Source organism: Flavobacterium bizetiae (genome assembly GCF_024271895.1).
Taxonomy (GTDB): Bacteria; Bacteroidota; Bacteroidia; order Flavobacteriales; family Flavobacteriaceae; genus Flavobacterium; species Flavobacterium bizetiae.
Genome location: NZ_CP091861.1, coordinates 4,807,201 through 5,268,573 on the forward strand (window position 1 = coordinate 4,807,201; position 461,373 = coordinate 5,268,573).

Sequence of the window (461,373 nt, forward strand, 5' to 3'; positions counted from 1 at the left end):
CACTAAAACAGACAAATCAATCGGATTTGCAACATTCTTTTCATCGGTATACGTCAAAGTATGTTTGTCAATTACTTGTCCATCTATAGTTTCCTGAGTAACACCATGAACGAGAGAAGTTACCGTTTCTTTAATTTCAACCGGAGTTCCTCCTGCTTCATTTGTATAAGTCGCAATCGTATTTCCTGTTGTAACTACCGGAGCTACAATCGTTACCGTTTCGGCAGCTCCTACCAAATCAACTAATTGAATTACGGTTGGTGTTCCGCTTTCTCCATTATAAGTCAATGTTTTTGCTGATGCATCGTAAACCAATGTAGTTTGCGTTTCGGCATCGCCCACTAAATCTGTTAATTTGAATACAGATGGCTGATTCTTTTCGTCTTTGTACGTTAACGTATGCGCAACATCATCATAAGATAAACTTGTTAATGTTTCTTCGTTTTTTATAACGTTCGTAAGCTCAGTTACAAACTTAGAATCGTTTACAATTGTAGACGCATTATTAATCACATCGGCAACAACATCAATAGTTGTAGGCGTTTTATCTTCGCTTGTATATAAATATGTTCCGTTGTTATTGTTTGCTAAAGTTGTTACGGTTTCAGCTGCTCCAACTAAATCAACTAACTGGATTACCGTTGGCGTTCCACTTTCTCCATTATAAGTCAACGTTTTTGCTGATGCATCGTAAACTAATGTTGTTTGCGTTTCGGCATCACCCACTAAATCCATTAATTTGAATACAGATGGTTGGTTCTTTTCGTCTTTGTATGTTAACGTATGAGCAACATCATCGTAAGATAAACTTGTTAATGTTTCTTCGTTTTTGATAACATTTGTAAGCTCGGTTACAAACTTAGAATCGTTTACAATTGTTGACGCATTATTAATCACATCAGCAACAACATCAATAGTCGTAGGTGTTTTATCCTCGCTTGTATATAAATATGTTCCGTTGTTATTGTTTGCTAAAGTTGTTACGGTTTCAACTGCTCCAACTAAATCAACTAACTGGATTACCGTTGGCGTTCCGCTTTCTCCGTTATAAGTCAATGTTTTAGCTGATGCATCGTAAACCAATGTGGTTTGCGTTTCGGCATCGCCCACCAAATCCGTTAATTTGAATACAGCCGGCTGATTCTTTTCGTCTTTGTACGTTAACGTATGCGCAACATCATCATAAGATAAACTTGTTAATGTTTCTTCGTTTTTGATAACGTTCGTTAATTCAGTTACAAACTTAGAATCATTTACAATCGTTGAAGCGTTATTGATCACATCGGCAACTACATCAATAGTCGTTGGCGTTTTATCCTCGCTTGTATATAAATATGTTCCGTTGTTATTATTCGCTAATGTCGTTACCGTTTCAGCAGCTCCAACTAAATCAACTAATTGAATTACCGTTGGCGTTCCGCTTTCTCCATTATAAGTCAACGTTTTAGCTGATGCATCGTAAACTAATGTTGTTTGCGTTTCGGCATCGCCCACTAAATCCGTTAATTTGAATACAGATGGTTGGTTCTTTTCGTCTTTATACGTTAAGGTATGCGCAACATCATCGTAAGATAAACTTGTTAATGTTTCTTCGTTTTTGATAACGTTCGTTAATTCAGTTACAAACTTAGAATCATTTACAATCGTTGAAGCGTTATTGATCACATCGGCAACAACATCAATAGTGGTTGGCGTTTTATCCTCGCTTGTGTATAAATAAGTTCCGTTGTTATTGTTCGCTAAAGTTGTTACCGTTTCTTCTGTTTTTACAACATTTGTTACCTCAGTAATAAATTTAGGATCATTTACAATTGTTGAAGCATTGTTGATTACGTCGGCAACAACATCAATAGTTGTAGGCGTTTTATCTTCGCTTGTGTATAAATATGTTCCGTTATTATTGTTTGCTAACGTTGTTACTGTTTCGGCGGCGCCAACTAAATCAACCAACTGAATAACGGTTGGTGTTCCGCTTTCTCCATTATAAGTCAATGTTTTTGCTGATGCATCGTAAACCAATGTCGTCTGCGTTTCTGCATCGCCCACTAAATCCGTTAATTTGAATACAGATGGTTGGTTCTTTTCGTCTTTGTACGTTAACGTATGCGCAACATCATCATAAGATAAACTTGTTAGTGTTTCTTCGTTTTTGATAACATTCGTTAATTCAGTTACAAATTTAGAATCGTTTACAATTGTCGAAGCGTTATTGATTACGTCGGCAACAACATCAATAGTTGTAGGCGTTTTATCTTCACTTGTATATAAATATGTTCCGTTGTTATTATTGGCTAAAGTTGTTACGGTTTCTTCCGTTTTAACCACATTTGTTACCTCAGTTATAAACTTCGGATCATTTACAATTGTTGATGCATTGTTGATTACGTCGGCAACAACATCAATAGTGGTTGACGTTTTATCCTCGCTTGTGTATAAATATGTTCCGTTATTATTGTTTGCTAACGTTGTTACTGTTTCGGCGGCGCCAACTAAATCAACCAACTGAATAACGGTTGGTGTTCCGCTTTCTCCATTATAAATCAACGTTTTAGCCGATGCATCGTAAACCAATGTGGTCTGCGTTTCAGCATCACCAACTAAATCCGTTAATTTGAATACCGCTGGTTGATTCTTTTCGTCTTTATACGTTAAAGTGTGAGCAACATCATCATAAGATAAACTTGTTAGTGTTTCTTCATTTTTGATAACGTTCGTTAATTCAGTAACAAACTTAGAATCATTTATAATTGTCGAAGCGTTATTGATTACATCAGCAACAACATCAATAGTCGTAGGAGTTTTGTCCTCGCTTGTATATAAATATGTTCCGTTATTGTTATTAGCTAAAGTTGTTACAGTTTCAGCTGCTCCAACTAAATCAACTAATTGAATTACCGTTGGTGTTCCGCTTTCTCCATTATAAGTCAACGTTTTTGCTGATGCATCGTAAACCAATGTTGTTTGCGTTTCGGCATCGCCCACTAAATCCGTTAATTTGAATACTGCTGGCTGGTTCTTTTCGTCTTTGTACGTTAAAGTATGAGCAACGTCATCGTAAGATAAACTTGTTAATGTTTCTTCGTTTTTAATAACATTCGTAAGCTCAGTTACAAACTTAGGATCGTTTATAATTGTCGAAGCGTTATTGATCACATCGGCAACAACATCAATAGTTGTAGGCGTTTTATCTTCGCTTGTATACAAATACGTTCCGTTGTTATTGTTTGCTAAAGTTGTTACGGTTTCAGCTGCTCCAACTAAATCAACTAACTGGATTACCGTTGGTGTTCCACTTTCTCCATTATAAGTCAACGTTTTAGCTGATGCATCGTAAACTAATGTTGTTTGCGTTTCTGCATCACCTACTAAATCCGTTAGTTTGAATACCGCTGGCTGATTCTTTTCGTCTTTGTACGTTAAAGTATGAGCTACATCATCATAAGATAAACTTGTTAGTGTTTCTTCATTTTTGATAACGTTCGTAAGTTCGATTACAAACTTAGAATCGTTTATAATTGTTGAAGCGTTGTTAATCACATCGGCAACAACATCAATAGTTGTAGGCGTTTTGTCTTCGCTTGTATATAAATAAGTTCCGTTATTGTTGTTCGCTAATGTCGTTACAGTTTCAGCTGCTCCAACTAAATCTACTAATTGAATTACCGTTGGTGTTCCGCTTTCTCCATTATAAGTCAACGTTTTAGCCGATGCATCGTAAACCAATGTTGTCTGCGTTTCGGCATCACCAACTAAATCCATTAATTTGAATACAGATGGCTGATTCTTTTCGTCTTTGTACGTTAAAGTATGAGCAACGTCATCATAAGATAAACTTGTTAATGTTTCTTCATTTTTGATAACGTTCGTTAATTCAGTTACAAACTTAGAATCGTTTATAATTGTCGATGCATTATTGATCACATCGGCAACAACATCAATAGTTGTAGGCGTTTTATCCTCACTTGTATATAAGTATGTTCCGTTGTTATTGTTCGCTAAAGTCGTTACGGTTTCTTCTGTTTTAACCACATTTGTTACCTCGGTAATAAACTTCGGATCATTTACAATTGTTGACGCATTATTGATCACATCGGCAACAACATCAATAGTCGTTGGTGTTTTGTCTTCGCTTGTGTATAAATAAGTTCCGTTGTTATTATTGGCTAAAGTTGTAATCGTTTCATTTGCTTTTACAATCTCGCTGATATTTACAACCTGAGTATCTCCGTTTTTATCCGTATACGTAAACTCGTTCGTTACAGGATTGTACGAAACATTACCTTCTACTTTTGTTATAAAAGTATTCAGCACATTTGTTACGGCAGGATTGTTTACGATCGTTTCGAAATTATTCGCAACATCTGCAGGAACATCAATTATTACTTTATCGCCTTTTTCATTGGCGTAAGTATACGTTCCGTTGTTATGATTTGTTAGTATTGTAATCGTCTCGTATTTTTTTACAATAGTATCAAAGCTTATTGTTTGATTGTTACCTGATGCATCAACATAAACAAATTCATTTGTTACGGGATTATAAATCACTGTACCGGTATTAGATTCAATCTCTCCAGCAACCACAATCCTGTTCCATTTGTTATCATACCAATAGTAATATCCTGGTTTAACATCTGCAATTGTTGCAGTATTAAATATTAATAAACTATTTATGTTGCCATTTGCAATCGTAGTAACATCTGTTGAATTCTTTAATGCAATTCTTGGTATTAAAATACCTTTATCATTTGCCACGACTTCTAATTGAGAAGAAGCATTGGGCATTGTTGTCCCTATACCCACTTGGGAATAGGCCGAGTAACCACCTAGCACAAAAATTAATGGAAGTAATTTATTCTTCATAAGATATAATTATTATGAGTTATTTATAATCCCTGTTCTTCAACTTAATCCTGCTAAATTTTCTTAGCTATTAGATTGTTAATTGTTTTATAACATGAACTTTAATTCCCGGCAAAAGTATGTGCTAAGTCTGCTTTCGAACTGCCACATAAACTTTTAAAATCATCATGAAAAGTTACAAATGACAAAAAAGAATAATAAAAGACAAACCCGATTCAACATACTGATTAACAATTCACAACAAAAAAATAATTCCTAAAAAAAAGGGCTCAACTTTTAATAAAGTCAAGCCCTTTTTTGCGTACAGGATAGTAATAATATGTCTAGTTTTTCGGTTCTTTTATTACCATAATAAATTCCGAACGCCTGTTCAGTTCATGTTCTTTTTCTGTGCATTTTACACCATTACTGCAATTATTTATAAGTTGGGTTTCTCCATATCCATCGCCCCAAACTCTATCTCTGCTAATTCCGCCTTCCAAAACAATATAATCCATCGTAGTTTTTGCTCTGTTTTTAGACAATCTCATGTTATAATCATCTTTACCTCTGCTGTCTGTGTGCGATCGTACTTCAATAGCAATACTCGGACGTGTCTTCATTAGATTAATTATTTTATCTAATTCTAATTTTGATGATTTACGAATTGTATACCCTCCGTAATCAAAATAAATAGGACTGAGTTTTAATTTATCTGTAAGATTGTCTCCTTCGTTTAGTGTCACAACTTTATCGTCTACAATTACTGATAGTTCATTAAATAAAGTTACCGGAATTTCCTTTTTTTCTGATATTTTAAGTCCGTCTACGAATACTCTTTCCGTTGCATATCCCTTTTTATTAAACTCAAAACTATAATTTTTAAGCGGTGGTAAATCCAAAGAATATTTTCCGGATGCATCGCTGGTAACGGTTTTAATCTTCTCGTTTAATTCATTAAAAACGATTATTTCAACTTCCGGTAATATTTCTCCGGACAAACTATCTTTTACTGTTCCGGAATAAATCGGATTTAATTTAAAAGGAAAAACGATAGATTTTGTTTCTGAAAATTGATACAAATCATCCTCGCCTTTTCCTCCTTTTCGATTAGACGAGAAAAATCCTCTTTTAGAATCGCTGTCTATTGCATAAGCAAAATCATCACTTACCGAATTTATAGGTTCGCCGGCATTGACAACTGCATATTTTCCGTTACTATCTTTTGCTGCAGCAAAAACATCTAAACCACCAAGTCCCGGATGTCCATCTGAAGAGAAATACAATATCCCGCTATCGTCTACAAATGGAAATGTTTCCCGTCCATACGTATTTATTTCGTCGCCTAACGATGTTGCTGTAAATGCAAAACCACCACCTTTTTTTCTTTCGACTACATATAAATCAGTGTCGCTTATTTGTTTTTTTCTGTTCGATACAAAGTACAATTCGCTATTGTCCGGACTTAAAGCCGGATGTGCTGATGAAGTTCCAGCCAAATTGATGGGCGCCGGAAGTTCGCGTACATTGCCCCACTTATTATTTACTTTTTGGGCCTGAAAAATTTTCAAATGTGATATTGGTTTGCCTCCGGTTTTCTTTTTTGTTTCGTTATAAGGCACCAATCTTGTAAAATACATGGTAAGGCCGTTATTGGTAAGAACCGGCGTACTTTGATGAAATTTAGAATTAATTTCTCCCGATAATTTCTTCTCATTACGAAGTTTTCCCTGTTCATCAATTTGAGCGGTATACAACTTAAGAAAAGGTTTATCATTCCAACTGTGCTTGCTTGCAAAAATTCCCGAATCCTTTGCTGTAGCATAAATTACATCGCTGTATTTAGGCAATTTTACAATAGGTTTAATAGCACTTTCCGGATTTTCAATTTTATCAATTTCGGCTGTTTTCGCAGGGTCTTTACTATTTGCTGCGTTCTTATTCTTGTTTAAAAACTCTCCTTTTGCCCCGAGTTTATTGTTATCTTCCCTGCGTCTTTTTTCGGCATTCTCTCTTATAATTCTTGCCCTTTCTCTCTTCTCTATTTTAGCAATTTCAAGAGCTTGCTGAATTGCTTCTTCATTAGGTACTAGTGCGCTTCCAAAGTCTGAAGATGCTGAATTTATTCCGGCATCGCCTAAATCATTATAACGATTCGACTGCACTTCGACAGCTTTAAAGAAGACATCCGGAGTCCAATTTTGGGCTTGTTCTTTATTACCTGCTTTCTCATAAAAAGCACTCATTATTTCTAATCCTTGTTTGTATTGATCATTTGCTCTTAAGCAGACAGAATATCTGTGATAATATTCTGGCGGATTTGACGCACTTTCTTCCATCATCTTTGTGTACCATGGTAATGCTTTAACATAATCTGCATTAAAGAAATAAGTATCGCCTAATCGTCCGTAAATTTCTGCCGATTTATAGCCTTTTTTAACTAATTGTTCATAGAGTTTTCCAGCTTTAAAAAATGAAAAATTCTCATATTGTGCGTTTGCTTTGGCAAGTTTTTTATCGTTTTTCTTTGTCAGATCCTGAGAAAAACTCATAGAAGCTACCAGACAAAAAAGTAAAACAACAATTCTGTGTATTTTTATTTTCATAATTAAAAGGTTATGCAAAATCAACCAAACTGATTATTTTTCAAACACTTATCTGGCTGATGTTTTGATTAATTTAAAAATTGATTTAGAAGAATCTTGGAGAAATCATTCCTGATCTGAGTCCTTTCAATTCAAATCTTAGAAATATCTCATGAGATCCTGAATTGTAATTAGCCAGCTTTGTCGTTTCGGCATCGTAGGCATATCCTACAAACCAGGAATCTGATATTTGAAAACCTGCAAGAGCACTTACAGAGGCACTCCAACGATATGCCAGACCCGCTGTGAATTTTTCATTAAACAAAAAATTAGCAGAAATATCGGTTTGAAGCGGTGCTCCCTGAACCACCTTGGTAAGAAGTGAAGGTTTAAACTTTAGATTATAATCTAAGTCAAAAACATAACCCGCCATTAAATAATAATGCATACGCTCTTTTACGACATAACTTTGCGCTTCGTCTTTTGCCGACTTATCGTAATGACTGCTTTCGAGCATATTAGGAACCGATAATCCTATGTATGATTTATCAGAATGAAAATAAACACCCGCACCAATATTAGGCGAAAATTTATTGTCAATATTGTTCTGAAATCTTGGATCTGCAGGATCGTATATGTTTAACTTGGTAAAATCGACATCGAGTAAATTTGCCGTTCCTTTTAATCCGAAAGATAATTTATAATAAGGTGAAGTTTCAATAGAATACGAAAGATCTACAGCAACATTATTTTCTACCATTGGTCCTATTCGATCATTGATTACTGATACACCCAATCCCAAATTATACCCAATCGGAGCATTAACAGATACAGAATTGGTTGTTGGTGCACCATCTAAACCCACCCATTGTGTTCTGTGCATACCAAAAATACTAACTGCACCCCGGGAACCTGCATAAGCCGGATTAATATTAATTGTATTGTACATGTATTGTGTATACTGTGCATCCTGCTGCCCAAGCATTATACTGGAATAGCAACAAAAGATAACTGCTATAAATAAATTTAACCTTTTCATATTGTCCCTGTTTTTAAAATATCGGCAAAATTATAGCTTCAGAAGATGGTCATACTACCACAGTAATTCATAAAATCATCATGAAAAGGCAAAAAGAAACCAGGATTACAAAGTTTTTTAACCACTTAATAATCAATACTTAAAACTTCAATCATCCGTAAATAAAAAACCCGATTACAATAGATGCAATCGGGAAAATTTCCAAAAATTAAATACCAAAAATGATTGTACTGCTTTCTTTATTTCTATATTAATTTTTTCGCTGATCTAGAAAATTAGCTAATACTTTATATGAAATACCACTGATGTAATAATCAAATAAAGAATCGTTTATTACTTTTTTCTCCAAAGAAAAAATCAGCATTAAACTTTTAATATCGATGTAATCGTTATAAATTTTATCGTCACTTAGTTTTTTATTGAGATGCTGAGCATCCGGCATTTCTTTAATCAATTGTCGCATTACTTTTTTATCTACCAATAAGGTAAAACCAAAATTTCTTTCGTTGACTAAAGTTTCAGTTACTTTTTCCAGATGATTACTATAAACAGAAAAATCTTTTTTATGACCTAAATCTTCCTCTTTTAAAAGATTATAATTAAAGATGAAAAATTCTTCCTCTGTTTTAATCTTTGCAATTCTTGTATTTTTAGAAAGCGTATAATCTTTATAAATGGCTGATATACCAGGAGTAACTTCGACAAAGTAAATATTTCCCACACCCAGATTTTCCGGAATAGTAATGATTTTATTGTCCTTCGCATCTGAACCAATTTCTTCTGCCAGTTTTTGAAACCACTTTGGACTTAATGAGTAAAAATGCTTAATATCTTTCATGTTTTCTAAATTGTTTTTTAAAAAATCAGTTTGTTTTACTTTTAAATACCTCTTTTGGCAAATGCCCATGATACTTTTTATATTGTAATGAAAAATAAGACGTTTTAAAATAATTCAACTCATACGCAACATCGCTAATCAACGAATATTTACCGCTTTCTAACAGTTCTTTTGCTAATCTCAATTTTTCATTTTTAAAAAAAGATGCCGGGCTCATTCCAAATACATTTAGATATAAATTTTGAAATTTAGAAATAGACATATTTGCAATTTTAGACAAGGCTTTTACACCCGGAAAAGGTTTTAATACATCTGACAACAGATATTCCTGACTATTCATAATAGCAAGTAAATCTTTTTCTAAAAAAGCTCCCGCCTCAGGCATATCTGCATTTAATCTTTCTAATAAATAACCAAATATTTTATACGTGATTCCTTTTAGCAGAAATTCATAATTAGAATCGTGCATGTTTTGACTTTTTAGCTGAAACAATTGCACATTGCTTCTGCTGTCGATATGCCCGTAATAAAACATTTTTCGTTTTTCGTCGTCAAATATATTTTTGAAATCCTTTTCTACAATCGAGTTTTTAAAATAACCCATAATATAGGATTTACGAATATACAATCGCAACGAAAATGCTCTCTCGCCCACAGAAGATACGTAAGTACTTTTGGTACGACTGTCTACAATGGCAAATCCCAGCTTAGATGTATATCCTATTTTATGTTTTACATTGTCTACAAAATGCTTGTTAAAACCGTCGCTAATATCATAGTAAACCACCCAAAAATCTTCTTCGGATGGCATTCTGGTAAATCGCATTGGTTTTTTGAGCGTTAAATCGACAACAAATGCAGATATATCCGGGGAAATTTCTAAAAAATAACAAGATCCCCTAGCCGTATTTTCAGGAAAGCTGACGATTTTATTGTTGAATTTACATCCCAATTTATTCAGCGAATCTTCAAGCCATTTTGGCGATAAAGATGCTGAATGTTTAAATTCCGGTATTGATAAATCCATACTTCTAAAAAAGGCTTTGATATTTTTTTGGACAAATCCCGTACCTTTCATTGAATCGCTTTCCTAAATAAGAAACCGTAGAATAGTTTAGTTGACGGGCCACTTCATTTACATTGTACTTGCCCGTTTCTAACATTTCTTTTGCCCTGTTTAATTTTATTTTATAAAAGTAGGTTCCGGGGTTTAAACCTGAAATTTCAGTGAATAGTTTTTTAAATTTTGATGGTGACATACAAACCTGTTCGGCCAAATAATTAATACCTGGAAAAGGTTCTTCTACTATATTTTTCAGAAGCTTTTTAGATTTAAGGATATTTTTTAAATCTGTTGATTTTTTTCTGTCGGATATATCTTTATGCGCTGTTACATGTTGCAGATAATTGCTTGTTAACTGATACACAAGTCCTTTAAAAAATATCTCATAAAGTGCGTTATCGTATGCTATTTTTCTAAAGTCGCTTATTAAAAACAAACTTTCAGGATCGATCCTGTCTAAACGAATGACAGCATTTTTTTCAGCATTAAGAAATATATTATTTAGCGAAAGTTTTTTATCAATCTGATGCAGTTTTTTCGAAAGAATATCTTTATCAAACAAAATGCAAATAGCAAATATTCTGGTTCCCTTTTGAAAACCATAATCCATATCTACATCACTATCCACAATAGACAGATTGTAATTTAATTCTCCAACTACTGTTGTATTTCCATTCAAAACAAAATCGATGTCCTGATCTGTCAGATAAAAATACAACCCCATAAAGTTGCTGTTCTCGTTACGGTATTTTACTAAAATATCCTGTTTATAGGTCTTATCAGATAAGATAGCCGTAATACCATCCTCGACAGGTAAAACGCATTGCGTGCCTTCGTAAATGTCATTATCGCCTTTAACAAAGTTTCCTTCTACTGAACCTCCCATTGTCTGCGCAAATAACTCTAACCAACTACGCGAAGTATTGTAATTATGTTCTATAACTGTTTTCATAAAAAGGTCAATTTAAAATCATTTAAATAGTCAACTTCTTTTTTAATAACAGTAAGTTTTAAAGCTTTTCATTTGAGCAAACAGCTCGCAATTGAAATTAAACTTTTTATAACCAGTTTATCATAAATACCATTTTAATTTATTTTTAATTATCAGCAATCGTGTAGTACAAAATCGTTCAATATTTTTTGTGGTATTATAATTCTGATTTTTTTTATATACAAAACTGTTATATCAAAATCGAGCACTTAGTAAAACGAAATCACGTAACGTTTCACCTATAGTACTGTGCAAAAATAAGATAGCCTCCTGTTTATGAAGTACCAAACAGAATCATAAAAACAACACAAAAAGTTATTTGTCTTAAAAAGAATACATTCGCTGTGACTTTCAATTTCTAAAAAAAAATCAGTCGTACAGAGAAATTAGGGAGTTTTAATTTTAGATTTCCTGATGGGATGATTTTAGAACCGTATGAGGCAAAACACCAAAATACTCTTTGTAAATAGTAGAAAAATAGGCCGTTTTGTGATAACCCAACTCAAAAGCCACATCACTAATTAATTTAAAATCACCACTTTCTAATAATTCTTTGGCCAGCAGCAATTTTTCATTTTTAAAAAATAATGACGGACTTGTGCCAAAAATAACATTATACAAATTTCTGTACTTTGTAGCAGACATATTAGCAATATTGGCGAGAAACTCTATTCCGGGAAATGGAATTAAAAGATTAGATAATAAGTGTTCCTGACTTAACAACACCGCCTCAATGTCTTTTTCAAGATGGTTACTACTGGTAGGCATGCTGGTATTTAATCTCTCTATTAAATAGCCAAGCAAATTATATGCGGCGGCTTTTAATAAAAGTCCATAATTTGCACTATCAATATGCTCTTGTTTTAAATTATGAAGGATGATTTTACTCCTGCTGTCTATGCGGCCATAAAAAAACATTTTTTTCTTTTTATCATCAAAAACATCTTTAAAATCCGTTTCGAATTCGTTGTTATTAAAAAACATTTTGAGATACGATTTACGAAGAAACAATCTTATTGTGAAAGCCCTTTCTCCTACTGTAGACACATACGTACTACTAATATTATCATCAACAATGGCAAAATTCAGCTTTGATTTATAACCTATTTTATGATTAACATTGTTGATAATATGCTTACTAAAGCTGTCGCTTAAATCGTAATAGATAATCCAAAAATCTTCATCAGAAGGAAGTCGTGTAAATCGAACAGATGTATTAACAACAGAATCGATGACAAGAACAGAAACATCAGGAGAAATCTCTGTAAAATAGCCCGTTCCCGACGCAAGTTCATCAGGAAAATATATTTTTTCGCCAACCAGCCTAAAGCCAATTTCGTCAACAAATTTTTGAAGCCATTCTGGGCTTAAAGTATATATGTGTCTAAATTCGTCAGGAAATTTATTCATAAAAATGTTTTATAAAAAACTTTGATACTCTTTTGGAAAAATTCCGTACTTATTATTAAACCGTTTGGCCAAATAAGAAATGTTCGTGTAATTAAGTTTATCCGCAACTTCACTTACCGTAAGTCCGCCCGTTTCCAGTAGTTCTTTTGCGCGCTGTAATTTATTGCTGTAAAAAAAAGCTCCGGGACTTAATCCGGTAATTTTTGTGAACAATTTTTTATATTTAGAAGCAGACATAAAAGCCTGATGGGATAAAAACTCAACTCCGGGAAATACCTCATCTACATTTTCTAATAAATACACTTTAGAAGCCAGAATACTTTTTACATCATCTTCTATTACTTTACTAATAATAATTTTTTGTGTCAGCAACCTTTCTAGAAAATGCCCTATTAAATTATACGAAAGAGCTCGAAAATACAATTCAAACAATGCATTATCGTACGGAATCTTTTTAAAATCACGTATTAAATTGATACTTTCAATTCCCATTCTTCCCATACTAATAATAGTATTCTTTTCTTCATCGAAAATATCTTTAGAAGCTAATTTTAGTCTGGGTATTTTTTCGACAAATTCCTGCAAAAGCTCCTTATCAATAAAAATGCAGATCACATAAACTTCAGTTCCCTGAGTAACCGCATATCGGGTATCCAGAGCACCATCAATAACAATCAAATTACAATCTGTTTTTCCTAATATCGTAGATTCATTATCTAATATAAAATTTACATCTTTATCTGTAAGATAAAAATACAAGCCTATAAAATTATTCTTCTTATTAATATATTCAAGCAACAAATTATCTCTGTAGGATATATCGATAACTATTCCCCAAATTTTATCCTCCATTTCTAAAATGTAATGCCTACCGCAGTATATTTCATTATCTGCTATAAGAAAATTACCTTCTATGGTTCCGCCTAATGTATTTACAAGTACATCAATCCATTTGGTTTCAGCAGAATAGAAATGTTGAATAACTTTCATAATGAATGATATTTACTATAAAAGTAACGATTTTTAAGTTAAACTAAAATGTTAATCCCACGAAAAAATCGACATAATGATTTAACGTACAACGAACTATAGAAAATAAAACATTGAAAACTGCAATTTCCTTATAAAATACCCTGCAACACAAGATGTATCGCATCTTCCTTTTAAGACGAAAAACCAAAATAAAATAGTCAGGTCTCAAATATCCCGCGTATCCGTACAAAAGAACCCCTGCCCCATTCGCTCAAATGTGGCAAATACATCATTTGTATTATATAATGCTTCAAATTTACTATTCTAATAATTACAGTAAAACTACATTTACACTCTTAATTTTTTACTGATTCTACACTATTAAATACAAAAAATTATATTATCAAAAAATAAGTCATGCAAAAAAAGATAATATCCTTATATCTGTTTCAACAACCTCTACTATAAAACCTAAAATCACATGATGAAAAAACAAATTAAAAAATATGCCTTTTTAATGCTGATTGTTCTGGCAAACGGACATGCTCAAACAAAAAAACATATGGATACTAAAAAACCAATCGAAGATCGAATTTCACTTTTGATGAAAGAAATGACATTAGAAGAAAAGGTAGGACAAATGAATCAATACAATGGTTTTTGGGATGTGACCGGACCAGCTCCAAAAGGCGGAAGTGCTGAATTAAAATACGAACATTTACGAAAAGGACTTGTGGGATCAATGCTTACCGTGCGAGGTGTAAAAGAAGTTCGCGCAGTACAAAAAATTGCTGTAGAAGAAACACGTTTGGGGATTCCGCTAATTATAGGTTTTGACGTAATTCATGGTTATAAAACGTTAAGCCCGATTCCGTTGGCAGAAGCCGCAAGTTGGGATTTAGAAGCGATTAAAAAATCGGCGGCAATTGCGGCTGATGAAGCTTCGGCATCTGGTATTAACTGGACTTTTGCGCCCAATGTTGATATTACAAATGATGCACGTTGGGGCCGCGTTATGGAAGGCGCCGGAGAAGATCCTTATTTGGGAAGCAAAATAGGTTATGCAAGAATAAAAGGTTTTCAGGGAGAAACTATTGCCGATCTGGCTAAAGTAAATACGATTGCAGCTTGCGCAAAACACTTTGCTGCATACGGTTTTGTTGAAGCAGGATTAGAATATAATATGGTAGATATCAGTAATTCTAAATTATACAATTCAGTTTTCCCTCCTTTTGAAGCCACGGTACAAGCCGGAGTTCGTACGTTTATGAATTCGTTTAATACATTAAATGGTGTTCCAGCAACAGGAAATACCTTTTTACAAAGAGATATTTTAAAAGGAAAATGGAAGTTTGACGGATTTGTAGTTTCAGATTATGCTTCGATTCGTGAAATGATTGCACACGGTTATGCCAAAGATGAAGCCGATGCAACAGCAAAAGCAGTCATTGCAGGTTCTGATATGGATATGGAATCGTATCTGTATGTGGCAAAATTAGTTGCGCTGGTAAAAGAAGGAAAAGTAAAAGAAGCTTTGATTAATGATGCCGTGCGCAGAATTTTGCGTGTAAAATTTGAATTGGGCTTATTTGATGATCCTTACAGATATTGTGATGAAAAGCGCGAAAAAGAAGTGGTGGGAAGCAAAGCCAATAATGACGGTGTTCTGGATATGGCGAAGAAATCAATTGTATTGTTGAAGAATGATAAAGGTTTGCTTCCGCTAAAGAAATCCGGACAAAAAATTGCTTTGATAGGCGCTTTGGCAAATGATAAAAACAGTCCGCTTGGAAGCTGGAGAATCGCAGCCGAGGACAATACTGCCATTTCAGTTTTAGAAGGAATGCAGCAATACAAAGGCAATCAGCTTACTTTTGAAAAAGGTGCCGATTTGCTTTCGCAGAAAGCTACTTTCTTAACAGAAACAGTTTTTAATACAACAGACAAAAGTGGTTTTGAAGCTGCAAAAACAGCCGCTAAAAATGCCGATGTTGTAGTAATGGTTTTGGGTGAATACGGTTTTCAGAGCGGAGAAGCCAGAAGCAGAACTGATCTGAATTTACCTGGAATTCAACAGGAATTATTAGAAGAAATTTATAAAGTAAACCCTAATGTGGTTTTGATTTTAAACAATGGTCGTCCGTTGACTATTCCGTGGGCTGCTCAAAATGTTCCTGCAATTGTTGAAGCGTGGCAATTAGGAACCCAAACCGGAAATGCGGTTGCACAGGTTTTATACGGAGATTACAATCCGAGTGGTAAATTACCAATCTCTTTCCCAAGAAACGTTGGACAAGTACCTATCTATTACAACAAATACAGTACGGGAAGACCAATTGATAGTGACAAAAATGTATTTTGGTCGCATTATATGGACGTAGAAAAAACGCCTCAATATCCTTTTGGTTACGGATTAAGTTATACTTCTTTCGAATATAAAAATCTTAAATTAAATAAAACTGCTTTTGCAAAAGGAGAAAAAATTCAAGTAAGTGTTGACGTTACAAACACAGGAAATTTCGACGGAAAAGAAGTTGTTCAATTGTACATAAATGATCCTGTGGCCAGTATAGTACGACCTGTTAAAGAATTAAAAGGTTTTGAACTTACAGCATTAAAAAAAGGAGAAACAAAAACAATTCAGTTTACATTAACGGATGAATCACTTGGTTTTTATGACAACAACGGCAAATTTTTGGTAGAACCGGGCGTATTTAATATTATGGTAGGCTGGAATTCTAACGATGGACTTACAAGCAAGTTTGAACTAAAATAAAAGCTAAAGGATTCTAAATCAAAAAAACTATCCCGAATAGTCTATTTTTTTTACAACTTTACAGCCTGAGTACGATTATCCCTTTCGAGGTTTTTAATCGAACTCAGGTTTTTGGCAATATGGTATATTTAGATAAAAAAGTAAATTATTCTATATTCGTTTTATTAATATTGTTTTCTATATGCTTAAAAAAGAATCGGTTTCTAAAATTTCACTTTCATATAAAGTTGATCAACATAATGTTAAAATCTAAATGAAAAATATTAAATACTTTTTTGTATGCTATTTTATAATGATCAACTGCCTGTTTTCTCAGGGCAAGTTTGATACTTATCAGTTTAGAAGCATACAGGAAACAACTACAAAAAGAGCGATTTCGTCTATTATTCAGGACAACAATGGCTTTATGTGGATTGGTACAAACGGCGCAGGTTTGTATCGATATGATGGTGTAAATTATTATGGCTACAAATACGATAAAAAACCAGGTTCATTAAACAGCAATTTTATATACGCCACTTTTATAGATTCTAATAACAACTTATGGATTGGTACCGATGAGGGTTTGTGCCTGTACAATAGAGATTTAGATAACTTTACTAAAATCAATATCGAAGATGTTATTAGAAAAGGATACGATGAACCCATTACAATAAAAACCATTATTCAGGATAATAACGGCAATTTAATTTTAGGGGCATACGGTTTCGGATTATTCAAATTAAATATAAAAACCTTAAAAGCGTCATTAGTTCAGGCCAAAGTATTAGAAAAACCCAACTTTCTAATAAAATCTTCGGTAAAAAATAAACAGGGAATTATTTATCTAGGCACCAGTTATGGCCTATTGGAAATTGATCTGAACGGAAAAGTAAAACAGGTTTACAAAGACAAATTCAACAGAGAACCTTTGCTCGATGATATCGAAAATCTTGTAATAGATAAATTTGGTTATTTATGGCTGGGCACGACTGAAAATGGCCTTATCAAAATTAAACCGGAAACCGATAACTATCAATTTGAAAATTTTTTCATTACCAAAAACAAAATCCTATCGATTGTAACCAGTCTGGATTATATAGTTTGCGGTACCGAAAATGACGGATTACTGGTTGTAAATTACAAAGGACAGGTATTGCAAAAATACCTGCATAGTAAGTACAATAATTTCAGCTTAAAATCGAATTCGGTTTGGTCATTGTACGAAGACAAAGAAAAGCGTCTCTGGCTAGGGTATTTTAATAAAGGACTTGGCGTTTTTGATAAACCCAATAACAAATTCAACTCGCTTGAATCACTCGTAAACAACGATAATTCTTTACAAACCAGTTATGTAACATCGGTTATAAAAGACAATAAGGGTAATTTATTAATTAGTAATGAAGGCGGCGGACTCGATATTTATAATCTTGTAAACAAAAGCTATATACACGTAAATAAAAACAATCAGAATTATTATTCGGGTTTAGATGCGGTCGATATTCAAACTATATTTATAGACAGCAAACAAAATATCTGGATAGGAAGCTGGGATCGCGGTATTTACTTTTTAAAAAACGGAACAACCCGATTTGTAAACTACAATACAGCCAATACAACCGGATTAAAATCAAACCGAATTTTTACTTTTTCGGAAGATTCGAATGGCCGAATCTGGATTGGTACTTTTATAAAAGGATTGCATTATTTTGATAATAAAACCAACACATTTATCCATTGCGACGCTAAACCTTTTAAAGATCATGCGTTGGACAATGCCTTTATTCGTAAAGTTTTTGTTGACTCAGATGATGTTTTATGGGTTGGTACAATCTTAGGATTGTATCAGGTAAGTTTAAAAGACAATTCCGGTTTTAAAGTAACAAAAATGCGCGACGCGATGTTCAACGATAAAACCAAATACAATAGTATTCAGACTATTTTATCGATTTATGAATCTAATGATAAAACCATATGGATAGGTACAGATGGCGAAGGATTATTTAATTACAACAAAAAAAATAAAAGCTTTGTCAACTATAATGACTTTCCGGGTTTTAAAGAAAAATCGGTTCGTGCGATCATTTCAGACAACAATGGTTCTTTATGGATAAGCGGCGGGTCGGGATTGACAAAACTCGATTTTAAAAATAAAAAAAGCACCAATTTTAATAAAGATGATGGTCTCGTTGATAACGATTTTAATAATAATGCTGTCTTTAAAGATGGAAACGGAGAATTGTATTTTGGGAGTTACGAAGGCGTAAATTATTTTAATCCAAACGAGATCAAAAAAGCAGAGAAAGCACCAAGATTGTATTTTAGTGATTTTAAATTGTTCAATCGATCTGTAAAACCCAATGAAGATGCTTCGCCTTTAACCAAAGTAATTTCTGAAACAAAAGAAATTAGTCTGAACTATACCCAATCGGTTTTTACGATTGAATATGTGGGTATTAACTATAATTATTCGAAGAAAAACCAATACGCTTATTATCTTGAAGGTTTCGAAAAAGATTGGAATTACGTAGGAAACAACAGAACCGCGACTTATACCAATCTCGCGCCCGGCAATTATGTTTTTAAAGTAAAATCTGCCAATGCTGATGGTTCCTGGAGTGATGTTCAGTTAGAATTAAAAATTGAAATACTTCCTCCGTGGTGGAAAACCATTTGGGCTTATCTGGCCTATTCTTCTATTTTAGTTTTCCTGCTTATCTATTTTAATAAAATGTACCAAAATAGATTTAAAGCAGGACAAGCCATCATTTTAGAGAAAGAAAAAACCATTCAGTTAGAGAAATTAAACAATAAGAAATTACAGTTTTTTACCAATATTTCGCATGAATTCAGAACGCCATTAACGCTGATTATCAATCCGCTGGAAGATATTTTAAAAAGCAGAAATCTGTCTCCGGAAGTGCATAATAAATTGAAAATCGTACACAAAAGTTCCGACAGACTTTCGAGGTTAATAAACGAGCTTATGGATTTTAATAAATTAGAGTTCAATAAAATTTTCCTTCAGGCCAAAAAAATTGAAGTTGTCGCTTTTACACAAAGTATTATCAGCTATTTTAATGAAGAAGCTGCCGCGAGAAATATTACGATTAATTTTGAATCATCGGTTGAAGAGCTTGAAGACTGGTTAGATCCAAAAATGCTGGAAAAAATACTTTTTAATATTATTTCGAATGCCTTTAAATTCACGCCGGATAATGGCGCTATTACCGTTTCGATAGATCAATCTGATGCAGAAAATGGATTAATCATTAACGGAAATAAAGTTCCTTCGTTCTCGATAACCACTACAGATACAGGTTCTGGAATTCGCAAAAAAGATTTAAACCGAATTTTTGATCGCTTTTACCAAGTCAATAATGTTAATAAAGATTATTACGGCAGCACCGGAATTGGCCTCGAGGTTGTAAAAGAATTTACAGAACTGCACAAAGGAAAAATTAATGTTGAAAGCGAAGTTGGTCAGGGAACTAAATTTACCGTGACATTTCCGTTAGGCAAATCTTTTTATAAGAAAAGCGAAATCGTTGATGAAGTTTTTAAAATAGAAAAAAACAAAAATCAGGCAGCAATTGAGGCTGCTCCTATTCAGCCAACTGAAGATGAAATTGAAAATCAATACGATGAAGAAACTGTAGTAGAAAAGGTAAAACCATACACCGTTTTAATCGTTGAAGATAATCCTGAATTAAGAAATTATTTAAAAGAAGAACTCAGCAAATCCTATAAAGTTATTGTAGCTGAAAATGGTAAAAAAGGCTACGAACTTGCTGTGCAAAAATTACCGGATTTAATCATTACCGATGTTATTATGCCGGTTATGGACGGGCTTCAACTGTGTAAAAACATAAAAGCTGATTTAAAAACAAGTCATATTCCGTTATTAATGCTTTCGGCGAAAGCCATGGTAAAAGACCGATTAGAAGGTATTGATTCCGGTGCCGATATTTACCTGAGTAAACCATTTGAACTGGATATTTTAAAATCAAGTCTGGCACAGCTTATTACCAGCCGCCAAATCATGTTTAAGAAATTCTATAGCGGTATTACAAAAGACGGTAAAGAAAAAACAACTTCGCTGGACAATGATTTCATTCAGAAAATCCTGCATTTTATCAATGAAAACATTAGCGAACCTGAATTAACCGTAGAACTTTTATCTTCTAAAATTTTCCTGAGCAGAAGTCAGTTGTACCGAAAAATAAAAACATTAACCGGAGTTTCTGTCAATGAGTTTATTCGAAATGTACGATTAGAAAAAGCAAAACAATTGATCGAAAAAGGAAATAATAATATTAATGAAATTAGTTATAAAGTAGGTTTTACATCTCCCTCCTATTTTGCAAAATGTTATAAAATTAAATATGGACATTTGCCTACGCACGAAAAAAGAGCAAAAGAATAAAGCAATCACTTTATTATAAAATTCAATTACAAAGAGCTTCGATTTTAAAGTCGGAGCTCTTTTTTTGTCAGGCAATTTTTTCAAAAAAAGTAATTTTTAAGTCCCAATAAAAATCCATTTATCAAAAATATTATCACTTTTTTTAAACAAACAATATTTTTTAACCAAAAATTTTAGCAATACCTCAGCAACTCTTTTCTCCGTTTTAGTCTCTTTTTTAGCTATTTCGGGGTATCAGATGTTCCTTTTGCATCATCTGTTGCACAATATGCTTCATCTATTCTACAATAGGACACCTCTACATTCTACTTTCGTTAAGAAATATTTAAGAAAAAGTTCTTGCGTCATTTTTCCGAATGATGCGCTTGCAAAAGACCTTCAAAATAAATGTTTGCCAACTAATTATTTAACTTAAACTCTAAACCAAATTTTATGCAGAAAAGAACGTTAAAAAAACTATTGTGTTTAATAGTATGCATGTGGGGAAATTTTTTCTTTGCACAAACTGTTAAAGGTAAAGTAACATCAGGAGGAGCCAGCCTGCCGGGTGTTAGCGTAATAGTACAAGGAACAAAAAACACAACAATTACCGATTTTGATGGTAGTTTTGTTTTAAACAATGTAGAGGCCAAAGCTAATTTGCTTTTTACTTATGTAGGATACAAAAATTTAATAGTACCTGCCGATACCAAATCTGTAATGCAGGTGGTTATGGTTAATGATCTTGAAAAATTAAACGAAGTAGTTGTAATAGGATACGGAACTTCAAAAAGAAAAGATATAAATGGTGCAGTTTCTTCTATTAAGGCTTCAGAAATTCAGGACAAACCTTTTGTTTCTATCGATCAGGCGCTTGTAGGTAAAGCTGCTGGTGTAAACGTTACTCAAAATTCAGGGACGCCAGGAGGAGGAATCTCTGTACAAATTCGAGGAATTACTTCTATCAACGGTAACGAACCATTATATGTTATTGACGGAACACCGGTTTTTGCAGACAAAAACAATGATTCATTTTCATTCAGCGCATTAGGCGGTGGAAACGGTCAAACTAAAAATTCGGCTTTGTCTGGTATCAACATTTCAGATATCGAAACTATTGATATCTTAAAAGATGCATCGGCAACGGCAATTTATGGTGCGAATGGTGCAAATGGAGTTGTTTTAATTACTACCAAAAAAGGAAAAAAAGGAAAATCGAAATTTACTTATGAAACCTACATGGCGACTCAGCAAGTAAGCAATACTGTAGATGTTTTAAACTTACCTGAATATGCTAAATATCAGGCAAAAATTTTCAAATTAAATGGCGAGCCAGTTCCTTTTCAATATCAAAGACCTGATTTATTAGGCAACGGAACCAACTGGCAGGACGAACTTTTTAGAACTGCTACATTGTACAATCATCAATTGTCATTCTCTGGCGAAAAAGACGGAACGCGTTATTATACCTCTTTAAATTATTTTGATCAGGAAGGAATTGTTTCGAACTCTAACTTCGACAGATTATCGATGCGTTTAAATGTAGATTCTAACGTAAAATCATGGCTAAAAATTGGTAACAACCTATCTGTAAGCAAATCATCGCAACAAGTAGTAAGAAACGACGACAGAGGTGGTTTGGTAATGAATGCTTTAAGACAATCTCCGGAATTACCGGTTAGAACTCCTGATGGTTCTTATGCAGGACCAACAAGCGGTTTAGGATCTTCGGCAAACGAAGCTACAAACCCAATTGCTTTGGCTGAATACAATAACTCAACTACAGAAAGATTTAAAATTAACGGTAATTTATTTGCTGATTTTACGATCATCAAAGGATTGGTTTTCAGATCAGAATTAGGATATGATTTAAACTTTGCTAAAAGCAGCACTTTTGTACCCAAATACACTTTAGGAAACGTATCTGAACTTTTAAACAAATCATTCAAACAACAAGATCAAAGTTATTACTGGAACATCAAAAATTACCTGACGTATAACAAAACAATCAACGAGAAACACAACTTTACTCTTTTATTGGGTCAGGAAGCACAAGAAAGCAGATATGAGTATTTAAGCGGTTACAGAACGGGGGAATTTTTAAATAAAAATTTCACCAACTTAAATATTGGTGATATCGATACTGCAGTAAACGGAAACGGTTCTGGCAGATGGTCTATGGCATCTTACATTACGAGATTAAATTACAGCTTTTCTGATCGTTATTCTTTCAGCGCTTCTTTAAGAGCAGATGCTTCGTCAAACTTTGGTCCTAATAACAAATGGGGTTATTTCCCATCGTTTTCAGGAGGTTGGACGGTTAGTAACGAAAAATTCTTTGAGCCTTTAACAAAAAATATCAATTACCTGAAATTTAGAGCTGGTTACGGTCTTGTAGGAAACCAAAATATTCCTGCCAACAGATACCAAACTATTCTGTCGTTGCTTTCTTCTCCTTTTGGAGGCGTATCGCCAACCATCGATAACTTAGGAAATCCGGATATCAAATGGGAATCGCTAAAATCATTCAACACTGGTTTTGAAATAGCGATGCTTAACAACAGAGTTAAATTAGATTTTGATTATTATATTAAAAACTCATCTGATTTCTTAACCAAACAAATCAATGACGAATCGAACCAAAGTGCACTTAATTACTATTTGAATACGGGTGAAATCGTAACGAAAGGAATCGAACTTACGTTGAATACAAGAAATATTGTAACCGAAAATTTTTCATGGGACAGTACCATTATTTTTTCAAAGTATAATAATGAACTTACTCGTTTTCAAGGCGAAGGAAAATCATTATTAGGAAAAGTACAATTTGATTTGTACAACGTTACCAGAACTACAGAAGGACAACCGGTAGGACAATTTTACGGATATGTAACTGATGGATTGTTTAAAAATGCAGCTGAGTTAGCAGCAGGACCTAAGCAGGAAGTAGGAACAGGAATTGGAGATATTCGTTTTAAAGATCTTAACGGCGATGGAAAAATTGATGCTAAAGATCAGACAGCTATAGGAGACGCCATTCCTGATTTCACTTATGCTTTTACCAACAACTTTAAATACAAAAACTTCAGTTTATCTGTAGTGTTAACAGGAAGTCAGGGTAACCAGATTTACAACTTTACCCGTCATTATACAGACGGAATTTATCCTGGATTTGGAGACCGATTTGGAAATGTTAGGACTGAGGTATCAAAAGCTTTTGAAGCTGGAGTAAATGAAAATACAACCGTACCAAGAATCACGCTTAATGATCCTAATGGTAACGGAAGAATCTCGAATAGATTTGTTGAAGATGGTTCTTATTTAAGAATTCAAAACGTTTCTTTAAGCTACGATTTACCTAGTACAATCTTCGAAAACTCCTTTATATCTAAAGTTAGATTGTACGTGAATGTTCAAAACCTATACACTTTTACTAAATATTCAGGATTTGATCCGGCATTAGGAAACTTAGATCAAAACATCACTTTAAGCGGTATTGATTTAGGTCGTTATCCTGTACCAAGAACAACTTCTATAGGATTGAATCTGGAATTCTAAAATTTATAAAAACACATTTAACTTAATCGTTAACATAAAAAAATAGTTATGAAAAAACTTTTTAAACTTTTTATGATGGGAATGCTGATACCATTGCTGTCTTTATTTTCCTGTTCGGATGATTTTTTGGATGCGCCATCTGAAAATCAATTAACACCAGCCGATTTACCTGAAGGAGTTACCGCTTTTGACGGAATCGCGGAGAGTTTGTATTTTAAACCATGGTTTACTTTTAATGATAAATTTTTAATTGCCGTAGGAGATATGTACGCCGGAAACGCTTTTACGTTTGATGGTGCTTACTCCCAATTTAAAGATGCTCAGGTAACCTCACAAAACCCAATCCTGACAGAAGGATACGTTTCGTTATTTTCGGTTATCGATCAGTCGAATAATTTAATGAGTTTAGTCGAAGCAAGAAAAAGCGAATTGCCGGAAGCATCGTATAAAAATGCTATTGCTATATCAAGATTCATGAGAGCCAACGCCTATTTTTATTTGGTAAGAAGTTTTGGTGCAGTGCCTATTATAAGCAAAGCGGGTTCTGCAGCACAGCCAAAAAGAAATCTTGTTTCAGACGTTTATAAATTTATCAAACAAGATTTAGAATTTGCGGTCGAAAACTTACCTGAAAGATCAGTAAAAAAAGGATATGTTACTAAATATGTTGCTATGGGTATTCTTGCAAAAGTGCATTTAACTTTAAATGAATATGCAGAATGTGCCACTTTAACCCAAAAAATTATCGGTAACCAATATACCCTAATTCAGGAATACGGAAACTTATTTAGCAGTCCGGAGAATAACAACAGCGCAGAAAGTATGTTTGCCCTGCAATGGAAAGCTATTGCTACAGAATGGGGAACACAAAACACTAATCAGGCTTATATTGTTCCCGGAAGTACCGGAATTACAGGCGGTGGTGACGGATGGGGAGTTTATCTGCCTTCTATTTCACTTCAAGACGGCTTTGAACCTAAAGACATCAGAAAAAAGAGTACTATCATGACCGATGGCGATTTTTACCCTGAATTATTAAAAAACCAAGGTGGTTTCAGATACAAGAAAATATACTCTTCTACAGCCGCTAATTTCAGAAAATACATTGTAGGATCTGCAGCAGAAAGAAACGATGTGTTTTTTATGAGAACCTCTCAAAACACTATTATACTAAGATACTCTGATATTTTATTAATGAATGCCGAAGCCATTATGGCCGGAGCCAATTCTACAACCTCCCCTGCTGCTTTAAATTCTTTTAATGAAGTAAGATTAAGAGCTGGATTACCCGTTAAAACCGTATTAACAAGAGACGAATTGTTTAACGAAAGAAGAATTGAGTTTGCTCTTGAAGGACAGTATTTCTTTGATTTAAAACGTCGCGGTCTTGCAGAAGCAACAGCTATTATTTCGCAACAGGAAGTTGGTTTTTATTCCGATGATGCCAGAACAGAATTGGTTTCGATCAAAATAACTCCGGGAAGCCATTATTTTGAACTGCCTTTGCCACAATCTGCTATTGATACTAACCCATCATTGTTAGAACCTCCTGTTCCTTTTAACTTTAATTAACTCATACTATGATCAATAAAATAAAATATAGAATTCTAATTCTTTTTGCATTAGCTGCTTTTACAGCTTGCCAAAATGACGATGCAGTTACAGCAAATGTAGATGCAATGGTTGCCGAACCGGGAGATTTACTCAATCAGGCTTTTCCGTTAAATAAAGTCAGAGTTGAAGGTCAGGGTTTAGAAGGACTAAAAAAGATCACGCTCGACAATAAAATCGACATTGGTTTTAATACCAATTACAATTCAAATAAAGCGTTTATTTTCACCATTCCGTTTGATGAAAAACTGGGGAGTAGATTTGGAATACAGCCTATTACGTTTACAACGGCAAATGGTTCTGTGACTAAAAATATCGAGATTTTACAACCTGTTCCTACCATTACAAAAACAACTCCGGCTGTAGCTAATCCGGGATTTCCGTTAGAGATTGAAGGTACGTGGTTTTATAATATTTCATCGATAACCTTAGGAGGAAAATCAATAAGTTATACGGTAAAATCTTCGTCTTCAATTATTATAGGATTGCCGGCAAATGCAGTTTCCGGATCAGAACTGGCTATTACTACTCCCGGAGGAACAGCCAAAAAAACAATCGATTTTGCAACAATTGTACTTGTGTCTGATTTTGACGGAAATGGTGTTAGAAAAGAATGGTTCCCTTATGGTGATGTGGCTTCTTTTGATCCAAATACTGCTGGCGGACCAACAGGTAATTATGCAACATTTACCTGGTCTGGCTCGACTACAAATGGTTACAACGGAAGCAGCGCCGGAGGAGGAAGCAGTTTCTTAAGCGCAACGAATACAGATGCTAAACGAGCGTATATCGATATTGATATTAGTGCGAATGTTGTAGGCGCGCAGTTTGCCATTCAGCTAAATACCATTAACAATATCAACTATGCTTATAATTTTAAAGTTACAGATGTCAACTGGACGACCAAAACCATCTCAATAGCCGATTTTAAAGAAGATTATGGTTATGGAAGTAATACAGCAGTTGGATTGGATGTTTCTAAAATAAATGAAATTAAAATTGGTGTTATTCAAAATGATACTCCAAATCCAAGTGTAATAAAATTCGATAATATTAAAATTCGCTACCAATAATAAAGGTTTTTGAATTTCATTTTTTAAACATAAAAAGAGGCTGTGATCAAAAAGCAGCCTCTTTATCAAACAGAAATTATAAATAAGAGTATTTTTTTTATCACAAAGAAATATTCCATAATAAAAAACAGTATGAAAATTAGATTTTTACTAATGCTGGCCAGTGTCGTATTTTTTATAAATGCTTGTTCTAAAGACGACAACGAAGCTGTTGCAGCTTTAGAAGCGCCAATTGCAAATGCTCCAAAAGACGTAAACGATCACGGTTTTAGAGCAAAATGGAATTATGTTTCGAATTCTAAAAGTTATCTTTTGGATGTTTCGACCACCGAAAACTTCACCTCTTTTGTTCCCAATTATAATGCAAAACCTGTTACAGATTTAAACGAAGTTGTAGCAGGTTTAAACGGAGGCACTCAATATTATTACCGCGTTAGAGCCAAATCAGAAACCGAAATTTCAGGCTATTCGAATGTTATTAGTGTAGTAACTACGGGTTCAAGTAATATCCCTGAAGATCCTACTTTCTTGAAGGTAAAAGCCAATAAACTAGCCAATCCGTTTTTTATAGGTATGGCCGTAAAAGCATCTCAATTAACCAGTGGAAGTGCTTACGATATCATTTTGAAAAATGAATTTAGCAGTATTTCTGCCGAATACGAAATGAAAATGGATCAGATTTCTACTGCAAGCGGAGTGTATAACTGGACTGTAGCAGATAAAATTGTAGCGTACGGAAACGCTAATACTATCAATGTTCACGGTCATGCTTTGGTATGGCACAATTCAGTACCGGCATGGTTAAAGAATTATTCCGGAACCGATGCTGAATTTGCTGCAGAAGTTAAAAAGTACATTACAGATGTCGTTACTCATTATGCCGGAAAAATAAAATCCTGGGATGTAGTGAATGAAGCTGTAGATGATAATGGCGGAAATATGAGAAACACTATCTTTCTTCAACGAATGGGACCAAATTATGTAAAAGATTGTTTTCAATGGGCAAGAAATGCTGCAAATGCTGCTGGTGATACCTCATTATTATTGTTTTACAATGATTATGCCACCTCAACAAATATCCCAAAACAAGACAAAGTTTTTAGTTTAATGGATGACTTAAAAGCAAGCAAATTAATTGATGGTATTGGTTTTCAAATGCACAATACATATTTAAGCCCTACGAAAGTTCAATTAGAAACTGACCTTAACAGAGCAGTAACAAAAGGATTGAAAATTCACGTTTCAGAATTAGATATTCAGGTAAATCCATCAAATGATATTTCGACATTTACCAACGAAAGAAGATTGGCTCAAAAAGAAAAATACAAGGAAATCGTCAAAATTTATAATGCGCTTCCGGCAGCAAATAAATATGCGTTAACCGTTTGGGGAATGAAGGATAATGAATCCTGGATTCCGTTTAGCACAGAGTTGAATCACCCGGGAAATGACTGGCCTTTATTGTACGATTCAAATTTCGCCATCAAAAGCTCTCATACAGGATTTCTTGAAGGTTTAGATTAAATCTTAAAATAGTCTTTAAGTAAGACTATTTGCATAAATATATAATGAACACGAATTACACAAATTAGCACAAATTAAAAAAGGTATTGAATTCGTTTGTGAAATTAATTTCACAAACGAATTAGTGTTAATTTGTGTAATTCGTGTTTATATTAAATTGGTCTTTTGTAAACCGTAACATCATCTACCCACATCATTACAGTTGAAAACAAGTTTATTTTATTAGGATCGATAAAGCTCGAATCTTTTGAGCCTACATTCACATTAAAAATAATAGAATGCGGTCCGAAATTATTTAAATTAAGATTAGAAACACTACTATTCGTATACGTTGCCACCGTTATATCATCCACCTTTATCGTTACGGTAACAACATTGTCTTTCATCTTCCAAAAAGATTCATACAAATGCCAGCCATTGTTTCCGTCAACATTAAAATTAGCCGGATAATTTCTTTCAGCTGAATTTCCTAACAAATTATTTCCAACAGAAGTTCCGTAAAAAATATTCGAAGTAAAACGACTAGAATTAGGCGCAAATGAATAACCTTCCATAATATCGATTTCTCCTTTTGTTGGCCATCCATTGCCTTGTACAGACCAGAAAGCCGGCCATGCACCATAAGTATCCTTAAACGATTTATAAGTTCCGCCATCCATCGCTATTAATTTAATATTAGCAGAAAGCATATATTCGGTATTATTTTCTGGTTTAAATTGATAATTAGAAGTAATAAAACCAGACTGATATTTATACGTACTTAATTTTGTAGTCTTGATTTCTAAGCATTGCTTTCCGTCTCGCCATTGTGTGGTAGGTACTGAACTAAAATAATCACAATACCAGGAATTGTAATCCGCGCGTTGTTCTTTTGTCCATTGCGACAAACTCGAGCCTACATCAAATGTATCTTCAAATTGTTTCACCCAGGGCGCACCGGCAACTTTGTTTGTACTGCCTTTTGTAATTGCAGCTTCTGATTGATTTTCTGTTACTGCAGCAGGATTATCTGAGCAAGAAGTAAAGCCAACTGTGCAGCTCAATAATAAAGAGGTTAAAATTAATTTTTTCATAAATTTTCTTTTAAAGGTTAATTTGTGGTTATAGTAAAGTATTAAATTCAAGCCCTTTACAGATCCTGAAAAGTATTGTTGACGTTTAAGTTCAGTTCTAAAAACAAATAAAACTAAAACACTAAATATCAACACATAACACATTCAGAAACAGTAAAATGCTTTTTATAAAATTAAACTAATCTTAAAAATCAAAATGCCATATATGAAGCAATTAATAGAACAGATGGTGTATTCAGGAACTAAATCGTAAATTCTGAATAACATAAATTCAAAAAGTAAAAAAGAGGATATATTCTAAAAATACACAGAGAACTTTATCAAAAACAAAGCACAGTTAAAATAGCAAAAAGCCCCTTAATTAAAAAATTAAGAGGCTTAGTTGTATTTATTTTCAAAAAAAAATTAACGCCATCCCAGTTCTGGTGCAATATATTTAAGTATCGATGACAATATGTGTACATTGTAGTCAACGCCTAAAGTATTTGGTATAGTCAGTAACAAAGTATCAGCTTCCTGAATCGCTTCGTCCTGAGCCAGTTCTGCGATGAGTTTTTCCGGCTCAGCGGCATAACTTTTCCCGAAAATTGCACGTTTATCAGCTTCAATGTTACCAAAACTATCCTGACCTCTGCCCTGATTTCCAAAGTAATATTTGTCCTGATCGTTAACCAAAGCAAAAATCGAACGGCTTACAGAAACTCTGGGTTCACGCTCATGTCCGGCTTTTTTCCAGGCTTCTTTATACAATCTTATCTGTTCTGCTTGTTGAATATGAAAAGGCTTACCGTTTTCATCATACTTCAAAGTAGAACTTTGCAGATGCATACCATTTTCGGCCGCCCAAATTGCAGTAGCGTTGGATGCAGCTCCCCACCAGATACGTTCCCTTAATCCTTCAGAATGAGGTTCAAGTCGCAATAAACCGGGCGGATTTGGAAACATCGGATACGGATTTGGCTCAGCAAATCCTTCCCCTTTAAGCTTATCCAAAAACTCTAAAGCTTTTTTACGCCCCATATCGGCATCTGTTTCCCCTTCTGCAGGTTCGTAACCAAAAGCGCGCCAACCGTCAATTACTTGTTCCGGCGATCCTCTGCTGATACCCAATTGTAAACGTCCTTCCGAAATTAAGTCTGCTGCACCGGCATCTTCTACCATATACAAAGGATTTTCGTAACGCATATCGATTACTCCAGTTCCAATCTCTATTTTGCTTGTTTTAGCACCAATAGCCGAAAGTAAAGGAAAAGGCGATGCCAATTGTTGTGCAAAATGATGCACTCGAAAATAAGCACCATCTATACCTATTTCTTCAGCAGCAACGGCCAGATCAATAGATTGAAGAAGAGTATCGCCTGCAGTACGAGCCTGATAAGAAGGATGATTGGTCCAGTGGCCAAACGATAAAAATCCTATTTTTTTCATAGATCGTATTGTTATTATTCAGTATCTCAAATATACGCATCATTATTGAGTGCATTAGCAAACTTTATATAGAAAGTATTTATTGTTTGATCTCAAAAAATAGCAGTATAAAAAAAATCCAAATCCCAGTTTTTAAGTTGGAATTTGGATTTTTAAAATTGAAATTTATATTTTATTATTCTAAAACAAAACTTACGCTAACATTTGCTGTAACTTCGATTTCTCCAATTGCTAAAGTTTCGTTTGAAGCTCCTGCTGAATCCATTGCCATAGATTTCATAGCTGCATACATTGGTTGTGGACGGTAAACCTGAGTATTATCAGAGATTGTATACGCTTTACCCACTTTTTGACCTAAAACTGAAACATAATCTTCTGCTTTTAATTTAGCTTCTTTCATCGCCAGTTTACGAGCTTCAGATTCTAACTGAACTAATTTAGAAGTTTCAAAAGAAACTCTGTCGATACGGTTAATTCCTTGTTGAACCAAACCATCCATTAAGTCATCGTATTTTGATAAATCTTTTAAAACAATTTCTACTGTTTGAGTAGCATTATAGCTTGTTTTCTTTTTGTCGTAATCGTATTGCGGATTAAGTGCTACTTGTTTTGTTTTGTAATCTGCAGCAGGAACATTCATTTTTTTGATGAATTTTAAAACTGCATCAATTTTCTCGTCATTTTGCTTTTTGACATCTTTAGCATTATTCCCTTTTGTTTCAACAGTTGCCGAAATACAAACCTGATCAGGTGCTACTTTTACTTTTCCTTCCCCGTTTACATTAATTTGAGGGATTTGTTTGGTTTCTTGAGCGTAAGACATAGTCATAAACATGATTGTTAAAAATAATACTACTTTCTTCATTTTTGTTATATTTTAAGTTATTTGATAGTGGAATTTCAAAAGTTGTGCCAATAATTATAATTTTCCCAATTTTGCCATTACAAAAAGTATAAAAATAGGAATTGCCAATAGAATTACCATTAAACTATGGTCAACAATTAGTGAAGGTTCTTTTATCAAAGTAATCAAATAACCGCCTATAGCACCTCCAAAATGCGCTGTGTGTCCAATGTTATCATTTTTAGCGCGCATTCCGTAAATCGAATACAATAAATATAAAATTCCGAATAAATATGCCGGCATTGGTATGACAAAGAAAATTCCAAGCATCATATCAGGTTGCAACAATATCGCAGAATACAAAACTCCGGTTACCGCCCCAGAAGCGCCAACGGCTCTGTAACTATAATCGTTTTTATGAAACAACATGGTAAGCAGACTTCCAAAAATTAAACTTCCAAAGTAAATTAAAACAAAAGAAAAAGTTCCCATCAAATGTATTACTACAGGTGCAAAAAAATACAGCGTAAGCATATTAAACGCCAGGTGCATAATATCGGCGTGTAAAAATCCAGATGAAAGCATTCTGATTTGTTCGCCGGAACGAATACTTCCTACATGAAATTCGTATTTTCTAAAAAAAGCAAGATCATTAAAACCTTTGTAACTAATTACAGCATTAGCCACTATAATCGCTATTAAAATGGTATTCATAAAAAACATTTATTGTGAATTGTAAATATAGTCATTCTTAAACATATGTTAGTCCCGAACCAAAATATCAACGGATATTCATTTTTACTTTATATTTGTAAAAAAATATTACATGCAATTTCTTGTTTATATACTAGCCTATCCTTTGCTATGGCTTATCTCTATACTTCCGTTTCGAATATTTTACTGGTTATCAGATTTTGTCTGTTTTATCATATACAGAATTGTAGGTTATCGCAGAAAAGTAGTTCGTGAAAACCTGACACTTACTTTGCCACATTTAAGCAAAAGTGAACTAAAAGTTATCGAAAAGAAATTTTATCACCATATGTGTGATATGTTTATGGAAACGATTAAAACAATGAGCATTTCTCCTGAAGAAATGAACAAAAGATTTCGTGTTACCAATCTTGATCTTGTAAACGAATATGCTAAAAAAGGTAAAAGTGTAATTCTGGTAGCCTCACATTATGCAAGTTACGAATGGCTTTTGACGATTAATCCTAAAATTGATTTTAAAGGAATTGCCGTTTACAAAAGAGTCGCCAACCCTTATTTTGATAAACTGGTTCGAAAAATACGTTCTAAGTACGACACCGAATTGGTAGAAACAAGAAAAGCAATCCCGACAATGGCGCAAAACCAACGTGACGGAATATTGAGTATGTACGGTCTAGCAAGTGATCAGTCGCCTAAAATAGACCGAATTTTTCATTCGATGAAATTTATGGGCGTTGAAGTTCCTGTGCATACCGGAGCCGAAATGCTGGCTAAAAAATACGACTTAAGTGTGATTTTTGTAAAAGTAAAAAAAGTGGCAAGAGGTTATTACGAAGCAACTTTTGTATCTATTGCAGATAATCCGCATGACTATCCTAATTTTGATATTACAGAGAAATATTTACGAGAAGTAGAAAAACAGATTTACGAAGCTCCTGAATTTTATTTATGGACACATAAAAGATGGAAACATAGAGTAAAGTAATAATTTCACTCCAAAAATAAAAATCCAAAAAAGAGACTATTTCTTTTTTGGATTTTTTCATTTTATAAAGTCCTAAAAAAATGAAAAGCCTCTAATTCTGTAAACTAAGAATTAATTTGATGGGTTTTTGTAATATTTTTTTATCGAATCTCTAAAATGATAAATTAGATAAACGACATATATTTGATATTGATAAAAGTTTTCCCAAATCCAAATTATCTACTATGACAAAAAAATTATCTATTTTATTTTTACTGAGTTTTTCAACGGCTATTTTCGCTCAAAGCCCAAAGCGCGGAATAGCTTACGGAAAAAACTCAACCGCCGACCTACTGGCGCTTAAACCCGGAATATCCTGGTGGTACAATTGGGGTTCTCAACCCGAAAATGATACTAATGCCAATTATGAATCTATTGGCGTTGAATACGTTCCTATGGCCTGGAATCAGGTTGGCGACAACGATGTTCAGGCTTTTATAAACCGCATAAAACCCGGAGCCAAATATTTGCTCGCTTTTAATGAACCTAATTTTAATGATGGTGCGCGCATGACGCCGCAAGATGCTGTAAACGCCTGGAAGAATATCGAAAAAATAGCTGCTGCCAAAAATCTTGAAATAGTAAGTGCCTCTCCTGCTTTTAACGATCCGAATAATAGTTATGGTAATATTAGTAGTCCAACTGCCTGGCATGACCAGTTTTTTCTTTTATGCCCCACCTGCAAAGTAGATTATATTGCTTTTCATACTTATGATAGTTCTTCAGGGTCTGTTATTGGCGTTACAAGTCTTCTCAAAAAATACAACCGTCCTATTTGGGTAACCGAATTTGCCAACAGAGTAATTCAGACTGCGGCCCAGAAAACGACTTTTATGAAAGAGGTGATCACTAATTTTGAAAATGATCCGGATATTTATCGTTATTCATGGTTTACAGGAAGGGTCGATCCTACATGGACGGACATGCTCGAAGGACAATTATTAGCTCCTCAAAGTGGTGTTTTAAAACCTATCGGAACTGAATACATCAATACAAGTTATACCACTAAAAAAATGAATGTTCCCGGCAGAATAGTTGCCAACAAACATTATCGAAGAAAAGGTACCAACTTGCAAAATACTTCAGATTCCGGAACGGGACAAAATGTAAGCGCTATAGATCAAGGAGACTGGAATGAATTTATACTGAATAATGACAATGCCGGAACATATAATTTTACTTTTAGAGTGGCATCTACCGCTCAGGGTAAATTTGATATATTAGTAAATGACGTTGTTGTAAAAACAGACGAAACTTTCCCGGCAACCGGAGGCTTGCAAACTTATACTAACAAAGTTGTCAACGGAATTACATTACCAAAAGGCGAAGTTTACCTGAAAATCAAATTCAAATCGAGCGACATGAGTTTTAATTATATTGATGTTGTTACGGGAAGTTTGGGTGTAAATGATCCTATATTGGAGCAGAATTTTTTCACGGTTCATCCAAACCCTGTTAAAAGTCAATCTGTATTGCATATAAAATCTGCGAATACAGAACCTTTGACTTTAAAAATTGTAGATATGAGAGGACAAATTTGTTATGCTTCGGATGCCTATTTCACAAATGAAGATATTAAAATTGGAGACAAATTATTAGCAAACGGAGTTTATATTGTAACCGCTACTTATGGTTCAGTAACCAAAACATTGAAGATTATCAAAAACTAAGATTCTTAAACATATACCTGATTAATTATTTTACCGCAAAGTACGCAAGATTTTTACTTTGCAGGCAAAAACAAAAAGTTCGCAAAGCTTTGTATTGATTTAGCTTTGCGAACTTTACTTTTATAAAAACCATTAAAAAAACCTTGCGGACTTTGCGGTTAATTTTTTTCTGCTCAGATTATATAATATCTAAATTAAATCCCGGCAATTGCTTTTATTTCATCTATAATTCGAAGAGCCAAAACATCAGCTTTTTCCTGAGAAGGAGCTTCTGTATAAATTCTGATAATTGGTTCTGTATTTGATTTTCTTAAATGTACCCATTCTGTAGCAAAATCAATTTTTACACCGTCAATTGTAGTAATATCTTCGTTTTTATATTTTTCTGTCATTGCAACCAAAATCGCATCAACATCAATTTGTGGTGTTAATTCGATTTTATTTTTACTCATATAATATTCAGGATAAGAAGCTCTCAATGCCGAAACTGATATTTTTTTATTCGCCAAATGAGTAAGGAACAAAGCCACTCCTACCAAACTATCTCTTCCGTAATGAGATTCCGGATAAATGATTCCACCGTTACCTTCACCACCAATAATAGCATTATTTTTTTTCATTAATGCTACTACATTCACTTCACCAACAGCACTTGCTTCGTATTTTCCGCCATGAGCGATAGTTACATCACGCAAAGCACGAGACGATGACATATTCGAAACTGTATTTCCAGGAGTTTTACTCAAAACATAATCGGCGCAAGCTACTAAAGTATACTCTTCTCCAAACATTTCTCCGTCTTCGCTAATAAACGCCAAACGATCTACGTCCGGATCTACCACTACTCCAAGATCTGCTTTTTCTTTTACTACCAATTCCGAAATATCTGTTAGATGCTCTTTTAAAGGTTCTGGATTGTGAGGAAAATGTCCGTTTGGTTCGCAGTATAATTTTACCACTTCAACGCCCATTAATTCTAATAATTTCGGGATAATGATACCTCCTGAAGAGTTTACACCATCAACAACTACTTTAAATTTTGCTGCTTTTACCGCTTCAACATCAACTAAAGGTAAATTCAAAACCTCGTCGATATGAATATCCATATAAGCATCATTTACAGTGATTTCGCCTAAATTATCAACATCCGAGAAATCGAAAGCCTCAGCCTCAGCAATTTCAAGAATTTTTGCTCCTTCATCTCCACTTAAAAATTCTCCTTTTTCGTTTAATAATTTTAAAGCATTCCATTGTTTTGGATTATGAGATGCTGTTAAAATAATTCCACCGTCTGCTTTTTCTAAAGGAACAGCCACTTCTACAGTTGGCGTTGTCGAAAGTCCAAGATCAATTACATTAATTCCTAAACCTACTAAAGTATTTACAACAAGATTATGAATCATCGGACCAGAAATTCTGGCATCACGACCAATTACAACCGTTAATTTTTCTTTTGAAGTATTGTTTTTAAGAAAAGTACCGTAAGCCGATGCAAATTTTACAGCATCAACAGGAGTCAGGTTATCTCCTACTTTTCCACCAATTGTTCCTCGTATTCCTGATATCGATTTTATTAAAGTCATTTTTATGAGTTATGGTTACCAGTTACAAATATAGAAAAGTTACTAAGGTTCTAAGCTTCTAAGTTCCTAAGATTTTGCAAAAAGTTATTGAGAAGCTAAGTTGCTTAGGTTCCAGGAATTTAAAATAATTGTTAATTATGATAAGCAGAAACCGAAATAATATAACAAAATGATGTGAAAAAGTTTTCATACTTTTACTAAAATAACATTAGTTCTTAGCAGCTATCTTAGTTAACACAAAAACTTAGTGCCTTAGCAACTTAGAACCTTAGTACCTAAACAAAAATGAATTTCCTAGCCCACATCTATTTGTCCGGAGATAATGATTTAATCAAAATTGGCAATTTTATGGCCGACGGAATTCGCGGAAAACAATTTGAACATTTTCCTGAAGAAGTTCAAAAAGGCATTATTTTGCATCGATCGATTGATACTTATACCGACTCTCATGATGTTTTCAGACAAAGCACCAAACGTTTACACGAAAAATACCATCATTATGCCGGCGTCATTGTAGATATTGTTTACGATCATTTTCTGGCGAAAAACTGGACAAAATATTCCGATGAAAAACTAGACGATTTCATTAATCGATTTTATACGTCATTACATGAAAATTATCCTGTTTTAACCGAAAAAACACAACGCATAATGCCTACCATGATTCAGGAAAACTGGCTTTCGAGTTATCAAACCGTTGAAGGAATTCGCTATATTCTAACGCAAATGGATCGAAGGTCTAAAAACTTATCAAAAATGCAATTTGCCGGCAATGAATTAGTAGAATTTTACTCGGAATTCGAACAGGAATTCACTCTCTTTTTTGAAGATATCAAAGAACATTCAAAACATAAATTACTCTCTTTATAAAAATCGATTTAAGATTTTAAAACATACATTTCTTCTTTATGAAAAAAATAGCACTCTTATTTGGCTTTATCTCTATATATAGTTTCGCACAAACTGTAAAACCAACCGGATTAGTAGCAACAAAAGCAATGGTAGTTTCGGCACGCCAGGAAGCTTCTAAAGTAGGCGCCGAAATCATACAAAAAGGCGGAAATGCTTTTGATGCAATGGTAGCTACCGAATTAGCTCTTGCAGTAGCCTATCCATACGCAGGAAATCTGGGCGGCGGAGGATTTATGGTTTATAGAAAAGCGAATGGCGAAGTTGGATCTTTAGATTATCGTGAAAAAGCACCGTTAGCCGCATCAAAAGATATGTTTCTCGATAAAGACGGAAATGTTATAAAAGGCAAAAGTACCGAAACGGCTTTAGCAATTGGAGTTCCGGGAACGATTGCCGGCGTTTTTGCTGTGCATAAAAAACTAGGTTCTTTGCCAATGGCAGAAATTCTAAAACCTGTTATTGCCCTTGCAGAAAGAGGTGTTGTGGTTACCAAAAAACAAGAAAAAAGACTTCAGGATTATCATGACGCGATCGTAAAAGTAAATGGCCCAAATACGCTTTTGGCTGGTAACTTTAAAGAAAATGATACGATTAAATATCCGGCTCTTGCCAACACCTTAAAACGAATTGCAAAAAACGGAAGAAACGAATTTTATAAAGGTGAAACGGCTAAAATTTTAGTGAATTACCTTCAGAAAAAAGGCGGAATTATAACCCTTCAGGATTTGGCAAAATACGAAGCTAAATGGAGAAAGCCATTACAATTTAAGTATAAAGATTTAAAAGTAACTTCGATGGCGCCTCCAAGCAGTGGCGGAATCTGTCTGGCTCAAATCATGAAAATGATTGCTCCTTATGATTTAGCCAAAATGGGACACAACACAGCCGAATCTATTCAGGTAATTGTCGAAGCTGAAAGACGCGCTTACGCAGATAGAAGCCAGTTTTTAGGAGATCCTGATTTTGTTAAAATTCCAATTAATGGTCTAATGGCTGATTCCTATTTAAAAGAAAGAATGTCAACTTTTGATGTCAACAAAGCCAGTTTATCATCAGAAATCAGAGAAGGAAAAGTAAACTTTAACGAAAGTACCGAAACCACACATTATTCGATTGTAGATGCACAAGGAAATGCCGTTGCAGCAACTACAACACTTAACGACGGTTACGGATCAAAATATTATTGTGATGAACTAGGTTTCTTTTTAAACAACGAAATGGACGATTTTAGCGCCAAACCGGGATCGCCTAATATGTTTGGTTTAGTAGGAAATGAAGCCAATAGCATTGCGCCACAAAAAAGAATGTTAAGTTCTATGACACCTACAATTGTCGAGAAAAACGGCAAATTATTTATGGTCGTAGGTTCTCCGGGAGGTTCTACTATTATTACAAGTGTTTTACAGGCTATTTTAAATGTTTACGAATACAATTTAAGTATGCAGGAAGCTGTAAATGCACCGCGTTTTCATCACCAATGGTTACCGGATTTAATTACCTTCGAACCTAATGCATTTGATGCCAATACGATGAATAATCTAAAAGCAAAAGGATATTTAATCAATGAAAAAAATACACCTGTAATTGGTAAATTAGATTGTATATTGGTTCTGCCGGACAACACTCTCGAAGGCGGCGCAGATTTTCGTGGAGACGATGCTGCCGTAGGATTTTAATTTTATTGAGAATTATCATTTATATTCAAACATTATGAGCTAAATTTGTAGTTTCCCTAACTTTTTACAAACAGAATGCTAAAAAAATATTTTAGAAGACTAGAAAGCATCATCGCTTTGGCACAATCATTAATGACTCCAAAGCAGTTTATTTTTTTATCAAGTGTTTTAATTGGTATTTCATGTTCGTTGGCTGTAATTGTTTTAAAAACTTTTGCCCATAGCGTTTTCTCTTTTGCTACCTATATAAATGGGATTTTAAAACTGAGCTTCATTAATAGTATCCTGCCAATTGTTGGTATTGTACTGACGGTTTTTGTGGTAAAAAGAGTGCTTAACGGAAGCATCGAAAAAGGGACTTCTCAGATTTTATATGCCGTTGCTAAAAAGGCCAGTATTATCCCAAAGAAACAAATGTATGCTCAGATTGTTACCTCTTCGCTTACTGTTGGTTTAGGAGGTTCCGCAGGTTTAGAAAGCCCTATTGTTATTACAGGTGCCGCATTTGGATCTAATTTTGCCCAAAATTATAAATTACCTTATAAAGACAGAACATTACTTATTGGCTGCGGAGTTGCTGCCGGAATTTCGGCTGCTTTTAACGCGCCAATTGCCGGAGTTCTTTTTGCTATAGAAGTTCTATTGGTCGATGTCAGTATTTCGGCCTTTACCCCTATTATGATTTCTGCCGCGACCGGTGCTTTGGTTTCTGCTATTGTTTTAGACGAAACTATTTTATTGTCGTTCAAAAAACAAGAAGCTTTCAACTATCATAATATTCCTTTTTATGTGATGTTAGGAATTTTGACTGGTTTTATTGCGGTTTATTACGCCAGAAACTTTCAAAGAGTTGAGCATTATTTTTCTAATTTAAAAGTAGGTCCTTATAAAAAAGCCTTAATTGGTTCATCCTTACTAGCATTACTTATTTTCATATTTCCAACACTTTTTGGAGAGGGTTACGAAAGCATCAAAACCTTATCTGAAACTGATCCGGGAAAATTATTAGACAATACTTTATTTGCCGATTTTAGAAACAATCAATGGGTGTTGCTTCTCTTTGTGGGATGCACGATGATGGTAAAAGTATTCGCTTCCGGATTAACTCTTGGAAGTGGCGGAAATGGAGGTAACTTTGCTCCTTCCCTATTTTTAGGATCTTACTTAGGCTACTTTTTCTCTAAATTCATCAGCTTGATTGGTTTATCAAAATTACCAATCAGCAACTTTACTATGGTGGGAATGGCCGGTATTTTGAGCGGATTATTTCACGCACCACTAACTGCAATTTTCTTAATCGCCGAGATTACCGGTGGCTATAGCCTGATGATCCCGCTTATGATTGTTTCCTCGATAAGTTTTGCAATTTCTAAACGTTTCGAAAAATATTCTCTTGATGTAAAAGGTCTTGCAAAAAAAGGTCATGCTTTTACCAGCAATAAAGATTCTAATATTCTTTCTACTCTGGATATTGACACCATTATTCAATGCGATTATTTAACCGTTCATCCTGATGAAAATTTAAGCAAATTGGTCGATCTTATTTCACATTCTAATCAGGTTGTTTTTGCCGTTGTCGATAACGAAAAAGATCTTGTTGGGGTGGTTCATTTTAATGATATTCGCGAAATTATCTTCAATAATTATCGCGTAAAATATACATTGATTAAGGATGTTATGAAAACTCCGGTTGCTACCATTTCTTCTGATGACAGCATGGAAATTGTCATGAGTAAATTCGAAAAATCAAAATCAGCTTTTCTTCCGGTTTTACGAAACGGTAAATATTTCGGATTCATTTCTAAATCTATTGCACTCGAAGCTTACCGAACTAAATTGCGCTCTATGACGATTGAATAAAACTGATTTTAAAATAGCACCTGTCTATTTTCTTTCCAAAAACAACCAACCAAATACCACCAAAGTCTGTTATGAAAATTAAAGCAATTATTGTTGATGACGAATCGCATGCCCGCAGTTTCCTAAAAAAACTATGTAATTTCTATTATGAAGATAAAATTGAAATAGTTGATCAATGCAATTCTGTTTCATCTGCTTTAATTTCAATAAAAAAACACTCACCCAATCTTGTTTTTCTGGATATTCAGATGCCGGATGAAAATGGTTTCGAATTGCTTTCTCATTTTGAAAGTTTAACGTTTGAAATTATTTTTACAACAGCCCACAAAGAATATGCGATCGAAGCTATTCGTAAAAGTGCTTTAGACTATTTGTTAAAACCAATTGATGTGCAAGATTTTAAAGCCGCAATTAGCCGATTAGATGCTGTTTTAGAAAAAAAACAAAGCATCAACAAATATGAACTTCTAACTGAAAATTTAAACCACTCAAATTCAGGAAAACAAAGAATTGCCTTTCCTACGAAAGTTGGTTTTGATGTGGTTCAAATCAATAAAATTATTTTTTGCAAATCTGATGGTTCCTACACTTTCATTCAAACCACAGAACAGCAACATTATACCTCAAAATCCTTTAAAGAAATTTGCGAATTATTAGAATTTGAAAAACAATTTCTAAAAGTTCATCGTAGCTACTTAGTGAATGCTGATTATGTTAAAAATTTTAAATCTGAAGATTTTGTCTTAGAAATGACTTCAGGTGATGAAATTCCGGTTTCAGATCAAAAATTTAGAAAAAACAACCTCATTGATGCTATCACAAAATAAATTTCTTTTTTGTGTATATCTCTTTTTGCTTCCAATTATTACAATTGGTCAAAATTTTCCGTCCAAAAACTTTACCACATCAGATGGTTTGCCCAATAATGCAGTTCGTGCGTTATTTTTAGATTCTAAAAACATTTTATGGATTGGAACTGAAAATGGAGTTTCAAGAATGGAAAACGGAACTTTTACCACTATTGATGAAAGCAACGGATTAGGCCATAACAGTTGTTGGGATATTACAGAAGATACCGACGGAAATATGTGGTTTGCCAGTTATGGTGGTGGTGTTAGTAAATTTGATGGTAAAAAATTTACCGTTTTCAGAATGAAAGATGGACTTTTAGCCAATAAAACAAGAAAAGTTTTTCCGTTCAAAAACAAAATTTATGTCGGTACAGAACAAGGTGTTTCTATTATTGACATAAAAACAAACAAGCTAATCACGCCTAAAGTTCCTGCGCACAAAGAAGATTTTATCTCTTTAGCCTTTGTTACCTATCGAGACGTTGTCTATTTTACTTCTACTTTTGAAGGTTTATTTAAAATTGACGAATCGTCTCCAACTCCGCGTATTGTTCCGGTTGTCTTACATAAAAACTCTTATTCATTAGGGCTATTTGGCTCGACACTTTACAGCGGAAACGAAACATATATTAATAAATATGATTTTGATGAAATTTTAAGCGGAAACAAAACATCTCTAAATTTTGGAAAATCATTTGTCTGGCAATTTGCAAAAGACAACAGAAACACCATTTTTGCCGCTGCCTGGGGTGTTTATACTCCAGACGGAGGGCTTTATACGATTGCAGATGATAAGATGACAGATGTCTCTACCATCTACGGAATTGACTCTAAAGTGCTATTGAATGTAGTATATGATAAATTTAATGATATTCTTTATGTTGGTTCAAACGACAATGGAATTTATCAGGTAAGATTAGATCAGATTATTAATTATAATCCATTCCAATCAACATCAATTATAGATTTTGAAAATTTCAATCATGATAAATTGATTTTAGATAACAAAGGATTAAAAGTTCTAAATGCAAAACAAGAAATTACAAATTCGATTTCTCTGGAAGATTTTAAGAAAAGTGAAATGTTTTTTTATAAAAAAGGACAAAACATCTTAAAAAAACAATCGGCAGAATCAAGAGATTTTGAATTGAATTTTAATATTCCAACAAATGAAATTGAGTTTTACGAAATTGTAAAAAATCAAAATTCGTTATGGATAAATAGCAACATAGGAATTTTTGAAATTGATAAAAACTATAAAATAGTCCATTACTTGCCCAAACACAGTTTAAAAATTGGTTTTGGTTATGATAATAAATTAATAGAAACCATTACGTATGCGGGAGTTCGCGTGTACGAAAATTTAAAAACTTTAGAAAATAGGCACTATTCCAAATTCAATAAAAATACGCCACAATACATCGTAAAAATTTTAACCAACAATAACAAAACCTATCTTTTATCTGTTTTTAACGGAATTTATGTTTACGAAAATGGTCAGTTTCGATCGTATTTAGCAGATGGAATCTGGAAAGAAAAAAAGTTCAAACACATTACAAAAAACAATAAAGGACAACTAATTCTGGCCGCTGAATTTGGCGATGTTTTTATAGTTGATGATTCAAAATCTTTCAAAATCCTTAAAACAATTTCAAAAAAACAAATTATTGGTAATACAATTTTATTCCTTGAATCCTACAAAGACTATGTTTTGATAGGTACAGAAAAAGGTATCAATATTTATAAAGATGGCATTGTAAGACTTATTGACAAAGAACAAGGTTTAAAAGATTGCAGAATAACCACTTCTCAAATTTTTGACAACACATTATGGCTGGGTACTCAAAAAGGATTTTATACCATAGATCTCAACCGTTTAATTGCCACTCAGTTGACAGTTTCTGAAATCGGAATCAGTAAAATTGCCATAAATAACATTCCTTTAAAACCTTCGTTTTATAAATGGTTCAGGTACAACTCAAAGCAACTTGTTTCAGACTATAAGCATAATTCATTTTCGATTGATTTTGTTCCAAAAGGACATCCTTTCCCTAACAAACTAAAATTTAGATATCGTTTAAATAATAACAATCGTTGGAGTCCCTATACCGAAAAAACAAATGTATTCCTGCCTTATTTGCCTTATGGAAACTACAATGTAGAGATTGAAGTTTTTGATATGAATGCAGGAAAATCAAAAGTATTTACGATTTTACAGCTATATATTCAGCCGCCATTTTGGTTAAATTGGTGGTTCATTATTCTAATCATTACCGTTTTTTCCGGAATAATTGCATTTGTTTTTCTTAGAATAAAAAGAAAATCAAACGAAAAAACAATCATTCAGCGTCGTATTGCTGAGACCAAACTCGAAGCTTTATTGAGTCAGATGAATCCGCATTTTACTTTTAATGCAATGAATGCCATTCAGGATTTTATAATAAGTAACGACATCGAAAACTCGCTGCTCTATGTTAGTGAGTTTTCGAAATTAATTCGTAAAACACTCGAAAACTCTTCTAAACAAACCATTACCATAGAGGAAGAAATAGAATATCTTGAAGCCTATATCACGATCGAAAATATGCGCTTTGATAATAGGATCGATTTTGAAATTCAAATTTCTCCAGAAGTAGATACTTCTTTTACAAAAATTCCAACAATGCTTTTACAGCCTTTTGTAGAGAATGTTTTTGTTCATGCTTTCAACGAATCGAGTATTTCTCCGAAGCTAATAATTTCGTTTAAAATGATTTCAAACACTCTTTTAGAATGTAAAATTATAGACAACGGAATGAGTTTAAATACAGCTAAAAAAAGCAAACTCCATCAATCAAAAGGAATTCAACTTACCAAAGAGCGTCTTTCATTATTGCAAGACCTAAAAAACGACTCTATCAAAATTGATTTTACCGAAAATAACGGTACTACCGTAACTATTTTACTTTTGGTATAATTCCTTTTATTTAAAACTCAAAAGCACTTATCAAATTTTGGTAAGTGCTTTTTTTTTTGTTTACAAACCAAAAAGATAGTTTCATGCGAAATAAAGAGGCTTTTAAAAGGTAAATCAATTAGAAAAGGGGTGATCATTTATTTTTGAAACAACTTTAATTCAAAAACAATACATATGGCAACTTACAAATGTAGAAGATGCGGAATTATCCGAAATGACTTCCAAAGAGTACTATTAGCATTAACACCACAAAGATGTAAGCCAGGCTTATTTAGTTCTAGTGGATCTGTTTCATCTCATGCCTGGTACAAAATATCTAACGAAAACATTTATTGATTTACCTATTATTCAATTGGCAACTTTTAAAAATTAATTTAAATAATAAACTTCAAAGTTTTTAACTCTTTTAATGATAAAAATTACTACAATCCCAAAATCTGCTTTCGTTAAAACATTCTATTAAGACAATTCAGTAGCAAACCAAAGAATTTTTACAATAAATTGAAAATGCAATTAAATTATGATTAAAAAAATACTATTAGTTTTTCTATTAATATTAGGATTATCAGTGCAAAGTCAGACCAAAAAAAAGGTAGAACTATCTTATGAAGACAGAGTAAAAAATTACGTAAAGTGGTTTGAATCGCTCCCAGATTATAAAAAACGTGAAGAATCTATCATATTGGTTAATAAATTAAACAGAATGTCTCCACACGATAAAGGAATGTGGCTAGCAACAATGTCTAAATACAGTAAAAATCAAGAAGTTAAAAAAAACGTTCCGGATAGTCTATCAAATGAAGGCGTCAAGAAAAAACTACTTAAAATATTAAAAACTAGTCCATATGTAGACGCTGGAGAAAAGCTAGATACAATAATAATATTAAGCAGTACAACTGGCAAAGAAAGAACATTTGCAAAAAATACAGAGATACGAAAAGAAATTGCAGACTTAAAAGCATTAATTCTCAAATCTGAAAAAATAATGGATAGTATTGGTGGATCAGTAGACTTTCATTATCGCAACGGTGATAAAGAATACATGAATGCATACCATGATTCAGAAAATGCCAAATATAATCTTCCTCATTTAAGAGATAAGATAATAATTTATCGTGGAGATGGCGATTACAACTGGAATTCTTATTTAATAGATAATTATAAAGTGGAAATACATCTTTTAGTTCCTCATAAGCTGACTGACGAAGAATTAGATAATGGTATGACCAGTACTTCAAAATTTGACAAAAAGAAAACAAAATATAACGCTAATTTCATAAGAGGTATAAATTACTATCAAGATAAAATACGTGATGACAAAGTAAGTAGATTCGATATTAATGAATTTTCAGACAAAGAAGAAATAGATAATGATGAAGAATAATTCTAAAATATAAAATCGAAAACGTAAAATGAAAAAATTATTTAAAAAAATAAAGCTGAAATGCAGAGGATGGCTATGTAATTGGGAATGCGGAGGATGCGGAAATTGTGGTTGCTTTTGTTCTTGCGACGATTAATTATTTAAAACAAACAAAAAAGGGGGCCTATATTAATAATAGCATTAGTGAAATTGTAAATTGTAAAAAAATTAGCGTAGAAAAGCTGCGTTATTTTGTTACTATTTGTAACATAAAGTTTTGCTATCGAGCACAAAAAGAACAAATCAAAGTGGTAACTTTGCGTTTTGCTCAAAATTATGTTAGAAAAAGACAATACTATTGAAGTTCTTGGTGCAAGAGTTCATAATCTAAAAAATATAGACATTTCTATTCCGCGTGAAAAACTGGTGGTGATTACCGGTTTATCAGGTTCGGGAAAATCCTCTTTGGCATTTGATACCATCTATGCCGAGGGACAACGTCGTTATGTAGAAACTTTTTCGGCGTACGCCAGACAGTTTCTTGGCGGTTTAGAACGTCCTGATGTTGATAAAATCGACGGACTTTCGCCAGTAATTGCGATTGAACAAAAAACAACCAGTAAAAGTCCGCGTTCTACCGTTGGAACGATTACAGAAATATATGATTTCCTGAGACTTCTTTACGCTCGTGGTGCTGATGCTTTTAGTTACAACACAGGCGAAAAAATGGTTTCGTATTCTGATGAACAAATTAAAGATTTGATTATTCAGGATTTTAAAGGAAAACGAATCAATATTCTTGCTCCGATTATTAGAGCCAGAAAAGGACATTATGCCGAGTTATTCCAGCAAATTACCAAACAAGGATTCTTGAAAGTTCGTGTCAATGGCGAAGTTCAGGATTTAGTTTCAGGAATGAAACTGGATCGTTATAAAACACACGATATCGAGATTGTAGTCGACAGAATGTTGATTGAAGATACTGAAGACAATCAAAAACGATTGGCCGAAAGTATTAATACAGCCATGCATCACGGCGAAAATGTATTAATGATTTTAGATCAGGATACCAATGAAGTTCGTTTTTTCAGTAGAAATTTAATGTGTCCTACAACCGGAATTTCATATCAAAATCCGGAACCAAATTTATTCTCTTTCAACTCCCCAAAAGGAGCTTGTCCGCATTGTAACGGATTAGGAACGGTACACGAAATCAATATTAAAAAGATTATTCCAAATCCTAAATTATCGATAAAAGCAGGTGGTTTTGCGCCACTTGGTGAATATAAATCGTCCTGGATTTTTAAACAATTAGAAGTTATTGGAGAAAAATTCAATTTCAAGATAACCGATCCAATTGAGAAGATTCCGGAAGAAGCCATGACCATGATTTTAAATGGCGGGAAAGATAAATTCGTGGTAAACTCAAAAGATTTAGGAGTTACACGCGATTATAAAATAGATTTTGAAGGAATATCACATTTCATTAAAAATCAATACGATGAAACTTCATCGACTACTATAAAACGTTGGGCAAAAGATTTCATGGACGAAGTAAATTGTCCGGTTTGTGAAGGTTCACGTTTGAAAAAAGAAGCGCAGTTTTTTAGAGTAAACGGAAAAAATATCACTGAGTTATGTGATATGGACATCTCTGATCTAACAACCTGGTTTCAGGATTTAAACAATCATCTATCAGACAAACAACTTTTGATTGCATCAGAAGTGGTGAAAGAAATCAAAGATCGTCTAAACTTTTTGATGAATGTTGGTTTGAATTATTTGGCTTTAAGCCGAAGTTCAAAATCACTTTCGGGTGGTGAAGCGCAGCGTATTCGTTTGGCAACACAAATTGGTTCGCAATTGGTTGGTGTTTTATATATTTTGGATGAGCCAAGTATTGGTTTACACCAAAGAGACAATGAAAAACTAATTAAGTCGCTGGAACAATTACGTGATATCGGAAACTCAGTTATTGTGGTTGAACATGATAAAGACATGATCGAAACTGCTGATTATGTAATTGATATAGGTCCTAAAGCAGGGAAATACGGAGGAGAAATCATCAGTATTGGAACTCCGGCAGAAACTTTAAAATCAAATACCATTACTGCTCAATATTTGAACGGTACAATGAAATTGGAGATTCCGAAAGAGCGAAGAAAAGGAAATGGAAAATTCTTAAAACTAACCGGAGCGACAGGAAACAACCTGAAAAATGTCTCGATCGAGATACCTTTAGGACAACTGATTTGCGTAACTGGAGTTTCAGGAAGTGGAAAATCGACTTTGATTAATGAGACACTCTACCCTATTTTGAATGCGTATTATTTTAATGGCGTAAAAAAACCACAACCTTATAAAAAAATCGAAGGTTTAGAACATATTGACAAAGTAATTGATATTGACCAAAGTCCGATTGGGAGAACACCACGTTCGAATCCAGCGACTTATACCGAGGTATTTACTGAAATCAGAAACTTGTTTACCATGACTTCTGAAAGTATGATTCGTGGTTATAAAGCCGGACGTTTTAGTTTTAACGTAAAAGGCGGACGTTGCGAAACCTGCGAAGGTTCTGGAGTTAGAACTATCGAAATGAACTTTTTACCGGATGTTTACGTAGAATGCGAAACCTGTCAGGGAAAACGTTTCAATAGAGAAACTTTAGAGATTCGATACAAAGGAAAATCTATTTCGGATGTATTGAATATGACTGTTGACGAAGCAGTTCCGTTTTTTGAAAACATTCCGAAGATTTACAGAAAAGTAAAAACCATTCAGGATGTTGGTTTAGGATATATTACGCTTGGTCAACAAAGCACAACGCTTTCTGGTGGTGAAGCGCAACGTATCAAACTTGCAGGAGAATTATCTAAAAAAGATACCGGAAATACGTTTTATATTCTGGATGAACCTACAACCGGATTGCATTTTGAAGACATTCGTGTTTTAATGGATGTAATTAATAAATTGGTTGATAAAGGAAATACAATCCTGGTGATCGAACATAATATGGACGTGATTAAACTTGCCGATTATATTATAGATATTGGTCCTGAAGGTGGAAAAGGCGGCGGACAATTAATCGCCAAAGGAACCCCGGAAGAAGTAGCGAAAAATAAAAAAAGCTATACTGCGAAGTTTTTGAAAAAGGAATTGGAGGCGTAAAAGCTTTGTAGTGATATTTTTGCGCACGACACCTTTGTCAAAGTTTTAAACTTTGACAAAGGTTACATAAAATTTAGTTTACCCCTTTTTGTCATCCCGAGGAGCGAGGGATCTCCGTACGAAACTAACACAAAGTATTTCCCCTAAATTGTCGAGCTACTTGCTGAGATCCCTCGTTCCTCGGGATGACAAGTCTGTGGATATGGATTGAGAGAAATAGATTAAAATTAATCTATTGAATGTTGCAAAATATGTAAATCTTTATTGAACCTACCAACCTACTGATAATGAATCGCCAACAAAAAAGAATCATAGAGAAATGTTACATTTAAATTAATAAATCCCTATTTCTGTAACAATTCTCGAAAAAAGCAGTAATTTAGTACGCCCTTTTTGTCAAAGTTTTTGATTTTGACAATTTTTTATGGGGTAAAAACAATGTTTCAATTGAAAACTAATGCCCTAGCCCTGATGGGAGCGGCATCCTTTTTCTGGCTTCTTTAGCCAGGAAAAGATATAGCGGACAGCAGGAAATAGCTCCTTCTCCTTCGACTACGCTCAGGATGACAATTTAAAACGACACAGCTAGAAATAAAAATATAAATAATTAAAATACCTAAAATGAGATTAGAAGATTTTGATAATGATGAGGACAAAGTAATTCAGGACCGTTTGAAACAAAAAACGTGGAATGAAATTAGAACAAACGACAGCTGGGCGATTTTTAAAATTATGGCCGAGTTTGTAAACGGTTACGAAAGCATGGGACGTATTGGTCCGTGTGTATCTATTTTTGGTTCTGCGAGAACAAAACCAGATGATAAATACTATTTATTGGCTGAAAAAATTGCATACAAAATCAGTAAAGCAGGTTACGGCGTAATCACAGGAGGTGGTCCCGGAATTATGGAAGCTGGTAATAAAGGTGCGCATTTAGGAGGCGGAACTTCGGTTGGATTGAACATCGAACTGCCTTTTGAACAACATTTTAACCCTTATATTGATCACGATAAAAACCTGAATTTCGATTATTTCTTTGTGAGAAAAGTAATGTTCGTAAAATATTCGCAAGGTTTTGTAGTAATGCCAGGAGGTTTTGGAACTCTTGACGAAATGTTTGAAGCGATTACTTTAATTCAGACCAAAAAAATCGGGAAATTCCCAATTATATTAGTTGGTGTTGAATTCTGGTCTGGTTTGATCGAATGGGTAAAAACGGTTTTGGTAGAAAAAATGCATACGGTTAGCCCGGAAGATTTGAACTTATTTAAGATCGTTGATACTGAAGATGAAGTAGTTGATGTATTAGACAAATTCTACAAGAAATACGATTTAAGTCCAAATTTCTAATTTTTTTTTTCAACATATAAGTTATATAAGTTCATTTAAAGATGCCTTATAAAGCAATAAACTTAAATTTCCTTACATAACTTACATGGTGAAATTACATTAAATCTTACAAAAAATTAAAGCTGTTTTTTTAAACAGCTTTTTTTATGCTATTTTTACAAAAAACCAAAACAACTTTATGCTCGTAACTTAAGTTATATTGATAATTATCCAAAGCAATCATTGAAACCATTATATAAAATTATATTCTTTGTTTTTGTTTTATTTAGTTCGATAAAACAATACGCACAACATCAGTCTAAGATGGAGGTGGCGGTTAATCTCGAGCTTAAAACACTGAATATAAGACAGGATATTACCTATTATAATACTTCTAACGATTCACTGATTTCGATTGTGTTAAACGACTGGAACAATGCTTTCTCTGATAAAAATACGCCCTTGGCCAAAAGATTTTCGGATGAATTCTATCGCGGTTTTCATTTAGCGAAAGCTGCAGAACGAGGCAATACTACGATTCTGAGCTTAACGGATTCGGATAATATGGCGCTTGAATGGGAAAGAACAGATAAAAATCCTGATTTTGTTGTTGTAAAACTAAACCGCAAACTGCATCCGGGCGAGAAAATAGATTTGCACCTTGTTTATATTGCTAAAATTCCGAGTGATAAATTTACGCGCTATGGTTTTGATCAGAATGGCGGAATGAACCTGAAAAACTGGTTTTTAAGCCCTGCTCGTTTTGAGAATCATCGTTTTATGAAATACAACAATTTCAACTTAGATGATATTGCCAATGCCAGCACGAATTATGAAGTCAACATAAAAATTCCAAATAAATATTCAATTACTACTGATTTGAATTTGGTTTCGAAAGAGGAAACCAATGTTGATTTCAGTACTTATTTCTTTTCCGGAAACGACAGAACCGATTTTAATTTTTTTATCGAAAAACAAAATAGTTTCAGAAGTTATGAAAATGGTTCTGTAGAAGTACTTACCAATCTTAAAAACAAAAAGATAAGCGAAATTCAGAAAGCAATTATCATCAATCGCGTGGTGAGTTTTGCCAGTGCTTTTATTGGTAAATATCCGCACGAAAAAATAACGGTTTCTCAAACTGATTATGATCGAAATCCGTTTTATGGTCTTAATCAGCTTCCGTCGTTTATAAGTCCGTTTTCTGATGATTTTATTTTCGAAATCACCTTTCTAAAAACGTATCTAAACAATTATCTTAAGAATAGTTTAAAGCTTGATCCCCGTAAGGACAATTGGGTTTATGACGGAATCCAGATTTACAGCATGATGAAATTCATGGAAGAAAATCATATAGATCAAAAGATGCTAGGAAGACTTTCAGACATGAAACTCTTTAAAAGTTATAACATTACCAATTTGACTTTTAATGAGCAATACAGCTATTATTATATGCTGATGGCGAGAAAAAATCTGGATCAGCCACTTGGAGATCCAAAAAATACACTGATAAAATTCAACGAACAAATTGCCAGTAAATATCGTGCAGGTTTAAGTTTGAGTTATTTGGATGATTATTTAAACCATGATATTGTTCCTGAAAGCGTACAGGAATTTTATAGTTTAAACAAAACAGCACAAACGAATCGTTATGATTTCGAAAAAATACTTTCTAAAAACAGTAACAAAAACATCGATTGGTTTTTCAATACCATTATAGACTCGAGAGATATTATCGATTATAAATTTTCGAATGTATCGAGAACGAAAGACAGCGTACAATTTCAGATTAAAAACAAGACGAATAATTTTGTTCCGATTCCGGTTTATGGAATCAAAAAAAATGAAGTCGTTTTTAAAAAATGGATTGAACCAAAAAATAATGATTCGATCTATGAATTTGACAGAAAAAAGGCGGACAAAATTGTACTGAATTACGACAATGAAGTTCCGGAGTATAACTTAAGAAACAACTGGAAATCACTTAAAAGCCTTGTAATTACAAATCGACCAATCAAGTTTAATTTTGCCAAAGATCTCGAAGATCCTTATTACAATCAGATTCTCTACATCCCTACACTTACGTATAATTTATACGATGGTATAACACCCGGAGTACGTTTTCATAATAAAACCATTCTCGACAAACCATTTACGTTTGATGTTAATCCTGCTTATTCTATCAAAGCCGGAACAATTTCAGGATCTTCGGCCTTTGTTTGGAGCGAGTATTACAGAAACAGCACATTATATAATGTGAGATATTCTATTAGTCAGAACTACTTTCATTACGCACCGGATGCCACTTATTTAAGGCTGAATCCGATGGTGCAGTTTAGAATTCGCGAACAGAATTTCAGAGACAATCGAAAACAACTTATCCTTTTCAGACAGGTTATTGTAAATCGTGAAGACAGTAAATACATTACCGACAATTCAAAACCCAATTACTCCGTTTTTAATGCGCGTTATTCGAACACTAAAACCGAATTGATTGACCATTTTAGTTATATGAATGATCTTCAGTTTGGAGGAAACTTCGGTAAAATTGCCGGAGAAGTAGAATACAGACGTTTATTCGAAAACAATCATAGACTAAATTTACGATTGTATGCCGGAACTTTTTTGTACAACACAACAAATTCAGATTATTTTAGCTTTGGTTTAGACCGGCCAACGGATTATATGTTCGATTATAATTTTTACGGACGATCTGAAAGCACCGGATTTTTTAGTCAGCAATTTGTGATGGCCGAAGGTGGTTTTAAATCAAAATTAGCGCCAGCCTACGCCAATCAATGGATGACAACATTAAACGCCAGCTACTCGATCTGGAATTGGGTCGAAGTTTACGGCGATATTGGACTCATGAAAAGTAAACATCAAAGTGAGAATTTTGTTTACGATAGTGGGATCAGATTAAATCTCGTTCCGGATTATTTTGAGCTTTATTTTCCTGTTTATTCAAACAACGGGTGGGAAATTTCTCAAAATAAATACAATGAAAAAATACGATTTGTGATCACACTTTCGCCAAAAACATTAGTCAATCTTTTTACTAGAAAATGGTTTTAATTGAATAAATTTTAAACAAAAACATGCATTATTATCACTAAACTGCAATTTTACATAGAAATACATTAAAAAATATACGTAGTTTTTTGATTTTAAATACATATAATTAAATTATATTTATTTTAAAGAATTATGATTATTGATTGTTTTTAAGTAATTTCGCAGTCTAACATGACCCCTCAAGATTATGATAAAAGAAAAAAGCAATACTACACTAACATTTGAAGATTTCAAAACGGAGGTATTGAACGACTACAGGATTGCAGTTACCAGCCGCGAATGTAGCCTTTTAGGTCGTAAAGAAGTATTAACGGGAAAAGCCAAATTTGGAATTTTTGGCGACGGAAAAGAAGTACCACAGCTTGCTATGGCAAAATCTTTTAAAAACGGAGATTTCCGTTCCGGATACTATCGCGATCAAACTTTTATGATGGCTATTGGAGAATTAACTCCTAAACAATTTTTCGCAGGTTTATACGGTCACACTGATTTAGATTTTGATCCAATGTCTGCCGGAAGACAAATGGGCGGACACTTTGTAACGCACAGTTTAAACGAAGACGGATCCTGGAAAGACTTAACAAAACAAAAAAATTCAAGCGCAGATATATCGCCTACAGCAGGACAAATGCCAAGACTATTGGGATTAGCTCAGGCTTCTAAAATTTACAGAAACGTTGACGGAATCAAAACCAAAGACAAATTCTCTGTAAACGGAAACGAAGTTGCCTGGGGAACTATAGGAAACGCAAGTACCTCTGAAGGTTTGTTTTTTGAAACCATAAATGCTGCCGGAGTACTGCAAGTACCAATGGTAATGAGCGTTTGGGATGATGAATACGGAATTTCGGTTCACGCAAGACATCAAACAACAAAAGAAAACATATCTGAAATTCTAAAAGGATACCAACGCGACGAAGACGCAAAAGGGTATGAAATTTTTAGAGTAAAAGGCTGGGATTATGCAGAGTTAGTTTCAACTTACGAAAGAGCCGCAGCAGTTGCCCGCGAGCAACACGTTCCGGTTTTAATACACGTAAACGAATTAACACAACCACAAGGTCACTCGACTTCAGGTTCTCACGAGCGTTATAAAAATGCCGAAAGACTGGCTTGGGAAAAAGATTTCGATTGTATTCGCCAAATGCGTTTATGGATGATTGCCATCAATATTGCATCGCCTGAAGAATTAGCCGAAATTGATGCCGAATTGAAAAAAGAAGTTCTTGAAGCTAAAAAAGAAGCATGGAACTCTTTCATCAATCCAATTATCGAAGATCAAAAAAATCTGTTGATTTTACTAGAGCAAATTTCCGCTGCAAGTATCAATCATAAAGATAAAATACAAAAATACATTTCAGAATTAAGCGCTATAAAATCTCCTCTAAAAAAGGAAATGCTGGTAATCGCCAGAAAAATATTGCGTTTTATCGAAATACCAAACAGCAAAGTATTATTATCTAATTGGATCACCAATTATATCGAAATCACGCAACCAAGATTCAGCAGTCATTTACACTCAGATTCAGATAAAAATGTTTTCTCTGTAGAAAAAGTACTTCCTGAATATGCCGATGGTGCAAAAGCAGACCAGGATGGCCGAATGATTATTCGTGACAACTTTGATGCCTTGTTTACCAAATATCCTGAAACACTAATTTTTGGTGAAGACGTAGGAAACATTGGTGATGTAAACCAAGGTCTTGAAGGAATGCAGGAAAAATACGGAGAACTTCGTGTTGCCGATGTTGGTATTCGTGAGGCTACTATTGTAGGTCAGGGAATTGGAATGGCCTTAAGAGGTTTACGCCCAATTGCAGAGATTCAGTATTTAGATTATTTACTATACGCGATTCAAATCATGAGCGATGATTTGGCTACGTTACAATATAGAACTGTTGGTAAACAAAAAGCACCGCTAATTATCAGAACCCGCGGACATCGTCTTGAAGGTATCTGGCATTCAGGTTCACCAATGGGTATGATCATCAACGCCGTTCGTGGTATTCATGTTCTCGTGCCAAGAAACATGACACAAGCAGCAGGTTTTTATAACGCTCTTTTAGAGACTGACGAACCGGCTTTAGTAATCGAATGTTTAAATGGTTACCGATTAAAAGAAAAAACACCTTTAAATTTTGGTGAATTCAAAACGCCAATTGGTGTGGTTGAAACCCTAAAAGAAGGTTCAGATATTACTTTAGTTTCTTACGGATCTACTTTAAGATTAGTAGAACAAGCCGCAACTGAATTATTAGAATTAGGCATTGATTGTGAAGTAATCGATATCCAATCTTTACTTCCGTTTGACGTAAATAAAGACATTGTAAAAAGCATTGCCAAAACAAACCGTCTTTTAGTAATCGACGAAGATGTTCCAGGTGGAGCCTCGGCTTTCATCTTACAACAAATTCTTGAAGAACAAGACGCTTATAATTACCTTGACAGTAAACCGCAAACCCTAGCTGCAAAAGCACACAGACCGGCTTACGGAACCGATGGTGATTATTTCTCTAAACCTTCTGCCGAGGATATCTTCGAGAAAGTTTACACGATGATGCACGAAGTAAATCCTTCTAAATTCCCAAGTTTATACTAAGAATTTTGTCTGATTTTAGAATATAAAAAAAGCTCCAATCTTTATGATTTGGAGCTTTTTTTTTTCGTCGACACCACAAGAGCTCCCAACAATTGGAATTTGGAATTTAAATATTTGGAATTTAAATATTCAGGAGCTATTTCCTGCTATCCGCTCCAATCTTATCAGGGCTAGGGCATTCGTTTTCATAAGAAACACTCGTTTGTCTTAACGCCTCGTTTGTCATCCTGAGCGAAGTCGAAGGCGCACCAATTGGAACACTGGCTTCGACTTCGCTCAGCCTGACATGCGCAAAGACTAAAATAAGCCTAATATTAAAAATCCGCGCAAATCTGCGTTTTCGCGATAGCGAATCCGTTCAATCTGCGTCCAAATACAACTAATTAAATATCTCGCAACATGGCACGAGCCCTTTCTAAATCCTCAGCTGTATCGATCCCAATACCAACATGAGTGGTCTCCACCATTTTAATACGCTTTCCAAATTCTAAATAACGTAATTGTTCTAATTTCTCAGAAGCCTCTAAAGACTTCATTGGTAAACTATAAAAATCTAACAAAGCCTGTTTTCTAAAAGCATAAATCCCAATGTGCTGAAAATAATGAACACCTACATCTTTATCTCTAGGATACGGAATAACCGATCTTGAAAAATACAACGCAAACTGCGATTGATCTACCACCACTTTTACATTATTTGGGTTATTTATTTCGTCTTCATCTGTGATTTCACGCATTAACGAAGCCAAATCAACCTTACGATCTACATCATCTTTAAAAACCGATAAAACCTGCTCTAAAGGCTCCGCTTCTGTAAAAGGCTCATCGCCTTGCACATTTACTACAATATCAACATCAAGGCTAAATATAGCCTCAGCAATACGATCACTACCTGATTCGTGTTCTTTGATGCTCATAATCGCTTTTCCTCCATTCGAAACGATTTCATCAAATATCAAATCTGAATCTGTTACTACAAATACATCATCAAACAATTTTGTCGCCACAGCAGCTTCATACGTTCTTAAAATCACTGTTTTGCCACCAAGATCCTGCATCAATTTTGCAGGAAATCGTGTTGAAGCATATCGCGCCGGAATTACCGCTATTATTTTCATTTTTTAATTTTTTAAATTTCATTTGCTTAGCAAAAACTAAGCTTTATGTCTGTATAATTTCAATATCGTTTTTTATTAACTCTAGAGTTTGTCCAGAAAATCCTTCTGCCAAATAGTTGCTTTCTTTTTTAGTCGAATTATTTGTGATCAAAATAAGATAGTATTTTCCAGATCTGGGAAGTGTATCTTCCATAATCGAAAATTGATTTTCATTTAATAAAAAAACCTCCCTGAATGCAATTTTTCCAAGCCAGCTCATTTTTTCTAAAATCAAAAGTCCTTCGTTAGAATCTATTATAATTTTAAGAGAACCTTTTACAATCAAAAGCCCAAGTCCCATTAACAAAAGTACTACAAGCAAAACAGGAGTCATTTCTGTTTCCCCCATTATCAATAAAATAATTTCCACAAATATTCCACCAATAATTAGCGGACCCAAAACAACTTTTTTAGATGATTGATATGTTTTAATATTTTCACTTGATAATTCCATGCTGAAACAAATATACCTATTCACAATCAGGTATTAAAAATATATTCCTAACATATTTCTCAAATAACTAAATATTAATATCTTAGAAAATATTTATTTTTAAAATAAAAAACAATGAAAAGATTTCTAGCTACCCTTCCATTCTATTTCTTTTTAATTTTTAGTTATTCGGCTTTAAGCCAAAAAAACAATGCCGAAATAATCAATTCGTTTTCGGATCGCATTTTTGAAGGAAAAGGATATCACCCCATCTCAACCCTTAAATGGAAATATAAAACCGACGGCAGAATATTCTCTTCGCCAATTGCAAAAAACGGTATTGTCTATATGGGCAGCGAAGATGGATTTCTATACGCCATCGAAGAAAAATCAGGAACTGCAAAATGGAAATTCAAAACCAATGGAGCCATTCATAGCTCACCGAGTATTTTAGACAATATTATCTATTTTGGAAGTTTCGACGGGAATTATTACGCCGTAAATACTAAAGACGGAAAATTAATCTGGAAATTTAAAACAGGCGGAGAACACTGGATTGGCGAAAATGGAAGATGGGGAATGAAACCTGAAACGCAATACATGGACGATTTATGGAGTTTTTATATTTCATCACCCGTTGTATATAAAAACGGAAAATCGGCTTTGGTTTTATTTGGAAGCAGCGACGGAAACGTTTATTCCGTAGACGCTAAAACCGGAAATTTAAAATGGAAATTCAAAACCAACGGCCCCGTTCACGGAACTCCGGTAATCGATAAAAACAAAATTTACATTGGAGGCTGGGACGCAACTTTGTACGCCCTAAACGTCGAATTCGGAAAAGAAATCTGGCATTTTGCAACCGGAACACAAATGGGTTTTACAGGAATACAATCATCTGTTGCGGTCTCAGATGGTAAAGTTTATTTTGGCGCCAGAGAACCGTTCTTTTTCGCCTTAGATGCCGAAACCGGAAAACAAATCTGGAAATACAATGCCGAAAATTCCTGGATCTTAAGTTCTGCCGTTATAAGAGACAATACCGTTTATGTAGGAACTTCAGACACCTATGCCCTATTAGCTTTAGATGCCAAAACGGGAGCAGAAAAGTATCGATTTAAAGTAAATGGTTATGTTTACTCATCACCGGCAATAGCAGGAAACACAATTTATTTTGGTGATTTTACGGGTAATTTCTTCAGTTTGGATTTGCTTTCAAACGGGAAAACATCCAATTTTATAAGTACTGATAATCGCAAACAATTTGCGTCTTCAACTTTAAAAAATGATTTGTTAGATTTTCAATATGCAGGTCAAAATGATGATCTTTCTTTTTATGATAATAACAAAAAAGTAATGGACAGATTTTATCAATTGGGATCGATTGTTTCGTCGCCATTTATTAGTAACAATACCATTTATTTCGGAAGCGCTGATGGTTATTTATATGCTTATAATTTAGAAAAATAGAAGATTTTGTGAATCTATTTCTTACTGCTTTTTAGGCTGATATAACAAACGCATTTTACCGCAAAGCACGCAAAGTATTTTTATTTATAAAATTTTATAAAACGCAAAGTTCGCAAAGCTTTATCAATATAGCTTTGCGAACTTTGTGTTTTATAAGCGTAATCCCGAACAAAAAATCTTTGCGTGTTTTGCGGTAAAATATCTACATAATTTTTACAGATGTCATACTCAAAGAACCAGCTAACAACTTATCATTAAACAAACTCAGTTCTTCTGATTTTTCTTTTAAACCTAAAGTATACAACAAAGGCAAATAATGATCCGGAGTCGGAATCGCCAATTGAATCGCTTTGTTCATTTTTTCGAAATCAATTAAAGGCTGGAAATTCTCGTCTAATAAATAATTATTGATGGTTTCGCGCGCTTCAATTGCCCAGTCATAACCGTAATTATCTTTATCAAAATTTCTGAAATCAACCAGACGAAGATTATGAACGATATTACCGCTGCCGATAATTAAAACGCCTTTATGACGTAAGGATTGTAATTTCTGAGCCAACTCAAAATGATATTGTCCCGATTTTGTATAATCAATACTCAACTGAATCACCGGAACATTCGCCTCAGGATATAAATGTTTAATTACACTCCACGCGCCATGATCTAAACCCCAATGTTCATCTAAATCGACATGAACGGGATCTAAGATTCTTTTGGTTTCTAAGGCTAATTCCGGACTTCCTTTCGCAGGATATTGCACATCAAAAAGGGCTTGCGGAAAACCTCCAAAATCATGAATCGTTCTTGGCATTTGCATCGAAGTCACTTTGGTACCGTTCGTAAACCAATGCGCCGAAATACACAAAATCGCATTAGGTTGCGGCAATGTTTTCGCCAGATTACGAAAACCAGCCACAAACTGATTTTCTTCAATGGCATTCATCGGGCTGCCGTGTCCTAAAAACAAAACCGGCATTTTATCTGTATTCGAAAACGTTGATGAAATCGAATGTAAATCGTTTAGTGTTGTCATTGTAAAAATGTTTTCTTTTGCCACAGATTAAAAGGATTAAAAAAGATTTTTTCAAAATATTCAAAATCTGTGAGAATCATTTAAATCTGTGGCTAAACTTTTTATTCCTCAAAACTCTCGTCTTTAAATCCTATCAAATATAATTTATTTTTGGCACGTGTCATAGCGGTATACAGCCACCTGATGTAATCGCGATCGATTCCGTTTGGTAAGTATGGCTGTTCTATAAAAACAGTATTCCATTGCCCACCCTGCGATTTGTGGCAGGTTATGGCGTAAGAGAATTTTACTTGTAATCCATTAAAATATTCATTCTCTTTTACCTTCTGGAACTTCTTGAATTTAGTACCTTCATTTTCATAATCTTTCATCACTTCTTCGTACAAACGATTTGATTCTTCATACGTTAAAGACGGAGATTCACTTTTGATAGTATCTAATAACAATACCGTTTCAAAAGGTTTCTGATCCGGATAATCAACCATTCTGATTTTTACTCTGGCAAAATTAAATCCGTATAATTCCTTGATTCCAAACAATTCTAAAACCTCGATAATATCTCCGTTGGCAATAAATCCCGCTTCATCGGTTTCTTTTAGCCAGAAATAATTATTCTTTACCACCATCAGGAAATCCCCAACCGAAAGTTCGCTTTCTTTAAATAAAATCCTAGTTCTGATTTGTTCATTATATTGATTCGCACGTTTATTCGAACGAACAATAAATGCTGTATCCTCAATACTATAATTACTGTAAGCCGAGTTGATAGCATCCTGAATATCATACCCATCCGTTAAACGAACAATATCTTTAAACCTTTTTACATCAAATTTAAATTCGGTAATAAAACTGTCTTTCAGTAATTCACGCAATTCTGTTGCATTGTACAAAATCCCAGAACTTTCTTCCTGACGCATTACTTCGTCCAGTTCGATATGTTCGATTTCTTTGTCATAATGCACCGCAAGAGTCTGCACATCAAGTGCCGGACTTATATCTAAATTTACCGGAGGCAGCTGAGCAGTATCTCCTAAAAGAATCATTTTGCAATTGGTTCCGGAATATACATACGAAATCAAATCATCGAGAAGCGATCCGTTATCGTACAATTTCGAATCAGAATTGCTGTCTGAAATCATCGAAGCCTCATCGACGATAAAAATGGTGTTTTTATGTTTGTTTAATTGCTTGGTAAAAGCCACGCCTCCGCCAGCAGATTTTTTAGGAAAATAGATTTTTTTATGAATTGTAAACGCGGGTGTATTCGAATAATTCGCGATTACTTTTGCCGCGCGACCTGTTGGTGCCAGCAAAACAAACTTTTTATTAATGTCTCCCAGATTGTTTACAATGGTCGAGATCACGGTTGTTTTTCCCGTTCCGGCATATCCTTTCAGGACAAAAATCGTATCGTTGTGCGTATCTGTTAAGAAAATAGCGATTTTTTGAAAAAAAATATCCTGCTTATAAGTGGGCGCAAAAGGAAATCGTTTTTGCAAAACGCCGTAAAAAAGTGATGAATTCATAGGGAAAAATTGAACTACAAAGTACGGGCTTTTAAATGGCAATGTCAATTAATCTTTTTCACCATATAAGTGATATAAGTTCATATTATTCTGGAATCAATACAAAAGCTTTGACCTAATAATCGCATAACTAAAGACTTACTCTAAAACATCAATAATAACGTTCTTAAACCTATAAGTAATTTAAGTTTTGTATTTATTGCGTTCAATTAATATGAACTTATATGGTAAACAAAATTTAACCGTACTTTAAAACCCAATTAAAATTGTTTTTCGAAATTGCAATTATAATAGTTCCTTTTTAATTTGTAAGTTTGTAATCGCCTTAAATTCTTTCTTGTAAAACAGGTAACGAATTGTAAATCAATATGTCATTGCAAAATACTAACATCACTTCAAAAAATTACAAAAAGCTTTCTATTCAGGTTTCGTTGAATGGATTTTCATTTTGTTGTTTTGATACTTTAAATAATACCATTACAGCCTTTAATGAAGTCAATTTTGATACTACGCAAAAAACATCAAAAATTGAAGAATTATACAGCGCTGCTTTCAAAAATCATCCTGAATTAAAAGAAACTTACGACGAAATCTTAGTGATTCACAACAATAATCTTTCGACTTTTGTTCCGGCTCCTTTATTCGACGAAAACTATTTGGGAAGTTATTTACAATACACCACAAAAGTTTTTGAAACTGATTTTTTTACTTTCGATAAAATTTCGAATTACGAAATGAATTCCGTTTACATTCCGTATGTCAATATCAATAATTTTCTAATTGATAATGTTGGTTCTTTCGATTACAAACATGTCAATAGTATTTTGGTCGAAAAAATCCTTGAAAGCTCAAAGAACAATGACGAGAAAAAAATGGTGATTAATTTTAATCCAACTCATTTTGAAGTTATTGTTGTTCAAAATCAAAAGTTACTGTTATTCAATTCGTTCGAATATCAGACTCCGGAAGATTTCATTTATTATATCCTTTTTACAGCCGAACAATTGAGTTTGAATCCGGAAAGTTTTCAACTTGAATTATTAGGTACCATAAATCAAAACGATCCGTTTTATGCGATTGCATACAAATACATTCGTCATATTTCATTTTTGGATGTAAGCACATTACAGCAAAAAAACAGCTACTCAACTGCACAAAATCAAAAACATTATATTTTATTTCAATCATGAGAATCATTTCAGGAAAATACAAAGGACGACGCATTTTTCCGCCAAAAAACCTTCCTGTAAGACCTACGACTGACATGAGTAAAGAAGCATTATTTAATGTTTTGAACAATCATTTTAGTTTTGACGGCTTAAAGGTTTTAGACTTATTTGCGGGAACAGGAAACATTAGTTATGAATTCGCTTCACGCGGAAGCGCTCCTATTACCTCTGTTGATGGTGATTTTGGATGCGTAAAATTCGTAAAACAAGTAGCATCAGAATATGATTTTGATATTGCTGCCACAAAAAGTGATGTTTATAAATTTTTAGACAATTGCAAAACTTCTTACGATATCATTTTTGCTGATCCTCCGTACGGATTAGATCAGACGGCTTTTGAAAAAATTGTTTTAACGGTTTTCGAAAGAGAGTTATTAAACGAAGACGGAATGATGATAATCGAGCATTCTAAGTACACCAAAATGGAACATTTAAGCAATTTCTCTTTTCAGAAAAGTTATGGAGGTTCGTTTTTTAGTTTTTTCGAATTAAACTCAACTGATGATGAGGAAGAATTAACCATCAAATTAAATAAAGCGACAGAAGACGACGAAGGTTAATTTTGTTTGAATATTAATAAGCTCAAATGGAGCGAAATTGAGATTTTATAATAGCTCGATTTCGCTCCATTTTCAATAATTTAATTTCTAAATTTAGTTTTTAAATTATAGCCACAGATTAAAGGATTAAAAAGATTTAAAAAAATCCGCTCAATCTGCAAGATCTGCATGAAAAATATTAGATACATTAAGTTTTAATTTACTCGATCTGTGTTTTCTTCCATCTTTTTTCCTGTAAACTCAGTTTCTTTTACTTTCCCGAAAGAATATCTTATCGAAATTGAAATTTCACGATCATCAACCAAATATATTGCTTTTGAGTTGATATTGTTGATCGTAAAAACTTCTTCTTCATTGATCTTTTTAAATACATTATTAAAGTTCAGACTACAATTCCAGTTTTTAAAGAACGTTTTTGAAACTGCCAAATCTAACATTGCTCTGGTATTTCTTTCAAAAACACCTTTATTTTGTTTCGTAACTCCTCTAAAACCAGCAACTAGCGTATATCCTTTCTGGAGTTTAAATTCGTTATTTGAATAATAATACGCATACGGTTTTGAAGACAAAAATACCGCCGAAGCATCTTCTATTTTCTCGGAAACAAAAACGAAAGAGTTTGTTATTGTCCAGAATTTATACGTAAAGGGAACTTCGAAATCGAGAACAAACGCAGATTCTTTATCAAAATTAACGTCCTTGAAGGTCATTATATTCAAGTCTTTATCATAGAAAAAGCTATTGTAAACCGGATCTGTATTTTGATAATACGTTAGCTTAACCGATTTATCATGATATTGAAATGTCGACGAAATCTCATTGACAATAGTAGGATCAAGATTAATATTTCGGGCATACAAAAAATACGGATTTATATAAGTTGTTCCCTGACTTAAAGAAGAATAATTGGGTCTCGAAATACTCTTAGCATAGTTTACACTAATGTTTTTGGTACTGTCTATGGCAAATGAAAATTGTGCTTTCGGGAAAAAATTAGTGTAGTTTTTATTGATTAAAGGCGACAAATCGGTTTTAAATTTTCCGTCGACATTAGTATTTTCTACTCTAAAACCTAAAGAGAAATCGACTTTTTTAATTTTTCCGGAAAGCTGACTATAACCCGCCAGATTTTGTTCTCTAAAATCATAATGGGTTATTTCACTTTCGTTATTTCCATAATCAAATATATCCGAATCTGATTTAGAATCAGCAGAAGAAAACAATCCTCCAATTTCAAATTTCATTTCATTTTTAAACTTCTTTTCAATATCAAGTTTTCCCGAAAAAACGTTAACCTTAAATTTCTGATCGCGAAGTTGCGTCAATTCCAATTGAGTATTGTTGTAATTGTTTTCCACCTCACTCCACATTCCCTGATCGAAATTAGAATATTGAAAGCCCGTAAAAACCTGCGTATCTATCGCTTTTATCTTTTTAGAATAATTAAGAAATGAGTTTATAAAATTCTTTTTATTAGCATTATCACTATAGGTTAAGACATTATTTACGACCTCTTTATTTTTATTATAAGTAAGCGTATTAATAGGAAAAACATCTTTTTGAAGCTTACTGTTTACACTAAACGAAAAATAATCATCTTCGTTTATTTTATAAAATAAGCTTCCGCCAAAGATAAATTGCCTTTTCTTAGAATAAGCCGTTACATCATATTTAGACGCAATTTCCGCATCTGGAATCTGATAATCAATACTATGATTTTCCCAAGGCTGTAATTTATTATAACTAAAGTTGGCTTTCCATTCGATCTTATTCTTTTTAAAACTGGTGTTGAATCCCATATAATTGTTGTACTTTTTCTTAAAAGAAGCCGTCTCATAAATCTCAGTTCTAAAACCGTCTTTTTTACTAAATTTTCTGGTAATCAAAATTACGGAACGCCCTTCGGCTTCATATTTAGAAGATGGATTCTGAATGATTTCGATCGTTTTAATATCGGCGACAGCCAAAGCATTCAAATCGTTCATTCCTACCTTTTGATTATCAATGTAGATTAAAGGATTTCCGCGACCAATAACCGAAATGCTTTCCTTATCAGAACTCACCTGAACGGTTGGTAATTTAGACAATAAATCAACCGTATTCGGAATTGAATTGTAAATAGAATTGGCTACATCAACTTTTATATTTCCGTTTGTATTGGTAAACGTTTTTTTGTTCTGAGCAACAACAACCTCTTTTAATGTGTTCGAAATACTATCTTTTGGCGTTTCATTTTGTGCGTATCCGAATAAAGAAAGCAGGAAAAAAAACAAAATCACGAAAATTTTAAAGGGCAAATAAGGGTTCATTTTTGGTTGGATTTAAAATTGGAATCCTGCAAAAGTGCTTCTAAAAAAAGGTTCCGTAGGTTAATTGAAGGTTAATGCGGAGTTAATGCGTTTATTATGTTGCAAAAACATTATTTTTGAATTGGGAAAATGACCCACGGATTTGTCGGACGCAACAGATTGACACAGGTTTATTATTTTATAAATCTGTAAAATCGAACTTGAATCTTAAATAAAAATCTGTATAAACCAGTTAGATCTGTGTCACCCGCGGCCCATAAGAGAAACAACTCATGAAACAAAGAATCAATTTATTAATCGCTTTTTCTGTCCTTGCTTTGATCGTTTTATCAACGGTGCAATGCTATTTGGTAAAAACGACTTACGATTATAAAGTGGCGCAGTTTCATACCGAAATTAAAAATGAAATCGCTAAGATCTCGAATAATTATAGTGATATCGATTCGGTTCTTGTTGCTAAAAAAGAGGTGTTGTACAAACAATTATCTGAAAATTATCTTCAGGGGAAAAATAACAAAGCCGACGTTAAAACTTATATTCTAGAAAATGAATACAATGATGTTTTAACGCAAAAGATTCAGCGCAAATTCAAGAGAGATTTACCCAACCTGAAAATCGATTTTGCGATTGTACTCAATAAATTTATATTGTACCAAAGCGCCAAAAAAGCCGATACTATTTTCTCTGATAAACCTTTTATTCAAAACAAATTATACGGCAATCTGGCTTCTTTAAACCAGGCTTTTTTAGTTCGAAGTTATGTTGGAACTTCCAGCGGAACTTTCGAAAATAAAAATTATAAGTTATTGACGGAGGATTCGATGTACGTGTCTGTAATCGACTGGGAAATGATTATTTTAGGAAGAATGACCTTTGTTTTAATTCTGTCCCTGCTTTCTATATTAACTTTAATAACGCTTTTTGTCATCGCTATAAAAGCCTTAATCAAACAGAAAAAAGTAAACGATATCAAGACCGATTTTATCAATAATATTACGCACGAACTTAAAACGCCCTTAACTACTTTGGGCATTTCGACCAAAATATTAGAACGAAAAGACATTCGTGACAATGACGAAAATTTTAATGCTATTGTTAATACGATTTCGCGCCAGAACAATCGTTTGCAAAGTTTGATCGATCAGGTTATGGCTAATTCTCTGGCTGAAAACGGAATCGAATTGCAAAAAGAAAAAATAGAAACGGAAGATTTTCTGTTAACAATCGTTAATGATTTTAAGATCACATATCCTGAAATTGATATTAAACCCCATTTTCAGACACAGAAAACCCATCTTATTCTGGATAAATTTTATCTGACTACAGCACTTTTAAATGTTTTGGAGAATGCGGTAAAATATGGTTCGAATACGATTATAATAAAAACAAATCTGGTTCAAAATCAATTTTCGATTAGTGTTGAAGACGACGGAATTGGCATTGAAAAGAACAAACAATCTCTTCTATTTGAAAAATTCTATCGCGTAGAACAAGGAAATCTTCATAACACAAAAGGCTTAGGTTTAGGCTTGTATTATGTCGATCAGATTATAAAAGCGCATCAGGGTTCTGTGAGCGTTGTGAGCGATTTAGGAAAAGGAACTCAGTTTACTATTTTATTAAAAGTTTAATATTACCTTATTTTGAAAAGACTACTTTTAGCTGAAGACGATTTTGATTTTGCCGGAATTTTAAAAAAATATTTAGAATTGCATCAATTTGAAGTAATCTGGGCAGAAAACGGAGAAATAGCTTTAGACTATTTTAAAAACCAAACTTTTGATATTTGTGTTTTTGATGTCATGATGCCAAAACTGGACGGATTTTCATTAGCAGAAAAAATAATTACAATCAACCCTGAGATTCCATTCATTTTTCTAACCGCCAGAAAATTAAAAGAAGATAAAATCATCGGATTAAAACTTGGTGCAGACGATTATATCATAAAACCTTTTGAAGTCGATGAACTCGTTCTGCGTTTGCAGAATATTCTAAAAAGAATCGAACAAAAAAGAACTCTTGAGGGAAATAATATAATTGAAATTGGCTCTTATATTTTTGATAATGAAAGGCTCACTTTAAACAATAAAAATCATGTACAGCAGCTCACAGAAATGGAAGCTTCTCTTATTGAATATTTGTATCTAAATCATAATCAGTTATTAAAGAGAGATCAAATTTTGATGTCGGTCTGGAAAAAAGACGATTATTTCTCCGGCCGAAGTATGGATGTTTTTATCAGCAGACTTAGAAAATATTTTAATTCAGATCCTAAAATCAGCATTGAAAGCACTCGAAATATCGGGTTGGAATTTAAAATAGAAAAACCTTGATTTCTCAAGGTTTTCTACTATATTTTTTATTATTTTCCTATAACCCAGCCTAGAGTAAAGCTACTTACAGGTACAAATTCAGTATCGTATTTATCAAAATTTACTCCCGGACCCAAATGCACCTCAAGATTGAATCTGCTTTTGTAAGTTCGCTGAAAACCCCAAAGTGCTGCTATCGTAAAAGAAGGATCATAGTTTCCATATTTACGTTGGTATTGAATGACTTGAAGTTATAGTAAGCAGATGCAGCTACAAAATTACCTGAATTATGAGCAGTTCTTTTTCCTTTACCAGCTCTTTTTTCTAAATTATAATAATGACGAAACTGTTCATTAATCATAGGAAAAATATACAAACTTGATTCATGATAATAACTGCTATAACGATAGCCAACTCCTAAACTTACCTCAGAATAAAGTGTGTTTTTGGTATCAAAACCATGCTCATAAACAAAGCCGGGAAACAACATATTAATCTTAAACTGATTTTTCGCGACAGAAACCGGAGCATCATCCTGAGCCTGAACAGCATTAATAAAAAGAACAGATAAGATCAATAACAGGTAATTTTTTTTCATAATTGATTTTAAGTTAATTAACGTAAAAATAGTACTTTAACGAAACAACTATCGTATAATTCTAAATATTTTCTGACTATACATTAATAATCTATTTTACTGTAAATGATATAAGTTTTAGAATCAATTGTATAACGCCACCTGCAAACTGCGTAATACATTTGTAATGAAAACTTTAAATCAAAACATCATGAACCTAAAAAGATTTTTCGGAGGGTTACTTACCATCCTCGGAATAGTAGGATTGATTTACACTGCGGTTATATTTGCAGGTACTTCAGGCGAAACAAGAGACATTAAATCGTTAATTATTTACGGTATACTAGGTATTGTATTTTTTATGTCCGGAATTAGTTTAGTTCGTGCGACAAAAGACGAAGCCTAATTTTAAGACAATAATACATTACTTATTTTTTCATACAGAGGAGTTTTTACGCCATATTTCAAACCTTCTTCTACAACAAATTTTGTAAGCGAAGTTGCTTCTATTTTATTACCCGCCAAATAATCTCTGTGCATAGATGAAGTCGCTTCTTTAGGCGATTTCTCTAGTTTTAGGATAGTCTGATTTACAATATCGTCAGGTAATTTCAAACCTTTTGCTTTAGCAACCAATTCGATTTCTTTCAGCAATTCTACATAAATTGCCTTAGCATCCGGATCGTTTAAAATCTCACCAATATTCTGGTTTAAATAAGAAGTTGCAGATGCCAGTGCCGAAATAAATATGAATTTCTCCCAAACAGTTTCCTCAATATTATCTACCAGATAACTTTCGATTTTAGCCTTTTGAAAAATCTCCTGCAATTCATTCAACTTTGCAACTGAAGCGGTTTTAGAACCAAAAAACAACTTTTCGTAAAAACCAATCTTTCGGATTGTTCCCGGCGAAAAAATCATCGAAATAATATAAACACAACCTTGCAAAACCTCATTTTCAGGAAAGATTTTCTGAATTCGCTCCGGTGCATCAACACCATTATATAAAGGCAGAATTGTCGTTTTTAGCGTAATACACTTTTGTAACGAAAGCAAACTTTCCTCGATATCATACGTTTTTGTAGCGCAAATTAAATAATCTAATTCGCCAATTTCAGCCGGATCATTAGACACCAATTTAGGATGCACAATAATTTCTGAATCATCGGTAATGATTTTCAGTCCGCTTTCGGCAATTACTTTTTTGGTTTCGCCACGCGCAATAAAAATCACCTCGACATCATCAGACTTATAATACGCTTTCGCTAAAAGTCCACCAAAATAACCACCTACTCCACCAAGTCCTAAAATTCCAATTCTTTTCATATTTAAGTTTTTTTTTGCTACTAATTACACGAATTAAAAATAATGTATCCATATAGTTTGTCCTTTCGACGAAGGAGAAATCTCCACAAGAAGCTCGACAAAGATTGCGGAATTGCTACTGTGATCCTTCCTGCGTCAGGATGACAAGATTGTGGTTACTTCATTTTTAACAAATAAAAAAAAATCCGTATAAATCCGCGCTTTCGCGAAAGCGAATCCGTACCATCCGCGTGCCATTCTACACAAAGCAGAGCAACATTACTCCTCTAAAACAGGATCTAAATTAAGCTCCGTAAAATCTCGTTCACTTTTAGAAATTACAATCGTTGCTACCGTATTTCCAATCAAATTAGTTATCGCTCGCGCTTCGCTCATAAATTTATCCACTCCCAGTAAAAAAGCCAAACCTTCGACCGGAATTTTATGCAATGCCGTCAAAGTCGAAGCCAGAACTATAAATCCGCTTCCGGTAACGCCCGCCGCACCTTTTGAAGTAATCATCAGGATTCCGATTACGCTCAGGATTTCAAAAAAACTCAAATGAACATCATACAATTGCGCCAGAAATATCACCGACATCGACAAATAAATCGAAGTTCCATCCAAATTAAAAGAATAACCCGTAGGAATCACCAACCCCACAACCGATTTACTACAACCCATTTGCTCCAGCTTTACCATAATACTTGGCAAAGCAGCCTCAGAAGATGAAGTTCCCAGAACCAGCAAAAGTTCTTCTTTTATATATTTTAAAATCGAAAGAATACTAATTTTATAATATCTCAAAATGCTTCCCAAAATCAGGAATACAAACAACGCCATGGTCAGGTAAACACACAACATTAATTTCCCTAAGGGAATTAATGTTCCTAACCCGAACTTACCAATAGTATAAGCCATTCCGCCAAAAGCACCAATTGGCGCGAGATACATCACGTATTTCAATCCCAAAAAAACTACTTTCGAAAAGCGTTCCAGAATCAAAATCGTTTGTTCTCTTTTTTTATAAAAATTCAGCGCAATTCCGCAAACAATCGCCGCCAATAAAACCTGTAATGTAAAATTCGAAAAGAAAAACTCCAGCCACGAAAAATTTTTGGCTGCACCATTTGTATATTGACTTGCATCGCCCAAAGTCAAACCTGATCTATCAATTTTTCCGGGTTTAAATAAATAAGCAATAGCTACTCCAATTGCCAAAGCAACGGTTGAAACGACCTCAAAATATCCCAGCGCTTTAATCCCAATTCGGCCTACTTTTTTCAAATTTCCCATTCCGGAAATACCCAAAACAATTGTCAAAAAGATAATCGGACCAATAAAAAGTTTGATCAGTGCAATAAATTTAGCGCCCAGAATTTCCATCTTCACTCCATTTTCCGGCGAAAAATGTCCAAGCAAAATACCCGCAATAATGGCAATTAAAACCCAAAAAGTAAGATTGGTAACAATGATGAAAAAGGTACTTTTCTTTGGTTTATTAGAAGATTGTGGAGTGGTTATATTCATGAAAATAGATTAGAGAGTATCACAAATATATAAAAAATGCAGACCTATAAGCCGGATTCTGTCTCTGATAAATCAGAGCCTTATCATTTATCTAGATCCAACATTACTGTTGGACTCAAGCTACCTACCCTTCAACAACGGACGAGAAGCCCTTAAATGCTGATATACTTGGTATTTCACCGCATAGAGTTTACCTGGTTTCACTACAGCATTACCTGTACATACTTTCTGCTGCACTTGTCCTTGCGTTATTTCTAACACCGACGGGCGTTACCCGCTATGCTTCTCTGTGGTGTCCGGACTTTCCTCCCTCCCGATAAATCGGGACGACGATAAGGCGGTCTGCGGTGCAAAAGTAAGGATTTATGGATAAAGAATCCCTAAATTATATTATTTTAGTTTTTTGAAAATCTTATTTATCTTCAACTTCAAATACTTAACCATTAAAACTTCTCAACCAATTGAAAAAATTTTTGTATACTGTTTTAACGATAATAATTTTTATTTATGTGTCAGTCAATATCTTTCAGTTTTACAATGCTCATTATTTATTAGATACTGAAGCAGTTGTAAACATTTATCCGAATCTTCCCGACGAAAAAGTTGATAAATTCTTTTTACTGCCAGAGGGAACTTTTGATCCTAAAAAACATACAATAATTTACAGTTTTATAAAGTCCGATGCTTATCTATTAGATTACTACTATAATTTACCAATTTATAATTATAGCAGTCTTGAAAATTTAGATTGCAAGGAAGAATTTTCAAAAGAAAAACATTATCGTTTTAACCGAAACGAAATCGTCGATGATGGCATTTTGTATGTCAGATTATCAACTGATAAATCTGGTGGTTTTAACAAAGCAAAAGATTCTAAATCTACAATTGCAATAAGAATGTTGGCAGTAAGTTTCACCTTCGGAAAAATAAACAGCATTATTGTAAATAGCGATGGCGCAATCAGATATTGTGATTAACACCATTTTAAAACAATGAGTTTTATTTAAAAGATTTCATTCTATTTATTTAACATTTTAATTTTAAAATAGTTATCTTTAAAATCCATAATTTTAAAATTCAATATCATGATTAGAATGTATCACTACGCAACTGTTTCAAAAGCTCTGGATCAATTACATGAAAAAGGATTTACTTGTGATTTTAATCTAAACTCGGACCTGATTAAAAAAAATCCTGAAAAATTTGAAATTGTACATGTGTATCGATACGAAGGGGATTCGGACCCAGGCGATGAGGCAGTTGTATACGGAATTAAATCAACATCAGGCAAAAAAGGCGTTTATGTATCTGGCTTCTCAGCCGACTCAGATCAGGAAACCGCAAAGTTTTTATTTGATTTAAGCATTAAAGGAAGGTAAATAATAAGTCGCTGAGTGCAAAAGCTATTTTTCACTCAGCGACATAAATATCAACCCGTTATTTTCAAACTCTTAATCTTTCTGTTTTCTATATTAAATATTTAAACTGTAGGGATCGTTCCGCCATCAATTACAAACTCAGTTCCGGTTAAATAATTAGCTCTTGGCGAAACCAGAAAACCAACCAATTCAGCTACTTCCTCAGGATTTGCAGGTCGGCCAAAAGGAATTCCGCCCAAAGCATTCATAACACTTTGCGTTGCTTCTTCAATCGTTCCGTTCGAACTTTCGGCGATTCTTTCCATCATTCTTTGAGCCGATGTTGTCATGATCCATCCTGGCGAAACCGTAAGTACGCGAACGCCTTTTGGCGCAACTTCATTAGACAAACTTTTACTATAATTAATCAATCCTGCTTTTGCCGCTGCATAAGGCAAAGTCGAATCATACAAAGGTAATTTTCCCTGAATCGAAGCAATATGAATAATTACGCCCGACTTTTGTTGGATCATATCAGGTAAAAAACCACGATCTAATCGTACCGGAGCAAACAAATTCGCCTGAAATGTTTTTTCCCAATCTTCATCGTTCAAAACCTCAAAACCACCACCCGGAGTTTCTGAACTTCCCAGATTATTGATCAAAATATCCAGTTTCCCAAACGTACTTCTCACCTCTTCAATAACCTTCAAAGTTCCTTTCGAAGTACTTAAGTCTGCCGAAATAAAATGCATTTCGTCATTCTCAAACTCAGGTTTGTTTCTCGCCGTGATAATCACTTTTGCGCCAGCCTGCAATAATCGTTCAGCAATTGCTTTACCTGTTCCTTTTGTACCACCCGTTACCAAAGCAACTTTGCCCGACAATTCCTCATTAAAATTAAATTGTTTTTCCATTTTCTTCAGTTTTATAAAAGCAAATTTCGGCAGTACGACCGGTTCTCACAATTACGGAAAATCGAATTGCATACGGATAAATTTTTCCCCTATTGTCCAGTTTAGAACATTAGGTTAAATTTGTATTTATGTATGAAAGAAAAATTCCTTTGAACTTAAATTGTGGCCTCGACCTTATCGGCGAAGTGCTGTATGGCAAATGGAAAATCCGTTTGTTATGGTTCATCAACGAAGGCTTTCAGCGGCCAAGCGAACTGCAACGAAAAATTCCTGATGCTTCCAGAAGGGTTTTAAATATTCAGCTAAAAGAACTAGAGCAACACGAACTCGTTTCAAAAATTATCTACGCCCAAATGCCTCCCAAAGTCGAATACAGTCTTACCGATTTTGGCAAAACATTAATCCCTATAATTTCAGCCTTAGGCACGTGGGGCGATGCAAACGAAGACCGTTTAAGAAAAGCGATCTTAAAGCAGCCCTCAACTGATAGTGAAGAAGAATAATGTGATTTTTTAGGAGCTAATCCCGCTATTCGTTCCAATCTTTTGTGGCGAACCCCGCCACAAAAGGATTTCCTCTTCTATCGGGGCTAGGGTTTCAGGATTCATAAGAAGATTTAATATTTACAGAACTGATTTTTACGAACAAACCTTTGTCAAAGTTCGAAACTTTGACAAAGGTCTTCAGAACATTAACCACAATCTTTTCATCCTGACGCAGGAAGGATCACACTCGAAACTCGACAAAGTAATTCCGTAATCTTTATCATAGCACGCGGATGACACGGATTTGCTTTGCAAAAACGCGGATTAAAAGCGGATTTTATTCTTTTTTATTTCTTAAAATAAAGCAACCACAATCTTGTCTTCTTGAGAAACAAAGGATCGCACTAGTAATTCCGCAATCTTTGTCGAGCTTCTTGTGTGATCTTTCCTGCGTCAGGATGACACAGACGAAAATATTATTATGAAAACGGTTGTCCTAGCCCCGATAGTAGAGGAAATCCTTTTGTGTCCGCCGCGGCGGACACAAAAGATTGTAACGGATAGCGGGATTAGCTCCTAAAAAAAATAGTAATAAAATAGAAATTGAGGGACAAAAATGCGCAAAAAAAAACCGTATCAATCTGCGTTTTCGCTTTAGCGAATCCGTGTCATCCGCGTGCTATTTTTTTAGAAAGTTGCGCAAGTTGTAAAAATTTAAAATTTACTTTTCAAATCCATTCTTCCATGAAGAATTCTAATAATTTCAACTTCAGTGTTTGAAATAATCTGATAAAAAATTATATGCTGATTCGATTTAAAACCTAATAATTTCTCTGTTATATTATCATATTTTTTGCCGAGATTGGGATTTTCGGCAATTTCCTGGCAAGAACTCAAAAGTAAATTATAATATTTATCTGCCTGATTTTCTGACCATTCATCATAAGTATAATCCCAAATATTAGTCAAATCTTCAACTGCTTTATTGGTTAAATAATATTTAGCCATTTCTTTTCTTTGCTTTTAAGCTTTCAAGATGTTTCTTAGCATCGAAATTTTCAGCACGTCCGCTATCAATTCCGTCCTGAACGGCTTTTTTTAAAATAATTAATTTATTTTCTTCTTCTTCCAAAAGTCGTAATCCGGCTCTAACCACTTCACTAGCGTTTTTAAATCTTCCTTCAGAAAGACTATTTTCTATGAAGCTTTCAAAATGATTTCCCAGCGATATTGAAGTATTTCGTCCCATAGCATTTATAATTTAATTCAAAGTTACCTATTTTTGGTAACATTTCGAAATTCTAATTTATTTTAACTTCTTTTTTGTTTTTACTTGTGTAGTTAATTTGGCAACAACAAATATTTCATTCCTCATAAAAGTAAAAAATCCGTATAAATCTGCGCTTTCGCTTTAGCGAATCCGTGTCATCCGCGTACCATTTCAATACAAATAAAAAAGTCCATCATTTACGATGGACTTTCTATAACAGCTTATAAATAATTTATGCTGTTGGTATTTTCAATTTCCATCCTGGCTGAATCAGGTCAGGATTTTTAATGATATCTCGATTGGCTTCAAAAATTGCTTCCCATGAAACACCATGAGCTTTTCCTATTTTAGACAATGAATCACCACCTTTTACAGTATATTCTGTTGTTGTTCCTTCAGCCACTTCAATATTCATGACTACATCGGCTGATCTAAAATCAGGATCAATTTTTCCGTAAGCACTCCACAGTTTCTCTTTATCTTCTGCTGATTTGGCCTGACCATCAACATACAATACATTATCTTGTTCTCTTACCTGCAAATTTGCTATGCCTAAATTCGTAGCTAAATCTGTTAACTCTTTGTATTTATCTTTTACGCTCATGACTTCCTTATTTAATAGTTAACTTATTTTCTACCTTTTTAGGTTTTAATTCTTGTACACTTTTTATCAAATTTGGCAATTGCGCTCTTTTGATATCTCCCGTTAGTGTTACTACACCATCTTTTACTGTGGCAGTAACACCGCTATAGGTTTTTACGACTTCATTTACCGAAGTTGTCAAAACACCATCAGCATTAATTTCAACCGGAGCAGTTGTAGCTACAGGTTCAGGAGCTGGAATTTCGCAATTGTTTACTACAGTTTTCACTCCTTTTACTCCTTTTACAATATTCTCAGCATTTTGTTTTACTGTTTCATCGTTGCAAGTACCTGAAATTGTAGCAACACCTTTTACTACAGAAACTTCAACACCCGGAAGTGCGCTAATTTGTGCGTTAATGTCTTTTTGAATATCTGCATCTTTTGGACCACAGGCCACTAAGGAAACAGCAAGACCCATCCCTAATAAAATAGATTTAATTTTCATAATAGATATTTTTTTTAGTTGATTAAACATCTAAAGTTAACGAATAAATTAGCAACATATTACAAAATAATCCTACAATTTTTACATTATTACCATTTCTTAATATTAGCAAAACAAAAAAGTCCTGAATTTTACGATCCAGAACTTTTAAAATTTATTAACTATTCGTGCTGTTTGACATCATTATATTGCCAAAGTACATTTATAATTTTCCATTCGCCGTTTGTTTTTACAATGTGCATATAATCGATCCAGGCATCGGCTAGTAATTTTACAGAAGCTGTTCTTTCTGAAATATCCAAAAGTTTGATTTCCTTTCTTGGATTTTTAGGAAACTTATCTCCTTTTACATTATATGTCTCAGCAAGAATTACCATATTCTCTGCAAAGTATTCTGAAATATAATCTTTTTGAGCAGCCTTACTTCTAAAAACGGATCTTTTTACCAATCGGGGATGCAGAGCACTTTCCATCAATTTCGGATTCGGGGTATGTTGCGATTCAATATAAGCCAAAGCAACACGTTTGATGTCAATTGTATCTTGCGCTGTTTGAGCCTGAATCTGGAAAGAACAAAATACAATTGTAATTAATAAAAGGTGTTTTTTCATGGAAAAATTGGTTTTAGAATGAGATAGTTTTATGAGTGGATTTTAACAACTAATATACTGATATAATGAATATAACATTTCAAATATAATTAAATTAAAGGCTGCACTTAAATAAAAAAACTTACAAATAGTAAAATTATTAATGGATTTAAAACCATCTAAAAAACGAATCCTTACAAGATTACTTCGGGACGCTCAGGAAGACAAGTGTCAAGAAAAAAATCCGACTAAATCTGCGTTTTCACTTTAGCAAATCCGTTTTATCAGCGTTCAATTTCTGCAAGCTCTTATTTAAAAATATTAATTTAAAACTGTTACTCACTCACATTCAAAACAATCAAAATTCCTTCTAATATTTTATGATTTTCAGATTTGTGAATTGGCAATTTTCAGCCTATATTTGCTATCGAATAAAAAGAATATGGAACAATTTGTAGTATCGGCTCGTAAGTATCGCCCACAGACGTTTAAGGATGTTGTAGGACAAAAAGCTATTACCAACACTTTGTTGAATGCTATTGATAGCAATCACCTTGCTTCTGCCCTTTTATTTACAGGACCACGTGGAGTTGGTAAAACAACTTGTGCACGTATTTTGGCTCGAAAAATAAATCAGCCTGGATATGATGATCCTAATGAAGATTTCGCTTTTAACGTTTTTGAGTTAGATGCGGCTTCAAACAACTCGGTTGATGATATTCGTAATCTTATTGATCAGGTTCGAATCCCGCCACAAACCGGGCAATACAAAGTCTATATTATTGACGAGGTTCATATGTTGTCTTCGGCAGCTTTTAATGCTTTTTTGAAAACATTGGAAGAGCCGCCAAAACATGCTATTTTTATTTTAGCAACAACAGAGAAACACAAGATTATTCCAACGATTTTATCTCGTTGTCAGATTTTTGATTTCAAAAGAATTACCGTAAAAGATGCTAAAGAACATTTGGCAGAAGTTGCGAAAAGTCAGGGAATCGATTTTGAAGACGATGCTTTGCACATTATCGCTCAAAAAGCTGATGGTGCCATGCGTGACGCTTTATCTATTTTTGACCGTGTGGTTTCGTACTGCGGCACTAACTTAACACGTCAGGCTGTAACCGAAAATCTAAACGTTTTAGATTACGAAACTTACATTAGTATTACCGATTTACTTTTAGAAAATAAGATTCCGGATCTTTTATTAGCTTACAATGATATTCTGGCCAAAGGTTTTGACGGACATCATTTTATTGCTGGTCTGGCTTCGCATTTCAGAGATTTATTGGTAAGCAAAACTCCTGCTACAATCGCTTTGCTTGAGGTAGGTGAACAAGCGCAACAAATGTATGGCGTACAAGCCCAAAAATGTTCGCAGGAATTTTTACTTAAAGGAATTGATCTTGCAAATGATTGCGATTTAAAGTATAAATTGAGTCAGAACCAACGCCTTTTGGTTGAATTATGTTTAATGCAATTGGCCTCTATCAGCTTTGATGGAGAAAAAAAAAAGTTGAGCAATTCATAATTCCTCCTACTTATTATAAAAATAGTGGCTATTCTATAGTTGAAGTTTCAAAACCTCAAACAGAAAATCCAGGTTTAAAATCTCAAACTCCAAACGCGGAGCAAAATAGCAATGCTAATACTCAGAGCCAGGCTCAACCTGTCGCTCAAACTCCGGTAACTCCACAAGCTGAAGTTAGCAACGAGCCTAAAATCTCTGCCTTTTCTTTATCTAGTATTCGCAAGAAAAAAGAACTGGAAGCAGCTAGTCAGTCGTATGTAAAACCTACATCTGTAATGCCTACAGAAGATTTTACGGAAACTGAAATGTTAGTGCAATGGAATAAATATGCACAACGTTTGGGTGACAAAGGCCACAAAATTATGCAATCGTTACTATTGATTAATGATCCTACCTTAAACGGAACAGTAATTACTTTTGAATTGCCTAACGAGGGTTCTAAATTAGATTTTGAAGGACAGATTCACGGTCTTTTAGGACATTTGAAAGGACATTTGCACAATCACGATATTACGATTGAAGTGAATGTAAACGAAACTATCGAGATCAAACGTAGTCTTAATGATCAGGATCGTTACAATCGTTTGCTTGAAATTAATCCAAACATTGATCTTTTACGTACGACATTTGGACTGGATTTAAATGCGTAATACGCACTTCAAGTTGTTGGTATAACTGGAAATTTTAATTTTTTTTTTTGCTTCACTTTTTATTTTTGTAGTATTTTTTCTATATTTTTGACAGATTATATTTAAATCTTTAAAAATTGGAAAAGCAATTAGCAAACTCTGCACCGTTAGGTCTTCTAGGTTTTGGAATGACCACTATTTTATTAAACATACACAACATGGGATTTTTTCCCGTTAGCGCTGTAATTATATCAATGGGATTTTTTTATGGAGGAATTGCTCAGATAATCGCCGGAATTATTGCTTTTAAGCGATCGAATATTTTTGCTGCAACGGCATTTACTTCTTACGGTTTTTTCTGGATAACACTGGTTGGAATATGGATGTTGCCTGATACTGGAAACGCATTGGCAGGAGCTACACCCAACTCTTTTCTAGGAGTTTATTTGGCTCTTTGGGGAATTTTCACCGCTTTTATGTGGTACGGAACCTGGGGAGCAAGTAAGGTTCAGCAATTTGTTTTTCTTTCACTGACTGTTTTATTTTTCTTGTTAGCTTTCGAAAAATGGACAGGAATTGAATCTGTAGCTACTTTTGCAGGAGCCATTGGTATTATTTGCGGCAGCAGTGCTTTTTATTTGGCTATGGCCGAATTACTAGAAGAAGTAAAAGGCAAGAAAGTGTTACCTTTTTAAAATAGTATTTGCTATTTTTTGCCACAAATTTCACCAATTATATAAACTTGAATTCGTGAAATTTGTGGCAATTTTTTTTTATTTATTTCTTAATCCGAAATCATAGACTTTCTGGAGCCATTTTTCTCTTTGAAAATCATTGGCTGTTTTGATAATTCCGATATAAGTAACTTTTACAGGTTTTACTCCGCAGAATTCTAAAGTAGATTTTTTTAATTGATTGACACTTGGTCTTCCGAAAAATAATCTGTAGTACCATCCTGGCTGATCTAATGTAGTAATGATGTGTGCCGTTTTTCCTTTTAGCAATTTATCCCACCAAACTGAATTTTCTCTGTATTGAAATGCCATTCCGGGCAAAAACAAACGATCAATAAATCCTTTTGTGATGGCTGGCAAACCTCCCCACCAAACGGGATGAATCCAAACCAAATGTTCTGCTCTTTTAATTTTCTCCCAGGCTTCTAGTAAATCCGGCTCTAACTCGGTTCGTTTTTGATAACCAAATTGCAGGTTTGGATTAAAATTTAATGCCGCAATAGTTATGGTTTCAACTTGTGCTCCGGAAGCAATTGCGCCTTTTAGATACGATTCGGCAAGCCCGAAATTAAAGCTGGATGCATTTGGATGTCCGTTTATGATCAGTATTTTTTTCATGTGTTTTCTTTTTTACAAAAATACTATTCCGATGAAAATTGCTACCGGACAAATGTCCTATAAAACCGCTTTTCGAATACGACTTAAATGTCTTGGTGTAACACCTAAATATGATGCTAAATACTGAAGCGGAATCAATTGCAAATATTTTTGATGGTTTTGATACAATTCTTCGTAACGCTGTGTTCCTGATAGTTTCTGAAAAGATATCATTCGTTTTTGCAACGTTACATATTCCATTTCGGTCAACTTACGTCCTATTTCCTGCCAATGAATTCCCAATTGATACAGCTTTTCTAAACTTTCACGGCTCAGGACTTGCAACTCAGTATCGGCTAATGCCTGAAGATTTTCTTCAGCATTATTTTGCGTTATAAAACTGGAAAATGAAGCCATAAATTCGTTTTCGAATGCAAAACAATTGGTAATTTCATCTCCCTGATGATTGAAAAAATACGAACGTAAAATCCCCTTTTTGATAAAATAGATTTCGTTGCAAACCTGATTTTCTGTCAGTAAAAGTTCTCCTTTTTTAAGTTTTCGAAACGTAACTAAATCATCCAGAAGATCTAATTCATTTTGAGGTAAAACCTGAATAGACTGAAAAACTGATTTCATTATAATTTTTGAATAGATTAATTTTTTGAAGCAAAAACTCTCTCGATTCTTTTATCCGGTATAAGCCATAACAATGCTACGATTAAATAGGCAGCACCTGAAATCCATTCGTTGTAAAACGAAAAAATGATTCCTAAAACATATAAAACAGATGATGTATATCCTTTTAAATCCCTGCCAATAGCTTTCGCCAATATTGAATTTTCTCCTTCGTTGACAATTATAATGCGCTGTAAAATAAAATAAGCTACAGATGATAAAAACAATACTACTCCGTACAAAGTCATAGAAGCTTTTGCAAAATTATGCTCTCCCATCCAGCCTGTTGCAACCGGAATTAAGGACAACCAGAATAATAAATGCAAATTAGCCCACAGGATTTTTCCGCTTATTTTGGTCATTCCGTGAATTAAATAATGATGATTGTTCCAGTAAATTCCAACATAAATAAAACTTAGAATATAACTTAAAAATTTAGGAATAAGCGGTTTTAAATCGGCAAATTCATGTCCTTCAGGCACTTTAATTTCTAAAATCATAATGGTGATAATAATCGCTAATACACCATCACTGAAGGCTTCAAGTCTAGTTTTATTCATTTATTAAAATTATGGTGGTTATATTTTTTTTGCCACAGATTAGAAGATTTCAATAGATTTCTTTTTTATTTTAATCTGTGAAAATCCTTTAATCTGTGGCAATATCCTTTTTTTAAATTTTACCGTAGTACATTGCTTTTACGATTCCGTCAGAAAGTCCGATTTTAGGAACGTAAATTTGACGTGCTCCACTCCATTTCATGGCATTTAGATAAATTCTGGTAGCATGAATAATTACGTCGGCACGATCTGAATTCAGACCTAATTCGGCAATTCTTTGTTCGTAGGTTAATGAGTTTAAAAACGCATATTGCGAGTTGATATAAATGTACGAAAGTGGTTTTTCTTGCTGTTTTCCGGACATTTTAAACAACTTATTAATGTTTCCTCCGGAACCAATCAAGGTTACTTCTTCATAATCTGCAGTATTGGTTTTGATCCATTTTTCGATTTCATCCCAAACAGAATCGTGAACCATATTATTCAGCAAACGAACAGTTCCGGCTTTAAAAGATCTTGAATTAATCAGTTTTCCATCAGAAAATAGTGTGAATTCAGTACTTCCACCACCTACATCTACAAAAAGATAAGTTTCATCAGTTTTTAATAAATGATGTAAATCTGTCGATGCGATAATGGCGGCTTCTTTTTTACCATCAATAATTTCAATTTTGATATCGGCTTTCTTTTTAATTAAAGCGACAACTTCCTTTGCATTATAAGCTTCGCGCATTGCCGAAGTAGCAAATGCCATATAACGTTCTACTTTATGTACTTTCATCAAAAGATTGAATGCTTTCATAGCATCAACCATTCGATCTATATTTTCTTCTGAAATTTCCCCTACTGTAAAGGCATCTTGTCCCAAACGAATTGGCACACGAACAAGCGAACTTTTATTAAATTGTGGTTCTTTGCCATCTTGTTCTACAACATTCGATATTAGAAGCCTCATGGCATTTGAACCAATATCTATTGCTGCATATTTCTTTATATTAATCATGCTCACTTATGATTTATTATTCTTTATTATTAATTTATTTTTTGAGGAACTTGTTCTAATACTGATACTTTATTTTGATAATATTTATAGGTTTCAAGTTGCGCTCTAAATGGGGCATGATGATTTCTAGGTTTGTATTTATTATCTAATTTATAAGAATGGTATCTTACTTTTACGTTTCCTTTCCAGGCAATATTAAAGTTATCTATTAATTCTTTCTTGATTTCAAGATCATAAATTGGGCAGGTAACTTCGACTCTTCCGTCAAGATTTCGGGTCATAAAATCTGCAGATGAAATATATACTTCGGTTAAACCGGCATTTCCAAAAATATAAACTCTTGAATGTTCCAGATAATTATCGACGATACTTATGGCTTCGATATTTTCGCTCATTCCGGGAATCCCGGGAATTAATGAGCAAATACCTCTTACCTGAAGCTGGATTTTTACTCCTGCATTACTGGCTTCGTATAATTTATCGATCATTTTAAAATCAGATAAACTATTCATTTTTAATTTAATATGTGTTTTTCTACCTGCCAAAGCGTGCAGAATTTCACGATCTATTAATTTAATAAATTTTGTTCTTGTATAATGTGGTGATACAATTAAATGCTTGTATCTGTGCACTCTGTAATTGATATCGAAAAATTCGAATATTTTAGAGATGTCTTTCAATATTCCCTGATGACAGGTAAAAAGGGTAACATCTGTATAAATCTTAGCCGTAGATTCGTTGAAATTTCCTGTAGAAATAAATCCGTAACGACGTGATTTTCCTTCTTCGATTCTTTCGATTACACAAATTTTACTGTGTACTTTAAGTCCCTTTATTCCAAAAATAAGTTCGATTCCTTCTGTTTGCATTTGCTCTGCATAAGAAATATTCGATGCTTCATCAAAACGGGCCTGTAACTCGATTTGTACGGTTACTTTTTTACCATTTTTAGCAGCATTAATAAGCGAGCTGATGATCTGCGAATTCTTGGCCAAACGATACAAAGTAATTTTTATACTCGTTACTTTTGGGTCTAAAGCGGCTTCACGCAAAAACTTGGTTAAATATGAAAATGACTGATAAGGCGCGTGTAACAAATAATCTTTTTTACTGATTTTTTCTAGAATACTTCCTCCCAAACTCAATCCCGGAATTGGTAATGGTTCGTTAGGTTTATAAAGTAAATCGTATCTTCCTAAATTTGGGAAACTCATATAATCACGACGATTATGATATCTTCCGCCTGGAATAATACTATCTGTTTCTACAATTTTCATTTTATCTAAAAAGAAATGTAGTGTATCTTCTTCGATTAAATTATCATAAATAAAACGAACTGGCTCTCCTATCCTTCTGTCTTTTACTGATGTTGCGATTTTTTCGAGCATACTTTTGCTCAAATCGCTATCGATATCTAATTGTGCATCACGAGTAATTTTGATCATGTGTGCCGAAACACTTTTATAATCGAAAATATTAAAGATGTTTTTTAAATTGTAACGAATAACATCATCAATAAGAATAACGTAATGTTTATCATCATGAGAAGGCAATACAACGAATCTGTTTATCGTTTTCGGGATTTCGATCACGGCATAACGAACCTCATCGTTTGTATTCATTTCTAAACGAACGGCCAAATATCCTAAAGTATCTTTAAGAATTGGAAACTCTGCCAGATCATTCAATATAATGGTTACTAATTCAGGACTTAGTTTCTGATCAAAAAAGTCTTTTAGAAAACATTCCTGATCGGGTGTTATTTCGTCTTCATTAATAATTAGAATGTTTTCGGCTTCGAGTTCTGTTTCGATATTTCCTAAAATACGTAAGCTTTCAGATTGTTGCTGAATCACGATTTCGGTAATATCTTTAATTAGCTGATGGGCAGAAACTCCTCCTAAATATTTTTCTCCAGAAATTCCAGAAAGGCTTAATCTACGAATTGCAGCATAGCGAACTCTAAAAAATTCATCTAAATTGTTCGAAAAAATTCCAACAAAACGCAGTCTGTCTAAAAGCGGAACCGTATTATCTGCGGCTTCCTGAAGCACTCTCGCATTAAACGCTAACCAACTTTTTTCTCTATCGATATATTTCTGTTCGTACACTTTATATTATTTTAAATCTTTGGGGAAAATTGTTTTATGAGTTTTACCTTTATTAATTGAGTTCCAACTTTCTGCGTCAAACTGTAAAGATACAAAGCCTGAAGTAGGAACATTTTCGATAAAAACATCCCCAAATTTATTAACAAAATTTGTAATAGCCTCGTTATGTCCAAAAAGAATAATGCTTTCGAAACTATTATCACATGATTTGATAATCTTCTCGAGCTGTTTGTCATCAAAAGTATAAAGATCGTCTTTATAAACGATACTTTCAATAGGATACGAAATATTTTGGGCAAAGATTAGCGCCGTTTCTGAAGCGCGTGCCGCAGTACTACTCCATATTATATAGGTTTTAGGAAGAAAATTTGAAATATTTGCCGATACTTCATGAGCGTCCAGTATTCCTTTTTTCATTAGAGGTCTGTCGAAATCTTTTAAAGGAGCTTCCCAGCTTGATTTTGCATGGCGTATTAAAATTAAATTTTTCATAAGCGGATGGTTTAGAAACCTCTTAGGAGGTTAATAATTTTATTGAACTTCTAATTTACAAAAGAAATATTAAACCTCTTACTTTTTTTATTTCTGTTAACATTAAATGCAAATTTTAACAAGAATTACTTATTCTTAAAAACTAAAAAAACAGGTTCACCCAATTACCTGCTTTTTGCAAAAAAGTGTTCTTCATCTATTAAACCAAACAGTTGGTCGATTGATGCTTATTTATAAAAAATTAACTAAATATCTGATTATTAATCATTTATAATATTTCAAAAATTGCGTTTTTAGTCAAAAAACCAAAAAAGTACTACTTTTTTATTTGTTAGAAATGACAAAAAAAATTGCTTTTTAGACTATTATTTAACAAAAAAAATACACTTCAACGAGTTTTTAGGTTAGTTACGGACAAAAAAAATCAAAATTAACGCCTCTATATAACTTTGATTCTGTTAAAACTTGATAACTATTATAAAACAAAATCCTGAAAATATGAGAACTAACTCTACTCTAAAAGATGTGGGAAAATTAATAAAAAGTTGTAAGTATATTTTCTCCATTCAAAAAAATATCGAACAAAAATCTTTTTCTAAAATTAGTTTAAAATCTCTTTTAATTATTTTAGGAATTGCATTTTATACTTCTACAGTTTCAGCACAAGAAGTATCTACCAGAATTGGAAATACTTTAATTACTAACCAATCAACCTCTAAGACAACTGCTAAAGCAGCAAGTATTAATGCACTTGCCGCAGTAGCGGGATCGATTGATGTTGCCAATGCATCAGCAGGTTATAACAGCTATACTGCAGATCAATTGGTTCGTAATGTATTAACATCCGGATGTTTAACCGTTAACAACGTTCGTTTTGGTTATTACAAAAGAAATAATAACAATACCTGGACGTGGAATAACCACACTTGGTCTTCGACGGCAGGAAACAGACAATTAGGCTATTACAACAAAGCAACATCTACTTTTCCTATTGACGAAGGTTTGCTTTTATCTACTGGGAGAATTAGCTCTGCCATGGGACCTAATACCTACACAAATAAAACAGACGAAATGGTAGAAGAGGCAAGTGATCCGGACTTAACGACAATTTCCGGAAAAACCATGCATGATGCTTCGATATTGGAATTTGATTTTATTCCGGATGGAAATCTGGTTGAATTTAAATTTGTTTTTGCGTCTGAAGAATATCTGGAATATGTTCACACGAACTATAATGACGCTTTTGGATTCTTTTTAAGCGGGTTTGGAATAACTGGTCCTTACACCAACAACGCCATAAATCTTGCCCAGCTGCCAAATGGCGATGCAGTAACGATCAATAATATTCACTCAGCAGGAACAAATGTGGATAATGTTTCTTTTCCAGATCATAATGTTGCGTATTACTCTAATAATCCTTTGGGTTCTGCAACAATGGAATTTGACGGCGCGACTGTTGTTTTAACTGCAACTTATGCTGTTACTCCTGGAAAAAACTATAAAATAAAAATGGCAATTGCCGATGCGTATGACCAGAAATGGGATGCGGGTGTATTTTTAAAAGCAAAAAGTTTTGCTACAAATACGCTGGTAATTACGAATCCGGCTCCAATATGTGCTAACGGAAATACCAATATTACTTTACCTGCTATTACTGCAGGAAGTACAGCAGGACTTACGTACAGTTACTGGAAAGATGCAGCTGCAACAATTCCGTATACTAGTCCTACTGCTGCCACAGTTGGAACTTATTATATTAAAGGCTTAAATGCACAATCTGGCTGTTCTGATATAAAACCTGTAGTGGTAAGTCAAACCAACATTGTAATAACAGAAACAACTGCCTCGCATATAGATATAAAATGTAAAGGCTTATCTACAGGATCTGCGACTGTGACAGCTTCCGGCGGAACAGGAGCTTATACGTATTCATGGAATACCAGCCCAGTTCAAACTAGTGCAACTGCTACAAATTTGGCTGCCGGAACTTATACTGTAACGGTAACAGATGCAAAGGGTTGTAATAATACCAAACAAATTATTATTACCGAGCCTTCGACTATATTAAGTGCTACTACTACGCAAGTTGATGTAATTTGTAATGGAGCAACAACCGGTTCTGCAACTGCGGTTCCTTCTGGTGGTGCAGGAGCATATACATATTCCTGGAATACAAATCCTATTCAAACTTTAGCAACCGCTACAGGTCTTGCAGCAGGAACTTATATAGTAACAATCAAAGATGCGAATCTTTGTACTGTAAATAAATCAGTTACTATTTTACAACCAACTACGGCTTTAACTCTTGCTGCTTCATCTAAAACTGATGCTTCTTGTTTTGGAGCAAGCACGGGAAGTGTAACTGCTGGAGCAATAACCAACGCTGTTGGAACTGTAACTTATAATTGGAAAAATGCTTTGAATGTTTCTGTTGGAACAACTGCAACAGTTTCTAACCTTTCTGCAGGAACTTATACTTTAACAGTTACTGATAACTGTTCAAGCAAAACAAATTCGGTTACGATTTTACAACCTAGTGCAGCTTTAGCTCTTGCAGCTTCTTCTAAAACAGATGCCTCTTGTAATGGTCTGAGTACCGGAAGTGTAACTGCGGGAGCGGTAACAAACTTCGTTGGAACTGTAACTTATTCATGGAAAAACAGCTCTAATACAGTAGTTGGAACGACAGCTTCTGTAACTGGGCTTGCCGCCGGAAACTATACTTTGACTGTAACAGATTCTTGTTCTAGTCAATCAAATTCAGTAACTATCGGACAACCGGCTTTACCTCTTGCACTTGCAGCTTCTTCTAAAACGGATGCTTCTTGTAATGGTGCGAGTACCGGAAGTGTAACTGCGGGAGCGGTAACAAACTTTGTAGGAACTGTAACTTATTCATGGAAAAATAGCTCTAATACAGTAGTTGGAACGACAGCTTCTGTAACTGGGCTTGCTGCCGGAACCTATACTTTGACTGTAACAGATTCTTGTTCCAGTAAATCGAATACCGTAACTATCGGACAACCAGCTTTACCTCTTGCATTAGCACCTTCTTCTAAAACGGATGCTTCTTGTAATGGTGCAAGTACCGGAAGTGTAACTGCGGGAGCGGTAACAAACTTCGTTGGAACTGTAACTTATTCATGGAAAAATAGCGCTAATACAGTAGTTGGAACTACAGCTTCTGTAACTGGGCTTGCTGCCGGAACCTATACTTTGACTGTAACAGATTCTTGTTCCAGTAAATCGAATACCGTAACTATCGGACAACCAGCTTTACCTCTTGCATTAGCACCTTCTTCTAAAACAGATGCTTCTTGTAATGGTGCAAGTACCGGAAGTGTAACTGCGGGAGCGGTAACCAACTTCGTAGGAACTGTAACTTATTCATGGAAAAATAGTTCGAATACAGTAGTTGGAACTACAGCTTCTGTAACCGGACTTGCTGCAGGAACCTATACTTTGACGGTAACAGATTCTTGTTCCAGTAAATCGAATACCGTAACGATTGGACAACCAGCTTTACCTCTTGCATTAGCACCTTCTTCTAAAACAGATGCTTCTTGTAATGGTGCGAGTACCGGAAGTGTAACTGCGGGAGCGGTAACCAACTTCGTAGGAACTATATCTTATTCATGGAAAAATAGTTCGAATACAGTAGTAGGAACTACAGCTTCTGTAACAGGACTTGCTGCCGGGACCTATACTTTGACGGTAACAGATTCTTGTTCTAGTCAATCTAATTCGGTAACGATTGGACAACCGGCTTTACCTTTAGCTCTTGCCGCTTCTTCTAAAACAGATGCTTCTTGTAATGGTGCTAGCACCGGAAGTGTAACTGCGGGAGTAGTAACCAATTCTGTTGGAACTGTAACTTATTCATGGAAAAATAGCGCTGATACAGTAGTTGGAACTACAGCTTCTGTAACAGGACTTGCTGCCGGAACCTATACTTTGACGGTAACCGATTCTTGTTCTAGTCAATCAAATTCAGTAACTATCGGACAACCAGCTTTACCTCTTGCACTTGCAGCTTCTTCTAAAACGGATGCTTCTTGTAATGGTGCGAGTACCGGAAGTGTAATTGCGGGAGCGGTAACAAACTTCGTTGGAACTGTAACTTATTCATGGAAAAATAGCGCTAATACAGTAGTTGGAACTACAGCTTCTGTAACTGGGCTTGCTGCCGGAACCTATACTTTGACTGTAACAGATTCTTGTTCCAGTAAATCGAATACCGTAACTATCGGACAACCAGCTTTACCTCTTGCATTAGCACCTTCTTCTAAAACAGATGCTTCTTGTAATGGTGCAAGTACCGGAAGTGTAACTGCGGGAGCGGTAACCAACTTCGTAGGAACTGTAACTTATTCATGGAAAAATAGCGCTAATACAGTAGTAGGAACTACAGCTTCTGTAACAGGACTTGCTGCTGGAACATACACTTTGACGGTAACAGATTCTTGTTCTAGTCAATCTAATTCAGTAACGATTGGGCAACCAGCTTTACCTTTAGCTCTTGCAGCTTCTTCTAAAACAGATGCTTCTTGTAATGGCGCGAGTACCGGAAGTGTAATTGCAGGAACGGTAACCAACTTCGTAGGAACTGTAACTTATTCATGGAAAAATAGCTCTAATACAGTAGTCGGAACTACAGCTTCTGTAACAGGACTTGCTGCCGGAACCTATACTTTGACGGTAACCGATTCTTGTTCTAGTCAATCTAATTCGGTTACTATTTGGCAACCAGCTTTACCTCTTGCACTTGCAGCTTCTTCTAAAACAGATGCTTCTTGTAATGGTGCGAGTACCGGAAGTGTAACTGCGGGAGCGGTAACAAACTTTGTTGGAACTGTAACTTATTCATGGAAAAATAGCGCTAATACAGTAGTAGGAACTACGGCGTCTGTAACCGGACTTGCTGCTGGAACATACACTTTGACAGTAACAGACTCTTGTTCCAGTCAATCTAATTCAGTAACGATTGGGCAACCAGCTTTACCTTTAGCTTTAGCTGCTTCTTCTAAAACGGATGCTTCTTGTAATGGTGCAAGTACCGGAAGTGTAATTGCAGGAACGGTAACCAACTTCGTAGGAACTGTAACTTATTCATGGAAAAACAGCTCTAATACAGTAGTCGGAACTACAGCTTCTGTAACAGGACTTGCTGCCGGAACCTATACTTTGACGGTAACAGATTCTTGTTCCAGTCAATCTAATTCGGTAACGATTGGACAACCGGCTTTACCTCTTGCATTAGCAGCTTCTTCTAAAATAGATGCTTCTTGCTTCGGTGACAGTACTGGAAGTGTAACTGCGGGAGTCGTAACAAACGCCGTGGGAACTGTAACTTATTCCTGGAAAAACAGTTCAAATACTGTAGTTGGAACTACAGCTTCTGTTTCTGGGCTTACTGCAGGAACCTATACCTTGACTGTAACAGACTCATGTTCAAGTCAATCTAATTCGGTAACTATTGGGCAACCTTCTGCTGCTTTGTCTTGTTCAATTACACAAAATAAAGCAGTAACTTCAAATGGATTGAGTGATGGTGAAGCAACTGTTACCGCTATTGGAGGAAACGGAGGCTATACTTATAAATGGGATAATAACGAGACAACACAAAAAGCTGTTGCTTTAAATGCCGGATTACATTCTGTAACTGTTACAGACTCTAAAGGTTGTACAACAACTTGTACTGTTACCATTTCACAACCTAATGTTTTGTCTTGCAGTATTACTCAAAATGCTCCTGCAAAATGTTATGGAGATAATAACGGTATCGCAACTGTTGCCGCTATTGGAGGAAACGGAGACTATACTTATAAATGGGATAATAACGAAACAACAGCTCAGGCAACAGCTTTAACTGCTGGCTTACATACCGTGACTGTTAATGACAAATTAGGATACAAAACAACTTGTGATGTTATTATTGGACAACCACAAGCGGCCTTAACAGCAGCTATAAAAATTGACACTAATGTAAATTGTAAAGGTGGTGCAACCGGATCTGCAACAGCTTCTGCAACCGGAGGAAACGCAAGTTATTCTTATTCCTGGAATACTTCTCCAATTCAAACTTCGGCTACAGCCAATAACTTAATTGCAGGAACTTATATCGTAACTGTAACTGATGCAAAAGGTTGTACTGATACTGAGCAAATAACCATTACAGAACCTGAACTTGCACTTACAGCAGCTATAAAAATTGACACTAATGTAAATTGTAAAGGTGACGCAACGGGATCTGCAACAGCATCAGCAACTGGTGGAAACGCAACTTATTCTTACTCTTGGAATACTTCTCCTATTCAAACTTCGGCTACAGCCAATAACTTAATTGCAGGAACTTATATTGTAACTGTGACTGATGCAAAAGGTTGTACTGATACCGAACAAATTACCATTACAGAACCTGAGCTTGCCTTAACAGCAGCAATCAAAACCGATACTAATGTAAATTGTAAAGGTGATGCCACTGGTTCTGCAACAGCTTCTGCAACCGGAGGAACAGGAACTTATTCTTATTCCTGGAATACTTCTCCTATTCAAACTTCGGCTACAGCCAATAACTTAATTGCAGGAACTTATATTGTAACTGTGACTGATGCAAAAGGTTGTACTGATACCGAACAAATTACCATTACAGAACCTGAGCTTGCCTTAACAGCAGCAATCAAAACCGATACTAATGTAAATTGTAAAGGTGATGCCACTGGTTCTGCAACAGCTTCTGCAACTGGTGGAACCGGAACTTATTCTTATTTATGGAATACTTCTCCAATTCAAACTTCGGCTACAGCCAATAACTTAATCGCAGGAACTTATATCGTAACGGTAACTGATGCAAAAGGTTGTACTGACACAGAACAAATAACCATTACAGAACCTGAACTTGCACTTACAGCTGCTATCAAAACTGATACTAATGTAAATTGTAAAGGTGACGCAACGGGATCTGCAACAGCTTCTGCAACCGGAGGAACCGGAACTTATTCTTATTCCTGGAATACTTCTCCTATTCAAACTTCGGCTACAGCCAATAACTTAATAGCAGGAACTTACATCGTAACTGTGACTGATGCAAAAGGTTGTACTGATACGGAACAAATAACCATTACAGAACCTGAATTTGCACTTACAGCAGCTATCAAAACAGATACTAATGTAAATTGTAAAGGTGATGCAACGGGATCTGCAACAGCTTCTGCAACTGGTGGAACTGGAACTTATTCTTATTTATGGAATACTTCTCCAATTCAAACTTCGGCTACAGCCAATAACTTAATTGCAGGAACTTATATTGTAACGGTAACTGACGAAAAAGGCTGTACTGATACTGAACAAATAACAATTACAGAACCTGAACTTGCCTTAACAGCTTCACAATCTCAAGTAAATGCGAGTTGTGGCGGAGCTTCTAGCGGATCTGCAACTGTAATAGCTTCTGGCGGAAATAGTTCTTATACATATTCATGGAACACAACTCCGGAGCAAACTTCGGCTACAGCCACAAATCTTGCTGCAGGAAATTATAGTGTAGTAATTACTGATTCTAAAGGTTGTACACATACTGTATCATTTGAAATTCTTGATGGAGATTCGGTTAAACCAATAATTAATCCGCTACCAGAAACTTCAACTATTAACTGTCCGGCAGAACCAGAATTTGCTCAGGCTACTGCAACAGATGACAATGGTACAATTGCTTCATTGACTTATGAAGATACTGTAACTCCTGGAAATTGTGCCGGTTCTTATACAAAAACCAGAACCTGGACAGCTAAAGATGCTTGCGGAAACATTTCACTTCCTGTAAGTCAAACAATTATTGTACAAGATATTACAGCACCAACCTGGTCAACTGAAGTGGCTTCTTTAAACAAAACTATCGAATGTAGTGATGCTGAAGCTTTAACTTCCGCGCAAGCGTTATTCCCAACAGCCTCAGATTTATGCGATACTGATGTTTCAAATATCGTAAAAGTAGCAGGATTGTTTGTCGCTTCTGCTGATTGTTCGAATGCGGGAACTTATACGAACACATGGACTGTGAAAGACGATTGCGGAAATATTTCTGATACTTTCACGCAAGTGATAAAAATTCAGGACACAACAAAACCAACATTTATTGGAGAACTTCCAACAGATATTACAGTTTCTTGTGACGCTGTTCCTGAACCTGCAAATCTTGAAGCTTCTGATAATTGCAATGGTAATTTGCCAATAGTTTTTAATGAAACTAAAAGTGATATACAAAACGGTTGTTCTACTAATTATACATTAACCCGTACATGGACTACCAGTGATTGTGGTTTAAATACGGCTACTTATACTCAAATAATAAAAGTTAGAGATACTACAGCGCCAACTGGAACTGCTCCTGCTGATGTGGCTAATTTGCAAACCATTGCTGATATCCCGGTGGGAAATCCTGCTGATATAAAAGATGCAGCGGATAACTGCAGTACTACCGTAGATATCACAGTAAGCGATTCTAATAATGAAGGAAGTGGTTGCGACGGAAATGCTTATATCTTGACCAGAACATATACTTTGACTGATTGTGCCGGTAATAAAACGGAATTAAAACAAACGTTTACAGTCGAAAATAAAGTTTCGGTTTCAGGCGTTGCTTCGCATGTAACTTGCTTTGGCGGAAAAGATGGTTTAATCTTGGTTACCAATAGTCCAGGATCGACTGTTGTGATTAGAAATGAAAATAACGAAGTGGTTGGTAATTCTAATTTGCCGGCAGGGACATACACACTTACAGCAACATCATCTGTAAATAACGGAAACGAAACTTGTTCTGCAACTGCAACGGTTGTAATTACTCAGCCAACTTATACGGTTAAAATATCAGGACAAATTATCAATAAAGATACTAATACACCAATTGCAAATGTACCTGTTACATTGGTTCCGCAAGGTACTACGACTGGACCTATTTTAATGCGCATAACTGGTGCCGATGGTCTTTATAATTTCTCAGGCATGGTTGCCGGAAGTTACTTAGTTCAGGTTCAGGATGCTAATTTAAACAGCGCATACCAATTGTATCCTATAGATTCGAGTTTGTTCTTTACTACTCTTGAAGATTGTAAAATTCAGGAACATAATTTTGAATACGGAAAATCGACATTACCTGTTTTAGGAGATTATGTTTGGTATGATACAAATGGTAACGGAGTTCAGGATGAATGGTATGATGCTAATAATGATGGTGTTGTAACTAAAAATATTCCTGACGGAAACGGCGCTATCGATTATAGCCAATGGGAATGGATTGACCTTAATGGTGACGGAAGCTATACAGGACCTTCAAATGTTGGCGAATTAAATGCCGGAGGTTTTGGAAATGCTTTGAGTGCTAATGTTATCATTGATGGTCCTAACGGATATCACCAGGAAGTAATTGTAGGTATTGAAGGATTCTGGAGAGACAGACCTAATAGTGCGAATCCTTACGGAGATTATACTATAAAATTAGTAAAAGATGCGAATCTGGATGCTGTTGCCGCTAGTTTGGGAGCAACAGGATTAGTAAAAGTGCTGCCATCAATTACAGATAAAAAAGCACCTAATAAAACAGGCAAATCGCAATTGCATACGGTTTGTAGTACAACTGGCGGTGCGAGTGGGTATATTGTAACTGTAACGCCTGAAGATCTGGTTCATTTAGATGCTGATTTTGGAGTGAATTGCAAAGTTTTCTCTGATATTGTTGCCAATGATGATTCGGCCGGACCAATTGCCGGGGTAAATAATATTACAAAAAATGTTTTAAATGTGTTGCCAAATGACACTCTTGAAGGTGTAGTAGTAACAGCATCTGACGTGATTATTACAACAGTAACTCCAAACGAGTTTTTACAATTAAACGCTGACGGATCTGTAGATGTTTTGGCCAATGCACCAGTTGGAACTTTGACTTTGGTATACCAAATTTGCGAAGCCGACCAAACTACAAATTGCGATACTGCAACTGTTACCGTAACTATAGAAGCTCCGGTAATGACTGTAACTGCAACTCCAATTTGTGTTAATGATGTTCCGTATATTGATTATGTGGTAACTCCTGTAAACTTTACTCCTGTAAATGGTGTAACAATCGCATGGGCTAATACTAGCGATACTGTGATCACTACAATGAATAATTTACCACTTTCAGGACGCGTGTTGTGGCCGGGAGCTGTGGTTGATCAAAGTGGTAAAGGTATCGACTGGCCAGGTTGGGTTTTTCAGAATAATAAATGGATTGAAGCACCAGACGGATTTGAAACTCTTCGTCCTCTTGTTAAGTTGACAATCTCTACTAATCCTAGTGAAACAATAACAGTAGAATATCCAAAATCTGAACCTTATTGTACTGGCAGACCAACATTTGCTATCGTAGCAAATGATGATAATGCTGGACCAATATCCGCAGGAGCAACAAACGTATTGAACATATACAATAATGATACTTTGAATGCTGCTGCAGTAAATCCAGCTGATGTTACACTTACTATTGTAACACCGGATCCTAAAGAGGCATTGACTCTAAATCCTGACGGATCTGTTGATGTAGCCGCCGGAACACCAGACGGAACTTACACATTAACGTATCAAATATGCGAAAATGCAGATGCAGGAAATTGTGACACAGCAATTGTAACTGTTATTGTTACTGAACCTGCTGCTCCCCCAACTCCTGTTGTTGCTAATGATGATGTTTACAATAATATTGGCTGTAACACATTTGGATTGGTTGGTAATGTTTTAGCAAATGACTTTAAAGGTATTACCAAAGCTTCATTAGAATTGGTAAACTTTACATTACTAAGTTCAAATAATAATGCGAAAACAGATCCAAATATCACTTTTGATGCTTTAGGAAATGTAACAGTGTCGAGCTTAACTCCGGCAGGAACTTATACATACAGTTATCAAATTTGTGATAAGTTAAGTGCTGACAACTGCGATACTGCAACTGTTACAATAACTGTGGTGCCAAATGGTATTACCAATATTGCCAGCAAAGCTTGTAACGACGATTCGACTCTTATTGATTTGCTTTCCCTATTGCCGGAAAACACGCCTTCGACAGGAGTTTGGATTGATGCTAACAATAGCAATACGATACAAGGAAATACTTTTAACGCATTAGGTTTAGCTCTTGGTACTTATACATTTGAGTATAAAATAACAGATCAAAATTGTCCTAGAAGTATTTTACTGACTATGGAAATTAATGACGATTGTAAAGTATTAGCCTGCGGAAATGTTGTGGTACACAATGCCTTTTCTCCTAATGGGGATGGAATAAATGACGTTTTCAAAATTGATAATATCGATGATATAACTTGTTATCCTGAAAATAATGTAGAGATCTATAATCGTTGGGGAATATTAGTTTTTGAAACTGATAACTACAACAATACTACCAATGCATTTGATGGAATATCAAGAGGAAGAACTACCGTTAAACAATCTGACGGGTTACCAACCGGAACTTATTTCTACATTATTAATTACAAATCGTTAGATGGAAATAATGTACTTCAAAACAATAAGAAAGATGGGTATTTATATTTATCTAAATAAAATCGATAGTAATAATAATATAATAATATCTACTATGAGAGCAAAATTATATTTCTTCGTCATAATGTTTGCGGGCATTGCAGGTTATGCACAGCAAGATGCACAATATACGCAATACATGTACAATACGATCGCCATCAATCCTGCTTATGCAGGATCAAGAGGAGCCCTAAGTATTTTTGGATTGTACCGCACACAATGGGTTGGACTCGACGGAGCCCCGGAAACCAGCAGTTTTTCTGTCAATACCCCTATCAATAATAGTAATCTGGGAGTTGGTGTATCGCTGGTAAATGATAAAATAGGACCAACTAACGAGAATAATCTTTCGGTTGACCTTTCTTATACAGTTCAGACATCGCCGGATTTCAAATTGTCTTTCGGGATAAAAGGAACCGCAAATTTGTTCAATCTGGATATCAATAAATTAAATCCGGAAATTCAGGGCGATCCACAATTTCAGGATCTTGATAATAAGTTTTCGCCTAATGTGGGTGCCGGGGTTTACTGGCATTCAGACAAAGCTTATATCGGACTTTCGGTTCCTAATTTTATTGAAACCAATAGATACGATGATAACGATATTGCCATTTTTAAGGATAAAATCAATTATTATTTAATGGCCGGATATGTATTTAATCTGGATAAACTAGAGTATATCAAATTCAAACCGGCTGTTTTGGGTAAAATGGTCGAAGGAGCTCCGCTTCAGGTAGACGTGTCAGCCAACTTTATGTTTATGGAAAAATTTGTGGTGGGAGTTGCCTACAGATGGAGCGCTGCATTGAGTGCTATGGTAGGTTTCCAGATCTCAGACGGACTTTATATAGGCTATGGTTACGATCGCGAAACCACACACCTGAACAATTATAATTCAGGATCTCATGAGATATTCCTGCGTTATGAATTCTTTAAAAACAACGGTAAAATGACAACCCCTCGTTTCTTCTAAAAATAAATGATTATGAAAAATTATATACTTCTTTGCCTGACCTTTATAATTGTTTTTTCATTTAACAGTTATGCCCAGGATTCCAAGGTAGCTGCCGGAGATAAAAAATACGACAATTATGCCTATATCGACGCTATTAAAACCTATGAGCGCGTAGCCGATAAAGGATACAAATCCGAAGATATGTTCAAGAAACTGGGAAATTCCTATTACTTTAATTCTGATTTTGATGGTGCTGCCAAATGGTACGGCGAGTTATTTGCCATGAATACAAGTCCGGAACCTGAGTATTATTACAGGTATGCGCAATCTTTAAAATCAACCGGACAAATGGATAAAGCCAATAAAGTTCTGGGAGAGTTTAATGCCAAATACAAAAATGACAACAGAGGAAAATTGTATAAGGAAGATGTCAATTATCTTGATGAAATCAAAGCCAATTCAGGACGTTATACAATCGAAAATGCCGGAATAAACTCTAAGTATTCAGATTATGGATCTTTTGTTTACGACAACAAACTCTATTTTGCATCAGCCAGGGATACCGGGAATTTTTCTCAAAGAAAACACAAATGGACCAATGAATATTTTACCAATTTGTATTTTGCCGATGTTGACCCTGCAACGGGTTCAAGTACTAAAGTAAATAAGTTCAAAACTTGTATTAACACTAAGTTTCATGAATCTTCTCCGGCTTTCACCAAAGACGGAAAAACGGTCTATTTTACCCGAAACAATTACATCAATGGCAAAAAAGGAAAAGATGAAGAGAAAATTACACTCATTAAAATCTACAAAGCCACATTAGACAATAACGGTAAATGGGCAAATATTATCGAACTTCCTTTTAATAGCGATAACTATAGTGTAGGACATCCTGCGCTGAGTCCTGATGAGAAAACCTTATATTTTGCTTCGGATATGCCCGGAACAATAGGACAATCGGATATTTATAAAGTAAGTATTAATGGGGATAGTTATGGTACGCCACAGAATTTAGGCTCGACAATTAATACCGAAGGAAAAGAAACCTTTCCGTATGTCACCAGCGAAAACGAAATTTACTTTGCCTCAGACGGACATCCCGGACTTGGCGGACTTGATGTCTTTGTGGGGAAAATTGAAGATAATGGAACTATCAGTAGTATTCAGAATGTAGGTGGCGATATCAATTCTCCAAAAGATGATTTTGCCTATATTATCGATCCGGTTTCCAGACGTGGTTATTTTAGTTCTAACAAAGATGGCGGACAAGGATCTGATGATATTTATAAATTTTTGGAAACCCGAAAACTGCAATGCATTCAGGAGTTAAACGGAATCATTACAGATGCGCAAACAGGTGCTGTTTTAGCCGGAACAAAAGTTACGCTGTATGAAGGAACCACCATCAAAAGCACTACAATTTCTGATGCAAACGGATATTATAGTTTTGTGGTGGAATGCGGAAAAACCTATAACGTAAGGGCTGAAAAAGAAGAATATACCACCAGGGAAGTCAGTGTAACTATTGGCAAACTAACCGGAAAAACTAGTCTTCCGATTGCTTTGGAAAAATCAACTTGTAAGGTTACCATTGGTGATGATCTCGGTAAATGTTTTGGTATAAAAATGATTTATTTTGATCTGGATAAATCCAACATTAGAATGGAAGCAGCACTGGATTTAGAGAAAATCCTTGATGTACTGAACAACAACCCAACAATGAAACTCGATATTCGTTCTCATACCGATAGCAGGGCTACAAATGCTTACAATCAGGCTTTGTCAAACAGAAGAGCCAAATCGACCATTGACTGGCTTGTTAAAAACGGTGTGGCTAAAAACCGCTTAACCGGAAAAGGTTACGGAGAAACACAACTCGTAAATCGTTGTTCTGATGGAGTACCATGTACCGAAGAAGAACATCAAATGAACAGAAGAAGTGAATTTATTATTACAGCATTATAAATAAGTTCTAATATTTAAAAATTCCAAATTTCAACAGGCTATACGTTTGTTGGGATTTGGAATTTTTTATTTGGGATTTTACCAGTTGTTTATTAAAAAAAAAGTCGTCGCAAATCAAAGATTTACAACGACTACTAAAAACCAACCAGTCCAATAATATTTAAATTTTAGCGAAAATATTCGTGTAATATTTTTTCCCGGTTTTGGCATCAATTGTTATTGATAAACCAAAATGAGTAAAATCACCCACTATATTTTCTTTGTGTCCGGGGCTGTCAAGCCACGCTCTTACCGCTGCTTCAGAAGTTTTGTAATTGTAAGCAACATTCTCACCTACTTTTTTCGCTCCTAAAACACTGATAATATTGTTTGAACGCGAAGTAAAATCATTATGATCGACAACATTGTTGGCAATCATATAATTATTATGCTCTTCACACTTAAACGAAATATGATTTATTTTTTCTAACGCATTTAAACCAACACTTAATCGATAATCATTGATTAATTTCATGGTTTCTATCTCTGAGTCATTATAACTGTAGTTCGTAACCAGAGCTTCTGTTGTAGTACTATTGCTTCCCTCGGCACTATCTGCAGAGCATGAGTTCATTGTAATAAAAATTACAACGAACATCATGGCACACATCATCTTTTTCATAATCAATAGCAGTTAAAATTAAAGTAAATGTTGGGGCAAATTCCTTAAATTATATTTTAAAAATAAATTGTCTCGTTTTTCTTATTCAAACGTATTCAATTTATCGGTAAACTGCAAAATTAATCGATGAACTACATAAATATTTATTTATTAAATGTAAATTTCCTACAAACTAAGAAGATAATCTCTCAATCTTCCATGAATAATCAGATTGGCTTTGGTAACGTATTCTGTCGTGTAATCTATTAGGTCTTCCTTGCCAAAATTCAACCTCTAAAGGAGTTACTAAATATCCGCCCCAATTCTCCGGTCTCGGAATTGATTTTCCTTCAAATTGTGCTTCCAGTTTTTTTAGATTTTCTTCTAAAAATGTTCTTGACGGAATCACTTCGCTTTGGTGCGAAACTATTGCGCCTAATTTGCTTCCGTCAGGACGGGAATCAAAATAACCATCCGATATATTCTCTGAAGTTTTCTGCGCAATTCCTTTTATTATTACCTGACGTTCCATTTCCTGCCAAAAGAAAGACAGACAAACATGAGGATTTGCCGCAATTGCTTTTCCTTTTTCAGATTCATAGTTGGTATAAAAAATGAAACCTTCTTCAGAAAATTTCTTCAATAAGACTACTCTCGATTTCGGAAAACCATCCAGCCCAATTGTCGAAACTGTCATGGCATTTACTTCTCCGCTTCCGCCAAATTCTTCTACTTCATGAAACCATCTGTTAAAAAGATTAATAGGATCTTCAGGAATATTGGTTTCTAATAATTCACTTTTCTCGTAAGATTTTCTATAATTGCTTAAATCATTCATGACGGAGGATTTTAGATTGTTGATTTTAGATTTTAGATTGAATTATGACGATAAGCAAGTTTACTCATAACTTATAATTCATAACTCATAATTCATAACTTTTTAAAACTCAAAACTTACCCCGTCATCGCCTAAAAGTACGTTCGGGAAAATTTCTTGAGCTTCTTCTTTAAAACGCTGAATGCCATCGTATCTTGTAGAATAATGGCCTAAAACTAAATGTTTTGCATTTGCTTTCAGTGCAATTCGTGCAGCTTCTTTTGCTGTCGAATGTAATGTTTTTAAAGCCAAGGGAGCTTCTGATTCCAAAAAGGTTGATTCGTGATACAATACATCAACGTTTTCGATTATCGGAATAATATTTTCGTTGTAAACAGTATCAGAGCAAAAAGCATAACTCAACGCCGGAATCGGATCAAAAGATAATTTTTCATTTTCGATTACAGTTCCATCATCCAGAGTCACATCTCCTCCACCTTTTATTTTTTGATAATAAGCAGTATGAATATCGTATTGCTGAACAGCATCTACATTTAATTTTCTGTCTCCCGGTTTTTCCTGAAACAAAAATCCGTTGGTATATACGCGATGTTTTAGCGGAATCGTTTTTACAATAACCCGGTTATCTTCAAAAATTACTTCACTTTCTTTCGATTCTAATTCATGAAAGAAAAGATCATAAGTCGTCCAGGAATTGGATAATTTTAATTGTAAAGTAATAATTTCCTTTACCCCTTTTGGTCCGTAAATATGCAAATCGGCTGTACGGCCTAAAAGCGCAAAAGTCGAAATAGTTCCTATTAGTCCAAAAAAGTGATCTCCGTGTAAATGCGAAATAAAAATGTGATTAATCTTTGAGAATTTAATCTTGTTTTTACGCAATTGTACCTGAGTTCCTTCGCCACAATCGATTAAAAACAGTCTGTTTTTAATTTCTAAAACCTGCGAAGTTGGGTTGGTAATTGTTCTGGGAGTTGCGGCATAACAGCCGAGAATGGTTAATTTCATTTTTAATTTTAGATTTTAGATTGCAGATTTTAGATTGGATTAAAACATTTTAGATTTAGTACAAAAATCTAATATCTAAAATCAGAAATCTAAAATTTAAAACCCAAGGTCTCTTTCTATTTCTTCCATTTCGATAATATCGTGTGCTTCTAAAAGGGAAGGAACAACAGTCAATTTATCAGAAATAGCATTAAAGTCAAGATCAGATACTACAATTACAAACGATTTTTTGGCCTTTTTTTGCTGTTTTGCAAGTGGTAAAAAAAGTTTCAGCTCTTTTTCAGACAAATCTGAATCTGCTGTTAAATCGATAATAATATTCTGTTTTTCAAAGGTTTTAAATTGTTGCGTTACTTTCTCCAGAAAAGCATTAAAATCTCCCTGTGTATTTTTAATTGTAACGGTATGTCCTTTTTGATCTACTTTCATCTTCTAATTTATAGGCTCTGTTGCGAGAGCTAAGGTACGATTTTTTTGGTTTTCAGTCGCAGTCACAGTAAAAACAGTTTTAACTTTGTGTGATTTTAAATTTTAAATTACAGCAACAAAAAAATATTTTCAAATACTAATCGTCATTAAAAACGGAGACTTTAAATAAAAAATTTAATGAATTTAAGACATCTATAAACAATTTACCGTAAAGGCCGCTAAGATTTTTAACCAATATTTAGGTAGAGAAAACACAAAGTTCGCAAAGCTGCTTCAATAAATCTTTATAATAAAATTAATTTCAGGTTTCAGGTTGTTCAGACTGAGCGAAGTCGAAGCCTATTCCAATTGATGCGCCCTTCGACTTCGCTCAGGGTGACAACCATTTCAAAACTGCAACCGTCACTGAAAACTGAGACTGAGACTGAGACTGAGACTGTAAACTAAAATCTACTGAATCTTAGAAGCCAATAAATAAATCACCGCCATTCTAATCGCTACACCATTTTCCACCTGATTTAAAATCACTGAATGATCAGAATCTGCCACTTCAGAAGTAATCTCTACTCCTCTGTTGATTGGTCCCGGGTGCATGATAACGATTTCTTTATTTAGAGAATCTAATAAAGGTTTGTCTACTCCGTATTGTTGTGCGTACTCACGTGTTGATGGGAAAAAGTTCACATCCATACGTTCGTTTTGTACACGAAGCATATTCGCTACATCGCACCATTCTAATGCTTTACGCAAATTAGGTTCTACAGTAACTCCTAATGATTCGATATATCTTGGAATCAGTGTTTTTGGTCCGCAAACTTTTACTTCGGCGCCTTGCATTTGCAAAGCATATATGTTGGATAAGGCCACTCTCGAATGCAGAATATCACCTACGATTACTACTTTTTTTCCGGCTACATCTCCCAATTTTTCTCTGATCGAATAACTGTCTAACAAAGCCTGAGTAGGATGTTCGTGCGCACCGTCTCCGGCGTTTACGATACTGGCTTTGACATTTTTGGATAAAAAATAAGCCGCTCCGGGATTGGAGTGGCGCATTACAACCATGTCTACTTTCATGGAAAGGATATTATTTACAGTATCAATCAGGGTTTCTCCTTTTTTAACCGAAGACTGAGCTGCTGAAAAACTGATAACATCAGCAGATAATCTTTTTTGAGCCAATTCGAACGAAAGTTTTGTTCTGGTACTATTTTCGAAGAAAATATTGGCAATGGTAATATCTCGTAATGAAGGAACTTTTTTAATGGGTCTGTTAATGACTTCTTTAAAATGATCGGCAGTTTCAAAAATCAGGTTAATATCATTCTCGTTGATATATTTTATTCCTAATAAATGATTTACGCTTAATTCTTTCATTTTTATTTCTTTAATATTTATTTGTCAAATTCATGAATTTCTGAAACATTCAGTCTTTCAATGCTTCTAAAAAAGAAGTTGCTTATTGAAGCATTCTGTCTACAACTTCACTGTAATCCTGGAGATCTCTCGCATCTTCATCAAAAATCTTCTGCCATCTAAAGCCCGGAATTTCGATCTTCGTTTTTGCAGAGCCATTCCATTTTATTTTAAAATCGTTGTTTATTAAAACCTCAGCTACTACTTTCCCTACTTCTATTGTCGTTGCCTCATCAGAATTATCGACTTTCTGAAAAGCGATAAACAAACTCGAATCTTCCAGAGCAATGGCTCTCGCTAAATCCTGTTCGTGATAAAAACAATAACCATCAGATTCTACTTCGTTTTCCTGAAGTTCTCTTTCCACTTCCACTACTTCATATTCACCATCTGTTGTAGTGTAACCTGCTTTGTGAAGTGCAATGATATTTTCACCTGCTAATTCATCAAACGCTTTTATTAGCCTTTCAGTATCTGTTGGGCTTTTCCATTGTTTACTTTCTGAAAGTAACTTTTGGTATTCTTCTCTTATTTTATCAAAAGCCCACTCTTCAGAGATTTCGTCTTCGAATTCGTTGTCTTCGATTTCTTCTATGATATTCTCCTGAATCTCATCAACAGAAAGAAATCCCATTCTGATCTGATTAAAAATCGATTCATAAATAAACGTTTCATTCTCTGTCATAACTTTGTATTGTTTATTCGTTTATTTGTTTGATTGTTTAATCGTTTTTTCTTCAATTAAACTAATTCGTTATCAGGTAAACGGCATCTTCACCTTCATTCTCTTTCCAGCTTACTTTTACTTTTTCGTCGTTTATAGCATCAACCTGACGACCACGATAATCGGGCTGAATAGGTAAATTACGGCTAAAACGTCTGTCGATTAAGACTAACAATTCAATTTCTGAAGGTCGCCCAAAAGACTGAATTGCCGTCAAGGCAGAACGAATGCTTCGTCCGGTAAACAAAACGTCATCAATAAAAATGACTTTCTTGTTTTCGACTATAAAATTTATTTGTGTTTTATTGGCTTCCAGCGGTTTATCAGTACGACGAAAATCATCTCTAAAAAAAGTGATGTCAAGATATCCCAAAGAAATTTCGGGTACTTTGTATTCGTTTTCTAATATTTGTTTTAAACGTTCAGCTAAAAAAACGCCTCTTGGCTGAATTCCCACTAAAATAGTATCGGAGAAATCAAGGTGTTTTTCGATCAACTGACAAGCCAAACGATGGAGTATGATAGTAACTTCTTTTGAATTAAGTAATACTTTTTGGCTCATAATTAAGTATAATGTTTGGTTGGGCAAATATACGAAATCAGATTTTATTTGTTGGGGTGTTGAGAAGGGAAATATTTTTTTTATTGATTTCGTAATCCATTATAGATAAAATTATATTTTAGCAAAGCCAACATTTCTTAAAATAAAAAAATGCTTAATTCAGCCAAATACTTTATACTACTTTTAATCTTAATTACTTCATGCAAAGAGTCAAATTCTACAAATGAAAAATCAGGATCAACATCCAAAATTGATTATAATATTGCTTTAGAATTTATAAATGAATATAACAAAGAATTTTTTAATCCGACATCAACAAGTATAGATTGGCTTTCTAAAAACAAATACGCCAGTCAAAATTTAATAAAAAGCTATAAACAATTACAGGACGAAGCAGAGGCTGCAGATCCTGAACTAGGACTCGATTTTGACCCAATTCTAAGTGGTCAGGATTCAGATGAAGAAGGTTTTGAAATTAAAAAAATAGATTCAATAAACAATTATGTAACAGTGCGTGGAAAATCACTTCCAGATTTTGAAATAATTATAAAACTAATAGAGAATGATGGCAAGACTTTGGTTGACGGTTCAGGGGTGTTAAATATTCCAAAATCTAAATATTAATTGTTCTAAAATCATTATTAATGAATAATACCTTTCTAATTTTTATCCCGCTCTGCGAAGTCTCATGATTTCGTAGCGACTACAATAGAACAAAAAGAAAAACAAAAGAATATTGGAACGGGTACGAAGTCAGGAGACTTCGCACAGCATGAGCAAATATACGAAATCAGAATTTATTTGTAGGGGTGTTGGGAAGGGAAATATTTTTTTTTGGATTTGGATGGGAATTTTCATTTAGAAATACCTTTTTTTGAAAATCCTTTATTTTGTTCCAAGAAATAAAATTACTTTTAAAACTTCATTTACAAAAATTATATTTTAGAGTATTGTAAAATAAATCTAACCAAAAGTTATGGAAAACATTCAGAATCTATTAAAACCAAAAGTTAAAGAATTTGATATTAATTTTTCTAACAAATCAAATCCTGAAATATTCAATATAAATTATGATTTATGGACTTTAAAAATAACATTGTCTTTTAATGATCATCCAAGCCCTGTATATATTATTTTTAAAAATGTAATTGGTTTTAGAGTTTTAGATGAAGGTAATCTTTTAGAGTTTTGGGATTCTAACGTACGAGTTCCTGGTTGGATATGGAAAATTGAAAGTGGAGGTTGGTTTGAACTTGAAAAATTACGATCTGGTTTTTTAGTACAAAATCATTCCATTAGCCATAATGAATATTTAATTTCAGGCATAAATGATTGCGTTAGCGTAATTTCTGAATCGGAACCAATAATAATTGATATTGAATAAAATAGATCTTACAAAAAATCTTTCTCTACCCACAAAACGAATAAATCTTACATGACAAACGCTTTTAGACAATTAAAATATCTAAAAATCACTGGAGGAATTATTTGGCTTTTAGAACTTATTCATGGAAAGGATTATTTAGCTCCAAAATTAAATCATTTAAGAACTTTACAACTTGGAACTGTTGGACGTGAAGTTGCGGAAATGCTTGACAATAAAAAGTATAGATTGATTCCGAAATTTGAAAATCATGATCTAAAACACATCATTTTAGATTATGAAATGACAATGAAAGATGAAATCAGAATGCAAGCTTATCTTATAGGGAATGGCAATCTTACTTTTCCTTGCTTAATATTCTTTTCTCTAGGTGTATTTTATCCCGTTATATGGAAAGATTTATTAAAAGAATATCAAACAGGAAAAGCATCAAAATCAATTCATTTTCTAACTTTAGATAATTGTAGGGAATTGCAATTGAAAGATATAAAAAGTGAGTATGGCAGAAAAATCAACTATTAAAAACATAAAAACAGCACGAGAAATAATTTCCGTGCTGTTTTTTTTATCATTCAATCCAATTAAATTTTATATAATCACAGGCTTTTTCTCTTTCTTAAAAGAGATCCAGGTTGCTTTGTGCCAGATATATTCTAATGGTCCTTGTTTATGTGTTTTTAGCCACCAGGTACAAAATCCTAGTTGCAATAAAAACAGCGTAATACCAATTAATAAACTAAAAGTTGCGCCGGTATATTGATAAAGTCCTAAACCAAAACGATAGTAAATAAACGATCCTAAAATAGATTGAGTAAAATAACTTGTCAGACTCATTTTCCCGAAAGGAATCAGTTTTGACAATACTTTATTTACGGCTTCTTTTTGATACAACAATACAAAAGAACTTACCAAAATAACCATAAAGGCAACATTCGACCAGGAAGTAAAAATTACCAATAAACTATTTTGCAAATCTTTATTGGCTACAATTTCCGGGATAAAGCTCTTAAATGTAAAAAGCGGAATGAATAACAGAATTGCAAATAATAAGGCTTTTTTCCAAAAGGCAAAACTGGCCGGAGAAGAAACAAAAAGTTGTTTTCGACCTACAACCAATCCGAACATGAATAAAGCGGGAGCCTGAAAAAATCTTCCGTTTTCCCAAGACCAAAATACCGATGCCCATCTGCCTACTGACACATTCCCTACTACATGATCTACAAACGAATTTCCGTTAAAATACAATTGCATATTCGCATAATATGCATTTGAAATATTAGCAGGTATAACATAATCAGGATTAAAAAGAATATTAAAGAAATTAAACCATTCCATAGGCAAAGCCAATAAAAAAGTAGCAATTATCAATACATAACTTGTTTTTAAATTACGAACCGGAATTAATATTAAACCAAAAACGGCGTAAATCATTAATATATCACCTGAAAAAAACATGGTATTGATGAGTCCGAAAACAAATAATATAGCAAGCCTCCAAATAAATCTTCCCGTAAAATCATTTCCTTTTTTAGCCTGATTGTCATTTTGGATAAAAAAGCTAAATCCAAAAAGAAGAGAAAAAATAGCATACGATTTTCCGGCAAAAAGAAAGAACAAGGTTTCCCAAATTATTTTATCTAATACTTTGATGGGTTCTGGTAAATATTCCGGAAAATAATAAAAATCGAAATGTTCTAAATTATGAAGTAACATGATGGCCATTATAGCCAAACCACGCAATGCATCTACCACCTCTATACGAGGTGCTTTTAAATTAAAAGTATTTTCTGACATAGTTATTTTAAGGTTTAATTTGATAGTTATACTCTCAAATATAATTTTATTTGATGAAAATTAACAATCGAAATTCTCAATTATAAAGTATTTAAAACGCTAATTTTCAATTATTATCAGATAAATTCAGCAAACGTTATTAATCAAATAATAAGCTGTTATCAGTAAATTGCTAAATCATTTATTTTATATATTTTTGAGGGTTTGTAGTACATTTAACCCTTTATTAAATTATTTGAATGGATAAAATCTCATTAGAATAAGTGTTTAAAAAACAATTTTTTAATATTTTTCACCAATCAATTTTAAAACCAAACAAAATGAAAGTAAAAGTCATAGGAATTCCTGTTCAGGATCAGGAAAAGGCATTACAATTTTATACTAAAAAATTGGGTTTTATAAAAAAACATGATGTGCCATTAGGCGAAAATAACAGATGGTTAACGGTAGTTTCTAAAGAGGAACCTGACGGAGTTGAAATTTTGTTAGAACCATCACCGAATCATTTTGAGCCATCAAAAACATATCAAAAGGCATTGTTTGAAGCCGCAATTCCGTACACGCAATTTAACGTTGATGATCTTCAGGAAGAATATGAAAGGTTAATTCAGTTGGACGTTGAATTTAGCATGAAACCAACTGAAATGGGAAATGTAAAAATTGCGATTTTAGATGATACATGCGGGAATAAAATTCAGTTGATTGAAATGGTATCCTAATTTCTATTCATCATTATAATAGTCCCAGCGGGACGTTATATTTATAACAGAGTTTTAGATTATTTAAAGAACCCCAACGAGGTGATGTATAGTAATTAAATGTCGCTCCGCTGGAGCTTTATCGGGTTCTAAAACTTTAATTTGCTATAAATATTATGCTCCGCTGGAGCATTTCTAACTAAGAATTAATTTATTTTTTAAAACTATAATGATAAAACAATTAAAAAAAGGCGAGAGATCTGAAATGGTAAAAGATTTTAGCCGTGATTTGTTTCTTGTCAATCTTCACAAAAAATATTCAATAAAATGAAAGAATACAAAATAGCTAAAGGCTGGGCCATTTTTATATACATTTTAGCTGCATTGTTTATTACGCCTTTCGTGTTTGTTTTATTTTTGCCCTTAATGCCTGGAATGGAAAATGAAGTAACTCCTGATTTATATTGGTTTTTAGCTCTAATGTCAATCGCTATAATTTCAATAGTGGTTATTGCAGTAATCGATACTTATAAAGGGAAATTTGTAATCGATAAAAACAGAATATTTTCGGTTGGTGCTTTCTCAACAAAGGAATTAATGCTGAATGAAATTAAAGGATATAGAGTAACGGATAAATTCCTTTTTATCGAATCAAAAGATGAGAATAAAAAACGAATAAAAATAAGTACCTATTTCGCCCATACAAACGGAATTAAAGAATGGTTATCTACTAATTATTCTGATCTCGACGTACTGCAGGCCAAGATAGAAAAAGAAGAAATATTAAAAAATCAGGAATTTGGAATCAATACTCAAGAAAGGGAAGCGAATTTGGCAAAAGCTTTTCGAACTTCTAAAATCTTAAATTGGGCTGGCGGATTAATTGCAGGCTGGACTTTATTTTTTCCAACTCCTTATGAATATGCCATTCTTGCATCGATCGCATTTCCAATTATTTGTCTGATAATTTTAAAATATTACAAAGGATTAATTAGAGTAGATGAACAAAAAGCCAAAACATATCCTACCATTTTCTGGGCTATTTTTTCCTCTTCAATAGGACTTTCCCTAAGAGCTTTATTAGATTTTCATATTTATGATTATTCAAAACTATGGCTTCCGTCAATTGTTATTCTCTTAGCGTATTTAACTGTTTTATATAGTGGAAATAAAGAATTTACAAAAAATAATTTTAAAGCCAATTTCACAATTTTAGGACTGGCCATTTTTATATATGCCTATAGTTACGGCGCAGTTGTAACCTTAAATTGTGTATACGATAAGTCAGAACCTACATTATACAACGCCAGTGTTTTAAGTAAGCGCGTTACTACTGGCAAGACAACAACCTATTATATTCAGTTAACACCTTGGGGAACTGAGAAAGAAAATAAAGAAGTTTCTGTTCCAAAAGATTTATATGACAGATTAGAGTATAACGAAAAAGTAACTATTTATTTTAAGAAAGGCCGATTCGAAATTCCCTGGTTTAAGGTAACAGAAAATTAAGCAATTAAGTCACAGCGCAAAATCATAGAACTTTTGAACCAAATTATATAACACATTTTTTTGTGGTTTGAAGTAATTTTAATCTACGATAATTAGAATAGTAGATTCTTTTTAAAACAACTAAAAACAGCAAAATCATGCAAAAGAACATTACACGTTTGTTAATGGTATTCGTAATACTATTTTCATTTACAAGTTGCGAAGTTATTGGAGACATTTTTAAAGCCGGAATGGGATTCGGGATCTTTATTGTAATTTTTATTGTTGCAATAATCATCTTTATATTCGCTAAACTTTTTGGTGGTAAAAAATAAGACATAAAAAAATCCCGTTCACTTTATGATGAACGGGATTTCTTTTTATCTAAAAGCTATGTTTTTATTTAGCGTACATTTTTGTTCTTAATTCCTGAACTTTTTCGTCGTCAAGATATTCATCAAACGTCATGTAACGATCGATTGCTCCGTTTGGTGTAAGCTCTACTACTCTATTACCAACAGTTTGTGCAAACTCGTGGTCATGCGTTGTGAAAATTACAGATCCTTTGAAGTTTTTTAATGAGTTATTGAAAGCTGTAATAGACTCCAAATCTAAGTGATTTGTTGGTTCGTCAAGCATTAAGATATTAGCACGTTCCATCATCATTCTAGAAAGCATACAACGTACTTTTTCTCCTCCTGATAATACACGGCTTGTTTTTAAAGCTTCTTCTCCCGAGAAAATCATTTTCCCTAAGAATCCTCTAATAAATACTTCGTCACGCTCTTCTTCTGTTTTTGCGTATTGACGTAACCAATCTACTAATGTTAAATCGTTCTCGAAGAATGAATGGTTTTCAGCAGGTAAATAAGCCTGATTCGTTGTAATTCCCCAATCGAAAGTTCCTGCATCTGCTTTTTGCTGATTGTTTAAGATTTCGTAGAATGCTGTTGTAGCACGTGAATCTTTAGAGAAAAGAACGATTTTATCGCCTTTTGCCATATTTAAATCAACACCTTTAAACAAAAGATCTCCATCTATAGATGCGGCTAAACCTTCTACATTCAAAATCTGATCTCCCGCTTCACGATCCTGATCAAAGATAATCGCTGGATAACGACGGCTAGATGGTTTGATTTCAGAGATATTTAATTTAGAAATCATTTTTTTACGAGATGTTGCTTGTTTCGACTTTGCAACGTTCGCGCTAAAACGACGAATAAATTCTTCTAATTCCTGTTTCTTCTCTTCAGCTTTTTTGTTTTGCTGAGCACGTTGTTTTGCTGCCAATTGGCTAGACTCGTACCAGAAAGTATAGTTTCCTGAATAATGATTGATTTTTCCAAAATCGATATCAGAAATATGTGTACAAACGGCATCTAAAAAGTGACGGTCGTGAGATACAACGATTACGGTGTTTTCGTAGTTTGCTAAGAAATTTTCTAACCAGGCGATCGTTTCAAAATCCAGGTCGTTGGTAGGCTCATCCATAATAAGCAAATCAGGGTTTCCAAAAAGTGCTTGTGCCAAAAGGACACGTACTTTTATTTTTCCCTCTAGATCTCCCATTAATGTATAATGATGCTCTTCTGTAATTCCTAAGTTAGACAACATCGATGCGGCATCAGAATCTGCATTCCATCCGTTCATTTCTTCAAACTGAACCTGAAGTTCACCAATTCTGTCTGCGTTTTTGTCGTTGTAGTCTAAATAAAGTTCATCCATTTCTTTTTTAACAGCATACAAAACTTTATTTCCCATCAAAACAGTTTCCAAAACCGTATGCTCATCGAACATGTTGTGATTTTGGTTTAAAACCGACATACGTTTTCCTGGTTCTAAATGGATATGACCAGAAGTTGGATCGATGTCGCCCGAAATGATTTTTAGAAAAGTAGATTTTCCAGCACCATTGGCTCCAATAACTCCATAAATATTTCCGTGTGTGAATGTGGTATTTACTTCGTCAAACAAAATTCGTTTGCCAAATTGAACTGATAAATTATTGACTGTTAACATGAATGTCTTTTTAATTAATTTGGTGCAAAAGTAGTAAAAAAGGTTCAGAGTTGCAAAGGTGCTAAGGGACTAAGTTTTTTTACATAAACAATCATTTCTCTCGCAAAGACGCAGAGGCGAGAAGAAAACATATTTTGTGTGAAAATTTTCTACCATATAAGTTATATAAGTTCATTTAAACGAAACTTACTAACCTCAAAAGACGAAAAACTTTGTGTCTTTGCTGCCGATAACTATCTGTATTGCGTGCAAATTTCACTAAACTTATAATATCTTATATCACTTATATGGTTTAAAAACAAACTACAATTTGCTTTCTTTCTCCAACGCTACTTCTAAACTTTCGAAATTAGGTAACACTTTTGCAATCATTCCTTCTTTGTTTAAAATAAAATGTGTTGGGAATGAATTGAGTTGCAAAGCTTCGTTCATATATTCCTTCATATTTGGAATAACCGAATATGCCAAAGGTTTTCTGGCTAAGAATGCTTTTAACTGTTCTGGTGAATCTTCGGCGAGACTTATGAAGAGGATATCTTGTCGGTCTTTATACTCTTCTGTTAGTTTATTTACTTGTGGAAATTCTCTTATGCATGGCGTGCAATGGATATACCAACATTTTATCACAATGATTTTTCCTTTCATTGATTCGTTGGTTACGAGATTTCCGTTTAAATCTTTAAATGAAAATGAAGGAAAAGCAGATCCTTCCATCTTGTAGTTTTTTAGGGCGTCAAAACCTATCTGATTTATGGTGGCTTTTATGCTGGTATCTGATTTGGGCTGAATTTTGAATAGTTTATAATAATAAACTGCATCGTCTGATTTTAATTGGATTGGGATGTAGTTTCCGTTTGCCAATTGGTCCAGAAATGATTCTTTTGAAATTTCTTTTGAATTTGAATCTAATGATACAAAATCTCTGGAAAGCATTATTTTTTTGCTTTGATAGGCTGACCAATCTGTGTATGTTTTTTGAATTTGAACGGGATCGACTTCAGGGTTTCCGAATTTATTTTGGGCGAAGGAAAAAGTGAAAAATAAAAATGTGATTATAATGGTGATGGATTTCTTCATGAAGTTTTTATGCAATTATTCTAAAGTCAAAAGTACTTAAAATAGTTTTTAATTTGGGTTTAATTGTGGAGAAATGGTACGCGGATGACACGGATTCGCTATCGCGAAAACGCGGATTTTTTTTATTTTGTCTTTTGGAAATAAGGAAAAATGGCACGCGGATGACGCGGATTCGCTTCGCGAAAACGCAGATTTTTACGGATTTTATTTGCTTTTTTGTCAGGCTGAGCGGAGTCGAAGCCCACATTCTAATTGGTAGGCCTTCGACTGCGCTCAGCCTGAAAAGCGAGACTTGAATATTCATATCTTTATTATGAAACCGAATGTCCTAGCCCTGATAGAAGTGGAAATCCTTTTTCTGGCTTCTTTAGCCAGGAAAAGATTGGAACGGATAGCAGGAAATAGCTCCTAAAAAAATCATTCTCCTTTTAGTTCATTATTTAACAGGTAAAAAAGAAATATCCATGGTATATTTTTTGGTATTATTTGGATCAATCAACACCTTAATTTCATCAGTTTTTATAAATTCTGTTGGATCGAACCAGATATCGTCGCTTTCAAAAAAAAGGATTTTGTTGGTTTTTGGGTCGAGCCATTCTGTGCAGATAAAATAAGGATTGCTATCATTGAATGATACGCCTAAATCGACCTGAACATCGATAAATTTTGTGGTAATACTTTTACCGCCTTGCTGTAAAAAATCTGTTTTCTTTTGTTTGGAACGATCAGATCGAAAAAACGAGAAACCTGTAAAAAAGAAAACTGCGCCTATAAATCCTAAAACAGTTACTCCTAAATACAGAATATAAAAATCATTGATTCTAGCATTATTGGGATTCGCGGGATCGTACAAAACTTCAACACTTTCGCCTTCGGTGAAGCCTGATGGATTATTACCTGTATGAGATGAAAATTTAATTTGCTTACCTTCTGTAGTGACAAAAGACACAAGAGTTCTATCATTTGCTGAGCTTCTTAAAACTTTACCTGATGCAAGCTTTGCTTTTTCTGTAAAAACTCTGTCTTTCTGATAAATGTAAAAGGCTTGTACCCATATCACTACACCCATAATACAGAAAATATATTTTAAACTAGAAAAGCTGTTTTTCATATTTTTGGAAGAATTAAATTTGAATGCAAAATACTGCTAAAAAAAAATTACAACTATTATAGATTCAGTTTTTTATTAGTATAAAAACAAAAAAAACCTGGCAACATAATTGCCAGGTTCATAATGCGCTACTTGAGGTAAAAACCAAATAACAAATTACCTCAATTCGCACATTTTTCGAAATAAAAACTGGATTAAAAAATAAATAACCAAACTCAATTTTAACCGTCCTAATTTTTTTATTTCTAATTTTTTATTCTTTTAATTCTAATTTAAAAAGTTCATTACTTTCAGTGATTTTTTGTTTCCTGCTCTGTCTGTTACTATAACTACAAATATTTGTTTTGTTGAAAAGCTATAATTTTGAAGCAGTACTTCTTTGTTATTCTGAATGTTTCTATGACTTATTAATAATTGCCCGATGGTATTGAAAACATCTACCTGAGCGATATCCTGATCATCATTCGTAACTGATAATGCATCGTTTTTGAAATAAGCAACTGTGGCATTATTTGCTTCGATAGGAGCTACTGACAATTGTTTTGCTGTTGATTGCGAAGCAAAATAAGCGGCGTAGGCTTTAGACAATTCAGATGAATTACCACAAGAAGAGGCATCCCAGTTTACAGACCAGGTCATTAAACCTCTTAAAGAAGGATATGGTCCGCCTGGCTGCATAGTGTATGTTCTTCCTGCAAATGTGGTTCCGGTTCTTAAATAATTCATAGCACTAATTCCTTCTGCCGGTGTTAAATAACCACTACCTGCGGCGCTTGGACAAGCTGGTAATGCAATAAGAACTTTTGAAGCCGGTAAACCATCAAAATGCATTCCTGTTGTACCAATGTTATATCCTTTTATCACCATATCGGTTAGGGCTGTTACCATGTTTGCTTTCTTGGCTGTACCATAATATTGACCATCTAATCCGTTTTCTCCTCCTGTATTATACAATTGTACAGCTAACAAATCTAATTCGTTACGAAGGTTTTGAATGATTGGAAGGAAGGAACCAAAAGTATCTGTATAGGTAGAATATCCTCCTTGTACGTATTGTGTTTCAGGAGCTGCAGTTAATAAAAATCCAGGGCCATAATATGCTTTTAATTCTTTGAAAGCATCTACTACGTTTTTTAATCTTGGATAAGCAGAAATACCCGCATACGAGATATCTCTTAAACCTCCTGCATTAAAATTCATCGATCCACCTTCAAAATCAATATCAACTCCATCAAATTGATACTCGTCAATAATTGCTTTTAGACCGTTAACAAAAATATTTTTTTGAGTTACATTGTCTAAAACAACATGACCATTTTGACCTCCGATAGAAACAATAACAGGAACGCCGCTATCTCTTAAGGATTTTATATCATTTTTCAACAATTGTTTATTGAAAACTCCATTGGTCAAGTATCTGGTGTCATTTGTAGTTAATACTGGTGTATAACCATCGCGATTAACGGTTTCTACGAAAGAATAATCGACTACGTTAAATTTACTTCCTACCATTTGAGAGAAATATAAAAACGGAGCGCCAGTATTTTCCCAAGAATGTGCGTATCCTAAAATAATTTTAGAAGGAAGCGGGATAAATCTATTAGTTCCTACCGGAGCAATTTTAATGGTATTGTTTAATGTAGTTACACCAGATTGATTATCGGTTGCTTTGATTACAACTGGATAATCCTGATAAGCAGTTGGCGTAAAATTATATGTATAAGTATTGTTTGTACCTGCGGTCATGTTAAATGTACCTCCATTTATGGTGATTGTAACACCTGAAATCGATCCGTTACTATCAACAGCTGTAACTGAAATTGGCACAACCTGGAAAGAATTCTGATATACAGTAGTATTCGATGGAGAACTCCAAGTAATTACAGGTAATGAATTAGGGCAGTTTGCACCTGAACAACTTAATGTAAAACTATACGTTTTTGAATCTGTTGTTCCGTTTGATGCAGTAGCTGTAACGGTTAACGTATGAGACAGTCCAAACTGATTTGCTGCTGGTGTCCAAACCGCTGTATAAGTTCCTGAAGAATTGGTAGCACTCAAGGTTTGTCCATCTAAACTAAATACAACAGATGAGATTGTAGTGGCATCAGCAGCACTTAATCCAACACTTGCAACAAAATTAATCGCTGATCCTAAATTTATAGCTATCGCCGAAGCTGTTGGCGCTGTAATGTTAACCACTGGTTTAGTCGCAACCACCGCTTGTCTATTAAAATCATAAACCGTTGGAGCTGTTGGCATTGCAAAGTTGGCTAAGTTATTTGGATAATAAGTCACATCACTGTTTTCCCAACCATTTAATTTTAAACTTAAAACCTGTGTATAACCTGCTACAACTGAATTATCAAAAGCATAATTTCCTGATGCATCTGTTGTGGCAATAACACTTTTCCAGTTATGAGTATTATCTGTCCAAGGCACCACTAATTCTACTTTTGCTCCTGCAACCGGGGTTGTTCCGTTTTTTACTGAACCACTAATTAGGTTGGTAACAGCCAATGCTGCTACTTTTGCTGTAGAACCGGTACTAAAGTTATAAATTGTTGGGTTTGCCGGAACTGGGAAATTTGCCAGATTATTTGGTAAATAAACCACTTCTCCGTTTTCCCAGGTATTTAGTTTTAAGCTGGTAATTGTTGTATATCCTGCTACAACGGCATTATCAAAACTATATTTACCTTGTGCATCTGTTACGGCGATAACGCTTTTCCATGGATGTGTATTATCTGTCCAAGGTAAAACGATTTCTACTTTTGCACCCGAAACAAAATTGGCTCCGTTTTTAACGGTTCCGCTAATTTTATTTGTTGGAGTTACGACAACATCCTGAGTAAGGTTTAATGTTTTATTGGCATTCAAATTAGAATAAACTGTTGATGCCGGAGTAAACGTTTGCCCTGTTAAAGCTGCCGTTATCGTATAATTTCCTCCTGAAGGTAAACTTAGCGAATAAGTTCCGCTTGCGTTTGTAACTGCTACATAACTTCCTCCTGTAAAAGAAGCTGTAACGTTTACACCAGAAACTGGAGTTGTATTGCTTAAAACAGTTCCGCTTACTGTATAATTAACGATTGGTGCACCCTGAACAAAATTCAAGGTTTTGTTAGCATCAATTGCATTATAAACTGTAGAAGCCGGTGTATATGAGAATCCTGATTTTGCAGCTGTAACTGTAAAATTAAGTCCTGCTGTTAAACCTGCAACGCTATATACTCCGCTTGCATTTGAAACTGCAGTTAAAACTGTTGTTCCTGATGTAGCCGAAACTGTTACGCCAGAAACTGGAGTTGTTCCGTCAAGAACTGTTCCACCAACGGTATAAGTCGGTTGAGATCCGTTTATGATTACAGCGGTTTGATTTACTGTAACATTATTTAACGTTACCGGAACAAAAGTATAAGACGCTTTTAAAGCCGTAAGTGTATAATTTTGTCCAGAAGTCAGGTTATTGAATGTGAAATTTCCACCAGTAGAAACCACTGTTTGCAATACTACATTGCTTGCATTACGCAATTCTACGGTAACATCCGGAACTAAAGCTGCTCCGTTTTTTACAGAACCTGCAATACTTACTGTTCCCGGAACTACGCTTCCAAATGAAGTATCAACCTGAGTTAACAATGAATTAGGAACAGAACCTCTGGTGTCCTGAGATAATTCCCAAACCATACCTCCGGCAAGATTTTTCGATTTAATATACTGCACTTTTAAATCCATAGATTGTTTATCTTCATAAGAGATAAACTGTTTTAAAGTGGCATTGTATAAATAAGGAACTTTTGTTGTGTTATCAAAATAACGTACCCATCCTGCTGAAGCTGCACTTGGAGTCACTAACATTGTATTTGGATCTAAGTACGCATGAGAATTCGTTACCGGATTCCCTACTAAATCGCAAATTTCGATACTTCCTGAACGTTCGCATGCTCCTGCTCCATCCCAGGTTCCGATAGGATTTTGTGGGTTGGTACATCCCGGAACTATATCTCTTGGAGCTGAAACGAATAATCCCGGTAAATTAGGATTGGTTCCGTTATTGGCTACATGATCAAATTTCTTTCCGTAGAAAGGTAATCCCATGATTAATTTATTGGCAGGAAAACCAACAACATTTAGATATTGATTCGTTAATTCGTCTAATGATTCTGATTGTGCCGCACCATACAACGGATCGTTTGTGTTTCCGCTTGCGTATAAAGGGGCATTGTAGCATGTTTTATCATACCAATTTCCGCCAAAATCATAGCCAAAATAGGTGATGTAATCACAATAAGTCGAAATGTCTTCTGTCATTCCGTATTGTGTTCTGTTGTTTGGCCCTAAGTATTGTTTGGATACATTTCGAACATTGTTTCCGGCAGCAATTGTAACTAGTTTGTTTGGCATTGCCTGACGCATTGCTTTCAATAAATAAACTAAATTTTTGTTGTCGTCCGGGCTGTATTTTTGCGGAGGAATTGGTGCTCCGTTAATTACTTCAGTACCATCTGTTCCTCCGGAAAGAGGATATTCCCAATCGATGTCGAAACCATCAATAAAAGGATATTTGGTAATAAAGTTTGCCATATCCGCAGCCAACGCGGCTCTTGCAACAGGACTTGCTGCAATTGGAGAAAGATCCTGACCTTTAGTCCATCCTCCAACAGAAATTAAAACTTTCAAATGCGGGTACTTTTGCTTAAGCTTCATTAAGTCATAAAAGTTACCTTTGACCGGAGCATCCCAAGGGATTCCGCCTTCCATATGCTCAAAATCAGCATAACTATCCAAACATAATAGTTTGGTATTCTCCGGATGGGCAGGATCAAAAGTTGTCCCATAAAAAGAATAATTCAAATGCGTCAATTTACTTCCGTCGATCTTGGGGATATTAAAATCCCTGGCATAGATAGACCATTGCGCATAATACCCTACTACCTTTTTTCCGTGAGCTGGTTGGGCTAACGCGAGTAAGGGAAACAGTAACAAAAAAAGCAATCTGTAATAATGTTTCATAATTAAGTTAATATTGGTTAATAGAAAAAAAATAAATATTCCAATTACAGTTCGTTGTGCGCCAAAAAGCGGCACATAAAAAACAATAACCGGGTTTCAATAAATTGCAAATAGAAAACATTGCAACTCAGTGGAATTAATTCATATTACTTCTAAAAATAAATACTACTATTACCGATTTTCCATAATCATTAGTGATAGCACTGATTGATATTTATTTAAATCAAAAAAAAAATTAGGTTAGCAAATGATAAATTTGGGGTTCATCAATTTTAATACTTACTTGTTTGTCATGTTTCTGCTTTATTCTGTTTTATTTGGTTTTAAATGTTAATAATTCTTATTTGGTTACTATACTTTTTATTTGATTTAATGCCTTTGATCTAGTTGCTTTTACCATATTTACCTCTACCAGAAATGTCTGGTAGAGATAAATAAATTACTAAATAATCATGGTAACAAAACTTACTAAATACTAACTCAAACCAAACTCTTTAAATTAATTTTTTAAGACTTGCATATACTGATAACTCAACATCTGCGTGATCTTTTGAATTACATTGCTCGATTAGACTTTTTAAATCATCTGCTTTTAGAGTTGATTTATTATCTAATACCAGCAACAATTCCTGCGATGCATCTGTCAGTTTTTTAGACAAAGGCAAAATTGGCTGTACCAAAGGTGCATTGGCACTCAAAGCAACTAACTCTTTGTTTAATGCGATCCATTTATTAAAAAATGCGGCTACTTTCGCTTTATTTTCCGGTGTTTTATTTGCCAGATATTGCGCTACTGCGTCATCAAAAGCTAAAGAATCTTTGGCATCCGGACCACAGGCATCTGCAAAAAGTGTAAACGGAGAATACATTTGATATTCTGTTCCGCCTTTATTACGTGTATATCCTTTTAATGGCTCACAAACATTCGAAAATTCATATAGCGATGCAATATTTTGATCGTTGGTGATGTTTCTTAAAATCACATCTTTATTGCGAATGTGTGTTATTCCTAATTCTTCTAATCTAAAAGAAACTACATCCAGACGTTTGCGCATATTGGCTACATCTGTAATATCTTCTGCTGACCAAAGTCTTTCTGCAATTGCAGCTGTTCTTGGCCAAAGTCTTGAATCGATTGTTGTAGGTGTTACAAGTTCTGTCCACATTGTAGCTTCTCCTCCTAGTATTCTTGCTTTTTCTTCGGCAGTAAGATTTGCTCCTTTTGGCATTGGGTCATTCAGGTAATGACTTGCAATTGGGTACATTAAATCGATATAATATCCGTTTGATAAAACTGTTTTATATCCTTTTTTTACTGCATCAACCAATGACTGACCTGCAATAACGCCTTCGTTAGGACCTCTCCACGAGTGAATAATAGCATCTTTTGACATGTTTTTTGTCAAAATTTCTTCCCATCCCATTAATTGTTTGCCATGTTTTTTAAGCATTGGCACTAATTGCATGGTAAAATAAGTTTGCAATTCATGATTGTTTGCTAACTTGTTTTTCTTCATAAATTCCTGAATCTTTGGGTTTGCATCCCAGTCTTTACCTTCGTTTTCATCTCCCCCGATATGAAAATAAGCGCCTGGGAATAATGGACAAACCTCATCAAAAATTTCACTTAATAATTGATATGTTTTAGGATTTGAAGGATCTAATGTTGGTGAAAAAATACCCGCATTTCTTTCAATTCCATAGGTAGCGATTGCTGTACCCTGAATATTTTTTTCAGAAGTTCCACCTGTCAGTGTAATTACTTTGCTTCCTATTTCCGGGTAAGCCGTAAGTATTGCAGATCCGTGACCTGGAACATCTATTTCCGGAACTACCAAAATACCGCGCTCATCAGCGTATTTTACGATATTTTTAATTTCCTCTTGTGTGTAATACATTCCATCTGAAGCTACATCAATTAGCTTGCGATGTTTTTTCATTTCGATTCTCCATCCCTGATCGTCTACTAAATGCCAGTGAAAAACATTCATTTTCATGGCAGCCAATGCATCGATATTTCTTTTGATCACATCAACCGGCTGAAAATGTCTCGAAACATCGATCATTAAACCTCTCCAGGTAAATCTTGGGAAATCTGAAATTTTAGAGCTCGGAAAATAAAATGAGTTGTTATTGTTCTGCAACATTTGTAATAACGTTTCAAGACCATGTAATACTCCTAAATCGTTGGTTGCGTTTATTGTAATCTGGTTTTGTTTGATATCTAAATGATAACTTTCGTCTTCGTACAATCCAATTTTTCCGCTTTTAGTACAATTGATTTGTAGTGAAGCGTTAGGAACTTCATTTAATTTCGTAATAAAACCCTGTTCGAAAAATATACCGGTTCTACCATCTAAGCGACGTAAAAAACGAGTTACTCCACTAAAAATTCGAGGATTAGGGTTTCCGGTAATGTTTACTTTAAAATTTTTATTTAAAGCAAAATTTCCGTCGTTTAAAACAACACTCTGAGGCCAGGGCATAAGATTTAGCTGCTCTTTTTTGATTTGAGCACTAGAAGTTACACCTGCTAATAGTAGGACTAATAAATATTTCATTTTTTACTGTTTTTGAAAAGATGTTATCCGCAGATAACAGTATTAAATAAATAAGAAACAAGACTCAGAATGATCTCTTTGAATCCTCACTTTCCTTATGAGATCAATCTGAATTTTGTAATGTGATCCGCTCTCACCCGAATCTTAAATTGTTATTCTAGTAATCAAAACGCTTAAAGGCTTCGATTGCTTCGTATTCTGCCAATCCTAAATCATCGTATAGAATTGCGGTATTTTTGTTACGGTCTTCGGCTCTCACCCAGAATTCTCGAGAATCATTTCCTTGAAACATTACCCTGTCTTTTTGAGACTGATGGTATAAAATCGCATGACGTTTAAGTAGTACTTCTGATGGAGAAAGCGGAACGGCCATATCAATTTCATGAATGTCCCATTCGTGCCACGCTCCTCTGTACAACCACAACCAGCAATCATCCATGTACTTTTCTGGTTTTAATTCTTTCATAGCGGCAAAAATCGCGTTCAGACAAACTTCGTGTGTTCCGTGTGGATCTGCCAAATCTCCTGCTGCAAAAACCTGATGTGGTTTTATTTTGGCAATGATATCTTTTACAATCGCAATATCTTCAGCGCCTAACGGATTTTTCTTTACCTGTCCTGTTTCGTAAAACGGAAGATCTAAAAAGTGTGTGTTTTCATCTTTTAGACCAATGTATCTTGTGGCTGCGTAAGATTCTCTTCTTCTGATTAATCCTTTTAATTTTCGAACTTCAAGAGAATCGATTTCGTTTTCTGATTTATGGTTTAAAAATTCAATTACTGATTTGAAGTTGATGCCCGCACCTGCTTCACCAATGAAATCTTTGGCAACCTCAGCAAATTTCAAAGCTTCGTCGTCTGTAACAGCTATATTTCCGGAGGTTTGATATACAACATGTACATCATGACCTTGTTTTATCAATTTTGAAAAAGTTCCTCCCATAGAAATCACATCATCATCAGGATGTGGACTAAAAAGAATCACTCGTTTTTTTGCCGGATTGGCTCTTTCCGGACGATGAGAATCGTCGGTATTGGGTTTTCCACCCGGCCATCCTGTGATGGTATGCTGCAATACATTGAACATATTGATGTTCAAATCATAAGCAGAACCTTCTTGTGCCAAAAGATCAGACATTCCGTTATTGTTGTAATCACGGTCTGTTAATTTTAATATCGCTTGTTTTGTTTTTTGACACAACCAAACAATCGCTTTGCTTTTTAATTCTTGTGTCCAGATGCATTCTCCAACCAACCAAGGTGTTTTGAAACGGGTTAATTCAGATGCTGCAGACTGGTCTAATACGAAAGTCGCATTAGCATGGTTTTGTAAAAATGTAGCCGGAACTTCTGAACTGATATCTCCTTGAATAGTTCTCTTGATGATATCGGCTTTGTTTTGGCCCCAAGCCATAAGTACGATTCTCTTTGATCTCAAAATAGTAGAAACTCCCATCGTGATCGCTCTTTTAGGAACGTTATCGATACCATTAAAATCTGATGAAGCATCGACTCTTGTAATATGATCCAGTGTAATAATTCTGGTTCCTGAATTGACGTGTGATCCCGGTTCGTTGAAACCCACGTGACCTGTACGACCAATTCCTAATAATTGAAAATCTAGTCCACCGGCGTTTTTAATATTCATTTCGTAGTCAATACAATACTGATTTAATTCATCAATATGTACCGTTCCATCCGGAATATTAACATTGTCAGGATTGATGTCAATATGATTAAAAAGATGCTGGTGCATGAAATAATGATAGCTTTGATTGTTCTCTTTGCTCATTGGATAATATTCATCCAGATTGAAAGTGATTACATTGCTAAAGCTCAAGCCTTCTTCTTTGTGCATTCTCACTAATTCTTCATAAACTTTTATAGGAGAAGAACCTGTTGCTAAACCCAATACACAAGATTTTCCTTTTTCTTGTTTAGATCTAATTAATTGCGCAATTTCCTGCGCCACAATTACAGAAGCTTCAGCTGAATTTTTGAAGATTTCATTGTGAATTTTCTCAAATCGAGTTTCTTCAAATTTCCCCGCACTTTTATAACTGATATCAGGTTTTATTTCTAAAGCACTTTTCATTTCTTTTTCTTTTTTTTCTATTTACAATTTTGGTTTATGAAATGGCATAAGCAACTCGCATTGCTTATACCATTTACCAACCAAACTTAAATTCTTATAGTTCTTTGATATTTTATTTTTAGAAGTTAACTCCTGTATCCCACCAAAGTCTTGTAGCTCCATTATCTGGTCCGCCTAGCTTAGCAACACCTGTATCAACACCACCTTTATTACCTTCTTTTTCAGAATCTACGAAATTTACTCTTCGAACACCTAATTGAGTACTAATCACTCCATTACTTGTATTGTTCTTAATTGGAAAAAGTTTAGGATATCCGGTTCTTCTCCATTCTGTCCAAGCTTCTTGTCCGTCAGGGAAACCTGCAATCCATTTTTGAGTAATGATTTTTTGTAATTTCACTTCATTAGAAGCTCCAGCTTCCCAAGCAACAGTGACATTATTAACTGCTGCTGTATTATTTGTTGCATCAACAGGATCAACATAATCTTTTGGCAGTGCAGTACTTGTTTTATAAGTAGGTGAAGATGCTCCAAATTGTTCGAAAGATGCTGTAATTCCAGATTCATACAGAGACTGAACATCTCCGCCCATATTCCATCCTCTTAAAGCACCTTCAGCTCTCAATAAGAAAACCTCAGCAGTTGATAAGAAAACTGTTTCTTTAAGATTAATTGCTTCTCCTACTTTAGAGAAACCTTTACGTTTTGCTTTTGTATCTCCATCAGGAGCAACCGGTAAAACAATTCCTGTTCTAATACCTTTATACTCTCCAGGATAATTTACAGAAGTACTAAAATATTTCCCAAGTCTTGGATCATCATAACCTACTAAGATAGATTCCATATCTGCTGACATATTTATATCCTCATAACTGTTACTGTTACCATAAACAGGGTTAACAAAACCACTTGCGAAAATAAAAGTGTCTTCTTTTGTAGTCATAACACCATATTTCTGTGCGATTGATTTTTCTGCTTGCTCTTTCGCTACTGCTGGAGATTTAACAGCTAAACGCATTGCTAATCTTAAACGCAGTGAGTTTCCAAATTTTACCCATTTAGCGTAATCTCCTTTATATTTAGAAAAGTCAGCTTTAACAATAATAGAAGTTTTTCCAGCGTCTTTACTGTTTGATAATACTGTAATTGCTTCATCTAAATCTGCAAACATTTGTTTGTAAACCTCTTCTTGAGAATCATATTCTTTTACTGAAGATTCAGAACTATACTTAGAATATACTATTGGTCCATAGATATCCGTAATTCTGTGCATAGCCTCTACTTTAAGTATTTGTGACATTGCATAAATTTCAGGATACAATCCTTTTGTTTTAGTTTCATGCTCAATTTTCAAAGCATTTGCCATTACAAAAGTATAAGCATCATCCCATGCTCTACCGTTCCAACCATTAACCAAATTATAAGTCATGTTGTTGTTATTGGTATTAAATGGATTTGGTGTTGCCATATATCCAGACCAAATATCTCCTTGTAAATTTTGTTGTATTTGGTATCCCCATAAAGGATCTTGCTCAAAAATATAATTGAACATTACTTGCGAATATCCCGTGATATTATTAAAATCTTGAGCTAATTGTTCTGCCGTAGAACCTTGAGGGTCTGAGTTAATCTCCTCAAAGTTATCAGTACAACTAAATGCAGCTAACAGACCTAAGCAGAGGATCGATTTTTGTATATATTTTCTTGTCATGATATTTTTTTATTAAAATGTAACGTTTAAATTAAGACCGATACTTCTAGTTGTTGGCAATCCAAAAATATCAACACCTTGTAAGCCCTGACCTGTACTTAATGCAACATTTGGATCAAATGGAGCGTCTTTATAAATAAAGAATAGGTTTCTAGCAATTAATGAAACACTTGCATTTTGTATAAATGGAACTGATTTAGGGTTAAAAGTATATCCTATAGAAAGTTCTCTTAAACTAACATTCGTAGCTTTATACACATATTCAGATAAAGCACCACTTCTACCTCCAATAGTTCCATAATAATCTTCAGCAGAAATTTTATTTACCGGAGTTACACCATCAGCTGCTACAGCATTAACCGTTACTCCTCCTGCATTTTTAGCATCTCCATATGCTTTCGAAACTCCATAAGAATCATTTAAAGCCTGAGTCATACTTAAAACACTTCCTCCAAATCTTCCATCAATTAAAACATTAGCAAAGAAAGAACCTAGTTTGAAAGTATTAGACCATCCTAACATGAAATCTGGATTTGCATTACCAACTTCTCTGAATTTTTGCTCAACTTGTGGTTTACCTGCATCGCTTAATACCATTCTTCCCTGAGCATCTTTAACATATGAGAATGCCTCAATTACTCCGTAAGGTCTTCCCTCAATTAATGAAAATTGATACGCATTTGATCCTGGGTCAGTTAATATGATACGTCCACCTAATTCCTCTGGAAGTTCTTTAACTTTATTTCTATTGTGAGAATAATTTATTGTAGTATCCCAAGAAAATTTATCTGCTGCAATTATTTTTCCGTTTACAACAACCTCAAGTCCTTGATTTGCGATACTTGCAGCATTAAAACCGTAATTAGTATATCCAAAAGGATTTGTTGAAGGTGCAGGAGCCTGTACATATTGATTTTTAGTTTCTGAATTATAATAAGAAACCTCAAAACCTAATCTGTTGTTGAACATTCTCCACTCAGTACCAATTTCATACTCTGATTTTAACTCAGGTTTCAATGTTTCTCCTGGTCTAGGTCCTACAGCTGGCTGTATGAATTGACCTCCAAGAATTGTATATCTAGGTGAAGTAACAAAAGCAGCAATATCATTACCTACCTGAGCATAAGAAGCTCTTACTTTACCAAAGTTAATCCAATCAGGCATAGAAGTCATTTCGCTGATGATACCTGTTAAACCAACTGAAGGATAGAAATATGATGAGCTACCTGTATTAACCAAAGTAGAAGACCAGTCATTTCTTCCTGTTACATCTAAATACAACATGTTTTTGTATCCAAAAGATGTAGATGCAAATACAGACTGAATTTCTCTATTTGAACCTGATAATTGTTGATTGGCTTTATTGTTTACAAAGTTTCCTAAAGTAAACCAGTTTGTATTTACTAAACCTCCATTATTAGTTCCAGAATTTAAAACTGTTTGTTGGTTAGCCATTGTATTGTTGATACTTGTACCAATAATTGCATTAAATGTAAAATCTTCATTAAAATTAGTGTTGATTCTTGCAATTAAATCTCCGTAGCGCTGTGTACTTAATGTTCCTATATTAATATATGTTCCTGTTGGAGCAGTAATAATTTCAGAAGTTGTAGCATAAATCTTTTTATCAAAAATACTTTCAATACGGTTATAACTATATCTTGCTGCAATACTTAACCAGTTGTTTGCTTTATAATCTACAGCTAAAGATCCGTTAAAAAAGTTGTTTTTATCTTCAGATTTTGCTCTGTTAATTAACCAATATGGATTTTGAATGTACTCATTAATTACTGGGAAGTTTTGTACATTTAAATTTCTTACCGGATCAAAAACTTCAAAATTATCTTTGTAATAATTAAAATCATTTCCGTTTCCTCTTGGCATTAAATAAACACCTGTTAAAGGGTTAAAGTTCAATCCGCTTAAAGGTCTGTTATCAATTGTTTGTGTAGTGTATTTTCCATCAGCTGAAACAGTCAATTTATCATCGAAAAATTTACCAGTTTGACGAATACCAAAGTTATTTTTCTTTAAACCATTCCCAGGCATAATTCCTGAAGAAGAAGTGTTAGCATAAGAAATGTTAGTTGTAGCTACATTTGAACCTGTAGTAAATCCAAAAGATGTAATTTGAGTAACTCCTGTATCAAAGAAATCTTTTACGTGATCTTTTGTATTTTCTTTAGCTCCGGTAGAATTATAGTCTGTTTGAAATTTAGGCAAATAAGCCGCCGACTCTAAAGTGGTAACAGATGATGCTGTAAAATTCCCTTTACCTTCTTTAACTTTTTTTGATGAAAGTAAAATTACTCCGTTTGCTCCTTGAGAACCGTATAGTACAGAAGCCGCTGCTCCTTTTAGTACAGTCATACTTTCGTAATCATCAGGATTAACAAGAGAAACAACATCTCCACCATCACGGTTACCTCCATTAGTATCTCCAAAAGTACCATTTGGCTGACTTGAAGATCCGTTATATAAAGGAATACCATCAATTACATAAAGTGGCTGGCTATTAGTAATAGATGAGTTACCACGAATTACTACTTTTGTAGATCCACCAGTACCACCGGCACTTTTTGTTACTGCAACACCCGCAACTTTACCTGCTATTGTATTAATAACGTTGGCATCTTTTACACGAACTAATTCTTCTCCTTTTAATTCCTGAGTAGCATAAGTTAAGGATTTTTTACTTTTCTTAAGACCTAATGAAGTTACAACAACTTCAGTAAGAGCATTTGATGCAGCTGTTGCCATTTTAACATTAATTGTAGTCGCATCACCTACAACTATTTTTTGCGCTTCAAGACCTACATAAGTAAAAACTAAAGTCTGTCCTTTTTGTGCTTCGATTGAGTAAATTCCGTCAAAATCGGTAGTAGCACCTTTTTGACCTCCTTGTACTGCAACAGATGCCCCTGGTAACGGCACCCCATCAGAATCTGTAATCACACCTTTGATATTTTTTACCTGAGCAAGAGAAACCTGCGCCGTAAAAACAATCATAAAGATTAAGAAAATTTTTTTCATGTTAATTTATTTTGTTAGTTATGGTGTAAATTTATTCTTAAGGGATTGTTAAAAAAAATAATTTATACAAACAGCGATAAATTTTAAACCAACGACATAAATCAATCAATAATCCGTTTCACGAAAACGTTTTCAAATTAAAATATATACTGTAATTAGCCTATTTATTAATGTTTTATGCAGATATTTTACTTATTTGCTAAAAATTCATCATTTATAATAAAAACCTAATAATGTGAGTTTTATGACAAAAAACACCCTAAAAGAGTCTATTAATTCAATAATAAGCAGTTTTTAGAATAGTTAAAATCTTATTAATTTTAAACAACGTTTGTATTATTATTTTTTAAAATTTAGTTGCCGCACATTCCTGTAGTTTTTATTTTTAAGCTTGCATATTTTTTATGAATTAGATCTAATAAAGAATATTCGCCAAAAGAATCCTGAGCTATTTCCCAAATCATGATACCGCCTGTATTTTGAGAAGCAAATTCTACCTTTTTAGAAATTGTCGATTTTCCGTTATAATAGATTTTTCCCAATTCATCCTGATCTGCAAATTGCGTTCCTGCTATTATAATTTCATTATAAGTAGCACTCGTAACATCAGGATTGGTAAAATTATAACCGTAAAAAGGTACACCGAGCGTTAATTTATCACTTTGGACGTTTTGAAGCTTATGCCAAAAATCAATTCCTTCTTTGGCAAACTCAAAAGAACTGTGCTGTCCTGGTTTATTGGGAGACCACGGACCGGTACTGTCATAAGCCATGATATTGATAAAATCGAATGCATCTAATGCTGCCTGAGTTATATTTTCGAAACGGGAATTATTAGGCAAAGCTGCCGTTATTAATTTTTTACGATCTGCAAGGCTCTTTTTTAATTCGATAACAAAGCCACTATATCCTGTAGTCACAGCATTCCATTCGAGATCTACATCTACTCCATCCAATTTATGCAATTCGACAAAATTGATGATGTTCTGAATAAAAGCGGGTCTGTTTTCTGGCTTATCTATCAAAAAGGACCAATTAGAAGCCTGTTCTTCTGATATCACTCCACCGGCAAGTGAAATACTAATTATAATTTTAGGATTAACCGTCTTTGCATATTTAATAAGCGCATCGATATCGCCATTAAATAATAAATTTCCATTTTTATCCGGGTTTGCAAACGCGATATTGAGATGCGTTAATTGACAAAACTGAATAGAATTCATCTTACTGAAATTATCCGAAGACAAATAACCAACAACTCTGGCTGTTTTAGTTTTTGAGTTTTCAGTATCAGATTGTTTTTCTGTTGAACAGCTATATGCTGAAAATAGAGAACTTATAAAAAAAAGGATGCCTAATAAGGCTTTATTTTTTATCATAATTTTTAATTTAAACTTGTTGTTTTTAATTTTAATTAGAATGAAAATAACACCTTATTAGGCATAACTTTATATTTTGAGATTTTTTTTTAGTTTACATCCCACCAAACTTTACCAAACCAGTCATTCTTTCCTCCTAATCTAGCTAAAGCTTCCTGATAATTTTTTTCATTTTTTTGTAGCTCATCACTTGGATAGTACAAACGTGTTGGCACAATACCACCCGTTCCTGAATCTGAATTTGTTATTGGTATTAAGTGAGGATATCCTGTTCTTCTCCAGTTCGAGTATCCTTCAATACTATTAAACAAGTAGGTAATCCAAATTTGTGTTCCAATTTGTTCTTTTTCTGTACCAGGCAATAAAGGTTTCGCATTTACATAAGCGTCGATGCTTGCCTGACTTGCAGGAGCCGCGCCATAAATAGACAATTGTTTAATTCCTGCCTCAACTCCTTTTTTGTAATATTCTGCAGCAGAACCTGAAACCCATCCTCTAAAAGCAGCTTCTGCTAATAACAATTGGCTTTCTGAATAGCTTACGTGCAAAAACGGAGTTGTTCTTAATTTTAAATAAGGTTGTATACCCGAAGCTGAATTTGATCCTCCAGGAAGCTCCCATCTAAATACTCCAGGTTTAACCCCTTCGTACAATGTTTCTCCCGGTTGTAGTGGCGCCCCCGGAACTATACTACTACTTGTTTTAGGAGTAGCAATCATAGTCAATCTTGGATCTCCGTTATTTTTTAGATAATCTATTAGCAATGAACTAAAATGATCTCCCTGCTCATTTCCTATAAAACCATAAGACAATCCGTTTCCTCTATAGTCCAGTCTGGCAGGATCATCACTAAACGGAAAATCTAAGTGTTGCATAATACAGTTATCAGCATTGCTTTCGAAAACGCCATTTTGCAACGCAGCTTTTGCTTGTTTTTCTGCTTCGGCCGGGCTTACTTCAGAAATTCTCATCGCCGCACGCAAACGTATAGTGTTGGCTAATTTTTTCCATTTTGAAACATCTCCTTTATAAAATAAATCTCCTTTGATTAGGTCTTTTCCAACATTTAATTGATTATAGGCTTCTTCTAACTCTCTAAAAAATGAAGCATAAATATCTTGTTGTTTATCATATTTAGGTGTTACAATTCCTTTAGAAAAAGCCAGACCAGCTTCTGAATAAGGTACATCTCCATAAATATCTGTTAATCGCTGTGCCACCATTACTTTCATAATTTTAGCAACTGCATTCATATTTACAGCCGAAGGATCTTTTCCGGTTACATCCAGAATATCTACAACGCTTTTCATTTCATGAGCATATACGTTTCTCCATAAAGCTACTGCATATTCCTCTGAATTATTAAATTTACCACCGTAGTTTGTTACTGCCCACGAACCAGAGTAATGCTGCACAAAACCTCCGGCATATATTAAATTGGTTCTATGCTGATAGTATCCGTCTCCAGACATACACAATTGGGTAAATGAAAGCTGACCTCCCGGATTGGCTGATAACGCCACAGGATCTTTTTCCAGTTCGTCAAAATTTTCTGTACAGCCAACTACCGTAAAAACTGCAAGCATGGCTATTATATATTTGATTTTCATAATCTACTTTTTTAGAATGTAATTTTAATATTAAAACCATACGATTGTCTTGATGGTAATGAACCATATTCAAAACCTTGTCCGTTTCCTGAAGTATACATAGACTCCGGATCAACGTTTGGTAAATCTTTATTGAATGTCAATAGATTTCTTCCGAATACAGAAACATAAATTGAGTTTATTTTTGCTCCGCCAAAAACACTTTTAGGTATATTGTACCCTAAACTTACCTCTCTTAATTTTACATATGAAGCATCATAAATAAATGGTGCCGGAGTAGCATCTGTAACATTTCTCCAATATTCCTGAGGATCTACAGGTTTGGTATTTTTTACATAAACAGGATTCTGAGCTGTTCCTGTATTTACCACTCCATTTGCTACATAACCGCCTGTAGGAACCCAATTATTGATGTCGAAATTAGGATCGTTTGCAGCAGCTTGAGTTCTTGCAGCGATATACGCATCTCTTCCTTCTGTAGTAATATCTAATAATCCTCTCATCGCAGCAACTGAATTTGTCATAGAATATACATCCATACCAAATTTCATATCTAATAAAAACTGAAGCGTGATTCCTTTATAAGTAAATCTATTGGTTAAACCCGCTGACCAATCCGGAACTCCTTTTCCTAAAACTACTTTATTATCTGTATATACAGGCATACCTTGTGCATTTACAATCATTTCTCCTGAAGGTGTTCTTTCAAAATCTCTTCCAATGATAGTACCGTATTTTCCGCCAACCTGAGCAACAATCGCTGCGTTAGCCCAACGAGCTTCAGAAATTGTATATGTATTAATTTCAGGATGTAAAGAAAGAATTGAGTTTTTATTTCTTGAATAGTTTAAGTCAATTCCCCATTCAAAGTCCTTCGTTTTTATTGGTGAACCAGATAAAAAGATCTCAATACCTTCGTTACGCAATTCACCGGCATTTACAGAAAGATATTCATATCCTGATGTTGATGAAGAAGCTAAATCAAGTGTTTGATCAGATGTATCCTCACGATACACCGTTATATCAGCTTTTAATCTGTTTTTAAAGAAAGCTGTTTCTAAACCAAACTCGATTCCTTTTTTCGTTTGAAAAGTCAGGTTTGCATTTGGTGCCGATGTATTCTTAACATTAACAACACTTTGCCCGTCGTAAGAAGAATATGTAGTATAATTTAATGCATTTTTATAAGCACCCGGAGCATTAGAAACTTTTGCCCATGAAGCTCTTAATTTTCCATAAGAAAAAGTATCTCCCTGAATGTTAAATGCATCCGAGAATACAAAACCTAATGAAGCTCCCGGATAGAAAGCATCTTTATTAATAACGCTAAACCAGTCATTTCTTCCCGTAAACTCAGCATATAGATACCCTTTATAATCTAATTTTGCAGAACCGTAAACAGAATTTGTTCTTGTTCTTGTTTCTATTGGTGCATTTATTGTCTGCGTTGAAAAATTACTAATAAACTCTGTTCCCGGCTGAATAATATTGGTTCCCTCACTAGAATTTTCAGATCTTCTAAAATCTCTTCTGGTTGCTCCTAAAATTCCTGAGAAAGTCAGATCATTAGCTAATTTAATTCCGCTAAAAGTAGCAATGATATCCGTATTCATTTCAGAAACGGTGATATCACCTACTCTAAGATAACCTGTATCTCTTCCTGGCCATGTACTTCCAGGCACCATAAAATCTGTAGAATTAAAAACGTAAGTATCTAAACCAGTTCTAAAAGTCAATGCAACCCATTTTTCTAGTTGATACGTTCCGGCAACATTCCCGGTAAAACGATTTTTCTTAGAAGTATTATGGTTTGCATCTACAGTTAAATAAGGATTCAATTGATAAATATTATTATTCCATTTATAAACTTCTCCAGTCTCCGGATTTCCATAATTTTTCAACCACGCCTGATCAATATTTGGCGCCAGACCACTTAAAGAATACCCCACATTGTTTGGTGAATCACCCAATCCAGGTCGGTTATTTGTAGTTTCTACCATATAATTTACATTAGCATCTAAAGTAAATTTATCTGATTTTAATGTACCATTTAAACTAGCATTGTTTCTTTCTAAACCAGAATTAGGAACAACATCATCATTTTTAAGGTTATTAAATCCAAAACGAAGAAATGCATTTTCACTTCCTCCAGAAAGTGCAATTCCGTTTGTTGTTGTAACACCGGTCTTGAAAAAATCCTGAATATTATTTTCAACTCTTGCATAAGGTCGCATAGAACCATCAAATATTTTTACTTGTGTTCCTACACTATTTGAAAATTTAGGTCCCCAGGCACTGGTGGTATATCCGTAAACTTCGCTAGGTGCTTTTGTCGGATCTGGCAAAACTCCATGACCTCCCGTACCATATTCAGTTTGAAAATCATCATATTTTGCATTTACACGGTCAAAACTAACACCACTCGTTAATTCTACTTGTAATTTCCCTTTGCTTCCTTTTTTAGTTGTAATTAAAATTACCCCGTTTAACGCTCTTGAACCATATAAAGCTGATGCAGCTGCACCTTTTAATACAGTAAGACTTTCAATATCATTTGGGTTAAGACTTGAAATTCCGTCTCCGTTATCTCTTCCGTCGAACCATTTACTGGCTCCCGCAGTGTCATTATTCAAACCTGAGTTATCAATAGGAACTCCATCAACAATATAAAGTGGCTGGTTACTCTCACCTATACTTGAAATTCCTCTAATAATAACTCTGGAGCTTCCTCCAACTCCCGTTGCAGGCATAGAAATATCAACACCGGCAATTTTACCTGAAAGTGCCGACGCTACATTTGTTGTAATCACTTTATTAAGCTGATCACCTTTAATGTCCTGAACTGCATAACCCAATTCTTTTTTCTGTCTTTTGATACCTAATGCGGTAACAACAACTTCATTTAAGTTTTGTGCATCTTCTGTGAGCACAACATTTACTGTAGCTGATTGTGTTACAGTAACTTTCTCAGTTTTGATTCCGATAAACGAAAAAACAAGCACATCTCCTGCAGATGCTTGTATCGTAAATTTTCCATCATAATCAGACTGGGTTGCGGTTTTCGTACCCTGAATAATAATACTTACTCCCGGCAGCGGCAATCCGTTTTGATCGCTAACTAAGCCTTTGACTGTTTTTACCTGAGCAAGCGAGAGCTGCGCCGTAAATACAATCATAAAGATTAACATAATTTTTTTCATTTTAACATGGTTTTGTTGGTTAAGCGATAAATTTATTGTTAAAATTAACATAAATAAAACATTTTAAACATACAGCACAAAACCTTAAACGAACGACACAAAACAATCAACAATATGTTTTACGAAAACGATATACCACACAAATAATATAAAATATGTCTTTTTTTATAAAATTTTATTCAAAAGAATTGCGTTTTACCCAGTAATTGTTTAAAGTTGCACAATATTTCCAGGATACCAAACAACCAAATCTAAATCCCCAAATTAAAGTTGACCGAAATTCAAAAATTAAAATTTGATATTAAGCTCAAGAATCACGTATGGTTCTGGGGTAGCTATTTCACTCTTAACTTTTTACGATGGGGAGCTTACTTTAATGACTATCCTTATTCGTTTAAATCTAACTTAATCGAATTCTCTCTACACATCCCTTTAGTGTATTTTAATCTTTTTGTTTTAGTACCAAAATATGTATTGAAACAAAAATACATTACCTATACTCTCGCATTAATAACAAGTCTTTTTGGAATATATCTATTAAAAACAGCTTTGACCTATTATATTATATCCGAAAACATCTGGCCGGAAGCCAATAGAGAATATCATCCTTTTGATATTAATCATATTCTGGCAGTTTGTATTGGCGAATTGTATGTTCTTGCTATGGCTTCATCAGTTTACCTGACCTTAACCTGGTTACGAGAGCGTGAAAGAAACAGGTCGTTAAGAGAAAACCAGTTTAAAATCAAATTAAAATACCTTGAAAATCAAATTCAGCCGCATTTCTTTTTCAATACCTTAAACAATTTATATGCTTTGTCATTAGAATCTTCAGATAAGGTTCCGGATGTTATTATAAAACTATCAAATTTGATGGAATATGTTTTATATGATGTAAAAGGCACCAAATTTGTTCCATTAATTAAAGAAATTGATTACATTCAGAATTATATCGAAATCGAGAAGTTACGCTTTGAGAATGTAGAAGTTACGGTTAATCTCGAATCGAATATAGAAGATATTATTGTGCCTCCGCTAATATTCATTTCATTAGTCGAAAACGCCTTTAAACACGGGGGAATCAACAATAATAACTTAAAAATTAAGATCAATTGTAAAGTTATCGACAATAAAATGTTAGACTTTGAAATCTTAAATAATTTTGTAAATTCACAAAATCTAAATGCTAAAGGCGGAATTGGTTTAGTGAACACAAAAAAAAGATTAAAATTAATTTACAAAAACAATTTCACTTTAAAACATACAACGAAATTAAATTACTATATAATTCGTTTGCAAATACCTATTGAAAATGAAGATTAAATGCGTGTTGATTGACGATGAGCCATTAGCGATCAAAGTCCTGCAAAATTATTTTACAAATTTTACAGATTTTGAAGTCATTGGCACATTCAATAATTCTTTAGAAGCGCTCGATTTTATAAACAGTACTACTGTCGATGCCGTGTTTCTTGACATCAACATGCCAATGATGACAGGATTTGAGCTCATTAGTTTAATCGAAAACAAAACCAAAGTTATCATCACCACAGCTTTTAGGGAGTTTGCTGCAGAAAGCTATGATCTTGATGTTTTAGATTATTTAGTAAAACCCATTCCGTTACCACGTTTTATAAAATGCATTAATAAAATCACCACCGAATACAATCTAAAAAACAATATTAAAGTCGAAACCACAAAAGGCGATTCGCATATTTTTATCAAAGTCGATAAAAAAATGATGAAGATTAATATCGAAGAGATTTTGTTTGTAGAAGGAATGAAGGAATACATCAAAGTTGTTACTCCGGATAAGACTTATATTACCCATAAATCACTCACATCTTTGTCAGAAGAATTGCCTGCTGATCGCTTCCTGCGCATCCATAAATCTTACGTAATTGCGCTTAATAAGGTAAAATCTATCGAAGGAAACCGTATTCAGATACAATCTTACACCATTCCGATAGGCAGAAATTACAGCAAAGAGGTCAAAAACAAAATTTTAGAATAAACTTTAACTTTTAAATTCATTTTCTAAGTAGGTAAAAATTAACACATTGTTGAAAAAATGAGGCCGTTGGTTTAAATTTAACATTATTTGTGCCTTTTTATTTTTTTTTGATATACTTAACAAATATATTTACGGTCTTCAAAAAACAATAAAATAAAAAATTAACCTCTTAAATTATGAGTTCAGAAAATGTTCAAACCAAATGGGGACAGTTTATCTCGTTGATAATTGTTTTCTTCTTTTGGGGTTTTGTTGGTTCAGCCAATGATATCCTGATTCCCGTATTCAAAAAAGTATTTACTTTATCTCAGGTTCAGTCGCAACTAGTAGCTTGGGCGTTTTATGCCGCGTACTTCGTAGGATCAATGATTTTCTTCTTAGTATCTTTAAAATTAGACGTTTTACAAAAATTCGGATATAAAAAAACCCTTTCTGCAGGTTTACTTCTTTCAGCAGTTGGATCATTTTTATTCATTCCTGCTGCAACAATGGAAAGTTTTCCATTTTTCTTAACCGCTTTATTTACTGTAGGTTTAGGATTCTCAATCCAGCAAATTGTAGCTAATCCATTGGCTATTAAAATGGGAAGCCCTGCAACAGGAGCTCACCGTTTGACATTAGCTGGAGGTATTAACTCTTTCGGAACTACAATTGGAGCAATTTTATTAGGAATCGCTTTATTCGGAATGGGTGACAACAAAAACACATCACTTTCATTAGAAGATATCAAATTACCTTTCGTTATTCTTGGTCTTGCATTTATCGCTGTGGCCGTTTTCATGAACTTCTCTAAAATCGAAGATCCTGCAAAAGAAGAGGAAGAAGTGGTTAAAGTAGCACACGAAAAATTCAACATTTCAGATTATCCACAACTATATTTAGGAATGTTAGGAATCTTCATTTACGTTGGTACTGAGGTAACTATCATTAGTAACTTACCTGCTTTATTACACACTGCCGAGTTTGGTAATGTACTTGAAGATGCTATCGCACCATTTATTGCCCTTTACTGGGGAAGTTTAATGATTGGTCGTTGGAATGGTGGAGTTAACGTTTTCAACACTTCAAATTTAGTAAACACGGCATTAAAATTCATCGTTCCTGCAGTTGCATTTGGAGTAATTATTGGAGCTAACATTTTTGCTGCACACGACGTTTCTGCTTTCTATATCTACCCTATCTGGATCTTATTATTTATCGCTGTAAGTTTTGTAGGTGGTAAAAACGCCGGAAAAACTTTAATGCTGTTCGGAATATCAGGTTTATTAATGATGGTAGCAGGATTAGCATGGCCAGATCCATCAATCGCTAAATTCTTCTTTATCTCTGGAGGTTTATTCTTATCAATCATGTGGCCATCGATTTTCGATTTAGCTATTGCAGGATTAGGAAAAAACACAGGAAAAGCATCTTCATTCCTTATCATGATGATTTTAGGAGGAGGAGTTATTCCATTAATTCAGGGAAGTATCTGCGATATTGACCTTACAAACCCAGGAGGAATCTTCGGAATCACCTGGACTCACTTCTCTTACATCGTTCCACTTCTTGGATTTGCTTATTTAGGATTCTACGGTTTCTATTGCCCTAAAATCTTAAAAAGACAAGGAATCAACCACGTAGAAGGTGGCGGCGGAGGTCACTAAGCCAAAACATACAAAATAAAAAATCCCAAATTCCAATCCACAAAATTAGAATTTGGGATTTTTTTATGCTCTAAAAAAACATAAACCCAACAACCTTTGCCGCTCTGAACCTCTGAACCTTTGAACCTTTACTTGGCATTAATAACATTACTCAAATTCTGCTTAAAAATAGCTTTATTCTTCGCCGATAACGTATAAACAACATCTTTATCAGCATGAACAATAACCTTATCTATATTCGCCTCCAAAAGCGCCTTAGGATCTTTAATCTTCACAGTACACGCACCATCAAAAAAGCCATCATCTTCAATAATCTTTTTAGCCTCGATAATCGTTCCGTCCGTTAATACCGCCGAGATAGTCATCGTTTTATTCAGCGTTTTCGAATAAAACCCATCCATCACCAACAACAATCGGTACGAATTTTTCAATTCCGGACCTTTAAATTCGTGTCGCGTAATATTATAGCGCAATCCTTTTGCAAGACTCTGAAACTGCACCGAACAATCCAGTTCAAAACTCGCTACATCTCCCGCCTCGCTAACCTCCTTTTTTATTTTAGCAGCCTGAGCATTTACAGATAAACCAACGAACAAAAACACAAAAATCAAGATCACTTTTTTCATATGTATTTTTTTTTGAGACACATAAAAGTAAAAAAAAATCGCCACCCTTTTTACAAGGATGACGATTTTTAAACTATAAAGATCTGATTCTTATTTATTTCCTTTTTCAAAATCAGCCACAAACTGTGCTAATCCAATATCAGTTAATGGGTGTTTCAACAATCCGTAAATTGCAGAAAGAGGTCCAGTCATAACATCAGCACCAATTTTAGCACAATTTACAATATGCATTGTATGGCGTACAGAAGCTGCCAAAATTTGAGTTTCGTAACCGTAGTTATCATAAATCTCTCTAATTTCCTGAATTAAATTCAAACCATCAGTCGAAACATCATCCAAACGACCAATAAAAGGAGAAACATACGTAGCTCCCGCTTTTGCAGCCAATAAAGCCTGACCTGCAGAAAACACAAGAGTTACATTCGTTTTAATTCCTTTATCAGAAAAATATTTTGCAGCCATTACACCCTCTTTAGTCATCGGTAATTTAACTACAATCTGATCATGCAATTCAGCCAATTCTTCACCTTCTTTGATCATTCCATCATAATCCAGCGCATTAACTTCAGCACTTACGTCACCTTCAACAAGATTGCAGATATCTACATAATGCTTCAAAATATTGTTTTTTCCAGTGATTCCTTCCTTTGCCATCAACGATGGGTTAGTAGTTACACCATCCAAAACACCTAAAGCTTGTGCCTCTTTAATCTGAGCTAAATTAGCTGTGTCAATAAAAAATTTCATAATTATATCTATTTAATTGTGTTCCTGTTTTGGGCGTGTCCCTCCGGGTCTCCCGATAGCTATCGGGATTCGGCTTTATCTTTTGTTCCGTTTCACTTCACAAAAGGATACCACCTCTATCTCTCACGCAAAATTCCGTGCAAAATTACAATTTATAATTTCCATAAGGTAAAAAACTAAAAAAAAAAATAATTCCTAATCATCAAAACCAAACAACATAGAACAAGAAACAAAAAGCTAATTTTATTTTTGTATTTTTAAAAAATAAAAAAAAACACCCCATAAAAGTGCTAGAAGATCATTTTAAACAAGATATCCTTAATATCGAAAAAATATCAATTGTCCCTACATTACTCAACGTAATTTGCCAGACCACAGGAATGGGTTTTGCAGCTGTAGCAAGAGTTACAGACGATCGATGGATTACGTGCAGCGTACAGGACAATGTTCTTTTTGGCCTAAAACCAGGCGACGAGTTACAAATTAAAACCACAATTTGCGACGATATACGAAAAAACCTGAGACCCGTAATTATCGACAATGTTAGCGAAGATCCCGAATATCACAATCATCATACGCCAGCAATGTACAAACTTCAGAGTTATATTTCTGTTCCAATAATGCGTAAAGACGGGACTTTTTTTGGCACATTATGCGCTATCGATCCAAAACCAAACAGCCTGAAAGAATTTAAAGTAAGCGAAATGTTCAAATTATTCGCTGATTTAATTTCATTTCACCTTACAGCAATCGAGCAGGAAGATGAAAAGAATACAATACTTAAAGAGAAAAATCAGATAATAGCAAAAACTGAAGGCGAGAAAAAAAAGATAGAAAGACTAAACTCAGATATCGAGAAAAAATTAATTCAAAAAAACATTTCGCTCGAAAAAATGAACAGCGAACTCGAAGCTTTCAATTATATTTCAAGTCACGATTTGCAGGAACCATTGCGTAAAATTCAGCTTTTTACCGATACTATTGAACGTGAAGAAATCAATAATTTATCCGAAAAAGGAAAAACAGCGTTTCATAAAATTCGCACTTCAGCCTTTAGAATGCAAAACTTAATAAACGATCTTCTCCTCTATTCTAAAACCAAATTCGACGATCGAAAATTTGAAATAAAAGACCTGAACAATATCGCCAAAGATGTAATTGACGATCTAACCGGAGAACTAGAAATTAAAAACGTAACCTTCGACATACAAGAATTAGGAAAACTACCTGTAATCGAATTTCAATTCAGACAACTGTTATACAACCTGATCAGTAACGCATTAAAATTTGCAAGTCCAGATAGAGATTTAATTATAACCGTTTCTGCAGCAATAACAAACGGAGAATTTGAAAAACTATCACCACTGACCAAATACCACAAGATAACCATTGCCGACAACGGCATTGGATTCGACCAATCGTACAGCGAAAAAATATTTGGGTTATTTCAGGCCTTACACACCAAACCGTCAAAAAGTACCGGAATTGGCCTTACCATAGTAAAACGAATTGTAGAAAACCACAAAGGATTAATAAGAGCAGAAGGAGTATTAAACGAAGGAGCAAAATTCGAAATATTTATTCCTGTAAAATAATTTCAAATTTTGCTCCCGTATTTTTTATAACTTATAATGATTCATCAGCATTTTTTCGTAGACTTTATCCGGTAATGCGCGTTTTAAAACAATCGAAAACTTCTGCATAAAAGCCCCTACTTTATAATGAACATTTGGCTTTTTTTGCTGCATAATCCTGTAAATTGCTTCCGCCATTTCATTAGGATTACTTCCCGCATCAACATGTTCATTCATCGTTGCCAGATTTTCTCCATATACTTTTGCATAAGGCGAACCTTCTACAACCGGCGCATGATAACGCCCTGAAGCAATATTTGTAGCAAAATCACCTGGCGCAACACTTGTTATTTCAACTCCAAACGCCTTTACTTCCATACGCAAAGCCTCGGTAATTAATTCTAAAGCCCCTTTTGATGCCGAATATACACTTCGATATGGCAATCCCATATATCCTGCTATAGAAGTAATATTAATAATTAAACCAGATTGTTGTTCACGCATTTGCGGCAATACCGCTTTCATGACTTCAATAGGTCCAAAAAAATTGGTCTCAAAATTATTTCTGATTTCTTCGGTCGGAATTTCTTCAAGAGGCCCTGTAATTCCAACACCGGCATTATTAATCACCACATCTAATCGACCTGAATTCGCAATAATTTTAGACACCGCCGTCTTTATAGAATCGGCATTACGAACATCTAAAGCCACCAACGGAAAAACCGAATTTAAAACTTTCTCAGGATTTCTGCTCGTTCCGTACACGACAAAACCTTTTTTTTGTAAAAATTCTCCAATTGATTTTCCAATCCCTGAGGATCCTCCGGTAATTAAAACGACTTTATTCATTTTGAAAAGTTATGAGTTTTGAGTTATAAGTTATGAGAGATCACTTTTTTTTTACCGCAGAGCCCACAAAGCTTTGCGAACTTTGCCTTTTCACAAAAAAACTAAGAGTAAAAAAAACTTAGCGTTCTTTGCGATTAACTTTTTTTTATCCCTCCACAGTTTTAGGATTACTCCAATAACTTTTAACTTACGAAGCACCAAAAATAAAAAAATCCTCCATAAGGAAGACCACTTTTAAATTAATTCTAAAAAAAAATCCCGAAAGAACGGGATAAAAAAAAATGGCAAGCGACCTACATCGCACCGCTCAACCACGTACCCTTGCTATGTTCCCATCCTGGGGGAGTCTGCAGGAGCTGGTCGTGTAGGACTTGCCGGTGCAAATATACAATCTTTTTATATTTTTGCAAGACCTTTGTTGCTATAAAAATATCGTTGTATATTGGCTTATTCAAATTTTAAACTATGAAAAAACATAACTTCCTAACTGTCATTTTATTAGGAATCACATTAATTGGATGTGGAGATAAAAATAAAGGTGAAAATTCTTTATTTAATATTGATGATTCTGCTTTTCCGGCTCATTTTACCCAAAAAGAAGCACTTTCTGTTGGAATTTTGAACCCAAAATCGAAAGAAATCGACAGCATTGTTTACTTTGTTAATGATAAAAAAGTGGGAAGCGCAAAAGGAGCTTCAAAATTTAATTTTCCTTTAAAAGATCAAAAATTAGGATACCAATACATAAAAGCAACCGTTTATTTTGGATCAAACTCTTCTGATGCAACAAAACGAATCGAATTAGTATCTGATGTCGAAGCAAAAGCTTTAAAATATAAAATCGTAAATACGTATGCTCACGATACTTTATCTTTTACTGAAGGTTTAGAGTTCTATAAAGACACTTTGTACGAAAGTACAGGACAAGAAGGCGCTTCGTACATTAGAAAATACGATTACAAAACAGGTAAAATTTACAAACAAGTAGATCTTGAGAAAAAATATTTTGGCGAAGGAATTACTTTTATCAATGGTAAATTGTTTCAATTAACCTGGCAAAACAAAACAGGTTTTATCTATGATGCTAATACCTTAAAGCAAGAAAAAACTTTTGCTTACGATAAAGATATCGAAGGCTGGGGAATGACAAATGACGGAAAATACATTTACCAAACAGATAAAACAGAGAAAATCTGGAAAATGGATCCTGCAACTCAAAAAATGGTAGATTATATCAATGTATATTCTGGAACTTCGAAGATCAAAGCCATCAACGAATTAGAATGGATTAACGGAAAAATCTATACGAATGTTTGGTTCAAAGATGCAATTGCAGTGGTAAACCCAACATCGGGAGCTGTTGAAGGAATTCTGGATATGTCAGGCTTACGTAAATTTATGCCAGATGTAACTAAAGATGATGTTTTAAACGGAATCGCGTACAACCCAAAAACGAAAACTATTTTTGTAACTGGTAAAAACTGGAGCAAAATGTTCGAAATAACGGTTTCAGAATAGAAAAATAAAAAAAATAAAAACACGAATTTCACAGATTTCACGGATTAGTTCGTGATAATTTGTGAAATTTGTGTTTTTTAACACTATCAACAATGACAACATTAATCACCAACATACAAGAACTGCTTCAGGTTCGTGAAACTTCAATTCCTAAAGTTTCGGGTGCTGAAATGGCTATTCTTCCTACCATCAAAAATGCTTTTTTAATTTTAAAAGACGATTTGATTCATGATTTTGGATCAATGGATAATCTTCCTGAAATCAACGCCGATACAATTATCGATGCAACGGGCAAGGTTATTTTACCATCCTGGTGCGACAGTCATACCCATATTGTATATGCAGGAAATCGCGAACAGGAATTTGTAGACCGCATCAACGGATTTACTTATGAAGAAATTGCCAATCGTGGCGGTGGAATTTTAAATTCAGCTAAAAAACTCAACGAAACTTCAGAAGAAGAAATCTACCAACAATCGAAAGTTCGCCTGGAAGAAGTTATGCATTTAGGAACCGGAGCTGTAGAAATAAAATCCGGTTACGGTTTAACCATCGAAGGCGAACTGAAAATGCTTCGCGTAATTAAAAAATTATCCGAAAATTATCCGATTGCCATAAAAGCTACTTTTCTGGGTGCACATGCCTTTCCTGTACATTACAAAGACAATAAAGCAGGTTATATCGACGAAATCATCACTAAAATGTTACCGGAAATTGCCCAAAACAAATTAGCTGATTATGTAGATATCTTCTGCGAAACAGGTTATTTTTCTGTAGAAGAAACAGAAAAAATTATGCAGGCAGGAATAGAATTCGGCTTAAAGCCAAAAATTCACGTGAATCAGTTTAATTCTATTGGAGGAATACAAGCCGGAATTAAATTTAAAGCCCTTTCTGTCGATCATCTTGAAATTATGAACCCGGAAGACATCGAAGCTTTAAAAAACACAGAAACAATGCCTGTAGCATTACCATCCTGTTCTTATTTTTTAAGTATTCCGTATACGCCTGCGCGCGAAATGATAAAAGCTGGACTTCCGTTGGCATTAGCGACAGATTTTAATCCTGGCTCTACTCCATCCGGAAATATGAATTTTGTGGTGGCGACTGCATGTATCAAAATGAAAATGACCCCTGAAGAAGCCATTAATGCCGGAACGATAAACGGCGCATACGCAATGGGAATCTCTGAAACTCACGGAAGTATTACCAAAGGCAAAAAAGCCAATTTAATCCTTACCAAACCTATTTCATCTTACTACCAGATTCCATACGCTTTTGGGAGTAATTTAATAGAAAGTGTTTTTATAAACGGAGAAATTTTATAAAAAGAAATTTTCTTTTACATAATGAGGAATTGAGAATCTGCAATTTGTGCCATTAGGCACTAAATATTGGTAGACATATAGTTTCGGAATACGTTAGCATGCCATAGGTACACAATAAATTTTAGCTATTGCGTACCTACGGCACGCTAAATTCATTCTGCCATTTCTGTTTTCTACCAATATTTAATGCCTGACGGCATATTGTACAAACTACTGATCGCATTATTCCATAAAAAAAGGTCTGTGAAACTCACAGACCTTTAATATTTTAGTGGTATTATTACCTAAGCGACGTTGTATTATCTTAAGTTAAAACTAGTTTTAGAAACTAATTCATCATTATCATAAACATTGATAAAATAAGCTCCTTTAGCGAAATCTTTACCTGGTAAATCTTCTACAACATTTACAGTTTTATTTTCATACTTTACAGTAGTTTTAAAACTATAAGTTAAAGTGTTTTCACCAAAGTTTTCTGTTTTCTTTTCACCTAAAACATTGTTTTTAGAATCGATAACTTGTACATAATACGTTTTGTCTCCTGACTTAGCAATTTGGTTTTCAGCAATAGTAAAACTAATTTTTAAAACGTCAGCACGACTTGCTTTATCTGTTTCAATTTGTTTACCAGAGCTTCTTAATTTGTAAGCAGCAGTCTTAGTATTCAAAATTGATAACTTAGCACCTTTTTCAACAGTTTTAGCCAATTCTTCGTTTTGACCAACTAATACTTCATTATATTTTTTAGACTCACCTAAAACTACAATTGTACTATCTCTTTGAGTTGTTAAAACACCATTTTGCTTTTTCAATTCGTCGTTTTCAGCAACTAAAGTTTTCATTTTACCTTGCATTGCCTGAACTTGAGATCTAAATTTAGATACATCACCTTTTGATTTATTCAAATCATCCATCAAAGCCACTACTTTATCTCTTTCCTGAATCAATTCATCAGACATAGAAGTATTTTCAGCGATTGCAGCATCATAAGTTGTTTTTAGCTCTTGCAGATCTTTCATAACAGATTCTTTCTCTGTTAAAGTTGTTGTAAGTTCCGTCTTAACTACATCTGTATCAGATGATAATTTAAAAATATACACTAAGCTACCAATTAGTAGGACTGCTAAAACTGCGATTACCGCTTTTAGACTTGAGTTGTTGTTCTTTGGGTTTTCCATATTTAAAATAATTTTCTTTAAAACAAATTTAAGAATTAATATAAGGTTATAACGTAAGTTACTACAATTATATTATTTTTGGAAAATAAATTTTTTTCATGGAGAAATTAGTCCCGTTTACTATTAATGATTTAGCAAAAGTTACAAATCATCGAAGTGGTGAAATAAAATTTGGAGAAAAGATGATTATCATTCCTAAAGGAGTTGATAAAATTACTTTTCTAAAAGAAAGCGAAGCTAAATATGTATTACTCGGAATTCCGGAAGATATTGGTGTGCGTGCCAATTACGGCAGACCCGGTGCAGCATCGGCATGGGAAAGCGCCATAAAGAGTATTGCCAACATACAACACAATCGTTTTTCTAAAGGAAGCCAGATTATTGTTTTAGGACATATTAATGTTGCCGAAGAAATGCGTGAGGTCGAAAATCTGGATTTTAATGATATCGACGATCGATCAAAATTAAGTCAGTTAGTCGAAAAAGTAGACAAAGAAGTTTCCCATATTATCTTTACGATCATCAAAGCAGGAAAAACTCCTATTATCATAGGCGGAGGTCATAATAACGCTTACGGAAATATAAAAGGTTCAGCTTTAGCTAAAGGAAAACCTATAAATGCTATAAATTTTGATGCCCACTCTGATTTTAGAATTCTGGAAGGACGCCATAGCGGAAACGGATTTTCTTATGCTTACGAAGAAGGTTTCCTAAAAAAATATTTCATCTTTGGTCTACACGAAAACTACACATCTAAAAGTGTTTTAGACATTATCAAAAAATTAGAAGACCGCGTTCGTTATAATACTTACGACAGTGTAAACATTCGTAAAGAAAAAGACTTCGACAGAGAAATGGCTTTGGCATTAGAATTTATAAAAACAGATTCTTTTGGTATCGAAATAGATTTGGATGCGATTCCTAATATTGCCAGCAGCGCTATGACAATAAGCGGGTTTTCGGTAGAAGAATTACGTCAGTTCATTTCCTTTTTCGGACAAAATAAAAACGCTACTTATTTGCATATTTGCGAAGGCGCACCAGATTTAGCGGATTCTCCTAACAATAATTTAATTGGAAAATTGATTGGTTATTTAGTAACTGATTTCATTAAAGCCAATAACGAAAAAGAGTAATTTACCGGAAGATGACGTACTGAAAACGAGTTCATTTGCCAAATAAAACAAGAATCAAATAAACGATTGATCGAATAAACCTATCTTTGCACAGAATTTTAGTACTTAAAACTAAATTCTTAATACCTAAGATATGTTATTCGAAGATTTATCACTTTCAAAAAGTATACAAAAAGCCGTATTTGAAGAAGGCTACCTAAACCCTACTCCTATTCAGGAACAATCTATTCCGATTGTTTTGGCAGGAAGGGATTTAATTGGTTGTGCCCAAACCGGTACAGGAAAAACTGCTGCATTTGCCATCCCAATCATACATCAATTACACCGAATTGTAGGCTCATCAAAAAAAGCAAAAGTAATTCGTGCTCTTATAGTAACTCCAACTCGTGAATTAGCGGTTCAAATTGGACAAAGTTTTGATACTTATGCCAAATATACTAACCTGACTCAATTGACGATTTTTGGTGGAGTATCGCAAAACCCGCAAGTTGACGCGTTGAAAAACGGAGTTGACATTTTAGTCGCTACACCAGGAAGATTATTAGACTTGCAAAAACAAGGTTTCCTTGATTTAGATCACTTGCATACTTTAGTTTTAGACGAGGCCGATCAAATGCTGGACATGGGTTTTATAAACGATGTAAAAAAGATCGTAAAACTAACGCCTAAAAACCGTCAGACTTTATTATTCTCTGCTACAATGCCAATTGCTATTCGCGAACTAGCCGAAATGTTTTTACAAGATCCTGCAAAAGTTGAAGTTTCTCCGGTTTCCTCAACAGCAGAAAATGTAGAGCAACGTGTTTATTTTGTTGAAAAAACAGAAAAAAGAAATTTACTTTACCACCTTATAAAAAACGAAGAATTATCGAACGTATTGGTTTTCTCAAGAACCAAACACGGAGCTGATAATGTTGTAAAAGCATTGCGTAAAAAAGATATTCCTGCTGAAGCCATTCACGGAGATAAATCGCAAAATGCAAGACAACGTGTTTTAGATGCTTTTAAAAATAAAGAAGTTGGTGTTCTTGTAGCAACTGATATTGCAGCAAGAGGAATTGATATTGATCAATTACCATTCGTAATCAACTTTGATTTACCTAATATTCCTGAAACTTACGTACATAGAATTGGACGTACAGGTCGTGCCGGAAACGGAGGAGTTGCGATTTCTTTTTGCAGTAAAGACGAACACGGTTACTGGAAAGATATTCAGAAATTGATAAAAGTAGATGTAAAAACAATTACAGATCATCCTTATCAATGGCATGCCGGAAGTCCCGAAGAAGCAGCAAAAGAAAAGCCTAAAAACTCAAATCGAAGCGGTGGTGCTCATAAATCAAGAAAATCAAACGCTTCTAAACAAAATAAAAAACGCTGGTATTAATCGTATCAGCTAAATATTTTAAATAATTCCGAACACGAATTTCAAAAATTTGCACTAATTTTTATCTTATAAGTTAATTTCTAATTAATTTAATAAGAGAGATTTCAGCAGCAATTATTGAAATTCGTGTTTAGTTTTTTATACTCGCCTCGCTTTTTGCTTCGTGTATTAAGTAACTTATAATTTTAAACAATTTTACCGGCTCAAAAGGCTTGATGATAATATCGCTCATTCCTGACGAAATTGCTTCATCTGTTATTTCATCTTTATCAAAAGCTGTCAAGGCTACAATTGGCGTTTTTATGCCTTTTAAACGAATTCTTTTAGTCGTTTCAAATCCATTCATCAAAGGCATATTAATATCCATTAAAATAAGATCAAAATCTTCTTTGTCTAATATTTCTAAAGCTCCAAAACCATCATCAACGACTTTACAGATATAATTATTCTTTTCGATAATTTTCTTGGTAACCAGCTGGTTGATCAGATTATCCTCGACAATCAGTATTTTATAAACATCGCTCGAAGTTAAATCTACCTCGATTTCATCTATAATCTTTTTAGTCTTTTGCGGATCATGTTCAAAAGGAATCACAAACGAAAATGAAGTTCCTTCGCCAATATTGCTTTTTAAACTAATTGTACTTCCAAAAAGTCCCAGCAATCGTTTTACAATACTCAGTCCTAATCCTGTTCCCTGATAATCTTCGTCTTTTCTGCCTACCTGAACAAATTTTTCGAAGATTTTCCCTTGGTCAACGATCGCAATTCCAACGCCATTATCTTTAATTAAAAAATCAAGATAATACATCTTTCCCTCTATCTTATTAAGTTTAACAATGATTTCGACTTCCCCATCTTTGGTAAATTTTAAGGCATTGCTCACTAAATTCATCAGGATTTGCGCCAGCCTTAATTTATCTCCAATTAAATATTCCGGAATCTCAGGATCAATAGATACTGATATGGTATTGTTGTTTTTTTGAGATAAAAATGAAAGGGAATTTTTGATCATTGTAATTTCATCCGAAATATTAAAGGTCAGATTCTCTAATACTACTTTATTTTCTTCAATTTTATTAATTTGAAGAATGTCGTTTACCAATGACAATAAATATCGGGCAGAAAATTTTAAGGAACTTAAATGCTGACTTCTTGACAATTCTTTGTGTTCCTCCAGCAGCATATTCGTAATTCCGACTACACCATACAACGGAGTACGCAATTCGTGGCTTATAGTCGAAATAAATTGAGTTTTAAGCATCGAAGCTTCTTCTGCAATTTCTTTCGCCCTTAGAAGCTCTAAATTGTGTTTTTTCTTAAACTTGATATTTTTAATCAGCGTAATGATAAGAAAAACAAGTATAAAGGAAATCAGCACAAACAAGATGACAATAATCCTGGATTTTTTCAGACTTTGATATTGCGAATCTTTTTCGTTTTCGATTTTATCAATTTGTCTTTTGTATTCGTCTAACTCAAGATTAAAACCGGCAATCGAAGCGCGCTTGAGTTTTTCTTTATTGGTCATTTCATCCCGGATCGTATTGTAAGACAGCATATTTTTATAAGCATCTTCAAACTTACCAATCTTATTTAAAAACTTCGAATACTCTAAATACGCATACAACAAATCTGTTTTTTCATCTATAGATTCTCCGTAAGAAATGGCTTTTGAAAAATATTTATCTGCCTTATCGTTTTTATTTTCATTCGACCAATACATTCCGTTTAAAAAATTCAACGCAATATCATTTGACTTTCCTTTTAAATCGTTCTGATTTTTATTAATATATTTTAGGTAAGGCAAACCTTCTTTAAAATTTCCAATCTTAAAATAAGACCATACTATATTAAGATTCGTTATCGCAACTTCTTCAGCATATTTTGAGTTATCGCCAAATTTTAATGATTCTTTGTAATACGCAATTCCGTCTCTGTACAATTTTCTTTCAAAAAAACACAGGTTTCCTAAATTACTTGTAATCATCATTCGTAAACTAACGATATTAGATCTTTTAGCATAAGATAAAGCTTTGTGGTAAAAAAAATCTGCTTTATCAAGTTCTCCCAACTCATGAAAGTTAATCGCTATGATATTGTAATTTCGAGAAATTAAGGTGTCATTTTTTATATTAAAAGCGTGCTGTAAGGCTATACCGGATTTCTCTAAAGACTTTTCGTAATTGGTATCATCTAAAAAATCACAGGCTTCTTTGGTTAAATCTTTAACTATTTCATTTGATACGCTACCAGTCTGAGCAACGAGCTCAGGACAAAATAAATTTAGAAAAACAAAAACTAAAAAATAAAACCTGTAATAAGACATAATTTGGGAAATGTTTATCCAAATATACATTTTTATAAGTTCAAAATAGCAGTATGTTTTTTGATAACGTAAAGTAATAATAATCAATATTTTTATCCTACTTATGATGACTCTAAGCAATCACAAATAGCAATAAATAAAAAACCGTAATGAAAGTATTCTCATTACGGTTTTTCACTTAAAAAGTATCAATTAATTTTCCGGACTATACTTCTTCAAGTCCTTCAATAGTATCTTCTTTATCATCTTCCCATTGTCCTACAACCGAAGTTGCTAAAGCATTACCTAAAACATTGGTAGCACTTCTGAACATATCACAAAAGTGATCAATTGGCAAGATCAGGGCGATTCCTTCTACAGGAATTTTAAACATACCACAAGTAGCAGCAACGATCACTAAACTTGCTCTTGGCACACCTGCAATACCTTTACTGGTTAACATTAAAACCAAAAGCATCGCCATTTGCGTTCCTAAATCTAAATGAACGCCATAAAACTGAGCAATAAAAATACTGGCAAAAGTCATGTACATCATACTTCCGTCAAGGTTAAACGAATAACCAAGCGGTAACATAAATGCTACAATTTTGTTTTTTACACCAAAATCTTCTAATTCTTCCGTTAATTTAGGAAAAACTGCTTCACTACTTGTTGTTCCAAAAGCAATTGCCAATGGCCCAACAATACGTTTTAATAACTCCGTCATTCTTCCTTTAAGGAACATATACCCAACAAGAATCAAGACTACCCATAATGTACTGATTCCGACTAAAAATGATCCGAAAAATTTAAAATAAGTAATAATCAATTCTTCGGCATCTCTAATAGCAAAAACTCCTGCAATAGCACCAAATACCCCAATTGGAGCAAAGTTCATTACATAGTTTACCATTTTTAAAACAATATGCGACGCTTTATCAAAAGCATTTATAATTGGTTTTACTGTACTTCCCAATGAAGCCGCTGCTAGACCAAAGAAGATAGAGAATATTACAATTTGTAAAATTTCATTGGTTGCCATTGCCTCAAAAATACTTTTAGGAACAATATGCTCTACGAAATTTTCAACCGATAATATTTTTGTTTTTGCTGTAACTTCAGAAGCCGCAGCCATATCTACGTGCTCTAATTTTAAACCAACTCCAGGTTCTAAAACGTTCACAAAAAATAATCCAATCAATAAGGATACGAAAGAAGCTGTAAAAAACCACGCAAGTGCTTTTCCTCCAATTCTTCCCACCGTTTTTATATCACCCAGTTTTGCAATTCCTACTACTAATGTGGTAAAAACTAAAGGAGCAATAATCATTTGCACTAATCTGATAAAGATCGTTGCAAGCATTTTTATTTTATTACTAAAAGACAGTGCAGCTTCCTGCGAAATTGAGTTATGAATCACAATTCCTAACGCTGCCCCAAGCACCATTGCAATTACTATTTGCCCAGTTAACCCTTTAAGGAATGATTTTTTTTTAGTTTCTGTTACTTGCATTAATTTTTTTATTTAGAATTAAAATATTAAGACCCTCACTGTCTTAATTTTTATTAATATGTTTTGTTGATTAAATAAAAATCAGCCAAAACAATTGCTGCCATAGCCTCTACAATAGGCACGGCACGCGGCACAACACACGGATCATGACGGCCTTTACCCGTCATTGGTGTTATGTTTCCTTTATTATCTAATGAATCCTGAGTTTGCATGATAGTCGCAACAGGTTTAAAAGCTACCCTAAAGTAAATATCCATTCCGTTGCTTATTCCGCCCTGAATTCCTCCTGATAGATTTGTTTTTGTTGTTCCGTCAGGATTGTATAAATCGTTGTGTTCACTTCCTTTCATTTCAGAACCAGAAAATCCGCTTCCGTACTCAAAACCTTTTACAGCATTGATAGAAAGCATTGCTTTTCCTAATTCAGCATGAAGTTTATCAAAAACCGGCTCACCTAAACCAACCGGAACGTTTTTAATTACACATGAAACTACTCCACCAACAGTATCTCCCTGTTTGCGGATATCACGAATGTATTCTTCCATAATCGCTGCTGATTTTTCGTCAGGACAACGAACTGGATTACTTTCTATTTTGGAAAAATCTAAATCCTGGTATGGTGTATCTAAATGAATTGGCCCTACAGACGAAACATAAGCATTAATTTTAATTTCCGGCAACATTTGCTTTGCAATGGCCCCGGCTACTACTCTGCTTGCTGTTTCTCTTGCAGAACTTCTTCCGCCACCGCGATAATCACGAAAACCATATTTTTGGTCGTATACATAATCAGCATGACTTGGTCTGTAATTGTCTTTTATATGAGAGTAATCATCAGATTTCTGATTCGTATTCGGGATAATAAAACCTATAGGAGTTCCGGTAGTTTTACCTTCAAAAATACCAGACAAAAACTGCACTGCATCCGGTTCTTTACGTTGTGTTACAATTGCTGATTGTCCTGGTTTTCTTCGGGACATTTCAAATTCAATTGCTTCTAAATCAAGTTCAATTCCTGATGGACAACCATCAATAATTCCGCCTAAAGCTTCACCATGAGATTCTCCAAATGTTGTAACTTTATATAGGGTGCCGTAGCTATTTCCTGCCATTGTAATTAGTTTTGAGCAAATGTAAGTTTTATGAATTAAATTAAAAAATTTAAAATACGTATTATTAACTAAAGGTTAAGTAGTTTAAAAATCACAATTTATTAAAATTGTAGCCAAATTGATAACCTTTTGATAAAATAAAGCCCGCCAAAGTTTCTTTTATTTGTTAAACTTCAAAAAAAGAAAAATTGAAAAAACGAAATGTCGAATTGGTCATTCTTTCAGATGTCCATTTGGGAACTTACGGAAGTCACGCTAAAGAACTAAACAACTACCTATCAAGCATTAAACCCAAAACATTAGTCTTAAACGGCGATATTATTGATGCCTGGCAGTTTAGAAAATCATACTTCCCTAAAGCACATTTAAGAGTCATTCAGCGTATCATCGGGATGGCATCTAAGGGCACAAAAGTGTATTATATTACCGGAAATCACGACGAAATTCTTCGAAAATTCAGCGACATGAATATGGGAAATTTTTCTCTGGTCGATAAACTGGTTTTAGAACTAGACGATAAAAAAGCCTGGATTTTTCACGGAGATGTTTTCGATGCTTCGGTTCAGCACTCAAAATGGATTGCAAAACTAGGCGGATTAGGTTATGATTATCTTATTTTAAGCAATCGATTTGCCAATTGGTGTTTGACAAAACTAGGTCGTGAACCTTATTCTTTTTCTAAAAAAATAAAAGCAAGCGTTAAAAAAGCCGTCAAATTTATTTCAGATTTCGAAACAACAGCGACAGATTTGGCTATCGAAAAAAAATACGATTATGTAATTTGCGGACACATACACGAACCTAAAATTATTACCAAAGAAAACAAAAACGGTTCTACCTTATATTTAAATTCCGGCGATTGGGTCGAAAATTTAACCGCATTAGAATACCATAAAAAACGCTGGAAATTATATTCGTATACCGAAAGTAATTTTACCGAAGAAGAGAACCTTTTTGAAATGGAAGACATTTTAACTTCGCAATTAATCTCTTCTATCATCCTAAAAAAATAATCCTAAAAAATGCTCCAAAGCCGGCTAAATCATGCATTATTACTGATATAGTGGCTTTTAACAAATTTTGGTTATTATTCAAAAATGTGAATTATATAACAATTTTCAAAAATATTATACGTTTGAACGTTGTGCATCAAAGTACATTTGAAAAAAATTAATAACCATTTTTATGAAAAAAATCATTTTATCTGCCATTATGCTATTAGGATTAGCTTTTACGGCCCAATCACAAGAAATTTCAAAACACGCTTTAGGACTGCGTTTAGGAGACAATAACGGATTTGGTGGCGAGGTATCATATCAATTAGGATTAAGTCAAAAAAACAGACTTGAATTTGATTTAGGATTTAGAAACAGCAGCAATGTAGACGCTATTAAAGCAGTTGGTCTTTACCAATGGGTATGGAACATTGACGGAGGTTTTAACTGGTACGCTGGTGTTGGTGGTGGTATTGCTACCTGGGATCACAGTTACAACAACAACAATTTTAGATATAAAGACAGCGGAACATATGTATTTGCAGCTGGAGACATCGGTATAGAATACAGATTTAGCGAAGCGCCTATTACACTTTCAATAGATGCAAGACCAGAAATTGGATCAGGATATTACGACGATGACAATTTTGGATTTGATGTAGGTTTAGGAGTTAAATTTAGATTCTAAAATTAAAACTAAAAAATAATTGTAAAAGAAATCCTGTCGTTGAAAAGCGACAGGATTTTTTTAGTTTTTATTAGACTGAACGAAGTCTCAGCTATAAAGTTAATTTAACCGCAAAGCACGCAAGTTTTTTTTCTGGATCACTTATAAAAACGCAAAGTTCGCAAAGCTAAGTCAATATAAAGCTTTGCGAACTTTGCGTTTTTATATAAGCCACATATAGAAAAAAACTTTTGCGTGCTTTGCGGTTAAATTCAGTCAGACATTTTCACATTTCGCATGTAAATCACTTTATAATAATTTCTTTTTTCGAATGCACTTTTACCACCGTGTAAGGATAGGTAATTACCTGCATCACCATAGCATCTGCAGCAGGACTTATTTCTTTTACCGTAATGATAATATTCTTATCTGTTTCTTCTACTTTTTCAACTCCAATCGAGTAACCACCAGTGTTTTTCTCACCCATGTTTAAGATCACATAATTCGAACTGCTAATATCATCGTGTTTCATTTTTTCTTTCAAAAGCGGATCATTTTCTAACATTTTGATTTCATTAGGTTCTGTCAAAATTTCAAAAAACTTAATATTTCCGCCACCATCAGATTGTTCCGTTAAAATCTCATACAAGACTTTCGAACCTGAATCTGCTGTTTTTTTAGCTCCACACGACATCAAAACAAAAACTATTACAACCGAAATTACTTTTTTCATTTACGCGTATTTTTAAATTGTGTTTTACTCTTTATAATCGTCTATTGCCTTTTGATACAAAGCTTCGTACTTAGGCAGAATATTTTGAATATCAAATTTCTTCGCTACCTCTAAAGCATTTGCTTTAAATTCACTCAGCGTTTTATCGTCTTTTAGAATTTTAATTGCATTTGCCGCCATTTCTTCGACATTACCCACATTACTCAAGTAACCTGAAATACCATCAAAATTAACCTCTGGTAAACCTCCCGAATTACTAGAAATTACCGGAACCCCACAAGCCATTGCTTCTAAAGCTGCCAAACCAAAACTTTCCGTTTCAGACGGAAGCAGGAACAAATCAGTAAGACATAAAATCTTATCAATTTCATTACTGTTCCCAAAGAAAATTACTTTGTCGTAAATACCAAGTTCCATACATAAAACCTCGGCTTTTTCTTTTTCAGGACCATCACCCACCATCATTAATTTGGCAGGCATTTCTTTCTGAATATTATAGAAAATCTTAATAATATCCGGAATACGTTTTACCTTTCTAAAGTTACTAATATGCGTTATGATGCGCTCATTTTCCTTAGCCATAACATAACGATGACAAGGCTGTTGCGGATCTTTTCTCATTTTATCCAACTCAATAAAATTCGGAATTACCTTGATTTTATTCTTGATCTTAAACAATTTCAACGTATCATCTTTCAAACTCTGAGAAACAGAAGTTACATAATCTGATTTATTGATACTAAATGTTACCGCAGGTTTATAAAACGGGTGATTTCCTACCAGCGTAATATCAGTTCCGTGAAGCGTTGTAATCATTGGCAGATTAATTCCTTCATTCTTCAGCATTTGTTTCGCCATATATCCCGCATACGCGTGAGGAATAGCATAATGCACGTGAAGGACTTCAATCTTGTATAATTTCACCATATCGACCAATTTGCTTGACAAAGCCAACTCATAAGGCTGATAATGAAAAAGAGGATATTCAGGAACGTTTACTTCGTGATAATGAACATTAGGATTCAAAAGTGCCAACCTAACCGGCTGACTATAAGTAATAAAATGGATTTCGTGTCCGCGTCTGGCTAATTCTAGACCTAATTCTGTAGCAACTACGCCACTACCGCCAAATGTCGGATAACAAACTATAGCTATTTTCATGTATTAAATTTAATACTACGAAAGTACTCAAAAATAGCGTTTCATCGAGTATCACTAATGTTAGATTTTCATAAAATTAGTCTAAAATTCAAGAATTCCATCCTTTATGATCTTCAACCTTCGCTACAAGTGTTTCAGTAAATAACTTTTATTTTTTTCAGGGAGCAAAAGATTTCCATTCAAAAGAACGATCTCTCCCGCTGTCCGCTATATCTTTTCTGCCGAACCCCGGCAAAAAAGGATATCACTCCCATCGGGGCTAGATTAGAAGTTTTAGTTTTTATAAGAACATTATCCACAATGTTGTCATCCTGACGGAGGAAGGATCACACACGAAACTCCACACAGTAACTCGTCAATCTTTGCCGACTCACTCGTGCGATCCTTCCTCCGTCAGGATGACAAGATTGCGAAGATTTTTATTTCCATAAACAAAAAAAAGGTACAAAACTTTAAAGTTTCATACCTTTTAAAATATCTTAGAAATTCTTCTTAGAAAAATCTGCTATGCCAGCTATCAGCAGCAGGAACTTCCCAAGATTCGTTGTATTCTTCTATGTTGTTTACAAGATTATTAAAAACAATCGTATTCTCAGAAACCGATTTGTCTTTTACCATTTTCTTGAAATCAATTAATGGTTTGTGTGCGATATGTTCACCCAGTTTAAAAGTAACATTCATTTTGTCTAGCAAATCAACGTTATATTTTTTCTCTAAACTCTGAATAAATTCTACCGAACTATCAATAGAACATCCTGTAGCCGCTTGTACATCCTGATTTACAGCCAAAATAATGAATCGGTTGTATTTTAGTTGGTATGAAGCTTCTAAACTTGTTCCGTGTGCCGCCCAACCTTCAACGAAAGCTTTCAGGTAGGTTTCTATTTCAGAAAATTCTTCCTCAGAAAATTTTCTGTTCGATTGGTAAATCCAGATTCTGGATTCGCCTGGTAAATCTTCAAAAGGTATATACATTTTTAATTTTAGATTTTAGATTGTTGATTTTAGATTTGAAAAAGCATCAAGTTCAAAACTTAGAACCTTAGCAACTCAGCCACTCAGAACCTTATTTTACAAATCCTGCGCATTAGCAATTAATTCAGCAATATCCATTACTTTAACTTGCCCTTCTTTCTCCTGGTGTTTAATACCATCTGTTAACATCGTATTGCAAAACGGACAACCCGCTGCAATAATATCCGGTTTTACTTCGAGAGCATCCTCAGTTCGTAATACATTTACTTCCTTGTTTCCTGGCTCAGCATCTTTAAACATTTGTGCTCCACCTGCTCCACAACATAAACCATTCGCTTTAGAACGCTTCATTTCAACCAATTCTACATCAAGTTTTTCGATTAAATCTCTTGGTGCTTCATAAATTTTATTGGCTCTTCCTAAATAACAAGGATCGTGAAAAGTGATTTTCTTTCCTTTAAACTGACCTCCTTCAACTGTTAATCTTCCGTCATCCATTAATGACTTCAAAAATTCTGTATGATGCACAACATCATATTGACCTCCTAATTCAGGATATTCATTTTTTAAAGTATTAAAACAATGCGGACAAGCCGTAACAATTTTTTTAGCTTCATACGCATTCAAAACCTCGATATTCATCATGGCCTGCATCTGAAACAAAAATTCATTTCCGGCACGTTTTGCAGGATCTCCGGTACAACTCTCTTCAGTACCAAGAACCGCAAAAGAAACATTAGTACGATTTAAAATACGCACAAATGCTTTCGTAATTTTTTTTGCTCTATCATCAAAACTTCCTGCACAACCTACCCAAAACAAAACTTCTGGTTGTTTTCCCTGAGCCAGCATTTCTGCCATTGTTGGTACTACTAAACTTTCTGACATCTTATTCTTTTATTAAATCGGTTAATCGTTAATTTGTTCAATCACCTTTAAGCGATGAACAAAAACTAAAACCGAAATTATTTTAAAATCGATCAAACGGTTAAATAAGTAACCGCTTAAACAATAAATCTTAATTCTCGTTTTTCCAGTTTAACCTGTCTTGCTGACTGTATTGCCATGGCGCACCATTGTTTTCAATATTAGTCATCATAGCATTTAGTGACATTGGTGCAGCACTTTGCTCCATCACTAAATAGCGACGCATATCCATAATAATAGACAATGGACTAATATTTACAGGACATTCTTCAACACAAGCATTACACGAAGTACAAGCCCATAATTCTTCGGGAGTAATGTAATCATTTAATAATGTTTTGTTATCCGGAACAAAAACACCTTTATTGGCATCAATGTTTTTTCCAACTTCCTGCAAACGATCTCTTGTATCCATCATAATTTTACGAGGAGACAATTTTTTACCTGTTTGGTTTGCCGGACAAGATGATGTACAACGACCGCATTCTGTACAAGTATAAGCGTTTAACAACTGAACCCAGTTTAGATCCTGAACATCACTTGCTCCAAATTTACTTGGCGCAGCATTTTCATCAACCGGAGCAGCCGCAAACGGATCTGCGTTAGGATCCATCATTAACTTCACCTCTTTTGTAACCGAAGCCAGATTATCAAACTGACCTTCCGGATTTAAATTAGCAAAGTATGTATTTGGGAAAGCTAAAATAATGTGCAAATGTTTTGAGAAGTACAAGTAGTTCATGAAAACTAAAATACCTGCAATATGCAACCACCAAAAAACTTCAAACAGTAATCCAACTAATTCGTTAGACATTCCGTTAAACATTGGTGCAATAAACTGACTTACCGGAAAACTTCCTGCTTTATGAAAATGCGAAAATCCTCCAGGAACATTCTGCAAATGCAAATCAGAAGCATTCATCAATAAAAACAAAATCATTAAAACAGTCTCGAAATACAAAATATAATTTGCATCACTTTTAGGAAATCCGTTTAGATCCGGATTTATAAAACGCTTTAATTTTATAATGTTTCTTCTGATCCAGAAAACGACTACAGCAAAAATGACAAGTATTGCCAATATTTCGAATGAAGCAATTAAAACATCATAGACTACTCCTAAATAAGGCGCAAAAACTCTATGAGTTCCAAATAACCCATCAATAATAATCTCAAGTAATTCGATATTAATAATTATGAAACCTACATATACAAAAATATGAAGAATTCCAGCTACAGGGCGTCTCACCATTTTTGATTGCCCAAGAGCAATCAATGCCATGTTTTTCCAGCGCGCTTTAGAATTATCCTTTCGATTTACATCTACTCCTAAGTTAATGTTTCGGATGATCTTTTTTACGCTCGCTGCAAAAAAACCGAAACCAACTATAAGAAGTATGGCGAACAAAATATTATCTAAATAACTCATCTACAATTATTTTTTATCAGTTGAATTGGCATCTTCTGCCGGTGCTACATAGGGTTTATTTTTCTTTCCAAAAAGAGAAACATTTACATAACGTGTTGGATACAAACGTACATCCTGCAACAATAACTCTAACTCTTTTGAGGTTTTAGCCAAATTGTTATACAAAGCATCATCACTTAATAATTTACCAGCTGTACCTTTTCCTGAGTTTAAGTTACTCATAAGTCCATCAACTTTAGCCAAAGTCTGGTTTAGGTTTCTAACTGTTTTTCCTAAATCAGCTTTATTTAAAGAATCTGATATTTTATTGAAGTTGCTTGACATTTTATTAAAGTTTGTCACTACTCCGTTAATCTGACCTTTATTAGTATCCAGAATAGAATTCAAACTTCCTGAAGCTCTATGAAACTGCTCCATAGTCTGGCTTAATTCTGCTAATGATTTTTTTAGATTTTCCTGACCCTGCTTGTCTAAAACATTGTTTAATCCGGATACCAGAGTATTTATGTTTAAAAGCATTAGATCTAATTTTTGCTGAATAGGTTCAATTTTCCCTCCAAGTGACTCTGTTAATCCTAATTCTACTGCAGCTTCAAGCGTTTGCCCTTCTACAGCCGGATCTTTATCAGCAAGGTTTGGCAAAATCTTAATTTGTTTTCCACCAATTAAACTTGGCGAATACAAAGCTGCTTTACTTGTTTTAGAAATTGGAAAATCTGTTTTTAACTGAAGTTCAACTAATAATTTACCAGTTACTTCATTAATTGTAATTTTACTTACTTTACCTATTGAAAGTCCATTTATAGTAACGGGTGCTGATGGTGACAAAGTCTCAACATTATCATATTCTACATATAATGTCTTGTAATTTGTAAAAAGGTCTCTGCCTTTTAAAAAACTGTAGCCCCAGATAAATAATAAAATTGACGCGATGACTAAAATAGCCGTTTTAATTTCTCTTGTTAGTTTCAAAATTCTTAGTGTTTGTACAAAATTAGTATAAATATTCGAACTAGAGGCTATTATTTAATAGCGTCTTGAATACTGATTTTTTCTCCGTCTTTAGTTGCAACTAAAAAAGCGGCTCCATATCCTTTATCCTTAGCTTCTTCTAAATATTTTTTAGCAGCTGTATAATCTGAGGTTTCCTGATAAAAATATTTATAAATATTATTTTCGTACAGCATTGTTACATTTTTTAATCCTTTAAAATTTTTAGGTTCTAAAGGTGTCTTTTTGATACTGGCAATAAGCTGTACTTTAAAGAACGTTCCTTTTGGAGTATTTTTGGCAACTGCAACAGTTTCTACCACTTTTGCTTTTACCGGAGTAGTGTCTCTTACAGGTCGCGCATCAATTGATTCATTAGATCCTGAACCAAAATATTCCCTCTTATAACTTATAATTGCTTCGGCAATAGCTTTTGCAATATCATTTTGTCCATCTTCAGAATTTAAAATATTTCCTTCGGTAGGATTAGATATAAATCCGGTTTCAACTAAAACTCTTGGCATATATGCTTTATGAAGTACCATAAAAGGTGCCTGCTTTACTCCTCCTTGTCTTAATTTTTTTCCTAGTTTTTCAAAGTTATCTTCAATTTTACTGGCTAATGAAATACTGTTATCCTGATATTCTTCCTGCATTAAAGTCAATCCAATCATAGATTCAGGAGAATTTGGGTCGTAACCTTCATATTTACGTTTATAATCTTTCTCTAAAGTAATAACCGAGTTCTCCTTTTTTGCTGCCTCAAGATTCGATGCCAGTTTACTTAAACCCATTACATACGTTTCAGTACCGTCCGCAGCGGTATTTTTATTGGCATTACAGTGAATAGACACAAAAATATTCGAGTTTGCTCTGTTTGCAATATTGGCTCTTTCGACCAAATCGATAAAAACATCTGTTTTACGAGTATAAATTACATTAACATTTGGCGTGCTTTCTAAAATTTTACCAACTTTTAAAACAATAGCCAAAGCAATATTTTTTTCAATCCGTCCGCTATAAACAGCTCCAAAGTCATGATCTCCATGCCCAGCATCAAGTGTTACCTTAAAAACATTTGACTGGCTGTATGCACAAAAAGACAATATCGTTAGAAAAAAAGTAAATATTACTTTAATTTTGTTAAATCTGTTCATAAATCTAAAAGTTAATTTTAATAAAACGTAACTGCTATAATTTTTACAATTGATTATTTTTGACAAAAAATTATATGTAAGTTTGACATGTCAAAAAACAAGCCATAATTTTACAAAAATAGCATTTAAACCTTTGCATACAAACTTATTTAATATCGTTTTATTATCATTTTTCCTAACATTAGGATGTGGTAATTTATATTCGCAAGAGATAAAAAACAAAAAAAAGCCGTTACCAACTGTAAAACAAACAGATAAACCCAAAACTGCTGTTACAGATATAACTCCGGCTCCCATAGCTGATACCATTAAGTTAGATACTGTAAAGACTAAAAAGAACGCTTTAGACGCTGTTACGAAGTATAAAGCTAAGGATTACGCGAAGTACGACAGGAAAAATAAAACGCTTACTTTATATAATGAAGCCGAATTATATTATAAAGATGTCGAGCTAAAATCGGGTATTATTGTTTTAAATCTCGAAAAAGATGAAGTTTATGCTGGCCGAATACGAGATTCTGCCGGTGTTTTAATACAATATCCAAATTTTAAACAAGGTCCGAGTGAAGTTCAGCCTGACTCTATTCGTTTTAATTTTAAAACCAAAAAAGCTTTAATCTATAATTCAAGAACCGAACAGGGAGAATTTAAAATCAAAGCTGCAATTACCAAAAAAGAAAACGATTCTGTTTACTTTTTAAAAGGTGCCCGTTTTACTACTGCAAAAGACATTGACGATCCCGAATATTATTTCAGAACAAATAAAGTAAAATTCGTTCCCAACAAAAAAGTTGTTGTAGGAACTACTCAAATGGTAATTGCTGATGTACCTACTCCATTAGTATTACCTTTCGCATTTTTCCCAATGACAAAGGAAAAAAGCGTTTCCGGTATTATCGTACCAAGTTATAACGACTCGAATACCAGAGGTTTCTCATTACAAAACATGGGATACTATTTTGCTTTAAGCGATAATTATGACCTGACTGTTCTCGCAGATTATTATACCAATGGTAGTTATGCCATGCGCTTTGAATCTGCATACGCAACCAGGTATAAGTATCGGGGAAACTTAAATGTTCGTTTTGAAAACCTTATAAATAGCGAACGCGGTTATCCTGATTATAGTAAAGAAAACATCTATAACATTCAGTGGTCGCATTCAAAAGATTCCAAATCGAATCCTAATTCAAGCTTTTCTGCTTCCGTAAATATGGGTAGTAGTAAATACTTTAAGCGATCGATTAATCAGGCCAACGTAGGATCTAATTTAAATAATACTTTAAATTCATCGATCTCATACAACAAAACCTTTAATACTATACCACAAGCGCGTTTTTCATTAACAGCAACTCACTCTCAAAATACACAAACAGAGCAAATTCAGATGACATTACCAACTTTGCAAGCCAGTGTCGATCGTGTATATCCGTTTGTTGGAAAAGACGGGGTTAAAAAGGGTTTTATTAAAAACATCAACTTGCAATATAACCTAAGCGGTAAAAACAACATCAATACTACAGATTCATTATTCTTTAAACCACAAATGTTTAGAGATGCACAAATAGGAATGCAACATAGTATCCCGATTAGTACGAACTTTAAAGTATTCAAGTATTTTAGTGCGGGTGCCTCTACCAATTATCAGGAAACATGGGTGACAAAAACTATTGATAAAAATTACGATCCTGAAAAAGGACAAATCGTAAATACAACTGTTAATGGTTTTGACGCTTTTAGAACGTATAATTTCAGTACGAATTTAGGAACTACTATTTACGGTACGTTTAATTTTGGAAGCGATAAAAAAATCCAATCTATTCGACACGTAATGCGTCCAACTGTTACGTATTCGTATACACCAAGTTTTGATCAATACTACAACAACTATACAGTTGATGCTACGGGAAGAATTTCGACTTACTCACGATTTGACGGCGGTATTTTTGGAGCTCCTGGTAAAAGTAATTCTAACATTGTATCATTTGCTTTAAGCAACACTTTTGAAGCTAAAGTAAGAGACAGAGACAGCACAAAAACAGAACCTAAAAAGATCATGCTGTTAAACAACTTGAACTTCAGCACTAGCTATAATTTTAATGCTGACGGAAAAGAAACCTTAGCATGGCAGCCGGTTCTTGTAAGCGGTGGAACACAACTTTTTGACAATAAAATGAATGTAAATTTTGGCGCGACATTAGATCCGTATGCGATTGATAATGGAGGGGCCAGAATTAATACTTATAATATTGATAACGGTGGTAGTTTATTTAGAATGACAAGTGCCAACGTAACTTTAAATTATTCGTTTTCGAATAAAGGAACCGGAAAAGAGCAGGAAAATAAGCAGAGTGAGCGAAACGGAGGTCGTAAAGATGATTTATTTGGTACAAACACGGACTTAAATGACAGCCGAAACAGCCAATTCGCCAATGATAAAGATGATGAAGACGACGTAATTACCGAATTCTTTAAGGCAAAAATACCTTGGGATATGACGATGGCCTACTCATTAACGTATTCGAATATAAATCGCGAAAATAAAATTACAGGAAACTCTATTATGATATCTGCCAATATGGATATTACTCCTAAATGGAAAGGTGGGGTTTCTACCGGTTACGACTTTGTACAAAAAGGTGTTACTTTTACTCAATTTCGTTTTGAAAGAGACTTATTAAGCTGGAGAATGGCGTTTAACTGGAGCCCATTGGGAGTAAACTCAAACTGGAACTTCTTTATCGGGATCAAATCCGGAATGCTTAGTGACATCAAATGGAACAAACGAAGTACTTCTAACCGATAATTTCATTATTTAAAACTTATAACTCTTTTTAGTTATTATGAATTTATGTTTAAAAATTTAATCGTAATTTCATAATAACTAAGATTCTATAATTCTTCCGATTATTATTTTTAAAACTATTACTATGAAAAAAATCATCTTTACTGACAAAGCACCAGCTCCAATAGGACCTTACAATCAGGCAGTATTATCAGGAAATACACTTTATGCATCTGGCCAGATCGCTATAAATCCAGCTTCAGGAGAACTTGTTATCGAAAATATAAACGATGAAACCACACAAGTAATGAAAAATATTGCAGCCATTCTTGAAGCTGCAAATATGACTTTTGAAAACGTAGTTAAAGCAACAATCTTTATTATGGACATGAATAATTTTGCTGCCATAAACGCTATTTACGGGTCTTATTTTGATGAAAAAACGGCACCGGCACGTGAAACTGTTCAGGTGGCATGTTTACCTAAAAATGTAAACGTAGAGATTTCTATAATCGCTGTACAATAGCATTTAAAAATAATTGTGCCGTTGCCTCATTTGTAGCCAGCGGCACATTATGAACATCACATATCCTGACCAGCATCTTAATATCTACTTCGTGAGCATTGGTTACCAAAGGATCTGTAAACATAAAAACCACATTAATTTTGCCCTGGGCTACTTTAGACGCAATTTGAGCATCGCCGCCCATTAAGCACGGAAGCATCTTTTTTACCTTAAAACCTGACTTCTCAGCATTTCTCCCTAATATTCCTGTTGCAATTAGTTTTATTTTATCATGTTGAAGCACAATTCCGTTTTTGATTAAAAACTGAATCATGTCTGCTTTTTTATTATCATGAGCAATAATCGCAATTAAAGTATGTTTTTTCATGATTTAGTAATAAATATAGACCAAATTTACATTAAAAACATATGTAAAATTATTACAAATCAATGAATGTCAAATATTTAAGAATACCTCAATAAACATCATCAATAATATTATTATAATGAATTTTACAGGCAATAAAAAACCGTTTCAGTAAATGAAACGGTTTTGAAAATATATCTAAAGATGTAAAATTCTATAATTGCAGTGCGATAGCATTTAATAACAATTGAGCAGAAGCTTCATTTGTTGCTAAAGGTACATTATGTACATCGCAAACACGAATAAGCATATTAATGTCGACTTCGTGAGCATGGCTTGCAAGAGGATCTTTAAAAAAGAAAACCATTTGCGTTTTACCTTCGGCTACACGCGCAGCAATCTGTGCGTCGCCTCCCATTGGTCCTGAAAGCATTCTTTTTACCTTAAATCCGGCATTTACAGCTTTACTTCCGGTAGTTCCTGTCGCAATCAGCTTAATATTTTCCTGAAGCAAAAGTGTTTTGTTTTTATTTAAAAACTGAACCATATCTGCTTTTTTACCATCGTGCGCTATTATAGCTATTTCCATACTTACTTTTTAATTATTGATTAGCAACGTGATAAGCAATCAAACCGTCGATAGGTCTTCTTAAAACATTACCTAACTGAAGTTCATATTTATCAAATGTTTCCTGTAACTCGTCTTTTAGATAAAAAGCTATAGAACCTACAAAATGAACCGGAACTTCTTTACAATTATCAAATTGCTTGATGTAATTTTTTACAAAAGATTTCATCCCTTTGAAGATGATTTTTCTGCAAAACTCAGTGTCTTTATGCTTGATTAAAAACTTAGCAAAAGTCGCTAAATAAGCATTTGGATTTGGTTCTTTGTATAATTTATTTTTGATATAATCAGGATCTAAATCATATTCTTTTTCAAATTCTACTGCCAGTTCTTTAGGCATTTTATTGAAATAATATTTTCTGATTAATTCTTTTCCAAAAACGTTTCCACTGCAATCATCCATGGCAATATACCCTAATGATTGTACTTTTTGATGCAATACTTTACCATCAAAATAACTACAGTTAGAACCTGTTCCTAAGATACTAACAATCGCTTCTTCTCCTTTTGGAGTAGTTGCATAAACTGCTGCGTAGGTATCTTCGTGAACTTCTACAATAGCATTAACAAAATATTCCTGGAATATTTGCGAAAGCTCTGTTTTCATTCTGTCAGTTCCACAACCTGCTCCGTAAAAGAACAAATGTGTAGCATTTTTTTTATTTTGTAAAATATCAAAACGGTCATTTAATCTTTCGATAATTTCAGGACCTTCAAGAATTTCAGGATTTAATCCTAATGTTTGTGTGGTGAATAATACTTTTCCATTATCATCAATTGCAATCCAATCGGCTTTAGTAGATCCACTATCAACTATTAATTTCATTTTATTTAGTTTTTGGATTAGTTTTTCTTTAACTAAATAAAAAGTGTATTTTTTACATTAATTAAAGACCTAACAAAATACGAAAATCCCGTTATTTTGAGATAACGGGATTTTGCGTATAAATATAGTATTATTTTAAACCTGCGATGTGCACAGACAAATCAATTAATTTGCTTGAGTATCCGTACTCATTGTCATACCAAGATACTAATTTGAAGAAAGTTGAATTTAAACCAATTCCTGCAGTAGCATCAACGATAGATGTTCTTTTGTCAGAGATAAAATCCTGAGAAACAACTGCATCTTCAGTATATCCTAAGATACCTTTTAATTCATTTTCAGAAGCTTTCTTTAAAACAGCCATAATTTCTTCGTAAGAAGTTTCTTTAGCTACTTTTACAGTTAAATCTACTACAGAAACGTCAGCAGTAGGAACACGGAAAGACATTCCAGTTAATTTTCCATTCAAAGCAGGAATTACTTTTCCAACAGCTTTAGCAGCTCCAGTTGAAGATGGGATGATGTTGATGCTAGCAGCACGTCCACCTCTCCAGTCTTTTCTAGAAGGACCATCAGCAGTCATTTGAGTTGAAGTTGTTGCGTGAACAGTTGTCATTAAACCTTCAACAATTTCGAAATTATCGTGAATTACTTTAGCTAAAGGAGCTAAACAGTTTGTAGTACAAGAAGCGTTAGAAACAACTAAATCAGTAGCTTTTGCAGTTTCGTGATTTACTCCCATTACAAACATTGGAGCATCTGCAGAAGGAGCAGAAATAATTACTTTTTTAGCACCACCTTTAATGTGCTCATTTGCAGTTTCGATAGTTGTGAAGATACCAGTACATTCAGCAACTACATCAACATCAACTTCATTCCATTTTAAGTCAGCTGGATTTCTTTCTGCAGTGATACGGATATTTCTTCCGTTTACATAAAGTTTTCCTTCTTTTACTTCTACAGTTCCGTTGAAACGACCGTGAACTGAATCATATTTTAATAAATAAGCCAAGTGATCAACATCTAATAAATCGTTGATTGCTACAACTTCTACATTATCTCTATTGAAAGTTTCTCTAAAAACGATTCTTCCGATACGTCCAAATCCGTTTATTCCTAATTTTACTTTTGACATTTTACTTAATTTTTGCTTTTGTTTTTATTACACTACTTTAAAGTCTAATTTCCTCACAATAAACTTCTTTCCTTTTTAAACTTTTATTTTATGTTGACATGATATCAGACACTCTCAACAATTCTCTATCAATTTCAGATTTACCTTTAATTGCTTGCTCAAGAGGCGTTAAGGCTACTTTATCTGCCTGAAGACCTACCATGTAATTTGATTTACCTTCGATTAAAGATTCTACAGCTTTTACACCTAAACGGCTTGCAAGAACACGGTCGAAACAAGATGGAGAACCACCACGCTGCATATGTCCTAAAACAGATACTCTTACATCATACTCAGGCAAATTAGCTTCTACGTAATCTTTTAATTCGAATACGTTTTTACCAATTTTATCACCTTCAGCAATAACTACTATACTTGATGATTTTCCTGAAGCTTTACTTTTTTGAAGAGAGTCTAGTAATCTGTCTAAACCTAAATCTTCTTCAGGAATAAGAATTTCTTCGGCACCAGCTCCAATACCTGCATTAAGAGCAATGTGACCTGCATCTCTACCCATAACCTCTACAAAAAACAAACGGTTATGAGAACTTGCTGTATCTCTAATTTTATCAATACAATCAACTACTGTATTTAAGGCAGTATCATATCCTAAAGTATGACTTGTACCATAAATATCATTATCAATTGTACCGGGAATTCCCATTACAGGAAAACCATATTCTGAATTAAAAATTAATCCTCCGGTAAAACTTCCGTCACCTCCTATTACAACCAAGGCATCAACTCCGGCTTTCACAAGATTCTCGTGTGCTTTTTTTCTACCTTCAGGGGTTCTAAACTCAACTGAACGAGCTGATTTCAGGATCGTTCCACCTTTGTTTACAATATTATTTACACTTCGGGGACCCATTTCTTTGAAATCTCCTTCGATCATTCCTTGATACCCTCTATAAATTCCTATGCATTCTATATTATGATAAGCGCACGTTCGAACAACTGCTCGTATTGCGGCATTCATTCCTGGTGAGTCTCCACCTGATGTTAGAACACCAACTTTTTTTATTGTTTTTGGCATTATTTAAGTATTAAAGTGTAAAATTAACAAACATTCACCACTTTTCAGGTGATGTTTATCATAAATTAATAAAATCTGTTAAATTCAAACGTTTTCGTTAATAAGTTTTTCGATAGTAAAAATTTCATTTAAAATAATAAAACGTGCTTATTTTAATTAAATCTTTAAAATTAACAATACATAAATGAAGTGTTATAAAAATTCGGCATCATTTTATATTTGTAAGAAAATAAATCAGCCCCTAATTTAGCACAAAAAAAACCATTCGGGGTAGCGAATGGTTTCTTTTAAGATTATTTTTAACATTATCGTCTAAAAGTCGTTGTCAGGGATTAAACCTTCACTATTATTTTTAGGCTGCTCTTTTTTCTCTTCTTCTTTTTTATCGGATTTCTTTTTGTCTTTTTCAGCGTCTTTTTTATTCGAGAATTTAACAAAATCCGGATTCAGATATGAATCTTGTAAATCATCCGAAGAGCTTTTTATTGCCCTTTCTAATTTATGATTCTTAAACAATTTATTGACCAATTCGCTAAAAGTATCAAAATCGACTTCGTACGAAATACCAACTCCTTGCGTATATCCAATTCCCTGTCCTATATAATTAATGTCATTTTCTTTATTAAACAAACGAAGATTCATCGATCCGTCTTCGTTTACCCTATATAATATTTCAATATCCCCAACAATCGCGGACTCATTTACACCACCAATAGGTACACCTAGTTTTCCGTTTATAGTGATTCTCTCGTTTACCTGAGAGGTGATGTTAGCCACAAATTGACCATCGGCTTCCTGACCAATACGTTTATCTGCTGATATAAAGTTCAAATCGATATTGATCTTATCATTATCAGATTTAATAATTCCGCCTAATAAACTTGCAGCAGTTTCGGCAAATGTTCCTGATAAATCGCTTTGATTAAATCCGTCCGGACTCATAAACGATCCTGTCGAAAGCAAATACAAGGCTTGTGTCTGACGAACGTCTTTATCATCCAGCTTGTATTGAATCTCTGATTTAAGGACATTACTCACCGATGGAAACTGAATATCAAAATTAGGCTCAGGACTCGTTAAATCTCCTCTTAAACCAATAACAACTTCTACCGGTACTTTTTTATTGAAAGAAGAGTTCTCTAACAATACAGCAGGATTTGCCGATGTTTTATACACGGCTTCAAGATTTAACTGGGCTTTCATAGGGTTTCCTTCCCATATAATAGATCCTCCTTTTTTAACCGCGAATTTTTTATCTATTAAACCTCCGTATTTAAAATTATAAGTTCCTTCGTATGCCTGGAAATCTCCCCACATATTAAATTTACCCAGCGTATTGATTTTAAACAATAAAGATCCGTATCCTTTTCCTTTCATACCATGGCCGGAATTTCTGTCCAGGATTACCTCTACTTCGGCATCGGGCGTAATATCAAAATCAAATTCTAACTCAAGACCATTGTAATTTCTTGTTTTTTCGATAATACCATTGGCCAAGTTGTATTTTTCTTTTGGCGTAACAAAATGTATCCAGCTGCTTTCTCCCACACTTTGCGCGTTGTTAATAGGAATCTTAACTTCGGTTCCTTTCTCTGATTTAGCATCGACTTTTATAAAAAGATTTTCTGTTGGTCCTTTAATACTTGCTGTACCATTAATAAAAGCAGTACCAAAATACGCAGCATCTTCACTGTCTTTTGTATCCAGTGCGAGCAATCGTTTTGAGGTAATAGTCAGATCCAGTTTCCAGTCGCCAAAATTATGATGTTCTATACTTCCGTTCAGCAAACCTTTGGTTCCAAACTTAGTATCTGTTAATTGATTGTTCCTGAATAAGAATTTTTCATCTGTTAAATCGATAACCGTTCGATCACTTAATTCGTAATCGGTATTAAGGTACGGAACTGTCATTCCTGCTTTTTCTACATAAAGCCTTCCGTTGATCTCCGGTTTTTTAAGATTACCAACAACTGCTGCATTCCCGGAAACAGATCCTCTTACATTAGATAAAACATCCCCTCCTACTGTACCTAAAGTGGCCAGATTAAATCCTTCGAGTTTTAGATTTAAATCTAAGAAAGTCTCTTTATTTTCGATGGCGAAAGTTCCGTTTGCTCTAAACGATTCTGTAAAACCATTTTGAATGGAGGAATTTATCGTAAATTTTTTAAAGCTTTCATCTCCGGAAATATCAAATTTCAGGGTTCCTAAATCTACTTTATTTAAATTAAGATGATCTATAGAAATGGCCGCCGTGGGCTGATAAACGTTCTTATTCTGCTTATAATTAATATTACCATTAAGATTACCATTAAATACAAATTTTGAATTGAGTGGCGTAATCTTATTAATATCAACATCTTCAAAATTCAGGACGAGATCTTTATAATCACTTCCTTTTATGACTCCGTTTAAATCAATTTTCTGATTTTCGTGCGATAAAATAATATTGTCAATGGTAAAGTTTTTAAAGAACTGATCAAATACAATCTGATTATCCTCACCATCATTTTCGTTCAAATACCATAAATAGTCTTTAAACTTCATTTCAGATTTCTTGATTCCTACGATATTATTCTTGTTCTTATCAATCGTATGATACAAATCCAGATTAAAATAATCTTCTCCTTTTGATCCTCCTTTAAACTCAGAACGAACAAAAAGGGTATCTTTTGCAGTAACATTAATCAGGTTGAAATCACGTATTTTATAATAAGGCGTTTTAATACTGTCTAACTCAACATAGGCGTTATAAAGCGCATTTTTATTATCAATATTAATTCGGATATTATCGAATGTGTTTTTTGCTGCTGTAATTTTTTGAGATTTAAACCTGAATTTAAATTCCTGCAGATCTGAATCTATTTTTCCGCGCACTACGGTACTCGAATCAATATTGATTTCCGGATACAGCATTTCGACCACTTTATCATAGACATGAAAGTTGAATCGTAAAAACTGACCTTTTTTAACTTTATAAGGTTTATAATTGGTATACAAACTCCCTACCGAATTCATAACCAGTTTATCCAATTGTCCGAACTGAAACTTACCTACAATTTCTCCTTTTACAACATCGTCTGAGCTAATGGTTATCGTACGCAATTTATCAGCATCGAAATTCGAGTTTACCGTTATTTCATCAAAAGTATAAATTGCTTTCGGGTTTTGATAAACAGCGTCTCTAATAGAAACCGTTCCCTGAAGATTTTCTATCGAATTTCCGGTTACTTCGACTACTGCATCTCCGCGGAAATTAGAAATAGAATCGTTTATGAATTTTAGTTTTCTAAGATCTGCATTTTCTACATTAATATGAAAATCATATCGGCTTTCGCGTTTACTCAAATCTACCAATCCATCAAAGGTCAAATTCAGGTTTGGATCATTTACAGATAACTGTCCTTTATAATAAGGCAATTTAAAATTACCATTTACAACGATATTATTATACGTATACTTATTATAATCTAACTTAGAGATATCTCCTTTTATAATCGTGTTCAGGTATTTCTCTGTAAAACCTACACCATCAACATCCAAATTTAAAGTGGTTTTGCCAATATCCTTACGATCCAGTAAAGCTCCAACATTAAAGTTATCCAGAATTATATTTCCTGAATATGATGCTTTATCGATAAAATCGATATTGTTCATGTGCAAATCTGCCTGACCATTACCGAGATCGGTTATCATTTTAAAATCAGCTTCTAATGCCGTTGTTGAGACTTTAGCTTTACCAACGATATTAAATTTACCGACTCTTTTAAGTTCTTTTGGAAGTTTTTTACCCAGAATACCCGGCAATATCACGACTAAATTATCATAACTGGAAATCAGTTTATCAAATTTACCGATCATGGCAAACTTTTGCTCTTTCGTTCCTAAAAGGTTTTTAAAATTAATGTTTCCGTTAATCTTTGAACCATTTGTATCGGTTAAATTAAGGTGTTTTAAATTAAGATTATTTAATGGTCCGTCGATTTTAGCTTTAATTCTAAAATGCTGATTTTTACCCAATCCATCAAAGAAATAACGAATATCATTTGATGCGATTGAAGCAGAATCAAGTGCAACATCAAATTTTACTTTATCTGTAAAATGCAGAAAATCTTCTACTTTATAATTTAAAATGGCTTTTCCGTAAATCCAGGTTCTCTTGGTTTTTATAGCCAGATTTTCGACCTTGATTTGCTTTTTGGTATAACTAAATTTACCCGCAAAGTTGGAAACGTATAAACCACGATGATCTAAAAAAGAAAACCGATGAATATTAGTATTTACATCGGGACCGTATAATTTAAAATCGCTTATGTAGGCGTTTAGTTTCTTGAAATCAAGAAAAACCGGTGTCGTTTTGTTCTCGTCGACTACAGAAAACGAACCTTTTGAGATATACGCATTCTTAGCCGTTAGCAAAAAGTGCTTACTGGACTTGGCTCTTTCCGGACTGGTTTCGAATGATTTTATAAACTTATTGATATTATTTTCGTCTTCGTTTTTATAGGTTTTTAAATTAAAAATTAAACCTGTTAATCGAAGATCTCCAAAAATCAAATCACCATCAAGCAATCTTTTAATGCTTAAAATATCGGTGGTAATAAGATCTGAATATATTAAAGTTTTCTTGTGGTGGTCGCGAATCAGGACTTTTTTAAGTTTTACACCTCCAAAAATATTGATCGCTACTTTGTCTACCGAAATATCCGTTTTAAAATCGGTATTTAAAGTTTCTGTGACATACTTTGCGATTTTTGTCTGAACAATAGGCAAAGCCAAGGTAATAGCCAATACTAACAAAAGTAAAATTAACCCAATTAGGGTTCTGGATATTATTTTCTTTACTTTTTTGATAGCTGCTTTTATTTTAGTTTTCTTTTAAATTTATTTGAACAGACAAAGAACGACTGTTTTTGATAAAAATTCTTTAATTTTGGCTTCTCCTTATAATAAAAGAAAATCAAATATTTGATTTGTCAAATATAATTCAAAATTCGTGCCTTTATATGCAAAATTCAGAGGTTTTTATTCTTGCCATCGAAAGTTCATGCGACGATACTGCTGCCGCGGTTTTACATAACGACAAAGTACTCTCAAATGTTGTTGCCAATCAGTTAATTCACAACCAATATGGTGGTGTTGTTCCGGAATTGGCTTCGAGAGCACACCAACAAAATATTGTTCCGGTAATTGATGCTGCGCTTCGTAAAGCAAATGTACAAAAAGATCAACTAACTGCCATTGCCTTTACACAAGGTCCGGGTTTAATGGGCTCTTTACTTGTGGGAAGTTCTTTTAGCAAATCATTGTCATTGGCGCTGGGAATTCCGTTAATTGCTGTAAATCATATGCATGCCCACATTTTGGCTCATTTTATAGACGAAGAAGGTTTTGATAAACCAGAATTTCCGTTTTTGGCTTTAACCATTAGCGGAGGTCATACTCAAATCGTAAAAGTTAATGGCTTTTTTGATATGGAAATCATTGGCGAAACTACTGATGACGCGGTTGGAGAAGCTTTTGACAAGAGTGCCAAAATTCTTGGACTTCCCTATCCCGGCGGACCTTTGATTGATAAATATGCCAAACAAGGAAACCCGAAAGCATTTGCTTTTACCAAACCTAAAGTTCCGGGATTAGATTTTAGTTTCTCAGGATTAAAAACGGCGATTTTATATTTTATCCAAAAGAAAAAACTGGAGAACCCGAATTTTATCGAAGAAAATCTGAATGATATTTGCGCTTCTATACAATACACCATTATCGAAATTTTGATGGATAAATTGAAATTAGCGGTAAAAGAAACCGGAATTAAACAAATTGCCATTGGCGGAGGAGTTTCGGCAAATTCAGGTATCAGAACAAGATTAAAAGAAAGTGAAGGAAAATACGGTTGGAAAACCTTTGTTCCTAAATTTGAATATACTACCGATAACGCTGCAATGATAGGGATTGTAGGATATCAAAAATATTTATCAAGTCGTTTTGAAACTTCTGCAGTGGTTTCTAAAGCGCGAATTCAATTTTAATTATGCAATTATTTTACAATCCGGATATTGACGAATCAACTGAGAGTTTTTCTTTTGATAAGGAAGAAAGCCGACACATTATAAAGGTTTTACGAAAGAAAGATTCCGATATATTACACGTTACAAATGGTTCAGGCTTATTGTTTGAAACCGAAATCACTTTGGCTTCTGACAACAAATGTATCGTTCAGGTTCTTTCTATCAAAAAAACTGACGAACCTAAATTCCGTTTGCATCTTGCGGTTGCCCCAACCAAAATGAACGATCGTTTTGAGTGGTTTCTGGAAAAAGCAACTGAAATTGGTATTCAGGAAATTACGCCTATTATTTGTGACCGATCTGAGCGCAAAGTGGTTAATTTAGAGCGTTTTGAAAAGATTATTCTTTCGGCTATGAAACAATCTAATGAAACGTTTTTACCAAAATTGAATGAAGCCATTTCGTTTAAGGAATTTATCAAGCAAAAAAATGAGGGTTTGCAATTGATCGCACATTGTGAGGAAACCGACAAAAAATCATTGAAAGAAATCCTGAAACCTAATGAAAGTGTTACAATGCTTATTGGGCCTGAAGGTGATTTTTCTGAAAAGGAAATTGCATTGGCTTTAGAAAATAATTATCAACCTGTGACTTTAGGAAATACGCGCTTGAGAACGGAAACAGCTGCGATTGTGGCGTGTCATAGTGTTGTGTTTTTTAATGAAAGTTCTAATTGATTAACGCTACTTGTCATTTCGAGGAACGAAGCAACCGCATTTGCATATTAAGTTTACAGAGCTTTGTCAAAGTTCAAAACTTTGACAAAGCTTTAGAAGTCGAATTACAATTGAGATTGCTTCGTTCCTCGCAATGACAAAACGATAATTTAAAATTATATGAGAAAAATATTTCTTTTGTTTTTATTGGTTTCTATTTCTTCGTTTTCGCAGGAAATTGCTCTGCTAAAATACAGCGGCGGTGGCGATTGGTACGGAAATCCAACTTCTTTGCCTAACTTAATTAAGTTTTGTAATGCCAATATTAATACGCGAATAAAAGCAAAACCTTCGACTGTAGAACCGGGTAATCCAGATTTGCTTTCGTATCCGTTTGTGCATATGACGGGACATGGAAATGTGGTTTTTAGCGATTCGGATGTTAGTAATCTTAGAAATTATCTGAACGGTGGCGGTTTTCTTCATATTGATGATAACTACGGAATGGATCAATATATTCGAAAAGAAATTAAAAAAATATTCCCTAATAATAATTTAATCGAGATTCCGGCGAATCATCCTATTTTTCAAAAACCATATCCTTTCCCAAACGGATTGCCTAAAATTCATGAGCATGACGGAACCCGTGCGCAGGCTTTTGGAATTTTTGTAGAAAACAAACTCGTATTATTATATACGTATGAATGCGATTTGGGCGATGGATGGGAAGATGCCGAAGTACATAACGATCCGCTTGCTGTTAGAGAAAAAGCGCTGAAAATGGGCGCAAACATTATCAATTATATTTTTACCAATTAAAATTTAACTAGTGCAGCTTACCCACGAAGAAAATCAGTTTGAGAGAAAAACATTTCCGATAACATTGGTTTGTGATCATATTTATTTTCAGCAAAACATAGGTTCTCTTTTTAGAATCAGCGAGGCTTTTGGGGTCGAGAATATTATTTTTTTAGGAAAAGATATTCCGCTTACGCCAAGAAAAATCAACAAAACTTCGAGAAGCACGCATCTTCATGTGCCTCATACTATAATAGAAGAAACAGCAACTCTTGCTGACTATTTACTTGAAAATAACTTTGAAATTATTGCTTTGGAAATCGCCAGCAATAGTAAACCTCTTAAAGAAGTTGTAATTCCTGATAATCGAAAAATTGCACTTTTGATAGGGAGTGAAATTGACGGAATCTCTGATGAACTTTTGAAAATTTCGAACCAAATTGTACACATCAATATGTTCGGGAAAAACTCCAGCATGAATGTTGTACAAGCGGCAAGTATAGCTTTGTATGAGATTACTTCTTTCTAATTTTTTGTTTAAATATTGTTAAAATTGGAGCATATTCTAAAATAAGCTGCAAAACAAATCCGTAAAACCATCGATTAAAAGCAAATAAAGACGGCGAAACGCATTTTAAAAACGATTAAGTAAGAAAAAACATCTTAAAAATAATTTTAACTTTTTTGTAAGAACTAGACTATATAAGGGTTTGTAAATTTCTGACAAAAATATTATTGTAAATTTTTTGCTACAATATATTTTTGTTATAAAATTGCGGAACAAACAACCATTTGTAATTTTTTATAACAAAAACCCAAATTATTATGAAAAAAGTTCTTATTTCCGCGGTGGCAGCCCTATTGCTGTTTTCTTGTCAAAATGATCAAGCAGAATCATCAGATGTAAATGCTAATGCTGATGCCAGCGCGCGACGTACCTGTGCAACTCAGGAAGTTTTCGATGCTCAGCTAGAAGCTGATCCTACATTAGCGATCAGAATGAATGAAATCGAAGCTTTTACGAGCAAAAACCTACTTACAGGTCGTCTTGTAAATGGTAAAATTGAAATTCCTGTTGTAGTGAACGTTTTATACCGAACTGCTGCAGAAAACATTTCTGATGCCAGAATTCAATCGCAAATCGATGTTTTAAACAAAGATTTTAATGCATTAAATTCAGATTACAACAGTGTTCCTGCTTTATTTTCTGGCGTAAAAGCGAATGTAGGTATTACGTTTGTTTTAGATCAGATCATTAGAAAATCTACTACAAAAACTTCATGGGGAACAAATGATGCCGTGAAAAAAGTGGCTCAGGGAGGTTTAGCACCAACTTCGCCAACAACAAAACTTAACTTATGGTCTTGCACAATTGGTGGCGGAATTTTAGGTTATGCTCAATTTCCAGGAGGTGCATCGGCTACTGACGGGGTTGTAATTGATTCTAAATATCTTGGATTGGCCGGGTCTGCCAGCGCTCCTTATAATTTAGGAAGAACTGCTACTCACGAAGTGGGTCACTGGATGAATTTACGCCATATTTGGGGAGATGCAAATTGCGGAAGCGATTTAGTAACTGATACTCCTACTCACAATACGGCTAATTATGGTGTGCCTGCTTACCCACACTATAGTACTTGTACCGGAACTCCAGTAGAGATGACAATGAACTACATGGATTATGTTGATGATAATGCAATGTACATGTTCTCGCAAGGGCAAAAAAACAGAATCTCTGCAATATTTGCTACAGGTGGTCCTAGAGCTGCTTTTGGAATCTAAAAAAAACAGGTTAAAATAGTGAAGCGAAAAGCGGGATGAAATCATCCCGCTTTTTTTTGTTTATCCCTTAATTTTAAAAGCTTTTTCCTATATTTATAATCTAAAATCGAAACATGATCACATCAAAAATTATATCTAACGGAATCTTAAGAGCTTTAGCCACCATATTAATTATTACTGTCGCTTTATATTTTCTGTACACAATACAAACTGTAATTGTTTACTTGTGTATTTCCTTACTATTGTGTTTACTGGCAAATCCGTTAATACAATTTTTAAAAAATAAATTAAAGTTTAGCAATTCACTGGCCGCCACAATAGCCTTAGTGCTATTTATTTTGGCAATAGTGGGTTTTATCTTTTTATTTGTGCCCTTAATTATTTCTCAGGCAAATAATCTTTCTTTGCTGGATACACAAAGTTTGCAGCGACAGTTTATGGAAACTGAACGTAGTATAGAAGCGTATTTTAATATTCAGCATGTTGATTTAAATAAGGTTTTAAAAGATTCTAAAATCACTTCGCTTATTGATTTTAGTTATTTTACCGTTTTTCTCAATTCAATATTAGGCTTTTTAGCCGATATGGGAATGGGATTGGTTTCTGTTTTTTTTATTACTTTTTTCTTTCTTAAAGATCAGGATTCATTTAAAGAAAGTGCGCGTAAAATTCTTCCGGATAATAATGAAGATAAAATCATTAATTCTATTACAAAAATCAACCACTTTTTAACACGTTATTTTATTGGATTATTATTGCAATTAACGGTTGTATTTATTTTGTATTTGATTGTTTTAATGATTTTTGGAAATAAAAATGCTTTTGTAATTGCTTTTTTATGTGCTATTTTGAATATCATTCCTTATATAGGTCCTATAATAGGAACAACTCTGGCCGGAATTTTAACGATGATTAGTATGATTGGAAGTGATTTTCAGACCGAAATTTTGCCAAGAACAATCTATGTACTTATAGGATTTTTATTGGTTCAGGCGATCGATAATAATATTAGTCAGCCTATAATTTCATCAAAAAGTGTAAATTCGCACCCGCTGGAGATATTCCTGATTACTATAATTAGCGGAATTACTTTTGGAATTGTCGGGATGATTATTGCTATTCCGGTTTTTACAATGGTAAAGGTAATTTTGAAAGAATTTTTTCCTGATAACAAAATTGTATCTGTATTAACCGAAAGAATTTAGCATTGAACACTTCTATTTTAGACAAAAATATTCAAGAATTTATAACTCAAAATAGTGGTGCCTCAATTACAAAATTAGCGCTTCAGAAAAATCCTTTTCCTGAAATTGAATGGATTTTGGTTTTAAATCAAATTGAAGCAAAATCTAAAGCAAAAGAAAAGTTACCTACCTGGTTTAATACCGAAAATATCATTTACCCAAGTAAGGTTTCTGTTGAGCAAACCTCATCTGAAAAAACGGCTGCTTATAAAGCTTCGCTAATTTTGGGCGAAAGCTTAATTGATCTTACCGGCGGTTTTGGTGTGGATGATTATTATTTTTCTAAGAATTTTAAAAACATTGTGCATTGCGAGATCAACGAAGATTTATCGACAATTGTAAAGCATAATTTTGAACAGCTTGAGGTAACAAATTGTACTTTTTATGCTGATGATTCTACGAATGTTTTAAACGATCTGAATCAAAAATGGGATTGGATCTATATTGATCCTTCCCGCAGAAACGATGCAAAAGGTAAAGTTTTTATGCTAAAAGATTGTTTGCCGAATGTGCCCGAATCTTTAGATTTTTATTTTGAAAAAAGTAATGCGATTTTAATAAAAACGGCGCCATTGCTGGATATTTCAGCAGGTTTATCTGAATTAAAATTCGTTAAAAATATTCATATTATTGCGCTTGAAAATGAAGTAAAGGAATTGCTTTTTGAAATTCATAATGAATATAAAGGCGAAATTACTTTAAAAACGGCTAATATTTTAAAGGATAAAATCGAAACTTTTGAATTTATTCTGGGTGATGATAGCGTTTTTGCGAACTATCATTTACCACAAAAATACGTTTACGAACCCAATTCGGCTATTATGAAATCGGGCGGATTTGATGAAGTAAGCAGTATTTTTGATATCTACAAACTGCATAAACACTCGCATTTATATACCTCAGACCAATTAATCGATTTTCCGGGACGAACTTTTGAGATCGAAAAAGTGATTGCATACAGTAAAACGGAGATGAAAATCGAGCTGGCCAATCACCAGGCCAATATCACCACACGAAATTTTCCGGACACGGTAGAAAACATTCGAAAAAAATGGAAAATAAAAAATGGTGGAAATTTGTATTGTTTTTTTACAACTGATAAAAATGATAACAAAATAGTTTTAATTTGCAGAAAAATAACTAAAAAATGAAACAACTAATTACCCTAACCTTTTTTTTATTAACGCTTACTGCATTCGCCCAAAAACCATGTGAATATAGCACAAATGTAAACGACTCTATTGGCAGCTATAAAGTAACTAATGATTACCTGATGAGCGAGAAATATTTTGGTGGAACATTTGATTATATTTTCTTTGCTTTAGCGCAAACAGATGGTTTACCTACATTGAACTTGCAATATATTCAGAAAAGCAAGGATTTTATAAAAGCAAATTGCTTTGATAAGAATTCGAAAATCTTTTTGCAATTAGAAAACGGAAAAATTGTAACGCTAATTCATATCGACAGAGAGAATTGTGGAACTCTTATTCGTGATGATAAAGGTTTTGACAATCGTTTAAACACGGGTATTTTCATGTTTATGAAAGATAATTATGAAGAACTAAAAAAATCTCCAATCTCTATAATGCGTATTAAATACCTAACGGTTACAGAAGATTATATTGTAAAGAGAGAATTAACATCAGAACTGAATGGTAAGGTATACAAACCGAATACCTATTTCATGGAAAATATGAGATGCGTTGAATAATTAATCGCATTTCCAGGTTTGGTTCGAAACTTTATCTTTTAAACCCGTTTTTAAATTATAATGCCACCATTCTGAATCAAAGGAATTGAAGCCATTTTTTATCATTACAGTTTTAAGATATTTTCTATTGGCCAATACTGAAACCGGGAATTTTTTATAGTTATGACTGGCCTGAATTCCGAAAAAATCAAAATTGGTACCCATTTCGAGTTCTACTCCATCTGCATTTACCAACGAAATATCTACGGCTCCTCCTCTATTGTGGATGGAGCCTTTTTTTGGATCTGCCACATACTCTGGATTGGATACAATTTCCCACATCTTTTTTTGTATGGATAAAGGTCTGTAGCAATCGTATATTTTTATTTTGCATCCATTCTTCATAAATTCTTTATTGGCGGCTACAAGAGCTTTAACGGTCTTATAACGCAATACACATTCGGCACAATCATAAACTTTTGCTTTTAGAAAATTATCTTCGGTCGCATATTTCATATCGTAAACAAAATCTTTACTGTAATCTTTTAGATTCACAAAAGTAGTATCGGCAATTTCGTTATTATAAACTGTTGAATAGGTTTCATTTTGCGCTTTTGCAGTAGTGGCAAACAAAATAATAACGAAGAAGAATAAAAATCGAAATTGTGATGATGGGTTTATTTTCATTGTAAAGATGTCTTGTATCATGTAAATATAAAGATAAAAAGCATTGAGCAACAAAGTGATTTCCTGCAATATTTTACTAATCTTTATATTTTAAACTATGATCTTTAATTATTTTCTGGCTTTTGAGTTTAACAGCTTTAGATAATTGTTTCCAATTTTCATCGTACTCAATTCTATAAACGTCATCTTCATTTCCGGAAGGATAATAAGCAGTAGCTTTTGATTTCGTTAAGTTTTGACCTTTTGATTTTTCAGGAATCGTATAAATAATTTGTTTGAATGGCTTTGCATCAAGTCCATCGCTATCTCCCATATACGACAAGTAAAATTCGGGTTTACCATCTTTATCTTCGTCGCTAATAGTGCATTTTTGATAATCAAATTCAGGCCAATATACTACATTTCCAAAATCCTGAAACTTCGCTTTTTCTATAAAACCTCCGTGATCGTATAGTAAAACAAAGGCATATAAATTATGTTCGCTAAAAATTATAGTATCCTGGGGTTTGCCTTTCATATCACTGTGTTTCCACGATTCTTCTTCATGAACCCATTTTTTTGTTTTAAAATTATAAACTTCGCCAACAGCTCCATCTTTGTAATCGATCATACGGCTGAGTTTGTTTATTTTCTTTTTAAACACAAATTCAAAATCACCATTTGGACTTTCGCAATGAATAATCATGGTTGTTTTACCGTATAATTTACTCTCGTAATTAAAATCGGCATCAACTTCTTTACTATATTTTATCGAATCTTTTGGATAATAACGCTGTACCACCAAAGGCTTAGTTTGAGCCATTATAGAATTTACAAAAACTAAAAAAAGCAGTATAAAAAGGGAATTTGGTTTTAAAGTCATTTTTTATAATTTACTACAAAAATAAGAATCATATTACGAAATATCACTAACGGATTCTTATAAGGGATATTATTTAATTTTTGTTTTAAAGTTTCCTTACAATATTCCCTTCATTGTCTGTAAGGTTTGGCCGATGTAATTCATGCCATCTTTTGACAAAGAAATCAATATTTGTCATGTCTTTTTTGACCAAATCACTTAGTTTATTTACTTGTTTATCAAAACTACTTTGAGTTTTATAACTTCCTATTTTATACTCAGGTAAAAAAAGCATATAAAATAAAGGCGGACCTTTATAATCATCACTTCTTAATTGCATAGTAGTTGAATCATTAGGCGGAAGGTGAAAATTTATTCCGTCACAATCTTTCAAGGCTAAAATTGAATTTAATTCTTGATGAAGTTCAAAAATATTCAAGCTTATTTTTATTCGTTTCTCGCCATTAAAAATAGTTACGTTAATAAAATGAAGCTGATTTTGATCTGTGAGTTTGCATAATTCATAGGAATATCCGCTTATATTAGCATCGTATTCTCCAAACCAGGATGTTTTGAATGGAGATTTTATATATCCATTTTTTTCGAGCTCAGGAATACCATAATCCCTGAAAATAATATTTCTTGTTGTCAGAAGTTCTTTGTCTGATATTTTAAAGTTATTTATCATACTTAATACGCTTTCATTGTCAGGAATCTGAATTCGTAAATCTATAAAAAAACCTCGCTATTTAAGAGGTTTTGATTTTCTATTTTTAAGATTTGATTTTTTGTATCGTCCAATAATTTTCGAGCAATAGTTGTTTATATCTCCTAGCGATCACATTATTTACTTATTTCAAAAATTTCGCCATCATTTGATTCATATTTTATTAATCCATCTTTTTTATCCCAAAAATAGGATTTTAAATAATTATCTCCATAATTGGTAGCATTAATATCGGTTTGAAATAAATAAGCAGAATTGTAAATTTTGCCAGTTGTGGACAATACAACTTTTCATTTAATTAATTGAGAAATATTATTAGAAAATTCAAGTCCGAAAATTCTAAAAAATGGAGGCGTCTCATTATCAATATCATTTTTAATTATAGATATTTCTTCTTCACAATAAGATTTATTATGACATACATTTGGTTTCAAAACAATCTTAATTTCTTGCTTTTGTGCATCGCCAATTGTAAACCATTGACAATCTTCATTTGTAATGAATTCCTCTTTGATTTATAACCATTATGGTGTCAATATTTCCTTTGTTGCTTTTAAAAATTAAAACATCACCTTTTTTATACAGATTTAACCATTCTTTTTCGTTGTAGGTTAAGTTTATTTGTCTGCACGTGCACGAATACAACATCGTACATACTGCTAATAAAATGTATTTTTTCATAAATTTATTTATTCATTAAATCACTCCACTTCTTGGATAATACATCAATCAACTTATAATCACCTCCAGCTGTAATACCCAAAGGCTAAGTGCAATGCTTTTATTTCATATTTTCATTTTTAAACATAAAAACTTCGCATTTCTGCGAAGTTTAATTTTTCTTTTCTTTATCGATTTTCTTTGACGGTTCGAAGTCGGGAGACTTCGAATAGCGGGAGCGCTGTTCCCTCTATATAATTAAATTTATCTTACTTTATCGATTCACTTTGCGGGCACGGAAAGAATTTCCGCGCTATCGTTGCGCATATTCGAGCGATCGGGTTTTCCAATTCCATGGAAATGATTTAATAATTTTACCATTTTTATAAACATCCCGAGATCCTTTATTTTTAGTACCATTTGATGCAGTCCCCATGTACTCACCTTTTTCATTATATAGTACATTTCCTGTTGCTCCTACAATAGATATCTTGATGTGTTGGAAGTCCCGGAGGTACTCCTAAACTTTTTACATAATTATCCAATGCTTTTTGTTGTTCTGCTATTAACTTGTTGTAGTTTACACCTCTGGCTTTAATACCTAAAAGCTGAGTGCAATGCTTTTATTACGTATTCTCATTTTTAGAGATAAAAAAACTTCACATTTTCTGCGAAATTTAATTTTTATTCTTTGTCGATTTTCTTTGACGGTTCGAAGTCGGGAGACTTCGAACAGCGGGGGGACTTTGATATCTTTAATTTCAATAGAAGAAAAAGCTGCGCAAAGTCAAAGATATTTGCGCAGCTTTTTATAAGAACTCTTTGCAGAGCAGTGAACCATTATTTTGACCATTCTTCAGGTGTTCCTTCATTATCAATACATTCAGGGTGTGTAGTTTTATAGACTATACCTCTTTTATCTGTCCAAATTTTAATGACATGTGGATTTAATCCATTCCCTGACTTTTTCACTGTATATCTACAATTAGGTTTTAATTTTATTTTAGATTTATATAAAATACCTCCTTTAGTACAACGATATTCTTTAGGTATATTATTGAATGAAAAATCAGAAGGAATTAACTCAGTATCACCTTGCCATACGAATAAGAACCCTCCTTCATAAGGAAAACCATCTGCTTTAATCGAATCGTTATCCACCTCTAATGAATTAATTGGTAAATTATTACAACTAACTACTTTTTGAATTTTTGTATCAAAATAAATTTTGTGTTTTTGACATGAAGTCAGTATAAAAAATATGATAATTATATATTTTGTATTATTCATCTTTACTTTTTTGTTTTTGATAATTATTCCACCATTGATCTAATCTTTCAATAATATCTTTTTGTGTATTGTTTTTATTATTGAATAACTTAGATAATTTATTTTTTCCGTAATTGTTATTTATGAATTCGTTAAAATTTGTAAATTCTATAGACCCTTTCTCTGCTGCATTTTCTTTATGAGCATATGTGCTATCATGTGAATCATTTAAATGAAGCCAATTATTTATATATTCTCCCAAGGAACCTGCTAAATGACTTATATTACCCCCTGCTTCGTCTATTTGTGGTATATGACCAACTTCATGTGCCATTAAGCCTAAAAATCCATCCATCCATTTGGTATTTGTATTGTATATGCTTCCTTTGGGAGCTTCATTCCAAAATATATTTATGGTAGCATTATTAGAACTTGGTCCTTCTGTTAGTGCTCCTCCTCCGACTGGAGTATGTTGAAAATTCAATTTAGTATTACTAATATTTTTTTCACTAACATTACTCACTAAACTTAATAAATGAGCCGTTCCTTCTGTAAATTTATATCCATATTGATGTTTAATCGGTAGACCTGATCGTGTATAAATAGTTTTAAAGTTTGCTTTCAACAAAACACTAGAGTTGGCTTGTTTTCCATTTGGATCTATATATTTAATTGGATTTTGGTAGCAATAACTGTAGGGACTTAAGTTTCCGCTATAATAAATTCCTCCATTATGTTGACCATCAAAATAAAATTCGTTTTCAAATATTGGATTATAAAGAGCTAATGGATCTACATTTAACCAAAGCGAAGTCTTCATATCTAAATACCTCGCCCCATAATAGCTAAGATTCGTTTCTCTATCCAACTCCTTACCATTAAACAAATAAGGCGAAGAAAAAGACGAATTATGCTCTTCAAACAAAACCTCACCAAAAGCGATATATTCGACGTGCTGGCTAATGCTTCCATTTCGCGATGTAATATACGAAGTACTTCCTAAATGATCAGGATGAAAGTAAAAAATATCATTCTCCGGCAGACCAATTCCCGTAAATCCTTCTCCCGGTTTAACTGTTGTTGGTTCTATAGGGGGGCCAAATTGTACCGGTGGTCCGGGAACATCACCCGGAGCATTAAAAATAGGATTTCTTGGCCAGCCTTCCGGTGGCTCCTGATTTTCCTCCACAGGTTTTATTACTGCTGTTGGATATGGATCGCCAGTAAATTCTGGTGTAGCATAAATACCCTGCTGTGTTGGAGGTCCCGGAGGTACTCCTAAACTTTTTACATAAGTATCTAATGCTTTTTGCTGTTCTGCTGTTAGCTTAGTATAGTTTACACCTCCGGCTGTAATACCTAAAGGCTGCGCAAAAGTTCCGTTTCCTAACTTACTTACAATACGTCCTGCTCCTTCAAAATAATGTTTGGTAAACTTACCTTTACTTATAACAAAATAAGGACTTACATATCCCGTATAATCATCAGTATGCACAATAGTAGCTGCAGTTTCTCCGTTAATGGCTACATTTTGTGAATCTCCTGAACTTTTAATAACTCTTTCTCCTCCCGCATCATAAGTATATTGATGAATTCTTCCATTGTCATTTATTCCCATCAAACGATTTTCTTCGTCCCAAGTCATTTTTCTGAAACTCTTTTCTTCAGAATAACTCGTTGGGTTTCCGTTACCATCGTACACATATTGGCGTGGTTCTGCTTTTCCTGCTTCAGCAATTTTATTTGGCGCATTAGGATGCAATTCGTTATCGTAGTTGTAATCTAAAACATATCCTTTTTGTTCATTGTTTACCGTATGTACTAAATCCTTTTTTGTGATGTTGTGCATCTTGTTATAACTCATATTCAGCTCATAACTTGCCTTGGTAAACTCTCCCTGATAGGTTGCTTTTGCCAATTTTAACCTGTAAAAATCATCGTATTGATATTCATGACTCGAAGTTCCCCCCAAAGTATTGTTTACTACAGGAGCGGTATTTTTAATACCTAGGACATTCCCCACCAAATCATAACTATACGAATTGTTCATGACTTGCCTTGTACCGCTTTTTACCTGTAATTGCTGTAACCTTCGCATTACATCATCGTAAGTATAGTTGGTCTCGGTATCATTACCGTACTTTAAGTATTTACGTTGCTCGAACTCATCATAACTTAATTGTTTGATGTAATCGTAGGTATGACTTTCTTTTTTACCCTGCATGCTTTGCAGGTTTCCTGCACGGTTATAGGTATACTCCAGCACTTCGCCATCAGGATAGGTCATTTTCTGGATACGGTTCCAGGTATCGTATTCGTATTGCGAAATATAAGTCTGGACATCCGTAGGTGTGATACGAAGGGTTCGGATTTCTTTTTCGACTTCACCTAACTTACCGTAGAAAAATTCCTGTCCGCCACTGGCATCCTGTACAAACCATAATCTGCCACGACGTGATGCAGTTCCATCGGATTTGCCATAATTATATTGTATATTATTCTGTGGATTTTTAGGATATTTAATCGTTTCTAAACGATTGTAATTGTAGATATATTCTATTGCTCCACCATTTGGAACGGTATTTTTAATATCCTGCGTAATACGGGAAATTAGATTACCTGCTAAATCATATTGCATCGTTGTGGTTCCAGCATCAGGATGTATAAACTCCACGCGTCTGCCAAGCCAGTCGTAACTGCTTTTGGTGATATGATCCATCGCATCGGTTACTTTTATGGTTTCTCCCAATGCATTGGTTTCAAACTTGGTCAATAAATCATTTTGCATACTGGCCAAATTCTGGCCTTTAGCATCAGTGTAGGTTTCACTTGTTTTATTTAGAGCATCTGTTTGTGTGGTGTGCAATACCGGAACTCCATCATAATTATCTAAAACAAAAGCAACAGTATTAGTGCTTCCGTCCGGCAATGCTACTTTTACAGCACGTCCTACTTCATCATATTCTGTTTTGGTTGGAGCAACGGTTGATACTGCTGTACTAAAATTGTTATCTACAGTAGTTGTCGTCGTTGGGTAATAACTGGTTATTGGTCTGCCTAATCCATCGTAAATAATTTGTCCGGAAACAATCTGTGCTTCCTGATCTGCACTGCCAGCCGCTGTAAATAAACTAGCTGTTTTCTTCACCTGCAAGGCTCTGCCTAATCCATCAGTATAGGTATAAGTTTCAATATCCTTATCGAGTTCCGGATCGTAATTTTTGGTTTTCGCATACGGAACTTTGGCTTCAGGGAAATATTCGTAGGCTATCGTGTATGGTTTTCCTGATGCAAATTCGTAAGGTCCTTTTAAAGTCGCTATACGCCCTTTTGCGTCTAACTCCATAATATTACTCTGATCATTACGATCGGTAGTTTTAATGGGCGCTCCAAAACGGTAATCATACTCTGTTTTGTTTTGGTAACCAAAAGCATCTTTGATTTCGGTCATGAACTGATGATTGTCTTCATCATAAGTATAATCCAATGTCATACGCTGACCTTTATGATTGGCAGGACCTGTTATTTTTTGCAGATTTCCATAAGCATCATAAACAAGATCCGTAAGGGCAATTTTATCTGCCGCACTATAATTTTTTATTTGGGTAACTTCGGCTGTTGTTGTATTGATAGTTGTCGCTCTTTTACGACGCAAACCTTCTGTTGTAAATACTTCAAGTTGTTTTGGTATTCCGCCATAATATGGGGTTGTACTTTCGTAATAACTTATTTTTGCTGTTACTTTATCATTGGCAGATCCATTGCCTAAATCTTCATATTGCGTGATATTTCCGTTGGCATCGTAGGTATTAAATCTATTGGTTTCAAGATAATCACTTCCGCCTTCGTACACTTTCTGATTGGCATGAATCATTCCCACAAAAATACGTTTTGCATCACAAGAAGGTAAATTCAATTCTGATACCGAAACACTTCCTTGAGTTGCCACATCTATAAAACTGTATTCGTTTTCAGATTCCTGACGCATTTTATTGTTTTTATCTAAAATATAACCATGTTTCAATAGATTTTTTCTAAAATAATCCTGATTATAGAATTCCTGAACTGTAGTTGAGAAAACAGAATTATCAGCGGCATCAATTTGTTGCTGAATTATTTTTCCGAAACCATAAAATTCTCTTTCTCGACGATCTTTAAATCCATCCTCGTATTTGAATTTTGTTATAGAATGATCAATACCATCACCCACATGTCCATCAAAAATGTCAACTGATTGCAACACCCATTTTGCCGATGGGTTTTCATAAGTTGGCTTAATTAACTCATAATCTACCACGTAACTATTTCCTGCACCATTGGTTACGCTTTTTAGTTTATTGGTTCTTTTGATATTGGAAAGGCGTACTACTAAATTATCTTCATCTTTTGATAAGATATAATCTAAATTCCCATCTCCGTCAATGTCTGAAAAAGAAGCTTCTGAGCGGGAAGTGCTGGCACCAAAACTTCCTCCAAAACTTGGGGTTAATTTCATTACTACAATTGGTGGAATTAACGGAATATCATAGGATGCTCCTACACTTCCTCCGTAGCTTACACCCGTATTTCGGGTCATTGCTTCGTAACGAGGATAAGTAATAGCAGGGGCAAATGAGTTACCCATATTTAATTCGACCAAAACAGTATTGTCTCTATATTCAATTTTATCTGCCAAACCATCTCCATTGATATCTAAAAAAGAATGGCTGTTATCTGAGGTGCTTCTCGAATAATTAAGTCCTCCTGAAAAAGATCCGTTCATGACGCTGTATCCTGCACTTCCACCAATATCAAGGGAAGTTCCTTTGTTAATTACATTCATGTTTTCCCAACGCTCAGCTGGCAAAAATCCGTAACCGGTATTAAAGGAAACTGTTTCATTGGTCTCGATTCTATCTGCAAGTCCGTCACCATTAATATCTGAAAATATTTGTTCAGAACGGTCTTCTCCTTTACCTACATTACCTCCTAAACTGATTGTTCCTCCAGCTTTAAGGGCGTCTTGAATACTGGCATTTGAACCTGAATTAAACTTAACTTTCCCTTTGCTCACAGTCATTTGCAATGAACTTTGCGGTGCACCATGATTATAGCTTCCTGACAAACTTCCGCCTGTACTATTGGTTTTAGAATGACTAAAATCGCCAATATTGGTAACATTACTGCTTTTTCCTCCAATCGGAGTGGTATATTGTACTTTATTGTCTATTATGTAATCCGGAAAACCATCGCCATTTAAATCACTCATGGTTTGAACTACATAGGTATCACCAGTAGATTTCGTTAATCCTCCACTAATGCCTCCTGCGCCACCACCAACTCCTGCGCCACCACCAATACTGCGGCTTTTGCTTTCATTGATCATATCAAGCGCATCAGTTTCTCCTCCTGATAATGGATCTGTTAAAGGCGAAGAGAAATCAGTATATTCTGCAAAGTCATCTTCTCCTAAACGGTTGGTACCCATAAATTCGTTTTGAATAAAACTGGCCTTTTCACCTCCGTATAAAATATTATCAGAATAAACAGCGCTCATTGGTAAAAAATATTCTTTACCAGTATCAAATTCGCCTGGCATATTTTCAGGATCTAAAGTATTTGGATCCGGAAAATTATTAGGATCAATACCGCTATTGTTTTCAAACTTAAGTTTGGTCTGATCTATCAGGTTACCAGCAAGATTACCATTAACAATAAAACGCCCCCAGTTTTTATATTGCAAACCGAAATTATATTCGGTTTCGCTTAAATTAGTATTGATTGAAAAATCATCTGTTGCTTTTTCCCATGACACCGGAAGTGCAGGATCTGTAACTGAATCTGTTATTTCGTAATTAATGTTTAACGCTCCCACCTTAGGGTATGTTGTTAAAACTTCATTAAGTACAGGATCGCTTATATATACTTCTAAATCTATCGGTACATTTTTTTGTGTATCCGGATAAGCATAATTCAAATCAGCAGTAGAAGTAGTAAGGCTCAAAACACCATTTGTAACAGCATAAGTAGTTCGGCCCACTAGCAAACCATTTTGTTTTGCAGTTAGTATTACATTTCCGTTATACTTAGATCTGTTCAAACCGGTCGTCAATGTATAATCAGTAGTTTTTACGAACAGCTTCAATTTACCTGTGATGTCTGGTTTTACTCCATCAATCACGTAATTTCCATCAATTTTAGAATAAAAACTATGCCCAACATCCACCTTACGAATATTATCTTCAGGTCTTGTATTTGGCATATTAGGCAAAATCACTGATGGATTTGCAAACAATAATTTCGGATCGATATTAGTCGAAGATTCCAGAGTAGTGGTAACAAATGTATTATCGTCAGGAATGGCAAAAACCAATGATTGCAAATTAAAATCAACTACTTCTGATGCTAGAAACTTGCGCTCATATAGAGTTGTTGTTCCTGCTACATTGATTACATTTTTCACTATTTTTAAAGTGATATGATCTGATGTAACCGGTTTTTTAAAAGTTCCTGAAAATGATATTGTTCCTGCTTTTGGCACTACAATAGAATTGGCCTGGCTGGCAAAAAAATCCTGACCTGCATGAAAGTTTTTCAACGTGATTAAATTCGCGTCTCTGGCAGCAATATTTATTGTTTCTAAAGTATTAGAAATTGTGGTTCTTTTTTCAACCTGAGTATATTCGATTTTAGGATCCCAAATTACTTTGTCATAATTTCCATCTTTAATAGAGCTTATTCTAAAATACAAACGCTCTCCTTTCTCTACATTAAGTGTCTGAGCGGCTTTTGATTTTTGAGTATAATCTAAAGCTGTAATGACTTCATCCCAAATTAAAGTGTTATTTTTTTGAAAATACAAATGTACCCCATCAGCTTTATCTAACCCATTTCTTGTTTTATATTCTTGTCGTTCTTCTGAAAGATCTTCTAAAAGCTGATAATTTTGATTGACAACAATGGTACCCTTTGCAGGAGCCTGCCACATACGAACAACATCATGCAATGGATTTTTATCTAATAATTGCTGAAGTTCTAAGGTACGGTCTGGCATAGTAAGTTCCAAATCTCCTCCACCTGAAACCGGAGAAGGTGTTTGTGAACTTGAGGGCATAAATACCGGAACGCCATTTACAATTCGGTTATAATATACTTTTCCGTTGTTGACAAAATCAACTAATCCGTCACCATTAAAGTCCATAAAATAACTAAGTGTACGATTGGTTGAACGCTGTTCGTCATAACCAACATTTGCCGAAGCTACTCCAAAACCAACACTGGCATCTACTCCCCAGCTAAATGATTTGTTTTTATTGATCCCAAGATTTTTTATTCCCTCAATTTTGACCGCTTCTCCAAATGAATTAGGCTTAGTTGCGTGTAAATTTTTACGATAATACACATTACTTCCAATTCTAAATATCTTATCCGGATATGAATCTCCATCTATATCTTCGAGTACAATCGAAGTTTCTGATTTCCCCCAGTTGTTTCCTCCGTGAGCACCAATTGTATTATTTTTGAAAGTACCAAAAGTAGGCAACCCTACACCTATTCTGTAATTAATACCCGTTGAAGTTCCGTTTGTACTTCCCGCTAAAGTATGATTGCTTTCAAATTCTTTAATTCCTGTAAAACCCTGTTTAATATCATCTGTAGGAACATCCCAAATCTGCTCCGGCCCAAACGGATTATATTTTCCTGAGGCATCACGAACATCATCAAAATAATCCATTGTGTTGGTGTAAAACAATTTCGATTCAGAATCATATTCAGAAATCGATTCAAGCAATGTTTTCTTAAAAGCACCTTCTTTATACTTTAACTCATAACTACGAATCATATCGCTTTTGTAGCGTACTTCAATTTTTCGTAATAATTGATTGTTCAGCTGTTTGAAACCTAATCTTGCCGAAACCTGAACATCTGCACGATTGGCTTCGCCTAAATCACTATTTTTTACAAACGTTACGCTGTAGTTTCCTTTTTGGGAACCAAAACCGGTATAATATACTTTTTTAAGATAAAGTTCTCCATCTTTTTTATCGTATTCGTACTCGACCGTATTTCCTTTTAAATCGACCTGAAGACATAATGCCCAATGTGCAATATTTCCGGTTCCATCCTGCAAAATTGCATCGGTAGAAAGTCCTGACGCGTTTCCTCCGTAATAACTGGCGACTCCGCTTTTGTCTCTTACGACCCAATAATAATTTTTAGGAGAAGATCCTTTACGGATAATTTGCTGAAAAGCTCCTTCACGTCTTGGATAAAATTGTTTATCAGTAGTTCTGCCTACCCATTCGGCTCTGTGCGAATTGGGAATTAACTGTTCTCCGGCAATGGCATAAGTTTCGGTTTCTTTTGATGCATCGTATCGTGGTGCTCCCCAACGGGTTTCGATACTTACTGCTGGCGCCGAAATATCCCAGCCCATTCCTGCCCAGCTATGACCTCCATCACTATCATATTGCAGGTTAAACGAAGGCTGCATACCACCTCTTCCGTTTGGAATTACGATTGAAAATCCGGTGCTTGCAGTTCCTCTTCCGTTTGCTGAAGGCGGTGCAATTGACTGAATTCCTACTAACGGACTTGCCGCTTTTAAGTCTTTTATGCTTGTTGGTGTATATCCTGAAGTTTCCGGAGATTCAGGCATTTTTATAATTCCCGCAATAAAATCGGTAAAATGAGACGTTTTTGCCTTAATGATTCCGTGTTTAATATCCAGGGAATCTTTGGTTACTTCCTGCCATAATCTTTTGTTTTCATCAAAATAAAACACGTTGATATCCTTCTCTGTATAACCTTCTGGAATTGTTTTTTTATCGTAAGGTAATGACAAGGTTACGGCTTTTTCGAAAATGGTTCCGTGCGGTAATAACCTGAATCCGGCGTTGGTTCCTGTAACGTTTACCATCGCAGAATTTAACGGAGCAATATCAATTTTTCGAAGTCCGCTTACGGATACTTTTACATTACTTTTTAAAACTCCAACAGGAAAAACTGCCGAAAAATCTTTGTACTCTAATGTATTTACCGTTTCAATATTGATGGTTTTAGCAATACGTTCTTTTGCATTTTCTAAAGGTCTGTAACCCGGAACTTTCAAAAATTGATTCGACTCTAATTTTTGATTTACTATAACTCCGGTTGCAGTTTCTTTCGTCACTAAAATTGTTTTTCCTGCAGTTTCCGCATCCAAAACCAATTCAAATTCCGGCTGATTAACATCAATAGAAATTCCACCAATACTCATTTTTCTAATTTGAGAAGGAAAATTGGTTCCTTTAATATATAATTTGTTGTCTGATTTTAATAAAGTAAAATCGTTTGAAGCCAAAGCTGTTTTATAAACAATACGAACATTTTTTATTCGGTAAGAATTCGAAATTCCTTCAGGAGCGGTAAACAATAAAACGTTGTCTCCTTCGCGCAATGACTTCTCTGAAAGCAACTCAGATTGTTTGCTCCAGCTATTATTTTGAGATACAAATTGTCCTCCAATACTTGGCTGATTGTTTAAACTTCTCGAAATAGAAGCTGCCTGATCATATCCGTACAACTCATATTCCAGATAAGCATTTTCCTGATCGGCCGGTAAAGCATCTACCTTAAGGTGAAAAACATTATCGTAGGCATCATCAACATCTGATTCATCTTTTACTCCAATAATTCCCTCGGCAATATCTGCACTGAACGATTTTGTATTTTTAGTTTCGTTTTTAAGAATCGCGATCGAATCTGCTTTCGTTTTTTCAATAACCGATTCATTATCAGCATCACCTTGAGTAAATAATGAAGTTATTTTGTAAGGTCCAAAATTGGCCGCAAACAAAAATGAACCTATTAAAAATACCAGTATTATAATTTTATTTTTCATAAAGTAGGATAATCAATTATGGGGCAATCTGTATATTTTTGAAATTGTAATTCTGAATCTGTTTTAAAAACAAACCTGAATTACTTCACAATCACTTTAAAAGTTTTTGTTCCAAAATCTGAACTTACTTTTACTAAATACATTCCTGAAGCACTTTTTATAACGTCTTCGTACAAATAAGTTTCTATCTGGCTGAATTGTTTTTGTTTTAAAAGTGAACCGCTTGGAGTATAAATACTAATATTGGCATTTGTCTTTTTTGGAAATTGCATTGCAACCGAAAAATGTCCGTCTGTGGTGGGATTCGGGTATAAAATAAGTATGCTTGCATCTGTTATTTCTTTTCCATCTGTAGCAACCGCAATTTTCTTAGAGGTTTTACATTCCTGATCGTTTATCAATCGAAGCTCATATTCTCCCGGCTGATCGATTAATATTTTTGGATTATCATCTATAAAATCTCCTTCGTAAAACCATTGATATTGATAATTACCAGCAGGAAGATCTTTGCTCGCATCAAGTGTCAGCGCATTTCCTTCAGTTAATAAATAATCTGATTTCAGATTGGGGAATGTTCCTTGTTTATCGGCTACAAAAACAGTTTCTGAGTATAAATTCCCTTTTGCGTCCCTTACGATATAATCATAAGTTCCGGAAGAAAGCTGTACTCCAGTGGCACTTTTTGCGGCTTGATTCCATTGTTTTACAGCAACTTCACTACCCTCTTTTTTTACTGTAACAGTAAAAGGTGCTTCACCACCTTCTATAGAATAATTTAATTGTCCTGATCCTGAAACACCACAAGTAGCTTCTGTAATCCAGACACGGCTGAACATTTCGGGAGCGACTTTAAGGGTAAATTTGGCTTTGCCTGATTTTTGTTTGTCCCAATTAAAATCATTCAATACTAATTTTTCCTGAGCAGAAGTACTCGCCAATCGAATGTATTCTGAATCTTTTTCGTCATAAGTTCCTTTTCCTGAATAATCTACTAATAACCAGAAGTAAGTATCTTTAGGTAAAGTGCCTTTTATAAATTTCGGATTTAATGTCCAGTCAAGACTTAAATCTGAAGGGTTGATATAATCAAGTTGCCATTCTCTTGCAATCCCAATAGGTTCTCCCTGTTCTTGTTTTTTCACCAAAAGTTTTTTGCCGTTATCACTCCAAAAAGCAAAATAATTGTCCGGAATGGTATTCGATTTGCTTTTAAGACCAATAGTCAAAAGTCCTCCATCGACCATATTACTGCTTTTCGCTTGCAAAAGTCCGCTAGCATCATCACGCCCTATTCCGGTAATCGAATTTTCAAATCCTTTATGTTGGTTGATGTCCCAAATGGTTTGTCCTTTACTATTTAAATAATTTTTGATATCGAATTGCGAAAGCGAAATACCATATTTTACAGCCAGATAACTTGCCACTTTTTGAGTTTCTAAACCTGACAAAACTCTGTTGTATACCAAAATTTCACTTATGTTTCCTTTGAATTCTTCGGGTGGTAATTTTTCGAATTTTGACTTTTGTCCAATAGTCAGCAACGATAACTTTGCAACGCTATCCGTTACATTTTGCTGAAAAAAATGAATATTAGCTTTGTTGGGTTTAATTTTCTCCTGATACGTTTGGTAAGAGTATTTTTTTAAATCGACCAAACGTTTATTGGTCGCTACAGAAAGTGTTTTTTTTGTATCGTTTATCGTCCATAAAAACTGTTCTTTCAAACTGTCTTTTACTTTATAAACCATAAACAGGGTTTGTTTTCTTTTACTTTCTACGCCCAGGGGTAAAATCAAAGAATCCTGAGTGCTGTCGAAAACAATACTCGGATTAAAATTAAAAACAGAACCATTATGTTTTCGGCCTGATATTTTAGCCTCTTTTTTTGTCAGACTTTCCCAATAATACGCCTCACCATTGTTTTGGGATTTAATCCAAAATTGTGGTTCTTCAACTAATCCGGGTAATGCTTTTTGCTGAGAAAAAATTAAATTACTCGTCAATAAGGTTACAAAAGCAGATATTAAAAAAATCTTTTTGTACATAATTTTATGTTTTTAAAATGATGAGCGACTGTTTAGAAATTGGCTAAATCATCAAAATCAAAAGAGTAACCAATAATGAGTGAAATACTATTGATCTTGTTTTTATTCTCGCTATAACGGTGTCCGTTTTCCTCAGTTGCCAAAGCATCTGTAAGTCCTAAAGTATATCGAGCTCCTATTGAAAGTCTCGAATTGAACTCATATCCTGCAGATAACATACCGTAGAAATAGTTTTTTCCTGTCAGGGACTCTTTTAATACTTTTTGCACATTGGCATCCGGTTCAAAATAAGCTCCTGAATCAGCAAATAATTCCTGACTGTTAGAACTATATTTAATATTATCGCTGGCAATATTAAATCCCACATAAGGTCCTGCGCCAATATAAAATCCTTCGACAGGATAATATTTAAATTGCGCACCAACATTTAGATAACTATATCCAAAAGTCATTGTATATTTAAGTCCTTTGATATCCTCGTATTTTAAATCGGTACTCTGACCTGAATAAGACAATTCAGTCTGAATACTTACTTTGGCATAAGGATATTTCCAGTTGATCATAATACCGGCAGTACCGCCAAATTTGCCTTCTTCTTTTAAAGTATATCCTTCATAAATTCCTTTTGGTACAATTACATCCGGAAGATTAGACATTGTCGAATAAATTCCGCCAGCAAAAAGACCGTAAGTAATCTCTCTGTCACCTTGTGCAAAAAGCGATTTTGTGCTTACTAATAAAAGAAGCAAAATAATTTTTTTCATGTTTTTTATTGAAATTACCATTGATGAAAACTATAACCTAAAGAGAAGCAAATAACACTGCTTTTATTTTGGTTTTCGATAAACTGAAAGGAAGAAGAATTACTTTTTACCACATCTTTTACGCCTAAATAATAGCGCAAATCGAAGTGAATACTTTGGTGCAATTCGTAACCCAATGCAAAGCACAAGGAGAAATCATCTGTTCCGTCAAGACCATCTTTATAAAATTGTCTTGTGGCAACATCATACATTCCTCCTGCTTCGTTAGATTTATAAGTAACATTATTAGAGGATAAACTTATACCGTAAAATGCACCAAAACCTAAGTTCAACCCTTCGTAAGGATATACTTTGTATAAGGCACCAATTTGCAGATAAGAATAATGTAGTCCTAACTCAAATTCTTTTCCGGTAGCATCATGATAATTTACCGTTTCTCCTGATTGTCTGAATAAAATTTCGGGCTGAATCGCCACGCGGGTATCATAAAGTTTGCAGTTTAAAAAAAAGCCGCCCTCTAATCCGTAAGCGCCTTTGCTTTCCATTACACTATTGTCGAAAGTATTATCACGACCTTTAATGCTTTCCGGCAAATTGCTGATTTTAGAAAAAAGCCCGCCAAGCTTGAGCCCGTAAGTAATATTGGTCTCATTTTGCCCGTAAAGTGCAACGTTAAAAAAACAACTCAATATTAATAAGTGTAATATTACTTTCATTCGCAAAAATTTTTGCGAATATATGTATTAATTTTAAATAAATTTTAACAAAAATATCGACGAAAAACAAAATAATCCGATGAATTGATCTTTTCTTAAAATTATTAGCAAAAGCCCTTACAATTATTATAATTATGGTTTACTTATTACAAAGCTGATTTTTTTTTCACAATTGTTTAATCAAAAAAATTAGTAAAAAAGAGATTTAACAAATAGAATTACAGAAAAAATTGTCGTTAAACAATTCATTCTCTTTCTTATATCTCTCCGGTCATCATAATATTTTCTTTGATGCCTTTGCTTTTTAACATTCGAAAGTGAGAACGAACGGCATGATAAAAGGGATATGAGGTGTAAGGAAGATCATATTCCTGCGCGTAACGTTTTATAATTGGCGTAATATATGGGTAGTAAGTATGCCCAACGCCTGGAAACAGATGGTGTGCAACATGATGCGTAAAACCTCCGTACAAAAAATTGGCTAATGTACTATCTGTACTAAAATCCTTGGTTACAATCATTTGATGCATTGCCCACGTAGCAGAAAGATTTCCTTCTTCATCCGTAACCGGAAAATGTGCATCTTCATCAACATGAGTAGAGACAAGTGCCACAACACCCAACATACTTCCGCACAAATGCATCGCAAACCAAGCGCCTAAAACCATATACCAAGGCTGCTGAAGTACTAATATTGGTATAAAAAGCAGATAAACAAGATTGATGATTTTTGCCGTAAATAACATTACGATTTGTTTTCCCGGAATTTTATCAATTACTTTTTTTACGTAGTTATCTTTGGTGCCAAAAAAGTCTTTAAAATCTCTAATGTAAATCCAGTTCAGACTATAAAAAGGATAAATAAGCCACATATAAATGTGTTGGTATTTGTGATAATGAAACAACGGACTGCTGGGAAAGATTCTGATAATATCGCTTTGTTTGATATCGATATCCCAATCCGGAACATTAGGATAAGCATGATGAAGATTGATGTGGCGACGTGTCCAGAGCCAATGATTTCCTCCAAACAATTCGAGCACGTACATAAACCACTGATTGTGTTTTGATTTTTTAAACAAGGCTCCGTGAGCAGCATCATGAAATGCATTTATAAAAAGTACAATCATGGTAATGCCAGACAAAATATAAAAAAGAAATAATAACGGAGTACTGTTTCCAAACCTTAAAATACAGTAATAAAACAAGAAAAAGAGAAATAAAAGTCCTAATGACTTCACAATATTTAATAGGTACAAGGATGAGTTTTGTAAAATAGTTTCGTTCACTTCTGTGCGCATCTTTTTAAAAAAATCATCAGTACCCGTTTTGACATAAACCGGGCGTTTTAATTTTTCCATAACAGGTATTGCTAGAAATTGTCTTATCAAATTTAATAAAAAAAGTTAAATCTTACAATTTCAGCATTTTATAAAAACAAAAAGAGGATTACTTTAAATTCCTGATAAGAAAACAAATAAGGTGCTGTTCGTTTTTTTAATAAATTCTATAACTTTACTCTTTTGCCGGAATTAAGATATTCTCAAGATTTTACATATTTTTCCTTTACACTGATACTACAAAACTTTAATCCTTTTTAGAATGAAAAAAAGAGAGAAACTGGAAATCATTAGAAAATACTATCCTAATGCGTTGACTACTATCGATTTTATGAACAAAATCATTGATTATGTAGAAGAAAAACTAGATCTGGAACCTGCGCAAATTATGTTTGCAGACAGCATTTGTAGTGATGATGTCAACAGTATTCAGTATCCTGTACGAACAAATGAATTTTTGGGACCTTTTAAAATGGGCGGTTTAGACGGATTTCCTTTTACGGGTTTAACAGGAATGCAGGCATTTGCGAGTCATGTTCCTGATGAAGGTGCTGTTTTCATCTATTACGGACCGCATATTGGCGTTTCGAAAGAGGGAGTTATTGGAGAAATTAATCGCTTTGGACAAAATAAACCTTCCGGTTGTTGTGGTGCGGCCAATGGTGCTTTGCATAAACTGATTGATAATGCAATTGAACCGGGTCATATTACCGAAATAGATTATCAGATGAATAGTATTGAGCAGATTTTATTCAAACAAAAAGAAAGAATTTTAAATGCCAAAATACCTCTTTATGAAGCCACAGAAATAATCTACGATGCTATCGATAATCGTATTGAGGAGTTAGTTGCTGCTACGACATACAATTGCAAATATATTGTGCTTGTTGGTGGCATTTTAATCAATAGTGATAGTGATATTGGTTCTTTTTCTTCGACTAAAAAGTTTGACGTTATTGATTTAAAAACGGGTATTAGACAAAATGCATTAGCAACGATAAACCATTAAAACTGCATTTATATACATTCAAATCATTCGGATTAATCGAAATTCAGCCTTTTCTTTTTTATAAAAAGCACATCAAATACACATCATGTTTTTTAGCAATTTGTTACAATAGTATTAAATTCCTCACTTATCAGTTTTCACTTAAAACGAATAGAAGAAAGAACAGAATATAGAATTTAGCTTTTTTGTAATTTGCTTACTCTTAATTTAATTGTTAAAAACGAAGTATGCTAAAATTCAGTAAACAATTGGCCACTATTATTTTAATGTTCTTTCTATCTTTTGCTGTTTACAGCAAACCTGAAATTTATATCAATCAGGTTGGGTTTGATTCAAAAAGTTCAAAAATTGCCATTATTGGTGTAGAAAATAATCTTGACGTAAAAACTACTTTTACCATTACTGATGCTGCCTCCGGTAAAATAATGTTTACGGCTTTAGTAGGTAAAGCTCAAAGTGTTGAAGATTGGAATCTTGGAAAATTATTCTACAGAGCCGATTTTTCTTCCTTTCAAAAAGCAGGCAATTATAAAGTTACCCTCACTATTGGTGGAACTACATATCATTCTGCCTCTTTTGCAATTGAAGAAAATATATTGGCAAAACGCACCATATCATCAATCGTACATTATTATAATAAGCAAAGAGCCAACACTCCACAAGAACTTGAAGCAGATAAAAACATACTATTATTTGGTAGTACAAAAAGAGTAGATGTACGCGGCGGATGGTGTGATGCTTCTGGTGATGTCAGTAAATATTTTTCGCATTTGGCTTATGCCAATTTTGTATCGCCACAACAAACGCCTCTTGTAACTTGGTCGTTAATTAATACATCAGAAACAATTCCGAAACAATTAAAAGAATGGAAAATAAAAGATTCATTAGACGATGAAGCTATATGGGGAGCCGATTATATGATGCGTTGCTTATCTGATCAGGATTATTTTTACATGATTGTTTTTAGTTATTTTGATAAAGATCCTGCAGCGAGACGAATCGTTGGACTTAAAGCGAATAGTGTAACGACAGACGAATATCAGGCTGCCTTTCGCGAAGGCGGTGGTATGGCAATTGCTTCTCTGGCCCGAATTTCGAAATGGGAGAAACATGGCGAATTTACTTCAAAGCAATATCTGGATGGTGCCAAACGTGCTTACGAACATCTTTTAATACATAATAAGCAGTATGACGATGACGGAAAAGAAAACATTATAGACGATTACTGCGCACTGATGGCAGCAACTGAATTATGGATTGCCACTAATGAAATCTTCTATAGAGATGAGGCAAGAAAATGGGCTCATAATCTTGAAAGCCGAATGACAGATCAGGGATGGTTTAGAAGCAGTGATGGCAATCGCCCTTTTTGGCATGCTGCAGATGCCGGTTTGCCTGTTGTAGCACTAACTAGGTATTTGAAAAAAGAAACCGATAGCGGTGAAAAACTAGCTGCAACAAATACGATAAAAAAAGCATTAGCTTACAACATAGCCGTAACCAATAATGTAGAAAATCCGTTTGGTTATGCCAGACAAAGTTTTTTATATCATGACAAAGTAAAAGATGGCTTTTTTATTCCGCACGAAAATGAAACAGGCTGGTGGTGGCAAGGCGAAAATGCAAGATTAGCATCACTGGCCACGGCAGCAATTGAAGGCGGCAAAATTATCGCCTCTAAAAAAAATGATGATACAAAAAATACGCTCAACAAGTACGCTAACCAACAGTTATCATGGATATTAGGATGTAATCCTTACTCTATATGTTTTTTATACCAATTTGGAGAAAAAAACGTGCCTTATATGCATTCTAATTATGGTCATGGTTCAGAAAAAGGCGGGATTTCTAATGGTATTACCGGAAAAGAAGGAAATGGAGATGGATCCGGAATAGATTTTAAAATGGAAGCCGAAGGAAATGAATGGCGCTGGACAGAGCAATGGATTCCGCATTCGGCCTGGTTTCTACAGGCGGTTACTGCTTTGGCAGAAAATAAAAAATAGTTCATAACGGTGAATGCGTAATTACTTTAACCCTTAAACAATACTTTTTATCATTCAATGAAAAATTCAATATCAGCTCTCTGTTTAATAATATTCTGCCTCTTTTTTCAGGCCGGTTGTATTGCCCAAAAGTCAAAAAAATCAAAATTTAAAGCTTTGGTTTTATACGAAAACGGCGGACATCATCTGGCTTTTTCAAATGCGGCTCAACCTTGGTTAAACAAATTGGCCGTAGACAGCAGTTTTACCATTGATTATATCCAGAATACCAAAACGATAAACGAGGCGCTTTTAAAAAAATATCAGGTTTTTATACAACTGGATTATCCGCCGTATACCTGGAGCGAAGAATCTATGAAAGCTTTTGAAAAATACATGAATGATGGCAAAGGCGGCTGGGTAGGATTGCATCATGCCACTTTATTGGGCGAGTTCGACGGATATCCTATGTGGCAATGGTTTTCTGATTTTATGGGCGGTATAAAATTTGTTGATTATATCCCAACCTTTGCCAGTGCTAAAGTAACTATCGAAGATCAATCACATCCCATAACAAAAGGAGTTTCTGCAAATTTTACAGTAAATACCGAAGAATGGTATACATATAACAAAAGCCCAAGGCCTAATGTACATGTAATAGGATCTGTAGAAGAATCTACTTATGAGCCTGAATCCAAAATAAAAATGGGCAACCATCCCGTAATCTGGACAAACGATCATTTTAAATCCCGCAATGTTTATATTTTTATGGGGCATTCTCCGGAGTTATTTCAAAATGAAGCTTACACTACTCTCTTAAGAAATTCGATATTTTGGGCAGCTAATCAAAAAAGAAAATAGTCAAAACAAAAAAAGCACTCCTTTGAGCGCTTTTTTTGTTTATGAAGTATATAGAAGATTTTTTACTTTTAAAAAATCCCCATGTTTTCCGGTTTAATGGTAAATCCTATACGTACCATGCTCTTGTGTTCCTGATAATCTATCAAACTTTCTGTATACCCTACGAACCATTGCAGCGTTAGGTAATAATTCTCGGTTTTATAAGGTCGCCAATTTACTTGAGTTTGCAGAGATCCGTAATTAATAAGGCCGCTTCCTTTCCTGAACAGAATATCGGCACTCCATCTTCCGGGTTGTATTTGGTAAGTGGCACTTGCCTCCCCATAACCAACATATTTGGTTAGTCCGGGATTATCCTCTTTATCAACAAGCGGAATCCATCCTCTTAATCCCACAACCCAACGGGGAGAAATTTGAGATTTTAATGAAAAGGCCAGCATATTCCATGTTCTCGAGTAAATCGAATCCCTGCCATTTGATTCATGTTCGAATGAAATTGTTCCATAAGTAAGCCTTCCTCCCTTTAAATAAAACGGACGAACAATCGCTACTCCAGGATTAAAATTAATTTCTGAGAAAGGTTTCGAACTCGCATAAATGTCCCAAAACGCTTTTTGTGTATACATTAAATACGGAAAAAATCCGCCCCATAATGGTTTTGAATTCAATCGTAATTTAAAACTTACCTGATATTTTACATCAGCCGTATTACGGGTAATATCTGTATTGACAGGCACTCCTGTTAAAAAATAATTATCTTTGTGAACAGAAAAACTAGGCTCTTTTAAAAGCGAATCTGCTGCCCGGAAATTTTTTTTCTCTTCTACAATTGTAGAAATTTGAGCGTTTGATTTAATTGAAAATAAAACAAAGAAAATCAGTAAGTATTTGAAATGCATTTATAAGGATTAAATGATAAGTTATTTTTAATTTTTAGAATAAATATACTTCAATTTAAGACATTGCATTAACTCAATAAAAATAAGGTTAACTCAATAACTCTAAGTGTTTCTTTTTAAAAAATTACAAATTTTAAAGAATTCATTTATCATTCCTAAATAAAAAATTCATAGACTCTAATATACAATCGTTTGCAGCTGATTTTTTGTGCATTTATCTGTGTTTAATACCACAATTTTACTGCGCTTAAAAAATCTTAATGCGGCAAATGCTGGATCTTTCCTAATTAATTTAGTACCTTGTAGTACCTAAATTTCTTTTACAGCAGTAAAAGTGCCCATTTTTATTCCAAAAAAAATTAATCCATAAGACCTGTTTTATGAAAAAAATCCGTCTAATATTATTTTTTACATGCTTGTTTATTTCATGCGAAAATAAAAAAGAACTAGAACTGCAAGAGAGAGAACAAGCTTTGAATTTAAGAGAAGAAAAAATAGCCGAAAAAGAAGCCGATTATCAATCCTTGCTCACGTTTCGCGATAGTATTTATGCATTAAAAGATACCGTAAAAGAGATTGCTACCTCTGTAAAAGAATGGCCTGAAAATATTCAGGGAATCTGGAACAGTAAAATGTTGTGTCGCGAATCTAACTGCAGCAAGTATGTAATAGGAGATCAGCGCAACGAAACCTGGCAATTTCTATCAGATTCTACCGGAATTTATACCAATGTTTTAAATAACAAAAAACTTACCCGAGTGTTTCAGGCCAAGTATATCGAAGATAAAATATTGCTTGAATTTAAAACGGACAGTGTTACTAAAAATAGTGTAAAAATGAATGTAGTTCTTGACGATATCAAAAACAACGTCATTAAAGGAACACAAACGATCACGGGACAAGATAATTGTACTGCAAGATTTTCTGTAGAATTGACTCTTCCTCAAAAAAAATAATATATGTTTTTAAGTATACAACACGTTACCCTGCCTATAGAAGATCCTTTATTAAAGTTTCTCATTGAGCTTATTATAATATTGTGTATTCCGCTTTTGTTGAATAAAATAAAAGTACCTCATCTTTTGGGTCTTATTATCGCAGGAGCTGTAATAGGCCCTAATGGTTTTAATGTACTGGCAAGAGACAGCAGCGTTGTGGTAATAGGGACAACAGGACTTCTGTACATCATGTTTCTGGCCGGGCTTGAGATTGATATGGGCGATTTTAAAAAGAATAAATGGAAGAGTATTACTTTTTCAATTTACACTTTTATAGTACCCTTTGTATTGGGGCTTATTGGCGGTTATTATGTATTGCATTTTTCGCTTTTAACTAGTGTATTATTTGCCAGTTTATTTTCGTCGCATACTCTTATTGTATATCCTATGATAAGCAAACTTGGCATCGCTAAAAAACTGGCCGTAAACATAACCGTTGGAGGAACAATGATTACAGATGTACTTTCGTTAGTAGTACTGGCCGTGGTTGTGGGTATGTCTCAGGGCGAAGTAGGAACCTCGTTTTGGGTACAATTATCCGTTTCGATGCTGTTATTTGCTCTGATCGTTTTACTCGTATTTCCTATTATAGCACGTTGGTTTTTTAAGAATGTCGAAGATAAAATTTCGCAATATATATTTGTGATTGTCATGATATATCTTGCCGCTTTACTGGCAGAATTAGCCGGAATTGAAGCCATTATTGGCGCTTTCTTTGCCGGCCTTGCCTTAAACCGACTTATACCGCATACTTCGTCGCTTATGAACCGTGTAGAATTTGTTGGAAACGCGATTTTCATTCCCTTTTTTCTTATTAGTGTAGGTATGCTTATCGATTTTAATGCTTTTATTCAGAGTTGGGAAACTTTGGGAGTGGCTTCGGTGATGCTGATTGCTTCTATTGGAGGGAAATACGCAGCGGCTATTTTAACGAAAAAAACATTTAACCTTACAAAAGATGAAGGTATACTTATTTTTGGAATGAGCTCTGCTTCTGCAGCTGCAACATTAGCGGCTGTAATGGTAGGATACAATATTATTTTATTCGAAAATGAAGCTGGAGAACCTGTACGTCTTTTAAATGAACATGTACTGAACGGAAGTATTTTACTTATTTTGGTTTCGTGTACGATTTCATCATTTGTTTCTATGGCAAGTGCGCAGCGAATTGCTGATGCGGATAAAGAAGAAACGGTCGCAGGAACTAGTCATGAAAATGAAAAAATTCTCTTGGCACTGAACCACGAAAATATCGTTGAAAAAATAGTGAATCTTGGTTTGCTCATCAAAACACAAACCAATAAAGACAGCTTGTTTGCTGTAAATATTATCAATGAAGCAAAAAGTGAATCTTCGTCTAAAAACGCAGAAAAACTACTTGGTGAAGCGGTAAATATGGCGGCTGGAGCCGATGTAAAACTAAATCCTATAACCCGATACGATAATGATGTTGTGTTAGGAATCAGCAATGTCGTTAAGGAACAAAACATCACCGATCTTATCATTGGATTAGAAGAAGAAAAAGGTTTTTCATCTTCTTTTACTTTTAATTTGTATAATGGATATTTACGCAATAAGGAAATAAATGTCATTATCTATCACGCCGTTCAACCTGTTGCAACCATAAAAAAATACGCTGTTCTTATCCCGGCAAATGCGGAACGTGAACCCGGATTTTTTCATTCATTATTAAGAGTGTGGAATATTGGTAAAAATTCAGGAGCAAAAATGAGTTTTTACGCCAATGATAAAACGACTGAGATCTTAAAGAGTATTATTAAAAAAGCCAATATCGAAGCCGTTTTTAATACGGTAACGACATGGCAGGAAGCTCAGGACGCAGCCTGCAATTTAGAACAGGACGAAGGTTTGATTATACTCATGGCAGACAGAGGCATGCCATCTTATCTTTCGCAAATGCAAAATGTACCGGAAATTTTAAATAAAAATCTTAAGAATAATAATTACATCCTTATTTATCCTTTCTCTAAGATTGACAAAACCGTTACCGAAAAAAGAGCGGTAAGCAATCTGGATGATTTTGCTGATATTGGAAAAATCATTGGACGAATTTTTAAATAAATAAAAACAAATCAGTCGGGTGTAACGACTAAAATAAATTAAACACATAGAAACATAGATTTTATGTTTTTGAAAAGATTATTGAAAGAAACTTGTTTCTCACACATAGCTATGATTGTTAATGCAAGTGAAACGCCTTCTTCAGTTTAGTAATTCTATGTCTCTATGTGTTAAAAATAATCACATACAACGAGTAAATAAATATTCAAATACAAACAATCAATTAAATTTAAAATGCAGGAAATTAACGCAACAGGAAACGGAATTCAACTTTACAGAAATTCAAAGAAAACAAAAAAACTATTATTCACTTCTTTAGGAGTCTGCATTATTCTGCTTCTTGTTATTCTCTATAGTGCCGGAATATTTGATGGCGAACTCAAAATAAAACCATTGGTGGTTTCAGCCGCAGTATTTCTAATCATGTTTATTCTTTTATTAAAAAGTGTACTCGGCTTAAAAGACAAAAGCCCTTTAATCGAACTCAACAAACAAAACTTTTACGGTAAAACTACGCCTATGTCAAAATCTTTTGGTGTTGTAAACTGGGAAGATGTGGCCAACATTCAATCTGAGAAAACCGGCGGAGATACCTTAGTAGTGGTTACCATAAACAATCCTGAAAAATATGAAGGAAGACTTTCTAAAATGCTTTGGAATATGGCTCACAATAAAGATACGAATCAGTTAACGCTAATGTATTCCGCTTCTGAAATTGATGTTGATTCTAATGCGCTTTTTAATTTGTTTACTAAATCATGGAAAGAAAGTGCTTCTGTAAGCATTTAAAATAGTCTCATAACGAATAATAATCTTGTACTATTTTTTAAATTTGCAAAATTATTATTCGTTTTACCTACAGTAAATAAATTAGCTTTAAAGAATTAGTAATATTCAATTTCATATTCTTTAATGTCTTTTTCATATTCACTATCAAAATTTAACTCTGCAATTTCAGAAATCTTATTGCCAAAATCGTCGTAAAGAATTTCTTTTGTTTCTTCACCATCATTTCTATTCTCAACATAACTAATTAACGTTCCTTTGCTATTATAATTAAATTTCTCAATTACTTTATTGAAACCGCTATCTGTTGATTTTTCTAGAATCACACCTTTTTCATCCAGAACATAGTCGTACAAACAACAAAGCTCATCATCCCAATCTGTTTTCATTTCGAAAGAGTGATATTTAATCAACAAGTTATTTTCATTATAGTAACTATAATCTCCACCTCTAAACACTAATTTATCTTCTAAACTTTCTCTATCATAATAATACCTTTCTTCTGATATCTTATTTCCAAATTGATCGTATTCAAAAACTGTTTCCTCTTCTAAAAAGTTCATAGAGATTTTGATATCTATCTTGTTTCCATCTACATCAAAACCAAAGATTTTCATCATTTCAAAAAACTCCTTATATCCTTCAGATTCTTCTGCACCAATAAATTCATGATGTGGTATTTTAAAATAAATTCTTCTTATAGGTTTTTTAGCATCATTATATCTGGTAACATCAAGTGAGAGCAAAATACCTGAAGAATCAAAAAACTTTCTGTATTCGTAATCTTCAACATAACTGTATTCTATGATTTTTTCTATATTATTTTCTGAATCAAACTTCTTCACAGACAAAAGCCGTTTATCCACTCCATATTGATAATAAAACGTTGCAAAACCCAATTCTTGTTTTTCTATTTCATTATTTTCATTATACCATGTTTCATCCCTCCTATCTAATATTCCTTCGCTATTAAATCGTTCCATCAAACTGTATTGATTTTCATATTTGTAAACTGCCACCGATTCTACTATTCCTTCTTCATATTCTTCATCTCTTACTATTTTACCTTCTTTATTTAAGTATTCCATTCGGTGAACGATAGCATTTTTGATTGTTTTGCGGCTTTTAATTTTTCCGGGCATAATTTTTCAAATATTTTAAAAGTATGAAGATAGAAAATATATAATAAATTCAAAAAACAAAAGAGACGACCAATATAGATCGCCTCTTTATTATTTAAAAATTATATTCTTTTTTCAGTTGTCAGTCATTAAAGCTCTGACTTTAAATTTATTTTCCCTTTCTGAAGTCCTTTTCCGGTTACTTCTAATTGAATTGCTCCAGGATTTTTAACCGCTTTTACCAAAACCACCAGTTTACCGCTGAAAAGCTTCATTTTATTTTCATGGAATATTTCTAATGATGTAGCATCTCCATTACAAGCCGCTCTGTAAGTTGCAGCTCCGATTACTTTAAATTGTAATTCATTGACTGCTGTAGGGCAAGGAATTCCGTTTTTATCGACTAATGAAACTGTTACAAAAGAAATATCTTCTCCATCTGCTTTAATAGTTTGACGATCTGCTTCGAGTACAATTTTATAAGGATCTCCGGCAGTTTTAATTTCGCTTTCTGCTGCTATTTTTCCATTCGAATCAAATGCTACCACTTTTACCGTTCCTGGTTCGTATTTAACATCATTCCACATCAGACGATAGCGGTTTTGCGGAGTTGAATTGTTTTTCTTCTGGATTCCCATACTTTTTCCATTTACAAAAAGCTCAGCGCTGTCGTAATTGGTATAAACAAAAACCGGAGTAACTTCGCCTTCTCTTCCTTTCCAGTTCCAATGTGGTAATATATGAAGCGTTTCATCTTTCGTATTCCATCTACTTCTGTACAAATAAAAACGATCTTTAGGAAGTCCCGCCAAATCTGAAATTCCAAAATAAGAACTTCTCGATGGCCATTTTTCATCATACGGCGTAGGTTCTCCTAAATAATCAAACCCTGTCCAGACAAACTCTCCAATAACCCAAGGTTTGTCATCCTGAAGTACAAAATCTTCATCAGGAACATTCGACCAGCTGCACGCTTCAAGATCATAAGATGAAGATTGAAAATCATCGTATTGTTTATTCTTTGCCTGCACAACAGGAAATTTATAAATTCCTCTTGAACTTACCGTTGAAGCTGTTTCTGATCCTAATATAAATCCTTGGGGAAATGTTTTATACGCTTCTTCGTAAAGATGAACTCTATAATTTAATCCCGGAATATCAAGCAAAGCTCCAAAACCAGATTCCATAGTTGCTTTTACCTGATCCATACCAACGGTTACGGGTCTTGTAGGATCTTCACGGTGAAAAATGTCCTGCAGCCATCTCGCACGTTTTACGCCTTCAGCTCCCCATTGATCGGGAACTTCATTTCCTGAACTCCACATTACAATACAAGGATGATTTCTTGTGGCCCTGACTAAATTTACGATGTCTTTTTCTGCATATTCTTCAAAAAAGCGGTGATATCCGTTTTCTACTTTTGGCTTTGCCCATTCATCAAAACTTTCTGCAAGAAACATAAAGCCCATTTCATCAGCCAATTCGAGTTGCTCAAAAGAAGGCATGTTATGGGAACTTCTAATGGCGTTACAACCCATATCTTTTAGAATCGTAAGTTGTCTTCGAAGCGCCGCTTTGTTTATCGCTGCACCAAGTGGCCCTAAATCATGATGAAGACAAACTCCTTTAAATTTTGTGATTTTACCATTCAGACTAAATCCTTTATTGGCTTCGTATTTAATAAATCGGATACCAAACTTGATCTTTTGTTCGTCTTTTAAAGTTCCGTCGGCAGCGTATAATTTAGTTACTGCTGTGTACAAATAAGGTGTTTCAGGGCTCCACAAATGAGGTTTCGCAACTGAAAGTGTCTGATGGAGTTTTCCATCTTTCGTTTCTGTACCTTTTTGTGTGGCTACTGTAGCATTATTGGCATCTTTTATTTCGGTAACCATTGACAGATTATTGCCATTAACCTCAGCTTTTACATCAACAACAGCATCGTCTCCTTTCATTTCCGGAGTGGTAATAAAAGTACCCCATTGTACAAAATTATCTTCTTCTTTTACTACAATACTAACGTTTCTGTAAAGACCTGCTCCGGGATACCATCTTGAAGAAAATGGTAAATTAGTCAGTTTTACAGCCAATACATTTTTCGAACCTTCTTTAAGATCTTTTGTTATATCAATATAAAAATAGCTATAGCCATAACCCCATTCTCCTATTTTTTTTCCGTTTAAAAAAACCTGAGGTTCGCTCATCGCGCCTTCAAAAATAAGAAGTGCTTTTTTTCCTTTTTTAAATTCCGGAAGAGAAAATGTATTACGATACCAGCCTGTTCCAATATGCGGAAGTGATCCGGTACGACCCGTTTTTTCGGTTGGAATTTTTTCTCCGTTTTGTTCAATGGCCGAAACTTGTTTATCCCATTCTTTATCAAAAGGTCCGTAAATTGCCCAATCATGAGGTACGCTCACTTTTTCCCATTTCGAAGCATCGTAATCCGCAGCAAAAGCATCGCCTTTTACTGCTTTAGAAAAGCGCCAGTTATCTTTTAAAATAACGGTGGTAGATTGCGACATGATTTTTCCAGACGAAAAAATTAGTATAAAAAAGAAGAATATTGATCTAAAAATTAATTTCATTTTCTGTTTTATTTTTCTCACCATTAAGGCATTAAGATCATTTTGCTTTATGAAACTTAATATCTTAATGGTAAAATTTAATTTTTAATTTTTAATTTTTAATTTAAAGAATATTTATTCTTTGAAAGCATCTAATGCCGGCGAAGGTTTTCCATCAGAAAGCCAGGCATTAAGCTGATAACCGCTCCAGCTTTTTTCGCCTTGCGGTTCCCAATAAATAACGCCTAAACCTTTATTGTTGGGTACACTTTTTACGGCTTTTATTGTAGCTTCAAGCATTTCTTTAGTATTTTGTACTTGTTCGAAATCACCACCAACTTCGACCACCATGACTTCTTTATTGTAGCGTGTTGCCATATCTTTTAGATTATTTTCTAAATCTAAAATGGTACTTTGATAATCGGTTTTGATCCAGTACGGATAATACGACAAACCAATTACATCATATTTTACTTTATTTTCTGTGGCTTTATCAAAAAACCATCTGAATTTTTCGCTTTTGTTTCCTTCGTCCAAATGAACAATTACTTTAATTTTTGGGTCGATGGCTTTTGTAGCTTCGTATCCTTTATCAAGTAATTGCGCCAACTGACTGAAATTGTCTGTACTGCCTTCCGGCCAAAGCATACCGCCCGGAATTTCATTTCCAACCTGAACCCATTCCGGAGTTACTCCTGCTTTTTTCAACATTTTCAGAACGTCGTAAGTGTGTTGATACACATCGGTTAACAATTCCGGAAAGGAATGTTTTGCCCATGCAGCAGGTTTATTTTGTTTACCGGGATCTGCCCACGAATCGCTGTAATGAAAATCGATCATGATACGCATTCCCATTTTTTGTGCACGAACTGCCATAACAACGGTTTCCTCAGGACTGCAATGTCCGCTTGCTTTATCATCATTTGGATTTACCCAAACGCGCAAACGAATTGTATTTATTCCGCGGTCTTTTAATAATTGCAGACAGTCTTTTTGAGAACCGTCTGCATCATAAAATTTATAACCTGTAGCTTCCATTTGCGGCAGCCAGCCCACATCTGCTCCGTTCGAAAAGGAGTTTTTTTCGCTAATCATTTTTGGTTTACATGAAGTAAAAGCAACACCAATTAGCATTAAAAAAGAAACAATTTTAAGTGATTTTTTCATATTTTATTCTTTACTGAAAGCTTGCATTACTGATAAGGCATTATTATCAAAACTGTACAAAGCCTGATTTTCGAATGTAGAACCGCTGGTTGATTGTTGTCCTTTAAAAGCTACCCATTCGCCCCCCCAATACGCAAATCCTTGCCCGAATTGAGATGTTTTTACAATGTTTTTAATTTCCATTACAAAAGTTCTTTGTCCGGCTGGAGTTGCAGGATATCCCGGAACCAACTGATCGCTTGTACCTACGATATTATTCGTCTGATCATTGTGCAATAAGGTAAAAGGATATGCCGTTTCTGCAATCAGGACTTTTTTGCCGAATTTTTGTCCTAAAGCGTCAATGGTATTTTTTACAACATTTAAGTCTTTACCATGCCAAACCGGATAATAGGATAATCCGATATAATCGTAATCAATGCTTTTCATTTTAGTGAAAAACCAATCCGTTGCACCACCATCTACACCTGCATAATGAATCATTATTTTTGTGTTAGACGCTTTGCTTCGAACTGCTGCGCTGGCCGCGGTTAATAAAGCGATACATTGTTGTTCGTTACTGATTAGGTTTCCTTGTGGCCATAATAATCCGCTATTGATTTCATTTCCAATCTGGATAATATCCGGATTGATTTCTGTCATTATGGTTGATGTATAATTGGTAACAGCTGTTTTTAAATCAGCAAAATTTAGATTTTTCCATTCTTCAGGAACGGTTTGTTCTCCCGGATCAGCCCAATTGTCTGAATAATGTACGGTAAGCCAAACTCTAAGACCTGCTTGTCTGGCTTTTTGTGCCAGTTGTTTTACTTCGCTTAAACCGGAACGGCCGTTTACAGGATTCTTCCATAAACGAATTCTCACGGTATTACAACCTGCATTTTTAAGTGTGGTAAGCATTGCTTCGGCTTTGCCATTGTTGTAAAATTTAGTTCCTAAAGATTCCATTTGAGGAAGAAAAGAAACATCCGAAGCTCTGATAAAAGTATCTGTTGCATCTGGCGGGTTGACAGCTTCTGTATCTGAAGCATCATTACCTGAACACGAAAACTGAATTGCCGTGATAACAAGTAACCCCAAAATTTTTATATATTTTTTCATGATAGAATTTTGAACTGGTGAAATTTTGAACTTTAAAAACTTAATTTAAAAGAAGCCTCAAAATAATAATCGAGGCTTCTCTTATTTTTTTAATTCAATTATAGAGTTGGAATAAACATATAACGACCGTCTAAGTCATTGAACCAGATTTCATATTTTCCGGCCTCAACAATGATGTCTCCACCATTATCTCCCCAGCTTACATCCCAGGCACCATTAGCTTTAAATTTCATTTTTCCGGCTTTTAGCGTTTGAGTAACCTTCCAGATGTGACCATCAAAAGCTGATTTTACTAAAGGAACTTCTGTATCCCATCCTGCATCGTTTCCTGTTAATACAGATCCTGTTAAACCAATTGTTGCATAGGTTGTCATTGGTCCTGTATAAGGTGTGATTTTGTATGTTAAATCTTCAAGATTAAGTTCAAAACTGTAATAACCTGCCGCTGCCGTTGGGAAAACTCCCGGATCAGTATCACTTTCTGTTGCTCTGTATTGTACTTTAGCACCGTTTGTACCGTATGCCGGAGCCCAGAAACCAATTTGCTCGATTAATTTAAATCCATCTTTATTGAAAAAACCTGTATAATAGTGTTTTGCATTTTCTTTTGGATCTCTGTAAATAGGCATGTTGTTGCTTGTTACGCTCCATCCTGCCGCAGTTCCCGGACCAACTAAAAACAAATCAATTTTAGGGAAAACGCCTCTGTAAGGAGTTAATGCAATTGTGATTGGCGTAGAAAATTTTGGTTCTGAAAGTGTTGTTCCTACGGTAGATTTTATTCTCACATCAATGGTTCCTTCAACATTTGCTGTAAGGCCAAGTTCTAATGCTTTTGCATTTAATTCTGCTACTGTAATAGTAGCGTGTGTATTTGTAGCAGTGTTAATATCTACCGGCGCTGCGAACTCTGTATTACTTGCAGCAAATTGTACTGTATAGGTAATAATGGTTGGGTTTCCGTAATTTACTTTTTCCCAGCTTAATGTCAATGCCGTATTGTTTGGCGTATCCTTATTTAGAATTGTAGAAGAACCACTTTCTGGAGTTATGATCGAAAAGGCAGCTTCCTGCGGCTCTAAAACCATTAAATCCGTTTCGTTTTCACAAGACCAAAATCCTGTAAGTAGTATTATTGCTGTAAATAGTTTATATATATGTTTCATTTTGTGTATCGTTTAAGTTAAAATATTAGTAACCTGTATTTTGAGTTAAATTTCTGTTGGCTCCCAAAGATCCTTCCGGAATAGGAAAAACACTCATGTAAGAAGGAATAGAGATTCCTTTTGAAGAATTTCCTTTCCATGCCCAATTGTACGAGCCTCCGGTATATTTTCCAAAACGAATTAAATCTTGTCTTCTATGCGCTTCCCAGTGTAATTCGCGTGCTCTTTCATCAATTAAAAAATCAAGCGTTAATTCACTTAAAGTAATGTTTCCAACAGTCAAATTATTGTTGGCTCTTTGTCTTAAAGCATTTACATATTCTAATGCCTGAGCTGTAGTTCCGTTTCCGCCTCTTAAAGTCGCTTCTGCATACATCAAATAAACATCGGCCAATCTGAATAAAGGAAAATCAGTATCTGCATAAGTAGAACTTACACCACTCACTCCTGTCGAAGTTTTATTCGAAAATTTAGATAAAATATATCCTTGTGTTTTTACACCAATATCTTCAATATCAATCGATCTTTGTTTTGCAGGATCGCCTGCAACTCCTTTTCCGATGGTATTTCTGGTATCCTGACTGAATTTCGCTCCATCAAATTTCTGAGCAAATTCTTTTCTGATTCTAAGTGCTCCAGTCCAGCCTCCAACTCCAAAATCAGCACCATTATTTTCCCAGGCACCAATTTGTCCGTTGGTTAAAACAGTTGTTGCGCCCCAGTTTTGAGAAACCGCTCCATCAGACTGGATTCCGAAAATGATTTCCTGCGAAGTATTGTTATCTGCCTTAAAATTGTCCAGATATTTTGGTTTCAAAGTATAACCGCTTGCAATAATTTCATTACACATTGTAATACAATCATTAAAACGATCTGCCTGAATGTAAACCTGAGCATTCAAATACATTTTAGCCAAAATCATGCGTGCCATAGATTGATCTAATCTTCCGTATTCATTTGTTCTGGCAGCTTTTAATTCTGGTAAAGCCGCTTTTAATTCTTTTTCGATAAAATCAAACAATTGCTTTCTGTTAAACTCTGGTCCGGTAAAGTTTACAGGATCATTTTCAGTATACATGGGCGCTTTTCCAAATAAATCCATCATGTTATAATACGCATACGCTCTTAAAACACGAACTTCCTGACGGTAAAGTGCTATATCTGCCAAAGTTGTCGCATTTGTAATTCCTCTTGAACTTAATTTTTCTGGTGTACTCTGACGTAAAAACTCATTTGCATACGATACAGAAACCATCGTTCTACTAAACATTCCAAGAATAACAGGATTTGCAGCTGTCCAGATATTGCGTTGTAATTCTGCTGTTCCTCCATCATTTTCATAACTCCAAACCAATTCGTCTGTCGTTAATTCCTGCATGTACAATAAACATCTTGTAAACTGGCTTGTTCCTGCATCTACGCCTTCAAGCGAAGAATTATCAGGACCCAAAACTCCCGTTAAAGTCAGATTTCCGTACACTCCTGCAAATGCTTTTTTGTATCCGTCAGGCGTAGAAAATAATACATCAGAAGAAAGAACGTCATCATCTTTCGATACAACATTTAAATCATCTGTACACGACTGAAAAATTACAGTCAATGCTATTATGGTTGTTACTATATATTTTTTCATGATTGCTGTATTAAAATTTAAGATTAAGACCAAATAATACTGATCGTTGTCTTGGATAAATCGTTTTGTCTACCCCGTTGTTTGTAATTTCAGGATCTAAACCACTGTATTTTGTAATTACAAAAACGTTCTGAACTCCGGTTGACAATCTTAAAGAAGCTTTACTGTTTAACCAGTTAGTCAGCGTATATCCTAAAGTGATGTTATCCATTTTAAGGAAAGAAGCATTCTCGATATAAAGATCTGATAACACTACATTTGAAGTAGTTTGAAAATTAGTCTCTAAAACCTGAGAAGGAATATTACTTAAAACACCTCCGTTTTCCATCGCATCGTATTGCGCTCTGCTCGCATCTACAGCATTAAAAATTCGATTACCAATACTTGCTCTTAAATTGAATGAAAAGTCAAACTTTTTGTAATTCATATTAGAGGCAAATCCTAAAGTAAAATCAGGATCAGGATTATTATAAATGTATTTATCCGAATCGTTTTTGATATTATCTCCGTTTAAATCTGCAAAAGCACCGTCAATTGGTTTTCCTTCGTTGTTGTACAATTGTTTGTATACATAGAAAGAATAAGGCGTATATCCTTCTCTGAAAATTTGTCCCGGAGTTCCTGTTCCTGCAATATTGTCTCCTAAAAAGATATCAGTTCCGTTTACCAGATTTTTGATTCTTCTTTCGAATTTGGCAATATTAAAGTTCATATTCCAGTTAAAATTCTCTGTTTTCACCGCATTAGCATTAATCGTAAACTCAACTCCTTTTGTCGTAAAGCTACCCACGTTTTGATACACACGATTAGAGAAATTACTTCCGTCAGATATTGCTGCGTTTACCAATAAATCTTTAGATTCCTTATAATAAACATCAAGTCCTGCTGATAAACGATTGTTTAAAAATCCAAAGTCAAGTCCTGCATTATAAGAAAAGGTTTCTTCCCATTTTAAGTTGTTTGTTCTTTTTGAAGGAAGTGCCACCGGAACCGGACTTGAACCAAAATAATACTCTGAATTTCCTCCGCCAATTTGGTATTTTTGAAGGTATCCGTTTGGTTCAGGAATGTCCTGTTGTCCTGTAATACCGTAACTTAATCTTAATTTTAAGTCTGATAATACGGTGCTTTCTTTAAAGAAATCTTCTTTAATTTTCCATGCAAATGCAACAGATGGGAAATTTCCCCAACGATTCGCTTCTTCAAATCTCGAAGAACCGTCTCTTCTGTACGATAGCGTTAATAAATATTTGTCTCTGAAGTTTAAATTTGTTCTGGCAAAGAATCCTAATAAAACAACATCTGTATCTAAAGTCGTTTCAGGAAATGTCGATGGTAAATCAGGATTTAAAATATTACCCGTTTCAAATTTTGAACTTTGAAATTTCTGATACGAATAACCCGCTGTAGCTTCAAAATTCAATGATTTAAATGTTTTATTGTATACCAAATAAGTATCTAATAATTTATTTCTTCTGGTTGCTTCGGTATATTCATCTGTACCATACGGAATATTATTGTTTGACGGAGCAGAACCTGCATCAGCACCAACCAATCTTCTTCTTTCTCCGTTTGATTCATCGAAACCAATGTTTACAACAGCTCTTAAAGCAGGTAAAAAATGGAATTTATAGTCAATTTCAAAATTCCCGAAAAACCTGTCATTCTTTCCTCTGTCATTGGTATTCAACAATTGCGAAACCGGGTTTCTTGCCGCCGTAGAAACTAAAGGATAATTGCCGTTTGAATCTTTACCGGTAGTATATTCAAAATATCCTCCGTAAGGCGCACCATCAACTTTTATAGGCTGTGTTGGGTCGAAACCAATAGCAGCTCCTTCCACAGCATCTGTAAATCTGTTTTTTTCGTTGGTATAATTTGCAGAAAGTCTTAATTTTAAATGATTGTCTAAGAAAGTTGGATTCATTACCAAACCAACCGTATTTCTTTTAAACTCATTCGTCAGACGTAAACCTTGCTGATCTGTATTTCCTAAAGTTAAACTTGTTGGAATAATGTTGAATAAACTTCCTCTAACAGCCAAACTCTGATCTACCGTTCCGGTATTTCTGTAAATTGCTCTTTGCCAATCTGTATTTGCAGTTCCTAGTTTATCCAGGTCATCGCTTCTTCTGTCTGCAATAACACTTCTAAATTCATCTGCACTAAAAACATCAACCGTTTTGGTCAAAGTTCCGGCAGCATATTGCACATTATAATCTACAGATAATGTTTTGCTTCCTTTTTTAGTTGTAATGATAATTACACCATTTGAAGCGCGGGAACCATAAATAGCTGAAGCCGATGCATCTTTTAAAACCGTAATCGATTCAACCGTTGCAGGATTTAATGAAGCTAAAAATGAAGACGCTCCTACATTCGTGCTGTTATCCAAAGGCAATCCGTCAATAACAATAAGAGGATCATTACTTGCAAAAAGTGAACTTCCGCCTCGAATTCTAATTTGAGAACTAGATCCCGGAGCACCAGTTGAGTTTACTGTTAAACCTGCTACTCTTCCGTTAAGTAAGTTTTCAGTTGTAATATTATTTCCTTTGTTAAAATCTTTTGTAGTAAGCGCTGTAACAGATCCCGTAGCGTCTTTCTTTTTAACGCTTCCGTAACCTACCTGAACCACTACTTCTTTTAGTAAGTTCGTGTCTTCTTCAAGATATACCGTGATATTTTTCTGTCCGGCAATCGCGATAGTCTGATTGCTATAACCGGTATAAGAAAATGTAATTTTATTATCAGCTTTTACTCCTGATAATTGAAATTTACCGTCAAAATCAGTCGTGGTACTGATATTTGCTCCAGATACTTTTATGTTTACTCCCGGTATGGGCTGCTTGGTAGACTTTTCTAAGACTACGCCGCCAATTGTGTTCTGAGCAAAAACACAAAAAGGAAGTAAGAGTAATAAAAGCAAAAATTTGGTTTTAATTCTTTTCATACTTTTTTAAAATTGGGTTGGTTTAAGTTAGTTTTTGTTAATGATTGTTGGTTACAAATGATTGCAGGGCTATAACTTTAAAAAAGAAACAAAGGGTATTTTCTTTTATATAAGTATTTTTACAGCAATTGTTTCTTAAGATTATAAACCGCTTTTTGAAAATAAAGTTTACTCTCCTTTTGTTAGAATAAGGAAAGATTTCTCCGGGGAAATTTTAATTTGAATGTTGGTCATGTTTAAATTGTTTTTGGTTACGATAATTGGTTAGTTGGTTTTTAGTTGACTTATTTTAAAAAAATAAAGCATCACTACTCAAACGTTGTAGCTTATCAACTGATCCTGCAAATTAAGTACAGAGCGAGATATTAAGACAGGGAAAAATTCATTTATAAAAGGGGACAATTTCGTAAAAGTGTACACACAACACTTTAAAATAACATATTCTCTATTTTTTTACTTTAAAAAAAATGATTATAAGAATAATTTAGTATCAAAATAATACATTTAATAACGTGTGTATTTATGATTTTTAACAATCAATTTTAGAAAACACATTCAACAATAGCCTAAAAAACAAATGTTATTATTACACATTTATAATAAATACGTTAATTTCGCAACCTATACAAATTTTACATATATTCATATAAAAAACTGATTCCGCTTTCAGATCACATTCCTTGTAATTTTCGTATATCAAAGAGCAACAAGCTTTTTAAAAAAAATTCTATGAATAAGATAAAATCCTTTCTTGTTATTAGCCTTCTATATATAAGTGCATTTGCACAGAATTACCCAATAAGACATCTTGATATTGCGTCGGGACTTTCTAATAATTCTGTTGCGACCATATATCAGGATCAGAATGGGTATATGTGGTTTGGTACTTTTGACGGACTCAACCGATATGATGGAAATGATTTTAAAATTTACCGACATATTCATACAGATCCTAATTCTATTCAGGGAAATGCTATAAGCTGTATTGAAGGAGATTATAAAAATAATTTATGGATAGGAACAACAGCAGGTCCGGTTGTTTTTAATGCCGAACGCTCCTCTTTTACTCCATTAAAATATATTGGACTTGATAAAAAAGTTAAGCCTTTAAAAATTACCGCGTATGAGATCATTGCTGTACATGCCGAAAATATAATTCTCGTTGCCACCAAAGAGATGATCGTGGCTTATAAAGAAGGCGAGCAAACTGGAACAGCAATTCCTTTTAATGGAAAATTAAATTATATCGCAAGATCAATATCCTACGATGCAAGGAAAAAAATATTTTATGTTTTCGTGACTGGTTCTGGTCTTTGTAAATACGATCTTAAATCAAAAAAACTAACGCTACTTAATAATACACTTACTGGCTCAAATTGTATAAAGCTGACAGATGAGGGTTTATGGGTTGGCTCTGATGAAGGGGCTTATTTATACGATGCAAAAGGGAATACTTATTCCAAAAATTACTTTCAGGAAAAAACCGTAGTTCGCGATTTTTATCAGCAAGACAACAGACTCTGGATTGCTACTGACGGCGCGGGTCTTTTTACCATTACAAAAAACCAGTCTAATCCTGTTTTATATAAAGCCAGCGGTCCTGTTTCGTTATTGAACAGTAAATCTCTTTATGATATATTCGAAAGTAAAAACGGAGAAATGTGGTTCGGAACGCTGCGTGGCGGTGTGAGTATGATGGGAAAAAAACCGCTTTATTTTAATCATTTTAAAAGCAAAGATCCGCTGACCAATAAAGAAGATGAAGATCCTGCCGCAAATTTCCTGCTTTCTTTCTGCGAAGACGAAAAGAAAAATATCTGGATTGGTACCGATGGTGCCGGAATGCGATATTGGAACCGGAAACAAAATACGTACGATGTTTACTCTACAACATCGTCAGGCGGAAGAAAACTGCAAAGTAATTTCGTTACTAGTATTGTCAAAGATGCTGATAATGCCATTTGGGTTGCCATGTGGAAAGGCGGAGTTTGTCGTATTGATCCAAACTCAAAAGCAATTCAGAATTTTTCGATTTATAATCAATTTACTAAAAAGGCAGAACAGGAATCCTGGCTCCTATTTTTAGACTCAAAAAATACGCTGTGGCTCGCCATAACAAACTCAGGCGCTTTATATCAATTTGATAGAAAACAAAATAAATTCATTTGCTACAGTAATACTTTACGCGATGTTACTTGTCTTTATGAAACCAAAGACGGGAAAATCTGGGGTGGAACATTCAATTCTTTTTTTGAAATAGAACCTAAAACGAAAAAAGTAAAAACTTATCATTCTGAATACACAATAAGATGTATAACCGAAGATCAGGATAAAAATCTTTGGATTGGTACTGTAGAAGGCGGCCTGCTTTTATTTAACAGAAAAACAAAAACTTACACAAAATACACCACTCAAAACGGACTTCCGAGTAATACCATACTTCGACTTTTAGAAGATAAAAAAGGGAATCTGTGGATGAGTACGTATCACGGAATCTCCAGATTGAATCCTAAGAATCATACTTTTAGAAACTTTGGCGTCGCTGATGGATTGCAGGGCAATCAGTTTAGCTGGAATGCGGGTACGAAACTTTCGACAGGAGAAATTATTTTTGGAGGTATAAACGGTTTTAATGTTTTTGATCCTGAGAATATAAAAGACAAGAAAAATACGGGTAAATTTTTATTGAATGATTTACTGGTAAATAATCAGCCTCTAAAATTAGACAGTCCGTATGTAACCGGGAAAAAACTTGAAATGATAAGCGATGTCGAGCTTCCTTACGAAAAATCGGCATTAAGTTTTGATTTTGTCTATCTTGATTACGTTAATTCTGAAAAAATAAATACCGCTTACTTTCTCGACGGTTGGGACAAAGACTGGAATTATACCTCAAAGGATAATAGAGCAAATTATTCGAGATTGACCGAAGGTACTTATACTTTTAAAGTAAAAACAACCGATATTTTTGGAAATTGGACGAATGAAGTAACGCTGGCAACGGTAAAAATCCTTCCGCCCTGGTACAGAACATGGTGGGCTTATACTTTTTATCTGATCGCTGCAATCGCTGCTATATATGCGTATGTAGGTTATCATAAAAACAAGGAAAGGCTTCGCTACGAAATAAAACTTGCCCGAATGGAGCATAAAAAGGATAAGGAACATGCCGAAAAACAGTTTTCGATGTTTACGTATATCGCGCATGAATTGCGAACTCCTCTATCTTTAATTATTAATCCGCTTAAAAGTGTAATTGAAAGAAAAAATCGTTCTGAAGACGATCTTGACCTTAATCTTGCCTATAAAAATGCAAAACGATTATTGAGTCTTACGGATCAGTTATTATTGTTTAGAAAAGCCGAAACAGATCTTGATGAACTCAAGATTTCGAAGATTAATTTAAACTCGCTTTGTCGTGAAATCTACGAAAGCTTTACCCAAATGGCGTCTGTAAAAAGTCTAAATTATCAATTGATTGAAGAAAACACAGCAACTGAAATCTATGGCGATTATGAAAAATTAGAGATTACGCTGTTCAATTTAATCTCAAATGCTTTCAAATTTACTCCTAACAATGGATCGATAACTATTGAGATAATGGAGAATATTGATGATGTTTCGATCGTTATATCGGATACCGGAACCGGAATCAATGAAAATGAAATAGACACTATTTTCGAAAAATTCAAGCAAAGTCAGTCTAAAGCCAGCAATGGTTTTGGAATAGGCCTTTATGTTGCTAAATATTTCGTGAACAAACATCATGGCGAAATACAATGCAAAAGCAAAGTTGGAGAAGGTACTTCGTTTATTATTACACTTCCAAAAGGAAATAGTCATTTTGCAGAAATGAACATCAACGAGGATCATTCTCATATGTCTCCGCTTGTTGGCGAGCTACTTGAAGGAATGCCGGCGGATCATCAAAATTCATATGAAAAAGAAATTCAATCATCTCAACCGGAAAATCTACAGGAAGAACTAATCAGTACCAAAAAAGTATTGCTAATTGTAGAAGATAATCCTGAAATGAACCATTATCTCGTACAGCTTTTTACCAAAAACTATATTGTTTATTCGGCAGCAAATGGTCTTGAAGGATTGAAACTTGTAGAAAAACACATGCCGGATATTGTACTGAGCGATATTTCTATGGAAGGTATGAACGGTTTGGATTTATGCAAAAAAATCAAACAAAATGATGATTTAAGCCATATTCCGGTGATACTTCTTACCGCTACAACCAGCAACGACATTCATTTGCAAAGTATCACAGAAGGCGCTGATGATTATGTTACCAAACCTTTTGACAGTGATATACTTCTGGCACGAGTAGATTCGGTTCTTCGAAACAGAGGACAATTGCGTAAGTATTTCTTAGACAGTATTACGCTTCGTGAAAATGTAAATAAAGTGCCTACTGAATACAAAGAATTCCTTGACAAATGCATTGAAATTGTAGAAGCCAATCTTGAAAACAACGACTTTAACTTAAAGACTTTTTCGGCTGCAATGGGAATGAGTCATTCAAGTCTTTACAAAAAGATTAAAGCAATTTCAGGACAAACGGTAAATGTTTTTATACGATCTATCAGAATCCGAAGAGCCGCAGTAATCATGCTTACCGAAAATATAAATATCGCACAGGTTGGTCCACAAGTTGGCATAGAAGATCAGCGTTATTTCCGTCAACAATTCGTGAAACTGTTTGGGATGAAACCTTCAGAATACATCAAAAAATATAGAAATTCGTTTAATAAGGAATTGAATATTATTCAGAAAAAGGATAATTCATAAGTAGCATCTTTCCATATAAACAGATAGTCTGGCTTACTGGAAAACTCTCGATTGAAAATATACCTAAAAGCATATTTTACAATCGATATTTATTTTTTTTGGAAGTAAAGATAATCTGTACTGCTACTTACATCACGCAATCGAACTTGAGAATTATTAAATTCAAATAATTTCCAGTTGCGATTCAATTTATTTAGCGGTTCTACAGCAAACTCTATTTTTAGTTCTCTGGCGCCATAAACTACAGTACTCCCCCACTGACCCGTTTGCGAAGTCGCTCCCTTAGTGGCCACTACAGTGTTATCATTTTTAAATACAAATGAATAACCATTATATGAAGCTGTTTTTTCTGAATCATCAAAAAAATAAGGTATCTCCCAGGAACCATTTGTTATCGCTTGTGCAAAATCAACTGTCGCGATATTATTTTCAGGACAGTAGTCGATAGCGTATTTGATGGCGTTTTCAAACTCCAAATTATTGTTAATCGACTTGGTCTGATTATTATAATCTACTATCGAAATAGGATATCTTAAAGAAATATACTCGCTTGGGTTTAAATTTTTTATAAAATTAAAAAATGCCTGATCACTTACTATCGATTGAGAACCTGCCATTTGATTGGCACTGTTATAACTGTTAATCGTTATGGGATAATTGATATTTAAGCCATTTATTTTGGATAAAAGATCAGGATAAAGATTCCAAAAAGCAATTAAAGAATTAAAATCTGCCTCATCAGGAATCAATTTTTCGATGTAATTATAATACACCATGGTTACCGGAAAATCTATATGTACAATATCGTCATCATAAGTGTTGGCATTAATATTATCCAATACTTTTTGATAATCGGCAATGGTACTAACCGCAATTTTTTGACTGTTTACCGTAACGGTGTAAGGAAGTTTTATGGTGCAATAACTAGATCCGTCTATGACATTATCCTGTACAGTCTGAACCATTGCAACCCTTTGCATATATGTAGTAAGAGGCGAAGCATTAGTAATTGTTGCTTGCGTATTATTACTTTGCTCATCCATTTCACTTTGACAAGACAGTAATAACAAGGCAACCGCCAGTGATAAATATTTTTGCGAAGGGAACATATTTATATTTTTACAAATGTAATAAAATTTAAAGAAACTGATTTTCAATAAATTCGATATCAAAGGTTTTCAGTTTACTATAACATACTAAATTAACAAAAGCTAATAGCATTTATACATCTATAAAACAATCAGCTTTGCTTTTACCCTACTTAAATTAAAAACAAATACTTTTGCATCGTACAAATCGAAATCCAAATGCCACCTAAAAATCAATCCAATACCTGCGATGAAATACTATTTTCATCTTTCTTTAAAAGTCATGTCAAAGCACTTCGGAATTTTCTTTTTTACAAATTTGGCAATATCGACCAGGCAGAAGATGTAACGCAGGAAGCCTTTGTAAAACTTTGGCAAAACTGTGCGGCGGTATCCCTCGAAAAAGCAAAATCCTATATTTATACTGTCGCCAACAACAGCAGTCTCAACGAAATTGCACATCAGAAAGTAGTTTTGAGATACGAAAAAAATTTTACCGGTTTAGACAAAACAAACGAAAGTCCGGAATATCTTCTGGAAGAAAAACAGTTTCAGGCGAAACTTTTGAAAGCCATTGAAAACCTAAACGAAAAACAGCGTGTTGCTTTTTTGATGCACAGAATTGATGGAAAAAAATACAGCGAAATTGCGTTGGATTTAAATATTAGCGTAAAAGCAGTTGAAAAACGCATTCATCTTGCTTTGTTAAGCTTACGTAAAGAAATTGACTTATAAAAGTAGGGTAAATTAAATTCTAATTGTTTTAATTATATAGTAGAGTAAAATGAAAGAAAATCGATTATTAGCAAAATGGCTCAACGATGATTTATCTCCGGATGAATTAGCTGAATTTGAGGCAAGTCCCGATTTTGAAAAATACCAAAAAATAAAAAATTACACCAGTCATTTACAAGTAGATGATTTGGATGAAAACGCTATGCTATCTAACATTTTGAGTCAGAAAAAAGCAACGCCAAAAGTAGTTCCTTTATACAAAAAATGGATGTTTCAAGCTGCTGCAATTTTTGTGTTGGTTATTGGAATAACCCTTGTCATGAAATTTTTTGTACCTCAAACACAAACAGCAGATTTTGGAGAAAAAACCACTTTTTCGTTACCGGATCATTCTGAAGTAGTATTGAACTCAGGCTCTGAAATCAATTATAAAAAATGGAACTGGGACAACAACAGGCATCTTGAACTAAAAGGTGAAGCCTATTTTAGAGTTGCAAAAGGACGTAGATTTGAAGTGCAGACTAATCTGGGAAAAGTAACCGTTTTAGGAACTCAGTTTAATGTTAAAGCCAGAAAAAACAGGTTTGATGTAGTGTGTTACGAAGGCCGTGTAAAAGTAAATTATGCCAATACTCAAATTCTGTTAACTCACGGTCAAAGCGTTCGTTTTGAAAATGGAAAACAAGTTAAAATGAATGTAAATTCATTGAAACCGGAATGGATCGACGATCAAATATGTTTTACTAAAGAAAATATCAGAACACTGTTAGACGAAGTAGAAAGACAATATAATGTAAAGATCGAATTGAATTCTAAAGATACGATTTCGCTCTTTACAGGAAAATTACCCGCTAAAGATTTAGATACTGCTTTGCAAATTATTAGTACAACTTATCATTTAGAGGCTAAAAAAGTCTCAGAAAATAAAATAATTTTTGACGAAAAATAAATGCTGCTCCCCAAATCATTTCATTTTTTGTTTTTCACATTTTTCTTTGTCCTGAATCTTTTTGCTCAGGACAAAGGAAAAACCATGCCTTTAAAGAAAATCATAAATGATATCGAGCAGCAGCATCAGGTTAGTTTTAATTATACCGAGGACAATATTCTTGGACTGAAATTAAATCCTCCCGAAAAATCACTTTCGTTAGACCAAAAATTACAATATCTCGCAAAGAAAACGAATTTGTCTTTTGAAAATATTGACAACAAATTCATTAATATTTATAAAAAGGAAAATCCAGTTGTAAAAATTTGTGGATACGTTTTTTCCGGTACAGATAAAAAACCAATTGAAAATGCCAATATTACATTAAGCAATCAAACTCATGTTACAACGGATTCAGAAGGTTATTTTGAATTTGAAAAAGAAAATGTAACCACTTTTCTAATTAGCCATATTGGTTTTATCACAAAAAAAGGTGCAGCCGGCAATTCAAATTCAGGAAACTGCCTCAAGTTTATATTAGAACCCGAAATTACACAACTTCAGGAAATCAAAGCCAATGCTATTTTGGCTTCCGGAATCTCCAAAAACACCGACGGATCTCTTGAAATTAAACCTAAAAAATTTGGTATCCTCCCAGGACTTATCGAACCTGATGCTTTACAAACTATGCAACAGATACCGGGCGTAAATAGTCTTGATGAAAGCGTTTCAAGCATCAACGTTCGCGGTGGTACGCACGATCAGAATTTATTTTTATGGAATGGAATACGAATGTTTCAAACAGGACATTTTTTTGGTTTAATATCAGTCTTTAATCCAAATTTAGCGCATACCATTTCTATTTATAAAAACGGAAGTTCAGCATTTTATGGAGAAAGTGTATCAAGCGTAGTCGCGATTTCTTCTACACCGGAAACCTTAGAAAAAAACTCTTTTAGTGCAGGAATCAATATGATTAATGCTGATGTGTACGGAAAATATAATCTTTCGAAGAAAAGTTATATCGAAATTTCAGCACGAAAATCTATTACTGATTTTTTAGAAACGCCAACCTACAAAGAATATTTCGACAAAGTGTTTCAAAATACCACTATCACTGATTTTTCGCAAACCCAAAATGTAGATTATCGAAGTGATAAAAAATTTGATTTTTATGATGCTACCCTAAAATATGCTCAAAAAATAGGCAATAAAGATCAAATCGTACTTGATTTAATAACCATAAAAGACAATCTTGAAGTTTTTCAAAGTGCGACTGCATACGGTATAATGAGAACCGAAAATAATGTTTTACGCCAACAAAATTATGGCGGAAATTTGTCATGGAAGAGAAACTGGAATTCTTTTAATACCACTAAAGTTAATATTTACAACTCGTCTTATGAATTGCTGGCCGATCAAAAAAACACTTATGAAAACCAATTGGTCATTCAGGAAAATACGGTAAATAATAATGGTTTTAATTTAGAGAACAATCATATTATTAATTCTAAATTTAGTTTTAATGATGGTTATCAGTACAATGAAATGGGAATTACGAATTTAGAAAGAGTACAAAATCCCGATTTTTACCGTAAAGTCAAAGATGTACTAAGAACCCATGCATTAATTCTGGAAGGAAAATATAATGACACCATTTCAAGAGTCTATTTTAAGGCCGGAACTCGAATAAATTATATAGAAAAATTTGAAAAATTCATCGTTGAACCCCGCATTCAATTCAATTACGGCATCAGCAAAAGCTTAAGTTTAGAATTGCTGGGCGAACTAAAAAGTCAAAATTCACAACAAATTATTGATTTGCAAAAGGATTATTTTGGCATCGAAAAAAGGCGCTGGATTATCTCAAATAATACTACCATTCCTATTCAGAGAAGTAAACAATTATCCTTAAACTTATTCTACAAAAAGAATGACTGGCTACTTGATATTGAACATTTTTATAAAAAAGTAGCCGGAATAACTACTTCAAGTCAGGGTTTTCAAAATCAGTTAGAATTTGTGAAAACAACGGGCGATTATGAAATTTGGGGTGCAGAAATGTTGGTTCAGAAAAAAATGAATCACTTTCTGACCTGGTTAAGTTATACTTACAATCATAATAATTATCATTTTCCTCGTTACGAATTTCCGGTTTTCCCCAACAACTTTGAATTAATGCACAGTGTATCATGGGCAGGAATTTATGAGAAAAACAATTTTAAAATCGCTTTGGGAACAAAATGGACTTCTGGCCGCCCAAAAACTTCTCCTGATATCTCTCAAATTGATCTTGCAAATCCTGTACTGGTTTACAATAAACCCAATAGTACCAATTTGCATATCTTTTCGCAGGTTAATATTTCGTCTACTTATAAATGGGAAACTGAAAAGGGAATTCAATACAAATTAGGAATCTCCATCTTAAATATCCTAAACAGGAAAAATGAAATCAGCGAATATTACAGAGTAAGTACTATAACGAATTCTATAGAAGAAGTTGAAACATTTGCTTTGCAAAGAACTCCAAACATGAGCTTTAGAGTTTCATTCTAAGGCTATTTCATAAGGATAATCTAAATCCTTAATCCCTTATTTTTCTTTCTTTAATAAAAATATCAATTCTTTGGTAGGGTAATCTACATCAAGGCTGTTTTACTATTGAACCTTATCAAAACAGAAAGATGCCTTCATTACAATACTTGATAATCTACCATCACGGTAACTTTTTTTATGACAGCTCGTAACAATAAAACTATTTCACGAAATCAATATCAAAAGCACACGTGTCTCCCTGATATATAACAAAATACTTTACTCAACATGTAAAGCATAAATCCCACTTTTTATAAACTAAATTAAATACAAATGAAATTAAAACAACTAAAATTCGCTTTCGTTGCTCTGGCAGCAACAACCCTTTTTGTAAGCTGTAGTAATGATAAGGATAGTGATACTCCTGCACCGGAAGTAAAAAAAGAAATTGGTCTTTCGACAAGTGCAACCCTGGGTTCTTATTTATCGGATAAAAACGGAAAATCTTTATACTTTTTTGCAACAGACGCAAAAGGACAAGCATCTTGCACAGGCGGATGTGAAGCGGTATGGCCTCCATTTTATGTAGATAATTTTACTGCTGATAAATTAGCCGCAGGTTTAACATTTTCAGATTTTGCCACTATAACCACTACATCTGGCAAAAAACAATTAACCTACAAAGGATGGCCATTGTATTACTACGCACCAAGTGTAAACGGAACCAATACACCTGAAACTGCGGGACAAACAACAGGAGACGGAGTTGGCGGTGTTTGGTTTATAGCAAAACCCGACTATTCTATTATGATTGTAAGAAGTCAGCTTGTAGGTCATGACACAAAAAATTACAAATCTGATTATACTGTTGGCGATGGTCTTACAACCTATTTTACAGATGCAAAAGGATTTACATTGTACACTTTTAAAAATGACAATTTCAAGAAAAATAATTTCACAAAATCAGATTTTTCAAACAACGCTGTTTGGCCAATATACGAAACAGACAAAATTGTTGTTCCTTCTATTCTTGATAAATCTAAGTTTTCTGTAATTACAGTATTTGGTAAATCTCAATTGGTTTACAACGGTTGGCCTTTGTATTATTTCGGACAAGATGCTTCTGTGAGAGGGGCCAATAAAGGAATTAGTTTTCCTAGCCCGGGTGTTTGGCCAGTGCCTGTAAAAGATTCGCCACTTGCGATCTAAACATAATATCCATCTCAATTTTATTTATGTGTTTGCATAACACACTATTTTTCAAATTAGCCCAGTATGCTTTTGGGTTAATTTGATTTTTTTTTTACAAAATAACATTTTTGGGTAGGGTAATTTTCATCAAAGCTGTTTTACTATAGAACCTCATCAAAACAATAAATATGAAAAGAAAAAAAATAGCATTTGTAATTGCAGCCCTGTTGATTGTAATCTCGGCCGGAATTTATTTTTATTACGGATTTCTATTTAAAGAAGCACGTAATATACAATCCGAAATGCCTGATTATCATATATCGGCAACAAAATTACTCGAAGATTATAACGCTGATCCTAAAAAAGCAGACCAATTATACCTCAACAAAACCATTGAAATAACCGGTATCGTCACAAAAGAAACTGACTCTGTTCTCATACTCGAAAATACTGTTTTTTGTCTGTTTTCTCAAAAAGTTAAATATGCACTTATCAATAATAAAGTAACAGTTAAAGGCAAATGTATTGGCTACGACGAACTGTTTCAGGAAGTTAAAATAGACCAATGCACCATTAATAAATAAACAACCCAATTAATCTATTTATGAAAAAAATTCTAGTTCCAATCTGCCTTTTTTTAGTTACGATGGCATATTCACAGGATGATTTGCTAAAAAGTCTTGATTCTACTCAGGTACAAGACAGCTATTCGACAGCAACTTTTAAAGCTTTACAGCTGGTAACCTTACAGACCACAAAAATGCCTGCCAAAAAAGAATTCTATTTTGTGGTTTCACATCGTTTTGGAACTGTTAAAGATGGTTTTGAAAGTTTTTTTGGTCTTGATAATGCCACGACAAAACTTGGCGGAATTTACGGAGTAACTGACTGGTTATCCGTTAGTCTTTCCAGACATACTTTGAATAAAATGTATGAAACCGGCGTAAAATACCGAATGGCAAGACAAAGCAATACTTTCCCTCTGGATATTGTTGGATACAGTGTTGCGGATATTAACACATTTTTAGAAAAAGATCAATATCCGGGATTAGAATTCAAAAATCGCATGACTTATGTACAGCAATTATTGATATCCAGAAAAATAGGAGAAAAACTATCCTTAGAATTAGTTCCGTCATTTGTTCACAAAAATCTTTACAACCCTGACATAGAAAGAGACAATCAATTTTCTTTTGGAGGAGGCGGCCGCTATAAAATCACCAAACGATTGTCTGTGAATTTAGAGTACATGCACAATTTTGACAAACCCGAGTTTTACAAAAATCCATTATCGGTAGGTCTTGATGTCGAAACCGGCGGACATGTTTTTCAACTCATCTTTACCAATTCACAATCAATGAGTGAGAGCGGATATCTTACCAATGCATCTGGAAATTGGGGCAAAGGAGATTTCTTTTTCGGATTTAATCTCTACCGAGTATTTTAATAACTACAAATAACCAAATTATGAAAAAAGCAATAGCATTGACAATTTTACTGGCTGCATTTACCAGCTGTAGCGATTCTGATACTTATCAGGATATCGAAAAGAAGCCAGAAACAGGAAATCCTCCAACAAATCCAACAGATCCCACTACTCCAACTACTATTACTTACACTAAGAATGTAAAATCAATTATTGATGCTAATTGTATCGGTTGTCATCAAAATGGAAGATCTGCATCTTTTAAACCATTAACAACTTATGCTGAAGTTAAAGCCGCTGTTGAAAATGCAGGTTTATTAAACCGAATTCAGCTGCAAAATGGTCAGCAAGGTATTATGCCTCAAGGAGGAAGAATGTCTCAGACCAATATTGACCTAATTGTAAAATGGAATACTGACGGACTTAAAGAAAACTAAATATTATGAAAAAAACAGTTCTTAATTTCCTGGCTTTAGTATTGATTCTTGTAGCAAGTACAAATGTATTTGCACAAAAACTAATCACTAAAACGGGTAGTATAAAATTTCAGGCCTCAGTGCCTTCTTATGAAGAAATTGCTGCCGAAAACAAAAGTGTATCTGCCGTTTTAGAGCAATCAACCGGAGACTTTGCAGCATTGGTTCTTATCAAAGGTTTTCGTTTTAAGGTTGCTCTAATGGAAGAACATTTCAATGAAAACTACATGGAATCTGAAAAGTTTTCCAAAGCCACTTTAAAAGGTAAAATAGACGATTTCGACATTTCGACTGTTACTAATAGCCCTAAAAATTTCACTTTAAAAGGAGATCTTACTATCCACGGAAAAACAAAACCTGTTACTGTCATTATCAAAATTTCGAAAGCTGCTAACGGAGTAAATGCCATTGGTTCATTTGAAGTAAAACCGGAAGATTTTGATATCGAAATACCAAGCCTTGTTAGAAAAAAAGTTGCTGACAAAATAAAAATTACCTACAATTTTTTATTAGTCAAGTAAACTGTATTTGATGCAATCAAATTATTTAGATAATAGAATTCATCCAGTATTATTAACAAAACCAATCTTTTTTTGATCTTAAAGATCACTAAACATGACTAATGTTGTGAGGTCAGTTTCGTGTAAACTGGCCTCTTTTTTTTACTCCTAAATATATTAAAATGATCTGCAAAAATTATGTTGTTTCGGGAGAAGATGTAAATGATCATATGGTTATGGAAGATAGTGCCTACATTTCATACACACTACGATTATTATATCATTTTCTATTTTATAATGGAGTTTCAAGAGAAAAACTTAATGGGCTGCATGTTGAATTGCAAGAAGGAAATCAGGTATTACTTTTTCATAAAGACCTCATGTTTACAGAACCATTTTTTATTGAACTCAAACATTGTCATATAAATGATAAAATAAACGTTAAAAGCTGCTTTTTCAACTCAAAAAATGAATGCTGCGCAGAAATTACCAAAGAAATCGAATGGGTTGATTCTATTCATAAAGAAATCATTCCAGCTCCAAAACAAATTTTAAAGTATTTTGATACTAATACTAGAGAGAAATTTTTAAATTTCCTGTAATACAGAACTCGTTAAACCTTTAATAAAAGATTAAATCTGTTTAAAAAACAAAAAAGAGCCAAACCTTCGACTGTCCCGATTGAGAATGGGGATTGTCTATCCAGATAAGCTATTTCTTCGATTCATTTATTAATTTTTTAACTCTAACCCTACTTTTCCACTTTTTTACTTCCAATTCACGTTTATAAGCCAATGATTTTGTTTCAAATTCTTCAAAATAAATTACAATCCAATCTTTTGCTTTTCCTGTAAATCCTGAATGATTTGATAAATGTTTACGTAAACGTTCATCTAAACCTTCAGATGTATGACCTATATAATATTGATTTAATGTCTCTGAATATAAAATGTAGAAGAAATTCATATTAATTTTTACTAAATTATTTTAAACAAAAAAAGCCACTCGTTTGAGTGGCTTTTTGTAGTGAACGTAGAAGGATTTGAACCTTCGACCGTCCCGATTGGAAATCGGGAAGCTTTATCTAGTGAACGCAGAAGGATTCGAACCTTCGACCGCCTGCTTAGAAGGCAGGTGCTCTATCCAGCTGAGCTATGCGTCCATTTATTTTTAAACTTAACCTTCTGACCGTCCCGATTGGATATCGGGATGCTCTATCCAGCTGAGCTATGCGTCCATTTATTTTTAAACTTAACTTTCTGATCGTCCCGATTGGAAATCGGGGTGCTCTATCCAGCTGAGCTATGCGTCCATTTATTTTTAAACTTAACCTTATGACCGTCCCGATTGAAAATCGGGATGCTCTATCCAGCTGAGCTATGCGTCCATTTATTGTAAAACTTAACCTTCTGACCGTCCCGATTGAAAATCGGGGTGCTCTATCCAGCTGAGCTATGCGTCCATTTATTTTTAAACTTAACCTTATGACTGTCCCGATTGAAAATCGGGATGCTCTATCCAGCTGAGCTATGCGTCCATTTATTGTAAAACTTAACTTTCTGACCGTCCCGATTGGAAATCGGGATGCTCTATCCAGCTGAGCTATGCTTCTATTCTTAATAAAATAAAAAAGCCACTCGCTAGAATGGCTTTTTATGTGAACGCAGAAGGATTCGAACCTTCGACCGCCTGCTTAGAAGGCAGGTGCTCTATCCAGCTGAGCTATGCGTCCATTTTTCTTTAACTTAACCTTCTGATCGTCCCGATTGAAAATCGGGATGCTCTATCCAGCTGAGCTATGCGTCCATTTGTTTTAAAACTTTATGGCAAAGTTTCAGTCGGGGTGGCAGGATTCGAACCTGCGGCCTCCTGCTCCCAAAGCAGGCGCGATAACCGGGCTACGCTACACCCCGAGCTTTAATTTTAAATTTTGTATTTGTGTTAATCTAATTAAAATTAGAAACAAATACTTGGGTAAAGCTGAAACCCAAAAAGCAAATTATTAAGCGGAGAGACAGGGACTCGAACCCTGGCGACGGTTACCCGTCGACAGATTAGCAATCTGCTCCATTACCGCTCTGGCACCTCTCCAAGCTCAAGAAACGTGTTCTGTTTTGCGGTTGCAAATGTAAGACAACATTCCATATCTCACAACTATTTCAGCGCTTTTTTTTCACTTTTTTCAATCTTTTTTTTAAACCGCTTAACAATCAAACAAATAGAATTAACAAAAATTTCATATTAAATTTAAAATCTAATCGAATTGCCCCAAAATTTGAATTTATTCAAATAAAGAGTAAATTTGCTTGATTAACTAATATTAACAGAAAATGAACAAAAGAGTTGTTATCGTTTCTGCCGTTAGAACACCTATCGGAAGTTTCATGGGAGGTTTATCTACCGTACCCGCACCAAAATTAGGTGCTGCCGCTATAAAGGGAGCACTACAAAAAATTAACCTTGACCCAAAATTAGTTGATGAAGTATTCATGGGGAATGTGGTACAAGCCGGAGTTGGACAAGCACCAGCGCGTCAGGCTGCACTTTTCGCAGGACTTTCTGAAGAAGTTGCTGCAACTACAGTAAACAAAGTTTGTGCTTCAGGAATGAAAGCCGTTATGTTTGCTGCTCAGGCAATCGCTTGTGGGGATGCTGAGATTGTAGTTGCCGGAGGAATGGAAAACATGAGTTTGATTCCGCATTACGTACAAATGCGTAACGGAACTAAATTTGGCCCGGCAACAATGCTTGACGGAATGCAAAAAGATGGTTTGACAGATGCTTACGATAACAACGCAATGGGAGTTTGCGCTGACTTATGTGCATCTGAATACAACATCAGTCGTGAAGAACAAGACAATTTTGCTATTCAGTCTTACGAAAGAAGCGCAAAAGCATGGGATGCCGGAAAATTCGACAACGAAATTGTTCCCGTAGAAGTTCCGCAAAGACGTGGCGAACCAATGATTGTTTCTAAAGATGAAGAATATACCAATGTAAAATTGGACAAAATTCCTTCATTAAGCGCAGTTTTCACAAAAGACGGAACTGTAACGGCCGCAAACGCCTCGACAATCAATGACGGAGCTGCAGCTTTAGTTTTAATGTCTGAAGAAAAAGCAATCGCATTAGGATTAAAACCCCTGGCCTATATAAAAAGTTATGCAGATGCAGCTCAGGAACCAAAATGGTTTACTACGAGTCCTGCAAAAGCATTACCAAAAGCATTAGACAAAGCAGGGATTGCAATTGGCGATGTTGACTATTTCGAATTCAACGAAGCATTTGCCGTTGTTGGATTAGCCAATTCAAAAATTCTTAATCTTGATAACGATAAAGTAAACGTAAATGGTGGTGCAGTTTCATTAGGTCATCCTCTTGGATGCTCGGGAGCAAGAATCATCGTAACTTTGCTAAATGTTTTAGAACAAAACAATGCTAAAACCGGAGCTGCTGCAATTTGCAACGGTGGCGGTGGAGCATCAGCAATTGTTATCGAAAGAGCTTAAATAATATTACATTAGGAGTTATTTTCAAACAAAATAACTCCTAATTTTTCAACTAATAAATTACCTAAATGTTCGGAATTTGCAATCTAGCCATAGTACCCGTTCGATCTGAGCCAAGTGACAGAAGTGAAATCGTCACACAACTTTTGTTTGGCGAACACATCGAGATTTTAGAACGCCAAAATCAATGGGCCCGAATAAAAATACAATTCGATGACTACGAAGGTTGGGTAGATTCGAAACAATATCAGGTAATTTCTGAGGCAAATTACAATCAGTTAAGCAATGATGCCATTATTCTTAATGCCGATTTGATTGATTATATCAGTGCGCCCGAAAATTTATTATTACCAATTCCGCTTGGTGCATCTTTATCTTTTTTGAATAATAGCGAAATAAACACTTCAAACTTTGATTTCGAAGGCACAAAAACAAGTGGCATAAAACCTAAAAGCGCTTTAATAAGCACTGCTTTTATGTATTTGAACGCACCTTATCTTTGGGGCGGAAAAACACCTTTTGGTATTGACTGTTCCGGTTTTACCCAAATGGTTTACAAACTAAACGGATACAAAATACACCGCGATGCCTCACAACAAGCTCTTGAAGGAGAAGCTCTAAGTTTTATCGAAGAAAGTGAAGCAGGAGATTTAGCTTTTTTTGACAACGACGAAGGAAACATCATTCACGTAGGTATCATTATGGACAACAATTACATCATTCACGCAAGTGGAAAAGTCCGCATTGACCGTTTAGACCATTTAGGAATCTACAATCCAGAAACAAACAAACACACCCATAAATTAAGAGTAATCAAAAAGATTATTTAAACACGAATCCAATTAACACAAATTAAAAATCCTTTTAATCTGTGCAATCTGTGGCTAAAAAATTCACAACAATCCGTGTTTTCACTTGCGAATCTGCGTCATCCGTGTACCATTATTAAGCGCTGATTCGTATTACTTTTCTAAACTCAGAAGGACTATTCCCTCTCTGTTTCTTAAAGAATTTATTAAAATGACTTTCATCCGTAAAACCAAATTCGTACGCAATTTCGTTAATACGCTTATCACTAAACTGCAAACGATGCTCGATCAGTTTAGTTTTATAATTACTAATATATTGCTGCATCGTTTCATTAGCATGTTTCTTAAAATAACGTCCTAAATACGTATTCGAGATTCCAAAATAATCACTAATCGATTCTGCTTTAATTCTTTCAGGATAATAAATATTATTCTGAATATATTGCAAAATATCCATTGCTTTCGCCTCACAACCAATATTTACCTGCTCCGGCAAATACTTCGCAATATTGCGCGCCACAATAATAATCAAGGTATTCACCAATTGCTGAATCAATTCCTTATTATACACATCCTTATCCTGGCGTTCGCGAATAATCGCTTCAACCATCACCTTTACCAAGCATTTATCAGCCTCATTCTTCAGGATACAACCCGGCTGATGATTTGCATTTTGAAGAATATATTCTAAACGCTGAATATTCTCATTCTGCAAACTCGAATTCTTCAAATAAATATCATTAAACCTTAAAAAGAAAAACTTCGTTTTCGTTTCAATTGTAAAATTATGGCAATCCTCAGGCGTCAATAAAAACATATGTCCTGCATCATATTCAAAAATATTTTTGTTGATGCACTGCCTTCCCGTTCCCTCTAAAATATAAACCAGTTCAAAGAAATTATGACGATCACCCACATCCGGATATTCATCTAAAGTCTCAAAAGAAACAGTAAAAGGCTCGTATAAATTTTCTTTTTTCATGATACACTTTATTAATTCGGCTACAAAATTACATAAAAAAGACAAATATATACAACTTAACAGTCGTAAATATGGTATAATTTTGCTAAACAATTTTTAAGCATTAAAATATAAGATTATGGAATATAGAAAATTAGGCAATACTGAACTTGAATTATCAACTATTACATACGGTGCATTTGCCATTGGCGGAAACATGTGGGGCGGAAACGAAAAGAAAGATTCAATCGACTCTATTCACGCATCAATCGATCACGGCGTTACCACAATCGACACCGCTCCTTTCTACGGATTCGGACTAAGCGAAGAAATGATTGGAGAAGCTTTAAAATCAAAAGATCGTTCAAAAGTGCAGCTGTTAACCAAATTTGGTTTAGTTTGGGACGGAAGCAATCAAGGAAAAGGAGAATTCTTCTTTAATGCCGAAGACAACGGAAAAGAAATACCGGTTTACAAATACGCATCAAAAAGCAACATCATAAAAGAAGTCGAAGAAAGCTTAAAACGCCTTCAAACCGATTATATCGATCTATTACAAATTCACTGGCCAGACGCTACAACGCCAATCCATGAAACTATGGAAGCTTTACAAACCTTAATTCAACAAGGGAAAATCAGAGCAGCCGGAGTTAGTAATTATAGTGCAGACCAAATTAAAGAAGCACAAAAAACAATTCAATTAGCATCAAATCAAGTTCCGTTTAGTATGCTGAACCAGGCAATTCAAACCGATTTAGTTCCGCTTACCATTCAGGAAAACATCGGGATCATTGCTTACAGCCCAATGGAAAGAGGTTTATTAACCGGAAAATATTTCACAGACAGCAAACTAAAAGACAACGATCACAGAAACGGATATTTTGGTCAGTTCGATCTTCAAAAAGTAAAAACTTTGGTCGAAGAATTAAGTTCAATGGCAAACGCAAAACACATTTCGATTTCACAATTAGTATTGCGTTGGACGACTTTACAAAAAGGAATTACAATAGTTTTAGCCGGAGCAAGAAACGCAGAGCAAGCCATTTCAAACGCAAAAACATTAGATTTTGACTTATCAGTTTCTGAATTAGATTTTATCAATCAGGCAATTTCAAAACTTAAATAAAACTTATTTAAACACAAAGGGACAGAGCTTTTAGCAATCTTTAAAAGGCATTTCACTTGCATTAACAAACATAGTTTACGCAATCTTGTCATTTCGACGAAGGAGAAATCACACTCGGGATTCGACAAAGATTGTCGACATTCTTTATAGAGTTTCTAGTGCGATTCCTCGTTCCCCGGAATGACAAACTTTGAGAACTATGTGTTTAAAAAAATCTCAAAAATTAAATAATAACAATTTGGGCGTGTCCCAAGGGCCGGGCTATCCACTACAATCTTTTATGCCGAACACCGGCACAAAAGGATTTTCACTCCTATCCCTCACGCAACCCAGATTCATTAGAAAAAAAAGTAAAATGAAGAAAATATTCATCATCAACGGAAGTCAAAATTTTGCGCATTCAGGCGGAAAATTCAATGAAACCGTTACCAACTGGACAATCGAATTCTTAAAAAACAACAAGCAATTCGAAATCAAAACAACCGATATCAAACAAGATTTTGACTTAGACGAAGAAGTAGAAAAATTCGTTTGGGCAGACGTAATCGTTTATCACACACCAGTTTGGTGGTTTCAATTACCAAACCTTTTCAAAAAATACATCGACGACGTTTTCACTGCCGGACACAACAAAGGAATCTACAAAAGCGACGGAAGAACCAGAACAAATCCAGATATCAATTACGGAACCGGAGGACAATTACACGGACGTAAATATATGCTAACCACAAGCTGGAATGCACCAGCAACAGCTTTCACGCTTCCTGGAGAATTCTTCGAAGAAACATCTGTAGACGACGGAGCTATGTTTGGCTTTCATAAAATGAATAAATTTGTAGGTATGCAAAAATTAGACGGATTTCATTTCCACGATGTCGAAAAAGGTGCAACAGCGGAAAATATTGACATCTTCAAGGAAAACTATACCAATCACTTAGAACAAACCTTTAAAAATCTATAATTATGATCTCAATTACAGCAATTTTCAAAAGCAAACCAGAGAATATAGAACAAGTAAAAAGTATGCTAAATTATTTGGTTACCGAAACCAGAAAAAAAGCAGCTTGCATTCGTTATGATCTTCATCATAGTGAAAATGTTTTTATTATTTGGGAAGAATGGAAAGATCAGCCAGGTCTTGACATACACAACAATCAGCCTTACTTACTAGATTTTATCGCTAAAAGCGAAAGTTTAGTTGCAGCACCAATTCAGGTTTACAAAACAGTGCAAATACTATAATCAAGACAATGAGAGCACTACTAACTAATACTTACGAATCTGAATTTGTAAGCACTCAAATGGAGAAACCTACTCCTAAAAAAGGAGAAGTTTTAGTAAAAATACATGCAAGCGGCGTAAACCCAATCGATAACAAAATCAGACTTGGACTTTCGCCGTATGCATCACCGGTTTTACCAGCCGTTTTAGGCACTGATCTTGCCGGAGTAATCGAAGCAATTGGCGAAGGCGTTACAGAATTTAAAGTTGGTGACGAAGTCTACGGACTTGCCGGGGGGGTGTTAGGACTTCAGGGAACTTTAGCAGAATATACCGCCGTCGACGCTGATTTATTGGCCATAAAACCAAAAAATCTAAGCATGAAAGAAGCTGCCGGAGTTCCGCTAGTATTACTTACCGCCTGGGAAGGTTTGATTGACAGAGCCAGAGTAAAAAAAGGTGACAAAGTTCTGGTTCACGCCGGAGCTGGAGGCGTTGGTCATATGGTAGTTCAGCTTGCCAAAAATATTGGTGCCGAAGTTTACGCAACAGTTTCTGAACAAAAAGCAAATTTTGTAAAATCATTTGGAGCAACTCCAATAGATAAAAATACTCCAGTTGAAGATTACGTAAATCAATACACAAACGGAGAAGGATTCGACGTTATTTACGATACCCTTGGCGGACAATCTTTTGATGATTCCTTAAAAGCCATTCGTCATTACGGTCAAATCGCAAGTTGTTATGCTTTCGGGACACATACTTTGGCAACAAGTTCGCTTCGTTCTGCGAGTATTCACGGTGTTTTTGTATTACACCCGATGATTGGTAACGAAAGAAGAAAACATCATGGTAATATCCTGAAACAAACCACAAAACTAATCGAAGAAGGAAAATTAAAACCTATCATAGATCCAAGAAAATTCACTCTTGACAATGCTATGGAAGCACATAAAGCAGTAAGTGACGGCTCAGCAATTGGAAAAATTGTTGTAGATATTGTTTAAGTTTTTTTGCCACGAATTCCACGAATTTCCACTAATTCATTGCCAAACTCTTAATGCTTAAAATTTGTGTAGATTCGTGGAATTCGTGGCAAACTTACTAACTATTTAATCCCGCCAAAAGCACCGAAACACATATTCTTGTGTAAAATTTCAACGCTTGCAAACCCAACTTTCTTCATTAAATCCAACTGGTAATTCATTGATCTTGGCGTATCTTCTTTTTCAATATAATCAAATACTTTCTGACGATATTCTGCACCGCCAATTCCTTCTAAATATTCTCCGTAGCGCTGCCACGTATATTCATTCAATAACTCCGTGTCCTGCGTAATCAAATCCGAAATCATAAAACATCCTCCGGGTTTTAATAATTTGAATATTTTAGCAAAAGTCGTTTCCCAATCCTGATCATCACGCAAATGGTGCAAAACTGCTCCTGCCAAAATAATATCAAAATGATTATCCGGCAAATCGACTTCACGAATATCACCTTGCTTCACTTCTACTCTTCCAGTCGTTGCTGCCGAAACCCTTCCAAAAGCCCTGTCTAACATTGGCAAACTCAAATCGACCAAAGTCGAATTTAAATCCGGAACCTTAGACAACATCATCAAAGTATAATTTCCTGCACCACAACCAATATCTAAAACATTTGTAGCATTAGGAACAATTCTTTTAGAAGCTTCCGTAATTAATTCTAATGAAATCGTAGCGTCGATTGTTGCCACTTGTCCGGTTTCTAAATTCGAAAATCGTTCGACATCATGGTCAAATCGTTCTCTGATTTCTTCGATAGTTGATTTTTTCATAGTTTCTTGTTTTTTTTTAGTTTCACGCAAATTTTAAAAAGATTAAAGCAGATTTAAAATGATCTTTCATTTTAAATCTGCACAATTAAAATAAATCTGCCTAATCTGTTTAAATCTGTAGAATCTGCGTGAAATTTTTTTTTTATCAAAACTAGTACTTTGATATATACTTCAAAAATACTTATTTTGTCAATTATTAATACCTAATAAGTATTTATGGAATTACGTCACTTGAAATATTTTTTGGCTGTAGCTGAAGAATTAAACTTTACCAAAGCCTCTGAAAAACTTTTCATTTCTCAACCACCATTGAGCCGACAAATCATCGAACTTGAAAATGAAATTCAGGCAAAGCTTTTCATTAGAAACAATAAAAAAGTTGAACTCACCGAAGCCGGAAAATATTTCGAAAAGGAAATACGAGAACTTTTTCAGAACCTTGAAAGTATTTCAGTAAGAACGAAAAAAATTGCCGAAAATATATCCGGAGAATTTCGAATTGCCTACATCAGTTCAATATATTCGGCTGTAATTTCAGATTTGATTAAACATCTGAAAACAGAATTTCCTTATGTCAATTTCAAACTATTTGAAGTCTCTACAACCAAACAAATCGACGCTTTAGAACAAGGCAAAATTGATTTAGGAATTATTCGTTCTCCTGTAAAATCGCCTAAAATAAAATCGCAATTGTGGTTTCAGGACGGCTTTTCTGTGGTTTATAATAAAAATGTTATTCAAATTAATTCTGAAAAAGAAATTCCAGATCTTAAAGACGAAACTTTTGTATTTTTCAATAAAGATTATGCCCCACATTATCACGAAGTTTTACTGGAACTTTGTGCATTTTATGGCTTTACGCCAAAAGTAGTGCACGAATCCAACAACATCAATTCGATCGTACAATTGGTGAAAAATGGTTTGGGAATTTCGATTGTTCCTTCCAATATTGCCAAGAATAATCATGATCCTGAAATTGGTTTTATCGAATTAAAGAAAGTCAATTTATTTACAGATGTTTCGTTGATTACATCAAAAGAAGATGAATCTGAAATTACGAAACTAGCTGTTGAATTTTTACTGAATTTTAAAAGGTAAAGTTGCCACGAATTGCACAAATTTTCGCGAATTATTTTTTATGGAAATCCGTAAGAATTAGTTTTAATCAGTGCTTAAATTGCATACTATAAAAAATAATCACGCAAAGGCGCAGAGGCGCAAAGATTCTACTTTAAAGCCACAGATTAAAAGATTAAAATGATTCAAAAAATCTGCAAAATCTACGCAAAAACAAAAAACTTTGCGACTCTGCGACTTTGCGCGATTAATAAATCAAAAACACAAAACAATTCGTGAAAATTCGAGGAATTCGTGGCAAAAAAACCTCAATTTTTAAATACCTTAGCAAATTATAATTCTACTAAATAAAATCAATAAAAATGGCAGAGCAATCTTCAATTCAGTGCCCAAATTGCGGAACAACTATCGACGTAAATGATATTTTAAAACATCAGCTGGAAGATAGTATTCGTAAAGAATTTCAACAAAAGGCAAATGCTCAAACCAAAGAATTAGAACTTAAAAACGAGCAATTCGAAAAAGCAAAAACCGAATTTGAAGCTAAAAAGAAGCAGGAAAATGAACTTTTTGCTGAACGTTTAGAACGCGAAAAAAAGGTTGCTGAAAAAGAAATTACCGAAAAACTAAAAACAAAACTCGACGAAGAAAATAAAGACCGAATGCTTTTGATGGAAAAAGAACTTTCGGAGAAATCAGAAAAACTTCGCGAATTAAATAAAATGACGGGAGAAATTGCGAAACTTCAGCGTGAAAAACTGGAAATGAAAGAAGCAATCGAAGCCGAAGCTCAAAAGCAACTTAACGCAACTTTAGTTCTGGAGCGTGATAAAATTCGCAAACAGGAAGAAGAAAAAAACGAGCTAAAAATAAAAGAATACCAAAAACAATCTGACGACCAAAAGAAGTTAATTGAAGAAATGAAACGCAAGCAGGAACAAGGTTCTATGCAATTGCAAGGCGAAGTAATGGAATTAGCAATTGAAGAATGGCTGGCCAATAATTTCCCGCTTGATAGTATCGACGAGATTAAAAAAGGAGCAAACGGAGCAGATTGTCTTCAGGTGGTAAACACCAGGGAATTGCAGAATTGTGGTTCGATTTACTATGAAAGTAAACGTACAAAAGCTTTTCAGCCTGCCTGGATTGAGAAGTTTAAAAACGATATTAGAACTAAAAGAGCCAATATTGGAGTTTTAGTTACCGAAGTAATGCCTGCCGGAATGGACAGAATGGGAATGCGTGACGGAATCTGGATTTGTACGTATGAAGAATTTAAAGGTTTGAGCAACGTTTTACGTCAGTCCTTGATTCAGGTAAGCCAGGCTGTTCAGGCACAGGAAAATAAAGGCGACAAAATGTCGATGTTGTATGATTTCTTGACGAGCAACGAATTCCGTTTGCAAATTGAAGGAATTGTAGAAGGTTTTACGCAAATGCAAGGCGATCTTGATGCCGAAAAAAGAGCGATGCAGCGTATTTGGAAACAACGCGAAAAACAAATCGAAAAAGTGGTTCACAACACTTTAGGAATGTACGGATCGATTCGTGGTATTGCCGGAAATGCTGTGCAGACGGTTAGAGCTTTAGAACTTGATTTTATTGAGGAAGATAAAGAAGATACTAAAGAATTATTGGAATAGCAGCATGAAATGGCACGCGGATTTGCACTGATTTTTTTATTTAATGATACAAAAAAGGTTCCGACGTATCGGAACCTTTTTTTCTTAATTTACTTTTTTGAACACCATTGTTGGTCCAAACTGATTCGAAAGCGATAACTTATCGTGATCGATAGAGTAATTTGTTGTCGTTTTTAAAAGCTTAACAAACTCTTCTTCTTTTTTAGCTGTCGAACATTTTTTATTTTCTGATGTAAGATTTAAAAACTGAATTTCTTTTGAACCTTTAGACAATAAATTTCCGTTGATGGCATTACATCCCGTTGAGCCACTAAAAGTGGATGATTTTACCTCAATCTTTGGAGTGCTTTTCTGAAAATCATTTTGAGCAATTTTCTTTCCGTTTAACTCTTCCAAAATCCAGGTTTGTTGTAGTTTCTTTTCTATTGTTTTTGAATTAATACTTGTGGTTGAATTTCCTTCTTTTGTAGATTTACAACCGTAAGTCAACGATACAGCTATAAATAGCATTAAAATCCTTTTCATGTAAAATTTTTATTATAAGTTTTATTTTACAAAAATAATTTTACAAAATAGTATAAAAGGAAGCTACAAGTTATTATTTCATCACATTAAGACATATTTTATTCGTTACAATTAATCTACTTTTCTAAAAACTAAAAGTTTTGCCGAAGGATTAGACAACGTCAACCTGTTATCGCCAATAGAATATGTAGTGGTACTTTGCAGCGCTTTTATAAATTGATCTTCTTTGTTTCCCGGTGCACAAGCCATCATAGTCGAAACTACTTTTGAAAATCGGAGTAGATCTTTTTCATAAAAAATACTGCCACTGATTGCATTACAACCGCCAAACCCCATATACTTATTTTCTGATGAATTGATTTCAATTCTTGGTAATTCCTTTTGAAAATCGGTGATAAAAACCTTAAATCCGTTTAATTCTTCCAAAACCCATATATCATGAAGGCGATAATCGGTATTGTAATTTCCGCAGCCGTTTAGTTTTGTAAAAGTAAGTTCGGAGTTATTTTTAATTTCAACTGAAACTTTATAAGGAGAAATTGCTCCGGACATCGAGTTTTGACATTCTAATTGCTGAATCGTAATTGTTGCAGTAGAAGTTTCATTGCTTACTTTATACATTTTTATATTAGCATCCATTGCCTTTATTACTTCGGTTGCTGGAAAAGTGAGTTTTTCTTTTCCGGAAATTAAAGAAGTAAACTCAATATGCTCATTTCCTAATTTTATTCCCCAAAAAGGCTCATTTCCCGTTCCTGTAAAATAATATTTCATCTGATCTTCCTGAGTTCCGTATTCAGAAGTAGCTGTTGTGGTATCTGAACTTTTGCTGGCTGTAGATTTACAACCTACTATTAATGATAGCAATAGCAAAAATGAAAGTATTTTTTTCATATCATTTATGTTAAGAATATATTGTTTAAATAAAACATATATAAAATTCTTATGAATTTACAACATTTTTTCGAAATCACTATTTAGAATCTTTTCAAATTTACAATAATTATAACTTCCTGAATCCTCTCAAAGCCCATACTACGTAAAAGATTACGACAAAATACGTAGTTAATTAACTTCATTCAATTAAAAAAAATTAAAATACATACGTATTTAAATAAGTACAAATACTTATATTTGCGTAGTAATACTTAATTAAAGAAATCATGATAAAAGTAATAGTAGTTGGAAACGGCATGGTTGGTTATAAATTTTGCGAAAAATTCATTGCAAAATCAGGACATGAAAAGTATCAGATCACCGTTTTTGGAGAAGAACCCAGACGAGCCTACGACAGAGTTCATTTAAGTGAATACTTTGGAGGAAAAACTGCAGACGATTTATCACTTTCTACAACTGAATGGTATTTAGAAAATAATATTACACTCAATACTTCTGAATTAATTACAGACATTAATCGTAAAGAAAAAACGATACATACTCATTTAGAGAAAACACATACTTACGATTACTTAGTACTGGCAACAGGATCTTCAGCCTTTGTTCCTCCAATTGACGGAGTCGAAAAAGAAGGCGTTTTTGTATACAGAACTATCGAAGATCTTGATGCAATTATGGCTTACGCCAAAAAAATAAAACAAAAAGGTGCTACAGAAGCAGCCGTTCTTGGCGGAGGATTATTAGGTCTTGAAGCAGCAAAAGCCGTTAGGGATTTAGGACTGAATCCGCATGTGGTAGAATTTGCTCCGCGTTTAATGCCCAGACAATTAGACAAAGGCGCAAGCGATATGCTGCAATCTAAAATCGAAGAATTAAATATTGGTATTCATCTTAACAAAGCCACGCAATATATCGACGGAAAGGAATGCATAACCGGAATGATGTTTGCCGATGACGAATTGCTAAAAGTAGACATGCTGGTGATATCTGCCGGGATCAAACCTCGCGACGAACTGGCACGAGTTTCAGGACTTGAAGTAGGTTTAAGAGGCGGTGTCGTGGTAAACAATCAAATGCAAACATCAGATCCTTCTATTTATGCTATTGGTGAAGTGGCACTTTACAACCAAAATATCTACGGACTTGTTGCTCCGGGTTACGAAATGGCTGATGTTGCTGCTGAGCAAATTTTGAAGGGTTCTAAAACCATGAGAGAAACCATCGATATGTCGACACAATTAAAACTAATTGGCGTTGAAGTAGCAAGTTTTGGTGATCCTTTCGTAGAAAACGAAAATGTTACCGCTATTATATACGAGAATAAATTAAGCGGAATTTACAAAAGAATCAACGTGACCAAAGATTCTAAAACCTTATTGGGTGGAATTTTAGTGGGAAATTCAAGCGATTATAATTCTCTTTTTCAGATTTTTAGTAATGCCATGGCGTTGCCAAAAAATCCGGAAGATTTAATCTTAGGCTCCAGAGATGGTTCTGAAGGTTCAAGCTTAGGCAGTGTTTTGGATTTGCCCGATACAGCAGTAATTTGTTCTTGCGAAAATGTAACCAAAGGTGCTATTTGCTGTTCTCTTCTTGACGAAACCTGTTCGAATTTCTCTGATGTGGTAAAACATACCAAAGCCACTTCTGGATGCGGAGGCTGTAAACCAATGGTTTCTGATTTGGTAAAAGCAACTCAAAAATCACTAGGTAAAGAAGTAAAAGAGGTGATTTGCGAGCATTTTAGTTACAACCGCCAGGAATTATATGACTTAGTCAAAATAAACAAATACGAGAACTTTTATGAAGTTATCGATCATCATGGCAAAGGCGATGGCTGCGAAGTTTGCAAACCTGTTGTAGCTTCTATTTTCTCGAGTATTTATAACGATACCGCCAATAAACATGTTACAACGCAAGATACAAACGATCGATTTTTAGCTAATATTCAGCGCAACGGAACCTATTCTGTAGTGCCAAGAGTTGCCGGAGGAGAAATTACCGCAGAAAAATTAATCGTGATTGGCGAAGTAGCCAAACAATTCGATTTGTACACCAAAATTACCGGAGCACAACGTGTCGATTTGTTTGGAGCACATTTAAGTGATTTACCAAAAATCTGGAAAATCCTAATCGATAATGGTTTCGAAAGTGGTCACGCTTACGGAAAATCGCTTCGTGCTGTAAAAAGCTGCGTAGGAAATGCGTGGTGTCGTTACGGAATGGATGATAGCGCCGGATTTGCCATTGAACTCGAAAATAGATACAAAGGAATTCGTTCTCCGCATAAACTTAAAGGCGGCGTTTCGGCTTGTATTCGTGAATGTGCCGAAGCCCGTGGAAAAGATTTCGGATTAATCGCCGTCGAAGGTGGATGGAATTTATATATCGCCGGAAACGGTGGCGCAAATCCAAAACACGCCGTTTTATTAGCCGAAAAAATAGATAAAGAAACCGTTATCAAATATCTGGATCGTTTCTTAATGTATTACATCCGTACCGCTGGTCCGCTAATTCGAACTGCAACCTGGTTAGAAAAACTAGACGGAGGTTTAAATTATTTAAAAGAAGTCATAATCGAAGACAGTCTGGGAATCTGTGAAACCCTTGAAGCAGAAATGCAAACCTTAGTAAATACTTTCGAATGCGAATGGAAACAAGTATTAGAAAAACCAAGATTATTAAAACGCTTCAACCATTTTGTAAACTCAGAAGAGAAAGATGACAATGTTGTTTTTGTTCCGTTACGAGATCAAAAAGCGCCAAAAGCTTGGTTGTAAATATTTTTTAAACATATATAGAAAATAATAGCCACAGATTCAACGATTAAAACGATTAAAAATAAAATCTGTAAAATCTGCGAGAGAAAAAAAGCTCCATAAAAAGAAAAAAAATATCACAAAAACGTTTGCTGTCCTCTTACCCTCTTTTTTACTGCGCCGTCAAACTCTCTTGATTGTAAAAAGAGGGATAAGAAACAGGAACACAAAACTTATCAAAATGGAAGAAATCTTAAATCAATACACAACAGTTCATCCAAATGAGGCAACAATTTGGTTCAAAGCCGGAAAAGTAGAAGACTTCCCAACCAATCGCGGAGGTTGCATTAAATACAAAAACAAACAAATAGCCATTTTTAATTTTGCCCGTCGCAACGAATGGTACGCTTGCCAAAATGCCTGTCCGCATAAAATGGAAATGGTTCTCGCAAGAGGCATGACAGGATCTACAGATGATATCCCAAAAATTGCCTGCCCAATGCATAAAAAAACATTCTCGTTAGTAGACGGTTCCAACTTAAACGGCGACGATTTTAAAATAGCCACTTATCCGATTAAAGTTATTGAAAACGAAGTATTTGTAGGTTTTACAGATTAAACGTGCACAATCCTGTCATTTCGAGGAACGAGACTCGAGCGATAGCGAACAGGCGAAGCAAATCTTCGCGAGAAGCTCAACAAAGATTGGTAACTCTTCTGTGCGGAGTTACTTGCGAAGATTTCTCGTTCCTCGAAATGACAAAAATGGCGTTATAAATGATTTAATTCTACAAATTCAAATCATATAATTCGTGCTAATTCGTGAAATTCGTGGCGAAAAAAAACTTAATTCCGTATCTTTGAAATCTATTATCTTACCCAAAAAAATGAACACACCTTTTCAAAAAGCAAGCGAATGGATTGATGCTGAAAACGCTCAGGATCCTAATATCGAAATCGACAAAAACACCGAATACCCAAAAGAATTATTGTATTCGAACCGAATGTACGAAAGGCTCATGCAGTTTGAACCTGAAGCTTCAGAACAAATTCAGATTGCCTCAAAAGCGCAACATATTTGTAGATGGAAAGTAGCCCGCGAATCCTACCCAATGGATCGTGTAGGGTATTTGAGATGGAGAGAAGATCTTAAAAAATTTCATGCCAAAACCACTGCCGAAATTTTAGAAAAAGCAGGATACAATCAGGATTTTATCGATCGCGTTTCTTTTTTAATCGAAAAGAAATTATTAAAAAAAGATGCCGAAACACAACTTCTTGAAGACGTAATTTGCCTTGTTTTTTTAGAATATTATTTAGATCCTTTTGTGCATAAACACGACGATGAAAAACTAAAAAACATCATCAAAAAAACCTGGGATAAAATGTCTGATAAAGGACATCAGGAAGCCTTAAAAATCAATTATTCAGAAGAAAATTTAAACTTAATAAAAGCTTCTTTAGGATTGTAAATCGACTTTGAATGAAAAAAAGCAATCAGGAAGCTACAGATAAAATTAATTTCAAAAATTTACGCCGTTGGTATTTTTTTGCACTTCTGACTATTGCTATAACCGTCATTTTAAGTCAAATACTAGTTCAGTACAATTTAAAACAACAACTAAGCGATTCTAAAATCATCAATATTTCAGGCAAACAAAGAATGTTAAGCCAGAAAATTGTAAAAGAAGTTTTGATTTTAAATTATGTTTCAGATACCGTTTCATCAAAACAAATTTCGCATCTAAAAAATGTTCTGGAACTCTGGAAAACAACACAAAACGCATTAGAAAATGGCAACGATAGTTTGGCTTTCCCAAAAGAAAAAAGCGAAACCCTAAATAAACTCTATGCAGATATTAATCCTGTTTTCAGTATTATTAGCAAGTCAACCGATTCTTTTCTTTTAAACTTAAAGCAAAAAAATACTTTATCCAAAAATCAGGAACTGGTTCAGACCATACTAAAAAACGAAGGCGTTTTTCTTTCTAAAATGAATCAGATTGTCAGTCAATATGATCTCGAAGCCCACGAAAAAGTAACCGAACAACGCAAAATAGAATACTGGATTTTTGCTTTTACGTTATTCGTTTTGTTAATGGAGTTTTTCTTCATCTTTAAACCTACCAATAAAAAAATAGAGAAACTAATTGCCAAGCTATTAGCCTCAGAAAAGAAAGCTTTAAAACTAGCTTACGACACAGAAATTATTAGCGAAATAAAAGAAAATTCAGTTAAGGAATTAAAGTCCCTTAATTACGCCATGGAAAATACGCTGCTTTATTGTCGTATTGCGCCCGATGGTTCTATCATTCATATCGGAGAAAAATTCGCCAAACTAATCAATTACACCCGATTTTCATCCAACAAAAAATTCTCTGAAGTACTTACCACCGATGAGAAAGAACAAATCAATATCGACCGAATTATCTTTGAGAAACACAGAAGCGGCTGGCAGGGCGAAATCAAAATAATCAATAAAGAAGCCAAGACTTTTTGGCTCGATTTATCAATGGTTCCCGTAACAATCAAAAAACAAGAATCAGAACTTTTAATTATTTGTTTCAACATCACCGAGCGTAAAAAAGCGCAACGCGAAGTAGAACGCCTGAATATCGAAAACAGTACCGAAAAAATCAATCAGCAAAAGATTATTTCGAGCAAAATTGTTGAAAATCAGGAAAACGAACAAAACCGCATCGCCAAAGAAATTCACGACGGAATTGGGCAAATGCTTACCGGCCTAAAATTCAGTCTCGAAAGCATCAATCTCGACGATAAAGAAAAATCAGCTCAAAAAATCGAATATTTAAAGAAATTATCACTCGATATTATCAAAGGCGTTCGCACCGCAACCTTCAATTTAATGCCACCGGAACTCAGCGATCACGGCATCGTTTCCTCACTTGCAAAACTCACCCAGGAACTTTCAAAACTCACCGGAAAAGAAATTCTGTTTTACAACAAAACCGATTTCAATCAGCGTCTCGATTCTTTGATCGAAATTAATATCTACCGCCTCACGCAGGAAGCCATCAACAACGCCATCAAATACGCCGAATCATCGCACATAATTGTCCAACTTTCGCACAGCAACAATTTGCTTAGTATCATTGTAGACGACAACGGAAAAGGTTTCGATATCAACGCCGTAGACAAAAAACGCAATAGCGAATCCGGAATGGGATTATTGTTTATGAAAGAGCGAATTCAGTACGTAAATGGTCGCGTATTCATTAATTCTATCCCCGGAGAAGGAACCAGAATAACGTTCAACATTCCAATATTGAAATAAAAATTCCAATATTTAAATTCCAAAATACAAATACATACACCTAACAAAGTTTTGTCAGGCTGAGCGAAGTCGAAGCCCCAAGCAAAACCATTATCTCATTTTCAAATTGACTAAATATCTCATTTATTAGGGCGAGCCACCATCCCGATAAGAGGGCCAATTTACTTTGCGCTTATTCGCCCTCTTACCGGCATGCTGTCGGGCTATCCACGCTACTTCGGTAGCTTGCTCCTATCCCTCTCGCGGGTAAACGTTTTCATAAAATATTACGGTTACTTAAAATTTACAAGAAATGACAAACTTCATGAAAAACTTTGTCAAAGTTTGAAACTTTGACAAAGTGGAACGCAAGACCGTCCTCAATCCTGTCATCCTAAGCGAAATCGATGAACTATCAAAATGCCAATCTTTCCAAAGCTTCGGACAATGTCATTAAGTTAAGTAAAAATCTAATTGAGCAATTTATTAAGGATAATATCTGATCCCTTTGTTTTTGTTCCATCGGAACATCTCATTGGTAGCATCAATAAATACGGCATTTTTTCACGTTCCGTAGGAACGTTTGATTTTATAAATAATAATTGGTAAAAAAATATACAGATTACCTATACAATTTCTCAAACGTCCCAATGGGACGATGTTTCTCACCATGCCTTCTTTTTTCTACCAATGAGATGTTCCTATGGAACACAATCTAAAATATCTTAACTGAATAGCATTGAGCATCGGGAAGCTCAGCCTGACAATTCAAAACTTAATTTTTTAATGATATTTTAATGTTGGCTTTAATATTAGAATCTGAAATTTTACAGATTTCAAATTTCAAATATAAAAATTACGTATATTAGCATCTTCTTTATAGATGAATATACGTAAAAATCCAAAATATAATTTAAGTAAATTATGAGTAATATCATTCGTGTAGTACTGGCAGATGATCATGTTTTTGTAAGAGATGGAATTAAATCCTTGCTTGAAAACGAAGCAAACATCGAGGTTGTAGGTGAAGCTATTGATGGTGCTGATGCTCTTGAAGTGGTTGCAGCCAGCAAACCCGATTTACTTATAGTAGATATTCGTATGCCCAACTTAACCGGTATAGAGGTAGTAGAAAAACTTAGAGGCGAAAATAATAACGTAAAGATCATCATGCTTTCTATGCACGAATCTGAAGAATACGTATTAAAATCGATAAAAGCAGGAGCCGACGGTTATCTGTTAAAAGGTTCGAGCAAAGAAGAATTCCTGAAAGCATTGCATACTGTTGCTGCCGGCGGAAAATATTTTAGTGGCGATATTTCATCAATATTAATTAGTCAGTTAACCAACTCATCGACATCATTAGAACCTAAACAAAGTTTAGCCGACGAAATGATGATTACCAAAAGAGAAAAAGAAATCCTGGCACTTTTATTATCAGGAAAAGGAAACAAAGAAATCGCTGAAGCACTTGATATCAGTAAGCGAACTGCCGAAGTGCATCGCTTTAACTTAATGAAAAAGTTAAAAGTAAAAAACTTGATGGAACTTTCGAATAAAGCAACTGAATATTCGCTACTATAAATTACGTATTAATACGTAATTATTTTTCAAAAACTGCGTTTTAGCAGCTTTTAACTAAGTCATAGTACTTATTTTTATCAAAAATCTAAGTACTATGAAAACGACAAACTCATTATCGCAATCTCACAAAATTTTAATCCTGAACACATTGGCATTTACAGTGTGTTTTGCCTGTTGGACACTAAATGGCGTTCTGGTAACTTTTTTAGTCGATAACGGAATTTTTCACTGGAGCGTTGTTCAGGTTGGCTGGCTTTTAGGCATTCCAATCTTAACCGGTTCCATCATGCGTTTACCAATAGGTATTCTCACAGACAAATATGGCGGGAAATACGTTTTCTCACTTTTACTCCTCCTCTGCTCCATTCCACTGTTTCTTCTTCCTTACGCTGACAGTTTTTTTATGTTTGCCTTATTGAGTTTTTTCTTTGGCATGGTAGGAACAAGCTTTGCTGTCGGAATTGGATACACCTCAATCTGGTATCCAAAAGAATGTCAAGGACGCGCTTTGGGAATCTTCGGGATGGGAAATGCCGGAGCTGCAATAACAACCTTTTTAGCACCTTCATTATTAAATCATTTTTCTGTAGATGATCCTCAAAATGGCTGGAAAATACTGCCTGTTATTTATGCCATTTCCTTATTGGTAATTGGTGTTGCCTTTTTAATTTTCGCCAAAAATAAAAAAATAGAAAACAATACTAAGAGCGTTTCTCAAATGTTGGGTTCGTTAAAATCAGCACGTGTTTGGCGTTTTGGAGCCTATTACTTTTTAGTTTTCGGATGTTTTGTAGCCTATTCGCAATGGTTACTGCCAAATTTCATGAACGTGTATCAAACCAGTTTAGTTATGGGCGGATTATTTGCAACACTCTTTAGTTTACCTTCTGGCGTCATTCGTGCATTTGGAGGCTATTTATCAGATAAATTCGGCGCCAGAAAAGTAATGTATTGGGTTTTGAGTTCATCAGTAATTTTAAGTGCTTTGTTAATGATTCCAAAAATGGAAATCACGACTACAGGCCCGGGAGTTTTGGCGACTAAAAAAGGTACAATAACTGCCGTTTCAAATGATAATATCAAAATTGGAAAAACAGATTTTCCTGTTGCCCAAAAGAAAGAAGATTTAAACGAAAGTGCCATCTTTCCCACCAGCACATCGTGGCAACAAGTTGTGGTAGAACAAAATCAAACAGTAAAGAAAAAAGAACTTTTAGCCAAAGGAATTACGGTTATTAAATTCGATGCTAATATGTGGGTTTTTCTTGTTTTAGTGATATTAATCGGGATTTCATGGGGAATTGGTAAAGCAGCAGTGTACAAACACATCCCTGAATATTTCCCAACAGAAGTAGGAGTTGTTGGTGGCATGGTAGGAATGATTGGTGGTTTGGGTGGTTTCTTCGGACCTATCATTTTTGGATATCTGCTAACAGCAACAGGAATCTGGTCCAGTTCTTGGATTTTTATTCTTATTTTCTCTGCTATTTGCCTGATTTGGATGCATTTTACAATCCTTAACATTATGAAAGAAAAATCACCTATATTTGCAAAAGTAATTGACACACAGTAGTTTAATAGACATTAAAAGACTAGCTGATAAATATGATTTTTATCATATATAATGAGCTATTTTTCTTATAATTTTGCTGATATTTAAAGAAACCAATTATGAAAAAACTACAATTAATTCTACTTTTATTATTAGTAGGAATAAGCTTTGACATTCAGGCGCAGGAATTTGATGCAAACTTGCAATTAAGACCACGTTTTGAATATCGTAACGGATATAAGACTCTTATACCAGAAGGAACAGAAGCTACTTCACAAATCTCACAACGTTCCAGATTAAATTTTAATTACAAACAAGATCAATTATCTGTAAAATTAACTTTACAGAATGTAAGAACATGGGGAGATGTGGGAACAACTGCAACTTCAGATAAAAATGGTGTAGCTGTTTTTGAAGCATGGGCTCAATATGACATATCTGAAAAATGGAGCGCGAGAGCAGGTCGTCAGGTACTTTCTTATGATAACCAACGTATTATGGGAGAAATTGACTGGTTGCAACAAGGACAAAGTCATGACGCGATAATGATTTCGTTTCATCCAAAAAATCATCAGCTTGATATGGGATTTGCCTATAACTCTGATGCAGAAAACAACTTTCAAACTCCGTACACAGTAGGTAATTATAAAGCAATGCAATATGCATGGTATCATACCAACGTAGACAAATTGGGCGTAAGTCTATTAGTTTTGAATACAGGCTATGAGTACATGAATAATCTTATTGATAAAAAATTATTAGTTGACTACAAACAAACTTTTGGAACTTACCTGACTTACAAAAACAAAAAAATTGATGGTAACTTAAGTTTCTACGGTCAAACCGGAAAAAGTGCAGACAAACAAGTTAGTGCCTGGGATGGAGCTGTAAACTTCGCGTACAGCATTACTGATTCGTTTAAAGCTGGTATTGGTTATGAATATTTATCAGGAAAAGACATGGATGATACTAGTACAGTGATCAAATCATTCAATCCTATTTTTGGTACCAACCACGCTTTCAACGGTTATATGGATTATTTTTACGTTGGTGGAGGTCATCAAAACAGTGTTGGTTTGCAAGATGCTAATATGAAATTTACTTATAATGTAAAAAAATGGCAATTTGCACTAATGCCACACGTATTCTTATCTGCTGCTGATGTAGTTGACAAAGTTACAAGTGAAAAAATGGATTCGTATTTAGGAACTGAGGTCGATTTTACAGCCGGATTCAATTTCAAAAAAGATATCACACTTACAGGAGGTTATTCTCAAATGTTTGGAACTAAATCATTAGAAGTTTTAAAACCAGGTGGATATGCAGGACATACCAACAACTGGGCATGGTTGATGATTTCTGTTAATCCTAGAATTTTCACCTGGAAAAAATAGATTTACCTTTACCCTAAATAATATAAACTTACCCTTTTTCACTTTTCGAAAAAGGGTATTTTTTTTTAGATCAAAAACAGATTCTTTTGGTATATTTGATATAGATTTTATTGATTCGTTTTCTCAACTTATAGCAAATACCGCTGCTAACAAGCACAATTAAATTCTACACAAAAAACTGCTTTACCATAATGAAAATCATTGCTTGGAATTGTAATATGGCGTTCAGAAAAAAAGCGGAATTTATTTTGGCTTACAATCCTGATATTGCAGTAATTTCTGAGTGTGAAAGTCCTGAAAAACTTAAATTTCCTGACGGAATACAAGTACCTACAGATATTCTTTGGTACGGAACAAATCCAAATAAAGGACTTGGCATTTTCTCTTATAGCGATTATCGATTTGAATTACTAAATTGCCATAATCCCAACATCAAAAACATTTTGCCTATTGCAGTTAAAGGCGGAAAAATTGATTTTACTTTATTCGCAATTTGGGCAAACAATCCCGCAGATAAAGATGGAGCTTACGTCACCCAAGTTTGGAAAGCTATTAATTTTTATGATGATCTTATTCAGGAAAAACAAACTATTTTGATGGGAGATTTTAATAGTAATACCATTTGGGATAAACCGCGGCGAGAAGGAAACCACTCTAATGTTGTCGATAAATTAGGATCGAAAAACATCTTTAGTACTTACCACAAATTTTTCAATCAGATACAGGGAAAAGAACAACATCCCACTTTATATATGTATCGCCATGAAAATAAGCCTTATCATCTTGATTACTGTTTTGCTTCAAATGACTTTATTGAAGTTTTAGAAAACGTAGAAATAGGGAATTATCACGATTGGACTTTGTACAGTGATCACAAACCTTTAATAATTAAATTCAATATATAAACTATGAACAACACTTGGACAGACAGATGGAACGACCGTTACAGCAGCGAGGAATTCGCTTACGGCACAGCGCCCAACAAATATCTAAAAGAACAATTAGAAAAACTAAAAACCGAAAGCATTCTTTTCCCCGCTGAAGGTGAAGGTCGAAATGCTGTTTTTGCTGCTCAATTAGGCTGGAAAGTTTCAGCATTTGATATTAGTGCTGAAGGAAAAAATAAAGCTCTTAAACTTGCTGAAGCCAATGATGTCGAAATTGATTATCTAGTGGGAGAATTAGAAACGCTAAATTATCAAGAAGAACAATTTGATGCTATTGCACTAATTTATGCACACTTTCCGGCAGCAATAAAATCTTCAATTCACAAAACATTAGAAACTTATCTACGTAAAGGCGGAGTTATCATTTTTGAGGCTTTCAGTAAAAAACACTTAGAATATCTGGCTATCAACGATAAAGTTGGCGGACCAAAAGATATTGAATCATTATTTTCTATTGAAGAAATACAATCTGATTTTCCTGATTACGAAATCATTCAGCTAGAAGAAAAAGAAATCGAACTAAACGAAGGATTATTCCACAACGGAAAAGGTTCTGTTATTCGATTTGTTGGAAAGAAAAAATAACCTTTCTACAAAAACGTTTCGTAGAGATGTACACCAAATTTTACCTCAGTACATCTCTACACCATTTCACTTCAAAAATTAATAACTAACTAAACTACAGTTATTTAAATAAATTTATTTTGTTAAATTAAAAACTTTTATTTGTATTTTAGTACAAAAAAAGAAACTATCTACAAGCGGCAACCTAAAATAAATAAGGTTGTTTCTCATTTTGCATTGCCCTATTCTAAAATTAGTATCAATTTTAAATACCTTAATAATGGCAAAATCAAAAACAATTGTATTAGTGCACGGAATGTTCGTGAATGATAGTAGCTGGTCTGAATGGAAAAATTATTATGAGCAAAAAGGATATACAGTATATGCTCCCGCAAATCCAGGACACGATGGTGATCCTGCAGCACTTAGAAAAAACATCCATCCGGAACTTGTTGACACAGGCTTTATAGCTGTAGTACAGAATATCGCAAAACTCATCGATACGTTGCCAGAAAAACCGCTTATAATTGGGCATTCGATGGCGGGACTAGCCGTACAAAAACTCATAGATTTAGGCAAAGCCGATGCTGCAGTAAGCATTAACGGCGCGCCTCCCAAAAATGTTTTTCCTCCATTTTCTACCGTAAAAATCGTTTGGCCTGCAGTAAACTTTTTTTCAAGTCAAGGCCATTTCTTAGGATCGAGAGACTGGTACAATCGTGCCTTTTTTAATACACTCCCAAAATCAGAACAAGACAAAGCTTACGATCTTATTGCAGTTCCCGAAAGTCGAAAAATTGGTCGAGAAACACTATTAAAATCTTTCTCTAATGCCGATTTCAAAAAACCACATCAGCCGATTTTATTTATTGGAGGAGGAAATGACAATATATTTCCGCCTGCTTTAACCAAAAAAATTGCAGCTCAATATAAAGATCCCAACAGCAGAGTTGATGTGAAAATTTACGATCAGAAAAGTCATTTTATCTGTGGCGAAAAAGGATGGGAAGAAATCGCAGATTATATACTAAATTGGTACTCTAATTTATAAACGTATAAAGAGACGTACAAAATCAAAAAACTAATTGTACGTCTCTAAATTATAATTAAAATTACGTAATCAATTTAAATCGAAAAATATTTATGTTCCATAATTTCAGAACGTAGTTGAGCAACAGCCAAAATCCCAATTTTTTTTCCAACGGTTTTAATCAGCATTTCTTTTTTTAGAATAGAAATTACGCGAATAGCTTGTTCTTCTGTTGTTCCGGCGAAATCAGCAATTTCTTTTCTGGATAGTTCAATATCAATTAAATCATTCCTATGACCAAACTTACGATGAATGTACAGTAACAAATCAATAACACGCTCACGAACATTCATATGAGCAATTTTACGAATATTGTTCTCACTTTTATTCAGTTCATCAGCATAAAATAACATCAAAGCATAAGTAAACTCAGGAATGCTTTGAAGAATTTCTAACATCGTTTCGTTACTAAAATTACATAAAACAGTATCTTCTAAAGCAGAAGCCCCAATTAAATATCTTTTACTGGTTCCAAATCCGCGAAAACCTACTGTATCTCCATTTTTTGTTAACCGAACAATTTGTTCCCTTCCATTAATTCCGGTTTTTATTGTTTTTACTTTTCCTGAACAAATAAAAAACAGCCCTTTTATAGGATCACCTTCTTTAATGAATGAATTCGATTTCTTGCAAATAAAAGTCTGTTTCCTTACAACATATTCTTTCATTTGTTCTAAGTGCAAATGTTTCTTAATGAAACAATTTTCATTAAGACAAGTATAACAAATAGGAAGTTCTTCTTTCATCAGACCAGATTTTATACATTTTACAATAAATTCCGATTGCTTTTTTATTTTCATCAAAAGTAGAAAAATAAATCCTAAAAATAAGTATTAATACGTAAAAATACTTATTTTTGTTTTGAAATAAATACGTGATTTATTTAGTTTTAAAAACAAATTAATCAGTAGTATCAAAAAAAGACTGTAATGCAAAATACCAAAATCAAAACTACCTGTTCGTATTGTGGCGTTGGCTGTGGCATAATTGTTACCAAAGATGCCAAAAACAGCATAATGGTTACGGGTGACAAAGACCATCCGGTAAACAAAGGAATGTTGTGTTCTAAAGGAATGAATTTGCATTACGTAGTCAATGATACCTCAGACAGGCTTCTATATCCTGAAATGCGCGGCAGTAAATCCTATCCGCTCGAACGCGTAAGCTGGGATACGGCACTTGATCGCGCTGCAGCGGTTTTTACTTCTATCATAAAAAAACACGGTCCGGATAGTGTTGGATTTTATATTTCAGGCCAATGTTTAACCGAAGAATATTATTTGGTAAACAAACTGGTAAAAGGCTTTCTAAAAACCAATAATATCGATACCAACTCAAGATTGTGCATGAGTTCGGCTGTTGTGGGTTATAAAAAAACGTTTGGAGAAGACAGTGTACCCATTGCTTATGACGATATCGAACTCGCCGATACGTTCCTGATTACTGGCGCCAACCCCGCCTGGTGTCATCCTATTTTATTTAGAAGAATAGAAAAACACAAAGAGAAAAATCCGAAAGTAAAAATCATTGTTATTGATCCAAGACGAACGGATACAGCTGCTTTTGCCGATTTGCATTTGCAGATTATTCCGGGTTCTGATATTATTTTATACCACGCTATGGCCAAACGTATCATCGAAAAAGGATACGTAGATCATGATTTTGTAAAAAATAATGCCGAAAATTTCAAACAATACAAAGATCTAGTTTTAAGTACTTCGCTAGAAAAAGCATCAAAGATTTGTGGCATTTCTGTTAATGATATTAAACTTGCTGCTGATACTATTGGCAAAGCCAAAGGTTTTATCTCACTTTGGGCTATGGGATTGAATCAAAGTGCTGTTGGAGTGGATAAAAATACTGCTTTATTGAATTTATCTTTATTAACGGGACAAATAGGAAAACCGGGTTCAGGACCATTTTCACTAACAGGACAACCCAATGCCATGGGCGGACGTGAAGTTGGCGGAATGGCAACACTTCTCGCTGCACACAAAGACATTGCAAATCCCGAACATCGCAGAGAAGTCGCCGATTTTTGGGGAGTTGATGCAATATCAGATCAACCGGGTTTAACGGCAACTGAAATGTTTGAAGCACTGGAATCCGGTAAAATGAAAGCCATTTGGATTATCTGTACCAATCCCCTAGTAAGTTTACCAGATTCCCGACGTATCGAGAAAGCATTGCAAAAGGCTAAGTTTGTTGTGGTTCAGGATATTTCACACAACGCAGATACTTCAAAATATGCGGATTTATTATTGCCTGCAGCCGGTTGGTTAGAAAAAGAAGGTACAATGACCAATTCTGAACGTCGTATTTCTTATTTACCTAAAGGAATCAATCCTCCGGGCGAGGCCCTTTCTGACATTGAAATTTTAATTCGATTTGCTAAAAAAATGAATTTCAATGGTTTTAATTTTAATAGTGCCGAAGAAATCTACAAAGAACATTGTGCTCTTACTAAAAATACAAACATCGATATCTCCTTTTTAAATTATCACCGATTAAAAACCGAAGGTACTTTTCAATGGCCTGTACCGGATTACGGACATCCGGGAACTCCTCGCCTGTTTACCGATAAAAAATTTTATACGCCATCGCAAAAAGCCATTTTCAATTTACCAACGACTATAGAAAATACGTCAGAACAACCGAGTCCGCAATTTCCGTTTATCTTAACAACAGGACGCGTTCGCGATCAATGGCACACGATGACCAAAACCGGAAAAGTATCCAGATTAATGACGCACACGCCAAGTCCGGTTTTGGAAATAAACCCAATTGATGCTTATAAATCCGACATCAAAAATGGTGATATTGTTATTGTTTCCAGCAAAAATGGAGAAGTTCGCGTAAAAGCGAAAGTTACAGATGCTATTAAAGAAAAAGTCCTTTTCCTGCCCATGCATTGGGGCAAACAACTCGAAAATGATTTAAACAGAACCAATAATTTAACCAATACGCTTGTTGATCCTATTTCTAAAGAACCTGATTTTAAGTACACCACGGTTGCTATTAGTAAATATGTAAAGCCTTTTCAGAAAATTGCAATCATAGGTGCGGGAGCTGCCGCTTTCAGGTTTATTCAAAACTATCGTGAGTTCAATTCAACAGATGAGATTGTCGTTTTTTCGAATGAAATGAATCCATTTTACAATAGAGTTTTACTTCCGGAATATATGACTGGCGAATTTAGCTGGGATCAATTGCTAAAAGTAAAAGATGGTGAAGCTTTAAACAAACTAAAAATTACCATGAATGCTGGTATTGCTATCACTAAAATAGATTCTAATACAAAAACAATAACAGATAGTTTAGGCGAAACTCATACTTACGATTCGTTAATCATGGCTACAGGAAGCCGTCCTTTTGTTCCTGAAAATGCACAACTTCATCTTCCGGGCAGATTTACCGTAAGAAGAAAAGAAGATGCCGATCGTTTAAAAAAACATCTCGACAGTACTAATTTACCTCCCGAAGAACAACATGTTGTGATAATTGGCGGAGGCTTGTTAGGTCTTGAATTGGCCGCTGCCTTAAAACATAAAAAAGTAAAAACGACAATTGTTCAAAGAGCGTCGCGCTTAATGGAACGTCAATTAGACCGAATTTCAAGTAAATTATTGGCCGAAGAAGTTCAGCTTCGTGATATTCAGATTTATTTTGATAATGAAGTAAGTACCGTTTTTGAAACCGATACTCCTAATGAAATAGAAATTGCCTTAAAAAGCGGCAGAATCATCACAGCAAATGCGATTGTTTATACTATAGGAACGATTCCAAATATAGAAATTGCAAGAGAAAGTGGTCTTGCCTGCGGACGTGGCGTAAAAGTAAATCAGTATTTACAAACCTCAAATCCGGATATTTTTGCTATTGGAGAAATAGCAGAATTCAACAATAAACTATTCGGAATCACTTCTGCTGCCGAAGAACAGGCGGATATTCTGGCCAACTTTTTAGCGGGAGATATTAGTAGTTTTTACAAAGGTTCTATTTTAATGAATATTCTTAAACTCGAGGATATAAACCTGTGTAGCATTGGCGATATCGAAATTCCGGAAAATGACGATTCATACGAAGAAATTGTTTTTGCCGATCTAAAAAAACGTTATTACAAAAAATGTATCGTAAAAGATGACTTGCTTGTAGGCGCAATTTTAATGGGAGATAAAAACGAATTTGCCGAATTTAAAACCATGATCGAAAGCAAAATCGAACTATCAGACAAACGAAATTTATTACTTAGAGGAAGCTCAAATGCAAAACCTGTTCTGGGAAAATTAGTTTGTTCCTGTAGTCAGGTTGGTGCCGGAAACATAGAAGAAACCATAAAAAGCGGCGTAAATAATTTTACCGATTTATGCAAAAACACCGGCGCAGGATTAGGCTGCGGAAGCTGTAAAACAGAAGTTAAAGAGATATTAGCGAAATGTAAAATTTAGTTTTCAGTCGCAGTGCCAGTTTTCAGTGACAACTGGCACTGCGACTGAGACTGAGACTGTGACCGTGACTGCGACTGAGACTGAGACTGAAACCTGAAACCTGAAACAAAAAAAACATGGAATTGACAAGATTAATAGTAAAAGGAGGCGTTATTTCGCCGGGAGAATTAAAAGAAGTAGTCAATATGGCGATGGATCAGGGATTAGATTCTATTTCGTTTGGTTCAAGACAGGATATTATTTTCCCAAAAGGATTCAAAACCTTAGATAAGGAGCAATTAGGTAAACATCATTTTGTTTTTCCTGAGCAAAAAAGCGGCAATAATATTGTTTCATCTTATGTTTCTACAGACATTTTCAGAAATACCAGTTGGCTTACCGGCAACAAGTTTTTATATATTCTCGAGCAATTTAAAGAGCAGCCCAAACTAAAAGTCAATATAAACGATCCCAAGCAGCAATTGGTTCCGTTGTTTACCGGCCATCTTAATTTTATTGCTTCAGAGCATGAAGATTATTGGTATTTATACATTCGTTTGCCCAATTGGGAACGCATGGAAGTATATCCAATCCTCATCTATAGTTGGGATATTGCTCAGTTTTACTACGAAATCGAAAAAATCACAGCCGAAGGATCCATTGGTATCGACATGATATTTGCCCTCGTTAGCGAAGCTTTAGACACCAATAACCGAACGATAGACAAGCCGCTAACGATACCTTTTTATCCTTTTCCTTATTATGAAGGCATGAACCGAATGGGAATTGACCAATATTGGCTGGGTTTGTATTGGAGGAATAATTTATACGATTTAGGTTTTCTTAAAGAAATGTGCGATTTGTGCTTTGATTGCAAAATCGGAAAAATATGTATTACACCCTGGAAATCCTTTATTATAAAAGGAATCCCTAAAGATCGAAAACTCGAATGGGAAAAATTTCTGGGCAAACGAGGCATCAATGTCCGCCATTCTTTATTAGAACTCAACTGGCATTTGCCTGTAGCGGTAGATTGGGCTCTGAATCTTAAAACATATCTTGTTCGCACACTAGATCAATTCGACATCAGTACGTACGGTTTAACTTTTGGATTATCTGAATACAATCGCGATGGACATTATTTTACATCGATTGTAGTCGAGAAAAATGAATTACCAAAAGATCTCGAATCTATTAAAATTCGAGATACTTATAATGTGTTATATGCGAGGAATTTCGATGCCAATACACGCGAATATATCGTGCATTCGCAAGATATAGACAAACTCGAACTGCCTACAATATTAATCGAATTAAGTAAAAAGTATTTCGAAGAACTCGGAAACTCTGTACCCGAAACAACAGAAAATTTACAGAAAAAAGAAAAAGCACCACTCGATATTTACCAATGTCAGGAATGCCTAACCCTTTATAAATCCGAATACGGAGATGAAAGCCAAGGTATCCCGAAAGGTATTTTGTTTACAGATTTAGCTCAAAGTTATTGCTGTTCGTTATGCGAAGCGCCTAAGAGTAACTTTAAAATTGTAGAAACTGTCGAGAGTTAATTTAAAATCTTCTTTAATAATTTTCAGGAGCTAATCCAGCTGTCCGCTATATCTTTTGTGCCTCCCGATAGCTATCGGGACGAGCACAAAAGGATGCCGCTTCCATCTGGGCTAGGATACTCGTTTTCAAAAGATAAGTTATTTAAACTACCATTTATTATTCGCTATCGTCTTACAAAGTAATTTGTTTATTTCTCAAGTAGAATTGTTAAGAGATTTTCGTTTTTTATTTTTAGCAAAAACTCAAACTATTAAAAATAAACGTGTTATAGTTAATTTTTATATAAAAACTTAACATTGAGAGACTTGTTTTATGTTTATCTTTACTTAACTGTTAATTAACAATTTAGTTACACTGTAACAATATACTCATCTAAAAACGCATCAATATGGAAAACGACAACGAAAAAGTTACCCCTGAAAAAATCGATTCGCCAACACCTGAAAATATTCAGCCAGTTGCAGAAAATAAAAAAACAGTAAATACTCCTGCTACAAAAACACCAGTTCGCAGAGCAGCAGCTACTAAACCAACAACAGCTGCAAAACCAGCCACAACAACAGCTACTACGCCAAAAGCTACAACAAAAACGGCAGCAACAACTTCTCCAAAACCTGCAACGAGAAGAGCTCCGGCAAGAAAAATTACTCCTGCTGCTATTGAAAAAACAGAAGAAATAACAACTCCAAAAGTAACAATCAAAGAACCAGCAAAAAAAGAATCTTCAGAAGCTAAAGCTGATGAAGCGACTGAAACAAAAGGAGAAAACAAGAAAGATAAATCAACAGATAAAAAGAAGAAAAAAGTGAAAGACAAAGACAAGGAAAAAGAGAAAAAGAAATTAGCGAAGAAAAAAGATCAGGCTAAAAAAGACAAAAAGAAAGAGAAAGCTAAAAAAGCAAAACAAAAAGCTGCTGCTAAGAAAAAAGAAAAAGCTAAAAAAGCTAAGGATAAAGCAAAAGCTAAAAAAATAGCTAAAAAGAAAGCTAAAGCTCAGAAAAAAGCAAAAGCTAAAAAGAAGAAATAATTTAGAAGGTTTAACTTGAAAAAGTTAGACCTTTTTTTATGCTCATTTTGTGTCATTGCGAGGAACGAAGCAATCGTACTAAAACCAAGCAAACTTGCCACGCAAACAAACAACACATCTTATGTGATTGCTTCGTTCCTCGCAATGACAAACTAAACGAAAATATTGTTATGAAAATGATTGTCCTAGCCCCGATAGGAGTGGAAATCCTTTTGTGCCGGTGTTCGCCACAAAAGATTGGAACGAATTGCTTCGCCAATTCGCACTTTCAGGCTCGGGTGCGGGATTAGCTCCTAAAAAATAACAGTTTAAACAAAGAGACTATCCTCCAATCGCAATCATACTACGATTATCGAAATGGAGTTTTGGATCGTCTATTTCTTCGAGTGTTACCATTCCGGCTCTCACCTTCTTTTTACTTTTAATCGATTCAGAAATCAAATTAGTAATCGATTCACCATTTCTAAAAGGTGTTAGCAAATCGGTTTCAGAATTAGAGAAAAGACAATTTTTTATTTTTCCGTTTGCAGTCAGACGAATTCTGTTGCAACCATCACAAAACGGATTTGTAATAGAACTTATAATTCCGAAATCGCCATGAAAACCTTTTATTTTATAAGTTCTGGCTGTGAAGTTTTTTTCGTCTTCTAATTTTTCAATTTCTTCAGAAGAGAAAGCATTCTCCAGTTCTGATAAAATTTCATTCTGAGAAATCATCTTACTTCTGTCCCACTCGTTTCCGGCAAAAGGCATAAACTCAATAAAGCGAACTGATAATGGCAAATGTTGCGTTAATTTGATAAAATCTACAATTTCATTTTCATTAAAACCTTTCATCAAAACTACATTTACTTTTACCTTAAAATCATTATTTAAAAGTAAATGCAAATTATCAACCACCTTCTCAAACTGATTTCTAAGCGTTACAGAATGAAATTTAGAAGCAATAAGCGTATCTAAACTCAAATTGATTTTATTGATCCCATAGCGCTTTAAAGTCTCAATATGGCGATCGATCAAAATACCGTTTGTTGTAATCGAAAGAGCAATTCCCAGAGTGGCTAATTTTGAAGCAATTTCAGGAAAATCTTTTCGCAAAAGCGGTTCGCCTCCTGTTAATCTAATTTTATCAACACCATTTTCTACGAAAGTTTGGGCAATCGAAAAAATCTCATCGGCCGTCATTAAGCTGGCTTTTGGAGACAATTCGATTCCGTCAGCAGGCATGCAATACGTACAACGCAAATTGCATTTCTCTAACAACGAAATACGCAAATAATTGTGTTTTCGTCCAAAATCATCCGTTAAAATGGTTTTAGAGGCTGTCATGATTTTTTCCTTTTAAAATATGAAAAACGTGCAATACATGAGGAAATACGGCATCCATAGATTCTCTGGCTCCGTTTGTTGATCCCGGCAAAGCCAAAACCAAACTTTTTCCTAATGTTCCTGCAACTGTTCTTGATAACATAGCATAAGGCATTCGTTGCTGACCATAATTGCGAATCGCTTCTTCAATTCCTGGAATTCTGCTTTCCAGTAATGGCGATAAGGCTTCTGGCGTAACATCTCTTGGAGATAATCCTGTTCCTCCGGTAAAAATGACCAATTGATGTTCTTTGGCGAAAGCCTTGGTTTTTTCCTGAATAATATCTAATTCGTCAGGAATAATTTCATAATGCGCTGTTTCTACTCCGCACGCATTCAGTTTCTCAACAATAACTTTTCCGGAACGATCTTCTTTATCACCCGCAAAAATAGAATCAGAGCAAACAAAAACTGCGGCTTTGATTACATTCGAAAATTTATTTTTAAAAGATGATTTTCCGCCATCTTTATTGATCAGTTTTATAGTCGAAATTTCAATTTCTTTGTCAATCGGTTTTAGCATATCGTACATTGTCAATGCTACAATAGATGCGCCGTGCATGGCTTCAACCTCAACTCCGGTTTTGTAAATAGTTTTTACATTAAAGATAATTTCGATCGTTAAACCTTCAATTTTATATTCTACAGCGGTAAACTCAATTGGAATTGGATGACAATCCGGAATCGATAAATGCGTATTTTTTACCGCAAATAATCCGGCCGTTTTCGCCATTTCAAATACATTTCCTTTTGGTACCAGATTGTTTACGACGGCATCAATTGTTTCCTGTTTGCTTACTTTTACAATTGCTGTTGCTGTTGCAGCTCTTAAGGTGTTTATTTTATGCGTAATATCAACCATTAGTATTTTGTTTCCAGGTGAATGTATCGTTTTCAAACATTTCTTTACCAAAAATTGGCACATCGGTTTTAATCCAGTTTACAATGGCTTCTGTCGCTTCATAAACCTGTTTGCGTCGTGTTGCCGAAACAAAAACGAACAAACAAATTTCACCTGCTTTTACAACACCTAAACTGTGATAAATATGCATACAGGTTAAGTCGAATTTGGCAAACGCTTTTTCTCGAATTGTATGTAAAGCCTCATTCGCCATATCTGTATAAGCCGAATAATCAATTGCTACAACAGTATTATCATGAATAACATCTGCACGAACTTGTCCTAAAAAAATATTATGCGCCCCAATCGTGTGTTTCGACTGATGTTTCGCAATCGACTCAGCGATAAATTCAGGAGCTATTGGCCCTTCTACAAATACATTTTTACTCATTATATTTTATTTTTAGCTGTGAATTTTACTCACAGATTTACACCTATTTTTTGCCACTAATTTCACGAATTAGTACAAATTAAACATTATGAAATTACTCTTAAAAACCATTTAATAAACTTTGTAATTCCTTTGTTCTGCTGATTGTTATTTGTGTTCTGCAATCAGCATACATTTTATTTGCCATCACACCGCCTTCGCCTTCCGGATAACTTTTAAATTTACAATTTGAGTCTCTAAATTTTATCCAGTCTTTTTGAGAGTTCACCAAATTTGTTTGATCTTTTGCCCCTAACTTCTTTTTTAACTGATTATAAATTGTATTCAATTGCTTATCAGCCTTTTCATAAGCCATATAAATTTCTGTTTCGCCCGTATAATCAACATGTTTTTGAGAGAAGGCAAATTGCGTAAAAAACAATAGAAACAATATTTTTTTCATAGAAGCACACTATTAAATTTAAAGAGTAATTTTTTCTTTTAATAATTGTTTCATTGCCAAAGCGCCTCCGGCAATACTTTTTATATTTTTAAACTGATGTTTCTTCAGCAATTCCACTGCCATTTTACTTCTGATTCCGGATTGACAAAAAATATAGATTTCCTGACCTGGATTCAGTTTTTCAATTTCATTCTCTAAATTCATTAAAGGAATCTGAATTCCATTTTTGAAGCTAATTTTAGGTTCTTCATCATAATTTCGAACATCCAGAAGAAGCACTTCATCAGAATCAATTTTACTCAGAATATCTTCTGCTAAAACTTCTTCGATTTCATTTTCATTGTTATTATACTTTTTCTGAAATTTTTCTGAATCAATTACAACATCTGTATTTTTATCAAAATCATATTTTTGCTGTTCATTATTCAAAATATTATACACTAGTATTTTACCACTTAAAACCTCTCCGGTTTCTAAAATCATTTTGACTACTTCGTTGGCCTGAAGCATTCCGATAATTCCAACTGTAATTCCAATTACTCCGGCATCTTCACAACTCGCCGAGTGAGTATTTTCATCAGGATACAAACATCTGTAAGTAGGTCCGTTTTGATAATTAAAAACCGAAACCTGACCCTGAAATCTAAAAATAGATCCGTAAACCATGGGCTTATTGGTTATTAAACACGCATCGTTTATGAGATATTTAATTGCAATATTATCTGTTGCATCTACAATAATGTCATAACTTTCAAATAAGGAAACGGCATTTTTTCCAGATAATTTCTCTATAATTGCATTCACTTTTACAAGCGGATTCAGTTCAGCAATCATCAATTTAGCTTCCTCTGCTTTGTATTTTCCAACAGCAGAACTTTTATAAATTACCTGACGATGTAAATTCGAAATCTCGATCACATCATCATCGACAATCCCAATTTTACCTACACCAGCCGCAGCTAAATAAGGTAGTATAGAAGCCCCCAAGCCACCTGCCCCAATAACCAGAACTTTAGCTTTAGATAATTTATGCTGACCTGCTTCTCCTATTTCCGGAAGGATCATTTGTCTGTTATAACGTGCTGTTGTATTCATGCCAATTTAATTTATCCTCCTGCAAAAGGAGGTAAAAGCGCCACAATATCATTAGTTTGTAACTTGTAATCTGCTGCTTTTGGTATAATTTTTTGATTTACTGCCACACTAAAAGACATGGCCTCAAATCGATATTTTTCTTCCAAATCCTGCAACAAATCCTGCAAGGATAATTCAGAAGAAGATATCTTTTCAAAACTACATTGTGTCTTTTCAGCTACAGCACCAAAATATTTAATCTCAATCATTATTTTAAATTTAAATTCTGAAAAATAAATTCATCTTCAAAATGTTCTTGAAAATAAGACGTCAGCCTTGAAGTATTTTTTACTACTTCTCCAATTACAATAATTGCCGGTGACGAAATTTCATTTTCAACCACTAATTTACGAATTGAACTTATCGTTCCTACTACTTTTTGCTCGGTATTTTTAGTTCCGTTTTGAATAATTGCTATTGGTAAATCATCTTTTCTATTTTGCTGATAGATCGAAATAATCTCTTCTAATTTATGCATTCCCATTAAAATAACCACCGTCGCATTCGATTTTGAAGCTAAGTGAACATCTTTAGACAATTCATGATTAGAGGTTGTTCCTGTAATTACCCAAAAACTTTCGGCTATCTGGCGTTGTGTTAGACTTATTCCAACCGAAGCCGGAACACCCAAAGCCGATGAAATTCCGGGAACAATATTGGTTGCTACGCCAAATTGTTCTGCATATTCAATTTCTTCACTTCCTCTTCCAAAAATAAACGGATCACCACCTTTTAATCGTACTACATGACCGTAACGATTTGCCATTGAAACAATCAATTCGTTAATCTGATCCTGCGTATAAGCATGACAACCCAATCTTTTACCAACAAAAACAATTTCTGCCTTTGTTGCGTATTGCAATAACTCTTCATTGACAAGCGCATCGTATAAAACAACATCAGCTTTTTCTAAAGCTTTGATTGCTTTTAACGTAATTAATTCTACATCGCCCGGACCTGCGCCTACAATCGTTAATTTTGGTGTTTTTAAATTTCGCATAGCTTTTAACTTAAATTGATGTTCAGGTCATTTACTTCGTCAACAGAATTAATATTAGTCAGATGAAAGTTTTCACTCTCGTCTATTGTGATAATTTGATGCGGAATCTTTGCTATCAAATTCATCATTTTTAAATCGTCATTATCAATTGCGCTTTTGATAATGGGTAATACTTTTTTAGAATAAATCCCAATTAAAGGATGCATTCTGCTTTCAGAAGCAAAAACGGTAATTTCCGCTTCCTGATTGTGTTTCGATATCAATTCTGATAATAATTCGGTAGAAATTAACGGAATATCACAACTCAGAATCAAATTAAATTCTGTTTCAGAATTTGTTAAAGCCGTATAAATTCCTCCCAAAGGCCCTTTATCAGTAATAATATCGGGTATTTTTTGGTATGCTAAATAGTCATATTCTTTATTATTAGTTATTAATTTTATCTTTGATGTAATGGGTAAAACTGCTTTAATAATATGCTCAATAAATGGTTTATTCTGAAACAGAACTAATCCTTTCTCTGATTGCATTCGAGAACTTTTTCCTCCACACAGGATAAAAACGGTTAGTGATTCCATATTAAATCATTTATAATTATAGTTATCTAACACATAGAAACATAGTTTTTCAGACCGCTTAAAAGTCGTTTCACTTTACATGAATACACATAGCTATGTGTGATAATGTGTTAGCATTATTACCTTTCCGCAAACTATAAAATCTATGTTTCTATATATTTAAAATTTAAACTCATTTTACGGAAAAATCAATTTTATACTTGCCATTAATATCACAGTTCCTAAAACAAATTTTAATGTTTTATTAGAGAAATACCCACTTCCGTAAAATCCACCTAAAACGCCTCCAATAACTGCAATTGGAACGAGATAAAAACTCTCGGTTGGAATCGTTTTTCCTCCTAAAAAGAATCCTAACATTCCTGCAAATGAATTCACAAAAATGAATAAACTTGATATTGCTGCAGATTCTTTAACGGTGGCCCAACCCAGGAACAATAAAATTGGACTGAGGATAATTCCGCCACCAATTCCTAACATTCCTGACAATAATCCTATTATAAATCCTATTGCCAATGCAAAAGGTAATTTGATTTCGACTGCTTCTTTTTCTTTAAAATTAAATATTCCAAACAATCTTAGTGCTGCAAAAACCAATACAAGACCTAAGATGATTTTATAAATCGTATTGTCTAACGTCACAAAACCACCAATAAACGCGGCAGGAACCGAAGCAATCGCAAAGGGATAAAACAGCTTTGGCTTGAAATAATTCATTCTGTAATAAAAGAAAAATGAAATGCTTGACACAAATAAATTCAACAGCAAAGCCGAAGGTTTCATAATCCCAACCGGAAAAGCAAAAATCGTCATCAAAGCCAAATATCCCGATGCGCCGCCATGCCCTACACTAGAATACAAAAAAGCAATCACAATTAACGCAGAGCTGAATAATATAATATTTTCGGAACTAAGAAGGCTCATAATTTTGTTTCGGGTTTTTATTTTTTTGTTTCAAGTTTCAAGTTTTTCTTGTTTAAGGCTTATGCTATATGTTTAAATTTACATACTGCCTTTCAAACGTTCACTCAATTCTCTTTATTCTATTCTCTTTATCTAAAAACTAATCTATTGGTAAAAGCGTAACGAGTTGTCCTTTTTTTAAACTTTCTACATCATTTGGAACAATTAATAAACTATTGGCGATAGCAAAAGTATTGAGCATTGCTGAACTCTGGCCGTTTAAAACTGTAACATGGGTTTCATCATACAACGCTTTTAAAAATAATGTTTTTCCGGTTGTATTGGTAACGTTATCATTTAATTTTCGAAGCATTTTCTTTAAATGAATATCCGAAAATCCCATTCTGTTTTTTATTGCCGGATATACATAAATATAAAAATTAGTTAATGACGAAGCCGGGTTTCCGGGTAAAGCAAAAACTAAAGTATCATTTTTAGATCCGAAAAACATTGGTTTTCCGGGTTTCTGATTGATTTTATAAAAAAGTTCCTGTACTCCGTTTTCTAGTAAAGCTTCTTTCACAAAATCATAATCTCCAACAGAAATTCCGCCTGAGATTAAAACGATATCATTTTTCTTTAAAATTTCCTTTAATGCTTTTTTAGTTGCTTTAAGATTGTCTTTTACTTTATAAACTTTCGTTTTTTTTATTCCGATGGTCTGAAGTGCAGCCTGCAACATCACGGAGTTACTTTCGTAAATTTTCCCTTTAGATAATTTCTGACCAGGTTCTACTAATTCGTTTCCCGTAACTAAAATTGCAACTTTTGGCTTTTTAAAAACTTCAACTTCAGTAATTCCTAAACAGGCTAAAAAACCAATTGCAGCGGGTGTAATTAAAGTATTTGCTTTAAAAACAACCTCTTCTTCTCCAATTTGCTCTCCTTTGTTACGAACATTAGCAAATTGTTCCGGCATTCTGGTAATTAAAATTGATTTTTCAGTCGCCATTACATGCTCTTGCATGATTACAGTGTCCGCATTATTGGGTACATGAGCGCCTGTAAAAATCCTTACTGCTTCATTTTCTTTCAGTTTTATTTTTGAATGATCTCCTGCCTGTGAAATACCAACTATATCATATTGATGTTTTTCGCTATGAATAAAAGCATAACCATCCATCGCAGATTGACGAAATGGCGGCATTGCAATTGGAGAATACACTGTTTCTGCCAAAATATATCCCAGTGATTTACTCACCTGAATTTTCTGAACTGGCATATTAGTGCTATTCTCTGCAATAATTGATAAGGCTTCTTCGACTTGAATCATGGTTGCTATTGTGTATATAAGCAAAAAATACTTATTACAAATATAAGTATTTTTACTTAGTTTAAATCATTAATAATCTAAAATTTTAAAAGAATATAAATTTAAGCTTAATTCTTCATATAGTTCCAGAAAAAACGACAAATAGCTTATTGTTCTGTTTAATAAATTTTACTTCACTATTTTTCTCCTGAAATTTCCGCTTGGTAAATAATACAACCATGCAAATCCAATAAAAAATAAAACAGCAGAAGCAATAAAAGCAGGCACAAGTATTTCTGTATTATTATCTAATGCATTATTAAGGGCTGCATATAATAACCAAATTTGTATACTTACATTTAAAATTAAAACGCAAATAAGTGTAGACAGTATAATATTAAGTTTATTAGGATTGGCGCGATTCTGACTTCTTCTAAAAGTACTCATAAGTATCTAATTTAGGATTAAAACTAAGCGTCTTTGTTCTCTACCATTGCTTTTACGTAAACGGCATTGTCTTTAAAAAACACTTCTAACTGAGGCAAAGCTCTTGGTGGAGGTCCCGCCAATACATCTCCTGTCATGGCATCGAATGAACCTTCGTGACATGGACAGTGAATAATTCCGGTTCCGGGTTTGTAAAATACAGAACAGGAAAGATGTGTACATTTTTGCTCATAAGCCCTGAAATCTCCACTTTCTAAATGAATCAATATATATGGAATTGTACTTCCTTCGATGACGAATCCTCTTGTACCTCCTACCGGAACTTCGTCTTTATTGCAAATAAAATGTTCTCCCTGAACACCTTCTTTTGGCATTAAATAAGATTTGGCAGCTACGAATCCGCTTCCTACCATTAATCCTCCGGAAACAAAAGTCAGGAACTTCGCAAAATCACGACGGCTTACCTGAGTGGATTCCAGTTTTTTTATTGGGAAATCTTTTTTCCAGTTTTCATTTAAATTATCTTCTTTTGACATGGATATAGATTTAATATATTCTTAATTCTTTACTTCCCTTAGGCATCATAATATTTACTTTGGTGTTTACTACTTCTTTACCAAAAATAAATGTATTGATTGGGGAACTATTTGGTCTCATTTCTTCGATTTCAGCTCTTGTTCCGTAGAACAATGCACCACTAGGACAAACAGTTGCACACATTGGTTTTTTACCTACACTTGTTCTGTCATAACACATGGTACATTTCATCATCAAATCGTATTCTTCCATTTTTTTAGGAACTCCAAACGGACATGCCATTACACAATTTGAACATCCAATACATCTTTCTGTATTTGCGGTATGAACTACGCCAAATTCGTCCTGAGAAATAGCATCAGCAGGACAAACATTCGCACAAACAGGATCTTCACAATGCATACAAACTTGTACAGTAGTCTGAATTGTTGAAGAACGTTCTACATAATTCACGCTTATTAATGATTCCTGTCCATTTGTTTCACATTCGGCACAAGCCATTTCACAAGCTTTGCAACCGATACAACGTTGCAGATCTACAAAAAACTCTTCGTTTTTATTGAAATTAGTTAAATTCATCGTGGCTTTTTTTATAGATTAAACACTTGCATAAGCTTCAGATTCACTTGATGGCGGCGCTATTGTTCCTTGTGGATATAGTTCACACGCACAAACTTTAAACTCGGGCATTTTTGAAACCGGATCTAAAGTTCCAATCGTTAATTGATTTGCTGATTTCATTCCTGGCCAGTGATAAGGAATAAAGACAGTATCTTTTCTAATTGTTTCAACAATATTGGCAGGAAAAAGTCCTTCCCCTCTTCGGGTTACAACTTTTATCAGCTCTCGTTGCTTGATGCCGTACTGGGCAGCAAGTTCCGGATGAATTTCTACCATTGGTTCAGGAAACTGATCTACCAGTTTACCAATTCTTCGGGTTTGTGTTCCGCTCAAATATTGAGAAACAACGCGTCCTGTAGTAAGGGTTATTGGATATTCATCATCTGTAACCTCACTAGGTAATCTGTAAGGAGCAGGATTAAAATGTGCTTTTTTATCTGGAGTACAAAATACTTTATCTTCCCATAATCTTGGTGTTCCCGGGTGATCATCTGTAGGACAAGGCCAGAAAACGCCCATATTATCTTCTATCTTTTTATAAGAGATACCAAAATAATTGGCTGTTCCTCCGTTAGAAGCAACACGTAGCTCATTAAATATCGCTTCGCTATTTTCGTATGTAAATTTATCTTCTTCGCCTAATCTTTTAGCTAATTCTAAAAATATAGAGGTGTCTGTTCTTGCATCTCCGGGAGGCGTAACCGCCTGACGAATTCGAATAACACGACCTTCGGCTGAAGTTGTAGTTCCTTCTTCTTCTTCTTGCAAAGATCCTGCAAGAACGATATCTGCATGGCGGGCAGTTTCATTCAAAAAGAAATCAATACAAACATAAAACTCTAATTTTTCAAGTGCCTCTCTTACATAATTATTATTAGGCAATGATACTAAGGGATTAAAACAGATAGAAAGCAAACCTTTGATTTCTCCTCTATGAATGGCATCAATAATTTCATAAGCCGATAAGCCTTTTCCTGGTAAATCTTTTTCGTCGATTCCCCAAACATCAGAGATGTACTTACGATGTTCCGGATTTTCAATGTCTCTGTTTCCAGGCAATTGATCGCACTTATGTCCGTGCTCTCTTCCTCCCTGTCCATTTCCTTGTCCGGTTATTGTTGCATATCCACAATAAGGTCTGCCAAGTCTTCCTGTTGCCAGAACTAAATTGATACAGCCTACCACATTATCAACTCCTTTAGAATGTTGTTCGATACCACGAGCGTGAAGTAAAAAGCTTGTTTTTGCTTTTCCCCATAATTCGGCAGCAGCTTTAATCTTTTCTTTATCGATACCCGTAATTTCCTCAGCCCATTCGAGCGTATTGTCTTTTACAGCATCTATTGTTTCCTGAAAACCTGAAGTGTAATTGTCTATAAAATCGTGATCCAGCATATCGTGATCTACCAAATATTTTAGCATAGCACCATACAAAGCAGAATCTGTTCCCGGTTTTATATCCAGGTGAATATCTGCTGTTCTTGCCAACGGAATCATTCTTGGATCGATAACAATTAATTTCGCGCCGCGATCTCTGGCTTTCCAGATCCAATGGGTTAATGTTGGAAAAGTTTCACTAATATTTGCTCCGGTAACGATAATTACTTCGGCATGTTCTAAATCAGAATAATTGTTTGAAGCACGATCCAGACCAAAAGCTTTTTTATTTCCGGCCCCGGCGCTTACCATACAAAGTCTTCCGTTATAATCCAGATTTCTAGTTTTTAAGGCAACACGGGCAAACTTTCCAACCAGATAACTTTTTTCATTTGTTAATGATACTCCTGATAACATTGCAAAGGCATGTTTGCCATATTTGTCCTGAATTCTTTTGATTTCAGATACGGTTTTATCCATTGCTTCATCCCAAGTAGTTTTCTCGAAACCTTTTCCTTCTACTCTTTTTAAAGGATTTAAAAGACGGTCAGGATGGTTATTTTGCAGATAACGCTGAACTCCTTTTGGACATAAACGTCCTTCATTAAAAGGAAATTCCATCCATGGTTCAAAACCTACTACTTTATTTTCTTTTACCAATAATTGAATCCCACATTGCATTCCGCAAAAACAACAATGTGTTTTTACTACCTCATCTGGTTCATCTCTACCTTCGTAACCATCTTTTGGTGCATAATTTAAGTGCGGTCCAAAATCTTCAATAATTTTTTCGGTTGATACGGGTAATTTTGCCATGTCTATTTTTGTTTTTTTTGTTTCAGTTTTAAAGTTTCAGGTTTCAATCCAAAACGTGGAACTTGAAACCTGAAACCTGAAACTTTCTTTTTTTTATCCAAATAAGCTTCCGCCACTATCTAATCTTGCTTTTAGGTGTGCTTTCGCCAAACGAGATCTTTTTCCTTCCGGACTTAAATCAAGATGCGAGGTACCGTCTTCATGTGTAAAATCAAAACCTAATTCCTTGGTAACAATTTTTAAATCATTAATATGAAGTTTGGTAGCAAATTCTTCTCCGGTATGCGGACAAACTGCCATTCCCATTTTCATTCCTTCCTTTTTATAAATATGAGCTCCAATCTGTGCGGGACGCTGAATAATGTGAAAGAATTTCCCAAACGGAATCCATATCAAAAACATAATAACGGTTACGGCATGAAGAACAGCAAGGAAATCAAAAGCAAATCCTTTCATGAATTGATAAGAATATGTAAGACACAATCCTGTAACTGATATCGCAATCAATAATATAAGCGGTAATAAATCTCCTTCGAAAGTTTGAGTTGCAATTAGTCCCGGGTTAGTTAATCTTCTTCGCAAATAATAAACAGATCCTATAATAACTAACCATGAAGACCAGTTTAATGCGTGAAAAATCAAGAATGCCATCACAGATCCAATTTCGAAATCCATCATTTTAAACCCAAAAAAATGAGCTTCATAAACCGATATTGAGTTTTCTGCCAATGTAAAGTGAATCCATCCAAACGTAAGCGGGATTGTTATTGCAAAAGCAGATAAGCATCCTAAAGCAATGCAAAAGTGAGCTGCCCAACGGTATTTACTTCTAGGATAAATGAATTTTTGAATTACAACGTTTTCAACCGTTTCTTTACCTAAAAACCACATATGAGAAAATATTTTTCCCGTAAATAGAAATTTTATACTACGCTTGAAATACATCCACGTTGGCGGACGCTGCAACCAAACTGAATATCGGTATACAATTCCGAAAAATGCGAATACTGTCCCAAACAAGTAGGTTACAAGAGCAGCATCAAAATTTTGCAATTGTCTTGATCCGTAAAATACTAGTACTATAGTGAGTACGGATACAAGAGTTGCAATAAGTAAGGCTTTGGTATTAAACGTTTTATTTTTCATCCTTAATTTTAATTTAATGATTACTTTTTAACTTGGTTTCTCACAACCTTTACGATTATAGAACCACCAATTGATACCTGTAGCTAATATAGCAAAAAAAGCAACACCAATAAAGAATTGATTTACAGTACCATTAGCAGAAAGATTATTTCCAATTAATTTAGAAAAGATAAATGGTCCAAATGCAGCAATTGCAGCTGTCCAACCGATAACTCCGGCTGCCTGACGTTGGTTTTCAGCAAAAATAATTGGGTATTGTCTAAAAGTACCAGCATTTCCAATTCCTGTAAAGAAGAACATTGCTAAAATTACAGTTACAAACATAGGGAACTGTTCCATACTTGTTGGTGCCACTAGTCCTTGTGTTACCAGGATAATTGAACCTCCTAAAATTCCTAAACCAGTAATTGTAGTAAGAATTGCACCTCCTACTTTATCAGCAACGAAACCAAAAGCAATTCTACTTGCAGATCCAATAAGCGGACCGTAGAATGCATATACTAAAGGATCCGGTGCATTAGGGAAATCTCCATATAAAAACTTAATCATTAAAGGAAAAGCTGCAGATAAACCTGCAAATGTTCCGAAAGTCATTACATAAGTAATGGTACAATACCAAGTATGTTTATTAGAGAAAATATCCATTTGCTCTTTAATAGAAGCTTTCATTGGAATACTTCTTAGGTAGAACCAGCTTATAATAGATAATATAATTAAGAAAGGAGCATACCAGAATGCAGCTGATTGTAGGTATATTTCCTGATTTTTAACTGCGGTATTCCCCGGATTAAGATCATTTAAAATTTTCTCAGCCATTTTTGGGTTTGCGTTTGCAATCGCTTTAGCTTTGGCTTTTACCGGCAATGAAGTAAACAGAACAACTTTATCATCAGATTGTATTGACGTAGTAACAGAATCAATTACATTTTTCTTTACGTTTGATAAAATCTTAGTTTGTACCTCAGCATTAAGAGCAGAGAAAACTTCTTTTTGTTTTTCTATACTTGCATTCTGAAAAACAGCTACTGTTTCTTTAGGATCGATACTTGTAAAAACCGATGCTGCTCCATAAATACCAACACTAAGAACAAGTGGGGTAACAAATTGAGCTACAGAAACACCAAAGTTTCCAATTCCGGCCTGAATACCAAGGGCAGTACCTTTAAGTCTTTTAGGAAAGAATAAACTTGTACTTGGCATGTACGAAGAGAAATCACCTCCACCAAAACCAGTTGTAAAAGCTAAAACTGCGAATACCCAAAACGGAGTATTTACATCCATCACTGCGAAACCAATCCCAATTACAGGAATTAATTTAATTGCTGTAGCAAAAGAAACTACATGTCGTGTACCAAAAATTGGTAAAATAAAAGTGTGTATAATTCGTAGAAAACCTGCTGATAAACCAGGTATTGCTGTTAACCAAAAAAGCTGATCTTTAGAAAAATTAAATCCTAATCCGGGCAATTTTACGGCTATTACACTCATCATAAACCAGGAGGCAAATGATAATAGTAATGTTATAGTTGTTATTGTTAATGTTTTCCAGGCAATTTTACTTCCGCCAGAACTCCAAAATGCATCATCTTCTGGGTCCCATTTGTCTAACCAAGTTTTCATATTTGTATATTTATTAAATTATTTGTTATTAATGATTGTCTTCTATATGTCTGTTAAAATTTGGAGATTTTGTTCGCATTACATTTATAATTGTTCGATGCATCCAAAGCAGGCAAAGAACAGAAATGACGAAAATAAATATCCACGAGCTGGTCCAGAGTCCAGTATAATTAAGTAAGTAACCAAAGATGATAGGGCCAATGAATCCGCCCAAACCACCAATTAAACCTACCATTCCTCCTACTACTCCCACTTCATTAGGAAAATATTCGGGTATATGTTTATAAACAGCAGCTTTACCAATTCCCCAGGAAATACCAATAAGAATTACTAAGATCACGTAAACCCAAAGATTGGCGCTAAACTTAATTTGTGTGATACCCTGAGCTAATAATTCTTTCTTTTTTACTTCCTGATTTTGTTTGACAACAATTTCCTGCCAGGAATTTTTCACTGGGAAAATTGCGGTTTCATGATCTTCCGAGACTTCTTTTTGATTGATTTTATGCACTTTGCCATTAACCACTATTGCATCTGCAGAAATTTCAGTCACGACTCCATTACTAGTGGCCAGAACTCCAGGTCCGGCAGTAAAGATTTCCATTTTTGGGAACATTAGTAAAAAACTAATTACTATAGAGGAACCCAGCACCCAATACATCACTTTTCTTGCCCCGAACTTATCTGACAGATAACCTCCAAATGCTCTAACAACTCCTGATGGTAAACTAAACATGGTGGCAAACATTCCTCCCATTACTAATGAAGTATGATAAACGTTCATGAAATTTGGTACCAGCCATTGCGAGTAGGCCACAAAACATCCAAAAACTAAAAAATAATAGGCTCCAAATCTCCAGACTCTGACATTTTTAAGAGGAGACATCAATTCTCCCATAGTTTTTGAAACTCCCGGATTGACTTTATTTTTAGCAAAAACAATAAAAAGTATTCCTATAAATACTAATACGGCAGCATAAATAATGGGTAACATTTTCCATCCGTTTACCGGATCTGTTTCTGAGAAGTTATTTAATAAAGTTGGTGCAATAAAGGTCGTAATCGCAGCACCTGCATTTCCCATTCCAAAAATTCCTAAGGCTCTTCCCTGCCAATTTTTAGGATACCAAATTGAAGTATATCCAATTCCGACAGCAAAACTTGTACCTACCAATCCGAAGAAAAAACTTAGAACGGCAAAACTCCAAAAAGAAGTAGCAAATGGAAGAAGAAAAAGCGGAATGGAGCATAATAACAACAAGACAGAAAATATAATTTTACCACCATATTTATCTGTTAAAATACCAATAGGAAGTCTAAAAATAGAACCTGACAGAATAGGAATCCCTAATAACCAGCCAGTTTCGACTACCGTCCAGTTGAAAATTCCTTTATCTACAAGATAAGTAACCAGAACTCCATTTAATGTCCAACACGCAAAACACACTGAAAAAGCCAGCGTATTTAAGAACAAAATTTTGTGAGATTGAGATAGATTATTCATATAAAAATATTAAAATATCTAATTTTAATTTATTAATGAGTACTTGCTTCCTCAATTATAAAGCAAAATTAGAACGTTAGATTCTTACAAAATATGATATATATCATATTAAAAGACATTCTTATCCTTATTACAAAACAAACAACAAACACCTAACTATCAGGTAGTTCAAATAAAGCAACAATAGTATTCTTTTAAAGGCGAGGACTTTACAGATTAAAATAATTTTGTAAGTATTTTCAATCTGTCTGTAAATGATATATTATTTTGATAATTCTTTTAATAATTTTAGTAAATGCGAATAAAATAATATGTGTTTTAAACTTCTATCAAAAATTAACACAATAAAAATAAGAAAATATTTGCAGTAAATAACTAACAATTAATTATTTATAAAAATAAATTAGAAAAAGCTTCCTTTTTTTCAATCCCATTCTTTCATTTATTATAAAAATAATTACGATTCTTTTTCTTATAAATTAAAAATATAAATCAATCATTTTTAAATTTAAAAATTACGTATTTGGTTATAAATTAGTCAGGATTTGACGTTTTTGAATTGCTTTTGAATGGGCTAAGTTTTTAAAAACGAGAAAATTAAGTATAAAATACTACATTTTCAATCTGTTCACAACTACTTTTTTAACATTTGTAAAAATTTATCCAACAATATCAAATAACTGAATATCAGTTACTTAAAAACAAAAAAAGTGACGTCCATTTTTTTTATTTTGCTTTAGATTAAAAAAAAATGCACAAATTTTTGGATTTTATTATATTAAAATTAACTTTGTCTATAGGATTAGTAGAGTATAAAAATATTTGAAACCATAAAGAATTATATTTTGAAAACAACCGAAAGCATATCGTATTACATTCTTCCTAAAAAATATACTTATAACACAGTCTGTTATATGTGCTTCTGTTGCTAATTCTTAGCATTTTTTTCGTTTACATTCGATATCTCTTTTTCATCGAATCGATTTAAAAAACGAAATTTAAAATACACCTCAAGATTACTTATTGAAATTACAAAAATCTGTTTGATACTTTAATTTGTATCAAAAAGGATTGTTGAAATTGTACCTATATATTAAAAAGAAAAATAACTAATAACTAAAAAAACTAAGATGAAAAAGACGCAAAGTTGTTGCTGTAAATAAAAAAAGCCATTTCTGCGGCAACAGAAATGGCAAGGCTTAAAGAACATTTATCACTAAATCAAGAATACCATTAGAGAGTTGAAAAATCAACTTTCAAGGCCTCTTGTTAATTACTTAAAACCAGTACAAAGAAATGAAAAATTTTTTAAAAATAAACTCATTACTATTTCTCTTGCTTGTCACGGCAGGAATTAATGCCCAAAATACAACACCTCTTATCCAGTCTAAGCTCGACGGAACTGTGGTAGACGACGTTACAAATCAGCCTATTATAGGCGCTTCGGTTGTTATTAAAGGAACAACTCACGGCGTTCAGACAGACGCTGAAGGAAAATTTTATTTTCAAACCGGTCAAAAATTTCCATACACTTTAATTGTAAGCTACATCGGATATAAAAAGGCTGAAATAGTAGTAGATAAAAACCCGATTACAATCAACTTAAAAGAAGAACGTCAGGAATTAGATGAATTGGTAGTGGTTGGATACGGTTCTCAAAAGAGAAAAGATATTACAGGTTCTGTAGCATCGGTACCAAAAGCCAATCTGTCTCAAGTCACCTCATCTGCCGATAACTTATTACGTGGTGCAATTCCCGGAGTGGTAGTCACACAAAGTTCAGGGCGTCCAGGCGCTTCTTCGAGTGTGCGTATTAGAGGGGGAAATTCGATTACAGCTGGTAATGAACCGCTATATGTTGTAGACGGAATCTTAATTTATAACGATAACAATAATAGTACTGCAGGTGTTACGAATGCAGGTGCAACTGTGAATGTACTTTCTACTATTAACCCGGCTGACATTGACTCTATTGAAGTGTTAAAAGATGCTTCGGCAACTGCCATTTACGGTTCTCGTGGTGCCAATGGTGTTGTGATTATTACAACTAAAAAGGGAACAAAAGGACAGGATAATATTTCCTACCAGGGATATTTTGGATTTCAGAATGTTTCGAAAAAACTAAACTTAATGAATGCCAGCCAATGGGCAAGTTTACGTAATGATGTTCAGGCAAGTATTGGTCAGGCTCCTTCTTTTACTCCGGCTCAGATAGAAGCTTTTAAAACATCAGGAAGTTACGATTGGCAAGACGCTCTTTTTAGAACTGCGGCTCCTGTACAAAATCATCAGTTATCATTTTCAGGAGGAGATGAACGTTCCAGATATGCTGTTTCAGCAGGATATTTCCAACAAGACGGAATTGTAATTGCATCGGATTTTAAAAGAATATCGCTTCGTGTGAATTACGAAAGAAACTACTCTGAGAAATTTAAATTTGGTGTAAATGCCAACTACAGTAATTCGATTTCTAATGGTGTTGGTACTAATGGCGGTGCTGCTGCAGGAAGATCTCCAAACCCATTAGTGGTAGCTTTATACCAACCTCCGGTAGTACCTATAAAAAATGCAGACGGGACTTATAATTTAACCAATAATCCTTATGCAACTGCTGTAAATGGTATTATAGCAAACCCTATTAACGATTTGGTAAGTACCACCAACGAAACTAAAATAAACAGAATTTTAACCAGCTTATTTGGTGAATATAAAATCACTAAAAAATTGGTAGCAAAAGTAGCGGTAAGCGGAGATGTTATCGATACCAAACAAAACTATTATGCTCCCTCAACCACTACTAGTGGAGCAGGAACAAAAGGTTTAGCTTCTGTTGGAGATCGATTGGTAAGCTCTGTACTGAATGAAAACACTTTGAACTACAATACGACTTTTGGCGAAAATCATAAGTTCTCCGCTTTAGGAGGATATACACTTCAATACACTCAAGGTGAAGTTGTAAATGCGGGATCCAATACTTTTGTAAATGATGCTAATACTTACAACGCTTTGCAAGATGGTGTTGCTGTAAAACCCTATAGTGATGCATTCGAAAGTGTGTTGAAATCATGGTTAACCAGAATAAATTATTCGTATAAAGGAAAATACAACTTTACTTTATCTGCACGTGCCGATGGTTCGTCAAGATTTGGATCAGAATCTCTTTGGGGTTATTTCCCTTCGGCAGGATTTTCATGGAATATTACCGACGAAGATTTTGCTAAAAATATTAAAGGTGTAACCGAAGCCAAACTTAGACTTACAGCTGGAACAACAGGAAACCAGGAAATTGGTAATTACCTTTCTCTTGCGCAAATGGGTTCTGTAAACTACGCTTTTGGAGGAACATTGCAAACAGGATTAGCTCCTACCCGATTGGCAAATCCGGATTTAAAATGGGAAAAAACAAATCAATATAATGTTGGTTTAGACTTATCATTATTAGACCGAAAAATCAATTTTGTTTTTGATGTGTATTACAAAAAAACAAATGATTTATTGATCAACGTACCAATTCCGCTTACTTCTGGTTACGCTACAGTTTTAGAAAATATTGGAGGAGTTGAAAATAAAGGTATTGAAATTGGTCTGACAACAGAAAATGTAAAAACAGAAAATTTCTCATGGAACTCCAATGTTGTATTCTCTGCAAACAGAAACAAAGTACTTTCGATAGGAAACGGAGTAGATCAGTTTTTTCCGGTAGTGCCAAACGGATCTTTATTACAGCAACAACCCGTAACAGTAAAAGTAGGATTGCCATTAGGAACTTTCTGGGGATATAAAACAAACGGAATTTTCCAGACTCAGGAAGAAGTTAATACTCAGCCAAAAATAAACAGTTTAGCCAATACAAAAATTGGAGACAGAAGATATGTTGATACTAACGGAGATGGTGTAATTACTGCCCTTGACAAAGGAAATCTGGGAACTTCTCAGCCAAAATTTGTTGGAAGTTTCAGCAACACTGTTTCTTATCGTGATTTTGATCTTAATTTCTCTTTTCAGGGATCTTATGGCGGAAAGATATTTAATGCTTTAAATCAGCAATTAGAGATCTCTACTCTTGGAACAAATGCAAATGTTACTCTTGATGATCGCTGGACACCAACTAATCCAAGCAATGAAATCCCTAGAGCAACGAGTTCTCCTCTTGGAATCGTTTCTGAAAGATATGTAGAAGACGCTTCTTTTTTAAGACTAAAATTAATCACTTTAGGATATACACTACCTAAAAGCGCTTCATCAAGATTAGGTGCTAAGAGCATCAAATTCTATGTATCTGCTGAAAATTTAATTACATGGACAAAATACACTGGTTATGATCCAGAGGTAAGTTCTTATGAACAAAACAACTTATATCCTGGAATTGATTTTGGTTCTTATCCAAACTCTAAAACATTCATTTCAGGTCTGAACATAACTTTCTAAGTAAAAAATATACACAATGAAAAAGATAATAATAACAATCATACTAAGTGCCGGTTTATTTGCATCGTGCACAGATTTAGAGGTAACACCTACCTCTTTTGTAACCGAAGATAAATATTTTAAAACTCAGGATGATGCTGTTGCAAGTGTAACTGCTGTTTATGCCTCTTTAAGTCTTGATCCGGGAGAACAAAGTTTATTTGGCAGAAACCTTTATTTCTTAACCGATATGGCTTCTGATTATGCAGCAGCAGGAGTTTCGGCAACAAACCCACAAGTAAGAGCTTTGAGCAGTTTAACTCATGATGCTACTTCTGATCGTGTTCAGGTAGCGTGGCGCCAAATCTACAACGGTATTAACAGAGCCAATGTTTCTATTGATAATATTCCTAAAGTAACAGGAAATGAAACTGTTAAAACAAGATTAATCAATGAAGCAAAATTCATCAGAGGATTACTGTATTTTCAGGCCGTTCGTCTTTGGGGAGGAGTTCCTATCGTATTGCATGAGCCAACCTCTATACAATTAGAAAGTTTAAAATCGAGAAGAGAAACTGTAGATGCTGTTTACACTCAGATTATTTCAGATTTAAATGCTGCCGAAGCTTTACCAGCCACTTATCCTGCAAGTGATGCCGGACGTGCTACATCAGGAGCGGCAAAAGCAATTTTAGCCAAAGTATATTTAACTCGAAAAGATTATCCAAACGCTATTTTAAAAGCGAGAGAAGTTATCAATGGAGGTTACGGATACGGACTTTTTGAAAGTTTTCAGGATATTTTTACTAAAACAAAGAAGAACGGAAAAGAGCATATTTTCTCTGTTCAGTTTGAGCCAAATCAGGCAGGAAACGGATCTAGCGGAAGCACTTTTCAGGCCACTTCATTTATTGGTTTCACCGCGACAGAACCCGCAGATATAATCTCAGACGTTGCTTTATTTTATGATATTTATGCAGCCGGAGATACCCGAAGAGATGTAAGTTATGCCAAACAATTACCAATTCCGGGAACGGCTAATGTTTATACTTTCCCGAAACCCATCTTTAAAAAATATATCGATTTTACCAATTTAGCAACTCCGGGCAACGTAGCTATTAACTTCCCGATCATCCGTTATGCAGATATTTTATTGTCTTTAGCGGAAGCGATAAATGAACAGGGAGCGCCAACTCCGGAAGCTTACGAACTGATCAATCAGGTAAGAAGAAGAGCTTTTGCAAAACCAATTACAACTCCGGACCCTTCTGTAGATTTATCAGGATTAACGCAAGCCACTTTTAGGGCTGCCATTCAGGAAGAACGCAAAAAAGAATTTGTTCAGGAAGGACAACGCTGGTTTGATTTAGTTCGTTGGGGCACTTTGGTTACCGAAGTAAAAAAAGTAACCGCTAAAAATTCTGTTTCAGAAAGAAATAATCTATATCCAATTCCGCAAAGCGAAAGAAGTATTGATCCGGTTGGTTTACCACAAAACCCAGGATATTAATTAAAACCACAACCAAAAAACTATAATTATGAAAAATTTCAAATTTAATAGTACAATCAAAAGCTCGCAAAAAGGGCTTTTGATTACTGCATTGCTTGTTGCACAATTTGGTTTTACACAAAACAAACCAGAAGAATTTAAAGGCGTTATTGGTAAAACATTAGCCGATTCTAAAGAATACTGGCCAGATCCGGTAAAAGCGCCTGAGGGTGCTCCAAACGTTATCTGGATTTTACTTGACGATGTAGGATTTGGAGCTTCAAGTTCCTTTGGAGGTTTGATACAAACTCCCACTTTCGATCAGTTAGCGAATAATGGTTTACGATATACAAATTTTCATACTACAGCAATTTGTGCCCCTACCCGTGCGGCATTATTAACCGGAAGAAATTCAGGAAGAGTGCACGTTAGCGGATTTTCTCATACCATTTTATCAGCTGGATTTCCAGGTTGGGATGGTAGAATTCCTTCTGATAAAGGAACAATTGCCGAGATTTTACGTGAAAACGGATACAACACTTTTGCCGTTGGTAAATATGGTGTAACTCCGGATGAAGAAGCTACAGATGCCGGACCGTTTGACAGATGGCCAACCGGAAAAGGATTTGATCACTTTTACGGATTCTTGGGTTCTCAGACAGATCAATACAATCCTGATTTGGTAGAAGATCAGGTTCATATTAAATCTGACGGAAGACATTTAAACGAATTGATTACAGATAAAGCAATAAGTTTCATTCAGAAACAACAAAAAGCCGCACCAGGAAAACCTTTCTTCTTGTATTATGCACCCGGAGCAGCACACGCACCGCATCAGGTAGCTACAAAATGGAGTGATCCTTACAGAGGCAAGTTTGATAAAGGATGGGATGCTTATCGCGAAGAAGTAATTGCCAACCAAAAGAAATTGGGCGTAATTCCTGCCAATGCGGTTTTGCCGGAACGTAACCCATTAATTACAGACTGGAAAAAACTAACTCCGGATCAGAAAAAAGTATATGCTCGTTTTATGGAAGTTTATGCCGGGTTCTTAACCTATACCGATTATGAAATTGGAAGAGTCGTGAATTACTTAAAAGAAAGTAATCAGTTAGAGAATACCGTAATTTTTGTTGCAATTGGTGATAACGGAGCTAGTAAAGAAGGAACTACTGAAGGAACAATTAACCAAAGCTTGTTCTCACAAGGCGGTTCTGATGAAGAAAACCTAAAGAAAAACTTAGCGAATATCGACGAAATTGGTACACCAAAAGGACTTAATACTAATTATCCTTTAGGATGGGCTCAGGCAACAAATGTTCCGTTTAAAAACTGGAAACAAGACGCACAATCAGAAGGAGGAACACATAATCCGTTGATTGTTTATTATCCAAAAGGAATTAAAGACAAAGGCGGAATCAGAAATCAATACAGCCATGTAACCGATTTATTGCCAACCACATTAGATATTGCAGGAATTAAAGCTCCGGAATATATCAAATCAGTAAAACAGGATATTATTCAGGGTTCTTCTTTGTACGCTTCATTAAATGATGCTAAAGCAGAGTCATTACACAAAATTCAGTACTACTATATTTTTGGAAACAGAGCAATCTATAAAGATGGATGGAAAGCCGGAGCGGCACATTTACCGGATTCGTTTGCTGTGAAAAAAGCGTTAGGAAAAAATGAAAAACCTGCCGAAAGCAACTTTGATAATGATGTTTGGGAATTGTACAACTTAAACGAAGATTTTAACGAGCGTAATAATTTGGCTAAAAAATACCCTGAAAAATTAGCTGAGCTTAAACAATTATTTGATGAGCAAGCCAAAGAAAACAATGTTTATCCGCTAATCGACTGGCAAGATGTATACAACAGAAGAATACACAATAACGGTGCAGATAAAGGAAAAACACTTCAGGATTTAGTAAAACAAGTAACGAAAGGCGGAAATACTGAAAACGCAGGAAAAACCGGAAGTTCTAACTAATATCAATTCTAGAACCTGCAAGTTGCTAAAATCTTGCAGGTTTAAATCATCCTGTAAATTTTCAAAAAATTCTCAGGATAACATCTTTACAAAATGAAAAAAATAAGAAATAATATAGCCAGTTTTACATCGCCTCAAAAAGGGCTTTTGATTACTGCATTGATCCTTTCGCAAATAACTTTTGCGCAAATAAAACCGGATCCCAACTACAAAGGTGTAATTGGTAAAACTCTGGCGGATTCTAAAGAATATTGGCCTGATCCTGTAAAAGCACCGGAAGGTGCACCTAACGTAGTCTGGATTTTATTGGATGACGTTGGATTTGGAGCTACAAGCGCTTTTGGAGGTTTGATCAACACGCCTACTTTCGAGAGTTTAGCCAACAACGGTTTACGTTACACCAATTTTCACACTACCGCTATTTGTGCACCAACACGTGCCAGTTTATTAACCGGACGTAATGCTCATGCCGTGCATGTTGGAGGTTTTTCGCATACCGGAACTTCAGCAGGTTTTCCTGGCTGGGACGGAAGAATTCCATCATCGGCAGGAACGATTGCCGAGATTTTACGTGAAAACGGATACAATACTTTTGCTGTTGGTAAATACGGAGTTACTCCGGATGAAGACGCTACAGATGCGGGACCGTTTGACAGATGGCCAACCGGAAAAGGTTTTGATCATTTCTACGGATTCTTAGGTTCTGAAACCGATCAGTACAATCCTGATTTAGTCGAAGATCAAACCTGGTTAAACGGAAATACAAGATTAAATAGTTCCGGAAAAGACAAGTCGAAAAACGAGTTTACAGCAGATTTAAAAGGGAAACATTTAAGTGAATTAATCACAGATAAAGCGATTACTTATATTGATCGTCAGAAAAATGCAGCGCCAAACAAACCTTTCTTTTTGTATTACGCGCCGGGAGCAACACATTCGCCACATCAGGTAGCCAAAGAATGGAGCGATAAATACAAAGGCAAATTTGATGAAGGCTGGGATGTTTACCGTGATAAAGTCATAGCCAACCAAAAGAAATTAGGTTTAATTCCTGCCGATGCCAAATTACCAACGCGCGATTCTTATGTAAAAGCATGGAATACTTTATCTCCGGATGAAAAGAAATTATACGCTCGTTTTATGGAAATCTACGCCGGATATCTGGAATATACAGATTATGAAGTAAGCCGCATTGTAAATCATCTGAAAACAATTAATCAATTAGACAATACTGTTTTTTACATTGTTTTGGGAGACAACGGAGCCAGTAAAGAAGGAACTGAATCCGGAACAATTGATGAACCATTGTTTAAAAAACTTTTTGGAAAAAATTCTAAAGAAGCTGATTTAAAAAATAATCTTGCCAAAATAGATTTACTGGGAACGCCAGATGCAATAGAAGGAAATTATCCTTACGGATGGGCACTAGCGGCAAATACTCCGTTTAGAAATTTGAAACAAGATGCACATTCTGAAGGAGGAACGAGAAACCCCTTGATTATCTCTTATCCAAAAGGAATTAAAGCTCGCGGAATTCGTAATCAATACGGTCATGTAAATGATATTTTGCCAACGACTTTAGAAACTATCGGAATTAAAGCGCCGGCAACAATTAAAGGAATTGCTCAGGATTCTATTCAGGGAACTTCACTGGCGTATTCTTATGCTGATGCAAAAGCGCCTTCAAGACATAAAATTCAATATTATTATATTTTTGGATCAAGAGCATTGTACAAAGACGGATGGAAAGCTTCGGCACCACATCATCCTGATTTTATTGATATTATAGATAATGGAGCTTTGGCCAAAAGTACAGGTCCAAGTACGTTTGATACTGATGTTTGGGAATTATACAACCTGAATACTGACTTTAACGAAAGAGTAAATCTGGCTCAAAAAAATCCTGAAAAGCTAAAAGAACTTCTGGCAGATTTTGATGATCAGGCCAAGAAAAATAACGTTTATCCTTTTATTGACTGGATAGATGTTTTGAAACAACGTCTTCACAAGAAAAATAAGTAAAAACCCCGTCATAGCTATTAAGTTTATTTTAATAGCTATGATATTAAATCAAGTAAATTATGGCAGCAACAAAACCATTGATCAAAAAAGGCATTTTTGCCTTGGTCCTTTTAGTAATTGCAGTAGGCTTTTACTACCTCACGATTTGGGTAACGCCCTATTACGTGCAACATAAATTTGCCGAAAAAACGCTGGGCGTTGTCAATACGCCGCAATTTGGAAATCAGCCTGATGCTGAAAACAGCAGAGTAATTCCGCTACCTAATCCTGACTTTTTGTATTCGAAAATCAATTATGATTTGAAAGAAAATGTATTGAAAATTTCAGGTATTGTACCCGATTCTACTTATTGGTCGATCTCGGCTTATCAGGAAAACACCACTAACTTTTTTGTAGAAAACGAAGAAAAAGTAAAAGCAAAATTCGAATATTATTTAGCGCCTGAAGGAAGTACTGCTGAAGTTTTGAAAAAGATTCCGAAAGAGAAAATCATTTACAGTCCAACAACAAAAGGATTGATTCTGTTTCGTTATTTAGTTTCGAAAGCTTATCCGGTAAAAACATTGGCAGAATTGCAGCACGGTGTTACGGTAGAGAAATTAGGGAAGTAAATGTGAGCTTTGTCATGGGACGCAGATGACACGGATTTGCTTTGCAAAAACGCGGATTTAAACGGATTTTTTTTGTTTTAATTCGAAAAAATATCACTGGTAAAAACGAGTAACTCGACAAAGAATGTCTTAGCCCCGATAGAAGTGGAAATCCTTTTGTGGCGGGGTTCGCCACAAAAGATTGGAACGGATAGCGGGATTAGCTCCTAAAAAAAAATGTACATATCAGCTTAGACAAAGTAACCACAAGGCTTGTCATTCCGAGGAACGAGGAAACTCCGCGAGTAACTCGACAAAGATTGGCAATTACTAGACGGAGCTACTTGCGAAGATCCCTCGTTCCTCGGGATGACAAAAATGAGGGAAGTATTGAGAAATCAAAATATTCAACTTAAAATCAAATAAAAATGGCTTTAAATCAAAAAATTAAAAAGATAGGTCTTGCCGTGGCATTGATCATTCTGGCTATTGTATTCGGAAGCGCCGTTGGCGTTTATAATATTAAATCCGGAAAAAGCGATTCGCAACGCATTATTGGCAACTGGCAAACTGTTGATAAAGACAAAGACCTCAACTCGGCCGATTTACTTACAATTGCACAAGTGGCAGTTTACGGTCCTTATGCCCTGACTAAAAAAGAAGTGATTTACTTAAGTACAAATACTGATAGCGAAGGAAATGCAATAGATCCTAAAGCGGATTATGTAATTAGCGGGAAAAAACTTGATGCTAAATACTGGAGTATCACAGCATATGACGAAAATGGTTTTTTAATTAAAAACCCAATCAACAAATACAGCTATAATCTTGAAGATGTAAAATATGAAGCGGATAGTACTTCGTATAAAATCAATCTTTCAGGGACTGAGAAAAAAGAAAACTGGTTGCCTATCACGAATGTTCAGAAAGCAAGTTTAATTATTCGTTTGTATTTACCATCTGAAAAACTGAGAGAGAATTTAACGGTTGAAGCACTTCCAACCATTCAAAAAGTAAAATAAAATAGTAATAAGGATTATAACAAAATTTGAAAAATCTTATAAATAAAACTCGACTAAATCCATAGAATTAGAAGTTTATTTTATTTATTTTTACGTTTACCAAAACATACTGATTTTCAATAGGGTTATAAACATAAAAATTAGAAATCATGAAGAGAGTCGACTTTGAAATAATAGGGAAAAAAATCGTCGTAGGAACGATTGTTTTTTTAGTTCCGCTAGTCATTTTGGCGGGAGGTTTAGCACTAATTAGTAAATTTTTAAAATAAAAAATCATGGCAATAATAGATCACAATTCAAGAGGCAGATTAACGAGAGATTTAAGCATTAGTTTCTTAATATATTCATTGCCAGTAGTGGCAATATTTTTGTATTTTAAACTCACAAATGGCGTTGTAGCAGAGTCACATCTTACATTACCATCGTTTTTAGAATTCACAAAACCTGCTTTCGAAAACATTCGCACCTGGGGATTAACCGCTTTTATGCTCATTCTGGGAACTATAGAATTTATAGCGGGTTTGTACGATGACGAATGGACAGGCGAAGAACGCAAAGTAGATATTGTTTGTTTCTTAGCGCCAAAATTGCTTTTACCACCTGTAATTGCTTTTTTCAGCTTAACAGCCTTGCCTTATTTAATCCCAAATTTGGCGAACTCACTTTCATGGGTTCCGTTTTGGGGAGGATTTTTCCTGATCGCAATCGCCGATGATTTAACACAATACTGGTACCACCGTTTGCATCATCAGATTCCGTTTTTATGGAGATTTCACAGAACGCACCATTCGGCTCCGTATATGGGAATGGCGATGGCATCAAGACAAAACTTTATCTATACGGTTTTCTTTTCTCAAATTTATCTAACCGCTACATTAACGTATTTAGGTTTAGGATTACCGGCTTTATTTGTTTTGGTGATTAAAAGTTTTATCACTCTTGGAGCACATTCTAGTATAAAATGGGACAAACCTTTTTACAAATACAGAATATTACATCCAATTGCGTGGGTTCTTGAACGCTTAATCTCCACTCCTGCAACGCATCACGCACATCACGCAGATACAAGCGGCGATGGTGTTGGACACTTTAAAGGAAACTTTGGTAACATGTTTTTTATCTGGGACGTAATTTTTGGAACGGCTTTAATTACCCGTAAATATCCAAAATCATACGGAATGAAATCGTACAAACAAGAAGAATGGTACGCACAATTTTTGTGGCCAATATTTAAATCTAAAAAAGAAGGAAGTGCTTTGGCAGAAGGAGTTTTAGCCGTTCCGGTAAGAGCTAAAGCAGAGACAGTTGTTGCTTCGGCACCTATTTATCAGGAAGAACCGGTTCAAGTATAAGAATATGAAAAAAAATAAAATAACGACGCTTTTAGTAGGTTTCGCCATTGTTGCCCATGCACAAGCGCCAAAACAAGCGTCAACTTTTACCCAAAAATCAAATGAGGCAGTATATTCAAAGTTAAACTTTGATGATACTGCCGATTTTACCGATGCCAAAAGAGGCTTTATTGCCACTCTTGCTGATGGTAAAATTCTATCTAAAACCGGAAATGTTGCTGTAAATCTAAATGATTTTGCTTTTATAAAAGGTAAATCTCCCTCCACGGTAAATCCTGCTTTATGGCGTCAGGCGCAACTTAACAACATCAACGGATTGTTTAAAATTACCGATGGCGTTTATCAGGTTCGTTCTTTTGATGTCGCCAATATTTCGTTTATCGAAACCAAAACCGGTTATGTAGTTATTGATGCCTTAACGATTGGCGAAGCTTCGGCAGCGGCATACGAATTGGTCAAAAAACATGTTGCCAATAAACCTATTCTTGCGGTAATTGTTACGCACAGTCACGGCGATCATTACGGAGGTTTAGAAGGTTTGGTTGCAGCAGAAGATATCAAATCCGGAAAAGTAAAATTCATCACGCCAAAAGGCTTTTATGAAGAAGCTGTAAGCGAAAATGTACTTTTAGGAAACGTAATGCGACGAAGAGCCGGATATCAATTTGGTTTAAGTTTAGAACGAAGCGCAACAGGTCAGGTCGATGTAGGTTTAGGAAAACCGTTTTTATCAGGAGGTTCTTCCTCACTTTTACAGCCTAATTTTGAAGTCGAAAAAACAGGACAAAAAATTACCATTGATGGTTTGGATTTAGTTTTTCAGCTTACGCCGAATTCTGAAGCTCCGGCCGAACTAACGGTCTTTGCTCCTGCTCAAAAAGTGTTCTTTTCTGCCGAAATCGCAAGTCATACCTATCATAATGTTTTAACGCCTCGTGGAGCAAAAACCAGAGATGCAAAAGCCTGGGCAGGATATCTGGATGAAGCTATTGATTTATTTGGAGATAAAACCGAATTCATCGTTCCGTCGCATACCTGGCCGGTTTACGGACATGACAAAGGAATTACTTTCCTGGAAAAACAAAGAGATTTATACAAATACGTACACGATCAAACCGTGCATCTTGCCAACAAAGGTTTGAACAAAGACGAGATTGCCGAACAAATAAGACTTCCTGCCGAATTAGGCAAAGAATGGTACAACCGTGATTTTTACGGAACGGTAAAACACAATGCCAAAGCAACGTATCAGTTTTATTTAGGCTGGTGGGACGGAAATCCTGCTGATTACGATAAACTACCTCAGGTAGAATCGGCTAAAAAATATGTAGAATGGTTTGGCGGTGAAGAAGCAGCTTTGAAAAAAGCAACCGAAAGTTTCCAGAAAGGCGAATACCGTTGGGTTGCCGAAGTTTTGAAACATGTAATCTTTGCCAATCCGGAGAATGTAGCTGCTAAAAATTTACAAGCCGATGCTTTCGAACAAATCGCCTATCAGAGTGAATCCGGAATTTGGAGAGATTTATATTTATCCGGAGCCAAAGAACTTCGCGAAGGCGTAATTGTTCCTAAAAACCCGGTAAATCGTGCCGCAGGATTTTTATCTACCCTAACTCCTGAAGCTATTTTCGATTATTTATCAGTTACTGTCGACGGAACAAAAGCAGCCGGAAAAGACGTGAAATTGCGTTTCATTTTCCCTGAACTGAATAAAAACATCTTGGTTTATCTTAAAAATGGCGTTTTGCACCAAAGTCAAACCCGACCAAATGATAAAACCGAATTTACCCTAACCATCCCAAAAGCCAAGTTTGTAACCCTATTATCAAATCCCGAAACGGCAAGAGAAATTCTGACTTCAGACGGCGTTAGTTTTGAAGGTGATCCGTTTAAATTCAGAGAATTGGCAAGTGTTTTTGAACCTGCAAATCCGTATTGGAATATTGTAACCCCTTAAAACCAAAATGATGAAAAATAAAATATTTAAAAATAGTATCGCAACCGCAATCTTGCTTTTTACAGTTGCAGGTTTTTCTCAGAATAAAAGTTCGAATACCGTTTCGTTAGACGTGTTTTACAGTAAAATTCAGAACGAGAAAAAGCCACAAATAATTGATGCCAGAGGTCCTGAAGAATTTGCTTTGAATCATATTAACGGAGCAGTAAATTTTAATCTCGAATCTAAAGATTATGCTGCACAAATAGCAAAATTAGACAAATCGAAACCTGTTTTCACCTACTCTATTGGCGCGGGAAGAAGCGTTTGGCTGGCCGATGATTTATTAAAAAAAGGTTTCAAAGAAGCTTACAGTCTTGAAGGCGGAATCGCCAACTGGATTGGAAACGGAAAACCTTTTTACGCCAATTCTAAAAGCAAATTGACGCTAGCAGAATACAAAAAAAACATTGCCGAAAACAAAGATGTTCTGGTAGATATTGGTTCAATATATTGTGGTGCTTGTAAAAAAGTGAAGCCTGTTTTAGAAACCCTCAAAGCGCAATACGGTTCTAATTTAAAAATCGTAGAAATCGATCTTGAAGACAGTCCGCAAGTAATCGCCGATCTAAAAACCGTAAAAGTTTTTCCGACTTTAATTTTATACAAAGACGGAAAAATTGTCTTTAAAAAAGAAGGATTAGGCGATCTGAAAAATGATGTTGATCTGGCTTTAGCGGTGAAATAAAAACGAATCTTTTTTTTCAGGAGCTAATCCCGCTATACGTTCCAATCTTTTGTGGCGAACACCGCCACAAAAGGATTTCCACTTCTATCGGGGCTAGGGCAATCGTTTTCATAAGAGCATTTTTCGTCTTGTTTGTCATCCCGAGGAACGAGGGATCTTCGCAAGAAACTGACACATGCAGAGCTACTAACGGAGATCCCTCGTTCCTCGGGATGACAAAAATGAGCATAGATCTTTGTCAAAGTTTTAAACTTTGACAAAGATTTTTACCAAGTCAATCATTTCCAAAATATAAAATAAAAACCATGGCATTATCCAAAGCAAAAAAAATTATCCTCCCCATAGTAATTGTACTTTTTCTGTTGGCTGTATTTTTATTCTGGCCCATCAATACTGACGGAACATTAATAAAACCGGACCAAAAATTACTGGAAGGAAAAAAGGAATTCCTGGCTGAAAAAGTTTCTACAGACAGTTCCTTTAAAAAACCTAATATCATTATTATCCTCGCTGACGATTTAGGTAAATATGATATTTCATTATACGGAGGAAAATCGATACCAACACCTCAGATTGATTCTTTGGCGGCTTCCGGGGTAACTTTTCAGGACGGTTATGTTTCCGCTTCGATTTGTTCGCCTTCGCGCGCGGGTATCCTAACCGGACGTTATCAGGAACGCTTCGGACATGAATTTCAGCCCGGAGATCGTTATCCAAAAAACAATCTGGAATATTACGGATTCAAGTATTTAATCAATACCAATAATTGGCGATTAAACCCAAAAATCAATTACCCAAACGAAGCTTCGATTGCGACGCAAGGTTTGCCACAATCTGAAATTACGTTTGCTGATCTCGCCAAAAGAGAAGGTTATAGCACAGCAATTATCGGAAAATGGCATTTGGGTCACAACAAAGGATTTTTTCCTTTAGACCGAGGTTTCGATTACCATTATGGGTTTTACCAGGCATTCTCGCTTTATACTCCAGAAGATGATAATCCGGATATTATCAACCATCATCACAAAGATTTTACCGATAAAATGATTTGGGGAAATGGTCGTGTTGGTATCGGACAAATTCGTCGTGATACTACCATCATTCATAACAAAGCCTATCTAACCGAAACATTCGCTGATGAAGCCGAAGCTTTTATTGATAAAAACAAGAAGAAACCTTTCTTGCTTTACGTCCCATTTAATGCGCCACATACGCCTTTTCAGGTTCGCAAAAAATACTACGATCGTTTCCCGAACGTAAAAGACGAAAATAAACGCGTTTATTTTGCCATGATCAGCGCACTTGATGATGCTGTGGGAAGAATAAGAGCGAAAGTCAAAAAAGAAGGTCTTGAAGATAATACACTCATCATTTTTGCCAGCGACAACGGTGGCGCCGATTACACTTTTGCAACTACAAACGCGCCTTTAAAAGCCGGAAAGTTTTCTCATTTTGAAGGCGGAGTAAATGTTCCGTTTGCACTTTCGTGGAAGGGAAAAATCAAACCGCATACGATTTATAAAACTCCGGTAAGTACATTAGATATTTTCGCTACGATTGCCGCGGCGATACATTCTGATTTACCAAAAGACCGTGTTTATGATGGCGTTGATCTTGTAAGTACCGTAAACGAAAATAAAGAAGCACATAAAAATTTATACTGGCGTTCCGGTGATGCAAAAGCGATTAGAAGCGGCGATTGGAAATTAATCATCAGCGGGAAAACGCACGAAGAATGGCTTTATAATTTAGCTGCAGACAAATCTGAAACAACAGATCTGGCTCAAAAAAATCCTGAAAAAGTAAAGGAATTACACCTTGCTTTACAAAACTGGGAAAAAGGTCTTGTAAAACCTTTATGGCCAAATCTAACGCATTATGAGTTTGATTTTGGCAAACAAAAATATTTTGTTGATTTATAGTCAGCATCATACAAACCCGACAGGTTTTAAAAACCTGTCGGGTTTAACTCAATATCTCTTTTTTACATCGATTCTATGAATTGCCTCCAGCTTTAGCTGGAGTTTAAAAATGAAGATATTCAAAGGCTTTAGCCAAATAAAAGTTCGGCTAAAGCCAATTTCATTAAAATAACAATAATCTCCAGCTAAAGCTGGAGCCTATTCAAAAAAATTAAAACCATTAAATAATACCATGTCAACCCCAACCAAATCATTCAACATTCACGAAGACTGGACTGTCGTAATTCTCGGATTTATAATCATCGGGATTTCTCTTTTTGTTTTTCTTCCCGAAGTTCCCGTTTTCAAGTGGTCCACCGGAACCGATTTATTCCAGGATGTATTCGATTTTGAAAATCTGAAAATCCTCGGATTACAATTTTTATACCTGATTTCTATCGGAACTTTAGGCGCATTTTTGATCGGTAAATCAGTAAAATACTTTTTATTGGGCTTTCCTGTGGTGTATATTTTAACCGTTATCGCACTCATTATTGCAGGAAATACCGAAGTAAAAGGACTGAATCTCGAAGCTGTAATCTTCAGTTTAGCGATTGGTCTCGCGATTGGCAATTTCTTCAAACTTCCGGAATGGTTTCGATCGGCACTTTCTACAGAAGTTTTTGTCAAAATAGGATTGGTATTATTAGGAACCAGCGTGATCTTTTCAGACATTCTAAAAGCAGGTTCTTTAGGATTAATCCAAGCTTTGGTTGTCGTTTTATCCGTTTGGTATTTTGCTTTTTGGTTGTGTAAAAAACTAAAAGTCGACGACGAATTGACTATGATGATTTCGAGTGCAGTTTCTATTTGTGGCGTTTCGGCTGCGATTGCCACGTCGGGAGCGATTAAAGGCGATTCGAAAAAACTGTCTTATGTTATTTCGATTGTTTTGGTAACCGCAATTCCTATGATGATTTTCATGCCAATAATTGCTAAATATTTCAATTTCCCCGAAGAAGTTACCGGAGCGTGGCTTGGCGGAAGTATTGATACATCTGGCGCGGTAGTAGCTTCTGGTTCTTTGGTTGGTGAAACTGCTTTGAAGATTAGCACGATTGTAAAATTCTCTCAAAATGTATTACTAGGAATCGCCGCTTTTGCCATCTCAGTTTATTGGACGTATACCCACAACAAATCGGCTGAAGCTGTTGAATCAAAACCCACTTTGAGTGTTATTTGGGAACGTTTTCCAAAATTCATTATTGGCTTTATTGCCGCTTCATTGTTGTTTTCTTTCCTGCTTACTTCTGAAACCCGAGATGGCGTAAAAGATAGTTTGAAGAACCTGCAAGGTATTTGGTTTGCTTTGGCTTTTACAAGTATTGGTCTTGAAACGAATTTTAAAGATTTGTTGAGTAATAATAGCCGTAAGCCTTTGTATGCGTTTTTAATCGCACAATTATTCAATGTGATTATCACGCTGATTATTGCGTTTTTGTTGTTTGGTAAATAAGCACAATCATTGTCATTGCGAGGAACGAAGCAACCACACTAACAATTTACATACAACATTTGACTTTGCAAATGAGGTTGCTTCGTTCCTCGCAATGACTTTGCGCAAAAAAACTTTGTCAAAGTTTGGAACTTTGACAAAGTTAAAACAATGATGTTCAATAAAAGTACCCACAAGCTTGTCATCCCGAGGAACGAGGGATCTTCGCAAGTAGCTCGACAACGATTATCGCCATTTCTTTGCGGAGTTTCTAGTGTGATCCCTCGTTCCTCGGGATGAGAAACAACACGAAAATATTATTATGAAAATGATGCCCCTAGCCCCGATAGCAGTGGAAATCCTTTTGTGGCGGTCCCGATGGCTATCGGGAGCCACAAAAGATTGGAACGGATAGCGGGATTAGCTCCTGAAAAAAAATGGTCTTATTATAAAAATCAGCATGACAAAAATGAAAAAGATGAGATAAAATCCATTTCTACAATATGAATAAATTAAAATATCAACTATAATGAAAAAAACAATTATTACGCTAAACCTGCTGCTATCAGTTGTTTTAGTTTCGGCACAAAACAAAACAACTTCAGAAAAACCGAATATCATTTTAATCATGGTCGACGATATGGGTTATTCTGATTTAGGAAATTACGGTTCCGAGATTAAAACACCCAACTTAGATAAATTAGCCAGCGAAGGTTTACGTTTACGCGAATTTTATAATAACTCGATTTGTGCACCAACGCGCGGATCCTTGCTTACCGGACAATACCAACACAAAGCCGGAATGGGATTTTTTGATGTCAATTTGGGTTTACCTGCATATCAGGGTTATTTAAACAAAGAATCTTTAACATTAGGCGAAGTTTTCCGTTCGGGAGGTTACAGCACTTTGCTTTCCGGAAAATGGCACGTAGGTTCTGAAGATCAGGCGCAATGGCCAAATCAAAGAGGTTTTGATAAGTTTTACGGAATCCTGAAAGGTGCGTCGAACTATTTTGATACGAAACCGCTGCCTTTTGGTAAAACGCCTTATCCGGTAAAACTGATTCGCAATAACGAGGAATTACATCCTAAAGATGATTCGTATTATTTTACAGATGAAATCGGGAACAATGCCGTGACTTTTTTAGACGAGCAGAACAAAGAAAATAAACCGTTTTTTTTGTATTTGGCTTTTACGGCTCCGCATTGGCCATTGCAGGCAAAACCGGTTGATATTGCAAAATACCGGGGCAAATTTGATGAAGGCTGGGATGTTTTGAGAGAAAAAAGAATTGCAAAACTAAGAGCAAACGGAATATTACCGGCAGATCAAACGGTTTCTCCAAGAGATCCTGAGGTTCCGGAATGGAGCAAACTAACGTATGACGAAAAGCAATTCTGGAAAGCTAAAATGGAAGTTTACGCCGCAATGGTCGATAATATGGATCAAAATGTGGGGAAAGTTCTGGAGAAATTAAAGACTTTAAAAAAGGATAAAAACACGCTTATTATTTTCATTTCAGACAATGGTGCGCAAGGTGGTTTCAATACTTATAATCCGTTAGGGAGAGGTTTGGTTCGAAACGACGGACCAGTTGGAACTTCGGGATCGTTTGATTATCAGGAACAAAACTGGGCGTATTTATCGAATACTCCGTTGCAGCAATATAAAAATAATATGCACGAAGGCGGTTTCAGTTCTCCGTTTATTGCGTGGTTTCCATCAAAAATAAAAGCGGGTAGAATCGATAAAGGAACGGGGCATATTATTGATCTTGCTCCTACTTTTTACGAATTGGCCGGAATAGAATATCCCAAACAATATAATGGTGTGACGACAAACCCCTTGGTTGGAAGCAGTTTGTTGCCTGTTTTATTTAATAATGTTTCGCAGGTCGATAGAGGCGCACCATTATTTTGGGAAAGAGCCGGAAACAGAGCCGTAAGAGATGGTAAATGGAAATTGGTTTCGACTTATCCGTCTTACGAATGGGAACTTTACAACATCGAAACCGATCGCGGCGAAACCACGAATGTCGCACAACAAAATCCGGGAATTGTGAATACACTTTCGGCAGCTTATTTTGATTGGGCAGATAAAACCGGAGTGGTTGAATACAGTAAATTCAAATTAAAAACGGAGGTAATGCCAGGCGGCGCAGCTTTGAAGAAGTAATTGGTAGGAATTATTTTTATTCGATGTTGAAAATTTTTCACGCAGATTGAGCAGATTTTATTTTTAATCTGTTTAATCCTTTAATCTGTGGCTTTAATTAAAAAAAACATAGAAACTTCACGAAATAATTGACTCAAAAAAGAGCATTTTATTTACATAAACTACTTAAAGACAGAAAAATAAGTATAAAAATTTAACCAATACTTATTTTTTTGTTTTTTTTATTTCATCAACTAAACACTCAAACAATTAAAAATCAACACATTAAATACAATACCATTTCACACATCACCTCTTTCCTCCTTACTTCTTCAAATAAAATTTAAAAAACTTTTGGTTTTTATTAGATTAAATTTAACTTTGTCTATAGAATTAGTAGAGTTTAAAACCAAAAGAACTACATTTTGAAAACAACCGAAAGCATATCATTTTACATTCTTCCAAAAAAATATACTTATAACACCTTTTGTTATATGTGCTTCTGTTGTTAATTCCCTCACATCCTATTCGTTAAAAATCGATTTTCATCCAAAAAATCAGCATTTTAAAAACGAACTTTCTTAAACCTCAACGGTTTTCTTATTGAATATTAAACAATCATTTTGCTGCATTTTTTGCATCAGCAAGGATTATCACGCATAACTATAAATCATCCAAAAACAATAATTTAATACGAACAAACATGACACAAATACCACTACAAAACTGCTCCTAAATATTTCTGCGGCAACAGAAATGGCTAGGCTAAAAGAACATTTATCACTAAATCAAAGAATGCAGAAAGGATCGTTTTAATCCAACTTTCCGGCATTCTTTAATTACAAAAAATCAATAACCAAGAATGAAAAAAAATACCAAAATTATTTTATGGATTAGCATTTTGTTCATCTCCATAGGACTAAATGCTCAAAATACAGAACCAAATATTCAATCGAAACTAAACGGAACGATTGTAGATCAAATATCAAATCAACCTATTATTGGCGCTTCGGTAAACATAAAAGGAACTACACACGGCGTTGAAACGGATATTGACGGAAAATTTTATTTCCAGACCGGACAAAAATTCCCTTATACCTTAGTCATTAATTACATTGGTTACAATTCGAAAGAAGTTGTAGTAGACGGAAGTCCTGTTGTGATAAAACTAACAGAACAAGTTGAAAAACTAGACGAAATAGTAGTTGTAGGTTATGGCACATCGGCTAAAAAAACCTTTACAGGAGCAACTTCTAAAATCGATGCAAAACAAATCGCCAATCGTCCGGCACAAAGTTTTGATCAGTTACTAGGCGGTCAGGCTTCAGGATTAAACATTGTACAGCCCAGTGGATCTCTAAACAATACTCCGGTAATCAGAATTCGAGGGATCAATTCGATCACAAGTTCGCTTTATCCTTTAATTATTGTTGATGGTGTTACGGTTTTTACCGGAACTGCCGGAGGTGCGATTGGTAACAACCCGTTATCTGACATTAACCCAAATGATATCGAATCGATTGATGTTCTAAAAGATGCATCGGCCGCAGCGGTTTACGGATCTCGTGCAGCAAATGGCGTTATCGTGATTACCACTAAAAAAGGGAAAAAAGGAAAAGTAAACGTAAATTATGATGTTTGGGTAAGCTGGAATAAAGCAACGAATTTACCTAAACTTTTGAATGCCGAAGATTATGTAAGCATTAAAAACGAAGCCAGAACAAACGCGGGACTTACGCCTGGTTTTGCTTTAGGACAAAATGCTGACGGATCGACAATAGGAACCAATTGGTACGATGTGGCATATCATACCGGAGTTTCTCAAAATCATAATCTTAGTTTTTCTGGCGCAACTAATTCTACGAGTTATTTTATTTCAACCAATTATTCGAATCAAAACGGAATCTTGAGAACCAATGAATTCGTACGAAAAGGGATTCGTTTAAATTTTGAACATAAATTAAACAACGCCTTAACTTTAGGAACGAATTTTTCTTATAACAACTCTCTAAATTCAGGCCCTAATTCAGGATCTTCGACACCCAACTCGATCGGATCTTCGGGAGGAAATGCTGTTAACACACAATATATTGGTTTACAGCCTTTAGGAAGACTTACGTATATTTTACCATCAAACGTTTCGGTTTACAATCCTGATGGTTCTTATAACATCAACCCGAGTAACGGAAATATTGGATACGGTGCAAACAGTCCTTCATTGGGAGTTTTTAATGCCTACAATTTGCAAACGATTTTAGATTTGGATAAAAATACTTCTGAAAATAACACTTTTATTGGAAGCATTTACGCAGAACTTGAAATCATCAAAAACCTAAAATTCAAAACGGTTTACGGCATCAATAATTTTGTGGTAGAAAACAAAGAATTCAGAAACCCGTATAGCGGTGACGGTTTTTCGACTAAAGGTGCTGCAACAAACTCTAACACAAAATATTCAAGATCAAACTGGACGAATACCCTTACCTACGCTACTGTATTCGATCAAAAACACAGTTTGAAAGTACTTTTAGGACAGGAAAAAAACACTCGCGAAATTGACGGTTGGGGCGCTATAAAAACAGGATTAACAGATCCGTTTTTTACCAGTTATCAAGGCGGATTTACAACCATTGCTCCTGGCCCTTCTGTTCAGACCGAAAATGTATTGCTTTCTTATTTCAGTAGTATTGCCTACGATTATGACAAAAGATATTTGCTGAATCTTAACTTTAGAAGAGACGGATTATCCGCTTTGGCATCTGGAAATAAATGGGGAAATTTTGGAGGTGCTTCTGTAGGATGGAATATATCTGAAGAAGATTTTTTCAAGAGTTCTTCTATAAAAAATGTTTTAAATGCCTTTAAAGTTCGCGCAAGTTATGGCGTTGTGGGTAACAGCGAATTAAATGATTATGCTGCTTTATCTCAATATTCGGCAGGGACTTATGCAGGAGTTCCAACACTTAATTTTTCGCAGTCCGGAAATTCAAACTTAAAATGGGAAACGAGCAAAAAGCTTGATTTCGGAATCAACTTCGGATTGTTTGATAACCGCATTACTGTTGAAGCTGATTATTACAAAAACAACATCAACGATTTGATTTTGAATGCGCCTCAGTCTTTATCACAAGGAATTCCGAACAACTCTATTGCAGCAAACGTGGGTTCTTTATACAACAAAGGTTTTGAACTTAGTGTAAATGCAAACATCATCAATGGTAATGATTTTCAATGGAATGCCAATTTTAATTTGTCGACCATCAAAAATAAAGTGACTTCTTTAGGCGGATACGGAGATATTTATCCAACGGTTTTAAGCACTTTCGGAATTCAGAATATTACAAGAGAAGGTTATTCTGTAGGATCTATTTTCGCCGTACCAACGACTGGCGTAAATCCTGAAAACGGAAACCGTGTTTATGTAAATGCCAATAACGAAGAAGTACAATACAATGCACTTACAAAAGCTTTTACGTATTTAAATGGTGCTACTGCTCCGGCAATCGACAACTATCGTGACGGGCGTATTCAAGGCCCTTCATTACCTACTTATTATGGCGGATTAAACAATAATTTATCGTACAAAAATTTCGATTTAACGATTGGTCTGACTTTCTCTGGCGGAAACAAATTGTACAATGGTACAAGATCGACTTTATCTGATCAGCGTTTCTTTAACAACGGAACTTTTATAAAAGACCGCTGGACAACACCCGGACAAGTTACAGATGTTCCAAAATTAATTTACGGAGACAGTTTCTCAGGAGGTTTCTCTTCCAGTAACTCTGCTTATGTAGAAGATGGTTCTTACTTAAAAGTAAAAAACATCATTTTAAGCTATAGAATTCCGGTTAAGAACGAATTGGTAAACAAATACATTTCGTCAGCAAAAGTATATGCGCAGGGATCTAATTTACATACCTGGACAAAATATCGCGGATCAGATCCGGAGATTTCAATCAACGGAAACTCAATCAATTCAGGAAAAGATCAAAACGTACCGGCCAATTCAGTAGTATTCACTTTAGGACTTAATGTAGGATTCTAGACATTAAATCTTAATTAAAAATAAAAACATCATGATTTTCAATTATAAAAAAAGCATACAAAAAGCCTTCATTATTACACCATTTCTAGCCTTATTATTGGCCGGATGTAGTGATAATGCTTTAGATACTGTTCCGGAAACGAGCATTTCTACCGAAACTGCTTTCAGCACACCAGCCAAAATTTTAGGTCAGGTAAACGGGCTTTACGGTCAGTTTAGCAATCCTTCTTTTTACGGCGGACGTTTCATTATTTTTAATGAACAAAGAGGAAACGAATTCAGCCAGAATGATGGTAATAATTCAACCGGAGCCAATGTTTGGAACCAAACCATAACCTCATCAGGAGATTTTGTAAACTCAGTTTGGAGCGTTGCTTATACGACGATTAACTTTTCGAATATTCTAATTGATAATCTGGCAAATTCTACTGTCATTACAGAGGATCTACGTAAAAATTATATTGCAGAAGCTAAATTTGTAAGAGCAATTTCGTACTTAAGTTTAGTACAGACTTATGCAAAACCTTATGCCCAAAATAGTGCTGCATTGGCGCTTCCGCTAAGATTAAAAGGAAACACTTCAGGCGGATTAAACGATCTTGCTTTTAGCAGCGTTGCCGATGTTTATACGCAGATTTTAAAAGATCTTGACGATGCAGAAGTCGATTTGCCGGAAAGTTACGCAACAGGAATTCTAACCGCTTCAAGAGCACATAAAGCCTCTGCAATTGCCTTAAAAACCAGAGTTTATTTAAGCAAAGGCGACTATGCAAAAGTAATTACCGAAGCCAGTAAATTAGTTCCTGCAACCGCTCCTTTTCAATATGTTTCCGGAAGTTTAACACATCGCTTAGAGCCAAATGTTGCGACCGTTTTTGGAGGTTCTTATGTTGGGAACGAAGCTATATTTTCGATTCCGTTTACCACTGCTGCCGAAGCTCCGGCTTTGCAAAGTGCTCTAGGTGGAAATTACCTAACGCCTGTTATTTATTTTAATACAGCAGCCATTATTGCTGATCCGGTTTATGCTTCTCCAACTTCTGCAGATGCCCGAAAAGGTTTGGTGATCACGAATGCAAACGGGCAAAAATTACTGAACAAATTCAAGAAAAATGGTGCCCCTTTTACTGATTATGTTCCTGTGATTCGTTATGCCGAAATTTTACTGAATTACGCCGAAGCCGCTGCTCAAAACGACAATTTACCTTTGGCGAGAACTTTATTATCAGCGGTTCGAAATCGTTCTGATGCTGCATACATCTTCACCACGGGAGTAACCACAAAAGAAGAATTAATCGGGACTATTTTAAACGAAAGAAGAATCGAATTGGTAGGCGAAGGATTCCGTACTCCGGATTTATTGAGAAGAGTTCAGGCACTTCCTGCAAAAACAGGAAATGCAGGTGCTGCTCCTGAAGTTTTGCCTACAGCGGCAAATTATGTTTGGGCAATACCAAGTAACGAATTGGCATATAACAAGCTGGCTCCGAGATAGCATTAGAATTTTAGAAAATATAAAGCATTAAAAACAAAAAAGAAATAACGAAATGAGAACTAATTTAAAATGCCTGGCTATAATCTTCGCTACGACGGTTATCAATGCACAGCAAAAAAATACCGTCGAAAAGATTTTCATCAACGGTAATATTATTACGGTCGATGCCAAAAATAGTACGGCACAAGCAGTTGCGGTAAGCAACGGTAAAATTCTTGCGGTTGGAACTAATAGTAAAATCGAAAAATTAAAAGACAAAAACACCATTGTTGTCGACCTAAAAGGCAAAACCGTTGTACCGGGATTTATTGATGGTCATAGCCATTTTATGGGTTTATCGCGATCAACTACTGTAAATGTTGGTTCTCCACCAATGGGTGACGTTAAAAATATTGCAGATTTAGTAGCACGTATTCAGTTTTTTCAAAAGCAAAAAAATATCGCTCCAGGCGAATGGATCGATGCTTACGGATATGACCAGGATCAATTAGAAGAAAAAAGACATCCGAATAAAGAAGATCTCGATGCTGCTTTTCCTAACAATCCCGTTACGATTACAAACATCAACGGACATATGTCGGTTTCGAATTCGTATGCTTTAAAACTTTCAGGGATTGATGCCAATACAGCTAATCCTCCTGGTGGAGCCATCGAAAGAAAAAAAGGAACTAACGAACCAACAGGATTATTACAGGAAAATGCCAGCCGATTATTGAAAAGACCAGCAAAACCTGCTCCTACTCTAGACGAACAATTAAAAGGTTTAAAAGAGCAACAATTGTTTTATGCAAGCAACGGAATTACAACTGCTCAGGACGGATATTCAAGTTTTGAATCGGTTGAATTATTACACAAAGCGGCAGAAAGAAATGAGTTGTTTATCGATATCGAAGCTTTGCCGGGTTATCCAACTTTAGATAAAGTATTAGAAAATCCTGCATACAAGTTTGGTGTATTAAAAAATCACCTGAAACTGGCGGGAACAAAAATGATTGCTGATGGTTCTCCTCAAGGTAAAACGGCATTTTTTAGTAAATCCTATTTGGTAGAAGTTCCGGGTTGTAATCATGACGAGTGTACAGGTTTCCCAAATATTACTCAGGAACAGTTTAATGATTTAGTGATTAAAGCATTCAAAAATAATGTTCGTCCGTTTGTGCATTGCAACGGAGATGCGACAATCGATATGTATCTAAAAGCGATCGAAAACGCCAATAAAACTTTAAATATAAACAGCAATGATCGCAGACCAGTTACGATTCACTCGCAATTCGTACGACCTGATCAGTTAGACGATTATAAAAAACTGGGGATTATTGCTGCTTTCTTCAGCAATCACGCTTTCTTTTGGGGCGATGTACACGTTCGCAATTTAGGTGCAGACCGAGCTAACTTTTTAAGCCCGTTAAAAACTGCCATTAAAAAAGGGGTTGTTGCTACAAACCATACCGATTATCCGGTTACGCCATTAAATCAGTTGTTTTTATTGTGGACTTCTGTCGAAAGAAAATCACGTTCGGGACAAGTTATTGGTCCTGACGAACGCTTAACTCCTATCGAAGGTTTGCGTGCGATTACGATAAATGGTGCTTACGAATATTTCGAAGAAAATAGCAAAGGTTCTATCGAAACCGGAAAACTGGCAGATTTAGTAGTTCTGTCCGATGATTTAACCAAAATAGATCCTTCGAAAATAAAAGACATTACAGTTCTTGAAACGATTAAAGAAGGAAAAACAGTTTTTAAAAAAGATTAATCTAAAACTCAAAAAATGAATCAGATAAACATTAATCCCGCACCTGCAGTATCGATGAGAATTACTAAAAACACTTCTGAAATTTACTGGTTTAGTGAAGCTGATAAGCATTCACAGGGAAAGAATAAAAAATTAAAAAAGGCTTTAAAAAAGAATAAAGAAAATGATTGAAGGTAAAATTGAAACAGTAGTCATTAGAACGCCGCAAAGAGTCGCAGAAATTTCGTGGTTCAATGATATTATTGGTGGAGATACAGCATATTTAGGCGTTCTGGATAATGATCGCCGAAGCAGTTACGAGCATTGTCGTGAGATTACATTAGAAGCAGAAAAATTAGGTTTTAGCAATATTCTTTATCCATCGGCTTATACGGTAGGACAAGACGGATTGGCTTTTGCAGCAAGTGTGGCGCCCGAAACGAATAAGATTACATTTTTATTAGCAATCCGTACCGGAGAAGTGCATCCACCTATGTTGGCACGAGCAATTGCTTCATTAGATCATATGCTGAAAGGAAGATTGATATTGAATATCATCAACTCTGATTTACCGGGAACGCGAGAAGATCCTAATTTAAGATACCAAAGATGTTCTGAAGTGATTCAGATTTTGCAACAAGGCTGGACACAAGACAGAATATCGCATAAAGGTGAAATTTATCAGTTTGATTTGCCATCAGATCCTGTAAAATCATATCAGCAAAATGGTGGTCCGTTATTGTATTTTGGAGGAACTTCTCCTGGTTCAAGAGCCGTTTGCGCCAAACATTGCGATGTGTTTTTGACCTGGCCCGAATCTGAAGAATCGATGTATGCCACTCTAAAAGAAATGAGCGAACGTGCTGTTGCCGAAGGAAGAACAATTGATTTCGGGTTAAGAATTCACGTGATCGTTCGCGAAACGCAGGAAGAAGCCAGAGCTTACGCGAAAAAACTAATTTCAAAATTTGATGAAGAACGCGGATTAGAAATCAGAAGTCGTGGAGAAGATTCGCGTTCGTTAGGGGTTTTAAAACAAGACGAATTAAGAGAAACTTCTGATGAAGATGGTTATGTAGAAGATATTCTTTGGACAGATATTGGTAAAGTTTTCTCGGGCTGCGGAAGCGGTTTGGTAGGAAGTGCCGATCAAATTGTAGAAAAACTAAACCGATACATGGATATGGGTTTTCGATCTTTTATTTTCTCTGGTTTTCCTTTGATTGAAGAAGCGAACTATTTTGCCAAATTGGTTTTACCACGTTTGCCTAATGCTTCGTTACCACATTTGCAAGGAAGAATTCCGCAAGAAATACCTACAACGCCTTTAACCAATGCCGAATTGGTTTAGCTATAAAAACAAAAAATTAGAATGTCAGAAATAGAAAAAAAACAAGAATACAAAAGAGAACTCGGTCTTGCCGATGCTGCCTTATTGGTCGCCAGCGGAATGATTGGTTCTGGAATTTTTATTGTGAGTGCCGATGTTACGCGTAATGTGGGATCGGCAGGTTGGCTAATTTTAGTGTGGTTAATTGGCGGATTCATGACTTTAACTGCAGCGGTGAGTTATGGCGAATTAAGCGGAATGTTCCCAAAATCAGGAGGGCAATATGTATATTTAAAAGAAGCTTACAATCCGCTTGTGGCATTTGTTTACGGCTGGAGTTTGTTTACCGTGATTCAGACTGGCACCATTGCAGCGGTTTGTGTATCGTTCTTTAAATTTCTGGCATATTTTTTTCCGCTATTCAGCGAAGATTTGGTCGCATTCAAAATTGGAGAATCTTTTACCGTTTCTCCGGCGCAACTTTCCTCGATTGTTTTGCTATTTATTTTAACCTATATCAATACCAAAGGGGTAAAACTCGGAAAAGTAATTCAGAAGTTTTTTACCGGAACCAAATTAATAAGCTTACTAATTCTTATTGTATTCGGGTTTATCTTTTTTAAACCCGAAGTGTGGCAGGCCAACTGGACAAATCCTTTTCATTTGCAAAAATTAAATCCGGATGGTTCGTTTTTGCAATATACCAATACGCCTGCTTTTTGGGGCGCCATTGCTTCGGCTTTAGTAGGAACCGTAATTAGTTACGATGCCTGGAATAATGTGACTTTTGTTTCGGATGAAATTAAAAATCCAAAACGAAATATTGGATTGAGTTTGCTTTTAGGAACTGCCGTTGTAACTCTGATTTATATTTCTTTGAATGTAATGTTTACCGCAGTTTTACCCGTTGAAGCTATTGGAACACCAGAAAAAGACCGAGTGGGTATTGCTGCTGCTCAGGCTATTTTTGGCTCAAGCGGAACTTCGATTATTGCGTTAATGATTTTGATCGCTTCTTTCGGTTGTGCCAACGGAATGATTTTATCCGGCGCGAGAGTGTATCAAAGTATGGCAAAAGACGGTTTGTTCTTCAAGAAAACAGCCATTTTAAATAAACATTCTGTTCCTGCAAATGCACTTTGGATTCAGTTTTTTATGGCGGTTATTTTGAGTTTAAGCGGCCGATATGGAAATCTACTAGACATGATTTCTTTTGTTGTTGTATTGTTTTATGTCATCACGATTGCCGGAATTTTTGTCTTGCGAAGTAAAAAACCGGACCACGAAAGACCTTATAAAGCTTTTGGATATCCGTTTTTACCCGCTATTTATATCCTTTTAGGATCAGCATTTTGTATTTTATTAATCATTTATAAACCGACTTATACCTGGCCGGGATTAATCATCGCAGGTATCGGAATACCCGTTTTTTATATTAGAGATAAATTTTCAAAGCCATAAGAAACAGCAATTTAAACCATTTGGCATTTTTTTTTAAAGTTGTAATATTTTAATCTCTCAAAGACGCAGTCCCGAGGCTTCGGGAGCAAAGTTTTTTAAGTTTTATGTTCTTATTTTAAAATTAATTTCGCTAAGATGCAGAAGTCATCAATACTATAAACTTTGCGTCCTTGCGCCTTTGCGAGATTATTTCAACCCAGTAAAAAAAAACCTTGCGCACTCCTAATGTGTTTAATATTATTTGACGAGTCGCTTTTAAATGTTTTAAAGCCCAAATTCAGATTAGTTGATTTTTCATAACAATGTTAGTTACCAACCTAAAAACAAACCATTATGAATTCATTTTATCAAGAAATAGCAAACAACCATCAGAGTTTATTGATCCTTCCTCAAAAAAAGGTAATTCATCAATTTATTGAGGATTTATTCTCTGTTTTATTTTCGAATACTTCAAAACGTTTTGGAGATTTATCCATTATCAAAAACAAATTTGAAGTTTTAGAAAAGCAATTTAATGAAATCGTAATCGACTATTCCTTGAGGAAAGACGACAGTTTTGAGGAAACTAAACTTTTTTTTGAAGCATTGCCTAATCTGTACAAAAAAACATTAAACGATGCCGAAACGATTTTTGCCAAAGATCCTGCAGCCAAATCTATAGAAGAAGTTTTGTACGCCTATCCCGGATTTTTTGCAATAGCCGTTTACCGATTTTCGCATCAAATTTGGAATCAGGAATTGAAACTTCTGGCAAGAACGTTTTCTGAATATGCGCATATTAAAACGAGTATTGAAATTCATCCCGGCGCGCAAATAGGCAACGATTTTGCCATCGATCACGGAACCGGAATTGTGATTGGTGAAACGACTATTATTGGCGATAATGTGCAAATTTATCAGGGTGTTACATTGGGCGCTTTGAGTGTAAAAAAAGAAGAGGCTTTTATAAAACGCCATCCTACGATTGAGAACAATGTTATTATTTATTCGAATAGTACCATTTTAGGAGGTCACACGGTTGTTGGGAGAGATTCTATCATTGGAGGAAATGTCTGGCTGACTTATAGTGTTCCGTCAAATTCTGTGGTGTATCATAAAAACGAAATAAAGGTGAAGGATAATAATCCGTTTCCGGAGCCTATATTTTATTCGATTTAGATTTTTTTTGAACCATGTAAGGGATATAAGGACATATAAAAGGTTATGACAACTTTCTCAAAGTTCGAAACTTTGACAAAGTACTAAAGTACAGTTTGTCATCTCGAGGGACGAGAGATCTGCGTTAGTAGCTCGACAAAGATTGGCGATTTAGATTGTGGAGTTTCTAGTGTGATCCTTCCTTCGTCAGGATGACAAAAATGAGGATAATACTTTGTCAAAGTGTTCGCCGCATAGTTTGTCATCTCGAGGAACGAGAGATCTTCACTAGTAGCTCGACAAAGATTGGCGATTTAGATTGTGGAGTTTCTCGTGTGATCCTTCCTTCGTCAGGATGACAAAAATGAGGATAATCGTTGGGCGTAAAACTTTGTCAAAGTTCGAAACTTTGACAAAGTAGTGACGTACAGTTTGTCATCTCGAGGGACGAGAGATCTTCATTAGTATCTCGACAAAGATTGGCGATTTAGATTGTGGAGTTTCTAGTGTGATCCTTCCTTCGTCAGGATGACAAAAATGAGGATAATACTTTGTCAAAGTGCTGACCGCATAGTTTGTCATCTCGAGGAACGAGAGATCTCCGTTAGTAGCTCGACAAAGATTGGCGATTTAGATTGTGGAGTTTCTAGTGTGATCCTTCCTTCGTCAGGATGACAAAAGTGAGGATAATATTGTTATGAAAATGAATGTCCTAGCCCCGATAGAAGAGGAAATCCTTTTGTGCCGGTGTTCGGCACAAAAGATTGGAGCGTATAGCGGGATTAGCTCCTGAAAAAAAATAGAAAATCGGAATGTCTCTATATTAAAAAAACACAACGGATCTAAAACTAAAATGAACTTACATTACTTATATGGTTTAAAAAACAAAGCATCATGAAATATCAAAATATACTAGAAACCATAGGAAATACACCTCACGTAAAACTCAACAAGATTTTTCCGGAACATCAGGTTTGGATTAAGATTGAAAAGTCGAATCCGGGGGCGAGTATCAAAGACAGGATTGCATTGGCAATGATTGAAGATGCGGAGAAAAAAGGGCTTTTGAATCCTGATTCGATTATAATTGAACCTACTTCGGGAAATACCGGAATTGGACTTTCGTTGGTTGCTGCCGTAAAGGGATACAAAGTGATTCTGGTTATGCCGGAATCTATGAGTATCGAAAGACGCAAAATCATGAACGCTTATGGTGCCGAATTTGTTTTAACGCCTAGAGAAAAAGGAACTTCGGGCGCGGTAGAAAAAGCAAAGGAATTGGCCTTATCGACTCCAAATTCGTTTTTGCCTTTTCAGTTTACCAATCCTGCAAATGTTGAGATTCATGAGAAAACAACGGCTCAGGAAATTCTACAGGATTTCCCGGAAGGTATTGATTACCTCATCACTGGAGTTGGAACGGGCGGACATATTACGGGAGTTTCGAAAATTTTGAAACAGCATTTCCCTAATCTTAAAACGTATGCCGTTGAACCTGCTTTATCGCCGGTTTTAAGCGGAGGTTCTCCTGCCCCACATCCTATTCAGGGAATTGGCGCCGGGTTTATTCCGGAAGTTTTTAATCGGGATTATGTCGATGTGGTAATTCCGGTAGAAAAAGAAGACGCTTTTTATTTTGCTAAAAGATTACCAAAGGATGAGGGAATTTTTGCAGGAATTTCGACAGGAGCGTCTTTGGCAGCGATTTCAAAAGAGATTCATAAAATTCCAAAAGATGCGGTTGTATTGACTTTTAATTACGATACGGGTGAACGATATCTTTCGGTAGATGAGTTGTTCGATCCGCTTTCATAACATTATAATTCAACAATTTACGCATTATTTCATATTAAATTAAACAACATTTATTTCGTATCATTTAATTTTTAACATAAATTTACTTATACAACAAAACAGCATTTTTTGAAGGTAAAAATTCTTAAAATACTGTTCCAAAAATAAGATAACCATTAAACTATTAAGCCATGGCTGAATCAAAACAACAACAGACAGCATTAGGAGATGTTGCAGCAAGACAATTAGCAATTGCAACACGTACAGTCCCTCAAATTGGAACAATTTCACCACGTTGGCTAACGCATCTTTTGCATTGGACACCAGTAGAATCTGGAGTATTTCGTTTGAATAAAGTAAAAGACGGAAGCCATATCGAAGTCGATTGTTCTGCGCGCGACGAAAGGGTTTTACCCAACACTTTTGTTGATTATATCGATAATCCAAGAGAATACAATCTGGCAGCGGTTCAAACTATTGTAGATGTACACACAAGGGTTTCAGACCTGTACAGCAAACCATACAATCAGATTTCTGAGCAACTTCGTCTGGCAATTGAAACAATCAAAGAACGTCAGGAAAGTGAATTAATCAATAATAAAGATTATGGTTTGTTAAGCAACGTTGCAAAATCGCAAATTATTAAAACCAGAACGGGCGCACCAACTCCGGACGATTTAGACGAATTATTGACAAAAGTTTGGAAAGAACCGGGATTTTTCTTGTTGCATCCTTTGGCAATTGCTGCTTTTGGCCGCGAATGTACACGTCGAGGTGTTCCGCCTCCTACAACTTCTTTATTTGGTTCTCAGTTTTTAACCTGGAGAGGAATTCCGCTTATTCCATCTGATAAATTACCAATCGTAAACGGAAAATCGAAAATCATCTTATTGCGCACGGGTGAAAGCCGTCAGGGTGTTATTGGGCTAATTCAGCCAGGATTACAAGGCGAGCAATCACCAGGATTATCTGTTCGTTTTATGGGAATCAACGAAAAAGCCATTGCATCATATTTGGTATCTCTTTATTGCTCTTTGGCAATTTTAGTAGACGATGCCATTGCGGTTCTTGAAGATGTAGAAATAGGAAAGTACCATGAGTATAAATATTAACAACGACGGTTTACCTAACATTGATGATTTGCAGCTTTTGGCGAACGAATTGTTCAATACATTACCTAATGAGTTTCCTAAGGAAATTTCGTTAAGTCCTGATCGAAATGAACATCCGCGTGCTACAAAAATTGCAGAAACATTGTTGAGTGCCGGAAACTTAAGCGGTCACAGCGCGACACCTCTCCCATTACAGGATATAGCAACGCCACCTTCTGGTGCGCCTGCATTTAGCGGTTTTGGAGCGTCACCCACTGTTGCCAATTATGGTTCAGGAGCTTCGGCTTTATATCCTAATGCCGGAGCAGGATTTGATCCTCAAAGTGGGGTTTCTCCATCGGGAATTCCACACGGAAATAATGTCAATGTCAACAATCCGCAAACGGGTTTTAACGATGCCAATTTTAAGAATGGCGGAACGGCACAATCTAACGAAGAAAGCTTTTTCTCGAAATTGCTTTTAAACAATGATTATCTGCCTTTTCAAACCGAAAGTTCTTCTTTTGAAACGGAATTAAATGCGGCATTAAAATTTGTTGATACTCAATTTACAAAACGTTTAGATTTTCCGTTAAACGGAAATGAAAATATCAATTCGTATTATTTTCTGGATCAAAATCCGTTTGCTTTTGATCAGAGAAACAGCAATTTAGTTGTTGGAAATACTTTTGAAAAGCCAGATTTTGGTAATATTTCAGGTTCTCGTTTTGATGCTAATCTTATTAAAAAAGATTTTCCTATTTTAAGAGAAACTGTAAATGGCAAACCTTTAGTTTGGTTTGATAATGCGGCTACGACACAAAAACCACAATCGGTTATTGATCGTATTGCTTATTTCTACGAACACGAGAATTCGAATATTCACCGTGCAGCGCATGAATTGGCAGCTCGTGCATCTGATGCTTACGAAGCGGCTCGCGAAAAAGTAAAAACTTTTTTGAATGCTTCTTCGATCAACGAAATTGTATTTGTTCGCGGTGCTACAGAAGGGATCAATTTGGTGGCTCAAAGCTGGGGCGATCATAATTTAGTTGCCGGAGACGAAATCATTGTGAGTAATCTGGAACATCATGCGAATATTGTTCCGTGGAAACGTTTGGCAGATAAAAAAGGATTGAAACTTCGTGTAATTCCTGTTGACGATGACGGACAAATTTTGTTAGACGAATATTCGAAACTTCTGAATTCGAAAACACGTTTGGTTGCTTTTACGCAAGTTTCTAATGCATTAGGAACCGTAACTCCAGCCAAAGAAATTGTAAAAATGGCACATGCTGTTGGTGCAAAAGTTTTAATTGACGGAGCACAATCGGTTTCGCACATGAAAGTTGACGTTCAGGATTTGAATCCGGATTGGCTGGTATTTTCCGGACATAAACTTTTTGGTCCAACCGGAATTGGCGCTTTATACGGAAAAGAAGATTTACTCAACGAAATGGAACCGTACCAAGCTGGCGGAAACATGATTCAGGATGTAACTTTTGAAGAAATAAAATACCACAAAGCACCGAATCGTTTTGAAGCTGGAACCGGAAACATTGCTGATGCCATTGGTCTTGGAGCTGCGATAGATTATGTTACAAAATTGGGTATTGATGCAATCGGACAATACGAACATCAATTACTGGATTATGCGACAAAGTTATTAAAGGAAATTCCGGGTGTTCGACTGATAGGAACTGCAGCGAATAAAGCAAGTGTGCTTTCCTTCAATTTACAAGGTTATACCAACGATCAGGTTGGTCAGGCTTTAAATAAAGAAGGTGTTGCAGTAAGAACCGGACATCATTGTGCGCAGCCTATTTTGAGAAGAATGGGAGTTGAAACTACGGTTCGTCCGTCTTTGGCTTTTTATAATACTACACAAGATGTCGATACTTTCATCAAAACTTTGTGGGAGCTTAAAAAGTTAGATTTTAAAATACTATAGAGAAATGTCTTGTACATCTTCTTAAAAAAATAATTACTTTTTTTGATATTTTAAGTAGTTATAACCAAAAGCGATTGTTCCTGGAACAGTCGCTTTTTTATTTTTTAATTTGAATTTGTATTGAAGGTTTCACGCAGATTTTACAGATTGAAGCCGATTTAAAATAATTCGAGAAATTCGTGTAATTCGTGGCGAAAAAAAATCATTTTAATCATTCTAATCTGTGGCAAAAAAAGTTTCTCGCAGATTCAGCAGATTGAGCAGATTATAAAATCCCTTTAATCATTCTAATCTGTGGCAAAAAAAAAAATTCGAGAAATTCATGCAATTCGTGGCGAAAAAAATCCATTCTAATCATCTAATCTGTGGCAAAAAAAGATACAGATTTAAAACATTCTATAAACAAAGAACCATTCCGTGAAATACGGAATGGTTCTTTATGTAGAAATTGAAAAATTTATGATAATGCTTCAACAGCTGGCGACATTACATCTGAAGATGTTCTGGACAAAGTAAGCGGATCTAAATACCCTAAGAAAAAAGTATCGATTATCTCCTGAAAAACAGGATGAGCCCCTTCGACCTGAGAAAAAAGCGTCATTGACGAACATAATTTACGAGCATCTAAATCTCCTAAAATAGACTCGATTGATTTTCTTTTAAAAGTCAATAACAGTTCCGAAATCTCTATAAGATGTTTGGCTAAAATAGGATGATCAAGAAAATCTTTGGCTTCTGTAAGATCAGAAATAGCGTAAAACTTTGAGATATTACTTGTTCCCAATCCTTTTATTTGCGGAAAAACAAACCACATCCAATGGCTTTCTTTCTTTCCTTTCTTCATTTCAGAAAAGGCAGTTAGATAAAGTTTATTCTGTGCATCTAAAAAACGCGTAAGATCAGTATTTGAATACCCCATTATAGTAGAATTATTTTTATAAAAATTAATAAAGCCGTTTGTTCCTTTATTTTAAAACTAAAAAACCTCTTTTAAGATTCGTTTTTAATTTCATTTTTAAAGACATTCAAAACTACTTATCAACTCGTCTAAAAAAATTATACAATTAATGTCGTTTATTATATAATTTGAGGTATTGCTATAAAAACAAAAAAGTTGCAAGAATGATCTTGCAACTTTTTTTTATAATTAACCTAAGTTTGTTAGTCTCTAAACTCATTTAGTGATTTCTCGATAATTTCAAGACATTCCTGAATTTGAGTTTCGGTCATCACCAATGGCGGAGCTAATCTAATTTTATTTCCGTGTGTTGGTTTTGCTAATAATCCGTTATCTCTAAATTTTAGGCAAATTTCCCAGGCAAGATCTGAATCTTCCCCACAATTGATTACAATGGCATTTAGTAAACCTTTTCCACGAACTAAAGTAATTAGGTTGTTTCTTTCTGCAATCTCGTTTAGACCTTTTCTTAAAATGATTCCTAAACGTTCTGCATTTTCAGCCAGATTTTCTTCTTTAATTACTTCAAGTGCCGCAATGGCAACAGCTGCAGCAACAGGATTTCCGCCAAAAGTCGATCCGTGTTGACCAGGTCTGATAACATTCATGATTTCGTCATTGGCTAAAACAGCCGAAACCGGGTAAACTCCACCAGAAATTGCTTTACCTAAAATCAAGATATCAGGCTGAACATTTTCGTGATGTACCGCTAATAATTTTCCGGTACGTGCAATTCCGGTCTGAACTTCATCTGCAATAAAAAGAACATTATGTTTTTCGCACAATGCTTTTGCTTTCGCTAAATATCCCTCAGATGGTACATAAACTCCTGCTTCGCCCTGAATTGGTTCAACCAAAAATCCTGCTATATTTTTTGATGATTCAAGCGCTTTTTCAAGAGCCTCAAGATTATCATATTCAATTTTTATAAATCCTTCTGTAAAAGGTCCAAAGTTTTTGCGTGCGCCTTCATCATTAGAAAATGAAATAATAGTTGTAGTTCGACCGTGAAAGTTATTTTCGCAAACAATAACCTGAGCCTGGTTCTCCGGAATACCTTTTACTTCATAAGCCCATTTTCTACAAAGCTTCAAAGCCGTTTCAACCGCTTCTGCCCCTGTATTCATGGGTAAAACTTTATCGAAACCAAAATACTTTGTTACAAACTCTTCGTAATCTCCTAATTTATCGTTGTAAAAAGCACGCGAAGTCAAAGTCAGTTTTTGAGCCTGATCCACCATTGCTTTCACAATTTTTGGATGGCAATGCCCTTGATTTACCGCAGAATAAGCCGATAAAAAATCATAATATTTTTTTCCATCAACATCCCAAACGTATACACCTTCTCCTCTTTCTAACACCACCGGAAGTGGATGGTAATTATGAGCTCCGTATTTATTTTCTTTTTCTATCAAAACTTCTGATTTTGACGAAAGTGATTTATCAGTTTGTATCATGATTTATTTCTTTTAAAGTGCAAAAGTATTAAATTTTATTCATTTCAAGGTGCTAAAATTACAATTTTGACTTTAAAAACCTAATTACAAAGTCAAAAATCACATTTTTAAACATTAAAAAAATCAAATAGACTTGTCTTTACAAAGAGTTTTGTCTTGTTTATTGAAAAAAATAATTACTTTTATGAATTCGAAAATATTGCTATTTGAAGTAATGTAGTGTAGTCCCTAACGGGACATTTTCAATGGGATGCTATTTTTTCTACCAATATTTTATTCCTAACGGAATAATCTCGTAGAGATTAAATATTGGTAGAAAACAAACAATTCCGAATAGAATTTTGTCCCGTTAGGGACTACATACAATTCAATAGTTAAGAATAACACACACAATAACTCAATTTAAAATAATGGATATATTAGACGAATTTGATATTAGCATCATTAAAGAATTAGAAAAAGATGGCCGAATGGCGTTTTCTGCTATTGCTGCTAATTTAAAAATATCAAACACGATGGTGCATCAGCGTATTAATCGCATGATCGAGCAAGGTGTTATTAGCGGTATAAAACCCATTATTCAGGAAAAGAAAATTGGTTATGACTGGGCTTCTTTCACCGGAATTACCTTAAATAAAGATTCGGATTCAGATCGAATTATCGAAGCATTAAAAGATATTCCTGAAATTACCGAATGTTATTATGTAACGGGTTCTTTCACACTTTACATCAAGATTATTGCAACCAACCACGAACACATGCGAAGAATTCTTTACGAAAAAATCGACAGCATTCCGGGTATTGCCAAAACCGATTCTATTATCGAATTGGGATGCGCTTTTAAGCGTAATATTTCGCTGTAAAATAAATGCATTTCAGCTAATAGTGCTCCTCTTATAAATCAACATACAGAAACCTCGGAAGAAATACATTTCGAGGTTTTTTTGTAACATATTATTTCTGATATTTGTTTAAAATTGTACCACTATGAAAAATTCGGCCCTTCTATTATTTGCTACTATATTGTTTTCTAACACTATAAATGCACAATTAAAACCAGTAAAGTATAAAGATGGTTCTCAGGCATTAAACGGATTATTTGTTAAATCTGCCAAAAAAAGCAGTCAAAATCCGGGAATTTTACTTTTACCGGCCTGGTTAGGAATCGACAAAGCCTCTAAAGATATTGCAGAAAATTTATCGAAACTAGGTTATAATGTTTTCATCGCTGATATTTACGGCGAAGGAAACTACCCTACCAACACTGCCGAAGCCGGAAAACAAGCCGGATATTACAAAAAGAACTACGAAATTTACCAAAAACGTATCGATGCAGCGTTACAGGAATTGATTAAATCTGGTGCCAATGCTGATAATATTGTAGCTATCGGATATTGTTTTGGAGGAACCGGAGTTCTTGAAGCTGCCCGCGGACATTTGAATCTAAAAGGTGTAGTTTCGTTTCACGGAGGTTTAGGCAAAGATGCAACTCGTCCTGTTACGCCTATTACGACAAAAGTTTTAGTTTGTCATGGTGCCGATGATCCGTTTGAATCTAAAGAAGAAATTACTGCTTTTCAGCAAGAAATGCGTGACTCAAAAGCCGATTGGCAAATGATTTATTATGCAAATGCTGTTCACTCTTTCACCAATCCTGAAGCCGGAAACGATAACTCAAAAGGTGCAGCGTATAATGCGGTTGCAGCAAAAAGATCATTTGAACATTTAAAGCTTTTCCTGAACGAAGTATTAAAAAAGTAATACTGTATTGATGGCACACGGATTACACTGATTAAACGGGTTTACACAGATTTATAAAATTAATTCGTGCTAATTCGTGTTTATTTGTGAATACCGATAGCTAGCGGGATTAGAAAAAAAAACAGCCTAAACCTGTTTAACCCGTAACATCCGTGGGCAAAAAATCAGCATAAACCATTTAAACACGCCTCACCCGTGGGTCAAAAATAACAACCAAAATCAAACCAAAGTAATTTATACCCAATGTCACACAGTCCGATTAGAAAAGACAAAACATGCCTGAATTGCAGGCACGTAGTAGAACAAAAATTTTGCCCAAACTGCGGGCAAGAAAACACCGATTCCCGAAAAACATTTCATCACTTATTTATTCATTTCTTTGAAGATTTAACGCATTACGAAAATGCATTTTGGCGTACCATTAAAAATCTTTTGTTTAAACCTTCGTCTTTAACCAAAGAATATCTTTCGGGAAAACGATTGTCCTATTTAGCACCGGTACGTCTTTATATTTTCATCAGTTTTATCACTTTTTTACTGATTACCCTTTTTCCATCCAATGTAAACGATAAAATTGTTAAAAGTGAAAAAGCCATAAATGAAGAAATCTCTAAGAATGATGCAATTGTAAATAAGAAAAAAGACAAGAGGTATTTCCATTTTAAAACCATGAAAGAAATTGATTCTATTCAGAAATATGGAAAAGAAAACGAAAAGCTGAATGCCTCTAGTTATTGGTTTTCTGAAAAAGCAATACATGTCACTGAAAAATATACAAAAAAAGAGATTTATGAAAAATTCATAGAATCCTTCTTTCACAATCTTCCTAAAATTCTATTTATTATTATGCCATTTTTTGCCTTTTTCTTGTGGCTTTTCCACAGCAAAAAAAAATGGTATTATTTTGATCACGGAATTTTCACACTCCATTATTTTTCTTTCCTATTGCTCATTTTTCTTATCATGTTTATTTCAGACCGATTTTTTGGTCTCTTTGGAGAAAACAGTCCTTTGTCTTATGTTTCAGGAATTATAACTTTTGTTGGAACAATCTGGATGTTATATTACTTTTATCCTGCGCATCATCGTTTTTATGGCGAATCAAGAATAGTTTCTTTTGTGAAAAGTATCTTATTATTTATAATAAACTCACTTTTTATTATATTTTTACTTTGTCTATACATTCTTTTCACATTCATCAATTTACACTAATATCAAATGAAAAAAATTATAATTCTGTTACTAATTGGTACTACGGCCTTTTCATGTAAAAACGCACAGTCGGTTGCATCAAAAGACAATTCGGATCCAAGCAAATATATAAAAGCGATTAGCGAAAAAAATCTGAAAACAATGTTATACGTGATCGCTTCTGATGAAATGGAAGGTCGTGAAACGGGATCTAAAGGACAGAAAAAAGCGGGTCTGTATATGATCGAACAATACAAGAAAAGCGGAATTTTGTTTCCTAAAGGAGCAACAGATTATTACCAGCATATTCCTGCTGCTTTCTTAAATGCAAGACGCAACGAAAACTTACCGGATTCAGAGAATATCTGGGCTTATATCGAGGGTTCTGAAAAACCGGATGAAGTTTTAGTGATTTCTGCTCATTACGATCACGTAGGGATCAAAAATGGCGAAATTTATAATGGTGCCGATGATGACGGATCAGGAACTGTAGCGGTTATAGAGATGGCTAAAGCTTTTGCAAAAGCCAAAAAACAAGGACACGGACCAAAACGTTCTATATTATTTTTACACGTAACAGGCGAAGAACATGGTTTACACGGTTCTCGTTATTATTCTGAGAATCCATTGTTTCCTATTGCTAACACTATTGCCGATATTAATATCGACATGATTGGTCGTCGCGATGTAGAGCATGCTAAAACAAATAATTATGTTTATGTAATTGGAGCTGACAGATTATCAAGTGATTTGCACAATATTGTAGTAGCACAAAATGAGAAATACACCAAAATAGATTTAGATTTCAAGTTTAATGATCCTAAAGATCCAAATCATTTTTACGAGCGTTCTGATCATTATAACTTTGCAAAACACGGTATTCCTTCAGTATTCTTCTTTAACGGAGTTCACGAAGATTACCACCAAAAAGGCGACGAACCAGAAAAAATTGAGTATGATGCTTTAACCAAAAGAACAAAACTTGCTTTTTCAATCGCCTGGGATTTAGCTAATAGAGAGAACAGACCGGTAGTTGATAAAAAGTAGTTGCAAAGGTTCAGAGGGACAAAGGTTCAAAGTTTTTTTTTAAAGAGCTGAGACTCTGAGGTTTTTAGGTTCTAAGTTTTTCTTTATCGACTAAAATCTACAACCGCAATCTTATCATATTTTAAACATAGCCCAAGGTTTCAATCTTGGGATGCAAATAAAGATAATATATTGTACCTCTGAGGTTGAAACCTCAGGCTATATTTAGAAACAATATCAAAACAAAAAGGGATGAGTTTAAAAAACTCATCCCTTTTTTTATATTTATAGATTCCAAAAAGAAAACCTCAGAACCTTAGTACCTCAGTCCCTTTGTCCCTCTTCTTAGTCATTCATAGAAATCAAAAACTCTTCGTTGTTTCTTGTTTTCTTGAAACGATCATTTACAAAATCCATAGATTCTACCGGGTTCATATCTGATAGATATTTACGCATGATCCACATTCTTTGTAATGTTTTCTCGTCTAATAATAAATCATCACGACGTGTACTTGACGAAGTAAGATCAATAGCAGGGAAAATACGTTTATTGGCTATCTTACGATCTAATTGAAGCTCCATGTTACCGGTTCCTTTAAATTCTTCGAAGATTACCTCATCCATTTTAGAACCTGTTTCAGTCAATGCAGTTGCGATGATACTTAACGAACCACCATTTTCTACATTTCTGGCAGCTCCAAAGAAACGTTTTGGTTTTTGTAATGCATTAGCATCAACACCTCCACTTAAAACTTTTCCTGATGCAGGCTGAACAGTATTATAAGCTCTTGCTAAACGTGTAATCGAATCTAAAAGAATCACAACATCGTGACCACATTCTACCAAACGTTTTGCTTTTTCAAGAACGATATTAGCAATTTTCACGTGTTCTTGTGGTTCTCTGTCAAAAGTAGAAGCAATAACTTCTCCACGCACACTACGTTGCATATCAGTCACCTCTTCAGGACGCTCATCAATCAAAAGAACAATAAGGTAAACTTCAGGGTGATTGGCTGCAATTGCATTTGCAATGTCTTTTAACAACATTGTTTTACCCGTTTTAGGCTGAGCGACAATCATACCACGTTGTCCTTTTCCTATTGGAGAAAATAAATCGATAATACGGGTTGAAACTGAACTGCCTTTTTCGGCTAATTTAAATTTTTCTGAAGGAAAAACTGGTGTCAAGTGCTCAAAAGAAACTCTATCGCGAACTACTTGCGGATCGTGACCGTTGATTTTAAGTACACGAACTAATGGGAAAAACTTCTCGCCTTCTTTTGGAGGACGAACCACTCCTTTTACAGTATCTCCGGTTTTAAGACCAAATAATCTAATTTGTGAAGTTGATAAATAAATATCATCAGGAGAGGCTAAATAATTATAATCTGATGAACGTAAAAAACCGTAACCATCCGGCATCATTTCAAGAACACCTTCACTTTCGATAATTCCGTCAAACTCAAAGTCTGAATCTCTGAAATTATTCTTTTTATTTTTATGATTTGGATTTTGATTCCCGTTATTCCCATTTCCGTTACCATTTGCATTTGGGTTAGCGTTTGGATTTTGATTCTGATTTGGGTTTTGGTTGGGATTCTGGTTTGGATTTTTATTTTGGTTCGGATTGACCTTTTTTACAATAGCTGGTGCTTCTGTTTTTTCAGCAGTTGAAGTTTCTGCTACAGCTTCGCCTTCCGGAATTGCTTCTTTTGTGGCTTCTTTTTCTTTTTGCAAAGCGACTTTTTTCTCGTAAGCTGATTTGTTGAATTTTACGATTTTTGGTCCTTTTTTCTCTACTGCCGGAGTTTCCTGAACTTCTGAATTTTCAGGAGTTTCTGTTACTTCGCTAACTTCCTTTACTTCTGCAGCTGCTTTAGCGACAGGTGCCTGTTTGGCTTTTGGAGCAATTTTGGCTGCCGGAGTTATTTTTGCTGCCGGAGTTTGTTTTACAGCTACCGGAGCTTCTGTTTTTTCCGGAGTTTCTTGTATTGTATCAAATTCTAAAACTGGAGCATTTTTACTAATAGCCGCTTTTTTCACAGGAACAATTCTTGCTCTTTTAGGCTTATCATCAACATTTTCCTTTTCAGTTACAGCACTAGCAGACGGTGCTACAGTGGTTTCCTGATGTGCTAAAATCTGACTAATTAAGGTCTCTTTTTTGACACCAGTAAACTTTATAGTTTTAGCTAACTTAGCTATTTCTTGAAGCTCAGAAAGCTTCATTTCTTTTAATGCAGAAATATCAAACATGAATGTTCTATGAATTTAATTATTTTAACGGAATACTGTAAAAAGATAGGTAGATAATAGTTTTCGATTGACCGCAGTATGAAGTGCTTACGGTATTATGATGCAATAATACGAATAAAATTTAATCATACAATAGTATTTTAAAAAAAGAAAATATATTTTTGTAAAACAATTTTACACCATGATACAACGAATTCAAACCGTTTATTTAATTCTTGCCTTTTTAGTGACAAGTGTTTTATTACTTTTTATTCCGATTTGGACATTAAGTGACGGTAAATTATTTTATTTTAATCAAGACCCAATTTATACCGTAATAGTTGGATTAAGTACAATGCTAACTGTTGTTAGTATTATTTCATATAAGAAAAGACAAAATCAGTTTGTGATGAACAGACTGAATATAATATTAAATTTAATTTTATTAGGATTGTTTGTATATCGTTCTCTAAATTTATCTGGAGAAGCACTAGCTGTTTCTGAGAAAGGTATTGGGATGTTTCTACCAATTGTTGCTATCGTATTATTAGTGTTAGCTAATAAGGCCATCAAGAAGGATGAAGATCTTGTAAAATCTGTAGATCGTTTGAGATAAACCTATAAACTTAAGTTTTTTGTGCGAAGAGAACCCGAATTGTATGATTCGGGTTTTTTTGTGCCTTATATTTTCCAAATCTGTGAGAATCGTTAAAACAAATTTAAAAAACAACTTTGTAAGATAATTTTTCTATAAATTTGCTTTTCAGTCCAAAACAATCATGACACAGAACATAAGAATACATCTTGCTGATGATCATCAGGTACTTATTGATGGTCTTACCAATTTGCTGCAAACCGTAGACAACTTTGAAGTTGTAGGCAAATCATTGGACGGAACAACTGTTTATAACGATGTCATTCAGGATAATGCCGATATTTTAGTCTTAGATATTAGTATGCCCAAAAAAGACGGTATCGAAGTATTAAAGGAGTTTAGCGAAAAAGAATTTCCGTGCAAAGTCATTATTTTGTCGAGTTATGATGATTTAAAAATTATAAAAGAGGTAATGAAATTAGGCGCTAAAGGTTATCTCACAAAAAAATGTGCCGGCGAAAATATCATAGAAGCAATCGAAGCTGTTTATCAGGGTCAGGAATATTTTTGCGATGCTGTAAGGGAGAAAATCTTTAATAGTTTTGCGCACAACAATCCTAAATTAAACAAACCGCTTTATGTTGAAAATCCTATTTTAAGCGCTCGTGAGATAGAAATTATTACACTCATTTCGCTTGAATATAGCGGTAAAGAAATCAGTGAACAGCTTTTTATCAGTATGAATACGGTTGAAACACACAGAAAGAATATCATGAAAAAATTACAAACCAAAAATACGATTGGTCTTGTAAAATACGCGCTCAAAAACAATTTAATAAATCCGTAGTTGCATTAGGGAGTTTAAAAATCTATTCAGAATTTTATATTTGATTTATGGCTTTAATTAGAGTTTTTTTATGGTTACTTCTTTTCACTACGGTGAGCGGAAACACTTTATTAAGCCAGGAAAACAAGTCTTTACCTTCTGCAGAAAAAGAAATTATAGCGCAACAAAACTCAAAAAAAGTAAAACCTTCTGAAGGGCGAAAATTTGAACAATTACGAAATAAAAAAATCGTAAGTCTTTCTATTGTACTGGTTATCATTATATTCTTTTTGTTTTATTTCTTTTACCAAAACAACCAACTAAAACAAAAGATCAAGCGAAAAGATACCAAGCAAAAAATACTGCTTAACATTATCAATGCGGGAATAGATACTCAGGAAATCGAGCGTAAAAAAATTGCCTCTTTTCTTCATGACAACATCAATTCATTATTGTCGTCTGTAGGTTTGCATTTGAATACTTTTACAGCCCAAACCAATGTGAAATCTGAAGAAATCCAGAAAGCCAAAGCCATTTTACAAGAAGCTCATGATCTTTTACGTGATATGTCGCACGACCTTGTTCCTACTCTTTTGGTACGCTTTGGTTTAATTTATGCGCTGGAAGATTTATGCGAAAGAAATACTAATTCGAGTATTCAGTTTAATTTTTCGAGCAAAATCCCGTCTGATAAGAGATACAATGAAAAATTCGAAATGAAGATTTATTTTATTGTATCTGAATTATTTAGCAACATTATTAAACACAGTGACGCAAAAAAAGGTGAGATCTCGTTATACGAAAGCAATGATCATTTTATCATTGCAATACATGATGACGGAAAAGGCTTTCAGACTGAAAAACTAAACGAATCCGAAGGTTTTGGCTTGAACCGAATCAGAGCACGAATTAAAAAATACAAAGGCACTTTATCAATTGTTTCAAAACCTAACGAAGGCACTTCGATTAAGATTAAAATACCTTTGCCTCACTAAATTATTTTTTACCAATTTCTACAATCTCCAGATCTTTTATCTTATCGTCATCAATTACAAATCGTAACATGGTTCGTACTTGGTGAAATCCACTTTTTCCTGCTGCACCGGGATTCATGTGCAATAGATTGTTCTTTTTGTCGAACATTACTTTTAGAATATGTGAATGCCCGCAGATAAATAATTTTGGCAGATTTAAAGCCATTTCTTCTCTAATTGCAGGATTGTATTTCCCCGGATAACCGCCAATATGAGTTATCCAAACGGAAACATTTTCGCATAAAAAACGATTGTGTAAAGGAAATTCTAATCGGGCTTGTGCATCATCGATATTACCATAAACGCAACGTAATGGTTTTAGCTTTTTTATCGTGTCGGTTACGTGCAAATCTCCAATATCTCCCGCATGCCAAACCTCATCGGCCTGATTTACATATTTTAAAATAGTATCATCAATATGACTATGAGTATCGGAAAGTAGGAGGATTTTTTTCATTCTTTTTTGAGGTGCAAAGTTTAAGAGGCGCAAAGGTACAAAGGATTTTCTTTATAGGCTCTAAGATTCTGAGATGCTAAGGTTCAAAGGGACAAAGGTTTCTTTTAAGTTGATATTTCTGGAGAGACGCACTGCTGTGCGTCTCTACCATAAAAAACACAAAATTTAGAACCTTAGGATTATAGCCAATTCAAAAACCTCTGAACCTTTGAAGCTTTGCGCCTTTGAACCTATAAAGAAATCTTTGTACCTTTGCACCTCAGAACCTCTGTCCCTTAAAAATGAGATATTTTATTCAATTTGCCTATAACGGAACACATTATCACGGATGGCAATTTCAGCCTAACGCTTCTTCTGTTCAGGAAACTTTAAACAAAGCACTTTCGGTTTTACTGAATGCTCCTATAAATGCAATGGGTGCCGGAAGAACTGATACTGGAGTTCATGCCCGGGAAATGTATGCGCATTTTGATTTTGATACCGCAATTGATGTTCCGACTTTAATACATAAGCTGAATTCGTATTTGCCAAAAGACATTGCGATTTTTGATATTATTTTGGTTCAGGACGAGGCGCATTGTCGATTTGATGCGACTAAAAGAACTTATGAATACCATATCAATACTGTTAAAAATCCGTTTTTGCAGGAATTGAGTTGGTATTTTAATCAAAAATTAGACGTAGATTTGATGAATGAAGCTGCGAAAATCTTACTGAATCATACGGATTTTCAATGTTTTTCGAAGGTAAATACGGATGTAAATACTTTTGATTGCACGGTTTTTGAAGCGTATTGGAAAATAGAAAACAAGAACCTGATTTTTACTATTTCAGCAAACAGGTTTTTACGAAATATGGTTCGCTCTATTGTGGGCACTTTGGTCAATATAGGTTTACACAAAATTTCTCTAACTGATTTTGAAAACATCATTGCCAGTAAAAGTCGAGAAAAAGCCGGTTTTTCGGTTCCGGCGCACGGATTATATTTAACCGAAATTAATTACGATTACATCATAAAATAGCCCTGATTGCAGTGAAAAGCTTTTTTGAGAAAAATGTAGTTTTTGTGTTTTTATGAAGCGACCAGCGGAAGCTTTATAAAAACAGTACAAAAACACATTTTTGAGAAAAACTTGTAACGAAAAGCAGGATTAGCTCCTTAAAATAAATGAAAGCAAAAGCATTTGATACCGGATTATTCAAACGAATTTTAAAATATACTAAACCTTATAAATGGCGCTACTATGGCGTTATTATTTTTGCAGTTTCTTTATCGATTTTTGCTGCCCTTCGCCCCTATTTATTAAAACAAACGGTCGACGGCTATATCAAGACGCATGATAAGGAAGGTTTGCTAATGTACATTGTTTTGATGGGAGTGGTTCTTTTGATGGAAGTTTTCTCTCAGTTTTATTTTGTGTACTGGGCAAACTGGCTGGGACAGGATATTGTAAAAGACATTCGTACGAAACTTTTTAAGCACATTTTGAGTTTTAGAATGAAATATTTCGACTTGGTTCCGGTTGGGCAATTGGTAACCAGATCGGTTTCGGACATTGAATCGATTGCGCGTATTTTTAGTCAAGGGTTGTTCATGATCATTAGTGATTTGATGAAAATGCTGGTGGTTTTGATTTTTATGTTTTACATGAACTGGAAACTTACCTGGATTGTGGTGGTTGCAATGCCTATTCTGGTTTTTATTACCCGAATTTTTCAGCGTAAAATGCAGGTGGCTTTTGAGGAAGTTCGTACGCAAATTGCCAATATGAACTCGTTTGTACAGGAACGTGTTACGGGAATGAAGATTGTACAGCTTTTTAACCGTGAAAAAATTGAGGCCGAAAACTTTAAGGAAATCAATAATAAACACCGCGTTGCGTGGATTAAAACGATTTTATACAACTCGATCTTTTTTCCGATTGCTGATATTATTTCGTCTATTACTTTAGGATTAGTGGTGGTTTACGGAGGATTTAAAATCCTGAACGGGGATCATTTTACGACTTTTGGAGATTTGTTTTCGTATACGATGTTTATCGGGATGCTGTTTAACCCATTGCGTCAGATTGCGGATAAGTTTAATGAGATGCAATTAGGAATGATTGCGGCCAATCGTGTTTTTGATATTATAGATACTCAGGATCATATTCAGGATACGGGAACGCTTGAAGCTCCGGTTTTTGAAGGAAAAATTGAATTTAAGGATGTTCGTTTTAGTTATATTCCGGAAGAGGAAGTGATAAAAGGAATTGATTTATCTGTAGATTCAGGGCAAACTGTTGCTATTGTAGGTTCTACAGGAGCCGGAAAATCGACTATTATCAATTTACTGAATCGTTTTTACGAAATCAACAGCGGAACTATTTTTATTGACGGTCATAATATAGAGCACTATACGCTGGCTTCTTTAAGAAAACAAATTGCGGTGGTTTTGCAGGATGTATTTTTGTTTGCTGATACTATTTACAACAACATTACTTTGCATAATCCTGAAATTACGCGTGAGAAGGTACTTGATGCTGCGAAAAAAATTGGTGTACACGATTTTATCATGAGTTTGCCGGATAATTATGATTTTGATGTTAAGGAACGTGGTGTGATGCTTTCGTCAGGACAACGCCAGTTAATTGCGTTTTTGAGATCGTATGTTAGTAATCCGAGTATTTTGATTTTGGATGAAGCTACCTCGTCTATAGATACGTATTCTGAAGAATTGATTCAGCGCGCGACCGAAACGATTACCAAAGGAAGAACTTCGATTATTATTGCGCATAGATTGGCTACAATTGTAAATGCAGATAAGATCATTGTTATGGATAAAGGCTTAATTGTAGAGCAGGGAACACATCAGGAATTGTTAAATAAAGTCGACGGTTACTACAAAAATCTCTATGACTCTCAATTTTCTGTCGCCAACTGAAATTTGAAATGCTAAAAAAGTTCTTAAAAAAGTTAAATTAGCGTTATAAGAATCATAAAACTGGTGATTGGCAGTCAAAGGGATAGCATTCCTTTTTTTTGAATTATTTATCTTTGAGAGACAAATATCAAATGAAAAAGAAAATGCCACAAAATAGATTTTATCCAAACGAACAGTTCAAAGAAATAGAAATAAACGCCTCATTACAACTTAGATATGCCATTTCAAACAAAGGTCGCTTAATAAGCTTTTCCGATGAAATACAAAACGGACGTCTTTTAAAAGGCGGTTTAAGTGACGGTTACCCAACTTTTAGATTTAAGGTTAAGAAAGACGACAAGATCGTTAATAAATACCTTTTTTTATACAAATTAGTGGCTCAGTATTTTATCCCAAAAACATCCGAAGAACAAACTTATGTATTGCATCTGGATTATAACAGAAGTAATGATGATGTGAATAATTTACGCTGGGCGACAAAAGCCGAAATGATGGCGCACAGCCGCAAAAGTCCACGTGTGATTCAGGCCAAAAAGAATCTGATCGAACACAACTTAAAAGCCGACGGAAGAAAATTAACCACTACCAAAGTGATGTTAATCAAGAAAATCCTGGCGCGACCTGAACAAAAAACCCGTCTAAAAATGATTGCCAAACAATTTGGCGTAAGCGAAATGCAAATACGACGTATTGCCAGCGGTGAAAACTGGGGACACGTAAAGGTTTAATTGTGAATTATGAATTGTGAATTATTAATGTATTTCACTCTGAGCGAAGTCGAAGAGCTTTTCATCTCGAAAGGTCTTCGACTTCGCTTTGTTAATGAAAGTTTTATTTTGCAGATTTAGAAGATAAAAGATAATTTTAAATTAATAATTCATAATTAACAATTCACAATTCGCACAATCTATGTGAAAAGATCAAAATCTGTGTGGGTAAAAATAAAATTTCAGGTGTTTTTTAAAATAATTCCTTAAATTCGCAATCACAAATAACAAAAGAATAAATCGAAAAATGAGTTTCGGAATTAAACTTCATTTTCGGTAATAAATACTAAAAACCAAAAAGATGAAATACGACGTTATTGTTTTAGGAAGTGGTCCTGGCGGATATGTAACAGCGATTAGAGCTTCGCAATTAGGCTTTAAAGTTGCTGTAGTTGAAAAAGAAAACCTTGGTGGTGTATGTTTAAACTGGGGATGTATCCCAACTAAAGCATTACTTAAATCAGCTCAGGTTTTTGATTACTTAAAACACGCTTCTGACTACGGATTAAAAGTTTCTGAATTCGATAAAGATTTCCCTGCAGTTGTACAACGTAGCCGTAGTGTTGCTGACGGAATGAGCAAAGGAGTTCAGTTCTTGATGAAGAAAAACAAAATTGACGTTATTGAAGGTTTTGGAAAACTAAAACCAGGGAAAAAACTTGACGTTACAGACAAAGACAATAAAGTTACTGAATATAGCGCTGACCATATTATCATCGCAACTGGTGCTCGTTCTCGTGAGTTGCCAAACTTACCACAAGATGGTGTAAAAGTAATTGGTTACAGACAAGCAATGACATTACCAACACAACCAAAATCTATGATTATTGTAGGTTCTGGAGCTATTGGAGTTGAGTTTGCTCATTTCTACAACTCAATGGGAACTGAAGTTACTATTGTAGAATTTATGCCAAACATTGTTCCTGTTGAAGATGAGGATATCTCTAAACAAATGGAGCGTTCTATGAAAAAAGCCGGAGTAAAAATTATGACCAACTCTTCTGTTGAGAAAATTGATACTACTGGAACTGGAGTAAAAGCTACTGTAAAAACAGCAAAAGGAGAAGAAATTCTTGAAGCTGACATCGTACTTTCTGCAGTTGGGATTAAAACTAACATCGAAAACATAGGTTTAGAAGAAGTTGGAATTGCTGTTGACAGAGATAAAATCTTAGTAAACGCTTTTAACGCAACTAATATTCCTGGATACTACGCAATTGGAGACGTTACTCCTGGACAAGCTTTGGCTCACGTAGCATCTGCTGAAGGAATTAACTGTGTAGAGAAAATTGCTGGTTTACATGTAGACCCAATCGATTACGGAAACGTTCCTGGTTGTACTTACGCAACTCCGGAAATTGCTTCTGTAGGTTTAACTGAAAAGCAAGCTAAAGAAAAAGGATACGAATTAAAAATTGGTAAATTCCCATTCTCAGCTTCAGGAAAAGCAAAAGCTGCCGGTGCTGCTGACGGATTCGTAAAAGTAATCTTTGATGCTAAATACGGAGAATGGTTAGGATGCCACATGATTGGTGCTGGTGTTACAGATATGATTGCTGAAGCAGTTGTAGCTCGTAAACTAGAAACTACAGGTCATGAAATCCTTAAATCTATCCACCCTCACCCAACAATGAGCGAGGCTGTTATGGAAGCTGTAGCTGATGCTTACGGCGAAGTAATTCACTTGTAAAAATATTGTATTGATGCTTTTGCGTCAATGCGAGTTACATATTATTTTCAATTTAAGAAATCCGGTTTGCGAAAGCAAGTCGGATTTTTTTTGTTGGTTATAACACTAACAGAAAAGCTCTAAAAACACATTAAAAACCTACATAACAATTAGATATAAAAAAAATACATCTGAATTTAATCTTTTTTTGTACTTTTATCTATATTAAAAATCTGACAACAATCTGATTTCATCCTCGCCTGAATAATTTTATATCAGCACAAAAGAACAATAGAACCAACTTTATTCTGATCTGAATTAAAGTTCTGTATTACATTCAGTCGCTATATCTCATAGCTACTGAAAAAGATCATATCATAAAATTTATCATCATTAATAAATTACTACTATGAAAAAAGTTCTTCTTTCTTTTTTGTCTGTGCTCTTGCTTTCAGCCTGCAATCAAAATAAAAATGCAGATCCCAATATGCCGGCCTCTACAGAAACTGATACAACAAGTGCAAATCAATTGCAATTACCGCCCGGCCCTGATGTCACTGTTAAAATAACAGAATCATACGCACGCCAAGTTGCAAGAGATGCTTATTTTTGGGCATGGCCAATGGAGAATATTTATAACCGCCGTCTTGCTTTTAAGCAATCTCCAAAAGTAGGACTCATGAATGGAGTATTGCCATTTGCACCACTAAATTCTTTAGCCATGCTGCACGATTACATAAAACCTGAACAACGATGGGTTGCCTGTCCCAATCAGGATGTAGTATACGGCGCTGCAATTGCTGCACTCGACGAAACTCCTGTTGTTGTACAAGTACCCGATTTTGCTGATCGTTTTTGGGTGTATCAGGTCGTTGATTTACGAACAGATGCTTTTGCCCAGATAGGTAAAATGTACGGAACCAAGCCGGGTTTCTATTTATTAGTAGGTCCAAACTGGAAAGGCGAAGTACCTAAAGGAATTACAAAAATGTTTCGCAGCAAAACAGGAACCGCTTTTATTGTTCCAAGAGTTTTTCAGGATGATACTCCCGAAGATAAAAAAGCCATACAAAAAATCATCAATAGCATTGATGTGTATCCTCTGGATAACTTTGATGGTAAAATGAAAGTTCAGGATTGGAGTAAATTGCCTTCTCTTGCATCACCTACAAAAGATGGCGGGACAGGCGAAACAAAATGGGTATTTCCTGATACCTTTTTTGATGAACTTCCTGCTGTATTAAAAGATGCACCTCCGTTGCCTGGTGAAGCCGCCCAATATGCGCAAGTACTTGCCGTAATTGAAGCCGCAAAAAAAGATCCTGCATTAAAAAAGGCAATGATAGAGGAAGCCCATAAGGCAGATAAAGAATTAATCGATCCGTTGCTGCAATTTCGCAACTGGGGAATTCCCCTTGCTGATAATTGGTCAACCGCTAATAACTGCGCCGCTTTTGGCACAGATTATTTTACCCGTACCGCTATTGCCAAATCGAATATACTAGTAAATGCAGGCGTTGAAACAAAATATTATTATCAGGACCTTGATACAAATACTACAAGATTAAATGGTGCCAACCAATATACTGTAACTTTTGCAAAAGATAAAATGCCACCGGTAAATGGTTTTTGGTCGCTCACTTTGTATGACGAGCATCACTTTTTTGTACCAAACCCATTAAAACGCTATTCTTTGGGAACCAAAAATAAAGACTTAAAATATAATCCTGACGGATCACTTACACTTTATATACAAAATTCAGAACCGGTGGGCGATAAAAAGTCCAATTGGCTTCCTTGTCCTAAAGGTATTTTTTGTTTGTATTTTAGATGTTACGGCCCGCAAGAAAAAGCCATTAAAAATGAGTGGACACCACCTGGCGTAATAAAAACATAATAATTTAAAATATTCCACTACAAATAATTGAATCCGGTTTGCGAAAGCAAGTCGGATTTTTTTGTTTTATAAAATACCTAATTCCCCTTTATTCACCGTTTTATATTAGCCTGTAAAAACAAACAAAATAGTAACCTTTTCATATAAAACAAAAACAGATTTATAATAATAAAATGATATTTTTGCAGCACCCAAATTTACGCTCAGATGAAAAAACTATTACTTATAATTACCATTTGTTTTCTATTGCCCAACACTTTTTTTGCTCAAAATTCAAGCACCGAAAACACTTTTTCAAAATCATATGGTTATCTAAATGATTTCGAAAAAATATTAACTTCAAATCAAATTGCGACTTTAAACAACACTCTTAAAGCATCTGAAAAAAAATCAGGCCATAAAATTATTGTAGTCACCATTTCTTCTATAAAACCCTATGCAAGTGTTCCTGACTATGCCGTGAACTTAGAAAGCTATCTTTATAATAATTTAAAACTAAATCCTGCCATTTTACTTGTATTGAGCAAAGAACTGCGACAAATTCAAATTCAAAGCAGCTATAAAGGACTTAACAAACTGAGTCAGGAAGAAACCAAAACGATTATAAGCAATTTTGCAATACCTGAATTTAAAAAAGGAGACTTTTATAAAGGCTTAGAAAGCGCCGTAAACGAAATAGTAAAAAAACTGGAATAGAATCAAAAACATATATTTTCACAACATCCGATTTGCATTTGTAAATCGGATTTTTTTATTCTTAAAAACCGTAACTACTTAAAACATTCATAAAATCAATAATTACTTTTTTTCCTTTCTTACAAAAAATTTATATTTACGTGATAAGAAATAATTATTCTAAAATATCAGTAATGGAAAATACACCAATATTTTTTGCAGACGGAGAAAGTCCAAAAATGATCGACGCATTCAAAAAAGCTCAGGAAAATTTTAAATATTTCTGGCGAGAATTATCATGGGAATATCGCCGAATAGTTCCGGCACTTGATGTAGCCTGCGTAAAACTAGCCTTTACACAGGAAATTAATAACGAAACTATCGTAGAACATATGTGGATCAATGAGATTAATTTTGATGGCGAAAAAATAAAAGGCATCTTAGTTAATGATCCTAACGAATTAACCAATGTTGTAAATGGCGAATATGTCGAAATTCCGGCAAATCAAATCAGCGATTGGTTATTCGTTACTCAGGACAAAACATACGGAGGGTTCACCATACAAGCCATGCGATCAGAAATGAACGAAGCCGAAAGAGAAGATCATGACGCCGCCTGGGGATTAAATTTTGGAGATTACAATGATATTCTCGTTGCCTACGAGCAAAAAGAAAAACCTGAAAACCTCACAGAACATCCTATGAGCCAAAACATGCAGGAAAGTCTTTTAGAATTTATAAAATCAAACCCAAACGAACTTACTGCTCAGGACGAACTAGGATATACTTTCCTGCATCGCGAAGCAATTGCAGGAAATAGCACAACGGTAAAAGTGCTATTAGATTCAGGCGCAGATATAAATGCCAGAACACACAACAATAAAACGGCCTTAGATTTTGCCGAACAACTGAAATGGGAACATTTAATTCCCATCTTAAAATAATAACATTCAAAAATCCGATTTGTGAAAGCAAGTCGGATTTTTTTATCTCTTATATTAAAATTGTCTACAAAATTATTACTTGTCAACCTAAAATATGACAACATTCTAAACTATTCATCAGACATTTGCCCCATAACAAATACTCCAGTATTGTCATTTCAACGCAAGGAGAAATCTTCGCAAGTAGATCGACAAAGATTAGCTATTACTAAGCGTTTCTATATTGGTAGTTATCTGGGTTAAAATTAGAAACATTCAACAATGAAAAATTTAAGAAAACTTAAAATTTATAAAAAGTATCAAACTAGAAAGTATCATAAAACTGTTTCTATTCCCGAAATAAACCTTAAAGGTAAATGGCTTGAAAAACTTGGTTTCAAAATTGGACTAATGGTTAATATCGAGCAAAAAGAACACAAGCTGATAATAACAGTTGAGAAAGAATAGAAATAATTTCTACAACTTTATGCTTAAAACAAAATCGATGAAAGAAAAATGTATTCCAGCACTTTAGCCGATAAAAAACAACATTACAAAATATAGAAATCCTAAATTTTCTTTTTAAATTAGACCAAACAATATCACTCTTAAAGAGATATTTTACAAAGTCTCATATTTAAACCAGAAACATGACATTAGACGAATACAAAAAACAATTTTCAGAAGACGATGCTGTTGGCTGGATGGCTATAGATCAGGAATTTGAACGCCTTTATCCCAATCAGAAACCCAAACATTACGCACCACCAATACCTTATATGCTTGGCGGCGAAGATCCGCTTGACGGAATCAGTATTTACGAAAGCAAAAAACAAACAGATCACTTTCATTTTGTAACCTACGGCTTTTCGGAGTTGTATTACAACGAAGAAAAACTGGATGACGAATTTAGCAAATGGGGTTTCGAACTTACCTTTAGACTAAAACCTTTCGAACCCGATAACGGAAACCCAAGCTGGGCCATTATAATGCTTCAAAACATTGCCAGATACGTATTCGACAGCGGCAACTGGTTCGAAGAATTTCATTACATGCCCGCAAATGGCCCGATCAGACTCGACACAGATACCGATATCACGGCTTTATTAATTGTTGCCGATCCCAAAATCGAAAAGAAACAAACCCCACACGGCGAAGTTTCCTTTCTGCAAATCGTAGGAATCACCTCTGCCGAATACGAACATCTTAAAGAAAATCCCGAAACAGCAGAGCAATTAGTCAATAAACTCAAAGAAAACAATCCGTTGCTCATCACAGATCTTACCAGAAAATAACTCCAAAATCCGATTTATAAACATAAGTCGGATTTTTATTTGGGCGTTCCCTCCGGTCGGGCTGTCCACTATATCTTTTATGGTGAACCCCACCATAAAAGGATACCGCTCCCATCCCTAACGCAAACAAACGTTTTCATAAGAACATCCCTTTCTAAACCAAATTATTACAATAAAAAGATTATTTTAGCATAACTCAAAATTCAACATCAAAACAATACCATTCAGTTAGTTACCAACCAAAAAAGTTAATTATTATGAATGCAGCCATACAAGAATACAACGATTCGCAAACACCTTCAGACAAAGAAATTTGTGATCAGTTAGCCCAAATAATCACTCAAAACCTGCCCAATGCCGAAAATAAAATCTGGCACGCACATCCTGTTTGGTTCCTCGACGGAAACCCAATTGCAAGATACAGCAAACTAAAAAATGCTGTGCGCCTACTTTTCTGGAGCGGCCAATCTTTCGACGAAGAAAAACTCCTAGACGAAGGTTCTTTTAAAGCCGCAGAATCCCGTTATACCGACCTCGTCCAAATCAACAAAGACGATCTCGAACGCTGGCTCAAAAAAGCACAGGAAATACAATGGGATTATAAAAATTTAATCAAAAGAAAAGGTGTTTTAATACGATTAAAATAATAAATTTATCCTTTAGCATAAAGTCAAAAGCATTTTATACTTATGAGTCGAAGAATCAAAAAAAGAATAGTAGAAAAAACCTCAAAAAAGGACACCATTGCTTTTATCATAAAAGTAATTTCAATTATACTCTGTCTTATCAGTTTTATATATGTAATAAGGCATTATCATAATTTTGTAATAGTAAAATTTGAGTTTTTACTCTATATCTACTTAATTGCCGGTCTTATATTTGGGCCCCTATTTTATAAATATCAAAAAAACTATGAAGGAAAAAATTTTAAATCAGTAAACTATTTCGCTTCCATTCTCATAGTTTACGGTACAATTGCCTGCGCCAGTTTTTTTCTTGCCAACGAATATTTGTCTACAAATACAGAGTACATTGTAGTTTCGCCCATCTTCGAAAAACATGAAAGCTACAAAAGATCTCCCAACAGCATTGTCGTTCAGATCGAAGGCACCAAAAAAGAAATCAACATACACAATTACGACTTTAAAGAAATAAGCATGTACAACTTTGCCGAAATAAAAATAAAGAAAGGATATTGGAATTTTCCCATTATACTCGAAACAAAACTCAGTATAAGCAAATAAACAGCCTTTATAAAGTCTAAAACTTATAATGAACAAAGAACAAATAATACCACTCTTAATTTATTCTCACGCTGTATTTGGCGGCATTGCTCTCCTATCCGGACTAATTGCACTTATCGTTAAAAAAGGAAAAAACATACACAAAAAATCAGGAAAGCTTTTTTATTACTGCATGCTTTTATCTGCCCTAACCGCTTTAATTATAGCCATTTTACCTCAACATCAAAGTCCGTTTTTATTCGCCATAGGCATTTTTAGTTCTTATTTTATCATAACGGGTTACAGAGCCTTAAGATTCAAAAATAAAAATATCAATCTTAAAACAGACAAACTTATTTCAGGCATTATGATTTTTACCGCCGTCATAATGGTGATTTACAATCCTCTCGTACATCAAAAAATAAATATTGTTTTAACCGTTTTGGGTATCGTAGGATTTGTTTTTTCAACCCGTGACCTAATTCTTTACAAAAATATAGAGAAACTAAATACCGCCTGGCTAAAACTACATTTAGGAAAAATGATTGGCGGATACATTTCAGCCACAACTGCCTTTGTGATGGTAAACAATTTCTTTACAAGTTTTTATGGCTGGTTTGTTCCCGGAATAATTGGCGGATTTTATATTATTTACTGGATTAAAAAAGTAAATAAAACACAACAACAAACCCAGATAAAGCTGGAATAAAAAACATTGCAAAAACAATAATGAAAAAACTAATCACCTATCAAATTGATTCTTTTACAAAAGAAAAATTCAAAGGAAATCCGGCCGGAGTTGTCATCAATGCCGATGAACTAACCGATTACGAAATGCAACAGATCGCCAGAGAATTAAACAACTCCGAAACGGCATTTCTTTTCGCTCCAGACAGTGATGATTGCGATGGTGTGATTCGTTATTTTACCCCAAATACCGAAGTACCTATTTGCGGACACGCGACAATTGCAGCCATGTACACAAAAGCAATCGAAGAAAAACTGGATTCCTGCATTTTAAAGTTTAAAACTAAAATTGGCATCCTTCCGTTTGAAGTTATCAAGGAAAATGAAGATTATCAAATTTTAATGACTCAGGGAAATTTCGAACTCGGTGATGTTTTTGATTCCGCTGTAACTCAAAAAATGATAACAGCATTGGGATTACAAAAATCAGATCTTGACGAAAAATGTCCTGTTCAAATTGCCTCTACAGGACATTCTAAAGTAATGATCGGAATAAAAAGCCGTGAGAAACTCAATACTTTATCTCCAATTTATAATGATTTAGCCCAACTAAGTAACGAAATTAACTGCAATGGCTATTTCGTTTTTACTTTCGATTCAGACGATCAGGATGTTTTGACATACGGCAGAATGTTTGCACCCGCAATTGGTATAAATGAAGATCCTGTAACCGGAAACGCAAATGGCCCGTTAGGAGGCTATCTGGTACAAAACAACATCATTGATTATAAAAACAACACATTTGAATTTAACGGAAAACAAGGCGAAAAAATAGATCGTCTTGGTGTAATAAAAGTTAAAGTCGTAACCGAAGAAAACAAACCAAAATTGATTCAGATAAAAGGCGACGCTGTAGTTGTCTTTAGAGCCGAAATAGAAATCTAGTAGAACAATAGTTAAGTGAGAGAAAAAAACTATTATGATAATACGAGAAATTAAAAATACCGATTTTGATGTTTTAAGAAAACTGTTCCTGAAAGAAAGACAAGACACATTTTTCTGGCTCGATCCTACAGAATTTAAATTAGACGATTTTGAAAAACATATAAAAGGAGAATTGGTTTTAGTTGCCATAGATCAGGAAATTCCCGTTGGTTTTATTTCCATCTGGATGCCTAATAACTTTATTCACCATTTTTATGTCGATCAAAAATATCAGGGCAAAGGCGTTGGGACTTTATTATTAAACGCTGCAATTCAGAAAACGCTCCTGCCCATTACCTTAAAATGTTTAGAAGAAAATACAAAAGCCGTTGCCTTTTATAGAAAAAAAGGATTTATTGAAAAAGAAAGAGGCCCATCTGAACATGGAGATTATATTTTGTTTGAGTTAATGTAACAGATAACTAAAGATTTAATCGCAAAAAATAGAAATTGATCATAAACCAAACCATCATTAAACCCAAAAATGGCAAATACTTTCTACTCCTACTTAGCCTTTATAGCACCCACCTCAGATGCGAGTCTGATTGCTTTAAAAAACAATCTGAAAACTTTTTATGAAAGACCGGTAATAGAAAACAAACCTGAAATTCTATTAGAGGACAATCAGATCAATATTACATTTGATGATGAATATCAATTATATATTGCATTTTCTGAAGAAGAATATGTTAATGAAGAAGCCCTCGAGATCGCACAAGAACAGCAACTGGATTGGAATGAAAATACTTTTGACAAAACAGCATTAGAAACCTGCCGCAAAAGATTTGAGATTTGGGGCGATGACGATTTCGATATGGATTATTTTAATGACAGCTTATTTGTAATTGAACAAATAGAGCAATTTAGCAACGTAATTATTTTTTCAATATAATAATTTAGTCTGGAATCGTATTTTTATTTCATTTAAACTTTCACTACTCAATATTAAGAAAATGTAAAGTTTTAAGAAATTACACAAAAAATACGCAACCATTTACAGGTTTTACATCTATTAATTAAACCAACGTAAAATCTATAACTATGAAAAAATTGCTTCTATTAATCGCAATTGTCTTATTTTGTTCTTGCAGTAATGATGATAAAAATTCATCAGAAAATCAATTAAAAGGAGAATGGGCCTTAATTAGTATTTCCGGCGGAATGAATTCCCAGTCTTCACCAAAACCTGAACAGAAAATTACAATCGAGTTTGCTGGTAATATCCTAAAAACATATAACAATGGAAATTTAACTAATACTCAGGCCTTTTCTTATCAAACAAAAAAATCAATTTTTGGCGGTATCAAAAAAATGATAGAGGTTCAAAGTAATTTAATAGCAAATGATATTCCTAAACTGCAATCTTTTGAAATTAAAGGAGATGAATTGTACTTAAAAGATGAATGTTATGATTGTTATACTTACAAATATGCGAGAATAAATGCTGCGAAGTTGTAAAGAACTTTAATAACATCTACATATACGCTTCAAAAAAAATCTGCTTTTAGTAATACATCTAAAAGCGGTTTTTTTATTTTAAATTCCCTTTTTTACGATGATACTATCAAATCTCTGTTTTGGTTTTAATTTGTATTTTCGTTGAAAAGAAAAACGGTCATTTAAAAAATATTTTATGGAAGAAACATTACCTGAAAAATCAATTTTTGAAGAAATACCAACAGAAAAAATTTATACTGAAAAAGCAATTCGGGTTGGAACTTTTTTAGGAGGTCCCTTAGTTGCCGGTTATTTTATGGCTGAAAATTTTAAAGTTTTTGGCGATTCTGACAAAGCAAAAAAAACATGGATTATCACAATACTGGCAACCCTCTGTATCTTTGCCCTTATATTTTTTGTTCCTGAAAACATTCTAGATAAGATTCCTAATATTGTTTTTCCGCTTATCTATATGGGAATTGCAGCTTATTGTACCAAACTATATCAGGAAAAACTAATCAATGAACACATCGAAAGTGGTGGCGAACAATTTAACTGGGGCCGTACAATCGCAATTTCTATTATCGGCATTTCAATTCTTCTTGGTGCTGTTTTTAGTACTTATTTTTTGACCGAAACTGCCAACGGAAGACTTACAGAGTCAACAAAAACATACGGCACGATGCAACATCAAATTGTGTATCAAAACAATATTGATGAAAATGAAGTCGATAAAATTGCCGAAGTTTTTAAAAAGACCACTTTTTTTGACGACGCCCTGACCAAATATGTGTATCTCGAAAAGATCAATAATAACTACGAAATATCCATTTCGTGCAATGAATCTGTTAAAGACGATGTAACTGCATCACAGCCTTTTGTAGAATTAAGAAACAACATGCAAAAGTTTTTCCCTGACAATAAGATCATTTTTAAGCTTGTGGTGAATAGTCTTGATAATGTGGTAAAACGAATTGAATAAATATAATTGTACTGATGAGTAAAACCAAAAATGAAACAGCAATTGAAAATACACTAATAATTGTAGGTAATCCTAATTTACTTTTAATTGGCTTGGGTATTTTTACATTACTGCTTTCTGTGACTATTGCTTATTTTACCTTTAATATTAATTATTTCATCCATTATTCAACAGAAAATATTTTTGTTTGGGTATTTGCTCTCTCGATTTTATTATTTGCCGCTTTAAGCATTTACATGATTTTAACTGTAAAGAAAGTTATACTTACCCATACCGGTTTAAAAATTTCATATCCTTTGTTGTTTTCGTCGCGCGATATTCATTTTGATGATGTTTGCAATGTTTACGATCAGGATTATGATATAAAAGGTTCTCATAATTTTAAAAAATATGATATTTATAAAGGAAAAAAAACAATAATCGAACTTTATGACGCTAAGAACATTGTAATTACTTCTCTTGAGATTACAAATTATGCGATTCTTGCTCAAAATTTAAAGAACATTACCAAGCCTTATTTTAAGATAAAAGCCCATTATTATGACAATATTGTTAATACACAGCGTTATGGCTGGTTTGTATTTTGGGTTTTCTTTATTTATTTTTTAATCGCGTATATCATCTATAAAAAGTATTCTTGATTCTTTATGAGACAGGATTGAGATAGCACACTGATTAAACGGATTTAAGCAGATTTACTGAGATCTTTTTTGCTTTGAAATTGATATCGCAAAGTGACGTCATTATTTTTATCTCATAGTCAGTTAATATACCCCTACCTTCATTTCTTATAAATGAAAAACTTCTGGTCTAGCCCCGATGGGAGCGGTATCCTTTTTCTTGTTTCTTTAACAAGGAAAAGATATAGTGTACAGCGGGACAAATGGTTATTGCAAAAGCTTTATTCTTCTGCTCCTTATTAAATAAACACAAATTTTAATTAATAAAAAACAAATATTTATTGATAAACAATAAATTTATATATCTTTGTATCATATAATTTTTTAAATCAAAATATTATGTCTACAAAATCAGCTTACATTTTAAAGCTCCTGAACATAGTGTCATGGATTGCTTTTATCGGACTTTGTGTAAAAGCAGGTTCGCTTTTGGCCTCATACGGGGTTAGTATGTTTATTAGTGAAGTTGGGGCAAAAAATCTGCCTTTGGGTTTAGATTTGTCAGCATTAAAGGCTTACGATCAAATCGATTATTCGATTATGGTTTTCTGCCTTACCGCAATTACCATTTTTGAAGCTTTAATATTTTATGCGGTCATTCAGATTTTCCTGAAAATTAATTTTGTTAGTCCGTTTCATGAAACAATTGGAAAACTGATTCAAAAAATGAGTGGTTTTTCGCTTATTGTCGGGCTTTTGAGTAATGTAACCGCTTCATATTCGGAAAAATTTACTGCTATGGGAATTCAGCTTCCTAATTTAATGGAGCATATAGGTCTTGGAGATGCCTTTTTATTTTTTGCCGGCATTTTATATTTCATCTCACAACTTTTTGCAAAGGGAATTGAACTGCAAAAGGAAAGTGAATTAACCATATAAATTATGCCAATTATAGTAAATCTCGACGTTATGATGGCAAAACGAAAAATGTCATTGAATGAGCTTTCGGAAAAAGTCGACCTGACGCTTTCGAATCTTTCGATATTAAAAACAGGCAAAGCAAAAGCCGTTCGGTTTAGTACGCTCGAAGCAATTTGCAAAGTTTTAGAATGCCAGCCGGGAGACATTTTAGAGTTTATCCCTGAATAATTTTTTAAATAATCATAGTATGGCATATTTTAAAAATGTAAATAAAATCTTATATTTATATTTTTTATATTTTTAAAATATGTCCAATACTCTATGCCTTTTACTACTTACATTTCTCTTTTTATCCTGCGAAAATAAAGAGACAGGCCCGGAACAATTGCCTCAGCATCAAAGTTTAATTTATTTTAAAACTTCTACTGTTGCTGAATTGGGAGATAAAAATTGGTTCGAACTTCAGCCTAAATTGAATGATACAATAAAAGTGGAATATATTGATGATATAATCTTTGTATCCAGATTTATTGAGGTAAATGCCTGTACCAAATATGCGGGGGATGTTGCAATAAAAAGAGATTCTATTTTCCTGATTCATAAAGCACTACCAGGCGACGCGTGTACCTCGACCGCTATTGATAAAGTGACCTACATCATCAAAAATCCTCAAATGAAAAAATATAGAATAATCCTTAAACATGAATAAGGTTATACTAACATTTCTCGTTGCAACGCTATTCTGGAACTGCAGGAAAAACGATCAAAATAAAGACCGCTTTTCTAACTATGAACTAATTAGTACAAAAGAAGAAGTTATAAAGATAAAATTTATTGAGTGGGCCACTACCGACAGACCTGGTTTTATAACTGAAGACAACTATAATGATAAAAAAAATGATAGTACTTTAATTGAATACTGTTTTTATCTTGATACTAAAAATAGTGATATCCAGAGCTTTTCTGCCAAAAATATTGAGAAACTAAATGACGGAAAAACAATTGAGTTAACCGGAAGATATTATAAAACCAAAACGTTTGATGCTATTTTTCCGTATAAAGAATTTAACAACTACAGTTTTAAACCAAAGGACGGTTACTTTACTGTTTTTGTTTATGAATCTGTAAAATAATTCGTCTTATATGCCCCTTAAAACTGTCTTTTTTAATCCCTAAACTATTGATTATTAAACATTAAATTTGTTATACTAATTTCTAAATCAGATAAAATGAGTGCAACAGATTTTACCACAACAATACAAGTCAACCAATCTCCTGAAGAAGTTTTTAATGCCGTAACCAATGTTAGAGGTTGGTGGTCTGAAGAAATAGAAGGCAACACGGCTAAATTGAATGATGAATTTAACTATCATTATGAAGATATTCATCGTTGCAAAGTAAAACTGATTGAGGTAATCGAAAATCAGAAAATCGTTTGGCTGGTCGAAGAAAATTATTTTAAATTCACCCAAGACAAAACGGAATGGACGGGAACAAAACCTACTTTTGAGATTGCTGAAAAAGACGGTAAAACAGAACTACGTTTTACACATTTTGGTTTAACCTCAGAATACGAGTGTTTTGAAATATGTCAGGGTGCCTGGACCAACTACATTCAGAATAGTTTGAAAAAACTAATTACAACCGGAAAAGGCGAACCCAATGCCACAGGAAAACCACAGACCGAAAACGAGAAGAAATTATCTCAAAATTAATTCGCTCCCTTTGATTTCCATTTTTAGACTACGACAAAAATAGTTTTGGCTAAATCTGCCCGATGAATCTTGCGCAACTTTGTACTATAAAAATAGATACAAATGAAAATTACAATTACAGGTTCGTTAGGGAACATTAGCAAGCCACTGGCTCAGGAGTTAGTGCAAAAAGGACATGAAGTTACAGTAATAAGCAGCAGTACAGCAAAACAAGCCGAGATTGAAGCTCTTGGAGCTAAGGCAGCTATAGGTTCTGTTGAAGATGTGGCTTTTTTAACCGAGGTTTTTACAGGCGCAGATGCGGTTTATTGTATGATTCCGCGTGCGAATTATTTTGATCCCAATCTTGATTTGGATGCTTTTACCCGAAAAATTGGGAATAGTTATGTCGAAGCAATCCAGAAATCAGGCGTAAAACGTGTTGTATTTTTAAGTAGTATTGGCGCACATTTAGAGCAAAATTCAGGAATTATTCAGCGTTATAATGAGATTGAAACTGTTTTGAAAAAGCTTCAGCATGTTTCGATAACCTTTATGCGTCCAACTTCTTTCTTTTATAATTTGCTGGCGTATATTCCGCTGATTCAATCGCAAGGTATTATTGCAGCAAATTATGGGGCAGACAGCGTAATTCCGTGGGTTTCTCCAAATGATATTGCTGCTGCAATTGCCGAAGAAATCACCACTCCGCTTGACGGGAAAAAGATTCGTTACGTATCAAGCGAGGAAGTTACAGGTCACGAAACAGCAAGAATTTTGGGCGAAAGCATAGGAAAACCAGATTTAAAATGGGTTTTAACTAGCGATGAAGAAACTTTAAACGGTTTGGTAAATGTGGGTATGCAGCCTAAAATTGCCGAAGGTTTGGTCGAAATGTACGCCGGACTTTACAACGGGTTGTTGGGAGAAGATTACAATAACAATAAACCGGAAATAATGGGTAAAACAAAACTGGTTGATTATGCCCGGGAATTTGCTGCAATTTATAATCAGAAATAAGTACCTTAGACTATGGCAAATCATCAACCTCATCGAATAAAAACTATCAGCGAATTTCACGAATTTAGAGATTTGCCCAAACCTGAGCATCCGTTAGTGAGCGTTTATAATTTTGAAGATCTTAAACATCTTAACGAAGAAGAACCTAAAAGTTTGATGCTCGATTTTTATTCGATTGCATTAAAACGTCATGCCAATGCAACCATGCGTTACGGTCAGCAGGAATACGATTTTAAAGAAGGAGTTTTGTTGTTTATTGCACCAGGTCAGGTTTTTTCTATAGAAGGCAATGCCGAGTTACAACATACAGGATGGTCATTACTTGTCCATCCTGATTTTTTATGGAATACGCCTCTGGCAAAAAAAATCAAACAATACGAGTATTTTGGCTATTCGGTTCATGAAGCTTTGCACTTATCTGATAAGGAAGAAAAGATGATTATTGCCATTATAAAAAACATTCAGCAGGAATATCAGTCGAATATTGACAAATTCAGTCAGGATGTTATTATTGCCCAAATCGAGTTATTGCTTACGTATGCAGAGCGTTTTTATAACCGACAATTTATAACCCGTAAAATAAGCAATCATCAAATTCTGGCCCGCTTAGAAAACCTTCTAGAAGAATATTTCGAAACTAGTTCTTTATCTAAAAACGGATTGCCAACAGTACATTACATTGCCGAAACTTTGAATGTTACGCCCAATTATTTGAGCGGATTGCTAAAATCCCTTACAGGCCAAAGCACGCAACAGCACATACACGATAAACTCATCGAAAAAGCCAAAGAAAAACTTTCGACTACCAACTTGTCGATAAGCGAAATTGCTTTTGAATTAGGGTTTGAACACCAACAATCGTTTAGCAAATTGTTTAAAACCAAAACAAATGTCTCCCCTTTAGAATTTAGGCAGTCTTTTAATTAAAAAGCGTTTTCGTAAAAATGACGTTCATAATTTTCATAAATTCGTGCTATTAAAATTGAAATTATGAATCCTATTTTCAGAAATACGCTGGCCGTAATTATTGGCCTTTTTGTGGGAAGTATTGTCAACATGGCTATTATTTTAATGAGTGGTTCGGTTATACCGCCTCCAAATGGTGCAGACGTTACCACTATGGAAGGATTAAAAGCTACGATGCATTTATTCGAACCTAAACATTTTATTTTTCCTTTTCTGGCACATGCTATAGGTACTTTTGCCGGGGCCGCTACAACAGCAGTAATTGCCGCCACTCGCAAAACCGAATTGTCTCTGGTAATTGGTGCTTTCTTTTTGTTAGGAGGTATCGTAAATGTGTGCACATTGCCGTCTCCAATTTGGTACAACATTATAGATATCGTATTTGCGTACTTACCAATGGCTTATTTTGCCAGAAAACTGGTTGTTTCAAAATAATTTTAACTTCATATTTTTCAAGATGAGCGAGAAATCAATATCACGAAAACCCGCAAAAATGTGCTACGAACATATTGGCGGAAAATTAGAGCAATTATTGGTAGAAAATTTTGCCGAAAAAGGATGGATTGCTAAAAGCAAACCAACCGATAAGCATTTTTATATTACTGATTTAGGACAGGAAGAATTTGAAAAACTAGGCATCGATATTTCGCAAATCAAGTCGGAAGATTTATAAATAAAAAGAATGAAAAAAGTTGGGCTTGTAGGCGGAACCAGTTGGGTTTCGACAATTGATTATTATAAATTCATAAACGAAGATGTAAATAAAAAGCTGGGCGGACTGCAATTTGCAGAATGCCTGATTTATTCTTTGAACTTTGGCGATATTCAGAAAAAAACCTGGCCAAACTCATACGAACTGGTATTCAATGCTTGTTTAAGTTTACAAAAAAGTGGCGTTGATGCCATTGTACTATGTGCCAATACAGCTCATATGCATGCGGACAAAATCGAAAGAGAAATTGATATACCCTTAATTCATATTGGTACTGAAACTGCAAAAGCTATAGTACAAGAAAAAATCACGACTGTTGGTTTATTAGGAACTTCGTTTTCTATGGAAATGGATTTTTATAAAGATCGCCTAAAGACTTTTGGTTTGAATGTATTGATTCCGGAAAGTCAGGAAAGCCGAAATTATATACAACAAGTTTTGAAACAAGAACTGGGCAAAGGAATTATAAATCCGGAATCGAAACAAAACTATATCAAAATTGCCAACGAACTCATCGGACGTGGCGCAGAAGGAATTATTTTAGGCTGCACCGAAATTCCGTTATTAATCAATCAATCTGATTTTTCTGTTCCTGTTTTTGATACCACAAAAATACATTCTGACACTATTGTGAGCTTTATGCTTGCTTAAACTTAAATTATAATCTATGAGCTATTTTGGCGGACTGGGTTCTGGAAAAGGCTGGAATAAATTTAATTTTATCCTTACACCTCCAGAATTTGAATCAATTTTCGAGGAACTTAAATTTTACTTTGTTATTACAAATGCAAGGGTTCCCATAGATTATACTGCAACTGATGCATCTTATGTGTTTAATGGTTACAAAGATTTTTTTACCAAAATCATAATTGGCAATAAAGAATATGATAAAAAAGAACATTGGTCTTACGAGAGTAAAATAAGAATATCGATTACAGACAATATCAGTAAAATTGACTTTAAAGAAATTATAGACAAAGAAGGTGCTATTTCTGATGCATTTAAATTGGTCGATCCAACAGAACCTGTAATCAATATCAGTCCTTTTTATCTTACTTTTTCAGAGAATAAAGAAAGTTTAAGCATTGCTTACATGAATACTGAAGGCACAATAGGCTTAGAACTAACGTATCCTAAAGTTGTAAGTTTTTCTTCGGATAAATTCAATTCGGCTATTGATGCACAACAATTTAATAATCAGTTATTATTTAATGACTTAGTAAAAAATATAAAGGCATTATCTAACAAACCAAAATTGCAAAGCAGTACAAAACTCTATCGTCCCAATTTTTGGATTAGTCCCGAAGCAAAAAAACTTATCAATGAAAATCGCTATTTAAAATCTAAAGGTTTAATTATTCTTTAAGAATATAAATTTTAAACATTTCGAATAAAATATTAAATGCTTTTTTAACTTCTTAAAATCTTATTTTATAACTTAGTTAGCTTTTTAAAATTTTAAAATCATGACTAAGAAAGAAATAGCCCAGAACTTTTTAAAGCTTGCTGCAAAAGGGCATTCACACGAAGCTTTCCGTCTGTATGTTGGCGCAAATTTTAAACATCATAATGCCTATTTTAAAGGTGATGCCGATACTTTGATGTTGGCAATGGAAGAATCTACGAGAACAAACCCTAATAAAGTTTTTAAAATTCATCATATTTTAGAAGACGGGAATCTGGTCGCCGTGCATTCGCATTTAAAACAAACCCCGGTCGATCTGGGTTTTGCGGTAGTCCATATTCTTAAAATTAAATCGGATAAAATTGTAGAACTTTGGGATTTAGGACAACCTGTACCCCGGGAACCTATTAACAAAAACGGAATGTTCTAGTTTGTAGTCGCAGTTTTCAGTCGCGGTAAACAGTTTACATTCGAGATTAAAAAAATGAAAATTATTACTGAATTAACCGCAAAGACCGCAATGTTTTTTTATTTACGGAGTTTAATAAAATAGTAAAGTTCGCAAAGCGAATTCAATACAAAGCTTTGCGAACTTTGTGTTTGTAAACTTTCTCACTGATAAAAAACTTTGCGGTCTTTGCGGTTAATTCGCAACACAAAGTGGCACAAAATTCACACCCAAACCTGAAACTTGAAACAAAAAAATAAAACAAAAAAATAAAACAAAAAAATGACTTCCAAACTTCGAATCCTCTTCCTATTATCTTCTATTCTTTTCTTTTCAAATCATAATACATTCGCTCAGAAAAAAAACAATTACGCCGCTCAAATTGATAGTTTAATAAGTGTCAGCAATCCCATATTTAATGGTGTTGTCCTGATTGCTAAAAACGGAAAAACGGTTTATAATAAAGCATATGGTTTTACTAATTTTGAAACCCGAAAATATTTAAAAACAGACAGCCAATTCGAAATCATGTCGAATACCAGACAAATCACGGCTGTTTTAATCCTAAAAGAAGTCGAAAAAGGCCAAATCGATCTACAGGCACCTATAAAAAAATATTTACCGCAATTGACTCAAACCTGGGCAGATTCTGTAACGGTTCACCAACTCTTAAATCATACGCATGGAATAGTGGATCTAAAGAAACCGCTTTTATTTAAACCCGGAAGTGACTTTAAATATGGTGATTTAGGATATAGTTTATTGGGGAAAATCATTGAATCTGTTACTAAAAAAAGTTATTATGAAGTAGCCAATTCATTTTTTAAAGAGCTAAAAATGAAACACACACTTTGTTTTTCTGCAGCTCCAATTAAAAATTTAGTTTCCGGATATGTCAACAATAATAACTCCTTTAAAAAAATATCAAAAACGATGATTACTGTCGATGGAACTTCTTCTAACGGAATTGTTTCAACAGCCAGCGATTTAGCCATCTGGAATGAAAATCTCCATAAAGGAAAATTGCTAAAACCGGAAAGTTATCAATTACTGTTTAAGTACAATATAACAGCTCAAAATAGTTTCTTCGGAAAAGAAAAAGTAGGATACGGATACGGTTTTAGAATTGTTGACAACGAACCTATTAAATATGTTGGTCATACCGGTTTAGGTGATGGATTTTCTTCTGTAAATTTATACTTTCCGGAAAGCGACGTAAGTTTGATTATTCTAGAAAACCAAATGAATCAAGATCGTGATTTATTTTACGCTACAGAATTGAAAATCAAAAACATTCTGCTAAAAGGTACTTTGCTCAATAAAAAATAAAGCACAATGGCAAAAAATAAAACTACCGAAACTAATGAAAGTATTGTTGATTTTATTAATGCTTTTGTGGAAGATGAAACCAAAAAAAAGGACGCTTTTGAGCTTGTCAAAATAATGCAGGAAGTTAGTCATTTTAAACCCAAAATGTGGGGGCCAAGTATTATTGGTTTCGGAAGTTATCATTACAAATATGCCAGCGGTCACGAAGGCGATGCCCCGCTTGTGGCTTTTTCTCCAAGAAAAGCAGCGATATCCCTTTATGTATATACAGCGCCCGAAGATAGAGACGAATTACTTGCTAAACTAGGCAAGCACAAACCATCAAAAGGTTGTATTTATGTCCAAAAATTAGCCGATATCGATATTGACGTCCTTAAAAATATGATTGCACTTTCTTTAGAAAATTTAAAAAAATTATATCCCTCAAATTAAATACCACCATGATCCTAACTTTAATAATTTTGCTGTTCGCCATTCTTATTTTGGTTTCACAACATCCCAGATATGGTAAAAAACCCTCCGGAGAAAGATTGGCTTTAATGCAAAAATCACCCAATTATAAAAACGGGAAATTCGAAAACATTCATTTTACGCCTGAACTCGCAGAAGGTTATAGTTTTTCTAAAGTATTTATCGATTTTTTATTTAAAAAAGTAGACCGCAAAATTCCGTCGGATATAATTCCCAGTATAAAAACCAATCTGTTAGAACTTTCTCCGGATCAGGATATTCTGGTTTGGTTTGGGCATTCCTCCTATTACATTCAGCTCGAAGGAAAACGTTTTCTAATCGATCCTGTTTTTAGCGGCAACGCCTCTCCTATATACGGAACCACAAAAGCGTTTAAAGGAACGGATATTTATACTGCCAATGACTTTCCTGAGATCGATTATTTATTGATCACGCACGATCATTATGATCATCTTGATTATAAAACAATCATGGATCTTCAGCCAAAAATCAAAAAAATAATTTGTCCGCTTGGCGTAGGTTCACATCTTGAATATTGGAAGTTTCCTAAAGAAATTATCATCGAAAAAGACTGGTACGAAAAAATAGAACTTGATCAGAATTTAACGCTTTACACCACGCCATCAAGACATTTTTCGGGTAGAAGTATTGAGCGCTGCAACACACTTTGGACTTCTTTTGTATTAGAAGCCAACAATTTTAAAATGTATTTGGGCGGTGATAGTGGTTACGACACACATTATGCCGAAATTGGCGATAAATATGGTCCTTTTGATATTGCGCTTCTCGATAACGGACAATATAATCCTGCCTGGAGATACATTCATAATCTGCCTGAAGATCTTATCAAAGCAATGAAAGATATCAAAGCAAAAAGAGTTTTCCCGGTTCATTCTTCAAAATTTCCTTTGTCGCTTCATGCCTGGGACGAACCCTTAATAAAAGTAACCGAATTGAATGCTGCTTCAGAAAATCCAATTCCGTTAATTACACCAAAAATTGGAGAATTAGTAGCGCTTAGAAACGAAAAACAAGAATTTCAACAATGGTGGAAAGGGGTTAGGTAATTTTTGATTTTAGATTGCAGATTTTAGATTTTAGATTTTAGATTAAAAACTGTGACTATTTAGTGAAAACCTGAAACCTGAAACAAATAAACGAATACTATGTCATTTCGACTGAAAGGAGAAATCACACTAGAAACTCCGCAAAGTATTACTAAACTTTGTCGATTAACGAGTGTGATTTCTCCTCCATCGAAATGACAAGATTGTGTGCAAACCTGAAACTTGAAACAAAACAAAAACCATGAACCAAAAAATATACCTTTTAGCAATTGCTTTTTTCCTCACCTTAAATAGTTTCTCCCAAAATACTTATGTTTTCCTGGGAAGCTACAATCGTGACAAGAACGCAGAATCTATTCAGGTGTATCAATTAGATACTTTAAAAGGAAATCTAACCAAAATAACCGCAGCAAAAAACACCATCAATCCATCGTATTTGACTTTATCGCCCAACGGGAAATACTTGTATGCCTGTACTGATACCAAAACACCAAATGCGGGAAGCGTGAGCAGTTTTGAATTTAATCCTGAAAACAAAACCCTGACTTTTTTAAACAAACAATCCAGCGGTGGCGAAAATCCGGTTTATCTCTCGGTTCATAAAAGCGGAAAATGGCTTGTAAATGGTAATTATTCTGAAGGAAGTGTTTCGGTTCATTCGTTATTAGAAAATGGAAAAATTGATTCGCTTGCACAGAATTTTCAATATACTGACGGAAGCACTCATAAAGAACGACAAACGAGGTCCCACGTACATTCAACGGTATTTTCGCCTCAAAATGATTATTTATTTCTTCCTGATCTGGGTGCCGATAAAATCCGTTGTTATCGTTTTGATGCCACTTTAAAACAACCTTTAGTTGCAACAAAAGTACCTTTTACCAAAACAGATTTAGAAGCCGGACCAAGACATCTTACCTTTCACCCAAACGAAAAATTTGGTTATTGTATCGAAGAAATGGCCGGCGCAATAAGCGTTTATGATTACCACGATGGAACTCTAAAACAAATTCAGCGCATCAATACGCATCCCGACAGCATAACTTCCGGATTTGAAAGTTCAGACATTCACATTTCGCCTGACGGAAAATTTTTGTACGCCACAAACCGCGGAAAAGAAAATAACATCGCAATTTTTTCAATCGATGAAAAGGGTCTCTTAAAAAATATTGGTTATCAATCGACTTTAGGCAGTCATCCCCGCGTTTTTGCCCTTGATGAAAGTGGGAAGTTTTTGATTGCCACAAATGTTAATTCCGGAAATGTGATTGTTTTTAAAAGAAATCCAAAAACAGGAATGCTAAAAAAAGTAGGCAAAGAAGTTCAAATGGAGAATGTTTCTTGTGTTCAGATAAAAAGAATTTAGATTTTAATTGCCCACGGGGTTTACGGATTGAACTGGTTTGCACTGTTTTTTTTTATTCTCATTCTTCGAAATGACAAATTAGGCGAAAATATTATTATGAAAATGATTGTCCTAGCCCCGATAGAAGTGGAAATCCTTTTGTGGCGGGGTTCGCCACAAAAGATTGGAACGGATAGCGGGATTAGCTCCTAAAAAAATGCATTTATCATAGAAATCGAGATAACAAACTTTGCGTAAAAAATCATTTTATTCCTGTAATCTGTGGCAAAAAACTCTCTCATACAAAAACTAAAGTCATTTTTTTATTTTAAATTCGTGCTCATTCGTAAACTTTAGTGGTAAACGAAAACTTTAAAACTTTAAAAAATGAATAATTCAGAATTCAATTTACAGCCTGATTTTTTAGAAGACGACATTACAAAATTAGTTCCCTTGCAGGAAAGCGATTTTGACGCGCTTTATAAAGTAGCGTCAGATCCTTTAATTTGGGAACAACATCCAATGAAAGACCGATATAAAATTGAAGTTTTCAGAACATTTTTTGACGCGGCCATCAACTCAAAAAGTTCTTTTTTAATTTTAGACAAAAAAACAAACGAAATTGTAGGCAATACCCGTTACTACGATTACAATCCTGAGAAATCAAGTATTGCGATTGGTTTTACCTTTATTGGCCGAAAATTCTGGGGCGGATTATACAATAAATCGAATAAAAAATTATTGATCGATTATGCTTTTAAGCATGTAGACTCAGTATTATTTCATATTGGTACAGATAATATTCGTTCGCAAAAAGCAGTTGGTAAATTGGGAGCTGTAAACATTGGTGAAGTAAATGTTATAGGGAATGTTCCCGTTAATCTGCCTCATTTTGAATATGAATTGAAAGCTGAAAATTATCAATTATAAACAATTATGAATTATGAGTTATGAGTTATTATTAGGAACATCTTCTGTCTTTTGACAATTTAGATTTTCGATGTGCCTTTAGGCACTAAATATTGGTAATCATAGAATTAAGACATTGGTTCGCGTGCCATAGGTGCGCAACGTCATATTTTGTTGCGTACCTACGGCACGCTAAATCTCTTCTAATTCATATTTTTTCTACCAATCTTTAGTGCCTAACGGCACAAATACAGATTTTTAATCTTTGATTTTCATTATTACTTTCAACATTTACCCAATAACATATAACTTCTAACAATGAAAAGAATTACTGTTTTCTGCGGATCCAGTTTTGGTACCGAAGAAATTTACAAAGAACAAGCAACTTTGCTGGGACAAACCCTGGCAAAACAAAATATAGAATTGGTTTACGGCGGAGCAAACGTAGGTTTAATGGGCGCTGTAGCTGATGGTATTTTAAATGCAGGCGGAAAAGCAATTGGAGTTTTACCCAACTTTTTAAGATCGAAAGAAATAGCGCATTTGGGTTTAACCGAATTAATTTTGGTAGAAAGCATGCACGAACGAAAAACCAAAATGAACGATTTATGCGATGGTGTAATTGCACTTCCGGGTGGTTTTGGAACTCTCGAAGAACTTTTCGAAATGCTTACCTGGGCACAATTAGGCTTGCATAAAAAACCAATTGCGATTTTAAACATCAACGGATTTTATGATTCTTTGATCGAATTAACGAAAGTGATGGTAGAGAAAGGTTTACTAAAAGATGTTAATCAGCAAATGCTTTTGGTGAGCGATAACATTGATGATTTATTACATCAGATGCAAAATTATGATCCTCCAACAGTTGGGAAATGGATTGATGGAAAAAAGCTTTAAATTGATCTTGAATGTAATTAATTAATTTTTACATCAAAGCTCCGGTGGCGCGACATATTTATTTTTATTGAATAGATAAATATTTCACCCCGCTGGGGCTCTTTTATTATGTAATTTTTTGATTCTCTATAAATATTTCGTCCCGCTGGGACTTGTTTATTTAATTTTTAAACTGTTTTTTATAATCACTTGGATTCAATCCTGTATATTTTTTAAACAATCTATTCAGGTGACTTGCATCGCTAAAACCAAACTCATACACAATTTCGTTGATTTGCATATTGGTAAATTTTAGCCTCGTTTCGATCAGTTTTATTTTATAGGCCATCGTATATTGCTGAATACTTTGTCCGGTTTTGGTTTTAAAATATTCACTGATATAAGTTGGTGAAACATTAAATTCTAAAGCCATTTTTGTTGCTTTTAATGCTTCAGGCTTGTAAATATTCTGATGAACATAATGCAGTAAATCCAAACTTTGTTCTGTATTAGATGGCGCAATTGCCATTGGCGAGATAAGCGAAATATTTCTGGCAGCAATGGTAATAATTGTATTCAGAATTTGCTTGATAACCTCTTGCTGTTGCGGAAAACTACTACTCTCCTCCCGAATCAAAGCCTCGATCATGGCTCTTAATAAAGGTTTATCGGTGATTGTTTTTAAAATACAACCCGGTAAATGATTGTGATTATGAAAAATAAATTCCAGTTTCTGGATCCAGTCGTTGCTTTGGGTTTTGAGATAACTATCCTGAAAACGAATAAAGAAAAACTTCGTTTTTTCGATCACTTCAAAACTATGCGTGTCCTGCGGAAAAATTAGAAATAATTTATCACCGGCATAAGGCAAACGATGATCGTTTATAATCTGGATGCCTTTTCCTTCTAATACAAAAACCATTTCAAAAAATGTATTCTTGCGTTCTTTGGCTTCATATTCTGAAACTTCTAAAAACTGAAGTTCAAAAGGATGGTATAAATTTCTAATTTCCATCTCGCAAAAGTACAAAATATTCCAATGATTGTACAAGTTTTAAAAAGCAGTTCTTCTCAACTTTGTATTATAAAATCATACAAAATATGGAAACTACTTCTTTTTTATTACTACGTCTTGCCGTCGCCATCAGCATGTTTGGTCACGGATTGGTACGTTTACCCAAACTAACCACTTTCAGCAACTGGATGATTGGCAATTTTGAAAATTCTATGCTGCCTAAATTCATCGTAACGCCTTTTAGCTACATTTTACCAATAGCCGAATTCGCAATTGGTTTGCTTTTGCTATTGGGTTTATTTACAAAACCTTCTTTGATTGCGGGAGGATTTGTAATGCTGGCTTTATTGTTTGGAACTTCGATGATTGAGAACTGGGAAGCCATTCCGTCACAGTTAATTCACGTTGCATTTTTTGCCTTACTTTTACATTTTATAGATTATAATAGTTGGGCAATAGATTCATTTTTAATTAAAAAATAATAGTCATGAGTTCAAGAAGAAATTTTATAAAACAAACCGGAATTATTGGAATGGTCGGGATGATAAATCCAATAGACACCTTCGCAGAAGTATCCAAAACTTCATCATTTTTAGCGCCGCCAAAAACAAAATGGGCCGATGGATCGAGATTAGTCGTTTCGATTTCGATGCAATTTGAAGCCGGCGGACAACCTGATAATGCCGAAAGTCCGTTTCCTCAAAACATACAAAAGGGTTATATCGATCTTCCCGCCGCAACCTGGTACAATTACGGGTATAAAGAAGGGATTCCGCGTATGCTGGACAATTGGGATAAACTAGGCGTAAAAGTGACCTCTCATATGGTAGGAACTGCCGTTCTAAAAAATCCTGAACTGGCCAAGGAAATTGTACAACGCGGTCACGAAGCTGCAGCACACGGTATGAACTGGAGCACGCAATATACAATGCCTTATGAAGAAGAAAAGAAGTTTATAAAAGATGGTGTAGATGCAATCAAGAATGTAACTGGTTTTACTGCTATTGGTTATAATGCCAACTGGTTACGTCGCGGACCGAATACATTAAATATTCTGCAGGAACTGGGTTTTAAATATCATATTGATGATATCAGTCGTGATGAACCTTTTATTATTCAGGTAAAAAACAAAGATTTTGCTGTGGTTCCGTACACATTACGTTGCAATGATATCGTTCTAATCGAAGGAAAAAATTTCTCCGTAGATCAGTTTCTACAACAAGCCAAAATGGAATTCGATCAATTATATGCCGAAAGCGAAACACAACGCAGGCAAATGTCAATCAGTTTTCATGATCGTATTGGCGGAACTCCGCAAATGGTTAAAGCTGCAAATGATCTTATTCGATATATGCAACAACACAAAGGTGTTAGCTTTAAACGTAAAGATGAAATTGCCGAAATAGCTTTGCACGATAAAACTACAATAAGAGAATAACTAATATATTTTAGATTGCTGATTTTAGATTATAATCCATGCAGGTAAAAACTTGTGTGGATTTTTTAATTAATGGTAATTGGAATTTCTTTCTTAAATTAGATGTTCGAAAAAAGTACCAGGTTTAAACCCAATCTTGTCATTCCGAGAAACGAGGAATCACACATGAAACTCGTCAAAGAATGTCGCCAATCGTAGTAGACCAACGCGTGTGATTTCTCCTCCGTCGAAATGACAAATTAAGCTTGATTCAGATCTTACATCTTACAAACAACATCTCATCCATAAAAAAATGAAAGCAGAAAATAATCACTTCGCAAAAGCCGAAATGCTGATCAGAAAACCTGTTTCAGAAGTTTTTCAGGCTTTTATAAATCCGGAAATTACCCGTAAATTTTGGTTTACAAAAGGTTCCGGAAAATTAGAACAAGACACCACAACTGAGTGGACATGGGAAATGTATGGTTTCTCATTAACCGTTACCACGCATGTTTTACAGGAAAATCATAAGATTGTGATCGAATGGGGAAATCCCGATGAAACGACTTTAGTAGAATGGATTTTTAGTCCGCTAAACGAAAATGAAACTTTTGTGAGCATTACCAACTCAGGTTTAAAAGGAGATGCGGATAAAATAATCGATCAGGTTCGCAATTCTACTGAAGGTTTTACGTTAGTATTGGCGGGAGCAAAAGCCTATTTAGAACATAATATTTTATTGAATTTAGTATTGGATCGATTTCCGAAAGGTCTCGCGTAAGAAGATTATAAATTAAGATTTTATGTTTTAATCGCGCAAAGGCGCAAAGTTTAAAATAAAAACATTAAAAAATCAGCTTAAATACGCGCAATCTGAGTGCTAAAACTTTGCGACTTCGCGCCTTTGCGAGAGATTCATTAACCTATTCTTTAAAATTAATTGTATCAAAAAAATGGAAACAAAAAAACCTTCAAATATCGACGAATACATTGGCGCGTTCCCAAATGACGTACAGGAGATTTTAGAGAATGTAAGAGCAACGATTCAGAAAGCGGCTCCTGAGGCCAAAGAAAAAATCAGTTATTCGATGCCGGCTTTTGAACAAAACGGAATTTTAGTTTATTTTGCTGCTTTCAAAAATCATATTGGTTTGTATGCTTTACCAAGTGGTCATGCAACTTTTGCAGCAGAACTTTCAAAGTATAAATCCGGTAAAGGTTCGGTACAATTTCCGTTGGATCAGCCCATGCCTTATGATTTGATAACAAAAATTGTAAAATTTAGAGTAAAAGAAAACCTGGAAAAAGCAAAAAAGAAATAAGATTTAATCCTAAACCGAATTCAACCAATTCTATGAAACAATTACAACTCTTTATTTTGCTTCTTTCACTTTTTGTAAGTCCTTTTATTATCGCTCAAAACGAAACTTCAATCGAAAAAGAACTTGCAGAATTGCACAAACCAAACCAAAAAATGCAAGATTCTCTTTCGAAATTAATCAAAGAATACAATCTTAAAATAGAGCTTGAAACAGACATCGCTAAACGAAATCTGCTTACACTTCGTCTAGACACACTTTGGAATGCGAAAGATCAAAACGATATCAACCAATTAAAACTTGATTTTGATTTTGCCAGAAAACATCCAAATTCATTAAAGGCTTTAGAAATAATGAAAATAAATGTTGGTCGTTTTACGGGAATGAATTTTTATGACACTTTCGTGGAAGTTTTCCAAAATTTTTCTCCAGAAGTACAGAATTCTCCAACAGGCAAAGAAATGTCGGAACGACTAAAGTATTTCAAACAAAGTAAAGTTGGCAGTATTGCCCCCGCATTTACTTTAAAAGATATTACTGGTCAAACCATTTCGCTAAGTGATTTTAAAGAAAAGAAATACGTTCTGATAGACTTTTGGGCAAGTTGGTGTGCTCCGTGTCTTGAAGAACTGCCTTATATCAAAGAATTGTACAAAAAATACAACCAACAAGGGTTTGAAATCATTAGTGTTACTCAAGATCAAAAAGCCGATCTTTGGAAGAATGCTATTGCGAAAGAAAAAATCGAATCCTGGAAACATCTTTCTGTTACTGAAAACAAAGCCACGATTGATAAAGATTATTTTGTTTTTGGCATTCCGCATAAGGTTTTAATTGACAAAAACGGAGTCATTATTGGAAAATGGAAAGGTAGCAGCGAGAACAACAAACATGAATTACAGCAGCTTTTAAAATCTGTTTTTGAAGCTGAATAAACAGTATAATGAATTTACAAGAACACTATAACGAACTTTATAAAAAATCTTCAGAGGCTATTCTGGCAGGTAATTATAAATTAGATGCTCAAATTAATAACGAATCTGATTCCCGTTTTGGCATTACGTTTCTCATTCGCCCAAGCGAAATAATTAAAGCGAATATTCAGTTGTTTTTAAACGAATTAAAGACAATTGAACCCAATCAATACTATTATCCTGACTCAGACATTCATATTACCCTGATGTCGATTATTTCCTGTTATGATGGATTTACTTTAGATGCAATAAATGTTCACGAATATATCGATCTCATTCAGCAAAGCTTGGTGATTTTAGATAAAATTAAAATTGAATTTCGGGGTGTTACGGCTTCTCCGTCTGCTATAATGATTCAAGGTTTCCCAACAGATGACTCTTTAAATAATTTCAGGGATAAACTTCGGGAGGATTTTAAAAAGTCTTCTTTACAACAAAGTATCGATAGCCGATATGCTATTTCAACAGCACATTCGACCGTATTGCGATTTCAGGAAAAACTTGAAAATCCGCAAAAATTAATGCAGGTTGTAGAAAAATATCGCGACTATGATTTTGGAGAATTGCAGGTCGAAAATCTGGAATTGGTTTATAATGACTGGTACCAGCGCGAAAAAAACACCATTCATCTAGCCGAATTTAGAATTTAATTTATTCGTAAAGACCTGAGCGACAGACGAAGCAATTTACTAATTGAAATATGCTTAAATCTTATGTCGATTTAAGTAAAATTCGTGTTCATTCGTGAAATTCGTGGCAATAAAACTATTTATTAAATTTTCCAAAATGCCATAAAACTCCGGCTGGATCATGCAAAAAACATTCACTTCCCCATTCCAAATGCACTGTGGGCGTTAGCTTTACCCCATATTTTTCGGTTAAGTTTAAAGCCAATAATTGATTGTAATAGTAATCGACATCCTCAACTTCAAGAAATATCATGGTGTTTTCGATCCAGCTTTTATCATAATAATCCTGAAGATAAAAGGCTAAATCTCCCGTTTTAAAAACAGAAAACTTAGGATCTAGAACTCCTTCTTCGAAACCTAAATCACGGTAAAAATTTCTGGAAACTTCAAAATCTTTGGCTCCAATAAAGGGTCTGATTGATACTGCTCTGTGTTTCATTTTATTGAATATTAGGGTTGGTTGTACTCTATCAAATTTAAGAAAACGATTCAAACTTTATACGTTTTTATACCAACCAAAACATTACAACTCTGTTTTCATCCTTTTGTACTTCGATTGATTCAATAATTTTCTGTTATTATTCAGCACATTTACGGTAATAAATTCTTTATCCAATTTCGATTCAAAAAGCAATTCTTTTTCTTCTATTATACTTTCACTTAATAAATTGACATGAATAAAATTTTCCTTTATTTCAATTTTAAATCGAACCGGAAAGGACAAATTATTTTTTATTCTTAAATCTTTATAACCATACACAATAGTCGCATCACAACCCAAAGGCGCAAATCTCGTTTCATTGGTATAAATATCAACCGAATGATTGTGTCGTTCTAAAATTTCTAAACCGGCAATTAAACTTATTTGATATATAATGCCGGATACCTGACACATACCGCCGCCATTCTCCTCTACCAACTGAGCGTTTACTAAGGTTCGGCTTTTCTTAAAGTCCTGATTTGGGTTTCCTACTACTTTAAAAAAAGAAAAAATCTGATTGGGTTCAAGAAGATAACTATTAATTCTTTTTGAAGCCAAAAGAATATTATGCAATTTATTCTCGAACGTCTGGCCTGGTTTTATTTCCTGCGATAAAGTGATCGTATGATTAAAGGTAAAATCATTTTGGCACTTTTTAGAAAATCGAAACAAATCTTTACTAAACAGATCTTTTTTAAATCTAATTAGTAATTTGATATTAATCTTGAGAGGTTTTAGCATTTTCATTTCTTTTCTAATACTATAATTAAATAAGAACTGTATTCTTTCAGGAATGAATTTGCCAAAAATGAATCTAATGCCACGAGAAATTTACGGCAAAAAGCAGGGAATCTATGGATGGGGAAAAATAATAATCCGTATGTTTTTTTAACAACAAAATCTGGATTAGCCTTTAAATCAGCAATATTCAAACTGCTTGCACCGTGCCAATTCGTTTTTTTATAACCCAATAAATTTCGTCTTTTTCGCGATGGAATATCAAAAATAAGGCGGCCATTCTTCTTTAAAATCCGATTGGATTCAGCTAAAACCTGATCGATTTTATTTTGATTCAGATGCATAAAAAAATGAAAACTGATAATGGTGTCAACAGAATTCTCATCCAAATTGATCGTATCGGCTTCGTTTTGCAGAAATGTTTTTTCAGGAAATTTTCGTTTTGCAACTGCAATCATTTCAGCACTTGCATCAACACCAATCGAAGCATAATTTAATAATCTTCCGGTACCACAAGCCAGATCAAGAATTTGTTCATCTTGATTAATTAGTAATTTATCGAGAATTTTTCGTTCTTGCGAGTCGATAAATTTTCCGTAAGAATTATCAAATCTATCCTGATCATAAGTCTTGGCGAGATCATTATAATAATGTACAATTTCGTTCATTTCTAATTTTTAAGACAAAATCAAAAATAATAAAAATCTTACTCGAAAAACATTTTTTATCCTTTCTTCAAAATATTTCCCAAACCACGACCAATTTGCTCAATGGCTTCAAGACCTTTTGTTAATGGCGTTGCTGTAAAATCTTCGTAGGCATCCATAGAAGTAACTTTTCGATCATCTTGTGCATACACCAAAATCAAATTATTTTCTTCGAATGATCTTTCGAATTTTTGCGGTAATTTATCAAAAATCGATTGGTACGAAACAGAACCTTTTCTGGAAAGGTTAAAAACGATTAAATCGGTTGGTTTAATTTCATCAGAAATCGATTCGAAATCATCCCAATCCATAATACTTTTAAAACCTAATTTGGCATTCAATTTTAAGTTCGTGGCAATTTGCTGAATCGTTTGATGCGTTTTGTATTCGGCATAAATGATTATCGGAATACTTAATTCCTGCGATAATCGGCAGATTTTCTGTAATAACAAATGAAATCCAACTCCTCTTTCAGAAAATGGCGGACATATAAAAACCAATCTTCTCTCTTCTATAAATGTTTTTTGAAATCTGCAGATGAACAAACTTTTGTCGACATTATTGATAATGGAATCTACGTTTTCACCAAAAATTTTATCGAGAAAACCTGTTTTTCTAGGCCAGCCCACAATCACAATATCCGACATGATTTCTTTTGAAGTTCTCGAAATTCCGCTTGCAGGATTATGGTCGATTCTGGCAATTGTATTGATTTTCACTTCTGAAGCCGAGGCCTGAATCACAAATTTATCAACTGCTTTTCTATACTTTAAAATGTTTTTTTCGGCCTGATCGTTATTGGGAACAATCGTTAATAATGTAACCGGATTTGCTGATTTTTTATCTTTAATTAAAAGCGCAAAATCTAATAATGTGGCTGCCGCCGAAGTTTTAGCTAAGGGAATTAAAATATGCTCGTCAAGAATCTGATCGCTATTTGCTTCTTCATGCGAAATTTCTTCTTCGCAAATGGCAATTTTTTTAGCTGCTTTTTCAGTAGCAAATGAAGCTACAATACAGGTAATTAAAATTAAAATAATCGTTCCGTTTAAAATATTTTCGTCCAGAATTTTTGCTTTAAATCCAACTAAAATAACCGCCAACGTTGCAGCGGCGTGTGCACTGCTTAATCCAAAAATAAGCTGTCTTTCCGTTTTGGTATATTTAAAAACAATCTGAGTAAAAAATGCTGCAGTCCATTTTCCGAAAATTGCCACCACACTCAACGTTCCGGCTACAATTAAGGCCGTTGGTCCGCTAAGAATTACACTAATATCGACCAACATTCCTACCGAAATCAGGAAAAACGGAATAAATAGTGAATTCCCGATAAACTCAATTCTATTCATCAATGCAGACGAATGCGGAATTAAAGGATTTAACGCCAAACCGGCAACGAAAGCCCCAATAATAGGCTCTACTCCTGCTACTTCGGCCAAAAAGGCTGCGAAGAAAACAACAGACAAAACGAATATATAATGAGCGTGTTTTTCGCTTTCTAATTTCTTAAAAAACCACTTTGCAATTCTTGGAATCACCAAAAACATAATCGCCGAGAAAATGGCTAATGAAACCGTAAGTTTTATCCAGAAAGCCTGATTCAGGTTCCCCTGACTGCTTCCCATAATAATGGCCAGAATGATCAAAACGGCAGTATCGGTTAAAATCGTTCCTCCAACTGTTATGGCAACTGCCTGATTTTTTGCGATACCTAACTTACTCACAATGGGATAAGCTACAAGCGTGTGCGTAGCAAACATACTCGCGGTCAGGAAACTGGCATTAAAATCATATTGCAACAAATAATAACAAACCGGAAACCCAATAGTTAAAGGGAAAATAAACGTAAAAAAACCGAATAATAAACTCTTATTCCGATTAGCTTTAAACTCGTTCATATCCAATTCCAGACCGGCAATAAACATAATGTATAAAAGCCCAATTGTCGAAAATAAATCTACGGCTGAGTTTTTGGCCAAGATATTAAGTCCGTGTGGGCCAATGATAACACCTGAAATAATAAGTCCGATGATTCCGGGAATATTTATTTTTTTTAGTAAAATAGGTGACAAGAGAATAATGAAAAGTATTAACGAGAAAATCAATACTGGGTTGCTGAGAGGTAATTCGAATTCTTGTAAAAAATGCTTGAAAAATTCTATCATAATATATTTTTATCTTCTTTGTGGTATTTTAATCTTTCCCGAAAAGTGTATCCAAATTAAAATGAAATACCAGAAGTTATGGTTTACCGGTTGCTTTATTAGCATTAAAAAAAACCGGATTCTTTAGTGATTGTTTCATTACAAAAATACCTAAAAAAAATACGAACTTTTCACGAAAACGGTATATTAAGTAATAATTTTTGTTTCGTTGCCAAATTATTAATTTTTAATATTTTTTTTAACAAAACTGCAACATTAACAAACGAAAATAAATGATCATTGCATTATTCAATTATCTTTGTCTTAATAAATATTGCACAATGGAAGAATGTATCTCTGTTTTTGATATGCTTAAAATTGGCGTTGGTCCCTCAAGTTCACATACTTTAGGGCCTTGGAGAGCCGCAGAACGTTTTTTAGAAGAGTTAAAAGACGAATCAATTTTAGACCAGATTACACGTGTAAAAGTCGATTTATACGGATCGCTTTCTTTAACCGGAAAAGGTCACGCCACAGATTTATCTGTAATGTTGGGTTTAAGCGGGCAGGATCCTGAATATATCCCCGTTGATAACATTGCCGGAATCATAAAAACGATCGAAGATCACAACGAGATTATTCTGGCAAACGAATATAAAATTCCGTTTTATTTTCTTCAGGATATTGTTTTCAATAAAGAGTTTCTTCCTTTTCATGCCAACGGACTAAAATTTACGGCTTATAAAGCTGATGATTCTGAGTACGAATCTACTTTTTATTCTATTGGAGGAGGTTTTGTGGTAAAAGAAGAACGCACAAATGCCAAGATCAAAGAGGTGATCAAATGCGCTTTCCCCTTTCCGATTCAAAATGCTGTTGAACTTTTAAATTATACCGTTTCAGAAAATAAATCAATATCTGAGATTGTGTATGAAAACGAAAAATCGATGCGTCCGGAAGCTGAAATTCATTCTGAATTAATGCGTATCTGGAACACGATGTTAGAATGTATGTATATTGGTTGTCATACCGGAGGTATTCTTCCGGGCGGATTAAACGTTCGCCGAAGAGCTTTTGATATGCACCAAAACTTAATAGGTTTATCGAATTATTCTGATCCGCAAAACTGGCTGGAAGAAATTAGAAAAACCGAAGTAAAATTTCGTCAAATCCTGAAATGGGTTAGCTGTTTTGCACTTGCCGTGAATGAAGTAAACGCTTCTTTAGGCCGGGTAGTTACAGCACCTACAAACGGAAGCGCCGGTGTAATTCCGGCTGTTTTAATGTATTATCTGGTAATTGAAAACCATAATGCAGGCGAAAAAGAAATCAAACAATTTTTGATGGTGGCCGGAGAAATTGGAAGTATCTTCAAAAAAGGATCAACCATTTCTGCTGCGATGGGTGGTTGTCAGGCCGAAATTGGCGTATCATCATCGATGGCTGCGGCGGCACTTTGCGAATTAATGGGCGGAACTCCTGCTCAGGTTTTAATGGCTGCCGAAATCGCTATGGAACATCACCTTGGTTTAACCTGCGACCCAATTGGTGGTTTGGTTCAGATTCCGTGTATCGAAAGAAATACAATGGGCGCCATAAAAGCCATAAATGCTGCCGAATTAGCGCTTGAAACTGATTCTAAAAACGCAAAAGTACCTTTAGATAAAGTGATCAATACAATGTGGCAAACCGCAAAAGACATGAACTCTAAATACAAAGAAACCTCTGAAGGCGGATTGGCAATTGCTGTAAACATGGCGGATTGTTAAGATGTTTGCTTAATTTATTATAGCCACAGATTAAAGGATTAGCACAGATTAAATATTTCCGCACTGTGTAATTAAAGTCCTTTTTCATCTTTTAATCTGTGGCAAAAAATCAAACTCAACTTCATGAAAAAATATTACCTCTTCATACTTTTATTTACAACTGTTTTATTGCATTCTCAGGAACGTTATTTCCTAAATTCAGATACGCGTTTGTATACTTCTGCCAATACTTCTGCTGAGTTTTTGGGTTATTTTAGATACGGTGCCGAAGTACAATTATTATCTGAAAGTAAAGATGGCTGGTATAAAGTAAAAGCTGATAATTTATCTGAAGGATATATTCCGGAAAAGTTTATTGCAACAAGATTAAATGCCCGGGATGTTAAGGTTAAAGACGGCGAAAATCCACTTATAGAAAGTGATGATTATTATGGCAGTAATCATCTTTTTGTATTGGTTGCGGGTTTAAAAGCACGTGCACAACCTGACAAAAATGCAAAAATTAGAGAAATCCTCAACACTGGTGATCCTGTTGCTATAAATTATCTTCCTAAAAATCAGGAAGACTGGGTAAATATTAGCGGTCAGTTTAATGATGAATATGCCAAATTTACATTGAGAAAATTTGTAGGCAAAAGACCTGATTTTAATTCTTTACTAAAAGACTTCGACAAACTCGATGTTACTAATATTACAGAACGCAAAACGATTGGTGAACGACTTGTAGAATTAGCATGGAACAGCGAGACCACTACATTAGCACCAGCATATCAACGTTATTACGAAGTGGTCAAGCAATTAAACGATCCTAAACTTCTTGCTGATACTGAATTGAATATGGCTGTAGCCAAAGGACTAGCCAAGCATAAAAAACCGGAAGAGATTCTGGCTTTCGTTAAAAAATCAGAATTTATTCTGAAAGGATTAAAAACCAAAGCCTGGTATTTAACGCAAAAAGATCTGGTAAAAATATTCGGAAAACCGACTAAAACAGCGCATGTAAATGATGAATGCGGAGTTTATCTAAGTGAACTTTTTTATTATTATCCGGATTTAGAAGCTTCTGTAGACGAACAAAAAAATCAGGCTGAAATCACAAAGGTTTTCATTAACGAAAGCAACAAACTTGTTCTAAACCCAAATGCAACATTAGACCATACCTTAACTGAAAAAGCATTTATCGAGAAATATGGAGCTTATATTAATGCTTCTATAAAAACTCCACATATTTACGCTATACAAATAGAAGACAGCGAATTTAGAATCGAATTTAAAGATGGAAAGATATTTACCATCGAAATATTCTTCTATTGCTGATTTCAATCTATAATTATTCAATACTTTTACATCTTCAAAAAAAAACAAAATGTCAGTAGCAAAAAAAGATTATAAAAGAATCACAACAAAGTCATTGATCGAAATGAAAAGCAACGGAGAAAAAATCTCTATGCTTACTGCTTACGATTTTACAATGGCTAAAATTGTTGACACCGCAGGAGTCGATGTGATTTTAGTGGGCGATTCAGCATCAAATGTTATGGCGGGTCACGAAACGACATTGCCAATTACTTTAGATCAAATGATTTATCACGCTTCGTCTGTAGTTCGCGCTGTAGAAAGAGCTTTAGTTGTGGTAGATTTACCTTTTGGAAGTTACCAGTCTGATCCAAAAGAGGCTTTGCGTTCTGCTATTCGAATCATGAAAGAAAGCGGCGGTCACGCTGTAAAACTTGAAGGAGGAAAAGAAATTAAAGAATCTATCAAAAAAATATTAAACGCAGGAATTCCGGTTATGGGTCATTTAGGTTTAACACCTCAGTCGATCTACAAATTCGGAACGTACAGCGTTCGTGCCAAAGAAGATCAGGAAGCCGAAAAACTAATCGAAGATGCAAAATTACTTGAAAAAGTAGGTTGCTTTGCGGTTGTTTTAGAAAAAATACCAGCTGATTTAGCTAAAAAAGTAGCCGAAAGTATTTCGATTCCGGTTATTGGTATTGGTGCAGGTGGCGGTGTAGACGGTCAGGTTTTAGTTATTCACGATATGCTAGGAATGAACAATGAATTTAGTCCGCGTTTCTTACGTCGTTACTTAAATCTTTACGAAGAAATGACAAAAGCAATTGGTCAATATGCTGCTGATGTTAAGTCGAGCGATTTTCCTAATTCTAGTGAGCAGTATTAAATTTTAGACTGACTTAGATTTTTAGACTGACTTAGACTTCTTAGATTTACTTTTTAAATTATTTAAAACATAAATCTAAGAAGTTTAATGCATGAAATATCTAAGAAAGCCTAATCTAAAATCTTAAAATATGCATCAGTTTAAAGAGCTTTTAATTTGGAAAAAAAGCAGATTATTTTGTTCTAAAATTTATAATGTGACTGCCAGTTTTCCAAGTGAAGAAAAATTTGGAATAACGAATCAATTACGAAGAGCTTCTGTTTCTATTCCTTCAAACATAGCAGAAGGTTCTTCACGAAATTCAAATAAAGATTTTGCACGATTTTTAGAAATTGCAATTGGTTCAGCTTATGAAGTAGAAACACAACTTCTAATATCCTCTGATTTAGGATTTATTAATGAAGAAAATACAACAGAGTTAATAACTCTTTTAGAAGAAATCACAAAAATGACTTCAAGATTCAGAGCCACTTTGTTATAACTGTTTTAAAAAGATTATAATTCAAAAAAGTTAAAATTTTAAGTAAGTCCATAAATCTAAGAAGTCTAAGTCAGTCTAAAAATCTAAGCAAGTCTAATATGAAAATCGTTTCAGATAAAAATAATCTCCAGGTTCTACACGAAGACAATCACATTATTGTGGTAAACAAACGTGTGGGCGATATTGTACAAGGCGATAAAACGGGCGACAAACCCTTATCTGATGTTGTAAAAGAATACATTAAAGTTAAATATAATAAACCTGGTGATGTTTTTCTGGGTGTGATTCATCGTTTAGATCGTCCTACAACCGGAATTGTAGTTTTTGCCAGAACAAGCAAAGCACTGACGCGAATGAACGAAATGTTCAGTAATCGTGAAACGCAAAAGACATATTGGGCAGTTGTTAAGAATAAACCTCAGGAAGCAAGTGCTAAATTGGTTCATTATTTAAAGAGAAACGAAAAAAACAATACTTCTAAAGCGCATTTAAAAGAAGTTCCTGATAGTAAACTCGCAAGTCTGGATTACAAGATCATTAAAGAACTTCAAAATTACACAGCGCTCGAAATCAATTTACATACAGGGCGCCATCATCAAATTCGTGCACAATTGTCGGCAATAGGGTCACCAATTAAAGGTGATTTAAAATACGGATTCGACAGAAGTAATCCTGATGGCGGAATTCATCTTCATGCCAGAAAATTAGTTTTTGTGCATCCTGTTTCTAAAGAGGACATTACGATCGTCGCGCCAACTCCGGATGAAACTATTTGGAATGCGATTTGATTTTATGATACAATTGTTAATTTTTTAATTTTTATCGATTAACTTGCATGGGCAAAATTCAAGTGAATCATAAAAATGGACTATAAAAACGACATCGGATACAGAAAAGAAACGCTAAAAAAATTGTTGTACAACATTCAGAAAAGCGAAGACTTAATTGTAAAAGCTTTGTACGATGATTTTAAAAAGCCAGAATTTGAAGCTGTTTTGACCGAAACTAATTATGTTATTTCGGAACTAAAAGACACGATCAAAAACATTCATAAATGGGCAAACCGAAAACGCGTTTTCCCGTCACTTCTTAATTTTCCTTCAACAGATTATATTTATAAAGAACCTTACGGAAACGTTCTGGTTATTGCTCCCTGGAACTATCCCTTTCAATTGGCATTATGTCCTTTAGTTTCGGCCGTAGCAGCAGGAAACAGAGTAGTTTTAAAACCTTCTGAACTTACGCCGCACACCTCAGCCATAATCGCAAAAATTATCGAAAAGACATTTCATGTAAATCACGTCGAAGTTGTTGAAGGCGGTGTCGAAGTCTCGAATAAATTACTGGCGCAGCGCTGGGATTATATTTTCTTTACCGGAAGTGTTGCTGTTGGAAAAGTTGTAGCAAAAGCTGCTGCTGAAAATCTAACGCCAATTACACTTGAACTTGGCGGAAAAAACCCTTGTATTATCGATGAAACGGCCAATTTAAAACTTGCCGCAAAACGCATCGTCTGGGGTAAATTTATTAATGCCGGTCAAACGTGTATTGCACCAGATTATATTTTGATTCAGAAAAATATGAAGGTTAATTTCATTTCTTTTTTAATCGAGGAAATCATAAAAGCATACGGCAAAAAAATGGACAAATCTCCCGATTTTGCTCGAATTATCAATACTAAAAACTGGTTGAGACTAGCTAACATGATCGAACCTGAAAAAGTAGTTTTTGGAGGAGAAACAGATGCCAACCAACTTTATATTTCGCCAACCTTAATCGAAGAACCGGCATTGGATAGTCCGGTTATGAAAGAAGAAATATTCGGGCCTATATTACCAATTCTAATTTACGAAACAGAAGCCGACATTGAAAACGTGATTAGCCGTTATGAGAAACCTCTTTCATTTTATGTTTTTAGCGAAAATAAATCATTTGCTAAAAAATTAATTAAAACGTATGCTTTTGGAGGTGGTTGTATCAATGATAGTGTTGTTCATTTTTCTAACAAAAGACTGCCTTTCGGCGGAGTCGGACACAGTGGTATGGGTGCTTATCATGGTCAGTTGAGCTTTGATATTTTCTCTCATCATAAAGCTGTCGTAAAAAAGGCAAACTGGCTCGATTTACCTATGAGATATGCGCCTTACAAGGATAAATTAGCTTCTATAAAAAGGATTTTAGACTGGATCTAGCTGCCAAAAACAATTTCGTAATGTTTTTGAGATTTTCATATGAATTTGATTAAAAATATTATATTTACGTCTCAATATTTACCTTAAACCCCAGAATATAAAACAATTCTACTTTTACAAAAAATGAAATCCACACTTGATCAAATCAAAGACATTAAGAATCATGGTTATACCTTAGATTTTTCAACTGTCTTTAACAATGCTTTTGAAAACTATAAAAAAATAGCACTTTATGCTGGGTTGATATTATTAGTTTTTTCTATACTTTTTGGTATTTTAGGTTCAGTACTTTTAGCCGTAATATTTGGTGTCGAGAAATTAAACAACCCTGCCTTTTTCTCGATTAAACCTGCCCATTTATCAAGCCTTCAGCTGGTTTATTATATTAGCGGAACAATCTTATTTTCGGCCATTTTAAGTCCTTTTGGCGCGGGATTTTTAAAAATGGCATATTGCGCAGACAGAGATCAGGAATTTAATGTTTCTACCATTTTTACTTATTATAAATCACGTCACTTTTTACAAATATTTTTAGCCACTGCGATCATTTCACTCTTTAGTGTTTCTATTTCTACATTTCTGGAAATTCAAAACCTAAATTTATTAGGAATCGTGGTTTCGCTGATGATTTCATTTTTTACCTTTTTAACGATTCCGCTTATTGTATTCGGAAACTTAAAAGCTGTCGATGCCATTACATCAAGTTGTCTTCTTATTTCAAAACAACCCATCGTACTTTTAGGATTAATGATCACCATTGTTGCCGCGCTAATTATTGGGTTTATGGCACTTTTTATCGGAATCCTTTTTACTGTTCCGCTTAGTTATTCAATGACATACGCTATATATTATGCAATTTTCAAAAATGATAAAGAAGATCCAATTGACTCAATTGGGCAATCGGATTTAGAATAAAATAGAAAATTCTATACCAAAAAGGGCTTAACCTACTCTCTTTAGAATTTTCAAAAAACCAGTTACTAAAACCAAACATACCTCAAATTCTATGGTAGAAAACTATAGTTTTTTCAATTCGTTGATTTCAGGAATTGCCACATTTGGTAATGCCCTCAAATCAATTATTGCAAACTGGTACGTTTTTACTTCTGAGATTATTTTTTATCACAATCCTAAAATTATTCTTTTGGGATTGGCCTTATTTGGGCTTCTCGGAGTTTTGGTTTATCAATTCTTTAAAATAAAAGCAAGCATTGGCTATTTCATAGAAAAAAAATTAGAAACTGAAACCGCCAACAGAGAATACCAACTTTATATTTTATTTTTTGGTATTGCTGTTATTGTAATCGAAATCATCAATGAACTTTTTAAAATAAGACCCAAAAGTTTATTGATTACCAATGTTTCTATTGGTTTTACGGTATTGGTGATCTATTTTATAACCAATAGAGTAAAGTTTTTACGCGATCGGGTTCAGCCTATATTTATATTCTTTTTCTTTGTTTACATCGGCTACGTTGCGCATAATATTATCGCTCTACCAAAAGATGTTATTCCGGTTATTGTTTTTTTAATCTCATTTTTCTTTTCATACAACATTTTAAAACCCATAAAAATATACTGGTTCTTTGTTGGTCTGGTTTTTACTTTTCTAATTATAACCGTTATTTTTCATCTGATTTCTTTAAAATCATCCATTATTTTAATCAATTTTTGTATTCTCATTTTCATTATCAACCAGGTAAAATATGCTGTTTTAGTCAACAATACAGATAATTTCAGGTTTACAAACGAAATTGTACATAAAGGAAATTCTCTAACAATTGCTACCAACAAAAAAAACGAAGTCTTGTTTTGCAGCGAAACAATAATCTCCATTTTAGGTTATCAGCCGGATGAAGTAATGGGTTTAAAGTTTTGGAAACTAACCAAAGAAATAGATTTTATCGAAGAAATAAAAAATCTAAATCAGGAAGAAAACAAGCTTTATATTCGGAAATTAAAAAGTAAAAACGGCGAGTACAAATTCATTCAATGGAAAGACAAAAAATTCTCCGAAGATCTCATTATCAGTATTGGTCAGGATGTTACGGAACAAATAAACGTTCAGGATCAATACAAAAACCTGATTCAAACCGCAACCGATATTATATTTGAAATCGATAGTGATGGTTATTTTACTTTTGTAAATGATTTTGGTTTCTCGATTTTAGGTTATTCAGAAAATGAGATTATTGCTCAACATTATTCGAATTTTATTCATGAAAATTACCAACGGAATGCGGTTGACTTTTATGAAAATCTGGATATCAACGAAAACAATTTTCCATCTATAGAAATTCCGATTTTAAAGAAAAACGGAAAAACTTTATGGATCTCTCAAAAAATTATAATTCGCAAAAATGATTTAGGCCAAACCATTGGTTACGCAGGTATAGCGCGGGATATTACCGATATTAAAAACATTGAAAACGAAAAAAAGAAGCGTCTTAAAAAAATTGAAGCTTACAATCATTCTACAAAAAAATTATCGACTACCGATTTTAGCAAATACGACAATCTAAATACTGTTACAGATTACATCATAGAAGAAGCGGCCACGGTTACAAAGACAAACAGGGTAAGTTTCTGGAAATACGACAAAGATTTTATTAAATGCAAAAATCTATTTAGCGTTGATAATCAAAACTTAAACGACAAAAATATATTAGATAAAGAATCTTATCCTATTTATTTTGAAACGTTAAAAAACAAGGCCATTATTAATGCGCCCGATGTTTTTAATAAATTAGAAACATCAGAATTTCAAAAACTTTATTTTACAAAAAACCATATCAAATCAATGCTTGATGTTCCGATATTTTTGAGCGGACAATTGGGCGGTGTGGTTTGTTTTGAAAGTACTCAGGAAAAAAGAGACTGGGATAATGAAGATATTAATTATGCCAGAACGATTTCGGATGTAATTTCGCTGGCTATTTCGTCTCAAAAACGTCTGGAAGCTGAGCGAAGATTAGAATTTAAAAGTCAGCTTTTATCGGCGCTTTCTTTATGTACAGAGAAATTTTTGCTGAGTAAAACGACTCACGAAATGTTTCAGGAAACGTATGAAATAATTGGTAAAGCGGCCAAGGTAGATCATATGTATTATTACGAAAGAGATTTTAAAACCAATTGTGTCTGCCAGAAATACAAATGGTCAAGAAAAGGAATCGCGCATCAAATCACCGAATTACAACAACTTACAGAAGATAATTTACAGGAAATTTACGAAGCGGCAAAAAACCGAAAAATCTTAAATAAGGTAACGCGTAAACTTGGTGATACCTTTTTTAAAGAACTATTAATCGCCAACGAAATCAAATCTATTTTGATTTTGCCTTTGTATATTAATGATGTTTTTACCGGTTTTATTGGTTTTGATGATTGTACGAATGAAAGAAAATGGTCTGAAGAAGAAATTTATATTTTTCAGGTTTTGGCCAATAATATTTCATCGGCATTGGAGCGAAATCGAAATGAAACTAAAATTCTTGAAAGTGAAGAAAAATTCAAATTGATTGCCAACAACATTCCTGGCACGGTTTATCTATCAAAATTTGATGCTTTCTCTACCAAAATTTTCCTTAATGATGAGATTTTAAATTTAACCGGTTATTCTAAATCAGAATTTATTGAGAATAATTTATCCTTTTTATCACTTATACATCCTGATGATAAAGATGAAGTTATTAGCAATCAGATCGATAACTTACAGAACGGAATGCCTTTGCATAATATCTACAGAATTCGCCGAAAGAGCGGTGAATATATCTGGATTGAAGAGTTTGGAGACGTTATTAAAAAAGGAGATGAAATTGAATTTGTTGGTGGAATTTATTTTGACATTACCAACAAAAAAGAAACTGAAGATGCTATAAAAGCCAAACAGCTGGCCGAAGCAGCGAATAAATCTAAGTCTGATTTCTTAGCCAATATGTCGCACGAAATTAGAACGCCACTAAACGGCATTATAGGTTTTACGCATTTATTGATGAAAACGGATCTGGAAGAAATTCAGGAAAAATACATGACGACCATCAATCAGTCAGCGCATTCTTTGCTGGAGATTATAAATGACATTCTTGATTTCTCGAAAATTGAAGCCGGAAAACTGGAACTTTTTATCGATTTATATGATATTAAAAAAGTACTGGGTCAGGTTTTTGACTTGATTGTTTACGAATCCAATCAAAAAAATCTTAAACTGGAATTGAATGTAGATCCGGATGTTCCTAAATATATCTGGACGGATATTGTGAGAATCAAGCAAATCTTAATCAATTTACTTTCAAATGCTGTTAAGTTTACCAATGAAGGCGCTATTAAACTGAATGTATCGGTTTTAGAAAAAAATAAAAGTGGTAATTGCATTATTCGGTTTTCGGTTATCGATACTGGAATTGGAATTCTGGAGAAAAACCAGAAGAAAATTTTTAAAGCTTTTTCGCAAGAAGATAGTTCTACCACAAGGAAATTTGGAGGAACTGGATTAGGCTTAACTATATCCAATCAGTTATTGGCTTTAATGGATAGCCGTTTGCAACTGGAAAGCAAGATTGATATTGGAAGTAATTTTTATTTTGATTTGAATTTAAAAACGAGCAACCAGAGCATCAATGAAAAATACAATGCCGAGCTTAAAAAAATCAATCTGCAATTAAGCGCTAATAACAACACAAACCATAAAAACATAACTTTTTTGATTGTAGAAGACAACAAAGTAAATATGTTGTTACTTAAAACGATTATTAAAAACCTGTACAGCACTGCTTATATTTATGAATGCGAAAATGGTTACGAAGCGGTAAATCAATTTGAAAGCATTAATCCTGATCTTATTTTTATGGATATTCAGATGCCGGTTATGAATGGTTATGAAACCACAAAAGCCATTAGAAATACAAATACCGGAAAAGATATCCCAATAATTGCGGTTACAGCAGGCGCAGAAAAAGACGAAAGAAACAAATGTTTATCTGCAGGAATGGATGATTATATCTCTAAACCAATTATTAAAGGCACTGTAGAAGAGGCCTTATCAAAATGGTTAAAATAGTTGCAACTAAATTGTTTCATTTTAACAATAATTCCTAAAAAATATATAAATTCGTACAACATAAAACTCAATAAACTAAAATACAATATAATATGAAGTGGCTAGGCGGAAGACAAAGTGATAATGTAGAAGACCGTAGAGGAGTTTCTGGCGGAAAAGTTGCCCTTGGCGGTGGTGTAATTGGTATTATTATTTTGTTACTGAATGTTTTTGGCGGTGAAAACGGTCAGACAATAGGAAATGTATTAGAGCAAATGCAAGGTGGGCAGACTCAAACTGAAGCCGCAGCGCCATTAAGCAAAGAAGATGTAGAAATGGGAAACTTTGTAAGAGTGGTATTGGCTCGTAACGAAGACACCTGGACTAAAATTTTTGCCCAACATGGCATGACGTACGAAAAACCTAAATTGGTTCTTTTTAGAGGCTCTGTAAATACAGCTTGTGGTGGTGCATCATCAGCATCTGGGCCTTTTTATTGTCCGGGAGATCGAAAAGTCTATATGGATTTGGCTTTTTTCGAAGAATTAAAAACTAAATTTGGAGCTGAAGGTGGTGATTTTGCGATTGCTTATGTTATCGCTCATGAAATAGGGCATCATATTCAAACCTTATTAGGAACTTCAGCGAAAATGCGTCAGGAGCAACAAGGAAAAAGTGAAGCTCAGGCTAATAAACTCTCTGTAGCTTTAGAATTACAAGCTGATTTTTATGCCGGAGTTTGGGCGCATGACAACCAGCAATATCTTGAAGCCGGAGATATTGAAGAAGCTTTAAGTGCAGCTAATGCTGTTGGTGATGATGCCATACAAAGTAAAATGCAGGGACATGTAGTTCCGGATTCTTTTACACACGGAACATCAGAACAAAGAATGTACTGGTTCAAGAAAGGTTATAAAACCGGAGATATTAATCAGGGAAATACTTTCGACGAAATACGATAATTCAATAAACCAAACTATAATAACCAAATGAGCATGACTTAAACGTCATGCTTTTTTTGGTTACTACAAACAATTTATTTTAACATTCAACCTATTTTAATGCGTTGAAAACAACGACAGAAAATACAATTTAATACATCACAGCACTTTTTAAAACCTTAGTTTTATGGTGTTCGATAATAATCTTGGCAACCGTAAGCATATTCGTAAATTCGATTAGCTGGGTTGTTATTTTTTTCTTTTTGAAAAGCAATCCTACTGTTGCCATTTTCATCGATTCGATTCTGTTTAATATTTTAACAAAATCAGAATCGTTACTTGCGTAAAAAAATGTCATCATGGTTTGAAGTTCTTTTTTAAACTTCATAAAATAATTAGAATCCTTATCCATTAAAGGTTCATCAAATTGCAACATCGCATCTTTTGGTGCAAAAGACAGCTCATCAATATTTTTAGCAATATGTTCTGAAGCCTGATGCGCAAAAACCAAAGCTTCTAATAATGAGTTGGAAGCCAATCTGTTTTTGCCATGCAAACCTGTTCTGGAGCACTCGCCTATCGCATAAAGATTCTTTATATTGGTTTGTGATTTTTTATTTACATTGATACCACCACATTGATAATGAGCAACTGGAACAATAGGAATTAAATCTTTTTCAGGATGCAAACCAATTGTCTTGCAATATTCTGTAATAGAAGGAAAATGACTGTAGAATTCCTCAAAATCAAGATGTCGGCAATCTAAATATACATATGGATTTCCGGACATTTCTATTTCTTTACTTATCGCCTGAGATACAATATCTCTTGTTGCCAGCTCGCCACGAATATCATCTTTAAATATAAAACGCTTTTGATCTTCATTAACAATATGCGCCCCAAAACCTCTTACTGCTTCAGAAATTAAAAAAAACGGATTCTTGTTTTCTTCATACAATGCGGTTGGATGAAACTGTATGTATTGCATATCTTTTATTACTGCTCCGGCTCGCGAAGCAATTGCAATTCCGTCGCCCGTTGCAATCTCCGGGTTTGTTGTATTCTTAAAGATCTGACCACATCCTCCCGTACTCAAAACAATGGTTTTAGCGCGTATGTATTTTACTTTCTTATTGATTTTGTCGCAATAAAAAGCGCCCGTACAATTAATTCTTCCGTTATTTTTTTTAGTATCAACATCAATAACCAAGTGATCTTCGAGTAATGTGATATTAGATAACTGTTTTATTGTTTCAATTAGATTTTTTTCTATTTCTGCTCCGGATATATCTTTATGATGTAAAATACGATGCTGAGAATGTCCGCCTTCGAGACCCAAATTCCAAATTCCGGATTTGTTTTTATCGAAAGAAACCCCAATATCAACAAGTTCATTCAATCGTTCAGGCGCCTGATGTATGACCATTTTTACCACTTCTTCATCACATAAACCTCCACCCGATTTTAAAGTATCCTGAATATGTTGCTCAAAACTATCTTCTATGCAATCCGTAACAACAGCAATACCACCTTGAGCGAGTTGAGTATTAGAGTTTTTGACCTTGTCTTTGGTCATAATTGCAATAGACAAATCTGGTCGTTTTTTTCCAATTTTAATAGCAAAAAATAAACCTGCTATTCCGGAACCAATTATAAGTATATCAGTTTTTTTCATTTTGATTGACTTAGATGTTTATGACAAATTGAGCATTCTGTTTATAGGTTTTATGGCTTCTAATCGTAATTCTTCTTTTATATGAATTTCCGGTCTTTCCTCTTTTAAACATAAATAAAGCTTCTCTAAAGTATTTACTTTCATAAAAGCACATTCGCTGCACGCACATGTATTATCTTCGTATGAAGGCGCCGGAATAATTGTTTTTTGCGGAGCTTCTTTGGCCAGTTGATGCAGAATCCCCACTTCGGTTGCAACGATGAAAGTAGTTGCCGGATCGTTCTTGATAAAATTGAGCATTCCGGATGTTGATCCTATATAATTTGCGGTCTCGAGAATATGACGTTCTGATTCAGGATGTGCTACAATTTTAGCTTTTGGATTTGCATTGTAGATTTCGATAAGTTTATCTAATGAAAAAGCTTCATGTACAATGCACGAACCATCCCAAAGCAATAATTCGCGGTTGACTTCTTTTTTTAGGTACATTCCTAAATTTTTATCAGGAGCAAAAATTATCGGCTGTTCTGCCGGAATTGCTTCTATAATTTTTTTTGCGTTGGATGAAGTACAAACCCAATCGCTTAAGGCTTTTATCTGAGCCGAAGAGTTAATATAAGTTACTACAACATGATTGGGGTGAAGTTCTTTTAGTTTCCTGAAATTATCAGGATCACAGCCGTCAGCAAGAGAACATCCGGCATTAATATCCGGCAAAAGCACTTTTTTATTCGGATTGATGATTTTTGCCGTTTCGGCCATAAAATAAACTCCGGCAAAAACAATAATATCAGCATTAGCCGAGGCTGCTTTTTTAGATAATTCAAGACTATCACCTACAAAATCGGCGATATCCTGTATGTCTTTATCCTGATAGTAATGAGCGAGGATAATCGCATTTTTTTCTTTTTTGAGTCGGTTTATTTCAGAAGTTAAGAATAACTTATCCATACGGTTAGTTTTATCGATATCCTTAAATTGTAGCTTTTAGAATATCTTGATTATTTTGTTTTTGAAAGCTGATTTACGTGGTAAAGATATTATGGCGCTAAATTTTATTTTATGATTAAAATCATGAAATATTACTTTTTATTTTAACATTTTATGGAGTGAAAATCTACTCCGTTTGAGCTGGTTTACCGGTATGAAGATGTGCATTGCTAAAAAGGGATCAATGCTAAATATCGTAGAGAAACATTAAAAATTTTATATACTTTATTCTTTTTTTACCGCAGAGAACGCAATCCCGATAGCTATCGGGATTCGCAGAGTTCGCAAAGGTTTAAGTTGTGTTTACAACACTTAAGTCCACAAAGCTTTGTGGACTTTGTGTTTTTTCTTAAATAAATAGCGCAAAAACTTAGTGTTCTCTGTGGTAAAATTACAGGCTTTTAAAAAAGTAAAACTTTATGTTTAAGATTAAACTTTCACTATTAATCTGAAGATTGGAATTTAAATGAAAAATGAAATTTAAATTATAGGTACAAAAAAAGCCTTGAATTTCTTCAAGGCTTTAAATTTCTGGGTGGCTGACCGGGTTCGAACCGGCGACCCGCGGCACCACAAACCGCTACTCTAACCAGCTGAGCTACAACCACCATTTTTGCTTAGCGAGTGCAAATATACAACAAAGGTTTACTTATGCAAAAAAAAAGGCTTCAAAACAGGAGATATCAGGCAAGAAAATGGTTTTACGAAACAATACATTTCATAAACTAAACCGTAACAAACAATAAATCAATATTTAAACATTGATCTTTTTTTTGATTTATTTTTAAATTAAATACGTGATTTAAGTTCGTTTTAGATAATATATTGACGAAGATCCTCATTCTTTGTTTCGAAAAAAGGCAAACCAGACGGAAATGTTATGATGAAAATGATTGCCCTAGCCCCGATAGGAGTGGAAATCCTTTTGTGGCGTCCCGATAGCTATCGGGAGCCACAAAAGATTGGAACGAATAGCGGGATTAGCTCCTAAACAAAAAAAATATATTTTATTATAGAAATCGAATTGACAAAAAACGTTCAAAAAAATAAACGCACAAAAAAAGCCTTGAATTTCTTCAAGGCTTTTACAATTCTGGGTGGCTGACCGGGTTCGAACCGGCGACCCTCGGCACCACAAACCAATACTCTAACCAGCTGAGCTACAACCACCATTTTTCTTTGCGGTTGCAAATATACAACAAAGGTTCGCTTCTCCAAAGAAAAAAATGAAATTTTTATATCAAAATTACATCAAATCTTCTAAGCTATTGACTGCCAAACATCTTTCGACAGTAAAACCTTCAGCAAAATCTTTACCAACTAACCTTCCTAAGTCCTGTGCACGATAATTTAAGCTTTCCATAAAGTTTTTACTTGTAATTGGCGTAGCAGGTTCTTTTGAATTTGGATCATAAAATTGGGTTTTATATGCCATGACAGCTTCAATTTTCTTGTCTTCAAATCCCGTAATATCGACTACAAAGTCTGGTTCTATATTTTTCCACTGAATGTAATGGTATACCACTTTTGGTCTCCATGCTTCTTGTGGTTCTCCATCTACCGAAGTTTCAATTTTCATTAATCCTGATAAAAAGCAGGCATCAGAAACTAATTTGCTTCCTTTTCCGTGGTCGATATGGCGATCGTCAATAGCGTTGCACAATACAATTTCCGGTTTGTATTTTCGAATCATCTTAATCACTTCCAATTGATGTTTTTCGTCGTTTACAAAAAATCCATCGCGCAAACCTAAATTTTCACGAACCAAAACGCCTAAAATCTTTGCGGCATCTTTTGCTTCCTGATCTCTGGTTTCGGCTGTACCACGTGTTCCTAATTCACCACGCGTTAAATCTACAATACCAACTTTTTTTCCAAGTGATACTTCTTTTAAAATTGTTCCCGCGCAACCCAACTCTACATCATCAGGGTGTGCGCCAAAGGCTAATATGTCTAATTTCATTGTTTTTGTTTTTAGTCGCAGTTTACAGTCGCAGTATTCAGTCACAGCAAACCTGGAAACTGTGACTGCGACTGTAAACTTATTTTTTTTAAGCTATTCTCAAAACTCTTTTCATCGTCATTGATTTATTCACGCTTTCCTCCCATTCTTTTTCAGGAATACTTTCTTTGGTGATTCCGCAGCCCATATATAAAATGGCTTTGTTTTCCTGAATTTGCATGCTACGTAAATTTACAAATAAATCAGAACTAATATCGTTATTCGCAAAACTGCTGTTTAACTCGCCCAGAAAACCGGTATAAAAGGTTCTGTGGTAATTTTCGTTTTCTATTATAAATGCTTTCGCTTTTTTCTTTGGCAAACCACAAACTGCGGGAGTTGGATGCAAAGTATCAATTACTTCTTCGAGGGTCGAATTATCATTTAACACTCCCGAAATATCCGTTTTTATATGCCAGATCGATCCTGCTCTAAGGCTGTAAGGCTCCGTAACATTCACCGAAGCGGCAACTTCACGCAATCTTTTTACAATAAAATCGGTTACGTATTGTTGTTCGTCTTTTTCTTTTTGCTCCCAAAGAATCTCCGTTTCAGAAGTTGCTTTTTGAGTTCCTGCCAAAGCGGTAGTTTCAAAAACATTTCCGTTGGCTTTAAGCAATTGCTCCGGCGTTGCGCCCATCCAAAATCCTACTTTAGGATGAAAAAAACAATATGATAAAGTTGTTGGGTATAATTCGATCAAATGCTGAAAAGTCGCTACAAAATCAAATTCGGCAAGATCAACTTTTTCGCTTCTGGACAAAACTACTTTCTTGAATTCATCGTTCTTGATGGCGCTAATTCCTTTTGCCACTAAATCTTCATATTGCGTTTTAGCAGCGGGATCAAAACTCACATCATCGATTTCGATAGTTTCAAAACCAATTTCTTCTTGTTCTGTGGTTATAATTTCGGCTTCATTTTCCGGAATTAAAATCAGTTGTTTTTCATCAAAAGAAGCGAAAACAAAACCTTTTTCTTTATAATTCGAGATGGTATGCAAAATATCATTTTGTTGCAAAAGCCCAAAAATATTTCTTGAATTGGGTTTAGAATACATCACAAAAGGCAAATGCTTTTCGTAATGTTTTTTTATTTTAGAAAAAAAATCATTCATGTTATTCTGTTTTCTTTCTTTCTAAAACCATATTCGTCAGTTTGCAAAGCGAGATCAGATTCCCGGCTTCATCGGTAATTTTAATTTCCCAAAGATGAATGCTTCTGCCTTTATGAATAATTCTTGCCGTACCAAAAACCCAGCCTTCACGAATACTTTTTAAGTGATTGGCCGAAATTTCGATGCCGCGTACTTCCTGCTCTTTTGGATCAATGAAAAAAAACGATGCCGCACTTCCTACACTTTCTGCCAAAGCTACAGAAGCACCTCCGTGCAAAAGTCCCATTGGTTGGTGAACAGAAGGATTTACAGGCATTTTTGCTGTCAAAAAATCGTCGCCAGCATCTATATATTCTATTTTTAGCGTTTCCATCAGCGTGTTTTTAGAGAACTCATTGCAACGCGCTAAAATTTGCTCTTTCGTATACTTCATTAAAGTGGAATTTAAAATCGTAAAATTAAAGAAAAGAAGAGATACAAACTCAAAAATGCAATTCTAAATTAAAATCAACTTCAAACATGTCAGTTTTTTGTTATTTTTACAAAAACAATCAATATTGATCTTTGGTTTAAAATTTATTTTTTTGCCACAGATTGCACAGATTATCACAGATTAAAAAATTTATATAAATTCTTTTTTAATCCTTTAAATCTGTGGCAAAAAAGAAACCTATTTCAAATGCGTAACTACTTTGTACTTTTCATTTTCGGATTATTGATTACGTTCAGTTCTTGCCGAACTGATTTTGATACTGTTGCCAGTTCCGGAAATTTAAAATTTTCAAGAGACACTGTTTATTTAGATACTGTTTTCAAAAATATTGGTTCCGGCACCTATCAATTGAAAGTTTACAATACAAGTAAAGATGATATTTCGATTCCTACGATTCAGCTCAAAAACGGTTTAAATTCTAAATACCGAATGACGGTTGACGGAATGAGCGGAAATAATGGCAAAATTTTCAAGGATGTTACACTTTTGTCGAAAGACAGTTTGTACATTTTTATAGAAACTACCGCAGATATTACAGATGCAAATCCTACCGACTTTTTATATACTGACCAAATTCAGTTTGATAGTGGCGCTAATCTTCAGGAAGTGGCTTTGGTTACTTTAATTCAGGATGCTGTTTTTCTGTATCCAAAACAAAATCCTGACGGAACTAAAGAAAAAATTATCATAGAAGGTAAATCGGTTGATGGTTTTTATTTGAATGAAAACGACGCTGTAAACGGAAATGAGTTGCTTTTTACCAATCAGAAACCTTATGTCATTTACGGTTTTGCTGGCGTTCCTGAAAATAAAACAGTTACTTTTCAAGCCGGAACAAGGGTGTTTTTTCATGCTAATTCCGGACTTTATGTAGACAATAAAGCATCTTTACAAATTAACGGAGCAGTATCAACCACTAATAAATTAGAAAACGAAGTTGTTTTTGAAGGCGACCGTCTGGAATCGCTTTACGATAATATTCCCGGACAATGGAATTCGGTTATTTTTGCAAAAGGAAGCAAAAATCATTCGATAAATCACCTTACTTTAAAAAATGCGATTACAGGTTTAAACATAAAAAGCCCTGATAACAGTACTACAATCGAGATCAAAAACACGCAGATTTACAATTGTGCCGAATATGGAATTTTAGCCCAAAATGCTTACATCAACGGAGAAAACATTGTGATTAATTATGCCGGTTTAGCCAGTTTGTCCTGCGTTTATGGCGGAAATTACCTTTTTACGCATTGTACTTTCAATAATAACTGGCAGGGAAGCTCACAATTTGCAGTAAATTTAAGCAATAGTCTGGCGGGTGCAACTCCTCCAACAAATCCGTTAATTCAGGCTACTTTTAACAATTGCATTATTTACGGTTCAGGCACGAACGAATTCAATTTGAATAAAAATACCAATGCCGCATTTGTTTATCAGTTAAACAATTGTCTATTAAAATTTAATGGTTCAAGTACCAATCCGGATTATCAATTTAAAACGGATACGGAACATTATAATCAGATTATCTTAAACGAAAATCCTAAATTTTATAATGTGAATCAAAATAAACTGAACATCAATACTACTTCTCCCGCTTTCGCGAAAGGGAATCAGGCGTATATGATTCCGTTAGATATTATTGGAGCAAGCAGAACTTCTCCGCCGGATTTAGGCGCTTATCAAAGTGCGGCATTTCCGAAATAAATTTGTTTTTACCATATAAGTGATATAAGAAAATTTAAGTGTGTTTTTTGCCGCAAAGACACTAAGGCACAAATTTTCTATTTTATACTAATTTTACTCTCAATCTTTTCATTTAGAACGAGAAACACAGTAGAAATTCCGCAAAGCGCTAATCTTTGTAGAGTTGCTTGCGAAGATTTCTCGTTCCTCGAAATGACAGACTAGACGATAATATTATTATGAAAATGATTGCCCTAGCCCCGATAGAAGTGGAAATCCTTTTGTGGCGGGGTTCGCCACAAAAGATTGCAACGTATAGCGGGATTAGCTCCTGAAAAAAAAGATCTGCTTAAAAATTTTATAACCTGAGTTTTTGCGAAATTATTCTAAATGAACTTACATCACTTATAGTATTAAAATTCAAACAGTAAGAAATTTTTTCTAAAATTAAAGATCACTTAACGTAGCGTATTTCAAAAAGTAGTAATTTTGATACAATTAATAAATTTAGGATACTCGTGTTCAATTTATTAGCAACCCAAATCTTAACCTATTTTCATGAAAAAAAACTACTTTCTACTTTTATTGATGTTTACCGCCGTTGGCTTTGCCCAAATTCCTTCCGGATATTACAACACGGCAACCGGAACAGGCTACACATTAAAAACTCAATTGTATAATATTATAAAAGGCCATACAGATAATGGATATGGTGGTTTATATACGACTTATGCAACATCGGATATTGATAACTTTTACGAAAATGACGGATCGGTTTTAGACATGTATTCTGAAAATCCATCGGGAACAGATCCTTATAACTACAGCATTGCTACGACACAAAGATGCGGTAATTATGTAAACGAGGGCGATTGTTATAATAGAGAACATATTATTCCGCAATCGGTTTTTAATGAGCAATCACCAATGGTTGCCGATGCGCATTTTATTACACCAACTGACGGAAAAGTAAACGGAGTTCGTTCGAATTATCCTCATGGTGTTGTAGTATCCGCAACCGAAACAAGTCTTAACGGAAGTAAATTAGGCCCAAGTACCACTGCGGGTTATTCTGGTCTTGTTTTTGAGCCTATTGACGAGTTTAAAGGTGATATTGCCCGAATGTATTTTTACTTCGCTACACGATATGAGAATACAGTTGCTGGATATTCGTACCCGATGTTTAACGGAACTTCAAACAAGGTATTTACACCGGCTTTTTTAAGTCAATTGATTGCCTGGCACAATCAGGATCCTGTAAACGCAAGAGAAATTGCGAGAAATAATGCTATTTATGCACGCCAAAACAATCGTAACCCTTACATAGATCACCCTGAATATGTAGCAGCTGTCTGGACAACCGAGGCAGATGATACGACTCCTCCTTCAGCAGCATCAAATCTAGCTGTTACGGCAAGTACTTCAAATACCATTAGTTTAAGCTGGACTGCCGCTACAGACAATGTTGGAATTGCCAGTTATGCTATTTATGTCAACAATATTTTCAAACAAAATGAAACGGGAACAACTGCTACTATTGCAGGTTTAACGCCTTCTACCACTTACTCATTTTATGTAATCGCAAAAGATACTTCAAACAATTTATCATTGGCAACAAGTTCTGTTGACGGAAGTACGACTGCATCTACAGGCGGAGGAACAATTGCAAATGAAATTTTCTTTACAGAATATATCGAAGGATCTGGAAATAATAAATATTTAGAAATTTCAAATTTTACCGGAAGCACGGTAGATTTAACAAAATACGCCATTAAAAAACAAATTAATGGCGCAGGTCCATGGACTTCTACAGCGGGATTACCACTTACGGGCACACTTGCGCACGGAGCTTCGTATGTAATCGCGTACAATTTAGGATTAACAACTTGTTTTAATCCGGCAAATGCGAATTTATCAAGCGGTGCTACAGAATTGCAATTTAACGGAAATGACCCTATCGGATTATTCAAAAATGATGTTTTAATTGACATTATAGGAACATTAGGGAATACTGCTAATTTTTCTATCGACGAAACTTTAAGAAGAAAACCAAGCATTTCTGCTCCAAATACTACTTTCAATAAAACTGCAGAATGGGATGTTTACGCAAAAGACAAATGCGACGGATTAGGAACTCATTCACTTGCAAATTTAGCGGTTGGAGATTTTGATTTTGGTGATGTTTCACTTTATCCAAATCCTTCAAATGGTCATTTTACCATTCAACTGAAAGATGCCAGTGAAAAATCAAATATTGAGATTGTTTCGATATTAGGGCAAAAGGTATTTACAAAAACAAACAATGATTCTTTACTTGTCACAATAAACAATATCCCAAAAGGAATTTACATTGTTCATATTACGCAAGGTATAAAAACCAGCAGTAAAAAAATTATAATCAACTAATTAAACGAGTGCTTACTAAATTTAAAAGCGGCAATATTTGCCGCTTTTTTTGTTTCTTCCACCATATGAGTGATATAAGATAATTTAAATTTTTGTAAATTTTGCTCGCAAAGACGCAAAGTCGCAAAGTTTTTTTTTAAGCTTGGTAAATAAAGAACTTTGAGACTTTGAGTCTTTGCGAGATTAAAACATTTATGTTGACTTCTAAAATGAACTTATATAACTTATATGGTTAAAATTAGGCGCTGACTTTTTTTTCAAAAGAGTTTGTTTTCAAATTTGCGCTTGCTATTTATTTACACTAAATTTGCACCTCAATACAACAAACTACACAAAACAATGATCCATTTCTTTGAAAACCAAAGCAAAACTGTTTTTGCCGTACAAACGCAAAACGAAATTTCGGCTCAAGACATTTCAAAACTAAACTGGCTTTTTGCCAACTCTAATAAGATCGAAAAATCCGCCTTGACGGATTTTTTTGTTGGTCCTCGTGCCACTATGATCACACCTTGGAGTACAAATGCTGTAGAAATTACTCAAAACATGGGTATTCCGGGCATTATCAGAATTGAGGAATTTCATCCGGCAACGGAAGATTTTACTGATTTTGATCCGATGCTTTCACAAAAATTCAATCAATTAGATCAGGAAATCTTCACTATCAACGTTCAGCCGGAACCAATTTTGGAGATCGATGATATTGCGACTTATAATAAAGTTGAAGGTTTGGCTTTAAGCCAGGAAGAAGTAGATTATTTAGACAATCTTGCTGTAAAACTAGGAAGAAAATTAACAGATTCTGAGATTTTTGCTTTCTCTCAAGCGAATTCGGAGCACTGTCGTCACAAAATTTTCAACGGAACTTTTGTAATTGACGGTGAAGAAAAAGAAACTTCTCTTTTTAAATTAATCAAAAAGACATCACAGGAAAATCCTAACGATATCGTGTCTGCTTACAAAGACAACGTTGCTTTTGTAAAAGGACCAAAAGTGCAGCAGTTTGCACCAAAAACAGCTGACAAACCAGATTATTACGAGATAAAAGAATTTGATTCGGTTTTATCTCTAAAAGCAGAAACACACAATTTCCCCACAACGGTTGAGCCTTTCAATGGAGCTGCAACAGGTTCAGGAGGAGAAATCCGTGACCGTTTAGCTGGTGGTCAGGGTTCCCTTCCATTGGCTGGAACTGCAGTTTACATGACTTCATATTCTCGTTTGAACGACGACAGAAAATGGGAAAATGCTGTTGAAGAAAGAAAATGGTTGTACCAAACTCCAATGGATATTTTGATCAAAGCTTCAAACGGAGCTTCTGATTTCGGAAATAAATTCGGGCAACCGTTAATTACAGGTTCGGTTTTAACTTTCGAACATTCAGAAAACGACCGTAAAATTGGTTACGATAAAGTAATCATGCAAGCCGGAGGAATTGGTTACGGAAAATTAGATCAGGCAATCAAAAAGAAACCACAAGAAGGCGATAAAATCGTAATTCTTGGTGGAGAAAATTATAGAATTGGTATGGGTGGAGCTGCGGTTTCATCTGCAGATACAGGAGCTTTTGGTTCAGGAATTGAATTAAATGCAATCCAACGTTCAAATCCGGAAATGCAAAAACGTGCTGCCAACGCGATTCGTGGTTTGGTAGAAAGCGACAATAACCCAATCGTTTCGATTCACGATCACGGAGCTGGAGGACACTTAAACTGTCTTTCAGAATTGGTAGAAGAAACTGGAGGTTTAATCGACTTAGATAAATTACCGGTTGGAGATCCTACTCTTTCTGCAAAAGAAATTATTGGTAACGAATCTCAGGAAAGAATGGGATTGGTTATTGGTCAAAAAGATATTGATACTTTACAAAGAATCGCTGACAGAGAGCGTTCGCCAATGTATCAGGTTGGAGATGTTACGGGAGATCACCGTTTTACTTTCGAATCAAAATCAAATGGTTCAAAACCGATGGATTATGCTTTAGAAGATTTCTTCGGAAGTTCTCCTAAAACGGTTATGACGGATAAAACTATTGATAGAAAATATGCTGATGTTGCTTACAACGCTGCAGATTTCGAATCATACTTAAAAGACGTTTTACGTTTAGAAGCTGTTGCCTCAAAAGATTGGTTAACGAATAAAGTTGACCGTTGTGTTGGTGGAAAAGTGGCTAAACAACAAAATGCAGGACCGCTTCAATTGCCTTTGAATAATGTTGGGGTTATGGCTCTGGATTATTTAGGAAAAGAAGGAATCGCAACTTCTATTGGGCACGCTCCTATCGCTGCTTTGATTGATCCGGTTGCAGGAAGCAGAAATGCTATTGCAGAATCGTTATCAAACATTGTTTGGGCGCCAATTAAAGATGGTTTAAAAGGAATTTCTTTATCTGCAAACTGGATGTGGGCTTGTAAAAACGAAGGTGAAGACGCTCGTTTATATGCTGCTGTTGAAGGTTGTTCAGATTTTGCAATCGAATTGGGTATCAATATTCCAACAGGAAAAGATTCACTTTCGATGAAACAAAAATATCCAAACGACGAAGTAATCGCGCCGGGAACGGTTATTATTTCGGCTGGAGGAAACTGTACAGACATTAGAAAAGTAGTGGAACCGGTTTTACAGAAAAACGGAGATTCTATCTATTATATCAATTTGTCTCAGGATGATTTCAAATTAGGAGGTTCATCTTTTGCACAAATTAGAAACACAATCGGAAACGAAACTTCTACAATAAAAGACGCTTCTTTTTTCAAAAATGCTTTTAATACAGTTCAGGAATTAATCGGCGAAAGCCAAATTTTAGCCGGACACGATATCGGAAGCGGTGGTTTAATCACTACTTTATTAGAATTGTGTTTTGCTGATGTAAACCTTGGAGCAAAAATTGATTTCAGCGCTTTCGCGGAAAAAGACTTATTGAAAATCCTTTTCGCTGAAAACATCGGAATCGTTTTCCAGGCAAAATCTGATTCAGCTGTTGAAGCTAAATTAAATGCAAACAATATAGAATTCTTCAAATTAGGTACAGTTCAAAGTACACCAAGTTTGGAATTTGGAATTTACAATTTAGATATTGCGAAGTACAGAGATATTTGGTTTGAAACTTCTTATTTATTAGATCAAAAACAATCTAAAAACGGAAGAGCTCAGGCACGTTTTGAAAACTATAAAAATCAGGTTTTACAATATACTTTCCCAGCGCACTTTACAGGAAAAAAACCAGTAATCGACGCTTCAAAACCAAGACCAAAAGCCGCTATTATCCGTGAAAAAGGAAGTAATTCTGAGCGTGAAATGGCAAATGCTATGTACTTGGCAGGTTTTGATGTAAAAGACGTTCACATGACAGATTTAATTTCTGGTCGTGAAACTCTTGAAGATATTCAGTTTATTGGTGCAGTTGGAGGATTCTCTAATTCAGATGTTTTAGGTTCTGCTAAAGGTTGGGCCGGAGCATTTTTATACAATGAAAAAGCAAAAACAGCTTTGGATAAATTCTTTAAAAGAGAAGATACTTTATCTGTCGGAATCTGTAACGGATGTCAATTGTTTATGGAATTGGAAGTAATTAATCCAGAGCATGAAGTTCACGGAAAAATGCTTCATAACGAAAGCCAAAAACACGAAAGTATCTTTACTTCTGTAAAAGTTCAGGAAAACAACTCAGTTATGTTATCGACATTGGCTGGAAGCACTTTAGGAGTTTGGGTTTCTCACGGAGAAGGAAAATTCAATTTACCTTATGCAGAAGACCAATACAACATTGTTTCTAAATATGCTTACGAAGGTTATCCAGCAAACCCTAACGGTTCTGATTATAACACTGCAATGATGTGTGATAAAACTGGAAGACATTTGGTTATGATGCCTCATATTGAGCGTTCAACTTTCCAATGGAACTGGGCTCATTATCCAAAAGACAGAAACGATGAAGTTTCTCCTTGGCATGAAGCTTTTGTTAACGCAAGAAAATGGATTGAGAAAATCTAAGAAATATATTTTTATATTAAAAGCGCCCGAATTTATCGGGCGTTTTTTTTGGCCCACGGATTTTACGGATGAAACGGATTTACGCAGGTTTTTCTTTTAGCTTACCTCCTGCAAGGTTTTCAAAACCTTACAAGAAAACTTAAAAAAAATTATCAAATTTTTTTTTCGCCACGAATTCCACAAATTATCACAGATTATTTTCACTGTAAAGAAGAATCATTTTAATCCTATAATCTGTGGCTATTTTTTAAGATTACAAATAAAAAATTCGTGAAAATTCGTGGAATTCGTGGCAAAAAAACCTTTACAAACAATCAACAAATCCTTGGCAATTGTTCACCTACTAAAGGATTCACAACTCTTTTGCCTCCAAAAGAACTTTCGATAATGATTTTTGATGGATATTCATCGGTAACAAAACCAATTGCTGAGGCATTTGAGTTTACTTTTTGTAAAATTGCCAGAACCTCATCTTTAATTTCAGGAGCAGCAACGCAAACAAAAATTCCTTCGTTTGCCACATATAACGGATCTAGTCCTAATAGTTCGCAAGCGCTTTTTACCTGATTTTCTACTTTTATTTTATCTTCAAAAAGAGAAATTCCTAAATTGATTTCAGTTGCTATTTCATGCAAAACAGAAGCCAATCCGCCACGGGTTGCGTCTCTTAGAAAATGAATTTTATTTCCAAATTTTTCTATTAATTCTAAAACTACATGATTTAGATTAGTCGTATCGCTCAAAATATCACTTTCAAATTCCAATCCTTCACGCTCAGACATAATTGCCATTCCGTGTGACGCTATTGGTCCGTTGATGATAATCACATCGTTTTCCTGAATGTTCTTAGTTTTGATATTGGCTTTTTCATGAACAATCCCAATTCCGGAAGTATTAATATAAATTTGATCTCCTTTTCCTCTTTCGACTACTTTAGTATCTCCGGTCACAATGTGAACATTTGCCTTATCGGCTGCTTCTTTAATCGATTTTATAATTTGAGTAAATTGATCCAAACCAAAACCTTCTTCTATAATTAAAGCCAACGAAAGATATTTTGGAATCGCACCACACATCGAAAGATCATTTACAGTACCATTTACAGCAAGTTCACCAATATTTCCTCCTTTAAAAAATACGGGAGAAACAACATAACTATCTGTTGAAAAAGCCAAATTTCCCTGCATATTTAAAAACGCGCCATCATGGCGAACTTCTAAAATATCATTTTTTAAAATCTTAAAAATTACTTCGTTTAAGAGTTTAGTCATATGTTCACCACCACTACCGTGATGCAAATGAATTACTTCAGCTTTTGTATTCATCCTCTAAAATTAAATCTCTTCGCCCATTTGTTTTAAAACCTCCATTGTCCTTTTGGCTTCTTCCTCATCAATGATACCGATAGCTGCACCTACGTGAACCAAAAGATAATCTCCTATTTTCGCCTCTGGAACCAATGCCAGATTGACCTCTTTAATGATCCCTTCAAAGGAAACAACTCCAATTCTAAAGGTCTCATCAAGTTCTATTGTTACTTTTTCAAGTCTTCCGGGAACTGCTAAACACATAATTATTGTTTTATAGATTGTGCTAAATAATCGTACCAGGCTTGTAGTCCTTCACCTGAGGTCGTCGAAACTTCAAAGAATGTTAAATGCGGATTTACTTTTTTCGCGTATTCTTTTAGTTTTTCTAAATCAAATTTCAGATAAGGCAATAAATCTATTTTATTGATAATACAGATTTGAGATCCAGAGAACATATCCGGATATTTAAGCGGTTTATCTTCACCTTCGGTCACCGATATAATTACAATTCGTTTTAATTCGCCCAAATCAAACATCGCTGGACAAACCAAATTCCCAACATTTTCGATCATTAAAATAGAATCAGATGCCGGTTTTAATTCTTTTACCGCTCGTGATATCATTTCGCTGTCCAGATGACACCCTTTTCCAGTGTTGATCTGAATTACAGGAACATTTAATTTATGAATTCTGTCAGCATCATTCGTTGTTTGCTGATCTCCTTCGATTACAGAAAATGCCATTTTATCTTTCAAATCAGCAATTGTTCTTTCTAATAGAGAGGTTTTTCCGGAACCAGGCGAACTCACTAAGTTGACTGAAAAAATATTCAATGCTTCAAAAAAACCTCTGTTTCGCTCTGCTGTTAATTGATTTTTGTACAGGATATCTTTTTCAAGCTGCACTATATTTATTTCGTGAGAGTGACTGTGCGAATGATCATGACTATGGTGATGATCGTGGTCATCATGGTCGTGATCATGATCGTGGTGGCAATCGTGATGGTGATCTTCATGATCATGGTGATGGCCATCATGATGATGGTGATGATGATGTCCTGAATGTGAATGAGAATGTATTTGCTTCTCTCCTATTTTAGTGAATCTTATTTCGTTTTCATCAGAACTACATCCGCAAGTGGTACACATAATTAGTTTATTTAATGATTATTTTTTTAATTTTTAATTCTTTGCCTGCGATAATTTCTTTAAACGGACTATCGCAATTGGGGCAACTGTCAAAACTTTTATCGATATGAAATTCCGTTTCGCATTCGGCGCACCTGGCTTTTCCCAAAGGTTCATCTATAAACAATTTTGCATCGCTTAAAACGGTTCCATAAATACACTGTGGCCATACAAAATGAAAGGAATCTATTTCGACACCGGACAATTTTCCGATTTCTAAATAAAGCTCTAAAGCCCTTTGTCCCTTTATTTTATCTACTTCTTGTTTAACAATTTTCACAATCGAAGTAACTACAGAAAGCTCGTGCATAATATTCGTTTTCTAAATTTAAAAAAGCCACGCAAGTTAATTTTAAAAAATAAAGTAAAAACTGACAATTATCACATTTAAGAACCTAACAATACAATAATTTTGAACCCCTATAAAATAAAAATCAAAACATAAGTATCTATTTATGTCATTTTTAAACCAACAAAAAGCTTTTATAAAACATAATTAGAATGGAGGATAAAAACAAAATCAACGAAACCTACTATAACAGTATCGAAAGACAAGGTTATAGCAGGAGGGACTTTTTAAAATTTGTTGCTTACATCGGAGCCTATATGGGAGTTCAGAGTTCTGCAATTGGTCAAATTACCAAAGCGTTAGAAAATACCCCGCGCCTCCCCGTTATTTGGGAACATTTTCAGGAATGTACTTGTTGTAGTGAATCCTTTATTCGTTCTGACCATCCTATTGTTGCCGATATCATTCTGGATAAAATCTCATTAGATTACACCTTAACTTTAATGGCTGCTTCCGGACATCAGGCTGAAGCTGCTAAAAAAGCTACGATGGACAAATATAAAGGAGAATATATTCTTTGTGTCGAAGGTTCTATACCAATGGGAGCCGACGGAAATTATTGCTGTATTGGCGGAAGAAGTGCCATCGATATTCTTAAAGAATCAGCGGCGGGAGCCAAAGCTATTATCGCATGGGGAAGCTGTGCCACATCTGGCTGTATTCAAGCTGCAAAACCAAACCCTACAGGTGCAGTGCCTATTCATAAAATTATTACAGACAAACCTATTATAAATGTTCCGGGTTGCCCACCAATAGGTGAAGTTATGGCCGGAATTATAGTGCACATTGTGGCGTTTGGAAAATTCCCTGAATTAGACAGTGCAGGTCGTCCGAAAGCTTTTTACTCTAAAAGAGTTCATGACAGCTGTTACAGAAGACCCTATTTTGATGCGGGATTATTTGCCGAGAATTTTGATGATGAAAATGCAAAAAAAGGATATTGCTTGTATAAAGTAGGCTGTAAAGGACCAAGTACTTATAACGCTTGTGGAAATATGAAATGGAATGGTGGCGTAAGTTACCCTATCCAGTCCGGACACGGTTGTATTGGTTGTAGTGCTAATGATTTCTGGGATGCAGGAAGTTTCTATTCGAGAGATTCATCGATAACTCCGGGTAACATTGAAGCAAATGCAGATACGTTAGGCAAAATCGCTCTTGGAGGAGTTGCTGCGGGTATTGGAGTTCACGCTGTTCTTTCGAACATCTCTAAAAAAGAAGAACTCAATCACAGAATAAGTCAGGGAACTGAAAATGAAAAACATTTAGAGGATTTATAATCTATAAAAAAATAAAATGGCAGAGAGAATAGTCGTTGACCCAATTACCAGAATAGAAGGGCATTTAAGAGCCGAAGTAGAAATATCAGATGGTACAATACAAGAGGCATTTTTATCCTCGACAATGGTTAGAGGTTTAGAAAATATTGTAAAAGACAGAAACCCAAAAGATGTTTGGGCTTTTGTACAAAGAACTTGCGGAGTTTGTACTTCAACACACGCTACAGCATCAATCAGATCTGTAGAAGATGCATTGGGAATTGTTGTTCCACCCAATGCTGAAATTGTTAGAAACATCATGCTTGGTGCTTTGTACCTGCACGATCACGTGGTTCATTTTTACCACTTACATGCTTTTGATTGGGTTGATGTTATAAGCGGTTTAAATGCTGATCCGGTTAAAACTTCACAATTGGCACAATCGATCTCGAACTGGCCAAAAAGTTCACCGGGTTATTTTTCTGATCTTCAAAAAAGATTGAAAAAATTTGTAGCCAGTGGTCAATTAGGAATTTTTGCCAATGGATATTGGGGACATCCACAAATGAAATTACCGCCGGAAGCTAATTTAATGGCAACAGCTCATTATCTGGAAGCGCTGGAGTGGCAAAAAGAAATCGTAAAAGTACACGCTATTTTTGGAGGTAAAAATCCACATCCTAACTTCTTGGTTGGCGGAATGGCTTGTTCTATCAACCTTGATGATGCCAGCGGATTAAACGCTGAACGACTAGCCCATGTCAGACAACTTCTGGAAGAAGGAAAACGTTTTGTAGAACAAGTTTATCTTCCGGATGTTATGACTATTGCAAGCTTCTATAAAGATTGGGGCGCAATTGGAGGCTTCCATAATTTTATGACTTTTGGAGATTTTCCAACACAAGGATATAATAATACCAACATGAATACTTTCAAATTTCCTTCGGGGGTAATTTTGAATAAGGATTTAACAAAAGTTCACGACTTAGACTTAAGAGATTTAAAAACCGTAGAAGAATATGTAAACAATTCCTGGTACGATTATGAAGGAGACGGAAATGCAGGAAAACACCCTTGGAGCGGAGAAACTAAAATAAACTATACAGGTCCAAAACCCCCTTATACCCACTTAAACGTCGACGAAAAATACAGTTTCATCAAAACGCCAAGATGGAAAGGTCATGCTATGGAAGTTGGCCCGCTGGCAAGAATGCTGGTAGGATATGCATCCGGAAGAGAAGAATTTAAAGAAATCGTTGATTCGACTTTATCTAAGTTACAAGTTCCGGCAGGAGCCTTATTCTCTACTTTAGGAAGAACTGCAGCCAGAGCATTAGAATCGCAATTGGTAGCCAATTGGAATCTGGATTTTTTTGATAATCTAATTGAAAACATCAAAAAAGGGGATACTAAAATGGCCAATACAGAAAAATGGGAAACCTCAACTTGGCCAAAAGAATCTCAGGGAGTTGGACTTGTCGAAGCTCCAAGAGGTGCTTTAAGCCACTGGATTGTAATAAAAGATGCCAAAGTAGCCAACTATCAACAAGTAGTTCCTTCAACATGGAATGCTTCTCCGAGAGATCCTAAAGGGCAACGATCTCCGTACGAAAGCAGTTTGTTGAATACACCTGTCGCGAATCCGGAATTACCATTAGAAATTATCAGAACCATACATTCATTTGATCCATGTATTGCCTGTGCAGTGCATTTATACGATGAAAATGGTGATATCATTAAAGAAGTAAACGACATTTCTATTTGCACTATTTAAATTCTCCAGTATGTCTACAAAAACTAATGACTATAAAAGAGCTTATATCTGGCAATTACCCATTAGAATTTTTCATTGGGTAAATGCCTGGGCGATAACAGGATTGGTTATAACAGGATTTATTATTGGCAATCCGCCAGGACTTATTTCAACTAAAGAGGCAACAGATCAGTTTTGGTTTGGATTCATTCGTGAAATTCATTTCATGTGCGCTTATCTATTAGTAGCTGTTATGATTTTGAGGGTTTATTTTGCTTTTAAAGGAAATAAATATGCCAATTGGCGTGTCTTCTTTCCCTTTAAAAAAGAGGGTTTCAAAAGGATGTGGCACGTTATTAAATTTGATATTTTTTTACAAAACGAACATACCAATGGTTCGCCTTCAGGTGCTGTAGGTCATAATAGTGTAGCCGCAGCATCTTATCTGGTAATGTTTGTTATGGGACTTATTATGATCGGGACGGGATTTGCTATGTACTCCCCTACTTCGACCTGGTTTTTTCCTAAAATGTTCGGTTGGGTAACCAATTTGGTTGGAGGAGATTTTAATGTAAGAACCATTCATCATTTTACCACTTGGACTTTTATTTTATTCGCCATAGTACATATTTATTTGGTTTTCTTTCATGACTGGCTCGAAGGTTTGGGTGAAACATCTGCCATGGTAAGCGGCTACAAATTTGTTCGAACTGAAAGAATTAAAAAAGATCCAGATGACAACAAACAAGAACCTGTTACGGCAGAAATAGCCAATAAAGATTCGGTTTAAAACACAAAATATAAAACAAATGCAAGAAGAAATTATTACAAGAAAACTAGATGCTTTTCATTCTGATGGAAATGAAATTTTGGTGCTGGGAATTGGTAATTATTTGATGGGTGATGAAGGTGTTGGCGTACATTTTATAAACAGAATCGATAAAACACAATTTCCTGAAGATACCTCTTTTATTGATGGTGGAACTGGTGGCTTCACGTTAATACCTTACATAGAAAATCATAAAAAAGTGATTATTGTTGATGCCACCATGGACAACAAGGAAGAAGGAACAATTACACTTTTGAAACCTCGTTTTTCTGATGATTTTCCTATTTCATTAAGCGGACATAATTTTGGTTTAAAAGACATGGTCGAAATCTTATCGATGCTCGACACCATGCCCGAAATTTATTTATACACCATCACCATTTTAAAAATGGAGCCAATGTCTATGAAGCTTTCGCCAAAAGTAGATGCTGCAATAGAAAAAGTGACAGCACAAATTGTCCAGCAAATAGAAAATTTTAAAATTAATACTTAGTTTCTTGAAACCTTCATTTCAAATAATAATTTCAGGTAGTGTACAAGGCGTTGGATTTCGGCCTTTTGTATACAATTTGGCAATTAAATTAAATTTAAAAGGTTATGTTTCTAATAATGAGTTTGGGGTAATTATAATGCTGCAGGAAAATGAAAAGACTGCCACTGAATTCTTAAATGAAATAAAAAGAAAACATCCTAAAAATGCAAAAATAAACGGAACTCAAATTTCAGAAGTTACAACCGAAGAAAAATTTGATTCCTTTTTTATAAAACCAACAGAGAAAAATATCTCTGTACATTCGCCTTTGACACCTGATTTTGCAATATGCAAAAATTGCAAAGAAGAAATTTTAGATCCGGAAAATATCCGTTTTTATTATCCATTCATAAGCTGTACTTCTTGCGGGCCACGATATGCCATTGCTGAAAAATTTCCTTTTGAAAGAGAAAATACCAGTATGAATGAGTTTAAAATGTGCGATACCTGTCGTACAGAATACAATAATCCTAAAGACAGGCGTTTTCATTCCCAAACAAATTCCTGTCCTGATTGTGGTGTTCAAATTTCATTTACAGATAATACAGGAACCATTATTTCAGGTTCGAATAAAGAAATTTTCGAAAACATTGCCGAAAAATTAAACGACGGAAAAATAATTGCCGTAAAAAACACCTCGGGTTATTTATTGCTTTGTGATGCTACAAATGCCGAAGTTGTTCAGGAATTACGAAATAGAAAAAAGCGTTTAACAAAACCCTTTGCTGTTTTATTTCCGGATATAAAACAAATTGAAAATTATCTGTTTTGTCATAAAACAGAGAAAAATCTACTTCGGTCAACTCAGGCTCCCATTGTAATTTTAACGATAAAAAAACAAATAGACTTAGCCATAGATCAGGTAGCGCCTAATATGAAAACTATTGGAGCAATGCTTCCCAACTCAGGAATTTTGCATTTAATTGCTAATTTGTTTCAAAAACCCTTAATAGCTACGAGTGGAAACTTTAATGGATCGTCTATTTTTTCAGATGAGAACGAGGCTATCAAAACATTAAATCCTATAGCCGATTATTATTTACACCATGATCTTGAAATTCAAAATTCTCAGGATGATTCGGTAATTAAATTTTCGCGAAAAAATAAACAAAAAATTATCCTGCGTCATGCAAGAGGTTTTGCTCCCAATATTGATTTTTCTTATTTAGAAAATAATTCAGAAAAATTACTTTGTTTAGGCGCTATCTTAAAAAACACCATCACTATTAGTACCAACAATCAGGTGTATATGAGTGAATATATTGGTGATTTATTAAATTTTGACACCTATAACCGATTTGAAAAAAAGATAAAAAATTACGAGCATTTCTTTGATTTTTCTCCTAAAAAAGTAGTTTGTGATCAACATCCTAATTACGAAAACAACAAGATAATATCGGCATTTGTACATAAAGACAAAACGGTATCCACTATAAAAATTCAGCATCACGAAGCGCACTTTGCTGCTATTTTGAGCGAAAAGAAACTTTGGAAAAAATCTAAAATATTAGGTGTCGTTTGGGATGGTTCCGGATTTGGAAGTGATACGGAAATTTTTGGAGGTGAATTCTTTGAATACGATCATAATACTATAACCAGAATTGGACATCTGGAATATTTCTCCTGGATTTTAGGAGATCAAATGGCCAAAAATCCTAAGATGGCAGCGCTTTCTATTAGTAAAAACAGTACCTACTTTCAATCTTTTTTTAATAAAAACGAATTAAAAATTTATTCTAAACACATCAAAAACAGTTCGATAAAAACATCTTCAATGGGAAGGTTAATTGATGCGGTTGCTTTTACATTAGGGTTTAAGAATGCTATTTTATTTGAAGCTGAGGCCGGAATGTATTTAGAAAACTTAGCTCAGCAGGCTTTTAATAAATCAGAATTAAAATTAAAGGATTATTTAAAAGATGAAAAAATAACGGATTTAATACCTGCAAAAAAACTCCTGCTACAAGTTGCTAAAGAGGTTCAGAATAATAAAGATTTCGAAATAATCGCTTTAAACTTTCATTTTACATTAGTGAAATGCATCGAAAAAATAGCCCTTTTCTCAAAATCAAAAGAAATAGCTTTTAGCGGTGGGGTTTTTCAAAACTCAGTTCTCATTGATTTGATTATTGATCATCTCAAGCCTAAATACAAATTACATTTTCACGAAACGCTTTCACCAAACGACGAAAATATCTCTTTTGGACAACTCAATCATTATTTACATCTAAAAAAATAAGCTATGGATATTCTTGAATTATTAGGGCACATTGGTAAAACCGAAGAAAAAGACAAAATTTCGTATTCGGCCGGAGTTGTAATGGCTTTAAGCCTTAAAGATATTGGTTTTGATGAAATTAAATATGAAGATTATATCGACGGAATGAAATCTGTTTTTGAGAAATCTGCTGAGAAAATTTCACCTAAACGTTCTATTGAAATTTTCAATAATTACGTCGCGCTTTTACAGGAAGAATTAAAAGTAAAAAATGCTGAGATTGGAAAAGCTTTTTTAGCAAAAAACGCAAAAAAAGAAGGTGTCGTAACGCTTGCAAGCGGCTTACAATATGAAGTTTTAGTAGAAGGAAGAGGAGAAATTCCTAAAATCACAGACACTATAGATGTAATTTACGAAGGTTATTTACTGAACAAAGATGTTTTTGATTCTACCAAAGAAACCGGTCCCCAAAAAATGAGGGTTTTACAAACTTTAGCCGGTTGGCAGGAAGCACTGCAACTGATGCCTGAAGGTTCCCGCTGGAAAATTTATATTCCTCATGATCTGGCTTATGGTCATATTGGTGCGCCACCCATGATTCAGCCCAACTCTACTTTGGTATTCATTATTGAGCTTTTAAATATTCTATAAATGAAATACCTTACTGAATATCGAAATCCCGAGCTGGTCAGACATTTTATCAATGAAATTCATAAGATAACGACAAAACCATGGAATATCATGGAAATTTGTGGTGGGCAAACCCATTCATTAGTCAAAAACGGATTGCTGGATTTGTTGCCTGAAAATATCAGAATGATTCATGGACCGGGTTGCCCTGTTTGTGTTACGCCTATTTCATTGATCAACAAAGCTATCGAGTTAATGCATCAGGACGTCATTATGTGTTCGTTTGGGGATATGATCAGAGTGCCGGGTTCCTCAAAAAGTTTACTGCAAGCCAAAGCAGAAGGCGGAGAATTACGTATTTTATATTCTCCTCTCGAAGCTGTAAACATTGCTGCAAAAAATCCGGATCGCGAAGTTGTTTTTTTTGCTGTTGGTTTTGAAACTACTGCACCAAGTAATGCTTTGGCAGTAATGCATGCACAAAAATTAGGGTTGACTAATTTTAGTTTATTAGTCTCTCACGTATTGGTTCCGCCAGCGATGGAAGCTATCTTATCAGACGAGTTTTGTACTATCAATGCTTTTTTAGGAGCCGGACATGTTTGTACAATAGTGGGTTTAGAAGAATATTACCCAATTGCTTCAAAATACAAGATTCCGATTGTAGTTTCCGGATTTGAACCTGCTGATATGGTTCAGGCCATTTATCATGCCGTTCTGCAATTAGAACAAGGAAAACATGAGGTAGAAAATCAATATACCCGATTGGTAAAAGAAGAAGGAAATATAAAAGCAAAAGAAGTTGTCAATACCATTTTTACAGTAGGAAATCAGGAATGGCGAGGAATTGGCGCTATCGAAAACAGCGGACTCGTAATAAGAGAAGACTACAAAATGTATGATGCAAATGTGAAATTCTCTATAACGACCAGCAACGAAAAAACGGATGAACTTTGTATCGCGGGACAAATCTTAACCGGAAACAAAAAGCCAAATCAATGTCCTGAATTTGGTAAAAAATGCAAACCTTCTAATCCTCTTGGTGCGCCTATGGTTTCATCTGAAGGTGCTTGTGCGGCTTATTACAACTATTTATAAAATTAAAATGATTGGATTACTCATTACCATTTATGCAGGATTAGAGCATGCCTTTGAAGCAGATCATTTGTTAGCTGTAAACAATCTGGTTACGAATAGAAGTAAGATTAAAGATGCTCTAAAAGACGGAATGTTTTGGGGAATTGGTCATACGGCTACCATTTTTATTGTAGGCGTTATTATGATTGGTTTTAAAATTTCGATAAACGAAAACGTCTTTAGTTATCTCGAAGCTGTTGTGGGTTTAATGTTGATCATTCTAGGTGTAATTCGTTTATTTAAATTATTGTATAAAAAAAGACACTCGCATACTTATTACCATAGCCATGAGCATACGCATCGTAATGGAGTCACACATACGCACATGCACGCTCATACGTATTATCATTCGCACCCTATTACCTCTTTTAAACATGCTCATTTTGAAGGATCAACGAATTATAAAACGGCATTTGGGGTTGGGCTTATTCATGGTTTGGCCGGAAGCGGATCTTTGGTGATTCTGGTTATTTCTCAAATGAAAACCCCTTTAGAAGGTCTTATGTATATTTTAATTTTTGGTGTAGGATCTATTCTGGGGATGTTTATCGCATCTGGATTATTTAGTATTCCTTTTACCAAGAGCATTCTTAAATCGCAAAAACTACAATATTCACTGATCATAATTTCTTCTGCAATTTGTATTGTTTTTGGATTTAAAATTATCTTTACTAATTTATTTTAAAGACTAAAAACTTATTTTTCCCTGATATTAAAAAGGCTCTAAGCCTAATTTAATGATATCTTAAGGTACTTTAAGAAGCTGTATTTAATGCGATAAATATCTTTGTCTCATGAAAAAATACAGACAAAACCTATCGCTTTTAATTCTCTTATTTACATTAAGTCAATTCTCTTTTGGTCAAAACTCTTCTATAAAAGGAACTGTTTCTGACGGAAAACTTGCTATAGAATTTGTCGATGTTATTTTAAAAAACACCATCGATTCTACCAAAGTGGCCAACTATGCCGTGACAGATATTTCAGGAAATTTTGCTTTAGAAAATATTCCTTCAGGCGATTATCAGTTGCAATTTAAATTAATAGGTTTTAAAACTTTTAAACAAAAAATAAAATTTACAGGCTCCCCTATTGCTATCGGAACTATAACTTTAGAAAGTGATACGAACTTATTGAACGCGGTTGTGGTTAATTCACAAAAAAAACAAATTCAGAAAACTGATGAAGGTTTTGTTTTTAATGCTGTGTCGAATATCTCTCAATCCGGAGGAACTGCCACGGATATGCTAAAAAGTATTCCGACCGTTGCTGTTGATGCCGACGGAGGAATAACATTGAGAGGGAAATCTCCGATGATTTTAATTAACGGAAAAAATTCTGCCATTACAAATATGGATCAGATTGCAGCAAGCAGTATTGAAAGTATTGAGGTAATTAGCAATCCTACCGCAAAATATGATGCCAATGCAGAAAGTGGTATTATCAATATTAAACTTAAAAAGAACAATCAGAGTGGTATTAATGGTGCCGTGGTTTTAGGAAGCGGCTTTGGTGCAAAAGGAAGATTGAATAGTTCTGTGCTTTTAAATCAGAAAACAGAAAAATGGAATTTCGGTTTAGGATATGACAATAGATTTGCGGGAAGAACGAAAAAAATAAAAGGCGACCGAACGAATAATTTTATTGATGACGAACATTTTATTTATCAAAACAGAAATGATGAAAGAACGGAAGGGTTACAAAATTTAAAACTGAATATTGATTTTTCGCCTAACGAAAGAAATAGTTTTTCGTTTGAAGCTTTAGGAAATATGGAAAGTCAGGATAATGATGAGACTTTGCATACGCAGGTAAATACAAGCGCTAATCAGTTTTTTTCGAATAACATACGACATTCATTAGAATTAGAACGCTCAAAAGTAGGCGAACTGGCTTTTAGTTACGACAGAAAATTCGACGATGATCGAAAAGGCCTTAACGCGAGCATAACCTCTTCTTTTAATAAACATAGAGAAAATACCGATATTGATACTAACAATTACGATCAATATAATACGCAAATTGCCGATGCTTTTTTACAAAGAACACACAATTATGAACATGAAAATATCTCGAATGCTATTGTAAACTATTCGTTTCCGGTTTCTGAAAAATCAATTATAGAAACGGGTTATAAAGGAACGTTTCGATTTTTTAATTCAGATTTTCAAAGTGCTGATATGACGAATGGCGAATATGTCGTAAATCCTCTGGCAAGCAATTCTTTTAAATTTAACGAACAAATAAATGCTGTTTACGGTCTCTTAAATTCATTTATAGGAGATAAAGAAAATCCTAAGTGGAAGTATAATTTAGGTTTGCGTGCAGAAAACGTTTCGAACACCGGAGCTACAAAAAATAATAGTGATCGCTTTAACAATGATTATCTAAAGCTTTTTCCGTCAGCATCATTGCAAATGAATCTAACGGCGGATGAATTTGTGAAAATTGGTTACAGCAAACGTATCAACCGTCCGGATTTAGACAATTTGAATCCGTTTATAGATATTACAGATGCTTTGAATCCTCATGGTGGAAATCCGTATTTGAAACCTGAAATCATTCACATTGCCGAAATGAGTTATAATAAAGAATGGTCTAAATATTCGTTTTCGACGAATGCTTTTTACAGAAATGCAACTGACGCTATAAGACAATATGCCGAATTACAAGACAATGGTGTGATTCTTTTACAGCCACGAAATATAGGAACTACCATAACTTATGGTTTAGAAACTATTTTTAGCCTAAAACCAATTGGCTTTTATGACGCCAATATTAGCATCACAGCTTTTGAACAAAAAATAAATGCTTCAAATCTGGCGCAAGATGTGGTAAATAGTGCTTTTAGCTGGTACGGAAAAATCATTAATAATTTTGTTCCCTGGAAAGGTGGAAAACTTCAGATTATTGGAAATTATAATTCTTCATTAGCGACAGCTCAGGGAAAAAGAATTCCTGTTTATAATGTCGACATGGGGTTTCAGCAAAAATTAGGAAAAGGAAATGCCCGCTTAGGATTAGTGGTTACAGATATGTTTAATACTCTGGAAAGCGGTTATAAAAACAACACCTTCCTTTTTAGTAATAATAGAACCTCAAAATCAGATACACGTGCTTTGATGCTGACTTTTGCCTATACTTTTAAATCTGATTTTAAAGAAAAATTACTGGAAAATCAATTTTCGACAGAGTAATATTTCGGCAGCAATAAAATGTTAAAAAATAAATTCATTCTTATAATTGTGATTCATTTTTCTATAGAAATTTAAAGTATATTCGCCAAAAAAATTATGCCACTGATTTTTTTTGCCTCCAAAAACAATTAAACCTACTATAGAATGAAATCTTTACATTTATTACTTATTACGTTATTTTTTGTTGCTGCATCCTCTTATGCTCAGGTTCACGTAGATCAAATTACCTACAATGGTCGTGATCATTATATTACAACTACAATTGGTTATCCCGTTCCCGGAACTTATATCCCAACGGGACAAAAAGCACCAAGTACAATTTTAAATCCTGATGGTACAGGAGTTATTCAGGCTGATGATTTAAGCAAAACTAAAATCAACTGGGGAATAGAATGTACAGATGAAGGAATTCCGGTTTTTAAAGAAGGTTTCAATAGTGCTTCTTATACATTTTGGTACAGAACCAATGATAGCGAAGCCTGGATCTATTCTCAGTTTTCTATTCATTTTGCCAAGAAAAAAATGTTTTTGATGGGCGAAAGAGTAAAAGAATATGTTGATTACAACGTTCAGTAATTTCACAAGATATACGGTCTGAAATAAACATTTCTCGTTATTTCAAAAAATTACTACAAAAAAGAAAACGTTTTCGTAGATTTTCTATTATACCTATAATTTTTCCCATAAAATTTTATAAAATTAAAAATCATACCTAATTTTTATTTAATTTGCGGTAAAATTCAATATATTAAACATGGTTTCAATCACACGCCTTTTTGATTTTCCCTATTATCAACAAGAAACTTACAACCTTCCAGTTGCCTTAGCAACCAAAAAAAATGGAGTCTGGGAAAAAACATCTAGCCAGGAATATATTGCAAAAGCTAATGCTGTTTCAAGAGCATTATTACGTATAGGCGTTCAGAAAGATGATAAAATTGCTTTAATCACTTCTAATAATCGTACCGAATGGAATATCATGGATATTGGTATTTTGCAAACCGGTGCGCAAAACGTTCCTATCTACCCTACAATTGCAGAAGAGGATTACGAATATATATTAAACCACAGCGGAAGTATTTACTGTTTTGTATCAGATCAGGAAGTACTTGACAAAGTAAATGCTATAAAAGCAAATGTACCAACATTAAAAGAGGTTTACTCATTTAATGAAATTGCAGGATGCAAACACTGGACAGAATTATTGACTCTGGGCGAAGATGAAAGCAATCAAAGCGAAGTCGAAGCCAGAAAAGACAGCATTCATACCGATGATTTAGCGACTATTATTTATACTTCAGGAACTACAGGAAGACCTAAAGGTGTGATGCTTTCGCACAAAAACATTGTTTCGAATGTTTTAGACAGCGCGCCAAGAATTCCGTTTGATCCGGGAAAAAGTACTGCATTGAGCTTCTTGCCTATTTGCCATATTTTTGAAAGAATGATTTTGTACATCTATCAGTTTTATGGTGTATCTGTTTATTTTGGAGAATCTATTGATAAAATTAGTGATAACTTAAAAGAAGTTCGTCCTACGGTTATTACAGCTGTACCAAGACTTTTAGAGAAAGTTTACGATAAAATTTATGCAAAAGGTGGTGAATTAACCGGTATCAAGAGAAAACTATTTTTCTGGGCTATCGATTTAGGTTTAAAATACGAGCCATACGGAGCCAATGGATTTTGGTACGAATTTCAGTTAAAAATCGCGAGAAAACTTATTTTCAGTAAATGGAAAGAAGGTTTGGGAGGGAATTTAGAATTAATGGTTTCCGGAAGTGCTGCCTTACAGCCGCGTTTGACAAGAGTTTTTGCTGCTGCCGAAATTCCGGTGATGGAAGGTTACGGTTTATCTGAAACTTCTCCGGTAATTGCCGTAAACGATCAAAGAAATAAAGGTTTCAAAATTGGAACTGTTGGTAAAGTAATTCGTAACGTTGAAGTAAAAATTGCTCCCGACGGAGAAATTCTTTGCAAAGGACCAAACGTAATGTTAGGTTACTTTAAAGATCCGGAAAAAACTGCCGAAGCTTTAATAGATGGATATTTCCATACGGGAGATATTGGTGAAATTGACAGCGAAGGTTTCCTTAAAATTACAGACCGTAAGAAAGAGATGTTCAAAACTTCTGGCGGAAAATATATTGCACCTCAACTAATTGAAAATGCGATGAAACAATCTCGTTTTATCGAGCAAATCATGGTAATTGGTGACGGAGAGAAAATGCCTGCTGCTTTTATTCAGCCTAATTTTGAATTTGTAAAAGAATGGGCAAAACTGCACAAAGTAACTTTAGGAAATACTGATGCGGCTATCAGCGCCAATGCTGATGTCATTAAACGTATTGATGAAGAAGTAGAAAAAATTAATGAGAAATTTGGTCACTGGGAAAAAATCAAACGTTTTGAATTAACTCCGGATGTCTGGTCTATCGATGGCGGACAATTGACTCCTACTTTAAAACTGAAACGTAAAATTATCAAGGAAATCTACAAAGATCTTTACGCTAAAATTTATGATCATAATTAAATCAAAATAATATAACCAAACGAAAACGGCTGTCTGCAAAGACGGCCGTTTTTAATTGCGTAGACACCATTTCAGTATTTTCGCGATATTCTTTGCGTCATCGATTCCGCGGTGATGCGTTCCTTCTAACGGAATATTTAATAGATGCAAAGCACCATTCATTCCGGTAGGTTTTTGTAAATCTAATTTTTCAGCAACAAGTGTTTTCACATTAATATGCTGATCTCCCATTGGGTATTGCATACCAAATGACCTGCATTGCTTTCGAATCATGTTGAGATCGTACTGACCGTAACTTGCCCAGGTATATAAATCAGGCTGATATTCATCTACCAGCTTTTCGATTGCTTCCTCAAAAGTTACTCCGTTTTTATCGAGTAAATCCTGCGTAATAGTGGTTAGTTCTGTACAAAATGGGCTCACACTCGAACGTTGGGGTTTTATTAAGATACCATGATTCTGAGTAATTTCACCCGTTTGTAAATCTAAAACTGCTAAGCCAATTTCGATAATTTCATTTTCCTGACCTTCAGGAACTGCGCTCTGCCAACATGTGGCTTCTAAATCGATAATAATAATTTTATCTGTAGTTTTCATTTTTCTAATTTTTAATTTGTTTTTACTTTACGAAGATTTCCTTCAATTGACCAATGACGTTTCCACCTCCTGAAATTGTGATTTCTCCAATTTTATCAGCGATTTTTTCAACGTATTCCATCTCTTTCAATTTCCACAACATTTCGTTTTCTTCCATCAGCTTTGCTGTGTTTAACAAACTTCTTGTTGCGGCGGTTTCTTCTCTTCTCATGATACTGTTGGCCTGTGCTTTTTTCTCGGCAACCAAAACCTGATTCATGATTTCTTTCATATCTCCCGGCAAGATTACATCCCGAATTCCGGCATCAGAAATTGTTAAACCTAAATCTTCTATTTTAGTAGTTACTTCTCCTAAAATTGCTTCGGCAATTGTATCTTTTCTGGCCAATAATTCATCCAAAGTCAACCCGCCAACAAAAGCTCTTAAAGCCAATTGCATAGAGACATACAATTGTTTTTCAAAATCTTTATTGTCTAGCAAAGCCTTCATAATATCTACAACCTGATATCTCACAAAAAAGTTGATTCTTAATCCTGCTTTGTCTTTAGTCAACAATTCCTGACCGGAAATTTCTACTTGTTGCTGTCTGATATCGATTGTTTTAACCTCGATTGTAATCGCGTTATTCCAAAAGTAATGCGTTCCTGATTTCAATTCTTTAACAAAAGTTCCATTCACAAACAACAATGCTTTGTCGTTGCTTGCTACAATAAACTTTCTCGTAAAGTATCTCATTTTAGGATGTTCCAATAAATTCACTTGAATGTTTTCAGTGATTTCAATCTTAGATAAATCGGCTCTGGTAAATTCATTTTTTACAATTCCTTTCCAGAATGCATATCTCCCAGGAACCAAAATCTCCTTGAAGTTTCCGTTTACAAATTGCATTACGATCTCATTATCGGCAACCTCAACCACTTCCAGCATTGAAGCCAAATCTTGATTCTGCAATAAAATGTTCAATTCAAATGGAGCCTGAAATGCTGAATTCATATCGTAAACGAACAAATTCTTGTTTCCAAAAGTCCAGTGCAAACCTTCTTGTAATACTGCAACTAATTTTCTGTTTTCAAAAAGCAAACCTACTTGGTACGCTTCGATTTTAATTCTCTTTATCATAATTATATTTTTTTATTTCAGGTTTTTCTTTGTTTCAAGTTTCAAATTATGACCCCATAAAAACCTCTATTCTATTTCTTTACTCTATGATCTTTATTCTATTCTCTATCTTCTTATTCTAAATAAAAAACTTCATTGCCTTTCTCCTCAGAGAAAAACGGACGAAGAGTTTGCGATCTGTTTACTCAAATTGTTTGCGATTGTTTCTTGCTTATATGATCCTAAAATCATGTATACAATCAAATCGAAAAGAAAAAGAGTATTTCAAAAAACATTACTTTTCGCACTGGTTTTATCATGAGTGTGAAATTTCAGATGTTAAAAATCTTAGTTTCACTGACAAAGACAAATCAGTTTTTTTCTAATGGTCATCTTTTTAAGAGTGATGGTCTCTCTTCAACAGGTTTTTGAGACCCGAAAAATCTATTGCTCTACCGGATTAAGCTATCGCATTGCTGCGAATGGGATTCGAACCCATAACACATAGAGTTGGCGATCGTTTTTTGGAAAACCATCAAAACCTCCAAATCAAGTTGCATAGAAAAACATAATACGCTTTCGCGAAAAGTTCCCTACAATGGTGCTATACAGAAACACGCAACAGGACTTGTTTGATATTGTTAATCAAAGCCTTCACTTTGATGTATTTCAGTTTATAAAAGAACTTGTTTTATTTCCTGAGCAAATATTCAAATGATACTGCGCAATTATTCTGCGCAGTGTTTTTAAATTGCACAAAGGCTCGAAAACACAAAGCTTATTTTTTTATTTTTCTTTGCGACTCTGTGACTTTGCGCGAAAATCATTCCTTATTATATTCTTTAAAAATACTTTATCAATCTCTCGCAAAGACGCAAAGTTTTAGCTTCAAAATCCAGATGTTAAACTTCTTCCAAATCCAATCGTTTAATTCCAAAATCGGACTTTCTTAATTTGCACATTCTTTCATCTGAAATATGATGAAATACAATTCCCTCTATATCATTTTCTGATAAGAATTTTTCTAAATCATCAAAATCAAAACTTAAAAAATCAAATACTTCACATCCGTGTTTTACCAAAGTGTGCTTTTCTAATTTTTCAGGATTTCCTTGTACTTTAGGTCCACATAATTCGAATGTTCCGTCTGTGATAATTTCTAAATTATCAAAACCTTCAAAGAAAAATTGATCTTCTTTTTTTGTGCGATCACATTTTAACCAATGTGGGTGATGACCACTCACTACATCTGCTTCCTGACACGGAATTGCATTCGCCGGAATCGTACGTCCTTTTTTGGCATCAAATCGTTTGAATAACTCTCCGTTAATAATAGCTGCAGATGTACCATCAAACTTTCTGGTTGCAATTGCCTCACCATTCATTACCCAGGCATTTTCTGTATTTAACTTATTTACAACTCTTGCCAGGTTGTTTGGATCTTTAACAAATAATGTACTTATCTTTTTCATTGTATATTTTTTTAACTGAATATTAAATTTGCCACGAAGGCGCAAAGACACCAAGCTTATTTTTTATTTTCCTTTGCGACTCTGCGACTTTGCGCGGAAAATAATTCGCATTTTTTACTCTGAGATTATCTTAATTAATTTCTCGCAAAGGCGCAAAGTTTTTTTGAAAAAGATTAAAGGATTAAAAAAATATTCCTTTAAAATCTTTCTCCCATTACTGCTTCGTGGCAAAACATTCATATTCGTCTGGGAAACAGGATTCGAACCTGCGACCTCCCGCGTCCAAGGCGGGTAAACAACCACCGTTATCTTCCCAGTTGTTTTCTTTTTTGAGGTTCTGAGATACTTAGACACTAAGGTTCTAAGTTTTTTTAACCTCTGTACCTTTGTCGCTCTGCACCTTTGAACCTTCAAAAAAAACAGCGGCTCATACGGGAGTCGAACCCGTTTCTCCCGAGAGACAGTCGGGAAGGTTAGCCAGTAACCCCAATGAGCCAGTTCCTTCTAGAGAACATTGCGATTTCGGAAGGAATTGAACCTTCAACCTATTGATTAACAGTCAAGCGCTCTGCCAATTGAGCTACGAAATCATTTTATTTTTAGGCATAAAAAAAACACCCGATTAAAGGTGCTTCATGAAATTTGATAAGATATAGTGATCTTATTGCCTGTATTCATGCACCTGTATTGCTAAACGTCCCAAATAGAAACTCGGGTTTAGTATTTCTGTGTTGTATGTATTTTTATCGAAATTCATTTTCTGTATTGTATTATATATCGAAATCATTATTGTTATGCGAAATTCTTTTTTCAGATTTTCTTCGGCAAAGATAAAGTCTAAAAAATCAATTATCCAAATCATTTTTAAAATTATTTTACTGACAATCAAACAGTTAAGCCTAAGTAAAAAGCATAGAAATTCCTGTCCGCTTACTTGTGCAGATCCTTAATTGTATCAAATGACTGTCTCTCATCAGATTACTTTTCAAATTATATTTCGCTATTTAGTTTTATCATCAAACATTTGGTGCATTATTTTTTTAATTATTTTTAGTTAAACGTTCTTTCTTTATCCTATTGAGCGAAGTCGAAGTATATTTTTAGTCATAAAAAGTAAACTTAATTACCAAAACTCGACTTTTTACATTATCCTGAAAACAAAAAAAGCGCCCCGATAAGGACGCTTTTATATATTTGTATAGAGAATGTGACTACAATTTACACTTCAATTCATTACAATACATACTGCATCCTAAGCTGTTAGCCGAAAGAAATCCTGCTAAACGATCGCTATATTGTCTTAGAGACGGATTGATATGTATGTTTTTCATTTTCATTTCGGGAACAAATGTAAGTGTTTTGTTTTATAATTTAATATTCTCTATCAAAGAGATTTACTTCACGAAGACTTGCTTCAATTGACCAATGATAACCTAGCCACTCGAAAAGGTAATCGGATTTCCCGGATATCTCTTCTGAGCGCCTTTTTTAGAAAACAGAGTTGTCAAATTTGAAAAAAGGCTTCTTTGTTTACGATACTCTCCAGATTTTTCATTTCTGTTTTCAACAAAAACTTCTACATCTCTCCTATTTTTCTCTGCTTCAACAACTGCCGTAGCTTTGTAGTTGCTTTCTATTTGTTTTGCATCTTCCATTCTACACATTTTATTAAAGTTCTTAAAAGGACGCGGATGAAAATCGACCATAATTGCTGCCAAATTTATTGCATCAATATTCGTCGGGTCTGTTTCACCTTTAAAGAACGTTTCGATAGGTCTAAACTTATCTTTTTGTTCTTTAAATTTATTCTTTTTGGTATGATCAAAGTCAATAGAAAATAAATTTCTAAAAACATTTAAGTCATCCTGAGTTGCGTTATTTTCGAAAATAAGCCAGCAGAAATCACGTAGTTTTCCACGAGAAGGGCTGTACAAATAATCAAAGTATTCACCTTCTTTTTCGATCTCATATTTATTTCTAATTGCTTTTTTATACTGGTTTAATGTATTGTTGTTCATAATATATTTATTTAATTGGTTAGTTATTTTTTAATCTTAGGTAATTTGCCACAAAGGCTCAAAGACACTAAGGTTTATTTTTTTTATTTTTACGAGACAATCACTCGCTTTTTTGTTTCATCAATATTTTGTCTGTCTCTCGCAAAGACGCCAAGTCGCTAAGCTTTTTACTTTGATTTTTTGCACCTCTGCGACTTTGCGCGAAAATCATTTTACGCATTACTTTTTCAGTCTGTTGCTAAGTCACTAATTTTTTTAATTCAATTCTTTATAAAAAATCTTTGTGCCTTAGTGCCTTCGTGGCAAACTTTGTTTTTTAGGCATAAAAAAAGCACCCGACTAAAGGTGCTTCATGAGATTGCATAAGATATGTGTATCCTACTGCCATTCATGCACCTGTATTTGTATTGTAAAACATCCCAAAACGAATTCTGGGGCGTGTAATTCTGAACTATATGAGTTGTATTTAAAATCCATTTTATTTGTTGTATTGTGTTTGTTGTATTGTTGTTTAAATCATTATTGTTTGAAATTCTATCTTCAAATTTCTTCGACAAAGATATATTCGAAAAGATCAATTATCCAAATGATTTTTAATATTTATTTTTCTGATAATCAAGCACTTAAACTCAGTTAAAAGCATAAAAATACCTGTCCGCATACTTGTGCAGATTTCAATTTATATCAAATGACTGTCTATCATCAGATTAGTTTTCAAGATCATAATTCATTACTTACTTCTATTATATACTATTTGATCCATTATTTTTTTTCATTTTTTTACAGTTCAAAGTTGTTTTTACCATTTTGTGTCATATTAAGTAATCTAAATTATCCTCCTGAGCAATCCCGATACTACGGGAAAATTGTTTTTTCAATCCTCAAAAACAAAAAAAGCGTCCCGAAAAGGACGCTTTTATATATTTATGTTGAGTGTGTAATTACAATTTACACTTCAATTCACTAAAATACACATCACATCCAGATCTTTTAACGAGAACAAATCCCGCTAAACGATCGCTATATTGTCTTTCCAACAGATTGATATTTATGTTTTTCTTTTCCATTTCAAGACCAAATGTACAATATATTTTAACATTTTTACACAATTATGTTAAAAATATTTATCAGACAGCATACAATTTTAACCTAAATTTTCTTTTAAAAAAGCCTATAAACTCTAATAATTTTATATTTTTGAGAATATACGCACACTTTATTTTTTATCAATTCAGTTCTTAAAATAGCATGAAAAAATACCTCAAATACATCGACGAAAACTCTGATAAGTTTTGGCAAATTGAAGTTACAGGATTAGAATATACTGTTACTTACGGAAAAAACGGAACATCAGGCACGTCTCAAACCAAATCATTTTCTACAGACGAAGAATGTCTGAAATCAGCAGAAAAAGTACTTGCCGAAAAAGTAAAAAAAGGATATTCAGAAACGGGTGACGTTGCTGTGGCTTCAAAACCCAAAACAACCAAAAGCGCAAAATCTGATGAAGTTCTTGAAGAATACGATGCTATTATAAAAGCTAAAAATATAGATTTATTATTGCCTTTTTTAAAAGAAAAATCAAAAGGAAATATTGAAGCAATCAAAAAGCTCATCAAAAAAAGCAAACGTTATTTTATGACCTATACTGATCTTACAAAAGATCCGGGTTATGTAAAAAAAGACAAACACGATTATGGCTGGGGAACCCGAGGCGACAAAAAGCAAAGCGATATCATTACTCTAAGTGCCATTGCTTTATTTGATAAAACCGAAATCAATTCCTGGGATGAAGCTTTGAGTTTATTAAACGAAATAGACGAGAAAAGTCAGGTTCTGGAAGTTTTATTGTGGGCAAAACCCAACTGGCTTGATACTTTTATTTTAGACAAAGTAAAAAGACAGGATTGGGTAGGATTTAATTATCATATTCTACGCAAATTAGAAGAACAGAATTTAATGTCCTTCAATCCAGAACTGTATGCTTTGACACTTGCGGCAACAAACGAGTGGCGCGCAAAAATGAAGACCAGAAGATTTATTAATACATCCTTAAGCGACAAACTAACTTATCAAAGGGATATTCCGGAATTGTTTAATTATGAAACGATTCTGCACAATAGTTTCTTTAGGGAGAATGACAAACAAAAACACGATGAGTTCCAGACCTGGGCGATTATTTATAAGTCATTATTAGACGAAAATAAAATGGATCGTGCGTTTTTTATCGAAAATGCCATACAGATTCAAACCAAAGAATGGAATAATAATCTGAAATCGTTCTTTAGAAAAAGAATCGAAGAATTTAATGTTACTCCCGATGAATTTATCGTGCATCAGGAAAATATATTCTCGTATTTACATCATCCTTATCCGCCCATTACGAGTTACGGAATTGAACTGATCAAGAAAATATACGATCATCCAAAATTCAAAACCAAATCATTTCTGGAGTGGCTTGAACCTTTAATGATGCGCAGCGATTGCAAAGCAGCGATTAAAAACGTATTGCCAATTCTGGAAAAAATAACCAAATCGAATCCTAAACTAAGCGCAAACATTGCATCAATTATTGCCGATGTGTATGTTATTGCAGATCTGGCTTTGCAGGAACGCGCGACAAAAATTATAACCAAAATTGCCAACGCAAAAGATAAGGTGCTGAAAGAGAAACTTTCGTCGTATGTAACCATGATGCAGGGAAATATCAAATCAGGATTAACGCAGTTTTTAGATGAAGATGCTTTAACGATTGATGATACTGCTCTTGAGGAATATACATTCGAACCTCAACGAGAATTATTGCTTACAGAAGAAGTTCAGTTACCAAAGGATTGGAATGATATTGTTTTTCAGTTTGGAAATTTTATTGGATCGGAAGAAATTCTGGATACCGAAATTTTGATGAATGTCTATATTCAACAGCGCGATTTGTTTCCCGCAGATTATACAGCACAATTAGAGCCGTATAACAAACAATTGCAGAAACATTATTTTGAAGCCGTTCATAAAAATTACCTGAAGTCGTTTTTACAGCAGAAAATTCCAAATATTAATGGCAAATTCGATAGTACCTACAAGCATTATGCAAAAATAAATACGCTTACTTTAATGAAACCTTTGCTGGACAAAGTACAGCAAAAGATCGTTTCAGATTCTGTTTTACCGTTACTCTCCTTCCCTAGCCATAAACCGTATTGGGTCGCTCCAAAGGTGTTATTAGAAAGGATTATTGCGTATCAAAACACAAAAGAAGAAATTGATTATGCCGATTTAGCCATTGCAATTGCGCGTATGCCGAGAGAAAATATCGATGAAGCATTGCCTTTGCTTGATCAGGTTGAAGGCGAACTCAAACCGCTTTTAACTTTCTGTCTTGGTATTGATGAAAAACTAAACTTAGATTCGACTTCTATCTTCTCGAAACTATTGGCAACAATGGGCAAAACAACCAAAGAAACCGGAAACTTATCGCTTTGGGCTGTTGCAGCAAGAACATTTTATCCAAACGATACTTTTCCTGAATTCGAAAATACTTATTTAAAAGATGTTCCGTTTGTGGTTGCTCCTTTTAAACCGGTAGTTCAGTTTAAAGAAAAATGGAACGAATGGACGAATTATCAAACCAAACAAAAAGAGAGAACGCCATCGTGGTATGAGCTGCGATTCGATGTGCCTAATTATGCTAAAATCCCGAATTACTTGTTGTACAGCCAGGATATTTACAACAGACCAAACAGTTGGGATTATAATATAAATTATGCCGGAAACACCTATTTCTGGCACAGTATTATGCCGCAAAACTCAGATGCACTGGCTTTGACTTTGCTGCATAATTGTGGAATTGCCGATGGCGCAAAACCGGAATTAAAAGGCTTTCTGGATGTTATAAACCGACCTGAGTTTCGATTCTCAGACATTAGCTTGCTTTTATACGCTTGTTTTTTCTTCCAGGAAAAGAAGGATTTGCGATTATTGACCTCTGAAGTTTTAATCAATTTAATCGAAAAACAAGCCATTGACGTGGAAGTATTAGCACAGAAAATAGCGTATCTGACCACCGAAAAATATGGGGTGTTTTTAAGATTAGTCGACGGATTAATTGCCCTGAAAGATGTTTCGCCTTTGCATAATAATGCTTTGCTGCAATTGTTAAACTCATTTTTTGCTCATCTTGATTTAAAGGAAAAATTGCCAACCAACTTCAAGAAAATCATCGAAAACTATCTTGATATTTTAACCAAAACCAATCAGAAACCATCAGCTGAAGCGATTGTTTTCTTTGAGCAATGGAAAGATAATGCATCGCTTAAATCGTTGATTAAGCAAATTTTAAAATAAAGAAAATGACAGATTTAGAATATAATTATAAAGGAATTTCGACTTACAGTAAAACCAAAGGCATCAACAATCTGGTTTTGGCACACCAAACCGAAATTGAAGAAGTCAATAACATTCCGTGTTTTTTCTGGGGAAGTTTGACAGATCCTTACGTTACCGCAAAATGCTGGACTACGATTGCCAAAGTCGTTCGTTCCAGTTTTGGACCAATTCCGCCAAGTCTTCGTGATCCTATCGTTTCGGCAGGATCTGAGCGTTTGCGTTTCGAAGGATTTTCGTCCTGCAATGGCGTTTATGTTCGCCTGGATATGAAACCTGAAGCCATCGACGGAGAATTTATTGCGAACGGAACTACCAATGTCGATTTTAACGACCCAATGCTGAATGCCTTAAATGCGATTCAGAAAAACGAGAAAGTAACCCTTGCCGTTGGGCAGCAGGATGTTCAGGTGATTACCAGCAAAGCAAAAGTAACCGAGAAAAAAGTAACCTTGCCGATGCGTTGGATAAAAGGTTTAACGAGCGTACAGCTTTACTTAGCCGATATGGATCTTAAGTTTGAATTGAATAAAATTCAAACCATTCAGTTGTTTCAAAGTCTGCCAAAAGGAACCGTAAAAGGTGATTTTTTCATAACCAAAAGAGCCGGAAAATTTATGTTTTCGACTTTGGCTACAGCCGATAGCGTTAGAATTGGCGGTGTACAACGATTACGTTTATTAGAAGGAATTCTGGCCATTGTAGATAAAATTTTCATTTACGAATCGTCAGACAAACAAACTTGCGCAATCGTGGCTGAGTTTGGAAAAATGCAGCTTTTAATGGCTTTTTCTCCAGATTCGTACCGAGGATTTTCTGGAGAAGGAAATGTACTCGAAACCATGACCGAAAACTTGCCTATAGAATGGGTTTACGGATTGAACAGTTTATTAAAATCAAACGAAACTTTTGACCCAACGATGCTTTCTATCGAAAATGATATCGATTTTGGCACTATGGATAACCTGACTTCGAACTTATCCTCAATGGGATTATTGGGTTACGATTTAAGCGAAAAAGCACATTTTTACCGCCGACTTCCGTTTAAAACCGAACGCATTTTATCGTTGAATCCGAGATTGAAAAATGCAAAAAAACTAATCGATAACGAAGACATCGAAATCGTCGAACGAAGAGCCGATTATATCGAAGCCAAAGTAAAAGGTTCGGGCGTTTTACACAAAGTTATTATCGACAATAATTCGCAAAGATGTACCTGCGACTGGTTTACAGCTTATCAGGGAAAAAGAGGAATTTGCAAGCATATTTTGGGGGTTAAGATGATGATTTCCTGAGATTAGTTTTTGATATAAAGGAAAATCGCCCTGATATTGGGGCGATTTTAGACGCAGATTATACGGATTCGCTTTCGCGAAAACGTTGATGTAGAAGGATTTTTTTAGATTGTTATTTTATTTAATTCGCATTATACAATTTTAATTAAGTAAGAAAAAGCATATATTTACAAATACAAAAAACAACGAAAATTGTATTTTATCAATTCGATCTTGTTTTTTACCTATGAGTATTTTTTTAAAGAATTTTAAATACCTTTGAATTATGAGCACAGCAACTAAACCCAAACATATTGGCAGAAATATTAGCCGAATAAGAGAACTTCGCGGAATGAAACAAGAAGCGCTTGCACAAGCAATTGGTACAAACCAGCAATCTATTTCCGGAATTGAAGGAAGTGAAGAAGTTGATGCTAAAAAACTGCTAGAAATTGCAAAAGCACTTGGCGTTACGGTAGAAGCTATTGAAAACTTTTCGGAAGAATCTGTTTTTAATTTCTTTAATAACTTTTACGATAATAGTGCTAATAATGGTTATTTAAATAACACTAATAATCATTGTACTTTCAATCCTCTTGATAAAGTCGTGGAACTTTACGAACGTTTGGTTCAGGCTGAAAAAGATAAGGTTGAGTATTTAGAGAAATTGATGAAATTGAAATAAGAGATTTTTCTTTTTATATAGAATTGAAAAAAGCGCAAAACTTTTAAGGTTTGCGCTTTTTTTTGGTTTATTAAATTATTGATTTGAAATTGAAAAATTTGCCAAATACTTAAGTTATTATAAATTTACTTTTTCAATTTCAAATCCTTTAAAAAAATCCAGTAATTGTTGTTCTTCTTCATTATCAGAAACTAATCTAACACAAATCAAATTCTTAATCGCTCTGGAACATGCTACATAGAAAAGTTTTTGGTTTTTAGATTTTTTATTTAAATCCTCTTCATTAACGTCATAGATTGATTTAAAACTATATTTATTCCAAAAGTATTCATCCATAACAACCATTACATTTTCAATTCCCGAACCTTTAGTTTTATGCATCGTAATATAGTTTGATTCAGTATTGCCATCAATATAATTGTAATAATTCAATATTTCTGCAAACTTCAATTCATTTGAAAACAATGTAATATAGAAATTTTTCTTTTTTCTATTTTTATCAAACTCTTCAAATTCTTCTTCAGATATATTAGAATCTATTTTCGCAATTTTTGTAAAAGAATTTTCTCCTTTTGTGAATAGAGTTTCTAATTCTAAAAATCTCTTATCTGATTCAATATTTTTAAGAAAAGAATCCTTATTAGAAATGTAATTCAAATATGAATCTGATTTCTTTATTAACTTGTTATTAAATGCGAAACGTAAAACTCTTTCAGCAGAACCAGTAGAATTTAATAATACATCAAAAATTCTTTTTATTTTAATCTTATCTCTAATAGATTTTAATTCAAAACCACATTTTTTCAGTTTGGTAAGAACAAAATTATAGTTTTTATTTTTATAAGCTGAACACAGATCATATAACTCAATCAATTGAATTCTTGCTAAAGTCTTTTCAATTTCTTCTTTTACTTCTGAATATCTGTCATTAAAAACTTGATAAAGAAAACTAAAACCTAACTCACTTGAAATAGACTTATTTGTTAACATTAACTTTTTAATTTCAGGATTTTCAATTGAACATTTAGCAATTAACTTATTGAGAGCATCAAAATAATTATTTTTATCTTCAATACTACTGAAAGCTGTTGGCTTCTTACCATAAATAGAGTAATATAGAGTAACTTCTCCCTTTCTATTATCAAAGACTTCTTCTTGCTTTAAAGCCAATTGTTGTTTCAAACCATCATTTCTAATTTTATTTACGAAATCTATTACTTTATCAGAGCATCTAAAATTATCTTCTTTTTCAATTTTAATTAATTTCAGTTCTTCTATTTCTTTTTCAACATCTCCAATCCCATCATCATAAATTCCTTGCATAGAATCTCCGAAAAACCCAACTGTTGTCTTATTATTTTTGGGTAATGCACTTAAAAAAACATCAACTATCTTTTCATTTGTATCCTGATATTCATCAATTAATACAAAGTCAAATTTATCACTAACAATTTTGCCAAGTAAATTATGTCTTTTAAAAAGTAAAGAAGCTACATGTAATAATTCATCATGTCCAAAAGATAGTTCTTTAAAATTATTATAACGTGTTTCATTATATCTTGCTTTATTATAGTCGATTGATCTAATCTCAGATAATATAATTTGATTTAATTTTTCTATTTCTTCGTTTAACTTATTATTAAAGTCTATTGGTGTTTTATCATATTCTTTTTTCCCAACAACTTTAGATGTCTTGTTTTCTGTTGTGGTAAATAACATTCTGGAATATTTCCCATATACTTTCTTAAACTTTTCATGCTCATTTGTATTATATACTTTCTCATCTTCTTCAGGTTCCAAAATTGCCCTGTTCATTCGCTCTATTTTAAAAACTTCAAAAATTGCCTCATGAATATTTTTTTTATAATTTTTAATTAAATCATTCAAAAATGAGTGTATTGTAGACACTAAGAAGTTGCTTCTTTCTCCAATTCTAGCCTGAATTTCTTCTACAGCAACATTTGTAAGTGTAATACAAACACCCTTTTTATCGGGGTAATTTTCAGTAATATACTCAAGTATTTGTTTTAAGGATTCTGTTTTGCCACTCCCTGCGCCACCTTGCAAAACAAAATTTTGAAATTTGTTCTGAGTCTTTTGATTATTATCAATAACTTCTTTTATTTTTTCAATTGCTGTCATTTAGCTATCCATTTTAATCCTTCAACAATATATAACGGAGTTTTCCATTTTACTTTATCAGTCAATGCTAAGTATAAAAGAGATGAAGCAAAATCTGATTTTCCATCTTTTTTTAAAATTTCTTTTGTAAGCTGATAAAAATCGATTCTACTTTCTACTATTTTTATTTTGTTTTGTATTCCAAGTATAGAATCTTTATGAGTAAAAATTTCATTTAAATTTATACTTATGAATGAATCTTCAAAACTTCTTCCTTGATAGGCATTTTCTTCACTTTGATAGAAAATTTTTATTAAAGTTTCTTTATCTTGTAAATTATTAGATTTCAAGTTAGAAATCCATTCATTAAAAATTTTAACCTTGTGAGGCTGATTATTTAGTTCTTTAATCTCAGGTAACTCTGGAGCTTTTAAAAAATGTTTTAATGTATAATTAGAAGTATTACTTCCTTCTGAAACAGGACAAGCAGTGTAAACAAGTAAATTTTTATTTTTCTTGCTAGGAGCTAATTTTGTTGTATCAAGATCTGTGAGGATTAAAGTTTTTATTCCTAAAAAGTTCAAAAAATGACCAAAAACTTTTGCATTCGCACCAACTTCAATGATGGAAATATTTTGTGATGATATCCTATCCTCTTGTTGCTCTTCAGGTATCAATTTATCATATTCGCTAATAAAGTAAGGTAAAAGCATTTTTTCAGATATTCCTTCAATAAATATAATTTTTTCAGCAAAAAATAATTCAGAAGTATAAAGAGTAAGATATTGCTTTAAAAACTTAAAATGATCGGTTTTACCATCTAAACTATATTTCGATTTGAGTTCAGAATGAAAATTTTTAATTTCAATCGTTTTAAATTTCTCATTGTAACTAAAATATCGAATATCTTGAAAATTACATTGAGAAACAATATGTGAAGAATGTGTAGAGATGAAAGTTTGTAAACTAACTTTTTTGTTAATTTCTTTAATTATTTCCTGAATTTTTTGGCTAAAAACATATTGCATTTGGGGATGAGTGTGTGCCTCTGGTTCTTCAATAAATAATAGATTAATATCTTTCTTTTCATCCAAAAAGTATTTTTTCTTTACTTCAATTTGAAGTAATAAATAAAGGATATTTAAATAGCCTAAACCATTTAAATGTTCTGGCAGATTATTTAAACCATCTCCATATACAATTTTAGAATAATTTGTAAAAATTTGCTTTGATTCTAAATCTGAAACAACCTTTAAGTCTTTAATGTAAAGGAACTTTTTAGCATTTTCTAAAAATGGTTCAAAATGGGCTTTATATTTTTCATCTAAAGTAGAATCCATGTCAGAAATCGCATTATTAATTTCAAAAAAATCAGCAGACGATTCTTTATTCTCTTTATTAAAATACTGCGTTGTCATTTCTGACAAAGCTCGTTTACCATTGCCAGTTGTTTCTGAACTTGAAACATTTCTTTTTGCATGAATCACTTGAAAATTAATTAAACTCTTTATGGCCGAAATATCTTTTTTAACAAGATTGCCTCTATTAGCTAATTCTAAATCAGAGTCATTCTCAAAAACATATATACTTTTATTAATTAAGTAATCTGACAAGTTCTTTTCAATAAATTTTTCTCTTTTGCTCGTAACTTGAGATAAATCTTTAAGTAATTTATCTTTATCAATTGAACATTCAAATAGAATTTTAACAATATTTATAGCAGGATCTAAATCTAGAATAAAATCAGAAATGTTTTCTAAAGAATCTTTTGCATTATATTTAATTTCGAGAATCATTTGGATAGAGAAATCTTCTATAACGGTATTATTATCTATCTTAAAAATTTGCTCTCTTAATGAAGTAGAAAAATCATAGAAATTAAATTTATAACTGTCATTTCTATAAAACTTATCAAAAAGCATTATGAATGAAGTTTTTCCACTATTATTTCTTCCAATTAAAAGAGACAATTCTTGTTTTTTATCTTCATCTAATACTATTGTTGTTTCTTTTAAAAGTCTAAAATTTCTAATTTTAATTTTACTTATGTACATATTACATTTTTTAAATTTTTTCAAATCTAATTACAAAAGAATCCTAAATATTACGGTAATCCGTAACTATAATGATTTTGTGAATCTTTTTATGATTGTCTCCAAATATATATAAACAAAAAGCCTTTAAACCCAGTAAAAACACCTGATTTAAAAGCCAACAAATAAATCTCTAATAATACCTAACAGGTTTTTGAAACCTGTTAGGAAACATCGCTATTTAGTAATCTTCATTATCAGGTAAAGCAGTTTTATTGCGTGTAGTTATTTCCCAATTCTCTTTTTGATATGGATTATCTATTTTATCAATTTGAACTAAAAACCTCAATTGCCCTTTGCGGTCGTCATCTTTATCAATTAAAACTCTAAATCCGTATCCTTTTATCTTTTCGATATATTCGTTGTCTAAAGGATTGTTCTGATAATAGCTTATTGCAACATTAATTTCTTTTGAAAACTGAGTATTCTTAGCTAAAAATTCTAATAATTGTAAAGCAGTTTCTTTTTTAAATTCAGTATCATTTATTTTATCCGGTTCTACTTTATAAAACGTATTAAACTCTAATATTAAATTATCACAGCCAACTACACTTGCATTAATTAGAGTATCATTCTTTTTATATATTTCTTCGATAGTTTCGGTATAATTATGCATTTCAATACTTCTAGTACGTTTTTCTACTTCAGGAATATCATTAAAAATAGTTTTAGATTTCAATTTTGCCAATTTACATTTTGACAAGTATGATTCTTCGTATAGATTTCCATTCTTGTATATAAATGATAATGAAGCCGATTTTAAATTTTCTACCGAACTTGAATACGTTCTGAAATTTTGTGTAACCTTAATTTTAAATTTATTACCAACAAAATTTGCTTCGTCAATTATATTGTATGAAAAAGGAGCATATCCCAGAATACTATGGGATTCTTTTTCCTTAATTTCATCTTTCATGATGTAAAAAATAAAATCATTGTTGGTGTTTGCATTTCCACCCAGCATTCCTTCAGATGATCTGAGAATTACATAATCTATGATTCCGTCATTATTAAAATCAGCTTTTTCATAAATAGAAAAAGAAACTGTATAAGGATCGCCATCATTTGCAAACGAAACGTAATAAGGAGATTCGTTTATTTGCATTTCCTTATACTTTTGTTCGCCAATTTCTTCGTTTAAAAGTCTTTTTAAAAAATTGCCTTCTATTTCTGTGGGAATTATTTTTTCCTCTTCTGGTTCTACAGCCGAAACTGTGTCTTTAGCACTTTTTTTATGTACTGTTTTGACTTCTTTTTTGCATGAAAATGCTAAGAGAATAAAGGCGAGAAGAATTATTTTTTTACTTTGAAAGCATATTGATTTACAAGTCATTAATCAATCTTATTTTGGGTTAAACTGCTGAAAATTAATTGGTTTTTCGGTATGTATATTAGTTGTAATATGACTTCAAATTAACAAATAAAAAACCACAAACTCACAAGATAAAATTGCAAATTTGTGGCATAAACTAATTAAATTATAATTCTAAATCCTAAAAAAGCTTTTAGAATTTTGAGTAGTTTCTTCCGCCACTTTATCTAAAGTAATTCCTTTAAACTGAGCAATTGTTCCGGCAACAAAAGGAAGAAAAGCAGGTTCGCAACGGCGTTCGTGGTATTGCTGCAAAAGGCTGTTCGGGACATTTTTAGGAAGCATAAACGGCGCATCGGTTTCGATCATCATTCGGTCAAGCGGTACGTACTGAATGACTTCTTTTAAATGGCTGAAACGTTTAACATCAGAAATCGCTCCCGTAAAACCCAGATAAAATCCGTTATCGAGATAGGTTTTGGCTTCCTGCAACGTTCCCGTAAAACAATGCACAACGGCTTTTGGCAATTGCGGTAAATAGTCTTTGGTGATATTCATAAAAGAATTAAAAGCGCTTCTCTCGTGCAAAAACAAAGGTTTCCTGACTTCAATCGCCAATTCTAATTGGGCTTTATAACATTCTTCCTGTTTGTTTCTGGGCGAAAAATCACGATCAAAATCGAGTCCGCATTCGCCAACCGAAACGACTTGTTTCTGCTTTAATAAATTTCGCAGTTTCGAAATGCTCTGCGCATCAAAACTCTTCGCATCATGCGGATGTATTCCTGCCGTTGCATACAGCACGCCGGGATATTGTTTTGCGATTTCTAATGACGCTTCGCTGTTTCGTACGCTCGTACCCGTTAGGATCATTTGCGATACATCGGCGTCAATCGCGTCTTGTACGACATCGTCTATGTCGTTTTGGAATTGTTTGTTGGTCAAATTAATTCCGATATCTATATATGTTTTCATTTTTTTGTTTTTTGCCACGAAGGCACTAAGACACAATTTTTTTTTATTCTTTGGTCTATAATTATTATTTTAATCTCGCAAAGTCGCGGAGTCGCTAAGTTTTTTTAAGCGCAATATTTGTCATTTCGAGGAACGAGAAATCTTCGCAAGTAGCTCCGCAATGTGAGTCCAATCTTTGTGGAGTTTCTCGCGAAGATTTCTCCTCCGTCGAAATGACATAAAATGAGAATAATCACTATGATGAGAAACCTTAGAATCTTAGTATCTTAGAACCTTAGCCTCTCAAAAAAACTAATCCTCACGACTCCCATCATCTGCCATTCTCACTAATTTTGGTGTAAACTTCGCTACAACATCAACTAAATCCTGTTGCGCTTCCATCACCTGATTGATATCTTTATACGCCATTGGGGCTTCGTCCAGACCCGCACCGATAAGCGTAACGCCATGATCTCTCAGTATCGATTTCATCTCGGTTGGTGTGATGTTTTTTATGGCTTGGGTTCTGCTCATTTGTCTTCCTGCTCCATGCGAAGCCGAATTAATGGCGTTCTCTTCGCCTTTTCCTCTCACCAAAAATCCCGGCGCGGTCATGCTTCCTGGAATGATTCCCATAACGCCTTTTCCGGCTGGAGTTGCTCCTTTTCTATGTACGATCACTTCTTCGCCGTTCCAGATTTCTTTCCAGGCGAAATTATGATGGTTTTCGACTTTCGCTAAAATCGTCGCGCCCAGAGCACGTTCCATTTTGTTATGGATAATCTCGTGACAAGCCGAAGCGTAATCTCCCGCCAAATTCATCGCCAGCCAATATTCTTGTCCCAATTGTGAGTTCATATCTAAATACGCTAAGTTTTTGGCCACTTCCGGAAGTTTACAAACGTCTTTTGCCATTTTAGTATAATGTCCGGCAATGGTTGCTCCCATTCCGCGTGAACCGGAATGCGTTAACAAAGCGACGTATTTTCCTTTTGGAATATTCAAAACCGCATCGTCTTTTGCAAATTCCATGATTCCGAATTCCACAAAGTGATTTCCGCCACCTGAAGATCCTAATTGCGACCAGGCTTTATCTTTTAAGTTCTTGACAAAAGGAGTCATATTAAAAGCATCGTTCTCCAAAACCGCATGATCTGATTTGTACTGACCGTGAAATCCGTGACCTGCTCCAAAAATAGAATTGGCAATTAATTCTTTTTTGAATTTGGCTTCGTTTTCAAAATAAAAAGCTTCCGGAATATCATAAACCGACAACGCCATTCTACACCCAATATCAACTCCAACACCATACGGAATAATGGCATTTTTTGTGGCTAAAACTCCTCCAATTGGTAATCCGTAACCTTGGTGCGCATCCGGCATTAAAGCTCCAGCAACGGTAACAGGTAATTTCATGGCCACTTCCATTTGTTTTCTGGCTCCGTCTTCGATATGATCTAATCCGTAAGCCGAATACGCATTCGGATTTTGATTTAAAGCGATGAAATCTTCTGGTTTTTCATTTGCTTTTTCGATCAAGGCAATTGCCAGTTTGCTGAAGATTTTATCGTCGATATAATTCTCCGGAGTTTCTAAGACTTTTTTGAAATTGACTATCATTTCATCACGTTTTAACCCGTGTCTTTTGCTGTTTATTCTTAAGGCAATCCCAATTATTTTTCCTTCTGGAAATCCTAATTCTAATATATCTGTACCGTTTATTTGTATTTTCATTTGTTTTCTTTTTTAAGGAACAAAGTTCCATAGGTTCATAGGTGCAAAGGTTTTGTACTACTGCGCAGTTATTTTAAAATCGACTGCCGTTTTTTTGTTGTTGTAATAAAATCTCATGAATTCTTCTAATTTCAGCTATAATTGGCTCCATTTCATATTCTACGTTGAACATTTTAAAAATATCCTTATCATAAAAATATGCTCTGAAAAATGTTCTATTATCATCTACAAAAGTTAATGGTCCCACATACTTTCGCGTTACTTTCCATGTAGAAAATTCTTTTAAAAAATCATCTAATTTTTCATCAAAATGTTCGATGTGATTTCGCATGTCTCGATTTTTTAAAACATTTGAATCATTAATTTCATAAACTTCGCGTAGTTTTAACCCTCTAATATTATAATGCACTTTTTTGCTTGAAGGCCAAAAAAATCTGGAAATTCCTCCCGCATTAAGAATAATATTCTCAAAAAAATCTAGAATCATATCATCATTTTTACAATGATAGTTCTTCTTCATCCAAAATTTATTTAATGATTTAGCATCATTTAAAACTGAATGTGTTTTCTTTAATAAAGATTCAATATAGAAAGCTTGATCAAAAGGATGGATTTCAAATTCTGAATTTCTCATATCACTCAATTTATTTTTTCAAAGATTCAAATACTATTGCGCAATTATTTTGCGTAGATTTTATTTCTCGCAAAGTCGCAGAGTCGCAAAGTTTTATTTAAAGTAATTCACTCATGGTTTGTTATTTTGACCTACGAGAAATGATAATAAAACTATTAATGATTTAAAAGTTCATATCGCAAGTATTCCTTCAAATTATTGCCAAACACTATTATATCAGCTCCGTGGACTGAAATAACCGGCGAGAGATCTTTATTTTTAAAAACCACAATTGCTCTATGATTATGCATTGGGATAAAACCCTCTATTTTTGAGACATCAAAACCAGCTTCTGTAAGAGCAGCTTCGGCCTCTATTTTAAATTCTTCGATTTCATCTATCAGCCATCTTGATTTATCATAATCTTCAGGATAATTATAAAAAAAGTTTTCTTTAGAGTATTTTACAATTGAGTTGTCTTCCGGACTAATCGAAATCATTGGTGTATCTAAATTCGTAAAAACGAGCAGCATTTCTCTATATTCCCATGGAAAATTAAATCCAAAAAGAGGTTCCAGTTTATCAATTTCTTTTCTGCTAATACCTTTTGTAAACTTGGTATTAGGTTGTATCTGAAATCCATAAACATTATTATAGAGTCGTATTTTTTCGAACTTCTTTTCGACTTTATATTTTATATCTTTTACTGTCATATCGTAAAATTTTATTTTTTAATAATTAAAAGAGGTAATGTTTAGGAATGGTTTAATTTTCTTTGGAACGAAGTAACCATTTCCTGACGACACTCTTTTTTTTAAGAGCAATATTCTATAAGCGACTTTTAGGATTCGAACCTAATATTATCATGCCGCGAAGTAGCGCTTTATAGACGGCATCTTATAAATTTGAAAAAGCAACAATTGATGAGAATTCTTTTTGGAACGAAGTATTTCTCACACACGACATTTTTCGGATTAAAAAGAAGTAAAAGGCAATAAGAGAAACGGGGCTTGTCTTGCCAGAGTCGAACTGGATAACCTTGCTGTTTCTACAACTTCGCTATTCCTCCCCAAATTTGAGACGAAGTAACCCTTATTTACGACATTCTTTTTTATTTTAAAGTACTGGATAATAATCAATAAGAGACTATATAATTGTGTGTTACCATTTCACTATCAGCCTAAACTGAACAGGATTCGAACCTGCACTACAATTCCCCTGAAGTAACTCTTATCTACGAAACCAATACTTTTTATTTTAAAACAAGGCAACTGGCAATAAGTGACATATCCTGCTCTAACCACTGAGCTACATTTCTGTAATTAAACAGAATTGGTGGGGATCGAACCCACGTCCCGGGCGTTATCAATGCGAAGTAACACTTATCTACGACACTTGTTTTTTATTCCTATTTTTCAATGAACTTTTCTATTGCAAAGATTCAAATACTACTGCGCAATTATTTCGCGCAGTAGATTTTATTTTTATAATTCTATTCTGTTGATGTAATTCAAAGCACTGCTTTTATCATCTAAAGCATTCAATACATCAAATACTTTATCTGACCAACCGGCGATTAAATGCACATCGTTTTTCTCGACATTTATTGGTGCCTGACCGTAACCTGCCAAATCAAACAAATACAATTTTGCATTTGGTGCGATATTTTTATAACGGCTCCAGGAATTTGCAAATGAATCTTTTGTGTAATTACTATTCCACATTTGAACATCTGTAAACAACATCACTTTATCTACTATTTCATTTCGGCTGATCAAATCTTCCAAAACCAAATAACCGTTTGTCGAATAACCTACTTCACCTTCACGTTTGTAATATTCGTCTACGTTTGACAATATGGCTCGTTTTGGCATATTGATTATTTTCCATCGATCACCAAACATACCACTCACCACATTTTTACAACGGTTTTGCATCAACATACCCAACATCAAACCAATATCGTAAAGCATTACTTTACTTTTTGGCGAGATATTTTTTTGCATCGAACCCGAAACGTCACAAGCAATTACAACTGACGTATTGATATCGAAACCTTTTATATTTTGCGCACTCACCATAACGGCATCTTCTAAAGCATCCAAAATCATAGATATATATTTAGAATCCAAAGTTTTTAACTCGCGATAAGCGGCTAAAAATCGGAATGGTAATTGTTTCGAATTTGCAACTGCTTTTTCATTAGAAAGATAATCACAAACTTTTAACATATGAAATCGTGAAACATTGGCTTCTACTATATTACGCAAATTTCGTAACAAAGCCATGTAACCAATTTTATTACTATCGATCAATTCTTCCCATTTTTGGGTGAATGCTTTTTGTTTTTCAGCTTCGTTAAAATATTTTATCTGACCTATTCTTGACAATTCGGTTTCCCAGGTATATGGTGTTTCTAAACTATCGTTTACTATTTTATTGAACAATGTTTGTTGTGCTTCGTCTTTTGCTTTTGGATGTACCAAAAACAAAGCGTCTTTTAATTTCACTGCACCATCACGGTTGTATTTTGCAAATTGATATTCATCAAATTTATTGAATGAATGTGCCAAACCTTTTTGTATTTGTTTAGACAAACGGTTTAATTTTTTGATTCCGTTTCGCTCATTTGCCATTTGGTAATACGCTAATAATTCAGTTATTTCGTCTGCACGTTGTATAACTTGCATAATCATTTTACTGATTAAGGAATCACCGGAATATATCTTGGCCAACTCTACTATTAATACTAATGGAACTGAGCGCATATGCATTTCGTTTCGGGCATAAACGGCTAGTTTTGCAACAAAAACGGGATCGGCTTTTTTGATCAACTCTTTAATTCTTTCTAAACGAGTTGTATCTTTTTCATAAAATGAAGCATTTAAACTTGTTGTTACAACCGCTGCATACAATTCATAATCTGTTCCTAATGTAAAAGCTGCTGCCTTTTCATAATTCACTACGGTGTTTTTTTCTTTTGCTAAAAAATTGAATTTCATAATTTCTCGTTTTTAAAAATTAAACAATCTATCGTTGTTCCCTTTTGACATTACAAAGATTTCAGAACTACTACGCAATTATTTTGCGCAGTAAAAAAAGAATTTTATATTTGAGTAAATATTGATTTAATAAAATTGCATAAATCCCTTTATCTACGGCATATTTATAGCGTTTTAAATAAAGTAAATAAAATTCTAGAGGGATAGACATATTTATAGTTTTAGATAGAAACAAGAAAGTCCCAGAGGGACGACATATTTATAGCCGTTTTAAGAATGTATTTTTAAGAGCCCCAGCGGGGTGACATATTTATTAGCCAACATAAAAACTAAGATGTCGCTCCGCTGGAGCTTTTGATTCACTTTGTAATAAATTGCTATAGATATTCCGCTCCGCTGGAGCTTGATACTGAATAATGTAAAATTGGTTATAAATATTACGCCCTTTTGGAGCTTTCATCAGATTTAAATAAAACAACATGAATTTAAATAAAATTTATTCTGAATTACTTTCGAATATTGGCTTTTCAGCAAATGAAATTCAACAAAACTGGCTGGAATTAGAAAAGGCATATTCTGGTAAATCAAGGCATTATCATAATCTGACGCATATTGCAACAATGATTGAGAGTTTTGAAACGTATCGTGATAAACTTGATAAGCCAAACGAAATATTGTTTTCTATTTTTTATCACGACTACATCTATAAAAGTTCTAAAAAAGACAACGAACTCAAAAGCGCCGAATTTGCTTTGTCGATTTTACCTGAAAATATCTCATTTGATCGCCAATTGGTTTTTGATGCGATTTGCGCTACACAACAACATCAGCATAATATAATAGAAGATATTAATTGGTTAATTGATTTTGATTTGAAGATTCTCGCCCGGGATTGGGAAGATTATAAAATCTATTTCGAACAAATTAGAAAAGAATACGGCATTTATCCTGATTTTCTATACAAACCCGGAAGAGCGAAAGCTTTGAAGCATTTTCTGGAAAATGAATTTATTTTCCAAACCGAGGAGTTTCGGAATTTGTATGAAGAGAAAGCGAGAATGAATATTGAAAAAGAGATAAACATTTTAGAAAGTAAAAAATAATCTCGCAAAGTCGCAGAGTCGCAAATTTTTTTTGCCACAGATTAAAGGATTAAAATGATTCCGTTTTTTATCTGAAAATAGGATGATAACACAACGTATTTCTGTAGAGACGCACAGCAGTGCGTCTAACACAAAGATGATCCATAACATGCTAAACGTAACCTGTCGGGTTTGCCAAAGATGCCAAAAAAACAGATTTTCTATTGACGTTTGTATATTGTAGAGACGCACAGCAGTGCGTCTACGCAACGAATGTCGATAACAATTGGTTTATCGAAATGTGAATAAATTGTGGTTACGTGGTGTTAGACGCACTGCTGTGCGTCTCTGCGGAAAATTGAGATGGAAAATTGAAATGGGAAATTAGAACGGAAAATTGAAATCAAAAAATCATTTTTTAATATTATAAAAACGAAATTTTCTTATTAACATATATGCGTGAGGGATTGCAGTGAAAATCCTTTTGTTTTTTTCTTTAAAAAACAAAAGATTGTAACGTAAAGCCCGACCCGGAGGGACACGCCCAAAAACATACACTATGTCACAAAACAAAAATGCCTTAATACGGTACAAAACCATTGACAAATGCTTGCAAAATAAATACAGGCAATGGACTTTGGAGGATTTAATCGAATGTTGTTCTGAAGCTTTGTTTGAATATGAAGGTCGGGAAAACCCAATTAGCAAACGAACGATTCAGATGGATATTCAGCTGATGCGAAGTGAAAAACTGGGTTATAATGCGCCAATTGTCGTGTATGACAAAAAATATTATAAATATGAAGATGATGAGTTTTCGATAACGGATATTCCGCTGACAGAAACGGATATGAATGTTTTGACTGAAACAGTTTCGATGTTGAAACAGTTTAAGGATTTCTCTTTATTTAATGATGTGTCGGATATTTTACAGCGACTGGAGGATAAAATCTACGCGGAAAAATCGCATACCAAACCGGTTATTTATCTGGATAAAAACGAGGGTTTGAAAGGTTTACATTATCTGGATGAAGTGTATCAGGCGATTATCAAGAAGATTGTTTTGGTGATTACTTATAAATCGTTTAAATCGAGAGAAGAGGCTAAGTTTCATTTTCATCCTTTTATATTGAAGGAGTTTAATAACAGATGGTTCTTGGTAGGAAAGAAAAAAGGGGCTGCTCCTATTACCAATTTGGCTTTAGATCGAATTATTAGTATTGATTATGATTTTAATCTGCCTTATTTAGAGGAAGATTTTGATGCTGAATTATTCTATAAAAATGTAATTGGCGTTACGGTGAATTCCGGTTTACAGCCCAGAAAAATCGAATTGTGGATTGATGCCGTAAATGCGCCTTATGTTATTACCAAACCTTTGCACCATACGCAAAGACTAATTAAGGAAAATGAGGACAAAAGTATTATTGTGCATTTGTTTATTTCGCCTAATTATGAAATGGAACGCATACTGTTAGGTTTTGGTGATGGTATAGAAATTATCAAACCGGAAAACTTACGAAATCGTATGAAAAAGATCCTTGAGAAGGCTATTTCGCGCTATGACGCTGAAGACAAGACTGAATTAAACGCATGATTTTTTACAAAATATAGAATTTTATCTTAAATTAAAACCATAAAACGTTTTTTACAGCATCAATTTTGTTAAAATCTCAAAAAAGAATAGTATATTTCAATTAAAATTAAACCATAAACCACTCTAAATCAGAGATATTTTTTTACTAACCAAAAATTTATCATAAATTAATATGCATGCATAGTATTTTTTGATTATATTTGAAATCGATATAGTTACATATGAAAGAGAAAACAATAGATTATATTTTGCGAGCTACCTGGCAAGCTGTATCAAGAATGTACAATGAAGAAGCTGCTAAATACGATGCTACAATGGCGACGGGATTTGCACTTTTGAGTATTGACAAGGAAGACGGAACTCCGTCTACCGCATTAGGGCCAAGAATGGGAATGGAAGCTACGAGCCTGACGAGAACATTGAAATCGATGGAAGACAAAGGTTTGATTGTTCGAAAGAAAAACCCAACGGATGGTCGCGGTGTTTTGATATACCTAACCGATTTTGGAAAAGAAAAAAGAGAGTTATCTAAAAATACAGTTCTGAAATTTAATGAAACGATCAGAAAACATGTTTCGGATGAAAAACTAAACCATTTCATCGAAGTTTCTGAAATCATCAACGAATTAATTCAGGACAAGAATATATTTAATCAAACAGAAAAAATAGAAAATGAATAATACCACTTCATATTAATGAAACGGTTTATTTCAAATTCAAAAAAAACAAAAACAAATATTAACGACTTATGAAACGCACAATTAAAAAAGTTGCTGTAATTGGATCCGGAATTATGGGTTCAGGAATAGCTTGTCATTTTGCCAATATTGGTGTTGAAGTTTTACTGCTTGACATCGTACCCCGCGAGTTGACAGAAGCTGAAACTAAAAAAGGATTAACGCTTGAAAGTAAAGTTGTTCGCAACCGTGTAGTAAACGAGCACTTGACGAATTCATTAAAATCGAAACCGTCTCCTATCTACAGTCAAAAATTTGCCAACAGAATTACAACTGGAAATACAACTGACGATATGGCTAAAATTGCCAATGTTGACTGGATTATCGAGGTTGTTGTAGAGCGTTTGGATATCAAAAAATTAGTTTTTGAGCAAATCGAGAAATTCCGTAAACCGGGAACTTTGGTTACTTCAAACACTTCTGGTATTCCAATTCATTTTATGAGCGAAGGAAGAAGCGAAGATTTTCAACAACACTTCTGCGGAACTCACTTTTTTAACCCTGCGCGTTACTTAAAGTTATTTGAAATTATTCCTGGTCCAAAAACTTCAACTGAAGTATTGGATTTCTTAAACGAATATGGTTCTAAATTCTTAGGAAAAACTTCGGTTGTTGCTAAAGATACTCCGGCGTTTATTGGAAACAGAATTGGGATTTACGGAATCCAAAGTTTATTCCACTTGGTAAAAGAAATGGGATTAACGATTGAAGAAGTTGATAAATTGACTGGACCGGTTATTGGTCGTCCAAAATCGGCTACTTTCCGTACGGTTGACGTTGTTGGTTTAGATACTTTGGTACACGTTGCCAATGGTATTTATGAAAACTGCCCGACAGACGAACAACACGAATTGTTTAAACTTCCTGATTTTATCACAAAAATGATGGAGAACAATTGGTTAGGAAGCAAAACAGGACAAGGTTTTTATAAAAAAGTAGATAAAGATATTCTTTCTTTAGACTTAGATACATTAGAATACCGCGCTGCAAAAAAAGCAAATTTTGCTACGCTTGAACTGACAAAAACTATCGATAAACCTATCAATCGTTTTAAAGTTTTAGTAAAAGGAAAAGACAAGGCGGGAGAATTCTACCGTAAGAGTTTCGCTGGAATGTTTGCTTATGTGTCAAACAGAATTCCTGAAATCTCAGACGAATTATTCAAAATTGATGATGCGATGAAAGCTGGTTTTGGATGGGAAAATGGTCCATTCGAAATTTGGGACGCGATAGGTGTTGCCAACGGAATCGAAATCATGAAAGCAGAAGGTCTTGAACCAGCTGCATGGGTTACTGAAATGTTGGCTTCCGGAAGCGAAAGTTTCTATACTGTAAAAGAAGGAGCTACTTATTTCTATAACATTCCAACAAAATCACAAGTTAAAGTTCCTGGACAAGATTCATTTATTATCCTAAACAACATTCGCGAAAGCAAAAAAGTTTGGAGCAATAGTGGTGCAATCATTGAAGATCTAGGAGACGGAATCTTGAATTTAGAATTCCAATCTAAAATGAATACTATTGGTGGCGATGTACTTCAGGCTATCAATAAAGCAATCGACTTATCTGAAAAAGAATATCAAGGTTTAGTTATTGGTAACCAAGCAGCAAATTTCTCTGTTGGAGCTAATATCGGAATGATTTTCATGATGGCGGTTGAGCAGGAATATGACGAGTTGAATATGGCAATCAAATTGTTCCAGGACACAATGATGCGCGTTCGTTATTCATCAATTCCAGTTGTTGTTGCGCCTCACGGAATGACTTTTGGTGGTGGATGCGAAATGAGCTTACACGCTGATAAAGTGGTTGCTGCTGCTGAAACTTATATGGGATTAGTTGAATTTGGTGTTGGTGTACTTCCTGGTGGTGGTGGATCTAAAGAAATGGCTTTGAGAGCGTCTGATTTATTCCGCAAAAATGATGTGGAATTAAACGTTCTTCAAGAGTATTTCTTAACAATCGCAATGGCTAAAGTTTCGACTTCTGGTTATGAAGCTTTTGATACAGGACTTCTTCAACATGGAAAAGACGTTATTGTGGTAAACAAAGATCGTCAGATCGCTGAAGCTAAAAAACATGCTTTGCTAATGGCAGAAGCTGGTTATACACAGCCTATCAGAAGAACTGATGTGAAAGTATTAGGAAAACAAGCTCTCGGAATGTTCTTAGTAGGAACAGATCAAATGGAAGCTGGAAAATACATTTCTGAGCACGATAAGAAAATCGCTAACAAACTGGCTTACGTAATGGCCGGTGGTGATTTATCTGAAGCGACTTTAGTATCTGAACAATATTTATTAGATATCGAACGTGAAGCTTTCTTAAGTTTATGTACTGAACGTAAGACTTTAGAGAGAATTCAATATATGTTAACTAAAGGAAAACCTTTGAGAAACTAGTATCAAGTAATAAGAATTAAGTATTAAGAAATGCACCAGTTTGAAAAATTAAAGATTTGGCAGAAAGCAATGGATATTGCAGTTCATGTTTATGAGATTTCTTCATTATTACCCAATGACGAGAAATTCAATTTAATTCATCAAATAAAAAAATGTGCTGTTTCGATTCCTTCAAATATTGCTGAAGGTTCTGGGAGAAATTCAGACAAAGAATTTATGCATTTTTTAGGAATTGCAAATGGTTCAACTTTTGAATTGATAACTCAATTAATACTTGCTAAAAGACTTAAGCTTGTAAGTGAAGATCTAATTCAACCACCTATTAATCAATTAGTAGAGGTTTCAAATATGAATTTTTAATTTCAAAGATCACTAAAAGATAAAATCAACAAAACAATTGGAAAATCTTAATACTTAATTCTCCAATCTTAATACAATCATTTATGAAAACAGCATATATAGTAAAAGCTTACCGTACTGCGGTAGGAAAAGCACCAAAAGGGGTTTTTAGATTTAAAAGACCTGATGAATTAGCTGCAGAAACCATTCAGTTTATGATGGATGAGTTGCCTGATTTTGACAAAAAACGTATCGATGACGTTATGGTAGGAAATGCCATGCCGGAAGCTGAACAAGGACTTAATGTTGGACGTTTGATCTCTCTTATGGGATTAAAAGTAGAAGATGTTCCCGGTGTAACAGTTAACCGTTATTGCGCATCTGGATTAGAAACTATCGGAATGGCGACTGCTAAAATCCAATCAGGAATGGCAGATTGTATCATTGCAGGTGGTGCAGAAAGTATGAGTTTTATTCCGATGGGAGGTTACAAACCAACTCCGGATTATAAAGTTGCTGCTGCAGGTCACGAAGATTACTATTGGGGAATGGGTTTAACTGCTGAAGCGGTTGCTAATCAATACAAAATATCTAGAGAAGATCAGGATGAGTTTGCTTATAACTCTCACATGAAAGCCTTGAAAGCTCAGGCTGAAGGGAAATTCGACAAACAGATCGTTCCGATTACTGTTGAGCAGACTTTCATCAATGAAAATGGTAAAAAAGAAACTAAATCTTATGTTGTAAAACAAGACGAAGGTCCAAGAGCCGGAACTTCTGTTGCTGCTTTGGCTGGTTTGAGACCTGTTTTTGCTGCTGACGGAAGCGTAACTGCCGGAAACTCTTCTCAAATGAGTGATGGTGCTGCTTTTGTTTTAATCATGAGCGAGGATATGGTGAAAGAATTAAACCTTGAGCCAATTGCAAGATTGGTAAACTTTGCTTCTTCTGGTGTTGAACCAAGAATCATGGGTATTGGTCCAGTAAAAGCAATTCCGAAAGCCTTGAAACAAGCTGGTTTAGAATTGAAAGATATTGACTTGGTTGAATTAAACGAGGCTTTTGCTTCTCAGTCTTTGGCTGTAATTCGCGAGTTAGGTTTAAATCCAGATATCGTAAACGTAAACGGTGGAGCGATCGCTTTAGGACACCCTCTGGGTTGTACTGGTGCTAAACTTTCTGTTCAGTTATTCGACGAAATGAAACGCAGAGGTAATAAATACGGAATCGTTTCTATGTGTGTGGGGACTGGGCAAGGAAGCGCTGGTATCTACGAGGTATTATAAGAAAGTATTGTCTCCTATTTGTCATTTCGACGAAGGAGAAATCACACTAGTAATTCGACAAAGTAACCATCTAATTTGTCATTCCGAGGAACGAGGAATCTCCACGATGATTTTCCACACAGCTGATAATCTTTGTAGAGCAACTTGCGAAGATTTCTCCTTCGTCGAAATGACAAGATTGAGGATAAAAGCATAAATAAAAAGATACTAAAAACAAAAAAAAATAAAAGTCATGAGCGACAAAACAAGAGGAGGTCAATTCCTAGTTAAAGAAACAAAGTGCGAAGATATCTTTACACCTGAAGATTTTTCGGAAGAGCAGTTAATGATGCGTGACTCTGTAAAAGAGTTCGTTGACAAAGAATTATGGGCACACAAAGATCGTTTCGAAAAGAAAGATTATGCTTATACTGAATCATCTATGCGTAAAGCTGGTGAACTTGGACTTCTAGGGGTTGCGGTTCCTGAGGAATACGGCGGATTAGGAATGGGATTCGTATCTACAATGCTGGTTTGTGATTACATTTCTGGTGCTACAGGATCGTTCTCAACTGCTTTTGGTGCTCATACAGGTATTGGAACTATGCCAATAACGCTTTATGGTACTGAAGAACAAAAGAAAAAATACGTTCCTAAATTGGCTTCTGGAGAATGGTTTGGAGCTTATTGCTTAACTGAACCAGGCGCAGGATCTGATGCTAACTCAGGAAAAACTAAAGCAGTTTTATCTGAAGATGGAACACACTACTCTATTACAGGACAAAAAATGTGGATTTCGAATGCAGGTTTCTGTAGCGTTTTCATCGTTTTTGCCCGTATTGGAGATGACAAAAATATTACTGGTTTCATCGTAGAAAACGATCCGTCAAACGGAATTTCTATGAATGAAGAGGAGCATAAATTAGGAATTCGTGCTTCTTCTACTCGTCAGGTTTTCTTCAACGATACGAAAGTTCCTGTTGAAAACATGTTGTCTGAAAGAGGAAACGGTTTCAAAATCGCAATGAACGCTTTGAACGTTGGTCGTATTAAATTGGCTGCAGCTTGTTTAGATGCACAACGTAGAGTAACTTCAAATGCAGTAAAATATGCTAACGAAAGAATCCAATTTAATACTGCAATTTCATCTTTTGGAGCGATCCGTTCTAAACTAGCTGAAATGGCAACTAATGCATACGCTGGAGAAAGCGCTTCTTACCGTGCTGCAAAAGATATCGAAGACAGAATCGCTGCTCGTGAAGCAGAAGGAACTTCTCACCAGGAAGCTGAATTAAAAGGTGTTGAAGAATATGCTATCGAATGTTCTATCCTTAAAGTGGCAGTTTCTGAAGATGTTCAGGCTTGTGCTGATGAAGGAATTCAGATTTTTGGTGGAATGGGATTCTCTGAAGACACTCCGATGGAAAGTGCGTGGAGAGATGCTCGTATCGCTAGAATCTACGAAGGAACAAACGAAATCAACAGAATGCTTTCTGTAGGTATGTTGATCAAAAAAGCAATGAAAGGTCACGTTGATTTACTTGGACCAGCAATGAAAGTTTCTGAAGAATTAATGGGAATTCCATCTTTTGATACTCCTGATTTCTCTGAATTATTTGCTGAAGAAAAAGGAATTATCGCTAACCTTAAGAAAGTTTTCTTGATGGTTGCCGGAAGTGCTGTTCAAAAATACGGTCCGGATTTAGATGCTCACCAACAGTTATTAATGGCTGCTTCTGATATCTTAATCGAGATTTACATGGCTGAAAGTACAATCCTTAGAACTGAAAAATTAGCCAAAAATCAAGGTGAAAATAAAGTACAAGAGCAAATTGCTATGGCAAAATTATACTTGTATAAAGCGGTAGATATTGTAAACTCAAGAGGTAAAGAAGGAATTATTTCTTTTGCTGAAGGAGATGAACAACGTATGATGTTAATGGGATTAAAGCGTTTTACAAAATACACCAACAATCCAAATGTTGTAGCCTTAAGAGAGGTTATTACATCTAAATTAGTTGCAGAAAACGAATACTGCTTCTAATATAAAAATAGTTTTTAGCTTTTAATTTGTTTAAACCCGCACTTATACGAAACAGTGCGGGTTTATTTTTTTCTACCATCTGTTGGGAGACAGCATTGCGTCTTATGCAAATCGTTTTTTCACCATATAAGTGATATAAGTTCATTTAAACATAACGCTCAAATTTAAACTCATACAGCATTTATTTTAATAATTAACCATTTACATTTAATAATTAATTATTTGGTTTCATAATCAAATCATGATCTCCCTCAGAACTTAGGTTTAAAAAACGCTCATATTCCCTCAAAACATCTGAGATAATTCCGTCTTTACTCAAATATTGAATGTCATATCCTTTACGATGATCTCCAAAATAAGTAACGGGTTGAAAAATAAATTCCAAGTCAATGTCGGGAGTATTTTTTTCATTTAGTAAGGTTTCAGAAACCGTTTGTTTCTGAGCCATTACCCCATATTTAAAGTTGCGCAACTGATCGTATTTTATTTCTAACTCAACGGCTTGTTGGGGCGTAGAAAAAGAATTGATGTGTGCCTCAATATTATTTTTAGCCAATTCGACTACTAATTCTTCAAAAGCTTTTTTCACCGTTTGATTCAAAAATTTATGAATGTCTTTCTTTTTAGAAACAGTCACGATCTTTTCTAAATGCTCTTTCCAGTTATTGTTGTTCCAATTCAAACTTCCGTGCGAATATTTTTTGGCACTATATTCACTGTCTACAACCAATGCTTTCCATAAGTTATAACACAAAAGCGCCATAATAATTCCGAAAGGCAAAGCAGTAATCAATGTCATCGTTTGAAGAGATGCCAAACCACCCGAATGCAATAAACTTAATGCTAAAAGAGACAATAGAATACCCCAAAACACACTTTGCCATTTTGGAGAACTCACTGCTCCTTTTGATGCTATACCATTCATTATAAAAATTCCCGAATCTGCTGATGTGATAAAAAACACGCAAATAATAAGAATAGATAAAATATTTAAAAACGTAGTAAAAGGGAAATAAGTAAAGAAATTAAACAATAATGTATCCGGGTTTTTAGCAAATTCGCTTAAAGCTCCGTGTGCGATATGTTCATCAATCCAGACGGCGCTGCTCCCAAAAACTGTCATCCACAAAAAATTAAAAAACGCAGGAATAAATAATACCGCCAGGATAAACTCTCTTATAGTTCTTCCCTTAGAAATTTTTGCAATAAATAATCCAACATAAGGCGCCCATGAAATCCACCATGCCCAATATAAAATAGTCCACTTAGAGAACCATTCCTGGCTTCCCTGTTCATAAGCATATGTATTAAAAGTAAGTGAAATGAAATGACTGATATAATGCCCCAGACCTTCTGTAAAAGTACTTAAAATGTAGATTGTTGGTCCAAAAACTAAAATAAACAACATTAATAAAACGGCCATAATAATGTTCAGCTCACTTAATTTTTTGACCCCCTTCCCTAAACCTGAAATGGCCGAAAGAACAGCAATTACCATTACTACCAAAACAATAATAATTTGATAACTAAAACTGGATTCCGAGATTAAATGAAGACTAACTAATCCGGCACTTAATTGCACCACTCCAAAACCAAGTGTTGTCGCAATTCCGAAAAAAGTACTGCACAAACCAAAAACATCTACAATATTGCCAAACCTTCCGTGAATTCTATTTTTTAAAATTGGATAAAATCCACTTCGAATTGCAAGTGGCAAATTGTGTCTGTAGGCAAAATACGCCAATGAGAGTCCTACTACACCATAAATCGACCAGGCATGAAAACCCCAATGGAAAAAAGTATACAATTGCGCTTCTTTCGCACGTAAATTATCCGCCAAATTAGCATTTGCCGGCGTTGCATAATGCGACATCGTTTCCCCTACTCCAAAATACATTAAACCAATTCCCATTCCGGCGGCAAAAAGCATTGCTATCCAGGAAAAAAAAGAATATTCAGGCTCAGAATCATCTGCACCCAATTTTATTTTTCCAAATTTACTAATTGCCAGTGTGATCAGAAACAAAACGAAAACAGTCACTAACAATACGTAAAGCCAGCTTAAATTTTTAAATATTATTTCTTTTACAATATTAAGTGCCTGCTCCGTGTCCTTCGAAAAAAAAACGCAAAACAATGAAATTGCAATAATTATAGCTAAACTTGGTAATGCAACTGATTTTGTAAAATTGGTTTTAAAGACACTTGAGCTTTTAGATTTATTCATGATGAAATGGTTTGTCACTATTATCAAAGCAGATTCTGAACCTTAGATTAAGATTAAGAAGTTTTTGATAACAAATACAGTTTTGATAATTTATGTAGAGATGTATCGTAAATTTAATCAAAAAGAAAAAAAAATCCTATTTAAACGCAATGAAATTGATTTTTAAAAGAAAAAACCTAACAAATGAGGTGGATACTGTTTAGCTATTTAACTAGTATTTTACTCGAAAAGCTCTATATTTAACATTCTAAAAACTTTAAAAAACGTAAAATGAAACAAATTAACCTGATTGCTTTGCTTTTATTTTGCATTGGTACCACAAATACCTTTGCTCAAAAAAACAAAAAGATGGACATCATTGCTTATTATACCGGCGATGATAAATTAATTAATGAGTATGAGGTAAACAAACTCAACCAGATTATCTTTAGCTTTTGCCATTTAAAAGATGGAAAACTAAGCGTTGATTCTCCTAAAGATTCTACTACAATTAAGTATTTGGTTTCCTTAAAAGCATCGAATCCGCAACTTAAAATTATTCTTTCACTTGGTGGCTGGGGAGGTTGTGAGCCTTGTTCTGCTGCATTTTCTACTGCTGAAGGAAGATTAACTTTTGCAAAATCAGTAAAAGAAGTGAGTGATTACTTTAAAGTAGATGGTTTAGATTTAGATTGGGAATATCCGGCAATTGAGGGACTGCCTGGACATTTATTTCAAGCTGCTGACAAACCAAATTTCACAGAATTAATTAAAATTTTACGTTCTACTTTAGGTAAAAAGTACGAATTAAGCTTTGCTGCAGGAGGTTTTCAAAAATGTTTAGATGAATCTATCGATTGGAAAGGAGTTGCTCCATTTGTAAACCGCATCAACATTATGAGTTATGATTTAGTAAACGGTTATTCGACAGTTACAGGACATCATACTCCTTTATACAGCACAAATCCAAAAGAAGAATCTACAGACAGAGCTGTAGAGTTTTTACTAAAACAAGGAATTCCTGCTGAAAAATTAGTTATAGGAGGCGCTTTTTATACCCGAACATGGAAAAATGTAGCCAATGTAAACAACGGTTTATACCAATCAGGTGAGCACATTCAGGGTGTTCCTTTCAAAAGTTACGAAGATACGTATACAGAAGCAAATGGCTGGAAATATTTTTGGGATGACAAAGCAAAAGCAGCTTACTGGTACAATGAAAAAGAAAAAACTTTTGCAACGGGAGATAATCTAACTTCTATTAAAGCGAAAGCAGAATATGCAAAATCTAAAAAATTAGGCGGAATCATGTTCTGGGAACTTCCATTAGATAGTCCTCGTGACGGAATGGTAAATACTATTTATCAAGTTAAAATAGCGAAGTAACCCAATTGGTTTCTTAAAAATAAAAAACGGCAGTTATATGAGGTAACTGCCGTTTTCTATTTATATATAAGAATGTCTTTTACAATTTTGATTTATCCAATTCGCCAATAAAAGGAATTGATTCTAAAATCTCTGCTCTTATTATGGTTTGCAGATAAACTTCTAACTGAAGAAATTTTGCCGCATTTATTGCTCCAACAGCTTTTTTAGCCTGATTATAAGTTTTAGAATATAATTTCTCGTAAGCCAAATGATTTTTCAGGGTTCCTTTTGCTAATTCATCTGCTTTGGCATCTGTCAATGTTGCATAATTGGCCGCATAATCATTAATTAACTGAAACTTGGTTTGTCCCAGAGCTTTACGCTCTGTTTCATAATTATCATAAACTTTAGTAAATGCAGCAGACTGAGTATCTGACAAATTCATGTATTGTTTTACAAGATCACTTTTTGATTTACCATAAATGCTTTGCAACACATCTATATCTTCTTTAAACGAAGATTGAGCATAAGATGAAAACGAGGCAATTGCCATAATAAGAATAAGACTAATTTTTTTCATAGTATTGATTTTTAATTGTTTGTAAAAAATAAGAGGTTATCAAATATACTGATTTTTAGCGCATTAAAAATAAAATCATAAAAACATTCTTACACATTAAAAAAACGAATATTGATAAGATGCGGATAAAGCATAATAATTTAATCCGTTGTTAGTGTAAGCCCCTACATGGTATTGAAACCTTATAGACTGCCCTTTTGCAATAGGTGTAGAAAAAGTTCCTCCCACCCTCCAGTTGTCTATCTCACTATCGCCGGAAACCCCATCTGTAATCGTTCTTCCACCAAAAAACCAATTGGTATTAAAACCTACCCACATATTATTTTTAAAATAATAACTTGCATGTCCCTGTAAACTATAAGTTGGTTTCTGTTCTAATTTTTTGCCCAGAAAATCATTATTATCAGTATAAAACCAAATTCCGCCATATGCTTCGGCATACAAATGAGCAAATCGTTTCGAGACTCCAATTTCAGGTTTAAATGCCCAACGGTTTGTGCCTATATTAATTTGTTTATCATCGTAATATCTTCCCGTAGGAATTGAGGTTACGAGACTTACTCCTAAAATTGTTTTTTGTTCAAAATTTTTAAATTCAGATCGATCAAGAGCCGGCGAACCCAACAGATTAATTCCAAGGCGAATTTTTGTATCGGCAAAACCAGTTCTGGATCCTGTTATCACTTCTCCGCTTGTACGCGTTTGCGAGCCATCCATAAAAGTATAAGGAACTGCGACCTGAACACGGGCAAGTTTATTAAAAAGTCCAAAAGTTCTAATATAATTTAAAGCTACATTATGACTTCGAAGTGTAAAATCAGTAATAGGCAATGACGGATCTGTCAACACATTACCATCGGTAAAAAGATAGCCAAGAGAAGCTACATTCAAATTTTTAGCCACATTCGCATACACTCGTGGTTCCAGATCCTGACTGAAAACTGACATTGCTAATAAAAAAAACACCATTACAAAATGACGTTTCTTCAAAACCAGACTAAACGTTTTTTCCGGCATAAAGTAAAGAATTAATGATTGGTAAAATCTAAAAACTCTATTTAATACTTTGCTCTGTTTTTGGAGCTTCAATCTCTCCATTATAAAAAATGGATGCTCTGTTATTACTATTTACAGAAAGTGTAGCACCTCCATCAAAAAAGATAGTAAACATAAGGGTATATACATCATCTCTGCCTTTAACGGTAGCTCTCAGAATGTAGTTTTTCTTCTTTTTTTCAACGGTTATTTTTTCAGGAATTCCTTCAAATTTTATTCCGCCATCGCCTCCATACGGCACATTAAAAGCACGTCCGAAAAAAGGTAAATCACAAGTTGTTTTTTCTGTATTGAATTTTAAAAAATAGGTGTTATAATCTAAAATAATAACCCTGCCTCCTTGCGGATTGACTTTTTGCGCTTCGAAAACAAAATTTTTAGAATCAATAAGTGCTTCTATTTCTTTTTGTTTCTGTAAAGCTCTTTCTGCTTTTAGTTCTTTTTTCGTTTTTTCCTGTGCAAAAACCGGAGCAATTAAAAAGCTCAATAACACCAATAAAATTGATAATTTAGTTTTCATAGCATTATTTTTATTGTGTTAAATGATAACTTTATTTTTTGGTAAATCGCATCATGGCGATATCACCAGAAATAAAATTGAGCGTTTTACCACCATCAGTTATATCATAGGAAGTTATTTTTTGTAACATGCTCATAAAAACCTGCTCTCCCTGACTGTTATTCATACACATCATTTTTGTTACCGCCATTGGTTGCGTAAAATCGATTTTATTTCCCGTTACGCTCAATTTTCCGTTAAATGAATTACAGCTATTGTTTCCTGAAACACGATTTTCTTTTAAATCAAAATTGATCGTTGGTTTTTTATTGGGATACAACCCGTCAAAAGCAATTCTTGGTCCGGTTATATAGTCAAGTTCCCAGGTTCCTTCGAGTGTAGCAACCGAATCATTTTTTTGTGCTTTAGAAGCATTACAAGAAATTAAAATCACTCCTAAAAAAGCTAAAATCAAAACATTCTTTATCATAATTTTTATAGATTAAATTAAAAATAAAACACTGATTTTTGAAAATTTTAAATTCGGGGTTCTACGAATTTACGCAATATTATGCTCTTCTACGCTTAAAGTAACATTAAATTACAACCAATAGTTTTAGATTTTTTTAACTATTAGCGTCAATCAATGTCGGAATTTTATGTTAAATTTACTTAATCTTTAATTTAAAAGCCTCTTACATGAAAAAAATAATTGTTTCTTTCGCTATAATTACAGCTTTAATCATTGGCTGTAAGACTAATACAAAATCAAATGATGCCAAAACTCTAACTATTGCTTTAGAGCCAAAAAGTAATAGCACAGTTGCCGGAACTGCTACTTTTACAGAGAAAAACGGTAAAGTAACTTTTGTTGCAAAAATGACTGGTTTGGCTCCCGGAGTTCACGCGATACACATTCATGAAAAAGCAGATTGTAGTTCTGCCGACGGAAGTTCAGCTGGAGGACACTGGAATCCAACATTTAAAAAACACGGAAAATGGGGTGTTGCAGAATACCACAAAGGTGATATTGGAAATTTTACTGCTGATGCAAAAGGTAACGGAACCATCACATTAACTACTGACGAATGGTGTATTGGTTGCGGAGATGCAAACAAAGACATTCTTGGAAAAGGGTTAATTGTACATCAGGGAACAGATGATTTTACAACACAGCCTACCGGAAATGCAGGCGGAAGAGTTGCTTGTGCCGGAATTATCAAATAAAAAACAAATAACCACTACATTTTCACAAAATCTAGTGGTTATTTCATTTAAAATTTATCCTAAAACAAGAAAAAGATATAGCTTTGCAGCTATAAATTAAAGTTAATGATTAACCCATCAGCATCAGGTTGGATAGATAAGTTTTTTAGTGAACAAAAGTTTTCAGAGGCCATTCCTTTTGAGACTGCAGAATCGTTTTACTATAAAGTCAGAGAAACTGGTTTTATCTATGGTCATATCATAGCTATTGATTCTCAGGTTCCGGTTCCTATAAAAGGCTGGTTCAAGACCGAAATTTCTAAGGTTGCCTTATTAAATACATTATATCACGTTTTTTGCTTAGAAAAAAGAAGCTCAGAACCAAGTAATTTTATTGCCGAAGTTCTAAAGTTTTATAAAGAAATGAGTCCGGAAGGATTTAACTTGTTTAAAATTTTACTTCCAAAAGACACTCCTTCCCTTTCATTAGAAAATATAATCGATCAGCGTGTTCAGACTAATGACAGTATCATTAGTAAAAACTTTTCGCATTTGGTTACCAATGCGCTTTTGTTTATTGATGTGCTGGCTTTCAGACAATATTTAGAACACGGATCAATTCCGGATAAATATCTTAAACGAATTGAAGAAACTGTTTTGGGTATTGTAGGCCTGGCTTTAAAAACCAAAACCGTAAAATCGCAACATGACGATTTATTAATCAAACTTTTTGAGGCTTCTATTCGATATTCTAAATTTTCAAAAGTTACTGTAGATACTTTAGAAACATTGCAATTGGATTATTTCAAGAATAAACTGGAGCATTACTATTTAATCGATATGGCAGGAATGGCTTTATGGAGTGATGGTGTTGTAGAAAATGAAGAAGCTTACTTTTTATACTCATTAGGATCTATGATGGGAGTTTCGGATGATTTTGTAACCAAAAGCATCGATACTACTAATGATTTTATCACGACACATAAAAAGAAGATTCCGTATTTTAATTATTCAAACCCGGTCAAACATTTCTACGATCAGATGACGCACAGTGTTGTAAAACTGATTGTAAGAAACAAAAACAGACTCGTGAAGGAAATTATTCAGAGTAAGGAATTAATGGTTCTATTGGCTTATTCTACAACCAGAGATCTGGATGCCAAAGAAAAGAAAAAAGTAAAAAAACAACTTTTGGATATTTGCAAAACGATTCCGTCATTAACCATATTTTTACTTCCCGGCGGAAGTTTGTTATTACCGATTCTGATAAAGTTTATTCCAACTTTATTACCATCGGCTTTTAATGAAAATCTAGACGAAAACGAATAAAAAAAATCGCCCTTTTGAGGCGATTTTTTATTTTCTTATAGATTACTTAGTTGGTAAACCTCATCTAATTCTTCATTTGATGCGATATTTACATTCAAATCAGTTACAAAACCTGAATTTAAACCGTAAACCCATCCGTGAAGCATTAAATCCTGACCGTTTTTCCAGGCTCCTTGTACGATTGAAGTTTTTGCCAAATTGTATACTTGTTCTTTAGCATTAATTTCAACAAAAGCATTAAAACGTTCTGTTTCATCTTCAATTGAATTCAGATACTTATCGTGTAAACGATATTCATCTTTAATGTGACGAATCCAGTTGTCAATAATTCCAACAGACATATTTCCCATTGCTGCTTTTACACCACCACAACCGTAATGTCCGCACACGATAACGTGTTTTACTTTAAGAACATTTACTGCATAATCCAGAACACTCAACATATTCATATCTGAGTGCACTACCATATTAGCAATATTACGGTGTACAAAAACTTCTCCAGGTTTAGCTCCAATAATCTCATTTGCAGGAACACGGCTATCAGAACATCCAATCCATAATAATGGCGGAGTTTGTCCTTTGGCTAAATCTGCAAAAAAGTTAGGGTCTAATGCTAATGATTTTTCAACCCATTCTTTATTATTCTCTAATAACTGCTCATAAAACTTTCTCATTGTATTTTTGTTTTTTTGAATGGTATTTCTACATGTTTAAACATATTAAAAATAACTATTGTAAAGTTATCTAATTTTTCATATTTCTCACAATGAAGAAATACCTTTAATTAATTTAATTTGTTTAAAAATCTTCTTTTATGGTTTCTTTTTTAACCAACGCTCTCTTTGCAACATCATAATAATGCTCAATTGATACGTGATTACTAAGATCCGGTGAATTTTCAAGCTCGTAAGCTTCTTTAAATCCTTTTAGTTTTACTTTGATGTTGTCATCTACAGCGCGGGTTTCTTTAAACTCACGAATTAAATCCAGAACATCATGAGCAATATACTCTGTATCCTGTGCATTGATGATTACTTTAGAGTTTTCCGGAATTTCATTCAATGTTAATTTAATCGCCGCTTTGTTCAGGAATGAAACTTCCTGAGCCAAATCGATATGAATAACATCTCCGTCTTCGTATTCTTCTTTTTTGAAACTGTAAGCTCTTTTTAAGTTTCCTCTTAATACAAAAATCACACTAATGATAATTCCTAACGCCACTCCTTTTAGTAAATCTGTAGCTACAACAAATACTAATGTTGCAACGAAAGGGATGAATTGATATTTTCCTTTTTCCCAGAAATGTTTGAAGGTTGCAGGCTTAGCCAATTTGTATCCTACTAAAATTAATACAGTTGCTAAAGTTGCCAACGGAATTTTATTTAAAAGTGCCGGAATAGACAAAACACTTAATAGTAATAATACACCATGAATAATAGACGACATCTTAGATTTTGCACCTGCATTATTGTTCGCAGATGATCTTACTACAACTGATGTCATTGGTAAACCACCTAAAAGTGAACTTACCATATTACCAATACCTTGTGCTTTTAGCTCAACATTGGTGTTGGTATAACGTTTTTGAACATCCATTCTATCAGAAGCTTCAATACAAAGCAATGTTTCTATAGAAGCTACAATGGCAATTGTAATAGCAACTACCCAAACTTGTGGATTGGTAACCGCAGCAAAATTTGGTGTAATTAGAATAGATTTAAATTCATCAAAAGACTTTGGAACTGGCAATGAAACCAAATGTTCTTTTGCAATCGCCAATGAGCTTCCTGTAGATATAAAAAATTCATTTAAAGCTATACCTATAAGAACGGCAACAAGTGCTCCCGGAATTAATTTTAATTTCTTTAAAAAAGATACTTTATCCCACGAGATCAATATCACCAGTGAAACCAGCGAAATAACAACTGCACCTAAGTGAATATGGTTTAAAACATCAAATAAAAATGAAAATGAGTTGCTTCCATCGTTTTGAATAAAAGCCTGATCACCCTCAAAATCTGCATCATAACCAAAAGCATGAGGCAATTGTTTTAAAATAATAATGATCCCGATACCTGCTAACATTCCTTCAATAACATTTGTTGGAAA

The 461,373-nt window shown here is 34.4% G+C and carries 355 protein-coding genes, 9 tRNA genes and 2 other RNA genes (2 of these 366 cut by a window edge); 203 read left to right on the top strand and 163 right to left on the bottom strand.

What is annotated here, in order from left to right; all coding sequences use genetic code 11:
- From L0669_RS19875 to L0669_RS19910, 8 genes are all read right to left on the bottom strand, one after another.
- Window positions 1–4,860, bottom strand: the 5' portion of a protein-coding gene (locus tag L0669_RS19875) for a hypothetical protein (RefSeq protein WP_263759620.1). 747 nt of this gene lie to the left of the window's left edge; the window shows 4,860 of its 5,607 coding nt (coding positions 1–4,860); it begins with the start codon at window positions 4,858–4,860; the stop codon falls past the left edge of the window.
- Window positions 4,861–5,183: 323 nt separating this feature from the next.
- Entirely contained in the window at window positions 5,184–7,445 is a 2,262-nt protein-coding gene (locus tag L0669_RS19880; protein ID WP_263759621.1) for an OmpA family protein, read from the bottom strand.
- 85 nt (window positions 7,446–7,530) lie between these two features.
- Window positions 7,531–8,463 (bottom strand): PorP/SprF family type IX secretion system membrane protein, encoded by a 933-nt coding sequence (locus L0669_RS19885; protein ID WP_263759622.1) that lies wholly within the window; start codon window positions 8,461–8,463, stop codon window positions 7,531–7,533.
- Between the two features lie 250 nt (window positions 8,464–8,713).
- Complete coding sequence (locus tag L0669_RS19890) at window positions 8,714–9,301, bottom strand: hypothetical protein (protein ID WP_263759624.1); 588 nt, start codon at window positions 9,299–9,301, stop codon at window positions 8,714–8,716.
- Between the two features lie 25 nt (window positions 9,302–9,326).
- A complete protein-coding gene (locus tag L0669_RS19895; protein ID WP_263759625.1) occupies window positions 9,327–10,328 on the bottom strand; it encodes a helix-turn-helix domain-containing protein in 1,002 nt (333 codons plus the stop codon).
- A gap of 4 nt (window positions 10,329–10,332) precedes the next feature.
- Complete coding sequence (locus L0669_RS19900; protein ID WP_263759627.1) at window positions 10,333–11,316, bottom strand: helix-turn-helix transcriptional regulator; 984 nt, start codon at window positions 11,314–11,316, stop codon at window positions 10,333–10,335.
- 441 nt (window positions 11,317–11,757) lie between these two features.
- On the bottom strand, window positions 11,758–12,765 hold the full coding sequence (locus L0669_RS19905; RefSeq protein WP_263759628.1) for a helix-turn-helix domain-containing protein: 1,008 nt from the start codon (window positions 12,763–12,765) through the stop codon (window positions 11,758–11,760).
- A gap of 9 nt (window positions 12,766–12,774) precedes the next feature.
- A complete protein-coding gene (locus L0669_RS19910) occupies window positions 12,775–13,755 on the bottom strand; it encodes a helix-turn-helix transcriptional regulator (RefSeq protein WP_263759630.1) in 981 nt (326 codons plus the stop codon).
- Between the two features lie 466 nt (window positions 13,756–14,221).
- Here L0669_RS19910 and bglX point away from each other — a divergent pair, with 466 nt between their 5' ends.
- From bglX to L0669_RS19940, 6 genes are all read left to right on the top strand, one after another.
- Window positions 14,222–16,513: a beta-glucosidase BglX gene (gene bglX / locus L0669_RS19915; protein WP_263763969.1), complete on the top strand. Its 2,292-nt coding sequence runs from the start codon at window positions 14,222–14,224 to the stop codon at window positions 16,511–16,513.
- Between the two features lie 253 nt (window positions 16,514–16,766).
- Window positions 16,767–20,918 carry a two-component regulator propeller domain-containing protein gene (locus L0669_RS19920; protein WP_263759632.1) on the top strand — a complete coding sequence of 1,384 codons (4,152 nt, stop codon included), beginning with the start codon at window positions 16,767–16,769 and terminating at the stop codon, window positions 20,916–20,918.
- Window positions 20,919–21,350: 432 nt separating this feature from the next.
- A complete protein-coding gene (locus L0669_RS19925) occupies window positions 21,351–24,455 on the top strand; it encodes a SusC/RagA family TonB-linked outer membrane protein (RefSeq protein WP_263759633.1) in 3,105 nt (1,034 codons plus the stop codon).
- A 48-nt stretch (window positions 24,456–24,503) separates the two neighbouring features.
- The gene (locus L0669_RS19930; RefSeq protein ID WP_263759634.1) at window positions 24,504–26,027 is read left to right on the top strand and encodes a RagB/SusD family nutrient uptake outer membrane protein; all 1,524 of its coding nucleotides are present in this window, start codon (window positions 24,504–24,506) and stop codon (window positions 26,025–26,027) included.
- Window positions 26,028–26,035: 8 nt separating this feature from the next.
- On the top strand, window positions 26,036–27,139 hold the full coding sequence (locus L0669_RS19935) for a hypothetical protein (protein ID WP_263759636.1): 1,104 nt from the start codon (window positions 26,036–26,038) through the stop codon (window positions 27,137–27,139).
- A 132-nt stretch (window positions 27,140–27,271) separates the two neighbouring features.
- Complete coding sequence (locus L0669_RS19940; protein WP_263759637.1) at window positions 27,272–28,663, top strand: endo-1,4-beta-xylanase; 1,392 nt, start codon at window positions 27,272–27,274, stop codon at window positions 28,661–28,663.
- 152 nt (window positions 28,664–28,815) lie between these two features.
- Here the strand turns inward: L0669_RS19940 and L0669_RS19945 are convergent, their stop codons facing one another.
- From L0669_RS19945 to L0669_RS19960, 4 genes are all read right to left on the bottom strand, one after another.
- A complete protein-coding gene (locus L0669_RS19945) occupies window positions 28,816–29,736 on the bottom strand; it encodes a glycoside hydrolase family 16 protein (protein WP_263759638.1) in 921 nt (306 codons plus the stop codon).
- A 405-nt stretch (window positions 29,737–30,141) separates the two neighbouring features.
- Window positions 30,142–31,164, bottom strand: coding sequence for an LLM class flavin-dependent oxidoreductase (locus L0669_RS19950; RefSeq protein ID WP_263759640.1), 1,023 nt, complete (start codon window positions 31,162–31,164; stop codon window positions 30,142–30,144).
- A 175-nt stretch (window positions 31,165–31,339) separates the two neighbouring features.
- Window positions 31,340–32,029, bottom strand: coding sequence for an SIMPL domain-containing protein (locus tag L0669_RS19955; RefSeq protein WP_173972330.1), 690 nt, complete (start codon window positions 32,027–32,029; stop codon window positions 31,340–31,342).
- A gap of 54 nt (window positions 32,030–32,083) precedes the next feature.
- Window positions 32,084–32,722, bottom strand: a complete 639-nt coding sequence (locus L0669_RS19960; RefSeq protein WP_263759642.1) for a rhomboid family intramembrane serine protease — start codon at window positions 32,720–32,722, stop codon at window positions 32,084–32,086.
- 112 nt (window positions 32,723–32,834) lie between these two features.
- Between L0669_RS19960 and L0669_RS19965 the strand changes: the two genes are divergently transcribed.
- Together L0669_RS19965 and L0669_RS19970 are read left to right on the top strand one after the other, a co-directional pair.
- Window positions 32,835–33,707, top strand: coding sequence for a lysophospholipid acyltransferase family protein (locus tag L0669_RS19965; RefSeq protein ID WP_263759643.1), 873 nt, complete (start codon window positions 32,835–32,837; stop codon window positions 33,705–33,707).
- A 224-nt stretch (window positions 33,708–33,931) separates the two neighbouring features.
- Window positions 33,932–35,416: a glycosyl hydrolase gene (locus L0669_RS19970; RefSeq protein WP_263759644.1), complete on the top strand. Its 1,485-nt coding sequence runs from the start codon at window positions 33,932–33,934 to the stop codon at window positions 35,414–35,416.
- Window positions 35,417–35,610: 194 nt separating this feature from the next.
- On the opposite strand, the gene glmM is transcribed toward L0669_RS19970, so the two are convergent.
- Entirely contained in the window at window positions 35,611–36,999 is a 1,389-nt protein-coding gene (gene glmM, locus L0669_RS19975; protein ID WP_173972567.1) for a phosphoglucosamine mutase, read from the bottom strand.
- 285 nt (window positions 37,000–37,284) lie between these two features.
- Here glmM and L0669_RS19980 point away from each other — a divergent pair, with 285 nt between their 5' ends.
- From L0669_RS19980 to L0669_RS20025, 10 genes are all read left to right on the top strand, one after another.
- Window positions 37,285–37,869, top strand: coding sequence for an acyl carrier protein phosphodiesterase (locus L0669_RS19980; RefSeq protein ID WP_263759645.1), 585 nt, complete (start codon window positions 37,285–37,287; stop codon window positions 37,867–37,869).
- A 38-nt stretch (window positions 37,870–37,907) separates the two neighbouring features.
- Complete coding sequence (gene ggt / locus L0669_RS19985) at window positions 37,908–39,587, top strand: gamma-glutamyltransferase (RefSeq protein ID WP_263759646.1); 1,680 nt, start codon at window positions 37,908–37,910, stop codon at window positions 39,585–39,587.
- 75 nt (window positions 39,588–39,662) lie between these two features.
- A complete protein-coding gene (locus L0669_RS19990; protein ID WP_173972570.1) occupies window positions 39,663–41,447 on the top strand; it encodes a chloride channel protein in 1,785 nt (594 codons plus the stop codon).
- 71 nt (window positions 41,448–41,518) lie between these two features.
- Window positions 41,519–42,274 (top strand): LytR/AlgR family response regulator transcription factor, encoded by a 756-nt coding sequence (locus tag L0669_RS19995; RefSeq protein WP_263759647.1) that lies wholly within the window; start codon window positions 41,519–41,521, stop codon window positions 42,272–42,274.
- The gene (locus L0669_RS20000) at window positions 42,258–45,254 is read left to right on the top strand and encodes a sensor histidine kinase (RefSeq protein ID WP_263759649.1); all 2,997 of its coding nucleotides are present in this window, start codon (window positions 42,258–42,260) and stop codon (window positions 45,252–45,254) included. Before L0669_RS19995 ends, L0669_RS20000 begins: the two co-directional genes overlap by 17 nt.
- A 520-nt stretch (window positions 45,255–45,774) precedes the next feature.
- Entirely contained in the window at window positions 45,775–46,638 is an 864-nt protein-coding gene (locus L0669_RS20005) for a hypothetical protein (protein ID WP_263759650.1), read from the top strand.
- A gap of 315 nt (window positions 46,639–46,953) precedes the next feature.
- Window positions 46,954–49,788, top strand: coding sequence for an excinuclease ABC subunit UvrA (gene uvrA / locus L0669_RS20010; RefSeq protein ID WP_263759651.1), 2,835 nt, complete (start codon window positions 46,954–46,956; stop codon window positions 49,786–49,788).
- A gap of 621 nt (window positions 49,789–50,409) precedes the next feature.
- On the top strand, window positions 50,410–51,138 hold the full coding sequence (locus L0669_RS20015) for an LOG family protein (protein WP_068845660.1): 729 nt from the start codon (window positions 50,410–50,412) through the stop codon (window positions 51,136–51,138).
- A gap of 303 nt (window positions 51,139–51,441) precedes the next feature.
- Window positions 51,442–54,192: a gluzincin family metallopeptidase gene (locus L0669_RS20020; protein ID WP_263763971.1), complete on the top strand. Its 2,751-nt coding sequence runs from the start codon at window positions 51,442–51,444 to the stop codon at window positions 54,190–54,192.
- A gap of 187 nt (window positions 54,193–54,379) precedes the next feature.
- Window positions 54,380–56,791 (top strand): alpha-ketoacid dehydrogenase subunit alpha/beta, encoded by a 2,412-nt coding sequence (locus L0669_RS20025; RefSeq protein WP_173970601.1) that lies wholly within the window; start codon window positions 54,380–54,382, stop codon window positions 56,789–56,791.
- A 383-nt stretch (window positions 56,792–57,174) separates the two neighbouring features.
- Here the strand turns inward: L0669_RS20025 and kdsB are convergent, their stop codons facing one another.
- Both kdsB and L0669_RS20035 read right to left on the bottom strand, forming a co-directional pair.
- Window positions 57,175–57,909, bottom strand: a complete 735-nt coding sequence (gene kdsB, locus L0669_RS20030; protein ID WP_263759653.1) for a 3-deoxy-manno-octulosonate cytidylyltransferase — start codon at window positions 57,907–57,909, stop codon at window positions 57,175–57,177.
- Window positions 57,910–57,952: 43 nt separating this feature from the next.
- Window positions 57,953–58,402, bottom strand: coding sequence for a hypothetical protein (locus L0669_RS20035; protein WP_263759655.1), 450 nt, complete (start codon window positions 58,400–58,402; stop codon window positions 57,953–57,955).
- Window positions 58,403–58,516: 114 nt separating this feature from the next.
- On the opposite strand from L0669_RS20035, the gene L0669_RS20040 reads away from it, so the two are divergent.
- Window positions 58,517–59,851: an outer membrane protein assembly factor BamB family protein gene (locus L0669_RS20040; RefSeq protein ID WP_263759656.1), complete on the top strand. Its 1,335-nt coding sequence runs from the start codon at window positions 58,517–58,519 to the stop codon at window positions 59,849–59,851.
- Between the two features lie 202 nt (window positions 59,852–60,053).
- On the opposite strand, the gene ygiD is transcribed toward L0669_RS20040, so the two are convergent.
- Both ygiD and L0669_RS20050 read right to left on the bottom strand, forming a co-directional pair.
- Window positions 60,054–60,884 carry a 4,5-DOPA-extradiol-dioxygenase gene (ygiD, locus tag L0669_RS20045; protein WP_173972292.1) on the bottom strand — a complete coding sequence of 277 codons (831 nt, stop codon included), beginning with the start codon at window positions 60,882–60,884 and terminating at the stop codon, window positions 60,054–60,056.
- 101 nt (window positions 60,885–60,985) lie between these two features.
- On the bottom strand, window positions 60,986–62,410 hold the full coding sequence (locus L0669_RS20050; RefSeq protein ID WP_263759658.1) for an ATP-dependent DNA helicase: 1,425 nt from the start codon (window positions 62,408–62,410) through the stop codon (window positions 60,986–60,988).
- A 368-nt stretch (window positions 62,411–62,778) separates the two neighbouring features.
- On the opposite strand from L0669_RS20050, the gene L0669_RS20055 reads away from it, so the two are divergent.
- Window positions 62,779–63,600 carry a DUF3822 family protein gene (locus L0669_RS20055; RefSeq protein WP_263759659.1) on the top strand — a complete coding sequence of 274 codons (822 nt, stop codon included), beginning with the start codon at window positions 62,779–62,781 and terminating at the stop codon, window positions 63,598–63,600.
- Entirely contained in the window at window positions 63,597–64,199 is a 603-nt protein-coding gene (locus tag L0669_RS20060) for an RsmD family RNA methyltransferase (protein WP_173972287.1), read from the top strand. The genes L0669_RS20055 and L0669_RS20060 overlap by 4 nt, the downstream gene beginning before the upstream one ends.
- A 194-nt stretch (window positions 64,200–64,393) precedes the next feature.
- Here L0669_RS20060 and L0669_RS20065 read toward each other — a convergent pair whose 3' ends face one another.
- A complete protein-coding gene (locus L0669_RS20065) occupies window positions 64,394–66,508 on the bottom strand; it encodes a TonB-dependent receptor domain-containing protein (RefSeq protein WP_263759661.1) in 2,115 nt (704 codons plus the stop codon).
- 272 nt (window positions 66,509–66,780) lie between these two features.
- On the opposite strand from L0669_RS20065, the gene L0669_RS20070 reads away from it, so the two are divergent.
- A complete protein-coding gene (locus tag L0669_RS20070) occupies window positions 66,781–68,139 on the top strand; it encodes a sensor histidine kinase (RefSeq protein WP_263759662.1) in 1,359 nt (452 codons plus the stop codon).
- 12 nt (window positions 68,140–68,151) lie between these two features.
- Complete coding sequence (locus L0669_RS20075) at window positions 68,152–68,841, top strand: response regulator transcription factor (RefSeq protein ID WP_263759665.1); 690 nt, start codon at window positions 68,152–68,154, stop codon at window positions 68,839–68,841.
- A 172-nt stretch (window positions 68,842–69,013) separates the two neighbouring features.
- Here L0669_RS20075 and L0669_RS20080 read toward each other — a convergent pair whose 3' ends face one another.
- Window positions 69,014–69,418, bottom strand: a complete 405-nt coding sequence (locus L0669_RS20080; protein ID WP_263759666.1) for a hypothetical protein — start codon at window positions 69,416–69,418, stop codon at window positions 69,014–69,016.
- A gap of 190 nt (window positions 69,419–69,608) precedes the next feature.
- Here L0669_RS20080 and L0669_RS20085 point away from each other — a divergent pair, with 190 nt between their 5' ends.
- Window positions 69,609–69,803: a hypothetical protein gene (locus L0669_RS20085; RefSeq protein ID WP_055096600.1), complete on the top strand. Its 195-nt coding sequence runs from the start codon at window positions 69,609–69,611 to the stop codon at window positions 69,801–69,803.
- Window positions 69,804–69,805: 2 nt separating this feature from the next.
- Here the strand turns inward: L0669_RS20085 and L0669_RS20090 are convergent, their stop codons facing one another.
- The 3 genes from L0669_RS20090 to rnpB form a co-directional block, all read right to left on the bottom strand.
- Window positions 69,806–70,723 carry a ketopantoate reductase family protein gene (locus tag L0669_RS20090; protein WP_263759667.1) on the bottom strand — a complete coding sequence of 306 codons (918 nt, stop codon included), beginning with the start codon at window positions 70,721–70,723 and terminating at the stop codon, window positions 69,806–69,808.
- A gap of 258 nt (window positions 70,724–70,981) precedes the next feature.
- Window positions 70,982–72,232 carry a cation:dicarboxylate symporter family transporter gene (locus tag L0669_RS20095; protein ID WP_263759668.1) on the bottom strand — a complete coding sequence of 417 codons (1,251 nt, stop codon included), beginning with the start codon at window positions 72,230–72,232 and terminating at the stop codon, window positions 70,982–70,984.
- A 31-nt stretch (window positions 72,233–72,263) separates the two neighbouring features.
- Window positions 72,264–72,581: RNase P RNA component class A (gene rnpB, locus L0669_RS20100), an RNA gene on the bottom strand.
- 112 nt (window positions 72,582–72,693) lie between these two features.
- Here rnpB and L0669_RS20105 point away from each other — a divergent pair.
- Together L0669_RS20105 and L0669_RS20110 are read left to right on the top strand one after the other, a co-directional pair.
- Window positions 72,694–73,209 carry a hypothetical protein gene (locus tag L0669_RS20105; protein ID WP_263759669.1) on the top strand — a complete coding sequence of 172 codons (516 nt, stop codon included), beginning with the start codon at window positions 72,694–72,696 and terminating at the stop codon, window positions 73,207–73,209.
- Window positions 73,210–73,317: 108 nt separating this feature from the next.
- A complete protein-coding gene (locus tag L0669_RS20110) occupies window positions 73,318–73,611 on the top strand; it encodes an SH3 domain-containing protein (RefSeq protein WP_173972275.1) in 294 nt (97 codons plus the stop codon).
- A gap of 101 nt (window positions 73,612–73,712) precedes the next feature.
- Here L0669_RS20110 and L0669_RS20115 read toward each other — a convergent pair whose 3' ends face one another.
- On the bottom strand, window positions 73,713–74,507 hold the full coding sequence (locus L0669_RS20115) for an SDR family oxidoreductase (RefSeq protein ID WP_263759670.1): 795 nt from the start codon (window positions 74,505–74,507) through the stop codon (window positions 73,713–73,715).
- A 128-nt stretch (window positions 74,508–74,635) separates the two neighbouring features.
- On the opposite strand from L0669_RS20115, the gene L0669_RS20120 reads away from it, so the two are divergent.
- Window positions 74,636–75,010 (top strand): winged helix-turn-helix transcriptional regulator, encoded by a 375-nt coding sequence (locus tag L0669_RS20120; protein ID WP_263759672.1) that lies wholly within the window; start codon window positions 74,636–74,638, stop codon window positions 75,008–75,010.
- 696 nt (window positions 75,011–75,706) lie between these two features.
- On the opposite strand, the gene L0669_RS20125 is transcribed toward L0669_RS20120, so the two are convergent.
- The 5 genes from L0669_RS20125 to L0669_RS20145 all read right to left on the bottom strand — a co-directional run bounded on the left by L0669_RS20125 (window position 75,707) and on the right by L0669_RS20145 (window position 77,964).
- Complete coding sequence (locus L0669_RS20125; protein WP_263759674.1) at window positions 75,707–76,000, bottom strand: type II toxin-antitoxin system RelE/ParE family toxin; 294 nt, start codon at window positions 75,998–76,000, stop codon at window positions 75,707–75,709.
- The gene (locus L0669_RS20130; RefSeq protein WP_263759675.1) at window positions 75,993–76,241 is read right to left on the bottom strand and encodes a type II toxin-antitoxin system ParD family antitoxin; all 249 of its coding nucleotides are present in this window, start codon (window positions 76,239–76,241) and stop codon (window positions 75,993–75,995) included. Before L0669_RS20130 ends, L0669_RS20125 begins: the two co-directional genes overlap by 8 nt.
- Window positions 76,242–76,494: 253 nt before the next feature.
- Complete coding sequence (locus L0669_RS20135) at window positions 76,495–76,866, bottom strand: LysM peptidoglycan-binding domain-containing protein (protein WP_263759676.1); 372 nt, start codon at window positions 76,864–76,866, stop codon at window positions 76,495–76,497.
- A 7-nt stretch (window positions 76,867–76,873) separates the two neighbouring features.
- Complete coding sequence (locus tag L0669_RS20140; RefSeq protein WP_263759677.1) at window positions 76,874–77,353, bottom strand: BON domain-containing protein; 480 nt, start codon at window positions 77,351–77,353, stop codon at window positions 76,874–76,876.
- A gap of 161 nt (window positions 77,354–77,514) precedes the next feature.
- A complete protein-coding gene (locus L0669_RS20145; protein ID WP_263759678.1) occupies window positions 77,515–77,964 on the bottom strand; it encodes a nuclear transport factor 2 family protein in 450 nt (149 codons plus the stop codon).
- 421 nt (window positions 77,965–78,385) lie between these two features.
- Between L0669_RS20145 and dnaX the strand changes: the two genes are divergently transcribed.
- The 3 genes from dnaX (at window position 78,386) to L0669_RS20160 (ending at window position 80,795) form a co-directional block, all read left to right on the top strand.
- Window positions 78,386–79,471, top strand: a complete 1,086-nt coding sequence (dnaX, locus tag L0669_RS20150) for a DNA polymerase III subunit gamma/tau (protein ID WP_263759679.1) — start codon at window positions 78,386–78,388, stop codon at window positions 79,469–79,471.
- A 275-nt stretch (window positions 79,472–79,746) separates the two neighbouring features.
- A complete protein-coding gene (locus L0669_RS20155) occupies window positions 79,747–80,121 on the top strand; it encodes a DNA polymerase III (RefSeq protein ID WP_232067407.1) in 375 nt (124 codons plus the stop codon).
- 116 nt (window positions 80,122–80,237) lie between these two features.
- Window positions 80,238–80,795 (top strand): acetate uptake transporter, encoded by a 558-nt coding sequence (locus L0669_RS20160; RefSeq protein ID WP_263759680.1) that lies wholly within the window; start codon window positions 80,238–80,240, stop codon window positions 80,793–80,795.
- A 78-nt stretch (window positions 80,796–80,873) separates the two neighbouring features.
- Here L0669_RS20160 and L0669_RS20165 read toward each other — a convergent pair whose 3' ends face one another.
- The 6 genes from L0669_RS20165 to L0669_RS20190 form a co-directional block, all read right to left on the bottom strand.
- The gene (locus tag L0669_RS20165) at window positions 80,874–81,452 is read right to left on the bottom strand and encodes an NAD(P)H-dependent oxidoreductase (protein ID WP_263759681.1); all 579 of its coding nucleotides are present in this window, start codon (window positions 81,450–81,452) and stop codon (window positions 80,874–80,876) included.
- Window positions 81,453–81,509: 57 nt separating this feature from the next.
- Window positions 81,510–82,070 (bottom strand): Crp/Fnr family transcriptional regulator, encoded by a 561-nt coding sequence (locus L0669_RS20170; protein ID WP_263759682.1) that lies wholly within the window; start codon window positions 82,068–82,070, stop codon window positions 81,510–81,512.
- Between the two features lie 17 nt (window positions 82,071–82,087).
- Window positions 82,088–82,669: a TMEM175 family protein gene (locus L0669_RS20175; protein WP_263759684.1), complete on the bottom strand. Its 582-nt coding sequence runs from the start codon at window positions 82,667–82,669 to the stop codon at window positions 82,088–82,090.
- 112 nt (window positions 82,670–82,781) lie between these two features.
- The gene (locus L0669_RS20180) at window positions 82,782–83,672 is read right to left on the bottom strand and encodes a Ppx/GppA phosphatase family protein (protein WP_263759686.1); all 891 of its coding nucleotides are present in this window, start codon (window positions 83,670–83,672) and stop codon (window positions 82,782–82,784) included.
- A gap of 29 nt (window positions 83,673–83,701) precedes the next feature.
- Window positions 83,702–85,783 (bottom strand): polyphosphate kinase 1, encoded by a 2,082-nt coding sequence (ppk1, locus tag L0669_RS20185; RefSeq protein WP_173973086.1) that lies wholly within the window; start codon window positions 85,781–85,783, stop codon window positions 83,702–83,704.
- A gap of 6 nt (window positions 85,784–85,789) precedes the next feature.
- A complete protein-coding gene (locus L0669_RS20190) occupies window positions 85,790–86,275 on the bottom strand; it encodes a SixA phosphatase family protein (RefSeq protein WP_263759687.1) in 486 nt (161 codons plus the stop codon).
- Window positions 86,276–86,773: 498 nt separating this feature from the next.
- Between L0669_RS20190 and L0669_RS20195 the strand changes: the two genes are divergently transcribed.
- The 3 genes from L0669_RS20195 to L0669_RS20205 are packed head-to-tail and all read left to right on the top strand — an operon-like array spanning window position 86,774 to window position 100,769.
- Complete coding sequence (locus L0669_RS20195) at window positions 86,774–97,867, top strand: choice-of-anchor L domain-containing protein (protein ID WP_263759688.1); 11,094 nt, start codon at window positions 86,774–86,776, stop codon at window positions 97,865–97,867.
- Window positions 97,868–97,901: 34 nt separating this feature from the next.
- Window positions 97,902–98,819: a PorP/SprF family type IX secretion system membrane protein gene (locus L0669_RS20200; RefSeq protein WP_263759689.1), complete on the top strand. Its 918-nt coding sequence runs from the start codon at window positions 97,902–97,904 to the stop codon at window positions 98,817–98,819.
- A gap of 12 nt (window positions 98,820–98,831) precedes the next feature.
- Window positions 98,832–100,769: an OmpA family protein gene (locus L0669_RS20205; RefSeq protein WP_263759690.1), complete on the top strand. Its 1,938-nt coding sequence runs from the start codon at window positions 98,832–98,834 to the stop codon at window positions 100,767–100,769.
- A gap of 160 nt (window positions 100,770–100,929) precedes the next feature.
- Here L0669_RS20205 and L0669_RS20210 read toward each other — a convergent pair whose 3' ends face one another.
- The 7 genes from L0669_RS20210 to pyrR form a co-directional block, all read right to left on the bottom strand.
- Window positions 100,930–101,430, bottom strand: coding sequence for a CAP domain-containing protein (locus tag L0669_RS20210; protein WP_173969349.1), 501 nt, complete (start codon window positions 101,428–101,430; stop codon window positions 100,930–100,932).
- 172 nt (window positions 101,431–101,602) lie between these two features.
- Window positions 101,603–102,247 (bottom strand): pyridoxamine 5'-phosphate oxidase, encoded by a 645-nt coding sequence (gene pdxH, locus L0669_RS20215; protein ID WP_263759691.1) that lies wholly within the window; start codon window positions 102,245–102,247, stop codon window positions 101,603–101,605.
- Between the two features lie 102 nt (window positions 102,248–102,349).
- The gene (locus L0669_RS20220; RefSeq protein ID WP_263759693.1) at window positions 102,350–103,255 is read right to left on the bottom strand and encodes a ribonuclease Z; all 906 of its coding nucleotides are present in this window, start codon (window positions 103,253–103,255) and stop codon (window positions 102,350–102,352) included.
- 96 nt (window positions 103,256–103,351) lie between these two features.
- The gene (locus L0669_RS20225) at window positions 103,352–103,684 is read right to left on the bottom strand and encodes a ribonuclease Z (RefSeq protein WP_173969346.1); all 333 of its coding nucleotides are present in this window, start codon (window positions 103,682–103,684) and stop codon (window positions 103,352–103,354) included.
- Window positions 103,685–104,134: 450 nt separating this feature from the next.
- Window positions 104,135–105,061 (bottom strand): aspartate carbamoyltransferase catalytic subunit, encoded by a 927-nt coding sequence (locus tag L0669_RS20230; protein WP_065449375.1) that lies wholly within the window; start codon window positions 105,059–105,061, stop codon window positions 104,135–104,137.
- An 82-nt stretch (window positions 105,062–105,143) separates the two neighbouring features.
- The gene (locus L0669_RS20235) at window positions 105,144–105,785 is read right to left on the bottom strand and encodes a DUF6891 domain-containing protein (RefSeq protein WP_263759694.1); all 642 of its coding nucleotides are present in this window, start codon (window positions 105,783–105,785) and stop codon (window positions 105,144–105,146) included.
- Window positions 105,786–105,846: 61 nt separating this feature from the next.
- Window positions 105,847–106,386: a bifunctional pyr operon transcriptional regulator/uracil phosphoribosyltransferase PyrR gene (gene pyrR, locus L0669_RS20240; protein ID WP_173969344.1), complete on the bottom strand. Its 540-nt coding sequence runs from the start codon at window positions 106,384–106,386 to the stop codon at window positions 105,847–105,849.
- A gap of 150 nt (window positions 106,387–106,536) precedes the next feature.
- Between pyrR and L0669_RS20245 the strand changes: the two genes are divergently transcribed.
- The 3 genes from L0669_RS20245 to L0669_RS20255 all read left to right on the top strand — a co-directional run bounded on the left by L0669_RS20245 (window position 106,537) and on the right by L0669_RS20255 (window position 108,292).
- Complete coding sequence (locus L0669_RS20245) at window positions 106,537–107,010, top strand: hypothetical protein (protein ID WP_263759696.1); 474 nt, start codon at window positions 106,537–106,539, stop codon at window positions 107,008–107,010.
- A gap of 352 nt (window positions 107,011–107,362) precedes the next feature.
- On the top strand, window positions 107,363–107,770 hold the full coding sequence (locus L0669_RS20250; RefSeq protein WP_263759698.1) for a hypothetical protein: 408 nt from the start codon (window positions 107,363–107,365) through the stop codon (window positions 107,768–107,770).
- 51 nt (window positions 107,771–107,821) lie between these two features.
- Window positions 107,822–108,292 (top strand): hypothetical protein, encoded by a 471-nt coding sequence (locus L0669_RS20255; RefSeq protein WP_263759700.1) that lies wholly within the window; start codon window positions 107,822–107,824, stop codon window positions 108,290–108,292.
- 66 nt (window positions 108,293–108,358) lie between these two features.
- On the opposite strand, the gene L0669_RS20260 is transcribed toward L0669_RS20255, so the two are convergent.
- Entirely contained in the window at window positions 108,359–109,564 is a 1,206-nt protein-coding gene (locus L0669_RS20260; RefSeq protein ID WP_263759701.1) for a DUF418 domain-containing protein, read from the bottom strand.
- A gap of 320 nt (window positions 109,565–109,884) precedes the next feature.
- Between L0669_RS20260 and L0669_RS20265 the strand changes: the two genes are divergently transcribed.
- The 3 genes from L0669_RS20265 to L0669_RS20275 all read left to right on the top strand — a co-directional run bounded on the left by L0669_RS20265 (window position 109,885) and on the right by L0669_RS20275 (window position 112,085).
- Entirely contained in the window at window positions 109,885–110,283 is a 399-nt protein-coding gene (locus L0669_RS20265) for a VOC family protein (protein WP_263759702.1), read from the top strand.
- Between the two features lie 306 nt (window positions 110,284–110,589).
- On the top strand, window positions 110,590–111,771 hold the full coding sequence (locus L0669_RS20270) for a hypothetical protein (protein ID WP_263759703.1): 1,182 nt from the start codon (window positions 110,590–110,592) through the stop codon (window positions 111,769–111,771).
- A 137-nt stretch (window positions 111,772–111,908) separates the two neighbouring features.
- A complete protein-coding gene (locus L0669_RS20275) occupies window positions 111,909–112,085 on the top strand; it encodes a hypothetical protein (RefSeq protein WP_173969674.1) in 177 nt (58 codons plus the stop codon).
- A 64-nt stretch (window positions 112,086–112,149) separates the two neighbouring features.
- On the opposite strand, the gene L0669_RS20280 is transcribed toward L0669_RS20275, so the two are convergent.
- The 11 genes from L0669_RS20280 to L0669_RS20330 form a co-directional block, all read right to left on the bottom strand.
- Entirely contained in the window at window positions 112,150–113,769 is a 1,620-nt protein-coding gene (locus L0669_RS20280) for an ABC-F family ATP-binding cassette domain-containing protein (RefSeq protein ID WP_173969673.1), read from the bottom strand.
- Between the two features lie 303 nt (window positions 113,770–114,072).
- Window positions 114,073–114,846 (bottom strand): TlpA family protein disulfide reductase, encoded by a 774-nt coding sequence (locus L0669_RS20285; protein ID WP_263759704.1) that lies wholly within the window; start codon window positions 114,844–114,846, stop codon window positions 114,073–114,075.
- Window positions 114,847–115,282: 436 nt separating this feature from the next.
- On the bottom strand, window positions 115,283–115,957 hold the full coding sequence (locus L0669_RS20290) for a DUF3592 domain-containing protein (protein WP_263759705.1): 675 nt from the start codon (window positions 115,955–115,957) through the stop codon (window positions 115,283–115,285).
- A 267-nt stretch (window positions 115,958–116,224) separates the two neighbouring features.
- The gene (chiA, locus tag L0669_RS20295) at window positions 116,225–120,973 is read right to left on the bottom strand and encodes a T9SS-translocated chitinase ChiA (RefSeq protein ID WP_263759706.1); all 4,749 of its coding nucleotides are present in this window, start codon (window positions 120,971–120,973) and stop codon (window positions 116,225–116,227) included.
- Window positions 120,974–121,467: 494 nt separating this feature from the next.
- Window positions 121,468–123,534, bottom strand: a complete 2,067-nt coding sequence (locus L0669_RS20300; RefSeq protein WP_263759708.1) for a beta-N-acetylhexosaminidase — start codon at window positions 123,532–123,534, stop codon at window positions 121,468–121,470.
- Between the two features lie 157 nt (window positions 123,535–123,691).
- The gene (gene nagB, locus L0669_RS20305; RefSeq protein WP_263759709.1) at window positions 123,692–125,629 is read right to left on the bottom strand and encodes a glucosamine-6-phosphate deaminase; all 1,938 of its coding nucleotides are present in this window, start codon (window positions 125,627–125,629) and stop codon (window positions 123,692–123,694) included.
- Window positions 125,630–125,747: 118 nt separating this feature from the next.
- The gene (locus L0669_RS20310) at window positions 125,748–127,340 is read right to left on the bottom strand and encodes a RagB/SusD family nutrient uptake outer membrane protein (RefSeq protein ID WP_263759710.1); all 1,593 of its coding nucleotides are present in this window, start codon (window positions 127,338–127,340) and stop codon (window positions 125,748–125,750) included.
- Window positions 127,341–127,352: 12 nt separating this feature from the next.
- Window positions 127,353–130,373, bottom strand: a complete 3,021-nt coding sequence (locus L0669_RS20315; protein ID WP_263759712.1) for a SusC/RagA family TonB-linked outer membrane protein — start codon at window positions 130,371–130,373, stop codon at window positions 127,353–127,355.
- 353 nt (window positions 130,374–130,726) lie between these two features.
- Window positions 130,727–131,752 carry a glycosyl hydrolase family 18 protein gene (locus tag L0669_RS20320; protein WP_263759713.1) on the bottom strand — a complete coding sequence of 342 codons (1,026 nt, stop codon included), beginning with the start codon at window positions 131,750–131,752 and terminating at the stop codon, window positions 130,727–130,729.
- Between the two features lie 89 nt (window positions 131,753–131,841).
- Complete coding sequence (locus L0669_RS20325) at window positions 131,842–133,362, bottom strand: SusD/RagB family nutrient-binding outer membrane lipoprotein (RefSeq protein ID WP_263759714.1); 1,521 nt, start codon at window positions 133,360–133,362, stop codon at window positions 131,842–131,844.
- A gap of 11 nt (window positions 133,363–133,373) precedes the next feature.
- A complete protein-coding gene (locus tag L0669_RS20330) occupies window positions 133,374–136,562 on the bottom strand; it encodes a SusC/RagA family TonB-linked outer membrane protein (RefSeq protein WP_263759715.1) in 3,189 nt (1,062 codons plus the stop codon).
- A 270-nt stretch (window positions 136,563–136,832) separates the two neighbouring features.
- Here L0669_RS20330 and L0669_RS20335 point away from each other — a divergent pair, with 270 nt between their 5' ends.
- The 3 genes from L0669_RS20335 (at window position 136,833) to L0669_RS20345 (ending at window position 140,222) form a co-directional block, all read left to right on the top strand.
- Entirely contained in the window at window positions 136,833–137,885 is a 1,053-nt protein-coding gene (locus tag L0669_RS20335) for a sensor histidine kinase (protein ID WP_263759717.1), read from the top strand.
- On the top strand, window positions 137,875–138,576 hold the full coding sequence (locus L0669_RS20340) for a LytR/AlgR family response regulator transcription factor (RefSeq protein ID WP_089481263.1): 702 nt from the start codon (window positions 137,875–137,877) through the stop codon (window positions 138,574–138,576). Before L0669_RS20335 ends, L0669_RS20340 begins: the two co-directional genes overlap by 11 nt.
- Before the next feature lie 176 nt (window positions 138,577–138,752).
- Complete coding sequence (locus L0669_RS20345; protein ID WP_263759719.1) at window positions 138,753–140,222, top strand: MFS transporter; 1,470 nt, start codon at window positions 138,753–138,755, stop codon at window positions 140,220–140,222.
- Window positions 140,223–140,350: 128 nt separating this feature from the next.
- Here the strand turns inward: L0669_RS20345 and L0669_RS20350 are convergent, their stop codons facing one another.
- Together L0669_RS20350 and fsa are read right to left on the bottom strand one after the other, a co-directional pair.
- Complete coding sequence (locus tag L0669_RS20350) at window positions 140,351–140,848, bottom strand: hypothetical protein (RefSeq protein ID WP_263759721.1); 498 nt, start codon at window positions 140,846–140,848, stop codon at window positions 140,351–140,353.
- Between the two features lie 90 nt (window positions 140,849–140,938).
- Entirely contained in the window at window positions 140,939–141,595 is a 657-nt protein-coding gene (fsa, locus tag L0669_RS20355; protein ID WP_065449355.1) for a fructose-6-phosphate aldolase, read from the bottom strand.
- Window positions 141,596–141,882: 287 nt separating this feature from the next.
- Here fsa and L0669_RS20360 point away from each other — a divergent pair, with 287 nt between their 5' ends.
- A complete protein-coding gene (locus tag L0669_RS20360) occupies window positions 141,883–143,190 on the top strand; it encodes a GAF domain-containing sensor histidine kinase (RefSeq protein WP_263759722.1) in 1,308 nt (435 codons plus the stop codon).
- A 24-nt stretch (window positions 143,191–143,214) separates the two neighbouring features.
- Here the strand turns inward: L0669_RS20360 and L0669_RS20365 are convergent, their stop codons facing one another.
- Window positions 143,215–144,018 carry an SDR family oxidoreductase gene (locus tag L0669_RS20365; protein WP_263759724.1) on the bottom strand — a complete coding sequence of 268 codons (804 nt, stop codon included), beginning with the start codon at window positions 144,016–144,018 and terminating at the stop codon, window positions 143,215–143,217.
- 279 nt (window positions 144,019–144,297) lie between these two features.
- Window positions 144,298–144,395, bottom strand: an RNA gene (ffs, locus tag L0669_RS20370) — signal recognition particle sRNA small type.
- Between the two features lie 88 nt (window positions 144,396–144,483).
- Here ffs and L0669_RS20375 point away from each other — a divergent pair.
- Together L0669_RS20375 and hutI are read left to right on the top strand one after the other, a co-directional pair.
- Window positions 144,484–145,536, top strand: coding sequence for a glutaminyl-peptide cyclotransferase (locus tag L0669_RS20375; RefSeq protein ID WP_263759725.1), 1,053 nt, complete (start codon window positions 144,484–144,486; stop codon window positions 145,534–145,536).
- Window positions 145,537–145,628: 92 nt separating this feature from the next.
- Window positions 145,629–146,864 carry an imidazolonepropionase gene (gene hutI, locus L0669_RS20380; RefSeq protein WP_263759726.1) on the top strand — a complete coding sequence of 412 codons (1,236 nt, stop codon included), beginning with the start codon at window positions 145,629–145,631 and terminating at the stop codon, window positions 146,862–146,864.
- Window positions 146,865–147,163: 299 nt separating this feature from the next.
- On the opposite strand, the gene L0669_RS20385 is transcribed toward hutI, so the two are convergent.
- Window positions 147,164–148,042, bottom strand: a complete 879-nt coding sequence (locus L0669_RS20385) for a hypothetical protein (RefSeq protein WP_173972186.1) — start codon at window positions 148,040–148,042, stop codon at window positions 147,164–147,166.
- A gap of 98 nt (window positions 148,043–148,140) precedes the next feature.
- On the opposite strand from L0669_RS20385, the gene L0669_RS20390 reads away from it, so the two are divergent.
- Together L0669_RS20390 and L0669_RS20395 are read left to right on the top strand one after the other, a co-directional pair.
- On the top strand, window positions 148,141–149,178 hold the full coding sequence (locus L0669_RS20390; RefSeq protein ID WP_173972185.1) for a formimidoylglutamase: 1,038 nt from the start codon (window positions 148,141–148,143) through the stop codon (window positions 149,176–149,178).
- A 133-nt stretch (window positions 149,179–149,311) separates the two neighbouring features.
- Window positions 149,312–150,565 carry a DEAD/DEAH box helicase gene (locus L0669_RS20395; protein ID WP_173972184.1) on the top strand — a complete coding sequence of 418 codons (1,254 nt, stop codon included), beginning with the start codon at window positions 149,312–149,314 and terminating at the stop codon, window positions 150,563–150,565.
- A gap of 130 nt (window positions 150,566–150,695) precedes the next feature.
- Here L0669_RS20395 and L0669_RS20400 read toward each other — a convergent pair whose 3' ends face one another.
- The 3 genes from L0669_RS20400 to aroC all read right to left on the bottom strand — a co-directional run bounded on the left by L0669_RS20400 (window position 150,696) and on the right by aroC (window position 155,498).
- Window positions 150,696–152,924, bottom strand: a complete 2,229-nt coding sequence (locus L0669_RS20400; RefSeq protein WP_263759728.1) for a response regulator — start codon at window positions 152,922–152,924, stop codon at window positions 150,696–150,698.
- Window positions 152,925–153,099: 175 nt separating this feature from the next.
- The gene (locus L0669_RS20405) at window positions 153,100–154,386 is read right to left on the bottom strand and encodes a dicarboxylate/amino acid:cation symporter (protein ID WP_173972183.1); all 1,287 of its coding nucleotides are present in this window, start codon (window positions 154,384–154,386) and stop codon (window positions 153,100–153,102) included.
- A gap of 53 nt (window positions 154,387–154,439) precedes the next feature.
- Complete coding sequence (gene aroC / locus L0669_RS20410) at window positions 154,440–155,498, bottom strand: chorismate synthase (protein WP_173972182.1); 1,059 nt, start codon at window positions 155,496–155,498, stop codon at window positions 154,440–154,442.
- 188 nt (window positions 155,499–155,686) lie between these two features.
- Between aroC and L0669_RS20415 the strand changes: the two genes are divergently transcribed.
- A complete protein-coding gene (locus L0669_RS20415) occupies window positions 155,687–156,511 on the top strand; it encodes a UDP-2,3-diacylglucosamine diphosphatase (RefSeq protein ID WP_173972181.1) in 825 nt (274 codons plus the stop codon).
- 172 nt (window positions 156,512–156,683) lie between these two features.
- Window positions 156,684–157,181 carry a hypothetical protein gene (locus L0669_RS20420; protein ID WP_173972180.1) on the top strand — a complete coding sequence of 166 codons (498 nt, stop codon included), beginning with the start codon at window positions 156,684–156,686 and terminating at the stop codon, window positions 157,179–157,181.
- 283 nt (window positions 157,182–157,464) lie between these two features.
- Here the strand turns inward: L0669_RS20420 and L0669_RS20425 are convergent, their stop codons facing one another.
- The 7 genes from L0669_RS20425 to L0669_RS20455 all read right to left on the bottom strand — a co-directional run bounded on the left by L0669_RS20425 (window position 157,465) and on the right by L0669_RS20455 (window position 164,532).
- A complete protein-coding gene (locus L0669_RS20425) occupies window positions 157,465–157,893 on the bottom strand; it encodes a protease complex subunit PrcB family protein (RefSeq protein ID WP_263759730.1) in 429 nt (142 codons plus the stop codon).
- 24 nt (window positions 157,894–157,917) lie between these two features.
- Window positions 157,918–159,054: an N-acetyl-alpha-D-glucosaminyl L-malate synthase BshA gene (gene bshA / locus L0669_RS20430; protein WP_263759732.1), complete on the bottom strand. Its 1,137-nt coding sequence runs from the start codon at window positions 159,052–159,054 to the stop codon at window positions 157,918–157,920.
- A 492-nt stretch (window positions 159,055–159,546) separates the two neighbouring features.
- Entirely contained in the window at window positions 159,547–160,029 is a 483-nt protein-coding gene (locus tag L0669_RS20435) for an ABC transporter ATPase (protein ID WP_263759733.1), read from the bottom strand.
- 96 nt (window positions 160,030–160,125) lie between these two features.
- A complete protein-coding gene (locus L0669_RS20440; protein ID WP_173972176.1) occupies window positions 160,126–160,917 on the bottom strand; it encodes a (Fe-S)-binding protein in 792 nt (263 codons plus the stop codon).
- Between the two features lie 130 nt (window positions 160,918–161,047).
- Entirely contained in the window at window positions 161,048–162,385 is a 1,338-nt protein-coding gene (locus tag L0669_RS20445; protein ID WP_263759734.1) for a 4Fe-4S dicluster domain-containing protein, read from the bottom strand.
- A gap of 6 nt (window positions 162,386–162,391) precedes the next feature.
- Entirely contained in the window at window positions 162,392–163,357 is a 966-nt protein-coding gene (locus tag L0669_RS20450; protein WP_173972174.1) for an MlaD family protein, read from the bottom strand.
- Window positions 163,358–163,407: 50 nt separating this feature from the next.
- Window positions 163,408–164,532 carry an N-acetylmuramoyl-L-alanine amidase family protein gene (locus tag L0669_RS20455; RefSeq protein WP_263759735.1) on the bottom strand — a complete coding sequence of 375 codons (1,125 nt, stop codon included), beginning with the start codon at window positions 164,530–164,532 and terminating at the stop codon, window positions 163,408–163,410.
- A gap of 82 nt (window positions 164,533–164,614) precedes the next feature.
- On the opposite strand from L0669_RS20455, the gene L0669_RS20460 reads away from it, so the two are divergent.
- Window positions 164,615–167,338 (top strand): putative LPS assembly protein LptD, encoded by a 2,724-nt coding sequence (locus tag L0669_RS20460; RefSeq protein WP_425250466.1) that lies wholly within the window; start codon window positions 164,615–164,617, stop codon window positions 167,336–167,338.
- Window positions 167,339–167,462: 124 nt separating this feature from the next.
- The gene (locus tag L0669_RS20465) at window positions 167,463–167,843 is read left to right on the top strand and encodes a RidA family protein (protein ID WP_173972171.1); all 381 of its coding nucleotides are present in this window, start codon (window positions 167,463–167,465) and stop codon (window positions 167,841–167,843) included.
- On the opposite strand, the gene L0669_RS20470 is transcribed toward L0669_RS20465, so the two are convergent.
- From L0669_RS20470 to L0669_RS20495, 6 genes are all read right to left on the bottom strand, one after another.
- A complete protein-coding gene (locus L0669_RS20470; RefSeq protein ID WP_173972170.1) occupies window positions 167,824–168,210 on the bottom strand; it encodes a methylglyoxal synthase in 387 nt (128 codons plus the stop codon). The genes L0669_RS20465 and L0669_RS20470 overlap by 20 nt on opposite strands.
- Window positions 168,211–168,403: 193 nt before the next feature.
- Window positions 168,404–168,778, bottom strand: a complete 375-nt coding sequence (locus L0669_RS20475; RefSeq protein WP_065450326.1) for a methylglyoxal synthase — start codon at window positions 168,776–168,778, stop codon at window positions 168,404–168,406.
- 13 nt (window positions 168,779–168,791) lie between these two features.
- Window positions 168,792–169,643, bottom strand: a complete 852-nt coding sequence (locus L0669_RS20480; protein WP_173972169.1) for an N-acetylglucosamine kinase — start codon at window positions 169,641–169,643, stop codon at window positions 168,792–168,794.
- A gap of 130 nt (window positions 169,644–169,773) precedes the next feature.
- Window positions 169,774–170,778 (bottom strand): type I glyceraldehyde-3-phosphate dehydrogenase, encoded by a 1,005-nt coding sequence (gene gap / locus L0669_RS20485; protein WP_173972168.1) that lies wholly within the window; start codon window positions 170,776–170,778, stop codon window positions 169,774–169,776.
- A gap of 88 nt (window positions 170,779–170,866) precedes the next feature.
- On the bottom strand, window positions 170,867–171,853 hold the full coding sequence (gene pfkA / locus L0669_RS20490; RefSeq protein ID WP_173972167.1) for a 6-phosphofructokinase: 987 nt from the start codon (window positions 171,851–171,853) through the stop codon (window positions 170,867–170,869).
- A 312-nt stretch (window positions 171,854–172,165) separates the two neighbouring features.
- Window positions 172,166–176,653, bottom strand: a complete 4,488-nt coding sequence (locus L0669_RS20495) for a translocation/assembly module TamB domain-containing protein (protein WP_232067403.1) — start codon at window positions 176,651–176,653, stop codon at window positions 172,166–172,168.
- A gap of 206 nt (window positions 176,654–176,859) precedes the next feature.
- Between L0669_RS20495 and tsaD the strand changes: the two genes are divergently transcribed.
- The 8 genes from tsaD (at window position 176,860) to L0669_RS20535 (ending at window position 184,115) form a co-directional block, all read left to right on the top strand.
- Entirely contained in the window at window positions 176,860–177,882 is a 1,023-nt protein-coding gene (gene tsaD, locus L0669_RS20500) for a tRNA (adenosine(37)-N6)-threonylcarbamoyltransferase complex transferase subunit TsaD (protein WP_263759739.1), read from the top strand.
- A gap of 2 nt (window positions 177,883–177,884) precedes the next feature.
- Entirely contained in the window at window positions 177,885–178,598 is a 714-nt protein-coding gene (locus tag L0669_RS20505) for a 16S rRNA (uracil(1498)-N(3))-methyltransferase (RefSeq protein WP_263759740.1), read from the top strand.
- Between the two features lie 159 nt (window positions 178,599–178,757).
- Complete coding sequence (locus L0669_RS20510; protein WP_173972164.1) at window positions 178,758–179,396, top strand: DUF4159 domain-containing protein; 639 nt, start codon at window positions 178,758–178,760, stop codon at window positions 179,394–179,396.
- A gap of 10 nt (window positions 179,397–179,406) precedes the next feature.
- Window positions 179,407–179,904 (top strand): TrmH family RNA methyltransferase, encoded by a 498-nt coding sequence (locus L0669_RS20515; RefSeq protein WP_263759741.1) that lies wholly within the window; start codon window positions 179,407–179,409, stop codon window positions 179,902–179,904.
- A 296-nt stretch (window positions 179,905–180,200) separates the two neighbouring features.
- Complete coding sequence (locus L0669_RS20520; protein ID WP_173973248.1) at window positions 180,201–181,157, top strand: zinc metalloprotease; 957 nt, start codon at window positions 180,201–180,203, stop codon at window positions 181,155–181,157.
- Window positions 181,158–181,270: 113 nt separating this feature from the next.
- Window positions 181,271–182,362, top strand: coding sequence for an AI-2E family transporter (locus tag L0669_RS20525; RefSeq protein ID WP_191408450.1), 1,092 nt, complete (start codon window positions 181,271–181,273; stop codon window positions 182,360–182,362).
- 2 nt (window positions 182,363–182,364) lie between these two features.
- Window positions 182,365–183,552 (top strand): THUMP-like domain-containing protein, encoded by a 1,188-nt coding sequence (locus L0669_RS20530; RefSeq protein ID WP_263759743.1) that lies wholly within the window; start codon window positions 182,365–182,367, stop codon window positions 183,550–183,552.
- A complete protein-coding gene (locus L0669_RS20535; protein ID WP_173973251.1) occupies window positions 183,549–184,115 on the top strand; it encodes a hypothetical protein in 567 nt (188 codons plus the stop codon). The genes L0669_RS20530 and L0669_RS20535 overlap by 4 nt, the downstream gene beginning before the upstream one ends.
- Here L0669_RS20535 and L0669_RS20540 read toward each other — a convergent pair whose 3' ends face one another.
- The 10 genes from L0669_RS20540 to L0669_RS20585 form a co-directional block, all read right to left on the bottom strand.
- Window positions 184,116–184,781 carry a M15 family metallopeptidase gene (locus L0669_RS20540; RefSeq protein WP_263759744.1) on the bottom strand — a complete coding sequence of 222 codons (666 nt, stop codon included), beginning with the start codon at window positions 184,779–184,781 and terminating at the stop codon, window positions 184,116–184,118.
- Window positions 184,782–184,857: 76 nt separating this feature from the next.
- Window positions 184,858–185,643, bottom strand: coding sequence for a hypothetical protein (locus L0669_RS20545; protein WP_263759745.1), 786 nt, complete (start codon window positions 185,641–185,643; stop codon window positions 184,858–184,860).
- 85 nt (window positions 185,644–185,728) lie between these two features.
- Window positions 185,729–186,310, bottom strand: a complete 582-nt coding sequence (locus tag L0669_RS20550) for a hypothetical protein (protein WP_263759746.1) — start codon at window positions 186,308–186,310, stop codon at window positions 185,729–185,731.
- A gap of 528 nt (window positions 186,311–186,838) precedes the next feature.
- The gene (locus L0669_RS20555; RefSeq protein WP_263759747.1) at window positions 186,839–187,030 is read right to left on the bottom strand and encodes a hypothetical protein; all 192 of its coding nucleotides are present in this window, start codon (window positions 187,028–187,030) and stop codon (window positions 186,839–186,841) included.
- Window positions 187,031–187,849: 819 nt separating this feature from the next.
- A complete protein-coding gene (locus L0669_RS20560; protein WP_263759748.1) occupies window positions 187,850–188,299 on the bottom strand; it encodes a hypothetical protein in 450 nt (149 codons plus the stop codon).
- Complete coding sequence (locus L0669_RS20565) at window positions 188,292–198,140, bottom strand: SpvB/TcaC N-terminal domain-containing protein (RefSeq protein ID WP_263759749.1); 9,849 nt, start codon at window positions 198,138–198,140, stop codon at window positions 188,292–188,294. The genes L0669_RS20560 and L0669_RS20565 overlap by 8 nt, the downstream gene beginning before the upstream one ends.
- Window positions 198,141–198,220: 80 nt before the next feature.
- Window positions 198,221–200,185 carry a T9SS type A sorting domain-containing protein gene (locus tag L0669_RS20570; RefSeq protein ID WP_263759750.1) on the bottom strand — a complete coding sequence of 655 codons (1,965 nt, stop codon included), beginning with the start codon at window positions 200,183–200,185 and terminating at the stop codon, window positions 198,221–198,223.
- Window positions 200,186–200,217: 32 nt separating this feature from the next.
- Entirely contained in the window at window positions 200,218–200,949 is a 732-nt protein-coding gene (locus L0669_RS20575; protein ID WP_263759751.1) for a PorT family protein, read from the bottom strand.
- A 14-nt stretch (window positions 200,950–200,963) separates the two neighbouring features.
- Complete coding sequence (locus L0669_RS20580; RefSeq protein WP_263759752.1) at window positions 200,964–201,665, bottom strand: PorT family protein; 702 nt, start codon at window positions 201,663–201,665, stop codon at window positions 200,964–200,966.
- Window positions 201,666–201,922: 257 nt separating this feature from the next.
- Window positions 201,923–203,026: a fatty acid desaturase family protein gene (locus L0669_RS20585; protein ID WP_263759753.1), complete on the bottom strand. Its 1,104-nt coding sequence runs from the start codon at window positions 203,024–203,026 to the stop codon at window positions 201,923–201,925.
- Window positions 203,027–203,267: 241 nt separating this feature from the next.
- On the opposite strand from L0669_RS20585, the gene L0669_RS20590 reads away from it, so the two are divergent.
- The 3 genes from L0669_RS20590 (at window position 203,268) to L0669_RS20600 (ending at window position 206,860) form a co-directional block, all read left to right on the top strand.
- On the top strand, window positions 203,268–204,014 hold the full coding sequence (locus L0669_RS20590; protein ID WP_263759754.1) for a hypothetical protein: 747 nt from the start codon (window positions 203,268–203,270) through the stop codon (window positions 204,012–204,014).
- 227 nt (window positions 204,015–204,241) lie between these two features.
- Complete coding sequence (locus tag L0669_RS20595; RefSeq protein WP_263759755.1) at window positions 204,242–206,020, top strand: glycoside hydrolase family 9 protein; 1,779 nt, start codon at window positions 204,242–204,244, stop codon at window positions 206,018–206,020.
- Between the two features lie 156 nt (window positions 206,021–206,176).
- Window positions 206,177–206,860, top strand: coding sequence for a ThuA domain-containing protein (locus tag L0669_RS20600; RefSeq protein WP_263759756.1), 684 nt, complete (start codon window positions 206,177–206,179; stop codon window positions 206,858–206,860).
- A 68-nt stretch (window positions 206,861–206,928) separates the two neighbouring features.
- Here L0669_RS20600 and L0669_RS20605 read toward each other — a convergent pair whose 3' ends face one another.
- Entirely contained in the window at window positions 206,929–207,759 is an 831-nt protein-coding gene (locus tag L0669_RS20605; protein ID WP_263759757.1) for a phospholipase A, read from the bottom strand.
- Between the two features lie 380 nt (window positions 207,760–208,139).
- Between L0669_RS20605 and L0669_RS20610 the strand changes: the two genes are divergently transcribed.
- From L0669_RS20610 to L0669_RS20620, 3 genes are all read left to right on the top strand, one after another.
- Window positions 208,140–208,715: a hypothetical protein gene (locus L0669_RS20610; protein WP_263759758.1), complete on the top strand. Its 576-nt coding sequence runs from the start codon at window positions 208,140–208,142 to the stop codon at window positions 208,713–208,715.
- Window positions 208,716–208,718: 3 nt separating this feature from the next.
- Window positions 208,719–210,839, top strand: a complete 2,121-nt coding sequence (locus tag L0669_RS20615; RefSeq protein WP_263759759.1) for a cation:proton antiporter — start codon at window positions 208,719–208,721, stop codon at window positions 210,837–210,839.
- 234 nt (window positions 210,840–211,073) lie between these two features.
- Window positions 211,074–211,628 carry an STM3941 family protein gene (locus L0669_RS20620; protein WP_263759760.1) on the top strand — a complete coding sequence of 185 codons (555 nt, stop codon included), beginning with the start codon at window positions 211,074–211,076 and terminating at the stop codon, window positions 211,626–211,628.
- Window positions 211,629–211,723: 95 nt separating this feature from the next.
- On the opposite strand, the gene L0669_RS20625 is transcribed toward L0669_RS20620, so the two are convergent.
- The 7 genes from L0669_RS20625 to L0669_RS20655 form a co-directional block, all read right to left on the bottom strand.
- Window positions 211,724–212,767 (bottom strand): hypothetical protein, encoded by a 1,044-nt coding sequence (locus L0669_RS20625; RefSeq protein WP_263759761.1) that lies wholly within the window; start codon window positions 212,765–212,767, stop codon window positions 211,724–211,726.
- Between the two features lie 128 nt (window positions 212,768–212,895).
- The gene (locus tag L0669_RS20630) at window positions 212,896–215,334 is read right to left on the bottom strand and encodes a DUF4982 domain-containing protein (protein WP_263759762.1); all 2,439 of its coding nucleotides are present in this window, start codon (window positions 215,332–215,334) and stop codon (window positions 212,896–212,898) included.
- 114 nt (window positions 215,335–215,448) lie between these two features.
- Window positions 215,449–216,480: a glycoside hydrolase family 53 protein gene (locus tag L0669_RS20635; RefSeq protein ID WP_263759763.1), complete on the bottom strand. Its 1,032-nt coding sequence runs from the start codon at window positions 216,478–216,480 to the stop codon at window positions 215,449–215,451.
- Between the two features lie 3 nt (window positions 216,481–216,483).
- Entirely contained in the window at window positions 216,484–217,581 is a 1,098-nt protein-coding gene (locus L0669_RS20640; RefSeq protein ID WP_263759764.1) for a glycoside hydrolase family 53 protein, read from the bottom strand.
- 98 nt (window positions 217,582–217,679) lie between these two features.
- Window positions 217,680–218,747 carry a SusE domain-containing protein gene (locus tag L0669_RS20645; RefSeq protein WP_263759765.1) on the bottom strand — a complete coding sequence of 356 codons (1,068 nt, stop codon included), beginning with the start codon at window positions 218,745–218,747 and terminating at the stop codon, window positions 217,680–217,682.
- 25 nt (window positions 218,748–218,772) lie between these two features.
- On the bottom strand, window positions 218,773–220,380 hold the full coding sequence (locus L0669_RS20650) for a RagB/SusD family nutrient uptake outer membrane protein (RefSeq protein WP_263759766.1): 1,608 nt from the start codon (window positions 220,378–220,380) through the stop codon (window positions 218,773–218,775).
- A 10-nt stretch (window positions 220,381–220,390) separates the two neighbouring features.
- Entirely contained in the window at window positions 220,391–223,333 is a 2,943-nt protein-coding gene (locus L0669_RS20655; protein ID WP_263759767.1) for a SusC/RagA family TonB-linked outer membrane protein, read from the bottom strand.
- A gap of 729 nt (window positions 223,334–224,062) precedes the next feature.
- Between L0669_RS20655 and L0669_RS20660 the strand changes: the two genes are divergently transcribed.
- Complete coding sequence (locus L0669_RS20660) at window positions 224,063–228,133, top strand: hybrid sensor histidine kinase/response regulator transcription factor (protein ID WP_263759768.1); 4,071 nt, start codon at window positions 224,063–224,065, stop codon at window positions 228,131–228,133.
- A gap of 89 nt (window positions 228,134–228,222) precedes the next feature.
- On the opposite strand, the gene L0669_RS20665 is transcribed toward L0669_RS20660, so the two are convergent.
- Complete coding sequence (locus L0669_RS20665; RefSeq protein ID WP_263759769.1) at window positions 228,223–229,242, bottom strand: hypothetical protein; 1,020 nt, start codon at window positions 229,240–229,242, stop codon at window positions 228,223–228,225.
- 198 nt (window positions 229,243–229,440) lie between these two features.
- Here L0669_RS20665 and L0669_RS20670 point away from each other — a divergent pair, with 198 nt between their 5' ends.
- The 9 genes from L0669_RS20670 (at window position 229,441) to L0669_RS20710 (ending at window position 237,614) form a co-directional block, all read left to right on the top strand.
- Complete coding sequence (locus L0669_RS20670; RefSeq protein WP_263759770.1) at window positions 229,441–229,956, top strand: RNA polymerase sigma factor; 516 nt, start codon at window positions 229,441–229,443, stop codon at window positions 229,954–229,956.
- Window positions 229,957–230,005: 49 nt separating this feature from the next.
- Window positions 230,006–230,905, top strand: a complete 900-nt coding sequence (locus tag L0669_RS20675) for a FecR family protein (RefSeq protein ID WP_263759771.1) — start codon at window positions 230,006–230,008, stop codon at window positions 230,903–230,905.
- Between the two features lie 27 nt (window positions 230,906–230,932).
- Entirely contained in the window at window positions 230,933–233,440 is a 2,508-nt protein-coding gene (locus L0669_RS20680) for a carboxypeptidase-like regulatory domain-containing protein (RefSeq protein ID WP_263759772.1), read from the top strand.
- Between the two features lie 312 nt (window positions 233,441–233,752).
- Window positions 233,753–234,628: a hypothetical protein gene (locus L0669_RS20685; protein ID WP_263759773.1), complete on the top strand. Its 876-nt coding sequence runs from the start codon at window positions 233,753–233,755 to the stop codon at window positions 234,626–234,628.
- A 170-nt stretch (window positions 234,629–234,798) separates the two neighbouring features.
- Window positions 234,799–235,194, top strand: a complete 396-nt coding sequence (locus L0669_RS20690) for an OB-fold putative lipoprotein (protein WP_263759774.1) — start codon at window positions 234,799–234,801, stop codon at window positions 235,192–235,194.
- Between the two features lie 20 nt (window positions 235,195–235,214).
- Window positions 235,215–236,057: a DUF5777 family beta-barrel protein gene (locus L0669_RS20695; protein WP_263759775.1), complete on the top strand. Its 843-nt coding sequence runs from the start codon at window positions 235,215–235,217 to the stop codon at window positions 236,055–236,057.
- A gap of 20 nt (window positions 236,058–236,077) precedes the next feature.
- Window positions 236,078–236,473 (top strand): c-type cytochrome, encoded by a 396-nt coding sequence (locus tag L0669_RS20700; RefSeq protein ID WP_263759776.1) that lies wholly within the window; start codon window positions 236,078–236,080, stop codon window positions 236,471–236,473.
- Window positions 236,474–236,478: 5 nt separating this feature from the next.
- A complete protein-coding gene (locus L0669_RS20705) occupies window positions 236,479–237,033 on the top strand; it encodes a YceI family protein (protein WP_263759777.1) in 555 nt (184 codons plus the stop codon).
- A 161-nt stretch (window positions 237,034–237,194) separates the two neighbouring features.
- Window positions 237,195–237,614: a hypothetical protein gene (locus tag L0669_RS20710; RefSeq protein ID WP_263759778.1), complete on the top strand. Its 420-nt coding sequence runs from the start codon at window positions 237,195–237,197 to the stop codon at window positions 237,612–237,614.
- Window positions 237,615–237,723: 109 nt separating this feature from the next.
- Here L0669_RS20710 and L0669_RS20715 read toward each other — a convergent pair whose 3' ends face one another.
- The 5 genes from L0669_RS20715 to L0669_RS20735 all read right to left on the bottom strand — a co-directional run bounded on the left by L0669_RS20715 (window position 237,724) and on the right by L0669_RS20735 (window position 239,103).
- The gene (locus L0669_RS20715) at window positions 237,724–237,978 is read right to left on the bottom strand and encodes a GIY-YIG nuclease family protein (RefSeq protein WP_263759779.1); all 255 of its coding nucleotides are present in this window, start codon (window positions 237,976–237,978) and stop codon (window positions 237,724–237,726) included.
- 122 nt (window positions 237,979–238,100) lie between these two features.
- Window positions 238,101–238,174 (bottom strand) — tRNA-Arg (locus L0669_RS20720).
- A gap of 496 nt (window positions 238,175–238,670) precedes the next feature.
- Window positions 238,671–238,744: transfer RNA gene (locus L0669_RS20725), tRNA-Arg, on the bottom strand.
- 106 nt (window positions 238,745–238,850) lie between these two features.
- Window positions 238,851–238,925: transfer RNA gene (locus L0669_RS20730), tRNA-Pro, on the bottom strand.
- Between the two features lie 94 nt (window positions 238,926–239,019).
- Window positions 239,020–239,103, bottom strand: a tRNA-Ser gene (locus L0669_RS20735).
- 239 nt (window positions 239,104–239,342) lie between these two features.
- On the opposite strand from L0669_RS20735, the gene L0669_RS20740 reads away from it, so the two are divergent.
- Complete coding sequence (locus L0669_RS20740) at window positions 239,343–240,521, top strand: acetyl-CoA C-acyltransferase (RefSeq protein ID WP_263759780.1); 1,179 nt, start codon at window positions 239,343–239,345, stop codon at window positions 240,519–240,521.
- A 68-nt stretch (window positions 240,522–240,589) separates the two neighbouring features.
- Complete coding sequence (locus L0669_RS20745) at window positions 240,590–241,351, top strand: C40 family peptidase (RefSeq protein WP_263759781.1); 762 nt, start codon at window positions 240,590–240,592, stop codon at window positions 241,349–241,351.
- Between the two features lie 115 nt (window positions 241,352–241,466).
- Here L0669_RS20745 and L0669_RS20750 read toward each other — a convergent pair whose 3' ends face one another.
- Window positions 241,467–242,312, bottom strand: a complete 846-nt coding sequence (locus L0669_RS20750) for an AraC family transcriptional regulator (protein WP_173970041.1) — start codon at window positions 242,310–242,312, stop codon at window positions 241,467–241,469.
- A 118-nt stretch (window positions 242,313–242,430) separates the two neighbouring features.
- Between L0669_RS20750 and L0669_RS20755 the strand changes: the two genes are divergently transcribed.
- The 4 genes from L0669_RS20755 to L0669_RS20770 all read left to right on the top strand — a co-directional run bounded on the left by L0669_RS20755 (window position 242,431) and on the right by L0669_RS20770 (window position 245,645).
- Window positions 242,431–243,417: an aldo/keto reductase gene (locus L0669_RS20755; protein WP_263759782.1), complete on the top strand. Its 987-nt coding sequence runs from the start codon at window positions 242,431–242,433 to the stop codon at window positions 243,415–243,417.
- 355 nt (window positions 243,418–243,772) lie between these two features.
- Window positions 243,773–244,378, top strand: coding sequence for an NAD(P)H-dependent oxidoreductase (locus L0669_RS20760; RefSeq protein WP_263759783.1), 606 nt, complete (start codon window positions 243,773–243,775; stop codon window positions 244,376–244,378).
- Window positions 244,379–244,380: 2 nt separating this feature from the next.
- Window positions 244,381–244,659, top strand: a complete 279-nt coding sequence (locus L0669_RS20765; protein ID WP_263759784.1) for a putative quinol monooxygenase — start codon at window positions 244,381–244,383, stop codon at window positions 244,657–244,659.
- Between the two features lie 8 nt (window positions 244,660–244,667).
- On the top strand, window positions 244,668–245,645 hold the full coding sequence (locus L0669_RS20770; protein ID WP_263759785.1) for a zinc-dependent alcohol dehydrogenase family protein: 978 nt from the start codon (window positions 244,668–244,670) through the stop codon (window positions 245,643–245,645).
- Between the two features lie 101 nt (window positions 245,646–245,746).
- On the opposite strand, the gene L0669_RS20775 is transcribed toward L0669_RS20770, so the two are convergent.
- On the bottom strand, window positions 245,747–246,454 hold the full coding sequence (locus L0669_RS20775; RefSeq protein ID WP_263759786.1) for a class I SAM-dependent methyltransferase: 708 nt from the start codon (window positions 246,452–246,454) through the stop codon (window positions 245,747–245,749).
- 216 nt (window positions 246,455–246,670) lie between these two features.
- Between L0669_RS20775 and L0669_RS20780 the strand changes: the two genes are divergently transcribed.
- Entirely contained in the window at window positions 246,671–247,552 is an 882-nt protein-coding gene (locus L0669_RS20780; RefSeq protein ID WP_263759787.1) for a LysR family transcriptional regulator, read from the top strand.
- Between the two features lie 341 nt (window positions 247,553–247,893).
- Entirely contained in the window at window positions 247,894–249,174 is a 1,281-nt protein-coding gene (locus tag L0669_RS20785) for a DUF2130 domain-containing protein (protein ID WP_263759788.1), read from the top strand.
- Between the two features lie 84 nt (window positions 249,175–249,258).
- Here the strand turns inward: L0669_RS20785 and L0669_RS20790 are convergent, their stop codons facing one another.
- Both L0669_RS20790 and L0669_RS20795 read right to left on the bottom strand, forming a co-directional pair.
- Window positions 249,259–249,699: an META domain-containing protein gene (locus L0669_RS20790; protein WP_263759789.1), complete on the bottom strand. Its 441-nt coding sequence runs from the start codon at window positions 249,697–249,699 to the stop codon at window positions 249,259–249,261.
- 111 nt (window positions 249,700–249,810) lie between these two features.
- A complete protein-coding gene (locus tag L0669_RS20795; protein ID WP_263759790.1) occupies window positions 249,811–250,593 on the bottom strand; it encodes an META domain-containing protein in 783 nt (260 codons plus the stop codon).
- 269 nt (window positions 250,594–250,862) lie between these two features.
- Here L0669_RS20795 and nirB point away from each other — a divergent pair, with 269 nt between their 5' ends.
- From nirB to L0669_RS20845, 10 genes are all read left to right on the top strand, one after another.
- On the top strand, window positions 250,863–253,376 hold the full coding sequence (nirB, locus tag L0669_RS20800; RefSeq protein WP_263759791.1) for a nitrite reductase large subunit NirB: 2,514 nt from the start codon (window positions 250,863–250,865) through the stop codon (window positions 253,374–253,376).
- A 220-nt stretch (window positions 253,377–253,596) separates the two neighbouring features.
- The gene (gene nirD / locus L0669_RS20805) at window positions 253,597–253,974 is read left to right on the top strand and encodes a nitrite reductase small subunit NirD (RefSeq protein ID WP_263759792.1); all 378 of its coding nucleotides are present in this window, start codon (window positions 253,597–253,599) and stop codon (window positions 253,972–253,974) included.
- A 268-nt stretch (window positions 253,975–254,242) separates the two neighbouring features.
- A complete protein-coding gene (locus L0669_RS20810; RefSeq protein ID WP_263759793.1) occupies window positions 254,243–254,827 on the top strand; it encodes a DUF4202 domain-containing protein in 585 nt (194 codons plus the stop codon).
- 11 nt (window positions 254,828–254,838) lie between these two features.
- The gene (locus tag L0669_RS20815) at window positions 254,839–256,650 is read left to right on the top strand and encodes a PAS domain-containing sensor histidine kinase (protein ID WP_263759794.1); all 1,812 of its coding nucleotides are present in this window, start codon (window positions 254,839–254,841) and stop codon (window positions 256,648–256,650) included.
- Window positions 256,651–257,553: 903 nt separating this feature from the next.
- Window positions 257,554–258,213: a response regulator transcription factor gene (locus tag L0669_RS20820; RefSeq protein WP_173971660.1), complete on the top strand. Its 660-nt coding sequence runs from the start codon at window positions 257,554–257,556 to the stop codon at window positions 258,211–258,213.
- Between the two features lie 94 nt (window positions 258,214–258,307).
- On the top strand, window positions 258,308–259,786 hold the full coding sequence (locus L0669_RS20825; RefSeq protein ID WP_263759795.1) for an MFS transporter: 1,479 nt from the start codon (window positions 258,308–258,310) through the stop codon (window positions 259,784–259,786).
- Between the two features lie 98 nt (window positions 259,787–259,884).
- A complete protein-coding gene (locus tag L0669_RS20830) occupies window positions 259,885–261,159 on the top strand; it encodes an alginate export family protein (RefSeq protein ID WP_263759796.1) in 1,275 nt (424 codons plus the stop codon).
- Window positions 261,160–261,350: 191 nt separating this feature from the next.
- Window positions 261,351–262,064 (top strand): exonuclease/endonuclease/phosphatase family protein, encoded by a 714-nt coding sequence (locus tag L0669_RS20835; protein ID WP_173971657.1) that lies wholly within the window; start codon window positions 261,351–261,353, stop codon window positions 262,062–262,064.
- A 3-nt stretch (window positions 262,065–262,067) separates the two neighbouring features.
- Window positions 262,068–262,691, top strand: a complete 624-nt coding sequence (locus L0669_RS20840) for a class I SAM-dependent methyltransferase (protein WP_263759797.1) — start codon at window positions 262,068–262,070, stop codon at window positions 262,689–262,691.
- Window positions 262,692–262,950: 259 nt separating this feature from the next.
- A complete protein-coding gene (locus L0669_RS20845) occupies window positions 262,951–263,721 on the top strand; it encodes an alpha/beta hydrolase (RefSeq protein WP_263759798.1) in 771 nt (256 codons plus the stop codon).
- Window positions 263,722–263,795: 74 nt separating this feature from the next.
- Here L0669_RS20845 and L0669_RS20850 read toward each other — a convergent pair whose 3' ends face one another.
- Window positions 263,796–264,506 (bottom strand): Crp/Fnr family transcriptional regulator, encoded by a 711-nt coding sequence (locus tag L0669_RS20850; RefSeq protein WP_263759799.1) that lies wholly within the window; start codon window positions 264,504–264,506, stop codon window positions 263,796–263,798.
- A gap of 183 nt (window positions 264,507–264,689) precedes the next feature.
- Here L0669_RS20850 and L0669_RS20855 point away from each other — a divergent pair, with 183 nt between their 5' ends.
- The 3 genes from L0669_RS20855 to L0669_RS20865 all read left to right on the top strand — a co-directional run bounded on the left by L0669_RS20855 (window position 264,690) and on the right by L0669_RS20865 (window position 270,783).
- On the top strand, window positions 264,690–268,208 hold the full coding sequence (locus L0669_RS20855) for a nitrate reductase (protein ID WP_263759800.1): 3,519 nt from the start codon (window positions 264,690–264,692) through the stop codon (window positions 268,206–268,208).
- A gap of 116 nt (window positions 268,209–268,324) precedes the next feature.
- Window positions 268,325–269,755 carry a rubredoxin gene (locus L0669_RS20860; RefSeq protein ID WP_263759801.1) on the top strand — a complete coding sequence of 477 codons (1,431 nt, stop codon included), beginning with the start codon at window positions 268,325–268,327 and terminating at the stop codon, window positions 269,753–269,755.
- Between the two features lie 389 nt (window positions 269,756–270,144).
- Window positions 270,145–270,783, top strand: coding sequence for a hypothetical protein (locus L0669_RS20865; RefSeq protein ID WP_263759802.1), 639 nt, complete (start codon window positions 270,145–270,147; stop codon window positions 270,781–270,783).
- 321 nt (window positions 270,784–271,104) lie between these two features.
- Here L0669_RS20865 and moaA read toward each other — a convergent pair whose 3' ends face one another.
- The 17 genes from moaA to L0669_RS20950 all read right to left on the bottom strand — a co-directional run bounded on the left by moaA (window position 271,105) and on the right by L0669_RS20950 (window position 286,880).
- Window positions 271,105–272,112, bottom strand: a complete 1,008-nt coding sequence (gene moaA, locus L0669_RS20870) for a GTP 3',8-cyclase MoaA (protein WP_263759803.1) — start codon at window positions 272,110–272,112, stop codon at window positions 271,105–271,107.
- Window positions 272,099–273,013, bottom strand: coding sequence for a bifunctional molybdenum cofactor biosynthesis protein MoaC/MoaB (gene moaCB / locus L0669_RS20875; protein WP_263759804.1), 915 nt, complete (start codon window positions 273,011–273,013; stop codon window positions 272,099–272,101). The genes moaA and moaCB overlap by 14 nt, the downstream gene beginning before the upstream one ends.
- Window positions 273,006–273,443 (bottom strand): molybdenum cofactor biosynthesis protein MoaE, encoded by a 438-nt coding sequence (locus L0669_RS20880; RefSeq protein WP_173971648.1) that lies wholly within the window; start codon window positions 273,441–273,443, stop codon window positions 273,006–273,008. Before L0669_RS20880 ends, moaCB begins: the two co-directional genes overlap by 8 nt.
- A gap of 100 nt (window positions 273,444–273,543) precedes the next feature.
- Window positions 273,544–273,885, bottom strand: coding sequence for a lysozyme inhibitor LprI family protein (locus L0669_RS20885; RefSeq protein WP_263759805.1), 342 nt, complete (start codon window positions 273,883–273,885; stop codon window positions 273,544–273,546).
- Window positions 273,886–273,903: 18 nt separating this feature from the next.
- Entirely contained in the window at window positions 273,904–274,980 is a 1,077-nt protein-coding gene (gene moeB, locus L0669_RS20890) for a HesA/MoeB/ThiF family protein (RefSeq protein WP_263759806.1), read from the bottom strand.
- Window positions 274,981–274,991: 11 nt separating this feature from the next.
- Window positions 274,992–275,228, bottom strand: coding sequence for a MoaD/ThiS family protein (locus L0669_RS20895; RefSeq protein ID WP_263759807.1), 237 nt, complete (start codon window positions 275,226–275,228; stop codon window positions 274,992–274,994).
- On the bottom strand, window positions 275,228–276,019 hold the full coding sequence (gene cobA, locus L0669_RS20900) for a uroporphyrinogen-III C-methyltransferase (protein ID WP_263759808.1): 792 nt from the start codon (window positions 276,017–276,019) through the stop codon (window positions 275,228–275,230). Before cobA ends, L0669_RS20895 begins: the two co-directional genes overlap by 1 nt.
- A 5-nt stretch (window positions 276,020–276,024) precedes the next feature.
- Window positions 276,025–276,597 (bottom strand): molybdenum cofactor guanylyltransferase, encoded by a 573-nt coding sequence (locus L0669_RS20905; protein ID WP_263759809.1) that lies wholly within the window; start codon window positions 276,595–276,597, stop codon window positions 276,025–276,027.
- Between the two features lie 177 nt (window positions 276,598–276,774).
- Window positions 276,775–277,521, bottom strand: coding sequence for a sulfite exporter TauE/SafE family protein (locus L0669_RS20910; protein WP_263759810.1), 747 nt, complete (start codon window positions 277,519–277,521; stop codon window positions 276,775–276,777).
- A 139-nt stretch (window positions 277,522–277,660) separates the two neighbouring features.
- Window positions 277,661–278,833, bottom strand: coding sequence for a molybdopterin molybdotransferase MoeA (locus L0669_RS20915; protein WP_263759811.1), 1,173 nt, complete (start codon window positions 278,831–278,833; stop codon window positions 277,661–277,663).
- A 168-nt stretch (window positions 278,834–279,001) separates the two neighbouring features.
- Window positions 279,002–279,259 (bottom strand): DUF6755 family protein, encoded by a 258-nt coding sequence (locus L0669_RS20920; RefSeq protein ID WP_263759812.1) that lies wholly within the window; start codon window positions 279,257–279,259, stop codon window positions 279,002–279,004.
- Between the two features lie 23 nt (window positions 279,260–279,282).
- A complete protein-coding gene (locus L0669_RS20925; RefSeq protein WP_173971639.1) occupies window positions 279,283–279,795 on the bottom strand; it encodes a QcrA and Rieske domain-containing protein in 513 nt (170 codons plus the stop codon).
- A 10-nt stretch (window positions 279,796–279,805) separates the two neighbouring features.
- Window positions 279,806–280,375 (bottom strand): 4Fe-4S dicluster domain-containing protein, encoded by a 570-nt coding sequence (locus L0669_RS20930; RefSeq protein WP_173971638.1) that lies wholly within the window; start codon window positions 280,373–280,375, stop codon window positions 279,806–279,808.
- 18 nt (window positions 280,376–280,393) lie between these two features.
- Entirely contained in the window at window positions 280,394–282,610 is a 2,217-nt protein-coding gene (locus L0669_RS20935; protein ID WP_173971637.1) for a molybdopterin oxidoreductase family protein, read from the bottom strand.
- A 93-nt stretch (window positions 282,611–282,703) separates the two neighbouring features.
- Window positions 282,704–283,756, bottom strand: coding sequence for an MFS transporter (locus L0669_RS20940; RefSeq protein WP_173971636.1), 1,053 nt, complete (start codon window positions 283,754–283,756; stop codon window positions 282,704–282,706).
- A gap of 27 nt (window positions 283,757–283,783) precedes the next feature.
- A complete protein-coding gene (locus tag L0669_RS20945; protein WP_263759813.1) occupies window positions 283,784–285,376 on the bottom strand; it encodes a magnesium transporter MgtE N-terminal domain-containing protein in 1,593 nt (530 codons plus the stop codon).
- A 28-nt stretch (window positions 285,377–285,404) separates the two neighbouring features.
- Complete coding sequence (locus L0669_RS20950; protein ID WP_263759814.1) at window positions 285,405–286,880, bottom strand: MFS transporter; 1,476 nt, start codon at window positions 286,878–286,880, stop codon at window positions 285,405–285,407.
- Window positions 286,881–288,176: 1,296 nt separating this feature from the next.
- Between L0669_RS20950 and L0669_RS20955 the strand changes: the two genes are divergently transcribed.
- The 22 genes from L0669_RS20955 (at window position 288,177) to L0669_RS21060 (ending at window position 324,032) form a co-directional block, all read left to right on the top strand.
- Window positions 288,177–291,308 carry a SusC/RagA family TonB-linked outer membrane protein gene (locus L0669_RS20955; protein WP_263759815.1) on the top strand — a complete coding sequence of 1,044 codons (3,132 nt, stop codon included), beginning with the start codon at window positions 288,177–288,179 and terminating at the stop codon, window positions 291,306–291,308.
- A 16-nt stretch (window positions 291,309–291,324) separates the two neighbouring features.
- Complete coding sequence (locus L0669_RS20960; protein ID WP_263759816.1) at window positions 291,325–292,797, top strand: RagB/SusD family nutrient uptake outer membrane protein; 1,473 nt, start codon at window positions 291,325–291,327, stop codon at window positions 292,795–292,797.
- Window positions 292,798–292,825: 28 nt separating this feature from the next.
- Window positions 292,826–294,769, top strand: coding sequence for an arylsulfatase (locus L0669_RS20965; RefSeq protein WP_263759817.1), 1,944 nt, complete (start codon window positions 292,826–292,828; stop codon window positions 294,767–294,769).
- 93 nt (window positions 294,770–294,862) lie between these two features.
- Window positions 294,863–296,791, top strand: a complete 1,929-nt coding sequence (locus L0669_RS20970) for an arylsulfatase (protein ID WP_263759818.1) — start codon at window positions 294,863–294,865, stop codon at window positions 296,789–296,791.
- 59 nt (window positions 296,792–296,850) lie between these two features.
- Window positions 296,851–297,402, top strand: coding sequence for a DUF1254 domain-containing protein (locus tag L0669_RS20975; protein ID WP_263759819.1), 552 nt, complete (start codon window positions 296,851–296,853; stop codon window positions 297,400–297,402).
- A 407-nt stretch (window positions 297,403–297,809) separates the two neighbouring features.
- On the top strand, window positions 297,810–298,403 hold the full coding sequence (locus tag L0669_RS20980; RefSeq protein WP_263759820.1) for a DUF1214 domain-containing protein: 594 nt from the start codon (window positions 297,810–297,812) through the stop codon (window positions 298,401–298,403).
- Window positions 298,404–298,678: 275 nt separating this feature from the next.
- Window positions 298,679–299,755, top strand: a complete 1,077-nt coding sequence (locus tag L0669_RS20985) for a sterol desaturase family protein (protein WP_263759821.1) — start codon at window positions 298,679–298,681, stop codon at window positions 299,753–299,755.
- A gap of 4 nt (window positions 299,756–299,759) precedes the next feature.
- The gene (locus L0669_RS20990; RefSeq protein ID WP_263759822.1) at window positions 299,760–301,712 is read left to right on the top strand and encodes an alkyl/aryl-sulfatase; all 1,953 of its coding nucleotides are present in this window, start codon (window positions 299,760–299,762) and stop codon (window positions 301,710–301,712) included.
- Between the two features lie 10 nt (window positions 301,713–301,722).
- Complete coding sequence (locus L0669_RS20995; RefSeq protein WP_263759823.1) at window positions 301,723–302,439, top strand: thioredoxin domain-containing protein; 717 nt, start codon at window positions 301,723–301,725, stop codon at window positions 302,437–302,439.
- 305 nt (window positions 302,440–302,744) lie between these two features.
- A complete protein-coding gene (locus tag L0669_RS21000; RefSeq protein WP_263759824.1) occupies window positions 302,745–304,361 on the top strand; it encodes a sulfatase-like hydrolase/transferase in 1,617 nt (538 codons plus the stop codon).
- 232 nt (window positions 304,362–304,593) lie between these two features.
- On the top strand, window positions 304,594–305,856 hold the full coding sequence (locus tag L0669_RS21005; RefSeq protein WP_263759825.1) for a YeiH family protein: 1,263 nt from the start codon (window positions 304,594–304,596) through the stop codon (window positions 305,854–305,856).
- 508 nt (window positions 305,857–306,364) lie between these two features.
- Window positions 306,365–308,011 (top strand): arylsulfatase, encoded by a 1,647-nt coding sequence (locus tag L0669_RS21010; protein ID WP_263759826.1) that lies wholly within the window; start codon window positions 306,365–306,367, stop codon window positions 308,009–308,011.
- A gap of 841 nt (window positions 308,012–308,852) precedes the next feature.
- On the top strand, window positions 308,853–312,038 hold the full coding sequence (locus tag L0669_RS21015; protein WP_263759827.1) for a SusC/RagA family TonB-linked outer membrane protein: 3,186 nt from the start codon (window positions 308,853–308,855) through the stop codon (window positions 312,036–312,038).
- A gap of 31 nt (window positions 312,039–312,069) precedes the next feature.
- A complete protein-coding gene (locus L0669_RS21020; RefSeq protein WP_263759828.1) occupies window positions 312,070–313,533 on the top strand; it encodes a RagB/SusD family nutrient uptake outer membrane protein in 1,464 nt (487 codons plus the stop codon).
- Between the two features lie 52 nt (window positions 313,534–313,585).
- Window positions 313,586–315,289: an amidohydrolase gene (locus tag L0669_RS21025; RefSeq protein WP_263759829.1), complete on the top strand. Its 1,704-nt coding sequence runs from the start codon at window positions 313,586–313,588 to the stop codon at window positions 315,287–315,289.
- 15 nt (window positions 315,290–315,304) lie between these two features.
- Window positions 315,305–315,460, top strand: a complete 156-nt coding sequence (locus tag L0669_RS21030; RefSeq protein ID WP_173968693.1) for a hypothetical protein — start codon at window positions 315,305–315,307, stop codon at window positions 315,458–315,460.
- Window positions 315,453–316,619, top strand: coding sequence for an LLM class flavin-dependent oxidoreductase (locus tag L0669_RS21035; RefSeq protein ID WP_263759830.1), 1,167 nt, complete (start codon window positions 315,453–315,455; stop codon window positions 316,617–316,619). Before L0669_RS21030 ends, L0669_RS21035 begins: the two co-directional genes overlap by 8 nt.
- A 21-nt stretch (window positions 316,620–316,640) precedes the next feature.
- A complete protein-coding gene (locus L0669_RS21040; RefSeq protein ID WP_263759831.1) occupies window positions 316,641–318,059 on the top strand; it encodes an APC family permease in 1,419 nt (472 codons plus the stop codon).
- 333 nt (window positions 318,060–318,392) lie between these two features.
- Window positions 318,393–319,217 (top strand): serine O-acetyltransferase EpsC, encoded by an 825-nt coding sequence (gene epsC, locus L0669_RS21045; protein WP_263759832.1) that lies wholly within the window; start codon window positions 318,393–318,395, stop codon window positions 319,215–319,217.
- 873 nt (window positions 319,218–320,090) lie between these two features.
- The gene (gene cysK, locus L0669_RS21050) at window positions 320,091–321,011 is read left to right on the top strand and encodes a cysteine synthase A (protein ID WP_263759833.1); all 921 of its coding nucleotides are present in this window, start codon (window positions 320,091–320,093) and stop codon (window positions 321,009–321,011) included.
- A gap of 170 nt (window positions 321,012–321,181) precedes the next feature.
- Window positions 321,182–322,102 carry a family 2A encapsulin nanocompartment shell protein gene (locus L0669_RS21055; RefSeq protein WP_173968703.1) on the top strand — a complete coding sequence of 307 codons (921 nt, stop codon included), beginning with the start codon at window positions 321,182–321,184 and terminating at the stop codon, window positions 322,100–322,102.
- Window positions 322,086–324,032, top strand: a complete 1,947-nt coding sequence (locus L0669_RS21060; protein WP_263759834.1) for a family 2A encapsulin nanocompartment cargo protein cysteine desulfurase — start codon at window positions 322,086–322,088, stop codon at window positions 324,030–324,032. Before L0669_RS21055 ends, L0669_RS21060 begins: the two co-directional genes overlap by 17 nt.
- 457 nt (window positions 324,033–324,489) lie before the next feature.
- Here L0669_RS21060 and L0669_RS21065 read toward each other — a convergent pair whose 3' ends face one another.
- Both L0669_RS21065 and rocD read right to left on the bottom strand, forming a co-directional pair.
- Window positions 324,490–324,951, bottom strand: a complete 462-nt coding sequence (locus L0669_RS21065; RefSeq protein WP_263759835.1) for a DUF1810 domain-containing protein — start codon at window positions 324,949–324,951, stop codon at window positions 324,490–324,492.
- Between the two features lie 242 nt (window positions 324,952–325,193).
- Complete coding sequence (gene rocD, locus L0669_RS21070; RefSeq protein ID WP_263759836.1) at window positions 325,194–326,447, bottom strand: ornithine--oxo-acid transaminase; 1,254 nt, start codon at window positions 326,445–326,447, stop codon at window positions 325,194–325,196.
- A gap of 410 nt (window positions 326,448–326,857) precedes the next feature.
- On the opposite strand from rocD, the gene L0669_RS21075 reads away from it, so the two are divergent.
- From L0669_RS21075 to L0669_RS21090, 4 genes are all read left to right on the top strand, one after another.
- On the top strand, window positions 326,858–327,310 hold the full coding sequence (locus L0669_RS21075; protein WP_173971841.1) for an Lrp/AsnC family transcriptional regulator: 453 nt from the start codon (window positions 326,858–326,860) through the stop codon (window positions 327,308–327,310).
- A gap of 124 nt (window positions 327,311–327,434) precedes the next feature.
- Window positions 327,435–328,208, top strand: a complete 774-nt coding sequence (locus L0669_RS21080; protein WP_263759837.1) for a dienelactone hydrolase family protein — start codon at window positions 327,435–327,437, stop codon at window positions 328,206–328,208.
- Between the two features lie 243 nt (window positions 328,209–328,451).
- Window positions 328,452–329,420, top strand: a complete 969-nt coding sequence (locus tag L0669_RS21085; RefSeq protein WP_263759838.1) for a DUF3667 domain-containing protein — start codon at window positions 328,452–328,454, stop codon at window positions 329,418–329,420.
- 6 nt (window positions 329,421–329,426) lie between these two features.
- Window positions 329,427–330,446: a M28 family peptidase gene (locus L0669_RS21090; protein WP_263759839.1), complete on the top strand. Its 1,020-nt coding sequence runs from the start codon at window positions 329,427–329,429 to the stop codon at window positions 330,444–330,446.
- A gap of 324 nt (window positions 330,447–330,770) precedes the next feature.
- Here the strand turns inward: L0669_RS21090 and rho are convergent, their stop codons facing one another.
- On the bottom strand, window positions 330,771–332,681 hold the full coding sequence (gene rho, locus L0669_RS21095; RefSeq protein WP_173971845.1) for a transcription termination factor Rho: 1,911 nt from the start codon (window positions 332,679–332,681) through the stop codon (window positions 330,771–330,773).
- 181 nt (window positions 332,682–332,862) lie between these two features.
- Here rho and L0669_RS21100 point away from each other — a divergent pair, with 181 nt between their 5' ends.
- The 3 genes from L0669_RS21100 (at window position 332,863) to L0669_RS21110 (ending at window position 335,076) form a co-directional block, all read left to right on the top strand.
- Complete coding sequence (locus L0669_RS21100; protein WP_173971846.1) at window positions 332,863–333,276, top strand: DUF4293 domain-containing protein; 414 nt, start codon at window positions 332,863–332,865, stop codon at window positions 333,274–333,276.
- 163 nt (window positions 333,277–333,439) lie between these two features.
- Window positions 333,440–334,102, top strand: coding sequence for a response regulator (locus tag L0669_RS21105; RefSeq protein WP_173971847.1), 663 nt, complete (start codon window positions 333,440–333,442; stop codon window positions 334,100–334,102).
- A gap of 47 nt (window positions 334,103–334,149) precedes the next feature.
- Window positions 334,150–335,076: a sensor histidine kinase gene (locus tag L0669_RS21110; RefSeq protein ID WP_263759840.1), complete on the top strand. Its 927-nt coding sequence runs from the start codon at window positions 334,150–334,152 to the stop codon at window positions 335,074–335,076.
- A 1-nt stretch (window position 335,077) separates the two neighbouring features.
- Here the strand turns inward: L0669_RS21110 and L0669_RS21115 are convergent, their stop codons facing one another.
- Entirely contained in the window at window positions 335,078–335,572 is a 495-nt protein-coding gene (locus L0669_RS21115) for a metallophosphoesterase family protein (RefSeq protein WP_263759841.1), read from the bottom strand.
- Between the two features lie 281 nt (window positions 335,573–335,853).
- Here L0669_RS21115 and truA point away from each other — a divergent pair, with 281 nt between their 5' ends.
- The 36 genes from truA to L0669_RS21295 all read left to right on the top strand — a co-directional run bounded on the left by truA (window position 335,854) and on the right by L0669_RS21295 (window position 364,841).
- On the top strand, window positions 335,854–336,594 hold the full coding sequence (truA, locus tag L0669_RS21120; RefSeq protein WP_263759842.1) for a tRNA pseudouridine(38-40) synthase TruA: 741 nt from the start codon (window positions 335,854–335,856) through the stop codon (window positions 336,592–336,594).
- Between the two features lie 146 nt (window positions 336,595–336,740).
- Window positions 336,741–338,495 (top strand): ABC transporter ATP-binding protein, encoded by a 1,755-nt coding sequence (locus L0669_RS21125; RefSeq protein ID WP_263759843.1) that lies wholly within the window; start codon window positions 336,741–336,743, stop codon window positions 338,493–338,495.
- Between the two features lie 143 nt (window positions 338,496–338,638).
- On the top strand, window positions 338,639–339,223 hold the full coding sequence (locus L0669_RS21130; RefSeq protein WP_194615863.1) for an NUMOD4 domain-containing protein: 585 nt from the start codon (window positions 338,639–338,641) through the stop codon (window positions 339,221–339,223).
- A 340-nt stretch (window positions 339,224–339,563) separates the two neighbouring features.
- A complete protein-coding gene (lpdA, locus tag L0669_RS21135; protein ID WP_173971853.1) occupies window positions 339,564–340,952 on the top strand; it encodes a dihydrolipoyl dehydrogenase in 1,389 nt (462 codons plus the stop codon).
- Between the two features lie 388 nt (window positions 340,953–341,340).
- Window positions 341,341–342,828 carry a DUF1254 domain-containing protein gene (locus L0669_RS21140; RefSeq protein ID WP_263759844.1) on the top strand — a complete coding sequence of 496 codons (1,488 nt, stop codon included), beginning with the start codon at window positions 341,341–341,343 and terminating at the stop codon, window positions 342,826–342,828.
- A 207-nt stretch (window positions 342,829–343,035) separates the two neighbouring features.
- A complete protein-coding gene (locus L0669_RS21145; protein ID WP_263759845.1) occupies window positions 343,036–343,524 on the top strand; it encodes a TPM domain-containing protein in 489 nt (162 codons plus the stop codon).
- A 173-nt stretch (window positions 343,525–343,697) separates the two neighbouring features.
- A complete protein-coding gene (locus L0669_RS21150) occupies window positions 343,698–344,447 on the top strand; it encodes a DUF2314 domain-containing protein (protein WP_263759846.1) in 750 nt (249 codons plus the stop codon).
- A gap of 261 nt (window positions 344,448–344,708) precedes the next feature.
- Complete coding sequence (locus L0669_RS21155; protein ID WP_263759847.1) at window positions 344,709–344,894, top strand: type I toxin-antitoxin system SymE family toxin; 186 nt, start codon at window positions 344,709–344,711, stop codon at window positions 344,892–344,894.
- Between the two features lie 182 nt (window positions 344,895–345,076).
- Window positions 345,077–345,721, top strand: a complete 645-nt coding sequence (locus L0669_RS21160; RefSeq protein ID WP_263759848.1) for a suppressor of fused domain protein — start codon at window positions 345,077–345,079, stop codon at window positions 345,719–345,721.
- Window positions 345,722–345,978: 257 nt separating this feature from the next.
- On the top strand, window positions 345,979–346,368 hold the full coding sequence (locus tag L0669_RS21165) for a DUF1801 domain-containing protein (protein WP_263759849.1): 390 nt from the start codon (window positions 345,979–345,981) through the stop codon (window positions 346,366–346,368).
- Window positions 346,369–346,731: 363 nt separating this feature from the next.
- Window positions 346,732–346,965: a hypothetical protein gene (locus tag L0669_RS21170; protein WP_173971858.1), complete on the top strand. Its 234-nt coding sequence runs from the start codon at window positions 346,732–346,734 to the stop codon at window positions 346,963–346,965.
- A 28-nt stretch (window positions 346,966–346,993) separates the two neighbouring features.
- Window positions 346,994–347,653 carry a DUF2306 domain-containing protein gene (locus tag L0669_RS21175; protein WP_263759850.1) on the top strand — a complete coding sequence of 220 codons (660 nt, stop codon included), beginning with the start codon at window positions 346,994–346,996 and terminating at the stop codon, window positions 347,651–347,653.
- A gap of 20 nt (window positions 347,654–347,673) precedes the next feature.
- Complete coding sequence (locus L0669_RS21180) at window positions 347,674–348,576, top strand: PhzF family isomerase (protein WP_263759851.1); 903 nt, start codon at window positions 347,674–347,676, stop codon at window positions 348,574–348,576.
- Between the two features lie 34 nt (window positions 348,577–348,610).
- Window positions 348,611–349,030 carry a GNAT family N-acetyltransferase gene (locus tag L0669_RS21185; protein ID WP_263759852.1) on the top strand — a complete coding sequence of 140 codons (420 nt, stop codon included), beginning with the start codon at window positions 348,611–348,613 and terminating at the stop codon, window positions 349,028–349,030.
- A gap of 69 nt (window positions 349,031–349,099) precedes the next feature.
- On the top strand, window positions 349,100–349,507 hold the full coding sequence (locus L0669_RS21190) for a hypothetical protein (RefSeq protein ID WP_263759853.1): 408 nt from the start codon (window positions 349,100–349,102) through the stop codon (window positions 349,505–349,507).
- A gap of 149 nt (window positions 349,508–349,656) precedes the next feature.
- Window positions 349,657–350,073: a hypothetical protein gene (locus L0669_RS21195; protein WP_263759854.1), complete on the top strand. Its 417-nt coding sequence runs from the start codon at window positions 349,657–349,659 to the stop codon at window positions 350,071–350,073.
- A gap of 175 nt (window positions 350,074–350,248) precedes the next feature.
- The gene (locus tag L0669_RS21200) at window positions 350,249–351,034 is read left to right on the top strand and encodes a YijD family membrane protein (protein ID WP_263759855.1); all 786 of its coding nucleotides are present in this window, start codon (window positions 350,249–350,251) and stop codon (window positions 351,032–351,034) included.
- A 14-nt stretch (window positions 351,035–351,048) separates the two neighbouring features.
- On the top strand, window positions 351,049–351,675 hold the full coding sequence (locus tag L0669_RS21205) for a hypothetical protein (protein WP_263759856.1): 627 nt from the start codon (window positions 351,049–351,051) through the stop codon (window positions 351,673–351,675).
- A 378-nt stretch (window positions 351,676–352,053) separates the two neighbouring features.
- Window positions 352,054–352,593 (top strand): DUF2975 domain-containing protein, encoded by a 540-nt coding sequence (locus tag L0669_RS21210; protein ID WP_263759857.1) that lies wholly within the window; start codon window positions 352,054–352,056, stop codon window positions 352,591–352,593.
- Between the two features lie 3 nt (window positions 352,594–352,596).
- Window positions 352,597–352,803 (top strand): helix-turn-helix domain-containing protein, encoded by a 207-nt coding sequence (locus tag L0669_RS21215; protein ID WP_173971866.1) that lies wholly within the window; start codon window positions 352,597–352,599, stop codon window positions 352,801–352,803.
- A 79-nt stretch (window positions 352,804–352,882) separates the two neighbouring features.
- Complete coding sequence (locus L0669_RS21220; RefSeq protein ID WP_263759858.1) at window positions 352,883–353,284, top strand: hypothetical protein; 402 nt, start codon at window positions 352,883–352,885, stop codon at window positions 353,282–353,284.
- Complete coding sequence (locus L0669_RS21225) at window positions 353,277–353,708, top strand: hypothetical protein (protein ID WP_263759859.1); 432 nt, start codon at window positions 353,277–353,279, stop codon at window positions 353,706–353,708. The genes L0669_RS21220 and L0669_RS21225 overlap by 8 nt, the downstream gene beginning before the upstream one ends.
- Before the next feature lie 96 nt (window positions 353,709–353,804).
- On the top strand, window positions 353,805–354,290 hold the full coding sequence (locus tag L0669_RS21230; RefSeq protein WP_263759860.1) for an SRPBCC family protein: 486 nt from the start codon (window positions 353,805–353,807) through the stop codon (window positions 354,288–354,290).
- A gap of 102 nt (window positions 354,291–354,392) precedes the next feature.
- Window positions 354,393–355,289, top strand: coding sequence for an NmrA family NAD(P)-binding protein (locus tag L0669_RS21235; RefSeq protein ID WP_263759861.1), 897 nt, complete (start codon window positions 354,393–354,395; stop codon window positions 355,287–355,289).
- 12 nt (window positions 355,290–355,301) lie between these two features.
- Window positions 355,302–356,216, top strand: coding sequence for a helix-turn-helix domain-containing protein (locus tag L0669_RS21240; RefSeq protein WP_263759862.1), 915 nt, complete (start codon window positions 355,302–355,304; stop codon window positions 356,214–356,216).
- Window positions 356,217–356,279: 63 nt separating this feature from the next.
- The gene (locus L0669_RS21245) at window positions 356,280–356,690 is read left to right on the top strand and encodes a hypothetical protein (RefSeq protein ID WP_173971872.1); all 411 of its coding nucleotides are present in this window, start codon (window positions 356,280–356,282) and stop codon (window positions 356,688–356,690) included.
- A gap of 22 nt (window positions 356,691–356,712) precedes the next feature.
- On the top strand, window positions 356,713–356,928 hold the full coding sequence (locus tag L0669_RS21250; RefSeq protein WP_263759863.1) for an ArsR family transcriptional regulator: 216 nt from the start codon (window positions 356,713–356,715) through the stop codon (window positions 356,926–356,928).
- 9 nt (window positions 356,929–356,937) lie between these two features.
- Window positions 356,938–357,618, top strand: coding sequence for an aspartate/glutamate racemase family protein (locus L0669_RS21255; protein ID WP_263759864.1), 681 nt, complete (start codon window positions 356,938–356,940; stop codon window positions 357,616–357,618).
- Window positions 357,619–357,634: 16 nt separating this feature from the next.
- On the top strand, window positions 357,635–358,333 hold the full coding sequence (locus L0669_RS21260) for a hypothetical protein (RefSeq protein ID WP_263759865.1): 699 nt from the start codon (window positions 357,635–357,637) through the stop codon (window positions 358,331–358,333).
- A gap of 100 nt (window positions 358,334–358,433) precedes the next feature.
- A complete protein-coding gene (locus L0669_RS21265) occupies window positions 358,434–358,802 on the top strand; it encodes a nuclear transport factor 2 family protein (RefSeq protein ID WP_173971876.1) in 369 nt (122 codons plus the stop codon).
- A gap of 300 nt (window positions 358,803–359,102) precedes the next feature.
- Entirely contained in the window at window positions 359,103–360,149 is a 1,047-nt protein-coding gene (locus L0669_RS21270; protein ID WP_263759866.1) for a serine hydrolase domain-containing protein, read from the top strand.
- A 6-nt stretch (window positions 360,150–360,155) separates the two neighbouring features.
- Window positions 360,156–360,581, top strand: a complete 426-nt coding sequence (locus tag L0669_RS21275) for a DUF1801 domain-containing protein (protein WP_263759867.1) — start codon at window positions 360,156–360,158, stop codon at window positions 360,579–360,581.
- Between the two features lie 8 nt (window positions 360,582–360,589).
- Window positions 360,590–361,687: an MBL fold metallo-hydrolase gene (locus L0669_RS21280; RefSeq protein WP_263759868.1), complete on the top strand. Its 1,098-nt coding sequence runs from the start codon at window positions 360,590–360,592 to the stop codon at window positions 361,685–361,687.
- A gap of 241 nt (window positions 361,688–361,928) precedes the next feature.
- On the top strand, window positions 361,929–363,053 hold the full coding sequence (locus tag L0669_RS21285) for a lactonase family protein (protein WP_263759869.1): 1,125 nt from the start codon (window positions 361,929–361,931) through the stop codon (window positions 363,051–363,053).
- Between the two features lie 366 nt (window positions 363,054–363,419).
- Complete coding sequence (locus tag L0669_RS21290) at window positions 363,420–363,962, top strand: GNAT family N-acetyltransferase (RefSeq protein ID WP_263759870.1); 543 nt, start codon at window positions 363,420–363,422, stop codon at window positions 363,960–363,962.
- Between the two features lie 297 nt (window positions 363,963–364,259).
- Complete coding sequence (locus L0669_RS21295; protein ID WP_263759871.1) at window positions 364,260–364,841, top strand: LOG family protein; 582 nt, start codon at window positions 364,260–364,262, stop codon at window positions 364,839–364,841.
- 160 nt (window positions 364,842–365,001) lie between these two features.
- On the opposite strand, the gene L0669_RS21300 is transcribed toward L0669_RS21295, so the two are convergent.
- The gene (locus L0669_RS21300; RefSeq protein ID WP_263759872.1) at window positions 365,002–365,835 is read right to left on the bottom strand and encodes a helix-turn-helix domain-containing protein; all 834 of its coding nucleotides are present in this window, start codon (window positions 365,833–365,835) and stop codon (window positions 365,002–365,004) included.
- An 86-nt stretch (window positions 365,836–365,921) separates the two neighbouring features.
- Between L0669_RS21300 and L0669_RS21305 the strand changes: the two genes are divergently transcribed.
- The 6 genes from L0669_RS21305 to L0669_RS21330 all read left to right on the top strand — a co-directional run bounded on the left by L0669_RS21305 (window position 365,922) and on the right by L0669_RS21330 (window position 370,195).
- Window positions 365,922–366,317 carry a DoxX family membrane protein gene (locus L0669_RS21305; protein WP_263759873.1) on the top strand — a complete coding sequence of 132 codons (396 nt, stop codon included), beginning with the start codon at window positions 365,922–365,924 and terminating at the stop codon, window positions 366,315–366,317.
- Between the two features lie 5 nt (window positions 366,318–366,322).
- Window positions 366,323–367,273 carry a polysaccharide deacetylase family protein gene (locus L0669_RS21310; protein WP_263759874.1) on the top strand — a complete coding sequence of 317 codons (951 nt, stop codon included), beginning with the start codon at window positions 366,323–366,325 and terminating at the stop codon, window positions 367,271–367,273.
- A gap of 292 nt (window positions 367,274–367,565) precedes the next feature.
- Window positions 367,566–368,033, top strand: coding sequence for an SRPBCC family protein (locus tag L0669_RS21315; protein ID WP_173971886.1), 468 nt, complete (start codon window positions 367,566–367,568; stop codon window positions 368,031–368,033).
- 172 nt (window positions 368,034–368,205) lie between these two features.
- Entirely contained in the window at window positions 368,206–368,574 is a 369-nt protein-coding gene (locus L0669_RS21320; protein ID WP_263759875.1) for an iron chaperone, read from the top strand.
- Window positions 368,575–368,606: 32 nt separating this feature from the next.
- Window positions 368,607–369,506 (top strand): TlpA family protein disulfide reductase, encoded by a 900-nt coding sequence (locus tag L0669_RS21325; RefSeq protein ID WP_263759876.1) that lies wholly within the window; start codon window positions 368,607–368,609, stop codon window positions 369,504–369,506.
- A gap of 8 nt (window positions 369,507–369,514) precedes the next feature.
- A complete protein-coding gene (locus L0669_RS21330; RefSeq protein WP_263759877.1) occupies window positions 369,515–370,195 on the top strand; it encodes a mutarotase in 681 nt (226 codons plus the stop codon).
- Window positions 370,196–370,310: 115 nt separating this feature from the next.
- Here L0669_RS21330 and L0669_RS21335 read toward each other — a convergent pair whose 3' ends face one another.
- The 4 genes from L0669_RS21335 to L0669_RS21350 form a co-directional block, all read right to left on the bottom strand.
- Window positions 370,311–370,673 carry a VOC family protein gene (locus L0669_RS21335; RefSeq protein WP_263759878.1) on the bottom strand — a complete coding sequence of 121 codons (363 nt, stop codon included), beginning with the start codon at window positions 370,671–370,673 and terminating at the stop codon, window positions 370,311–370,313.
- A gap of 84 nt (window positions 370,674–370,757) precedes the next feature.
- Complete coding sequence (locus tag L0669_RS21340; RefSeq protein WP_263759879.1) at window positions 370,758–371,456, bottom strand: VanW family protein; 699 nt, start codon at window positions 371,454–371,456, stop codon at window positions 370,758–370,760.
- A 2-nt stretch (window positions 371,457–371,458) separates the two neighbouring features.
- Window positions 371,459–372,121, bottom strand: coding sequence for a class I SAM-dependent methyltransferase (locus tag L0669_RS21345; RefSeq protein ID WP_263759880.1), 663 nt, complete (start codon window positions 372,119–372,121; stop codon window positions 371,459–371,461).
- Between the two features lie 56 nt (window positions 372,122–372,177).
- Window positions 372,178–374,325, bottom strand: a complete 2,148-nt coding sequence (locus L0669_RS21350) for a cation:proton antiporter (protein ID WP_263759881.1) — start codon at window positions 374,323–374,325, stop codon at window positions 372,178–372,180.
- 320 nt (window positions 374,326–374,645) lie between these two features.
- Between L0669_RS21350 and L0669_RS21355 the strand changes: the two genes are divergently transcribed.
- From L0669_RS21355 to ypfJ, 9 genes are all read left to right on the top strand, one after another.
- Complete coding sequence (locus L0669_RS21355) at window positions 374,646–376,073, top strand: L-serine ammonia-lyase (RefSeq protein WP_263759882.1); 1,428 nt, start codon at window positions 374,646–374,648, stop codon at window positions 376,071–376,073.
- 123 nt (window positions 376,074–376,196) lie between these two features.
- On the top strand, window positions 376,197–377,390 hold the full coding sequence (locus tag L0669_RS21360; protein ID WP_263759883.1) for an SH3 domain-containing protein: 1,194 nt from the start codon (window positions 376,197–376,199) through the stop codon (window positions 377,388–377,390).
- A gap of 49 nt (window positions 377,391–377,439) precedes the next feature.
- On the top strand, window positions 377,440–378,258 hold the full coding sequence (panB, locus tag L0669_RS21365; RefSeq protein WP_263759884.1) for a 3-methyl-2-oxobutanoate hydroxymethyltransferase: 819 nt from the start codon (window positions 377,440–377,442) through the stop codon (window positions 378,256–378,258).
- A gap of 130 nt (window positions 378,259–378,388) precedes the next feature.
- Window positions 378,389–378,739, top strand: coding sequence for a four helix bundle protein (locus L0669_RS21370; protein ID WP_263759885.1), 351 nt, complete (start codon window positions 378,389–378,391; stop codon window positions 378,737–378,739).
- A 98-nt stretch (window positions 378,740–378,837) separates the two neighbouring features.
- A complete protein-coding gene (locus L0669_RS21375) occupies window positions 378,838–379,527 on the top strand; it encodes an RluA family pseudouridine synthase (RefSeq protein ID WP_263759886.1) in 690 nt (229 codons plus the stop codon).
- A 75-nt stretch (window positions 379,528–379,602) separates the two neighbouring features.
- Complete coding sequence (locus L0669_RS21380; RefSeq protein ID WP_263759887.1) at window positions 379,603–380,931, top strand: aldehyde dehydrogenase; 1,329 nt, start codon at window positions 379,603–379,605, stop codon at window positions 380,929–380,931.
- A 123-nt stretch (window positions 380,932–381,054) separates the two neighbouring features.
- Entirely contained in the window at window positions 381,055–381,846 is a 792-nt protein-coding gene (locus L0669_RS21385; RefSeq protein WP_263759888.1) for a DUF2189 domain-containing protein, read from the top strand.
- 91 nt (window positions 381,847–381,937) lie between these two features.
- Window positions 381,938–385,987 (top strand): PAS domain S-box protein, encoded by a 4,050-nt coding sequence (locus tag L0669_RS21390; protein WP_263759889.1) that lies wholly within the window; start codon window positions 381,938–381,940, stop codon window positions 385,985–385,987.
- 92 nt (window positions 385,988–386,079) lie between these two features.
- Complete coding sequence (gene ypfJ, locus L0669_RS21395) at window positions 386,080–386,928, top strand: KPN_02809 family neutral zinc metallopeptidase (RefSeq protein WP_263759890.1); 849 nt, start codon at window positions 386,080–386,082, stop codon at window positions 386,926–386,928.
- A 130-nt stretch (window positions 386,929–387,058) separates the two neighbouring features.
- On the opposite strand, the gene nadB is transcribed toward ypfJ, so the two are convergent.
- The 7 genes from nadB to L0669_RS21430 all read right to left on the bottom strand — a co-directional run bounded on the left by nadB (window position 387,059) and on the right by L0669_RS21430 (window position 393,124).
- Window positions 387,059–388,582 (bottom strand): L-aspartate oxidase, encoded by a 1,524-nt coding sequence (nadB, locus tag L0669_RS21400; RefSeq protein ID WP_263759891.1) that lies wholly within the window; start codon window positions 388,580–388,582, stop codon window positions 387,059–387,061.
- An 18-nt stretch (window positions 388,583–388,600) separates the two neighbouring features.
- Window positions 388,601–389,533: a quinolinate synthase NadA gene (gene nadA, locus L0669_RS21405; protein WP_263759892.1), complete on the bottom strand. Its 933-nt coding sequence runs from the start codon at window positions 389,531–389,533 to the stop codon at window positions 388,601–388,603.
- 573 nt (window positions 389,534–390,106) lie between these two features.
- Window positions 390,107–390,180: transfer RNA gene (locus L0669_RS21410), tRNA-His, on the bottom strand.
- Window positions 390,181–390,668: 488 nt separating this feature from the next.
- A tRNA-His gene (locus L0669_RS21415) sits at window positions 390,669–390,742 on the bottom strand.
- Window positions 390,743–390,818: 76 nt separating this feature from the next.
- Window positions 390,819–391,535 (bottom strand): bacillithiol biosynthesis deacetylase BshB1, encoded by a 717-nt coding sequence (bshB1, locus tag L0669_RS21420; RefSeq protein ID WP_173971207.1) that lies wholly within the window; start codon window positions 391,533–391,535, stop codon window positions 390,819–390,821.
- 88 nt (window positions 391,536–391,623) lie between these two features.
- Window positions 391,624–392,691 (bottom strand): chorismate-binding protein, encoded by a 1,068-nt coding sequence (locus L0669_RS21425; RefSeq protein WP_263759893.1) that lies wholly within the window; start codon window positions 392,689–392,691, stop codon window positions 391,624–391,626.
- Window position 392,692: 1 nt separating this feature from the next.
- The gene (locus L0669_RS21430; protein WP_263759894.1) at window positions 392,693–393,124 is read right to left on the bottom strand and encodes a PaaI family thioesterase; all 432 of its coding nucleotides are present in this window, start codon (window positions 393,122–393,124) and stop codon (window positions 392,693–392,695) included.
- A 246-nt stretch (window positions 393,125–393,370) separates the two neighbouring features.
- On the opposite strand from L0669_RS21430, the gene L0669_RS21435 reads away from it, so the two are divergent.
- The 3 genes from L0669_RS21435 (at window position 393,371) to purL (ending at window position 401,266) form a co-directional block, all read left to right on the top strand.
- Window positions 393,371–394,888 carry a hypothetical protein gene (locus tag L0669_RS21435; protein ID WP_263759895.1) on the top strand — a complete coding sequence of 506 codons (1,518 nt, stop codon included), beginning with the start codon at window positions 393,371–393,373 and terminating at the stop codon, window positions 394,886–394,888.
- 537 nt (window positions 394,889–395,425) lie between these two features.
- Window positions 395,426–397,273 carry an endonuclease gene (locus L0669_RS21440; protein ID WP_263759896.1) on the top strand — a complete coding sequence of 616 codons (1,848 nt, stop codon included), beginning with the start codon at window positions 395,426–395,428 and terminating at the stop codon, window positions 397,271–397,273.
- 339 nt (window positions 397,274–397,612) lie between these two features.
- A complete protein-coding gene (purL, locus tag L0669_RS21445; RefSeq protein WP_263759897.1) occupies window positions 397,613–401,266 on the top strand; it encodes a phosphoribosylformylglycinamidine synthase in 3,654 nt (1,217 codons plus the stop codon).
- 314 nt (window positions 401,267–401,580) lie between these two features.
- Here purL and hypE read toward each other — a convergent pair whose 3' ends face one another.
- Genes hypE through L0669_RS21465 form a run of 4 tightly spaced genes read right to left on the bottom strand, consistent with a single transcriptional unit; the run spans window position 401,581 to window position 404,073 of the window.
- Window positions 401,581–402,591 (bottom strand): hydrogenase expression/formation protein HypE, encoded by a 1,011-nt coding sequence (hypE, locus tag L0669_RS21450; RefSeq protein ID WP_263759898.1) that lies wholly within the window; start codon window positions 402,589–402,591, stop codon window positions 401,581–401,583.
- Between the two features lie 9 nt (window positions 402,592–402,600).
- Entirely contained in the window at window positions 402,601–402,837 is a 237-nt protein-coding gene (locus L0669_RS21455) for a HypC/HybG/HupF family hydrogenase formation chaperone (RefSeq protein WP_263759899.1), read from the bottom strand.
- A 2-nt stretch (window positions 402,838–402,839) separates the two neighbouring features.
- On the bottom strand, window positions 402,840–403,724 hold the full coding sequence (gene hypB, locus L0669_RS21460) for a hydrogenase nickel incorporation protein HypB (RefSeq protein ID WP_263759900.1): 885 nt from the start codon (window positions 403,722–403,724) through the stop codon (window positions 402,840–402,842).
- A gap of 7 nt (window positions 403,725–403,731) precedes the next feature.
- Window positions 403,732–404,073: a hydrogenase maturation nickel metallochaperone HypA/HybF gene (locus tag L0669_RS21465; protein ID WP_263759901.1), complete on the bottom strand. Its 342-nt coding sequence runs from the start codon at window positions 404,071–404,073 to the stop codon at window positions 403,732–403,734.
- A gap of 191 nt (window positions 404,074–404,264) precedes the next feature.
- Here L0669_RS21465 and L0669_RS21470 point away from each other — a divergent pair, with 191 nt between their 5' ends.
- The 11 genes from L0669_RS21470 (at window position 404,265) to L0669_RS21520 (ending at window position 418,200) form a co-directional block, all read left to right on the top strand.
- Window positions 404,265–405,392 carry a hydrogenase small subunit gene (locus L0669_RS21470; protein ID WP_263759902.1) on the top strand — a complete coding sequence of 376 codons (1,128 nt, stop codon included), beginning with the start codon at window positions 404,265–404,267 and terminating at the stop codon, window positions 405,390–405,392.
- A 16-nt stretch (window positions 405,393–405,408) separates the two neighbouring features.
- Window positions 405,409–407,145, top strand: coding sequence for a nickel-dependent hydrogenase large subunit (locus tag L0669_RS21475; protein WP_263759903.1), 1,737 nt, complete (start codon window positions 405,409–405,411; stop codon window positions 407,143–407,145).
- A gap of 10 nt (window positions 407,146–407,155) precedes the next feature.
- Window positions 407,156–407,914 carry a Ni/Fe-hydrogenase, b-type cytochrome subunit gene (gene cybH / locus L0669_RS21480; RefSeq protein WP_263759904.1) on the top strand — a complete coding sequence of 253 codons (759 nt, stop codon included), beginning with the start codon at window positions 407,156–407,158 and terminating at the stop codon, window positions 407,912–407,914.
- A 19-nt stretch (window positions 407,915–407,933) separates the two neighbouring features.
- Window positions 407,934–408,446 carry a HyaD/HybD family hydrogenase maturation endopeptidase gene (locus L0669_RS21485; protein ID WP_263759905.1) on the top strand — a complete coding sequence of 171 codons (513 nt, stop codon included), beginning with the start codon at window positions 407,934–407,936 and terminating at the stop codon, window positions 408,444–408,446.
- A 4-nt stretch (window positions 408,447–408,450) separates the two neighbouring features.
- On the top strand, window positions 408,451–410,724 hold the full coding sequence (hypF, locus tag L0669_RS21490) for a carbamoyltransferase HypF (RefSeq protein WP_263759906.1): 2,274 nt from the start codon (window positions 408,451–408,453) through the stop codon (window positions 410,722–410,724).
- Window positions 410,725–410,727: 3 nt separating this feature from the next.
- The gene (locus L0669_RS21495; protein WP_263759907.1) at window positions 410,728–411,354 is read left to right on the top strand and encodes an FKBP-type peptidyl-prolyl cis-trans isomerase; all 627 of its coding nucleotides are present in this window, start codon (window positions 410,728–410,730) and stop codon (window positions 411,352–411,354) included.
- Window positions 411,355–412,431 (top strand): hydrogenase formation protein HypD, encoded by a 1,077-nt coding sequence (gene hypD, locus L0669_RS21500; RefSeq protein ID WP_263759908.1) that lies wholly within the window; start codon window positions 411,355–411,357, stop codon window positions 412,429–412,431.
- 7 nt (window positions 412,432–412,438) lie between these two features.
- The gene (locus L0669_RS21505; RefSeq protein WP_263759909.1) at window positions 412,439–413,155 is read left to right on the top strand and encodes an urease accessory protein UreH domain-containing protein; all 717 of its coding nucleotides are present in this window, start codon (window positions 412,439–412,441) and stop codon (window positions 413,153–413,155) included.
- Between the two features lie 109 nt (window positions 413,156–413,264).
- Window positions 413,265–415,667: a TonB-dependent receptor domain-containing protein gene (locus L0669_RS21510; RefSeq protein WP_263759910.1), complete on the top strand. Its 2,403-nt coding sequence runs from the start codon at window positions 413,265–413,267 to the stop codon at window positions 415,665–415,667.
- A gap of 144 nt (window positions 415,668–415,811) precedes the next feature.
- Complete coding sequence (locus L0669_RS21515) at window positions 415,812–416,243, top strand: hypothetical protein (protein ID WP_263759911.1); 432 nt, start codon at window positions 415,812–415,814, stop codon at window positions 416,241–416,243.
- Between the two features lie 178 nt (window positions 416,244–416,421).
- Window positions 416,422–418,200: an AMP-dependent synthetase/ligase gene (locus tag L0669_RS21520; RefSeq protein ID WP_173971218.1), complete on the top strand. Its 1,779-nt coding sequence runs from the start codon at window positions 416,422–416,424 to the stop codon at window positions 418,198–418,200.
- 51 nt (window positions 418,201–418,251) lie between these two features.
- Here L0669_RS21520 and L0669_RS21525 read toward each other — a convergent pair whose 3' ends face one another.
- The 8 genes from L0669_RS21525 to L0669_RS21560 all read right to left on the bottom strand — a co-directional run bounded on the left by L0669_RS21525 (window position 418,252) and on the right by L0669_RS21560 (window position 423,386).
- Entirely contained in the window at window positions 418,252–418,797 is a 546-nt protein-coding gene (locus L0669_RS21525; RefSeq protein ID WP_263759912.1) for a 3'-5' exonuclease, read from the bottom strand.
- 22 nt (window positions 418,798–418,819) lie between these two features.
- Window positions 418,820–419,917, bottom strand: coding sequence for a slipin family protein (locus L0669_RS21530; protein WP_263759913.1), 1,098 nt, complete (start codon window positions 419,915–419,917; stop codon window positions 418,820–418,822).
- Window positions 419,918–420,798: 881 nt separating this feature from the next.
- Window positions 420,799–421,368: a DUF5565 family protein gene (locus L0669_RS21535; protein ID WP_263759914.1), complete on the bottom strand. Its 570-nt coding sequence runs from the start codon at window positions 421,366–421,368 to the stop codon at window positions 420,799–420,801.
- Between the two features lie 245 nt (window positions 421,369–421,613).
- Window positions 421,614–421,685 (bottom strand) — tRNA-Pro (locus L0669_RS21540).
- A gap of 106 nt (window positions 421,686–421,791) precedes the next feature.
- Window positions 421,792–421,864, bottom strand: a tRNA-Asp gene (locus L0669_RS21545).
- Between the two features lie 21 nt (window positions 421,865–421,885).
- Window positions 421,886–421,958: transfer RNA gene (locus L0669_RS21550), tRNA-Asn, on the bottom strand.
- Between the two features lie 71 nt (window positions 421,959–422,029).
- Window positions 422,030–422,230: a hypothetical protein gene (locus L0669_RS21555; RefSeq protein ID WP_263759915.1), complete on the bottom strand. Its 201-nt coding sequence runs from the start codon at window positions 422,228–422,230 to the stop codon at window positions 422,030–422,032.
- Window positions 422,231–422,801: 571 nt separating this feature from the next.
- Window positions 422,802–423,386, bottom strand: a complete 585-nt coding sequence (locus L0669_RS21560) for a hypothetical protein (RefSeq protein WP_263759916.1) — start codon at window positions 423,384–423,386, stop codon at window positions 422,802–422,804.
- Window positions 423,387–424,634: 1,248 nt separating this feature from the next.
- Between L0669_RS21560 and L0669_RS21565 the strand changes: the two genes are divergently transcribed.
- The 3 genes from L0669_RS21565 to L0669_RS21575 all read left to right on the top strand — a co-directional run bounded on the left by L0669_RS21565 (window position 424,635) and on the right by L0669_RS21575 (window position 429,725).
- Window positions 424,635–427,727, top strand: a complete 3,093-nt coding sequence (locus tag L0669_RS21565) for a DUF6493 family protein (protein WP_263759917.1) — start codon at window positions 424,635–424,637, stop codon at window positions 427,725–427,727.
- Between the two features lie 5 nt (window positions 427,728–427,732).
- Complete coding sequence (locus tag L0669_RS21570; protein ID WP_263759918.1) at window positions 427,733–429,061, top strand: SWIM zinc finger family protein; 1,329 nt, start codon at window positions 427,733–427,735, stop codon at window positions 429,059–429,061.
- A gap of 265 nt (window positions 429,062–429,326) precedes the next feature.
- On the top strand, window positions 429,327–429,725 hold the full coding sequence (locus L0669_RS21575) for a helix-turn-helix domain-containing protein (RefSeq protein ID WP_263759919.1): 399 nt from the start codon (window positions 429,327–429,329) through the stop codon (window positions 429,723–429,725).
- A gap of 117 nt (window positions 429,726–429,842) precedes the next feature.
- Here the strand turns inward: L0669_RS21575 and L0669_RS21580 are convergent, their stop codons facing one another.
- From L0669_RS21580 to L0669_RS21615, 8 genes are all read right to left on the bottom strand, one after another.
- The gene (locus tag L0669_RS21580) at window positions 429,843–431,867 is read right to left on the bottom strand and encodes a UvrD-helicase domain-containing protein (RefSeq protein ID WP_263759920.1); all 2,025 of its coding nucleotides are present in this window, start codon (window positions 431,865–431,867) and stop codon (window positions 429,843–429,845) included.
- Window positions 431,864–433,900, bottom strand: coding sequence for an ATP-dependent nuclease (locus tag L0669_RS21585; protein ID WP_263759921.1), 2,037 nt, complete (start codon window positions 433,898–433,900; stop codon window positions 431,864–431,866). The genes L0669_RS21580 and L0669_RS21585 overlap by 4 nt, the downstream gene beginning before the upstream one ends.
- A gap of 220 nt (window positions 433,901–434,120) precedes the next feature.
- The gene (locus tag L0669_RS21590; protein WP_263759922.1) at window positions 434,121–435,272 is read right to left on the bottom strand and encodes a hypothetical protein; all 1,152 of its coding nucleotides are present in this window, start codon (window positions 435,270–435,272) and stop codon (window positions 434,121–434,123) included.
- 153 nt (window positions 435,273–435,425) lie between these two features.
- The gene (locus tag L0669_RS21595; protein WP_263759923.1) at window positions 435,426–436,226 is read right to left on the bottom strand and encodes a TatD family hydrolase; all 801 of its coding nucleotides are present in this window, start codon (window positions 436,224–436,226) and stop codon (window positions 435,426–435,428) included.
- Window positions 436,227–436,517: 291 nt separating this feature from the next.
- The gene (locus tag L0669_RS21600) at window positions 436,518–437,939 is read right to left on the bottom strand and encodes an RtcB family protein (RefSeq protein ID WP_263759924.1); all 1,422 of its coding nucleotides are present in this window, start codon (window positions 437,937–437,939) and stop codon (window positions 436,518–436,520) included.
- Window positions 437,940–438,012: 73 nt separating this feature from the next.
- A complete protein-coding gene (locus L0669_RS21605) occupies window positions 438,013–438,573 on the bottom strand; it encodes a hypothetical protein (RefSeq protein ID WP_263759925.1) in 561 nt (186 codons plus the stop codon).
- A 155-nt stretch (window positions 438,574–438,728) separates the two neighbouring features.
- The gene (locus tag L0669_RS21610) at window positions 438,729–439,265 is read right to left on the bottom strand and encodes a hypothetical protein (protein ID WP_263759926.1); all 537 of its coding nucleotides are present in this window, start codon (window positions 439,263–439,265) and stop codon (window positions 438,729–438,731) included.
- A 771-nt stretch (window positions 439,266–440,036) separates the two neighbouring features.
- Window positions 440,037–441,554, bottom strand: coding sequence for a TROVE domain-containing protein (locus L0669_RS21615; RefSeq protein WP_263759927.1), 1,518 nt, complete (start codon window positions 441,552–441,554; stop codon window positions 440,037–440,039).
- A gap of 479 nt (window positions 441,555–442,033) precedes the next feature.
- Here L0669_RS21615 and L0669_RS21620 point away from each other — a divergent pair, with 479 nt between their 5' ends.
- From L0669_RS21620 to L0669_RS21650, 7 genes are all read left to right on the top strand, one after another.
- Entirely contained in the window at window positions 442,034–442,657 is a 624-nt protein-coding gene (locus tag L0669_RS21620; protein ID WP_263759928.1) for an HD domain-containing protein, read from the top strand.
- A gap of 538 nt (window positions 442,658–443,195) precedes the next feature.
- Window positions 443,196–444,233 (top strand): helix-turn-helix transcriptional regulator, encoded by a 1,038-nt coding sequence (locus tag L0669_RS21625; protein WP_263759929.1) that lies wholly within the window; start codon window positions 443,196–443,198, stop codon window positions 444,231–444,233.
- 221 nt (window positions 444,234–444,454) lie between these two features.
- Entirely contained in the window at window positions 444,455–444,913 is a 459-nt protein-coding gene (locus tag L0669_RS21630; protein ID WP_173971236.1) for a MarR family winged helix-turn-helix transcriptional regulator, read from the top strand.
- Window positions 444,914–444,981: 68 nt separating this feature from the next.
- Complete coding sequence (locus L0669_RS21635; RefSeq protein WP_263759930.1) at window positions 444,982–447,372, top strand: 3-hydroxyacyl-CoA dehydrogenase/enoyl-CoA hydratase family protein; 2,391 nt, start codon at window positions 444,982–444,984, stop codon at window positions 447,370–447,372.
- 30 nt (window positions 447,373–447,402) lie between these two features.
- Entirely contained in the window at window positions 447,403–447,732 is a 330-nt protein-coding gene (locus tag L0669_RS21640) for a four helix bundle protein (RefSeq protein WP_263759931.1), read from the top strand.
- An 83-nt stretch (window positions 447,733–447,815) separates the two neighbouring features.
- On the top strand, window positions 447,816–448,997 hold the full coding sequence (locus tag L0669_RS21645; RefSeq protein WP_041515965.1) for a thiolase family protein: 1,182 nt from the start codon (window positions 447,816–447,818) through the stop codon (window positions 448,995–448,997).
- Window positions 448,998–449,229: 232 nt separating this feature from the next.
- Entirely contained in the window at window positions 449,230–451,020 is a 1,791-nt protein-coding gene (locus tag L0669_RS21650; RefSeq protein WP_263759932.1) for an acyl-CoA dehydrogenase family protein, read from the top strand.
- Window positions 451,021–451,234: 214 nt separating this feature from the next.
- On the opposite strand, the gene L0669_RS21655 is transcribed toward L0669_RS21650, so the two are convergent.
- Window positions 451,235–453,247 carry a BCCT family transporter gene (locus L0669_RS21655; protein ID WP_263759933.1) on the bottom strand — a complete coding sequence of 671 codons (2,013 nt, stop codon included), beginning with the start codon at window positions 453,245–453,247 and terminating at the stop codon, window positions 451,235–451,237.
- A gap of 270 nt (window positions 453,248–453,517) precedes the next feature.
- On the opposite strand from L0669_RS21655, the gene L0669_RS21660 reads away from it, so the two are divergent.
- Window positions 453,518–454,612 (top strand): glycoside hydrolase family 18 protein, encoded by a 1,095-nt coding sequence (locus L0669_RS21660; protein WP_263759934.1) that lies wholly within the window; start codon window positions 453,518–453,520, stop codon window positions 454,610–454,612.
- Between the two features lie 79 nt (window positions 454,613–454,691).
- Here L0669_RS21660 and L0669_RS21665 read toward each other — a convergent pair whose 3' ends face one another.
- From L0669_RS21665 to L0669_RS21680, 4 genes are all read right to left on the bottom strand, one after another.
- Window positions 454,692–455,174 (bottom strand): hypothetical protein, encoded by a 483-nt coding sequence (locus L0669_RS21665; RefSeq protein ID WP_173971243.1) that lies wholly within the window; start codon window positions 455,172–455,174, stop codon window positions 454,692–454,694.
- Window positions 455,175–455,270: 96 nt separating this feature from the next.
- Window positions 455,271–456,191 carry a transporter gene (locus L0669_RS21670; RefSeq protein ID WP_263759935.1) on the bottom strand — a complete coding sequence of 307 codons (921 nt, stop codon included), beginning with the start codon at window positions 456,189–456,191 and terminating at the stop codon, window positions 455,271–455,273.
- A 37-nt stretch (window positions 456,192–456,228) separates the two neighbouring features.
- A complete protein-coding gene (locus L0669_RS21675) occupies window positions 456,229–456,750 on the bottom strand; it encodes a DUF4251 domain-containing protein (RefSeq protein WP_263759936.1) in 522 nt (173 codons plus the stop codon).
- A 31-nt stretch (window positions 456,751–456,781) separates the two neighbouring features.
- Entirely contained in the window at window positions 456,782–457,219 is a 438-nt protein-coding gene (locus L0669_RS21680; RefSeq protein ID WP_263759937.1) for an META domain-containing protein, read from the bottom strand.
- A 209-nt stretch (window positions 457,220–457,428) separates the two neighbouring features.
- On the opposite strand from L0669_RS21680, the gene L0669_RS21685 reads away from it, so the two are divergent.
- Window positions 457,429–457,956, top strand: coding sequence for a superoxide dismutase family protein (locus L0669_RS21685; protein WP_173971247.1), 528 nt, complete (start codon window positions 457,429–457,431; stop codon window positions 457,954–457,956).
- A 105-nt stretch (window positions 457,957–458,061) separates the two neighbouring features.
- Window positions 458,062–459,264, top strand: a complete 1,203-nt coding sequence (locus L0669_RS21690) for an LETM1-related biofilm-associated protein (RefSeq protein WP_263759938.1) — start codon at window positions 458,062–458,064, stop codon at window positions 459,262–459,264.
- Window positions 459,265–459,299: 35 nt separating this feature from the next.
- On the opposite strand, the gene can is transcribed toward L0669_RS21690, so the two are convergent.
- Window positions 459,300–459,938 carry a carbonate dehydratase gene (gene can / locus L0669_RS21695; RefSeq protein WP_173971249.1) on the bottom strand — a complete coding sequence of 213 codons (639 nt, stop codon included), beginning with the start codon at window positions 459,936–459,938 and terminating at the stop codon, window positions 459,300–459,302.
- A 124-nt stretch (window positions 459,939–460,062) separates the two neighbouring features.
- On the bottom strand, window positions 460,063–461,373 hold the 3' portion of the coding sequence (locus L0669_RS21700; protein WP_173971250.1) for a SulP family inorganic anion transporter. It continues 339 nt past the right edge of the window; the window shows 1,311 of its 1,650 coding nt (coding positions 340–1,650); its start codon lies off the right edge, out of view; the stop codon is at window positions 460,063–460,065.

Coding starts and splice junctions, on each gene's coding strand:
- L0669_RS19880 (WP_263759621.1), bottom strand. CDS start 7,445: ATGAAAATAAAAATACACAGAATTGTTGTTTTACTTTTTTGTCTGGTA.
- L0669_RS19885 (WP_263759622.1), bottom strand. CDS start 8,463: ATGAAAAGGTTAAATTTATTTATAGCAGTTATCTTTTGTTGCTATTCC.
- L0669_RS19890 (WP_263759624.1), bottom strand. CDS start 9,301: ATGAAAGATATTAAGCATTTTTACTCATTAAGTCCAAAGTGGTTTCAA.
- L0669_RS19895 (WP_263759625.1), bottom strand. CDS start 10,328: ATGGATTTATCAATACCGGAATTTAAACATTCAGCATCTTTATCGCCA.
- L0669_RS19900 (WP_263759627.1), bottom strand. CDS start 11,316: ATGAAAACAGTTATAGAACATAATTACAATACTTCGCGTAGTTGGTTA.
- L0669_RS19905 (WP_263759628.1), bottom strand. CDS start 12,765: ATGAATAAATTTCCTGACGAATTTAGACACATATATACTTTAAGCCCA.
- L0669_RS19910 (WP_263759630.1), bottom strand. CDS start 13,755: ATGAAAGTTATTCAACATTTCTATTCTGCTGAAACCAAATGGATTGAT.
- bglX (WP_263763969.1), top strand. CDS start 14,222: ATGAAAAAACAAATTAAAAAATATGCCTTTTTAATGCTGATTGTTCTG.
- L0669_RS19920 (WP_263759632.1), top strand. CDS start 16,767: ATGAAAAATATTAAATACTTTTTTGTATGCTATTTTATAATGATCAAC.
- L0669_RS19925 (WP_263759633.1), top strand. CDS start 21,351: ATGCAGAAAAGAACGTTAAAAAAACTATTGTGTTTAATAGTATGCATG.
- L0669_RS19930 (WP_263759634.1), top strand. CDS start 24,504: ATGAAAAAACTTTTTAAACTTTTTATGATGGGAATGCTGATACCATTG.
- L0669_RS19935 (WP_263759636.1), top strand. CDS start 26,036: ATGATCAATAAAATAAAATATAGAATTCTAATTCTTTTTGCATTAGCT.
- L0669_RS19940 (WP_263759637.1), top strand. CDS start 27,272: ATGAAAATTAGATTTTTACTAATGCTGGCCAGTGTCGTATTTTTTATA.
- L0669_RS19945 (WP_263759638.1), bottom strand. CDS start 29,736: ATGAAAAAATTAATTTTAACCTCTTTATTATTGAGCTGCACAGTTGGC.
- L0669_RS19950 (WP_263759640.1), bottom strand. CDS start 31,164: ATGAAAAAAATAGGATTTTTATCGTTTGGCCACTGGACCAATCATCCT.
- L0669_RS19955 (WP_173972330.1), bottom strand. CDS start 32,029: ATGAAGAAAGTAGTATTATTTTTAACAATCATGTTTATGACTATGTCT.
- L0669_RS19960 (WP_263759642.1), bottom strand. CDS start 32,722: ATGAATACCATTTTAATAGCGATTATAGTGGCTAATGCTGTAATTAGT.
- L0669_RS19965 (WP_263759643.1), top strand. CDS start 32,835: ATGCAATTTCTTGTTTATATACTAGCCTATCCTTTGCTATGGCTTATC.
- L0669_RS19970 (WP_263759644.1), top strand. CDS start 33,932: ATGACAAAAAAATTATCTATTTTATTTTTACTGAGTTTTTCAACGGCT.
- glmM (WP_173972567.1), bottom strand. CDS start 36,999: ATGACTTTAATAAAATCGATATCAGGAATACGAGGAACAATTGGTGGA.
- L0669_RS19980 (WP_263759645.1), top strand. CDS start 37,285: ATGAATTTCCTAGCCCACATCTATTTGTCCGGAGATAATGATTTAATC.
- ggt (WP_263759646.1), top strand. CDS start 37,908: ATGAAAAAAATAGCACTCTTATTTGGCTTTATCTCTATATATAGTTTC.
- L0669_RS19990 (WP_173972570.1), top strand. CDS start 39,663: ATGCTAAAAAAATATTTTAGAAGACTAGAAAGCATCATCGCTTTGGCA.
- L0669_RS19995 (WP_263759647.1), top strand. CDS start 41,519: ATGAAAATTAAAGCAATTATTGTTGATGACGAATCGCATGCCCGCAGT.
- L0669_RS20000 (WP_263759649.1), top strand. CDS start 42,258: ATGCTATCACAAAATAAATTTCTTTTTTGTGTATATCTCTTTTTGCTT.
- L0669_RS20005 (WP_263759650.1), top strand. CDS start 45,775: ATGATTAAAAAAATACTATTAGTTTTTCTATTAATATTAGGATTATCA.
- uvrA (WP_263759651.1), top strand. CDS start 46,954: ATGTTAGAAAAAGACAATACTATTGAAGTTCTTGGTGCAAGAGTTCAT.
- L0669_RS20015 (WP_068845660.1), top strand. CDS start 50,410: ATGAGATTAGAAGATTTTGATAATGATGAGGACAAAGTAATTCAGGAC.
- L0669_RS20020 (WP_263763971.1), top strand. CDS start 51,442: ATGGAGGTGGCGGTTAATCTCGAGCTTAAAACACTGAATATAAGACAG.
- L0669_RS20025 (WP_173970601.1), top strand. CDS start 54,380: ATGATAAAAGAAAAAAGCAATACTACACTAACATTTGAAGATTTCAAA.
- kdsB (WP_263759653.1), bottom strand. CDS start 57,909: ATGAAAATAATAGCGGTAATTCCGGCGCGATATGCTTCAACACGATTT.
- L0669_RS20035 (WP_263759655.1), bottom strand. CDS start 58,402: ATGGAATTATCAAGTGAAAATATTAAAACATATCAATCATCTAAAAAA.
- L0669_RS20040 (WP_263759656.1), top strand. CDS start 58,517: ATGAAAAGATTTCTAGCTACCCTTCCATTCTATTTCTTTTTAATTTTT.
- ygiD (WP_173972292.1), bottom strand. CDS start 60,884: ATGACAACACTAAACGATTTACATTCGATTTCATCAACGTTTTCGAAT.
- L0669_RS20050 (WP_263759658.1), bottom strand. CDS start 62,410: ATGAATTCATCACTTTTTTACGGCGTTTTGCAAAAACGATTTCCTTTT.
- L0669_RS20055 (WP_263759659.1), top strand. CDS start 62,779: ATGTCATTGCAAAATACTAACATCACTTCAAAAAATTACAAAAAGCTT.
- L0669_RS20060 (WP_173972287.1), top strand. CDS start 63,597: ATGAGAATCATTTCAGGAAAATACAAAGGACGACGCATTTTTCCGCCA.
- L0669_RS20065 (WP_263759661.1), bottom strand. CDS start 66,508: ATGAACCCTTATTTGCCCTTTAAAATTTTCGTGATTTTGTTTTTTTTC.
- L0669_RS20070 (WP_263759662.1), top strand. CDS start 66,781: ATGAAACAAAGAATCAATTTATTAATCGCTTTTTCTGTCCTTGCTTTG.
- L0669_RS20080 (WP_263759666.1), bottom strand. CDS start 69,418: ATGAAAAAAAATTACCTGTTATTGATCTTATCTGTTCTTTTTATTAAT.
- L0669_RS20085 (WP_055096600.1), top strand. CDS start 69,609: ATGAACCTAAAAAGATTTTTCGGAGGGTTACTTACCATCCTCGGAATA.
- L0669_RS20090 (WP_263759667.1), bottom strand. CDS start 70,723: ATGAAAAGAATTGGAATTTTAGGACTTGGTGGAGTAGGTGGTTATTTT.
- L0669_RS20095 (WP_263759668.1), bottom strand. CDS start 72,232: ATGAATATAACCACTCCACAATCTTCTAATAAACCAAAGAAAAGTACC.
- L0669_RS20110 (WP_173972275.1), top strand. CDS start 73,318: ATGATTAGAATGTATCACTACGCAACTGTTTCAAAAGCTCTGGATCAA.
- L0669_RS20115 (WP_263759670.1), bottom strand. CDS start 74,507: ATGGAAAAACAATTTAATTTTAATGAGGAATTGTCGGGCAAAGTTGCT.
- L0669_RS20120 (WP_263759672.1), top strand. CDS start 74,636: ATGTATGAAAGAAAAATTCCTTTGAACTTAAATTGTGGCCTCGACCTT.
- L0669_RS20125 (WP_263759674.1), bottom strand. CDS start 76,000: ATGGCTAAATATTATTTAACCAATAAAGCAGTTGAAGATTTGACTAAT.
- L0669_RS20130 (WP_263759675.1), bottom strand. CDS start 76,241: ATGGGACGAAATACTTCAATATCGCTGGGAAATCATTTTGAAAGCTTC.
- L0669_RS20135 (WP_263759676.1), bottom strand. CDS start 76,866: ATGAGCGTAAAAGATAAATACAAAGAGTTAACAGATTTAGCTACGAAT.
- L0669_RS20140 (WP_263759677.1), bottom strand. CDS start 77,353: ATGAAAATTAAATCTATTTTATTAGGGATGGGTCTTGCTGTTTCCTTA.
- L0669_RS20145 (WP_263759678.1), bottom strand. CDS start 77,964: ATGAAAAAACACCTTTTATTAATTACAATTGTATTTTGTTCTTTCCAG.
- dnaX (WP_263759679.1), top strand. CDS start 78,386: ATGGAACAATTTGTAGTATCGGCTCGTAAGTATCGCCCACAGACGTTT.
- L0669_RS20155 (WP_232067407.1), top strand. CDS start 79,747: ATGCCTACAGAAGATTTTACGGAAACTGAAATGTTAGTGCAATGGAAT.
- L0669_RS20165 (WP_263759681.1), bottom strand. CDS start 81,452: ATGAAAAAAATACTGATCATAAACGGACATCCAAATGCATCCAGCTTT.
- L0669_RS20170 (WP_263759682.1), bottom strand. CDS start 82,070: ATGAAATCAGTTTTTCAGTCTATTCAGGTTTTACCTCAAAATGAATTA.
- L0669_RS20175 (WP_263759684.1), bottom strand. CDS start 82,669: ATGAATAAAACTAGACTTGAAGCCTTCAGTGATGGTGTATTAGCGATT.
- L0669_RS20180 (WP_263759686.1), bottom strand. CDS start 83,672: ATGATTAATATAAAGAAATATGCAGCAATAGATATTGGTTCAAATGCC.
- L0669_RS20190 (WP_263759687.1), bottom strand. CDS start 86,275: ATGAAAAATTTAATTTTAATACGCCATGCAAAATCAAGCTGGGAAGCT.
- L0669_RS20195 (WP_263759688.1), top strand. CDS start 86,774: ATGAGAACTAACTCTACTCTAAAAGATGTGGGAAAATTAATAAAAAGT.
- L0669_RS20200 (WP_263759689.1), top strand. CDS start 97,902: ATGAGAGCAAAATTATATTTCTTCGTCATAATGTTTGCGGGCATTGCA.
- L0669_RS20205 (WP_263759690.1), top strand. CDS start 98,832: ATGAAAAATTATATACTTCTTTGCCTGACCTTTATAATTGTTTTTTCA.
- L0669_RS20210 (WP_173969349.1), bottom strand. CDS start 101,430: ATGAAAAAGATGATGTGTGCCATGATGTTCGTTGTAATTTTTATTACA.
- pdxH (WP_263759691.1), bottom strand. CDS start 102,247: ATGAATGATTTAAGCAATTATAGAAAATCTTACGAGAAAAGTGAATTA.
- L0669_RS20220 (WP_263759693.1), bottom strand. CDS start 103,255: ATGAAATTAACCATTCTCGGCTGTTATGCCGCAACTCCCAGAACAATT.
- L0669_RS20225 (WP_173969346.1), bottom strand. CDS start 103,684: ATGAAAGTAGATCAAAAAGGACATACCGTTACAATTAAAAATACACAG.
- L0669_RS20230 (WP_065449375.1), bottom strand. CDS start 105,061: ATGAAAGAATTAAGCGTAAATCATTTATTAGGAATAAAATATATCAAC.
- L0669_RS20235 (WP_263759694.1), bottom strand. CDS start 105,785: ATGACAGAGAATGAAACGTTTATTTATGAATCGATTTTTAATCAGATC.
- pyrR (WP_173969344.1), bottom strand. CDS start 106,386: ATGAGCCAAAAAGTATTACTTAATTCAAAAGAAGTTACTATCATACTC.
- L0669_RS20245 (WP_263759696.1), top strand. CDS start 106,537: ATGCTTAATTCAGCCAAATACTTTATACTACTTTTAATCTTAATTACT.
- L0669_RS20250 (WP_263759698.1), top strand. CDS start 107,363: ATGGAAAACATTCAGAATCTATTAAAACCAAAAGTTAAAGAATTTGAT.
- L0669_RS20255 (WP_263759700.1), top strand. CDS start 107,822: ATGACAAACGCTTTTAGACAATTAAAATATCTAAAAATCACTGGAGGA.
- L0669_RS20260 (WP_263759701.1), bottom strand. CDS start 109,564: ATGTCAGAAAATACTTTTAATTTAAAAGCACCTCGTATAGAGGTGGTA.
- L0669_RS20265 (WP_263759702.1), top strand. CDS start 109,885: ATGAAAGTAAAAGTCATAGGAATTCCTGTTCAGGATCAGGAAAAGGCA.
- L0669_RS20270 (WP_263759703.1), top strand. CDS start 110,590: ATGAAAGAATACAAAATAGCTAAAGGCTGGGCCATTTTTATATACATT.
- L0669_RS20275 (WP_173969674.1), top strand. CDS start 111,909: ATGCAAAAGAACATTACACGTTTGTTAATGGTATTCGTAATACTATTT.
- L0669_RS20280 (WP_173969673.1), bottom strand. CDS start 113,769: ATGTTAACAGTCAATAATTTATCAGTTCAATTTGGCAAACGAATTTTG.
- L0669_RS20285 (WP_263759704.1), bottom strand. CDS start 114,846: ATGAAGAAATCCATCACCATTATAATCACATTTTTATTTTTCACTTTT.
- L0669_RS20290 (WP_263759705.1), bottom strand. CDS start 115,957: ATGAAAAACAGCTTTTCTAGTTTAAAATATATTTTCTGTATTATGGGT.
- chiA (WP_263759706.1), bottom strand. CDS start 120,973: ATGAAACATTATTACAGATTGCTTTTTTTGTTACTGTTTCCCTTACTC.
- L0669_RS20300 (WP_263759708.1), bottom strand. CDS start 123,534: ATGAAATATTTATTAGTCCTACTATTAGCAGGTGTAACTTCTAGTGCT.
- nagB (WP_263759709.1), bottom strand. CDS start 125,629: ATGAAAAGTGCTTTAGAAATAAAACCTGATATCAGTTATAAAAGTGCG.
- L0669_RS20310 (WP_263759710.1), bottom strand. CDS start 127,340: ATGACAAGAAAATATATACAAAAATCGATCCTCTGCTTAGGTCTGTTA.
- L0669_RS20315 (WP_263759712.1), bottom strand. CDS start 130,373: ATGAAAAAAATTTTCTTAATCTTTATGATTGTTTTTACGGCGCAGGTT.
- L0669_RS20320 (WP_263759713.1), bottom strand. CDS start 131,752: ATGATAAAAAATAAAGCCTTATTAGGCATCCTTTTTTTTATAAGTTCT.
- L0669_RS20325 (WP_263759714.1), bottom strand. CDS start 133,362: ATGAAAATCAAATATATAATAGCCATGCTTGCAGTTTTTACGGTAGTT.
- L0669_RS20330 (WP_263759715.1), bottom strand. CDS start 136,562: ATGAAAAAAATTATGTTAATCTTTATGATTGTATTTACGGCGCAGCTC.
- L0669_RS20340 (WP_089481263.1), top strand. CDS start 137,875: ATGAAGATTAAATGCGTGTTGATTGACGATGAGCCATTAGCGATCAAA.
- L0669_RS20345 (WP_263759719.1), top strand. CDS start 138,753: ATGAGTTCAGAAAATGTTCAAACCAAATGGGGACAGTTTATCTCGTTG.
- L0669_RS20350 (WP_263759721.1), bottom strand. CDS start 140,848: ATGAAAAAAGTGATCTTGATTTTTGTGTTTTTGTTCGTTGGTTTATCT.
- fsa (WP_065449355.1), bottom strand. CDS start 141,595: ATGAAATTTTTTATTGACACAGCTAATTTAGCTCAGATTAAAGAGGCA.
- L0669_RS20365 (WP_263759724.1), bottom strand. CDS start 144,018: ATGAATAAAGTCGTTTTAATTACCGGAGGATCCTCAGGGATTGGAAAA.
- L0669_RS20375 (WP_263759725.1), top strand. CDS start 144,484: ATGAAAAAACATAACTTCCTAACTGTCATTTTATTAGGAATCACATTA.
- hutI (WP_263759726.1), top strand. CDS start 145,629: ATGACAACATTAATCACCAACATACAAGAACTGCTTCAGGTTCGTGAA.
- L0669_RS20385 (WP_173972186.1), bottom strand. CDS start 148,042: ATGGAAAACCCAAAGAACAACAACTCAAGTCTAAAAGCGGTAATCGCA.
- L0669_RS20390 (WP_173972185.1), top strand. CDS start 148,141: ATGGAGAAATTAGTCCCGTTTACTATTAATGATTTAGCAAAAGTTACA.
- L0669_RS20395 (WP_173972184.1), top strand. CDS start 149,312: ATGTTATTCGAAGATTTATCACTTTCAAAAAGTATACAAAAAGCCGTA.
- L0669_RS20400 (WP_263759728.1), bottom strand. CDS start 152,924: ATGTATATTTGGATAAACATTTCCCAAATTATGTCTTATTACAGGTTT.
- L0669_RS20405 (WP_173972183.1), bottom strand. CDS start 154,386: ATGCAAGTAACAGAAACTAAAAAAAAATCATTCCTTAAAGGGTTAACT.
- aroC (WP_173972182.1), bottom strand. CDS start 155,498: ATGGCAGGAAATAGCTACGGCACCCTATATAAAGTTACAACATTTGGA.
- L0669_RS20420 (WP_173972180.1), top strand. CDS start 156,684: ATGAAAAAAATCATTTTATCTGCCATTATGCTATTAGGATTAGCTTTT.
- L0669_RS20425 (WP_263759730.1), bottom strand. CDS start 157,893: ATGAAAAAAGTAATTTCGGTTGTAATAGTTTTTGTTTTGATGTCGTGT.
- bshA (WP_263759732.1), bottom strand. CDS start 159,054: ATGAAAATAGCTATAGTTTGTTATCCGACATTTGGCGGTAGTGGCGTA.
- L0669_RS20435 (WP_263759733.1), bottom strand. CDS start 160,029: ATGTATATACCTTTTGAAGATTTACCAGGCGAATCCAGAATCTGGATT.
- L0669_RS20440 (WP_173972176.1), bottom strand. CDS start 160,917: ATGTCAGAAAGTTTAGTAGTACCAACAATGGCAGAAATGCTGGCTCAG.
- L0669_RS20445 (WP_263759734.1), bottom strand. CDS start 162,385: ATGAGTTATTTAGATAATATTTTGTTCGCCATACTTCTTATAGTTGGT.
- L0669_RS20455 (WP_263759735.1), bottom strand. CDS start 164,532: ATGAACAGATTTAACAAAATTAAAGTAATATTTACTTTTTTTCTAACG.
- L0669_RS20465 (WP_173972171.1), top strand. CDS start 167,463: ATGAAAAAAATCATCTTTACTGACAAAGCACCAGCTCCAATAGGACCT.
- L0669_RS20470 (WP_173972170.1), bottom strand. CDS start 168,210: ATGAAAAAACATACTTTAATTGCGATTATTGCTCATGATAATAAAAAA.
- L0669_RS20475 (WP_065450326.1), bottom strand. CDS start 168,778: ATGGAAATAGCTATAATAGCGCACGATGGTAAAAAAGCAGATATGGTT.
- L0669_RS20480 (WP_173972169.1), bottom strand. CDS start 169,643: ATGAAATTAATAGTTGATAGTGGATCTACTAAAGCCGATTGGATTGCA.
- gap (WP_173972168.1), bottom strand. CDS start 170,778: ATGTCAAAAGTAAAATTAGGAATAAACGGATTTGGACGTATCGGAAGA.
- pfkA (WP_173972167.1), bottom strand. CDS start 171,853: ATGCCAAAAACAATAAAAAAAGTTGGTGTTCTAACATCAGGTGGAGAC.
- tsaD (WP_263759739.1), top strand. CDS start 176,860: ATGCAAAATTCAGAGGTTTTTATTCTTGCCATCGAAAGTTCATGCGAC.
- L0669_RS20505 (WP_263759740.1), top strand. CDS start 177,885: ATGCAATTATTTTACAATCCGGATATTGACGAATCAACTGAGAGTTTT.
- L0669_RS20510 (WP_173972164.1), top strand. CDS start 178,758: ATGAGAAAAATATTTCTTTTGTTTTTATTGGTTTCTATTTCTTCGTTT.
- L0669_RS20520 (WP_173973248.1), top strand. CDS start 180,201: ATGAAAAAAGTTCTTATTTCCGCGGTGGCAGCCCTATTGCTGTTTTCT.
- L0669_RS20525 (WP_191408450.1), top strand. CDS start 181,271: ATGATCACATCAAAAATTATATCTAACGGAATCTTAAGAGCTTTAGCC.
- L0669_RS20535 (WP_173973251.1), top strand. CDS start 183,549: ATGAAACAACTAATTACCCTAACCTTTTTTTTATTAACGCTTACTGCA.
- L0669_RS20540 (WP_263759744.1), bottom strand. CDS start 184,781: ATGAAAATAAACCCATCATCACAATTTCGATTTTTATTCTTCTTCGTT.
- L0669_RS20545 (WP_263759745.1), bottom strand. CDS start 185,643: ATGACTTTAAAACCAAATTCCCTTTTTATACTGCTTTTTTTAGTTTTT.
- L0669_RS20550 (WP_263759746.1), bottom strand. CDS start 186,310: ATGATAAATAACTTTAAAATATCAGACAAAGAACTTCTGACAACAAGA.
- L0669_RS20555 (WP_263759747.1), bottom strand. CDS start 187,030: ATGAAAAAATACATTTTATTAGCAGTATGTACGATGTTGTATTCGTGC.
- L0669_RS20560 (WP_263759748.1), bottom strand. CDS start 188,299: ATGAATAATACAAAATATATAATTATCATATTTTTTATACTGACTTCA.
- L0669_RS20565 (WP_263759749.1), bottom strand. CDS start 198,140: ATGAAAAATAAAATTATAATACTGGTATTTTTAATAGGTTCATTTTTG.
- L0669_RS20570 (WP_263759750.1), bottom strand. CDS start 200,185: ATGTACAAAAAGATTTTTTTAATATCTGCTTTTGTAACCTTATTGACG.
- L0669_RS20575 (WP_263759751.1), bottom strand. CDS start 200,949: ATGAAAAAAATTATTTTGCTTCTTTTATTAGTAAGCACAAAATCGCTT.
- L0669_RS20580 (WP_263759752.1), bottom strand. CDS start 201,665: ATGAAAGTAATATTACACTTATTAATATTGAGTTGTTTTTTTAACGTT.
- L0669_RS20585 (WP_263759753.1), bottom strand. CDS start 203,026: ATGGAAAAATTAAAACGCCCGGTTTATGTCAAAACGGGTACTGATGAT.
- L0669_RS20590 (WP_263759754.1), top strand. CDS start 203,268: ATGAAAAAAAGAGAGAAACTGGAAATCATTAGAAAATACTATCCTAAT.
- L0669_RS20595 (WP_263759755.1), top strand. CDS start 204,242: ATGCTAAAATTCAGTAAACAATTGGCCACTATTATTTTAATGTTCTTT.
- L0669_RS20605 (WP_263759757.1), bottom strand. CDS start 207,759: ATGCATTTCAAATACTTACTGATTTTCTTTGTTTTATTTTCAATTAAA.
- L0669_RS20610 (WP_263759758.1), top strand. CDS start 208,140: ATGAAAAAAATCCGTCTAATATTATTTTTTACATGCTTGTTTATTTCA.
- L0669_RS20615 (WP_263759759.1), top strand. CDS start 208,719: ATGTTTTTAAGTATACAACACGTTACCCTGCCTATAGAAGATCCTTTA.
- L0669_RS20620 (WP_263759760.1), top strand. CDS start 211,074: ATGCAGGAAATTAACGCAACAGGAAACGGAATTCAACTTTACAGAAAT.
- L0669_RS20625 (WP_263759761.1), bottom strand. CDS start 212,767: ATGCCCGGAAAAATTAAAAGCCGCAAAACAATCAAAAATGCTATCGTT.
- L0669_RS20630 (WP_263759762.1), bottom strand. CDS start 215,334: ATGAAATTAATTTTTAGATCAATATTCTTCTTTTTTATACTAATTTTT.
- L0669_RS20635 (WP_263759763.1), bottom strand. CDS start 216,480: ATGAAAAAATCACTTAAAATTGTTTCTTTTTTAATGCTAATTGGTGTT.
- L0669_RS20640 (WP_263759764.1), bottom strand. CDS start 217,581: ATGAAAAAATATATAAAAATTTTGGGGTTACTTGTTATCACGGCAATT.
- L0669_RS20645 (WP_263759765.1), bottom strand. CDS start 218,747: ATGAAACATATATATAAACTATTTACAGCAATAATACTACTTACAGGA.
- L0669_RS20650 (WP_263759766.1), bottom strand. CDS start 220,380: ATGAAAAAATATATAGTAACAACCATAATAGCATTGACTGTAATTTTT.
- L0669_RS20655 (WP_263759767.1), bottom strand. CDS start 223,333: ATGAAAAGAATTAAAACCAAATTTTTGCTTTTATTACTCTTACTTCCT.
- L0669_RS20660 (WP_263759768.1), top strand. CDS start 224,063: ATGAATAAGATAAAATCCTTTCTTGTTATTAGCCTTCTATATATAAGT.
- L0669_RS20665 (WP_263759769.1), bottom strand. CDS start 229,242: ATGTTCCCTTCGCAAAAATATTTATCACTGGCGGTTGCCTTGTTATTA.
- L0669_RS20670 (WP_263759770.1), top strand. CDS start 229,441: ATGCCACCTAAAAATCAATCCAATACCTGCGATGAAATACTATTTTCA.
- L0669_RS20675 (WP_263759771.1), top strand. CDS start 230,006: ATGAAAGAAAATCGATTATTAGCAAAATGGCTCAACGATGATTTATCT.
- L0669_RS20685 (WP_263759773.1), top strand. CDS start 233,753: ATGAAATTAAAACAACTAAAATTCGCTTTCGTTGCTCTGGCAGCAACA.
- L0669_RS20690 (WP_263759774.1), top strand. CDS start 234,799: ATGAAAAGAAAAAAAATAGCATTTGTAATTGCAGCCCTGTTGATTGTA.
- L0669_RS20695 (WP_263759775.1), top strand. CDS start 235,215: ATGAAAAAAATTCTAGTTCCAATCTGCCTTTTTTTAGTTACGATGGCA.
- L0669_RS20700 (WP_263759776.1), top strand. CDS start 236,078: ATGAAAAAAGCAATAGCATTGACAATTTTACTGGCTGCATTTACCAGC.
- L0669_RS20705 (WP_263759777.1), top strand. CDS start 236,479: ATGAAAAAAACAGTTCTTAATTTCCTGGCTTTAGTATTGATTCTTGTA.
- L0669_RS20710 (WP_263759778.1), top strand. CDS start 237,195: ATGATCTGCAAAAATTATGTTGTTTCGGGAGAAGATGTAAATGATCAT.
- L0669_RS20715 (WP_263759779.1), bottom strand. CDS start 237,978: ATGAATTTCTTCTACATTTTATATTCAGAGACATTAAATCAATATTAT.
- L0669_RS20740 (WP_263759780.1), top strand. CDS start 239,343: ATGAACAAAAGAGTTGTTATCGTTTCTGCCGTTAGAACACCTATCGGA.
- L0669_RS20745 (WP_263759781.1), top strand. CDS start 240,590: ATGTTCGGAATTTGCAATCTAGCCATAGTACCCGTTCGATCTGAGCCA.
- L0669_RS20750 (WP_173970041.1), bottom strand. CDS start 242,312: ATGAAAAAAGAAAATTTATACGAGCCTTTTACTGTTTCTTTTGAGACT.
- L0669_RS20755 (WP_263759782.1), top strand. CDS start 242,431: ATGGAATATAGAAAATTAGGCAATACTGAACTTGAATTATCAACTATT.
- L0669_RS20760 (WP_263759783.1), top strand. CDS start 243,773: ATGAAGAAAATATTCATCATCAACGGAAGTCAAAATTTTGCGCATTCA.
- L0669_RS20765 (WP_263759784.1), top strand. CDS start 244,381: ATGATCTCAATTACAGCAATTTTCAAAAGCAAACCAGAGAATATAGAA.
- L0669_RS20770 (WP_263759785.1), top strand. CDS start 244,668: ATGAGAGCACTACTAACTAATACTTACGAATCTGAATTTGTAAGCACT.
- L0669_RS20775 (WP_263759786.1), bottom strand. CDS start 246,454: ATGAAAAAATCAACTATCGAAGAAATCAGAGAACGATTTGACCATGAT.
- L0669_RS20780 (WP_263759787.1), top strand. CDS start 246,671: ATGGAATTACGTCACTTGAAATATTTTTTGGCTGTAGCTGAAGAATTA.
- L0669_RS20785 (WP_263759788.1), top strand. CDS start 247,894: ATGGCAGAGCAATCTTCAATTCAGTGCCCAAATTGCGGAACAACTATC.
- L0669_RS20790 (WP_263759789.1), bottom strand. CDS start 249,699: ATGAAAAGGATTTTAATGCTATTTATAGCTGTATCGTTGACTTACGGT.
- L0669_RS20795 (WP_263759790.1), bottom strand. CDS start 250,593: ATGAAAAAAATACTTTCATTTTTGCTATTGCTATCATTAATAGTAGGT.
- nirB (WP_263759791.1), top strand. CDS start 250,863: ATGATAAAAGTAATAGTAGTTGGAAACGGCATGGTTGGTTATAAATTT.
- nirD (WP_263759792.1), top strand. CDS start 253,597: ATGGAAGAAATCTTAAATCAATACACAACAGTTCATCCAAATGAGGCA.
- L0669_RS20810 (WP_263759793.1), top strand. CDS start 254,243: ATGAACACACCTTTTCAAAAAGCAAGCGAATGGATTGATGCTGAAAAC.
- L0669_RS20815 (WP_263759794.1), top strand. CDS start 254,839: ATGAAAAAAAGCAATCAGGAAGCTACAGATAAAATTAATTTCAAAAAT.
- L0669_RS20820 (WP_173971660.1), top strand. CDS start 257,554: ATGAGTAATATCATTCGTGTAGTACTGGCAGATGATCATGTTTTTGTA.
- L0669_RS20825 (WP_263759795.1), top strand. CDS start 258,308: ATGAAAACGACAAACTCATTATCGCAATCTCACAAAATTTTAATCCTG.
- L0669_RS20830 (WP_263759796.1), top strand. CDS start 259,885: ATGAAAAAACTACAATTAATTCTACTTTTATTATTAGTAGGAATAAGC.
- L0669_RS20835 (WP_173971657.1), top strand. CDS start 261,351: ATGAAAATCATTGCTTGGAATTGTAATATGGCGTTCAGAAAAAAAGCG.
- L0669_RS20840 (WP_263759797.1), top strand. CDS start 262,068: ATGAACAACACTTGGACAGACAGATGGAACGACCGTTACAGCAGCGAG.
- L0669_RS20845 (WP_263759798.1), top strand. CDS start 262,951: ATGGCAAAATCAAAAACAATTGTATTAGTGCACGGAATGTTCGTGAAT.
- L0669_RS20850 (WP_263759799.1), bottom strand. CDS start 264,506: ATGAAAGAAGAACTTCCTATTTGTTATACTTGTCTTAATGAAAATTGT.
- L0669_RS20855 (WP_263759800.1), top strand. CDS start 264,690: ATGCAAAATACCAAAATCAAAACTACCTGTTCGTATTGTGGCGTTGGC.
- L0669_RS20860 (WP_263759801.1), top strand. CDS start 268,325: ATGGAATTGACAAGATTAATAGTAAAAGGAGGCGTTATTTCGCCGGGA.
- L0669_RS20865 (WP_263759802.1), top strand. CDS start 270,145: ATGGAAAACGACAACGAAAAAGTTACCCCTGAAAAAATCGATTCGCCA.
- moaA (WP_263759803.1), bottom strand. CDS start 272,112: ATGACAGCCTCTAAAACCATTTTAACGGATGATTTTGGACGAAAACAC.
- moaCB (WP_263759804.1), bottom strand. CDS start 273,013: ATGGTTGATATTACGCATAAAATAAACACCTTAAGAGCTGCAACAGCA.
- L0669_RS20880 (WP_173971648.1), bottom strand. CDS start 273,443: ATGAGTAAAAATGTATTTGTAGAAGGGCCAATAGCTCCTGAATTTATC.
- L0669_RS20885 (WP_263759805.1), bottom strand. CDS start 273,885: ATGAAAAAAATATTGTTTCTATTGTTTTTTACGCAATTTGCCTTCTCT.
- moeB (WP_263759806.1), bottom strand. CDS start 274,980: ATGAATACAACAGCACGTTATAACAGACAAATGATCCTTCCGGAAATA.
- L0669_RS20895 (WP_263759807.1), bottom strand. CDS start 275,228: ATGATTGAGATTAAATATTTTGGTGCTGTAGCTGAAAAGACACAATGT.
- cobA (WP_263759808.1), bottom strand. CDS start 276,019: ATGCGAAATTTAAAAACACCAAAATTAACGATTGTAGGCGCAGGTCCG.
- L0669_RS20905 (WP_263759809.1), bottom strand. CDS start 276,597: ATGGAATCACTAACCGTTTTTATCCTGTGTGGAGGAAAAAGTTCTCGA.
- L0669_RS20910 (WP_263759810.1), bottom strand. CDS start 277,521: ATGAGCCTTCTTAGTTCCGAAAATATTATATTATTCAGCTCTGCGTTA.
- L0669_RS20915 (WP_263759811.1), bottom strand. CDS start 278,833: ATGATTCAAGTCGAAGAAGCCTTATCAATTATTGCAGAGAATAGCACT.
- L0669_RS20920 (WP_263759812.1), bottom strand. CDS start 279,259: ATGAGTACTTTTAGAAGAAGTCAGAATCGCGCCAATCCTAATAAACTT.
- L0669_RS20925 (WP_173971639.1), bottom strand. CDS start 279,795: ATGTCAAAAGAAGATAATTTAAATGAAAACTGGAAAAAAGATTTCCCA.
- L0669_RS20930 (WP_173971638.1), bottom strand. CDS start 280,375: ATGAATTTAACTAATTTCAATAAAAACGAAGAGTTTTTTGTAGATCTG.
- L0669_RS20935 (WP_173971637.1), bottom strand. CDS start 282,610: ATGGCAAAATTACCCGTATCAACCGAAAAAATTATTGAAGATTTTGGA.
- L0669_RS20940 (WP_173971636.1), bottom strand. CDS start 283,756: ATGAAAAATAAAACGTTTAATACCAAAGCCTTACTTATTGCAACTCTT.
- L0669_RS20945 (WP_263759813.1), bottom strand. CDS start 285,376: ATGAAAACTTGGTTAGACAAATGGGACCCAGAAGATGATGCATTTTGG.
- L0669_RS20950 (WP_263759814.1), bottom strand. CDS start 286,880: ATGAATAATCTATCTCAATCTCACAAAATTTTGTTCTTAAATACGCTG.
- L0669_RS20955 (WP_263759815.1), top strand. CDS start 288,177: ATGAAAAATTTTTTAAAAATAAACTCATTACTATTTCTCTTGCTTGTC.
- L0669_RS20960 (WP_263759816.1), top strand. CDS start 291,325: ATGAAAAAGATAATAATAACAATCATACTAAGTGCCGGTTTATTTGCA.
- L0669_RS20965 (WP_263759817.1), top strand. CDS start 292,826: ATGAAAAATTTCAAATTTAATAGTACAATCAAAAGCTCGCAAAAAGGG.
- L0669_RS20970 (WP_263759818.1), top strand. CDS start 294,863: ATGAAAAAAATAAGAAATAATATAGCCAGTTTTACATCGCCTCAAAAA.
- L0669_RS20975 (WP_263759819.1), top strand. CDS start 296,851: ATGGCAGCAACAAAACCATTGATCAAAAAAGGCATTTTTGCCTTGGTC.
- L0669_RS20980 (WP_263759820.1), top strand. CDS start 297,810: ATGGCTTTAAATCAAAAAATTAAAAAGATAGGTCTTGCCGTGGCATTG.
- L0669_RS20985 (WP_263759821.1), top strand. CDS start 298,679: ATGGCAATAATAGATCACAATTCAAGAGGCAGATTAACGAGAGATTTA.
- L0669_RS20990 (WP_263759822.1), top strand. CDS start 299,760: ATGAAAAAAAATAAAATAACGACGCTTTTAGTAGGTTTCGCCATTGTT.
- L0669_RS20995 (WP_263759823.1), top strand. CDS start 301,723: ATGAAAAATAAAATATTTAAAAATAGTATCGCAACCGCAATCTTGCTT.
- L0669_RS21000 (WP_263759824.1), top strand. CDS start 302,745: ATGGCATTATCCAAAGCAAAAAAAATTATCCTCCCCATAGTAATTGTA.
- L0669_RS21005 (WP_263759825.1), top strand. CDS start 304,594: ATGTCAACCCCAACCAAATCATTCAACATTCACGAAGACTGGACTGTC.
- L0669_RS21010 (WP_263759826.1), top strand. CDS start 306,365: ATGAAAAAAACAATTATTACGCTAAACCTGCTGCTATCAGTTGTTTTA.
- L0669_RS21015 (WP_263759827.1), top strand. CDS start 308,853: ATGAAAAAAAATACCAAAATTATTTTATGGATTAGCATTTTGTTCATC.
- L0669_RS21020 (WP_263759828.1), top strand. CDS start 312,070: ATGATTTTCAATTATAAAAAAAGCATACAAAAAGCCTTCATTATTACA.
- L0669_RS21025 (WP_263759829.1), top strand. CDS start 313,586: ATGAGAACTAATTTAAAATGCCTGGCTATAATCTTCGCTACGACGGTT.
- L0669_RS21030 (WP_173968693.1), top strand. CDS start 315,305: ATGAATCAGATAAACATTAATCCCGCACCTGCAGTATCGATGAGAATT.
- L0669_RS21035 (WP_263759830.1), top strand. CDS start 315,453: ATGATTGAAGGTAAAATTGAAACAGTAGTCATTAGAACGCCGCAAAGA.
- L0669_RS21040 (WP_263759831.1), top strand. CDS start 316,641: ATGTCAGAAATAGAAAAAAAACAAGAATACAAAAGAGAACTCGGTCTT.
- epsC (WP_263759832.1), top strand. CDS start 318,393: ATGAATTCATTTTATCAAGAAATAGCAAACAACCATCAGAGTTTATTG.
- cysK (WP_263759833.1), top strand. CDS start 320,091: ATGAAATATCAAAATATACTAGAAACCATAGGAAATACACCTCACGTA.
- L0669_RS21055 (WP_173968703.1), top strand. CDS start 321,182: ATGGCTGAATCAAAACAACAACAGACAGCATTAGGAGATGTTGCAGCA.
- L0669_RS21060 (WP_263759834.1), top strand. CDS start 322,086: ATGAGTATAAATATTAACAACGACGGTTTACCTAACATTGATGATTTG.
- L0669_RS21065 (WP_263759835.1), bottom strand. CDS start 324,951: ATGGGGTATTCAAATACTGATCTTACGCGTTTTTTAGATGCACAGAAT.
- rocD (WP_263759836.1), bottom strand. CDS start 326,447: ATGATACAAACTGATAAATCACTTTCGTCAAAATCAGAAGTTTTGATA.
- L0669_RS21075 (WP_173971841.1), top strand. CDS start 326,858: ATGGATATATTAGACGAATTTGATATTAGCATCATTAAAGAATTAGAA.
- L0669_RS21080 (WP_263759837.1), top strand. CDS start 327,435: ATGAAAAATTCGGCCCTTCTATTATTTGCTACTATATTGTTTTCTAAC.
- L0669_RS21085 (WP_263759838.1), top strand. CDS start 328,452: ATGTCACACAGTCCGATTAGAAAAGACAAAACATGCCTGAATTGCAGG.
- L0669_RS21090 (WP_263759839.1), top strand. CDS start 329,427: ATGAAAAAAATTATAATTCTGTTACTAATTGGTACTACGGCCTTTTCA.
- rho (WP_173971845.1), bottom strand. CDS start 332,681: ATGTTTGATATTTCTGCATTAAAAGAAATGAAGCTTTCTGAGCTTCAA.
- L0669_RS21100 (WP_173971846.1), top strand. CDS start 332,863: ATGATACAACGAATTCAAACCGTTTATTTAATTCTTGCCTTTTTAGTG.
- L0669_RS21105 (WP_173971847.1), top strand. CDS start 333,440: ATGACACAGAACATAAGAATACATCTTGCTGATGATCATCAGGTACTT.
- L0669_RS21110 (WP_263759840.1), top strand. CDS start 334,150: ATGGCTTTAATTAGAGTTTTTTTATGGTTACTTCTTTTCACTACGGTG.
- L0669_RS21115 (WP_263759841.1), bottom strand. CDS start 335,572: ATGAAAAAAATCCTCCTACTTTCCGATACTCATAGTCATATTGATGAT.
- truA (WP_263759842.1), top strand. CDS start 335,854: ATGAGATATTTTATTCAATTTGCCTATAACGGAACACATTATCACGGA.
- L0669_RS21125 (WP_263759843.1), top strand. CDS start 336,741: ATGAAAGCAAAAGCATTTGATACCGGATTATTCAAACGAATTTTAAAA.
- L0669_RS21130 (WP_194615863.1), top strand. CDS start 338,639: ATGCCACAAAATAGATTTTATCCAAACGAACAGTTCAAAGAAATAGAA.
- lpdA (WP_173971853.1), top strand. CDS start 339,564: ATGAAATACGACGTTATTGTTTTAGGAAGTGGTCCTGGCGGATATGTA.
- L0669_RS21140 (WP_263759844.1), top strand. CDS start 341,341: ATGAAAAAAGTTCTTCTTTCTTTTTTGTCTGTGCTCTTGCTTTCAGCC.
- L0669_RS21145 (WP_263759845.1), top strand. CDS start 343,036: ATGAAAAAACTATTACTTATAATTACCATTTGTTTTCTATTGCCCAAC.
- L0669_RS21150 (WP_263759846.1), top strand. CDS start 343,698: ATGGAAAATACACCAATATTTTTTGCAGACGGAGAAAGTCCAAAAATG.
- L0669_RS21155 (WP_263759847.1), top strand. CDS start 344,709: ATGAAAAATTTAAGAAAACTTAAAATTTATAAAAAGTATCAAACTAGA.
- L0669_RS21160 (WP_263759848.1), top strand. CDS start 345,077: ATGACATTAGACGAATACAAAAAACAATTTTCAGAAGACGATGCTGTT.
- L0669_RS21165 (WP_263759849.1), top strand. CDS start 345,979: ATGAATGCAGCCATACAAGAATACAACGATTCGCAAACACCTTCAGAC.
- L0669_RS21175 (WP_263759850.1), top strand. CDS start 346,994: ATGAACAAAGAACAAATAATACCACTCTTAATTTATTCTCACGCTGTA.
- L0669_RS21180 (WP_263759851.1), top strand. CDS start 347,674: ATGAAAAAACTAATCACCTATCAAATTGATTCTTTTACAAAAGAAAAA.
- L0669_RS21185 (WP_263759852.1), top strand. CDS start 348,611: ATGATAATACGAGAAATTAAAAATACCGATTTTGATGTTTTAAGAAAA.
- L0669_RS21190 (WP_263759853.1), top strand. CDS start 349,100: ATGGCAAATACTTTCTACTCCTACTTAGCCTTTATAGCACCCACCTCA.
- L0669_RS21195 (WP_263759854.1), top strand. CDS start 349,657: ATGAAAAAATTGCTTCTATTAATCGCAATTGTCTTATTTTGTTCTTGC.
- L0669_RS21200 (WP_263759855.1), top strand. CDS start 350,249: ATGGAAGAAACATTACCTGAAAAATCAATTTTTGAAGAAATACCAACA.
- L0669_RS21205 (WP_263759856.1), top strand. CDS start 351,049: ATGAGTAAAACCAAAAATGAAACAGCAATTGAAAATACACTAATAATT.
- L0669_RS21210 (WP_263759857.1), top strand. CDS start 352,054: ATGTCTACAAAATCAGCTTACATTTTAAAGCTCCTGAACATAGTGTCA.
- L0669_RS21215 (WP_173971866.1), top strand. CDS start 352,597: ATGCCAATTATAGTAAATCTCGACGTTATGATGGCAAAACGAAAAATG.
- L0669_RS21220 (WP_263759858.1), top strand. CDS start 352,883: ATGTCCAATACTCTATGCCTTTTACTACTTACATTTCTCTTTTTATCC.
- L0669_RS21225 (WP_263759859.1), top strand. CDS start 353,277: ATGAATAAGGTTATACTAACATTTCTCGTTGCAACGCTATTCTGGAAC.
- L0669_RS21230 (WP_263759860.1), top strand. CDS start 353,805: ATGAGTGCAACAGATTTTACCACAACAATACAAGTCAACCAATCTCCT.
- L0669_RS21235 (WP_263759861.1), top strand. CDS start 354,393: ATGAAAATTACAATTACAGGTTCGTTAGGGAACATTAGCAAGCCACTG.
- L0669_RS21240 (WP_263759862.1), top strand. CDS start 355,302: ATGGCAAATCATCAACCTCATCGAATAAAAACTATCAGCGAATTTCAC.
- L0669_RS21245 (WP_173971872.1), top strand. CDS start 356,280: ATGAATCCTATTTTCAGAAATACGCTGGCCGTAATTATTGGCCTTTTT.
- L0669_RS21250 (WP_263759863.1), top strand. CDS start 356,713: ATGAGCGAGAAATCAATATCACGAAAACCCGCAAAAATGTGCTACGAA.
- L0669_RS21255 (WP_263759864.1), top strand. CDS start 356,938: ATGAAAAAAGTTGGGCTTGTAGGCGGAACCAGTTGGGTTTCGACAATT.
- L0669_RS21260 (WP_263759865.1), top strand. CDS start 357,635: ATGAGCTATTTTGGCGGACTGGGTTCTGGAAAAGGCTGGAATAAATTT.
- L0669_RS21265 (WP_173971876.1), top strand. CDS start 358,434: ATGACTAAGAAAGAAATAGCCCAGAACTTTTTAAAGCTTGCTGCAAAA.
- L0669_RS21270 (WP_263759866.1), top strand. CDS start 359,103: ATGACTTCCAAACTTCGAATCCTCTTCCTATTATCTTCTATTCTTTTC.
- L0669_RS21275 (WP_263759867.1), top strand. CDS start 360,156: ATGGCAAAAAATAAAACTACCGAAACTAATGAAAGTATTGTTGATTTT.
- L0669_RS21280 (WP_263759868.1), top strand. CDS start 360,590: ATGATCCTAACTTTAATAATTTTGCTGTTCGCCATTCTTATTTTGGTT.
- L0669_RS21285 (WP_263759869.1), top strand. CDS start 361,929: ATGAACCAAAAAATATACCTTTTAGCAATTGCTTTTTTCCTCACCTTA.
- L0669_RS21290 (WP_263759870.1), top strand. CDS start 363,420: ATGAATAATTCAGAATTCAATTTACAGCCTGATTTTTTAGAAGACGAC.
- L0669_RS21295 (WP_263759871.1), top strand. CDS start 364,260: ATGAAAAGAATTACTGTTTTCTGCGGATCCAGTTTTGGTACCGAAGAA.
- L0669_RS21300 (WP_263759872.1), bottom strand. CDS start 365,835: ATGGAAATTAGAAATTTATACCATCCTTTTGAACTTCAGTTTTTAGAA.
- L0669_RS21305 (WP_263759873.1), top strand. CDS start 365,922: ATGGAAACTACTTCTTTTTTATTACTACGTCTTGCCGTCGCCATCAGC.
- L0669_RS21310 (WP_263759874.1), top strand. CDS start 366,323: ATGAGTTCAAGAAGAAATTTTATAAAACAAACCGGAATTATTGGAATG.
- L0669_RS21315 (WP_173971886.1), top strand. CDS start 367,566: ATGAAAGCAGAAAATAATCACTTCGCAAAAGCCGAAATGCTGATCAGA.
- L0669_RS21320 (WP_263759875.1), top strand. CDS start 368,206: ATGGAAACAAAAAAACCTTCAAATATCGACGAATACATTGGCGCGTTC.
- L0669_RS21325 (WP_263759876.1), top strand. CDS start 368,607: ATGAAACAATTACAACTCTTTATTTTGCTTCTTTCACTTTTTGTAAGT.
- L0669_RS21330 (WP_263759877.1), top strand. CDS start 369,515: ATGAATTTACAAGAACACTATAACGAACTTTATAAAAAATCTTCAGAG.
- L0669_RS21335 (WP_263759878.1), bottom strand. CDS start 370,673: ATGAAACACAGAGCAGTATCAATCAGACCCTTTATTGGAGCCAAAGAT.
- L0669_RS21340 (WP_263759879.1), bottom strand. CDS start 371,456: ATGCTAAAACCTCTCAAGATTAATATCAAATTACTAATTAGATTTAAA.
- L0669_RS21345 (WP_263759880.1), bottom strand. CDS start 372,121: ATGAACGAAATTGTACATTATTATAATGATCTCGCCAAGACTTATGAT.
- L0669_RS21350 (WP_263759881.1), bottom strand. CDS start 374,325: ATGATAGAATTTTTCAAGCATTTTTTACAAGAATTCGAATTACCTCTC.
- L0669_RS21355 (WP_263759882.1), top strand. CDS start 374,646: ATGGAAGAATGTATCTCTGTTTTTGATATGCTTAAAATTGGCGTTGGT.
- L0669_RS21360 (WP_263759883.1), top strand. CDS start 376,197: ATGAAAAAATATTACCTCTTCATACTTTTATTTACAACTGTTTTATTG.
- panB (WP_263759884.1), top strand. CDS start 377,440: ATGTCAGTAGCAAAAAAAGATTATAAAAGAATCACAACAAAGTCATTG.
- L0669_RS21370 (WP_263759885.1), top strand. CDS start 378,389: ATGCATCAGTTTAAAGAGCTTTTAATTTGGAAAAAAAGCAGATTATTT.
- L0669_RS21375 (WP_263759886.1), top strand. CDS start 378,838: ATGAAAATCGTTTCAGATAAAAATAATCTCCAGGTTCTACACGAAGAC.
- L0669_RS21380 (WP_263759887.1), top strand. CDS start 379,603: ATGGACTATAAAAACGACATCGGATACAGAAAAGAAACGCTAAAAAAA.
- L0669_RS21385 (WP_263759888.1), top strand. CDS start 381,055: ATGAAATCCACACTTGATCAAATCAAAGACATTAAGAATCATGGTTAT.
- L0669_RS21390 (WP_263759889.1), top strand. CDS start 381,938: ATGGTAGAAAACTATAGTTTTTTCAATTCGTTGATTTCAGGAATTGCC.
- ypfJ (WP_263759890.1), top strand. CDS start 386,080: ATGAAGTGGCTAGGCGGAAGACAAAGTGATAATGTAGAAGACCGTAGA.
- nadB (WP_263759891.1), bottom strand. CDS start 388,582: ATGAAAAAAACTGATATACTTATAATTGGTTCCGGAATAGCAGGTTTA.
- nadA (WP_263759892.1), bottom strand. CDS start 389,533: ATGGATAAGTTATTCTTAACTTCTGAAATAAACCGACTCAAAAAAGAA.
- bshB1 (WP_173971207.1), bottom strand. CDS start 391,535: ATGAAATTAGACATATTAGCCTTTGGCGCACACCCTGATGATGTAGAG.
- L0669_RS21425 (WP_263759893.1), bottom strand. CDS start 392,691: ATGAATGATTTTTTTTCTAAAATAAAAAAACATTACGAAAAGCATTTG.
- L0669_RS21430 (WP_263759894.1), bottom strand. CDS start 393,124: ATGAAGTATACGAAAGAGCAAATTTTAGCGCGTTGCAATGAGTTCTCT.
- L0669_RS21435 (WP_263759895.1), top strand. CDS start 393,371: ATGCGTAACTACTTTGTACTTTTCATTTTCGGATTATTGATTACGTTC.
- L0669_RS21440 (WP_263759896.1), top strand. CDS start 395,426: ATGAAAAAAAACTACTTTCTACTTTTATTGATGTTTACCGCCGTTGGC.
- purL (WP_263759897.1), top strand. CDS start 397,613: ATGATCCATTTCTTTGAAAACCAAAGCAAAACTGTTTTTGCCGTACAA.
- hypE (WP_263759898.1), bottom strand. CDS start 402,591: ATGAATACAAAAGCTGAAGTAATTCATTTGCATCACGGTAGTGGTGGT.
- L0669_RS21455 (WP_263759899.1), bottom strand. CDS start 402,837: ATGTGTTTAGCAGTTCCCGGAAGACTTGAAAAAGTAACAATAGAACTT.
- hypB (WP_263759900.1), bottom strand. CDS start 403,724: ATGTGTACCACTTGCGGATGTAGTTCTGATGAAAACGAAATAAGATTC.
- L0669_RS21465 (WP_263759901.1), bottom strand. CDS start 404,073: ATGCACGAGCTTTCTGTAGTTACTTCGATTGTGAAAATTGTTAAACAA.
- L0669_RS21470 (WP_263759902.1), top strand. CDS start 404,265: ATGGAGGATAAAAACAAAATCAACGAAACCTACTATAACAGTATCGAA.
- L0669_RS21475 (WP_263759903.1), top strand. CDS start 405,409: ATGGCAGAGAGAATAGTCGTTGACCCAATTACCAGAATAGAAGGGCAT.
- cybH (WP_263759904.1), top strand. CDS start 407,156: ATGTCTACAAAAACTAATGACTATAAAAGAGCTTATATCTGGCAATTA.
- L0669_RS21485 (WP_263759905.1), top strand. CDS start 407,934: ATGCAAGAAGAAATTATTACAAGAAAACTAGATGCTTTTCATTCTGAT.
- L0669_RS21495 (WP_263759907.1), top strand. CDS start 410,728: ATGGATATTCTTGAATTATTAGGGCACATTGGTAAAACCGAAGAAAAA.
- hypD (WP_263759908.1), top strand. CDS start 411,355: ATGAAATACCTTACTGAATATCGAAATCCCGAGCTGGTCAGACATTTT.
- L0669_RS21505 (WP_263759909.1), top strand. CDS start 412,439: ATGATTGGATTACTCATTACCATTTATGCAGGATTAGAGCATGCCTTT.
- L0669_RS21510 (WP_263759910.1), top strand. CDS start 413,265: ATGAAAAAATACAGACAAAACCTATCGCTTTTAATTCTCTTATTTACA.
- L0669_RS21515 (WP_263759911.1), top strand. CDS start 415,812: ATGAAATCTTTACATTTATTACTTATTACGTTATTTTTTGTTGCTGCA.
- L0669_RS21520 (WP_173971218.1), top strand. CDS start 416,422: ATGGTTTCAATCACACGCCTTTTTGATTTTCCCTATTATCAACAAGAA.
- L0669_RS21525 (WP_263759912.1), bottom strand. CDS start 418,797: ATGAAAACTACAGATAAAATTATTATTATCGATTTAGAAGCCACATGT.
- L0669_RS21530 (WP_263759913.1), bottom strand. CDS start 419,917: ATGATAAAGAGAATTAAAATCGAAGCGTACCAAGTAGGTTTGCTTTTT.
- L0669_RS21535 (WP_263759914.1), bottom strand. CDS start 421,368: ATGAAAAAGATAAGTACATTATTTGTTAAAGATCCAAACAACCTGGCA.
- L0669_RS21555 (WP_263759915.1), bottom strand. CDS start 422,230: ATGATTTGGATAATTGATTTTTTAGACTTTATCTTTGCCGAAGAAAAT.
- L0669_RS21560 (WP_263759916.1), bottom strand. CDS start 423,386: ATGAACAACAATACATTAAACCAGTATAAAAAAGCAATTAGAAATAAA.
- L0669_RS21565 (WP_263759917.1), top strand. CDS start 424,635: ATGAAAAAATACCTCAAATACATCGACGAAAACTCTGATAAGTTTTGG.
- L0669_RS21570 (WP_263759918.1), top strand. CDS start 427,733: ATGACAGATTTAGAATATAATTATAAAGGAATTTCGACTTACAGTAAA.
- L0669_RS21575 (WP_263759919.1), top strand. CDS start 429,327: ATGAGCACAGCAACTAAACCCAAACATATTGGCAGAAATATTAGCCGA.
- L0669_RS21580 (WP_263759920.1), bottom strand. CDS start 431,867: ATGACAGCAATTGAAAAAATAAAAGAAGTTATTGATAATAATCAAAAG.
- L0669_RS21585 (WP_263759921.1), bottom strand. CDS start 433,900: ATGTACATAAGTAAAATTAAAATTAGAAATTTTAGACTTTTAAAAGAA.
- L0669_RS21590 (WP_263759922.1), bottom strand. CDS start 435,272: ATGACTTGTAAATCAATATGCTTTCAAAGTAAAAAAATAATTCTTCTC.
- L0669_RS21595 (WP_263759923.1), bottom strand. CDS start 436,226: ATGAAAACATATATAGATATCGGAATTAATTTGACCAACAAACAATTC.
- L0669_RS21600 (WP_263759924.1), bottom strand. CDS start 437,939: ATGAAAATACAAATAAACGGTACAGATATATTAGAATTAGGATTTCCA.
- L0669_RS21605 (WP_263759925.1), bottom strand. CDS start 438,573: ATGAGAAATTCAGAATTTGAAATCCATCCTTTTGATCAAGCTTTCTAT.
- L0669_RS21610 (WP_263759926.1), bottom strand. CDS start 439,265: ATGACAGTAAAAGATATAAAATATAAAGTCGAAAAGAAGTTCGAAAAA.
- L0669_RS21615 (WP_263759927.1), bottom strand. CDS start 441,554: ATGAAATTCAATTTTTTAGCAAAAGAAAAAAACACCGTAGTGAATTAT.
- L0669_RS21620 (WP_263759928.1), top strand. CDS start 442,034: ATGAATTTAAATAAAATTTATTCTGAATTACTTTCGAATATTGGCTTT.
- L0669_RS21625 (WP_263759929.1), top strand. CDS start 443,196: ATGTCACAAAACAAAAATGCCTTAATACGGTACAAAACCATTGACAAA.
- L0669_RS21630 (WP_173971236.1), top strand. CDS start 444,455: ATGAAAGAGAAAACAATAGATTATATTTTGCGAGCTACCTGGCAAGCT.
- L0669_RS21635 (WP_263759930.1), top strand. CDS start 444,982: ATGAAACGCACAATTAAAAAAGTTGCTGTAATTGGATCCGGAATTATG.
- L0669_RS21640 (WP_263759931.1), top strand. CDS start 447,403: ATGCACCAGTTTGAAAAATTAAAGATTTGGCAGAAAGCAATGGATATT.
- L0669_RS21645 (WP_041515965.1), top strand. CDS start 447,816: ATGAAAACAGCATATATAGTAAAAGCTTACCGTACTGCGGTAGGAAAA.
- L0669_RS21650 (WP_263759932.1), top strand. CDS start 449,230: ATGAGCGACAAAACAAGAGGAGGTCAATTCCTAGTTAAAGAAACAAAG.
- L0669_RS21655 (WP_263759933.1), bottom strand. CDS start 453,247: ATGAATAAATCTAAAAGCTCAAGTGTCTTTAAAACCAATTTTACAAAA.
- L0669_RS21660 (WP_263759934.1), top strand. CDS start 453,518: ATGAAACAAATTAACCTGATTGCTTTGCTTTTATTTTGCATTGGTACC.
- L0669_RS21665 (WP_173971243.1), bottom strand. CDS start 455,174: ATGAAAAAAATTAGTCTTATTCTTATTATGGCAATTGCCTCGTTTTCA.
- L0669_RS21670 (WP_263759935.1), bottom strand. CDS start 456,191: ATGCCGGAAAAAACGTTTAGTCTGGTTTTGAAGAAACGTCATTTTGTA.
- L0669_RS21675 (WP_263759936.1), bottom strand. CDS start 456,750: ATGAAAACTAAATTATCAATTTTATTGGTGTTATTGAGCTTTTTAATT.
- L0669_RS21680 (WP_263759937.1), bottom strand. CDS start 457,219: ATGATAAAGAATGTTTTGATTTTAGCTTTTTTAGGAGTGATTTTAATT.
- L0669_RS21685 (WP_173971247.1), top strand. CDS start 457,429: ATGAAAAAAATAATTGTTTCTTTCGCTATAATTACAGCTTTAATCATT.
- L0669_RS21690 (WP_263759938.1), top strand. CDS start 458,062: ATGATTAACCCATCAGCATCAGGTTGGATAGATAAGTTTTTTAGTGAA.
- can (WP_173971249.1), bottom strand. CDS start 459,938: ATGAGAAAGTTTTATGAGCAGTTATTAGAGAATAATAAAGAATGGGTT.